Consider the following 434,487-nt stretch of genomic DNA (forward strand, 5'->3'; position numbering starts at 1 on the left):
ACCAATGATAATCATTGGCACTTCAAAACGATAACGTAACTTAGCAACAGAAATTTCTTTCTTTTTTTCCTGCGGTTGACACATAAACATTCCTCCCCAAACATTTCCCAAACACTTTTTCAAATAAAATGACTTATCTGTTACTTCTAATATACCATTGGTTAATCGATAATGACAATGGTGGGAACTTGAATAAAGGTAATTATATCAAGTGATTAATGAAAGGGACTCGTTGTACGCAGGGAATTGGTCTATCTTGATTAAATAAAATTTTAATAATCTAACTGTTTTAGACGTAATAAAGTAGTTTCTGGAGTTAATTTTTTAATAACATACAAACGCAAAATCGCATGTTCAATTTTTTGTTCTTCTGGTGATAGCGCCGAATTTATATAGGATAACTTCTCGATTAAATAGGTTAAAAATGAGCCAGCACCTTGGCTGCCCACTAAGAAGCCCATTTCTTCCGTTTCGGTTAATTGTTGTTTTTTTAAGTGGTAAATTTCTTGTGCAAGTGCCCCCGAGATAATGATTTCATCTGTTTGCTTGTTCAAATTTGTTAGTAAGTCGCTTTTTGTTGCTACTGTAACAGTTTCCATTGCACTCATCCTTTGCTTTTATATGATACATCTAGTATAACATGGTCTCACTTTTTTTATTTTTCCTCTTGCTCTGGTACGCGTTTCATAAGGTAAGCTATGTGTATCAAAATATTGGAGGGCATGAAAATGAATGTTATAGTGGAGATAAGCGATAGACTTGGTATGGATTACTATTTTGTCTCGGTGACTACGACGGCCAAAAGTCTGCAGTTAAATAGTCCCAAAAAATACTATAAGATTTGGCATCAAGAAATTCCGTACCATCAGATAACGGAGTGGCACTTGACACAGCAGGAGGATATTCAGGAAATTTCTTTTGCTTGGCAGGAGACCTTTTATCGTTTTGTTGATTACGGAACAGGAATTGTGCCTTATTTAACTCAATTTTGTAAAGTAATGAGGTGAAAGTATGACAACAATTCGAGAAATTGCGCGCCTTTCAGGATCTTCAGTTACGACTGTTTCGCGTGTGATTAATCATCATCCGTATGTTTCTGAAGAAAAACGACTGAAAATCCAAGCAATTATCGATGAGTTGGGCTATAAGCCCAATATATTAGCGAGAAATCTTAGCTTTGGGAAAAGTAATACATTAGGTGTCATGGTTCCTTACACGAATCAACCTTATTTTGATGCTATTTTAAGTGGGATTATCCACCAAGCATTTCAGCAAGGGATGATGGTCAGTTTATTACCAACGGATTATGATAAAGAAGTTGAAAAAAGTTACTTGGAAAAAATGGCGACGGGTGCGTTTGATGGCATGATTGTTTTGTCAAAGGCAAATCCTTTAAGTGTGTTTGCTCCGTATAAAGAGCAAGTTGTTTTTTGTGAAAAAATAGAAGACCCTAGTTATGCTAGTATCTATATCGATCGTTTAACCGTTTATCGGCGGGTTTTCCAAGCGTTGAAACAACAAGGATGTAGTGAAGTGGCAATTACGATTAACCGTGCACCAGAAAAAAGTACAAGCGCACGCTATTTAGTTGACGCATATCAGGAAATTTATGGAGTGATTCCTGAAAATCGGTTATTTAAGGACTGTTTAACCTATGAAGATGGGTGTGAAGTAGGACGACACTGTGGGCAAGATCCAACGCTCCAAGCGGTTGTGACCAACGGTGATGAAATTGCCGCAGGGATTCAAGCCGTTATTGAAAGACCACTCTTTTTAGTGGGACAGGAAAAAACTTTATTAAGTGAAATTTTAAATTTTTCAACAATCTGTCATCCATTAATGGAATTAGGGGAAAAAGCCACACACTTATTTCAAGAAAAACGGCCGAAAACGATTCAATTGACTTCTACATTTATTAATCGACAACCAGATTTTTCTTTTTCTTAGAAAAAAGCTGGTTGTTTTTTCTTTGGTAGAATAAGGTTTTTCGCTAAAAAATAAAAAAACTTACAAAAAGTAAGACAAAAAGCTTTACTTACTTTTAGTAAGGTAGTATAGTAAGCATGTAAACAAAATTAAATGAATTTACTGAGGAAATTCGAAAGGATGAACATATTATGTCAAAATTTACTGAAATGATGAAAAACCGTCGTTCAATCTATGCTTTAGGAGAAAACTTACCAATTTCAAAAGAAGAAGTAACTGCTTTAGTAAAAGAAGTTGTTAGAGAAAGTCCAACAGCTTTTAACTCTCAAACACAACGTGTTGTGTTCTTATTCGGCGATGCTCACAAAAAATTATGGGCAATGACTGAAGATGCCTTAAAACCATTAACTCCAGCAGAAGCATTTTCAAACACACAAGCTAAATTACAAGGTTTTGCAGCTGGTGCGGGCACAATTTTATTCTTTGAAGATACAGATATCGTGAAAAACTTACAAGATAGCTTTCCATTATATGCGGATAACTTCCCTGTTTGGTCTGAACAAGCAACTGGTTTAACACAAGCGAACGTTTGGACTGCCTTAGCGCAAGAAAATATTGGCGCAAACTTACAACACTACAACCCAGTCATTGACGAAGCGGTTGCTGCAGAATGGTCAATTCCTGCAAACTGGAATTTACGTGCACAAATGGTTATTGGTTCCATTGAAGCGCCAGCTGGCGAAAAAGAATACATGGAAGATAGTGCTCGTTTTAAAGAATTCAACTAAATCATTGCTTTAGTAAAACAAAGAGGAAAGGAGTGAAAGCAAATGGTTCAAGCATTACCAAGTAATATTGGGATTCAACAAGTCACTTTGAAAGTGGCTGATTTAGATAAAATGGTAAACTTTTATACGAAAACAATTGGCTTAAAACTTTTAAAACAAGGAGAGGGACGTGCTTGGCTAGCGCCACAAGGCACCAACGATGCAATTCTTGTCTTAAAAGAACTAACAGCAGGGGAAGAAAATCAGGGTACCACTGGCTTGTACCATATTGCTTTCCTGCTACCAACCCGCAAAGATTTAGGCAATATGTTGCTGTGGCTTTTGCAGGAAAATGTGCAAATTGGCGCAGCAGATCATGGCTATAGTGAAGCCCTTTACTTAAGTGATCCAGAAAATAATGGCATCGAAATTTATTGGGATAAACCAGAAGAAGTCTGGGATATTCGTCCAAATGGTGAAATTATCGGTGTGACAGAAGAATTAGACGGTGATAGTTTAGCTGCAGAAGCTGACGGTCACTGGCTAGGAATTTCCGAAGGTTCTAAAATTGGACACATTCATTTGAAAGTGGCCGATTTAGATACCACTGAAACGTTCTATAAAAATTTAGGGTTTGGCTTAAAGTCTAACTTTGGTCAACAAGCGAAGTTTTTTGCAGCGGGTCAGTACCATCATCATATTGGGACAAATACATGGAGCGGCAAACAGCTGCCAACGATTCAAGAAAATCAATTTGGCTTAGAAAATTACACCTTCCGTTTACCAACTGCGGCAGATTTAGAGATCGTCCAAGCCAATGCGGAAGAAGCAAAGTTACATTTTATTGCCAAAGATCATTTACTTGCGTTAGAAGATCCTAGCGGCATGATTATTCAATTTACCTATTAAAACCACTCTCAAACTAGCCCTTCGTTAGAAAATGAAGGACTAGTTTTTTTGCATTGTTTTGCATTTATTTGCAAAATGATGCAAAAGGTGCTATCTTTACTTAGAAGAGGTGAGGAAGCATGTTGATTGAAGAACGTTTAGCCAAGATTCAAAAAATAGTGAATGAACAAAAAAGTATTTCCATGGAAGCGTTAGCGGAGCAAGTCTCCGTTTCAAAAGATACTATTCGGCGAGATTTAATTCGTTTAGAAAAGGAAGGACATTTAAAGAGAACGCATGGTGGCGCTATCTCAGTGCAGTCTGAAGCAACTATTTATGATTATGCTCAACGAATAATGAAGCATCCAGAGAAAAAACAAGCCATTGCCCAAAAAGTTTGGGCAAATATTCCCAAACAAGCGTCCATTTTTTTTGATTCATCAACCACGGTGGAAGCAGCTATTCGAGCGATGGAAAATAGTCCGATTCACGCGATCACGAACTCTCTCAGTCATGCGCTACTTCTAGCGCAAATGGATCAAACAAAAATTACAGTATTACCTGGGCAACTGCATAAACAACAACTCTTTTTGTTTGGGGCGGAAACAGTCGCTAAGGTTGGGGAATTTGCCCCCGACTATACATTATTAGGTGTGTTTGCGTTATCTGAACAAGGATTATTTATTCACACAGAAGAAGAAGGTCAAGTCAAACGGCGAATGATTCAACAAGGCAAACAAGTCATTGCCTTAGCAGACCAAACGAAATTAAACAAAACGGGTTTATTTAAAATTTGCGAATTAACAGAAATTGATTGTTTAGTGACAGATACACGACCTGATGAAAAATTCTGTGAACAGTTAGCGCAAGCAGGCATAACGTTGATTGTCGCAGATGAATAATGGAGGATAATAATGAAGCGAAAAATTAATTATACACATATTGCTGAACCTACTGTTTTTGAGAATGTTTTTCCAACGTATTTGACGAATGAAACGATGATGGCGCGCAAGCAGAAAGTATTACAACGAATGGAAACAGAAAAATTCGATCAATTAGTTTTCTATGCAGACAAAGAGCATGGCAGTAATTTTGAATACTTAACTGGCTTTATTCCGAGGTTTGAAGAAGGACTCCTTGTGTTAAATAAGGATGGTATGGCGACACTTATTTTAGGTAATGAAAATTTAAAACTGTGCCAACATGCCCGCATCTCAGCCGATTTAATTCATTATCCAGCTTTTTCGCTACCGAATCAACCAATGGCTGGAGAACAAAAGTTGTCGCAGATTTTTGAAACGCTTCTCGATGAAACTGCTCAAAAAATAGGTATCGTTGGTTGGAAAATGTTTACAACACAACAGCAAGAACCTGCTACTATGTTTGATGTGCCATATTTTATTGTCGAAGCACTGAAAAAAGCGCTGCCGAAAGAAGCTCGTTTACTAAATGGGACCCACTTATTGATTGGAGCAAAGGGGGCCCGCACAACAAATAATGCTAACGAATTGGCGCACTATGAATATGGGGCGAATTTGGCTTCTCGCAGTATGTTAAAGGCCTTAAATGCAATTGAAATAGGACAGCGTGAAACGGACATTGGGGCTTTGTTAAATGATGAAGGTCAAACGCCGACGGTAGTAACCATTGCGGCAACTGGTCAACGTTTTGAATATGCAAACATGTATCCGACTGCCAAAGAAATTCAGTTAGGTGATGCCTTATCATTAACTACAGGCTACAAAGGCGGCTTGTCTAGCCGAACAGGTTTTGTTATTGAAAACGAGCAGCAATTGCCAGAAGCGCAACGTGATTATTTAGAGCGCGTAGCAAAACCCTATTTTCAAGCTGTCGTTCACTGGCTTGAAACCATTCGAATCGGACTGTTAGGGCGAGAAATGTACCAAGCGATTGAAGAACAGTTACCAAAAGAAATCTATCACTGGCATTTGAATCCTGGGCATTTAGTTTCGGATGATGAATGGATGTCGTCGCCTATTTATCCAGATTCAGCCATTCGCTTGGAAAGTGGCATGCTCTTTCAAGTGGATATTATTCCTTCTGTACCTGGTTATACAGGGGTGAGTGCAGAAGAATGTGTGGCTTTGGCTGATGAAACATTGCAAAAAGAGATTCAGCAAACTTATCCAGACATGTGGCAACGGATTACGACACGCAAAGCCTATTTAAAGGAGACATTAAAGATTGATTTACCATCGGAGGTTTTACCAATGTCTAATTTAGTTGGTTACTTACGGCCTTTTTATTTAGCTAAAGACAAAGCTTTGTGTGTAGAAAAACCAGCTCCTAAATGAGTAGGTCCCTTTTTTTGAGTTTCTTTTGGGTCCTATTTATAATCAATATAGCGAAGGAAGAACACCAGAAGAGAGGCGTGATGGTAAATGCACTATCCTGAACATCTGAAAAAAGCAGTTTTAGCTAAAGCGAAAGACTTACCATTAGAAGGTTTTGTGGAAGGGCAAGGTTCGCAACAGCCAAAAGTGATGCTGATTGGGGAAGCCCCTGGAAAAGAAGAAATTAAAGAAAACGTACCATTTATAGGGCGTTCAGGTCAATTGTTGATGGAACAATTACAACAAGTTGGCTTAAGTCGTGAAACGGTGTATATCACCAGTGCGGTTAGGAGTCGACCTTTTTCTGTAAAAACAAAGCAGATTGCAAAAACGGGAGAAAGAGTAACCAAATTTCCTAATCGAACGCCAACCAAAGAAGAAATCAAAATTTTTGCGCCTTTGCTTGATTGGGAAATCGCTGTTTGCCAACCTGAACTAATTTTGACACTGGGGAATATTGGGTTGCAACGACTTTTAGGACCAAAGCCAACAATCACTGCAGTGCACGGAACGGTCATTCAGTCGCCCATTCAAACATTTGATGAGCAATCACAAAATTATCATTGGACGCAGAAAACCTATCAAATCATTCCACTCTTCCATCCAGCGGCTGTCTTTTATAATTATCGTTTAAAAGAAGTCGTGAAAGAAGATTGGCAAGTGGTTCAAAAACAACTGCAACTGCTTAAGAAAGTTTAAAATGAGAAAAATAAAAGGATGGTTGTTTTTTCGAAGAGAGAATGCTACCCTAGAAGTATCAATAAATAGACAGATTATTTAATCGCTGGGTTGAATAGTTGAAGGATTCTGATTTTTGCGTAAGCCTTGAAGCAAAAAGAATGAGTCCTTTTTTTGTTAGAAGGAGATTTGGGTATGGAGCAAACACAGCAAAACCATTTTACTGCGTTGTTTTATAAAAATGTTCTGTTAGGAATTTTAAGTATGGCGGCGCAATCAATTTTTATTTTGGCGGACACATTTTTCATTGCAAATGGAATCGGCACCGAGGCGTTGGCGGGGCTTAACATTGTCTTACCACTCGTTAATATTATTAATGGATTAGGTTGGATGTTTGGCGTTGGCGGCGCTACGTTGTTTTCGACCACGGTTGCGCAAAAAGAAATCAAAAAAGCCAATCAGTATTTTAGTTTAACGATTGGGTTAGTTTTCGTTATAGGGAGTCTCTTTACTTTAGCGAGCTTGACTTTTTCCGATCAAATTATTCGGGGACTTCAGGGGACCGGTGTCTTGTTTGGTTTGGCAAAGGAATATTATATGATTTACCTTAGCTGTTCATTATTATTTATTTTAAACAATTGCCTGATTACTTTTTTAAGAAATGACCATAATCCTCGTTTGGCAACGATTGCTTTTGTCAGTGGGGGAATTGTCAACATTATTTTGGATTATGTCTTTATTTATCAATTTGGGTGGGGTATGGCAGGTGCGGCCATTGCAACGGTGATGTCACCGTTAACAAGCTTAATCCTGATTACGTTGCATAAGTGGTCGCCGCAACGAGTTTTACGTTTTGAAAAGTTTAAAGTGAAATTCCATGATGTTCGAGAAATTATGTCGATTGGTTTTTCTTCCTTTTTAAATGAATTTTCTTCGGCCTTTGTCATGTTTTTATTTAATATTGTTTTGTTAAACTTAGTTGGTCATGTGGCGATTTCAGCTTATGCGATTGTTGCCAACCTCAATATTATTGTGATTGCCATTTTTACAGGGATTGGGCAAGGGGCGCAACCATTACTCAGCCGATACTATGGTTTAGGGGAAACGAAGGTGTTGCGTAAATTTGTTAAACTTAGCTTTATTACGTACTTGGTCGCCGGCTTCCTGTTCTTTTTAATCAGTCAAGTGTTTACGGGACAAATTATTGAGGTCTTTAATAGCGAAGGGAACGACCAGTTGGCGCAAATTGCTAGGACAGCCATCCGCTTATATGCGATTTCCTTCTTGTTTACAGGATTGAATTTTATGGGGATTTATTACTTTTCGGCAGTTCGTAAACCGAAAATGGCGCTAATGATTTCCTCTTTGCGTGGGTTCTTTTTAATTGTGCCAGTTTTATTTATTTTGGTGAAATTACTAGGATTAACCGGTGTTTGGTTAGCCATGCCAGTAGTTGAATTTGTTACGTTTGGACTAATGCTTGTGGGCTACCTTGCGTATCGAAACTATTTGAAAAAAAGAGAAGCAGTAACCTGATGTTGGTTACTGCTTCTTTTTTGCTTAGTTTACATAGTTTTCAGTTAAAGTCATGAATTGTTCCACATCTTTTAGGACTTGATCAATGCCGGCTTGCCAGAAATCAGGTTTTGTTAAGTCAACATTTAAATGTTTTTTCGCTAATTCTTCGCTTGTCATCGAAGCAGTGTCTCTTAATAACGCAATGTATTGGTCTTCAAAAGAACTGCCTTGTTGATTGGCATACGCATAGATACCCATGCTGAATAGATAGCCAAAAGTATATGGGAAATTATAGAAAGGTACATCATCAATAAAGAAGTGCAATTTGCTCGCCCAGAAATGAGGATGATAACTGCCAAGACTATCTTTGTAGCTTTCTTTTTGCGCCGCTAACATTAATTCAGTAATATCTTCTTCCGCTACTAAACCTTTTTGGCGCGCTTGATAAAAATTATTTTCAAAGATAAAACGCGCATGAATGTTCATAAACATAGCAATGGCATTTTGCATTTTTGTGTCTAAAAGGTTAATCTTTTCAACATCTGATTTGGCCTCTTTTAAGGTGGCGTCAGCAACAATCAATTCTGCAAAGGTACTAGCTGTTTCTGCTACGTTCATGGCATACTCTCGATTCAATGAAGGTAAATCCCACATCACGCTACTATGGAAAGCGTGACCTAATTCATGGGCTAAAGTAGCTACTTCGTTGATTGAATTGCCAAAGGTCATGAAAATCCGCGACTCTTGTGTTTCAGGTAATTCTGTACAATAACCCCCAGGACGTTTGCCTGGACGATCTTCAGCTTCAATCCAACTTTTTTCAAAAGCCATTTGGGCAAAATCGGCCATTTTTGGACTGAATTTACGGAAATTTTCTAAAATAAAGGCAGCGGCTTGATCAAAGGAATACGTTTTTTCTTCTAAATCACCTAAAATAATTGGCGCATCTTGGTCTTGCCAATCCATTTTTTCTTTACCGAATAATTGCGCTTTGCGCGTTAGAAAGTCGACGAATGGTTGTTTATTTTTTTGGATGGTTTCCCACATAACCGTTAATGTTTCTTGACTCATTCGATTATAGTTTAAGGGATTTTCTAAATAATCTGTAGTGCCATGCAATTTGTAATCAGATAAACGGAACCCATCTAAGTGATTTAGGGTGTCTGCTAAAATTGAAGCTTTGCTACTCCAAGCTTTCTCCCAGGCTGTAAACAAACGTTGACGAACCTCTTTGTCAGGATCTCCCATCATGCGGTTAAAGGCTTGGCCTGCAGATAGTTCTGTCACAGAGCCATCTTTTTCTTCAAAAGGAATCACAATGGAAGCAACAATCGTATCGTAATGTGTACTCCAAGCATTTAACCCATCTAGAGAAAGCGTATTGATGATATTTTCTTCTTGTTCGGAAAGCAGTTTTTTTCCATCACGGCGTAATTCATTTAAGCGAAAAGCCATTGTTTTGAACGGTTCTTCGGCTAACAGGGCTTGCCAATGTTCTGCTGAAATCTCGGTGATTTTTTTAGTAAAAATGGTTTCAGCTAATTGAATCGCTGGCAATAGATTGTATAAATCGCCTGATAAAATTTTGGCCTTGGTATCATTAGTATTAGCAGAAATTAAAGCAGTTAAAAAACTATTACATTGTGAAAAGCCATTTGAGATTTTCCCTTGTAACGTTAAGATTTCAGCAAATTGTTCTTTGCCTTGGGCACTTTCTGGTGTCCATTTTGTGATTAATTGATGGTACTCTTTTGTTTGTTCGGTTAATTGAGTCATTCGTTGGCTAAGTTCTTTGGACTCGCTCCCATTGGGGAAAATACTGTCTAAATCCCATGTAATAGAATAGGTCATATCCAATCCTTCTTTCATTTTTTTCTTTTCAGTATATCATAAGACCTAAGAGAAGTTGTTTCTTTTTCCCTCGAAACCGACTATAATAAAAAAGAATTTTCCGTGGCAGGCACGGGGCAACTTGAAACCAAGAAAAGAGGATTATATGAAAAATTATTTGAAAGATAGTAATTTATATTTAGTCATTGCGTTTGTTATTATGGCCATTTTATTTTTCAGTTCATCACAGACGTATGAACAGCAATCACAAGTTGGTCTTTTAGATAAACTTCTGAGCAGTCATCCTTTTGAAGAACAATTAAAAAATATTTCTTTTCAATATGCTGGCAGTGAAGTGAGCATTCAAGCTAGTGGTTATAGTAAATTTGTTGAATTTTTTATTCGTAAGGGAGCCCATTTTGGTACGTATTTTCTATTAGGTGGTAGTTGGTTTATTGGATTAGTGCCAAGAATCAAAGGTCTGTTTTTAACAGCTGTTGTTTCCTGGCTAGCTGCTACTGGCTATGCAGGTTTAGATGAATTTCATCAAATGATCACAGGCGGAAGGACCCCTCTTTTTCAAGATGTTATGTTGGATGCCATGGGTGCTTTGACAGCCATCGTTATTTGTTTGGTGGTTCATGGTTTGAAGAAAAATAAAAAAAGAAGACGCTAATTTAGAAGAGCTTCGTTTATTCGTCAGAAAGATGGATAAGCGAGGGTCTTTTTTTGGTAGCGCTTGTTCCTAACTGAAAAGAAGAGTAGAATAAAGGAGAATAGTAACGAAAAGTCAGGAGGAATCAAGGATGTCAGGACACAGCAAATGGAGCAACATTCAAGGGCGTAAAAATGCGCAAGATGCCAAACGTGGGAAAATTTTCCAAAAAGTTTCAAGGGAAATCTATATGGCGGCAAAAGCAGGTGGCCCTGACCCCGCAATGAATCCTGCTTTACGTTTAGCAGTCGATAAAGCTAAGTCAGCCAATATGCCCAATGATAATATTGCGCGCGCCATAAAAAAAGCCAGTAGTGCTGGTGAAGGGGAACATTATGACGAGGTAACTTATGAAGGATACGGGCCAGGTGGCGTGGCAGTTTTAGTTCATGCACTAACAGATAACCGCAACCGAACGGCCACCAATGTTCGCGTCGCGTTTACTCGAAATGGTGGCTCTTTAGGTGAAACGGGTTCGGTGAATTATATGTTTGATCGTAAAGGCTATATTGTCATTAAGCGAGAAGATCATGCAATTGAGGAAGACGACATGCTAGAAGTCGTTTTGGAAGCAGGCGGCGAGGATTTAGAAACATCACCAGAAGTATTTGAAATTTACACAGCACCAGAAGATTTTACAGCGGTTCGCGATGCTTTAGAACAAGCAGGTTATTCATTAGCACAAGCTGAATTAACAATGGTTCCGCAAACCTTACTAACCTTGAACGATGAACAAAAAGCGCAATTAGAGCGCTTGGTTGACAAGTTAGAAGACGATGATGATGTGTCAGAAGTATTTACCTCTGCAGAAAATCTATAAAATAAAGGGATGCTTGGCGTCCTTTTATTCATAAAACGAAAGCGGATACAGAATGGAGGGAATTTTGAAAAAGAGAATTTGTTTACAAGCAATCAGGGAAGAAGCGGAAGCCTATTATCGTAACGGTGATTTTTATTGCTCGGAAGCGATTGTGGCGACCATTCGGCAACACTTCGATGCGGAGATTCCCATTGAAGCTGTGGCCATGGCTTCTGGGTTTCCTGTAGGTGTTGGAGGAGCGAAGTGTATTTGTGGTGCTCTTTCAGGCGGGGTTATGTGTCTGGGCTACTTTTTTGGTCGGACAGAAGCCAAAGGAGAACAAGTAAATAAAACGATGGCTTTAGCCAACGAATTGCATCAAAGTTTTCGACAAAAGCATCGAGTGGTTTGCTGCAGTATTTTGACAAGTAAAATGACGATGGGTTCACCTGAACATATGGAACAATGCATTGGCTTTACTGGAGAAATCGCTGAAACAACCGCAAAAATTATTGCACGAGAACTTGCTTACGAATTAGTCTAGTAAAAAATGAGAGAGGAGCAACCAGATTCATTCACCTGAATCTGGTTGCTCCTCTCTCATTTAATGCGTAATCAATTAACCAAGTACTTTTTCATAAGCTTCCACTTGAGATAAGACACGTTGGAGCTGTAATTCATTTTCAATATAGTTGATTGAATTACCTAAATCTTCTTGGCGGTTTGTTTCTAAACGATCGACTTCTTTTTTTGCTTCGTTCAATAAGTGTAGAACTTCTTCCTTAGATAACATGTACTCACCTCCTTGCGCAGTTCATCTACTATTAGTGTACTCCTTTTTTTCAAAAAAGGGCAATAATAGGATATTAAAAAACAAAAATAGCGGTTAGAACCGCTATTTTTGTTTACTCATGGCGTTGTTGTGCTAAAATCGCTTCGATTCGTTCTCTTTGATCTGCCAAAAAGTGAGGCAAATAAAGGGGGATTTCATCAAAGTTTGAGCTTTGATTTTCATAGGCTTCGGCATCTAGCAGGCCTTTTTGTGTGGCTACTTCAAATAACAAGTGGTTCGGTTCTCTAAAATACAATGATTTGAAAAATTCGCGGTCTTTAATTCCTGAGTTTGTAAAATTCTTTTCCTCTAACAGGCTATCAACTTGCGTTAATTCTTGCGTATCTTCCACCCCAAAGGCGACGTGATGAACGCCACCAATTCCTTCAATGGCAAGCGGATTGGTACGGTCATCAATGATATGCACCTCTTGATAAAACTGTGGATGATGATTTTCCAGAACGGTTACTTCATGCGCAGTTTCAAAAAAAGGTACTGTTTCTTTTTCATGCCAATGTAAATAATCCACTAAAGGTTGTTTGGTAGCTGCGGCATATTGGACGCGTAATTGAATTGCATCAATGCCTAAAATTGCATGTTCTACTGGAATTTCAGCATGCTCAGCTGGAAAATAATCTTCCGCATTTTCAAATTCACGTAACGGAACAAGCGCCATTTGTGTATTATCGGGCGCTTCAAAACGCAAAATTGGGTGTTGGTTAAATGTTTCCACACCATAGTGGCAGATACCCGCTTGCTCAAGACGTTCTGCCCAAAAATCCAAAGAGGCGCGCGTTGGTACTTTTAAAATAGTTCGTTCAATCGTATTTGTCCCAAAGGATTGATCTTGGCCATCATTCAATTCAAAAAAAGTTAATTCGGTACCTGTTCGTTGCTCATTATCTGAGAAAAACAAGTGATACATGGTGTGGTCATCTTGGTTGATCGTTTTCATTAGTAATTTTAATCCCAGTGTATTATGATAGAAGTCAAATGTAGGCTTTATCAATCGATTTAAAATAGAGATGTGATGAATTTGTGCATACATAGTAAAATTCCTTTCTTGGAGGTTTATTAAATGAAACAATTTTTTCAAAAAGGGTCGAAACCTAATCAATTAGTTGTCGCTTTCCATGGTACTGGTGGCAATGAATATCAATTATTAACCACCATCGCAACCCTTTACCCAGAAGCGAGTGTTCTAAGTTACTTAGGGACAGAAGGTGTAGGCGAACAGCGACGCTTTTTTGCGCCATTAGTCAATGGAGCATTACCTCGTGCTAACTTTGATGAGCGAGTGACGGCGTTTCTAGAAGAAGTTTGGCAACCGCAAAAGTTATACGATGAAGTTATTTTTATAGGGTACTCTAACGGTGCCAATTTTATTTTAGGCCTGTTAGAAAAGAACCCAACTATTGCTAACACTGTTATTTTACTGCATCCAAGCAATTTAGGCTATCAATATGTATCTGGTGAGTTTGCGACAAAAGTGATTGTCACAACAGGGGCTCAGGATGAGTTGAGTATTCCGGGACAAGTTCTTTCTTTAGCTAATCAATTAAAGAAACATTTTCCAGTCGACTTTTTACTAGTGGATGGCGGTCATGGCTTATCAGAAGAAGAAGTAACGAAAATAAAAGAAGTTCTTTAAAAAACAAGCTGCAACCTTTGCTGATAAGTGGTTGCAGCTTGTTTTTTTCATGTGTGTTTAAATGATTTAGTTCTTTTTATTAATGAAAGCTTCCGCAAGGGCAAAGTCTCCTGCGTAAGGTTCATCTACGCCGTTTACTTTTTGATAAAGGTCGGCGCCTTTACCAGCTAAGACAATCGCATCATCAGCCGTTGTGCTTAAAGATAATGCGTGAGCAATTGCTTCGCCACGATCTAAAATGGTGTAAACAGGCATTTCTTTGGTAATATGGGCTTGAATTTCTTGGCAAATTTTTGCTGGATCTTCACTGGCTGGGTCATCGGTTGTTAGGACTGCAACATCAGCCAATTCAGAAAGAACCCTACCAAAGTCTTTGCGGCGAGAAATCGCTTTGTCTCCCGTACTACCGACAAGAACAATTAAGCGGCCGTCAGGATGTTCTTCACGGACAAAGGTTAAAAGATTCTTCAAACTGTCATAGTTATGAGCGTAATCAACATAGACGGTTGCACCGTTGGTATTCGTTAAAGATTCCATCCGGCCAGGGACGGTGGTTGCTGCGATCCCTTGTTGACACTCTTCTTTTGAAGCTCCCACAAGGACACTAGCAATCGCCGCACTTAACGCATTACCTTTGTTAAAATCACCACCTAAACGAAGGTGATAAGAGCCAGCCAATCCTAACGCATCTGCAGGACTTTCAACGATAAAACGTAAGGAATCCTCTGAAGAAACAGCGAATGAATAGTCAACTTCTGAAGCTGGCTGACTGCCATAGACAATGGCAGGGACTTTTTGCTGTTGTGCGGTTTCTTTAAGTAATGGAAAATAATCAGCTTCGTGATTCAACACAATGACTTTAGAATGTGTAATCAATTGACGTTTGCAATAAAAGTAATCGTCAAAGGTTGGATGTTCAATTGGACTGATATGGTCGGGGGTAATGTTTAAAAAAATGCCGACATCAAAAAATAACTTGTAGACACGATTAGTTTTGTAGGCTTGGGAAGAAACTTCCATAATAAAATGAGTCATCCCGTTAGCAACAGCGGTTGCCATCATTCGATACAAGTCCAAAGATTCGGGTGTAGTCAAGGCAGATTTAAAGAATGTTTTGCCATCTAATGTCGAATTCATGGTAGAAAGCAAGGCTGTTTTTTGTTGTGTAGCAACATCTAAAATATATTTGGTGAAATAAGCCGCTGTTGTTTTACCTTTGGTTCCAGTAAAGCCAATCAGTTTTAATTTATTTTGTGGATAATCATAAAAAGCCATGCTTAACACAGCCATTGCTTTTTTAATGTCAGTCACGATAATTCCTAGTTGTGCTGGAACCTCATAAGGCACCTCAGAAACATAGATTTCTAGGCCGTCTTTTACAGCATTTTCTAAATAGATTTCTTTAAAGTTTAATCCTTTACAAAAAAAGAGTGTTTCTGCTGTTACGTCTCTCGAATCGTAAGAAAGAGCCATTACTTCTCGTTGACCTAACGTGTCGGAAAGAGTCAAGTGCCAGCCTTCTGGTGAAATAAATTCTTTTAATAAATCTTCTTTTTCTAAGCAATCGCGAATTGCGAATAATGAAATCGTCACTTTTTTTGCCTCCAAACGTTTCAACGAAATTTCAAAACTGATGTCATTATAGCATTATTTTTCTTTTAAAAAAACCATCTCGTTAGCGTGAGAAAATCCATGAGAAATGTTAAAATAGGATAATTCTTCGAGAAAGTCGTTGCATATCCCAAGATGAACAATTAAAATAAAGAAAGCATACTCAAAGAATATTGGAGGACAAAATGATCAATCAACCAAATTCAGTTGATCAACCAATCCTGACGAACCAAGAAAAAATGGTCAAAGGCTCAGCTTGGATGACAGCTAGTAATATTATCTCCCGCATGTTAGGGGCGATTTACATCATCCCCTGGTACGCTTGGATGGGCGAGCACGGAAACGAAGCGAACAGTTTGTTTTCAATGGGGTATACGATTTATGCCTTATTCCTAATGATCTCTACCGCCGGAATTCCAGGTGCGATTGCCAAGCAGACCTCGCATTATAATTCATTGAACGAATATAAAATTAGTCGACAGCTTTTTTATCGTGCCTTACAACTAATGGGTGGCTTAGGTGTGGTTTTTGCTATTGTGATGTATTTGGCATCTCCGGCATTAGCAGCTTTGTCTGGCGGAGGGCCTGAATTAGTTCCAACAATGCGTTCATTAAGTTTAGCCGTTTTAGTTTTCCCAAGCATGAGTGTCATTCGCGGTTATTTCCAAGGAAATCAAGAAATGATGCCCTTTGCTTTATCACAAATTGTTGAACAAGTAGCACGAGTTTTTTACATGTTATTAACTGCTTTTATTATCATGAAAGTCTTTGAAGGTAATTACGTTACAGCGGTGACCCAAGCCACTTTTGCGGCATTTATTGGGATGCTCGCAAGTTTTGCGGTTTTAGGTTATTACATGTACAAACAAAAACCATTATTTGATTATTTAGAAGAACACAGCGCCAATGAACATGAAATTGCTCCAAAAGAGTTATTGATTGAAACTTTTAAAGAGGCGATTCCTTTTATCGTAGTTGGCTCAGGGGTGACGGTTTTTAAACTTGTCGATCAGTTTACTTTCTCAAACTTTATGCGTTTGTTTACGGATTATTCAGATACCCAATTACGAGAGCTTTTCGGTATTTTTAATGCTAATCCGGACAAATTAACCATGATTGTCGTGGCTTTAGCAACTTCGATTTCGGCTACTGGATTACCGTTGATTACAGAAGCGGTCACCTTAAAAAATCACCGTGAGTTAGCGCGTTTGATTAGTAATAATTTACAACTTTTTGTGTTTGTAATGTTGCCAGCAACGTTCGGTATGATTGTTTTAGCGCAACCACTATACACTGTTTTTTACATGCCAGATGCTTTAGGTACTTCTTTATTAGTGCAAGCTTGTTACGCTAGTTTATTCTTGGGCTTGTATATGTTAGTGTCAAATATGTTGATGGGGATGTATGAAAATCGTGACGCAATGCGTTATTTAGGAATTGGTTTAGCAGTGAAATTAATCGTGCAATTCCCCGCAATCCGTTTATTTGAAGTTTACGGTCCGTTATTAGCAACGATGATTGGCTTTACGGTTTCTTGCGTATTGATTCTAAGAAGAATTCGTCAAGTGACACGTTTTAATTACAAATTAACCTTACGGCGAACATTGTTAATGTTCTGTATTACAGTCATCATGATGATTATCGCTTTGATTTTCCGTCAGTTCCTGTATCTATTTTTAGATCCAACTAGACGTTTCCAAGCCTTCATTATCGTTGTAATTGTGGCTGCTGCAGGAGGCGCTTTTTATGGCTATTCGGTCTTGAAGATTCGCTTAGCTGATCGTTTATTAGGGAAAAATGCCGCAAAATTACGTGCAAAATTCAATATTAAATAATAGCTGATTGAACTCCTTTCAGCAGATTCTCTTAAGAGACAAGGCTTGAGACATCGATCGATTCGATTTATGTCCCAAGCTATTTTTTTAAAGGAAAGAGGAATGACGATGCGTTTAGATAAATTTTTAGCCGATGTTGGTATCGGTAGTCGTAAAGAAATCAAACAATTGTTAAAGAAAAAAGTCGTTACGGTGAATGGTGACGTCGTAAAAGAAGCCAAAACACAAGTAAACGAAGAAACAGATCAAATTGCCTTGATGGGAGAAATTCTTACGTATCAGAAATTCTTTTATTACATGTTGCATAAACCACAAGGTGTCATTTCTGCGACGGAAGATCAGCGAGATGAAACGGTAATTGACTTGTTAACTGATCAGGATTACCGTGCCGACTTGTTCCCAGTTGGTCGCTTGGATAAAGATACCGAAGGCTTGCTTCTGTTAACAAATGATGGCCAGTTAGCGCATCAATTATTATCGCCTAAAAAGCATGTGGATAAAGAATATTTAGCTGAAGTTGAGGGACTTGTGACAGCGGAAGATTGTCAACTGTTTGCGCAAGGATTTGCCTTGAAAGATGGAGAAATGGTTAAACCAAGTCGTTTAGTCATTGAGACGATCAATGAGGAAGAAGGGACTTCCGTAGTCCGTTTAGTGATTCAAGAGGGGAAATTCCATCAAGTCAAACGGATGTTAGCCACTGTAGGCAAACCTGTGACGTATTTAAAACGATTACGAATGGGCGAACTATGGTTGGATGAAACGTTAGAACTAGGGGAATATCGGCCCTTAACAGAAGCCGAATTGCAACAACTACAACCTAAACAATCATACCTCAATTAAAATAAACAAAAACCCAGCCCTTTCTGCGGAAAAGATAAAAATTTTCTCGAAAAATAGTGTCGGGTTTCTTTCTTTTTCTGCATAAAATGGTATGATTGACTATGTAGAACTTTATGAATAGGAGTGACAACAAATGACAATTGATTGGACAAAAGAAGTCGAAGCACGTAAAGACGACTTATTAGAAGATTTACAAAACTTATTACGGATCAACAGTGAACGTGATGATGCACAAGCAACACCTGAAGCGCCCTTTGGACCTGGGCCAGTTGCTGGCTTAAAACACATGTTAGCGTATGGTGAACGTGATGGCTTTACGGTGAAAAATGTCGACAATTACGCTGGACACATTGAATATGGTGAAGGCGACGAAACGTTAGGGATTTTTGGTCATATGGACGTTGTTCCTGCTGGTGATGGTTGGGAAACAGATCCTTATGAACCAGTCATTAAAGATGGCAAAATTTATGCACGTGGTGCAAGCGATGATAAAGGCCCAAGTATGGCTGCTTATTACGCAATGAAAATTATCAAAGAATTAGGCTTACCCGTGTCTAAAAAAATCCGTTTCGTAGTAGGAAGTGATGAAGAAAGCGGCTGGGGCGATATGGATTACTATTTCCAACATGAAGAAGCGCCAGATTTTGGTTTCTCACCAGATGCTGAGTTCCCAATTATCAATGGGGAAAAAGGAAATGTGACGATTCGTTTAACTTTCCGAGGCGGTAACGGCGCTGATTATAAATTAGAAAGCTTCAAATCTGGCTTACGTGAAAACATGGTTCCGGGAACAGCAGATGCTGTTGTAACGGCTGCTTCAGCAGACGAAGCGGCTTCACTAGCTGCTAGCTTTGAAACATTCATCAAACAAGAAGCAAAAATTTCAGGTAACGCAGAACTTTCAGATAAAACAGTGACTTTCCATGTAGTTGGTAAAGGTGCTCACGGTGCTAGCCCACAATCTGGAATTAACGCAGCGACTTTCTTGGCAACTTTCTTAAATGATTACAGCTTTGCAGAAGGCGCATATAGCTTTATTAATACCATTGCTGAATTTATCCATGAAGATTTTTATGGTGAAAAATTAGGCGTGGCTTTTGAAGACGAAAAAATGGGTAAATTGACAATGAACGCTGGGATTGTTAACTTTGATCCAGAAAACCCTGAAAATAGCTTAGTAACATTAAACTTCCGCTATCCAAAAGGAACTTCAGCAGAAGAATTACAAGCAAAAGTTCAAACAACAGTCGGTGAAACGGTCACTGCAACACAAGGAGATCGCAACCAAGAACCGCATTATGTACCAGTTGATGATCCATTGGTGGCAACGTTACTACAAGTTTACGAAGACCATACAGGCGAAAAAGGCCAAGAACAAATCATTGGTGGCGGTACTTATGGCCGCTTATTAAAACGTGGTGTTGCCTATGGCGCAATGTTCCCTGGCTACACAGACACAATGCACCAAGCCAACGAATTTATGGAATTAGATGACTTATTCCGAGCAGCTGCTATTTATGCAGATGCGATTTATCGTTTAGCGAAGTAAAGTAAAAAAGCTGTTTTCGATTTTCGAAAACAGCTTTTTTTTGCAATTTTTGCCTTTTAAAAACCCAAAATCAGAACTGTCAATTTACTGAAAATTTCTTGCAAATCAAAGGATCCCACGATACGATAAATAGGAGAAAACGCAATGAGTGAAACACTTATTGTTAACTATTTAATCAAAGGACGTGTGAAAATGAACGTAGAAGAATTAGTTCAAAAAGCAAAAGATTTAATTGGAGAAGGTAACGTGGAACATGCGCAACAATTCATTGAAGAACATAAAGATGAATTAGGCGAACACTATCATAAAATTACAGCGATGTTAGCTGATACAACGACCGATGGTTTGTTTGATAAAATTAAAGGATTGTTTCAATAGTTGAAAAAAATCTGAGATAAAAGTGTTTAGCTCCAAAAACCAAGTAGGTACGATGATTTCATCTGTTCATGCTTCACAGTGAAACATTGCAACTCTCGCCGTTTAACAGTTTTTGAGCGTGGAGCAAAAATCCAAAGTGATTTTTGTCCCACGCTCTTCTTTTTTTATTTAACTTTTAACCATTGTTTTGGCAACACATACGCAATTGGATTAAAAAGATAATCCGCTCCCCGTTTCACCACAGGCATATTCGTAATAGCTAAAATGAAGAGGGCTAAGAAGAAAAGTGCCAGGATTCGGAAAGTAAACCATTCTTTAAAGAGTGTGTCTAATTGCAAACCACTTTCCAACAGAATAATTAAGGGCATATGCAAGAGATAAGGGTAGAGGGTATCTTTTCCGAGGGCGCTTAAAGGTAACTTTCGTTTCGGCAATAATGCAAACCAAGAAAGAGACACCAATGCTGCAGCAACGTAAAAGAACAGCTGAATGAAACTACTATATTCAAAGGCCGGACTAATTTCAGCGTAGGAAGCCCAACCAGTTAAGAAACCCCAAAATTTCGTTGCCAATGACCATTGACTATTTACAAATAAAAAGGAGCTTAAAATTACGCCTATCGCTGCCCATTTGACTTTGCGATGATCTAAAAAGGTTTGCAGCTTTTGAATATCCATTAAGTAGCCACAATAGAAGAAAGGAAAGAAGCCCAGAGTCCGTCCTAAAGACAAGAAACCTTCCACAGGTAAATAGCCTGAGGCGCAGCCAATAACAATGATGATTGGCAACATGATTTTCGGCTGAACGCGCTGAAGAAAGATGGTAATTAAGTAGAAACTTGCTAAGGAAAGTAAGTACCAAGGAACGCCCGTTTCGTTCAGTAAATCAAAATTTATTTTATTTGCAAAGGCGAAATTAGCAAGCGTAATCAACAACTTCGCTAAGAGATAAAGCCAAACAAAGGAAAGTAAGCGTAGATATTTTCGTTGTTTAATTGCATGTTTACTAAAGAGTCCAGAGACAAAAATAAAGGCTGGCATATGGAATGAATAGATCCAAAAGTTGATCGTTTCCATGAGTCGTGAAGGAGAAGCTTCACGATCTAAAATATGCCCAAAAATCACTAAGAAAATTAAAAAAAGTTTCACGTTGTCCCATTTATAAATTCGCTTGTCGTTTTCCATAACGATCACTCCTTTTAGTAGAAAACAGTTCACTTTTGTTTAATGCAGAAGAGGACAATTTTTCCATTCATTGAGTAGATAATTGTAGATACGAACCGGCAGCCGTTAAATGAGCCCCCACATACTTGCGCTTAAAACAAAAAATTAGGCAGGATGTTAGTCTTAAATTATACTGAAAGAGTGACGATCCTCCAAAGATTTTGTTTATTAAGAAGTGAAAGATGCGGTGAAAATAAATGATAAAATTTCAAAATGTTTCAAAAGTATATCAAGAAAATGCTGTTTTGTCCGATGTGAATTTAACAATCCAACAAGGCGAATTTTTTGTATTAGTAGGGCCGAGTGGTAGTGGAAAAACGACGACTTTGAAAATGATTAATCGGCTCATTGAGCCAACGACAGGTGAAGTGGCTCTCAATGAACAAGCGGTAACCAATTATCCTTTACGTGAATTACGACTAAAAATTGGCTATGTTCTTCAGCAAATTGCCTTATTTCCTAACTTAACCGTGGCGGAAAATATTGAGTTGATTCCTGAAATGAAAAAATGGCCCAAAGAGCAACGCAGAGAGCGAACCATTGAACTATTGAAAAAAGTTCAGCTGGATCCTGAGGAATATCTGCATCGTAAGCCAGCAGCGCTTTCAGGAGGCGAACAACAACGTATCGGGATTTTACGCGCCATTGCAGCCGAACCAGAAGTGATTTTAATGGATGAACCTTTTAGCGCGCTAGATCCGATTTCAAGACATCATCTTCAACGTTTGGTGAAAGAACTTCATCAGGAATTAGCGAGTACCATTGTTTTTGTGACCCATGATATGAATGAAGCTTTACTGTTAGGAGAGCGCATCTGTATTATGGACGCTGGCAAAATTATTCAAGTCGATACGCCAGAAGCCATTCAAAAACATCCGAAAAATAATTTTGTCGGTCAATTTTTCAAACAATCTTCGCCAGAACTAGCGAACTATTGTGGCGCTGACTTGACTGCATTTTTAGAACCCGCAGATGAGACGATTGAGCCAGTGCCGACTGTTTTCATGGAAACCAATTTAAAAGAGATTGTCCAACTCATTAATGCGCAAGAGAAAGCAAATTTAGTAGAAAAACAACAAGTTTTAGGGTGTATCACCTCAAAAACGATTACTCGTTTTATGGAACAGCTGTTGGAAAGCGAGGGACAGTAGATGCAAGCACTGATTGAAACTTTTTTCGCTCGAAAAGAAGAATATCTGCAAGCGTTAATCGAGCATATGCAATTGTCCTTTATCTCGTTATTATTCGCTGCGTTGATTGCAATTCCTTTAGCCATTTATTTAACAAGTCATCGTAAGTTAGCGGAAAGTCTGTTACAAGTGACTGGGATTTTCCAAACCATCCCTTCTTTAGCCTTGCTAGGCTTACTGATTCCGTTAATTGGTATTGGTCGACCACCGGCAATTGTTGCGCTAGTGATTTATGCCTTATTCCCAATTTTACAAAACACCTATACTGGTTTGACGGAAATTGATCCTTCGTTAGAAGAAGCTGCAGAAGCATTTGGGATGAGTAAAAAAGAAAAACTGTTTAAGTTTGAGTTGCAAATGGCGTTACCATTTATTATTTCTGGGATTCGAACGGCTACCGTTTTAATTATTGGTACGGCCACGTTGGCGGCGTTAATTGGAGCAGGTGGTTTAGGGACCTTCATTTTATTAGGAATTGATCGAAATAATTTATCGTTGATTTTTATTGGAGCCCTTTCATCGGCTGCACTAGCAGTCTTATTTAATTATGGAATTCATTGGTTGGAAAAAGCGAATGGGCGGCGACTAATCATTGGCGGTACTATTTTAGGCCTTTTGTTAGGTGGTTCATTTTTCTGGAATCAACAAACTTCTTCAAAGGAAAAGCAGCTGACAATTGCTGGCAAATTAGGAGCGGAACCAGATATTATTATTAATATGTATAAAGCCTTAATTGAAGAAAATAGCGACATTCAGGTGACGTTAAAGCCAAACTTTGGCAAGACTACTTTTTTATATAATGCCTTGAAATCAGATGAAATCGATCTTTATCCGGAATTTACAGGCACAGTGATCGAAACCTTTTTAAAAAATCCTCCTCAGCTAGACAATCAACCTCAAGTAGTCTATGAAGCGGCACGCGCTGGCTTGAAAAAACAAGAAAACCTTACTTTGTTGAAACCGATGCGCTATGAAAATACGTATGCCGTCGCAGTTAAGCGCTCATTTGCAAAAGCGCATCAATTAAAAACGATTAGTGATTTACAGAAAATTAGCAATCAGTTGAAAGCAGGTTTTACGTTAGAATTTATTGATCGGCAAGATGGTTATAAGGGATTACAAGAAAAATATCATTTAAATCTGAATGTCCAATCGATGGAACCGGCATTACGCTATCAAGCGATTAATAATGGTGAGGTAAATGTGATTGATGCCTATTCAACGGATAGTGAATTGAAACAATACGATTTAGTAACGTTAGAAGATGATCAAGCGCTATTTCCGCCTTATCAAGGAGCACCACTTATTAAAACAGAAACGTTGGAAAAATATCCAGAATTAGCAGAAATATTGAATAAATTGGCAGGAAAAATTAGCGAAGAAGAAATGAGTGAAATGAATTATCAAGTCAATGTGGAGGGGCAAGATCCTAGCATAGTGGCGAAAGACTATTTAAAAGAAAAGAATCTTCTTAAATAAGTATTTTTTACTGAAAAAGACTGGTATATAAACATTTATCCAGTCTTTTTCAGATAAATAAAGAGTTTAATGTGAAAAGTACCTGTATTTTTACTCATTTTTGGATATAATAAAAGAAATGAATGGAGAGGAGTGGTCTATATGAAAAAAGCAGAACGTCAACGTTTGATTAAACAATTAATTATGCAACAAGAAATTGAAACACAAGATGAATTAATCACTCGTTTGGAAGAACTTGGCGTCCGAGCCACTCAAGCGACTGTTTCAAGAGATATCCGTGAAATGAGTATTGTTAAAACACATGGTGCAGATGGTCGTGTCAAATATGCAATTTTTTCTCAAGCACAAGGCACAAGCAGTGAAGAGAAATTACGAGAATCAGTAAAAGATTCAGTTGTTCGAATGGAGCGAGTACAATTTATTGTCATCTTGCATACAGAGATGGGAAATGCCGATGTGGTGAGTAACTTTTTAGATGAAGTAGCTTATCCGGAAGTGGCGGGTACAGTGGCTGGTGCGGATACGATTATTGTGATTACACGTTCAGAAGAGGATGCGGAACACTTTATCGAACGCATCGAAAATATGATTTTTTAAAATTGAAAGCATCAATAGAAGGGAGTTTTTTTCTTGGTAGAATTGAAAGCGCTACAAAATGGTTCGGATATTCGGGGAATTGCTTTGGATACGGAAGAGCAAACTGCAACATTAACCGCAACAGCAGTAGCCGAGATTGCGGTGGGCGTGGTTCGTTGGTTACAGGATAAAAAACAGCTGCCACGAAAGGCACAACAGCGCCTGACAATTGCAATCGGACATGATAGTCGTCTAACGGCGGAGCCGATTAAGCAAGCATTAGTAGATACGTTTCTTTCATTAGGTATTCAGGTGATTGACGTTGGTTTAGCTACGACGCCTGCTATGTTTATGGCTACTCAATTTCCAACGCTTCAATGTGATGCAGCGATTATGATTACAGCTAGCCATTTGCCTTATTACTTTAATGGCTTGAAGTTCTTCACAGCAGAAGGTGGAGCAGAGAAAGAAGATATTCGGTATATTTTATCTCATACTGATCCGCTGACAGCCAATGAAAATGGCACACTGATGAAGCAAGAGTTACTGCCAATTTATGCGGAGCATTTGGTGGCAAAAATCCGCCAAGGAATTCATTCGCCCGAAGAGAAACCTTTACAGGGCTTTCGAATTATCGTTGATGCGGGTAATGGGGCTGGGGGCTTCTTTGCGGAGCAGGTTCTTCAAGTTTTGGGCGCTGATACGACGGGATCACAGTTTTTAGAACCAGATGGGCATTTTCCTAATCATGTACCTAATCCAGATAATTCTGAAGCAATGAAAAGTATTCAAACGGCTGTTTTAGCTAATCAAGCAGATTTGGGCATTATTTTTGATACAGATGTAGATCGTTCGGCCGTGGTGGACCAATCAGGTGAGGTACTAAACCGAAATAATTTAATTGCTGTTTTAGCGGCAATTGTTTTAAAAGAAGCGCCTGGTAGTTATATTGTGACAAATTCGCCAACCTCAAGTCATTTAAAAACATTTATTGAAGAAAAAGGCGGCCAACAGATTCGTTATATTTCTGGTTACCGAAATGTCATTAATAAAATGATTGAATTGAATCATGGGGGCTTTCAGACACCGTTAGCCATTGAAACCAGTGGTCATGCAGCGTTTCAAGAAAACTACAATCTGGATGATGGTGCATATGTCGTGGCGAAAATTTTAATGTTGTTACCAGAATTGAAACAAAATAATCAAACGTTAGGTGATCTAATTGCTACATTGAAGCAACCAGCAGAAACCAACGAATTTCGCTTTAAAATTACTGCGGAGAATGTTACTTGTTATGGGCAACAAGTCTTGCGAGAATTTGAATTGTTTGTAGAAAATCAAGCAGACTTTGCTGTGGACCGTGAAAACCAAGAAGGTGTTCGGGGAAACGTGTCTGGTCAATATGGCAGTGGGTGGTTTTTGCTACGCTTAAGTCTGCATGAACCGTTGCTTGTTCTTCAGGTAGAGAATGACCAAAGTGATAAAAATGCATGTGTCATCGAAAAAATTGCCACTTTTTTACAAAAATACGAGGAAATAGATAGTCAGCAAATAGAAAAATAATCTAGGAAATTAAAGGTGTTCTTATGGAAAATGTCTTAAAAGGAAAACACGTTGGCTTTTCTCATTTTAGAGAAGAATATATCGAACATATTGCAAAGCAGCAATGGGATAATGAATTGCTTCGGCATTTGAGCTGGGATGCTTTACATCCGTGGGGGCTTGAAGAATGGAAAGATTTCACAATTAATAAAGGAGAAGATGATCGATTTTTATTTGCTATTTTAGAAAATACGACAGAGGAATTTATTGGTTGGGTTTCGTTGTCTGATGTACAGTTGAAAAATAGAGGGGCCAATTTAGGGATTGCTATTTTACAAAAAGAGCAACGTGGTCAAGGATATGGCTTTGAGGCGGTGTCTTTAATTTGTAAATTTGCTTTTTATGAATTGGGTTTGCACAAAATCAGATTAGCTGTCAATAGTAACAATCAAAAAGCGATTCATGTTTATGAAAAAGTAGGCTTCAAAAAAGAAGGAATTGATAGAGAAGCGTTATTTCAAGATGGCCAATGGCTGGATATCTACAATTACGGAATTTTACAAAAAGAGTGGCTACAAATGATTAAGGCTGAGAGTTAGCTCAGGAACTGTTTAACACCAAGACACTGAGCAAACGCAGATATGCCGTTCTCAGCAGTGAATGTGCGGTAAAATAAAAAAACAGAAGAAATCGGCGGTTACCGTCCGATTTCTTCTGTTTTTTTACCATAGGCCAGGCGCTGCAGTCACAACGATTTGTTTTTTTGTAAACGGATGGAGTAAATGAAGTTGTGAAGCATGGAGCATTAAACGAGCTGCCTGCGATTTTGGGTTGTATAACGGATCACCAATAATTGGATGCCCTTCGCTAGCTAAATGGACCCGAATTTGGTGCGTCCGACCTGTTTCTAAAACACAGGTAACTGTGGTTTGATTATTAGAAAGAGCTTTGACCACTTGGACATGCGTAATCGCTGAATCCCCTTTTTGAGGATCAATCCGTCGTTTCCGGCGATCATGCCGATCACGACCAATCGGCTGATTGATTGTCTGTTCTTTTTGGTTAAAGTGACCAGCTACAATCGCTTGATATTGACGGTAAATTTGTTTTGTTTCTAATAAACGCCCTAAAATAGGTAAGACAAAAGGATTTTTAGCAAAGACAATCGCACCACTGGTTTCTTTATCTAATCGATGAACGACATAAGGGACCTGATTTTTCTCAGCTAAATAGGCAGCAACATGATTTAACAAGGTGTCCGTTTCCTGTGGCTGATTTGGATGGGTTTTAATGCCATAAGGTTTATTTACAATCATTAAATGTTCGTCTTCATATAAAACCTTCACACGCGTTGCTTCCCCCAAATGAACAGTGGGACGCACATAATCGGTTTCTTCAAACGTTAAGGTGACACAATCGCCAGCTTGGACTGGAAAATGAAAAGCAGCTGTTTCTCCGTTGATTTTGACATTTTTTCGCGTGCGTAAAAAATGGCGCACTTTTCGAGGGACTAGCCACTCATTTTCTAATAGTTCTTTTACAGTCATTGTTGAAAAATTTTCAGGTAATCGCATTGAATATTCCACCAAATCCCACCTTTCACTGATTCGCTATTTAGTGTAACAAAGCTGCTCAAAAGGTCAAGTCAGAACGGAAAAAAAGCTGAAATTTGTTAGAAAGGCAGTTCCTTGAGAGATTCTTAAACAAATTTACATAAAAAACGAAGAAAAGCATGATAGAATAGAGGCTAAATAAAGACTCGTTTCTAAGCGTAAGCAATTATTTACCTCTAGTGAAGGCCATATTTCCTTTGCTACAGCGAAAAGATCATTGAAATTGTTTTTCAAGAATTTTTCATGCTTTAGACCTAGGTCGTACCCACAAGAATATGGTAGACTTAGCCAAGAAACGTAAACAGAGGGAGTACTATGGACAATCTTAAACAATTTTTTAGTAAAGTCGGTGTCGGATTACGTCATTTTTGGACGTGGATAAAGCCTTATTTAATACAATTCCATCAAGCCAGAAAGCGGATTTGGAAAAAGTATCAAATCAATAAAATTTTCTTGTTAATTGGTTTGGTAGTCGCTTTAGGTGCCAGTATTTATTTATTTTACTTAGCCAAGTCCGCAAACGTTGAGACCCTAAAATCGGGGCTAAGTGAATCAACACGTGTTTATGATGAATCAGGAGAGGAAGTCGGAAAGTTATTCGGGCAAAAAGGGACTTTTGTGGAACTGGATAATATTTCTCCTTATATTCAAGATGCGGTTATTTCAACTGAAGATCGCGGGTTTTATCAACATAAAGGGTATTCCATCAAAGGGATTGCCCGTGCGGTTGTTGGAAAATTGACCTTTGGGAAAATCGGTGGCGGTGGTGGCGGAAGTACAATTACGCAGCAATTAGCCAAAAATGCTTACTTAACGCAAGAGCAAACGTTAGATAGGAAAGCCAGAGAATTATTCTTAGCGATTGAAATCGAAAAGAAATATTCGAAAAAAGATATCTTGGCAATGTATTTAAATAATTCTTATTTTGGTAATGGTGTCTGGGGCGTGCAAGATGCAGCTCGTAAATATTTTGGCGTGGATGCGTCTCAAGTTACAGTGGGGGAAGCCGCAACGCTAGCGGGCATGTTAAAAGGGCCAGGAATTTATAACCCAATTGATTACATTGACAATGCCACAGCGCGACGGAATACCGTTTTACAACTAATGGTCGACAATAAAAAACTGTCTCAAGAAGAAGCCAATCAAGAAGCGAGTGTTAATTTAGCGAGTCTATTAAATGACACCTATGTTGGCGACGAAAATAGTTACAAATATCCATATTATTTTGATGCGGTAATTGATGAAGCAGTCAATCGTTATAAATTTAAAGAAGAAGATATTTTAAATAAAGGCTACAAGATTTACACTTCTTTAAATCAGGAGTATCAAGATGCGATGGATGCAACTTATAAAAATGATGCACTATTTCCACCCAATGCAGAAGATGGTGCCATGGTTCAGAGTGGTTCTGTAGCCATTGATCCGAAAACCGGCGGCGTGCAAGCACTGGTGGGCGGTCGAGGAGAACACGTTTATCGAGGCTTTAACTTTGCAACGCAAACAAAACGTTCACCAGGCTCGTCCTTAAAACCAATTTCTGTCTATACACCAGCTTTAGAGGCTGGCTATAAACCAGACTCTGTTTTAGAAGATAAACCACAAGATTATTATCCAGCGCAAAACTATAGCCGCACGTACAGTGGAGAAGTTCCTATGTACCAAGCCTTAGGAGAAAGCTTAAATTTACCAGCGGTGTGGTTATTACATCAAATTGGTTTAGATAAAGGCTATGAAAAAACAGAGAAATTTGGCATTCCGTTATCAGAAAAAGATCGGTACTATGGTTTAGCCCTTGGAGGATTACAAACGGGTGTTTCGCCACTAACTATGGCGGGAGCTTATAGTGCCTTTGCCAATGAAGGCTATAAAACTGAAACGCATTTAATTACAAAAATCGTCGACTCAACTGGCGCAATTGTAGTTGATAATACTAAAGTCAAGAAAGAACAAGTCATTACCAAAGATGTTGCAGACGGGATTACAAGTATGTTACTAGGGGTCTTTAGTTCTGGGAGCGGGGTCAACGCACAACCAGCAGGCTACGTAATGGCTGGTAAAACAGGTACGACAGAAACCAACTTCGATAGTAGTAAAACGAACGATCAGTGGGTGATTGGTTATACACCAGAAGTTGTCATTGCTACTTGGTTAGGCTTCCAAGAAACCAGTAAAACCCATTATCTGGAAGGTAGTAGCGCCACATATGCCTCTCAGGTGTTCAACAGTCAAGCCAGTGGCATCTTGCCACAAGTCAAACAAGCACAATTTCCTGTCGCGGATGCTTATGCAACAGGTGGGAAAGTTGTTGATAGCAACGATAGTTTAACCGGTGGTGCCAATTCTAATTGGCGGGATAACTTAAAAGACTTTGGAAACTCTGTTCAAGATGGCGCTAGCAATTTCGGAGATACATTGAATGAAGTTGGGGGACAAATTAAAGACGGCGCGAAAAAAGTCAAAGACAAGATTGAAGGAATTTTCGGAGGCTTATTAGGAAATTAGTTGGGAAAACCTAAGAGAAATGGTACAATAAAGATGAAACTATTGAGAAAAGAGGGATTCCATTGAGTAACATTTATGATACAGCCAATCAGATTGAACGTGAACTACGTGAGTTAGACGAATTTAAAGCATTACAAGCAGCGTATGAAGAAGTAAAAGCAGACGAAGCAGCTTACACATTGTTTAAAGAATTCCAAGGATTCCAACAAGGACTTCAAGAAAAACAAATGCGCGGCGAAGAATTCACGGATGAAGATGCTGAAAAAGCACAAAGCATTGCAACGAAAGTGCAAGAAACAGCAGTTATCAACGAATTAATGCAAAAAGAACAAGCGTTTAGCTTAGTTGTCAATGATTTAAACCGAATTATCATGACTCCTGTGCGTGATATGTATAACGATTAATTTACGTAATTGAACTCTGACAAGTTGTCTATAAGACAATTTGTCAGAGTTTTTCTTTTACTGAAAATAAAAAAACGAACAAATTTTCGTATGTTTTTACTGACCAAGCTGGCAGAAAATGATATGATAAAGGGAGGAGAAAAGGAGGGGAAACGATGAAACTATTGCATACAGCTGATTTACACATGGATCGGTCTTTTGAAGGGTTAACTGGGATCCCGACAGCCTTAGCGAAGCGCTTAAGAGAAGCTAATCAACAATTGTTAATGAATATCGTAACAGTTGCCATTCGAGAAGCGGTGGACTTGGTTATTTTTGCAGGAGATACGTTTCATCAAAGTCAGACCTCTATTTCAATGCAAGCCCAATTGATGGCTGCATTAGAACAGTTGAAACAAGCAGAAATCCCTGTGATTCTAACATTTGGGAATCATGATTACTATAAAAAAGACCGCTATTGGTTTTCTTTTCCAGACAATGTTTTTTTATTTGAAAAAGAAATGGTTGAGACACTGTATTTTGAAACGAAAGCGGGCGAACAAGTGGCTGTTTCAGGGTTTAGTTATGAGCATCCCTGGATTGATGAAAATAAAGCACTAGAATTTCCTATCAAACAAGCAGAATCTGACATTCATATTGGGATTTATCATGGAGACACCAGTCGGAAAGCGCAACAAAATTATGCTCCGTTTACATGGAAGGATTTAAAAGCCACTGGTTATAATTATTGGGCATTGGGCCATATTCATCAGCCGCAAATTGTTAGTGAACAACCGCTAATTGTTTATCCTGGAACACCTCAAGGGCACACGAAAAAAGAACAGTCTTTACAAGGGGTTGCAGTGGTCACACTTTCCCAAAATCAAGCGACTGTTCAATTTGAAAAAGTCGCAGAAATAGATTGGACGAATGAAGAAGTATCTCTGGCGCAATGCCGTGACACCCAAAGCGTTTTGTCTTATCTTGAAACCAGTTTGCTGACGAAGTGGCAGGCGCATCAGCAACAGCAATTGATGGCGTTGACACTGAAAGAAACGCAACATTTGGATGTGACCGTGGTGCAAGCCATTGTCAATGGTGAACTATTAAGCTACTTACAGCAGCAGCTTTTACAAAAAACGCAAGGTGATTTTTTTGTTTATCGCCTAATATTGCAAGCAGAGGAACCAACGAAAGAACCGATCTATTTAGCCGCTAGTCCCAATTTATTAACGGCATTAGAAAAAACATACTTAGATCCAGTTATTTTTGAAGATACCACCAAGGAATTGTTACGTTATCCAGAATTTGCTGGAATTTTTTCAATGGATGAGCAGTGGCGATTAGAGAGCTTGGGCCTAGCACATGAGCAAATTAATGAAGACTTTACTATTCAGGAGGACCCACTATGAAATTACTCGCAGTAGAGATTGTGGGCTTTGGAAAATGGCAACAACAGAAAATTACATTTGAATCTGGTAATCAATTGCTGTACGGCGCAAATGAAGTTGGCAAGTCCACATTGTATCAATTCATTCAAGCAATGCTGTTTGGGTTTCCCACAAAGGGCAAAAGAAAACGCGATTACGCACCTAAAAATGGCGGTTCATATGGTGGTCGTTTGTGGTTGGAACATCCTGTGTTTGGGGAAGTTCAAGTCGAGCGTTTTAAAGAAAAAAATAAAGGGCAAGCAATCATTTATTATCAACAACAAATGGGGGATGAAAAAACCTTACAGCAAATGTTACATCCGCTAACGAAAAAGTTATTTCAAGAGGTTTTTACTTTCCAACAAGAACAATTAATTACGAGTGACAAGTTGACAGAAGAGGAACTGCAAACATCCTTGTTAGCCATTGGTGTTTCTGGTAGTCAACAACTTTTGACTTACCGAAATGCGTACTTTAAAGAAGCACAAAAAATCTTTAAAGGCAAAGGGCAGCAGCCATTACTCAATCAGAAGTTGGCGGCTTATCAAGAACTAAAAGAGCAAATTCAAGAGAAAGAAGCGCAGCAACAAACTTTTCAACAATTAGAAGAAACGATTCGCGAAACAGAACAACAGCGAGTGACACTGCAACAGCAATTAAAAGAAACGCAACAGGACTTGTTACAGGTTGCGGAACAGCAACGTCACTTTCCCTTGTACGAAGAATGGCAGTCGCTACCTGAAGAAACAGAGAACGTTGTTTTAGTAAAAGAAGACCAAGTTCAATTAGAAGAAACCTTTCAAGAATATATGTACCTAGATAAAGAACGACAACGTTTGACCAAAGAGTTATCTCTTCAGTCAGAAGCGCTCGATGTTCCAGAAGGCTATGCTTTTTACCTAGAACAAGAAGCATTGATTCAACAATTATTGAATCAACGCTATGATATGCAACAATTGATGACGGAATCGGAATGGATGACCCAAACCTTTGAGCAAAATCGTCAAGAAATGGTCCTTTTAGAGAACGAATGGTCATGGTCGCCTGAACGGCCACCACAGCTTTTTTATGACAACGAAACCGTTCAAAAGTGGCGCCAACAACAAGTTGCGTATACGCAAGCTCTTCAAAAAGGACAAGAACAGAAAGCATTCTTGACTTCTCAAATTGAAAATCTGGAAGACCAGTTAACGGATTTTGAAAAAGCGCATGCCGCATTTTTTGGTGAAGCGACGCGTGCCCAAAAAGCGCAGAAAACAAGTCAACCACTTTGGTTATTGCTAGGAAGTATCCTTGCATTACTCGGTTTCTTTTTGCCAAGCCCTTTAAAATGGGGCCTAGTTCTCGTGGGAGTTAGTTTTATCGCGAAAGAAGTGCTTAGCTACGCCACTAGAAAAGAAGCTTCCTCTGATGAAGTGAAAGAAGAATGGCAGACGAAACTTTCGCAACTAGATTATTTAAATGAACAGTTCCAACAAGCGCTGAATCAAGAACGTGAGGCACAACTGCAAGTGGAACAACTTGAACAAGCAGTAGCGGAGCAAGCCCAAGTCCATCAATTAGGAAAAATGAATCAAATTGATACTTTAATGAATCAGCGGGAATTGATTACGCGCTATTTATTGCTTGTTCAAACAAATGAAGAACTCATGAGTCAATTGAAGGAAAATCAACAAAAACGCCAAGTATTTGAAGAACAAGTCGTCCCATTGATGACGCATTTACCCTTGCAAGGAAAGAGCCTTTCCGAAAAGTTACACTTTTTAGAAGGATTTGCTGAAGAAATGGAGAAGGTTCGCTTTGCTCAAGAGTATCAAGCAGATGGCTATCTCAAACAGCAGTTACGAGAGTTGAAAACTAAACAGCAAGAAGCATTAACACGAATTCAGCCTTTACTAATTCGTTATCGGATTCTATCAATCGCTGATGTTCCAAGTAGGATTCAACAGCTGACCACTCAGCAAGCTCAAGTTGGTCGTGGGCAAGAATTAGCGACACAATTAGGCAATCTGTTTCCAGAAGCGGTAACAGAAGCAACGTTAAAAGACCGTTCTTTACAACTGGCGCAGCAACAAGCATTGGAAGAAAGCCAGTTAGATAAAATACAAGAACAGTATCAAGCGCTGATTTATGAAAAACAACAATTAATGACGGATGGTACCTTAGATGAGTTGTATCAACGACAAGCAATTTTAAAAGCGGAAATCAAAGAACTAGCTCAACGTTGGTCTGGGTATCAACTAGCGGGACAACTGCTAATGGACCTATTAACAGAGCTTTCGGAACAACAATTGCCCAGCTTATTACAGTATGCATCAAGCTACTTTGCACTTTTAACAAATCAGCGTTATCAATCAATCCAAGTAGCCGAAGGTCAACTAGTTGCGGTGACGAAAGAACAAGAAATGTTTTATTTACATGAATTATCAACTGGCACTAAAGATCAATTGATGATGGCTGTTCGTTTTGCCTTTTTAGCAGTCCAAGGCGAGCAACTGATTTGTCCAATTATCATTGATGATGGCTGGTTACACTATGATCATCAAAGAAAAGCCCAATTAGCTGAATTATTTACTAAATTTGGTCAAAAACAGCAAGTCATTTGTTTTTCTTCTGACCAAGAAATGGTAAGCTATTATCAGGACTTACAACAAAGAGTAATTGCGTTAGAAGGAGGAAGCGTCAAGTGAAAAAATTACGTGAATTAACAGTAGAAGAACTTTTTGAATCATTTGTTCTAATTAAAAATGCCGATGTACGTGTAGCTAAAAATGGGAAAAAGTTTATTGCCTTTACCTTTCAAGACACATCTGGCACGATTGACGGAAAATATTGGGACGCCTCTGAGGATGAAATTACACGATTTACTGCGGGAAACGTTGTTTTACTGAATGGGAAACGAGAAGTTTATCAAAATAAACCCCAAGTAAAAATTTTACACATGCGTTTAGCGACAGCAGAGGAACCAAGCCAGCCAAGTTTATATATGGAACGAGCGCCTTTGAAAAAAGAAGAGATGGTCGAGGAAATCAATCAAGTGATTTTTGAGATTACCAATGCTCATTGGAATCGTATTGTGCGCTATCTCATGACAAAATACCAACAAGAATTTTATGAATTTCCTGCAGCCAAACGGAACCATCATGCTTTTGCGAATGGCTTAGCTTACCACACTGTCTCAATGTTGCGCCTAGGCAAAGCAATTGCTAAGGAATATACTGAAATTAACACGTCACTATTATACGCGGGGATTATTTTACATGACTTAGGAAAAGTTTTAGAATTATCTGGTGCTATTACGACAGAATATACGGTGGCAGGGAACTTAATTGGTCATTTAGTTTTGGTGGATGAGGAAATTACCAAGGCGTGTTTGGCTTTGAAAATTGATGATCGAGAAGAAGACGTTGTCGTTCTTCGGCACATGGTTTTAGCCCACCATGGATTGTTGGAATATGGCTCACCTGTGCGACCAAGAATTATGGAAGCGGAAATCTTACATCAAATTGATACCATGGATGCGTCCATTCAAATGATGCTAGGGGCAATTCGTCAAACACAGCCTGGGGAGTATACGGAACGAATCTTTGGTTTAGATAACCGCAGTTTCTATGTTCCAAAAGATAAATAAAAAAAGGGAGTGGTCAATCGACCACTCTCTTTTTTATGCTTATTTAGAAGAAGATTCTGTTGTTTTGCTTGAAGAATCTGTTGCTTTTTCAGAGTCGCTTGTTTTGGTATCGCTTGTTTTAGAATCACTTGATTTTGATTCTTTTTTCTCTGAAGAAGCGCTTGAAGATTCAGTTTGCATGTAGCCTGCTAAAGCGTTCTTGAAGGCATCATCTTTAATTTTCACATTGGCCGCTTTTAATTCGTCACTAATGACTTTCGAAACAAATGTTTGATCGGCTAATTTTGTTTCTTCAGCAATTTTCTTGATCTCTTTTTCATAAGGTTTCATGTCATTGCCTTTTGCTTTGTTTTTCGTCATTTTCACTACATAGTAGGTTGTTTGGTAGGTTTGCATATTTGTTGCAGCAATTGGTTCTGACACTTCGCCATCTTTTAATTTGAAGGCAGCTTCTTTAACTTCGGCAGGAACAGTTGTTGCTTGTGAATCAAATTTAATTTTACCGCCATCTTTTTTCGTAGCAGCATCTGTTGATTTTTCTTTAGCAATTTTTGTGAAATCGCCGCCGTCAGTGATTTCTTTCTTGACAGCTTTGGCATCATCTTCTGAAGCAACTTGGATAATTTGTGCTTCTACTTCTGGATGGAAACTTGCCCAAGCTGTTTTTAAGTCTTCATCTGTAATTTTTAAGTGGGCTTTTAGACCTGCATCATAGGCTGCTCTTTGTTTTAACTGTTTCTTGAATGTTTTTTCAGTTAAACCAGCTTGTTTTAATGCATCAGAGAACTTTCCACCTTGTGCTTCTACTTGTTCTTTGGCTTCGTCAAAGTTTTTTTGAATATCTTTGTCAGTTACTTTGTCGCCATATTTTTCTTCAAAGACTTTATAAATAACCATTTGGCTAAACGCTTGTTGGCTAGTGCTTTGTTCTTTAATTTGGTTATAAAAATCATCAACAGTAATTGTTGAACCTTTCATTGTTGCGATATCTTTTGAACCGCTTGAACACGCTGCTAAACTAAAAACGGCCATTGCGCCCGCTGCAGCTAAGATTAGTTTTTTCTTCATTCTCTTATGCACTCCTGTTTTTTTTAGTTTTATTTCTGTTATAACTATACCATACCTTATTTTGAAAAAGAAAGAGTCTCAGGCATAGTTTCAAACAAAATTCGTATTTACGTCACACTTTTTATTTTTTTAATAACAAAAGAAATAATTAACATAAAAGACTTTACTTTTGCTTGTTGGTTTGTGTGTCAGGTAATTCAGCCGTGATTTTGGCAATTTGTTCTTTAATTTGAGCAATCCGAGGTTCCGCTTGGAATTTGAAATCAGTGATTTCTTGTTGCAGGTCTTTTGAAAATTCAGTTGCCAGAGGAACGTTTTCTTCGACAACTGCCAAATTTCGTTGCACCTGATCCCAGTCATTCGTGACTTGATTTTTTAGTGAACGATAGTCCTCTAGCTCATTGATTAAATGTTGGCGTGTTTCTTTCCCGCTTCTTGGAGCAGCCAACAAGCCGCCAATGGTACCAGCAGCTGCACCAAAAAAGAGACCTTTAATAAATTTTTTCATTTAGTTCACCTGCTTTGCAATGGTCTCAGCAATTTCTTGCATCGCTTCGGCGGAATAGTCCTCTTGATGGTTGCCAAAATGAATAGAGAAATCATCTTTTTTTGAATAACGGGGAATCAAATGAACGTGGGAATGGAAAACGGATTGATAAGCCACTTCCTTATTGTTATTTAAAATGTTTAATCCTTCCATTTCTGGAAAAGCTTTTTCTAATGCTCGTGCTACTTTAGGAATACGAGCAAAGACGTCGCTTGCTAAAACGTCATTATATTCAAAAATATCAGCAACGTGTTGTTTTGGAATCATTAAGGTATGCCCTTTGGTCACTTGTGTAATGTCTAAAAACGCGTAGACTTTCTCGTCTTCATAGACTTTATAACTTGGGATTTCGCCGTTGATAATTTTACAAAAAATACAATCATTCATGAAAAATTCCTCTTTTCTCTAGATTCTTTCCTTTACTTTACCACAAGTTGATTTCTCTGTGGATGAAAAAGTACGTGAGTTCGCTAAAAAGTTCGTTTCATTTCGTGTATAATAAGAGAAAGAAAAAAATCCATTTAATTAAGGGAGTAATTTTTGAATTCTTGGTTCGCTTAGGGTTTAATAATGGTAGAGAGAAAAGGTTGGAGGCAAAAGAAATGAGCTTAACAATTGAACATTTAACAGGAGGTTACGGCCATATTCCTGTCTTAAAAGATATTAATTTTGACGTCAAGTCTGGTGAAATGGTTGGTTTAATCGGCTTGAATGGTGCGGGGAAAAGTACCACCATCAAAAATATTATTGGGTTACTTACGCCGCAAAAAGGCAAAATTATGATTGACGGGGAAACATTGCAACAAGCCCCTGAAGAATATCGTAAAAAAATCGGGTATATTCCGGAAACACCTTCTTTATATGAAGAATTAACATTGAAAGAGCATATCGAAGTAACGGCCTTGGCTTATGATATTCCATTAGAAGAAGCGTTCAAACGAGCAGAACCATTACTAAAAACGTTCCGTTTAGACAATAAATTGGAATGGTTTCCTGCTAATTTTTCAAAAGGCATGAAACAAAAAGTCATGGTACTTTGTGCATTCTTAATTGAACCGAGTTTATATATTATTGATGAACCTTTTCTAGGCTTAGATCCTTTAGCAATTCATGCTTTATTAGAATTAATGGATACGATGCGTAAGCAAGGGGCAGCGATTTTAATGTCCACGCATATTTTAGCAACAGCTGAAAAATATTGTGATCGCTTTGTGGTGCTACACGAAGGGAAATTACGGGCAAACGGTACAATGGCTGAATTACGTGCAGAATTTAATTTACCAGAGTCTTCTTTAGATGATATTTATCTTGCCTTGACGAAGGAAGAAAAGGTGGGGTAACATGGGCGAATTTTTTAGTCAACGTTTGTCACGGCATTTCAAAAAAATGTCCAAGTACTTGCGCTATATTTTAAATGATCATTTTGTTTTAGTCTGTATGTTTTTATTAGGCGGATTAGGTCTGTACTATTCCCAGTTGTTAAAAGAATTACCTCGTGATTTTGTTTGGGGCAGACCGTTAATTCTATTGGGCTGGCTGCTACTCATTCAAGTTGGTAAGTTGGCCACTTTGACAGAAGAGCCAGACAAGGTGTTTTTATTACCAAAAGAAAAACAATTCGCTGCTTATCTGAAACGAGCGCTGCGCTACTCTTTACTTTTACCGATTGTGGTCAGCTTTCTAGGAAGTGGCCTATTGATGCCGTTGATTGTAGTCACAACAGGTTGGTCGTTTCAAACCTTCTTTTTATTTTTGGTCATGCTAGTTTGTATGATTTATACACATCTTAGTTTACAAAGCTATGGGCTCTATCATCTTTCGTCAACCACTTACCGTAGTTGGTGGTTTGTTTGGTTGATCAGTAGTCTCTTGATTATGACGGGAGCTATTTACTGGACGCCTTGGGTTGGTGTGATTGGTGGCATCATTCTGGCCGTTTGTTTATCGAGTATTTGGCAAAATAAGATGAAACAGAGTTTCTTGGATTGGGAAAAAATGATCCAAAAAGAACAAAACAGAATGCATAGAATTTATAAATTCATTCAGCTGTTTACAGATATTCCTGAAGTGAGTAGTACAGTGAAACGCCGTAAATACTTAGATCCTCTCCTCGGAGTAGTCAAAAAAACATCTGAGAACACGTATGCTTACTTATTCATTCGAAGCTTTTTACGAGGTAGCGAATATAGCGGCTTATTGTTTCGTTTGATTTTGGTTGGTGGCGTGCTACTCTTCTTTTTACAAGAATTCTGGATTGCGTTGGTAGTTGCTTTATTGTTTGTCTATTTAATCGGGTTCCAGTTGATTCCCATGTACACGCAATTTGATTATATGGTGATGACACAGCTATATCCAATTTCAATGGAAAAAAAACAAGCAGCGATTCGCCGGTTAATTAGCGGCGCATTATCTGTTGCGGCCATTATTTTTGGTGGGATTGTCTGCCTTCGTTTAGGCAGTTTGCAAAATAGCTTGCTCATTCTGGGTGCCTTAATTGTAGAAGTTGTGATTTTCACTAAAATGTATGTTCCAATGCGCTTGAATAAGTTATAAAGATGAGAAAACCCAGCAAAATTTACAAAAGAACCACATAGAAGCTTGACGAAGCAAGGTTTGGCGACTAAAATGGTAATTGCTGTAAAAATTGCAATAAAATTGTGTTGAGATAGGAGATAATTTCCATGGAATTTCAGTTGGATAAAGACTGGCGTCTGCAGCCGATAAAGGGCGCAACTGGTCAAACATACATGGGAATAAAAGAAACCGAGAAAGTGTTCATTAAACGAAACACTTCTCCACTTCTTGCAGCATTGTCTAAAGAAGGGTTAGCCCCGAAGATGATTTGGACAAAGCGGACAGCGAATGGCGACGTACTAACAGCCCAAGAATGGCTGGAAGGACGTTTATTACATGCGGACGAAATTGGCAAACGCAATGACGTGATTGACGTGTTATACCAATTGCATCATTCCAATTTGCTGAAAGACATGTTGAAAAAAATTGGTGGCGAAGTTTGTACCCCGCTAACAATGTTGAAAGAGTATAAGCGTCAACTACCTAAAGAATTAAAACGAAACAGTTATTTAAAAGAAGTAATCACTTATTTATATAATCATTTACCAGAATATCCAGAGACTAGTTATGTAGCTGTCCACGGCGATGTGAATCATCGGAATTGGTTAGTCTCGAATAATTATCTCTATTTAGTAGATTGGGATTCTGTGATGGTCGCGGACCCAGCGGTAGATTTAGGAATGATTTTGAGTCATTATGTCCCTCGTTCCGGTTGGAATCAATGGTTACTATCTTATGGTTTAATCCCGAATGAAAGTACGGTTCAACGAATTTATTGGTATGGTTTATTTAGCTTTTTACAAGAGATTGTTCGTCATCACCAAGAGGGCGAAAGAAGAGCAATGACTGCAGAAATTTTACAATTAAAACGAATGTTTAGTAGTTAAACTAATTCATTTAACATCCACACAGGCTGGCGAATTTCACCAGTCTGTTTTTAAAAGAAAGGAATTTTAAATATGCGTGTAAGAAATAGACCCGGAGCAGCAGAATATATGGCAAAATATCCACAATATGTGGTAGAAGGTCCTGAAAAATGGCAAGGGAAATGGCAAGAACGTTTTGGCAATAATCATCCCATCCACATTGAAATTGGTTCAGGTAAAGGTCGTTTTATTTATGAAATGGCTAAAGCACATCCTGAAATTAATTATATTGGTATCGATATGCAATTAAGTATTTTATCGATTGCATTAGATAAGCTAGTGGCCGAGCCGTTACCTAATCTACAGTTATTGCGAGTAGACGGCGAAGCATTAACAGAATATTTTGCTGAAAATGAAGTAGATTTAATCTATTTAAATTTTTCAGATCCTTGGCCAAAGAAAAAACATGAAAAACGTCGTTTAACGTATAAAAACTTTTTAGCGACAGATGAAATTATCTTAAAACCAAATGGAGAAATTCATTTTAAAACGGATAATCAAGGGCTCTTCGAATACTCATTAAGTAGCTTTTCTAAATATGGCATGATTATTGAACGTGTATGGCTAGATTTGCATAATAGCGAGTTTGAAGGCAACATTATGACAGAATACGAAGAAAAATTTTCTAGTCGTGGTCAACGAATTTATCGAGTAGAAGCACGTTTTGTTGCAAAATAAAAACAAGCATTCCTTTATTTTAAGTGAAGGAATGCTTGTTTTTTATTATTTAAGAAAGCCTAAGTTGTCGTTCTTAAAGCATAAGCGTCCAATAAAATTCTTGCCAGAATGGATAGTGGTAACCGTGAACGCACTTCATAATCGGGGAAAAAGGAGCCTTCTGATTTGAAGCCTACGAACGGAATTTCAATATATTTCATTAAACTAGAGTGTTTGCTTGCAGTTAAAAGGATAGTCCCAATTTCTGAGTCGTAACAGTTTTTACCAGCGACAACTAATTCTTGGGTTTCTCCGTTTAAAGAAACAAAAAGAGCCACATCTTTTTTTGATAACTTTTTACTAATATTTTTAATAATTTCTGGGTCCGTATGCAGTTCACAGTATTTGCCAGCCAATTGAAACTTAACCATCATTTCCTGAGCAATTAATTCTGAAAAACCTCTAGCAAAGATAATAATCCGTCGAGAAGCCTTGATTTTTTGGATCGCATCTTCGATATTACCAATTTCAATCATGTTAATCGTGCGAGTTACTTCTTCTTCATTCTTTAAAATGGCTGTCCGAATTCCTCGGTCTACTTTTTCTAATGCTGAAAAATTTATATTTTGGTTTTCTTTATCTTTCAAGTGATGCTTGAAGGATGTGAAACCTTCATAGCCTTTCTTTTTCATGGTTCTTACAATCGTCGCAGTTGATACATTGGCTCGTTCGCTTAATTTTACAATGGAATAATCAGGGATTTCTAAAATATGTGTTTCGATAAAATGCCAGAGATATTGCTCCGACTCACTCAATTTTTGTTCCATAATGGCCAGCCCTTCTTTCTTTCACTAAAAAACATTTATAAGCCTATTTTTAATGAAAAAAAATAAAAAAGCTAGAGAAATTATGAAATTGTAAATGTTTTCTATATTTTTGCGAAAGAATGAAAACCTTTACATGGTATTTTGAGACATAATAAAGAGGAGAAAGGAGGAACTACAGTGACTATTTATACATGTACATTAAATTTAGCCATTGATTTATTTATCGAAACAGAAGAGCTAGTTCCTTTTGTCGTGAATCGCACGAAGGAAGATGATATTCAAGCAAACGGGAAAGGAGTCAATGTTTCCCTAATTTTAAAGATGTTAGGGATTGATAATACCGCTTTGGGAGTCAAAGCTGGTTTCACTGGGAACTATGTCGAGGATTATTTAAAAGAAAAAGAAATAACCACTGATTTTATCGAAGTCGCTGGCACAACGAGAATCAATGTGTTTACAAAAGTTACCCAAGATCAAAAGGAATACAAATTAGTCAATAAAGGACCAAAATTATCTGAAGAACATGTACAACGTTTTTTGAAAAAAATTTCAGAGTTACGTAAAGGGGATTATTTGTGCGTATCAGGAAGTTTACCACAAGGGGTTTCGCCAAGTATTTTGATTGAAATTAGCCGAATTTGTTTTGAAAAGCAGGTGTTCTTAATTTTAGACAGTAGTTATGAAGAAATTTTAGATTGTTTGCCTTATCAACCATTTTTATTGAAACCAAATGAAGAAGAACTTCAAGAGTGGTTTCATACAGAAGTGCAGACTAAGGACGATTACATTTTTTACGGACAAGAATTACTGAAGCGGGGAGCCAAAAATATTTTACTTTCTTTAGGTAGTGAAGGGGCTTTATTTATGAATAATGAAAAGGTTCTTTCAGGTAATTCACCAACTGGAATGGTTGTGAATACAGCTTGTTCAGGGGATGCAATGTTAGGTACCTTTTTAGCTGGCTGGCATCAAGGACTTTCATTGGAAAAAAATTTAAAAAGAAGTATTGCAGCAGGTAGTTCAACAGCATTTCGCAAAGGATTGACAGATTTTTCAGATGTTCAGGAGTTAGAGCAACAAATAAAGATTCAAGAGGAGGAATAAACAGATGGCTACGTATCAATTAATAGCTGCTACAGGTTGTCCGACGGGAATAGCGCACACGTATATGGCACAGGAGGCATTGGAACAAGCTGCGAAACGTAAAGGTATTACGATTAAGGTTGAAACACATGGTCAGATTGGTATAGAAAACGAGTTAACACCTGCAGAAATCCAAGGAGCGGAGGCAGTCATTATTGCCGCCGACAAAGACGTTCAAGCAGAACGTTTTGCTGGGAAACGAATTATTGATGTCCCTGTCAGTGTGGGGATTAAAGAAGCAGATCGCTTAATTGAAGAAGCACTCGCAGGCAAAGGATCGATTGCGGCCGAAAACCAAGCAGTGGACGAACTTGAACAGGAGACACAAATTTCTTCAGGAAATGTTGGACATAGTATTTATAAAAACTTAATGAATGGCGTCTCTCACATGTTGCCGTTTGTAGTAGCAGGCGGCGTTTTAATTGCTCTTTCTTTTGCTATTTGGGGCATTTATTCATTTGATCCAGAAAGTAGTCAGTATAATGCTACCGCTGCTATGTTAAAAAGTATTGGTGATGCCTCAATGGGCATGATGGTGCCAATCTTATCTGCGTATATCGCAGAGGGGATTGCCAAACGACCTGGTTTGGTTGTGGGCTTTGTCGGTGGTTTGATTGCTAACACTGGTGGTACTGGCTTTTTAGGAGGGATATTATCTGGTTTCCTTGCTGGGTATTTCATTCTTTTATTACAAAGAGTATTTAAAGGTTTGCCTAAATCATTAGATGGTTTAAAAGCAATTTTCCTTTATCCAGTCATTGGCGTTGCAGTTATTGGTATCACTATGTCTTTACTAGCAGATCCGATGAAAGCTGTTAACGAAGGAATGATGAGCTTTTTAGCTAGTTTCCAAAACTCCAGTCCGTTGGTTTTAGGAATTATTGTGGGTTGTATGTGTGCCTTTGATATGGGAGGTCCAGTTAATAAAGCGGCCTATGTTACTGGGACGGCACTCTTAGCTCAAGGAAATACTTCTTTTATGGCAGGAGTTTCTGCTGCCTGCATAGCGCCACCTTTAATTACAGGCTTTGCTACATTATTCTTTGGAAAATACTTTGACACAAATGAACGCAATGCGGGGCTAGTGAACTTTATTTTAGGCTCCACACATATTACAGAAGGCGCTATTCCGTTTGCGGCAAAAGACCCATTGAAGGTTTTACCAATTATGATGCTCGGATCTTCAATTGCGGCAGTCTTAACGTATATGTTTGGGGTACAAGTGCCAGCACCTCATGGAGGCTTTCTTGTTTTACCAGTTGTTACTCACGCTGTTCAATGGGTTCTGGCAATTTTAGCTGGTTCATTGGTAGGCGGTTTATTGCTAGGTTTTGTACAAAAAAGTAGAATCGCCAAACAAGAGCAATCGTTATCAAAAAAATGAAATAACAGGAATTAGGAGTGGATGGAATGGCTTTTATTAAAGAAAATCATATTTTTTTAAATCAACAGTTACAAACGCAAGAGGATGTTTTTCACTTTTTAGCAAAAAAATCAACAGAATTGGAAGTTGCTCAGGACGCACAGGAAGTTTTCGATAAACTGAACGAGCGAGAACAAGAAGGAACAACGGGGATGATGAATGGATTTGCGATACCTCATGCAAAAGCAGCAACGATTCAACAAGCGGCCATTATCATCGTTACCTTGGACCAAGGTGTTGAGTGGCAGAGCCTTGACAACCAATTAACGGAGTTTGTGATTGCGCTGTTTATTCCAGATGCCGAAGCTGGCACGACACATTTGAAATTACTCTCTTCCGTTGCGCGCCTCCTATTAAGAGAAGAAGTTACTTCTGGACTGAAACAAGCAAGTTCGCCAGCTGAAATTGCTACGTTACTAAATAATCAATTAGGAGAGGGAACAGAATGAAAAAAATTAGTGAACAAAAACGTAAACATTTAGAAAATCTGGTAGATGATCAAGGGATTATTGGCGCACTAGCCATTGATCAACGTGGGGCCTTAAAACGCATGATGGGAAAATACAAAGAGGTGACTGCGCAAGAAATCAGTGACTTTAAAGTATTAGTATCTCGTTGCTTAACACCAGAGACTTCAGCAATTTTGTTGGATCCAGAATATGGCCTAGCTGCTGCTGAAAATCGAGCACAGACTTCAGGTTTGTTACTTGCGTATGAAAAAACGGGCTACGATGCTTCGACACCAGGACGGTTACCCGATAGTCTTGATGTTTGGTCGGTTAAGCGTTTAAAAGAAGCGGGCGCAGACGCGTGTAAATTTTTACTTTATTACGATGTTGACGAAAGTGAAGCAATCAATGAACGAAAGAAAGCTTATATAGAACGGATTGGTTCAGAGTGTTTAGCCGAAGAAATTCCATTCTTTTTAGAAATTGTCTCTTATGATGCAAACAATTCGGATAGTGCTTCAAAAGAATACGCTAAAGTAAAACCGCACAAAGTAATTGAAGCGATGAAAGAATTTTCAAAGGATCGCTATAATGTTGATGTTTTAAAAGTAGAAGTCCCTGTGAATATGAATTTTGTAGAAGGTTTTGGCACTGAAAGTCTTTATAGCCAAGATGAAGCGCAGGCTTTTTTCAACATGCAAAGTGAAGCAACACAACTTCCATTTATTTTCTTGAGTGCAGGGGTTAGTGCTACGATGTTTCAGGAAACATTGAAATTTGCAAAAAAAGCAGGTTCCTCGTTTAATGGAGTCTTATGTGGTCGCGCAACTTGGGCAGACGGCGTGCTTCCATTTGTTCAACAAGGTGCTGAAGCAGCCGTTGCGTGGCTTGAAACAACTGGTAAAACAAATGTTGACGAATTAAATCAGGTTTTAAGAGAGAGCGCAGTATCAGTCTTTGAAAAAATCCAGTAATTAAGCTGAAAATATTTACTGAATTTGAACTATTTGGTCATCTGAATTAAATTTTTTCAGAAATCGTCTTCTTTAAGTGAACTCAATGTACGCAAACTCAAAAGATATGATATAATTATTTCGATATCGATGTATGAACACCCAAAAAGTAACATTGCTTTACTTTATTTGGGGAAAGTTGGGGTATTATGGGAATTCCTAAAGAAGGCGAGTTTGTAACCATTCAGAGTTATAAACATGACGGACATTTACATCGAACGTGGCGTGATACGATGGTACTAAAAACGAGCGAGTATTCTTTAATTGGTGTGAACGATCACACGTTAGTAACGGAATCCGACGGACGTCGGTGGGTGACTCGTGAACCAGCCATTGTTTATTTTCACAAGAAATATTGGTTCAATATAATAGCAATGATTAGAGAAAAGGGGGTTTCGTATTACTGCAATCTGGCTTCGCCATATGTTTTAGATGACGAAGCGTTGAAGTATATTGATTATGATTTAGATATCAAGGTTTTTCCAGATGGTGAAAAACGTTTACTAGACGTTGATGAATATGAATTTCATAGCAAACTAATGGATTATCCAGAAGATATTGACTTCATTTTAAAAGAAAATGTCAAGACTTTAGTGGATTGGATTAATAACGAAAAAGGCCCCTTCTCGCCCGAGTATGTAGATATCTGGTATCAACGTTATCAACAGCTATCAAAAAAATAGCCGATGTAAACAGCCCACAAAAGGAGCTTGGAGCATTAGCCAAAATGGCTAATGCTCCAAGCTCTAAATTTTCCGATTTAATTGGTGTTATAGTTCTTTATTCATTTCGTAGTGTTCAATGCCAGCATCCATAAAAGGTGCTCCTGTTTTTTGATAACCTAAACGTTCATAGAAGCCTACAGCGGTGACTTGTGCTCCTAGAGTAATCTTGTGGTAGCCTTGTTCTTTGGCAAAATTTTCCGCCGCTTCCATAATCACTCGTCCATAGTCGGCGCCACGGTAAGCTTTTTCAACGGCCATTCGTTGTAATTTCATAACGCCATTTTCTAGTGGAAGCAAGCGACAAGTTGCGACAGCTACATGGTTCGTGTACAAAACAAAGTGAATACAATGTGCTTCATATTCATCGATTTCCATCTCTTCTGGTACCCCTTGTTCCGCTACGAATACGCGTTGACGAAGCCGGACAGCATCTAAATAAAGATCACTCATGGTATCTTTTGTTTGAGCTACATGCATAGAAAAACCCCCAAGTTCAGAATCTGTTTCTATTTTATTATACCACGAAAAAGTTCTAGCAATGAAGTATTCTCAATGACTGAGGGGGGAAGGTGTGATAAAATAAAACAGCAACAATTGAATAAAAATAAAGGAGGAGCCGCTGTGATTAATCGATTTAAAGAATCGAAATTATTTTTCTGGTCAGTTGAATTACTTGTCGTGGCCATGCTATTATTTATTGCTTCGAAAATTAATTTCTTATTTGCACCGATTGGGACATTCTTTTCAACGTTGTTTGCCCCAGTCTTAGTAGCAGGCTTTTTGTATTATTTACTAAATCCTGTGGTCAATCTACTAATGAAGACGAAAATGAAACGAATTTATGCCGTCTTACTGGTATTTTTATTACTAATCATCGCATTAGTTCTGATCTTATTAACAATTATCCCTAAGTTGGCAGATCAGCTAGCTAGTTTAGCATCAAGTATGCCAGATTTCTTTAAACAAGTGGAGACCTGGATTTATGAGATTGCGGAGTTACCTATTTTTAAACAAATTGATTTAACAAGCTATATTGAAAAAATGGATATTTCTTATGCCAATATTATCCAACAATTTTTAAGTAGTTTATCAAGTAGCTTAGGTTCAATCGTATCAACGGTGGCGTCAACCACCATTGTTTTGGTCACTGCGCCATTTATTTTATTTTATATGTTAAAAGATGGAGATAAGCTAGTACCAGCGATTCAACGCTTTTTACCTGAGAAAAGAAAAGATGATATTGTGGATCTTTTAGGACAATTGAATCAAACCTTATCCAGTTATATTAGTGGACAAGCGATTGAATGTTTATTTGTCGGTACATTTACGATTATTGGGTATTCATTGCTTGGCGTTCGTTATGCCTTTTTATTTGGTGTCATTGCCGGCTTTACGAATTTGATTCCCTATCTAGGACCTTATCTAGGATTAGCGCCCGCTGTCTTAGTGACTATCTTTAATGAACCCGTCAAAGCAGCCTTATGTTGTTTAGTGGTGCTAGTGGTTCAACAATTGGACGGAAATATTATTTATCCAAACGTTATCGGAAAATCTCTAAAAATCCATCCATTAACGATTATTTTAATTTTATTGGTGGCAGGAAATTTAGCAGGTTTGCTAGGTATTTTCCTCGGTGTCCCATTTTACGCAATCTGCCGGACCATTATCTACTATGTTATTGATATGGTCAAAGCGGGTCGTAGTGAAAAAGTTACCAATGCCGTTCTTTTAGGGAATGAAACAAATACGAAAGAAAATAACGGTTAATGATTGAATCCGCTAATCTTTCGTGCTATGATTTTATGGATTAGGATAGAAAATAACCTGTCATAATACTGATTGTGTCTGTTTCTAAGCCTAACCATAAAAAGAGGAAGAACGTTAAAAGAGTACGAGAGTACAGCCTCGGAATTATCAACAATTAAGGAGAGAGAGAACATTATGAATAATGCTGACCCTGAGAGTCAGTCGCTAATTGCGCAACTTCTATTATTAGTCGTGTTGACGTTTATCAATGCCTTTTTGGCAGCGGCGGAAATTGCAGTCGTATCTGTTAACAAGAATCGTGTGGAACAAAAAGCGGAAGACGGCGACGCAAAAGCTCAAAAATTGCTTAAGGTATTGCAAGACCCCAATAACTTTTTATCCACAATCCAAGTAGGGATTACTTTGGTTAATATCCTATCTGGTGCTTCATTAGCAGAGACTTTATCTAGTCGTTTGGCCCCTGTATTAGGTGGCGGCGCCGCAGCTAAGAGTCTTGCCAGTATCATTATCTTAGCGTTGTTAACGTACGTTTCTATTGTATTTGGTGAATTATACCCTAAACGAATTGCCATGAATAAATCAGAAGAAGTCGCTCAATTGACTTCTGGTGCAGTCCGCTTTTTAGGTGTTATCGCGCGTCCCTTCGTTTGGTTGCTATCGGCTTCGACCGATTTATTATCCAAAATCACACCAATGACTTTCGATGATGCCGATTCGAAGATGACACGAGATGAAATGCGCTACATGCTTGAAACAGAAGGTGTTTTGGAAAACGAAGAACTAGAAATGCTACAAGGTGTCTTTTCATTAGATACAAAAGTGGCACGAGAAGTAATGGTTCCTCGGACAGACGCATTCATGGTTGACATCCAAGATGATGTCCAAGAAAACATCAATTTAATTTTAGGAGAAAATTATTCTCGGATTCCTGTTTATAGTGAAGACAAAGATAAAATTGTTGGTATTTTACATACCAAAACGTTACTAAAAGCTGCACGTAATTTAGGCTTTGAAAACATTGAATTAGGCGCGATTATCCAAGAACCATTATTTGTCCCAGAAACCATTTTTATTGATGATTTACTTTATGAGTTAAAACGAACACAAAACCAAATGGCGATTTTACTAGATGAATATGGCGGTGTTGTCGGTTTAGCAACACTGGAAGATTTACTAGAAGAAATCGTTGGTGAAATTGACGATGAAACAGATGAAGTAGAAAATTTATATACACAAGTGGCTGACAATGAATATTTGGTTCAAGGACGCATGTTAATTGACGAATTTAATGAAGTATTTGAAACAGATTTACACATGAGCGATGTTGATACAATGGCAGGTTACTTAATTACAGCATTAGGAACCATTCCTGATGAAGGGGAAAAACCTTCTTTTGAAGTGGGCAATATTAAGTTAACTGCTGAAGAAATGGAAGGCACACGTTTGCTAGTCTTACGCGTTCATTTCTACGATGAAGAAACTGTCGATGAAGAACCAGAAGAAAATCGTCGTTTTTTCCGTAAAGAAATGGAAGATGACGAACCAAGACGTTAAAAATAACCTGTGACATCAGTCGTTTTGACTAATGTCGCAGGTTTTCCTTTTAAAAAACAGCCAACAGCAGCTCTTTATTCTCAAGGCTTGACATGATATACTAGCAAAGGTTAATCAAAAATTATGCTGAAGAAAATAAATAAATAAACATCACAAGTGATAAGGAGATTTTTATGACGATCAATCAAAAAGAAGCAGTCGATAGTCGCCGTACGTTTGCGATTATTTCCCATCCGGATGCTGGGAAAACAACGATTACTGAACAATTATTATTATTTGGGGGCGCCATCCGCCAAGCTGGAACAGTCAAAGGGAAAAAAACAGGGAACTTTGCCAAATCTGACTGGATGGAAATTGAAAAACAACGGGGAATTTCGGTAACGAGTTCTGTGATGCAATTTGACTATCAAGACAAACGGATTAATATCTTGGACACCCCAGGGCATGAGGATTTCTCAGAGGATACGTATCGGACCTTAATGGCCGTGGATAGTGCTGTGATGGTTATTGACAGTGCCAAAGGGATTGAAGCACAAACGAAAAAACTTTTCCAAGTTGTTAAAAAACGTGGTATTCCAATTTTTACTTTTATTAACAAATTGGACCGTGACGGACGGGAACCATTGGAACTTTTAGAAGAATTGGAAGAACTATTGGATATTGAATCTTATCCAATGAACTGGCCAATTGGTATGGGAAAAGGCCTAGAAGGTCTATACGATATTTATAATGAACGTGTGGAATTATATCGTCCAGAAAATAATGGCGGGGAGCGTTTTATTCCTTTAAAAGATGGCGATATCCCAAGCGATTTACCATTGCACAATAACAGCGTTTATCAACAAGTGTTGGAAGATGTTGAGTTATTGGTAGAAGCAGGCGATGAATTTAGCGAGGAAAAAATCGCTCGTGGTGATCAAACGCCAGTCTTCTTCGGTTCTGCTTTGACAAACTTTGGGGTTCAAACATTTTTAGAAACCTTCTTACAATTTGCGCCTGCGCCACATGCGCATAAAACAGAAGAGGGTGGCGAAGTAAGTCCTTATGAAAAAGAATTTTCAGGCTTTGTCTTTAAAATTCAAGCGAATATGAACCCAGCCCATCGTGATCGAATTGCCTTTGTTCGAATTTGTTCAGGTGTTTTTGAAAGAGGCATGGACGTGACCTTAGGTAGAACAGGCAAAAAAGTCAAATTAAGTAACGTGACACAATTTATGGCGGATGCCCGCGAAAACGTCACAGAAGCTGTTGCAGGCGATATTATCGGCGTGTATGACACAGGAAATTACCAAATTGGCGATACTTTGTATGAAGGGAAAATGAATGTTCAATATGAAGAGTTGCCGTCATTTACCCCTGAATTATTCATGAAAGTGACTGCCAAAAACGTAATGAAACAAAAATCTTTCCATAAAGGAATTTACCAACTGGTTCAAGAAGGAGCCATTCAATTATACAAAACATATTTAACGGAAGAATATATCATTGGCGCAGTAGGTCAATTGCAGTTTGAAGTTTTCCAATACCGAATGTCCAATGAATACAATGCTGAAGTGGTAATGACGCCAATGGGTTCTAAAATTGCCCGCTGGATTAATCCAGAAGATTTAGATGAACGCATGAGCTCTAGCCGAAACATTTTGGCACGGGACCGCTTCGACCAACCATTGTTCTTATTTGAAAACCAATTTGCGGAACGCTGGTTTGCTGATAAATATCCAGATGTTGAACTGAAAAGTTTGATGTAAAATTAATTTGTAATCAATCAGTAGCTGAATCTTTAGAAGATTGAAGCTCGCATCTTTAGCAAAAATCTACTAAGATGCGTTGGTTTGCAAGAAGTCCTTTTTTATCAAAATTTGATAAGAAGGGACTTTTTTCTATGAATTGGGAGGATATTATTTTAGAATTTTGTATGGATATTACAGTGAGAGGTTTTTCAAAAATAACAATCAAAAATTATAAATCAAAATTAAGAAACACAGCAAATTTTTTCAAATCAATAAATGTTAAACCGTCACAGATTGAAAAGAAACATATAAAAAGCTGGATAATAGATATGCAAGAAAAAGAAATGCAAGCATCGACAATCAATGTCAGTGTTAGCAGATTAAAGAAGTTATTTGACTATATGTTAATTGAAAAATATATTGAGTATAATCCGTTTGTTGATATTGAAAGATTAAAAGAACAAAGAAAAGTAATCTATCCTTTGAATGATTATGAAATTAAACAAATGCTGACAGTTGCTAAAAAACACCCATACAAACATATAGCACAAAGAAATATTGTGATATTGATGTTGATGATTGAATGTGGGTTGAGGATTAGCGAAGTTTGCGAGATACGAGATGAAGACATTATGAATAATCAAATCATTATTAGAAAATCAAAAAATAATAAGGATAGAGCCGTTGCTGTCAGTCCAATTCTCAAAAAAGAAATAATAAAATATCATCGAATTAAGAAAAGAAAATATGGGCTGTTAGAAGGGAATCCTTTTATTATCAGTAATCTAGGTAAAAAATTGAATGAAAAAAGTATTTGGCAGATTATGCAAGAAATAAAGAAACAAATTGATATAAGAGATTGTGTTCGTTTTTCGGGTCATACGCTAAGACATACTTATGCAAGTATGCAATTAAGGAACGGATTAGATATTTATACGTTAAGTTTAAATATGGGGCATAGTTCAATTGAAATGACTCAAAGATATGTTCAGACGTTAAATAGTGAAGATTTTATTGAGAAATCTATTAAAACAAGTACTTTGCTGAATTTGAGGTAAATAAAAAATTATTATACTGAATAATAAGATGGTAGTAGTTGTACTAGGTTGATAGGTAGGATATATTTAGTCATTCAAAAAAATTTAAATATAATGTATAATGGTAAGAGAATAGAATAGTGGAGGTATTTACGTGAACTGGGATGGTTTAATGGGTCTTATGTTTAACTTTAATAATATAAAAGATTTTTTTGAATTATTATCGTATATATTTACAGTTTTAAGTTTTATAGCGATTATTTACGCAATAAAAGGGTTTAAAAAATCGGTTGAAGATACAAAAAAGGTTGAAGAATCAAAATTAATGGAAAATTCTATAGAAGTATTGAAAATTTTTTCTACTAACATTATCCCAAGTATAGAAAAATTTGATAGCGAAGCAAAAGAAGAATATGAAAAGTTAAAAATTCAAATGATAACTAAAGTTCAGGAAAAAGAAAACAAAACGATTACGGAACTTCCCAAAAAGCTAGATTCACTTGTTGAAATTTCTGCTAAGCTTAAAGCACAAGGTGGAAGTATATTTAATCAACTTGAACAAGTTTGTGCGTATGTCAGTTATGAATTAGTGTTGCACGATGTAGTTTACCCAACTGTACATTCGGTATTTATTGAATTTGTTAATGATAACAATGATTTATTAAAGGCAATTACAAGTGAGGATGCACCTTTTCAAAATGTTCATAAAGTTTATAGTACTTGGAAAAAACAATCAGATAGAGAGCTCTTAGAAAGAGAAAAAGATGTCATTGAAGAGAAGCTAAAAGAGATAAATTAAGAAAAATATGGTAAAATAAGGATGGAGGTGAGAGGGTATGTCAGAAATTTTATTGAATACTCTTATACAAGAAACAAATGAATCAATTAAAAATGAAATAGAACGTATGCATTCAGAGTCTTGGAAAGATAATGCTTTTGTTGAAAAAAGTGATGTTTTAGAAAGTGAAAATTTAGAGTAATATGTTTGTCTGAAACCTTCTTTTAATTTTAGAAGGTTTTTTTGTTCTACAAATTTGCAACCTCCTAACAACGATGCTATAACGGTCCTTGTAAGAGGGATACTTTTGTAATTAGTATCCCTTGAAGATGTTGATTTATCAACATCGAAACAGACCACAAAGATGAAAAGGAGACTTTAACTATTATTCAATGTAAAAGTATCCCTTTAAAACAGCATAGGAGGAGGTAAAATGACACGAAATATTATTAATGTAAAACCTATAAAAGATAAACAAGTGATGGTAGATTTTTTAACGGAATTAAAAAAAGGAAAACATGGGAAAAGAGACCATTTGATATTTACCATAGGTATTTTCACTGGCTTACGAATTTCTGATATTTTAAATTTGAAAGTTTCTGATGTTCAAAATAAGACTACTACAGTCATTGTCGAGAAAAAGACAAATAAACAAAGAGAATTAAATCTATCCAATTTGACTAGTTTAATAGATGGAAATTTGAACGTTATGTATAAAATTTGTTGACAAAAAATGTAATTAATAACAAAACTCCTTTGATAATTTGTCAAAGGAGTTTTGAAATTAACGTGAAAACCAAGTACCATCCTGCATTTTAATACTATTATTAGCTATTTTTGTGTTAGGATTTTTTATAGTTACCTTACTAAATTTAGTAATTGGAAAAGCTAAGCTCTCTATACTTTCTACATTTTTAGGGATAATTAATTCCCCTGAATAATTTGAATTTGCAAATGCCCCTCTACCAATTGTTTTTAGATTTTCAGGAAGTTTTAATTCTCCACGAAGCATCATAACAGTACTAAACGCATTATTACCAATATGTTCTACAGAATCAGGTAAATTTATTTCAAAAGAGGAGTATGCTTTACTAAAAATACTATCGCCAATAACCTTTAAACCATCATTGAAAACAACTGAGGTTGGTGCAGATTTTTCAAATGAAGAACTCCCTATTTCCGTCAAGAATTTTGGAAATTGTATCTTACCATTTAAATTGGTTGATTGAAAAGCATTATTTTTAATTTTTGTAACTGGGATATCATGAATCTTATCTGGAAATACTAATGTTCCAGTCATTTTAGAATTTCCGTATAGATAATCTCCATTATAATTAGAACTCTTATCTATAGATAGCGTTCCATCTTCTAGTTGAGAAATTTCAACCCAGATTTCTGTTTCACCTGCTCTATTATTCTCACTTCTAATTTTAACGTACTTTTGTTCTTCTGTAATTTTTGGATATTGAGGGGAAGGAGTCTTTCTTGTTAAGTTACCTTCTGCTTGCTCTAAACTGTCAGTAAATATTGTCGATAAACTAGGTTTTAAAGTATCTCTAAATAGTAAATAGCTAATAGCTATAAAAATCCCAAATATAATTATTGCAACAACTATAAATAGTCCTTGACTTGTTCCATTTGTCATAAAAAATGACCTCCTTTTTGTTATTTTATTTTAGTATAAATTATAGCAAGTACTTATCAGAAATCAATTTTATAGAACATCATAACAATTGTTAAAAAGGTTTTGTCTTGTGGAATAGAGTATTTAAAGATAAATAATAGAAAAGTAAAGGAGGATTAATTCGCTGGACATATGTTATTTTTGATGCAATAATAAATGTATACCTTGACGAAACACCATTGCCATATAATTCGATACAATATTTGATAATTATATTCTTCTATATGATATAAAAGCCCTAATTTGCTCTAGTATTTACTCCTCCAGTGGTACTAGGGTATTTTTGTATAGAAAATAAACGATTAAACTAAAGAAAGAAGGGAGGTTTTGCAGGATGACAAATAAAGTCATTGGATATATCAGAACAAGCACTAGCTCACAAGATTTAGGATTAGAAGTTCAGAAAAAAGCGTTAGAACGGTATGAATCAGACATTATTTATTCTGAAAAAGTTAGTGGAAGAAAAGAGAAGCGAACAGAACTTGAAAAAGCGTTAGAAAATTTGGATACAGGAGATACTTTACTCGTCTACAATTTAGCTAGATTAAGCAGGTCGAGCAAGCAGCTAGTGAATTTAATGTCAGAATTAAATGCAAAAGGTATTCATCTGAAAAGTATTCAAGAGAGTGTAGACACGAAAACAGCCACAGGAAGGTTATTCTCCACCGTTTTAGCTGCTATTGCCGAATTTGAAGCAGAAAATATCAGTATACGAACAAAAGAAGCATTAGCGAATTCAAATAAAAAACTTGGGAGACCTAAAGTTAAAAATAACACGAAAAAGAAAGTTTTAAAGCTATATCAGAATAAAGAATTATCACTAAATGAAATTGCTGAAAAATGTGGTATTAGTGTGAAAACTGTCTATAATTTGGCTAAAAGTGAAGGATTATCAAGAAAATAGTACTTGCTATTTTTTTGGACAAGCGATAAGATTTAGTAGTATAACATGATGTTTAATCGGTACAAAACCAAGGTTTTTTACCGATAATTTATTAAAAAAATAACTGACAGACAAAGACGAGTGTATCAATGTTTTAAAGATTGATAGATTGGTCTTTTTTTATGCAGAAAAAACCTTGGTTTATTACATTGAATGAGAGTGAGAAAGGATTGATTTTGTGGGACTAAGTAAACGTACAAAGATTGGTATAGGAATAATAGGAGCAATTCTAATTTCTAGTTGGGGAATTTTCACCTATGTTCAAAAACAAAAAGAGTTGAAAAGAGAGCTAACTATTGAAGAAACAAAAAAGACCATTTTCGGCAGTAGGTAAAACTTATTCAAATGAAGATGGTCAATTAGTGATGACATTTAAGTTTGAAAAAGAGTATATTGATGAAAATAAACGACAAAAAATGGAGTATTATCTCTGTAATTCTCAAAATGATGAGTTAACTAAACTAGCGTTAGATTCAAAAGATAAAGTTCAATATACTGTTGATTTGAAAGAAGCAGTTCGACCAGAAATCACGAAATTCGTTAATACAGGAGACGGGCAATATTCTTATGACCCCTATAGATTTCAAGAATTATTAGCCAATGAATTTAAAAATGAGAATTATTATTGCGTAGCAATTCCTAAAAATTATATGAAAAAACATGATATTGATAATTACGAGAAATTTGCAGAAGAGAATAGTTTCTTTTCACGTGATTTTACCTCTGAATTGGATTATTCAGGATATAACGAACATTCAGTTAAAGGAGGATATTCAACCATCAGTGAATATGTTTCAAGCTTAATCACGAATGAATTATCACCAAAGGATTTTGCTTATTTAGTAACAAAAGTAAAAGGAAATGTTCCCAGAGCGGTAGAAATTTTAAATGCAACACTTTTTGAAGGTCAATATTCCAAAAAGTTAAAAGATGGTTATTTTGCGAGAGGGAATTATGATTTTAGAAGAACAGGGTATGTCATAGCTGAAGATTTTGGTTTACCCATATATAGTCCAATGAGTTTATATCTGAGAACGTATAGTGTTTCTGAGAGTGAAGAAAAATCTTTAGCAAGAGATATATCAGAATGGAACCAACAAATTATTGATGACAAAGAAAAGTATGAAAAAGAATCTGATTTGATTTTTTTTGATAAAAAGATTAAAAAGTTAGGAAAAATTGAAAATGCTCTATTTACTTTTCGTATAAATGATGATTTAGGACAATGGTTGGAAATCACAACGGATGATGTGAATGAATAGTTTAGATAAGAAGAAATATGTGCAAAATAAAGTAAAACGAACGTTTGTGAGAGCCAACGTGACCATACCTAAGATTGTTTTAAATAAATTGGCAAATGAATTATATAGTCAATTTGAAAAACTATCTGATAAACAGCAGGAAAAATTGATGTTTTCCGAGGATTTGGTGATTGAATTATGTAATAAGCATATGGATAAAATGAATACAGAATTGTTAGAAGAGATATGAATTTATTCATGTCTCTTTTTTATTTACAAAATTATCTTAAAAATTTTGTAAAAAGTCACTTAAAAAATGACCCTCGAAAAAGTCAGTAAAATCAATACTTTTCTACTTCTTGACAAAATTAACAGATTGTTGTTATATCAACGTTTTAAAGTGTTATTTTTCAAAAAACACCTCTCAAACGCCATGAAAAAATTTTTGTGGGTAATTCTACGCTTAAATGAATCTGAGAGGTGTTTTTTAATATGTAGATAGATTTAAAATTTGAAAAAATACCGATATATCAGCTTTTTTTTAAGATTTTACTGTTTCTAATAAAGTGCTAGGAAAATAGGAGATAGCAAAATGAAATTTCTGATAAAAATATACTACTTATTTTTTAGTGTCCAATTGTGACAGAATTACTTTACTTCAGATTGAAATGATGATATAGTCCGGCAACAATGATTAATAAAATAATTAATGGAGGATAAATATATGAATGCAAAAAAATTAACAGAAGAGGAATTGATTGAGAAACAAGAAAAGGTAAAAGCTTTGCTACATATCTTAGATAAAATTTACGGAGTTAAAATGACTGTGTTTTCTAAGGCAATCGGTATTCATAACCAAAATTTGCACAATTTCAGGAAAGGAAAACGAGGTCTATCAGAAGAAAAAACAATATTATTGGAAAAAGTAATCGTCTTAAAATACGGCAGATTATTAATGTTGGAGGATAGTGAATATGAAGTGTTATCTAAGTAGTATTAAAAATAGTGAAAAACCTAATTCATCAATGGTTAAAGCAATTTCAACTACAATTTTAAAAGAATTAGTAGATATCTCTTTAGAAGAGCTTGCGATTGAGATTTCTGAAGAAGGAAAAACTGTTGTTTTATCAGAATTATCGGAACAAAAATTATCAAAATATACGCCAATTGTTGGTCAAGAAATTATTATGTTAGATTTTGATAATAAAGACGAAAATAATCAGTATACTATTGCTGACTTAGAACAAGATACATTTATGTTAGAAAATGCTTGTTTTATCTATCGGACTTTTAGTGATGATGATTCTAATGTAGATAAATTTAGAGTTGTCTTTCATTTAGATAAATTAATAACTATGAATTCTGAGATAGAAGAGATATATAGAAGATTATTTGAAATGTATCCACAAGCAGACAGGAGTGTTGGACAAACAAGTAGAATGTTTTTTGGAAGTAATAAAGGATACGAAGTGATTGATTGGGATAATAACTTGGATACTTCAAAATTGTTAGAGCCAACAAATACAGATATTTATAAAGGTATAGAAGCTATAAGTGGTGAAATGATTGATAATTCTATACCGAATTATGAATTATTAAAATTAGGTAGACTTGATATTGTGAAAGAAAAGCTAGGAGACAATTATAAACAAGAATTTCCTGACGATTACAATGCAATGAACTACTTTAAATCGTTAGATATGAGAGAGTTTCTTGAATTATCCGATGAGAATCCTTTTTATGATATTTTTCATGAAGAGACAGAACCTAGTGCATCAGTATTTTATGCTGAAAAATATGGGATATTCTTATATAAATGTTTTAGTGAAAGTCATCCTTATTGTGGGAATATTATTTCTTTACTAGAACGATATTTAAAAATATCTTCAATTGAAGTAGTTAATTTACTAGTAGAAATTAGTAGCTCAAAAGTAACAAATACATCGAAATTAGGACAAAGTAAATTTAACGCCCAAAAATTTAAAAAAGAATTACAATCAGGAGAATTAGAAGAAAACTATCCTGAATTATATAAATACTTTAGTAGATACCAAATAGAAATTCCTGAAAACATATTTAATAATTTGATATTGGAACAAAAGAAAGATAGTAATAAATTAAGGACTAGTAATATTTATGAACCAACGAACTTAACTGATGAAAATAAAGGTAATAGCGAAGGGATAGCAAAAATTTTGAGGGAAAATAAAGTAACGGTCGGTAGTCTAAGTTACGAGTTAGTATATAGATTATTTGGTGAAGAAAAAGCGTATCAAGATTTTCCACAATCCTATGAACCACTTATTCAACGAAAAATGATTAAAATGAGTAAAACCAATAGTAATATAAGTCAAGCAAGTGAGAAGTTAGAAAAAACAGCTGTTAAAATTATCATGAACGAGATAGAAAAAAAAGGATATGTATACGAAAAAGATGTTATTTCTAAGTTAGCTAAAGCGAGAAGGTTGAAAATAAACGATACTAAGAGAAAATTCCAGAAAATTCGAGTAGATGTATACAATAAATATGATTTAGAAAGAGAGAGATTAACAAAAGAGTTATATCAAAAATTTAACATCCAAGAGAGCTATACATCTAAAGTTGTTATTTATAAAAGAGATATTCTAGGCAGATAGTGAGAGTACTATCTGTCTTTTCTATTATTAAATATAAACAATAAAGAATAATTTCTATACATAAAGAATATTATCTCTTTTTGTATTTATTCAAAATTGCGTATCGAACTAAGAAAATCCTTATCGTTTACCCCTAGAAATATTGATGAAATTGATAGAAATCATTTGATACCTCTATAAGGAATATTCCCTCTAGAGGTATCAAATGATGAGGTTAACAAAATTCAATAAAACTAGGGGAAAACTATTTGTTTTCACATATATAAATACGCAAAAACTTATTTACAATAAAGAATAGTGTGATATAAATAGCTGTAAAACATTGATATATCAGTATTTTTATTTTTAGGTGCCAGCAAGATGGACTCTTGCTTACTTAATAGGTATTCTTATGTTTAGTAATATAGCTAAAGTTTGCTCTATTTCCTAATGCAACAAGTTAGTGGTAATTAATCATGAATTCTAGTTTGAATAGCTTTTTAGGGAATCAGCTTTAAACATCATCATATCAATAATATATCTTTAATGATATATTTTGTTCTATATTAAATGTCTAGGTGTTTAAATAACGTTAAATACGTTTTGAACAGTCAGCTTTCATCCCTTAGTGTCTTGAAAATGATTTTCGACTAATTATACATAAAAATTTATAATCGCTTAAAACGCAATTTAAGCAGCATAAAATTGATTTTGAATTTTAAGCAAAGAAATTACTAATGATTTTTAATAGTCAATAAGATTTGAGAAGTATTAATCTATAATTTGACCATCAGAATTCATTTTTTCAATTTCAACTATTTGTTGTTCATAGAATGGCGAGGTAGATATTTTAATCTTTTTATCTGTTGAAATCGTTAAAGAAGAAATATAATGAGGAGTTACTGCCACTTTAGCAGATGTTTCTGACAACGTAATTAATAATGATTGATTGTCGCCAAAAGTAGTATATTCAGAAACAATAGCAACTAATCCATCTTGATTTGTTAGTATCGACAAATACTTAGGAGCTTCGATAATCCATCCAAATTGCATCTTGTGAGTATTCATTATATGTTCCAACTCTCTATTTGTTTTTTTGTTAGTATAATAGTAACTTAAAAAAAGAAAAAGTGCGAGATAAGAAAATCTTTATAGTTTATCTCTAGAAACACTGATAAAAATGGTAGGATAATAAAAGTCAATAAAATCTAAGGTAATCTACCTGTTTTCACACATATCTTTACGCAAAAAAACTATTTACATAGATAATTGTGTGAAAAACAGCTGTAAAAAATTGATATATTAGTATTTATTTTTATAGTGCCAGCAAGGTACATCTTGCTTACTTAATAACACTGTCTAGGTTTAGTAAAATAGCTAAAATTTACTCTCTATCAGTGATTATGTATTTTTATATATAACGAAACGCTATGTTTCTATCTTTTTAATTCAGTAAATGAAAGTACTTAGAAAATCTATATGAACCTATATCTAACAACAATATACATAATCTTATATAAAATGAAGCAATGGATTTTTTTGGATAATAAAATAACTTGCAACGTATTTTAAATAGCCTGTATTATCTCTAGAGAGTGTTAGAAATCATTTTCGATAAATTATACATAAAAATTTAAAACGTCTTAGAACGAAAAAAAGCAGCATATAATCGATTGTAGAAATCTATAAAATATTTTTAAACTTTCAAATGCTAAAATGACTTTATGAATAGTATTTTAAAACATAATCTGATGGAAAGATAAAAATTTTACTTATACCAGTTTTAGAATTTGAAAAACTATATGTAAAGATTGATATAATAACAATTTGTTGATTTTGTTAATAGGTATACCCCCCTTCATTTTATTGACTTTTGAAGGGGGGGAACTTTTTTAAGTATATTTTGACAATGTTTTTGAGATAAAAAAGAAGATAAAAGGAGTATTAATGAATAGAGAATATTTACATATGAAATATATATTTAAAAATAAGTTGACTATAATGATTTTTGATGATAGTCTTCTGGACCAATTATAGTGAATGGAGGCTATTATTATGAACGGAACAGTAACTATCATTTCCAATAATTTAAGCTATAAACAAGCAATATTTTCTTTATTAGCACTTAACTCATTGCCGGAAGATTTTATAGGAAATCAGGTATATCGTGATACCGTAGAAAAAATTATTGCTCAAACTTTAGATAGCTTAGAAAATGAGCTAACTATTATAGAATCACTACCTAATATTGAAGGTAGTACTTATTTTTAGATAATTAAAACATTGTAGTTGATTTATAGATATTTATAGATATACTGATTATTGATAAAAGAGGATGATATTAATTATGAGTAGAAAACGAGATTATAGAGATATTGAAAAAGAGTTTCATCAACTAATGAAAAAGAAATACTATCCAAAACAACACAATCAAAAATTACAATTATTGATGGATGAATTAAAAAAAAATTATGATTTTTCAATTTATACAGAAGATACTTCAAGAGCAATTGCTTTGCATTATCATATGTCTCAAAAATTTCAAACAGATAAACCTAGTCTATTTTAGATTAGGTTTTTTTATTATCCAAAACTGGCTTAAAAACTGTTATAATAGAAGAGTATGACAACTGATTAGGAGGAAGTATTGATGGTTTCAGCAGAACTTAAAATTGAAGATAAACTGTGGGCAGCTGCCGATAAATTAAGAGGAAGCATGGATGCTTCAGAATATAAAAATGTTGTTTTAGGATTAATATTTTTAAAATATGTTTCAGATAGCTTTGAAGAAAAGTATGAAGAACTAACCCAAGATGAGTATGCAGACCCTGAAGATAAAGATGAATATTTGGCTGATAATATTTTTTGGGTACCTGCTGAAGCAAGATGGGAAAAAATCAATCGTGATGCTAAAACACCAAAAATTGGCGAAACGATTGATGAAGCGATGATTGCTATAGAAAAAGAGAATCCATCTTTGAAAAATGTATTACCTAAAAATTATTCAAGACCTCAATTGGACAAAACTCGTTTAGGAGAAACCGTCGATTTAATTACTAACATTAAAGTAGGGGATTTCGAAAACCGTAAAACTGATACGTTAGGTAGAGTCTACGAATATTTTCTTGGCAAGTTTGCAAGTGCTGAAGGAAAAGGTGGCGGAGAATTCTATACGCCACGTTCTGTAGTTTCACTACTAGTCGAAATGCTAGAGCCGTATAAGGGACGTATTTATGACCCTTGTTGTGGTTCAGGTGGTATGTTTATCCAATCAGAAAAATTTGTGGAAGAGCATGCGGGTAGTATTGGAGATATCTCTATATATGGGCAAGAATCTAATCCCACGACTTGGCAACTGTGTAAAATGAATTTGGCTATTAGAGGGATTGATGGAAATATAGGAGCACACAATGCAGATACTTTCCATAATGATTTACACAAGGGACTAAGAGCGGATTATATTTTAGCCAATCCACCTTTTAATATTAGTGATTGGGGACAGGAGAGATTATTAGAAGATTCTCGTTGGAAATATGGTACACCTCCTTCAGGAAATGCCAATTATGGATGGATTCAACATATGACAGCCAAATTAGCACCGGAAGGGACAGCAGGTTTTGTGTTAGCTAACGGAAGTATGTCTACTTCTACTACTTCAGAGTTTGAAATTCGTAAAAATTTAATTGAAAATGATTTAGTAGAATGTATTGTGACGTTACCGGGACAACTGTTTTATTCAACACCAATACCAGTATGTCTTTGGTTTTTAACAAAATCCAAAGACAAGAAAAATGAACGCAACCATCAAGGTGAAATTTTATTTATTGATGCCAGAAATGAAGGGTTTATGGCAGACAGAACGACCAAGGAATTTAGTGAAGAGGATATTAAGAAAATAGCAGATACTTATCATGCATGGAAAGGAACAAATGAAAAAGGATATGCTGATGTGGCAGGATTCTGTTCATCAGCATCATTAGATACAGTTAAGGAACGAGACTATATTTTGACTCCCGGTCGTTATATAGGTTTAGAAGATGAAGTAGAAGATTCTGAATCATTTGAAGAAAAGATGGAACGACTAACTACATTGTTATCTGAACAATTTATCCAATCTCATCAATTAGAAGAAGACATCTGTAAATCACTAGGAGGAATTGGGTATGAAATTTGAGTATGTGAAACTGAGCGAAGTGGCTGAAGTAACTAAATTAGCAGGTTTTGAATTTACTAAATATATAAAATATGAGGAAAAAGGAGATATTTGTGCCCTTAGGGGGCTGAATATAAAAAAAGGGTATTTAGATTTAAGTGATGTAAAATATATAGATAAGGAAACTTCCAATAGGCTCTTGCGGTCAAAATTATTTGAAAATGATATTGTTATGACATATACAGGCTCTAAATATGGAAATGTTGCCTTTATTGAAGAGAATGATAAATATCATTTGGCTCCTAATGTTGCTAAAATATCAATAAAGAAAGAATATGATTCATATTTTTATTTTATGGTATTACAAGGATATGAATTTCAGTATAATTTAAAACGTTTTGGAGTTGGAAGTGGTCAGCCAACAATTCCAATGAAAACAATAAGAACCATACCAATTCCTCTTCCTACTCTAAATATCCAAAAGAAAATTGCTTCTTTTTTTAAGAATATAAACAAAAAAGTTGAAATTAATAATCAAATTATATCGACTCTTGAAGAACTAGCCTTTGCGCTGTTTAAACGATGGTTTGTTGATTTTGAATTTCCTGATGAAAATGGAAATCCATATAAATCAAGTGGTGGAAAGATGGTTGATAGTGAATTAGGTGAAATTCCTGAAGGATGGGAAATAATAAAACTGTCAGATTTAGTTGTACAGATAAAAGAAACATTTAATCCAAATAAAACCGAAGTGGAAAAAGTAAATCATTTTAGCATTCCTAATTTTGATTCTAAAAAGTTTCCTGTTATAGAGAATGTAAATACTATTAAAAGTAATAAAACAAAAATAACAGATTTTACAGTGTTATTTTCAAAAATGAATCCAAATTTTGAAAGAGTATGGTTAACAGAACTAAATAAAAGTTATTTAAATGTTTGCTCACCAGAGTTTATAGCATTAGATTGTAAAAATATTAATCTACAAACTTATACTTATTTTTTATGCAAGTCAACCGCATTTAATAGGTTCTTAGTTAATAATGCTACTGGGTCAACAGGCAGTAGACAACGTATAAAACCAAGTATAGCAATGGGGTTTAAATTTGTTGGTGCAGTTGATTTAATTAATCAATATGGTGAAATTTGTTCAGGGATAAGTGAGCAAATTATGAATTTAAGGAATCAAATCGAGAATCTTGAAGAAATGAGAGATGCATTACTACCCAAACTACTATCAGGTGAAATAGAACTACCAGAAGATGAGGAGATGTAATTTTTGGCTGAAGAATACCATTTCAATGAAAATGATTTAGAGTCAGTTGCTTTACGTTGGTTAGAAGAAGTGGGCTATACTTCTGTTTCTGCTAAAGAATTAGAAGATAGCGGGATGTCTAAACGGAAAGATTACAAAGAAGTTGTTTTGATAGACCGTTTGAAAGAAGCTCTTGTAACAATTAATCCTGATGTATCGATGGCAGTAATTGATGATGCAATAAAGACGATTACTGTCCATAAACATCCCGATATGGTGGTCAATAATCAAACTTTCCATAGATATATTACAGATGGTATTGAAATTCCTACACGAGAAGGCAATCGCAACGTTACAAAACGTATTTTATTATTTGATTTTAATGAACCTAGAAACAATGACTTTTTAGCTGTCAATCAATTTATTGTAGAAGAAGACAATCAACGAAAAAGAACGGATATTATTCTCTTTGTCAATGGATTACCTATTGTGTTGTTTGAATTGAAGAATGCAACGGATGAAGCCGTGGGTATTTCAGACGCCTATAACCAATTACAAACATATAAACAAGAAATCCCTTCATTACTTACGTTTAATGAATTCATGGTTGCCAGTGATGGTGTGCAAGCAAAAGTTGGGACTTTATCGAGCAATGAGGAACGCTTTATGGTTTGGCGAACGATTGACGGAAAAGTGGAACATGGAACAGCTAGTAGTCAATTAGAAGTGTTAATCAAAGGAATGTGTAATCCAGAAGTGTTACTTGATTTACTTCATCATTTTATCTTGTTTAAAACTGATGGGGATAAAACGATTAAGATTTTAGCGGCTTATCATCAATATCATGCAGTGAATCGTGCAGTAGAAGAAGCAAAACGTGCGGTTAGCACTGAAGGAGATAATAAAATTGGTGTTGTTTGGCATACCCAAGGGTCAGGTAAAAGCCTATCAATGGTTTTTTATACTGGAAAATTGGTGCAAGAATTAGATAATCCGACTGTTGTAGTTTTAACTGATAGAAATGATTTAGATGACCAATTGTTTTTAACGTTTAGTCAATCAAGTGATTTATTACGGCAAACACCAAAACAAGCCAATGATGGGGATGAGTTAAAAGAGTTATTGTCTGTTAATGCAGGTGGTATCGTTTTTAGTACCATGCAAAAGTTTGCACCTAAAGAAGGCAATCAAATGGATATATTAACTGATAGACGAAACGTTATTGTAATGGCAGATGAAGCTCATCGTTCTCAATATGGATTTAGTGCGGATGTGAATGATAAAGATGGCTCAATCAAATACGGGTATGCTAAATACTTACGAGATGCGTTACCTAACGCTTCCTACATTGGTTTTACAGGAACACCTATTTCTAGTGCAGACAAGTCTACAAAAGCTGTGTTTGGGGATTATATAGATGTATACGATATGACCCAAGCGGTAGAAGATGGAGCTACAGTAAAAATCTATTATGAAAGCCGCATCATCCCTGTATCACTTCCTGATGAATTAGATATAGACGATTTAGTAGAAGACATTGTGGAAGGTCAAGAAGATGATGTCGCATCAAAAACGAAAGCAAAATGGAGTCGGATAGAAGCTATCACAGGTTCACAACCTCGATTAGAAAAATTGGCTCAAGATTTTGTGAAACACTTTGAAACAAGACAAGAAGCTTCTTTCGGTAAATCAATGATTGTTACAATGTCTAGAAGAATTGCGATTGATTTATACCAAGAAATAATTAAACTTCGTCCTGATTGGCATTCTGATGATGATGATAAAGGGAAAATTAAGATTGTAATGACAGGTTCAAGTAGTGACCCAGATTATTGGCAACCTTTTATTGGGAATAAGACAAGACGTGATAAATTAGCGAAGCGAATGAAAGATGATTCTGATGAACTTCAAATTGTCATTGTTCGAGATATGTGGTTGACAGGTTTTGATGTTCCGTCTATGAACACGATGTATATTGATAAACCAATGCAAGGACATAATTTAATGCAAGCAATCGCTCGTGTAAATCGTGTATTTAAAGACAAAACAGGCGGATTGATTGTAGATTACATTGGGATTGCACCGAATTTGAAAAATGCTCTACAAGAGTATACACCAAATGACCAAAAACAAGCAGGGATTGATACCCAAGTTGCCGTGAGTTTAGTCAAAGAAAAATATGACTTGATTACCAATACGATTCTAGATAAGTTCGATTATTCTGATTTTAATTCAACAGATTATACGAAAAAATTACAAGTTATTACAAATGCTGCAAACTATATTTTAGGATTAGATGATGTTGAAGATGTTAAGAGATTTAAAGATTTAGTAACGGAAATCACTCGAGCGTATGCTTTGTGTGTGACAGAAGAAGAAGTCCAACAATACAATGCTGAAATTGCCTTTTTTAAAGCTGTAAAAGTATATTTAATTAAATTAAACTTTGTAGATGGAGTAAAATCTCCTCAACAAATCGATGAAGAACTGAAGCAATTAATTTCTAAGTCTGTTGTAACGGAAGATATTGTGGATATTTACGATTCTCTAGGATTAGAAAAAGCTGAATTGTCTATTTTGTCTGACAAGTTTTTAGAAGAAATTAAAGAAATGCCACAGAAGAATCTTGCTTTAAAACTACTCGAAAATTTATTAGCGGGAAAAATTAAGTCTATTCAAAAAACGAATGTTGTTCAAGCAGAAAAATACTCTGACCTATTGAAAAAATCCATAAATAAATACAATACTAGAGGAATTACTTCTGAAATTGCCATTCGTGAGTTAATTGAATTGGCAAAAGACATGAAAACAATGAAAGAAGAAGGCGAAGAATTAGGCTTGACAGTTGAGGAAAAAGCTTTTTATGATGTTATCTCTAAAAGTTCTGATGAAGACGAGCAAGTTTTAAAAGATATTGCAGTAGGTATCGCTAAAACTATTGAAGAAAATATGACAATTGATTGGACAAAACGTAGTTCTGAGAAAGCCCGAATGAGAGTTGAAATCAAACGTTTTTTGAGAAAAAATAAATTTAAGACAGATTTAGAAACCATTGATTTAGTAATTACGCAAGCAGAGTTAATGGCTGAAAATCTTTCATAATTATTAAGTAGAAAAGCTCAAGGGTAAGTATTTTGATTGTCAATAAGAATGAAAGAAAAACGCAGATTTATCCATTAAATAGTTTGGATTAGGCACAATTGATAGAATAGAAAAGTCACATTAAATAACATATAATTTTCAATTTTTGTTTTGTGATACTTGTCTAATCAATTTTCCTACTAAAATTATTGATTAAGAAGTAATAGGTGTATTGAGAAAAACAAAGGTTGAACATTGCGTTGGTTTGTAGCAGAAATGGATTGCTTTCTAAGATTATTTATTGTATGATGAAGCCTGATAAAAAGGGACTTTCACTTATTTGAAAACCAATTTGCGGATAAATATCCAGATGTTGAACTGAAAAGTTTGATGTAAAATTAATTTGTAATCAATCAGTAGCTGAATCTTTAGAAGATTGAAGCTCGGCGCAGTCATTCTCAAGATGATTGCGCTGAGCTTTTCTTGTTATAAGGTATTAAAGCAGGCGTGATTGTTTTTTTTGAGATAGAATACTTACTATAACGAACCTATCAAGGAGTGGACAAGAACATGAATTTTTATGGCATCGAGTATTTAAAAAGCCAATCTAATTTAAATGATTACTTAAAGTATTTTTTTATTTTTGCTTTGTTAATCGGGCTAGTCATTGTGTTTAGTTTTTATGTGCGACATCAAATTCAAACGAAATATCGTGAATTAAGTATTATTATTTTTTTATCATTATTATTTGTTTTAGGGGTTCAATATTCCAATTATCAACTGAACCAAAATCAGCATTCACAATCTTCACAAATGGTACATTTTGTCGAACAAGTGGCACGGGAAAAAAAGGTTTCTCCAGAAAAAGTTTATGTCAATGGTACACAATTGGCTGACGGAACCATAGTTAAAATTGACGAAGTGTTTTATAAAATGAGTTTAAGTACGGATCAGCAGTCTTATACGTTACAAGAAACGTATTTATTAACACCAACGATTGAAATCATAAAGTAAAGTGAGGGAAAATTAATGCAGTTTTATAGTCCAATTATTATTAAATTTGCTTTAGGTATTATTTGTTTAATTGTCCAAATTAATTTGATGGGAAAAGGCAATTTGGCGCCCACATCGGCTATGGACCAAGTGCAAAACTATGTATTGGGGGGCATTATTGGTGGTGTTATTTATAATGATTCAATTACGGTGCTCCAATTTGTATTAGTGTTAATTTTGTGGACATTATTAGTCTTAATTTTAAAATTTGCAAAAGAACACAATCGCTATGTGAAGCAAATTGTGGATGGTAAACCCATTACTTTAATCAAGGATGGACAGGTTGTGGTGAAGGAATGTTTGAAAAATGGTATTTCTGCAAATGATCTAATGTTTAAATTACGAGCAAATGGTATTTATGAAGTCCAGCTTGTTAAACGGGCGGTTTTAGAACAAAATGGTCAATTAACAATCGTCGAATATGGCGATGAAAGTATTCGTTATCCGATTATTGTGGACGGTCAAGCCAACATGGATGTCCTAGAGTTAATCAAAAAAGATGAGCACTGGCTATTAACGCAAATCCAAGAACAAGGATTCCAAAGATTACAGGAAATCTATTTAGGTGAGTATTTATCTGGACAGTTAAGTTTATCGCCGTATGAAGAAAAAACGATTTCTTAGCTATACTTTTCATTCTACTTATATTAAAATTAAATGGTAATTCAATGAGTTTTAAAAGGAGGAAAAATGAAAACTAAAAAGATAGTTGTCGGGTTATTTTGTTCAATGATTATTTTAATGGGGTGCCAACCAGATCAACGAACTGAAAAAATGAAAGAAAGTACTGAAGCAGAAGCAGTCCAAGTAACGAGTGGTGCCTCGGCAGCCACTAATGCCACTTCTGTAAAGCAGGAGGAGCAGACAAACACGAATGATCAACCGAAGGAGAGTGCTGCCAAAGTGAGTTATGAGCGTAATGGACATACCTTTGAAGTTGATGCTGTTTCTGGCGCTACAGTAGAAGCTAATAATGGACAATCAGGAATTAGTCCAGAAGAAAAAGCTCAGAAGATGTATTGGTCAGGTCGTCCAGAAATCGGGGAAGTTCAAGGGGATTATTATCATCATGAAGTCGTGTTTGATGGCGGCTATACGGCTTTAATTGATGTCGTTGTTAAGGATCAACAAATTCAGTTAGTAGAATTTGATGAACGTGGACCTAAAAACTATTATTCTGAAGAATGGGCAGGAGTGACAAAACGTTTATCCGGCTATGCAAATTTTCAAGCGAACAACGCCCGAACTGATCAATCGTTAGTGACCGTTGTTAATACGATGACTTTTCTAGAAAATCAAATGGTTGCTGAAAATCGCCTAGATGGCGCATTCCAGACAGCCAAAGGTCAATCCAATAGCGCTAATAATGGCTATCTTCCTGCTGCTAGGGCTTTAGCCAAGGAAATCAAAGAACCTTCAAAAGAACATTATACAAGTCTAACAGAAGATTTTGGGGAGGGGCTTTCTGGACGTTTAACTGTTATTACGTTAAAAGATTCAGGGAAAATAACCGATCTTCGTTATGATGAATATTTTGCAGATACAGAAGAAGAGATTAAAGACGCAAAACTGAAGGCTTATTCTCGCCAATCAAAATATTTTTCTAAAGATTATGCTCAAAAATCGGGGGAAAATTTCAAAAAAGAAGTGGATGACTTAAGAAAAAAAGCAATCGAGGAAAATAAATTAGTCAGTCCGACAAATGAGGAAGCCTGGTCGGAAAATTATCAAAGGCTTGTAAAAAAAATAACGTCACAATAAATTAAAAAAACTGCCAAAGTGGGGAAACTTCGGCAGTTTTTTTTAGTTTTCCATGAGGGAAACTTTTAATGGAACAGACACTTCGGTCACATGGTTTAACTCAATGATAGAAATTTCATCTGGGTCATAAGCCTCTTTAGGTAATCGTTTTAACAGTTTTGCTAAAATTTCTTTTACTTCTGTCGGACGAATGCGACGATTTTTATTCATAATCAGAACTTCCACATGGTGAGCTGCTTCTGAATAGACAGCGGTCGTGTTTCCTGCTGAGTAGACTTTTACAAAGTAAGCATCCGTGTTTTCCAATTGTTTATTTACTAATTGTTTGTAGCTATTGGTCACATTCACTAATTTCATTTTATCACCTCATTATAGTTGTGTGCTGCAAAAGAGCGTTTCCAATTATGTACAGGAGTTCCAGATTGAATTTTTTCTATGAGGAACAAGTATACGAATATCTTTCTTCTATTATAGTTTTTTTTGATGAAAATAAAAAGTGAAAAGCATAAAAAAATCCGCACGCATTGTTATTAATGCGTGTGGATTTTTGATTATTCTGCTTGGTCAGATGTTGAAGTTTCTGTTTTAGTCACTTCTTGTGCGCCAGTTACGATAATTTTACCTTCGTTATCTAACGCTGCGACTAATTGATGATTTTCAGGATGATCTAGATAGTATTCAGCAATGCCGTCTTCAATTTGTTCTTGAATTGTTCGACGTAAAGGACGAGCGCCCATTGCAGGATCATAACCTAAATCAACGAGTTTCTCTTTGACTTCTGTTGGAACCTCAATGTGTAATTTTTGTTTAGCTAATAAGCTATTTACTTCTTCTAACATCAAGCTGACAATGTTCATCAGGTTTTCTTTGCTTAATGCTTTGAATTCGATAATACCATCGAAACGGTTAAGGAATTCGGGGGTGAAGAAGTTGTTCAATTGACCTAAAACGGATTTAGTCACACCTTCACGGGCAGCACCGAAGCCAACGTTGGCTTCCACAGCTCCTGTTCCAGCATTACTTGTCATGATAATGATGGTGTCTTTAAAGCTGACCGTACGACCTTGTGCATCTGTTAAACGACCATCGTCGAGAATTTGTAAAAACATGTGTAAAACATCAGGATGCGCTTTTTCAATTTCATCCAATAAAATTAAACTATAAGGATTACGACGGACTTTTTCTGTGAGTTGTCCAGCTTCGTCATACCCAACATAGCCTGGAGGAGAACCAATCAGTTTAGAAACACTGTGTTTTTCCATATACTCACTCATATCAAAACGAACCATCGAATCTTCTGAACCGAATAGCTCAAAAGCTAATTGTTTTGCTAATTCTGTTTTACCAACGCCTGTTGGCCCTACAAATAAGAAGGAACCAATTGGGCGGTTTTGTTTGCCTAGGCCTACACGATTGCGACGAATCGCTTTAGCTACTTTATCGACGGCATCATCTTGTCCGACAACATGAGCTTTTAAGTCAACAGCTAAATTTTTCAATTGGGTTTGTTCTTTTTCTTTTAAGTCACCGACAGGAATGCCAGTTTTTTGTTCCACAATGGCTTCAATATCTTTTTCAGTGATGACGGGTGTTTCTTCATCGCTGATTTGTTTTTCTTTCATTGCTTGTAATTTATTGATTTGATCACGATAATAAGCCGCTTTTTCAAAATCTTCTTCTGCGGAAGCTTGTTGTTTTTGTTGTTCCGCTTCTGCTAATTTTTTATCAATTGTTTTTGGATCGACGAGTTGAATAGTTAGATTCATTTTTGAACCAGATTCATCTAACAAGTCAATCGCTTTATCTGGTAAAAAGCGATCTTGAATGTAACGATTGGATAAGTTTGCTGCTGCGTTAATCGCTTCATCTGTATATTTAACATGATGATAATCTTCATAACGTTTTTGCAAACCATGTAAAATCGTTATGGTTTCGGCAACGGTTGGCTCATCTACTTGGACTGGTTGCATCCGACGTTCTAAGGCAGCATCTTTTTCAATAATACGGTACTCATTTAAAGTTGTGGCACCGACTAATTGTAATTCACCACGTGCTAAGGCTGGTTTTAAAATATTGCCAGCATCCATATTGCCATCACCAGCAGCACCAGCACCCACAATTTCATGGACTTCATCAATAAATAAAATGACATTTTCAGCTTCAGTGATTTCTTCAATCAATTTTTGCATCCGTTCTTCAAATTGTCCGCGAATACCAGTTCCTTGAACAAGTGAAACCACATCTAAACGAATGACTTCTTTGTCCAATAATTTTTGGGGCACATCGCCATCGACAATTTTTTGGGCTAAACCTTCGACAACGGCTGTTTTACCAACACCTGGTTCACCGATTAAAACGGGGTTGTTTTTTGTACGGCGATTTAAGATTTCAATGACACGCTTAATTTCTTGATCACGTCCTACTACAGGATCGATATCTCCTTGGCGTGCCGCTTCGGTGATGTTAATCCCATACTCGCCTAGTAAACCTTGACCAGCGCCAGCGCCTCCGCGAGGGGGTTGACCTCCATTACCACCATCACCAAATTGAGTGGGTGGTGTTTGTTGTTCATAAGGATTACCTTGTTGCATTTGGCGAGAAAGAGAACGATATAAATCGTCTAAACTCCCAAAGCCAAAAGGGTCTTGTCCCATATTTTGAGGGGAATTATTTGCTTGATTTTTTAATTTTTGATAGCAGCTTTGGCAATAGTCCAGTTGTTTTCTTTGACCATTCACATTTGCATATAAATGAATTGTTGCTTCATTTTGTTGACAATTTTGACAAATCATTGAATGAAACACATCCTTTCAAAATAACTGAGGCCAGAAAAATAGCTGTTTGCTCTATTATTTCTAGTAAACAGACCATTTTTCCTCAAACCAGCCAAGTACTAGATAGCAAGAATAAATTCTGTCTATAAAACCACTTGACCATTTTTGACCTTTGAGATTATTATAGCATTTTTTGTAAGAGAATCAAGTAAAAGACCTTGTTTAAAAAAAGGCAAAGATTCGATTTTTTTACAGACAATTGCGCCATTTTCAAGTAAACTATAAGAGTTGATATTTAAGAGAAAGAGTGGTGAAATCAATGGCTGAAAATCCTTTTGTAGAAAAAATTGCTTCATTAAAAGCTGGAGAAATCTCTGAATTAATCGTGGAGCAAAATGAATTTTTCCAATTTCGTGATGCTTGGATTTCTTTGCCTGACCGCGCGGAAATTGTTGGAGAAGCGGGGTTAAATGGACGAATCATTTATCGTTACCAAAAAGAGGAAGAATAGTCAGTGCAAAACATCACGAAATTTAAGCAAAAAGTGTTGTGTAAGATAGAAAAAAATGGTAATCTTAGAAACTGAAAGGGTCTTTTTTCGAGTAGACGTTTGATTTTAGCGTATCAAGAAAGGAAAACCCTAACATAAAAATTTTTTATTTACGAAGGAGACCGATTTATATGGAAAAGAAAGAATTTCACATTGTAGCAGAAACAGGAATTCACGCACGTCCAGCTACTTTATTAGTACAAACTGCAAGCAAATTTAACTCAGATATTAACTTAGAATACAAAGGTAAATCTGTTAACTTAAAATCAATCATGGGCGTTATGTCTTTAGGCGTTGGTCAAGGTTCTGACGTAACAATCACTGTTGATGGTGCTGACGAAGCTGAAGGAATGGCAGCAATCGTTGAAACATTACAAAAAGAAGGATTGGCTGAATAATGTCTGAGATGCTAAAAGGGATTGCCGCAAGTGATGGCGTTGCTGTTGCTAAAGCTTACCTGCTAGTTCAACCTGACTTGTCTTTCAACAAAACTTCCGTAGAAGATACTGATGCAGAAGCAACTCGCTTAGACGATGCTTTAGCAAAATCTACTGAAGAGTTGCAAGCAATTCGCGACAAAGCAGCTCAAAGCCTTGGTGAAGCAGAAGCGCAAGTTTTCGATGCTCATTTAATGGTTTTATCTGACCCAGAAATGGTTGGTCAAATCAAACAAAATATCCAAGACAACAAAGTCAATGCAGAAGCTGCCTTGAAAGAAGTTACGGATATGTATATTGGTATGTTTGAAGCAATGGACGACAATGCTTACATGCAAGAGCGTGCAGCAGATATTCGTGACGTTGCCAAACGTATCTTAGCACATTTATTAGGTGTGACTCTTCCAAATCCTTCAATGATTAACGAAGAAGTAATCGTGGTTGCCCATGACTTAACACCTAGTGATACTGCACAATTAGACCGTACGTATGTTAAAGCCTTTGTTACAGACATCGGCGGACGTACTTCTCACTCAGCAATCATGGCTCGTTCGTTAGAAATCCCTGCAATCGTTGGTACAAAAGAAATTACTGACAAAGTAAAAGCAGGCGATATTTTAGCAGTGAACGGAATCATTGGGGATGTTATTATTGACCCAACAGATGCTGAAAAATCTGAATTTGAAGCAGAAGCAAAAGCTTATGCAGATCAAAAAGCAGAATGGGATAAACTAAAAAATGCAGAAACCGTGACAGCTGACGGCAAACATGTTGAGTTAGCTGCAAACATTGGTACACCAAAAGATTTAGAAGGCGTACACAAAAACGGCGGCGAAGCTGTTGGTTTATATCGTACAGAATTCTTATACATGGATTCATCTGACTTTCCAACTGAAGAGGACCAATACCAAGCGTATAAAGCAGTTCTTGAAGGAATGGAAGGAAAACCAGTTGTGGTTCGTACAATGGATATTGGTGGGGACAAAGAGCTTCCTTACCTAACATTACCACACGAAATGAACCCATTCTTAGGTTACCGTGCATTACGTATTAGCTTATCAGAACTAGGTGACGGCATGTTCCGTACACAAATGCGTGCATTATTACGTGCGTCTGTTCATGGTAACTTACGTATCATGTTCCCAATGGTTGCTACTTTGAAAGAATTTAGAGCAGCGAAAGCAATCTTTGAAGACGAAAAACAAAAATTAGTCAACGAAGGTGTTGAAGTTTCAAACGATATCCAAGTAGGTATTATGATTGAAATTCCAGCAGCTGCCGTATTAGCTGATAAATTTGCCAAAGAAGTTGACTTCTTTAGTGTTGGAACCAACGACTTAATCCAATACACAATGGCGGCAGACCGTATGAACGAACGCGTTTCTTACTTATACCAACCATACAACCCATCAATCTTACGTTTAATTAAAAATGTAATTGATGCAGCACACGCTGAAGGTAAATGGGCTGGTATGTGTGGTGAAATGGCGGGCGATCAAACAGCTGTTCCATTACTATTAGGTATGGGCTTAGATGAGTTCTCAATGAGTGCTACATCTATCCTTAAAACACGTAGCTTGATGAAACGTCTAGACACAACTAAAATGGCTGAACTTGCTGACCGCGCATTAAAAGAATGCGACACGATGGAAGAAGTCGTTGCATTAGTTGAAGAATATACAAAATAATTAAGCGATTATGAAAGCACATCGACAATTGTCGATGTGCTTTTTTACTGTTGCGATTCACGTATTTTTTTCTTGAAATAATAAATCGTGCTTCCCAAAATGAATAGAAAAACTAGCGTGATGCTAAACACCAGTTTCCAAGGGAAATTGGTGTGCTTTTCAGGTGGGAGGTTGACGGCGGTAGCATTGTATTTTTTAGCTTCTTTTTCTTGGATGACTAAGTGTTTTTCCCACGAATAGTCTTGATAGCCATCGTTTGCTTTGATTTTTACAGTATAATTTCCAGGAACAAAAGGTTGTTCCTTTAAGTCAATCCGATAATTAAAATTTGTATTAGGGGCCATTGTTAACGACTCTTGGTGATTTTCGTAGCGAGGTTTAGCTTCTTTTTCATAATATAAAGAGGCATCGACTTGTAATTTTTTAATCATAGCCGCTTGTTTGTTTTGGAGATTCATTAATACGCGGTTACGACCGTTAGCTTGATCGGTTTTTACTTCATTTAAAGATAATTCTGGCTGAACAGGTTCATCTGTTTCACTAAGTAAGACGCCGACTACATAAGAAAAACGATTATTGATGGCCACACCGTTTTCTGAGTGAGCAGGTTGTTCATCTGACTTTTGTTCAAAGTAAAGTCCTCCTAAAACATACCCATTAAATGGTTTTTCCGGTAAAATAAGCTGACATTCAACAGTCTTGGTTGAGTGTTTAGGTAGTTGGATTTCTTTTGGTAATTGCGCAATCTCATTAAAAGTAAAAGGTGCAGATGGATCTTTTTTTGTTTCAGCATGAGAATAATCTGCCAAGCCATTATCATTAGTAATCGCTGCATTGGCTGAAGCTAGCACGGTAATGTCGTTGGCTGTTTGATTCGTTAGTTCGATTTGTAGCTTTTGTGTTTGGTTTGGAGCGACACGTAAATCAAAATAACTTGTTTCTTTGGTTCGTTGATTGTCGGGTAAAATGGCTTTTACAGAAAAAGTCATTTCGCTTGCTTCTACAGAATAAGAGCCAATAAAAAATAAAAAAATGATGACGCTAATAGCATGGAGCCATTTAAAAAGCTGCTGATTCATAGTGTGCACTCCTTTTTGACAATTTTTTATAACAAGGTATTGCATGAAACAACTTCATGCAATACCTTGTTTGTTTTCTTTTAAAGTGGTGTATCATCCAAAATCCAAGTAAGCGTTGTTTTATATTGTTTAGCTGCAACTTTTTTCGTTGTCGCAGGAACAGTTAATTGAATGCCTTGAGCAGCGGTCGCTCCGCTACCAAAAGCTAATGTCCAAGTGCCCATTCCTGTTGAAAGAGCGGCAGTCGCCACAGGAGAAGTGGCGGCACCAGTTGGATCCAAGGTTACTGGGACCGTTAATGGCGCCAAAGAAAGTAACTGTGTTGAATTGGGTGTTGCTGCTAAAAAGGTCAAGGATGCATTATCCAAAACAGCGGGTGTTGAATCACTTGTAGCAAATTGCGCACTCTGTTTAACTGATAATTTCCAGCCAAGATTTAGACCACGTTTGTCAGTTACTTGAACATAGTTTGGCACGCTAATTAAATCGCCAGTACTATTTTGCACTTGGTCCAGTTGTGCCGAATAGATTGCTGTTCCGGCTTGAATTTGTTTTGATCCAAAATGGATATTTGAAACATAGTCAATACTAAGGGGTCCGGCTGTACCAGGTTGATGAGGATCAGCAGGATTAGGTGTCACAGGCTGAGAAGGGTTCGTCGGGTTGACAGGTGGCGTGACAGTATTATCAAGAGCAAACGTAATATCAGCGTTGGATTGAATAGAAGCGACTTGAGCTGCTTCAACTTTTGGACTATTTAAAAGCATAAGAGGCGTTGCAACGAACAAAATGCTTGAAATGCGCACGATCTTTTTCATTTTTTTATTCCTTCTTTCTTGTTTATTTTTAACTTTTAAAAAAGCTAAATCCTAATTAGAGGGGTGTATCAGAAAGAATCCATTGTAATTCGGCAGTGTAAGATTCTTTGACCGTTAAATTAAGGTCAGGAGCAACGCTTAAAAAAAGTCCATTTTGTTGGTTCCAAGGAATTTCTACATTGTTATCGTCCGTTGCGGTGTATTGATAAACTTCGGTTGCTAAAGAGGAGATAGGGAAATCACTGCCATTTTTTCGATAAATGAAAGCTTGCTGGATCGTTTTATTTGTAGAAGTTGAATGCATGGGCTGACTCTCTCTTACCAACAAATGCCATGGTGTTTTTGCAACACGACCATCGGCAATGAGGAAAGGAGCGCTGATGGTCGATGGTGAGTAGAGGGTTCGTTTGCTGGGAAAAGGCAAATTTTTAAAGGAAACTGTAGTTGGCATCTGCACAAAACGGAGGGTACCGTTTTTGATAGGTAAAGATTGTTCTTTAGTGATTGGCGTAATTGGCGTTCCGCCACCATCATTGCCAGTAACCGTGCTAGAAAATAAAAGAAATTGGTTTATCCATTCTTCTGTAACCGTTGCTGTATATTGTAAGGTGAATTGTGTATTGGCTTCCGTAAAATTATCTGCTGGCAGCGAATTATGATAACTCCAATACGGCAAACCAGTGGAACTATCAGTTAAAAGTTGAAGCCCAGCTATTGGCGTACTTAAACCTGCTGCTGATTGTTTTGTTAATGTAGCAGCTGAAAGTTGGGACAGTCCTTTAGGCACCGTTGCTCGTAATTGCTGATTCATCCACGTTGCTGGTTGATTGGTTAAACGTGTGGTTAACGTAAAACGAATGATTTGACCACTTACGACAGAGTTTGCAGCTTCCCAGAGCCCTTGTGCATTTTTCCGCTCAATGATTTGCGTAACCGTTAGTTGAGGCACAGGATAAGCAACTGTTTGAGAAACAGTAGAACTGGTTAACAAAGGCAGGCCAGTGCGATTGCTGAGACCTTGGACCCACAAGCTGACCGTTTCTCCCCCTTGGAAAGTGGGTAAATTAGCAAATTGAAAATGGCCATTGGAATCTAAGGACGTTGTGGAAATAGAACCACCATTTATTTGTACTTTAACTTGATAGGTTCCGTTAGATACTTGAGAAGCTTTACCTGAAAGTTGAGTTGAGCCGGCATTGGCGACTACGTTTGTGACTGGTTGGATTGACCAATTGACACTTTGGTCAGCTGAGGGGCTGCTTTGAATATAGTCGGTTGACGTTTTTGAACGAGCAAAGACAATTGTAGAGAGCGTGTCGCCATATTCTAATGGTGAAGCTAACGATGTCGAGAAATTTCCGGCTGCATCGACAGAAATCCCTTTCACCACAATGGGGGTAGTGGTGCCATCATGGCGGTTCAAGGTTAATTGAACAGAGTAGTTATAGTTTGGGTCTTGTACTTGTTGAATGGTCCCTGTTACAGTAGTGTCCAGATGATTTGGTTGAGTTAGTTTGGCTGGTGTGACTTGAGGAACGGGATAATTACCTAAACTAAGTTGAGCTTTGCTAATTATGCCTGTTTTTGTATTATTCCCAATAATAATATTAATTGCGCCTAATCCAGTGCCGACATCTGTAAAGGTTCCTCGAATCGGATAGTCTTTGCCGTTAAGAGCAGGAGGGATTGAAATTCCTCGTTTATAAAGTGCGCCCACATCAAACGAAATGGCGGCAGACCATTTGGTTCCGGGAAGTAACACCAAGGTGCTACTTGGAAAAGTCAGATAAACAGAATGATAAGTGCTACTATAAGAGAGGCTGACGCCGTTAGTTGAACTGTGAATATCTTGAGTGGCTGTTCCTGGATAACTGACAGTCCCTGTTAAAAGAGTCAGAAAATCTTGTTGCTTTAGAGTGTCGTTATCTAACTGGCTTGAAATTTCTGTAGGAAGTTGAATAGCAATAATCGGTCGATCATTAATTGCTAAGCCGATAAGTGTCACACTGTATTCATACGAAAGTGTGATAATATCTTGGTTATACGTTCCCGTGCTTAAGGTACTTTTTAAGGTGCTATTACCAACAGAAACACTAGCTGGCGTAGGTGCCATAGGTTCATCGTTTTCAGAGGAAGCATGGGTTTGCTCGGTTTCTTGTTCCACGATATCGGTTGCTTGAGTTGTTTGTTGTTCTGTTGAAACTGAAGTAAATGTTTCACTAAAAGTAGAGGCGTGAGTTGTAGGGTTCAGTGTTTCAGAATGAGCTATCAAAGGTTGAGTCAGCGATAAAAAAAGCCATGATATGATGCAAGAAAAGATTCCCCATACGAACTTATTCAAAACCATCCTCTCCTTTTTTGATATTATATGTATAATGACGAAAATATATAATGTGTAAATATTAAGTACATACATTCTATAATGGGCCATTCATAAAGTAAAGCGATTACATCCGATGGTGAACAAGATATTTTGTTCACAATCTTTTAGTGTTTTAAGAAGGAAATTTCTCGAAATTCTATGCTTTTTTAATCCGAAAAAATTAAAAAACTGATAGTTTGCTAAAAATCGAGTCTTTCTTTCACTTCTTAGCACTTAAAATATTTACATTTTCCTAGGGATAGTGTACTATTTAAAGGTATGCATAAATAAAGTTTGATGTATAAAATTAAATGTTATTCGGAGGGAAACAAATGTCTGCGAAATGGGAAAAAAAAGGCACTAATGATGGTGTATTAACTTTTTCAATCGAACAAGCAGTAATCGAAAAAGGATTAACGCAAGCGTTCAATAAAGTGAAAAAAAACTTAAACGTACCTGGTTTCCGTAAAGGAAAAGTATCACGTACTGTTTTTAACCGTATGTATGGAGAAGAAGCGTTATACGAAGATGCGTTAAACGCTGTTTTACCAGAAGCATATGAAGCGGCTGTATTAGAAGCAGGAATTGAACCAGTAGCACAACCAAAAATTGATGTTGAAAGCATGAATAAAGGGGAAGACTGGGTTATCACTGCTGAAGTAACTGTAAAACCTGAAGTAAAATTAGGTGAATACAAAAACTTAACAGTGTCTAAACAAGACCGTGAAGTAACAGATGAAGACGTGGAAGCACGTTTGAAACGCGAACAAGAATCTCAAGCTGAATTAGTAATCAAAGAAGATGCCGCTGCTGAAAATGGCGACACTGTAGTTATCGACTTTGAAGGCTTCTTAGGCGACGAAGCATTTGAAGGCGGCAAAGGCGAAAATTACTCATTAGAATTAGGTTCTAATTCATTTATTCCAGGCTTTGAAGACCAATTAGTTGGCAAAAAAGCTGGCGAAGAAGTAGAAGTAAACGTTACTTTCCCTGAAGATTACCAAGCAGAAGATTTAGCTGGTAAAGAAGCAGTTTTCAAAGTAACTGTTCATGAAGTAAAAGCAAAAGAATTACCAGAATTGGATGATGAATTTGCAAAAGACGTTGACGATTCAGTAGAATCATTAGACGAATTAAAAGAAAAATTCCGTAAAGAATTGACAGAAGCAAAAGAAGCAGCAGCTGAAGAAGCAAAAGACGAAGAAGCAATTCGTTTAGCTGTTGAAAATGCTGAAATCGTTGAATTACCACACGTAATGGTTCACGACGAAGTTCACCGTTCAATGGATGAATTCTTAAACAACATGCAACGCCAAGGAATTTCTCCTGAAATGTACTACCAATTAACTGGTTCTACAGAAGAAGATTTACACAAACAATTTGAAGGCGAAGCAGAAACACGCACAAAAACAAACTTAGTGATTGAAGCAGTTGCCAAAGCTGAAAACATCGAAGTAACACAAGAAGACATCGATGCTGAAGTGAAAGATTTAGCAGAACAATACAACATGCCTGAAGCGCAAGTACGTAAAGTATTAAACAACGACATGTTAGAACACGATATTCGTATGAAACGTGCTGTTGAAACAATTACTGAAACAGCTGTTGAAAAATAAACATTTTTAATAAGCTCTTCATTCGATAGAGTTTTCTAAAACTGTAGATGGAAGGTGTCTTTCATCTACAGTTTTTTTCATATAAAATAACTTTTGAAAGGGTGTGTCAAAATGGATAAAAATTATTCGAAAATTAAATATGGATTAGTGGTGTTTGGCATCTTATGCTTAACGTACAATCTCTGGGAATTTTTTACGGCTAAGTATTCAACAAAACAAGGTGTGACGTTTGTTATCGAATGTTTACTTGGAATTGGGCTGATCTTTTTACCGGATCTTGTCAATAAATTTTTAAAAATTATTATGCCACCGACTATCGTTTATTTTTACTGGTTTTTCTTATTTATTTCAGTATTCCTAGGAACCTCGTTGCATATGATTTCAATCATTTCGTTCTGGGATAAAATTTTACATTTTGTTAGTCCGATGCTTTTAACTGCTGTGGGTTATGGTATTGCTGCTTTCCTATTGAAGAAAACGAAGTACGCCGATGTTTCCCCGTGGTTATTTTTATTATTTGGGTTTGCATTTGCAGGGCTTTGTGGCGTCTTCTGGGAATTCTGGGAATTTATCTGCGATTCATTAGGGAACATGAACTTACAACGCTATAATATGTCCAACGGCCAACCATTTATTGGGCGTGCTGCTTTAATGGATACGATGGGGGATTTATTTACCAATACCCTTGGGGCCTTTGTGATGGGCGTGTACACGTATATCAGAAGCAAAGGAAATCCTGAGTATTTAGAAAATTATGCGATAAAGAGAAAATAATAAAAAAGCGATTCAACCATGGTTGAATCGCTTTTTTGCTGTTTTTTTAAGCAGGTACTTCGACAGGTTTTTTCAAAAGTCCGTAGACAATTCCTGAAATAATCGCCCCAATTAAGATGAACAATAGATATAGTAATGGATTACTTAATAGGAAGACGACGAAGATTCCTCCATGTGGTGCCAATAATTTGATACCAAACGCACCAACCAACGCACCAGTAAAGGCAGAACCTACCACGAAACTTGGAATCACACGTAATGGGTCAGCTGCTGCAAAAGGAATTGCCCCTTCAGTGACAAAAGAAAGTCCCATTACAATATTGGTTAAGCCGGCATCTTGTTGATCTTTTGTAAATTTATTTTTAAATAAACGAGTTGCTACGAAAATTGCTAATGGAGGAACCATTCCGCCAGCCATTACAGAAGCCATGACCACGCTGCCACCTTCTGCAACAGTACTTGCTAGCGTAGCTGTACCGAAAACATAAGCAGCTTTGTTAACTGGTCCACCTAAGTCGATGGCCATCATACCAGCTAATAAGGCACCAAGTAAAGCTGCATTTGTGCCATCTAAGCCAAGTAGGAAATGATTTAACGCATCATTAATTGCTTTCATTGGGATGTTAATGACTAACATTAATAAGCCTGTAATAATCAAACCAAAAACTGGATAGAATAAAATGGTTTTAATTCCATCTAATGATTTTGGCAAGCCTTTGAAAACTTTACGTAAAAGAACCACTACATAACCAGCTAAGAAACCACCGATTAGGGCCCCAAGGAACCCAGCTCCTCCAGCGTTTGCTAACGCACCAGCGGCGAAACCAGCAACTAAGCCTGGACGATCCCCTATACTAGAAGCAATAAAACCAGCTAAGACAGGTAACATAAAGCCAAATGCTGCGCCACCAATTTGGTTAAACCAGCTAGCTACGTCATTGTAATTCCCTAAATTGGCTAATTGATCTTGAGGAACCCCGATAAATTGATCAATCATAAAGGAAAGAGCAATGGCAATTCCGCCACCAATAACGAAAGGTAACATATGAGAAACACCATTCATTAAATCTTTATAGATACGAGAACCGATTGAACCTTCCGCTGAATCCTCTTGATCGCTTGCAGCCGAGTCACTGCCATGGAAAGTAGGAGCTTCACCACTAATGGCTAAGTTAATTAGTTCTTCGGTTTTACGAATTCCATCACTGACGGGACGATTGACTAATTTTTTACCATCAAATCGATTCATTTCTACTTTTTTATCGGCTGCAACAATCACGCCATCAGCACGAGCAATATCTTCAGCAGTTAAACGATTTTTAATTCCTTCTGAACCGTTTGTTTCTACTTTAATGTCTACGCCCATTTCTTTTGCTTTTTTCTTCAGCGCATCTTCGGCCATGTAAGTATGAGCAATTCCTGTAGGACAAGCAGTCACAGCAATAATATATTTACGATTGCTTTCTGGTGCTGGCGTTGTTTGTTCTTGTTCTGCTTTTTCTTCCGCTTCTTTTTGATCTTCTGCTGCTTGGAAAAGAGCTTGTACTGCTTCTGGAGTTTCCGCTTCTTTCAATTTGCCAACAAAGTCTGGATCGATAAGTAATCGAGAAAGGGCCGCAAGCGCTTGGAGATGTGTATCATTGGCGCCTTCTGGAGCAGCAATCATGAAGAATAGATAAGTAGGTTGTCCATCTAGTGCTTCATAATCAACACCTTTTTTACTTTTAGCAAAAAGAACTGTCGGTTCTTTTACGGCACTATTTTTTGCGTGAGGCATAGCGATGCCGTCGCCTAAACCAGTCGATGTTTGTGCTTCGCGTTTTAAAATTCCTTCTTTGTAAGTGTCAATGTCAGAGATGCGGCCACCATCGTATAATTTTTGGACCATTTCATCAATCGCGCCTTTTTTATCAGTAGCTTGTAAATCCATAATCATGACATCTTTTATTAATAAATCATTAATGTTCACTCTATTTTCCTCCCTTAGTGGATTTATTCTGAAATTTTTTCAATTGTTACTTCGTGAATAAGTTCTTGGATAAAATCTTCTGAGGCTAAATCATCAGAAAATGCGGTCGCGCTACCGCAAGCGACACCCCATTTGAAAGCCTCTAAAGGATCTTGTGTTTTTGAAAAGTTGCCAATAAAACCAGCAATCATTGAGTCGCCAGCGCCGACAGAATTTTTCAGTGGACGTTTTAAAACGTTGGAACGATAAACACCTTCTGTTGTGAAAAGTAATGCACCATCACCAGCCATTGAGATAATTACGTGTTGTGCTCCTTCTTCTAGTAACCGATGTCCATAAGGTAAAATATCTTCAATACTTGTAAAGGTTGTATGATATAATTCTGCCAACTCATGATTATTTGGCTTGACCAATAAAGGCTTTTGTGACAAAGCGTTCATTAAATCTTCACCTGTCGTATCAATAACAAATTCTGCGCCTTTTTCCTTCACAATTTGGATTAATTCTTCGTAAAATCCTTTGCGTAGAGAAGCAGGTGTACTTCCTGAAAGAACAACAATATCACCAGCCTGAACACGACTAACTGCTTGTTTTAGTTCTTGAATTTCTTCGTTTGTTAGAGCAGGTCCTAAGCCGTTAATTTCTGTTTCAGTATCTGATTTCAATTTAATGTTGATTCGTGTATCAGCAGACACGGGAGTGAAATTCGTTTGGATTTCTTCTTTTTTCAACCAATCAGCAATGAATGAGCCTGTAAAACCACCTAAAAAACCTAAGGCAGTGGATTCTGTCTCCATACGTTTTAAAATACGTGAAACGTTGATTCCTTTGCCGCCAGGTAATTTAAAATCATTCGTCATCCGATTTAAATCACCAATTTGTAGATGATCGACATGAACGATAAAGTCGATAGAAGGGTTTAAAGTCACTGTGTAAATCATTTGTTTGCCTCCATTAAAATAGTTTTTTGCTGGAATCCTTGAAGCGATTCAGCAGGGCAGTAGTCAGTTAGTAAAGTAACTGACTCTAATTCTTCCACTTTGGTAAACGTTACTTCATTAAATTTTGTATGATCCAGTAAAACATAGGCTGTTTCTGCTTGATGAATAGCCAAGGCTTTTAGCGCTGCTTCTTCGGGATCAGGCGTCGTTAAACCAAACTCTAAATGTGCGCCGTTAGTTCCTAAAAAAGCTTTGTTAAAACGAAAATGTTGTAGCTGTTCCATACTAGTGGCACCAATGATTGCTTTAGTGGAGAGCTTCAAAGTACCACCAAGCATAATAGTGGGAATTTCCATATCGCTAAGTTTTGCAGCGTGATGCACGGAATTCGTCACTACATGGATTTGTTTCCCAACTAAAAAAGGGATCATTTCTAACGTGGTTGAACCAGCATCTAAATAGATCATATCGCCATCTTGTACACAACTAACGGCTAAAGAAGCAATCTTTTGCTTTTCGTGCGTGTTTTTGATTGATTTTTCCGTCATGTTTTGTTCAAAGCCTAAATTAAGAATACGCTTAGCGCCGCCGTGAATGCGTTCTAACAAATTGGCGTCTTCTAATTCTTGTAAATCGCGGCGGATTGTGGATTCTGAAGCATTGAACAAGCTAGCAAGTTCTTGCGATTTGACGACTGATTTTTGATCTAACAATTGTAAAATTTTTTGATGTCGTTCTTCCGTAAGCATTTTCATCCCTCATTTCATGGATATAATAGCACAAATGAAAACGCTAATCAATCTAAAACGGTCAAAAACATTCAAAAAAATTAAAAAACAGTCATAAGAAAAAAAGAAAGCTGCTGAACTCAGGTTCAGCAGCTTTCTTTAATTCACTAAATCATTCGGTAAAGTTTTTTGATAAATCTCTTTTTTGACTTGGTAAGCGAGTTTTTCATCGGTCAAAATAATGAGCACATCGCCAACATGCATAACAGTATCACCATGTGTTAAAATTTCCGATTCGCCACGGCGAATGGAAGTGAGCAACATTTGTTTAGGCCAGACAAAATCACGTACCATCGTATCATCTAAGGAACTTTCTGCAGTGATAGGTAATTCAATAATCGTTTTGTGGCCACGAATATTACTTACTTTAGAAGGAACCAAACGTTCTAATAAGCTTTCATAAATTGGCTTGCCGCCAAGACTATCGATGGTAATATAACTAACTAAAGCGACAACCCCTAAAGACATTAAATGAGAAAAATTGCCGACCATTTCTGTTACTAAAATAATTGCTGTTAACGGTGCTTTACCAATCGCAGTAAAATAACCAGCCATGGCAAAAATTAAAAAGTTTTTCACAAAAATTGGATCCATCCCTACGTATTGGACAAGTAGACTGCCATACAATGTTCCGATAATGGCACCTAAAGTTAGAATAGGCAAGAAAATACCACCAGGGAGATTCGAACCGTAAGAAACCATTGAAAAAACAAAACGTAAAACCAATAAGCCGACTAAAGCCCAAATCGTGGCCGGTTGATTGCCTAAAGCTAAAACAATTTGATTCCCACCGCCAAGTAAATGTGGAAAGAAATAACCAATCGGTAAAATCAAAATAAAAGGAATAAAACCATAATAATTAGAAGAAAGGCCTTTGATTTTTCCATATACTTTTGGTAAGGACAACAATGTTTTTTGATATATCCAACCTAATAATCCTAGCAAAACGCCCAGCAGGACTAATGTCCAATAGTACTCTAAAGGCAAAGATTTAACCGGACCAATATAAAGAACTGGTTGCAATCCGAAGAAATGCAAAGAAACAAAGTTAGCGGAAATGGCCGCAGAAAAAGAGGTTAACCAAACTAAAGGTGAAAAGGAATGGTGAACCTCTTCTAGAACAAATAAAAGTCCTGCGATTGGTGCATTAAAAGCGGCGGCTAAACCAGCACTGGCACCACTACTGATTAAAATTTTTTCTTCAGACTTGGTGCTTTGCCGCCATTGACTATAGCCTTGTCCAACCACTGCACCTAGTTGAATTGAAGGACCTTCACGTCCCAAAAATAGCCCAGGACTAATCGCTAAGATCCCACCGATAAATTTTTTCCAAAGCACTGGAAACCAATGAATTTCTAATTGACCTTGAAGTTGTCCTTCCACTTGGGGAATGCCACTGCCTTTAATTGCTGGTTCGCTCTTAATCAGTCGTCCTAATAAATAAGCAAGCACGAGAGAAAATAAGAACCAAGGAATCATCCAAAAGGGTTTTTCGTGAAACGTTTGATACAGATGAACGACTTGTTCGCCAATTTTTTCAATGCCTAAGCGAAATAAGCTGACAACAAAGCCGACCAGGATTCCGACGACGATGCCTTTAAGGATAAAGCCGATTCGGGTACCATCTAATTGTTTAATTTCATGTACATCATTATTCATTTCATTTTTAGCCTCCATCACTACTTACTAATGTACTGCGGTTTGACTTGATTTACAAGAAAATTTCATATAAAAAGAAAAAGATTTTTTGTTCTTTTCTAAAGAACTTCAAAGGGATTTTTGGTATACTGTATAAGATTGAAAAAAGAGAGAGGACGTTTAATATGACACAAAAACATGCCTTGGTTCAGGGAATGAATCCTCGACAAGAAGAAGCCGTTTTGCATACAGAAGGACCACTGTTAGTCATGGCTGGTGCTGGTAGTGGAAAAACGCGGGTTTTAACACACCGAATTGCCTATCTAATTGAGGAAAAAGAAGTAAATCCATGGAATATTTTGGCGATTACGTTTACCAATAAAGCTGCTAAAGAAATGAAAGAGCGTGTAAATAAATTACTGGAAACGGGTGGTGAAGATGTATGGGTCTCCACTTTTCACTCCATGTGTGTAAGAATTTTACGTCGTGATGTGGATCAGATTGGTTACAACCGTAATTTTACAATTATTGACCCATCGGAACAAAAAACATTAATGAAACGCATCTTAAACGACTTAAATATTGATTCAAAAAAATATGATCCTCGCTCAATTTTAGGTACGATTAGCAATGCCAAAAATGAATTACAAACGCCTGAAAAAGTTGCTGAAATGCAAGGTTCCTTATATGAAGAAATTGTCGCAAAATGCTATGAAGCCTATCAAAAAGAATTACGCAAAAACCAATGTATGGATTTTGATGATTTGATTATGAATACGATTCGTTTATTTAATGAACAACCAGATACGTTGGCTTTCTACCAAAATAAATTTCACTATATTCATGTGGATGAATACCAAGATACCAATCATGCACAATATACCTTAGTCAATTTATTGGCTGCACGTTTCAAAAATCTGTGTGTCGTAGGTGATGCCGACCAAAGTATCTATGGTTGGCGCGGGGCGGATATGCAAAATATCTTGGATTTTGAAAAAGATTATCCAGATGCCAGTGTAATTTTGCTAGAACAAAATTATCGGTCCACCAAAAACATTTTGGCGGCTGCGAATGATGTCATCAAAAATAACCGTAACCGCCGCGAGAAAGAACTGTGGACAGAAAATATAGACGGTGAAAAAATTGTCTATTATCGCGGGGACACAGAACGGGATGAAACACAATTTATTGTGAGCCAAATCCAAAAAGAAATGCGGGAAAATGACCGAATTTATGGTGATTTTGCGGTATTATATCGGACCAATGCCCAATCCCGTGTAGTGGAAGAAATGCTCTTGAAATCTAATATTCCGTATACCATGGTGGGCGGACATAAATTCTACGACCGTAAAGAAATTAAAGATATTTTGGCTTATTTAAGTTTGATTGCCAATCCAGATGATTCGATTAGTTTTGAACGAATTGTCAATGAACCAAAACGAGGAATCGGTAAAAGTTCAATTGAAAAATTACGACTATTTGCGGATACGCATGGTTGGGCTTTGCTGGAAGCTGCCCAAAATGTTGATTTGGCAAATATTTCAGGAAAAGCGGGTAAAGAGCTTGGTAATTTTGGCATGATGATTCAAGACTTAACGAAAACAGTGCCCTATTTAACGATTACAGAATTGGTGAAAGAAACTTTACAACGTAGTGGTTATCGGGAAGCTTTGATGACGCAAAATAATTTAGAATCTCAAGCTCGCTTAGAAAACTTAGACGAATTTTTATCTGTGACACAAGAATTTGATAAACGTTTTGAAGCGCAAAACAACGACGATCCAAATGGCGAAGAAACAAAATTGGCGGATTTTTTAACAGATTTAGCCTTGGTTTCTGATCTAGATAATTTAGAAGAGAGCTCTTCACAAGTAACCTTAATGACGTTGCATGCGGCCAAAGGGCTGGAATTTCCAGTGGTCTTTTTAATGGGCTTAGAAGAAGGGGTTTTCCCATTATCACGTGCCATGCTAGAAGAAAGTGAACTGGAAGAAGAACGGCGCTTGGCTTATGTTGGTATCACACGAGCGGAAGAAGCCCTGTTCTTAACGAATGCTTATTCGAGAACATTATATGGTCGCACGCAATATAATCGACCAAGTCGCTTTTTAGAAGAAATTGAGGCGGAGCGTTTAATGAAACAAGGGGCGGCGGCCAATTTACAGAAAGCTCCAGCGCGCACCTTTGATCCTAAAGTATTCAAGCCCAGCGCAAGTAAACCAGCTTATACACAGCCAGCTACAAAATCAGTTAGCAACAAAGTGGCAAGTGGTGGCGAAAAAGTTTCCTGGCAAGCAGGTGATAAGGTCCAACATAAAGCATGGGGCGTTGGTACAGTCGTTCGTGTAGGCGGTTCGGCCAAAGACTTAGAGTTGGACATTGCTTTCCCTGAAAAAGGCATAAAACGGTTGTTAGCGGCATTTGCACCTATTGAAAAAATTTAACATGCAAAATAGATCAGCGATTTAATGAGAAATCATCATTAGATAAATTCTTTTTATTTTCTATCTTAGTGTAAATGTGTTAAAAAGACGATAAGAGCATTACACTTATGAGGAGGAGTTCTACGATGGAACAACAACCATTAACATTAACGGCGGCGACAACTCGTGCGCAAGAATTAAGAAAACAACTCAATCAATATTCCCATGAATATTATGTCAAAGATCAACCATCCGTAGAAGATTATGTTTACGATCGTTTGTATAAAGAGTTAGTCGATATTGAAACGGAGTTTCCTGATTTAATCACGCCAGATTCGCCGACACAACGTGTAGGTGGCAAAGTTTTATCTGGTTTTGAAAAAGCTCCGCATGACATTCCAATGTATAGTTTAAATGATGGGTTTAGCAAGGAAGACATTTTTGCTTTTGATGAACGTGTTCGTAAGGCGATTGGTAAACCCGTTGCTTACTGTTGCGAGTTGAAAATTGATGGGTTAGCAATTTCATTACGTTATGAAAACGGGGTGTTTGTACGCGGAGCAACACGAGGAGATGGAACGGTTGGTGAAAACATTACAGAGAACTTACGAACGGTTCGCTCTGTGCCAATGCGTTTAACGGAGCCCATTTCAGTGGAAGTTCGTGGCGAGTGCTACATGCCTAAACAATCCTTTGTCGCATTGAATGAAGAACGTGAAGAAAATGGCCAAGATATTTTTGCCAATCCTCGGAATGCAGCGGCGGGAAGTTTGCGCCAATTAGATACAAAAATTGTGGCGAAACGGAACTTAAATACGTTTTTATACACAGTTGCTGACTTTGGGCCAATGAAAGCGAAGACGCAGTTTGAGGCATTAGAAGAGCTTTCTGCAATTGGTTTTAGAACCAATCCCGAACGGCAATTATGTCAGTCAATCGATGAAGTTTGGGCCTACATTGAAGAATACCATGAAAAGCGGAGCACTTTGCCATACGAAATCGATGGAATTGTGATTAAAGTGAACGAATTTGCGTTGCAAGATGAATTAGGTTTCACTGTCAAAGCACCTCGCTGGGCGATTGCCTACAAATTTCCACCAGAAGAAGCAGAAACAGTAGTGGAAGATATTGAATGGACAATTGGGCGCACGGGGGTGGTCACTCCTACTGCAGTCATGGCTCCTGTACGAGTCGCGGGAACCACGGTTAGTCGGGCAAGTTTGCATAATGCAGATTTTATTCAAATGAAAGATATCCGTTTAAATGATCATGTTATTATTTACAAAGCCGGCGATATTATCCCAGAAGTAGCGCAAGTCCTAGTTGAAAAACGTGCAGCCGATAGTCAGCCTTATGAAATGCCGACACATTGTCCAATTTGTCATAGTGAGTTGGTGCATTTAGATGAGGAAGTGGCGTTACGTTGTATTAATCCCAAATGCCCTGCGCAAATTAAAGAAGGGCTGAATCACTTTGTCTCACGAAACGCAATGAACATTGATGGCTTGGGGCCACGAGTGTTAGCACAAATGTATGACAAAGGATTAGTGAAAGACGTAGCGGATCTGTATTTCTTAACAGAAGAACAATTAATGACTTTGGATAAAATCAAAGAAAAATCAGCAAACAACATTTACACTGCCATTCAAGGGAGTAAAGAAAACTCTGTCGAACGTTTGATTTTTGGCTTAGGGATTCGCCATGTGGGGGCGAAAGCGGCGAAAATTTTAGCGGAGCATTTTGGTGATTTACCAACCTTAAGTCGTGCAACTGCGGAAGAAATTGTGGCTTTGGATTCAATTGGCGAAACAATCGCAGACAGCGTTGTGACGTATTTTGAAAATGAGGAAGTTCATGAATTAATGGCTGAACTGGAAAAAGCCCAAGTGAACTTGACATATAAAGGTCTCCGGACAGAACAATTAGCAGAAGTGGAGTCACCTTTCAAAGACAAAACAGTTGTTTTAACAGGAAAATTAACGCAGTACACTCGCGAAGAAGCCAAAGAAAAAATTGAAAATCTTGGTGGAAAAGTTACAGGGAGTGTTTCGAAAAAAACTGACATTGTGGTTGCTGGCGAAGATGCAGGCAGTAAATTAACCAAAGCTGAAAGCTTAGGCGTGACCGTTTGGAATGAACAAGAAATGGTCGATGCGTTAGATGCAAGTCATTTTTAAGAAGAAAAATTAACGTTGTCAGATTTTATGTAGTAATTTGATGGTATACTTATTTTAGTCATAAAAGTTATATGAACGAGGAATTTCTGAGTTGAGAAAGGAGGTTGATGCTTATGCGCAATTCTTCTTACTTTAACGAAAGGAGCAATGTTTTTGTCCGTTGAAGCGGCGTTGGGACTGATGATTGGTTTTGCAACACTTGTTGTAAAACCAATCATCAGTATCCTCGCGCTTGTCTCAGACAACAAAAATAACCGTTCATAAGCTTTGAGGAGCTGAACGGTTAAGCGTTTGAAATAAAACCAATAACTCAGTAAGCCGCTAGTTCTTATAACTGGTAGTGGCTATTAGAGAGGTATGTTCCTGCATATCTCTCTTTTCATTTTCATAATAACATGTTTCCGTCATTTTTGCGAGCGACAAATTATCAATGAAATTCAAGGTTTCATCTAAAATATCCGACCATTTTATGGTAGAATAGGAACAGAGTGAACAGCTGTGCTAAGCTGTTTAAAGAAATACAATCCAATTGATTAATCTGAAAATGAAAATTTCAGTAAATGATAGAAAGAAGGGTATCTATGGCAATTACAGAAGAACAAGTCAAACATGTCGCTAAATTATCAAAATTATCTTTCTCCGAAGAAGAATTAGCGGACTTTACCAATCAACTAGATAAAATTATTGATATGGTGGAATTACTAGAAGAAGTAGATACAACCGGGGTTCCTTTTACTTCAAATGTGAATGAATCAATCAATGTCATGCGTGAAGACGTAGCGACACCAGGAATGGACCGTAAAGAATTAATGCGGAATGTTCCGGAATCAGAGAATGGTTACATTAAAGTGCCTGCAATTATGGATAACGGGGAGGCAGGAGCCTAATGGAAAAATTATACGACAAATCGTTAACAGAGTTACATGATTTATTGGTTTCAAAAGAAATCACTGCAGTTGATTTAACCGAAGAAACATTAAATCGTATTCAAGATACAGAAGAACAACTAGGTTCTTTTATTACAGTTAGTGAAGAAAAAGCAATGGCATTAGCCAAAGCGATTGACTTAAAAGGCATCACTGAAAGTAATCCATTAGCTGGGATTCCAATTGGGATTAAAGACAACATTGTCACAAAAGATATTTTAACAACAGCTGGCTCAAAAATGTTACACAATTTTGACCCAATTTATGATGCGACCGTGATGGATAAAGTCTATCAAGCAGATATGATTCCAGTCGGAAAATTGAACATGGATGAATTTGCCATGGGCGGAAGTACGGAAACGTCTTACTTTAAGAAAACAAAAAATGCTTGGGATCAAACGAAAGTCCCTGGTGGTTCTTCTGGTGGTTCAGCTTCTGCTGTCGCAGCCGGACAAGTCCCAGTTTCTTTAGGGAGCGATACAGGTGGCAGTATCCGCCAACCAGCCGCATTCAACGGTATTGTGGGCTTGAAACCAACATATGGACGTGTGTCTCGTTTTGGTTTGATTGCTTTTGCTTCAAGTTTAGACCAAATTGGTCCATTGACACGAAATGTTAAAGACAATGCCTTAGCTTTAAATGCAATTAGTGGTTATGACGAAAAAGACGGCACTTCTGCGGGCGTTTCTGTTCCTGATTTTACGGCAGATTTAACTGGCGACATCAAAGGCATGAAAATTGCTTTGCCAAAAGAATACTTAGGTGAAGGGGTACAACCTGATGTTCGTGAAGCGGTATTAAAAGCAGCAGAAACATTTAAATCTTTAGGAGCAACGGTGGAAGAAGTTAGTTTGCCACATTCTAAATACGGCGTAGCGGTTTATTATATTATTGCCTCTTCAGAAGCAAGTTCAAACTTACAACGCTTTGATGGTATTCGTTATGGTTACCGTTCCGAAAATGTCCAAAATCTAGAAGATGTCTATGTTAATTCACGTTCTGAAGGTTTCGGAACAGAAGTTAAACGTCGGATTATGTTAGGAACCTTCTCTTTAAGTGCTGGTTATTATGATGCGCACTTTAAAAAGGCTGGTCAAGTCCGTACACTAATCAAACAAGATTTTGAGAATGTCTTTGCGGATTATGACTTAATCATTGGCCCATCCACACCAACAGTTGCCTTTGGTCTAGGGGAAAACATCAATGATCCAATCACAATGTATATGAATGATATTTTAACCATTCCTGTCAACTTAGCAGGACTACCAGGCATGTCCATTCCAGCAGGCTTCTCAGAAGGCTTGCCAGTTGGTTTACAAATTATTGGAAAACATTTTGACGAACATACAATGTATAAAGCAGCCTATGCTTTTGAACAAGCGACAGATTTCCATACGAAAAAACCAGTCATTTTAGGGGGGAACGATTAATGAACTTTGAAACTGTCATTGGATTAGAAGTCCACGTAGAATTGAAAACCAACTCTAAAATTTTCTCCTCTGCGCCAGCGCATTTCGGAGCAGAACCAAATAGCAACACAAATGTGGTTGACTGGAGTTACCCAGGTGTTTTGCCTGTCATGAATAAAGGTGCCTTAGAATTTGGCATGAAAGCAGCACTTGCCTTGAACTGTGAAATTTCAAAAGAAACACATTTTGACCGTAAAAACTATTTTTACCCAGATAACCCGAAAGCATACCAAATTTCTCAATTTGATCAACCAATCGGACATGATGGTTGGATTGAAATTGAAGTCGAAGGCAAAAAGAAAAAAATTCGCATTGAACGGGTGCATTTAGAAGAAGATGCTGGGAAAAATATTCACGGCACAGATGGCTATTCTTATGTAGACTTGAATCGTCAAGGCACGCCTTTAATTGAAATCGTTTCTGAAGCAGACATGCGTTCACCAGAAGAAGCGTATGCTTATTTAGAAGCGTTGCGTTCAATTATCCAATTTACAGAAGTTTCTGATGTGAAAATGGAAGAAGGTTCTATGCGTTGTGATGCCAATATTTCTTTACGTCCGTATGGTCAAGAAGAATTTGGTACTAAAGCGGAATTAAAGAACTTGAACTCTATGAACTTTGTAAAAAAAGGTTTAGCTTATGAAGAAAAACGCCAGGCCAAAGTCCTATTATCTGGTGGCGAAATTCAACAAGAAACACGCCGCTTTGATGAAGCAACTAGTACAACGTTGCTTATGCGTGTTAAAGAAGGCTCAAGTGACTACCGTTACTTCCCAGAGCCAGATGTTCCTCGTTTTTCAATTGATGATGAATGGATTGAAAAAGTTCGCGCTAGTTTGCCAGAAATGCCAGCCTCACGTCGTGCCCGTTATATCAGTGAATTAGGGTTACCTGAATACGACGCAATGGTCTTGACTTTAACGAAAGAAATGTCAGATTTCTTTGAAGCAACTTTAGCAAACGGTGCAGATGCGAAACAAGCATCAAACTGGTTAATGGGCGAAGTTTCTGCTTACTTAAACAGTGAAAAAGTTGAATTAGCCGATACTAAACTAACACCAGAAAATCTAGCGGGTATGATTACTTTGATTAACGATGGCACAATCAGCTCGAAAATTGCGAAGAAAGTGTTCAAAGAGTTAATTGAAAACGGTGGAGACGCTAAAGAAGTTGTCGAAGCAAAAGGCCTTGTTCAATTATCTGATCCAGCGCAATTATTACCAATGATTAACGAAGTTTTAGACAACAACCAACAATCAATTGATGACTTTAAAAACGGAAAAGACCGTGCAGTTGGTTTCCTTGTTGGACAAATTATGAAAGCAACTCGTGGACAAGCAAACCCAGGTGTGGTTAACAAGTTATTGCAAGAAGAGCTTTCAAAACGATAAGAAAGTAGCAGGCAAACCATGAAAAAAGCTAGAGTGATTTATAATCCAACGTCAGGAAAAGAGTTAATCAAAAAGAACTTAGCCGATATTTTATCTATTTTAGAAGAATGTGGTTATGAAGCCAGTGCATTTGCGACCACACCAGAAGAAAATTCAGCACGCAATGAAGCACATCGTGCTGCGCGGGCAGGATTTGATTTACTAGTAGCTGCAGGTGGAGATGGGACCATTAATGAAGTCGTGAATGGGATTGCTCCGTTGAAGCGGCGCCCTAAAATGGCCATTATTCCCGCTGGAACGACGAATGACTATGCACGGGCCTTGAAGATTCCTCGTGATAATATCGTTAAGGCAGCAGAAGTGATTAAAAAAAATCAAACTGTCAAAATGGATATTGGCCAAGCCGGCAAAAATTACTTTATCAATATTGCGGCGGGTGGTCATTTAACGGAACTGACTTATGAAGTTCCATCAGAGTTGAAAAGTATTTTTGGTTACTTAGCGTACTTAGCCAAAGGAGCCGAAATGTTGCCGCGAGTGAAGCCGATTAAAATGCGCATGACGTATGATGAAGGTGTATACGAAGGCAACGCCTCAATGTTTTTCCTAGGGCTGACTAACTCGGTGGGTGGCTTCGAGCAAATCGTACCAGATGCTAAATTAGATGATGGTAAGTTTTCATTAATCATTGTAAAAACAGCCAATATTTTTGAGATTCTTCATTTAGTTGCATTAATGTTAAATGGTGGAAAGCATGTTGAAGATCATCGACTAATCTATACAAAGACCAGCTATTTACATGCAGAAACGTTAGAAAAGAACAATAAAATGATGATTAATTTAGATGGTGAATATGGAGGCGATGCTCCAATGACCTTTAAAAATATGCATCAACACATTGAAATTTTTGCAAATGGTGATGCACTGCCGTCCAATGCGATTATGGGTTCTGTCTTAACTGGTAGCGATGAGATTGTCGTAGAGTCAGAAGACGAAGAGGAAGAAGCATATAACGAAGCCAGCAAAGAATTTGTCAAAGAAGTTGAACGACTAACAGACGAAGATATTGATGGCGATGGAAAGATTGCCGAAAAAGAAAAGCACTAGGTAGTCCGTGAATAGCTAATGAAAGATTTAGTTGATAAGATCTTTCATTGGCTATTTTTTGACTAAGGGAAAGGGTCTCATTCTTTTATTTACCTAAAAAGCTCAAACGAAATTGCTAAATCGCCATGAAAATTCGTTGTTGCTTTTCTTAGGTATTTTCATTAGAATGAGTGAAGTGTATAAAAAGAAGGAGCGACTTATGAAAAATTATCCAGTAAAGAAAAATGACGTCATTGAAGTAGAAATCGTTGACTTGACGCATGAAGGTTTAGGCGTGGCAAAAGTGGACCATTATCCATTGTTTATTGAAAATGCCTTACCAGGTGAAAAACTTGAAATCAAAGTCTTAAAAACAGGCAAAAGTTTTGGTTATGGGAAAGTATTGACTGTCCTAAAAAGCAGTGAACAGCGGGTGCCCGTGAAAGATGAAAACTTTACAAAAGTCGGAATCAGTCCGTTGCAACATTTAGCGTACGGCGCCCAACTATCATTTAAAACGCAACAAGTCGAAAATGTTATGCAACGTGTTGCTAAATTACCAGAAGTCCCTGTTTTACCAACAATTGGGATGAACGATCCGTGGCATTACCGGAACAAAGCACAAATTCCCGTGCGTAAAATTGACAACCAACTACAAACAGGTTTTTTCCGGAAAAATAGCCATGATTTAATTCCGATGGAACATTTCTATATTCAAGACCCCGAAATTGATGCAGCAATTGTTAAAATCCGTGACATTATGCGTAAATATAGCGTAAAACCTTATAACGAATCTGATAATACAGGGAACTTACGCCATATTGTCGTTCGTCGTGGCTACCATACTGGGGAGATGATGGTTGTTCTAATTACGAGAACACCGAAATTATTCCCAATTAGTAAAATTGTGCCAGATATTTTGGAAGCTATTCCGGAAGTAGTCAGCATTGTACAAAATGTAAATCCAAAACGAACCAATGTCATTTTTGGCGACGAAACCATCTTATTACATGGGTCTGAAAAAATTACAGATACTATTTTTGATTTGAAATTTGAAATTTCCGCGCGTTCATTTTATCAAGTAAATCCACAACAAACAGAAGTGATGTATCAAAAAGTTAAAGAGTATGCGGCTTTAACAGGCAATGAAATTGTGGTGGATGCCTATTGCGGGATTGGGACGATTGGCTTAACTTTAGCCCAAGATGCAAAGCAAGTTTACGGTATTGAAGTAATTGAAGAAGCGGTCAAAGATGCAGAAAATAATGCTAAATTAAACAACATTGAGAATGCCACTTTCACGGCTGGTTTAGCGGAAGAATTATTGCCAAAATTAGTTGAAAATGGCTTGCAACCAGATGTTGTGGTGGTGGATCCACCACGGAAAGGGTTAGACGGTCAATTAGTAAACACATTAATTGAAACGCAACCTGAACGAATTGTTTATGTCAGCTGTAATCCAGCCACACTCGCTCGCGACATTGCATTATTAACAGAAGGTGGCTATGAAGCAAAAGAAATTCAACCAGTGGATAATTTCCCACAAACGACCCACATTGAATCTGTCACGTTATTAACAAAGGCGGTGGATTAAATGAATGAAAAAGAAAAAATGTTAGAATTAATTAAAAAGAAACAAGGTGGTGGCCGTTCTAAAAAAATGGAAACTCCCAAAAATGATCGTAAAAACATGCGCAAAGGGCCTAAAATTTTTAATAAATAAGCGGTTATCAGTAAAAAGTTGAGGTCGGGACAGAAGCGTTTAACTCCGAGAAATAAGAAGGAATTTCCGAAAATTGTTCTGTAATTTTTGGAGAATTCCGGCTTATTTCCGAAGGAGTTGCTTTTGTTCCCGCCGTTTATCAGTTTTTGAGCGTGGAGCAAAAATCCAAAGTGATTTTTGTCCCACGCTCAACTTTTTTGTTAAAGCATTCCTAGCCAAACAAATAAGTTGTTATTTTGCTAGTAAATCTGTTATTTTAGACAAAAGACAAGGAGGGCTATTCAGTGGAATATGTAACAACATTAGAAGAATTAGAAGAAAAAATTACAGACAATCGTCTACAAGCCGTCTTTTTGACAGCAAAAAATTGTAGTGTTTGTACAGTTGATAAACCGATTGTCGAAAAAATTGCAACAAAATATGAATTTCCTACATACATTGCAGAAGCTGATAAAAGTCCAGAAATAATTGGACAATTAAATGCTTTTTCTGCACCGACCATTATCTTATACTATGAAGGAAAAGAAATTCATCGCCAAGCTAAAATTATTAACTTTCAAGAAATTGAAAAGAGAGTTCGACAAGTACAAGAAAATAGTTAATCAAAAAGGAAGCCACCGATCACGGAGAGGCTTCCTTTTTAATTATCTCGCTAAATGTTCAGTTTGTTGTTGAGAAAAAAGTTGATAACTGACAAAAACTTCTGCTCTTTTGTTTACTTCTAATTTAACGAAAATATTGTGGATATGTGTTTTTACTGTCCCGATTGATAGGAATAGTTCGTTGGCTATATCTTGATTTGTTTTGCACTCTAAAAGTAACGAAAGCACTTCTCGTTCTCGCTGCGTTAATTGATAGGCATCACAAAAAGGCGCCAAAAGTACGGGTTCATCTGATTGATTTTCTTCCAATTTAGCAGCGTCTTTTTCAAGAACCGACAGAGGAAAATCACGATTACAGAAGTAGATAATGGCGATCGAGAGAATGATTGTATAAATATCTTCAGAAACGTTTCGGTTGTTAATTTTAAAGACAATATCAGAATATTGGTCAATGTTAAAAATAACGAAGGTATCTTCCAAAAGAATCGCCACACCGAAACCAATGCTTAGCCAACCAATAAAACGAAGATATTTTTTCGCAAGGGCTGATAAAGGATCTATTCGTAGTTGATAGAGCGCATAGCATCCAAGGTAAATTAAAAATAGCTGATTGGGTAAATAGTACAACCAAACTTTTAAGGCGGAATTTTGTGAAAATGGAATAGCTAGCATCCATAAACCAATTAAAAATAACCAGACAAATTGATAATTTTTAAAAGGACGACCACTAATAGTATTGATAATAGCCAGATAGGCAAAATTACAACAAATAAAAATGATGGTCTTTAAAAAAGGTGCGGTCATAAAGGTCTGATTATATTCGGTTGCAAACGAATTAATGAACTCAGTCATATAAACAATCACATTGTCACAAATAAAAATAACCATTAAAAAGAGAAGCAATAAAAAAATCGGTTGTTTATTTTTCAAGTAAAGATTTAAGGTAAAGGTTGAAGTAAACGAATATAAAATAATCAACAAGATGTTATAAATAAAAACAAATGTCACGATTGGAAACCCCTTTCATCTTTTATTTTAAGTGAATGATTTTTCAAAATAATTATACCATTTTCAAATCTATGATTGGTCAGAAATTAGAGAGAAATCCGCCTAAACTTTTATAAACCCCTGGTGTATCAACGGTTTATAACCATAAATAAACTTTTTTTAATGAAAAATCACGCCAAAAAAGAAAGCGTTTTCTAACTTTTGGCGGATAGTAAACTCTTCGCTAAACTTGGTAAAGTCAATGTGTAAACAAAAACAACTTTAGGAGGAACACATCATGAAAAGAGATTACGTTACAACAGAAACATATACGAAAGAGGAAATGCATTACTTAGTCGATTTATCATTAAAAATTAAAGAAGCGATTAAAAATGGGTATTATCCGCAACTGTTAAAAAACAAATCTTTAGGAATGATTTTCCAACAATCTTCAACTCGAACACGAGTATCTTTTGAAACTGCAATGGAACAATTAGGTGGACATGGCGAATATTTAGCACCTGGTCAAATTCAATTAGGGGGACATGAAACGATTGAAGATACCAGCCGCGTATTGTCACGTTTAGTAGATATTTTGATGGCTCGTGTGGAACGTCACCATAGTATTGTTGATTTAGCTAATTGTGCTACCATCCCAGTCATTAACGGTATGTCTGATTACAATCATCCAACCCAAGAATTAGGTGATTTGTGTACCATGGTTGAGCATTTACCAGAAGGCAAAAAATTAGAAGATTGTAAAGTTGTCTTTGTCGGAGATGCGACACAAGTTTGTTTTTCTTTAGGATTAATCACAACAAAAATGGGCATGAATTTTGTTCACTTCGGTCCAGAAGGCTTCCAATTAAATGAAGAGCATCAAGCGAAATTAGCAAAAAATTGTGAAGTTTCAGGCGGTAGCTTTTTGGTCACAGATGATGCAAGTTCTGTTGAAGGCGCTGATTTCTTGTACACGGATGTTTGGTATGGCTTGTACGAAGCGGAATTATCTGAAGAAGAACGTATGAAGGTTTTCTATCCAAAATATCAAGTGAATCAAGAAATGATGGATCGGGCAGGTGCCAATTGTAAATTCATGCACTGTTTACCAGCAACACGTGGGGAAGAAGTAACTGATGAAGTAATTGACGGTAAAAATTCTATTTGTTTCGATGAAGCAGAAAACCGTTTAACATCTATTCGTGGCTTATTAGTATATCTTATGAATGATTATGAAGCAAAAAATCCTTATGATTTAATCAAGCAAGCAGAAGCGAAAAAAGAACTAGAAGTTTTCTTAGACACTCAAAGCATTTAACGGCCAACTGTCCACTGATTGAAAAAATGAATCAGTGGACAGTTTATAAAGAGAGGAAGAGTCTTCATGGAGGGGAAAAAGAAATTTAGTTTAACGAGTGCCATTTTATCAGTCATCTGTGTGGTTTTCGTTGCTGAAGCAGCGGCGCCTGTTGCTGCAATTGGTAATTCTCAGTTTTTTTGGTGGATTTTCTTATTAATTGCATTCCTATTGCCATATGGGTTAATTTCATCAGAATTAGGAACAACTTATATTGGTGAAGGGGGCATCTATGATTGGGTGACCAAAGCATATGGTCATCGTTGGGGTGCCAGAGTTTCTTGGTATTATTGGATTAATTATCCATTGTGGCTAGCTTCATTAGCCGTTATGACGCCAGAACTATTAACGACAATTACAGGTATTAAGTTTTCAACACCGATGATGATTATTGTTGAATTAATTTTTACTTGGATTGTGGTTTGGATTAGTTTTTATCCAGTCAGCGACAGTATCTGGATTCTAAATGGAGCTGCCGTAATCAAGATGGTTTTAGCTGTCTTAATTGGTGGGCTAGGATTGTATGTAGCCTTGACGAAAGGTGTTGCCAACGAATTTACCTTGAAATCAATGCTGCCAACGTTTGACTTAAGGAGTTTATCTTTTATTTCTGTAATCATTTTTAATTTGTTAGGATTTGAAGTCATCTGTACGTTTGCAGATGATATGGAAAATCCTAAGAAGCAAATTCCACAAGCTATTGTAGCAGCGGGGTTAGTCATTGCAGCCATTTATATTTTTTCAGCCTTTGGAATTGGGGTAGCGATTCCCACCGATCAAATTAGTACCGGCAGTGGTATGATGGATAGCTTTAAACTATTGACAGGCTCGACAGAAGGTTGGTTCATTATGTTGATGGCTTTCCTATTCCTTCTTACGTTGTTCGGAAACATGATTTCTTGGTCATTAGGAGTCAATAATACAGCTTGTTATGCTGCTGAAAATGGTGACATGCCTAAATTTTTTGAAAAACGTAGTAAGAAAAATGACATGCCAATTGGGGCTGCTTTGATGAATGGCATTGTGGCATCGGTGGTCATTGTATTAGCACCAATTTTACCTAATCAAGATTTATTCTGGGCCTTTTTCTCCTTGAATGTCGTCCTATTCTTGTTATCGTATATCCCAGTTTTCCCAGCTTTTTATAAGCTTAGAAAAATTGATCCCGATACACCACGTCCGTTTAAAGTTAACGGAAAACCAGGATTTTTAAAAGTTTTAGTGGTTTTGCCAATGATTATGATTATTATTTCACTGATTTTCACAGCAGTGCCTTTAGATTTTAGTCCCGCAGCATTAAATGAAAAATTACCAATCACAATTGGGGCAATCATTTTTATTCTGTTTGGTGAAGTAATTATTTACGTGAAAAAAATTAAGAAGGGAACGAAAGAAAATGGCTAAACGAATTGTAGGAAGTACCCCTAAACAAGATGGCTTTAGAATGCCAGGAGAATTTGAACCACAAGAGAAAGTTTGGATGATTTGGCCAGAAAGACCGGATAATTGGCGTGATGGTGGTAAACCTGTCCAAGAAGCTTTTACTAATGTGGCCAAAGCAATTAGTCAATTTACACCGATGAATGTGGTGGTTTCTCAACAACAATTTCAAAATTGCCGTCGCCAATTGCCGCCAGAAATTACGGTTTACGAAATGTCAAACAATGATGCCTGGGTCCGTGATTGTGGACCATCATTTGTCATTAACGACCATGGAGAAATCCGTGGTGTGGATTGGACATTCAATGCTTGGGGGGGATTAGTAGATGGTTTATATTTCCCTTGGGACCAAGACGATTTGGTTGCACAAAAAATTTGTGAAATTGAGCATGTAGATTCTTATCGTACAGATGATTTTGTTTTAGAAGGCGGTTCATTCCACGTAGATGGACAAGGAACAGTCTTGACTACAGAAATGTGCTTATTAAGTGAAGGTCGAAATCCACAACTTTCAAAAGAAGCAATCGAACAAAAATTATGCGACTATTTAAATGTTGAAAAAGTTCTTTGGCTAGGTGATGGAATTGACCCAGAAGAAACCAATGGTCACGTGGATGATGTAGCTTGTTTTATTGCACCTGGTGAAGTGGCTTGTATTTACACCGAAGATCAAAATAGCCCATTTTATGAAGCGGCACAAGATGCATATCAACGTTTGCTTAAAATGACTGATGCTAAAGGACGCCAATTAAAAGTCCACAAATTATGCTGTCCTGTCAAAAATGTAACCATTCAAGGCTCCTTCAAAATTGATTTCGTGGAAGGAACCATGCCAAGAGAAGACGGCGATATTTGTATCGCATCCTATATGAACTTTTTAATTACAAATGATGGCGTGATTGTGCCACAGTATGGTGATGAAAATGATTGTTTGGCTTTAGAGCAAGTTCAAACGATGTTCCCAGATAAAAAAATTGTCGGCGTTAATACGGTAGAAGTTGTTTATGGGGGCGGCAATATACACTGTATCACACAACAAGAACCAAAGCGCTAGGAGGGAAACAGATGTCAAAAATAGTGATTGCATTAGGTGGAAATGCGTTAGGAAATTCTTCGAAAGAACAATTGGCAAAAGCACAAACCGCGGCAAAATCGATTGTTGATTTAATTGAACAAGGCCATCAAGTGGTGATTGCTCATGGCAACGGGCCACAAGTTGGCAAAATTCGCTTAGCTTTTGAGGAAACGAGTCAATCTCCAGAAGATGTCGTGCCGTTTCCTGAATGCACAGCAATGAGCCAAGGCTATATTGGCTATCATTTACAACAAGCAATTGATGAAGAACTAGTAGCCAGAAATTTAGGGGAACAACCAGTTGTTACGTTAATTACACAAGTCGTGGTGGATCCAAAAGACCCAGCGTTTACAAAACCAACAAAACCAATTGGTGGTTATTATGACGAAGAAACAGCCAAACAGTTGATGGCGGAAACTGAGAACGTCTATCAAGAAGATGCGGGTCGAGGCTGGCGACGGGTAGTTCCTTCACCAAAACCAGTTGATATTTACGAAAAAGTTAGCTTGCGAACACTTGTTGATGCAGGACAAATCGTAATTGCTTGTGGTGGTGGCGGGGTTCCTATTGCCTATGATGGTCCAGTCTATCATGGTGTAGATGCAGTCATTGATAAAGACTTTGCGGCAGCAAAAATGGCTGAACTCATTGAAGCAGATGTTTTTGTGGTATTAACTGCAGTAGAACATGTTTTTGTTAACTTTGGTCAAGCAAATCAACAAGCTTTGACCGATGTTACGGTTACGGCAATGCAACAATATATAGAAGAAAATCAATTTGCGCCAGGTAGTATGTTACCTAAGGTAGAAGCGGCCATCAGTTTTGCAGAAAGTAAACCAAACCGCCAGGCGATTATCGGGCTTTTAGAATTAGCTTCGGAAGCAATCAAAGGAGAAAGTGGTACACGAATTACACAATAAATTCTCAGTATTTAACTTTCACAAAAGACTAAAACAAACGCATTTAGCGGACTATCTTAATCGTTAGAGAGTAGGACATCGGTCGTTTTGACGGATGTCCTACTCTCTATTTTGTCTTTTTAACGAACAAAACTGTTAGTTGTCATGCAAAAATAAACATAGTAAGATAATCTTTAAATGGTATAGGAGGATAAAAATGTCTAAATTTTTAAAAGTAATCGGAATAATTGCTGTTTTGTTAGTCATAATAGGCGCTGCAGCGTATTGGTTTATACTCAAAAAGTTCACTCCTGAGGCAGAAACCCCAGCAATGTACAATCAAGAGAGAATCGTTAAAACGATTGAAGACCAATTAAAAGAAACGGATGTACAAAAAGCTCGGACCAAAGCACCGTTTATTATTGAAAAAAATATCACTGAATTACAGCAAGCGATTGCCGACGGAGCATTGACCTATGAAGAACTTACGGCGTTTTATTTGGACCGTATTTTACAGTTCGATCAAATAGATAATGGCATGAACAGCATCTCTGAAATCCATCCGCAAGCAATTAAGGAAGCCAAGGCATTTGACCAGCAAGCCTCTCAAACACCGAAGAAGCCTTTGTATGGTATTCCTGTGACTTTGAAAGAAAATATAAATACGACCAACATGATTTCGAGTGCAGGAGCTTATGCCTTACGCACGTTCAAGCCTAAGGAAGATGCGGAAGTAGTTAAGAAGTTAACAGAGGCGCAAGCTTTGATTTTAGGAAAAGTAAACTTATCTGAACTAGCGAATTATATGTCAATGAAAGCACCAAGTGGCTATAGTTCCAAGCATGGACAAACACTTAATCCTTATGGGCCGCTCAAAATAACACCTTCAGGTTCAAGTTCTGGGAGTGGGGCTAGTGTGACGATGAATATCGGCGCCTTCTCTTTAGGCACTGAGACGATGGGATCGATTGTTTCCCCCGCTTCTCATCAATCAGTGGTTGGTTTTAAACCGACCCACAGTTCAGTAAGTGGCGAAGGTGTTTTGCCATTGGCACCGTCATTAGATACAGTTGGCCCGATTGCCCGAAGTGTCGTTGATGCTGCGCAAGGCTATAATGCGTTTAAGAAAGACACGGTTCCGAGCATTGATTCAACGAAATTTACTAAAAATAACTTACAAGGTCAACGCATTGGTTTGCTAGAAATGCTGAGTGCTGAAGAAGAATTTGCGACTGCTAAAAAGGCCCTCCAAAAAGCTGGAGCAGAAGTGATTCCGGTAACACCAGACATGGAAGGGATTGATGGCGGGAAAGTTATTTCCAATGAATTTAAGTTTGCATTGGAAGAATTTGCGAAACGTTATGACTTACCATTTAAAACACTGGAGGAACTAATTGTGTATAATCAACAAGATAAAAAGGTTCGTGCCAAGTATGGGCAAGATTTATTAGAAGCAGATGTTAAAAAGAAACAACCAGATAAAGAAATCATTCAAACAACCATTAAAAAAGCACAGCAAACGTTTGATGCGTTGCTAAAAAAACAACAATTAGACGGATATGCCTTTATTGATTCTGAAGGTACGGGTTTAAGTGCTGTGGCAGGATATCCTGAATTGACTGTTCCTTTGGCGAAAAACAGTGAAGGACAACCTTATGGGCTGACTTTTACACAAACTGCCAATAAAGAGCAAACGTTATTTGAGCAAGCTTACAGCTTTGAACAAAGTACAAAAGGACGGATAGTACTTTCAGACAACGAGCTGTTGGCAAACAGTAAAAAAATAAATAGAGATGAGCAGTAAAGGGAAACTAGGAATGGCGAAACATCTGTATCAAACCTAATAAAGATAATCGACCTACAAATGAAAGGAATTGCTTGTAGGTCGATTATTTAGGTGAGTCGTTTTTTTTGCTTTTTTAGGCGAATGTTTTCATGTAATAAGTTAATAAGTGGCCAGATTCGAGAAATAAGGCCGTCAATTTTTAAGCATCTCAATAAAAAGAGTGAACGATGGCTGTGTTTGAAGCATAAATATGTACGGTTGCTTCCGCTTTCGCAACATTAATTTGGAGCGCTGCCGTCGTAAAGGGTTCTGCTGCAGGAATTATTAGATGGAAACAAATCCATGAATACATAGAAGATTAAAGCAAGATGAAGAAAATATTGTGGCAATAAAGGATATCAGAAAGCTTACGTAATAACTATATGTAGTGTTTCGATATTTTTCGAATCAATATATAGTATTAAAATCTTCTTTTTATTCCGAAATCTGATTGACTTGTTTTTTAAAACGGAGTACTCTTATTGAGACGTCAACAGAGAAAAGTTTGGTTTTAGGAAGGTCGGAAATTTGTCGTGAATAAGAATTTTTTGGTGAATGATTTTAAAGGTTGGGAAACGAGAAGTTACTTGTTTTTAGCTTTGATGGTGGGGGTACAGTTGATTGCATTTGCTATCAATCCATCGAATTGGATTACGTTAGTAGGTGGTTTAGCCGGCATCATTTGTGTGAATTTAATTGCCCAAGGAAAAGTCAGCAATTACATTTTTGGGTTAATCAGTGCAGTGATTATTGGCTATTTTGGGTTAGTGACACGGGTATATGCGGAAGTTCTTTTACAAAGTTTCTATATTATTATGGACATTACAGGGCTTTATGCTTGGCTTCGGGCTAGCGAGGATGGCTCGGGTCAAGTAACCAAAGTAAAAGTTTTAAAAGGTATTCAGTGGTTGTATGCCTTTTTCACGTGGCTGCTCATTGGCGTAGCTGCATATATTTTGTTAGGCTTTGTAAATGATGCGCAACAAACATTAGATGCAATCACGTTCAGTGTTTCAGCGACAGGGATGTTATTGATGATTAAACGTTATCAATCGCAATTCGTGTTTTGGTTACTAGGAAATATTTTTTCAATTTTGTTATGGTTCCGAGCAGGGACGCACGCTGGTGGTGATTATGCGATATTTGTTATGTATTGTATGTATACTTTTAACTCAATTTTTGGTATGTTTAATTGGTTGAAGATAAAAAATAAAATGGAAAAAAATAGGTAGGGAGTTCGATGGCAGTGATTGTTTTAGCAGGTACGATTGGCGCTGGTAAATCTAGTTTAACAGCTTTAATTGCAAACCGTTTAGGTTCAGAAGCCTTTTACGAATCAGTTGATGATAATGAGGTATTACCTTTATTTTATGCGGAACCGGAAAAGTACGCATTTTTATTACAAATTTATTTTTTAAATAAACGTTTTGATAGTATTAAACAAGCATTAACGCATGAAAATAATGTATTGGATCGCTCGATTTATGAAGATTCATTACTTTTTCATTTAAATGCAGATTTAGGTCGTGCAAACGAAACAGAGGTCAAAGTGTACGATGACTTATTACAAAACATGCTCCAAGAATTGCCTTATGCTGCGCATAAAAAAAGACCTGATTTGTTAGTTCACATTCGTATTTCATTTCCCAAAATGTTGGAACGCATCAAAAAACGTGGCCGTCCTTATGAACAAATTGAGACAGATCCAACGTTGTATGATTACTATCAAATGTTGAACGAGCGTTATGATCAATGGTATGAAGACTATGATGAAAGTCCTAAAATTCAAATTGATGGCGATAAATATGATTTTGTCGAAGATCCTGAAGCGTGTCAATATGTCTTGGCGTTAATTGAGAAGAAAATTGAAGAATTAGAAAGATAAATAAAAAGAAGCAAGTCCGGACTTGCTTCTTTTTGACTTAAAATGTGGATAGATAGGCTAAAGTTGCTACTAAATAAAGGAGTGTAGTGCTAAATTATAGAATCGGATTTTAACCTTCCCCTAAGTTAAAATCGGATAATCTATCCATCGACAGTTTAAGTTTGTATAAAATAGCGGTAGCTATTATCAACGAAGTCATTCATCGGTTGACCTGACTTCTCTAGAAGTATACCATCGAAAATAACCAACAGTTGTTCAAAATTTGGACTTAGTAAGTGTAAATTTTGATTGAAAGTTTCTGCAAATCAATCATTTATTCAAAAAATAATGCTCGAAAGAAGGAAGATAAATGGGCCAAATTTGGTTTGAACGCATTCTACGGTGGCGCAAAAAAGCGCAACGATTTTTACAAGGACGTTATGCCCGGTTCGATGAATTGAATCGAACGCTGTTGCTAACAAGTGTCGTGCTGGCGCTCATCAATATTTTTACTGGCTATCTTTGGGTTCGATTATTGATTTTAATCACAGTCGCCTACGTGTATTATCGCTTTTTTTCAAAACATATTCACCCGCGATTGAATGAAAATCAACGGTTTATTCTTCGAAAACAACGCCTAATGCAAAAGGTTCATGCTTTTCGCAAGCGACACATGACTCAGAAAGAGTATCGTTATTTTAAATGTCCAAAATGTCAGCAGTCATTACGTGCGCCGAAAGGACGAGGAACAATCAAAGTCACTTGTTCAAACTGCCAAAATCAATTTATCAAAAAAGTCTGATCTTCTGTGTTTTTTGGTCTAGGCAACTTTTGGACTTGTGGTATACTTGAGAAAAGAAACCATTGGATATTCTAAAAGGGGAATATCTTGTTAAAAAAGGAGAGAAAAAACAATGGAAATTAAACGCCAACAAGAAATTGTTGAAGCGTATCACTATGATATGCGAGTACCTGATTCAGAAGTAGAGACAGATTTACGTGTCAGTTTTTCACCAATTGAAGTAGAAGAAGAAAATTATCCAGAAAACAGCTCAGCACTTGTTGCTCGCTTAGAATTTCGAATTGTCTTTGACGAATTTGTTTTATCAGGGGCGATTAGCCAAATTAATCACATTATTGATCGCAAAATTGAAAAACAAGAAGATATTTCGCAAGAAGAAGTCGATGAACTTGTGCGTCCTTTATTTAGCATCGTCGAACGTTTATCTTATGAAGTAACTGAAATTGCTCTGGATCGTCCAGGTGTTCAATTGAATTTTCAACAATCAGAAGAAGCGTAACCTTTAAAAACAGCGTTTATAACGGATTCCGTTATAAACGCTGTTTTTATTCTTGTGAAGATTTAGCAACCAAAGCTTTTTTAAACTGTTCATAATTTTTTGTAGCGATATCCACATAAGCAATCGGCTGACCAACTTTGGTGATTTTTTCGGGAAGATAGGGAGCGAGCATTTCATTGTACAAAATGAACGCAGCTTCTGGTACTTCCTCTGAAAGAACATCATAACTGATAAAGTCAATTTCATAGGTTGGTTGAAAAAAGGCTTTGATGTTTTGCTGCTCTTTATTTGAAAAGAGCCAAGGACCTCCATTTGCAGGGCTCCCAACATACAACATTGCTCCATCACGGTTGACAGAAAGGATCCAACAAATTTTTTGCATACGCTTACACCTCCTAGAACTAAGTATACCACGTCAGCTTAAAAGAAAGAGGACAAAAAACAAATTATTTTTACAGTGACTAGTAAAACAACGCTTGGTGATAGTTTTAAACTATCGCAACGGTTATTTTCTATCAAAAAGTAAGCAAATTATCCCACTATTTGCTATAAAATAAGGTACAATAGAACTATCACTGGAAACAGTTTGCTGTTTTCAGGGTATTTACTGGAGAGTGAGTACCGGGAACCTTTACTTCCTTTGATGTACTTGTCATTAAAAACATAGGGAGGAACTAAAATGACAACATTCATCACTGTATTAGTGATCCTTGCATTTATTGCTGTGTTATTCGGTTTCTACCAAATGCAAAAGAAACATTTAAAATTCTCAACACGTGTCTTTTCAGCATTGGGCGTGGGGATTGTTTTAGGTGCAATTATTCAATTTGCTTTTGGTACAGACAGTAAAATTACTACGCAATCAATGGAATGGATCGGGATTGTAGGTAATGGTTATGTAGCGTTTCTACAAATGCTCGTAATTCCGTTAGTATTTGTATCTATTGTAGGTGCATTTACAAAAATGAAAGAATCCAATAAATTAGGAAAAATTAGCTTTAATGTGTTAGCCACCTTACTAGGAACAACAGCAGTAGCTGCCTTGGTGGGGATTGGAACAACCTTAGCGTTTGGTCTTCAAGGGGCAAAATTCACGCAAGGTGCTGCAGAAACGTCAAGAATTGCCGAGTTAGCGACGCGTCAAGATGCGATTCAAGATTTGACGATTCCCCAACAAATCGTTTCATTCATTCCTAAAAATGTCTTTGCTGACTTTGCGGGAACACGACCAATGAGTACCATTGGGGTGGTAATCTTTGCTGCGTTTGTTGGTGTCGCTTATTTAGGCGTTCGTCGTAAAGCGCCAAAAGAAGCTGAATTTTTTGCAAATTTAATTGATAGTTTATATAAAATTACCATGCGAATTGTTACCTTAGTTTTACGCTTGACCCCTTATGGCGTGTTAGCGTTAATGATTAATGTTGTAGCAACAAGTGATTTTGTTGCGATTATTAACTTAGGTAAATTTGTGTTGGCATCATATGTGGCCTTAATCATTGTTTTTGCCATTCACATGCTGATTTTAATTACTTTAAAAGTCAATCCAGTTACGTATCTAAAAAAAGTTTTTCCAGTCTTGAGCTTTGCTTTTACTTCTCGTTCAAGTGCAGGAGCTTTACCATTAAATATTGAAACACAAACCAAAGCATTAGGTGTCGATGATGCCACAGCAAACTTTGCTGGTAGTTTTGGTTTATCTATTGGACAAAATGGTTGTGCCGGCGTTTATCCAGCTATGTTAGCAACCATCGTTGCACCAACTGTTGGAATTGATGTCTTTAGTTTACAATTTATTTTAATGTTAGTAGCAGTTGTCACAATCAGTTCATTTGGCGTAGCCGGTGTCGGCGGCGGAGCAACCTTTGCTTCTCTAATCGTTTTAGGCGCAATGAACTTACCAGTTGCAATTGTTGGTTTAGTAATTTCAGTTGAACCACTTATTGACATGGCGCGGACAGCTGTTAACGTTAACGATAGTATGGTTGCAGGCGTGTTAACAAGTGCTCGTATTCATGAATTAGATCGTGATGTCTTAAATGATCGCGACGTTGTCTTAGATGCAAATATCTAAATCAATAAAACGAAAAGAGGTCGGGACAGAAGTGTTTAACTCCGAGAAGTAAGAAGAAATTTCCGGAAATTGTTCTTTAATTTTTGGAGAATTTCGGCTTATTTCCGAAGGAGTTGCTTCTGTTCCCGCCGTTTATTAGTTTTTGAGCGTGGGACAAAAATCCAAAGTGATTTTTGTTCCACGCTCTTTTTTTGGATTTTAAGCGAAAGTGCAGTAATTATTTAAAAGAACGTATATAATAAGTTGTTAACTAAATTCAAAAGGACGTGAAGGAATGTTTTCAAACCAAGTAAAGATTATGTTATATGTGAATAATGTTGAGGAATCTAGTCAATTTTGGCAAACGTTTGGCTTTGTTGAAAAGGAAAGAGAGGAAGTTGACGGCACATTGGTGGTAGAAATTGCACCAAGTGAATCAGCAGAAGCGATTATTGTTTTATATGATTTGGCCTTTATTCAAAAACATTCACCAGAAGTGGCGGGGAATACCCCTTCTCTAATGTTTGCTAGCGATGATATCATTGGTCTCTATAAAAAAATGCAAGAGGCTGGCGTTACTGTTGGTGAAATGGTTCAATTGCCAACAGGCTTAGTTTTTAATTTTGCAGATAACGATGATAATTACTTTGCTGTGATGGGGCAAGAAAGTAAATAAAAAACAGCTTGGCACCAGAATCAATCTAGATTCTGGTGCCAAGCTGTTTTTTATAAAAGTTGAAAGTTTTATAAATTTTACTAAAATCTGTAATTTTCATGAAAATATAGCGTATGATAATGCTGTTAATAGAATAGGCGGAGGTAAGCGGTATGCGTAAACGACATGCAAAGAAAAGACATGGAGGAGTGAATTGGCTTTTTATAGTATGTTTGTTGGTGGTGATTGGTGGTAGTGGTTATTTAATAAAAACGTTCTTTTTCACTAGAGATTCACAAGTTAATCAAGAATCGAAAGTGGTCTTGGAAGAAGATCGCCGAAGTGATAATTATGCGAATTTAACGAAAGAAATAGTTGCACCCGATAGTGGCGAACTTGATCAAAAAATTCAAGAAACAAATTATATTGGTTCGGCTTTGATCATTAAAGATGATCAGGTTTTAGTAAATAAAGGATATGGCTTTGCCAATTTTGAAAAGCAACAAGCCAATACGCCAAACACAAGGTTTCAGATTGGCTCAATTCAAAAATCTTTTACCACAACCTTGATCTTAAAAGCGATTGAAGAAGGTAAACTTACATTAGATACAAAACTCGCTACGTTTTATCCGCAAATTCAAGGTGCTGAGGATATTACGATTAGCGATATGTTGAATATGACAAGCGGTTTAAAGTTATCAGCAATGCCTAATAATATCGTTACCGATGAAGAAATTATTCAATTTGTTAAACAAAATACCATTCAAGTCAATAAAGGAAAATACAATTATTCCCCAGTAAATTTTGTCCTTTTAGCAGGAATGTTAGAGAAAATGTATCAACGTACCTATCAAGAATTATTTAATAATCTTTATCACAAAACGGCTGGTTTAAAGAATTTTGGCTTCTATGAAACCTTATTGGAACAACCCAATAATTCAACAAGTTATAAATGGACAGAAGACAATTCGTATAATCAAGTGCTCTCAATTCCCGCAGCTAGTTTTGCCCATGAATTTGGAACTGGGAATGTGGATATGACGACAGGTGATTTGTATTGGTACTTACATCAATTAATGAGTGGACACTTAGTTTCCACCGCACTTTTGCAAAAATTATGGACGTCTTCTCAGCAAAGTTCTTATCATGGCGGCATCTATGTTCATGATAATTATTTACGCTTACACGGCGTTGAAGCGGGTCAACAAGCCCTGGTTTTATTTTCAAAAGATATGAAAACCGGGGTCATATTGCTAACTAATTGTGTGAATCCAGCGAAATACAAAGAATTAATTGGTTCGTTGTTCCATGATGTAACCAATTTAACTGTTAAATTTTAAAGCAGAAGCAACAACGATCACTCCAAAGCCTTTTTAGGTTTCTTCTGAGAGACTTTATATTAAAATAAAGGGAAGAACGATCAAAGGGAGTGACGAAGATGAAGCAATCAAAAAATAAACAAGTTGTTATTGGTGAATCAACGAAAAAAAACATTTATCTTCAAGATATAGAACAGGAAACGCAAGCTTTTATTCTCCAAAACAATCCACAATTGACAGCTGAATCGATGATTACATTGGCGGAGTTACTTAATTATCGTTTGGATTACATGAAACAATTGGTCGCAAATGATTCTGAAAAAATCCAACAACTGAATGAATTGGTGGTTCAACATATCAAAGAAGATAAGCTGATTTCCAATAATATGAATGAAAAGATGGAAAAGAAATTAACCTTTGGCCAACGAGCAGCGGATACCATTGCTAAATTTGGCGGTAGCTGGGTGTTTATTGGCTTCTTTTGCTTCGTGTTGATTGCTTGGATCGTGATTAACTCTACCACTTTATTGGGACAACCATTTGACAAATATCCTTATATTTTGCTAAATCTCGCCTTATCTTGTTTAGCAGCTATCCAAGCACCGATTATTATGATGAGTCAAAACAGACAAGAAGCCCGTGATAGAGAACAAGCGAATAATGATTATAAAATTAACTTAAAAGCAGAAGTAGAAATTAATTTATTACATGAGAAAATGGATTATATTATCAATAATCAACTAGAAAATTTGGTAAAAATCCAAAATATTCAAATTGAACTTTTAGGTGAATTGCAAGAACAACTCGCCGCGACTTCTGAAAAGGAGTAGTATAAAAAAGTAGCTCGTTGTTGCGTAATAATTATTACGCAACAACGAGCTACTTTTTTATTGTGTGTAAATACACAAGCAAAATAATCGCTTTCCCTTTTTTATTCACCGTATAATGGGATAGAATGACTTTATACAAAAGGGGAAAACAAGATGAAATACCAAGTATTACTTTATTACAAATATACAACAATTGAAGATCCAGAAGCTTTTGCGAAAGAGCATCTAGCTTTTTGCAAATCATTAAATTTAAAAGGCCGTATTTTAGTAGCGACAGAAGGGATTAACGGAACGTTATCTGGTACTGTCGAAGAAACAGAAAAGTACATGGAAGCAATGCAAGCAGATGAGCGCTTTAAGGATACATTCTTTAAAATTGATCCAGCAGAAGAAATGGCGTTCCGCAAAATGTTTGTTCGCCCACGTTCTGAATTAGTGGCGTTGAACTTAGAAGAAGACGTTGATCCATTAGAAACGACGGGGAAATATTTGGAACCTGCAGAATTTAAAGAAGCCTTATTAGACGAAGACACTGTTGTAATCGATGCTCGTAACGATTATGAATATGATTTAGGTCATTTCCGTGGTGCCGTGCGCCCAGATATCCGTAGCTTCCGTGAGTTACCACAATGGATTCGCGAGAACAAAGAACAATTTATGGATAAAAAAATTGTTACCTATTGTACTGGCGGGATTCGCTGTGAAAAATTTTCTGGCTGGTTATTAAAAGAAGGATTTGAAGATGTTGCTCAATTGCATGGTGGTATCGCCAACTATGGAAAAAATCCAGAAACACGTGGCGAACTTTGGGATGGCAAAATGTATGTCTTTGATGACCGAATCAGTGTCGAAATTAATCATGTTGATAAAAAAGTTATTGGGAAAGACTGGTTTGATGGAACACCTTGCGAACGCTACATTAACTGTGCAAACCCAGAATGTAATCGTCAAATCTTAACTTCAGAAGAAAATGAACATAAACATTTAGGTGGCTGCTCATTAGAATGTAGCCAGCATCCTGCCAACCGTTATGTAAAAAAACATAATTTAACAGAAGCAGAAGTTGCTGAACGTTTAGCTTTGTTAGAAGCGGTTGAAGTATAAAAATAATAAAAAAATAAACAAAAAAACTTCGAAAATTATTTTTTGAAGTTTTTTTGTTTATTTTTTTGTCTTTAAAAGTGTTGATTTTAAAGCTTTCTTAGCTAAAACCATTTTATTTTTTAAAAGCGTCTGAAAAAAATAAAAAAATCTAATAAATATTTCTTTTATATAATGTTTATTGGCTGGGCCAGTCAATGTTGAAAATGGGGAAGGAGGAATTCAGATGAAAATCATAAAAAGGTTTAGTTTGGTATGTTTAGGGCTGTTGATCATTGGGTTGCAAACAAAAAGCGTTATGGCTGAAGAAAATAATTATGAATCAAATGGTCAAGCGAGCTTCTATGGTACCTACGTTTATGAGAATGAAAAAGAGTCAAATGACGTAGCATATACCCAACAATCAGAAGAACAGGGAAGAAACAATTTAGCTGCTTCTGGACAAGCAGTTTTACCTAAAACAGGCGAGTCTGAAAATCCGCTGTATTCCTTGATAGGAGTTAGTTTGTTGGGGGTAGTCATTTATTTAATTAATAAAATGAAACGAGAGAAGGAGCTTATTTAATGAAAAAAACTGTTTTACTTACATCGGCAACCATACTTTTAGGCGTAGGGTTTCAAGCAATAAACGCATCAGCAGCAGAAACTTTTCCGAAAGAATACAATACGGAAGGCACAATTACTTTTGAAGCAGGCGATAACGAAATCACACCGCCAGTTGATCCAGAAAATCCCGATCCTACTGATCCAGTAGACCCAATTGATCCTCCAGGGCCAGGAACGGGTGGTGCCTTATCAATTGATTATGGGTCAAAATTTAAATTTGGCACACAAAAGATTTCTACGGCAGATCAAACGTATTATGCTGCGCCAGATGAAATGAAAGATGGTTCAAAAAAACCAACCTATGTACAAGTAACTGATAAAAGAGGAACGTTAGCAGGATGGAAACTAACGCTTTCCCAACCTGAACAATTTAAAACAGCTACTGGAGAGGAACTAGTCGGCGCTCAATTAACGTTTACAAAGGCAGAAGCTGCCTCAATGGTGGATGAAAAATATAAACCTACTGAAGTTAGTAGTACTATTTCCTTAACACCTGGTGTAAATAATAATCTAGCGATGAACGCTAAAAAAGAAACAGGTGTTGGGACTTGGGTTTATCGCTTTGGTTCAAATGAAGCAACAAATAAAGAAGCTGTCCAACTATTCGTTCCCGGAAAATCTGTAAAGCTTGCACAACAATATTCAACGAAGTTAGTTTGGGCATTAGAAGATACGCCCGCTAATAATTAAATAAAGGAGAAAAGCAATGAAAAAACAATTCACAGGAATCGTTCTATGCAGTACATTTGCAGTTGCTGGTTGGTCCTTACAAGCGAAGGCAGAAGAGCCAAAAGAGTATCGTTCGAATGGTTTAGTAGAATTTATTCCGAACGTAGATCCGACAGACCCGGTTGATCCAGAAAATCCCGATCCAGAAAAGCCAGTCAAACCAATTGATCCGACAGACCCAGAAGGTCCCAATCCTGGTACCCAAGGACCGCTGTCTATTGATTATGCTTCAAGTTTTGACTTTGGGAAAAATCGTATTTCGAATAAAGACCAAGTATATTTTGCAAGAGCACAGCAATATCAAGAAAATCAAAAAGAAACACCAAATTTTGTGCAAATTTCTGATAATAGAGGAACCAATAGTGGTTGGTCTTTAACGGTTACGCAAAAGGAGCAATTTAAAGCAACAAAGGCGACTTTAAATAGTCAGTTGACAGGTGCGCAAATTTCTTTAGCTAACCCGACTGTTAATAGTAATGCGCAAAATGTTGTGAAACCAGAGGCAACAAATAAGATTGCCCTTGTTCCAGGGACCGCATCGCTAGTGGCAGCTGCGAAGCAAGGAACCGGTGCAGGAACTTGGGCTACTTATTGGGGCAAAGTAGAAGTGGTTGCAGAACGCGATGAAACCAATACGGTACACAATGTTAATGTTACAAAAGATGTTGCGCTATCAGTACCAGGGTCAACCCCTAAAGATGCCGTGAAATATCAAACAAAATTATTGTGGACGTTGACGGATGTACCAGGAATTTAAAAAGTAGAGGTGAAGAGAGATGCGAAACAAACAAAGCCTAGTCTTTTTGGCAAGTAGTTTATTCTTACTACTCCTTGCGCCTATTACTAGCGAAGCGATTAGTAATCCTTCGACAAATATCAACGAAGTCAATCGGGAAATAGTGGAGGAATCGGCCAATGATCAGGCAACTAGCGCTCCTTCTCACTCGGAAACATTAGAGCAAGAACCTTCCCTAGAAACGACAACAACAACCGATAATCATCCAGCAGAAACAGACCAATCAACGGCTACTTTAGAACCTAGCGAACAACAAAAGGATGACGATAACAGTGCAACGGAATCGGCGATAGTTGAACCACAGCCGCGCATGTTGGCTGCGCCATACGCTACTTCATTGCCAGATGATCCTAATATCATTCCAATCGACAAGGTATTTCAAGAGCCAATTGGAAATGCAACAAGTATTTTAGAAGGTGGGAAGTTATTACAACTAAACCCAGCTGTTAAATCACAAAAAGGAGCTATTTGGTCAAAAAAACCAATCAGTTTATTGTCGGATTTTACCTTTAAAAGTTATTTGTATTTAGGAAACGAGTATGCAAATGCTGGTGATGGTATGACCTTTACCTTAACGAATGATCCTAGAATGTCCACAACACCTCAAGAAGTCATTGGTTCACCTGGGATGGGAATCGGTGCATACTCCACGAAAGCGGGTCAACCTTATGTTAGAAATGCCTTATCGATTGAGTTTGATACCTATAAAAATACTGGTAGTTCCAACCGAATGGACCGAGAAATTTCACAAGATAAGGGAAATGGGCATTTAGCTTTTGTCACTCCGAAAGCTAATAACAACAGCTATACAGGGGAGCATTCAGGCGTCACCGTTGCGCCAACCTATCTATCTAATGGAACCTGGCGCATGTTGACTGTTCATTGGAATGCCGCAACCAAAGCATTAACATATGATTTAGAAGGTGTGGGCACGAATACGTATGTAGTTTCAGATTTAAATACACAATTTGGCGCAACAACGGTTTATTGGGGCTTTACATCATCCACAGGTGGCAAATACCAAGAGAATGCTTTAGCAATGACACAAATTCCTACCAACGTTACGTCACAAGCAGCCCTTAGCGTGAATGGTCAGGAGTTTAGCTCAGCTGTTGAAGCAGTGAAAAATGATCAGGTGAGGCTACGGAATACGTTGAATATTGACAATGACTTTATCGAAGATCGTCAACCGCAAGTAAGCATTGACTTACCTGATGAATTAGCATATGAAGAAAATTCATTAACGATTGATGGTAAAAAGGTAGCAGCCAAAGATCTGACACAAACAGGGAATCACTTAACAATTGCTTTAAATGACTACCTAGTTTTAAAGAAGGACATGATTATTGAATTAAAAACAACCCTTCAAGATAATACGCCCGAAAAAGTTTTAACTATGAACTTTGACTATTATGAAGAAGGAACTTTACTGCAAAAGTCAAATAATGTAACGATTACTATTCCTAAACCAACAGAAAAAACAGTAACCGTTTTTTATAAAGACGCGGAAGGTAAAGATATTGCTCCACCTAAAAGTGTAACAGGGAAAATTGGTGCACCCTATCAAGAAAAACCCCTAGATATTTCTGGCTATGTTTTTACAAAAGACTCAGGCAATGCGGAAGGAACAATGACAGAGGAAACAAAAGATATTTATTTTTACTATCGTTTAGGGGAACTATATTTTAAAGAGGCACCAAAACAGATTACTTTTGGTACGGAAAAGATACGTAATCAACCACTAATTAAACTTGGGCATCCCACCGAAGGACTCAAAGTCGTGGATGAACGTAACGCAAATAATTGGCGCTTGCAACTAAAGCAAACGCAACCGTTAACGAATGATTCAATTGTAATGCCAGATGTTTTTTCTTTCGTTTCAACTGCTGGAAGCTCTCAGATTACAAATGAGGCAATTACGCTTTTAGAAAGTAATCAGAAAGGTGAAACAGATTTAACAGCTTTACTTGATGAATCAAAACAACAAGGAATTCAAATCAATGTTCCTGTAGCTTATCAAAGAGTTGGAACATTTAAAGCTCGTTTATCTTGGGCGTTAGAAGACGTACCAGGAAATTAAAGAAAAGAATGGAGAAAAGAAAATGAAAAAAGTAACAACAGTATGTTTATCCACATTTATTTTAGGGAGCTTAGGCATGACTTCTCAAGCCTTTGCAGAAGATGGCGGTAGTTATACATCTAATGGTATCGTAGAATTTACACCAAGTGAAGATCCAACTAATCCGGTTGACCCAACGGATCCAACTAATCCAGTTGATCCTATTGACCCAACAGATCCTGAAGGTCCTAATCCAGGAACAAACGGTCCGTTGTCAATTGATTATGCGTCAAGTCTAGACTTCGGTGTTCAAAAAATCACGTCGAAGGATCAGACTTATTTTGCTGCTACCCAAAAATACAAGACAGTAGGCGCAACCGATGAAGTCAAAGAAGGGCCTAACTATGTCCAAGTAACAGATAACCGTGGAACCGAAGCTGGCTGGTCATTAAAAGTGAAACAAGAAGGACAATTTAAATCAACTTCTGGTAAAGAATTGACTGGGGCAGCTATCACGTTTAAAAACGGAAATGTAGTGACTGCTTCAGATTCAGGCAAACCAACAGGCCCAGCCACAATCACGCTAAATTCAGATGGTAGTCAATCAGATGTAATGAGTGCAGCGAAAGGAAACGGTGCAGGAACTTATTTATTTGATTGGGGAACAGATGCAACTACAGCTGCTAAAAGTATTGAGTTAACTGTTCCAGGTTCTACAACCAAATACGCTGAAAAATACGCCACAAAATTAACATGGACGTTGACAGACGCTCCAGGAAATTAAACGAGTTTTAAAAAGAAGAATAGCAGGAAACATGGTTACCTGCTATTCACTACATATAGAAAAGGAGTAAATAATTTGAACAGAAAAAAACAACGATTTCTTTTTTTTCCGATACTACTAATTCTTTTAGCGTTAGTACCTAGCAATGGTTATGCCAGTGAATTTAATTTTGCGGTTACGCCTATTCCATCAGAAAAACAAGTAGATAAAGAAAAAACTTACTTTGATTTATTACTAGCACCAAATGAAGAAACTGAGTTGAAAGTGAACTTGCGCAATGATACAGATAAAGAAGTAAAGGTAGGTATTTCCATCAATAGTGCCATTACCAATTCAAATGTAATCGTGGAGTATGGTGAAAATAAGGGGAAAAAAGATCAAAGTTTAGCGTTTGATATAAAAGACTACGTTCAATACCCTAGCTCAGTTCGTTTAAAACCGAAAAGTGAACAAACGGTTTCTATTAACGTCAAAATGCCTAATACACCCTTTGATGGAGTGTTAGCTAGTGGTATCACTTTTAAAGAAGAAACGTCGGATGAAGGCAAACGCCAAGACGATAAGAGTCAAGGGTTATCCATTAAAAATGAATATTCGTATGTCGTTGCATTATTGATGCAACAAAATAAAAAAAAGGTTGAGCCGAATTTACTTTTGAAAAAAGTCTCACCAGGACAGATTAATGCTAGAAATGTGATTTTAGTCAATCTACAAAATGATCAAAAAACATATATTAACCAAGTTGCATTTTCGGTAGAGATTACCAAAAAGGGGCATGAAGAAGTTTTATATAAAGAGGAAAAAGCAAACATGCAAATTGCGCCAAATACCAATTTTTCTGTTCCTATTGCGCTAAAAGGGCAACCACTTAAGCCAGGAGATTACCATTTGTCTATGACCGTTGTTGGGAATAAAGATGCTGCAGGCTCATTTAAAAAATCAATAAACAATGAATCGATATCTTTTAGAAATCAATGGCAATTTGAAAAAGACTTTACAATTAATGGTGAAGTTGCCAAAGAATTAAATGAAAAAGATGTCACCTTAAAAGAAAATCATTCGAATTTATATTTGATGATTGGCTTACTACTATTATTGATAGTGATTTTAATCATTGCTTGGTTGATTTGGCGAAAAAAGAAACAGGAAAAAAACGAAAGAGAAATATAAAGAGTAGTTAATTTTTGATTTGATTATCGGCAACGTTTTTGTTTGTTTTTACTTATCAAACATGCAGTTTATTCAACAAACCTAACTCAAAAAAAGAAATAATAAGAAGGAGTATTGTTAAATATCGTCTGATACCACTTTACTAGTTATATTTTTTGTTTTGTTATGTAGCTAAAGTATTTGGCAATATATGTGAGAAAAATGGATAAATACAAACATTTACTATTATGGAGTACATTGTTACTCTCGTTTTTTCAAGTAACCACTGTGCAAGCAGCAGAAGAACGGAATCCAATTTATAATCCGACCAATCCAACAGAAGAAATTTATCCGATTGAGAATACTGGCACACCAGAAAAAATGGAAGAAACAAATGAAAGTACTATTACTAGCGAAACGCAAGCGGAAGAAAGTAGCGAAGACGTTAGTAAAAAAGAAGTGACAACCAATAATCCAAAAACAAATGAAGAAAGGCCTTCTTCCAAGAAAAGTCAGCATCAAGTATTTTTCACGGATGAATTATTTGATGCTAGCCATATCACCATTGTACCAAATAGCACAGGCGGTGCTGGAACGGAGGGGCAAAACACTTTTTACTTGAATTTCATACGGGAATTAGTAGGAACGGCTATTTATGGGAGAAAGAACTGATAAATGATGAATTATGAAATTTTTTTAAATAAAGAAGATCAACGAAGTTATTCCTTGCTAAGGCATTTAGAAGAAAGTCCCACGCTATCAGGTACTTTTATTGCACTTCGCGAAGAATTATCAATGTCGAATTTTTTAGTCAAAAAAACATTAGAAAAATTAAAAGCAGATATTGACAATCTAAAGTTAAGCGACAGCTTAACTTTAGTCGTTTCTGATGTAGATGTTACACTTGAAATTGATGGAAACTATTCAAGTAAACTTTTGCTCACGAAATACTTAACAGAATCGCTCTCTTTTAAATTAGTGTTGTCTTACTTTAGAGGAAATTATAGTTTGACAAAGTTTGCTGAATGTAATCATGTCAGCACCTCTGTGGCGTATAGTACCTTACAGCGGCTAAAAAAAGCCTTAAAGGAGTATCAGATCTATTTTAGTAAGCGGGAAATTGTCGGCAATCAAAAAGCAATTTCATTTTTTTTGTATAAATTGTTCACGCTTTCCAATCAACCGATTTCCGAATTATATTCGGTAAAAGTCTATAATGAAGCGAAACGTGTATTACAGTCTGTTGAGTTAAACTATACTTTCACCACCTATGAGCGACGCAATTTTTTCCATTATTTAGCTATTATGATTAACAACGAAGGACGTGCGGTGGAAGGGATCGATACGCGTGCACTGAATACATTTTCAGAGGAACTAATAAAAAAATCGCAAGTGGCATGGGCATTGGCCTCAAAATCATTAACGTATACGATTGTTTTTTTCTTGTATTTGCATGGCAAACTAGAGAAAAAATATGTTATTCACGAAGATCCTACGATTGAAAGCCTAACTCGTGTTTTCATTGGAAGTTTTGAAAAAGCATTTAATTGTTTAGAGGAGTCAACAAGGAATACTCTAGAAGAAGGGTTAGCAATTATTCATTTCAATGTTATTTACTTTCCGATTAATATGTTTGACGATTTTGAAATGGATTTACAGTTTTTTAAGCAAACATATCCGGAATTTTATTTTTATTTAATTGAATATATTCGTTGGTTAACAGCAAAACATAAAAAAATTGCGAAAGCCAATCACTGTTTGTTTTTTAACTATCTATTGTTGCTAATTAATCATGTTCCGGTTCATTTAATTGCAGAGCCAGCCAAGGTCCTAATTGATTTTTCTTATGGAAAAGAGTATAACCAATTCATCAAAAAAAATTTATCCGTCTATGTGAATTTAAATGTAGAAATTATTGACCCGTTATCAGATACCTTACCAGATGTGGTGATTACCAATTTAAATAACTTGTATCAAGAAGAAAAGAGTAAAGTTATGGTTTGGCTGGATCCACCTCGTTCGATTGATTGGGTCAATTTAACGCAATCATTATTGACTATTCAAGAAGAAAAATATCAACAACAAAAAGAATCGACAAAGACAAGCGGTGATCCTATCGAATAGAATCATCGCTTGTCTTTGTGTTTAAGTCTTTACAAAACCACCCAAGTGTTTTATAATATGAATATACATTCATATGAATAGAAAAACATTAATGAGGAGGCGCATAACAATGTCAAAACAAACAGGTGCACACACACATGAAGAAAAAGGTAAAAATGTTCCAGTTATTCTCTTTTTTACGGGATTGGCTCTTTTCTTTATCGGTTTATTTTTAGGGAACATGCTCTTAGTGAAAAATATTCTTTTCTCGTTAGCTGCTATTTTAGCTGGTTATCATATTATTGGGGAAGGCTTTGGAGATACGTATCGGGATACGAAAAACAATCGAAAATTTTCGCCTAATATTCATTTGTTAATGACCTTAGCTGCAGTTGGTTCAGCATTAATGGGAAGTTTTGAAGAATCAGCATTGTTGATTTTGATTTTTGCGGCGGCGCATTTCCTTGAAGATTATGCCCAAGGCAAAAGCCAACGTGAAATTACAAAACTATTAAATTTAAATCCAACAGAAGCTCGCCTGATAACAGATGACGGCTCAATTCAAACTGTGTCAGTTGAACAATTGAAGATTGGCGACCGCGTGCAAGTCCTCAATGGTGCGCAAATTCCGACAGATGGCGTCGTGATTGAAGGAAGTACCGCTGTGGATGAATCATCTATTAATGGGGAAAGTATTCCCAAAGAAAAAAATAGTGGGGACCCAGTTTTTGGTAGTACTATGAACGGTTCAGGCACAATTGTTGTTGAAGTAACGAAAGATAGTTCAGAAACAGTTTTTGCAAAAATCGTACAGCTCGTGAACCAATCACAAGAAAATCAATCAGAAATTGCAAGCAAAATTAAACGATTTGAACCAAAATATGTCACACTAGTTTTAGCAGTTTTTCCACTAATTGTTTTAGGTGGCGCATTACTTTTCCAATTGACTTGGGCTGAAAGTTTTTACAGAGGCTTGGTTTTCTTAATTGCTGCCTCACCTTGTGCACTAGCAGCGAGTGCCGTTCCGGCAACTTTATCAGGAATTTCCAATTTAGCGAAACAAGGCGTTTTGTTTAAAGGTGGCTCATTCTTATCAAATTTAGCTGAAGTGAAAGCACTCGCTTTTGATAAAACAGGCACGCTAACAAAAGGCAAACCTGAGGTAACAGATTATCTTTTTGTTGATGGCTTAGAAGATCGCCAAGACGAATTAGTAGCTGTTTTAACAAATATGGAGAAAAAATCCAATCATCCATTGGCGACGGCGATTGTTAATCGCTTTGAAGTAGAAACAACGGCTTTAAATTTAGAAGTAGAAAATATTGTTGGGGTGGGTTTAGTAACGACCATTGCAGACACAACTTTTAGAATTGGTAAACCATCTAGTTTTGAACAAGTGCCAACAATCATTGAGAAACAAACAACGAAATTAGCGAGTGAAGGCAAAACGGTAGTGTACTTTGCCGAAAATGAACAAGTGATTGGTTTAGTGGCATTGATGGATGTTCCTAATGAAGAAGCAATGAACGCCATTCACTATTTCAAGTCACAAAATATTGAAACAACAATGATTACAGGAGATGCAAAACTTACGGGTGAAGCAGTTGGTCGCTTAGTAGGCGTGGACCAAGTTTATGCTAATGTTTTACCTGAGGAAAAATCAGCGATTGTTGATCAATTAAAACGCGAAGTAGGAATGACAGGGATGGTTGGTGATGGCATTAATGATGCACCGGCTTTAGTGAATGCTGATATCGGAGTGGCGATGGGGGATGGTACAGACATTGCTATCGATGTTGCAGACGTGGTAGTGATGAAAAATGATCTTTCTAAATTAGGCTATGCTCACCGTGTCTCAAAACGCTTGAATAAAATTGTGCAGCAAAATATTATTTTTTCAATGTTAGTGGTAGCAACGTTAATTATCTTGAACTTTTTAGGTATTGCGAATATCGCATTTAGCGTACTTATTCATGAAGGAAGTACCTTAGTGGTCATTTTTAATGGCTTGCGTTTATTAGTTAATACAAAATAAGTCAAATAGTCATTTGCAAGAAAGGAGAGAAAGCGATGAATTCTTTAAAAATGATTGAACTTTCTCTCACCGACGTTGTCATTCGGATGGCTCTAGCCGTGGTTTTTGGAGCTTTGATTGGGTTAGAAAGAAGTATTAAAAGAAAAGGCTTCGGTATCAGTAGTAATGCCATTTTATGTTTGGCCTCTTGTACGATTTCCATTTTACAGATTCAATCGGTGGATATTTTAGTCGATGTGGTGAAACAAAATAGCGCCTTGGCGTCCATTATTTCTATGGATATTACACGATATGGCGCCCAAGTGATTAGTGGTGTAGGCTTTCTCGGTGCGGGGATTATCGTTTTTAGAGAAAGGAAAGTCTCTGGGTTAACGACAGCAGTAATGATGTGGAATGTTACTATTATTGGTTTAGTCATTGGGATGGGCTTTTTAACCATTGCGTTTATCAATCTCGTGGCGACTTTGCTAGTATTAGCTCTGGCCCATTTTAAACGAAAAACTCCTTTAAAACGATTGCAGCTTATCGTAAAAATGAAGGAACCTATGATTAAAGAAAGCCGACTGCATGAACAACTTCAAGATTCTTTAGAAAAAGGGGAGCGCTTAGTAGAATTGACTTTGGAATCCGAACAAGAGGCAGTGACAGCAAAGATTTCTTATGTAGGCAAAGAAGATTTCTGGCATTCCAACTTGCACCATCTCTTGAAAGAAAAAGGGCACGTTCAATCTGTCTCTGTCACGGAAACAATTTAACCATAAAATAAAGCACTTGGGCGCTAGCGCGCGCCAAGTGCTTTTGTTTAAATATTTAATACTTTATCTAAGAAATCTTTTGTTCGAGGGTTTTGAGGATTTTCAAAGACTTGCTCTGGCGAACCATCTTCTAGGAAGTTACCGCCATCAATGAACATTACTCGATTAGCCACTTCTTTTGCAAAGCCCATTTCGTGAGTAACGATGACCATTGTCATTCCTTGTTTTGCTAAATCTTTCATTACACCAAGAACATCGCCAACCATTTCTGGATCAAGGGCTGATGTTGGCTCATCGAAAAGCATAATATCAGGATTCATCGCTAACGCACGTGCAATTGCGACACGTTGTTTTTGACCACCAGATAAAGAATCTGGATAGGCATCTTTTTTATCTGCCAACCCAACACGTTCTAAAAGTTCTAACGCTTTTTTCTCCGCTTCGTCTTTTGATAAGCGACCTAAATCGGTTGGTGCTAAAACAATATTTTCTAAAATAGATAGATGTGGAAACAAATTGAAATGTTGGAAAACCATGCCGATATGTTGACGGACTTGGTTGATGTCCGTATTTTTATCTGTCAAGTTCGCACCATCAATAATAATGTCTCCGCTAGAAGCTTCTTCTAATTGATTCAAGCAACGTAAAAAAGTACTTTTACCAGAACCAGAAGGACCGATGACGCAGACTACGTCGCCTTCGTTAATAGAAACATTAATGTCGTTTAAGACCGTGTTGTCACCATATTTTTTTACTAAATGTTCAACTAAGATTTTTTCAGTCATATTAGTTCACCTTCTTTTCAAGGTTTTTCGCTAATTTAGTTAAACTAGTAATTAAAATTAAGTAGATTAACGCAATAACGAAGTAAACCATTGTACTTTGTAATGTCCGAGCAACAATAATTTTTCCTGTTTGTAGTAGTTCGATTAAGCCAATTGCTGAAAGGATAGTTGTATCTTTCAATGAAATAACAAATTGGTTAATGAATGAAGGAATCATAATGCGAATCGCTTGTGGTAAAATAATTTTTTGCATTGTCCGATTATAGGAAAGACCTAAACTTCTTGAAGCTTCCATTTGGCCAACTGGAACAGCTTTGATTCCGCCGCGCACAATTTCAGAAATATAGGCACTGGCATTTAAAGTTAATGTGATAATCCCAGCAATGAAGACCGGGATATTAAAGCCAAGCACACCAGGTAATCCGAAATAGATGAAGAACGCTAAGACCATTAAAGGAATTCCGCGAATTAAATCAACATAAATGGTTGAAAGTACACGTAATGCTTTGATTGGTGAAACGCTGAATAGCCCAAAAATAACGCCGACAATTAAAGCAAGTACGAAGGAAATCAACGTTAATAGAATCGTCATCCATAAACCGTGTAACAATTGTTTCCAGTTGTTTTGCATGAAGCCAACAAACGTAGATTCGTCAGCTGTTTCTTCTTTGGCTTCGTTGCCATCTTTCACGTAAGTGCCGATAATTTTATCGTATTCACCTGTACGTTTCATTTCTTTTAAGCCTTCGTTAAACATTTCAAGTAGTTCAGGATTTTGCCCTTTTTTGACAGCAAAACCGTAAGAACCACCTTTTTCACGAGGAATTGGTGTCGCTAGTGGTTGATTTTGTGCAACCCCATAGCCAATGACAGGATAATCATCCATCATGGCATCAACTTCGCCAATTTCTAACGCACTGTATAATGCATCAGTTGTGTCTAAATACTTAATTGAGTAATCATATTTCTTTTTATTTTTTTCTAAGAAATCAGCACTTTCAGTACCAATTTTTACGCCGACTTTTTTGCCTTTTAAATCATCATACGATTTAATTTTGTCATTGCCTTTTTTGACCGCAATTTGAATACCGCTATCAAAGTAAGGAACAGAGAAGTCGAAGGCTTTTTTACGATCATCCGTAATCGTCATGCCTGCAACCATCCCATCTGCTTGACCAGATTCAACAGCTTGGACAGCAGAACTAAAACCAATAAATTTAAATTCAACAGTAAAACCTTGCAATTCAGCTGCACGTTTGACTAAATCTACATCAATTCCGACATAATCACCTTGGGCATTTTGAAACTCAAACGGAGCAAACGTAGAATCACTAGCAATCACATATTTCTCTTTTTTAGGAGTGATTTTTTTCATCTGTTCGCCAGCGTCTTGTGTGTTTGTTTCATCACCTGTCGCTAAGTAGTTGTTTAAAATTTTATCATAAGTACCATTGTCTTTAAGATTTTTCAAACCAGCGTTGAACTTTTTGATTAATTCAGGGTTTTGCCCTTTTTTCACTGCGAAACCATAAGAACTGCCTGTTTCTTTATCGCCAACTAATTGTAATTTTTGGCCATTTTTAACTGCGTAGCCCAATACAGGATAATCATCAACGATTGCATCCGCTTCACCGTTTTCTAAGGCTTTATAAAGACCCGTTGCATCGTCAAAATTTTTGATGGTGTAGTCATATTTCTCTTTATTTTTTTCAAGGAAATTGGCACTTTCAGTTCCAACTTTAGCCGCAACCGTTTTGCCTTTTAAATCATCATATGATTTAATTTTGTCGTTTCCTTTTTTAACCGCTAATTGTAAACCGCTATCGAAGTATGGATCTGAAAAATCAAAGGATTTTTTTCGCTCATCCGTAATACTCATTCCAGCAATCATGCCATCAATTTGTTTAGATTGAATCGCTTGGACTGCACTATCGAAGCCTAATGGTTTTAAATCCACTTCAAAACCTTGATCTTTGGCAATCGCATCTAATAAATCAACGTCAATACCAATGTATTTTCCTTTTGAGTCTTGGAATTCAAAAGGGGCGAATGTTAAATCCGTTCCAATTGTATATTTCTTTCCTTCTGCATGTGCTGAAGTGCCACTAATGAATGTTAGCAGAGTTACCATCATCACAAAGAAAGAAAGTAAAAAGTGTTTCCTTTTCATAAAATACCTCCTAGTTTTGCATATTGAACAATTATATAGTAAGAAATAGGAAGCTGACAAGTATTTGAACGCTAAAAAGAGAAAAAAACTCTAATTTCCTTACATTGAATGTTATAAAATGTGACATAGAAATTAAGAACAAAAGATTAAGATCAGTTGAAGTCCGAAACAGCAAAAGTGGCGAAAATATGTTCGGTATGTTAAACTAATAAGTGGACATTCTGCCAGAATGGGCCGATAATTTAAGAGAAATTAGACACTTTGAGGGGGAGTTATAAATGATCGAAAGAGAAACTTCCAATACCTTTCATTTGGCTTCTAAATATGAGCCTGCCGGAGATCAGCCAGCCGCTATTGCTGAACTAGTTGACGGTGTCAAAGGTGGAGAAAAAGCTCAAATTTTACTTGGAGCGACCGGAACAGGTAAAACATTTACAATCTCTAATGTGATTCAAGAAGTGAACAAACCAACATTAGTGATTGCACATAATAAAACACTAGCTGGACAATTATACGGGGAATTTAAAGAATTTTTCCCAGATAATGCGGTCGAGTATTTTGTCAGTTACTATGATTATTATCAACCAGAAGCATATGTACCCTCAAGTGATACATATATTGAAAAAGATTCCAGTATTAATGATGAAATTGATAAACTACGCCATTCAGCGACAAGTTCTTTATTGGAACGAAACGATGTCATCGTGGTAGCATCAGTTTCTTGTATTTTTGGTTTAGGGGATCCGCGGGAATACAGTCAACAAGTTGTTTCATTACGTGTGGGAATGGAAATGGATCGTAATGAGTTACTAAAAAGCTTAGTCGATATTCAATTCGAACGAAATGATATTGATTTTCAACGGGGGCGTTTTCGTGTCCGCGGTGATGTGGTTGAGATATTCCCAGCTTCACGGGATGAGCATGCGCTACGTGTTGAATTTTTCGGAGACGAAATTGATCGAATTCGTGAAGTAGATGCGTTAACTGGTGAAATTGTCGGCGAAACAGAGCATGTCGCTATTTTTCCGGCAACACACTTCGTGACGAACGAAGAACATATGGAACACGCCATATCGCAGATCCAAGAAGAATTAGAGGCACGTTTGAAAGTGCTTCGCAGTGAAAATAAATTATTGGAAGCTCAACGTTTGGAACAGCGAACCAACTATGATATTGAGATGATGAGAGAGATGGGCTATACGTCAGGGATTGAGAATTACTCTCGACATATGGATGGTCGCCAAGAAGGAGAGCCGCCATATACGCTGTTGGACTTTTTCCCAGATGACTTCTTACTTGTAATCGATGAGTCTCATGTAACAATGCCGCAAATTAGAGGAATGTATAATGGCGACCGAGCACGGAAACAAATGTTAGTGGACTATGGTTTCCGGTTACCAAGTGCACTTGATAACCGACCGCTTCGTTTAGAAGAATTTGAACAACATGTAAACCAAATTGTTTATGTATCGGCAACACCAGGCCCTTATGAAATGGAACAAACAGAGACTGTTGTTCAACAAATCATTCGACCAACAGGTTTACTAGATCCAGAAGTAGAAATCCGCCCAATTATGGGTCAAATTGATGACTTGGTGGGCGAAATTCATGAACGGATCGAAAAAGATCAGCGGGTGTTTGTCACAACCTTAACGAAGAAAATGGCCGAAGATTTAACCGACTATTTCAAAGAATTAGGCTTAAAAGTTAAATATTTGCATAGTGATATAAAAACACTGGAAAGAACGGAGATTATTCGCGATTTACGATTAGGCGAATTTGATATTCTAATAGGTATTAACTTATTACGTGAAGGAATCGATGTGCCAGAAGTTTCCTTAATTGCGATTCTAGATGCGGATAAAGAAGGCTTCTTACGTAGTGAACGCTCGTTAGTGCAAACGATGGGACGGGCTGCCCGGAACGCTGAAGGAAAAGTCATTATGTATGCAGATAAAATCACCGATTCGATGCAACGAGCTATGGATGAAACGGCACGACGTCGGGCAATCCAAGAAGCATATAATGAAGAACATGGTATTGAACCAAAAACAATTATTAAAGAAATTCGTGATTTGATTTCTATTTCCAAAACAGCTGATAAAGATGAAACCGTGGTTCAATTGGATAAATCATATGAAGATTTATCAAGACAAGAAAAAGCTGATTTATTAATGAAACTTGAAAGAGAAATGAAAGATGCGGCCAAAGCGTTAGACTTCGAAACTGCAGCTACATTACGAGATACCATTCTTGAATTGAAAGCTGCCAAATAAGTCAACCAACGGATTAAGTAAAAGATACGATGAACCATCGTATCTTTTACTAATCTTTTCTCTATAGAATGACTTGAAATGATTTGACGTAAGAGATTTAGTAAAAGGAGAACATATATGGCAAATGATAAAATTGTGATTCATGGTGCACGCGCCCATAACTTAAAAAATATTGATGTCACGATTCCTCGTGACAAAATGGTTGTTGTAACTGGACTATCTGGTTCTGGCAAAAGTTCATTAGCATTTGATACGCTTTACGCAGAAGGGCAACGACGTTATGTAGAGAGTCTCTCTGCTTATGCGCGACAATTTTTGGGACAGATGGATAAACCAGATGTTGACAGCATCGATGGTTTAAGTCCAGCTATTTCAATTGATCAAAAGACGACAAGTAAAAACCCGCGCTCAACGGTGGGGACGGTCACAGAAATCAATGATTATTTACGATTGTTATTTGCTCGGGTAGGTCATCCAATTTGTCCTAACGATCATATTGAAATTACCAGTCAGTCTGTTGAACAGATGGTTGATAAAGTCTTAGAGCTACCAGAGCGAACAAAAATTCAAATTTTGGCGCCTGTTGTGGTCAAGAAAAAAGGTCAACATAAAAAAGTGTTCGAAATGATCCAACGTGAAGGGTATGTCAGAATGCGGGTGGATGGTGAAACCTATGATGTTAGTGAGGCACCAGAACTTGAAAAAAATAAAAAACATGATATTGCGATTGTGATTGACCGTATCGTTGTGAAAGAAGGTATTCGCTCTCGCTTGTTTGATTCGTTTGAAGCGGCTTTGCGTTTAGCTGAAGGTTACGCAATTGTTGATGTGATTGGTCAAGAAGAGATGTTGTTTAGTGAACATTATGCTTGTCCTTATTGTGGGTTTACAGTCGGTGAATTGGAACCGCGCTTGTTTTCATTTAATGCACCATTTGGCGCTTGTCCCGATTGTGATGGTTTAGGTGTTAAATTAGAAGTGGACAAAGACTTAGTGATTCCAGATCCCACTAAAACCTTGAGAGAAGGAGCCATTGTTCCGTGGAACCCTATTAGTTCCCAATATTATCCACAAATGTTGGAACAAGCAGCCACCAGTTTTGGGATTGATATGGATACGCCGTTTGAAGAATTACCTGCAGACCAACAAGAAATTATTTTAAATGGTTCTGGCGAGAAAAACTTTCATTTTCATTATGAAAATGACTTTGGTGGTGTTCGTGATGTGGAAGTGCCATTTGAAGGGATTTTAAAAAATATTAAACGACGTTATCATGAAACAAATAGCGATTTTACACGAGATCAAATGCGGTTATACATGACAGAATTGACTTGTCGAAGCTGTCAAGGGTATCGTTTGAATCCGCAAGCTTTAGCTGTAAAAATCAATGGCACGCACATTGGTGAAGTCAGTGAATTAGCAATAAAAAATGCGGTCCAATTTTTTGAAGGTGTGTCTTTATCTGAACAAGAAACAACGATTGCTCGGCCAATTTTAAAAGAAGTCGAAGATCGGTTAACCTTCTTAAAAAATGTCGGGTTAGATTACTTAACCTTAAGTCGAGCTGCTGGTACACTTTCTGGCGGAGAAGCACAAAGAATTCGCTTAGCAACACAAATTGGATCAAACTTATCAGGCGTCCTTTACATTTTAGATGAACCATCAATTGGTTTGCATCAACGAGATAACGACCGCTTGATTGACTCATTGAAAAAAATGCGGGACTTAGGCAATACATTAATTGTGGTGGAACATGATGAAGATACAATGATGGCTTCGGATTACTTGATTGATGTGGGACCTGGCGCTGGACATCTGGGCGGTGAAATTGTAGCCGCTGGTACGCCGGAAGAGGTTGCTAAAAATCCGCATTCATTGACTGGACAATATCTTTCTGGGAAAAAAGTGATTCCTGTGCCAAAAGAACGTCGCAAAGGTAATGGCAAAGCGATCAAAATCACTGGTGCCAGTGAAAATAATTTGAAAAATGTCAGTGTTGAATTTCCGCTGGGTGAATTTGTTGCTGTCACAGGCGTTTCAGGTTCAGGGAAAAGTACTTTAGTCAATCAAATTTTAAAAAAAGCGCTGGCCCAAAAATTAAATCGTAATTCCAATAAACCCGGGAAACACAAAAGCATCACTGGTTATGAAGCCATTGAAAAGATTGTTGACATTGACCAAAGTCCAATTGGTCGAACACCAAGAAGTAATCCAGCGACTTATACTAGTGTTTTTGATGACATTCGCGATTTGTTTGCCCAAACAAATGAAGCCAAGGTTCGTGGCTATAAAAAAGGTCGCTTTAGTTTTAACGTCAAAGGTGGCCGTTGTGAAGCTTGTCGCGGGGATGGTATCATCAAAATTGAAATGCACTTTTTACCTGACGTCTATGTGCCTTGCGAAGTTTGTCATGGCAAACGTTATAATTCTGAGACGTTAGAAGTTCATTATAAAGGCAAAAACATTTCTGATATTTTAGATATGACGGTGGAAGATGCCGTAGAATTTTTCAAACATATCCCTAAAATTCATCGTAAATTGCAAACAATTGTGGATGTAGGCTTAGGCTATGTGACATTGGGGCAGCCAGCAACTACTTTATCTGGTGGAGAAGCACAGCGGATGAAGCTAGCGAGTGAACTTCATAAAAATTCTAATGGGAAAAACTTTTATATTCTGGATGAGCCAACAACAGGCTTGCATACCGATGATATTGCGCGGTTGCTTCTAGTATTAGAGCGTTTAGTGGAAGCGGGCAATACCGTTTTAGTGATTGAACATAACTTGGATGTCATCAAATCTGCGGATCATGTGATTGATCTAGGGCCAGAAGGTGGCGACGGTGGTGGGACGATCGTGGCGACAGGAACACCAGAAGAAGTTGCTAAAGTCAAAGACAGTTACACAGGATATTATTTAAAACGTGTTCTGAAATAAACATTAATGATTAGATAAAGAACCTTGTTTTTATGGGAAACAAGGTTCTTTTATTATAAAATAACAAATATTTTTTAATAAAAATTAAAAATAAATGTTGACTTAATGTGTAATTAAAAGATATACTATGTTTGTTAACAAAATAACAATGAACACGAAGGGAAGTCTTAAATGAAAAACAAAAAAATAACAACAAGTTTATTAACAGCAGGAATGGTCTTAGCTATCGGAATCACACCTTTTGTACATAGTAACACAATGGAAGCAGCTACTTTAATTTCACAATCAGACCATGAAAAAGTAATGAGTTTTACCAAGAAAGACTTAAAAGAAGCAACGGGCATTCAATTGGAGCCGGCGACAGTACAAGCCGTTCATCAGGAATTAAAGCAACAAATCACCTGGGAAACATTAGGCTATTCCACAATTGATGCGCAAAATATTGCGACACGTTTTACACAAAATACATATCAGGCTCTGGGGATTTTAACAGATATCGCCAACCATTCAGACCTTCAATTGAAAGTCATTACCATTAATAATCCCTATCTAGCAACAGCTAAAATTGGCACCTTTAAGTGGGAAACCGTAACTCCTGAAGTTGGTGGAGACCATGAAACAGCAGACAATGAACTAACCACACCGACACCAACTGTTGCCAGTCTTCAAGAGATTGACGTAGAAATCGAATACGACGAAAATGAAATTGAGTTCACCTATGAAATAAAATCGAACGGAACAATTGAAGCAACGTATGAAGATGAATCTGCTGATTTAGAATTAGAAGGTAAGGCAGCACAAGACAAAATCATGACTCTTTTAGATGGATTGTCAATCAAAACAGCTACAAATGAACAAATTAAAGAACACATTACGAAAAAGTTAGCCGTGAATGAACAAGTAAAACAATTTGAGTTTGAAGCTAATTTTACTGATAAAACAGAAATTGAGTTTGTATTAAAATAACACACAGTTATATAATATAATTCAGCAATTAAAACAGCGTTGACAAAAATGTCAATGCTGTTTTTCTATGAAAGAATAGAAATCTTTATAAGAATGATTGAAAAGCTTTCTTTGATACGCCCGGGGTGTTATAATATAGTGATGCAAGTGAAGGGAGTGTTGAATATGCCAGAAAATTTACAACTGGTTATTATTACAGGAATGAGTGGCGCTGGAAAAACAGTCGCTGTTCAAAGCTTTGAAGACATGGGCTATTTCTGTATCGACAATTTACCACCAAGCTTAATCCCAAAATTTTGGGAATTAATTAAAGAATCTGGAAAAGTTACCAAGATTGCGTTAGTGATTGATTTACGTTCACGGACCTTCTTTAGAGAAATTCAGGATATGTTAGTCGAACTTGAAAATACTAATTTTATTGATACAACGATTTTATTTTTAGATGCCACCGATGAAGAGTTGGTTTCTCGTTATAAAGAGACACGGCGTGCGCATCCAATGGCGATGGATGGTTTAGTGACAGAAGGTATTCGTAAAGAACGTGCAATGCTGGAAGAAATCAAGGCGGATGCTCAGTTGGTCATTGACACTACGGACTTGTCCCCTCGTCAATTGCGGGAACGTTTGAATAAAGAACTAGCAACGAGAGAGACACACGAATTTCGAGTGGAAATGGTGTCCTTCGGCTTTAAATATGGCTTGCCGATTGATGCAGATATCGTCATGGATGTTCGCTTTTTACCTAATCCCCATTATATTGATGAACTACGGCCGTTAACTGGAATGGATCAACCTGTTTATGATTATGTGATGGGCTTCCCAGAAACCGATGAATTTTATACCAAATTTATCGATTTACTGCGAACAGTCTTACCTGGATATAAAAAAGAAGGTAAAAGTAGCGTCACCATTGCAATTGGCTGTACTGGCGGACAACATCGCTCTGTTGCATTGACAGAACGTGTTGGCGCTGAATTAAAAGAGGAAGATTACCATGTAAATATTACTCACCGCGACCGCTTAAAAAGAAAAGAAACGGTTAATCGCTCTTAATGAAAACCTATCGAATTCGTAAACCGAAGATTGTGGTTGTTGGTGGTGGAACAGGCTTGCCAGTAATTTTAAAAAGTTTAAGAAATCAAAGTGTTGATATTACTGCCGTCGTAACGGTCGCTGATGACGGCGGTAGTAGTGGCGAGCTTCGTTCCTCTATTAATAACATGACACCTCCGGGAGATTTAAGAAATGTTTTAGTGGCATTGTCAGATATGCCACAATTATATGAAGATATTTTTCAATATCGTTTTGATAAATCAGATAGTCATTTTGCCAATCATGCAATCGGTAATTTAATCATTGCTGCTGTCTCAGAAATGAGAGGAAGTACGTATGAAGCGATTCAATTACTTTCAAAAATGATGCATGTTGATGGACGGATTTATCCATCATCAGAACGGCCATTAACGTTACATGCCGTATTTAAAGATGGCTCAGTGGCGGTGGGAGAATCAAAAATTGCACTGGATCGCAAGACGATTGACCATGTGTTTGTGACAAATACACACGGAGAAGAACAGCCAAGAGCTGCGCGCAAAGTCGTCAAAGCAATTGAAGAAGCAGACATGGTCGTGTTAGGACCAGGGAGTCTTTTTACAAGTATTTTACCTAATTTAGTTATTACAGAAATTGGTGAAGCCATCAAACAAACGGCAGCCGAAGTAGTCTATATTTGTAACATCATGACCCAAAAAGGGGAAACGGAACATTTTACGGATGCCGATCATGTTCGTGTCTTAAACGAACATCTACAAGCGCAGTTTGTTGATACAGTGCTGGTTAACACAGAAAAAGTACCAGAAAATTACATGGATCCTGAAATTTATGATGAATATTTAGTTCAAGTAAAGCATGATTTTCAAGGATTACGTGAAGAAGGATGCCGAGTCATTTCGACAGACTTTTTAGAATTAAGAGATGGCGGAGTTTTTCATGATGGGGAAAAAGTTGTTGAAGAACTTTTCCGTATCGTATTTGGAACGAAATATTAATTAATCAAAAGAATCAAGAGAGGAGGAGCTTAGATGTCTTTTGCCTCGGATGTCAAAAAAGAGTTAACTGGTTTAGAAGTCCATCGAGAACACGCGAAAGCAGAATTAGCAGCATTAATTCGGATGAACGGCTCACTTAGCTTAGTTAATCAACAGTTTGTCTTGAATGTACAAACGGAAAATGCTGCAATTGCTCGTCGAATGTATTCATTACTGAAAGATCATTACCATGCACAAGCAGAATTATTAGTTCGTAAAAAAATGAAACTAAAGAAAAATAATGTTTACATTGTGCGTCTAAAACAAGATACACAAAAAATTCTAGCTGATTTGGATATTATGGATGGGGTCGTTTTTAATGGCAATGTGTCAAATGAAATCATGGGTAACGCGCAAAAAATGCGTTCCTATTTACGCGGGGCCTTTATGGCTTCTGGCTCAGTTAATAATCCGGAAACAAGTCGCTATCATTTAGAAATTTTTTCAATTTATGAAGAACACAATAATGACATTTGTAAGATGTTGAATTACTATGACTTAAACGCTCGAACATTGGGACGCCGAAATGGGTATATTTGTTATTTAAAAGGTGCTGAAAAAATTGCCGACTTTTTAACGTTAATTGGTGCCACGAACTCTATGTTGAAATTTGAAGATGTCCGGATTGTCCGTGATATGCGGAATTCAGTAAATCGTTTAGTGAATTGCGAAACAGCGAATTTAAATAAAACCATTGATGCGGCTTCAAAACAAATTGAAAATATTCAATTTATTGAAAGTACAGTAGGGCTGACGTCATTACCGGAGAAACTTCAGGAAATCGCAGAATTACGGTTAGAGTATCCGGAAGTTAGTCTCAAAGAACTAGGGGAAATGATTCCTTCAGGAGCTATTTCTAAGTCAGGTATTAATCATCGTATTCGCAAAATTAATGAATTTGCAGAAAAATTACGAGAAAAAAGTGCGTAACTTTTCTGCTCCAGAAGTGAAGAATAACATTTCCGTTTGAAGTGCTATCCTTCACTTTTTCTTTAAGCGTGTAAAAAAAATTAAAGTGTGCAAAAAGTGTGTAGCACTGAAATGTAGTGTTGACCTGTGGTTTAAAGAAACGACGTTGGCACGAATGTTGCATGTAATAAAATGCAAGCGATTACTTATTGCTGTTTTTAACTAAAACATTAAAAACTATTGGAGGGGTCAAAATGGTTCAACGATTAATTAGTGCAAATGCATCAGAAATCAAACGGATGTCAAAAGAAGAGCTGTTTCAGAGTATTAAAGCGAGCGAAGGGCGCGTAATTTTATCGGAAAATGTGGTAGTTCATCCATCCGTAGCAGGTGATATCACTTGTGCGGAAATGTCAAAAGCATATGGCGCAGACATGATTTTATTGAATGTTTTCGATGTTAATCAACCGATTGTAGTAGCCGCTTATGAAGGGCAATATACTGCGGAAACATGTGTCCCTAATGATGAGGTTGTTCATCGTTTGAAAGAACTAGTCGGTTTACCGATTGGTATGAATGTCGAACCTGTTGATGAAAATTTAGACTTAGCTTCAACGAGAGTTTCGATCGAACCAGGTAGAAAAGCATCAGCAGCTACTTTCAAAAAAGCCAATGAACTGGGTTTGGATTTTATCTTATTGACAGGTAATCCAGGAACTGGCGTGACCAACGACTTGATTGCTAAGAACGTGGCCTTAGCCAAAAAACATTTTGATGGCATCATTATTGCCGGAAAAATGCACAGTTCAGGCGTAGATGAACCAGTGGTCAGTTTAAAATCAGCTGAACAATTTATTGAAGCGGGCGCTGATATTGTCTTAGTCCCAGCAGTCGGCACGGTTTGGGGCATCGATGATCAACAAGTCAAAGAAGTTGTGGATTTTGCACATTCAAAAGGAAAATTAGTTATGAGTGCCATTGGAACTTCACAAGAAAGTGCTCAACCTGAAGTTATCCAAGCAATCGGCATTAGAAATAAAATTTTAGGCGTAGATATTCAACATATTGGCGATGCCAATATGGGCTTAGTTGGTATTGAAAATATTAAAGAGCTTTCTGATGCGATACGTGGGAAAAGACATACTGTTGCTAGAATGGCTCGTTCGATTAATCGTTAAAAAAGTGAACAGAGGCACGAATTCAGAAAATTTGAATTCGTGTCTTATGATTTTTTTATTGAAAAACGGTATACTAAAAGAGAAATAAAGGTTTGAAAGGATGAGGTTTTTTTATGGATATTTCAGTAATTGATGCAACAAAAGTTAACACAGAAACAGGGCTTCACATTGGTGAGAGTAATGCCCCTGTCAAAATGATAGAATTTATCAATGTTCGCTGTCCTTATTGCAGAAAATGGTTTGAAGAGTCTGAGGAACTGTTAGCACAATCTGTCAAAAGTGGTAAAGTTGAACGTATCATTAAGTTGTTTGATAAAGAAAAAGAAAGTTTACAACGCGGCAATGTGATGCATCACTACATTGACTATTCAGCGCCTGAACAAGCGCTGTCAGCATTGCATAAAATGTTTGCTACGCAAGATGAATGGGGAAACTTAACCTTAGAAGAAGTAGCGACGTATGCTGAAAAAAATCTGGGCTTAAAAGAACAAAAAGATGCAACGCTTGTTTCCGCAGTGATTGCTGAAGCCAATGCGGCGCACATTCAATTTGTACCAACGATCATCATTGGTGAGCATATCTTTGACGAAAGTGTCACTGAAGAAGAATTACGTGGATACATTGAAAAATAAAAAAATGGAAACAGCGACTGTCGCTGTTTCCATTTTTTTATTTTTAATTTAAGGCGCTACTATTTTCCATTACTTCATCGATTAAACCATATTCTTTTGCTTGTTCGGCAGTCATATAGTTATCACGATCGGTATCACGTTCAATCACTTCAATTGGTTGGCCAGTTCGTTCAGCTAAAATTGAATTTAAACGTTGACGAGTGTCTAAAATGTGACGAGCAGCAATTTCAATTTCTGTTGCTTGCCCTTGAGCGCCACCAAGTGGTTGGTGAATCATGATTTCCGCATTTGGTAAAGCGAAACGTTTGCCTTTTTGACCAGCTGTTAATAAGAAGCTACCCATTGAAGCTGCCATTCCTAATACGATAGTTTGGACATCCGCTTTAACGAAATTCATGGTATCGAAAATCGCTAAACCTGCAGAAACGCTACCACCAGGAGAGTTAATGTACAAGTAAATGTCTTTTTCTGAATCTTGGGCATCTAAGAATAATAACTGTGCAATCACTGAGTTTGCCACGTTATCATCGATAGGGCCGCTTAGCATAATGATGCGGTCTTTTAATAAACGAGAGTAAATGTCATAAGCACGTTCACCGCGAGATGATTGTTCAATAACTGTTGGAATTAAATTCATAAGTAAATCCTCCTATATAAAGAAACTTTTAAAGTCATTCTATCACAAAGCACTTTGAATGCCTATGAAAAGTATACCTCTTTGGTCAATAAAGGTCAACGAAGTCGCTTGAAAAATTTTGTGTCATTTTTTATCCGAAACTTTTGGATTATGTTATACTAAAATGGAAAATTAGAAAAGAGCGAGGGGAAAAATATGTTTGTTTTTATCGCCGGAATGGTCGGTGTAATCGTCGGTGCGCTAATAGTCACAGCAAGTGCCGCCTTACATTCATCTTACAAAGAGCGAAAAGAAGTACGTTATCGTGAACTAGAACATTTGGTTAAAGAAATTGAATCATTGAATTTATTAAATAAAAAAGTCAAAGAAATTTTACAAAAGCGTGAATTATATATAGACAGATCAATTGAATACTTATCGATGGATGATTGTTTCATCAGCATCGATGATTTTATTTATTTGGAATCATTTTCTGCTCAAAATAATTTTTACTTACCGACGTACTTAATTGAAGAATTTTTCAAAAAAATTGCGCATCGTAAAGTCATTTTGACGGCCAGCGAAGTTGCTGAAATGGGTGGTCACACCTATAAAGGCGGCCGTGTTATTTTGGAAAATTTTTCAGACGAGATTTTAGCAATTATTGAAGATAAAAAACGTAAAATGCAGCGTTTGTCTAACGAACCACTTCATTATTTTAAAGCGATTAAATAAAAAAGAACCAGCGTACCCGCTAATTTTTTTGGGTATCTGGTTCTTTTTCTTGTTGTTCCATATCGGTCATAGTGTCTTCAATTTCTTTATGTAAGAAATAAGAAATAACTGTACGGATGATCACCAAGGTTGCCAATTTCAAAATATCTTGAAAAGTTGGTTTGACAATGGATTCAATAATATCAGCAGCAATTAAAATTTCTAAACTTAACAGAATGTAGCTACCAAGGAAGTTTTTGATGAACGTATTCATTTTGGTTAAGGTAAAGCGGCTTTGATTTTGTCGTTCACTTTTAATGAAATCTTTTCCTGCTAAACAAACACCCCAAACTAAAACAATAATCGAAAAAACATTCAGTCCTAAAATACATAGCTCAAAAAGTGGGGTTAAAAGCGTCATTAACTGATGGGGCCACTCATTCATCGTATTCACTCCTACCAAAAAGCCTTTTCTTTAACTATAACGAAACGGCTGACTAACGTCAAATATTGTTGAAATAAACAGGCTAAATTATTCAGCTTATAGAACAAAACTAAGAAATTTATGAATAGCATCTAACAATTAAGTAAAAGGACTGTAAAGGTTCTTTTACTTTTTTTGTGTAAAAAAAGAGTCTTAAAAGGAATCAAGTAGCAAAAAGTAAGTAAAAACCAACTTTGTCAGTGGATAGTCTTTTCATTAATTTTTAAAAGACAAATTTTACGTTTTCAAGAGCCGAATACTGCCAAGTTTTAGCCTTTAAAGGTGATAGAATCAGAAATTGAGTAAGAGATGTGTCACAAAAATAAGGAGACACATCGACTTGATGAAAGATTTAAGGAGCTGTAGTTGAAGTAAAGAGAAGCAAGTGTCCCAAACACTAGCGAAAGAAAATAGGGAGGATTAAAATGTTTAAGAAAGCAACGAAATTATTATCGACAATGGTGATTGTCGCTGGAACAGTTGTGGGAAATTTCAGTCCCACATTGGCTTTAGCCGAAGGAGTGGTTAAAGCAGGAGATACAGAAGGAATGACCAATACGGTGAAAGTGAAAGACGACAGTTTGGCTGACTGTAAACGGATATTGGAAGGACAAGCTGCTTTCCCAGTTCAAGCGGGTGAAACGGAACCGGTTGATTTAGTGGTTGTTGAAGATGCCAGTGGTAGTTTTTCAGATAATTTTCCACATGTAAGGCAAGCGATTGATGAAGTGGTTCAAGGATTATCTGATCAAGACCGTGTGATGCTGGCTTCGTATCGTGGCGGAAAACAATTTATATTTCCTGATGGAAAAGTAAAAATTAATTCAGCTGATTATGATATGAATGTGCGTGTTGATACTCAATTAACCCATGATAAAAGCCAATTTGTCTCTGGATTTGGAGATGTTCGGACGTATGGTGGTACACCAACTGCCTCAGGATTGAAACTTGCTTTAGATACGTACAATCAAACACACGGAGATTTAACGAATCGAAAAACATATTTCTTATTAGTGACAGATGGGGTCGCTAATACACGTTTAGATGGTTACTTGCATAAAACCAACACCAATGATTCAATCAATGAATATCCAGATCCAAGACATCCTTTTCAAGTTTCGGTTGAGTATAGTAATGACTATCAAGGTGCAGCAGCAGAAGTTTTAGCGTTAAACCAAGAAATTACTAACCAAGGCTATGAAATGATTAATGCGTATTGGGAAAGTGTTGAATCTTTAAGTTCAGTGAATTCATACTTTGATAAATATAAAACAGAAGTGGGTCCTTTTGTAAAACAAGAGTTGCAACAAGGGTCTAGCACACCAGAAGATTTTATTACAAGCCAATCTATTGATGATTTTACAACCCAATTAAAACAAATTGTCAAAGATCGTCTGGCGCAATCGACACCAGCAACAGCTTCATTAACGATTGCCAATCAATTTGATATTCAATCGGCGACCGCTACGGACGATGCTGGAAATGATGTGCCTGTTCAAATTAACGGACAAACCATTTCAGCAACTAGTACAGAAGGTTACGTAGGAAACATCACGATTCACTACGAAGTCAAAGAAAATACAGCGATCGATGCAGCAACCCTTGTAAGTAGTGGGACAATGAATCAAGGAACAATTGCTAAGGAATTTCCAGAAGCGACGATTCCTAAAAATGACAATGCGCATGCGTGTGACGTGACGCCAGAAGATCCAACGATTACAAAAGATATCGAAAATCAAGAGCACTTAGATTTAACCAATCGTGAAGATAGTTTCGATTGGCATGTCAAAACAGCCTTTGGTAACGAAACAAGCACTTGGACCCAAGCCAGTTTAGTAGATGATATTAACCAATTATTAGACATTATAGATGTAAAAGTCACAGATGAAAATGGTAAAGATGTTACAGCCAATGGCACAGTAACACAAGAAAATAACAAAGTAACTTTTGAAATGAACAAACAAGCAGACAGCTATGACTATTTAAGCGGTCATACGTACACAATGACTATTACCACTAAAATTAAAACTGACGCAACGGACGAAGAATTAGCACCTTATATTGAACAAGGCGGGATTCCCAACCAAGCTGACTTAAACTTTGGCAACGAAGGTGACGTGTTGCATTCCAACAAGCCAACCGTAACACCGCCACCTGTTGATCCAAATATCACTAAAGACGTAGAAGGACAAGAACATTTAGATTTAACCAACCGCGATCAAGAATTTAAATGGAACGTCAAAACAGCTTTCGGTAACGAAACAAGCACGTGGACCCAAGCTAGCATGGTGGACGACATTAATAAAGTGTTAGACATTACAGATGTAAAAGTCACTGATGAAAATGGTAAAGATGTTACAGCCAATGGCACAGTAACACAAGAAAATAACAAAGTAACTTTTGAAATGAACAAACAAGCAGACAGCTATGACTATTTGAGTGGTCACACATACACAATGACCATCACCACTAAAATTAAAGCTGACGTAACGGACGAAGAATTAGCGCCTTATATCCAACAAGGTGGCATTCCCAACCAAGCCGACTTGAACTTTGGCAACGAAGGTGACGTGTTACATTCCAACAAGCCAACCGTAACACCGCCTGCACCAACGCCAGAAGATCCAACGATTACAAAAGATATCGAAGGCCAAGAACATTTAGATTTAACCAACCGCGATCAAGAATTTAAATGGAACGTCAAAACAGCTTTCGGTAACGAAACAAGCACGTGGACCCAAGCTAGCATGGTGGATGACATTAATAAAGTGCTAGATATCACTGATGTAAAAATCACAGATGAAAATGGCAAAGATGTTACAGCTAACGGCACAGTAACACAAGAAAATAACAAAGTAACCTTTACTATGAACAAAAAAGATGACAGCTACTCATACTTAGCTGGACATACCTATACCATGACCATTACAACCAAAATTAAAGCTGATGCAACGGATGAAGAATTAGCGCCTTATATTGAACAAGGTGGGATTCCTAACCAAGCTGACTTAAACTTTGGCAACGAAGGTGACGTGTTGCATTCCAACAAACCAACTGTAACACCGCTTGCACCAACGCCAGAAGATCCAACGATTACAAAAGATATCGAAGGCCAAGAACATTTAGACTTAACTAATCGTGACCAAGAATTTAAATGGAACGTCAAAACAGCCTTTGGCAACGAAACAAGCACGTGGACCCAAGCTAGCATGGTGGATGACATTAATAAAGTGTTAGACATCACAGACGTGAAAGTCACAGATGAAAATGGCAAAGATGTTACAGCTAACGGCACAGTAACACAAGAAAATAACAAAGTAACTTTTGAAATGAACAAACAAGCAGACAGCTACTCATACTTAGCTGGACATACGTACACAATGACTATTACCACTAAAATTAAAGACGGCGCAACCGATGAAGAATTAGCACCTTATATTGAACAAGGTGGCATTCCCAACCAAGCCGACTTAAACTTTGGCAACGAAGGTGACGTGTTACATTCCAACAAGCCAACCGTAACACCGCCTGCACCAACGCCAGAAGATCCAACGATTACAAAAGATATCGAAGGCCAAGAACATTTAGACTTAACTAACCGTGACCAAGAATTTAAATGGAACGTCAAAACAGCCTTTGGTAACGAAACAAGCACGTGGACCCAAGCTAGCATGGTGGACGACATTAATAAAGTGCTAGATATCACTGATGTAAAAATCACAGATGAAAATGGTAAAGATGTTACAGCTAACGGCACAGTAACACAAGAAAATAACAAAGTAACTTTTGAAATGAACAAACAAGCAGACAGCTACTCATACTTAGCTGGACATACGTACACAATGACTATTACCACTAAAATTAAAGACGGCGCAACCGATGAAGAATTAGCGCCTTATATTGAACAAGGTGGCATTCCCAACCAAGCCGACTTAAACTTTGGCAACGAAGGTGACGTGTTACATTCCAACAAGCCAACCGTAACACCGCCTGCACCAACGCCAGAAGATCCAAAAAAACCTGAACCTAAACAACCGTTAAAACCGAAGAAACCGTTGACGCCTACAAATCATCAAGCACCAACGAACCCAGTCAATTTTGGAAAATCAGCAAGTAAAGGAATTCATTTACCAATGACTAATACAACAGTAAATCCACTTTACATGATCGCAGGTTTAATTGTCCTTATAGTGGCTATTAGCTTTGGCATAACAAAAAATAAAAAAAGAAAAAATTAGACAAACTAAAAAGGAAGAAAAAACATGAATAAAAAAATTTCGTTCAGTCTGTTAATTTTGTTACTTAGTTTGTTGGTAGGTTTTACATTTATTCCGCATAAAAAGGAATTAAGTTTTAATGAGTATCAAGAAAAAAAACACTCTGGCGAAACATTTTATGTTGTTTTAAAAAAGAAAAACTGTTCAGATTGTCAGGATTTCGAGAAACTATTACAAGCACCTAAACAGGTTTACTATGTAGAATTAACCAACAAAGAGACCATGAAGGAATGGTCAACATTTATCCGAGAAAATAAAGTTTTACATGTGCCATCTATGTTTAAAATAGATAACGGCCATCTCAAGAAAATTGATGGAGAAGGAGATGCGAATCAATTATTCGCAAACTATCAAAAAATAACGAAGTAAAAAGAATAAAAAGACAAGACAAGTTTCCTTTATTAGGAAACTTGTCTTTTTTATAGTGTTAGTCGTTTATTAAATAACATGTGAAATGTTTTACAAATACATTTTGGTTTGGTAAAATAAACGCGAACATATGAATTTACTTTCATTTGTTTTGGAAGGAGGAACGAATGATTGAATTGATTTTACTTTTGTCGGTGATTCTTTTAGGTTTATTGATTGGAAATAAAAGAGTTGATAAGTGGCTTTTTCTTAAGGCATTACTTTTGTTTTCTGTTATGCTAAGTGTGAGCATCTTAATTTCGGTAGCTATGTATTTATTATTAACAATAGGCGTTGCAAACGTAATAGGGCAGCGGTTAGAGTCGTTATTTCTTTTAGGGATAGTCGTTATCATCAGTACGAGTCTTTTGTTATATTTTTTATTGAATTTAACGACGAAAAAAATTGTTTTACCCATCGCTTTAATGAAAATAATTGAATATTATATTCAATGGGTATTGATTTATGTTACTATTTATCAAGTGATTTTTGATCAGTTTATTGTTTCTTCAGAAGTAAAAAATATGTTACAAGGGACTATTGATGAGCCAGTCGCAATCATTATTGTTATTTTGCCATCATTTATTTCAATTTGGATTGCCGTTGTTTTATTTAGGATTCGTATGGAAGAACTTTAATCAGATACTTTTAGAATGGAGGAGTTTGTATGTCTGCTTGGCAAACATTTAAAAATGGAACAAGGCAATTTTTTAAAGACATCTTGCAGTACTTATGGTTATTTTTTACTTTAAATGTCTTATTATTATTGGTGGGTGGGGCTTTTAGTTGGGCTACTTCCAACGCACTAAAAACTCAAGGTATTCCTTATCTTTCGTTTAATAACCTGAATTTACTGTTAGAAAAGCCGCTTGCTCTGGTTTTATTAATTCTCTTGTTGTTACTTTTTTTAGGTGCAGTTTTTTATCAGTTTACCTTTTTATTATTAGGGATTTTTCAAATACGGCAAGACCATCGCTTTCATTTTAAAGGAGTTACCAAGGCATCTTTTAAGGTTCTTAAAAAGCAAGATGCCCGTTCGTGGTTATTCTTTTTCGGTTATTTTGTTGTCATTGTCCCTTTTGGTAACCTGATTTTCCAAAGTAATCTATTGACGAAATTTGTGATTCCAGATTTTATTGTTGAATTTTTGTCCCAACGAATTCCTTACTTGGTTGGGTTACTGGCCTTTGGGTTATTAGTCTGGTATTTAGCTATTCGTTTCATTTACACGCTTCCATTAATGATTCTGGAGAGAAAAAAAGCGGGCGAGGCAGTTAAGGCTAGTTGGTCAATGACAAACAAACGATTATGGTTCATTATTCGTAATATTGCATTTGTGACGATCGCGGTATTTGTTTCAACGTATGTTATTTATGTGTTACTTTATCTTCTACAGTTGAAGTTAGATACCTTGAGCGATACCATTAGCTTGCTAGGTGGTATTTTAAATTTAACGGTTGTCCAATTTTTACAGTTTGTCTCTAATGCTTGGCTTTCAGTATTACTGATTAATTTCTTATATACACAATTAAATGTTCAAGCAGAAACGACGACAAAAGTTGCCTTTGACAAAGAAACGAAACGTAATAAATTAGTGACTATCGGAATGGGCCTAGGACTATTCACCATTTTTGGCGGCTATATAATTTTCAACGCTGTTTACTTAACAGGGCTATTAGAATCAAAACCTTTGATTATTTCGCATCGAGGGGTCACCAATAGTAATGGCGTGCAAAATACTATTCCTGCTATGGAAAGAACCATTAAATTTAAACCAGATTATATTGAAATTGATGTTCAAGAAACCAAAGACCATCAATTTGTTGTGATGCATGATGCAAACCTTCAAGAACTCGCCGGCGTTGATGGCACGCCGCAAGAATTTACGTTGGCTGAATTAACAAAAATGACCGTTAAAGAAAATGGCCAAGAAGCACCAATTGCCAGTTTTGATGATTATTTAGCGAAAGCAAACCAAGCCAAACAAAAATTACTAGTAGAAATTAAAACGTCTAAACAAGATAGTCAAGGTGCGCTATCTAACTTTATTGAAAAATATGAACGTCCTTTGATAAAGAATAACCATCAGGTTCAATCTCTCGACTACAATGTGATCAAAGCGTTTAAAAAAGCCAAATCAAAAGTAAAAGTTAGTTTTATTTTGCCCTATAATTTCACTTTTCCAGAAACACAAGCTGATTTGTATACAATGGAAGCTACCACGTTGAACGATACCTTCATTTTAAAAGCTGACCAACAGAAAAAAGCAGTTTATGCTTGGACAGTTAATGACTCAGAGGTATTAAGTAAAATGCTCTTTATGGACGTTGCTGGAGTGATTACCGATGATTTGGAGTTAGTCAATGAAGAAGTCAATGACTTTGAAAAAAATCCGTCGTATGCGGATCGTATTTTGCATTATATTTTTATGCTGCCAAGTGTGGCTTCTCAATAAAAAATGAAGAAGAGGGTTAAACGAAATGAAAAAAGAATTTTCGCGAGTACTTCTTAAAAATCAATCTGATGAAATTCTTATTTTAAAAGATTGGCCAGACACATGGAATTTCCCTGGCGGAAAACAAGAACTTGGTGAATCAGCGCTGGAATGTGCGATTCGTGAAATTAAAGAAGAGTTAGCAGTGGAAATTACTGAACTTGAAGAAATTTTTACTGGACCACTCGTTTTTGATTCAATCGTTTGGCAAGGACATTTTTATTTTGCTAAACAAGCCCAAGGAAAAGTTACCCTGAACGAACCAAATAAAATTAAAGGCGTACAATTTATTAAGCGGTTTGAGGAAGTAAATTTTTCACCAGGATTAGCTCCGCTATTTGATTATTTAGCGCGTAGTGATTATTTAAAGTTAAACAAAACTAACTGGAAATAGAAAGAATAGGAGTGTCTTTTGCTAGGTCTTTGTCAAGCGCATCTTTGATTATTTTAGAAAGTCCAAGGAAAAGTCGTGGGCATTGTTTATTCCTAGTAAATATGTTATAGTAATTAAGTAATCAATTTTGATAAGTAATTTGAGTTATATATTTAAAAACTATACTTCTCCTTTTGCCACTCAACATTTTTTGCAATAACTTGCATATTTTTATGCACTAGGAGGAAATATATATGAACAACGGTACAGTAAAATGGTTTAACGCAGACAAAGGTTTTGGATTTATTACAGGTGAAGATGGCAATGATGTATTTGCACATTTTTCAGCTATTCAATCAGATGGATTTAAAACTTTAGACGAAGGCCAAGCAGTAACTTTTGATACTGAAGAAGGTCCACGCGGCTTACAAGCAACGAACATCGTAAAAGCTTAATAATGAATGAAAACGGACCACGTGTTGGTCCGTTTTTTTGATAGCTGTTGTCTGATCTCGCCATTAATTACATAACAAAACAAAGCAGAGGCCATTTAAAGGAGGAGAATCTGAAGATGACCTTAACTGAGCTGTTACTTGTAAGTGGATTATTTTGGCTAGTAATCATAATTGGTGTGATTGCGGGTAGCATATTTCTAATTAAGTATTTTAGAGGTCGGAGCTGAACGGTTCTGTTCTCGCCAATTATCAGGTTTTAAGCCTGGGACAAAAATCCAAAGTGATTTTTGCCCCAGGTTCTTTATTTAATTAGGATATCAAGTTTTAGGTAAAATAATTAACAAATTAAAAGCAATTTACTATATAATCAGAAAGGGATCTTTAAGAGAGAAGCAGGTGTTTGCTTGTCGTAATACTTTGTTTAGCAGATAGAAAAAGGAAACGTTATGCGTTACAATAGGAACGGAGGAATTTTAACCTTATTGGATTTGTAGCTGAAGCAGAACAAATGTTGTCGCGTTAAGTGCGATTGAGCTTGCCACAAGCAACATTTGAAAAAACTACGGATAGAAAAATCATTCCTAAACAAGAAAAAAACACTCTTTAGATGAATAAAGAGTGTCCAGAAACGTTGATAAATCAACATATTTAAATAACGCGCCCTGAGGGAATCGAACCCCCGTCTCAAGAACCGGAATCTTACGTGATATCCACTACACTAAGGGCGCGGCACGAATACTAGTTTAGCTGATATTGACAAAAATTACAAGAGGGAGGACGAAAATAATGAAATTTGAGCAACGAATGTCCCAACAACAAAAACAAGTCCAGAAGTTGGCCATGACTCAACAGCTTCAACAATCCATTCAAATTTTACAATTTAATACGGAAGAACTCGCTGCCTTTGTTGAAGCGAAAGCACTAGAGAATCCATTGATTGATTTACAAGTAGACACGCAGTACACCACAGATTTTCCGATAACTAGTCGTTCTTACACCAATCAAGACGAAGAAAATAATTATATGAATCAAATTCCAGACTATCATTTATCATTATTTGAGTCTTTAATTGATCAAATTCATTTGAATTACCGCGATACATACTTGCGAACATTGGTATTGTTTTTAGTAGAATATATAGACGTGAATGGTTATTTAACGATTTCGTTAGAAGAAGCGGCAGAGAAAACCGAAGCAAGCGCCATTCAAATGCTAGATGCATTAACTTTGTTACAACAGCTAGATCCAGCAGGTGTGGGGGCACGCAATTTACAAGAATGTTTGATGCTACAAACAGAACGAGACGATACCGCGCCTAATTTAGCGTATATTTTATTGGAGGAAGAGTTTGATGCCTTAGTGAGTCGTAAATGGGGCCCGTTAGCTAAAAAATTCGGGATTGAATTAGCAGAAATTCAATTGATTTTTGATTATATACAAACGTTATCGCCAGCGCCAGGGAATATTTTTGATGCGACCGAGGAATTGTATATTCGACCAGATTTAACTGTCCGAATCAAGGAAGATCGAATAGTGGTGATTTCCAACAAAGCTGGTCGACCGACATTAAATTTTCAAGAAAATTATTTCAAACGAATGCAAGAGACTGACGACAAAGAAGTCCAAGAATATATTAAGGATAAGAAAAACGAATTTGAATGGTTAGAGCGCGCAGTGAATCAGCGGGGGGATACAATTTTACGTGTAGGGCAAGAAATTGTGCGCCGTCAAGAAGCCTTCTTTTTAGAAGCAGATCGGCCATTAAAACCAATGACTTTAAAAGAAATTGCGGATGCTTTGTCTATTCATGAATCGACAGTTAGTCGTGCGGTCAATGGAAAATATCTAGAAACCACGTTTGGCGTCTTTGAATTGCGCTCATTCTTCTCAACAAGTATTCTTTCATCAGAAGAAGATGGCGAGGATGTCTCAACAACGATGGTTAAAAAGCAACTACAAAAATTAATTGATGAAGAAGTAAAAAGTAAACCGTTATCTGATCAAAAATTAGTCGAGCGATTAAAAGATTCAGGCATGGAAATATCCCGACGAACGGTGGCAAAGTATCGTGAAGCCCTAGGGATTCCATCTTCATCTAAACGAAAACGATATGAGTAAACAACCAAAGCTTATGAGTGATTTTCATAAGCTTTGGTTGTTTTTTTGTGATTTAAAAAATGCTGGTTTTTTGAATTGTAAAAAAAGCCTAAAGGAGGCAAAGTTTGCTTGCCATTTCCTAGGAAAAAACGTATATTAAAGTTACTTGCTTCTTTAAATAAAGGAAAAGAATAATTTTATAGAAAAGTTGGAAAGCACAAATGAATCAGACAGCAAATAGCAAGAAAAAACGCTATATTACAGGTTTTGATGGCATTCGGACGATCGCTGTAATTGGCGTGATTTTGTATCACCTTTTTCCCCAAGTCATGCGAGGTGGCTACTTAGGTGTTCCGATTTTCTTTGTTGTTTCAGGTTATCTTATTAACGACTTGTTGCGGCAAGAATGGGCAGAAAATCAGACCATTGATTTAAAAGGATTTTATGTGCGAAGGATGAAACGGCTGTATCCAGCATTAATTGTGATGCTTTTAAGTGCAGTTAGTTATATTACACTCTTTCAGCAGGATTTATTAAACAATATTCGCAGCGTTGTCGCTAGTAGTATTTTTTATTACAACAACTGGTGGCAAATTTTTAAAGGGTTTTCTTATTTTGATGGATTTGCGACACAATCGCCATTTGTACATATTTGGTCATTGGCAGTTGAAGCGCAAAATTATTTAATTTGGCCATTACTTTTTATTCTTCTGGAACGCTTTGTTCGTAAGCGCGGTCGAATTTTCAGTTTAGTTTTAATCGGCGCCTTAATTTCGGTGACGCTGATGGCCGTTTTATATGTTCCTGGCGCAGATCCTACACGTGTCTATTATGGAACAGACACACGTGTTTTTTCTATTTTACTAGGTAGTGCATTGGCGTATGTTTGGCCAAGCACACGTTTGAAAGAAGAAATTCCAGAAGCCTCTAAAAAAATCTTAAATGGCGCTGGTTTAAGTGCCTTAATTCTTTTAGTGTTAGCCTTTTTAACATTATCAGATCATACAAATTTTGTTTATTATGGCGGCATGTTTTTAATTAGTTTGGCAGCCACCGTTTTAGTGGCCGTCACTGCACATCCAGGGGCAGATATGAATCGTTGGTTAACGAATCCAGTCTTTACGTGGATAGGTAAACGGAGTTATGGCATTTACTTGTATCAATTCCCAATCATGATTTTTTATGAGGCCAAGATTAAGACCTTATCGGACCATGTTTTTCTACATTCATTGGTTGAAATAGCATTAATTTTAGTAGTGAGCGAATTGTCTTATCGTTTTATCGAACATCCACTGACACGATTGTCTTATAAGGATGTCTGGACTCAATTCACTGAGTTCTTACGGAAACCGTGGGACCTTCGTGAAAAAGGGACAATGGCCTTTATGACAGTGATTAGCGTGATTGCAGTATTCGGTTTAATTGTGGCTCCAGCAAACGCTAAAAGTGCGCAACAAGAGCAACTAGAAAAAAATATTGCGAAAAATCAGCAAAAAATTGAAGAACGTAAAAAAGAAGTCCAAGAAAGTGGCACGAAAAATAGTAGCACGTCCACAGAAAGTAGTACAAAACCGAGTGAAAGCCAAGACGTTCTACCCGCACAACTCACCCCAGAGCAAGTAAAAAAAGCGCAGAATTTAGAAATCACAACTATTGGTGATTCTGTTATTCTAGATGGTGCTAGCGGGTTACAAGATATTTTCCCTAAAATGATTATCGATGGGGAAGTGGGCCGTCAATTGTATAGTAGCATTTCACTAATTGGTGAACTAGACAAAAAGAAAATGCTTAAAGATACTGTTTTAGTGAGTTTAGGTACGAATGGTCCTTTTACAGAGGCACAATTTGATGAATTTATGAAAGCGTTAGGTAATCGAAAAGTTTATTGGATTAATGTTCGCGTCCCAACTAGAAGATGGCAAAATCAAGTGAATAGTTTACTTAGTCAAATGGACAAAAAATACGATAACTTAACGGTCATTGACTGGTTTAATTATAGTAACGCCCATGATGATTGGTTTTATGATGACCGAGTTCATCCAAATGTGGCAGGTGGCGAGCAATATACACACTTTATCGCGGAGAAAATTTTACAGTAGCAAGAAACTTCCAGCTCAGATGAAAGGGGCTGGAAGTTTTTTGTTATAGGAAAAGCAAATATAGGTAATTTAATGATTTTCTTGAAAACCTAAGCTTTTTTTTTAGATATCTGGTATACTGTTTTTGTTACAAGTTCCCGAAAGGATTTAGCAAGTAATTGTCGTTACTTACTAAAGATGCCTTGTAACCGAAACTATTTAGGGGGAATAACATTATGACAGAAAGACATTTATTTACATCAGAATCCGTTTCAGAAGGACATCCAGATAAGGTAGCTGACCAAGTCAGTGATGCAATTTTAGATGCGATTTTGGAGAAAGATCCGATGGCCCGCGTGGCATGTGAAACATCCGTAACAACTGGTTTAGTCCTAGTATTTGGAGAAATTTCTACAACAGCTTATGTAGATATCCAAAAAATTGTTCGTCAAACTGTGAAAGATATTGGTTATACACGAGCAAAATATGGATTTGATGGAGAGACTGTCGCAGTTCTTGTAGCAATCGATGAGCAATCACCTGATATCGCTCAAGGGGTTGACGCAGCCTTAGAAGTGCGTGATCAAGATGAAAAAGACGATATTGGCGCTGGTGACCAAGGCTTAATGTTTGGTTTTGCCGTTGACGAAACACCAGAATTAATGCCATTACCGATCGCGTTAAGTCATCGTTTGGTTCGCCGTTTAGCAGAATTGCGGAAGGAAAAAGTCTTACCTTACTTACGTCCTGATGCAAAATCTCAAGTAACAGTGGAATATGATGATCAAGGTCAACCACAACGTGTGGATACGATTGTCATCAGTACACAACATGATGATGAAACAACCTTAGAACAAATCGAAAAAGACATTAAAGAACAAGTAATCAATGAGGTGATCCCTCATGAACTTTTAGATGATGAAACAAAATACTTTATCAACCCAACTGGTCGCTTTGTAATCGGTGGCCCTCAAGGAGATGCCGGCTTAACTGGTCGTAAAATTATCGTTGATACTTATGGCGGTTATGCTCGTCATGGCGGCGGCGCTTTTTCTGGAAAAGATGCAACCAAAGTTGACCGCTCTGCTAGTTATGCTGCGCGTTATATCGCGAAAAACATTGTTGCTGCTGGTTTGGCGAAAAAAGTAGAAGTCCAATTAGCTTATGCAATTGGTGTGGCGCAACCAGTGTCTATTTCTATTAATACGTTTGGTACGAGTGATCTTCCAGAAAGTAAATTAATCGAAGCAGTTCGTAAAAACTTTGATTTACGTCCAGCAGGTATTATTGAAATGCTAGATTTACGTCGCCCAATTTATAAACAAACTGCGGCTTATGGTCATTTTGGTCGAACAGATATTGATTTACCGTGGGAACAAACAGATAAAGTTGAAGCGTTAAAAGCTAGTTTAGCTGAATAATTAAATAAAAAAAACAAGAAGTCAGCCAATACTTGGCTGACTTCTTGTTTTTTTTTTGTAATAATTTTTTTATGAAAAAGCATTTTTTTAAGACATTTTGTTCTTTTTTGTATAGAATAGCTATGGAGCAATTTAGAAAATTGACAATTGAATAGAAAAGGATGTGAACAAATGGCAAAAGAAACAAATGTTAAGTTAGTCACGGTGAGTGTTTTTGTGGCAACATTTATGACAGCCATTGAAGGGACCATTGTGTCTACTGCGATGCCAACGATTGTCGGCTCGTTACATGGCATGGAAATTATGAACTGGGTATTTTCAATTTATTTATTAACGAATGCGATGTTAACACCGATTTATGGGAAACTTGCGGATAAAATTGGTCGTAAACCTGTCTTCATGATTGGCATTATCATTTTTATTTTGGGCTCCTCGTTGTGTGGCTTTGCTCAAGATATGTTGACTTTAATTATTGCCCGCGCAATTCAAGGTGTGGGTGCAGGCGCAATTTTACCAGTTGCGTTAACGATTATTGCCGATATGTATTCATTGGACAAGCGAGCGAAAATTTTAGGTTTAAACAGTGCCGCCTGGGGAATTGCTAGTATTTTTGGTCCGTTAGCAGGTGGTTTTATTGTAGATACAGTCGGTTGGCATTGGATTTTCTTCATTAATGTTCCTATTGGACTTGTTTTATTGGGCTTGATTAGTATTTTCTTAGTTGAACCAAAGCGGGAACGGACCAAGATGCCAATGGATATTTTGGGCAGCGTTACTTTGATGGCAGTGCTGCTAACGTTATTGCTAGGTTTTCAAATGATTAGCGATAATGGTTTTACATTAGTAACATTTGGTTGTTTGAGTTTGAGTGTGCTCTTTTTTGTAGCGTTTGTGATGATAGAAAAACGCGCGCAAGACCCAGTGATTGATTTGCATTTATTTAATCAACCAACGTTTGTTTTAGTAAATCTTATTGCAGCGCTTATTAGCGGTTTCTTAATGGGGATTGATGTCTACATTCCGATGTGGATGCAAGGTGTCTTAGGAAAAAGTGCAGGAATTGGTGGCTTAGTTTTAGCGCCTATGTCGTTACTTTGGATGGCTGGATCATTTATAGCAAGTAGCTTTATGGAAAAATATGCTATGAAAAAAGTCTTAACGATTGGGTTATCGATTCTATTAGTCGGGGCCATCTTTTTAGTGGTAATGCCAATGGCCGTTCCGTTTTGGCTTTTCTTTGTAGTGTCTTCTGTCTTAGGAGTTGGTTTTGGGATTACTATCACAACGACTACGGTGACAGCACAAAGTACAGTGGAGCCTGAAAAAATGGGGGTTGCAACATCGTTTAATACGTTGGTGCGTACAATTGGGCAGACTGTGATGGTGTCAATTTTTGGTGTGATTTTAAATGCAGGAATGTTTGCGAAATTGGAAGCGAGCGCGTTAAACGTCGATGCAGATGTCATGAATCAATTAGTGAATCCACATACTGCAAATTTAATTCCAGCTGCGTTGTTAAAACCATTACGCGGTATCCTCTATGCAGGTCTGCATAATGTTTACTTAGTCGGTGCGGGCTTAGTTGTTGTCGCTCTTTTGTTAAATATTTTCGCAAAAGTGCAACGAGCGAAGGTTTAGTGGTACACTAATAGAAAGAGTATTGGAGGGAAAAGTAGATGGCCTTTTTACAAGCAAATATTTATTCAAATGTATTGGAAATGGAAGTGAATGTGAACGTAATTTTACCACAAGAAACGGTAAAAAAAGTGGGCACAAGTACCCAAGCAGCATTAACAGATATTCCCGTGTTGTATTTATTACATGGGATGGGAGGGAATCACAGTGTCTGGGCTCGCAGAACCTCTATTGAGCGGTATGTCGCTGATTTGGGGATTGCTGTCATTATGCCGTCCACGGATTTAGCTTGGTATACGGACACACAATACGATATGAACTATTGGACGTTTATCTCAGAAGAATTACCGAAAATTTGTCATCAACTCTTTCCACAGTTAAGTACAAAACGAGAAAAAACCTTTGCCGCTGGTTTGTCAATGGGTGGTTATGGCGCCTTGAAATTAGGATTAGCGAAACCAGAATCTTTTGCAGCCGTTGCTTCTTTGTCTGGGGCAGTCAGTTTATCATCCACTAGTTTTGGGGAATTATTAAAAGTCCGTAAGCGAAGCTATTGGGAAGGTATTTTTGGCCCGTTAGATCAAATTGAAGGTTCCATTCACGATCCGCTGTATTTATTACAACAATTAGTAGAAAGCCAAACAGAAATGCCCCAATTTTACCTTTGTTGTGGGGAACAAGATATGTTACTTTCTGCTAATCAACAGATGGCTCAAGCGTTGGAACAGGCACAGGCAAGTTACACTTTTGAAACTGGACCAGGAGAACATGACTGGGTGTTCTGGGATGAATGGATTCAAAAAGCCTTGGCTTGGCTACCAATACCAAAATAGAGAAAGTAGTTTTCGCTATTTATTTTAAAAGTTAACCCTTGGTCCGTCAGTCGAAATGACTGACGGACCAAGGGCTTTTTTTATTTAGATGAAGATGTGTTGTCTGCTTGCAACCCATCTAAGTAGGTTTTAACGGCTTGAATAAAGGCGGATTTTTGGTGGATGGAGTGTCGAAATTGAATGCTTTCCTCCATGTACGTTAACTCATTGTCGGAGACATATTGTTTCATGTGCAGCACTTGTTCTTTTAAATAGTCATCTCCGTTCAATACTTGCGAAACGAGCTGTTTTTCCTCCGTTGCGTCCATAATCATCCCAAATAAAAGATGTTGTAAAGACGTTACTGCTAAATGAGTCATTTCTGGTGAAAAACCTGCTTCTCTTAAAATGCCCATCATTTGATTCAAATGGCGTAATCGTTGGGGATAGGCAGGGACGGTTTGGATTTCGATAGCTACGGCACAGGGAAATTGTTGATAGAGATCATAATAGTTTTCCATGAAGGCCAGTAAGTCAGAATACCATTCACCACATAATGCAGGTTCTTGAAAGTGCTCTTCAATCGCTTCAGCCATACTTTGAAGTAAGGCTTGCTTATTTTTAAAATACCAATAAATTGCGGGCGCCTGTACACCAAGCTGTTTGGCGACTTTACGCATAGAAAGTTGTTCTAAAGTGGGACTTTTTTCTAACAAAGAAAATGCGGCTGCAATAATCGTGTCTTTTGATAATTTCGGTTCCATGATTTTAGCTCCTATTAAACGTTATCTTCGTAAGTTTATCAAAAAGAAGGTACACTTTATGATAGGAAAAACTTGTGAAAAATTAACTTGTTCGCTTGTATTTTACCACTAAAAATGGTAAATTATGAATCGGCCTTATTTTACAGTGTTAAATTGGTGAAGTCAATGAGCAAATTGATTTTTTTGTAATGGGGAAGAATTCGCAGACCAACACTGAAGAAGCAGGGAACTATTTTAAGAAAGTAGGGATAAGATGGACCTTATTATTCAACACGCCAAAAAATACAAAGGCTCGGTAGTTATTGCCTTGTTGGCGGTGATCGTAATGGTTGTCTCAGCACTTTGGCAACCAAAATTGTTACAACAAGTGTTGGAAGCAATTATGAATGACGATAGCGACAAAATGAAAAACTTAGGGATTCAATTAATTGCCATTGCAGGATTAGGACTCGTTGCAGGGGTTATTAATACAATTTTTTCTGCCAAAGTTGCCCAAGGTGTCAGTGCTGACATTCGTGAAGCAACTTTCCGCAAAATCCAAACCTTTTCATTTGGCAATATCGAAAAATTTTCAGCAGGTAACTTAGTTGTTCGTTTAACAAATGACGTTACTCAAATTCAAAATGTCATTATGATTGCGTTGCAGACACTTTTTAGAATTCCTTTTTTATTTATCGGGAGTTTTATTTTAGCGATGCTAACCTTGCCACAACTATGGTGGGTGATTGTTGCACTTGTCATCGCAGTTATTTTGATTTCTATGCTGTCCTTTTCGCAAATGGGCAAGCATTTCATGATTATTCAAAACTTGATTGATAAGATTAATGGTATTGCAAAAGAAAATTTGTTAGGCATTCGTGTCGTCAAATCATTTGTTCAAGAAAAAAATCAACTGTCACGTTTTACAAAAGTGAGTGAAGAATTAACCACCCATAACTTAATCGTAGGTAGCTTATTTGCTGTGATGATTCCAGCGTTTATGTTGGTTGCGAACTTAGCCGTTGTAGGCTCGATTTTCTTTGTGAGTAACTTAGTCAAGGATGATCCAACTTTAATCGGTGGTGTCGCTTCCTTTATGAACTATTTAATGCAAATCATGATGGCGATTATTATCGGCGGAATGATGATGATGATGACTTCTCGTGCCGCTGTTTCCATTAAGCGGATTAAAGAAGTGATGGAAACAGAACCAGATGTTACCTACAAAAAAGTCCCAGAACAAGAGTTAATTGGTAGTGTTGAGTTTGATCACGTATCTTTCCGTTATCCTGGGGATGAAGAAGATACCTTGAAAGACATCTCTTTCTCTATTCAGCCAGGTGAAATGATTGGGATTGTGGGCGCAACTGGCGCTGGTAAATCTACATTGGCACAATTAATTCCACGTTTGTTTGATCCGACAGAAGGAAAGATTGAAGTTGGTGGTGTCGATTTACGAGAAGTGAACGAACACAGTTTACGAAAAACAGTTTCCTTTGTGTTGCAAAAAGCAATCCTGTTCTCTGGAACGATTGCGCAAAATCTACGCCATGGTAAACGTGACGCTTCTGAAGCGGACATGGAACGGGCTTCAGGCATCGCCCAAGCCAAGGAATTTATTGAAAAATTAGCAGAAGGTTATGATGCACCCGTCGAAGAACGGAGTAATAACTTTTCTGGTGGACAAAAACAACGGTTATCAATTACAAGAGGTGTGATTGGTGAGCCTAAAATTTTGATTTTAGATGATAGCACCAGCGCGTTGGATGCTCGTTCGGAGCGGTTAGTCCGAGAAGCGTTGGATAAAGAGTTAAAAGAGACTACCACGATCGTTATTGCCCAAAAAATTTCTTCTGTTGTCCATGCAGATCGTATTTTAGTATTGGATAATGGACGTTTAGTCGGGGAAGGCACGCATGAAGAATTAGCAGCTACGAACCCCGTGTATCAAGAAATTTATGAAACTCAAAAAGGAAAGGAGGAAGCTTAATGACTGATTTAATAAAAGCTAGTAAATTTTTCTATCATTATTTAAAACGTTACAAAGTTTCTTTCCTCTTTATTTTCTTAGCAATTTTCGCAGCGACTTATTTACAAGTCAAAGCGCCGCAATTCGTTGGGGAAGCTATTCAGGAATTAGCGAAATATGCGGTTAATGTGATGCAAGGAAAAGACGATAAAAGTGCGTTCGTTTCTGTCATTTGGAAACTACTCATTTTTTATGTCTTAACTAGTGCCGCTAGTTTCATTTATAGTATTCTCTTTACACAAGTCGTGGGGAAATCAACAAACCGCATGCGGATTGGTTTGTTTAATAAATTAGAAAAATTGACGATTCGTTTCTTTGATTCTCATCAAGATGGTGAAATTTTAAGTCGTTTTACTAGTGATTTAGACAACATCCAAAACAGTTTAAACCAAGCGTTGCTACAAGTATTAACCAATATTGCCTTATTGGTTGGTGTCTTAATCATGATGTTCCGTCAAAATGTGGAACTGGCATGGGCTACAATTGCTTCTACGCCGATTGCGATTTTAATTGCGGTCTTTGTGATTAGCAAGGCGCGCAAATATGTCGATTTACAGCAAGATGAAGTGGGTAAATTAAATGGCTATATGGATGAAAAAATTAGTGGGCAACGTGTGATTATCACTAATGGCTTACAAGAAGAAACCATTGACGGTTTTTTAGAGCAAAATGAAAAAGTTCGTGCAGCTACGTATAAAGGTCAAGTGTATTCAGGATTACTTTTCCCAATGATGCAAGGAATGTCATTAGTCAATACGGCGATTGTTATTTTCTTTGGTGGTTGGTTAGCAATCAATGGCTCTGTTGATCGTGCCGCTGCGCTAGGTTTAGTCGTTATGTTTGTCCAATATTCCCAACAATATTATCAACCATTGATGCAAATTTCTTCAGGTTATAGCATGATTCAATTAGCTGTTACAGGCGCTCGTCGTTTAAATGAGATGTTTGATGAACCAGATGAAATTCGTCCCGAAAATGGCGGAAAATTAGAAGAGATTAACAAAGCTGTGGCTTTAAATCATGTTGTTTTTGGCTATAATCCAGAAACGCCTGTGTTGAAAGATGTTTCTATTCATGTGGATAAAGGTGAAATGGTCGCTTTAGTCGGACCGACAGGCTCAGGAAAAACAACGATTATGAATTTAATGAATCGCTTTTATGATGTGAATGAAGGCGCCGTGACGTTTGATGGTGTGGACATTCGTGAAATGGATTTAGATAGCTTGCGTTCACATGTAGGCATTGTTTTGCAAGAGTCCGTTCTATTTTCAGGAACAATTCGTGAGAATATTGCTTTTGGTAAGCCAGAGGCCACGGATGAAGAAATTGTTCAAGCAGCGAAACAAGCGAATATCCATGAATTTATTGTAAATCTTGAGCAAGGCTACGATACTGAGATTACGGAAGAGAATAACCTTTTCAGTACGGGGCAAAAGCAATTAGTAAGTATTGCACGAACGATTATTACCAATCCAGAATTATTAATTTTGGATGAAGCAACAAGTAATGTTGATACAGTAACAGAAGCTAAAATCCAAAAAGCGATGGACGAAGCAATTAAAGGGCGCACCAGTTTTGTGATTGCCCATCGTTTGAAAACGATTCTAAATGCGGATCGGATTATTGTTTTACGAGACGGTGAAGTCATTGAAGAAGGCAACCACCATGAACTAGTTGAACAAGATGGATTCTATGCGGAACTTTATAAAAATCAATTTGTTTTTGAATAAGTTGAAAAAGAAGCAAAATGAGTCATTCTCATTTGCTTCTTTTTTTGCTATGCTAAATAGAAAAAGGAGAAATGTCAATGGAAAAAATGAGGAATGTACGGCAATTACGGCGCACGTTTTTGGTGCTAAATACTTTATTTGTACTGAGTGTATTCAGAGAGAATCGATGGACAAAATCGGCACTACTTTTTTGGTTGTTGGCTAATAGTTTTTTATATGGACTGCAGTGGTTGATTTATTTTGGGGGCGAAAAAGGCTGGCTGACACATCTGCAGCGGTGGTATTATTGCGCGGTTCTTCTCCAAATAGTAGGCACATTAATTGTATATTTTTCGTTTTTTGTATAAAGGTCTCTCGTTTCTTGCCGGAGAATATGCTAAAATAAAAAGCAGCAGGGGGCGAGAAAACCATGGAAAAGCCAAATAAACGCAAAGCTGATTTAGAACGTACACGGCAAATTATTTTGTCTGTCGCTTCTGAATTATTCATGACAAAGGGGTTCAAAAATACCTCCACTCGTGAAATTGCTTTAAAAGCGAACATTACCCAACCGAATCTCTATCACCATTTTAAAAATAAAAAAGAACTGTATTTAGCTGTGATTGAAGAATTAACGTCCCGTGTTCAGGAAGAATTAGTCCCAATTGTTTCTGGAAATGCATCAGTAGAAGAAAAACTTTATCAATTAATCAAAGTTTTGTTAGATGAACATCCGACCAATCTTTTCTTAATGTTGAACGACATGTTTCAAGAAATGGGCCCTGATTATAATCGTACGCTGTATCAAATTTTCAAAAAAACCTATATCAATAATATTGCGGCTATTTTTGAAAGTGAACCTGAAACCAATTGCTTACAAGAGGGCATCAGTGTAGATGATGCAACTCGGTTTATTTTATATAACGTTAGTGCATTATTAAGTATTGAAAAAACGTACCAGCGAAAAACAGTGGATGACGATGTCAAAAAATTTATTCAATTTATGCTACATGGCGTTCTGAAAAGTCACAAATAAAAAATAGAGAAGCCCTGTTGGAAAACAGACTTCTCTATTTTTTTGTAAAATTCACTTATCAATTGATAAATAATTATTGATTTATCGATTGATAAGTGATATAGTTTATTTCGAAAAGAAGAAAGAGGTGAACCATTCATGTTTTTAGGATTTAATGAAATGAAGTATTCAAAAGGACGGTACGTCCTTGTAGTCTTAGTAATGGTCTTGATTGCTTGGTTAATTTTTATTTTGTCAGGTTTAGCGAACGGTTTAGCTCAAGGAAATCGTTTAGCCGTAGATCAATGGCAAGCGAATCAAGTGGTTTTATCAAAAGAGGCCAATAGTAATTTAAATGTATCAGTGTTAGATGAAAACGTGAAAGAAACGATTTCAGGAGGCAAAATTGCACCGATTGGTCAACAATCTTTAGCCATCCGCCCAGCAGATGACAAAAAGGCTGAATTAACGAATGTTAGCTTATTTGGGATTGAAAAAGAAAGTTTTTTAATGCCAAAAGTGATTGAAGGAAACGCATTTACTGATAAAAATCAAGTGATTGCTTCAGAAACATTGAAAAATCAAGGATTTAAAATTGGCGACAAATTAACTGCAGGGAAATATGATGAGCAATTAGAAATTGTCGGCTTTATTTCTAAAAGTAGCTATAACATTGTGCCAGTTATTTACACTTCTCTGGATACTTGGCGGTCAATTAAATATGGTGACAATCCAGCAATGGCCAAAATGGTTAATGGTTTCATTGTTCGCAGCAAGGACAACGCGGAAGTTAAAACGACTAATAAAGACAGCCAAGTTCTTTCAATTTCAGATTTTATTGAAAAACTGCCAGGATACAGCGCTCAAAACTTGACCTTGGATGGCATGATTTATTTCTTGATTGTGATTGCAGCGTTCATTATCGGTATTTTTATCTTTGTGATGACTTTACAGAAAACAGCAATGTTCGGTGTCTTAAAAGTTCAAGGGGTGCCGACTAGTTTCTTAGCAAAGGCAGTCATGCTACAAACCGCTTTATTGGCTGTTCTAGGAGTGGCGATTGGTCTTGCTTTAACGGGAATTACCGTGCTCTTTTTACCAGAAGCGATGCCTTATGCAACTAATGGACCACGCATGATTTTGTTTAGTGTACTATTGATTTTATCTGCATTAATTGGCGGGGCATTTTCAATTCGAACGATTGCTAAAATTGATCCGTTAATCGCGATTGGAGGTTAAAAACATGGCAAATGTTTTAGAAATGAAAAATATTTATAAAAAATATGGTGAAAAACATACAGAAGTGATCGCGTTAAAAGAATTATCTTTTGCGGTTCAGCCAGGTGAATTTGTCGCAGTAATTGGTCCTTCTGGTTCTGGTAAAAGTACCTTTTTAACGATTGCAGCTGGTTTACAGGCACCGACAAGTGGTGAAGTCATTGTTGGCGGGCAATCACTAAATAAGTTAACGAAAAAGCAACGTTTGGCGCAACGTTTTCAAAAAATCGGCTTTATTTTACAAAGCTCTAATTTGGTGCCATTTTTAACAGTGGAAGATCAATTTCACTTAATTGAAAAAGTTGATAAGTCACGTAAAAATAGTGAATTAAAAGAGCAATTGTTAGAGACGTTGGGTTTAAAAGAATTACGAAATAGTTATCCTCGTGATCTCTCTGGTGGGGAAAGACAACGGGTAGCCATTGCGTGTGCATTGTATCATGAGCCAGACGTAATTTTGGCAGATGAACCAACGGCTAGTTTAGATACAGAAAAGGCATTTGATGTTGTCCAATTACTAGCGAAAGAGGCCAAAGAGAAAGATAAAGGGATTATCATGGTGACACATGATGAGCGTTTGTTGAAATACTGTGATCGAGTGGTTCGTATTCGTGATGGTGAATTGACAGAGTAACAAAACAAATAAAAGAGAACATGATCGGATTGCTGGAGACAATCCGACCATGTTCTCTTATTTCTTTTCAATACAGAAAAGAACAGGTGGCTGATTTTTTTGATTGATAAACTCATAACGTAAGACACTGTAAACATCTTGTGGTAAGGCTTGCGTGTAATTCGTGACCAAATCAAGTTCCTCTGAACCACCTTCGTGGCCATAATAAACGACTAAAATAATGCGACTTCCTTTTACCAAATGAGGCAGTAACCCATCTAACGCCTGTTTAGTCGTAGCGGGTTTTGTAATAATTTCCTTATTACTTTTAGGTAAATAGCCTAAGTTAAAAATAGCGGCAGTGATTTCTGTTTCTTCATCTAGGACAGCATGAAGATGTTCATGTCCTAATGGAAATAACGTAGTTTGTGAGAGTAAATTAAGTTCTGTTAACTTTTGTTCTGTATTGATTAACGCTTCTTTTTGGATATCAAAGGCGAAAACTTCACCAGAAGGGCCAACCAGCTCTGCTAAGAATGCTGTATCATGACCATTTCCCATTGTTGCATCAATGACGAAGTCGCCAGGTTCCACTACTTCTTTTAAAAGTTGGTGACTAAAATGTAGGGCTGTTTGTAGCATTAATTGAAAACTTCCTTTCCTGAAATGACAGTATATTTTCCTTGATAACTGTTGCGGCGTTTCATTTCCGCATCAATCGCATTGAGGACTTCCCATTTTTTCAAGTTCCACATCGGTCCGATAATTGTTTCAAAGGGAGCATCGCCTGTCAAGCGATGAATAACAATTTCGGGTGGAATCATTTCTAACTGATCACAAATCACTGAAACATAGGCTTCTTTGCTCATCAATTGTAAGCGTCCTTCATTATAATCCCGCATCATTTTGGTATTTGTCATTAAATGAAGTAAGTGCAGTTTAATCCCTTGGATATCTGAATCCTGAATAGTTCGCCGCACATTTTCGCGCATCATGGCAGGTGTTTCCCCAGGTAGCCCGTTAATTAAATGTGTACAGACCCGAATCCCGTGTTTCCGTAATTTAGCCACACCATCTAGATATGTTTGATAATCATGGGCGCGATTAATGGCAGCGCTAGTTTCCTCAAACGTGGTTTGCAAACCCAACTCTACCCATAAATAAAAGCGTTCGTTTAATTCAGCTAAATAGTTCACCACCTCATCAGGCAAACAATCAGGACGGGTACCAATGGATAAACCAACGACGCCTTTTTCATTGACTACTTGTTCAAACCGATGACGAATAACGTCAACGGGCGCATGTGTATTGGTGAAATTTTGGAAGTAAACAATGTATTGATCGACAGTTGGCCATTTTTGATGCATCAATTGGATTTCTTTTTGAAATTGAAGCGGCAGGGGATCGCTAGGTGCAACAATCATGTCGCCTGATCCAGAAACACTACAGAACGTACAACCACCTTTGGCAACCGTCCCATCACGATTGGGGCAATCAAAGCCACCATCAATTGGCACTTTAAAAATCTTTTCACCAAACTGTTGACGAAGTGCATAGTTCCAAGTGTGATAGCGTTTATTTGGATCATCTGAATAAGGAAAAATTTGCATAATCAAGACTTCTTTCTAGCGTTGTTTGCTTTGAAATCGCCAAACAAAGCGTTTTTCTAAATAAATAGGGTAACTTAATAACAACCAAGCTAAACCAAGACAAAAACCACCTAAGATATCGCTAGGGAAATGGACACCTAAATAGATTCGACTAACTCCAATCATGAAAATCCCAATACCTAGTAAAATTTGCACACAAAGGCGGACCGTTTTATTTTTAATGAAAATTGGCAGAATCAATAAAATTGTGCCGTAGAACAAGGTACTTCCTACAGCATGTCCGCTAGGAAAACTATACGTATGTTCAGTTACTAAATGCTCCAAAGTAGGACGTTGGCGCATAAAGAATAATTTTAATAAAGAATTACCTACGCCAGCAATTAAGGCAGTATTAATAAAGAGCCATAATGCTTCAGCATAATATTTCCAAACAATAAACAGAGCAATGACAACGATTGCTAAGATGATAATCGTCAATGAATTGGCAAATTTGGTGTACCAAATAAAAAAGTTATTTAGCTGTGGAAAAGGACGACGAACAAAAGAAGTAATCGTTTGATCAAAGCCTTTGAGCCAGGTTGGATAAAAACGAACAACATAGCCTAAAAACATAAATACTAAAAGAAAACAACTACCTGCAAATTGATAATAAAGTTTGTTTTTCATAAAAAATCCTTTCAAAATTTAATCGCAACAATCCGTATTATACCATCAAAAGAGTAAAAAATTAAAAGATAATTTCATTGCCTGATTTGGAGGGGATACAGATATTAAGAAAGTTCTGGCACCACAATCTCTCATTGTGGTGCCAGAACTTTTTTAAATGGTGCATGGTTATTGATTATCATCATCAGGAGTATCAACGGTAATATCGCCGAATTCGCTAGAAAGGTTAAACTCTGTATCCGCACGACCATTCTTATAAGATGTTCGCTCTTTGTTTAAAAGTTGAACATCGCCTAATTTTGATTCACCTTTGATTGAAATGTTACGCAAAATTTCTCCAGAATTTACATAAATATCTCCATGGACAAGAGCGACAGTTAATTTTTTAGGCACAGCAGGCATGTCTAAAGAAAAATCACCATTTTCACTTGAAAAGTTAGCTTCTCCTTTGAAATCATAGACGCTAATATCGCCATCTGTCGTTGTTGCTTGGATGTTTCCGCGAGCATTTTGCACTCGAATATCACCAGAAATAGTCGTATTTTTGATTTCATCGAAATAGGCTGAATCCAACGTTATATCGCCGTCAGTGGTTTCAACTGTTGCTTTTTTAGCGGAAGTATCCGCTGAAAGGTAGATACCATCTGAAGAGTTAAGCGTCATTTTTTTGGCTTTAACACCCGATAGACTAACATAAGAATTTGGTAGATTAGTTGTTAATTCGTCTACGTTAAAAGCATTCAATGAAACTTGTGAATGGGTTGAGCCATCAATTACTAACTTTTTCACATTATTAGGAATCTGGACACTCACGTTCGGTGTGAAGTCACTAAAAATACCAATATTAAAGAATGACAATTCGGGTTGGTTTTGTGCACGAGTGGTATTGATGGTTGCTGTTATTTTATTTTTTTCTTCTTTGACATCTAAGGTGCCTTCAGCTTTTGAATAAAAGGCATTATTCGGTGATCGTAATCCCATTTTGTTACTATCAGTTTTATAAATGGTATAAGGGCCTTTGCCTTTTAAAGATAAGTGAAGTTCTTCGCCTGCTTGTTTATTTTTTAGTGTATAACTTTCTTTTAGCGGTGTGACTGATTTTTCCGCTTGCTTGTAATAATAGACGGCGCCAGATCCACCAATTAGCATCGCTAAGACAGCAATGGATAAGAGAATCCCTGTTGTTTTTTTCATTAGATATCACCTCGTAAAACAGCAATGTTCCATTGGAAATAACGCTTAAAGACATGTGCTGAAAATTTTAAAATTGGTAGAAAAAGTAACCAACCAATGATTGATGCACCAAATAAAAAGAGACTCATAGATAATTGGAAAAAGGAAGCGGCATTTGCTTGGGTAATAACACTATAAATACCATAAATTGGTGAAAATAAAGTTGCAGCTCCGGCAATGCCACAACCGACGTACATTAAGGCAATCCCTAAAATAACCCAAAACATGAAGAAAAAATTTAAACAGAAAATACCAAGCACTTGGAAAAATCGGGTTAGCGGCCGATGCTGTGGTCGTTGATAGTATGGAGAATCATTATCATAGTAAAATTCAGATTCTTCTTCATAGGGATGATCATAAACAGGTGTAGCCGCTGGAATTTCTTGCCAGCCATTATTTTCAATTTTTCGTTCCGTCAATTCGATGCCTTGTTCTTTTAAAATTTCTTCTGCGATAACCCGTGGTTTCCCCAATGATTTTGCCACTTGTTCTTCTGTTTCGCCTTCCGCAACACGAGCATCAAATAACGCCTTGTATTTCGCAAGAATAATAGCTTGATCTTTTGGATTTAATGCTTTTAAATAAATTTTCAGCTCAATAATAAAATGTTCTTTATTCATTCCGCTCCCTCTTTCTACACGATTCATTTCTCATCTTAAACTATAATTTCTTTTTGAGCGAATAACAAGAGGAATTAAAAAAATCAGACTAAGGTAAAGAAGCATCTACAACTAAAGTCGCAGTTTTTTTCCGAGTAGTAACAAGAGAGGAAATCCATGTTAAAAAACATTACTTCTTTACAATCTAGTTACAGTAATATGAAATTTTGTTGAAGTGTTTTTAATTCGCTAGAAAAAAAGGTATACTTGTTATAATAACAAAACTAAAAAATTACATTTACATATAAGTTAAAAAAGGAAAGTTGGGGACGTATCAATGAAGAAAGAATCAATGTCACGTATCGAAAGAAGGAAAGCACAACAAAGAAAGAAAACGCCAGTACAATGGAAGAAAAGCACTACTTTATTCAGCTCGGCGTTAATTGTTTCATCTGTAGGAACGCCCGTTGCGTTACTACCAGTGACTGCTGAGGCAACAGAAGAGCAGCCAACAAATGCGGAAGTTGCCCAAGCACCTACTACGGAAACTGGCTTAGTAGAGACACCAACAACAGAAACTACGCCAGGAACTACGGAACAACCGACAACGGATTCGTCAACAACGACTGAATCGACAACTGAATCATCAAAAGAAACACCAACAACACCAAGTACCGAGCAACCAACAGTTGATTCAACTACACCTGTGGAATCAGGAACGACTGATTCTTCAGTAGCAGAAATCACGCCAGTAGCTCCTTCAACAACCGAGTCTGAAGCAGCGCCTGCGGTTACACCCGATGATGAAGTAAAAGTACCAGAAGCTAGAGTAGCTTCTGCGCAAACTTTTTCAGCGTTATCACCGACGCAAAGTCCTTCAGAATTTATTGCCGAGTTAGCTCGTTGTGCACAACCTATTGCGCAAGCCAATGATTTATATGCATCAGTGATGATGGCTCAAGCAATCGTTGAAAGTGGTTGGGGAGCAAGTACGCTATCTAAGGCACCAAACTATAACTTATTTGGGATTAAAGGCAGCTACAATGGACAATCTGTCTATATGGATACATGGGAATATTTAAACGGCAAATGGTTAGTGAAAAAAGAACCTTTCCGTAAATATCCTTCTTACATGGAATCATTCCAAGATAATGCGCACGTGCTAAAAACAACTTCTTTCCAAGCGGGCGTTTACTATTATGCTGGGGCTTGGAAAAGCAATACAAGCTCGTACCGCGATGCAACTGCTTGGTTAACAGGTCGTTATGCGACAGATCCTAGCTACAATGCTAAATTAAATAATGTCATTACCGCATATAACTTAACTCAATATGATACACCATCTTCTGGTGGAAATACTGGGGGCGGAACAGTTAATCCAGGAACAGGCGGCTCGAACAATCAATCAGGAACGAACACGTACTATACTGTAAAATCAGGAGATACCTTGAATAAAATTGCCGCGCAATATGGTGTGAGCGTTGCTAATTTACGCTCATGGAACGGCATCTCTGGCGATTTAATTTTCGTTGGTCAAAAACTTATCGTGAAAAAAGGTGCTTCAGGTAACACTGGTGGCTCAGGCAGCGGTGGTTCTAACAATAATCAATCAGGAACGAACACGTACTATACTGTAAAATCAGGGGATACCTTGAATAAAATTGCCGCCCAATATGGCGTGAGCGTTGCTAATTTACGCTCATGGAATGGCATCTCTGGCGATTTAATTTTCGTTGGTCAAAAACTCATCGTGAAAAAAGGTGCTTCAGGTAACACTGGTGGCTCAAACAACGGTGGCTCTAACAATAATCAATCAGGAACGAATACGTACTACACAATTAAATCAGGCGATACCTTGAACAAAATTGCCGCGCAATATGGCGTGAGTGTTGCTAATTTACGCTCATGGAATGGCATTTCTGGCGACTTAATCTTCGCTGGTCAAAAAATTATTGTGAAAAAAGGTACTTCAGGTAACACCGGTGGCTCAAGCAATGGTGGTTCTAACAATAATCAATCAGGTACGAATACGTACTACACGATTAAATCAGGCGATACCTTGAACAAAATTTCTGCACAATTCGGTGTTAGTGTGGCTAACTTACAAGCCTGGAATAACATCAGCGGTAGTTTGATTTTTGCTGGTCAAAAGATTATCGTGAAAAAAGGCGCCAACTCAGGTTCAACGAATACGAACAAGCCTACGAATAATGGTGGCGGTGCGACAACATCCTACACGATTAAATCAGGCGATACGTTGAATAAAATTTCTGCACAGTTTGGCGTGAGTGTTGCTAATCTACGTTCATGGAACGGGATCAAAGGCGATTTAATTTTTGCTGGTCAAACAATCATCGTGAAAAAAGGCGCTTCTGCAGGTGGCAATGCTTCTTCAACAAATAGTGCATCAGGCAAACGCCATACAGTTAAAAGCGGTGATTCACTTTGGGGCTTATCAATGCAATACGGAATCAGCATCCAAAAAATCAAACAATTAAATGGCTTAAGCGGGGATACAATTTATATTGGTCAAACTTTAAAAGTTGGTTAATTTAAGATTGAAAAAAATAGCTATCTTTGGTAACATGAGTCTTATAATAGAAAAAAACAATGAGAAGGAATAGTAGAAAGAACCATGTGATAGAGAGCGTATGGCTGGTGGAAATACGTACAGAAGCTTTTGAACTCGCCTTTAAGTTACTTTTTTGAACAAACCAAGTAGGAAAAGTCGGTGACGATCGTTAAGACGTTTGAGGTTAAGGTGACGGTGACTGACCGTTTCTTTGACGAATTTAGGTGGTACCACGTTGCATTTGTATGTTCACGTCCTATAGGAATTTTTCCTATAGGACTTTTTTTTATCACTAAGTGGCTAGTTTAAGTCAGAATAGTGACAATGGCTGCAGATGGCAAATTTTAAGAATGAAAAATTTTATATTACTAGGAGGAATAACATGAGCTACAATCACAAAGAGATTGAGAAAAAATGGCAAAAATATTGGGCTAAGAACAATTGTTTCAATACATTGGACGACCCAAATAAAGAAAAATTTTATGCACTAGATATGTTTCCCTATCCATCTGGACAAGGTTTACACGTAGGTCACCCGGAAGGCTATACAGCAACCGATATTCTTTCACGTATGAAACGTGCGCAAGGCTATAATGTGTTGCATCCAATGGGCTGGGATGCGTTTGGTTTGCCAGCAGAGCAATATGCGTTAGATACAGGAAATGACCCAGCTGAATTTACTAAGAAAAATATCGAAACATTCCGTCGCCAAATTAATTCACTAGGATTCAGCTATGATTGGAATCGTGAAATTAATACCACTGATCCTGAATATTACAAATGGACACAATGGATATTTACAAAATTATATGAAAAAGGGTTAGCTTATGAAGCAGAAGTTGCGGTTAACTGGGTACCTGAACTAGGAACTGTTATTTCAAATGAAGAAGTCATTGATGGAAAAAGTGAACGTGGCGGTTATGATGTGGTTCGCCGACCAATGCGTCAATGGATGCTGAAAATTACTGCTTATGCAGATCGCTTATTAGAAGATTTAGAGCTTGTTGATTGGCCAGAAAGTATTAAAGATATGCAACGAAATTGGATTGGACGTTCTGAAGGAGCCAATGTGACCTTTAAAGTCGCTGGTACAGAAGAAAGTTTCACGGTGTTTACAACCCGTCCTGATACCTTGTTTGGTGCAACCTATACTGTTCTAGCTCCTGAACTAGAACTAGTGAAAAAAATTACGACACCTGAACAAACAGCAGCTGTAGAAGCATATATTGAAGAAACCTCAAAAAAATCTGATTTAAATAGAACGGATTTAGCAAAAGAAAAAACAGGTGTTTTCACAGGTGCGTATGCGATAAATCCAGTCAATGGCCAAGAAATTCCAATTTGGATTGGCGATTATGTTTTAGCAAGCTATGGCACAGGCGCAATCATGGCGGTCCCAGCGCATGATGAACGGGATTACGAATTTGCGAAAACATTTGGCATTGATATCCTACCAGTAATCGCAGGTGGCGACATTACAACAGAAGCCTATACAGGAGATGGACCGCATATCAATTCTGATTTCTTAAATGGATTAAACAAAGCAGAAGCCATCGCTAAAATGAATGAGTGGCTAGAAGAAAATCACGTAGGGAAAAAAGAAGTATCTTATCGTTTACGTGACTGGTTATTCTCTCGTCAACGCTACTGGGGTGAACCAATTCCTGTGATCCATTGGGAAGATGGAACAACCACAACGGTTCCTGAATCTGAGTTACCTCTACGTTTACCAGTAACATCGGATATTCGCCCAAGTGGAACTGGGGAATCGCCATTAGCAAACATTGATGAATGGGTCAATGTCGTCGACCCTGAAACTGGCATGAAGGGAAAACGTGAAACGAATACTATGCCACAATGGGCTGGAAGCTCTTGGTATTACTTACGATTCATTGATCCTCATAATAAAAATGAAATTGCTGATTTTGAAAAATTAAAACGTTGGTTACCAGTTGACATCTATATTGGTGGTGCCGAACATGCGGTGCTGCATTTACTTTATGCTCGTTTTTGGCATAAATTCTTATATGATATTGGTGTGGTTCCTACCAAAGAACCTTTCCAAAAATTATACAACCAAGGTATGATTTTAGGAGAAAACAACGAAAAAATGTCTAAATCACGTGGCAATGTTGTAAATCCCGATGATGTGGTGGCTAAATATGGTGCGGATACATTACGTCTTTATGAAATGTTCATGGGCCCGTTAGATGCTTCCATTGCTTGGAATGAAAATGGCTTAGAAGGAAGTCGTAAATTCTTAGATCGCGTTTGGCGTCTGATTGTTGATGAAGAAGGCAAAATGCGTGACCGAATTACCACAATTAATGATGGCCGTTTAACGAAAGTTTATCACCAAACGGTTAAAAAAGTGACAGAAGATATGGCAAACTTGCACTTTAATACAGCGATTTCTCAATTAATGGTTTTTGTGAATGAAGCCAATAAAGTGGATGCCTTACCTTATGAATATGTGGAAGGATTTGTCCAATTACTTGCGCCAATCGCGCCACATATTGGTGAAGAACTATGGCAAATTTTAGGTAACGAGGAAAGTTTAACTTATGTCCCTTGGCCAACCTATGATGAAGCAGCCTTAGTAGAAGATGAAGTGGAAGTAGTTTTCCAAGTGAACGGAAAATTACGTGGCAAACAAAATGTCGCTCGTGGGTTAAGCAAAGAAGAATTAGAACAAATTGCAATGAACCATGAAGCTGTTAAAGAATTTATTGAAGGAAAAACAGTGCGCAAAGTGATTGCTGTTCCAGATAAATTAGTAAATATTGTTGCAAATTAAGTTTACATGTTTTTATTAAAAAAAGAGCCGGACGTGTCAAAACGTCTGGCTCTTTTTAAGGTTGTTTTGTTTTACCTTTTTGATTCATATGTTCTTTACATGTGATTGTTATAACCGAAAGCAAGGCGATGAAGAGAAAAAAGTAACCAAGCGGCGTACAGAAAAAGGCGGGTTCTTTTAAAAGTCCATCGCTAGATAATGTTGATCCAACTAAAATAGAGATCATAAATAATAAAAGACTAATCAAGCCAAGAAATAAGCTAATACGATATTTTTTCAACTTCAGTTCCTCCTTTAATGAACTATCACTAAGATAAATCAAAAAGGTTAACTTTTTTTTAGGCAACTGTTAAAACTTAGATAAGAAATCTATTTTCTAAGTTTGTCGTTGTTGGTAATTGGTTAAGATCATACGTGAAAAGGGACCGACAATCAGCAATTGATAAGGAAGGGCAACAATAAAGTTCAGGCCCCAAGCTTGGAAATACGCACTTAGTGACAACGTCTGGCCTTCCATTAATAAGCCAAATAAAGACATACAAGTCACCATGCCGATAATCATGAGACTCGAAATGGTCAGAATAAGTAATAGCCGTTTTTCTTTATTAAAGGGTAAAGAAAAAGCGATTTTCTTAGCTAAGACACCAACGATGAAAACGTCTAAAATAAAAGCAACGATAAATCCAGGAAGCAAACCTTTTGATAAGGCGTACAATGAAAATTCTCCATGCAATAATAAATTATAGGTGCTCATTCCGAAAACCATCAGAAAGCACATTAACGTAGTAAAAAGCATTCCTTCTTTTTTATTAGTAGGCATTTTTTTCTCCTTTCATTTATTGAGAGTAATGATTGTTCTAGGCAGAAAAGGACAAATTCTCTCGACTTTTACTAGTGTAGCAAAAATAAAAGTTCTTCATAAGTTAGAATTTGCTAAGAATTTGATTCAAATAAAAAGGTGTACTAAGTCAGCAGTACACCTTTTTATTCGTTATTTAGTTTATTTTTGTGTTATTTGTAACGTCCTCTCCAAACCATTTTTGAGAAATTTTACTAAGGGTGCCATCTTTTCGTAACGTTTCAAAGGCAGTATTGATTTTTTGGACTAATTGATTGTCTGATTTGCGGACGCCCACAGCAAAATCTTCATTGTCATAGCCGACATGAGAAATAGTATAGTTTTTTAAATTATCTTCGTGGGAAAGATAGTAGTTGGCGTAGACGCGATCAATTAGGAGCCCATCAATTCGGCCAGATTTTAAATCTAAGAAAGCTTCATTAAAGCCGTCATATAAAATAGGCGTTTGGTCTTTAACAAATTTTTTCAAAACGTCAGGCTGACTTTCGAAGCCATCATAGCCAGAAGAGCCGTTTTGAACCCCTAAAATTTTGCCTTGCATGTCGCTCGCTGTTGCAATGTTTTTTTCTTTTAAAGAAACAAGTACTTGGTCGTTCGTCATGTAAGGTTGTGTGAATTGAACTTTTTCGGCCCGTTCGCTCGTTTTAGTGTAGCCGTTCCAAATAAGATCAATGGTTTGATTTTGTAATTCTGTTTCTTTCATAGACCAATCAATCGGTTGGAAGTCAACGGAAATGCCATAAAGTTTAAAAACCGCTTTGGCTAAGTCGACATCAAAGCCGACAATTTTGCCTGATTTATCTTGAAAACCCATGGGCACAAAGGAGTCATCTAAGCCAATAATAATCCGTTTTTCTTCGTTAATCCGTGTCCATTGATCTTCGTTGCTTTTTCTTTTACCACAACCTGCAAATAGGAGTAAACTACAACAGATAACCAGCAAGGCTAAAGAATATTTCTTTTTCATCATAAACTCCTTTCTATTGGACGGGGGCAACCGTCAAAAGATTGTCTGCAATTTTTTCAGCGAAAGCCATATCGTGGGTCACGACAATCTGTGTCATGCCTTGTTTCCGTAAATCTAAAATAACTTCTTCCACTTGTTGGCGTAAAGCTGGATCTAGCGCGCTCGTTGGTTCATCGTACCCAAGAACTTTTGGCTTCATTGCTAAGGCACGAGCAAGTGCAACTCGTTGTTTTTGTCCACCGGAAAGTTGGTACGGATAGAGTTTTTCTTTACCAGCCAAGCCCAATTTTTCCAGTAATTCTAAAGCTTCTCGCTGACTTTTTGCTTTTTCTTCTTTTAGTACTAATGTAGGTGCTAAGGTAATGTTTTCTAAAACTGATAAGTGAGGGAAAAGTTGGAAATCCTGGAAAACGACCCCAACCACTTGATCGGCATTGTCCATTTCAGCAGGATTGAAAGGAACACCATCCAACAAAAGCTCACCAGAATCAATGGTTTCTAAACCAGCCAAACAACGAAGTAAAGTGGTTTTTCCGCCGCCTGAAGGACCAACAATCGTTAAAATTTTACCCTCTGGAATTTCTAAATTTAAGTGATCAATAATGGTCCGGTTGTCAAAATGTTTGGTTAAATTTTTAATAGTTAACATGGTAGAGTCCTCCTATTTATAATATTGATAGAATTTTTCAATTTTCTTAGAAGCAACAGTCAAAATTGCCGTAAAGAGTAAATAAATCACTCCCACTAAAGCTAATGGTACTAATGTAACATCGCGGCTCATCGCAATTTTACCAGCACGTAAAAGATCGCCTAAGCCAAGTACATAAATAAGAGAAGTATCCTTGACCAAATTGATAATTTCATTTCCTACGGAAGGCAGCACGATTTTAACAACTTGTGGCAAAATAATCCGCGTGACTGTTTGAAAACGTGTTAAACGTAAAACCTTAGCAGCTTCATATTGACCTTGGGGAATTGCTTGAATCCCCCCGCGAAAAATTTCAGCAAAGTACGCAGCATAATTTAAAATAAATGCGAATAAGGCTGCATCGTAACGTTCAAAGACAATACCAATTAATGGTAAGCCGTAAAAAACAAAAATTAATTGTAACAATAGCGGAGTGCCGCGCATTAACCAAATGTAGAGGTTAATTAAGTAACGTAAAGGTTTAAACGAACTTTGTAAAATAAAGGCAATGATGATCCCCAGTGGAATCGAGCCAAGGAGTGTAAAGAAAAAGACTTTCAGTGTCATGCCAGCTCCGCTAACTAAAGCAGGTAAAATTTCTAAAATATAATCCATCATTTTTTCCTCCAACAATTTTTATTAAAAAACAAAAAAGCCTCTTGGCTGTGAGCCAAGAGGACGAATCGCGTTCGTGGTGCCACCTCAATTTACTTATCTTTCACAAGATAAGCCTTATGTAGTTGCGTTGACAACTACTCTCTGTTAACGATAGAGTCACCGGTTTTTCTTACTAAAGGATTCAGAAAAACATCTTTTAGGTGTGAGTAAAGAAGAATCCATCTTTTTCTTTCAGCCAATGAAAAAGTCTCTGTAAAGGAAGAGCTAAATTACTATGTCCTAAGCCTTGATTGCAAGTATGAAATTGTTCGAACGGAACAGAAAACCTGTTGCTTTTCTAGCGTATCCCATTAAGCATATGGAAAAGAGGACAACAGACTTGAGCAGTTGAGGCACTCTCTCAGGTTGAAAAGCGCATCTAAAAAAACAAAAAAGTCCTTTGGCTGACTAGCCAAAGGACGAATAATCAATTATCGTGGTTCCACCTTAGTTTATTCGTGTTTCGCAACACGAACCTTATGAAGTTCATAACTTCGCCTGTTAACGAGTGGTCCCGGACTTTCCTACTAAGGGTTCAAAAAGTCAACTCCCAGATGTGGTTCGCTGTTTCTTTACGTCTTTTTCCACCAACCAAAGACTCTCTTCACTAAAGGAAACAGTTACTCTTCTGTTCTCTGTTTTTCAATACTGTACCACCAGAAAAAATATCTGTCAACTCTTATTCTTAAAAAAATATTTTTCTTTCAAAAAGTAAGTGCTGAAAAAGGACAAATGTATGGAAAATCATGTAAAATGTAGGTAAGTTGTTTGAACAGAAGGAGGAGTTTTGGTATGAAACAGAAAAAGTGGTTAATCGGACTTGTTGCACTGGGCTTGGTTTTAGCAGCATGTGGAAGTGGCGGTTCGAAAACGACCTCGAAGGAACCAGCTACACAGAAAATTAACGTCGCATCTGGTGGTGAACTCTCGACATTAGACAGCGCTCATTATACAGATGTCTATAGTTCCGATATGATTGGTCAAGTAGTTGAAGGCTTGTATCGACAAGATAAAAACGGAGATCCTGAGCTAGCTATGGCGAAAGCAGAGCCACAAGTTAGTGAAGACGGGTTAGTCTATACATTCAAGTTACGAGAAGCAAAATGGACAAACGGGGATCCAGTTAAAGCAGGGGATTTTGTAGTTGCGTTTAGAAACGTGGTCGATCCAGCATATGGTTCAAGTAGCAGTAATCAAATGGATATTTTTAAAAATGGGCGTGCGGTGCGGGAAGGACAAGCCACGATGGAAGAATTTGGTGTCAAAGCAATCAATGACCAGACACTAGAACTAACATTAGAAAATCCAATTCCTTATTTAGCCCAAGTCTTAGTTGGAACACCTTTTATGCCTAAAAATGAAGCCTTTGCCAAAGAAAAAGGTACTGCCTATGGGACTTCTGCAGATAATTTTGTTGGCAATGGACCATTTGTAATTTCAGGTTGGGATGGCAATTCCGAAACTTGGAAATTGAAGAAGAATGATCATTATTGGGATAAAGAACACGTAAAATTGAATGAAATTGATGTTCAAGTAGTGAAAGAAATTGGCACAGGAGCCAATCTTTTTGATAATGGCGACTTAGATTACACTGTTTTAGCAGATACTTATGCACTTCAGTATAAAGAGTCAAAACAAGCGCATTTTGTACCTAAAGCCATGGTGGGTTATTTAAGCCCAAATCATCGCCGTGAAATTACCGGCAACGAACATGTTCGAAAAGCTTTTTTACAAGCGATTGACAAAGAAACTTTTGCAAAAGAAATTTTAGGAGATGGCTCGACAGCTTTAAATGGTTTTGTACCAGCTAATTTTGCAAAAAATCCAGACACAGGTGAAGATTTCCGCAAAGAAAATGGTGATTTGTTGCCATATAATATTAAAGAAGCCCAAGCTAACTGGACCAAAGCGAAAGAAGAGTTGGGCAAAGATAAAATTGAATTGGAACTAATCTCAGCGGACTCAGCGATTGCCAAGAAAACCATTGAATTTGTTCAAGGGCAATTGCAACAAAATTTACCAGGTTTAACAATCAAATTAAAATCATTGCCTTTGCAAAATCGTTTGGATTTACAAACAGCAGGTAATTACGATTTAGCCTTTGGAACATGGACACCTGACTATGCTGATCCCATTAATTTTTTAGAATTTTATGACTCGAAAAGTGGCTTAAATACTTCTGGTTATAACGATTCAGCGTATGATGCGGGTCTCCAAAAAGTTAGAAAAGATTACGCCAATGAACCTGAAAAACGCTGGAATGAATTACTAAGTTTAGAAAAAACATTAATTGAAAAAGATGCCGGTGTTTTACCACTATTCCAAGGAGCCATTGGTTACTTGAAATCAGATCGCTTACAAGGTTTGCAAGTATTTTCTTTTGGTCGCACAGTATCCTATCGTTTAGCTTATGTAGAAGAATAAATTGACTTCTGAAAAGTCCTATCTTTTGAAAAAGTCTGCTTTCTGTTTTATCCTTAAAGTAGGAAAATTAACTAAAAAAATCAACTATGAAAGGTAGGTTTTTCAAATGTTTAGCTTTCTATGGGCATTAATTGTCGGAGGAATTATTGGCGCAATTGCTGGCGCAATTTTAGGAAAAGATGTTCCAGGTGGCATTATTGGAAATATTATCGTGGGCTTTTTAGGAAGTTGGGTAGCATCACTCTTGTTGCCTTCTTTAGGACCAGTCATCGGCGGTTTTCCAATTATCTCAGCGTTGCTAGGAGCGATTATCTGTATCGCTATTTACTCTTTTATTGTAAACCGCAAGGCGTAAAATTGTATCAAAATGATATCTTGAAAAGCATCATAAAACTTGTGAAGGTTGATCAAACCATTACTTTTGATGTCTTTTCTCTCATATTTTAAGTCTATGACAAAAATCTCTTTGGATTTTTGTCATAGACTCTTTTTTTTAAAAATATTTATTATGAGAATTTCCTGCGTTAGACTGCTTATTTTTCATTTATTATTCATTTTTGATAATGGAAGTTTTGTTGGATAAAGTGAATAGCTCAAGGTTCAACAAAAATAAAGAAAAAATTAATATGTTAAGTTTGGGGAAGGTGAAATGCTGCTCTCATAATACGCCGTTTTATTCATTAAACGATAGTTGAAAAAAATAAGTGCCCTTGTTATTCTTTGAATTAAACTAATGGGGGCGAAAAGCATGGAATCGTTAAAAAGTAATCTTTTTTTGACCAGAGAAGCATATTTGGAAGCTTTTGAAACAATCATGACACCTTTAAAAACGGCTATTTTAACATCAGAAAAACCTGGCGTAAATTTTGGGTCCAGTGGTGCTGTCTATGATCAGCAACATGCTGAAATGGAAGCGCTCATTCGACCATTATGGGGAATTGGACCGTATTGGGTTGCTTGTAAAGATGATGTTTTAAGAGATGCTTATGTGGAAAAATTAATCGCAGGAACTGATCCGTCATCCCCAGACTATTGGGGCGATATTGTTGATTATGATCAATATATTGTGGAAGCAGCAGCATTATCTTTAACTTTATTGCTTCATAAGACATATTTTTGGTCCTGTTTTTCTGAGAAACAGCAAGAAAATATCATGGTTTGGTTAAATAAGGCACTTGGTTGTAAAATTCCTAAAAATAATTGGACGTTTTTCAAAGTGCTCATTCGTTTAGCACTCGAGGGATGTGGACAAGTGATTAACCAAACGGAACTAGAGGAAGAATTGGCGTTGATTGAACGCATGTATTTAGGTGATGGTTGGTATATGGATGGTAAAACTACGCAAAGAGATTATTATATTTCGTTTGCTTTTCATTATTATAGTTTGATTTATGTCAAATTTATGCGAGAAAGAGATCCTATTCGTGCGAAACGTTTTACAGAACGAGCCGTTATGTTCGCGCAGGACTATCTGTACTATTTTGATGAGGAGGGCGAAGCGTTACCTTACGGACGTAGTCAAACGTATCGGTTTGCTCAAGGAGCGTTTTTCGCAGCTTTGATATTTGCAGAAGTAGAGGCGTTACCTTGGGGACAAATAAAAACGCTGTTAGCAAAACATTTACACTGTTGGATGCAACAGACTATTTTCACTTATGATGGTCGGTTGTCCATTGGCTATCATTACGAAAATTTAGTAATGGCAGAAGGTTATAACGCACCAGGCTCTCCGTATTGGGCTTTTAAAACATTTTTGTTGCTCGCAGTGGATCAAGACCATCCATTTTGGCGTGCTGAACCGCTGGCTATAAAACGAGAAGAAAAGCGTTTGATAGAAAAGGGAAACATGTTATTAATCCATCCTAAAATGAAAACGCATGTCCTCGGCTATCCTGCAGGACTATGGCTTGAAAATCAAGCACATGCTGCGGCTAAATATAGTAAATTTGTCTATTCTAGCCGCTTTGGTTTTAGCGTTCCCAAAGCTGGTGCGCGTTATGAGGAGGGGGCTTTTGATAACGTATTGGCTGTTTCTCGTGATGGTGAATATTTTCGTGTTAAAGGGAAAGTTCATGATTTTTATTTAACAGAGGAGCAAGTTTATTATAAATGGCTACCTTTTCAAGAAGTAGAAATTGAAACAACCATTTATCCTTTTGGAGAATGGCATGTTAGAGTACATGAAATAGTGACATCGGTTCCATTAAAAGTGCGCGAAGGAGGATTCAGTCTACCGTTACTTGGAAAATTTTCAGAAAAAGAACTTGGTAAAGAGTGGGCTAGAGTCGATTCAGGAGAATTGTGTTCGCAAATAGTTGCAATTGAAGGGTATGACCACGCAGGTATTCTTCAACCTGAACCCAATACATCGTTGTTTTTCCCAAGAACAAGTTTACCTTATTTACAAAAAGAGCTACCAATAGGAACGCATCGCCTGATTTGTTTGGTAGGTGGTGTGACAAGGGAGGAATAAAAAATGATAAAAATCGAATTGAAAAATAAAGACAATCAGATTATTACTGGCCGAATCGATCACGAGAAGCCAGAAGCGCCATTCGTGGCGGAGGGAGACACGTTAGCGGTATTAGCAATTAAACAGTACCTTTATCAAGTTGGCGATAAAATTGTAGTGACTTATACAGGGGCTACCCCTTATTTGATGGTTCAATTAGATGAAACTTTGGCTCCTTCATTGATTTATCTAAAAGAAAAAGTTTGGGAATATCAAATTCCATTAGAAGAATCTGCTCGAAAAGCTTTTGTTGATACGGCCTTTCATTCAGCAAGGCACCAAATAATGGTTCGACAAGCGCACACGTTTGAAAAAGACAATTATCAAAATCTTTCTATGAATACACATGACCAAAAAGAATATTCAGGAGCCTATCCTCATGCGTATGCAAACGTTGAAACGAGAAACGATGCTGTTTTCTTTGCGAAAAATGCTATTGATTCTAAGTTTGGTAACCTTTCTCATGGCTCGTATCCATTTGCTTCTTGGGGAATTAACCAACAAAAGGAGGCACAGTTAACGATTGACTTTGGCAGACCTGTAGAAACGGACTGGATCCGCTTGCTATTTCGGGCGGATTACCCACATGATAGCTATTGGGAGGAAGTCACTTTAGCCTTTTCAGATGGAGAGGAACGAGTAGTTGCCACAACGAATACCGCCTGTTTTCAAGAAATAAAGTTCCCAATGAAAACAACACAAACTTTGACATTAAAATGCTTACGAAAAGCGCTGGACTCTTCTCCATTTCCAGCGTTGACCCAAATTGAAGTATTCGGTCGGAATAAATAACAAGAGGTCGGGACAGAACCGTTTAGCTCCGAGAAATAAGAAGAAATTTCCGAAAATTGATCTTTGATTTTTGGAGACCAAGTAGGTATTGTTCATCATCGAATCACTACGTTCTTCGTGATTCTCAACAATTTCGGCTTATTTCCGAAGGACCTTCAACTCTTAGAGCTTTAGCTCTTAGAAGTTGTTGAGATCGGAGCAACGCGTAGTGTTGGTTCTGTTCCCGCCGTTTATCAGTTTTTGAGCGTGGAGCAAAAATCCAAAGTGATTTTTGTCCCACGCTCTTGTTTTTAAGATAAATAATCAAGAAAGGTCGCTTTTTATTTTCTTTTACGTTATAATACAATAAGTTAATATGTTAACAAGTTAAGGAGTGATGGAGATGTGTAGTCAAGAAAATAAACAAAGACTGATCTCTCTAGGAGAAAATGTCACAGATGAATGGATTCAAACGCAATTAAATGAATGCGTTTCAAAAATTGCTAAAAATATGCAGCGTTTCGGAACACAGTTTCCTTCAGCTTGTGCTACGAATGGTCGATATCGTCTCAAAGCTAACGATGATTGGACCAATGGCTTTTGGACAGGCATGCTTTGGCTGGCATATGAGTGGTCTCACCAAGAAAAATTTCGTTTACTGGCAATGGAAAATATTGACAGCTTTCAACAACGGTTAGAGGAGCATTTTGTTTTGGACCACCATGACATTGGTTTTTTATATAGTCTATCGGCGGGTGCTGGGTATAAAATTACCGGTGATGAGCGCTGTAAACAAGAAGTGCTAGCTGCCGCTGAAGTATTGTCAGCACGATTCCAAGAAAATGGCTCCTTCATTCAAGCGTGGGGCCATTATGGTGATCCCAAAGAATATCGATTAATTATCGACTCATTAATGAATTTACCGCTTTTATTTGAAGCAACTAAATTATCTGGAAATAGGGTTTATGAGGAAATTGCCTCACGTCACTATCATACGTTAATGAAAACGGTGATTAAATCCGATGCGACAACTTATCATACCTATTATTTTGATCCAGAAACAGGCAAACCAAAACATGGAGCTACGCATCAAGGACATAGTGATACTTCCATTTGGGCACGAGGCCAAAGTTGGGCAATTTTAGGGATTCCCCTAAACGAAACATTTCTCCATTCCCAACCATTTCCAGAAATTTATCCACAAATAGTGGAGGTTTTTCTAGCTCATTTGCCAGCAGATTTAATTCCCTATTGGGATTTTGATTTTAATGACCAAATGCCATCTGACAAAGATAGCTCGGCGCTGGCAATTGCGGCATGTGGTTTATTGGAAGCAGACAAACTACAGGCTTTTCCTCAAGCAAAAGAGCTTGCCAAAGGAATGATTTATCAATTAGGAGAATATTATCGTACGAAAAATGATTCCGAAAATGAAGGACTGCTACTCCATGGTGTTTACGCACATGCAGAAGGAAAAGGGATTGATGAACCCAACTTATGGGGCGATTATTTTTACATGGAAGCCTTAATGCGTTTAGCAAAACCATCATGGCAAAGATACTGGTAAAGGGGAAAAATGATGCAAACGTTTGAGATTAAAGAAGACTTTTTATTAAATGGACAACCAATAAAAATTATTAGCGGGGCGATTCATTACTTTCGAATGACACCTAGCCAATGGGAAGATAGCCTCTATAATCTGAAAGCTTTAGGAGCTAATACAGTAGAAACCTACATTCCTTGGAATATTCATGAACCAGAAGAAGGCGTATACGATTTTGAAGGAATGAAAAACATTGAAGCATTTGTCCGCTTGGCAGAAAAACTGAATTTACTAGTTATTCTGCGTCCTTCGGCTTATATTTGTGCAGAATGGGAGTTTGGTGGCCTACCCGCATGGCTTTTGAAAGAAAAAGGTGTACGATTACGTTCGACAGATCCTATTTTTATGACTAAAGTTCGTAACTATTTTCAAGTATTATTGCCTAAACTAGCACCGCTGCAGATAACACAAGGTGGACCAGTGATCATGATGCAGGTTGAAAATGAATATGGGTCCTATGGCATGGAGAAAGCGTACTTGCGACAAACCAAGCAGATAATGGAAGAACTGGGGATTGAGGTTCCTCTTTTTACATCTGATGGCGCTTGGGAAGAGGTTCTGGATGCGGGGACGTTAATTGAAGAGGATGTTTTTGTGACAGGAAATTTTGGCAGTCATTCGAAAGAAAATGCTGCCGTTTTGAAAAAATTTATGACTCGTCATGGTAAAAAATGGCCGTTGATGTGCATGGAATACTGGGATGGGTGGTTCAATCGTTGGGGCGAACCAGTGATTCAGCGGGAAGGTACCGACTTGGCGAAAGAAGTAAAAGATATGCTGGCAGTGGGTTCTTTAAATCTCTATATGTTTCATGGAGGAACAAATTTCGGCTTTTATAACGGGTGTTCGGCGCGAGGTGCAAAAGATTTACCTCAAGTCACTAGCTATGATTATGATGCTTTATTAACAGAAGCAGGAGAACCAACGGAAAAATATTATGCCGTTCAAAAAGCAATTAAAGAAGTATGTCCAGAAGTTTGGCAAGCACAACCACGCACGAAAAAACTGGGGAATTTAGGAAGCTTTCCAGTAACTGCTAGCGTATCCTTATTCGCAGTAAAAGATCAAATGATGACACCGAAGACCACCGCGTATCCATTAAGTATGGAAGAAGCTGGCTCAGGCTATGGCTACTTGCTTTATTCGTTTGATTTAAAAAATTATCATCATGAAAATAAACTAAAAGTCGTCGAGGCCAGTGATCGTTTACACATTTATGTAGATGGAGATTTAGCTGCTACCCAATATCAAGAGACAGTGGGAGAAGAGCTACTGATTTCAGGGCAAACTGAAAAAGACACACTTGCGTTAGATATCTTAGTGGAAAACTTAGGTCGCGTTAATTATGGCTTTAAATTAAATAATCCGACACAAAGTAAAGGAATTCGAGGTGGAGTGATGCAAGACATTCATTTTCACCAAGGCTATCAACACTATCCCTTAACTTTTTCACAAGAGCAATTAGCCAAGATTGATTACACAGCTGAAAAAAATCCATTGCAGCCTTCATTTTATCAAGTAACATTTGAATTAGAACAGCTAGCAGACACGTATATTGACTGTCGAGGCTACGGCAAAGGATTCGTTGTGGTCAATGGTCATCATCTAGGTCGTTATTGGGAAATAGGACCCATTCATTCGCTGTATTGTCCCAAAGAATTTTTACAGCAAGGACAAAATGAAGTAGTAATTTTTGAAACAGAGGGAATTGAAATTGAGTACTTGAAATTTACGAATCAAGTAATCATAGATTAAAAAAATAGAAGTAGAAGCTGAAATTTATTCGGCTTCTACTTCTATTTTGGTTTTGAAATATTTCCAATGTTTATAACTAATAATATATTCAGCAACACTACCATCTGCGAGATAGGAATGTTTAACTTGTTTAACAGCGGGTTCACGAAAACTTAATTGAAGTAAATTCAATAACTCAGCATCTTCGGGAAAGACAATTTCATTTGTTTCTACAGAAGCTAACGAGAAGAGGTCTACTGAAAAATCTTTACGGACTCGTTCATACACACTTGCATAAGCTGTGAGGTCCTTTGAGAGCGGCTCTTTAACAAGCTTTTTGGGAAGATGTGTGATATGTACGAGAAAGGGTGTATCTTCAGAATAGCGTACACGCTTGATTCTATAATAAGAAGCGTTAGCTGGTAAGCCTAATTCCTTTAAAATTTCGGCTTGATTTTCTTCTTCAATTGAAAGGACTTTAACTTTTTCAGAGTCTAAAGAATGCAACTCGATATCAGAAAATTTTACATTTTGCGAAACTTTTGATTTCGAAACAAAGGTCCCTTTTCCTTGGATACGATACAAGTAACCTGCACTGGTCAGCTCATTCAGTGCTTTGACAGCTGTGATAGAACTAACAGCATATTTTCGTTTAATATCGGCTTCAGAATAAAATTTATCACCAGGAATAAAGGTATGATTTTTTATTTCACGTAAAAGGTCTTGTTTAATTTGTTCATATTTAGGTAACATGCGATTGCCTCCATTCTAGTAATCGAATGAATTAAGCATAACATGTTAACTAGCCTTTAGCAAACACTTTGAAAAAGAGGAAAGACAATTTTTATTTAAAGAATTCAAAAAAATAAATTCAATATATTAAGATATTAGGTTTACGGATAACTTAGTATGTGTTATAGTAAGTTCGTAGAGAACATAACATGTTAAGTAGGGTCACCTACATCTAGGGAGGGAAATTCGTGGAAAACATTGTACTAATTAGTCATGGTAGCATGGCTGAAGGCGTCAAAGTTAGCTTAGAAATGATCGTTGGTCGGCAAGAACACGTGCATACAGTCTCATTACGACCAGATAGCGACAATCTTCAATTTGAGAAAGAGCTAAATGAAAAAATGAAAGCCCTTAACGGTACGACACTGATTATTGCTGATTTACTAGGAGGAACGCCATGTAACGTGGCAACTAAGAATTATTTGAATGTTGACGGAGTGGAAATTATTGCAGGGATGACGCTCTCTGTTGTGATTGAAGCAGTGGTTAATCAACAGGCTTCGATTAAAGAATTAGTTTGTTTAGCACAAGAAAATATTGTTGATGTAAAAGCTGGGATGAATCAAGCAGAACAAGAGATTTCAGAAGCCAGCAAAGAAAAAGAATTAAGTAACTATAGTCAATATGCTGGAAAAGAAAATATTGTAAACACACGGATTGATGAACGGTTAATTCATGGACAAGTAGCGGGAATTTGGTCGACAAGTCTTAGTACACAGCGAATAATTGTAGCCAATGATGAGGCGGCTACAGATCCTTTACAAAAATCATCTTTGAGAATGGCAGCGCCTTCTTCGATGCGTTTATCTGTTCTTGGAGTAGAGGCTGCCGCTAAAAATATTCAATCAGGAAAATATGGTAAACAGCGTTTATTTTTATTATTTAAAAATCCGAAAGATGTGCTCCGCTTTATCGAAGCGCAAGGACCTATCAAAACTGTAAATGTTGGGAATATGAGTTACAAAGAAGGAGCACGCGAAGTAACAAAAAGTATTCAAGTTTTACCAGAAGAAGAACAAATTTTTGAAACAATCGCTTCAAAAGGCGTCACTGTGACAGCCCAATTAGTTCCAAACGATCCAGTCGTTGATTTTATGAAAAAATTACGCGGCTAAAACTGTCAGACTAAGAAAGAATATTTTTAAATTTAGGAGGAAATTTCAATGCATTTAGCAGCGTATCAAATTATTTTAATTACTATTTATGCGTTTATTGCTATTAATGACTCACTTATTTCAAATACGTTGACGCAACCAGCTATTGCTGGAATGATTTCTGGAATGATTATGGGAGATTTAAAAACTGGTTTAATGGTTGGCGGCACTCTTCAATTAATGCGTTTAGGAATTGCTGCTTTTGGTGGAGCATCGGTACCTGATTATTTCACAGGGGCTGTTTTAGGAACCGCTTTCGCTGTAATCTCTGGAAAAGGAGCGGAGTATGGTATTGGTTTAGCTGTTCCTGTTTCTCTGTTGATGTTGCAACTAGATGTAGTGGCCCGTTTTTGTAATGTCTTTTTACTTCATAGTGTCGATAAAGCGATTGATAAGATGCAAGTAAAACGGATTCCACGCTTAGTTTTATCTGGTTCTGTTCTGTGGGGACTGTCTCGTGCCATTCCGATTTTATTAATGTTATTAGCGGGGGATGCTGTAGTAACAACGATTACCGATAACATGCCAGAATGGCTAATGACGGGCTTAAAAACAGCTGGAGGAGTATTACCTGTTGTCGGTGTAGGGATTTTATTACGTTACTTGCCAACGAAGCAATATATCCCCTATTTACTATTAGGCTTTTTCTTAGCGGCTTATTTAAAAGTTCCAATGTTAGGTGTTTCGATAGTTGGGATGGTAGCAGCGATGCTTGTATTTAAACGTGATGGGGTAAAAAGCACGACACAAGCAACAACAGGAAATGGTGATTTTGAAGGAGGATATGACGGCGATGAGTAAGCATAAACTGACAAAAAAAGAATTAAATGCAATTAGCTGGCGTTATATTTTAGGAAGCCAATTAAACTGGAACTATGAACGTATGATGAGTTCAGGATATTTATACGGCATCTTACCTGTTTTAAAAAAATTCTATGGTCATGATGAAGCACAATTTCAAGATATGATGCGCACACACAATCAATTTTTTAACACCAATGCTATTTTTGGGAATTTAATTATGGGGATTGATGTGGCGATTGAAGAGCAAGATGGTTATAAAGCGAAAGAAACAATTATTGCGCTAAAAACAGCTCTGATGGGTTCTTTGGCAGGCGTTGGAGACTCTTTATTCCACGTTATTTGGGGGACGATTTTCGGCTCTGTTGCAGGGACACTGGCTCAAAATGGTTCGGTGGTTGGCTGTGTTATTTGGATTATTGCAAATATTGCACTATTGTTTGGTCGGGCCGCGCTCTTACCACTTGGTTATAAGCAAGGGGTCAAACTAGTGACGACCTTAAAAGACAAGTTATCTGCCTTTACGAATGCAGCAACTGTTCTTGGTGTGACTGTGATTGGTGCCTTAATTCCTTCAGTTATCAAGGCGACAGTTCCTTTTGTTTATAAAAAGAACGGGGTCGAATTAGTTATTCAAGATACGTTAGATGCGATTTTGCCTTCCTTAGTTCCAATCTTACTTGTTCTTTTAACTTATTGGATGTTAGGTCAAAAGAAACTAAATTCCACACGAGTGATTTGGATTATTTTAATTTTATCGATTGTTTTGAGTGCCTTTGGTATTTTGGCGTAAAAAGTATATTAAGTGATTTTCAGAGAGTCGGAGAGTGTAGAAAGTATTTTTCTTCACTCTTTTTCTCTAATTCGGATGTAAGCGTTTTACGATAATTTTTTAGGAGGAGAAAGAATGAAAAACAGGAAAATATGGGTAATGCTGGTCGGACTGTTTACTGCTTTGACGAGTGGATTTATGGGAACCACCCTTACTTTTGCAGAAGAAAACGAAGCGAGCCAAACGATTGAGCAACCCTCTTACATTTCAGATTTCCCCAATCAAGTTGGGCATTGGCAAGATTTGGTAGGAACAGCAGAAAAAAAGAATGATTCTGCTGGTTTATGGATCGCAAACACGAAGCAAGGGACAAACCTCGAATCTGTCTCTATCAATCTTGATGCACGCGAACAATCTTCAGGAGATCTTGAACTAACCTTTTTATATGAAGGGCAAAGTAACTTCGGATTGGTTTTTCGCGGAGATAAACAAAAGACGAGTCAATGGCAATCTTTTGCTTATAATCGTGACGGTCGCTGGCAGTTAGGACAACCAGGCGGTAAATGGCTAACTAATATTCCGGGACCAACATTACTAAGTGGTCAACAATATAAACTGCTAGTTCGCTATGATGGGAAAAAAATTCAAACATTCCTGAATGATCAATTATTTTATGAAAATGAAGAGGTTCATTATCCTGATGGTACGTCCATTAATGATGACTGGATGGGTGCTGTAGGAATTAGACTATTTGGTAATCTATCAAAGCTGAATATCATTTCTATGAAAAGTGGCCCCGTTGGTAGCATTCCTGTTATCGATTCATCTGCAGAATACCGAGAATTAAAAGAAAAATGGCGAAATCAGCTTGTTTCAAAAGAATATGATTCAACTAACCAAGCGCTTGTAGACTACGTCCAAAAAATCTCCAATGAAGCAACAGAACTCGATCAAACGATGAATAAAGAGCCGAACCGCAGCTATTTATGGCCACTAGAGCCTGGCAATACGCCATCGGCTGATTTAACGACTCAATTTACCAAATTGCAAAAATTAGCGTTAGCCTATGGAACGAAGGGGAGTACGCTTTACCAAGATGACAAATTGGCAGCAACCATTATTGATGGCTTAGATTTTATGGTAACGCAAAAAGGATATGATGGGAAAAAGTACCATGGAAATTGGTGGGACTGGCAAATTGGTGTGCCACAGAAGTTTCTTAATATTCTAATGATTTTAGAGGATAAAGTTTCTCCAGAAAAGCAACAAATCTATACAAATGCGCTGAGCAGTTATGTCCCAGATCCGTTTAAACAGTTGTATACAAAACCACAAGGAACGTTTGTGGATTTAGCTTTTATCCCAAATTTTGTGACATCAGGAGCGAACCGAACGGACTTAGCTTTAACTGTTTTGGGGTTAGGAATTTTACAAAAGGATAGCGGGAAAATTAACCAAGCATCCAGTAGTATCGTCGATGTATTTAAATTAGTCACAAAAGGTGATGGTTTTTACCAAGATGGTTCTTTTATCCAGCACAATAACATTCCTTATACAGGTTCGTATGGCAATGTTTTGGTGAAAGGGGTTGGACAAATTTTGGCCATTACAGCAGATTCATCTTTTCAAATGGATGCAACTCTTGTGACAGAATTTGTTGAAAATGTTGATCGTGCCTTTCTTCCTTTGATTTATAAAGGTGAAATGCTACCAACCGTGAATGGCCGTTCCATCTCAAGAGCCCCAGCAGTTGGAAAAACAGGCTACGGCTCAACTACCATGTATAATTTATTAATTGTGGCTAAATTTGCCCCTAATAATTATCAAAAGAAATTTCAAGAAGCCGTTAAATATTGGATGAAGGAGAACCCAGATTATTATTTGACAAATGCTCGTGATTTTAATGATTTACAGATGACTATGCAACTTTTAACTAATCCAGAAATTACGGGAGGGCAACTTCCTTTTACAGGCACGAAACTTTATGCTTCGATGGATCGATTTGTCCAACGCACACCTAGTTATATGTTTGGGCTAGGCTTGTATTCAAAGCGCACTGCATCTTTTGAAGCAGGGAATAAAGAAAATAAACGTGGCTGGCACACTGGTGACGGAATGATGTACGTATATAATGATGACGAGGTTCAATTTAATTCCAGCTATTGGCCAACTGTAGATCCCTATCGACTACCAGGAACAACGGTAGATACCATTTCTTTGGCAGATGAAGTTTCAGCATTTACAACAATCACATCGAAAGAGCAATGGGTTGGTGGAGTAACGTCAGACAATCAGGCAGTAGTAGGGATGGCTCTTAATAAAGACGGGACCAAAAATAATGGGAAACTTTTACCTATGAACCTACAAGCTAAAAAATCTTGGTTTGTATTAAATGGGCAAATTATCGCATTAGGCGCAGGAATTAAAGGGGATACAGAAGCTTCGATTGAGACAGTTGTTGATAATCGTTTGTTAAATGATGCGTATCAGTATCAAGTGCTATCAAATATTGGGGAGATTCATGAGAAAAATGAAACGAGTAAAAAACAATGGTTATTACTAAAGTCGGATCATTCCAATGCTAATATGGGTTATTATTTTCCAGAAGAAACAACGGTAAATGTTAAAAGTGAAACTAGAAAAGGAACCTATAAAGCAATTAATGAAGCATTTCCAAGTGATAAAGAATATGTAGGTGATTATCGAACATTTACGATTCAACATGGTCAACACCCAACGAACGAGCATTATGCTTATGTAGTTTTACCAGGAATCGATGAAACTGATTTAAAAACATATGCTGCCAAAAAAACAGTAGAAGTTCTCTCAAATACAGAAGAAATTCAAGCAGTTAAGCAAGAAGAAGAAGGCTATCTTGGGGTTAACATTTGGTCAGAAACTGGCGGTACAATAGCAGGGATTACCTCAAATAAAGCTATTTCTTTAATGAGAAAGACACAACAACACCAAAAAACGTATACTTTCTCTGATCCCACACAAACAACTAAGACACTGACTTTAAAAATACCAAAAGATTACAGCACAGTAATTAGTCAAAGTGACGGAATCACTTATGATGATGCAACAGAAACCTTTACTATTAATTTTGAAAATGCTGCAGGAAGTAGTAAACAAATTATTGTAGAATAACTAAAAGAAATTAAAGTAGCCTCAAATTCCAGTTTAATCGGAATTTGAGGCTACTTTGTTGAAATTATTTAAGATTCTAACATTTCTGCAGGTAATAAAATCGTTTCACGATGGCCATCATCAAAAGCAAAAATTCGCGACGGATATGCCGTAGAATAACTAAATGGTAAGTCGATGGCCATTTCTACTGAACTATTTTCTTGAGAAAAATGGACAGTCACTTTGCCATTATTGTTCAACAAATCAAAGTGAAGTAAGTCGTTTAAAGGGATAACCCCTTTTAGATTTAAGTCAATAATCAACCAAATACTATCAATTAAGCCACTAGGTAAGCTAGAAACAACACCTAATGAAGCATAGCGGCTACGGTCACTATCAAAACGTTCAAACATATGGATGACCTCCTTTTTGTTTACTTACTTTTAGTATACTGCAAATTTAAAAAAAAGAAATTGTTTCGTTTGAAAATATTGCGTAGATTAGCAAAAATTTAATATTCCTCTGTAGCTTCCTAGCTTTGCAGGTGTCATCATTTATGTGAAGAAATCACGACATGCAGTAAAAAGAAAATGGGACGTACGTTGTTTCAACGTACATCCCATTTCTAAAACTTAAGAGAATCAGCTGAACAAAAGTGTACTCTTTATTCGGCTAATTCTGGTTCAGTCGTTTCAGCAGCTGTTCCTTCTTCTTCTTCAGGAGCAGTTTGTGCTTCAACAATAGCAACTAGTTGTTCTTCTGGATCAGTTAAAATTTCATAGTCTTTGTGTTCAGGTAAATCAGCGATTGTAAGAGCATCACCAATTTCTAAGTTTGTAATATCTACTTCAATTGATTCTGGCAATTTGTCTGGTGTGGCTGCCACTAAAACAGTGTACAAGTTTTGAGCTAAGGTACCCCCAGCTTTCACACCTGCAGATTCACCAATTAATTGAACTTCTGCTTCGACTTCTGTTGTTTCTTTCATATTTACAGATAAGAATTCAACATGAAGCATTTGACCAGTAAAGGTATCTAACTGTGCTTTCGACATTAATGTGTTGATGTTTTTGCCATCAACTGTCATTTTAATAACGGTGTTAGCACCATGTTCGCGTAAAATTTTTGATAAGTCTTTTTCTTCAAAATAGATTGGTGTACTTTCAATTTGGTAACCGTAAACAATGGCAGGTACTTTCCCTTCGTGACGTAGCTGATTTCTTAGTGAACGTGGACGGATAGCTCTTTCTTTAACTTCTAATTGTACTGACATAACCTAATTCCTCCTTGAAATAATGAGTGATTTGGTTAAACTCAGAAACAAAACATAATGGAAAAAAGAAACTCTTTTTTCAGTTGTTCTTGTCTAGAAAAATGCTAACAATAATCAAAAAATCCCCACAAATATTGCCAGGCAACACTCATGGGAATGGTTCATTGTTATCGTTGTTCTCTCCCAGGTCATTACGCTGTTTTTGAGAAACCTTTATTTACTTTACTTATTAACCGTAACACTTATATTTTTATACGTCAAGGAATTACCTTTTTCCACTTTTCATCTTTAACGGATTCCACTATACTTATACCAGAATGGAGCTGAACAATGCGATTAGATAAATTACTAGAAGAACTTCAGTTTGGATCACGCAAAACGGTGAAACGATTAATCAAAGGCAAGCAGGTCACTGTGGATGGCATCGTGACTTTAAATGAAAGCCAAAATGTCGATGCGCAATTACAAATGATTAAAGTAAAAGGACAATTAATTTCGCATAAGACCCATGTGTACTATATGTTGAATAAGCCAAAAGGTGTGGTTAGCGCTGTCTCAGATGCATCTAAAAAAACAGTTATTGATTTGATTGCGCCACAAGACAGACGCCCTGGTCTTTATCCAGTGGGCAGACTCGATGGCGATACGGAAGGGTTACTTCTATTAACAGATAATGGACAATTAGGGTATCAATTAATTCGGCCAAATAAAGAAGTAGCGAAATGTTATGAAGTGAAAGTCAATGGTTTGGTCTCTGCAGAAGATTGTGCTAAATTTAAAGATGGGATTGTTTTGCAAGGAGGCATTCAATGTAAGCCAGCAAAAATAACTGTTCTTGCAGCGACTGAAACGGAGAGTCATGTTTTCCTGACTATTCAAGAAGGAAAATTTCACCAAGTGAAAAAAATGTTTTTATCTGTGGGGAAAAAAGTGACTGCTTTAAAACGTCAAACTATGGGGCCGTTGCGGCTAGATCCGCAATTACCTTTAGGTGCTTATCGTTCATTAACAAGAGAAGAGTTACAATTGCTATTGCCTTATTTTTTTATTGAAAAACAACAAACAAGCAAAGCGTTACCGAGTAATTTGAAAAGAGAAGAGGAACGGAAATGAAAACATTGCTTTTTGATGTTGATGATACATTGTTAGATTTTAAATTGGCTGAAAAGAAGGCGCTCCATGCCTTATTTGAAGAAGAAAATGTACCATTTACATCTGAAGTCGAGTCAACATACCACCGAATTAATCAAGGATTATGGCGTTCATTTGAAGAAGGAAAAATAACAAAAGATGTTCTCCTTGATACACGGTTTGGTTTATTGTTTGACGCGTTTAATCGAGAAGTTGATAGCGTTAAAATGGGAGAAAACTACCGAGAATATTTAAGTCAAGGACATGACTTGCTTGGCAATAGTCAACGTATCTTGGAAAAATTAGCACCCCATTATGATTTATATATTGTGACAAACGGAGTGGCAAAAACACAGTATCGTCGGTTGGAAGATTCGAAATTAATGCCTTATTTTAAAGATATTTTTGTTTCAGAAGAAGTGGGTTATCAAAAACCGATGAAAGAGTATTTTGATTTTGTTTTTGAACGGATTCCTAATTTTAGTAGAGAAAAAACAATGATTATTGGCGATTCTTTGCATTCAGATATTCAAGGAGGCCAACAAGCGAAAATTCAAACTGTTTGGCTCAATCCGACCTCCGCTCCAGCAACACCAACAATTCAACCCAATTATACGATTCAACAGCTAGATGAGTTGTTACCAATTCTTGGGCATTAAAAAAACAACATTTCCTGTACAGGAAATGTTGTTTTTTAACTTAAATGTAACCGTAAGCGAACCATATCTTTTAAAGGCAAGCCGTTTTCCATAATGGGCTCATCATAATGATGGATAAAAAAATCTGGTTCAATATGTGTCATTCGAAAACCGACTTTTTGGTAGAGATATAGTTGTTGAAAGCCTGTGCTCCCAGTCCCAATCTCCAAGTAATCATACTTTTCTTTTTTTGCAAAATCAATGGCAAAATGTAATAACTCTTGTCCGATGCCCCGCCCTCGGCTTTCTTCTGAGACAGCGATGTTTACGATTTCCAATGTCCGTGGGTGAGTCGGCAACAGGACTAAAATTCCTTGAAGTTCTTCAGTCTGATAGTCAAAGCAAATGCCGCGGGTAATGTAATCTGCCACCATTTTTTTTGAGGGATCTGCCTCATAAAGAAGAGCGTAATGCGCAGTTGTAAGTGCTTCTTTTTTGACTTTTTTAATCATAGGTAGGATTCTCCTTTTATTGATAAGTATACTGTAATTGAAAGAAGTGTGGGCAGATTTTTCATAAGAAGATAAAAATCACATGAAAAGTCTTGGAAAAGGTCTGGCATTCTTCAGAGTTTTCATTATAATAGTAAAAGACAATGAAGTTTTTGAAAAGAAAGAGGTTTATACATGAAAGATAGTCAGCCAATTATCATTGGTGTTACTGGCGGATCAGGAAGCGGAAAAACCAGTGTTAGCCGTGCGATTTTTAATAATTTTCCCGATCATTCAATTATGATGTTAGAACAGGATTCTTATTATAAAGATCAGAGCCATTTGAGTTTTGAAGAACGTTTAAATACCAATTATGATCATCCTTTTGCGTTTGATACAGATTTATTGATTCAACATGTTGAACAACTGTTAAACTATCAAGCCATTGAAAAGCCAGTTTATGACTACGTTGCGCATACAAGAAGTACAGAAACGGTGATCCAAGAACCGAAAGAAGTAATTATTCTTGAAGGGATTTTAATTTTAGAAGATCGCCGCTTAAGGGATTTAATGGATATTAAAGTGTATGTGGATACAGATGATGACATCCGTATTATTCGTCGAATCAAGCGTGATATGGAAGAACGTGGCCGTACGTTGGATTCTGTGATTGAACAATATTTGACAGTCGTCAAGCCCATGTATCACCAATTTATTGAACCTACGAAACGTTATGCAGATATCATTGTGCCAGAAGGTGGCGAAAACCACGTCGCTATTGATTTAATTAATACAAAAGTGGATAGTATTTTAACAAAAATGTAATAGTTAGCTTAAATAGCCGTCTCTATATCAGAGTCGACTGTTTAAGCTTTTTTTGACTTTTAAAGGGTGGTTTTATCAAATATTTTAAGGGATAGCTAAAAAGTTGAAAATATTGCAAGAAACAATATGATATAATTTTTTAAAGGAAAAGGAGGGAAGGGAATCTGAATGATAAAAAGAGGTGAGGTTTTTTATGCGAATCTCTCACCAGTTGTTGGTTCTGAACAAGGTGGGATTCGACCTGTCCTGATTATTCAAAATAACAAAGGTAACTTATTTAGTCCAACGTTGATTGTTGCACCGATTACCCGTAACGTAAGCAAGCGGCTGCAACCAACGCAAGTCCTCATCGAAATTCCCCATAACGAGTGCAGGACGCCATCACTTATTTTGTTAGAACAAATTCGAACATTGGATAAAGAACGAATGCTACACAAGGTTTGTCAACTTTCTCGTGAAGAGATGGAACAGGTCAATCAAGCTTTAAAAGTTAGCGTTGGTATCCGTTAATTTACATATAAAGAAATCGTTTTGGGGAAACGGTTTCTTTTTTTTGTTGAAATGGTTTCCAAATATTCGTTTTTCTCGTATAGTGAAAGAGGAGGCGATCACATGGATAAAATTCGTTATGGAATTATGAGTACTGCCCAAATTGTCCCAAGATTTGTAGCAGGGCTTCGAGAAAGCGCGCAAGCTGAAGTGCGCGGGATTGCATCAAGGCGTTTAGAGAATGCTCAAAAAATGGCTAAAGAATTAGCGATTCCGGTGGCTTATGGCAGTTATGAAGAGTTATGTAAGGATGAAACAATTGATATTATTTATATTCCCACCTACAATCAAGGACATTACTCAGCAGCTAAGCTTGCGTTATCACAAGGAAAACCCGTCCTACTGGAAAAACCATTTACATTAAATACTGCTGAAGCAGAAGAACTCTTCGCAATCGCACAGGAGCAAGGGGTTTTTCTAATGGAAGCTCAGAAGTCTGTCTTTTTACCAATTACCCAAAAAGTAAAGGCGACAATTCAAGAAGGGAGATTGGGAGAGATTTTATGGGTTCAGTCAGTTACTGCCTATCCCAATGTGGACCATATTCCCTGGTTTTACTCGAGAGAAGCGGGTGGTGGAGCGCTTCATGGCTCAGGAAGTTATCCATTACAATACTTACAATACGTATTAGGGAAAGAGATTCAAACTGTTACGGGAACCGCAACGTATCAGCAAGGGGCGACGGATAGTCAATGTAATTTAGCTTTGAAATTTGCTGAAGGGACGCTGGGCAATATTTTTATTAATGTTGGTTTAAAGATACCTAGTGAAATGACCATTTGTGGTACAAAAGGGCAAATCGTTATTCCTAATTTCTGGAAAACAGATTGTGCTTATTATACAGATGCTCAAGGCAACACTGTCAAATGGTCTGAACAATTCACTAGTGAATTTACCTATGAAATCAATCATGTGAATCAATGTTTACAAGACAAAAAGTTAACTAGCCCCGTAATGACGAAAGAATTAACGATAGCAACCGTTAAAATTGTTGAAGGTTTTTATCAAGAATGGTTTGATAACGAATAATTACCACCACTTGCTATCCAAACTATTCTGTGTTAAAGTGTGTTTTATGCGACGAGTTGACTCAATCAGATAGCTTCGGCTATTCCGTTTTGACGGCTAGTGATTGTCAAACACAACGACACCAGATAGTACGGCTATCAGTTACCGGATTTGTAACGTGTCGGACAGAATACTTTTGTGGAGAAGGTCTCTGTCTATTTATGCAAATAAATAGTGTGGTATCCCTTAACAGTTACTACTGTTAAGGGATTTTTTTGTATGAAAAGAGAAGTGTTGCACTTTTATAAGTGCAACTTTTTTGTGTTGTGGAACAGATAAAATAACGCTATAGTTTTAAGTGTAAAGGGAAAAGAAAAGAGGTGACAAGGCATGACCGTGTTGTTGTCCAAAAGAGCGATAAATATTTTATTGATGCTTTTGGATTTGGAAGGGAGTATTACCACGCAAGAATTAGCTGAGAACTTTACTGTCAGCGTTCGAACAATTAAGTATGATTTAGAAGATATTCGTGCTTGGTTTGAACAGCACGATGAGACACTTTATTCAAAACGAAATAAGGGAATCTGGCTAGATTTACCTGACTCTAAACGCTTACTGTTAAAAAATGAAATTATCGATGTCGATCGATTTGAAACCTATCCTGATCAAAAAAGACGAGTCAATGTATTGATTTTTCAGTTATTGTCAGTCAAAGGGTACTTAACGGCACAGCAGCTAGCAGATGAATTATTAGTGAGTCGAAACACAATTGTCAGTGATTTGGAACAGGTCGAACGGTTGCTGCAAGCATATGATTTAACCTTAATTCGCCAAGCGCGGCAAGGGTTTACAATCAGTGGTGAAGAAAGCAATGTACGCTTACTGATGGAATTTATCACTCAAAAAGAACTTACAGAATACGATATTTACCAAATTATGAACTATGTGACAAAGACAAAAGGGGCTGAAAAAATCCCTAAAATTAAATTTGGGTCAGGGACATTGTTTCAAGGTTGTTATCGTAGTGCATTGAAAAAAATGCGAAATTTAATTAATCCACTCGATCAAAATCAATTTGATTATGCCGAAATATTATCTATTACGTTGAGAGTGGCAATTGCCGCAGCACGTATGCAGATGGCACATACAATTGGGACTTACCGAGTGTTATCACAAAAAACACGCTTTGAACAACGGAACGAAGTACCACTTTTACTTTTACAAGAGGTGTTTGAACGTTATGACTTGCCTTTATTAGCGGATGAATATTTTTATATTTATAGTGATTTATTCGGAACCCATCAACGGCAAGATATGGTTCAATTAACAAAGCAAGTGATTGAAAGCGTTTCAAAAGAGCTGAATTATCCTTTTGTAAATGATCGCCAATTATTTACGAACTTGTTTGCACACCTGTCCTTACGTTTTACAAAGAAACATTTATTTATTAATGAATACAATCCGTTTTCTGAAGAAATCAAAGGAAAACACCCAGCGTTATTTTTAGCTATTCAAAGTGCCTGTAAACAATTAATTCAACGTTCTGTTTTGTTAGTCAACGATTCTTTCTGCGCATATATTGCGTTGCATTTTTTGGCAGCTCAGGAACGACAACAGCAGGAAGCTAAAGTTGTTAGGATTGTGTATGTTTGCTCGACGGGCTTAGGTGTGACCAGTTTAATTGAACAAAAAATTTTAGAGGAAGTACCAAACGTTGAACTCGCAGGATTTGCTTCTGTTTTAAATGCAACTGAAGTGATTCAAGCAGAAAAGCCCGATTTGGTATTGAGTATTTTCCCAATTGAAGAAATGACATACCCATTTATTAAAGTTAGTCCATTGTTGACGGACACAGACTTAAGTTTGATTCGGGAAGAGGTCGATAAAATTTTATTAGGGAAACGTCAAGGAAAAGGTACCGCTCGCTCCACGAAATCTGATGTAATTGAAAAAAATGAACGGATACAAAGCCAAGATTTATTAGTAAAAGCGTATATTATTTATGAAGAGTTAAAACGAATGTTTCAAACAAAGTTACTGAGCGAATATCAAGAAGCCTTTTTACTTCACGTTTTATTAATGACACATCGGATTACGTTTAATAAACAATACGAAGAGATTCCTTGTAATAGAGAAGTATCTCATGAACGGCAAGAAGAAATTCGGCAAATTGAATGTTTATTTGCTAAAAATGAGTTACCTGTCAATCATGCTGAAATTTCAGCATTACTTAATTATTTAGAACAACCAAAGGAGGAAGAGGATGGAACTAGCAATGGAAGCACAGGAGATCATTCGACAAAGTGCTGAACCAGAAAAGCTACAATCGATTATCAAACAAACCAGTGCGCGATTAGCAGAAGCACAAATTGAACCAACGGAATTACAGTGGACGATTTTGATTAACCATCTCAATGAGATGCTGAATCGTTCAAGAGAAGGAACGACATTAGCTGGTGTTGATCGGACGTTATTTACGGAACTAACACCAGAAACGTTGAAAATTGCACAAGAAACAACAGAAGCAATTGGTCAGTTATCAGAAGATGAATGGTATGTTTTAGCTGTTCATTTTGAAGTTGCTAAACAAAACAATTAATAGGAGGAAAAGTTATGATTACAGTAGTTATCGCAGATCGTTTAGGAAAAGGACAAAATGTTGCAAAAGGAGTGGAGCAAGCCGGTGGTCGCGCGGTTGTTGTTCCAGGAATGGGCGCTGATATGCGTTTAGGAGATGTGATGCAACAAGAAAAGGCTGATTTAGGCATTTCTTTCTGTGGCAGTGGTGGTGCAGGGGCGTTAACGGCTGCTACTAAATACGGGTATCCCGAAAGACATGGCATGCGATCAATCGAAGAAGGGGTAACAGCAATTAACGATGGGAAAACTGTTCTTGGATTTGGTTTTATGGATCAGGAAGAACTTGGTAAACGAGTAACTGAAGCATTTATTAAGAAACACGGAGCATAGAAAGTAGTAACTTAGAAAGGAGCGGTAATTATGGATGCCACAAAACGGTCAACACAAACCGTGATTGTTTCTGGAAAAGGTAATAAGAAGAATGAAGCTTTTGCAAGTGCATTGAATGATGTTTCAAAAAAAGTATTAAAAGAAACAACAGAGGTCCTCATCCGGATTGAACCGAAAGAAGTAACTATTCGTCAGGCAAAAGAACAAGTTTATACAGAAAAATTTCTGTTCTTCTTCTTTCCTAGAAAGAGAGTGATTTATCATGTCGAACTAGCTGTAGAAGTGGAAATCCAAGCCATTGCAGTCGAAGAAGTTGATTTTTTAACGGAAACAATTAAAGAACCGAACGCAGTAGTAGTTCCGTTTCTTTCAAAAAGAGGCGTATAAAGGGAGGAAGAAGGAATGGAATTTGTAATCATTTTGCTGAAGTCATTGCTTATTGGTGGTTTACTAGGTTTTGCAGCTGGCGCAGGCGCTGCTCGGATGTTTCATGCACCACAAACGCAAGGGTTAGGGGCATTTAGAACATTAGGAGAAATGAACGCGGCACAAGGAGATCCAGCATCACACTTTTCTTTTGGTTTAGGTTTTTTCTTTAATGCTTGGGCTTCGGCCGTCGGAGCAGGGGCCTTTACACAAGATGTGACCCACCGGATTGTGCCTAACTGGGCTGCAGCAATTTTATTGGTAAAGGATAAAGATGTCACTAAAACGATGCATAATCCCAAAAAAATGGGGATTGTCGGGGCCTTTGTAGGAATGGCGACTGTGGCTTTCTTAAATAGTACAGCTGCAGCAATTCCAGAATCGCTACAAGTAACAGCAGTTGCGGTGTTGGTACCTGCAGCAACGATTTTAATCAATACTGTGATGCCTGTTTTATTCTGGCTAGCGGCTTTAGATGCAGGAAAACGGACGGGTTTCTGGGGAACATTATTTGGCGGATTATCTCAATTAGTCATGGGCAATGCTGTCCCAGGAGTTGTATTAGGGATCTTAATCGGTAAAGGTGTCGATGATTTAGGGTGGACCCGAATGACACGCGGCATGCTTGGTGCCATTATCTTATTATTTATTTTAAGTGGCTTCTTCCGAGGGTTCGACTTAGAAATGATCGAAAGTTTCCGCTTGTCTATTCCTCAATGGTTAAATAATTTACACAATGTCTTCACCGTTAAATAGAAAAAAGGAGGTCTCATAGATGGAACAGCAAGAAAAAAATGAATGGGCACAACAAGAACAAGAAATTCAAGAAGGTTTAAAAGGCAAAAGTTTTTGGTATGCTGATTGGGGCTTTCCCATTTTAGTCGGGATTATGTCAGCGGCAATTTTTGCAGGAACACATATGTATGTAGTTTATGGTGTGGGCGCCTTTAATGAAGTTTCAATTGTTGCGATGCTAAAAGCTGGTTTAGATGGTGGTTCTTATGGCGCTGCCGCAGCATTTGGTGCAAGTTTCCTGTTTGCACGAATTTTAGAAGGTTCTTTAGTCGGGATTTTAGATTTAGGTGGCTCAATTTTAACGGGGATCGGGATTGGCGTACCTGCAATTTTCCTCAGCATGGGTATTAAAGCACCTGTAGAAAACTTTGGCTTAGCACTTTTAACAGGTGCGCTACTAGGGTTAGCAGTTGGTGGCGTAATTGTGTTGATTCGGAAATTTACTATCAATCAAGGAAATTCCACTTTTGGTGCGGATGTGATGATGGGTGCTGGTAATGCCTCAGGACGTTTCTTAGGTCCATTAATTATTTTGAGTGCGGCGGGAGCTTCGATTCCTATTGGGATTGGTGCCACATTAGGCGCTTTAGGTTTTTACATTTGGAAAAAGCCAATCGCTGGGGGCGCAATTTTAGGCGCAATGATTTTTGGTGCAATATTCCCGGTTTCTTTATAATCAGAAAAAGCCTTTTGTTTTGCACTTTCTCTGTCATGAATAAGAATAAGCGTTTACATTATAATGTTACTATGTTATTATAAATGCGAAATAATTATTATTTTTATTAGTTGAACGGAGGAATTAACAAATGAATGGTTTTGTACAGTGGATGGAAGTTAAGTTAATGCCGATTGCGAATAAATTTGGTTCGCAACGCCATATGACAGCGATTAGAAAAGGATTAATTGCAACGATGCCTTTAACAATTGTGGGCTCATTCTTTACAATTTTTCAAAATATTCCAATTGAGGCATACACAAAATTGATTGAACCTTATCAAGCAATTTTAGATATTCCTTCCCGCTATACGATGGGGTTACTTGCACTTTATGCAACATTTGGGATTGCTTCATCATTGGCCAAAAGTTATAAGCTTGACTCTTTGACGTGCGGAATTTTAGCATTAATGGCCTTTTTAGTAACAGCGGCACCACCAACACGTGTCTTTGAAGATGTTGACAACGTCATTACAGCAGGGCGCTATATTAATTTAGCAAATTTAGGTTCAGCTTCTTTATTTGGTGCGATTGTAACAGCGCTGTTATCTGTTGAAATTTATCGCTTCTTTATTGAAAAAGATATTATGATTAAGATGCCAGATGGCGTACCGCCTGAAGTGTCAAATTCATTTATTGCGTTAATTCCAGGAGCAGTTATTCTTTTATTATTCTGGGTTATTCGCCACGTAATTGGTTTTGATTTGAATGGTTTCTTGAGTACGTTATTAATGCCACTTAAAGGTATCCTTGCTGGTAACAGTTTATTTGGCGGCTTACTAACAGTCTTCTTAATCTGTTTCTTCTGGGTTTTAGGGATTCATGGTCCAGCGATTATGGGCCCAGTTATTCGTCCTTTCTGGGATATGTCGATTGCAGAAAACCTTGAAGCTTTTACCAATGGCGCAAACGTTCATCAGTTACCTAATATTTTTACAGAACAGTTTTTACAATGGTTTATCTGGATTGGTGGCGCTGGAACTACGCTTTCTTTAGTTGTTTTAATGATGTTTTCTAAATCAACGTATCTGAAAAGTCTTGGCCGTTTATCGTTCTTACCAGGCTTGTTTAATATTAATGAACCAGTTATTTTCGGAACGCCTATCGTAATGAATCCTATTTTAGGTATTCCGTTTATCGTGGCACCGTTAATTACCACAACGTTATCTTATTTCTTAACAGTCGCTAATATAATTCCGATGATGGCTGCACGTTTAGCGTTTGCAATTCCAGCACCAATTGCTGCTTGGATGAGTACCAATTGGAGTTTTTCGGCCGCAGTATTAGTGATTGTTAACTTCTTAATTACAATGGCTATCTACTATCCATTTTTCAAAGTTTATGAAAAACAACAATTGGATAAAGAAGCAGAAGAATTAGCAGCTGAACAAGCAGCGAAAAATTAAAAAATGTTAGGGCGGGTGTTCTGATATGAATATCCTGCCCCTTCTAAGTCAGAGAAGAAAGTCAGGAGCGTATAAGATGATTATTTGGTTCATTTTCTTTTTTATCGTTAGTCAAATTATTATAGAAAAAGGGCAGTTGCCTACTGTTGTTTATCAATTTGGTTTGGTAAAGACGTTGGTTTTTACGGCAGTTTGTATTACTCTTTCCATGATAATTGGCGGATTTCTAAATCAACCAGTATTGCTCGTTGGCTCTACAACAATCCTGTGTAGCTCGGTGATTGCTTGGAAATTTCGAAATAAATTTGAAAATAGCGGAGTGTGAGAACGAAGATGAAAAGAGCATTAGGTGTATCAGTTTATCCAGATCATAGTGATATCAATCAAGATAAAGCGTATTTAAAAAAAGCCAGCGAATGTGGGTTTACTCGAATTTTTATGAGTATGTTAGAAGTGACCGATGGCAAAGAAGCGGTTCAGAAAAAATTTAAAGAATTAATTAGTTATGCGAAAAATTTAGGATTTGAAACAATTTTAGATGTCGTTCCAAGTATCTTTGATGAATTGGAAATTTCATATGATGATTTGACTTTTTTCAGCGAATTAGGAGCTGACGGGATTCGGTTGGATACAGGTTTTGATGGAAATAAAGAAGCTATGTTGACGTTTAATCCATTCGGCGTGGCTATTGAGCTGAATATGAGTAATGATGTTGCTTATCTTGATAACATTTTGACGTATGAAGCGAATCGACCTTTCTTATATGGTTGTCATAACTTTTATCCACAAGCGGGAACTGCATTGCCGTATGATTTCTTTGAAAAATGTAGCATCCGTTTTAAAGAGGAAGGTATTCGGACAGCTGCTTTTATTTCATCACAGGTAGGTGAAATTGGTCCTTGGGATGTGAATGATGGGCTACCTACTTTAGAAATGCATAGACAGTTGCCAGTCACTGTTCAAGCTAAACATTTATTTGCAACAAATTTAATTGATGATGTTGTTATTGGAAATGCTTATGCTTCCAACGAAGAATTAGAAGCATTGGGTCAGTTGAATCGTTATCAAACAGAATTGACCATTGTTTTTGAAGAAGCGACTTCTGAAATTGAAAAAGAAATCGTAACAAAAAATCAACATTTTCGCCGTGGAGATATCACTCATCAGATGATTCGTTCCACAGAAGTGCGTAAAAAATATAAAAATGAAGCTAATCCCCCACATGATAATCAAGCAATGCTACAACCTGGAGATGTTGTTGTGGGAAATGATGCATTTGGAAAATACAAAAATGAATTACAAGTCGTTTTAGAACCACATCAAGACTCACGCAAAAATCGAGTAGGGCGTATTATAGAAGAAGAACTTGTATTATTAGAATTCATTAAGCCTTGGACAAAATTTAGATTTATAGAAAAGTAGGGAAGAATATGGACTACGATTTACTTATAAAAAATGGACAGACAGTAGATGGTATGCCTGTTGAAATTGCAATTAAAGAGAAAAAAATAGCTGCTGTTGCAGCAACTATTTCAGGTTCTGCAAAAGAAACTATCCACTTAGAACCAGGTACTTATGTATCCGCAGGCTGGATAGATGATCACGTTCATTGTTTTGAAAAAATGGCTCTTTATTATGATTATCCAGATGAAATTGGGGTCAAAAAGGGTGTTACGACAGTGATTGATGCTGGGACAACAGGTGCTGAAAACATTCATGAATTTTATGACTTAGCGCAGCAAGCAAAAACAAATGTTTTTGGATTAGTCAATATTTCTAAATGGGGCATCGTTGCTCAGGACGAACTCGCAGATTTAAGTAAAGTACAAGCGAGTTTAGTCAAAAAAGCGATTCAAGAATTACCAGATTTTGTTGTAGGGATTAAAGCCCGTATGAGTAGGACCGTTATTGGCGATAACGGCATTACGCCTTTAGAATTGGCCAAACAGATTCAGCAAGAGAACCAAGAAATTCCCTTAATGGTTCACATTGGATCAGCACCGCCTCATTTAGATGAAATTTTAGCCTTGATGGAAAAAGGGGATGTCCTAACCCATTGTTTTAATGGGAAAGAAAATGGCATCTTAGACCAAGCAACGGATAAAATAAAAGATTTCGCTTGGCAAGCGTACAACAAAGGAGTCGTATTTGATATCGGGCATGGTACGGATAGTTTCAATTTTCACGTAGCTGAAACAGCGTTGCGCGAGGGAATGAAAGCTGCATCAATTAGCACAGATATCTACATCCGTAACCGAGAAAATGGTCCTGTTTATGATTTAGCCACAACGATGGAAAAACTCCGTGTGGTCGGCTATGATTGGCCAGAAATTATTGAAAAGGTAACCAAGGCTCCTGCTGAGAATTTCCATTTAGCTCAAAAAGGCACGTTGGAAATAGGTAAAGATGCTGATTTAACGATTTTCACGATTCAAGCAGAAGAAAAAACATTGACTGATTCTAATGGATTGACACGAGTAGCCAAAGAGCAAATTCGCCCAATCAAAACAATTATTGGAGGACAAATCTATGACAATTAGTTACGAAAAATTCCACTTAAAAGAAGTCATCAACGCTTCTGGGAAAATGACCATTCTAGGTGTCTCCAAAGTTTCGGAGGCAGTCCTAGCGGCTCAACGATTCGGCGGCGAACATTTCTTTGAAATGAGTGAACTTAGTGTGCAAACAGGAGCTTTTTTAGCCAAATTGTTGAAGGTAGAAGATGCCCAAATCGTTTCCTCGGCTTCGGCGGGGATTGCCCAATCGGTGGCTGCCTTGATTGGAAAAGGCAGCTTGTACCACGTGTATCATCCCTATACAGAAAAGATCGAACAGCGAGAGATTGTTTTACCTAAAGGGCACAACGTGGACTACGGCACGCCTGTAGAAGTCATGGTAGCGCAAGGCGGCGGCCAAGTAGTGGAAGCTGGCTACGCCAACATGTGCAGTCCAGAACACGTGGAAATGATGATTTCCGAAAAAACAGCGGCCATTCTATACATCAAAAGCCATCATACCGTGCAAAAAAGTATGCTGACGGTGGCCGAAGCGGCCAAAGTGGCGCAACGCCACAAGGTGCCGCTAATTGTTGACGCGGCAGCAGAAGAAGATCTTTTCAAATACACTGAAGCAGGCGCTGATTTGGTGATTTACAGCGGCGCCAAAGCAATTGAAGGGCCAAGTGCCGGTTTAGTGGTCGGGAAAAAAGAATACATTGACTGGGTGCGCCTACAAGGCAAAGGCATTGGTCGAGCAATGAAAATTGGCAAAGACAATATCCTAGGTTTTACCCAAGCAGTGGAAGAATACTTGGCACATGGCAGTGAATCAGGGGCTTCGATGCAAGAGCGCTTAAAACCGTTTGTTGAAGCCATCAACAACCTGTCAGATTTAACCGCTAAAATCGTCCAGGATGGCGCCGGACGAGACATTTATCGCGCCAGTGTCAAAGTGGACGGCAGAAAAACCGCCAAGGAAGTCATCCAAGCGTTAAAAGCAGAAAGTCCAGCCATTTATACGCGAGAATATCAAGCCAACAATGGCATCATTGAATTTGACATTCGTTCTGTCAATCAAGAAGAAATGAACAAAATCGTGCAACGATTACAAGAAATTATGGAGACAAAGGAGAAATAAGTCATGTCATTAAAACCTAATTATTTAGAAGAACGCATTTGTTTAAACGTCTTAGCCAATTCAGTAGAAAATGCCCAAGCCTGTTATGAAGCAGCAGAAGGGCATGTTGTGTTAGGCGTCCTTTCAAAAAACTATGAAACCGATGAAGCAGCCATTGACGATATGAAAAAATACCAAGCAGCAACCAACAACGCTTTATCTGTCGGCTTAGGGGCTGGCGATCCTAATCAAAGTCAAATGGTGGCTCGCTTATCAGAAGTTCTACAACCGCAACACGTGAACCAAGTCTTCACAGGTGTCGGCGCTTCGCGGGCCTTACTTCGTCAAGACGAAACAGTGATTAATGGCTTGGTTTCACCCACAGGCAAAGTTGGCTATGTCAACATTGCGACAGGTCCGTTAAGCTCGGGTGCGCCAGCGGCAGAAGTACCTATCGAAACTGCCATCAAATTGTTGAAAGACATGGGGGGCAGTTCCATTAAATATTTCCCGATGAAAGGCTTGGCTCACAAAGAAGAATACCAAGCAGTAGCAGCAGCTTGTGCCAAGTATGACTTTTATTTAGAGCCAACAGGGGGCATTGATTTAGAAAACTTTGAAGAAATTGTTCAAATTGCGGTGGATGCCGGCGTTAAAAAAATCATTCCTCATGTCTACAGCTCAATTATCGATCAAGAAACAGGGGACACTAGAACAGAAGACGTGAAAACGTTACTAACCATGATGAAAAACACATTGAATAAGTAGGTGGCAAAGATGAAAATTGCTGCGTTTGGTGAAGTCATGCTTCGTTTCACTCCGCCAGAGTATCTAATGTTAGAACAAACAGAGCAGTTAAGAATGAACTTTGTAGGGACTGGCGTAAATCTCTTAGCAAATTTGGCTCATTTTCAACTAGAAACAGCATTGATTACGAAATTACCTGCCAATCGTCTTGGTGAAGCTGGCAAAGCAGCGCTAAGGAAGTTAGGAATTTCAGATCAATGGGTAGGAGAAAAGGGCGATCATATTGGTAGTTTTTTTGCAGAAATGGGTTATGGAATCCGCCCCACACAAGTAACTTATCAAAATCGCCATCAGAGTGCTTTTGGCATCAGCGAGGCGAAGGACTACGATTTTGAGGCCTTTTTAGCGGAAGTAGATATGGTGCATATTTGTGGTATTTCGTTAAGTTTAACTGAAAAAACTCGTGATGCTGCTTTGATACTTGCTCAAAAGGCGCATGCCTGTCAAAAGAAAGTTTGTTTTGACTTTAATTATCGACCTAGTTTGAATACAGCAAATAGCGCACTCTTTATGCGTCAACAGTACGAACGCATTTTACCTTATTGTGATATTGTTTTTGGCAGTCGACGTGATTTGGTCGAGCTATTGGGTTTCATTCCGCGAGAAGATTTAGAAGGTGAGGCACAAGAAACTGAACTGATTCAGCGTTTCATGTCTCAATACAATTTGGAATGGTTTGCTGGGACAACGAGAAGTCATTCCCAAAATCAAAACTACTTAAGTGGGTATTTATATACCCAAAATGAGTACCAACAGAGTGAAAAAAGACCGCTTCTTAATCTTGATCGAATTGGTGCTGGTGATGCTTATGCGGCGGGGATTTTATATGGTTATAGCCAAAATTGGTCGTTAGAAAAGGCAGTTACCTTTGCCACAGTCAATGGGGTCCTTGCACATACGATTCAAGGAGATATTCCTTTGACAACGGTTAAACAAGTGAATCACGTTCTTGAGCATCCGAATCTTGATTTAATTCGTTAAAGAAGAAAACCAGAAGAAAAGTCGTGTGTGGCTTTTCTTCTGGTCTTTTTTTCATTATAATTAAAAGAAACAGATTGCAAAGGAGGCAGCAGGATGAGTGTTGCACATCTTTTAACAGTTTTAGAAAATGATGAATTTATTGAACGGATTCAAAAACGACCAGAAGCGTTCATTGGAACGACTGGCTTAGTCGGCTTAGAGAATTTACTTGTTCAGACAATTAACGGTTTATTAGAGTTTTTCATTGAAAAGAATCAAGGGAAAATTGCTATACAGTTATCGCGTCAACAAATCTCTTTTCAGGTATCTTCCACACGACCACTTGTTTTTGAACAAAAGCAAGTCGATTTAGAACCACCTTTTCTGTATTTATCTGTTTTACAAGCCTTCTCAAAACAAGTAGGAATCAGTATCGATCAAGAAAAACAGCGGACTATTTTTATTTACCATCAAGGGCAATTGAAAAAACGATTATTATTACCTATTGAAGAAACCCAGGAACGAATTGAAGTCTTGTTTTGGCCAGATACGCAAATTTTTGGTACAGAATCGCTTTCTTATATGCGTGTTTTACAACAATGTCAACAGATTGCCATGTTGAATCCAGGCTTAAAGATTCTCTTAACACAAGAAGAGGAACAAAAAAATCTTTGTTATTACCCTAAAGGTTTAAGTAATTATTTATTTGAAAAAGATAACCCATTAACTAGAAAAGCCGCACCGATTATTCAAGCCAAGCAAACAGAATTGGCCCTTGTTCAATTTATTTTGAGTAAAAATCATGCACCGCAAGTGCAAAAAACATTTGTTAATGGGCATTATCCTAGTCTTGGTGGAACCCACTATGAGGGTTTTCTTGATGGCGTAGTGGCCGCCTTTAATCAATTTTTAGAGGAGCAACATTATTCATTATCTGTGACAGCAGATAGTTTTTTAGCAGAATTTGATTTTGTTTTAGCCATTACGATACCAAAGCCCCGCTACACTGATGCAACGAAAACCATTTTAAGAAATACAGAGTTATATGAAGTGGTTAAAGAAGTCGTTTTTGACGAATTACAACACTACTTTCAACGTCATCCCAAATGGTTAGAGCAAGGAAGAATCGAGGGAAATGAATGAAAATTTTTGTCGATGGCGATGGTTCACCTGTGAAAGAGACGGTTATTGAAGTCGCTGTAGAGAAAGCTTTGGATGTGGTGATTGTTACTAGTGTAGATCATTATTCCTTAAAAGATTATCCAGAAAATGTCTCTTTTGTGTATGTTGATAAAGGAGCGGATGCTGCTGATTTTAAAATTGTGCAGTTAATAAAAAAAGGGGATCTTTTAATTACACAAGATTATGGCTTAGCTTCCTTGGTTTTGCCAAAGGGAGTGTCAGTTTTACATCAACTAGGTTATCAATATACGAAAGAAAATATTGATGGCTTGTTAGAACAACGCTATTTTAGTGGCCAAATTCGGCGAAAAGGTGGCCGAACGAAAGGACCTAAACCTTTTACAGACCAAGATAGAATAACGTTTAAACAAGCCCTTATTGAGCTGGTGGAACGGAGTCTTTAGCAAGGAAAAGGCAAGCAAAGAATTTAGCCTTCACTAAATTTGCTTCTATTATGAAACTGGGTTTTATGCTAAAATAAGTAAGGATAATTTGAAAAATAATTTTTTCTAAAAGACAGGAAAGAAACTAGGAGGACAAGCATTTGAAGATTATTTTGTTGTATGGCGGCAGAAGTGAAGAGCACGATGTGTCTGTTTTGTCTGCATATTCCGTTTTAAATGCAATCTATTATAAATATTATCAAGTACAGTTAGTCTTTATTAGTAAAGACGGTCAATGGGTAAAAGGCCCTCTCTTATCTGAACGACCACAAAATAAAGAAGTTTTACATTTAACTTGGGCACAAACACCTGAAGAAACAGGCGAATTTTCAGGAAAACGAATCAGTCCTTCGGAAATTTATGAAGAAGAAGCGATTGTTTTCCCTGTTTTACATGGGCCAAATGGTGAAGATGGAACAATTCAAGGATTCATGGAAACCATTAATATGCCTTATGTAGGCGCGGGTGTCTTAGCTAGTGCTAACGCAATGGACAAAATCATGACGAAATATCTTTTACAAACTGTTGGCATTCCACAAGTACCATTCGTGCCAGTTTTAAGAAGTGACTGGAAAGGAAATCCAAAAGAAGTCTTTGAAAAATGTGAAGGTTCTTTAATTTATCCGGTCTTTGTTAAACCTGCCAATATGGGTTCTAGTGTCGGAATTAGCAAAGCGGAAAATCGTGAAGAATTGCAAGAAGCATTGGAAGAAGCTTTCCGTTATGATGCCCGAGCAATTGTTGAACAAGGGATTGAAGCACGTGAAATTGAAGTAGCCATTTTAGGAAATGAAGATGTCCGTACGACTTTACCTGGTGAAGTGGTGAAAGATGTCGCTTTCTATGATTATGATGCAAAATACATCAATAACACGATTGAAATGCAAATCCCAGCGCATGTTCCAGAAGAAGTAGCTCATCAAGCGCAAGAATACGCTAAAAAAGCGTATATTATGTTAGATGGAAGTGGCTTAAGTCGCTGTGATTTCTTCTTAACAAGCAAAAACGAATTATTCCTTAATGAATTGAACACCATGCCTGGTTTTACTGACTTTAGTATGTATCCTTTACTATGGGAAAATATGGGCTTGAAATACAGTGATTTAATTGAGGAACTGATTCAGTTAGCTTTGAATCGTTTTAAACAACGCCAAGAATTTTATAATAACTAAGAAGAAAAAATCACACAAGACTGGGACATGACAAGACTTTGGCATGTCCCAGTCCCTGTGTCAGAGGAGCAAAACATAATGAAATTAACCTTCTGGGAAGTAGCGCAAGCGGTTGAAGCCAGTAATGATTGGCAACAATGGCCTGATTTTCCTTTAACAGGCATTGAATTTGATAGTCGTAAAATTGTGAAAGGAAATCTCTTTGTTCCTTTACAAGGTGAAAATGATGGTCATCGTTTTATTGAGAGTGCCATGGCTAATGGCTGTCAGGCCGCTTTTTGGGGACAGGATTTAGTCGATGCACCGCAACAATTGCCTGTTTTGCATGTTACTGATCCACTGGTTGCTATGCAAAAATTAGCTACCTATTATTTAAATAAAATGCAACCGAATGTCATCGCTGTGACTGGTAGTAATGGAAAAACCACCACTAAAGATTTAATTGCTGCTGTGTTATCTGAAAAGTTTGTGACTTACAAAACGCAAGGCAATTACAATAATCAAATTGGCTTACCCTATACTATTTTACACATGCCTGATGAAACAGAAAAACTGATTTTAGAAATGGGCATGGATCATGCTCAGGAAATTTCTTTCCTTTCCAATCTGGCTCAGCCAGAAGTTGCCGCCATCACAATGATTGGCGAAGCCCATGTGGAAAATTTAGGCTCACGAGCAGGCATTGCACAAGCAAAAATGGAAATCGTAGATGGTTTAGCCAAAGACGGTAGTTTATTTGTGCCAAGCGATGAACCTTTGCTAGAACCATTGGTGGAAAAAGTCACGCAACAAGTGATTACTTTTGGTTTTAGCCAGGAAAGTCAACTTCAAGGAATCGTCACAAATGAAGCCAAAGAGCAAACCTCATTCAAAATCAGTGATACACAAATGACGTTTACGATTCCAGTGCCAGGAACCTATAATGTCACCAATGCATTAATCGCAATTGGCATTGGTCGTTATTTCCAATTAACGGATAGTGAGATTCAAAAAGGGTTGGCTACAGCGGAACTAACAAAGAATCGGACAGAATGGCTGAAAGCAGCGAATGGTGCCGAAATTTTAAGTGACGTGTACAATGCCAATCCGACAGCTATGGGTCTTGTTCTGGACAGTTTTAGCAAAATGTCCAAAGTAGGAAAACGAATTGCTGTTTTAGGAGACATGCTAGAATTAGGTCCTGATTCTGCTGCCATGCATCAAGCAATGGCGCAGCATTTAGCCCCAGATGCGATTGAAGAAGTCTTTTTATATGGTTCTGAAATGGCTTATTTAGCTGATAAATTGCAAGAAACCTATGCACCAGCTAACATTCATTCTTTTAAAAAAGAAGAAAAAAATGAGTTGATTGAAGCTGTCAAAAAAGTTTTACAGCCAGAAGATATGGTGGTTTTAAAGGGAAGTAACGGGATGGGACTTCGTGAAGTCATCGATGCACTTTTGGAAAAGTAAATAAGTTTCATAAAACTTGCTGAAAATAGGATTCTATGATAGAATGACCTATTGCCGGAAGATGACGAGAAAAATTGAATCGTAGTAAATAAAATAGATCTATTTCTATGTTTAATAATAAATGTGAAGCTGAACGACCACGTTTGGCTTTTCTAATGCCATAAGGTGAATTTTTCGGTGAAATCAGGAAAGAAGAAATAGTTGGCACACTATAATGGATTTCTTTTTAACAACTGAAAGTGAAGACACCTGAAACTAGGAAGAAATCGTTCTTTCCGAAACAAAATCTAGGAGGATATCATTTGAAATTTAAAGAACTTGGTTTAGCGCCAGAATTATTATCAGCGGTAGAACGCGCAGGCTTCGAGGAAGCAACCCCTATTCAATCAGAAACAATTCCGTTAGCGTTAGCAGGAAAAGACGTAATCGGACAAGCACAAACAGGAACAGGGAAAACCGCTGCTTTTGGCTTACCAATGCTTAACAAAATTGACGCAGACAACCGCGTTATTCAAGGATTAGTCATTGCACCAACCCGTGAGTTGGCTATCCAAACACAAGAAGAGTTATTCCGTTTAGGCCGCGATAAAAAGATTCGCGTCCAAGCCGTTTACGGTGGGGCTGATATCGGTCGCCAAATCCGTGGACTAAAAGATCGTCCACATATCGTTGTAGGTACACCAGGACGTTTACTAGACCATATTAATCGTCGTACCTTGAAATTAGAAACTGTTGAAACATTAGTTTTAGACGAAGCAGATGAAATGTTAAACATGGGCTTCTTGGAAGACATTGAAAAAATCATCTCACAAGTGCCAGAACAACGTCAAACACTTCTATTTTCAGCAACTATGCCGCCAGCAATCAAGAATATTGGCGTGAAATTCATGAAACAACCAGAACATGTGAAGATTAAAGCCAAAGAAATGACGGCTGATTTAATTGATCAATATTATGTACGTTCAAAAGACTTTGAAAAATTTGACATTATGACACGTTTACTAGACGTGCAAACCCCAGAATTGACCATTGTCTTTGGTCGGACAAAACGCCGTGTTGATGAACTTGCCCGCGGGTTAGAAGCGCGTGGTTACAAAGCAGAAGGCATCCATGGCGACCTATCACAACAAAAACGGATGAGCGTTTTACGTTCATTCAAAAATGGTAACTTAGATATCTTAGTGGCAACAGATGTAGCAGCACGTGGGTTAGATATTTCAGGTGTCACCCATGTCTATAACTACGATATTCCACAAGATCCAGAAAGTTATGTTCACCGTATTGGTCGGACAGGTCGTGCTGGTAAAGGTGGTATGTCTGTGACGTTTGTAACACCAAACGAAATGGGTTACTTACATGTCATCGAAAACCTAACGAAAAAACGGATGACACCATTACGTCCACCAACCGAAAAAGAAGCATTTAAAGGACAATTAAGTGCAGCTGTTGAAACCATCGAAAGTGATCTAGAAGAAAATGGTTTAGACAAATATCTAGAATCTGCTGAAGCGTTATTAGAAAAATATTCAGCGACAGACTTAGCTGCGTTATTATTAAAAACAGTAGCGAAAGATCCAGCAGATGCGGTTCCTGTAAAAATTACCCCAGAACGACCATTGCCTTCAAATAAAAAAGGCTTTAACAAAAATGGCCGTGGTGGTGGCGGTGGGAACAACCGTAATCGCAACCGTGGTGGCAATGGTAAAGGTGGCAGCTATCGTGGCAACAAAAACCATAAAGATGGCGACCGTAATTACAAAAATAGCGACCGCAAAAATAAAGATCAACGTGGCGGCAAACGTCATAACGATAAAAAACGTGGTTTCGTCATTCGAGAAAACGCCAAATAATCAAAAGAGCGAGTGTTCCGTCTATGAACGGAACACTCGCTCTTTTTTGGTAGATAATCGTTAAATAGAAAAACTTAAAAAAAGTAAAAAAGGCATCAAAATGATATAGAAAAAGAAAAACGCCAAAATTATCCAAGTTTTCAACGGGGAAGTTAGATTGAAGAGTTTCATTTTTTGTTGTAGCAAATGAATGGTTATAATCCAAACCAGTTGCAAGAGAAAAAATAGGCTGGGATTTTTTAAGAAGATTGGAAATATGTAGAGCAACAAAGTAAAAATAAATAGGGCGCAACGAAGTAACTTTTTTTGCCGAGAAGTTAAAGTCATACGTTTTTCTCCTTTTTCTTTTTATTCTCCCATAAGTAGCCAAAATTTTCTATAAAAAATCAGAACATCCACTTAGTTTTCTGATTTTTTTCCGATGCTTCTTAGTTGTTATCTTACTTTTATAAAAATTCAGAAAAATTTTATAAAAATATAAATAGGAAGAAAACGTATGGTACTTCAATTTGTGTGAGATCTTGTAAAACATTCTTTATTTTTTTAGCGAATCAGTGGAAAAATTTTGAAATTTTGTTAAAATGAAAGGTAATTCGGAGTAACTATATTAAATAGGAAGTAAGGCGGAAAATGATAAAGGGAATTGGTATTGACGCAGTAGAATTAAGTCGGATAAAACCGATTGTTGAAAAACAAGGATCATTTATTCAACGGGTTTTAACACCTAACGAATTGACCCTTTTTGAAAAGTTATCTACAAAACGTCAAATAGAATTTTTAGCTGGTCGTTTTGCTTGTAAAGAAGCGTTCTCTAAAGCATGGGGCACAGGGATTGGTAAAGTTGGTTTACAAGATATTGAGGTGCTGACTGAAAAAACAGGTGCACCATACGTAGCAAACTCGCCCCATAATGGTAAAGTGTTTGTCTCGATTACGCACACAGATACTATGGCGATTGCACAAATTGTTTTAGAAAGCGAATAATAGAAGCAACGAAGAAAGAAGGATGTACAATGGTCGTTGGATGGCATCGTCCTACACGGTTACATATCGATACGCAAGCAATTACTGAAAATGTCCAAAAGGAATGTCAACGTTTGCCAGAAGGAACCGCTTTATTTGCGGTTGTAAAAGCGAACGGCTATGGGCATGGCGCCGTAGAATCCGCCAAAGCGGCGAAAAAAGGTGGCGCGACAGGTTTTTGTGTCGCCTTATTGGATGAAGCAATTGAATTGAGAGAAGCAGGTGTTCAGGACCCCATTTTAATTTTGAGTGTGGTAGACTTAGCTTATGTGCCTTTGTTGATTCAATATGATTTGTCTGTAACGGTAGCTACACAAGAATGGTTAGAAGCTGCTCTTCAACAACTAACGCCTGAGAGTAACACGCCATTACGTGTTCACTTAAAAGTCGATACTGGCATGGGACGGATTGGCTTTTTAACCCCGGAAGAGACTAAGCAAGCAGTGCGGTTTGTTCAATCCCACAAAGAATTTTTATGGGAAGGGATTTTTACTCATTTTTCAACAGCTGATGAAATCGATACAAGCTATTTTGAAAAACAAGCAGGGCGTTTTAAGGCTGTTCTAGCAGTTTTAGAAGAGTTACCACGGTATGTCCATGTTAGCAATAGTGCGACAGCGTTATGGCATCCTGATGTGCCAGGAAACATGATTCGCTATGGAGTAGCCATGTATGGATTGAACCCTTCAGGTAATAAGCTGGCCCCAAGCTATGCGTTAAAGCCGGCCTTACGGTTGACCAGTGAACTTATCCATGTAAAACGCTTAGCGGCTGGTGAAGGGATTGGCTATGGCGAAACCTACGTAACTGAAGCTGAAGAATGGATTGGGACAGTGCCAATCGGCTATGCAGATGGCTGGTTGCGTCATCTCCAAGGATTTACAGTGCTCGTGAATGGTAAGCGTTGCGAAATCGTCGGACGAGTGTGTATGGATCAATGTATGATTCGTTTAGCAGAAGAAGTTCCTGTCGGCTCAGTCGTTACATTAGTTGGAAAAGATGGCAATGAAGAAAATACGTTACAAATGGTAGCCGAAAAATTAGAAACCATTCATTATGAAGTTGCATGTACTTTCTCACAAAGAATCCCCAGAGAATATAACTAGATAGGAGGTTCCACTATGGTCAAACGCGGAGATATTTATTTTGCAGACCTTTCCCCAGTAGTGGGCTCGGAACAAGGTGGCGTCAGACCTGTCCTTGTTGTCCAAAATAACTTAGGTAATCATTTTAGTCCAACGATTATCGTTGCGGCGATCACAGCCAAAATGGCAAAGCCAAAATTGCCAACACATATCGGGATTAATTCTGATGAAACGGGCATTGAAAAAGATTCAGTGATTCTTTTAGAGCAGATTCGAACAATCGATAAGGGTCGCTTGAAAGAAAAAGTTTGTCATTTGAGACTTGATATTATGGAAGAAGTTGATCGTGCCTTAGGCATCAGTGTTGGACTTAGTAGCGATTCAGCCCCAGCAAAAGCAAATTCAGCTACATAAAGAACGATAGCTACTATGAAATCAACAAAGACTAATTGGATTTTTTTAAAAGCGACTGATCTAGTTCGGTTCGCTAAACATAGTTTGAGTAAAAGCGAGAGAGATGGCCAAGTGGCATCTCTCTTTTTTTTGTTTTATATTTTAAAAATTAAAATATAAATATAAAATATAAAATTTTATCATTGTATTTTAAATAAAGTTGTTGGCAAGGCTCAAACGGAATGTTACAATCAATACTATATAGAGTTTTTAAAGAGCGTAACAGGTGATTTTACAAGTTTTGATTGTCGAGCGATGACATAAAGGAGATTATATTTGTATGATGATTGTTGTACTTTTAATGAGTAGTTGCTTATTTTTATTTGTAAGCTATCAATTGTATTTGCGATTACTTGTCGAAAAACTGGATTCAGAGGACCGGACATTAAAGAGGAAAATAAATTTCTATAAGTATCAGAAAAATAGTCGTTTAATGATTTATTTATTGTTTAGTGTTTGCCTACTTAGCGTATTATTGTTAGGAATTGTTTATACATATTATCAATTAAATCAACGAAATATCCGCATGGAACAGCGGATCGAGCGTTTGGCACAAGGCCAAGCTGCTCAAGGTGACAAAATAAAAAAACAAGCGATTAAAAAAACAGCCTTAAATCAGTTTCCCTGGAAGCAAGCTGTTTCGGCAGAATCGGCCGCTGTCTTGACTAATTATGAATTACAATTAGCGCGTGAATGGCGTCCTTACTTCGGAGAGACGAGTATCACAATAATTAGAAGTGAAAAAACACAAACCTTGACACTGTCTGTTTTTTCAGTTGGCTTAAGTTACCATGAATTTCAAACAGGCCAAGACAATATTGTAGCACTTATTGCAGCGTTGAATTCAGTTAAAGAAATTACCATGATTGATTTTAATTTTACTTATCGAGATCAAGAGCAAACCCTTGTCAAATCCATTGATACGTATGCTCGTGAGACGTTGGAAACAAATTTGGAGCCTGTCGTGATTAGTTAAAAGGACGAGAGAAAGGACATATAGATGACAAAAAGACGTTTAATCAAAAAAATTAAAGATATTTCGGATGATACGCTTGAAAAAGAAGTCTTTTTTCAGCCAGGATTCGAACCAGAAAAAATAATTAGCGGAATCAAACCAGAACAACAGGAAAAAGAAATGGCGACGTTAAGAGAAAGGCTCGCCTACTATCAGAAAAAAGAAACAGCCTTTAAAAAACTTCAAGAAGAAAATGAGCAATTAAAGAACCAACAAGAAACGGAAAAACAAGCATTAGAAGAAAAAAATCAGTCATTACTTGAAATACTAAATCAAAAGGAACATGAAATTTTTGAATTGGAAGAGCAACTGGAAACGAACAGTGAAACCACGACAGAGGCTACCACTCTTCAAACAAATCTGCAAAATGCAGAAAAACAATTAACCACTGTACATAATCAAATGGAACGTTTAGAAAGTGAATTAACGCAGCAAGTGGCAGAATTAGAAAAAGAATCGGCTGAACAGCAACAACATATCCAGACATTACACAACCAGTTAGCAGAAGAAAAAGGAAAGTTGGAGAAAAAAGGAGATATTACAGGAATGGAAAAGCAAGTAGAAACGTTAACGACAGAATTAGAAGAAAGCACAACGACTCAACAAGCATTGCAGGAACAAATTGAAAAACTAACTGTACAATTACAAAAAGTAGAAGCCGAAAAACAAACCTTACAAGAGGCTGCCCAACAAGAAGTGATTGTGAAACAACGCATGGAGGAGTTAAAGAATGAGCTTCAAAATAGTTTACAGCAAAAAAATGAAGCAGAAGTAAAACTAGGTCGACTACAAGGTGTCAATGACAAACATCTTGCTGAAAAGCAAGTTTACGAAGGAGAATTAGCTGCTCTAAGAAAAGAAGTAGAGGCCAAAGAAGACAATTTAGAACAAGTTCAAAAAGAATTGAAGACACTACAAGCCGTTTCAAAAAATATTGAACCGAGTAGTGAGCAGTTAACAGAACTGCTACGCGCAAAACAGCAAATTAACGATTTATTAATGAAAAATCAGCAATTACAAGAAGAGGCTTTAAAATCGCAACAAGAAATTGGCGAAGTGATGGTTTCTGCCAAAAAAGAAGCCAATCGGATTGTTAATGAAGCGAAAGTAGAAGCAAAACATCTAATCAATTCTGCAGAATTAGAAATGTTAAATATTGGTAACCGAGCGAAAAGTATTTCGAATGAAGTCGAAGCATCAAAAGTAGAAGTACTTGAGATTTATCGCGAATTAAAGGAACGCTTAACTAAACTGACACGTCTTGAACAAGATAACTATTAATAAAATGGTCAGTAAAAAGTTAACGGGAGCAAGGAAACTACATTGTCTTGGGGTCCTTTTTTTAGCTGTTACATTAAGTAGCTCCGCAGAAAGATTACAGGCTGCTGCTGTCTCAAAGGAAGAGCAGTCGCTAAGGCAACCGCTTATCAGGAAAAACATAGTAACAGAGAAGAGCGAATATCTTGTAGAAGCAAATCAAAGTATTTGGGAGCTGGCACAAGATGCGCAGAAACCATTGAATCAGTTTATGAAGGAAAACCAGTTACGTAGTAGTTATATAAAAAAAGGAACGCAATTAGTTAAATAGAAAAAAGGAGCAAGAAAGGAAAAGTTTATTTAAGAAGCTTTTCCTTTTAAGAAAACGATGGAAGAATGGATAAAGCCCGTTATGCGAACAATTCGCCACATTAAGCGCGCCTTCTTGAAGCAAAAGTTGCCTGCGACATATCAGCTAAAAAAGCAAAAGGCTAACACAGCAATGGAATATTTGCTTGAGCAAACAGATAACCATCAATCAATAAGAGGACCGAAAAGAAAAATGACCGCTGAAGAGATTAAAAAAAAGCGGCAAGCCTACCAAAAGAAACAACGCGTCCAAGTCGTTAAATTTTTTATGCCAGCTATTCTTTTCGCCATTTTTGTGTTCTTTTTTGTGTTAAAGACATCTAGCTACCCAATTGCTGGGCAATCCATGAAGCCGACACTTAACGCAGGGGAACGAGTCTTAGTACAACGGACGAAGCAAGTAGCAAGGTACGATGTGATTGCATTTAAAGCACCGCTAGCTAGCAAAGGTACGTACGTCAAGCGAATCATCGGGGTTCCTGGTGATCGAATTTGGGTAAACGAGGGAAAACTTTATCTTTCAGAAGAACCTATAGCAAGCGATAATGAGGCACTGCCTGAGAATGCCAGTCGTTTTGACTTATCAGAAGAAGCGGCAGCCCAACTTCGCCTGTTTCAGAAGATTCCAGCTGGTCATTACTTTGTCTTAGGGGACAATCGTACGCATTCAAGTGATAGTCGTACGTTCGGCTTTGTCGAGATACAAGCGATTGAAGGAATCGTGGTATTTAAAATGGCGCCGTTTAAGGAAATAGGGAAAGTAAAATAAAAAGCTTAAGTCAGCCATCTGAGAGTAGGGCACTTAAGCTTTTTTTATTAGAGATTATTTGCCCAATAACAATTGAACGATTTTTTCAATTGATTGTAGGTCGTAACGATTACTAATATCCGAAAAAATATAGTAATGGTCATACTGGGCAACGAGCTGTTCATTATTGGTATTCATTAAAAGCAAATCATAATGGTTTTCTGCGTTGTAAGGCTCAATTTTCAGCGGATATTTTCCAGCGATACTCTGTTGTATTTTTTGTGCTACCAACTCGCTATAAGCACTGCTCAGTGAGTGATAAACACCAATCGTTATTTTTTTTTCATTTAATTCAGCAATGTGATTCAAAATAAGTGTATAATTAATTTCAGTAAATTGATTTTGGTACTTAGAAGCAGTGGCTTTTGTGGCAAAGTTCGTTGTAGCGATCTCCACTAATTCGTAAACTTCACTTTCGCTAAAAGGATGACGTAAGACTTTCAAAAGTGACTGAATTGTCCAATAATCAAAGGGTAAAATAAATCCTGAAAAATAATAGAGTTGCGCATGTAATTGGAAAAGTAAATTTTCAATATAAAGTAGCCGAATAGGCAGCACGTAATGGGATAAATAACCACGTGCTTTAAGGTACGTTAAAATGACCCGGTTCATTTCGTTAAGATACGTTTTTTCAATTCGTTGTTGTTTTGCTAAACGAAAGGCGAAAGCAGCATTCGCAGAATAATTATGCATGGAACAAAAAAAGTCATAAAACATATAGGCTTCGTTGATTGTATATGGACGGTCGATTCTTTTCATATATGTATGTATAGATAAATTAATTTCTTCAAATAAAGGTCGATCGAGTTGGACATCATGTGGACTAATCGTTGGCAGGGGTTCTAAAACCATGCGACGAAAAGAAATTTTCATCCAAAGTTTAATTTGGAGAATTTCTGTATGGTCAAAGGTAATTCTGGGGATTTCTTGTAATATCTCGATTAATCCTAGGTATTGATTGGCCAGTTCTTTTTCTAAATCTGTTTTTTCTTCAAAGATAAACCAGAAAAAATTAAAAAAGAAAAAGCGAATTTGTTTTTCTTCGCCGACAAGTTTTCCTCGTTTGATACGTAAATTAAACTCATTGAGTAAGTCATTTAATTCAACAATTTTTCGATAATAGGTAGCAGAGCTAATGGCATAATTCTGTTGGAAATACCCGCCATTTATTTCATTTTTATGGAAGAGTTGCTGGACCATGTGAAACTTAATAGATTTATCTAAGAACAACATGATCATTGCTTTCATGGAAAAGGTAGGCGCTTTATTTAGATATAGAGTGTCACCTAATACAGTTAAGGTGAGGTTTTCTTGAAGTTGCTCTTCTTTCAAAAATTGCTCTAAAAAAGAAAGATATTCATTCAATGTTGGTAAACTAATATTGAAAAAATCTACTAATTCATTTCGTGTCGCTCGGCCTTTATTATTATATAGGAACAATAAAATATCATTCATATAATCATAAGGCTTTTCTAAAAAATCTCGTTTTAGCATCGTTACTCACCTCTCTTTTAAGAATACTGTATCTATGATAAAATGGCAATAAACAACTGATAAAAAGATTGTTTTTTGAGGTGTTTTTTATTATCGTTGAGAAAAAGAAATAAAAAGAAAAAACAAAGTATTTAAATGATAACAAAATAATTAAAATGAAGGAGCGATAGAACATGAACAGCGTGGTGAACTTTAGAGATATTGGAGGATTTCCAACGCAACAAGGCACAGTTGTCAAGACAGGGCATTTTTTTCGGAGTGGTGAACTCGTCAATGTTGCACAAGCGGATCAACAGAAACTGGTAGAGGACTATCAAATTAAACGAATCTATGATTTTAGAAGTGCAGCGGAAACGCAAGAACGACCAGATGATTCAATTCAAGGAACCAACTATCTACATATAGATATTTTGGCCGATATTCAGGCGCAGACTGCTTCATTAGAAGGAATGCTTAAAACGGTTGGTTCACCCGATGAAGCAATGGACATGGCTTATAAAGAAATGGTTCTTTCCAATTCGGGGCGCAAAGGTTACCAAACATTTTTTGAAAACTTTTTAAGTTATCCACAGGAAGCTATTTTATTTCATTGTTTCGCAGGAAAAGATCGAACAGGAATCGGCGCAGCCTTGATATTAAGTGCTTTAGGTGTGGAACATTCTTATATTTTAGAAGATTATTTAAAGACGAACGAGCAAAGAAAAACCGCTAACGAGCAAATTATTGCGCAATATCAAGCAAATGGAACGCCTCCAGCAGAAATTCAACAATTAGAAACGCTGCTTTATGTGAAAAAAGAGTACTTAGCGACCGCTTTACAGGCGATTGAAAAAGAATTTGGTTCGGTAGAGGGCTATTTAAAAGAGGGACTCGGCTTACCTTTATCCGCCAAAAAAGACATGCTAAGTCTGTACACAAAATCATAGATCCTAAAAAAAGGACTATCCTTTCTAAAAAAGAAGTTTTATAATAGAAAAGAATCCGTTTGTAAGGAGGGATAGGGAATGAAAGAAGGACAAGAACAATTCTTAACGTTCATACTAGATCGAACAAAAGAAGATAAAAAAGAAAAAATGCAAGCGCTACTTGCAGAAATGTTTGAACGCCAACAAACAGGCAAATTAGATAAAATGTACTTGATGACAAAAGCACCAAAACTTTTGGCTTATTTAAAACCAGAAGCCATTGATGAAGTTAAACAAGTCGTTTCGGAATTTTCTAAAAATATGAAATAAACAAACTTAGCTTGAACTTACGACATTTTAAAAATGTGTCGTAACATTCAAGCTTTTGTTTGTTATTCTCTTGTATTTTATGCTAAAGTTATTCAGGCACAAAAAAAAGCAGGTGATTTTATGAAACATATAAAAAATACATGGGAACTATTTATTTTAGATTGGAAAAGAATTTTTAAAAACCCAGTAGCAACATTTTTGATTGTTGCCTTAATGATTATTCCATCATTATATGCATGGTTTAACATTAAAGCACTATGGGATCCGTATTCAAATACAGGAGAGTTACCAATAGCGGTCTATAGTGATGACCAAACAGCAACTTTTCAAGATAAATCGGTCAATATTGGTGATGAAGTCTTGAAAAACTTGAAGAAAAACAAGCAATTAGGTTGGCGTTTTGTTGATTCGAAAAAGGAATTAGACAAAGGAGTCCAATCAGGAAAATATTTTGCCGGGATTTATTTACCTAAAGATTTTTCCAAGGATTTGCTAAGTTTTACTTCTGGTGATATCAATAAACCTAAAATTGAATACTCAATTAACGAAAAAATTAATGCAATTGCACCGAAAATTACGTCAAAAGGCGCTTCTTCCATTCAGTCACAAATTTCGGAAGAATTCATTAAAACGGCAAGTAGTACGTTAATCAAAACATTCAATGATATTGGCTATGATATTGATAAAAACATGGTCAGTATTCAAAAAGTTAAGAGCATGATTTTAGATACAGATGCCAACATTGGAACCATTGATACGTATGCAAAACAAGTCACAGACTTACATGGTAAGATGCCTGAGCTAAAAGAAAAATTAGCGAAAGCCAACGATGCGATGAAATATTTACCTGAAGTTGATGCTTTAGGAGAGAAGATTGTTGAGCTAAATGGCAAAATGCCAAGCATCAAAGAACAAGCTAGTGTTATTTTGACGTTACAAGAAAAAATTCCAGAAATTCAAAACGCTGGCCGACAAATTGCTATGATTGATGAAGACTTTGCTTCTGTGGAACAAACAATGAGCGAAGGAATCCAAGAAGCAAAACAAGGATTAGAAATCATTCAACAAGTCCAAATGGCGTTACCAGATATTCGTAAACTAGGTGATCAAGCCAATGATTTAGGGAATGTCACATTAGATGGCGCTAATAAATTGCAAGAGGCGTTACCAAGCATTACGAATAGCGTTGAAGTGACTTTGAAATCTATCCAGCAAGTTGCTACAACAACAACTTCTGTAGTCGCGACTATTCGTCAAGCGTTAGATGATGGACAGTTAACGCCAGAAGAAAAACAACATATTAATGAAGTAGTACAAGATTTCACAACTAATATCCAACGGCAACAGCAAGCAATTAACGACATTATTGCGTTTATGAAACAACTCCAAGAAAATGCTGGTAATCATGACTTAGATGGTGCGATTGCTCAATTAAGCCATGTAAATGATTTATTAACAGATTTTAGCAATCGCTTGAATCAATTAAATGCTTTAGTCCAAGCGGGTGATATCTCTGGAGTACAAAATTATTTAAATGAGATTGACGAAATGGCAACTAATATTTCTAGTATTGTGGGCAGTGTTGATGTAAACGGAATTAGTAATACCGTTTCAACCATTTTAAACAAACTAACTAGTACCATCCAAAACGCTCAAGGTCAACTAAACAAAGCGCAACAAATTGACTTTGAAGGATTATTGAGCTCAACAAGTCAAACGGTCACTAATGCGATTTCTTTATTAGAAAAATATCAAGCCGAAATGCCGGCAATTAAACAAGAAATTCATGATGCGAATACGATGTTGAATGGCAATATGGAAACCATTGTCAATGGCATTAACCGTGGTGCTGATTTGTACAAAAACGATTTACCAGTCATTCAAGACAAAGTCAGCAAAGCGGCAGCCTTTATGCAAAATGACTATCCAGGTATCCGAAAAGATTTAACGAATACCTTGAAAACAGTCAATGAGAAAATGCCAGATGTTGAAGCGGCCTTAGACAAAGCCAACGAACTAATTATTAATGATTGGCCAAATATCAAAACAGGATTACACAAAGCAGCGAATGCAATCCGTAAAGGTGAAAAAGAAGTTGATTTAGGCGAAATTCTTAAATTACTAAAATTAGATGCCAATAAAGAAAGTGACTTCTTTACACAACCAGTTGAAGTCAAAGAACATGCTGTTTATCCGATTGCTAATAATGGTTCGGCAAGTACCCCATTCTATACAGCTTTGTGTTTATGGGTTGGCGCTGTGTTATTCTCAAGTGTTGCGACAACAGATGTTTATCTTGAAGGAAAAGATAAAAAACGCTTTTCTAAACGGGAACAATTTTCAGCACGGATGTTTACCTTCATTGTCATGGGGATTGGTCAAGCACTGATTGTAACCTTAGGTAATTACTTTGCGTTAGGCGTTGATGTTCGTAATCCAGCGTATAGCGTCTGGTTTGCGGTATTGATTGCCATTACGTTTATGATAATGGTTTATGTGCTTGTTGCTCTCTTTGGCAATGTAGGGAAAGGAATTGCGATAATAATCTTGGTACTATCCATCTCTGGTGGGGGTGGGAACTACCCAATTCAAGTCTCAGGTAAATTCTTCCAAATGATTAATCCGTTCTTGCCGTTTACGCATGCCGTGAACTTGCTAAGGGAATCAGCAGGAGGCATTTACTGGCCAAATGCTTGGTTTGCAATTTGGATTATGGTGGGGATTTCAGTCGTCTTTAGTATTGGCGGTGCAATTCTTTATCCACATCTGGAACACAGATCGAAAAAATTTGCGGCTTTAGCACAAAAGAGCCATTTATTCCATTAAAAAACAAAAAGCTGAAAACGTCTCTAGCGTTTTCGGCTTTTTGTTTTTCTTTATTTTCAAGGCAACCCTAACAAAGAAGTTTTGGGGGCTCTTGCTTTTGACTTTTTGGCAATGCTAAATAATAAAATCTCCCTCAGAAAGTGAGGTTTTTTGTGTACAAATGTATAAAAAGGTTTTATAGTATTTTTTTAAGAAATAAAAAGTGGGTAGGGGTTGTAAAATGATTCAAGCATTGCTTCAACGATATGAGAAAAAAATTGAACGTCGTAAATTGGAAAAACGAACAGCATTCGGTGCTTTTGCCGGGCGGATTGGGCTTGTTTCTAATTTATTTTTATTCGTTAGTAAATTTATGATTGGCTTGCTTTCAGGTAGTGTTTCAATCATGGCAGATGCCATTAATAGCTTGTCCGATACTATTTCTTCAGTTTTAACATTAGTCGGTTTTTATATTGCTGGTAAGCCAGCGGATAAAGAACATCCCTATGGCCATGAACGTTTTGAATATATTAGTGGAATGCTTGTATCATTAGTGATTACGTTTATTGGGTTTGAGTTTCTAACGACCTCCGTTGATCGTATCCTGCATCCAGAATCAATCAAGGTGACACCCATTTTATTTGCTGTTTTAGCTTTGTCAATTGGGATTAAAATTTGGCAAGGGCTGTTTTACAAAAAAGTATCAGCAAAAATTGATTCTCAAGCATTAGTTGCTTCTGCTAAGGACAGCTTCAATGATGTTTATACTACATTAGCTGTTTTGGTTTCTGCATTTATTGAAGGCGTCACTGGTTTGCGAATTGATGGATATATTGGTTTTTTAATTGCTGCATATATTATTTATAGTGGGCTACAGTTAATTCGCGAATTTATTAATGAGTTGATGGGCATGCGTCCGAGCCAAACAGAAATTGATGAAATGAAGAATGTCTTATCAAAAATAGAAACAATTGTAGGATATCACGATTTACTGATTCATAATTATGGTCCCAGCCAAACGTTTGCGTCTGTTCACATTGAAATTGATGATCGCTGGGATTTAAATAAAGCCCATCAGACAATCGATGCGATTGAAGCGAAGTTTAAAGAAGAATTAGATGTTAACCTTGTTTGTCATATTGATCCAGTGAATTTGTATGACCCAACACAACAATTTGTTCATCAAACAATCAAAAAGATTATTCGTTCTTTTGATGCGTCTTTAAAAGTCCATGATATCCGCTTAGTTACCCATGGCGAAGAGCCGAAGATTTTGTTCGACTTGGTTTTGCCTACAGAATCAAAATTATCTGAATTTGAACTGGGTGTGGAAATTCAGCGGCAAGTTTATGAAAAAATTGGTCGTTATAAAGTGGAAATTACCTTCGATCATACGTACTTGTTACAATAAAAGGGAATAATTAACTAAGTTTTTAAGCGTGAGCCAAAAGGTCAAATAGACTTTTAGCTCTCGCTTTTTTGTTTAGAAAATGCAAATCCTTTTGTTATCTGGATTCTCTTGATAAGATAAAGGAAGCGGTGGGGCTGTAAATGAGTGTCTGATTAAAAAAAGATGGTGATTTTTTTATCTTTTTCAGTAACAAAAATCAATTGACTTTTCATTGTGAGAAGCGTAGCATATGGATTTGTTTGATAAAAAATAATGAAAAAAGTGAGCGGGTCACTCTAGAGAAAAGGAGTAGAAAAAAATGGCGGATTTAAAACGACTGTTCATTGGGAAACCATTGAAATCAGCCGAAAATGATGAACATAAATTAAGCAGATTTGCAGCGCTTGCGTTGTTATCTTCTGATGCACTTTCATCCATTGCGTATGGTACAGAACAAATAGTGGTGGTTCTGGTTACTTTGTCGGCGGCTGCGATTTGGTATTCATTACCAATTGCTGCATTTGTTATTATTTTACTTATTTCTTTAACATTGTCGTACCGACAAATTATTCATGCGTATCCGCATGGCGGCGGCGCATACGTTGTTAGTAGTGAAAACCTCGGCAGAAATGCCGGTTTATTGGCTGGTGGTTCGTTGTTAGTCGATTATATGCTAACAGTAGCCGTTTCAGTTTCAGCGGGCGCAGAGGCGATTATATCGGCGATTCCGGCGTTATATGGTCATCAAGTAGCAATTTCTATTGGGATTGTGATATTGATTACCTTAATGAACTTGAGAGGCCTGCGAGAATCTGCTTCGTTCTTAATGTTGCCAGTGTATAGTTTTATCGCAATTATTACCTTACTGATTGTTGTTGGGCTATTTAAAATTGTGACTGGCGCACAGCCATTGAATGCGACAGCTTTACCAGGAGCCGTGGTTCCAGGAATTTCTATTGCTTTAGTTTTACGGGCGTTTTCATCTGGTTCTTCTTCCTTAACAGGGGTCGAAGCAATCAGTAATGCAGTGCCATTCTTTAAGAAACCACGAGCAAAAAATGCTGCTGGGACGTTAGCGTTAATGGCAACGATTTTAGGGTTCTTCTTCGTGGGGATTACATTTATTAACTATTGGTATGGGATTGTGCCCAAAGAAGAAGTGACAGTTCTTTCACAAATTGGGAAAGCGGTCTTTGGTCAAAATATTTTATATTATTTATTACAGTTTGCGACAGCCTTAATTTTAGCGGTTGCCGCTAACACAGGATTCTCAGCCTTTCCAGTTTTGGCTTATAACTTAGCCAAAGATAAGTTTATGCCGCATATGTATATGGATCGTGGCGACCGTTTAGGCTATTCAAATGGTATTTTAACTTTAGCTGCTGGTTCGATTGTTTTATTATTGATTTTCCAAGGTTCCACAGAACGTTTAATCCCATTGTATTCAATTGGTGTGTTTATTCCGTTTGCTTTGTCTCAATCGGGGATGGTTGTAAAATGGCGAAAAGAAACTAAAAATTGGTTGCCAAAATCAATTGCTAACATTGTCGGCGCCTTTATCTCTTTCGCGATTATCGCCATTTTGTTTATTTATCGATTAGGGGATATCTGGCCGTTCTTTATTATTATGCCGGTGTTGATTTATGCATTTTATCGGGTCAATACTCACTATAAAAATGTGGCGGAACAGCTACGTTTAGAAGATGGGGCACAGTTGCATGAGTTTGACGGGAATACAGTTATTGTTTTAGTAGGGAACGTAACCAAGGCAAATGTCGGCGCCTTGAACTATGCGCGTTCCATTGGTGATTATGTTGTTGCCATGCATGTCTCAATGGATGAAAACGTTGAGAAGGAAAAAGAAATTCAGGAAGAGTTTAAAAAACACTTCCCGGACGTTCGTCTATCAATTGTCCATTCTTCGTATCGTTCACTGCAAAACCCTATCTTACGTTATGTTGATTTGGTTAGTAAAAATGCCACGAAGCATAACTACAGTACAACAGTTTTAGTACCACAATTTGTACCAAATAAACGTTGGCAAAATATTTTGCATAACCAAACAAGTTTACGCTTGCGGATTCGTTTAGCGTGGCGGGAAAATATTATTGTGGCTACCTATAGTTATCACTTGAAAAAATAAAAAAAAGTCTGCCATCTTTTGATGGCAGATTTTTTTATTGACGTAATTGTTTTTGATAAATTCTAGCGCAAGACTGCTCTTCGGTGGTTACCATGGTCAAAAATTCCCAGTCATATCTTTCATAAAAAGTAGTATGGTCTGTAAGCAGATAAAGCTTTTTAAATCCAGAATTAGCAAGAAAATCACCAACTGTTGTTAAAAGAATTCCTGCTAAGCCTTGGTGACGAAATGTTGGTTCGACATACAATGCACAAAGGTTTGGCGTAAGGTCTGCACGATTGTGGAAGTCATTATCAATTACGCCCACGCCTGCAACGATGTCCTGCTGTTTATTCAAGCAGACCCACCAATGTGGTACGTGGTTTTCGCTAGTTAGCATTTCCTGCATACTTCCTTGATACGCTTCAGCGGGGATTTGCCACTTTTGGCTAAACCATTGAGCAGCTGACGGAATTAAGTGTGGTTGTTGGTTTAAATCGATAATAGTATAGTTAGACATTATTAATCTCCTAGATAAAAGAACAGATCCCATTGAAAAGAAACAATGTTGGATCTGCTCTGCATTTTTTATTAATTGGAATGTTTGCTAGCTGGGTCTAAACGCCGTTCAATAATCCCTAGAACCCAATCTGTGATAATCGCCATAAAGGCCGTTGGTAAGGCACCGACTAAAATGATAGAAGCACCATCTGTGGCATTGGTTCCACGAATAATAATATCCCCTAAACCACCAGCACCAACGAAAGCACCAATCGCAGTAATCCCGATTGCGACGACTAACGCATTTCGAATACCTGCCATGATTACTGAAACAGATAAAGGTAACTCGACCATATAAAGAAGTTGTACTTTTGTCATACCCATTCCTTTACCAACATCTAAAATATTGCGATCCACTTGAATCATGCCAGTGTACGTATTCTTGATAATTGGCAGGAGAGAATAAAGGAAGACCGTTACAACCACCGTGTTGACACCTAAGCCCATCCCCAACATTAAAATCGAAAGCATTGCCAAAGCTGGTACTGTTTGGATAATGTTCGCTAAACGGATAATCCAGTTGGCTAAGCTACGTTTACGTGAAATCATAATCCCGATAGGAATCCCGACAATTGCAGCAAAGATTACGCCATAAATCGAAATTAAAAAGTGACGTAAAAATTGTTGAAAGACGTAGCCGCCATTTTGTTGGAAATAGTAGATAAATTGTTGGAATAAATTCATATTATTCATCTGTTACTCCCCCTCAAAATAGTTATTTTCTTTTAAGAAACGTTCGGCTACGACCGCAGGTTCAATTAAATCATTATCTGCTTGATAGTTCAATTCTTGCATTTTTTTGGTAGAAATTTTACCATCTAAGCGATTTAAGACATCTTTAATTTCCGGCGTTTCTTTTAATAATTTGTCACTAACCACAGGAGCGGCATCATAAGGCGGGAAGAAACGCTTGTCATCTTTTAACATGACTAAATCGTAACTACCAATCCGGCCATCTGTTGAGTAACCTAAGATAACGTCCATTTTTCCAGCGTTGACTGCATCGTACACCAAGCCAATTTGCATTGGTAAAATAGATTTAAATTGGAAGTTGTATTCCTTTTTAAAGCCTTCATAACCGTCGCCTTCACGTGTGATCCACGCAGTATCGACACCAGCAACTAATTTGTCTGCGACTTTCCCTAAATCACTGACTGTTTTTAAATTGTATTTCTCAGCCGTTTCTTTTGTAACTAAGAATACATAAGTATTTTCAAATCCATATGAAGGGAACCAAGTTTGTTGATAACGTTTTTCAAATTCTGATTGAACTAGGTTAAACGCTTTTTTAGGGTCTTTTTCCGCTGGTAAGCCAAGCGTAGTAGTCACGTCAGTACCAGTATAACGAGCTGCAGAAATTGAGGCATCTCCGTTTAACATTGCTTGGTGATTGATGGTAGTAGTGGCTAAGTTGTTAATCACATTTGTTTTTTTATCTGTGTAATGCTCCACCATATCCGCTACAATGCTCCCTAAAATCTGCGCTTCTGAAGTAATCCCACCTGTAATGGCGACAGTGTTATCATCAGAAGTTGAAGCGAGACCAGGTAAAGAACAACCTGCCAATAAAAGTAAACTGTTTAAGAAGAGTAAACTTAACTTGAGTTTCTTTTTCATCATTATTCGCCCTCCCTTAAAGCTTTTGGCGTTAAACGATTTTCTAATAATCCAAGAAGAACATCTGCTAAAAGCGCTAAAATAGTTACCGGAATAGTCCCGCCAAAGATTAATTCTGGCTGATAGTTATTTAATCCACTGAAAATCATATCACCAAGACCACCTGCACCAATATAAGAAGCCAGTGTAGCCCAAGCAATGACATAGACAGCAGCTAAACGAATGCCGGCCATAATTGTTGGCATGGCAATGGGTAATTCAACACTAAAAATAGACTGTAAATTGGTCATGCCCATGCCTTTAGCAACATCTCGGTAATTTTCATCGACATTTTTCATTCCGATATACGTGTTTCTTAAAATAGGTAGAAGGGAATAGATGAATAGCGCGATAATAGCGGGTGTTTTGCCGACACCAAAAATTGGAATCATCAAAGCTAATAAAGCCAACGAAGGAACCGTTTGTAAGGCACTTGTTAAACCAATGACAATATTGGCTACTTTGGGCAAACGTGTTAACCAAACGCCAACGGGTACAGCGATAGCGACCCCTAATAAAAGTGCAAAGAATGAAATATAAATATGTTCAATACTTTTTGAAATCATTTCTGATCCATATTCTTGAAAGAAGCTACTCATTGCTTACGCCTCCTCTTTATCAGTTTCGGACTCGCTTTGTTTTGCTTCTACAGCTTCACTAATCGTTGTTTCATCGCCCCAGATAACATCATAAACAATGTCAACAAGGGAAGCACGTGTTAAGATGCCCACCACTCGTTTTTGTTCATCAACGACTGGCACATATTTTAAGCCGCGTTTTAAGATTCTTTGTAAAGCATCACGTAAAAGAGCGGTTTTTTGAACAAAGAAGACATCTTTATTCAAGATATCACCAACACTAGAAGCTTTGCCCCGTTGCTGATCTAATGTTTCAACATCGATAAAGCCTTTAAGCACATGGGAATTATCAACAACTAATAAGGTATCAACCCGTTTTTCACGCATCAATTTAATCGCTTCTTGTAAAGATTTTTCCGGCGTGATAGTAATAGCGGAATTTAACATGACTTCATCAACAGTGGTGAAATCAGGTTTGGCTTGTAATAAGCGATCTTCTCCGATGAGTTCTTCTACAAATTCATTGGCTGGATGACGTAAAATATTATCTGGTGTGTCAAATTGAATTACTTTGCCTTCGCTCATAATGGCAATTTTATTTGCTAATTTCAACGCTTCATCCATATCATGAGTAACAAAGACGATAGTTTTTCCTAAACGTTCTTGTAAATCTTTCACTAAATCTTGTAATGAATCACGGGTGATAGGATCTAAAGCACCAAAAGGTTCATCCATTAGAATAATATCTTGATTGGCAGCTAAAGCCCGCACAACGCCGATTCTTTGTTGTTGTCCCCCAGAAAGTTCATTGGGATAGCGGTCCAACATTTCTCGTGGTAACTCAACCAAATCAATCATTTTTTCGGCTATCTTATTGCGTTCTTCCACAGGTACTTTTAATAATTTAGGCACTAAAACGATATTTTCACGAATGGTCATGTGAGGCATCAAGCCGATATTTTGAATGACATAGCCAATTTGGCGACGTAGCTCTACAGGATTGATTTTTTGAATATCTTGGCCATCAATTAAAATTTTTCCTTTTGAAGGGTCGGTCATGCGGTTAAGCATCCGCATTGATGTTGTTTTTCCACTACCACTTGTTCCGATGAAGCAGATAAATTCACCTTTATCGAAAGACAAATTAATGTCATCAACGGCGACTTTTCCGCCTTTATAAAATTTTGATACATGCTGAAATTCTATCAACTTACTCACCTCAACTAAATATTTTGAAAATGTATCTTATTACTAGTATGCTATAAAAATGCGATTTCGACAAATGTAATCTATTTTTAATGGGAAAAAGAAGGCGGTAAAATTTTTTTAATTCGTTCTAAAAAAAAGAAAAGATAACTATTGTTTAGTAAAAGTTATCTGAACGAAACAAGATGTTAAAAAGAGTATTCTGAGAAGGAAGAAAAGCCGCTATAACAAAGAAAAGTGTCCTTTGTAGCAAGTTGACGGGAGCTGAGTTTTTCATTAGAATGGAAAGAGAACAAGGGAATAAAATAAAAAAAGGCGCTTCATGATTTAGCGGCAACTAAATCACGAAGCCTTGAATAGTCACCTGTGCAAGTGGACCATCAAGTTGCCCGTTCAATCAATGGAAACCATTGATCACTTTTATTTTACTGAATTTTTGAAAAAATTACCAGTTTTTTTAAGAAGTAAGAAGTGGAAGAACGAAGGATGCTTTTTATGGAATGTGCAATGACGTTCAGAAAAATCTGAAGGTCATTTTTTATTCTCTTGTTCAAACATTCAAACATAGGGGAAGAGAGACGGACGTAATTTTGTCACCGATTATTACGTCCGTCTTCCGTTGTTTTCTAAAGCGTTGGTTACATGTCTTTGTAGAGGTTGGCTTCAATTGCAGTCCGTTTTGGTTCTAAAAAAGGCGGTAAAGCCAATGTTTCCCCTAAATGTTCCAGAGGCTCATCCAATGTAAAACCAGGAGTCAAAGTAGCAAATTCAACCCGATTCCCGCCTGGTTCACGAATGTATAAACTTTTAAAATATCCACGACTTACATACATTTCAATTTCCCAGCCTTGTGCTAAAGCGCGAGTGTGTAGTTCTTGTAATGCTTCATCATCAGCCACAGAAAAAGCAATATGATCCATACTGCCACGCCCCATTCGGCTTGTTTTATCCGACGTTGTTTGATGAACAGAAAAGCTTTCCGTCTCACTTAAAATAATCGTATTGCCAACTGCTTGCCAACCAAGAAATGTTTCAAAAAAGGCCAAGGTTTTTTCAGAATCTGGCACATGAAATTCAGTAGAGGCCAAACCGATAATTTGAACCGCTGCTGGAATGTCGTTAGAAACAACGAGTGTTTCTTTTAATGGATTTTCAGGAACTTCTGTCAGGATAATATGCGTATCATCTGGATCACTGAAATGTAGGCTCTTTTCTTTTTTGTTAAATGGAATTTTGTTTTCTGTTAAACGTTGTTCCCAAAAGGAAAGGCTGTTTTGGGGAATTTTTAAGCCAATCGTGGCTAAATAATTTTTTTCTTCATAGCGGTTGCCTAATAAGGGCACGATAAAAAAAGTTACTAAGCTTCCCGGTGTGCCTTGATAATCGCCATAAAAATAATGAGGCATGCGATTGTTGTCTTGATTTACGGTATTTTTGACAAAGCGTAAGCCTAACAATTTTGTATAGAATGATTGGTTTTCTTGACCATGACGCGCTAATAGTGAAACATGATGAAATTGAGCATGCATTTTGAGTTCCTCCTCTAAATAACTATGTACACTTACTTAAAGTAAGTATAGTGCTTCTGACATTTTTTGACAACTATTTAGTTTGATTCAGAAGGCTGACATAGCCAGAAACAAGAAAAAGTGTTAGAATAACCAAGATAAAAACTAGTAGAAAGAGTGACGGAAATGCTAAGTACAGAAGATTTTGATTTTGATTTACCAGAAGAATTAATTGCTCAAACCCCACTAAAAGATCGCGCTAGTTCACGATTATTAGTTGTAAATAAAGAAACAGGGGACATGGAGGATAAACATTTCCATGATATTCTTGATGAATTACAGCCTGGGGATGCATTAGTCATGAATAACACACGGGTACTGCCGGCCCGTTTATATGGAGAAAAACCTGAAACAGGCGGTCATTTGGAAGTTTTACTTTTAACAAATACAGAAGGCGATACATGGGAAACCTTGATTAAACCCGCGAAACGTGCAAAAGTCGGCACGGAAATTCAATTTGGCGATGGTCGCCTAAAAGCGGTGGTTAAAGAAGAGTTGGAACATGGTGGTCGAATCATTGAATTTAAATATGATGGTATTTTCTTAGAAATTTTAGAATCGTTAGGAGAAATGCCATTGCCGCCATATATCAAAGAACGTCTAGATGACCCAGATCGTTATCAAACGGTTTATGCTGAAGAAAATGGTTCAGCTGCAGCACCAACAGCGGGTTTGCATTTTACAAAAGAACTATTAGAAGAGATCAAAGCAAAAGGTGTTCATCTCGTTTATTTAACTTTACATGTCGGTTTAGGAACATTCCGTCCCGTGAGCGTTGATAATATAGAAGAACATCATATGCATAGCGAATTCTATCGTTTAACTGAAGAAGCGGCTAAGCAATTAAATGAAGTGCGCCAAGCAGGCGGTCGGATTGTTGCCGTTGGAACAACTTCTATTCGTACGTTGGAAACAATTGGCACAAAATTTAATGGTGAAATCCAGGCTGACAGTGGCTGGACCGATATTTTTATCACACCAGGGTATCAATTTAAAGTCGTAGAGGCTTTTTCAACGAACTTCCATTTACCAAAATCTACGTTAGTGATGCTTGTGAGTGCTTTTGCAGGAAAAGACTTAACATTGGCTGCTTACCAACATGCTATTGAGGAAAAATATCGTTTCTTTAGTTTTGGCGATGCAATGTTTATTAAATAAGCGACACTTTGTGAGCAGAATACTTGGGATTGAAACAAAAATATATTATGATAAACACGTGATTTTTGGAATCACAGTAAAGGTGTGCTTTATTTTTTCTTCCCCTGTAAATAATAAAGTTAGAAACCAAAACGCTACTAGGACAAAAGTGCTTAGTAGACAATCTTAGAATAAAAAGAACGGCGCAACCACGGTTGCGCCGTTCTTTTTTATGTAAGCAAAGATTAATTATTGAAACAACAATACGAAGAAGTGCTTTCTTCGTATTGCCGGTACTAAGTTGTACCTCGGCAACTCCAAGTACAATCAGAAAAATTGTCTTGTTAAGTACAGCTTATACTGTTTAGGCTTCTTGTTCTACATCGTCATTCAGTGTTTCTTTGAAGGTGAACACATCATCAATGGTTACGCCAAAGACGTTCGCGATGTCATGCGCAAGAAGTAATGAAGGATTGTACTTGTTTCGTTCCAGTTGAATAATTGTTTGTCGAGAGACACCGACTCGATTGGCCAAATCTTGCTGGGTCATACGAGCCATAGCACGATAAACATGAATTGAACTTTCAAACGAAGATTTTTTCTTTTTTCGCATAGCATTCCCTCCTTTAAAAGAAGATAAAATAGAATGTGCACCTTGAATATAACACATATGATTATTTGATACAAATATATTTTATTGCCTAAAAGAAAAAACCGAGCTTAAATTTAAGCTCGGCCTTGTTAACGGGAAGACATCAATTGGTTGAATAAGTGTTTACATTTCGCGATACATGTAAAGCAAAAGGTGAACGTGATGTGGTGAAACTAAAACCTTGTTTTCATACAGTTTCGACGCTTGGATGGTGGATAACTTGCGTTAGGTGATAACAGATAGGGTAAATGCTTTATAGAAACTCCATCCTTCTATAACCTTTCCCTATTTTCCGATACGAGTTATCACTAACAATTACTCTACACGTATTGTTTACAGGTGAATCTTGCAATTCTAACAACTTTGAGTTTACCGATTTTTATCTACTGAGAAAATCTTCAACCAATTGATTTGCATGTCCTCCTTACACTTAAAGAATAGCACTTTTTGGAAGCGTTTGCAAGTTATAACACTTATTAATAAGATTAAATATAATATTTTTCTGGTTATTTTATAACATGTAAAATAAATAATCGTGCGAACCAAATAACATTGTATTTTTTGTTGTTTTTGTGTTGAATATATAGAAATAAACTATTTTTTTATCAGACAAAATGAAAAAAATGTCCATTGCTTTTTGGCTGAATTCGTTTCTTTTTTCATAAAATTCCCATAATCAAATAGAAACATTGCTGTAGCAACAACGAAAATACCAGTTTTTTCTGGACATATGAGAGAACGCTAAGCCAAAGATGAAAAAAGTTGCGTGTTCAAAAAAAATCATGTTATATTTAATAGAGACACTATTATATAGGAAGAAAAAATTAGAGGGGGAATAGGATGGAAGCTTACAAGCAATCTGTCGATACTGTCACAAAAGAAGTTTCAGTCAATACTGAAACTGGTTTAACACAACAAGAGGCCCAACAACGGCTGAAAGAAAATGGCCGCAATCAATTTGAAGAGGCTAAGAAGGATTCTGTGTTAAAGAAATTCATTCACAGTTTATCTGATTTTACGACGATTATTTTATTAGTTGCTGCGGCAATTTCGTTTTATACAGCAATCGTAACAGAACATGGCGAATATTTTGAAGGAATCTTAATTATTGCAATTGTGATTATCAATGCTGTTTTAGCCATTGTTCAAGAAGGAAATGCTGAAAAATCTCTGGCGGCTTTACAAGACATGAACAAGCAAAGTAGTGCAGTCTTACGAGATGGCAAGGTAATCGAAGTCGATGCTGAAGAACTAGTAGTAGGAGATGTTCTAGTTCTTGAAGCTGGTTCAATGATTACAGCCGATGCACGACTTATTCAAGCTTCTCAAATGCGCGTAGAAGAGTCAGCACTAACAGGTGAAAGTGAACCTGTTGAAAAAGATCCTACATACGTGGGGCATGACGATGATGGCTTAGGAGATCAAATAAATATGATTTTCAAAGGCTGTACCGTTGTGAATGGCCGCGGACGAGCAGTAGTAACTGCAACAGGAATGAATACAGAAATGGGTAAAATTGCTGGGTTACTGAATAACAGCGATCAGCAAAAAACACCATTACAAAAACGCTTGAATCAATTAGGCAAACGTATTAGTTTGTTAGCCTTAGGGGCTGCAGCAATTGTTTTCATTATTGGTGAACTGCAAGGAGAACCGCTTCTTGAAATGTTTATGACAGCCGTTTCCTTAGCGGTGGCAGCTGTACCAGAAACACTAACCGTGATTGTAACGTTAACCTTAGCATATGGTGTTCAAAAAATGGCTAAGAAACATGCGATTATTCGTCGATTGCCAGCAGTAGAAACGCTAGGAACTGCGAATGTTATCTGTTCTGATAAGACAGGAACACTGACACAAAATAAAATGCGCGTCCGCCGAGTATGGCATCGTGGTGATGAAGTAACGGATACGGAAGATGCCATGACCGATGAAGCCATGGAAGTATTGAAAATGGCTGCTTTATGTACAGATGTCATTGTGGAAAAAGAAGGCGATGAATTAACTGTTACAGGGAATCCGACAGAAGCGGCAATTGTTCGTGCTGTCGAAGAAAATTATCATACTAAAGAAGAACTTGAAGAAAAATATCCTCGTATTGGTGAAATTCCCTTTGATTCAGAACGAAAAATGATGACTACGGTCCATCAATGGGGGAAAAAGTACATCTCAATTACTAAAGGAGCCTTTGATGTGTTACTACCTCGTTTTGGTTTCGGAGATGTCGATCAAGCGGCTATTGTTAATGATCGTTTCGGAAAACGAGCGTTACGAGTTATTGCTGTCGGTTATGCCGTATATGATGAACCACCCAAGGAAATTACATCAGAGGCTTTAGAAAAAAATCTTCGCTTGTTAGGCTTAATTGGCATGATTGATCCACCACGTCCAGAAAGTAAGGGCGCCATTGCTCGTGCGAAAAAAGCTGGAATTAAAACAGTCATGATTACTGGTGATCACGTGGTAACAGCCAGTGCAATTGCTAAAGAATTAGGAATTTTAAAAGATAAAAGTGAAGCCTTATCTGGTTCAGAACTGAAAAAAATGAGTGATGAAGAATTAGATAAACGGGTTAAAGATTTATCCGTTTATGCACGTGTAACCCCTGAAGATAAAATTCGAATTGTTCAATCATGGCAACGTTCTGGCGCTGTTGTAGCAATGACCGGAGATGGCGTGAATGATGCGCCAGCCTTGAAAGCTAGTGATGTCGGTTGCGCAATGGGGATTACTGGAACAGATGTGGCCCAAGGTGCTTCAGATATGATTTTGACGGACGATAACTTTGCAACTATTGTTGATGCAGTGGCGCAAGGACGTGCCGTGTACCGAAATATTCGTAAAGCCATTAACTTCTTATTAAGCTGTAATATTTCTGAGATTTTTATTGTTTTAATTGCCATGTTACTTGGTTGGGGTGCGCCATTTACTGCAGTTCAACTGTTGTTTGTTAACGTGGTCGCGGATGGGTTACCTGGTTTTGCATTAGGAAAAGAACCAGCGGAAAAAGGAATTATGGATGAGGCACCAATCCCTAAAAACGAAGGGATTTTTGCACGAGGCTTATGGCAAAAGATTGGGATTAATGCAGCAGTGTTCACAGTCATTACTTTGTTTGGTTTTTACCTAGGTGCCTTTGTACCAGGTGTTTCAGCCTATGTTTCAAACAGCTATGAAGTTGGACAAACAGTGGCATTTTTAATCTTAGCTTATTCCTCTATCTTACATGTCTTTAATGTTCGTAGTGCGAACTCTGTTTTCCGTGTAAAATTATCAAGCAACAAGTCGCTCTTTGAAATGGTCGTTTTAGCATTACTAATTACCACAACCATCGCTTTATTACCATTCACACAAGAACTATTTGGATTAGTGCATATTAGTTTAAATCATTGGATGTTAGCAATTTTCCTATCCTTTGTGCCAATTTTCGTCAATGAAATGATTAAGTTCCATTTCTCTGAAGTCGAAGAGGAAGAAGAAGTAATTTAAATTTAACAGGAATAAAAGGAGCTACATTTGTTCAGAAAATTATCTTAATAGTTAGCAAGTGGGGCAGCAGTCGTTTCGACTGCTGCCCCACTTATTTTTGATTTTCCTTTTTTCAAAATAGGTGGGTTTCTTATCTAAGATGAACATTCTCTAATAAAAAGACTTGCTAAACGATTTAAAACGTATTATAGTGAGTAGCATCGTTAGTCAAAAAGCGCTTTTTGACTAATGAAAAAGATATATAAAACGTTATATAATAAAGAGTTTTAAAAGTTTTTATGGAGCTGTTGGTTAAACTAAACGAAGTCATTTCTTTTGTAGGAGGAAAGTATTGTGTTACACAAAGCAGAGGGGTTTGATCGTCGGAAATTTACGATGGCAGGGATCTTAGTTGCCATGGGCGTTGTCTATGGAGATATTGGAACGAGCCCTTTATATGTAATGAAAGCCATTGTAGGAGATAATGGTGGCTTGGCACGGGTCTCTGAATCGTTTATTTTAGGTTCGGTCTCATTAATTTTTTGGACATTGACTATCTTAACCACGATTAAATATGTAGTTATTGCTTTAAATGCTGATAACCATGGAGAAGGTGGGATTTTCTCTCTTTATACATTGGTTCGTAAAAAAAGTAAGTATTTGATTATTCCCGCAATGATTGGCGGTGCCGCTTTACTGGCTGATGGCGTTTTGACCCCAGCTGTGACAGTGACGACAGCGATCGAAGGCTTACGGGGGATTCCAGCATTTTTTGAACGTTTTGGCAATGACCAAACGATTATAGTGGTTATTACGTTGACGATTATTTTAATTCTTTTTTCTGTTCAACGATTTGGAACAGAATTGGTCGGGAAAGCTTTTGGGCCGATTATGTTCTTGTGGTTTACTTTTTTAGGCATCATTGGTTTAATGAATTTTAGCCAAGATTGGACGGTTATTCGTGCATTAAATCCATATTATGCTTTGCAATTACTAGTCAGTCCAGAAAATAAATTAGGTCTATTTATTTTAGGGAATATTTTCTTGGCTACAACTGGTGCTGAAGCTTTATATTCTGATTTAGGGCATGTAGGAAAAATGAATATCCGCATTAGCTGGCCGTATATTAAGATTTGTTTGATTCTTAATTATTTAGGGCAAGCTGCGTGGTTGTTAACGGTCAAAGAAAACCCTGAAATGCAGGCATTAGCTGAAATTAACCCATTTTTCCAAATGATTCCACGAGGTATTCTCGTATTTGGCGTTGTTTTTGCAACAATCGCCGCAGTGATTGCTTCGCAAGCGTTAATATCAGGTTCGTATACTTTAGTTTCTGAAGCGATTAAATTGAAGTTATTACCAAGACTTAAAATTATTTATCCTGGGAGCAATATCGGTCAAATGTATATTCCAGCGGTGAATTTAATTTTATGGTTAGCTTGTTCAGCAATCGTGCTGGCTTTTAGAACATCGACACACATGGAAGCTGCGTATGGTCTATCGATTACGATTACGATGTTAATGACAACCATTTTATTGTTGTTTTATCTTTTGGATAAAATTCCAGCGTGGTCTGCGTATCTAATTTCCTTGTTCTTTGCTGCCATTGAAGTTATCTTTTTCTTTTCAAGTGCTGCGAAGTTTTTCCATGGTGGATATGTTGCTGTGGGAATGGCAGTCTTCTTGTTATGCATCATGATTATTTGGGAACGCGGTAACGAGATTAAGGAAGCTACGGCGGAACAAGTGTCGTTGGAAAAATATGTACCACAACTTAAAGCTTTGAAAGAAGATACATCTGTACCAATGTATCAAACCAACGTGGTCTTTTTAACCTCCGATCGAGTGGATGGCGAAATTAATCGTAATATTATTTATTCGATTTTGGACAAACAACCAAAACGAGCGAATGTTTATTGGTTTGTTAATGTTCAGGTAACAGATGAACCCTTTACTCAAGAATATTCTGTTGATATGTTAGGGACTGATTTTATTGTGCAAGTTCAGCTATATTTAGGCTTCCATATTTCTCAAGAAGTGAATGTATATTTAAGACAAATTGTTCATGACTTGATGAAAACAGGCCGCTTGCCAAAACAGCCACAACGTTATTCATTAACGCCAGGAAGAGAAGTTGGCGATTTCCAATTTGTATTAATTCAAGAAGAATTATCTAACGTTTCTGAACTGAAAAAATGGGATCGACAAATTATGCAGGCAAAATTAGCTATCAAAAACTTAACTACCTCTCCTGAAAGTTGGTTTGGCTTGGAATACAGTGAAGTCAAATATGAATCCGTTCCTTTAATCATTGGCCCACAACGGAAAACGCACTTAGTCGAACGAAAGAATCGTTCATAAATAGAAGAAATTTAACTAAAAGATTGAGCCTAAGTCCTTGAGATACATGGCTCAATCTTTTTTGTAGAATCAGAGTAAATACTGTAATTCCACAAAGAATTCATTTAAAAGCGTTTGGTCTTTAAAGGAATTCATCCGCTTAAAGATGGCCAGTAAGACTTCTTTTTGTGGCTCAGTTAATTGATCTACTTTTAACAAAGGAAGAAAAGCGATAATCAGAGAATAATCCAATTCTGGATTTTGAGAATGTGTAAATAATTCATGGAGTTCTGACAAAATAAACGGATGATAATAAGATTGGTCAGACTGTTTTTCTGCAGTTGTTGGTTCATAAATAGAAATACTCTCTTGGGAATGAGAGGGGGCTTCTACTGTTAAAGGAAAAGCATAAAAGGACTGCTGTAACTTTTGCGCTTGAATCATAATTTTTAAGGAATCGTGATAGGATAGCTGTTCTTCAGATAAACGTCCCATCAACTGAGTAAAAAAAGGTGGTTTTAGCAGTTGTTTATTTTGAAAATTTTCTTTTAATAGCTGGCGCACAAATCGATCAAAATCACCATAAAGTAGCCAATCTACTGTTGTATCGCAGGCTTTAGCGATTTTTTTTAAGTATCGTTTATTTGGTAAATTCAAACCTAATTCCCAGTTACTAATTGTACTTCCACTAGATAAACCAATTTTATTGGCTAAATAACGTAAAGTGTACTTCTTCTTTTTTCGAGCTTCACGCATGCGCGCCCCGACTTGCTTTGTAGTAATTTTCATTGAAACACTCCTTTTGGAATAAATATGAGGATAAGGTGTTCTTAAAATATACATACGCAAAATTCGGCTCTTTTTTTTTCTAAACTAAAAAAAGTAATTATTTCTAACAATTTTCATCTTGTGCTATGCTTAAGATGAAAATACTTAAGAAGAGAAGGGATCATATGTCAGCAAAACATAATCATGAACAACACCAGGAAAAACAGCCAACAATGTCCCACGATAAAATGAATCACATGAATCATGATATGGCGCATGAACAAATGGCTATGTCACACCAACATGAAGGAATGAAGGGAATGGACCATTCAATGCACATGGGGAATTTTAAACAAAAATTCTGGCTGTCATTGATTTTAGCTATTCCGATTATTGTTCTTTCACCAATGATGGGTTTTCAATTACCTTTTCAATTTACTTTTCCAGGTTCTGATTGGTTGGTCTTAATTTTAGCAACTGTGCTATTTTTTTATGGTGGACAACCATTTTTAAGTGGCGCTAAAATGGAATTACAGCAAAAGAGTCCAGCAATGATGACGTTAATTGCGATGGGGATTTCGGTATCATATTTTTACAGCATATATGCGTTTTACATGAATTATTTTACGAATCAGGCCCACGTGATGGACTTTTTCTGGGAATTAGCCACTCTGATTGTTATTATGCTTTTAGGCCATTGGATTGAAATGAATGCTATTTCTAATGCTGGTGATGCCTTGAAAAAAATGGCTGAACTGTTGCCTGACACAGTCAAGCGAATGACTGAACATGGGGAAGAAGAAATTCCTTTGCAAGATGTCCAAGAAGGCGATCGCTTGATTGTCCGTTCGGGAGATAAAATTCCGACAGATGGTAAAATTTTGAAAGGAAGCACAACAGTCGACGAATCGATGGTTACAGGGGAATCAAAAACAGTAGAAAAAAACATTGGTGACTCCGTGATTGGTGGAGCTGTCAATGGCAACGGAATGATTGAAATTTCGGTAACTGGCACGGGTGAAAATAGTTACCTGTCAAAAGTTATGGAGATGGTTAAACAAGCGCAATCGGAAAAATCAAAACTAGAATCCATTTCAGACCGTGTAGCCAAGTGGTTATTCTATATTGCCTTATTCGTAGGTGTGTTAGCATTTATCGGTTGGTTACTCGTAACGAAAGATTTGTCTCTAGCATTTGAACGAATGGTTACAGTTTTTATTATTGCCTGTCCCCATGCGTTAGGCTTAGCAATTCCTTTAGTGATTGCTAGAAGTACCTCCATTGCTGCTAAAAATGGCTTACTTTTAAAAAATCGGAATGCATTAGAACAAGCCAATAAGGTTGAATATGTGTTGCTGGATAAAACTGGAACTTTAACAGAAGGACAATTTACAGTTACTGGCTTAGAATTAATGAGTAAGCAGTTTACTAGAGAAGAAGCACTTAAATATATTGGGGCATTGGAAAAAAATGCAAATCATCCGTTGGCAATTGGGATCATGAACTATTTAAATAAACAAGCCGTTCAACCTTATGAAGCCCATAATCTGCAAGCTTTATCAGGCGTAGGACTGGTTGCTACTGTTCAAAACCAAGAAGTCAAAATAGTCAATGAAAAAGAAGTTGCACGGTTACAGTTAACCTTCGATGAAACAATTAAAACAAACTATCAAGAGCAAGGAAATACCTTGAGCTATTTAATCATCGCTGGTCAATTAGTCGCACTGCTTGCTTTAGGAGATAAAGTCAAACCAGAAGCTAAAACATTTATTGCAGAGTTACAAGCGCAAGGAATTACGCCAGTCATGTTAACAGGGGATAATCAAACAGCCGCCAGTGCAGTTGCTAATTATTTAGGAATGAAGGAATACTACGCAGAGCTCTTACCAGAAGATAAAGAAAAAATTGTGCAACAATATCTTACTGAGGGACATCAGGTCATGATGGTAGGAGACGGTATTAACGATGCACCAAGTTTAGCCCGTGCTTCAATCGGCATTGCGATAGGCGCTGGTACAGATGTAGCGATTGATTCGGCAGATGTTGTACTGACGGATAGTGATCCTAAAGATATTTTAAGGTTCTTAGATTTAGCCAAACAAACACGACGTAAAATGATCCAAAATCTTTGGTGGGGAGCTGGGTACAATATTGTCGCCATTCCTTTAGCGGCTGGGGTTCTTGCACCAATTGGGATTGTTTTAAATCCAGCTGTAGGTGCTGTCTTGATGTCATTAAGTACAATTATTGTAGCAGCAAATGCTATGACACTGCATATTTCAAAAAAATAATTCGATATAATTGTAGAGAGCGGAAAGTAATCAATACTTTTTGTTCTCTATTTTTTTCTTCTTAAAAAAATTTTTGCCTTATTTGACGTATTCTTATAACAAGGGAGTGAAAGGGGACGATATATGGATTTCAAGGAATTATTGTCTTTTGAACATAAAAATATGTTGGAATTGTTGGATTTACTGCAACAAGAGCAGACATTTTCTGTTTTGATGGCTGCAGAAAAACTAAAGGTGAGCGACAAAACCATCCATTGTTACATTCAACGTTTTGAAAAAAAGCAGGAAGCGTTTAAGATAGAAGGGCTTTGTAAGATTTATACAACGACCAAAGGAATTGTAAAATATCGTGAATTATGCGTTTGTGGCTTGGCTCGATTTAGACAAAAATTTTGTTATTTTATTCCCGAATTTTATATTTTACGTTGTCTAATTGAAGAGCGAATCAATTATGCGCAATTGACCCAGGTATTGGGATTACAGGAATCAACTCTTCGGAAGAAACTTTCTAATATTCGACGTTGGCTAGTTAATTTTGATATTATTGTACGTCAAAAACATTACGATTTAACTGGCAATGAATGGCAAATTCGACAGTTAATCCTTTGTTTTTATTTGTTTTTTCAAGAAAGCTGTCTAGAAGAAAACAGAGAAATGACTCGGAAAATCATTACCTTTTTTGAGTTGGATTTAAATGTAGCACAACAGAATCATCTTAGTTGGCTAATTTATATTTGGGAGAAACGATATAGAGGCGGGCATGAAATTTCAGTGCCAAATGCTAATTTATTTCAACAAACAAGTGCTTTTTTTTATTTATTTCGTGTGGAAGTGTTGAGCACTTCTTTTATGTCTCTTAAAGAACAAAAAGCGTTATTTGTGATTCTTGAAGCACATTTTGGTGGTTGTTTTGGCAAGAGAGCGCGAAAGTATTTTATTCATGAGCAAATGAAAATAGAAAGTTTATGCTTAAAAACAGCTATTTTTATTATGAAAGAAATTAGGAGAAATTTTACACAACATCATTTTAATTATCAAGAAATTCATTTATGTCGATTTTTAAGTACGCATATGAATAGTTTATTAGACGGACAAGCATGGTTGCCAGCTCATAAACAGGAACAAACACTTGCTGCTCGTTATCAACAAACCTGGCACAGATTACAAAAACTTATTAGGCTTTTAAAGCGCCTATATCCAGTCTTTACTTCAGTAAAAGAACGGGAATTGACGAGTTGCTATTTTTATCACATCCTAGATTTATTTGACCCGATTTTATATGAAAAAAAATATATTATTTGCCTGTTGACGGACTTCCCTCCAGAAAAAGAACAAGCGCTGGGGCAATCTATAAAAAATTATTTCAGTGAAAAAAAGAATATTACAATTATTCATGGAAAATCAACGTATCAACTTCACCAAGCACACCTCTTAATTGTCAATCATTTGTTTCAGATGAACGTAGCGCCTTCTTCTGAAACAATTGTTTATTTGCCAGAGGAATTATCTCCTGCTTTTTTTGAAAAAGTCGAAGCGAATCTATCGTAAGAAGTCCAATTTTGTCTAAATAGTGTTAAAATGAAGAAGTAAGAGGAATGGATGAGGAGGATATTAAAATGAAACAACTGCAATTTGGTACAAGTGACGAAACAGTTTCTTCGGTTATCTTAGGATGTATGCGCTTAAATGGTGCTGAAAATCCTCAACAGGTAATTGAAACTGCTTATGATCATGGCATTACATTTTTTGATCACGCCGACATTTATGGTGGCGGCGACTGCGAAACCATTTTTGGTAAGGCCTTAAAAGAAAGTACCATTCGTCGTGAAGGTATTTTTATACAAACGAAATGTGGGATTCGTCAGGGCTTTTTTGACTTTTCAAAAGCACATATTTTAGAAGCGGTCGAAGGGAGTTTACAGCGTTTAGGTGTAGATTCAGTCGATGCATTATTGTTGCATCGTCCAGATACTTTAGTGGAACCAGAAGAAGTAGCTGAAGCTTTTCATTTATTAGAAAAACAAGGGAAAGTTCGCTATTTTGGTGTAAGTAACCAAACGCCAGGACAAATTGAACTTTTAAAAACAGCTGTTAAACAACCGTTATTAGCCAATCAATTACAATTTGGCATCAAGCATACTGGCATGGTGGATCAAGGCTTACAAACAAATATGGAAATATCAGGAAGCATTGATTATGATCATGGTATTTTAGATTATTCACGGTTGAAACAAATGACTATTCAAGCATGGTCACCGTACCAATATGGTTATTTTGAAGGTGTCTTTATTGGAAATGAAAAATTCCCTGAGTTAAATCAAAAATTAAGCGAATTGGCTGAAAAATATCAAACAACGCCAACTGGCTTAGCCAGCAGCTGGATTCTGCGCCACCCTGCTAATATGCAAGTCATCGCAGGAAGTATGAATCTTGGTAGAATTGAAGAAATTGCTAAAGCAGCAGACATTGTGATTAGTCGCGAAGATTGGTACGATATTTATCGTGCAGCGGGAAATGTTTTGCCGTAAAAAGATTCTCATACTTGTGAAGATTCAGCGTGTATTGCTGATTGATTTTGGTATTTGATATAGTTGTCACTAAGGAACTATGTCAAATACCTTTTTCTTTCATTCTGCAATCGCCGTCTACTGCAAATTCTGTAGTTTTTTGTTAAAATAGAAAGGAAACTAGTTTGCTAAAGATGAGGGGAAAAAAATGACCAAAAAAAAATTATTACTCGTTGATGGAAACAGTGTAGCCTTTCGTGCATTTTTTGCGCTACATAACTCATTAGAACGATTCAAAAATAAGAACGGCTTGCATACAAATGCTATTTATGCGTTTAACAATATGTTTGAAAATGTAATGCAAAAAGAAATGCCTACTCATGTTTTAGTCGCTTTTGATGCAGGGAAAACCACATTCAGAACAGAATTTTATTCAGAATATAAAGCCGGACGTTCAAAAACACCGGGGGAATTTAAAGAACAAATGCCGTATATTCGTGAACTTTTAGAAGGTTTAGGCGTAAAATATTATGAACTACCTAACTATGAAGCAGATGATATTATTGGTACATTAGCCAACAAAGTTGATAAAGATGAATTTGATGTTGTCGTGTTATCAGGGGACCGAGATTTGACACAATTAGCGACGGACACTGTCAAAGTAGATATCACTGTTAAAGGAGTTAGCGATATTGAATCATATACGCCTGAGCATATTGCTGAAAAATATGATGGGTTAACGCCTAAGCAAATTATTGATATGAAAGGGTTGGCTGGCGACACGTCGGATAACATTCCAGGTGTAACGAAAATCGGTGAGAAAACCGCGATTAAGCTGTTAAAACAATATGGCTCAGTTGAAGGGGTTTATGAGAATATCGATGAAATGAAAAAAAGCAAAATGAAAGAAAACTTGATTAATGATAAAGAGCAAGCCTTTCTTTCTAAACGTTTAGCGACAATTGAAGTCAATGCACCAGTCGAAGTCAATGTGGAAGACTTGGCATATGAAGGGAAAAACTTAGAAAAATTGGTTCCTTTTTATAAAGAAATGGACTTTAAACAATTTTTAGCTAAGTTGGACATTACAGAAGAACCTGTTGAAATGGAAGATATTTTATTTGAAGTAGTCGAAGATCAGTTAACCAATGAAATGTTTACAGACGATATGGCTCTTTATGTTGAGATGATGGAAGATAACTATCATACGTCACCGATTGTCGGCCTTGCTTGGGGCAACGACAAGAAGATTTATACCACGAATAATTTAGCTGTTTTTGAAAGTCAGCCATTTATCGATTGGTTGATGGATGAGACACGTAAAAAAAATGTCTATGATGCAAAACGGACGTACGTTGCACTAAATCGCTATGTAGGAAAAATGACAGGGATTGCCTTTGATGTTTTATTGGCTGCTTATTTACTTGATACCAATGACAATAACGCTGATATTGAAGGTGTAGCACAACATTACGGATATGATGCGATTCAATCTGATGAAGCCATTTATGGAAAAGGGGCCAAAAAAGGCTTGCCAGAGGACGAAGAAGTTTTCTTTGGTCATTTAGCACGTAAGATTAAAGCAATTCAATTTTTAACAAGCAAATTAGATAGCGAATTAACAGAAAAAAATCAAGCTGATTTATTCTATAAAATGGAATTACCACTTTCTCGTATTTTAGGCGATATGGAAATAACTGGTATCCGTGTTGATGCCACACGCTTAAAAGAAATGCAAGTAGAATTTTCAGAACGCTTGAAAGAAATCGAAGAAAAAATCTATGCAGAAGCTGGCGAAGAATTTAATTTGAATTCACCTAAACAATTAGGCGTTATTTTATTTGAAAAAATGGGCTTACCTGTGATCAAAAAGACGAAAACTGGCTATTCAACAGCGGTAGATGTTTTAGAACAACTAAAAGAACAAGCACCAATTGTGGCAGATATTTTAACTTATCGTCAAATTGCCAAAATTCAATCGACCTATGTTGAAGGACTCTTAAAAGTAATTCAGCCAGATAATAAAATTCATACTCGGTATGTACAAACACTGACCCAAACAGGACGATTAAGCTCAGTAGATCCCAATTTACAAAACATTCCTATCCGTTTAGAAGAAGGCCGAAAAATTAGAGAAGCGTTCGTACCAAGAGAGGATAATTGGTTGATTTTCTCTTCTGATTACTCTCAAATTGAGTTACGTGTGCTCGCACATATTTCTAATGATGAGCATTTAAAAGAAGCGTTTGTGGAAGGACAAGATATCCATGCCAGCACTGCAATGCGAGTTTTCGGTGTTGAAAAAGCAGAAGATGTCACACCTAACATGCGTCGTCAAGCTAAAGCGGTGAATTTTGGAATTGTCTATGGTATCAGTGATTATGGCTTGTCCCAAAACTTAGGCATTACTAGAAAGCAAGCGCAACAATATATTGACACCTATTTTGAAAAATATCCAGGCGTGAAACAGTACATGGAAGAGATTGTCCGCGATGCCAAAGACAAAGGCTATGTGGAAACATTGTATCATCGCCGTCGTTATTTAAGTGATATTAATTCAAGAAACTTTAATCTACGTTCGTTCGCTGAACGTACAGCGATTAATACACCGATTCAGGGAAGTGCCGCAGATATTTTAAAAATTGCGATGATTGAAATGGCGCGTCGTTTAAAAGAAGAAAAATTACAAGCAACAATGTTATTACAAGTGCACGATGAATTAGTTTTTGAAGTACCAGAATCAGAATTAGAACAATTAAATCAACTCGTCAAAGAAGTGATGGAGCACGCGGTTTCCTTACATGTGCCACTTATCACCGATAGCAGTTGGGGAAAAACATGGTATGAAGCAAAATAATAGCTTACCTATTAAGAACGATGAATAAAATAAGGATAAGTAGGATCTGGACGTTGATATCTAAGCGTTCAGACCTCTTTATATAAAGGAGCAAAAATAATGCCAGAATTACCAGAAGTAGAAACAGTGCGAAAAGGACTTGAAAAACTTGTTGTAGGAAAAACCATTCAAGAAGTCATTGTTTTTTGGCCAAGAATTATTGAATCACCAGAAGTTGATGTATTTCAAGGTCAATTAGCTGGTCAAACGATTGAAGGGATTGAGCGAAGAGGAAAATTTCTGATTTTTAAATTGTCTGATAATGATATGATTTCTCACTTACGGATGGAAGGAAAATATGAGTTTCATCAGGCTGATGATGAAATTGCCAAACATACCCATGTAATGTTTACTTTTACAGATGGCACGCAATTACGTTATTTAGATGTACGGAAATTTGGGCGTATGACATTGGTTCCTAAGAATCAAGGTCATCAATATAAAGGGATTTTAGCTTTGGGGCCAGAGCCAACACCAGACGTTTTCCAATTAGCTACTTTTCAACAAGGCTTGAAAAAGCATCATAAAGCAATTAAGCCATTGCTGTTAGATCAAAAGCTAGTGACGGGTTTGGGGAATATTTATGTAGATGAAGCACTTTGGCAAGCGCAAATCCATCCAGAACAACCAGCAGATTCCTTAAAACCTGCGGAAGTTGCTACGTTGTATCAAGCAATCATTGACGTCTTGGCACGCGCTGTTGAAGCAGGTGGAACCACCATCCGCACCTATCTAAACGCGTTAGGAGAAGCAGGGACTTTTCAAGTAGCGTTGAATGTCTATGGGCAAACAGGCTTACCTTGCAATCGTTGTGGTACGCCAATTGTTAAAACAAAAGTGGCACAACGTGGTACGCATTATTGTCCACAATGCCAACAATTGAAAGGTCGTCGATTGAAATGACAAAAGTTTTAGGCATTACAGGAGGGATTGCGACAGGTAAAAGTACGGTTGTTGCTCTTTTTAAAAAAGCAGGTTATCCAATTGTTGACGGCGACATTATCGCCCGCGAAATTGTTGCAAAAGGGCAACCAGCCTTAGCCGCAATCGTTGAAACTTTCGGACCAGAAATAGTATTAACAACTGGTGAATTGGATCGGAAAAAATTAGGACAATTAATTTTTGCTAGTCCTCAAAAAAGAGAGCTGTTAAATGAAACGCTGAAACCTTTTTTAAGAAAAGAAATTTTACGTCAAATTGAAGAAGCTAAAAAGAAAGCCTCCCTGGTTATTGTTGATATTCCTCTGCTTTATGAAGCTCATTATGAGGCGATTATGGATCAAGTTGCTGTGGTATATGTACCAGAAAAGATTCAAAAAGAGCGTCTGATGGCCCGAAACCAATTAACAGAAGAAGAAGCGCAACAACGAATTGCTAGCCAATGGCCGATTGAAATGAAAAAAGAACGAGCAGATATCGTGTTTGATAACCAAGGAACTAGAGAAGAAACGGAACAACAAGTGAAGAAGTGGCTAGAGGAACAAACTGGAAAGAAGTGAATATTTTTTAAATGGCGTAAAATGTTTTGAAAATTTCAGAAAAAACAGTGAAAGTCTTTGTTTTTATTAAAGAATGGCAAAGATTCAACTAAGAACCAGTTCTAAAGACCTAGTAATAGCGCAATTTCATGTTATAATATAGGCAACAAAAATTATACAGAATAGAAGAGGTGAACGTTATGCGTTGTCCAAGATGTCATCATAATAATTCCCGTGTTATTGATAGCCGTCAAGCAGATGATGGACGTGCAATTCGCCGTCGTCGTGAATGTGAAAATTGCAGTTATCGGTTCACTACATTTGAAAGAATTGAAGCGGCGCCATTACTTGTAATCAAGAAAAATGGGGATCGTGAAGAATTTAATCGTGATAAAATTTTGCGTGGGCTCATTCGCTCTGCGGAAAAAAGACCCGTTGCTATGGAACAAATGGTTCAAATTGTCGATAATGTTGAAAATCGAGTGCGTAGTTTAGGGGAAAATGAAGTCTCTACAACGCTTATCGGTGAATATGTGATGGAAGATTTAGTCAATCTAGATGAAATTGCCTACATCCGCTTTGCGAGTGTTTATCGACAATTCAAAGATATGAGCGTGTTTTTGAAAGAGTTACAGGACATTGTCGACAAAGCAAAATCTTCTTCTCCTGACTCAGAAAATTAAAAAGGAGGTCTTTCTTTGAAAGGAAATCGGCAAAGAATCCAACCAAAAAATATTTTTCAAGCGGTTATTGATTCACCGCTTTCTGATCAAGAGAAAGAGGTTTTAACCTTTTTATATCAACCAATTGTCGGCGCCAATGCGTTTAGTTTATATTGGCTTTTGTTATCTGAAACAACAGACTCAGAGGAGAATGGCTCGCTGTTTCATGCAGATTTAATTAGTTTGCTGGACTTGAGTTGTCAACAATTAGAAGAAGCTTGCTACAAATTAGAAGGCATTGGGTTGCTAGAAACGTATAAAAAAACAGATCGGGAATTAGGAGATTGTTATTTATATTATTTAAAAGCACCTGAAACAGCCGCTCGTTTTTTTAAAGATGAAGTGTTAGCTTTAGTGTTATTTAACCGGGTTGGACAACGGAAATTTGATCAATTAGTGCAAAAGTTCCAACCGCATCCTACTAAAACAGAGGGCTATCAAAATGTTTCCGCTAGCTTTCAAGAGGTTTATGCCTTTAAAGAAGAACAAATTGTTTCCGAAGCGAACCGATTGACAACGATTCAAGAAACTTTTTCTCAAAAAGAAAAATCGAAGAAAATTTCTGTATCAACGGATTCTTTTGATTGGCACTATTTTGTGGAAGGTTTGCACCGTTTAGGTTTACAACTGCCTGAAGATGAGGCTAGTTTTCAAGAAGAAGTCTATGTTTTTCATCAATTATATGGCATCAATGAGTTAGATATGGTAGACTTTGCTTCGAAATCATTTGACTATTATACAAGTCGAATTTTGCCTAAGGAATTAGTGCGAACGATTCATCAAGCGTTTGATCCTGATAAAAAACCACAACCAACAAACGTAGTGACAAACAAGCAAGCACAATTGACGGTGGAAGAGCAACAAACGTATCGATATAACACATTAAAAATGAATGGTTTTTCTGAACTGGATATTCAAATGATTATGGATAGTGAAAAGAATCCGCCTATTCAATATTTAGAAGCTTTAAAAAATAGTCGAGGCGGCTATACGACACCACAAGAACGTTCATTAGTGAAATATTTGGTTGCCAAATCAGGCTTACCGACTAGTGTGATTAATATTTTGATTAACTATGTTTACAACATTCAACAACAACCGACTTTAAAAGCGGAGTATGTGAATCGAATTGCGAATGAATGGGGACAAAGTGGCATTCATTCACCAGAAAAAGCAATTGAACATGTCAGAGAATTGGCAAAACAAAGCCAAACCAAACAAAAACAGCGACAACAAAATTATTCAGGGAAACGCCAAACTGTTCGACAAGAGCGATTGCCAGAATGGGCAGATCAGCCAAACGATGAAACAAAACTTTCCCCAGAAGAACAAGCCGAGTTAGATCGACAAATTCAAGAATTTTTAAACCAAGGAGGTGACCAATGATGGAAGACGTAGGAAAAGAAATGTCAAAAATTATCCAGAAGCGTGACATCAATGAACGATATGAAGAGCTGGTTAACGAAGTATTGAAAGATCAAGATGTTCAAGCCTTTATACAAGCAAACCGAGAGCGTTTAACCGATGAAGATATTCGTAAAAGTTATGCTAAGCTGTATGAATTTGTTCAAGAAAAAAAGAAATTTCAATTAAACGATCCGGCAATGATTGCTCCAGGCTATGAGCCAAGATTGATGTTGAATTTTCATTACATTGATGTAACGTATGTCCCAACGGCTGATTTAATCGCCCGTCAGAAGGAAGAAGAAATTCGTAATCGAGTAAGGGCAATGGACATGCCAAAAGATGTCCGAGAAGCAAATTTACGAGATTTCGATCCATCTTCTCAAGGTCGAGCCAAAGCGTTAGCAGAAGCAATGCAATTTTTAAGAGAATATCCTGCGACACCAAAAGAATTTCATAAAGGGCTCTATTTACAAGGCCCCTTCGGTGTAGGAAAATCTTTCTTATTAGGTGCGATGGCTAATGCTTTAGCAGAACGTGGATTTACTACGACAATTGTTCATTTTCCAACATTTACAGTAGAAATGAAGCAAGCCATTGGTCGCGATCAAGTTGGTGAAAAGCTCGATGCAGTAAAAAAATCCCCTATATTAATGATTGATGACATTGGTGCGGAATCCATGACTAGTTGGATTCGTGACGACGTTTTAAGCGTAATCTTGCAATACCGAATGCAAGAACAATTAGTTACTTTTTTCTCTTCCAATCTAGATTTAAAAGCTTTAGAAGAGCATTTAACCGTGACGCAACGAGGAGAACAAGAGCCGCTAAAAGCCAGACGAATTATGGAACGTGTGCGTTATCTGTCAAAAGAGATTACGATGACAGGAAATGATCGACGAAACGGTTAAAGCAATCCTTTTATTTTTATGGATTGCTTTTTTTCTTGCGCTTGAAGATGTAGCGTAAGTTTCGCAAAAACAAGTACTTTTGTGTACACTGACAATAAAGAAGTGAGGAAAAGAGGCGTAACAATGAAGAGAAAACTTTGGATTTTTATTGGGGTATTCGTGGTGCTTCTGGGAGGATATTTTCTTTTGTTTAGAGAAAAATCCTATAAAGTAGAGGTGGAAAAAGTGAATCCAAAAATTCAACGCTTAATGTCGACAGACAAACAACATTTTTTAACAAAACATGAATTTCACACAAAAGAAACCGCTGAACGCAAAGATTTGTTGAAGTTTTTTATTGAAACCCGGCTCAAAACAGACGGCGGTTTTTTAACCAACTATTTACCAGATGCTGAACGCAAAGATGTCGCCACAGGACATGAGTTGCTAAGTGAGTCTTCGGGTCTATATTTGCGTAATTTAGCTTTTGATACGCAGGGACGTTTTGATAATTTTTACAAGCAGACGAAAGACACCTTTTACGACGGCGTCCAATTTAGTTACCGAATTGACGAGCAAGGCAATAAGTACAATGTCAATGCCTCGATTGATGATTTACGGATCATTCGTTCATTAATTGAAGCAGGGGGGCATTTTAAAACAGATCAGTACGATCAAGAAATTAAAAAATTAGGCAAGAGTTTTATGAAAACCTCTATGAAAGATAATATTCTAATTGATTTTTACGATAGTAAATCAAAACAACAGTCTTCAGAAACTTCTTTGTTTTATATTGACTTAATTACGCTGGGTTATCTATACAAAGAATTTGGGATTTCAGCAGACTACTTGCAGTATCATTACCAATTAATAGATGATGGCTATATTTCTGATGATTTACCTCTTTATCAAACGAAGTTTAATCATCAAACAAATAAATACGAAAACAACGGAACACTTAATATTATTGAATCTTTATTAACGATTGTCCATTTAAGTGAAGTGGGTATGGCGAAGCAGACTAGTATTGATTTTGTGCGAAAACAAGTTCAGCAAGGAACGCTTTTTAACTCGTATGATTTAAATGGATCACCTGTGGATAAAAATCAATCTGCAGCCAGTTATGCGATAGCGGCTTTAATTGGTGTTGCCGAAAATGACAAAGAGTTGTATCGTGCGGCAATTACAGTACTTAATAATTTTCAAATTATGGATTCAAGCAGTCCGATTTATGGAGGATTTGGTGATAAAGTTACGAAACAAGTCTATTCCTATAATAACTTAATGGCTCTTTTGGCCTATGATTTCTAGATGAGGTGAAAGCATGGAAAAGATCAAAAAATACATGAACTCGGCTTTTGAATGGTTGAGTCGTTATATTTCTCCAAGTCTTTTGGCCGTTTTAGGGATTGGGTTAGTGACAAGCATTTTGTTATTTGTTTATCCGATTAATGGCTTGGGAGATAATGGCGAGTATTTTCGTGTGTTAAATTCAAATAGTCTTTATCGTGTCAATGGTGATAGCTACGACAATGTGGCCTATTTTGTTAAGGACTTTTCAATTATGCGTTATTTTAATGAAACAACGACGCACTTTGTTTCCACTCAACAATTTTTCATCACCATTGCCATTTGGCTTAATAAACTTTTTTATAGTCAAACACTTTTCGATATTCGTTTCTTAGGTTTCGTTTATCTTAGTTGTTTTTTAGTGTCAATTTATATTCTGGTACGAGGCTTAACCGAAGGCGTATCTTTGAAAAAAAGTTATCTTATCTCCTTGTTGGTTATTTTCATCTTGGGAGATACCTCCTATACGATTTATTTTAATTCCTTTTATACAGAAGCGACGAGTTTTTTACTTTCTGTGAGTGTCTTAGCATTTTCAGTCTATTTTTATCGGGTGACGAAACCACGAACTTGGCTCAGAAGAATAGTTTTAGTTATCTTGGCACAAGCAGTAGTACTTTTAATAGGAACAACACGCCAAGAATATTTGTTGATTATTGGCGTAATTATTGCTGGATTAGGATTTTTTGTCTACTTGTCACAACGTTACCAACAATTGTCAATGACGGCCTTTTTAATTGCGTTGATTGGTTTTACAACGTTAGCAGCTTTTATCGTTCCTAACGATATCTATGAACGTGATGTCTACCACAGTATGACGCGCGGTGTAATGAAGGATAGTAAGGTTCCAGATAAACGGATGTCAGAGGGCGGAATCAACCCGCAATATGGGTTGCAAAAGGGACGTTCCTACTTTGAAGAATACAGTCCTGTATCACCAACTTCTGAACAAATGAAAAAAGATTTTTTTGATAAAACGAGTTTTGGATGGGTGTTATTGAATTATTTAAATTATCCATCTGAATTATGGCAAGGACTGAATTCAGCGGTCCCAAATGTTTACTTAGTAAAGCCTAATAATGTGGGGAATTTTGAGAAAACGACGGGGCGTGCACCGCTGGAACAATCTAAATTTTTTATGGTGTATAACCGTATTAAAGCCAGTTTTTTCCCTAAAAACTTTGCTTTCTATCTATTATTAGGTGTGATTCTGTTTGGTTTATATGGCGTTGGTTTATACAGAGGACTCAAGAGAAACGAACCCAGATTAGTTTTTCGCTTCTTTTTAATGACAGGGATTTATCTTAATTTATTAGTTGTTTTCATTTCAACAATTATTATTGATGGGGATAGTGACTTAGTACGTCATTTGTTTTTAGTCTCAGTATTTTTAGATTTTCTCTTGTTACAAATTGTTTCTGATGTTATTGGTAAACGAATGTGGCAAGATACAACACCACAAGTCATTGGGGAGGTAGAGGGAATTGAAAAATAAACAATATCTTATTGGCTGGGTGTGTTTCTTACTCTTTTTCGTTTTTTGTGGCTTTGCCAAACCGGCGCTGGCTGCACCAAGTAAACATGTCTTACTTGTCTATGACAGCTTGAACATTGCTGGGAAAAAAGAAAATGATGTGGATGCTTTACAACGAGTGTTGACGAGTTTTGGAGTAGAAGTTCAGAGTGTGGCGGTGTCAGATTATGTGCCTGGCGAATTGCTAAATGATGGCTATGACAGTTTGATTTCTATGGTGAATTGGCCTGAACAAGCCGGCGTTATTGCCTCTGATTTTCTAGCAGATCGAGTTCATTTTAAAGGTAAACAATTACACATTGGTCGAAACATGCGTGACGATGAAAAACAATATTTTAGCGGTACGTGGAAAGAATTAAGTCATCGTCAATATCGGTTAGAAGATGAAAAAAACCGCTTTTCTCAAGTATTGCCTTTTCAAGATCAATCAGTTGTGCTGGAAAATACGCAAGGTCAGACGGTTGGCCGATTAAAAACACAAGAATTAGCACCAGAAGAATATCCATTTGGTGTAATTGAGAATGGGCATGCTTTTCTCCCAATGTTTGAACGCAAAGGCGCTGTTTTTTTAGAAAGCTTGGACGTAATTAGTCAATGGCTGGAAAGTGAAAAAATGTCACGGCCGTTTTTGACGATTTCTGATTTTAACCCGTTAAGAGATATGTCTGTGGCAACCTATTTGCAAGAAGAATTAGTTAAAACCACATATCCTTATATTTTATCCAGTACGAGCGTTTCACAAAACAATACGATTTTACCTTATAAACTATTTACGAATGCGTTACGTGCGTTTGCTTCGACGGGGGTTATTTTCTTAGAAACACCGGTCGTTAACAATGTTGATTTAAATGACCAACGTGCTTTGAAACAATTGATGGAGCAGCAGATTAGTTTATTGGTCGACAGACATGTCTATCCAGTAGGCATTTCTGCTCCAGGATACTGGAATCAAGACCTTCAATACCAAGAGGATGGTCTAGCAATTAGTGATACAGTGATTCTAAGAGAAAATCCGCCGATTGAACGCGTTTTTTATCGGAACCAAACGGGAGAATCAATCACTTATAAGAATGCTTTGTTTGATTTACCGTATGATTATTTATCGGGGATTGAATGGACGGATAAAGATAATCCGAATGACTATCGATTTCCAATGCCGACCACCATTAGTTTTTCATTTCCAAATTCTAAAAAAGAAGTGGATCATCTAATTCAAGAAGTCAAGGAAGCACCAATAGTGTTTAGTGTTTCAGAAGCGGATCAACATTTCACTGTTCAAACACAAACGCAGAAAATCGAATTTCGGAATAATCGGTTCTTCTTAAACAATCAAATTGTCAATGGTTTGGCTGATACAGGGGCCTCAACAGTTGAAAAACAACGATTTACAGGCTTATTTTCATTCTTTTTCAGTATTACAAACAATATTTTGATTGGCGTTGTCACGCTGACTTTAATCATCCTGATTATTTTGTTTATGATTGGACGAAAGAATTATCGGTCGAAATATATTAATAAGGAGGAAGACAAATGACCATTGCTGACATTGTAATGTTAACAGCAACTATCATTATTTGGAGTCTACTAATTGTAAATATTCTCTTAGTTATTTTTGGCTATGTTTATTATTTAAAAACAGATCCTGTCGCACCACCACCTGTAGAGGATGAAGACGCGCCGTTTGTTTCAATTATGGTGCCGGCCCATAATGAAGGAATTGTCATTGTGCGAACAGTTGAAGCGTTATTGAATTTTAATTATCCGCAAGATCGCTATGAAATTATTGTGATTAATGACAACTCAAGTGATAATAGTGCTGAGCTTTTAGCGAATGTCCAAAAAAAGGCGGTTAATCGAAATTTGCAGATTATTAATACAGACAATATAACAGGTGGGAAAGGTAAGTCTAATGCCTTAAACATTGGTTTCAAGCAAGCCAAGGGGGACGTGATTGCCATTTATGATGCGGACAATACACCTGAACCGAATGCACTCCGTTATTTAGTTGGAGAGTTAATTGCTAGTGAGGAATACGGCGCGGTTATTGGTAAATTTAGAACGAGAAATCGCAATGCAAGCTTGTTGACACGTTTTATTAATATCGAGACACTGGCCTTTCAATGGATGGCACAAGCCGGTCGTTTTCAATTATTTAAGTTATGCACGATTCCTGGCACAAATTTCATTGTTCGTCGTAGTATTATTGAAGCCATTGGCGGCTGGGATGACAAAGCGTTAGCCGAAGATACAGAAATCAGTTTTCGCATCTATATGATGGGCTATAAAATTAAGTTTCAACCAAAAGCAGTGACGTGGGAGCAAGAGCCGCAAACTTTGTCAGTTTGGTTCCGACAACGGACGCGATGGGTCAAAGGCAATATTTATGTCATTGTTAAAAATGCTAAATTATTGTTTAATCCTAAAGCGAGTCGGATTCGTTTTGATATTTTATATTTCTTGTCCATTTATTTTCTCTTAATGACATCGCTCGTTTTGTCAGACATCATGTTAGTTTTATCAATGTCTGGTTACTTAACAACGACCCTACAAGGATTTAGCAATTCCTTGTGGTTGTTAGCGATTTTGTTATTTATTTTCAGTACTTTTGTCAGTATTACAACCGAAAAAGGCGAAATGACTTTAGAGAATATCTTAATTATTGCCTTGATGTATATTACATACAGTCAGATGTGGCTAGTAGTCGCCGCTTATGGCATGGTGATGTATATTAAAGAAAATGTTTTTCATAAACAAACACAAACAAAATGGTACAAAACTGAACGATTTAAATAAGGAGGAAACGTGCAATGAAACAAAAAACAGTCACTTTAATAGGGTTGTTCTTTCTGGCAATTCTGATTGGTGTCGCAAGTCCGAACGTATACGCCGAAAACAAAGAACAAGACAACCATACCTTTACACAACCTTTTCAAAATAAAACAATCTCTTTAACAGGTACTTCTGTCCGTAGCACCATGTATTTTACAAAAATTGATTATTGGGACGTAAAAAAAGCATCATTCAATATGACCTACCAAATCACACAATTAAAAAATAATCAGACCTCAGATTTAACTGTGGCAGTGAATGGTGTGAAGTTTTATTCTTGGCGTCCTGAAAATACAACTGGTATTCAACAAAAGACGATTGAAATCCCTTTGGAACTGATTAAAGAGACAAATACATTGACTGTTGAGGGCCAAATTATTAATCAGGCAGGAAACGACATGTATAATTTAATTGAAACTCCAGCAAATTGGTTAACGATGTATGAAGGATCTAACGTAAACTTCCAATACGATTTACAATTACCAGAGAATACGATTCATTCTTTTTATAATCATTTTGTGGGAGCAGACACGATTGCGAATAAACACAGTGTTATTTTGACACCAGAAAATGCATCGGAAAAAGAATTAGCTGCAGCGACCCATGCGTTAGCTGGTGCTGCTCGTTTGATTACTACCTCAGAAGAATTGTTGCCAATGGCTTCTTTGAACAAAGAACAGTCAGCACCCTATCAGTTGATTATTGCCAGCTATGATAAATTACCAGATCAGTATAAAAGTCAAATTGATAGCAAACGTGTGGAGGACCAGGCTGTCTTAAAATTTTTCAATCAATCAGATAAGCATGTTTTAGTAGCTACTTCTAAAGATGAGGACTTACTTGTTCGTGCGGGACGTTATTTAGCCAATTATGAATTAATGACCCAAACAGATAAAGAAGAGACAACAGTTGATGAGAATACCGATACGTTTAGTTCAACTTTAGAATTTGATGGAAATTATCCATTAACCTCAACGGGGGACAAACTAGAAGGGGCCTATCACCAAGAACAAACGTACTTTGTCAATTTACCAGTGGATCGAAACAATGCCAATGGAAGTCGCGTGCATTTACATTTTAAATACGCTGAAAACTTAGATTTTGATTCTTCTTTAGTGACGGTTTACGCCAATGATAAACCAATTGGCAGCAAGAAATTAACCGCTGCTCGTGCAAACGGTGATGAATTAAATCTCGAATTTCCAAAGAACTTAGAAATTGCTGATAGTTTTGTATTAAAAGTTGCTTTTGATTTGAATGTTAAATCACCAGAAGTTTTACGAAATGGTCAGACTCCATGGGCCTTTATTGAAAATAATTCGAATGCGTTTATTCAAACAGAAGAACTGAATGACATATTATTTAACAACTATCCGAACATTTTTATCAGAAGCCGTTCTTTTGCTGATTTAGCGATTTTATTACCAGAAAAAATGGACGATAACTATTTTAAAGTGTTGACCAATCTATTTAACTTAATTGGTAATTATGCCGAAAGTAATGTCGGTGAGATTACGTATTATAAAAAAGCGCCTAAAAATGCGGCATTAGAAAATCATAACTTGATTATTTTTGGTACGCCTAAGGACAATCCGATGATTCGTAAGTTAAACGATCAGTTATATTTCCATTATGATAAGGACTTCACACGTTTTGTTTCAAACGAGAAACTGAGCATTGAAAAAGATTATGGTAAACAAATCGGTACGGCGCAGTTAATGTTTTCTCCATATAATGCGAAAGCCGCGGCGTTAATCTTAACAGGAGCTAAATCACAAGGTGTCTTTTTAGCCTCTACACAAGTGAATACAGAGAAGAATACTTCTATGTACAAAGGAGATGCCATTGTGGTCGATCCGAACTATCGTCGCTATGATTATCGTTTCAAAAAACGTGTAAGCAACGTCAGCAACGAATCATTAGGTAAACGAATTGTCAATAATCATAAATTAATGATTTATCTATTTGTCTTCTTAATTGGTATGACTATTATTGGATTAAGTGCGTTCTTCATCGTGAAGAAGAATTTGAAAGGTGGGGAATAGAGTGAATCAAAAACGAGTGACCTTACTTTTGGATTTAACTTTGTTGGTAGGAATTGTTTTGGTTGTCGGCACAACCATCTTTATGGCCTTAGGAACGAATGATTTCTTTGTGGACTTAAGTTGTCTATTAATTTCAGTTATCTTAATTATCGTTACCTATTTTGTAGGAATTACAGCGGGGTTAACATTTTCGCTTATATTTATTTTTCTACAATTGACTTATGTTGTATATCAGTATGTCTATCATGATTTGTTTAGCTATGGCTCATTATTTTGGCTAATCATGCCGCCGCTCTACTGTTTAACAATCTATGCAGTGACTTATCAAATTCGTACGATTGAAGAAGAAAATATTCGCTTACGTAAAGAAACTTCACGGTTAAATGCGTTAGATGCAGTAACTAATTTAAGAACAGCGAAAATGTATGAAGAAGGATTCGATTTATTTTCTGACATTTCTACACGTTATGAAGCGCCGTTATATTTAGTCGTGATCCGAGTGGCCTATTGGGAAAGTATTCGTAACTTATTAAGTCCTGAACAAAAGAATGAATTGCTACAAATCGTGACAGCGGCGATTAAAGAGACAACGGATGATCGCTTCTTACCATACTTTATCGACGGCACACCGCCGACTTGGGCGTTATTAATTTTCCGCGATGGGGATGACGGATACACTACTAGAAAAGAATTCAAACAACAAGCTCAAGAGAAATTTGCCCATTCTGAAACCTTAAGGAATATTACTTTGACATTACAAGTTTCCTATACCAAATATGATCCTGCCGAATTTAACAACGCTTCAGAATTTTTAGGGGATGGAATTAATTCTCTTCAATATGATGTTTAAAAAGGAGGCAAACAAATGACTGAAAAAATTGCTGTTTTTACAGGGAAATTAGTAGAGGCTGGTGTGTTAAATGAGACGCAGCCATTGTCAATGCGATTACATTTAGAAAATATCCAAGCAGAAAGTGATCCAGAATCCATTGTGCCCTTATTTTCTCATGGGGTAATTTTGAACATACTTGTTGAACAGTTAGAGGAAAGTATCCCACTGTCTCACTTGAAAAAAGGGACCAAAGTCCGTTTCACAGTCGTGGGCTTGCCGCCGATGACTATGTCAATTCCACCGCATGTTGGTGGGCAAGCGATTGAATTGATAGAAGAAATCTAAAAAGCTTCTGCATTAGCTATGATTATTAGCTAATGCAGAAGCTTTTTTTATTCAAAGGTCATTCTTTCAATTCGATCGAACGCTTCCTTTAATAAATCTAAATTTTGTGTTGCGGCTAAACGAATGTACTCATCGCCCGTTGTTTCACCAAATGCTTTTCCAGGAATCACTAATACTTGTATCTCTTTTAAAAGCTTTTCCACAAAAGGGACGGAAGTTAGTCCAGTTTTTTGAATATTAATGAAGGCGTAAATACTTCCTTTGACTGGATGAAGCGAAAGGAAAGGAATCTTTGCTACTCGCTGGGCCACATACTCTAAACGTGTTTGGAACACTTCAACGATTGGGTCTACAAATTCGTCAAAATGTTGTAACGCATAGATTCCTGCTTGCTGTGACAACGTAGGCGCAGAATACGTAACGCCTTCATTAATTAATTTGGCTACTTCGTTAATATAGTCTGGGGCAATCATATAACCAATACGCCAACCAGTCATTGCAAAGGCTTTTGAAAAGCTACCAAAAGTGATAGTATTTTCTGGAGCAAACGTAGCCATGGGAGTAAACGTTTCTTGGAAACAAAAGGCTTCATAAACTTCATCTGAAAGAATGTATAAGTTGTGTTCAATCGCTACCTGTGCAATTTCTCTGAAAGTTTCTTCAGAGAAAACAGCGCCTGTCGGGTTATTCGGTGAATTAAGAATAATCGCTTTGGTTTTAGGCGTGATTTTTTCTTTCAAAAGAGCTACATCAATTTGGAAACCATCTTCTTCATAGGTTGGCAAAAAGACCGGAACGCCATCTGCTAAAAGAACTTGGTCTTTATAAGGAGAGAAATAAGGTTCATGAATAATCACTTCATCTCCAGGATTTAGAATCACTTGTAAGGCAAGGTACATTCCGTGCAGAGCGCCAACTGTGGCCCGGACTTGATTCGGTTGAAAAGATAATTGATAATGTGACTGATAAAACTGAATGACCGCCTCAATGAATGCCTCGCTACCATCAGAAGCGGTATATTTTGTATGCCCATTTTTGGCATCGTTAGCTGCTTGTTCGATAATCCGCTCATCGGTAATTAAGTCAGGGTCACCAATCGATAAATCGATTAAATTTGGGGTCTTTTTCGCCAATGTTGCAATATCCATGAGTAAATTTTCAGTAGGTTGTTGGTAACGTGTTGCGATATTCTTGCGATCCATACCAGGTGCTCCTTTTTATAAAACTTTTCTTAGAAAATCTTGTGTTCTTGGGTTTTGTGGCGCATCAAAAATTTCTTCAGGTGTGCCTTCTTCTTGAATGATTCCTGCATCCATAAAAATGACACGGTCCGCAACTTCTTTTGCGAAGCCCATTTCGTGGGTAACCACCACCATTGTCATCCCTTCAATAGCTAAATTTTTCATAACGGATAGCACTTCGCCCACCATTTCAGGGTCTAAGGCAGAAGTTGGTTCATCGAACAGCATCACGTCAGGGCGCATGGCTAAAGCACGAGCAATCGCTACCCGTTGTTGTTGCCCACCAGAAAGTTGAGAGGGATAATTTTCTTTTTTATCTGATAAACCAACTTGTTCCAGTAAAGAAAGAGCATGTTCTGTGGCTTCAGAAGCGGCTTCTTTTTTTACTTTAACAGGACTAATCGTTAAGTTTTCCAAGACATTTTTATGCGGGAAAAGATTGAAATTTTGGAATACCATTCCCATTTTTTGACGAAGTTGATCAATGTTGGTATTTTTATCTAATAAATTTTTTCCTTCAAATTCAACGCTGCCACCAGTTGGTGTTTCTAATAAGTTCAAGCAACGTAAAAAAGTACTTTTACCACTACCAGAAGGGCCAATAATTACGACAACTTCACCAGCTTCAATTTCTAAGTCAATTCCTTTAAGTACTTCATTTTTTCCGAATGTTTTCTGTAAGTTTTTAATGTTAATCACTAGTACTCATTCTCCTTTCAGCAACACCTAATAGACGTGAGATAGTAAAGGTTAGGACGAAATAAATCAACGATACAATTAAGTAAGGTAGGAAGGGTTTAAAACTTGCTCCTTGAACGTTGCCAGCTTGGAAAATTAGTTCTGAAACACCAATGACTGAAACAACGGAAGATTCTTTAATTACTGTAACAAATTCATTGCCTAACGCTGGTAAAATATTTTTAATAGCTTGTGGGAAAATGATGTATCGCATTGCTTGGTTTTGATTCATTCCCAAAGAACGAGCAGCTTCCAATTGTCCTTTATTAACTGCCTGAATACCAGCACGAATAATTTCTGCTACATATGCACCACTGTTTAAAGAAAGAGCAATACAACCAGCTGCTACTTTTGATAAGTCTAAACCAAGAACGCCTGTCCCGAAATAGACAATAAAAATTTGAACAAGCAAAGGAGTGCCACGAACATATTCAATATAAGCAATGGCAATGCCACGTAAAATTTTGGAATTGGCTAACTTCATTAAGGCAAGTAATGCCCCTAAAATGGCACCAAACAAAACACCAATGAAAGCTAGGAAAATGGTATAGCCTGCACCGTTAAGGTAGAACTTTCCATACTTTTGTAAAAAGCTTTGATCTTTTTGGAACATTAATTGATTGGCTTCTTTTTTATAACCGTCCATTAATTTTTGATCATTAATTTGTTTAATAGAGGCATTTACTTTCTCCGTCAAAACGGGCGCATCTTTAGGAAAAGCAACGGCAGTATCTTTTGAGCCTTTTTCAAAGGTAACATCAGCAAAAGCTAAATCCTCATTTTGAGAAACATAGGCTTCGCCAACCGGTTCTTCCATAACGACTGCATCTAATTTATTATTTTTTAGATTCATAATTAAATCTGGGATTTTTTGAAGAGAAGTAGGGACAGCACCGGTTAATTCGGTTTTAATTAATTCTTCTTGTGTCGTTTGCTTTTGGGCACCTGCACGAACGCCTTCGAAATCTTTAGTTGAATGAAATTTATCTTTGTCTTCTTTCCGAACAATGACTCTTTGTTGAACGTTCATATATGGTTGAGAAAAAGCTACTTCTTTTAATCGTTCAGGCGTTGGCGACATGCCTGAGATGACCATGTCAATCTTGCCAGTTTTTAAGGCCCCTAACAGAGCATCGAAGCCTAGTTCTTCGATTTTTAATTTAACGCCTAAATCGTCGGCAATTTTTTGAGCAATAGAAATATCAAAACCAACAATTTTATCTTCACCATCTACTTTTGCATGAAATTCATAAGGGGCATAGTCTGCGGATAAGCCGACAACTAGTTCTCCCTTTTGGATGATTTTGTCATAGACTGGATCGTTTTCGGCTGCAAAAGTTTCTTTAATAGGTAATAATGAGAGCAACAAGAATAAAATTGGTAAAATCGTCTGTAGCCATTTTTTACATTTGGTCATTTGCGTAAACTCCTTTTTGTATTATTTTTATAAATATTCAAAAAAAGCGAATAAATGTATAAAAATTTATTGTGTTATGATGTGGTTTATCATATCATAGAATATGTAAAAGGAAAAGTAGTAGAGTTGAAAAAATACAACTTTTTCAAAAAAATTTTCAAAAGTCAAAAATGAAGGGGATTTTCAAGATGGAACAATCATTAATTGTGAGAGGGACACCACAAGAGTATCTTTGCGAAATTGGTTCGTGGGAATTATTAGAAGGACAACTATTATGCAGAAATATTCATCGTGTATTCATTTTACACGGGACTGAGTCATGGCAAGCGGCAAAACCGTATTTTCCGACGTTTCAAAAAGTAACAGCTGTTTTTGAAAACTATGGAGGTGTTTGTACAGATCAACGTGTGCAAGAGTTAGAAGCGCAAGTGCTGGACAATCATTTAGAGGCCATCGTCGCTGTTGGTGGAGGAAAAGTGGCCGACTTGGGCAAAGCCTTAGCACACAAAATGGCGTTACCGGTAATTATTTTGCCCACTTTAGCAGCTACTTGTGCGCCGTGCACGCCATTGAGTGTAATGTATCGAGAAGATGGAGCAATGGAACGGTATGACGTTTTTCCGCAAGCAAACGCTTTGGTGTTGGTAGAACCAAGAGTGTTATTGCATTCGCCCCGGTCCTTAATGGTGGCAGGTATTGGGGATACATTAGCTAAATGGTACGAAGCAGATGCGATTATTTCGCAGTTAGACGTCCAAGTGTTACCTATTCAAGTTTCTCATTTTGCCGCGGAAAAATGTCGCGATATTTTGTTAAATGAAAGTATCAATGCTTTAAAAGCGATGGAAGAGCAACAATTAAATCAATCGTTTATTGATGTCATCGAAACAAATTTAATTATTGGTGGAATGGTGGGTGGCTTTGGCGATGATTATGGTCGGACAGCGGGTGCCCATTCCATTCATGATGCACTAACTTTGCTACCAGCTAGCCATCGACAATTGCATGGAAACAAAGTGGCGTATGGTGTGTTTGTTCAATTAGCCATTGAAGAGAAATGGCAAGAAATCGCTGAATTGATTCCTTTCTATCACCAACTAGGTTTGCCTATTTCTTTAAAAGAAATGGAGATGGACTTAACTGAAGCCGAGTATCAAGAAGTAGCAGAACGTGCTTGTATAGAAGGCGAAACGATTCATTATATGAAACAAAAAATTACCCCTGAAATTGTGAAAACAGCGATGCAAGATTTAGAAAAATATACAGCGACAAAATAAGTGCCAAACAGCAACTAGCTCATTTGAATTATTTGAACTAGTTGCTGTTTTTTAAGGATCCTTTTTTGAAAAAAGAAACCTTGAGAAATCCTTGCAAATTCAATAAAAAAAAAGTATGATGATGGGAGGACAAATTATAGTAGAAAGTAGGGAAATGAATGACGGAACCAGCCATTCGTTATCGTTTAATCAAAAAAGATAAACACACAGGTGCGCGTTTAGGTGAATTAATTACTCCTCACGGCACATTTCCAACACCAATGTTTATGCCGGTAGGTACACTTGCGACAGTTAAAACAATGTCACCAGAAGAATTAAAAGAAATGGGTGCCGGTGTTATTTTAAGTAATACTTACCATTTATGGTTACGCCCAGGTGAAGATTTAGTCGAAGAAGCAGGCGGTTTACACAAATTTATGAACTGGGATCAACCTATTTTAACTGATTCAGGTGGCTTCCAAGTCTTCTCATTAAGTGATATGCGGAAAATCGAAGAAGAAGGTGTGCATTTTAGAAATCATTTAAATGGTTCAAAAATGTTCCTTTCTCCAGAAAAAGCGATCAATATTCAAAATAAATTAGGATCAGATATTATGATGAGCTTTGATGAATGTCCACCATTTGATGAAAGCTATGAGTATGTCAAACGCTCGATTGAACGGACTTCTCGTTGGGCTGAGCGTGGCTTAAAAGCCCATGCGAATCCTGATAGACAGGGATTATTCGGTATTGTTCAAGGTGCGGGATTTGAAGATTTACGTCGTCAAAGTGCTAAAGATTTAGTGAGTATGGATTTTCCTGGCTATTCGATTGGTGGCTTATCTGTTGGTGAGTCTAAGGAAGAAATGAACCGAGTCTTAGACTTTACGACACCGTTAATTCCTGAAAATAAACCACGTTACTTAATGGGTGTGGGTGCCCCTGATTCATTAATTGATGGAGTGATTCGTGGGATTGACATGTTTGATTGTGTGTTACCAACACGTATTGCGCGCAATGGTACTTGTATGACTTCACAAGGTCGCTTGGTTGTTAAAAATGCCCAATATGCAAGAGATTTTCGTCCGCTTGATGAAAAATGTGATTGTTATGTTTGTCGTAATTATACGCGGGCCTATATTCGTCATTTGATTAAATGTGATGAAACATTCGGAATCCGTTTAACATCGTATCATAATTTATACTTCTTGTTAGACTTAATGAAAAATGTCCGTCAAGCAATTATGGACGACAATTTATTAGAATTCCGACAAGCGTTTTTTGAAGAATATGGCTTTAATAAAGCGAATGCAAAAAGTTTCTAAAAATTAGAGGAAAAAACTAGTTCTTCAAGCATTTTTTTGATACAGTTAGTAGTGTGAATAATGCAGAGTGAGGTGAAACAAATGGGTGGCGGATTTACAATGATTTTTACATTAGTCCTTTTAGGAGGAATGATGTTTTTCATGACACGTTCTCAAAAGAAACAACAGCAAGAACGTCAAAAACAACTAAACGCAATGAAAACTGGCGATAGTGTTGTCACAATTGGTGGTTTACATGGTGTTTTAAGTGAAATCAACGAAAAAACAGTTTTAATCGATTGCGAAGGTATTGTCTTAGAATTTGACCGTGCAGCAATTCGAACTGTAACACCTGGAACTGCTGTTACAAATGATTCAGCAGTAACTAGTGTACCAGTCACAGAAGTTGAAGAGACAGTCACAGAAGAAGTAACTGAAGTTCCTGAAACATCAGATCCTTCAAAAGAAAAGAAAGACTAAACGAATCAACTAATTCATTTAATGGTTAAAGAGAGCGGAACAGGCTTTTCAAAGGCGAAACTGTGACCAGTAGTCACACGAGAAAGCCAATAAGAAGAGATAATTTCTATTCCGCTCGTGTCGTTTATCTTAAAATGTAGGACTAGGAAGGTAGGTCATTTGGACTTACGTCCTAAGTCCTTTTTAACTATTAAGTTTACAAAAAAGGTTCCTTTTTATAGTGTTGGAAGATAGTTAAAAAGTGAGCAATCTTTCGCTTGGTTGGAAGGAGAAGAGCCCATGACAAAGGAAAAATTAAGTTGGTTACAACAAAAAATGCTCAATAAAAGTATTAAAAAGAAGTGCCAAAATTTTCGTGAACTAGGTTATTCTTCCATCAACGAAGAAGATTTATTGACTTATTTACTCACCTATCGTTGGAAAAAGCAAGCCCGTTTATCTGTCAAAGACTGTCGCAAAGACATTCAGAAGGTTAAGCCGAATGAATTTTTTGACTATCAACAATTATTGGCACAGACATCAAAAAATCCTTTAAGGGACTGGCATGATATTGAAGACTTATTCTAGAAAAAAGAATAGGTCTTTTTTTGAGATAAAAAAAATTATAAATAGTTGTGAAAAATATCACAAAAACTATTTACAAGATTCATTTTATGTTGTATGATGTGAATGTGAAATAGTTAACAAAGTTTTTTTAAAATGAAACTCTTAGGAGGATGAACATGGTTAAAACAGTAAAAAAAGAAAAGACAGAAACGGTTGATGTTTCATCAATGATTGATGAATTAGCAACAAAAGCGAATGTCGCTTTAAAAGCAATGGAAGATTTTACACAAGAACAAGTAGATCACATTGTCCATCAAATGGCGATGGCGGCGTTAGACCAACATATGCCTTTAGCAAAAATGGCTGTCGAAGAAACTGGCCGTGGAATCTATGAAGATAAAGCAATCAAAAATATGTATGCATCTGAATACATTTGGAATAATATTAAACATGATAAAACTGTGGGTGTAATTAACAAAGACGAACAAACCGGCTTAATGGAAATTGCTGAGCCAGTTGGCGTGGTATGTGGGGTCACACCAACAACGAACCCAACGTCAACAACTATTTTTAAATCACTAATTGCCTTAAAAACAAGAAATCCAATTGTTTTTGCTTTCCATCCTAGCGCACAAAAATGTTCGGCAGAAGCGGCACGTATTGTACGGGATGCGGCGATTGCAGCAGGTGCACCAGAAAATTGTATTCAATGGATTGAACAACCATCGATTGATGCAACATCTGCTTTGATGAATCATCCAGGGATTGCCATTGTTTTAGCAACTGGTGGCGCAGGCATGGTAAAATCTGCATACTCAACAGGTAAACCAGCACTAGGCGTTGGTCCTGGGAACGTACCAGCTTATATTGAAAAAACGGCTAAAGTAAAACGTGCGGTTAATGATTTAATTGTTTCAAAATCATTTGATAATGGAATGATTTGTGCTTCTGAGCAAGCGGTCATTGTGGATAAAGAAATTTATGCTTCTGTCAAAGCTGAGTTTGAAGCACACAATGTTTACTTCGTGAAACCGAATGAATTACAAAAACTAGAAGATGCAGTGATGAATGAAGGCAAATACGCAGTAAATCCAGCGATTGTCGGTAACTCTGCAGAAAAAATTGCTGAATTAGCAGGAATTAGCGTACCAAAAGGCACAAAAATTTTAGTCGCTGAATTAGAAGGTGCAGGTCCAGAATATCCATTATCAAGAGAAAAATTATCGCCAGTTTTAGCAATGATGAAATCAAACAACGCAGAGCATGCTTTTGAACTATGTGAAGCGATGTTAAACTTAGGTGGTTTAGGACATACAGCAGTAATTCATACAGAAGATGAAGAGTTACAAGTTGCTTTTGGTTTACGTATGAAAGCTTGTCGTATTTTAGTGAATACTCCATCAGCAGAAGGCGGTATCGGTAACATTTATAACGAAATGATTCCATCCTTAACACTTGGTTGTGGTTCATACGGGAAAAACTCTGTTTCTAAAAACGTATCAGCCATTAACTTAATTAATATTAAAACGGTAGCGAAACGGAGAAATAATATGCAATGGTTTAAATTACCTCCAAAAATTTTCTTTGAAAAAAATTCTTTACAATATCTACAAAAAATGGAAAATGTTGAACGTGTCATGTTAGTTTGTGACCCAGGTATGGTTCAATTTGGCTATGCAGATATCGTACGTAAAGAGCTACAAAAACGTAAAAATGATGTGAAAATCGAAGTATTTTCTGATGTTGAACCAAACCCATCAACAAATACTGTTTATGCAGGTACCAAAATGATGGTTGATTTCCAACCAGATACAGTGATTGCCTTGGGTGGCGGTTCTGCAATGGATGCGGCGAAAGGCATGTGGATGTTCTATGAACACCCAGATACAGAGTTCTTTGGTGCAAAACAAAAATTCTTAGATATCCGCAAACGGACATATAAAATTGCCAAACCAGAAAAAACACAATTTGTTTGTATCCCAACTACTTCAGGAACTGGTTCAGAAGTTACACCATTTGCCGTTATTACTGATAGTGAAACACACGTGAAATATCCGTTAGCAGACTATGCGTTAACACCAGATGTAGCGATTGTTGATCCACAGTTCGTAATGTCTGTGCCAGCTTCAGTCACTGCAGATACAGGTATGGATGTTTTAACACATGCTATTGAATCTTATGTTTCCGTGATGGCTTCAGATTACACACGTGGTTTAAGTTTACAAGCAATCAAGTTAGTTTTCGATCATTTAGAAAATTCAGTGAAACGTCCAGATATGGAATCTCGCGAAAAAATGCATAATGCATCAACCATGGCAGGGATGGCATTTGCCAATGCATTCTTAGGTATTTGTCACTCTATTGCTCATAAAATTGGTGGGGAATATGGCATTCCACATGGTCGTACAAATGCGATTTTATTACCACATATTATTCGTTACAATGCGAAAGATCCATCAAAACACGCAATGTTCCCTAAATATGATTACTTCCGCGCCGATACTGATTATGCAGACATTGCAAAATTCTTAGGCTTAAAAGGAAATACTACCGCAGAATTAGTAGAAGCTTTAGCAACAGCAGTAGCAGACTTAGGTAAATCAGTCGGAATTGACATGAACTTGAAAGCCCAAGGTGTCTCACAAGAAACATTAGACACAACGGTTGATCGTATGGCAGAACTTGCATATGAAGACCAATGTACAACTGCAAATCCGAAAGAACCATTAATTAGTGAACTAAAACAAATTATCTTAGATGCTTATGTAGGATAAAAGAACTCAAATAAAGAGACCAGAACATTAATGTTCTGGTCTCTTTAACGTTTTGCGAAAACAGTGCTGTCGATACCACGGTTATGACACCAATTAACTAAAACTGGATCGAGGACAAGTGCGGTACTCGTCAATTCTTCTGTCGTCTTTTTTCCTAAAAGAGTATAAAGCATTTTCACTTCTTCTTGCCATTGCTGTACAAGGGCTAAGGTATTTTCTAAACCATTTTTACTCATAAGGGAAGCTAAGATAGTCCCAGCAACTCCCATGCTTTTGGCACCTAAAGCGAGTCCTTTGACAATATCAAGAGAGTTACGCACACCGCCAGAGCCGAGAATAGTTAGTTTCTTTTGCCAATTTTGTGATTCCAGAAGAGAGATGACCGTTGATTGCCCCCAATCATCTAAGAAAGAAAGTTCTCGTTTCTTCCGCCGGGCATTTTCAATTTGTGTAAAACTCGTTCCGCCTTGGCCGCTCACATCCGCTGCTTGAACGCCGATAGAGGTAAGTTTTTCTAAGGTTTCTTGGCTCATGCCAAAGCCAACCTCTTTGACAATGACAGGCACTTCTACGGCCTGTACGATAGCTTCAATTTTGGTTAGCCAATTAGTGAAATCACGATCTCCTTCAGGCATGACCAATTCTTGGGGCACATTTACATGGATTTGTAAGGCATTCGCTTGAAATAAATCAAGCGCTCGCTTTGCTTCTTCCACACCCAAGCCTGCACCAATATTGGCAAAAATGAGTCCATCTGGGTTTTCTTTTCGCATAATTTGATACGTATCCGCTAAACTAGCATCTTTTAACGCTGCCGAGACAGATCCTGTCGCAACTAAAAGGCCAGTTTCTTTGGCAATAATGCCTAATTGCTGATTAATTTCTTTTGCACGCTGGCTACCACCTGTCATTGCATTGACATAAAAAGGTTGGGGAAGCTGAAAAGAAAGAAACGAAGTGGAAATATCCACTTCGTTAACAGCGGATTCAGCAAACGATTGGTGAACAAAACGCACACGATCAAAGTCATTACTTTTTTCTTTGTGGAACGCTTTAGCTAATGATAGATGTTCATCTTTTCGATTCATGCTTCTCCTTACACTCCTTTTGACCATAGGTATAGACGTGAAGTGGCAGTGGGGTAATTCCGTCTTTTTCCCAAGCAGTCATTAATGGTAAAATCCCAGATTTTTGGCGGAAAATTACAATCCCACAATCGCCCCCGCCAGCGCCAGAAGATTTCGCAGCTCCTGTATAAGATTCAGCCAAATCACAAAGATTTTTCAAGGCTTCTGTTTCGATTACCACACCAGTCAGTGAAGATAATTCGGCGAGCAATTGGCGATTTTTAGTAATTTGTTTTTGAATAACAGAAATTTTTCCTGTGTTAAAGCCATTAATCATTGTTTCGACACAAAGCCGACTTTTCATTAAGAACTGCTCATAAGCCGCTTGTTTTTCTTCTTTTGATTGATGAACTCGATCAACTAAGTCTGAAGTGGACGCAGGACTACCTGTCCAACCAATTAGTAAACGTAGTTGTTTCGGTACTTTTAACGGAAAAATCATTAATTCAGGCCAGTCCATTGCTAACAAATCAGTTAATGTTTCAGTGGCTACTTTTTGATTGACCCAATCATGATCGAAGGTTGAAAAGGCAATCCAGCCCCCGTAACAGCTGGCGGCGATATCTCCGCAAGAACCATTTCCTTGAACGGCTAAGTGAGCTAATGCTGATAATTTGAAAATTTCCTCATTTTCCAAACCTAAGTCATAAAAAATATTCAAGGCTTTGACAGTTCCAACGGTTACTGCACCGCTTGAACCAAGACCATATTTTCGTCCATTTGAACTATCTAATTCACTCGTCACTTTTAAATGATAAAATGACAATTCTTTGTTTTGCTCTTGCGCATATTTTTCAGTTAGATGAATCGCCGCTAAAACATAATGAAAAGGATTTTCGCGAATATCTAATACAAGCTCACCATTTCGGCGTGTCCAACGAATAGGTAAAGAGCTGTATTGTGCAGATTGAATACTGCCTTCATCTGTTGTTTCTTCGACAGTTACAGTTACGAATTGATCCACAGCAACGATAATGGCAGGGTGGCCAGGTTCAACAACGGCATATTCTCCTGCAATAAATAACTTTCCTGGCGTAGTAACTTCAATCATGCTTATTTATCCATTCCTTTCGTTTCAAACAATTCAATTCCGGGACCAGCAAAAGCTGGGACTAACTGCTCTTTTGAAAAATGTTCACTTAAAAATGTTTTTAATGCTTCTAAGTTTTTCTTTTCGACTAAGACCTTGACATTCGGACCTGCATCCATTGTAAAGTAGCAAGGAATTCCTTTGGCCCGTGCTTGGCGAACTAAAGCCATCGCTTGTAAGCTGCCTGGGGACCAGTAAGTAAATGGCGGGACAGCGCCTAAGGTGGTTCCATGCATCCTTAACCCATTGGCTTCAATGATTTCTCCTAAACGAGGGAAGTCTTTTGTTTTAATTGCTTCATGAACTTGGGATAAATCTTTTTCCACATTGTCCAACCAACCTTGATAAAAGCTAGAAGTTTCTACTGTTCGTTTCATTCCATCACGGCTGGAAACATCTTTTTCGCCATCATTAATTAAGATAAAGAGCATGGCCAATTCGTTTTCCCAATTATTGGCTGGAATATTTTCAGCAAACGACGTTTCATCAGAGTGGCCTTTGTTCCATTGAGCAAAACCACCAAAAATGCTGCGACAAGCAGAACCTGAACCACGTCGCGCTAAACGTGATAAGTCTTTTGCTGAAAGATTTAATCCTAAGGCTACGTTACAGGCCCCTGCTAAAGCAGCTAGACCACTCGCTGAAGAAGCCAAACCAGCTGCAGTAGGCACAAAATTTTGACTTTCCACTTTTGCAAACCAAGTACAATCGGCTTGTTGACGAACAAGATTCAAAAATTCTTTGACTTTTTTTGTTTGTTTTTCGTTTTGCAAGATACCATCTAAAATAAATACATCTTCTGAATAATGGGCATCAAATGTCACAGTTGTTTCTGTGTAAAAGGCATCTAATGTTAATGATAAACTACTATTCATTGGTAAAATGTATTCTTCATTGGCTTTTCCCCAATATTTAATCAGAGCAATATTTGTATGCGCTCGTGCTTTTCCTGAAAGCATTACTTTTTCACCTCTAATGATTGAATCCATGTAGCAACAGCTCCATTTTCTTCTAAAGTCTGTGCAATGGTTTGTGCGGTCTTTTTATTATCTGTTAAGGCAATCATACAGCCACCGCGACCGCCGCCGGTTAATTTTGCTCCTAGAGCGCCATGTTCTAGAGAGAGAGCCACTAGTCGATCCAGCATATCGTTGCTGACGGTTAATTGCTGGAGTTGCTCTTGCGCTAATGTCATTAGCTGACCTAATTTTTGTTTATCATCTTGTAAAATTGCCTGCTTCGCTTCTTTAGTAAAAGAACCTAATTGTTTCATTGTTTCAGCGATTGCTGTGGGATTATTTTGAGCTAGCTGCGCAATGTCTTTCACTGCTTCACGTGTTTGACCTTTAATTCCCGTATCAGCTACTACTAAGTAGGCATTAGATAAATTCATCGAGAAATGTGTGGGCGGAAATCCTCTAGTAAAAAATAAGGGATCAGCGCCGCTTGTTGCTGCGGCATCGATACCACTAGGATTGCCATGAGCAATTTTCTCACTTAAGGAAACAAGCTCAAACAATTCTTGATATGTATAAGCGTAATCAAAATAATCAAAAAGGCTTCGAACGATGGCCACAGCGGTTGCTGCGCTTGAGCCCATTCCTCGTTCAGCGGGAATCGTACTTGTTAAGGTCAAAGTGCCTTTAAATGTATCTTCCTTTAAAAAATGTAAGGTTTGCTGAACAACTTCCTTGATATTTGCTAGCTCTTGGGGCACGTCTTCAAGCAATCCTGTAAAATATGCACAATCAATCTGCATAGTTTTTGCTGGGGTATAGACGGCTGTGATTTCTGTCGCTTGAAAAGGAAAGGCGATTGCTGGTTCGCCGTAAACAACGGCGTGTTCCCCCATTAAAATAATTTTTCCCGTCGCTTGACCGAGGCCTTGTTTTTTTATATTCATTCACTGACATTCCTTTTGAGTAGAATCGAGTATAGGACAAAAGACGTTCTTGGATTAGAAGAACGTTTGTCATAATCTCTTCATGATTTATAGGAAATGATTCCAAAAGTTTCTCTTGTTCCAAAAAAAGAGATTGCTTAACCTAAGATAGTTTACCTAAAAATAAGGCACAAGTAAAATGGTTCCGTTGGTTTTTCCAAAAAATTAATAACAATTTAATAAGAAAGAACCGACAGAACCAGTTATTCGGCTATTTTTTTAAAATTTTCTTAGGTAATCACCAAACCAAGGGCACTTGCCAAATAAATGGCTTGTTCAGGGGTGACTTTAAGACCTGATAAATAGTTTGGTGAGAAAGTCAAGCGTTCAAAGGTGTTTTGGGAAAAATCCAATCCTTTTAAAGAAGTATTTAACCAATTACTTTCGGTTAAATCGCAAGCTTCTAGAAGGAGTTTCTTCCAGGTGACCTCGAAAAATTCACTTTCGACTAAACGTGTCTGATTAAAGTGAACAAGATTAAAATTTGCAAAACGAAAAGAAGCATAATCGGCTTTGCAATCTTCAAATAGACAATCTTTTAAATAGCTATCTGCAAAATTCGTTCCTGTCAAATTGCAACGAAGGAAAGTCACTCGATGAAAACTGCCAGACAGCCATTCGACGTTAGAAAAATCGCAAGCTTCAAAACGCACATTACTACAATCAAAAGAAGCAAACTGGCCATTTGCTAATGAAAGATGATCGAAAACAGCATCCCGAAAGACTAAGTTACGAACTTCTTGATTCGGTAAATCAATCTGCTGATACAAATGATTTTCTAAGATTGCCTCATCTTCTAATTGACAGTTCGTTAATAGAGGAAGTTGTTCTGGCAAATTTGGTGGCAAGGGATAAGTTATTTTCATAAAACGCCTCTTTCTTCTTGTTGATTTTCAAAGGTTTCATCAATTGAGTAGGCCCGATTATAGAAACGTAGCGCAGTTGTGAAAACATAAGCGCCGGCAAAACCAAGTAAACTACCTAACACAATCCCGACTAATCGATAGTTTAAAAGATTACTAATGACTTGCTGTCGTGCAAGATTTGATAATAATAAGGACATCGGGGTAATAAAAAAGCTGGCAATCGCATAGTTTCTGTTAATGAATCCTTCAAAAGCTGCATACAGAATACTAATGATACCGATTGTTTGTAAAGGTGTAAAGGGAATCATTAATAAAATTGCAGAAAGCAACAAACCAAGACTCGTACCTAGAATCCGTTGAACATTTCGCTGCATCACAGAATGTAAATTTTCCCCTTGTAAAATGGCTGCGCAAGTAAACGTCATCCAATAGGCGTTGACTAAATGAAGCGATTGACTTAAATAAGCCGCTAAAAATAAAATGGCCGCATAATGCAAAGCATCTAATAAAGAAGCGGGATCGATATAAAGTCGTTCTTGAAGAGACATCCGTTTTTGAAAAACGTAGGGGCGCTTGTCGATGAAATGAAGCACAATGCCCATGATAATGCCGGTCACTACTCCTAAAAGAACAAAACTGGCCATGATGGGAATCTTATGTAAAGGAAAATTGTTGCTTGTTCCCATTGCGGTTGACATGATAACTAACAAAGCACCAGGCTTCTCAATGCCATACAATCTAAAAAGTAAGCGTGCAAGAAAAGCGACGATGGCAATTGTAATGGGAATCAACCAAGGTACATGGTGACTTAGCATTCCTAAGCTGTTGCCCAGAACAATAAAAAAGCCAACAATATTCAGTCTGCGCAATAATTGGTGCAAAGGAAGCGGCTGATAATAAATAAACGTATAAATGCCCATCGAGCCAAAGGTCCCAATGAGTAAATTATTGGAAAAATAACCAATTAATAATGGAATTGCCATACAAATTGCGACACCAACTAACCGAAATAATTCGTCATTTGCTTTATCAATAGCAAACAAATCCTTTAAAAACGTAGAATTTTTCATATTTTGTCACTCCTTTACTTCCTAATTTACCATAATGTTTAGAAAACTGACAAAAGAATTGCAATAAAAGACAGGAAGAAAAAGAGTGGTTTCTGATAGGAAGAGAAGAAAAATTAAAAAAAGTTAACATTTTGACTTGCAATTTTAATATGAAAAATGTAAGATATATTCCATAGCAATAAATAATTATTAAATTCTGATTTTTCAGAAAATACAGATTGTATTATTTTAGGAGGCAACACTATGAAATTGAAAAAGTCATTAACATTCGGTGTGATTACATTATTTAGCGTAACAACTTTAGCGGCTTGTGGAGGCGGCGGAACGTCAGATAGCTCAAGCGCGTCTGGTGGCGGTAAGGCAAGTGGCGAACAAGTTTTACGTGTCACAGAACAACAAGAAATGCCAACAGCTGATTTATCACTAGCAACAGACAGAATTAGTTTTATTGCATTAAATAATGTATATGAAGGAATTTATCGTTTAGACAAAGATAACAAAGTCCAACCTGCAGGTGCAGCGGAAAAAGCAGAAGTTTCTGAAGATGGACTAACATACAAAATTAAATTAAACAAAGATGCAAAATGGTCAGACGGTAAACCAGTGACTGCGAATGACTATGTTTACGGATGGCAACGAACAGTTGATCCAGCGACAGCTTCTGAATATGCTTATCTGTATGCCTCTGTAAAAAATGGTGATGCCATTGCTAAAGGGGAAAAAGATAAATCAGAATTAGGAATTAAAGCAGTCAGTGATACAGAATTAGAAATCACTTTAGAAAAAGCAACACCATACTTTGATTACTTATTAGCTTTCCCATCGTTCTTCCCACAACGTCAAGATATTGTGGAAAAATATGGTAAAAATTATGCATCAAACAGCGAAAGTGCTGTCTACAATGGTCCATTCGTCTTAGACGGCTTTGATGGTCCTGGTACAGATACAAAATGGTCATTCAAGAAAAACGATCAATATTGGGATAAAGACACAGTGAAACTGGACTCAGTAGATGTGAATGTTGTGAAAGAATCACCAACCGCGTTGAACTTGTTCCAAGATGGACAAACAGACGATGTCGTTCTTTCTGGTGAATTAGCTCAACAAATGGCCAATGACCCAGCTTTTGTTAGTCAAAAAGAAGCATCAACACAATATATGGAACTAAATCAACGTGATGAAAAATCACCATTTAGAAATGCGAACTTACGTAAAGCAATTTCTTACTCAATCGACCGTAAAGCGTTAGTTGAATCAATCTTAGGGGATGGTTCTATCGAGCCAAACGGTTTAGTACCAGCAGATATGGCAAAAGACCCAAGTGGCGGCAAAGACTTTGCTAAAGAAGCAGGTAGTCAAATTGAATATGATACGAAAAAAGCTAAAGAATACTGGGAAAAAGCGAAAAAAGAATTGGGGATTTCAACCTTAACAATGGATATTCTTTCTTCAGATGCAGATTCTTCTAAGAAAACAGTTGAATTTGTTCAAGGGTCAATTCAAGATGCTTTAGATGGTGTGAAGGTAACGGTTAGTCCGGTTCCATTCTCCGTTCGTTTAGATCGTTCAAACAAAGGCGACTTTGATGCAGTAATCGGTGGTTGGAGTGCTGACTATGCTGATCCAAGTAGTTTCTTAGACTTATTTGCTTCAGATAACTCATATAACCGTGGACGTTATAACAATCCAGAGTTTGACAAGTTAGTGAAAGCTGCAAGTAGTGCAGATGCGACAGATCCTGAAAAACGTTGGGATGATATGTTAAATGCAGAGAAAACGATTATGGGAGACATGGGTGTGGTACCATTATTCCAAAAATCAGAAGCGCATTTACGTGCTGAAAAAGTCAAAGATGTCGCAGTTCATCCTGCTGGCGCAACGTATGACTACAAATGGGCATACATTTCAGAATAACCTGACAAAAGATCGATAGCAAACAAAAAAGGACCTTTGCCATGGAATAAAAGGCAACGGTCCTCTTGCTATCTTGTCTTAGACCAAGTAAAATAGTAGAAAGCCTAAAGACAGAATCAGTAAGATGCCCCCAGTTTTTAGCCAGAAAGAGCGATGTGCATCGCCAATGACTGAAAGCGGGATAAACTCTTTCGGTTCATTTTTCTTTTTAAAACGAAACGCGTTTTTCATTGAGCGCTGAAAGTTATCGAAAAAGCCAGAGGACATAATCCATAAAGCAATGCCGATAATTAAAAAGAAAAGCGAAACGATAAAGAAGGTATCTGATAATGAGGAGGTAGTGATAGGTTCTTTACTTATTAATAAGTAAAGAAAAATGCCGATACTGGAAATAACGGCTGTAATAATTGGCCATTTAAAAGTTTTCATGTGTTCACCCTATCTATTATTGTGGTCTATCTAGTCATTACTTTAACGAAAATAACTGAGGAAGTCAAAAAAATCTCGGAGGTGTCATTATTGAATAGTTTTGGAAAATATTTTCTTAAACGGATCTTTTTCATGATTATCACTTTGTGGTTAATCGCAACGATTACGTTTTTCTTAATGCAATTATTACCAGGTACGCCTTATACCAACCAAGAAAAACTTAGTCCAGAAACAATCGCTATGTTGAATAAACAATCTGGCTTAGATAAACCAGTGATTGTTCAATACGGAATTTACTTAAAGAACCTGGTAACGGGAGACTTTGGTATTTCATTCCAATTTAAAAACCAACCTGTTGCTAAGTTATTAGCTGGTCGAATTGGACCATCCCTTCAACTGGGAGGACAAGCGATTATCTTTGGTACGTTAGTCGGTATTTTATTGGGGATTATCGCAGCGATGCGTCAAAATACTTGGGTAGATACGTTGGCAACATTGTTAGCCATTTTAGGTCGTTCTATTCCAAACTTTGTTTTCGCGGTATTATTACAATACATTTTTGCAATGAAATTAAGAATCTTACCAATTGCTATGTGGAATGGTTTTGCATACACAATCTTGCCAACTATTGCCTTGGCAATGAGTCCAATGGCCGATTCGGCTAGGTTTATTCGAACCGAGATGGTAGAGGTCTTGCATAGTGATTATGTCGAATTAGCCAAAGCAAAAGGCTTGAGTCGCTGGCAAGTTGCATTCCGCCACGGGTTAAGAAACAGTTTAATTCCATTGATTACCTTATTAGGACCTTTAGCCGTTGGTTTAATGACAGGTTCTTTAGTAGTAGAAAATATTTTTGCCATCCCTGGAATTGGGGAACAGTTTGTAAAATCAATTATGACAAACGACTATCCAACAATTATGGCAGTAACTATTTTGTATTCAACAATGTTAGTTGTTGTAATTCTGATTGTTGACTTACTTTATGGTTTAATTGATCCAAGAATTCGCGTATCAGGAGGTGCAAAAGGCTAATGGAAACAGTCAATAAAAATAATCTACCACAAGCGATTAAAGATATTCCGGCAGATGAGTTTCAGCCTCTAAACACTTCAACTCTAAAAGAAAGAGAGCGTATTGCCACACCGTCTTTAAGTTTCTTACAAGACTCATGGCGTCGTTTGAAAAAGAATAAAGCTGCAGTTATCTCAATGAGTTTCTTAGCAGTTATTATCTTTATCTCTATTATTACCATTTGGGTTTCACCACATAACCCAACGAAACAAAATGTTTCTTACATTAACTTACCACCACGAATTCCTGGCTTGGAAAGCGTGAATGGTTTAAATGGTAAAACAACAGTTGCTGGTCAATTAGTTGATAAATATGCACAAGCAAACGTTCCAGATAACGTAAACTTTTATCTAGGAACAGATGGTTTAGGTCGTGATGTCCTAAGTCGTTTATTTATGGGAACACGTATTTCCTTATTAATTGCGTTTATCGCGGCGATTCTAGATATTACGATTGGGGTAACGTATGGACTGATTTCCGGGTTAGTCGGCGGTCGTGTCGATACAGTAATGCAACGTATTTTAGAAGTTCTTTCTGGTATTCCTAACTTAGTTGTTATGATCTTGATGCTAACAGTCTTTGATCCAGGGATTGTTTCGATTGTTTTAGCCATGGTTATTACAAACTGGATATCAATGGCCAGGATTGTGCGAGCCCAGACCATGAAACTAAAAGACCAAGAGTTTGTCATGGCAGCAGAAACATTGGGCGAATCTCGTTGGAAAATTGCTATTAAACATATTTTACCGAATATCTCAAGTGTTATTATTGTCCAAATGATGTTCAGTATCCCATCGGCAATTTTCTTTGAAGCGTTCCTAAGTTTTATTGGGTTAGGCTTACGTCCACCAACCGCATCTTTAGGAACCTTGTTAAACGAAGGATACAAAACTTTCCGTTTCCTTCCATATTTAATGTGGATTCCAGCGGCAACACTTTCAGTTATCATGATTTGTTTCAACTTGTTAGCTGATGGTTTACGTGACGCATTTGATCCTAAGATGAAAGAGTAAGAGTGGTGAATGACTATGGAAAAAGTATTAGAAGTTAAAGACTTAAGAATCTCCTTTGATACATTTGCAGGTAAAGTCAACGCCATTCGTGGTGTGAGTTTTGATCTTTATAAAGGTGAAACGTTAGCCATCGTAGGTGAATCAGGGAGTGGTAAATCTGTTACAACTCGCAGTATTATGCGTTTGTTGAGCAGTAATGCCAATATTGATAACGGGGAAATTTTGTTTAAAGGGCAAGATATTGTTCATAAAACAGAAAAACAAATGCAAGCCATTCGTGGTAAAGAAATCGCAATGATTTTCCAAGATCCGATGACTTCATTAGACCCAACGATGCCAATTGGCAAACAAGTGGCGGAATCATTAATCAAACATAATAAAGTCTCAAAAAAAGAAGGCTTAGCGCAAGCATTAGAATTACTAAAATTAGTCGGCATTCCTAATGCTGAAAAACGTTTGAAAAACTATCCGCACCAATTTTCTGGTGGACAACGTCAACGGATTGTCATTGCAATTGCTTTAATTTGTTATCCAGAAGTTCTAATTGCAGATGAACCAACTACAGCGTTGGATGTAACCATCCAAGCACAAATTTTAGAGTTATTAAAAGATTTACAAGAAAAAATTAGCACTTCGATTATTTTCATTACCCATGATTTAGGGGTAGTAGCGAACGTGGCTGACCGTGTCGCTGTCATGTACGGTGGACGTCTGGTTGAAGTGGGAACAGCAGAAGAAATTTTCTATAATCCACAACATCCATATACTTGGGGACTTTTAGGGTCAATGCCAACGATGGAAGGAACAGAAGACAAACTTTATGCGATTCCAGGTTCACCTCCAGATTTATTAGATCCACCAACTGGAGATGCCTTCTATCCACGGAATGAGTTTGCTTTAAAAATTGATACAGAAAAAGAACCACCTTATTTTGAAGTATCACCGACACACAAAGCAGCAACGTGGTTATTAGCACCACAAGCACCAAAAGTTACGCCTCCAGCAGAGATTGTTCGTCGTTGGGCAATTTATGCAGAGCGTCAAAAAAATCCAGGAGGTAGTAATTAATGGCAGAAGAGAAAAAAGTCCTATTAGAAGTCACTGGTTTGAAACAGTATTTCAATGTTGGTCGTAAAGACGAAGTAAAAGCCATTGATGACATTAGTTTTCATATTTTTGAAGGCGAAACCTTTGGATTAGTTGGCGAATCAGGAAGTGGAAAATCAACAACTGGTCGCAGTGTCATTCGTTTATATGATCCAACTGCTGGTGAAATTCTTTTCGATGGAAAAGACATTAGCAAAATTAAATCAAAAGCGGACATGCAAGCATTCCGTCGCGATGTTCAAATGATCTTCCAAGATCCATATGCTTCATTGAATCCAAGAATGAAAGTCAATGATATTATTGCTGAAGGAATCGATGTCAATGGATTAGCTAAAACACCAAAAGAGCGGGAAGAAAAAGTCAATGAACTTTTAAAAACGGTGGGATTAAATCCAAGTCACAGTACGCGTTATCCTCATGAGTTTTCTGGTGGGCAACGTCAACGGATTGGGATTGCTCGTGCTTTAGCGGTTAATCCACGTTTTATTATCTGTGATGAGCCGATTTCGGCTTTGGATGTGTCGATTCAAGCCCAAGTAGTAAACTTATTACAAGATTTACAAAAAGAACAAGGCTTAACTTACTTGTTTATCGCACATGACTTATCGATGGTAAAACATATTAGTGACCGAATTGGCGTAATGCACAGTGGGAAATTATTGGAAATGGGCACAAGTGATGATGTCTATAATTTCGGCGTTCATCCTTATACAGAAAGTTTACTTTCTGCGATTCCATTACCAGATCCAGACTATGAACGCACACGTAAACGGATCGTTTACCAGCCTGCAGCGGCAGATGGGAAAGATCGTGAGCTCCGTGAAATTCTCAATGGACACTATGTTTATTGTGCTGAAGACGAAGTTGCAATGTACCGTGAAAAAATTGAAGAGAAGAAAAGAAAAGCTGGTTTATAACCAGCTTCTTTTCTAACTATCTTGGTAGGGTGGTTATGAGATGAAGGCTCTGAAAGCTTATAAATACAGACTTTATCCAACCTCAAAACAAGAAGAGTTTATTCAAAAAACATTTTCTTGTGTTCGCTTGGTGTATAATTTAATGTTACAAGACCGGATTGATATCTACAAAGAGATGCGAAAAAATCCTCAACAAACGTTTAAAATGCCAACGCCAGCTAAATATAAGAAACAATACCCTGTCCTCAGAGAAGTTGATAGTTTAGCCTTGGCAAATGCACAAGTTTATTTGGATCGAGCCTTTAAAAATTTTTATCGGGAAAAAGGGATGGGCTTTCCAAAAAAGAAAAAGAAAGAAACGGTGCATTCCTACACTACGAACAATCAACATGGCACGGTCAAAATTTTGGATAATCGTTATTTGAAGGTACCTAAATTGAAATCTTTAATTAAAATGAAGGTACATCGCCAACCGCTGGGGGAGATAAAATCTGTAACTATTTCTATGAGTGCGAGTCACAATTATTATGTTTCCATTTTGTGTGAAGCGCCGATTGAAACGAAAACAAAGCAACAAAAAATGGTGGGAATTTGTAGCAGTAGGGAAAAATTTGCGCTGCTTTCGAATGGTGAAAGCTTCGAAAAAAGCTATTGTTCAAAGCATTTAAAGCAAAAACTACGTCAAGAAGAACGAAAATTAAACAAGCGTAAAATGATTGCTTTAGAAAAAGGTGTCGATCTTTCGCAAGCAAAAAATTATCAAAAACAAAAAATAAAAGTCGCAAAAATTCGCGAAAAAATAGCCAACCAACGAACGGATATTTTAAACAAAATTACAACGGAATTGGTTTCAAGTTACGATGTTATTTGTATTGAAAAAGCCCATCACAGTAATGAGCGGCCGCCAAAACATGATCGTTCTGAACTGGCTTGGTCTTTATTTTTAGCTAAACTGTTGTATAAAGCACAATGGTATGGCAAAGAACTCATTTGTATTGAGTCAGAGGAGATAGAAACAGAGTTGTCTTTTTCTGAAAGTACAGAAAATTCAGAGTATCTTAGAAGCCAAAAAATCTTAGAACGTGGCTTGTCTAAACGAGAAACCTTATAAATAGAAGAACTGTAGGGACTACAGGGATCGCCTAGGGGATAGAAAATGTACACCATGTGTTGAACCATTTATTTCTAGGAAGTCACATTGGGACAGTCCACTAATTATTAATGATCAAAATACGAGTTCAAACGAATCTAGTGCTAGATTCGTTTTTTTTTGAGGAAATATATTGACAACTAGGATAAACTAAGGTAAACTAGTGAAGTTGAGAAATGAAAGCAGAAGCACCCGCTTCTCGCCTTAGTTGAGTATATCGCTGGGCTAGATAAAGTATTCCTTATTTTTTTAAGTAAGGCAGACTGTTGGCGGGTTCTGGATAGGAACCTGTTTTTTTTATTGCATTTAGCAAACAAAGCAGACTTCCGTTAGGATTTTCTCTTAAAAATTTTGGAGGTGAATGACCATAGCAAAGGATATGATGGTTAACGACGGCATTCGTGCACGCGAGTTACGTTTGATCGGACAAGATGGTGAACAATTAGGTGTAAAAACCAAAGCAGAAGCATTACAAATCGCTGAATCTGCAAACTTGGATTTAGTACTTGTAGCGCCAGGAGCGAAACCACCAGTTGCGCGAATTATGGATTATGGAAAATTCCGTTTCGAACAACAAAAGAAAGAGCGTGAAGCTCGCAAGAAACAAAAAGTGATCAACGTCAAAGAAGTTCGTTTAAGTCCAACAATTGACGTAAATGACTTCAATACAAAACTTCGTAATGCGCGTAAGTTCTTAGAAAAAGGAGACAAAGTGAAAGCTTCTATCCGTTTCAAAGGCCGTGCCATTACCCATAAAGAGATTGGTCAGAAAGTTCTTGATCGCTTAGCTGAAGAAACTGCGGACATCGCCACAGTGGAACAAAAAGCGAAAATGGACGGACGCAGCATGTTTCTAACGCTGGCACCGAAAAACGACAAGTAAACGAAGAGACCGAGCATTCGGACTTTTGGTAATTTCTACAAGAAGGATATTCGACAGTTGTGACTGTTAGAGTCTTTCACTTGAAGCAAAGATTTTGAGGAGGAAAATTAGTCATGCCAAAACAAAAAACACACCGCGGATTAGCAAAACGTGTAAAACGTACTGGTGGAGGCGGCTTAAAACGTGGCCGTGCCTTTACATCTCACCGTTTCCACGGTAAAACTAAAAAACAACGCCGTCAATTGCGTAAAGCAAGCATGGTTGCAAAAGGCGATTACAAACGTATCCGCCAACAATTAGCAAGAATGAAATAAAACAACTCGGTGACTTTTAGATTACCGTCAAGAGAAACAAGATATTAGGAGGAATTCAACATGGCACGTGTTAAAGGTGGAACAGTAACCCGTAAACGTCGTAAAAAAGTCCTTAAGTTAGCGAAAGGCTACTACGGATCAAAACATACTTTATTTAAATCAGCAAAAGAACAAGTAATGAACTCTTATTACTATGCATTCAGAGACCGTCGTCAAAAGAAACGTGACTTCCGTAAATTATGGATTGCACGTATCAACGCGGCAGCTCGCATGAATGGCTTAAGCTATTCTAAATTAATGCACGGTTTGAAATTGGCAGAGATTGATATCAACCGCAAAATGTTAGCTGACTTAGCCGTTAACGATGCAGCAGCATTTACAGCGTTAGCTGAACAAGCAAAAGACGCTTTAAGCAAATAAGCTTAAATAATCTTTCACACCCTACTCCTTGAGTAGGGTGTTTTTTTTAATAACTCCGTTGGTAACTTTCATCTATAAATGAAAAAACTTGTGAGAGCGGAATTTCTTCAGAAAGACTTAACCAATGCTCTTTATTCATATGATAGGCAGGAAAATAGCCAGGTTGGTTCTTTAATAAGGCAATCAATTCAGGCGCAAGTTTAACGGTTAAAATAGTGAGCTGCTTATTCTCGGTAGCGCCGAGCAGTTGTGCATCCAGTGGCATAATTAAAGCAAACCATTTTGCATTTCTAGGATGACGAAAGACGAGATAGTCTGGGTGTTTTTTAAAAGGAAAATCGGGCGTTATCTGATAACGTTCTTGGATATAGGCGCTAATAGTTTCTTGAAAAGTCATAGGTTTCTTCCTTTCGTTAAGGCTAGGCATATCTATTTACATCATAGCAAAAATTACATAAAATTACTTCGTTCAAAGGAATGGGAGGAGGGAGCAGATGACATTAATTTCAACAATTTTAGTAACCTTGGTGGCGGTAGAATTTTTCTACATTATGTATTTAGAAACGATTGTACCAACATCTGAGTCAACAAGCCGTGTTTTTAAGATGGATAAGCAAGAGTTACAAAGAAAATCAGTGACTACATTGTTTAAAAATCAAGGAATCTATAATGGACTAATCGGTGCAGGACTTATTTATAGTGTCTATTTTGCGCAAGCAACGATGGAGATGACAAAATTTTTATTGATTTATATTATTTTAGTGGCGGCGTACGGTAGCTTAACTAGTGATAAAAAAATTATTTTAACACAAGGCGGTTTAGCCATCGTGGCTTTGATTAGTTTACTCGTTTAGCCATCAGAGTTAATAGAGAGAGACAGTCAAATCGACAGAAAAAACACGGTTGATTTGACTATTTTTTATGGAATTGAGAGAGACAAAATGTGGTATACTTTGTTTATTAGATAGGGAGGAATTAAAAATGCTGAACCAAAAAGAAGTAAAAAAAACCGATTATCCTCAATTAATTTCTCTATGGCGTTCTTCAGTAGAAGCTACCCATTTGTTTTTGAGTCAGGCAGATATTGATAAAATCGAAGTGGTTTTACCTGATTATTTTCAACAAGTTCAATTAAGTATGTGGTTAAATGAAGAACAGAAATGTGTGGGCTTTAGTGGAACAAATCAACAAACTTTGGAAATGTTATTTATTGACCCAGTCTATTTTCGTAAAGGCTATGGTGGAGAAATTATCAAAAAGTTAATAGAGCAAGAATCAATTATCTTTGTTGATGCTAATAAACAAAATGAAGGGGCAGTGAAGTTCTATCAATCTCAAGGGTTTCAAGTAATTGGTGAATCAAAGGAAGATCCTCAAGGAAATCCGTTTCCTATTTTACATATGAAACGGATATAGAAAAGAGGGAAGAAATCATGCGGGTAATCGTTACTGAATATCAACCAGCCTGGGTGGAACAGTTTGAAGAAGAAGCCCAAGCGTTGAAACAGATTCTAAAGGAAAATTGTCTTAAAGTTGAACATATCGGTAGTACCTCTGTGCCTAATTTAGCAGCCAAACCAATTATTGATTTTTTGGTCATTGTTGAAGAAATTGAAAAAGTAGACCTGTTACAAGGGGAATTTGAAAGAATCGGTTATGAATATATGGGGGAATTTGGGCTATCAGGACGTCGTTATTTACGAAAAGGCCCGATAAAAAGAACACATCATGTGCATATTTATCAGTTTGACAATACGCAAGAAATTTTGCGCCATCTTGCTTTTCGAAATTATTTACGAGAAAATCCGGCAATTGCTACAACCTATGGTACATTAAAAAAGCAATTGGCCCAAGCACACCCCGATAGCATTGATAAATATATGGATGGCAAAGATGCGTTCATTAAGAAAATAGAAAAAGAAGCGTTGAAGAAATATTGGGAAAAATAAAAAAAGTTGCTAAAGCTAGCAACTTTTTTTTGGTTCTTTTTTGAAAAAATGATAAAGAAGACCACTTAAAAGAACACCTAGAATAATTCCAATCGCTAAATTATGCGTACAGACGATCACACCCACTGTCACGAGTAAAATAACAATTTCAGTAATTTCAAAAGTTCGGAAAAGCTGTAAACTTTCCCAATCAAAGGTGTCGACTGCCACTGTCATCATGATCCCAATCAATGTAGCTGTAGGAATGGCTACCATCACGGATTTAAAAACAAAAATGAATAGAAGGAGGGTAATACCTGAAATCAAAGTAGAAAGCCGTTTTCGTCCCCCTGATTTAACATTAATGACCGCTTGCCCGATCATCGCACAGCCAGCTTGGCCACCAAAAAAGCCGGTAATTATATTAGCGAATCCTTGCGCCTTAACTTCTCGTTGGCTATCACTTTGGCTCGCTGTCATTTTGTCCACAATGGGGATCGTCAATAAAGATTCAATTAACCCGACCATTGCTAAGGCAACAGAACTAGGTAAAATAATCCACAACGTTTCTAAGTTGACGGGTACATTAGGCCAACGGATCGCTGGATGAAACTGACTCATTTCACCAAGATCACCTACCGTTTGCAAATGACCTTTTAAAAAATAGGACAGGATAGTCATGAATAAAATAACAATTAAAGCAGGAGGCACAATTGTAATAAACTTAGGTAATAGATAAATAAGTAAGATACTACAGATAATCATACCGTAGGACCACAGTGTTTGATGGGGCAATTGTTGTACTTGCGCCATGAAAATTAAAATGGCTAACGCATTGACGAATCCGTACATCACTGTCTTGGGAATAAAGCGCATTAATTTATGGATACCTAAATAACCTAAAATAAATTGTAGAAAGCCTGTTAAAATAGTCGCAGCAAGCATGTATGACAAACCATGTGCTTGAATTAAGCCTGCAAGGACTAAGGCCATTGAGCCAGCAGACGCCGAAACCATTGCCGGACGGCCGCCCGTAAAAGTAATCACAAGTAAAGTAACAGCTGAAGCAAACACTGCAGAAAGCGGGTGAACACCAGCAATAATCGCAAACCCGATTACTTCTGGTAAAATGGCGACAGAAGAAACGAGACCCGCAAATAGATCATTTCGTTCATTACCTAACCATTCGCTTTTTTTAATACTAAATAACATCGAAAAACTCCTTTAAGTTAATAAAACCTTATTCATAATAGCATGAATAAGCTGAAATAAAAAAGTTTGACGTGTTAACGTCAAACTTTTTTATTAGAACTGTAGCAGTGCCAACAACAAAATGGCTAGGACGACTTGAACAGTTCCTACTGATAAACCATAGATTAAGAAACGTTTGCCTTCTTGGAAAAACTTTTTAAAATCGAGTCGTAACCCGATTGCTGCCAAGGCAGTAATTTCAAACCAAGAACTAAAGAAATGAGCAGTCTCACTGATCACGACGGGGAAATGAATCAAACTATTAAAGACACAGGCAATGAAAAAGCCAACTACATACCAAGGTAGGGCGCTGCTTTTTTTGGTGACTTCTACCAACTCAGCTTCTGATTCTGCCGTCTTACTTTGCTTGAAACGTCCAAATAAATAGACAACTGCTACGAGTAGGACAATCCGCATAATTTTAAAGAGCATCGCTAGTTGAACTGCGTTCTCATTGACCATATTGGCACTGGCGACAACCTGACCAACTGATTGTAAAGTCCCTCCGATTAGTGCGCTACGAGCCAACAAATTGGTACCATAGAGAATCCCACTTAAAATGGGTAAGGTCAACATTAAAACGGTACCTAATAAGTTTACTAAAGTAATGATTTGGCCTTTTTCTTCCTCATCTGCTTGAATTGCTGGAGCAATCGAAGCAATGGCAGAGGATCCACAAACGGCATTACCACCAGCCATCAATAAAGACATATTATCAGAAAAAGCCAGTTTTTTACCGATCAAATAGGCAAAAATAATGGTCAGCGACATTTGAATGAGAATAAATGCGACACCTTGTAAGCCAATTTGGGCAATCGTTTGAAAGGTCACGGTGGTTCCCAATAAAACAACAGAAAATTCTAGTAATTTACTTTCGGCTACTTTGGTTCCGCGATTTAAATTGGCACCGCGAACAAAGGTATTTCCCAAAAAGATTCCTAGTAAAATAGCTATCGTTGCGGCGCCTAAGCTAGGTAACCAGATGGCAAGAAACTTGCTAAGGCAGGCGACAAGGAAAGCTGTTAGCAAGCCGGGAAGAATTTGGAATAAAGATTGGATATAATCATTTTCTGAATTTTTCATTGAAAAAATCTCTCTTTCTTGTTCATTACTTCCAGTATAACGAAATTTTTTACATTTGAGAAATAAATAGTTAAAATAATATTTATAATAGAAAGTTATCGAAAGGATGCCTATGTTTAAATTATTAAAGACTTTTCAAATTGTGTATGAGCAAATGAACTTTTCCAAAGCAGCTACCTGCTTATATATCTCACAACCAGCCGTTTCTAATCAAATCAAACAATTAGAAGAAGAATTAGGCTGTTCATTGTTTTTAAGAAATGGTCGACAAGATGTAGTCCCTACTAGGCAAGCAGAAGTCTTGTATAATCGTTTGCTAAATTTAGCTGATGATTGGCAAGAAACATTAACAGCTCTTCATCAGGCGAGATTACCTAAAGAAACTTGCCGAATTGCTGCGTCTAATACTTTTGCAGTTTATTATTTGCCGCAACTGATGCAGCATTTACAGACACAGTATGCAACAATCAATTTTGTTTTAGAAATGAACAATTCAGAAGAAGTAGTGGAAAAAGTTGAAAAACATCAAGTTGATTTTGGCTTTATCGAAAAACCATTAATTACGAAAGGAGCAACTCGTGAAGAAATTATTCAGGATCAATTGGTTTTAGCTGGGGACCCTGCCAATCAGAATTGGTTGGTACGTGAAAAGGATTCTGGGGTCTTTCATTATACCCAACAGTATTTAGAAGAAAGTAATCAAAGCCCAACACTCATGACGGTTAAAAATAATGAAATGATTGTTAAAATGTTGGAATTGGGCATGGGGCAATCGTTGCTTTCAAGAAAGGCGATTACTGAAAAAATCCCCTTCCAAACGTTAGGTGAAAAGTATTGGCGTTCCTTTTATTTTTTGACACGGGGACATTTAAAATCCTCCTTGCTTCAAGAAGTAAAACAAGCAATTTATCGATTCTATCAGACGGAAATGAATAAATACTAAAACGTTCTCTTTGTTTATTTATCAATCTTTGACTACACTAAAGAAAACGAAGGAGGGAACCACAATGCCTAAATTTTCACCTTGTTTATGGTTTGACACACAAGCGGAAGAAGCTGCTAACTTCTATACAACAATCTTTGAAAAAGGTGCGATTCTAAGTAAAACGAACTACGTTAATGAGGAGCACCAACCTCAAGGAACATCATTAATGACCATTGAATTTACCTTGGCGAACCAAACAATCATTGGTTTAAATGGCGGACCAGAATTTTCCTTTACGCCAGCTAGTTCATTTTTTGTTGAATGTAAAACATTATCACAAACAGAAACGTTGTGGAAAAATTTAACAACAGATGGACAGATATTGATGCCTTTTGGGGAATATCCTTTTAGTCCTTTATATGGTTGGGTAGTGGACAAATTTGGTGTCTCTTGGCAAGTGTCTTTTTCAGGAAAAGAACAAACAATTGTACCAACCTTTATGTTTGCTAATGAAAAATATGGCGAAGCAGCTAAAGCTCTATCAGAATGGTTGGCGATTTTCGGTCCAGGCGAAATAATTGAAAAAGTTGAATATGAAGATGGGAACATTGCGCAAGCACTTTTCACATTACAGGAGCAACCGTTTCGAGTAATGGATGCACGAGATAAACATGATTTTGATTTTACCATGGCCTTCTCCATTTATATTGATTGTGAAAATCAGGAGGAAATAGATCGGCTATGGCAACAAGTGACTGCTAAAGGGAAAGAATGGCCGTGTGGCTGGATGGAAGATCAATTTGGGGTCAGTTGGCAAACAGGCAATCCTGAACTGAAACGTTATTTATCTGACTCAAATCCAGCTAGAGCAAATGAAGTGACCAAAAAATTGTACCAAATGAAAAAAATAGATTTAAACCAGTTAAAAGAAGTGTATGAAAAATATAATCATTAGAAAAACTGAGGTTGTCTGATCGACTACACTTCGTTACGTTGGTATCAATTCCAATACATGGAACATACTAGAGTTGAAGGGCTTGTCTTTTAAGGATCAAGACCTTCAACTCTTAAAAAAGGCTCGATTCTTGCGAGTTCCAAAGAGGCTGCTTCTATTCTGTTGTTTATCTTAAGGGTTAGGACTCTGCCGATTTTTTTATAAGATTATGCTATAATTAAGAGTAGTAAATTATTGAAGGAAAAATGAAAAGTCCAAAATAGGAAGTGGTAAAATGATTGAGTTAATTGTGTTGTTAACAGTTTTTACTTATGGAACGAACTTTGTTTTATATCTTATTTTGAAAAATAAAAAGTCCATGCCAATTGTCGAAAAAGCTTCTATTGTATTAGGAATTAATATGTCTGTGTTATTATTAGATGGTATTTTTGCTTTCGTTGGCAAATTCATCATGTTATCAGAATGGGAATTATTAGCGCCTATTTTTGAAATAGTGTAAAAATCATCATAAAGTCCTATATCCAAAAAGAATGAAGTTTGTTAGGATAAGAAAGATGAAAATTTAGAAATAAAAGAGGTGGGATTGCATGGCTAAAATCATGATTGTCGAAGATGAAACAACCATTCGAGAATTAATTAGCGAGGAATTACAAAAATGGCAATTTGAAACGATTGGAACAACCGATTTTAATGATGTATTGGATGATTTTCAAGAGGAGAATCCCCAATTAGTCTTGATGGATATTAATTTACCTGTTTACGATGGGTACTATTGGTGTCAAAAAATTCGTGAAGTTTCTAAAGTACCAATTATTTTTATTTCGAGTCGTAGTACCAATATGGATATGATTATGGCGATGAACATGGGCGCGGATGATTTTGTTACAAAACCGTTCCAGATAGATGTTTTAATTGCTAAAATCAATGCTTTGTTGCGCCGCTCTTATAACTATTCCGATACGGATAGTGAAGTGCTTTCACATAATGGCATTACTTTAAATGTGGACAATGGACGAATGGAAATCAGAGGCGAAATGATCGATTTAAGTAAAAATGAATACCGATTACTGTATCTTTTAATGAAAAAGCACGGAAAAATTTTAACACGTGAAAAACTATTGCGCGCTTTATGGGACGATGAACGTTTTGTGGATGACAATACGTTGACGGTAAATATCAATCGTTTACGAAAAAAAATTGAGCAAGCAGGGATTGCTGGCTATATTGAAACCAAAGTGGGCGTCGGTTATATGGTGCCCTAGATAGGAGTAGACAATGACCATTCTAAAGTATTTAAAAGATCGCTGGTTATTACTAATTGGTTGGTTATTTTTTCTGTTCTTAACTTGTTTTATTTTATGGTTGGCTCCTAATGTCCGCTTAGATTGGACAGTGGTTGGCTATATCTTTTTACTGCAAAGTGTTTTTTTATCGCTATTTTTAACAATTGATTATTATTTAAAACGTAAGTGGTGGCTTTCGTTGGCAACGGAAAAAGAGCCGCCTTCTTTACAAGAATATTTGAATACAGCAGAAAAAGAAGAAGAACTACTTGTCCAAACGTATATTAACGGTTTATTGCAAGAGCACCAACAAACCATGCAGCAAGCAATTAACAACCAACAGGACCAAAAAGATTACATTGACTCTTGGGTTCATGAAATCAAAGTCCCCCTAGCGGCTATCACGTTACTGGTACAATCTGTCGAAGATGATATTCCAGAGAAAAAATATTATCTATTGGAAAATGAGTTAGGTAAAATTGATGAATATGTCGAGCAAGTCCTATATTATGCTAGACTGGACAGCTTTTCTCGAGATTATTTACTCCAAGAATATTCTTTAAAAGAAATTGTGCAATCTGTTGTTCGTACGCAAGCAAATTATTTTATCCAAAAAAGATTGCAATTCTCAATTGAAGGGGAAGATGAAGCGGTTTTAACCGACCGAAAATGGGTCATTTTTATTTTCCGCCAATTATTAAGTAATGCAGTCAAGTATACGCCAGAAGGCGGCACGATTACGGTTCTAATTTCCAAAAATAAACAAGGTATTTATTTATCTTTAAAAGATTCTGGGATTGGCATTCCGATGCAAGATCAACGACGCATTTTCGATAAAGGATTTACTGGTGAAAACGGGCGAAAAAGCGAACAGCATTCGACTGGTCTTGGTCTGTATTTGGCTCATAGCTTAGCGAAAAAGTTAGGTCATGATTTAACAGTCGAATCGACAGAAGGGCAAGGTACGACGATGACATTGTTTTTCCCTTCCCTCAGTTATTATAATGAAGTGAAATAAAAAGTAGGTCTATCAGCAAATTAAAGAGGTGATAGGCCTTTTTTTATTTATTAAAACTTTCTTGCTAACTTCTCTTACTCTTCTTAGTTGTTTAGAAAACGTTTTTATTGTTAGAATGAAATGAAATAAATTTGTTAGGAGAATATTATGAGTTTACTTATCGCTTTAGTGCCCATGATTGCGTGGGGCAGTATTGGTTTAGTCAGCGGTAAAATTGGTGGAAGCGCCAATCAACAAACGTTAGGTATGACAATCGGCGCATTACTATTTTCAATTGTTGTCTTTTTTGTCATCCAGCCTACGTTGACGACAGCCACATTAATTGTTGGATTTATATCTGGTTTATTCTGGAGTTTGGGACAGAATCAACAATTTCATAGCATGAAATATATGGGCGTTTCAGTTGGCTTACCAATTTCAACTGGGATGCAGTTAGTTGTTAATACCGTTGCAGGGGCTGTTTTTTTCCATGAATGGACAAAAACAAAAGACTTTGTTGTGGGCTTTATCGCTTTGGCCTTTTTAGTTTTTGGGGTGTATTTAACAGCTCGACAAGATGATGACAGTCAACCGAAAACCTCAAACAGTATGTTAGATTTTAATAAAGGGATTCGGGCCTTGATTTTCTCAACAGTTGGGTATGGCGTCTATACCATCATTATTAATGCCACTGGTTTAGATCCGTGGGGAATTATTTTGCCACAAAGTATTGGTATGTTAGTGGGGGCTAGTTTCTTTGCCTTCAAAAAAGTCAAAGTTGATCGTTTTGTTTGGATGAATATGACGACGGGTCTGCTTTGGGGCTTAGGAAATATTTGTATGTTATTAACCATGCGTGAAATTGGCTTAGCTATTAGCTTCTCTTTATCACAAATGGGGATTATTATTTCGACTCTTGGGGGCATCTTCCTTTTAGGCGAAAGAAAATCAAAAAAAGAAATGTTTTATGTTATTTTTGGTTGCATTTTTGTTATTCTAGGTGGTATTCTTTTAGGGTATATGAAAGCGTAAATAGTTTATTTACGCTTATTTTTTTTACGGGGGTAAACACATGTCTATTTTCAGAAAAAAAGAAATCACTGTGCCTGTCAATGACAGTGGTGGGATGAAAAAAAATCTTAAGACGATGGACTTAATTTTTCTAGGAATTGGGGCTGTAGTAGGAACAGGGATTTTTGTTGTGACAGGTGTCGCAGCGGAACGCTATGCAGGTCCAGGGCTCGTCTTATCATTTCTGGTAGCAGCAGCCGCGATTATTTTATCTGGTTTATGCTATGCAGAATTTGCATCACGTATTCCGGTCATTGGTGGGCCGTATGCCTACATGTATGTGGTCTTTGGAGAAATTGTGGCTTGGATGACTGGTTGGATGATTATTTGTGAGTTTTTCTTGGCGGTTTCATCCGTTGCTTCAGGTTGGTCAGGCTATGTCCATGGCTTTTTGGATAGCTTAGGTTTTTCTTTACCGCAAGCGTTAAGTGGCGCTTATAATCCAACAAATGGTACATATATTGATTTGATTGCCATGTTGGTCGTTGTAGCCGTAACTTTTTGGGTATCTTTAGAAGCGAAAACAGCGTTACGTTTAAATAACTTAATGGTTTTCGTGAAGTTTGGGATTATTTTATTATTTGTTCTCGTGGGAATCTTTTATGTGAAACCAACGAACTGGCAACCATTTATTCCTTATGGTTTTTCAGGCGTTTTCAGTGGTGCTGCTTTAGTTTTCTTTGCCTTTCTAGGGTTTGATGCGGTCAGCATGGCCGCGGAGGAAGTGAAGAATCCGAAAAAAGATATTCCAAAAGGGATTATTGGTTCCATTATTATTTCAACATTGTTATATATTGTTGTTACGTTAGTTTTAACTGGGATTGTTCCATTTACGGATTTAGGGGTCAAGGATCCGGTGGCTTTTGCGATGCGCTTCATTAATCATGGCGCAATTGCGACAATCATTTCAGTTGGTGCTATTTTAACCTTATTAACAGTGACGATTGCGATGATGTACAGTTTAGCCCGTGTGATTTATGCGATTAGTAAAGATGGATTATTGCCGCAGTTTATGAGCAAAATCGATGAGAAGCGGCACACACCTAAGAATGCAACCTATGTAGCTGGATTTTTAGCAATGGTTTTTGCTGGGATTGTTCCAATGGAGATGCTGGCTGAACTTACAAATATCGTGACACTCTTTTATCTGATGTTTCTCGCTTTAGGAATTATCAAATTACGGACAATGAAAGGAGAACCGCAAGCAGGTGAATTTAAAGTGCCGCTTGTGCCGGTTCTACCATTAATTTCAATCGTGGTTTGCGCGGCTCTAATGTTCCAATTGTCTTTAGCTACTTGGCAAGTATTTGGCGTAGCCGTAGTGATTGGTTTGGCTATTTATTTCTTTTATGGACGACACCATAGTATCGTTCGTTTCGAGACAAAAGAATAAAAATGAACGAAAAAAGAGAGGAATACTTGTCAAATAGACAGGTGTTTCTCTCTTTTCTTTCTGGCATTTTCTTCATTTTCAAGAGAAAACCGACAAGAAATATAGTTTAATAATGTCTAATTATGGTATACTGTTTAGGAGTAAATCCTGAGGGTTTAGGAAAATGACTAAAGGAGGTTTTTTCTGTATGTCACAGAAAGAAACATTTTATATTACCACCCCAATTTATTACCCAAGTGGGAAGTTACATATTGGGAATTCATATACAACAATCGCCTGCGATGCAATGGCCCGTTACAAGCGTTTAATGGGTTTTGATGTATTTTATTTAACAGGTGTGGATGAACATGGCCAAAAAATTGAAAAAAAAGCTGCTGAGTTGAATGTGACACCAAAAGAGTACGTTGATAAAATGGCAGCAGATGTTCAAAAATTATGGAAAACATTAGATATCAGCTATGATAAATTTATTCGGACAACGGATGATTATCACATGGCAGCCGTGCAACAAATTTTTGACCGTTTAGTAGAACAAGGAGATATCTACCTTGGAGAATATGAAGGTTGGTATTCAGTTTCTGATGAAGAATTTTTCACTGAAACACAATTAGCTGAAGTATATCGTGACGATGAAGGCAATGTCATTGGTGGGAAAGCACCAAGTGGTCACGAAGTCGAATTAGTTAAAGAAGAATCCTATTTCTTCCGCATGAGTAAATATGCGGATCGCTTGGTACAATATTACGAAGAACATCCAGAATTTATTCAACCAGAATCTCGTAAAAATGAGATGCTAAATAACTTTATCAAACCAGGATTGGAAGATTTAGCCGTTTCAAGAACGACTTTCTCTTGGGGAATTCCATTAAAAAATGATCCAAAACATGTGGTTTACGTATGGATTGATGCGTTATCAAACTATATTACAGCACTAGGTTATGGCTCAGAAGATGATTCATTATTCCAAAAATATTGGCCTGCGAACGTGCAAATGGTTGGGAAAGAAATCGTGCGTTTCCATACGATTTATTGGCCAATTATGTTAATGGCCTTGGATTTACCATTACCGAAAAAAGTCTTTGGACATGGTTGGTTATTGATGAAAGACGGGAAAATGTCTAAATCTAAAGGAAATGTTGTTTACCCTGAAATGTTAGTAGAACGCTACGGTCTAGATGCGTTACGTTACTATTTATTACGAGCAATTCCATTTGGTAGTGATGGCGTCTTTACACCAGAAGATTTCGTTTCTCGCTTAAATTATGATTTAGCTAATGACTTAGGAAACTTGTTGAATCGAACAATTGCGATGATTAATAAATATTGTGATGGCAAAGTACCAGCCTATGCTTCAAAAGTTACCCCATTTGATAGTGAACTATCGACAACTGCGGCTAATGTTATTGGAAAATATCATGAAGCAATGGAAAAAATGGAATTTAATACGGCCATTGCAGAAATCTGGACGCTAGTTTCTCGTGCCAATAAATATATTGATGAAACAGCGCCTTGGGTATTGGCTAAAGAAGAAGAGAAACGCAATGAATTAGAAAGTGTCATGATCCATTTAGCGGAAAGCTTACGAATTGTGGCAATCTTATTGCAACCAGTCATGACAGAAACACCAGGGAAAATTTTCGAACAATTAGGCTTAGATCCAGAAACAATGAACATGGAAAATATTCATTTTGGTGAGTTCCCAACAGACGTAACAGTAACAAGTAAAGGAACACCTATTTTCCCACGTTTAGAAATTGAAACAGAAGTAACGTATATTCAAAAGAAAATGTCCCAAAGCGAAAGTGCTACAGAAGAGGATATTAAATGGAATCCAGAAGAAACAACGTTGGTTTCAACGAAAGAAAAACAAATTAAGTACGATGATTTCGATAAAGTGGAATTAAAAGTTGCCGAAGTTATTGACTGTAAAAAAGTCAAAGGAGCAGATAAATTATTGCAATTCCGTTTAGATGCTGGAGATGAAAACCATCGTCAAATTCTTTCAGGTATTGCTGAATTTTATCCAGATCCAGCTGCGCTAATTGGCAAAAAAGTAGTCATTGTGGCTAACTTAAAACCAAGAAAAATGCGTGGTCAAATTAGCCAAGGAATGATTCTTTCAGCTGAATCACCAGAAGGGAAACTTCAAATTGTTGAAGCACCAAAAGAAATGCCAAATGGTGCAGGAATCGCATAAAAGCATAAGTAGTAAAGATAAAAGGTGAATTGTAACCTTTTATCTTTACTACTTTTTTTGTATACTAGAAGAAAAGTGATTTGATGTGGGGGAAGTTTGATGGCTTATCATAAATTTAAATTTTATGAGCAACGAAAAAATGATCCTAAATGGCGTCCGTATTATTTAGAAGCTATGAGAGTAAGGGAACAAGCACGGCTAACAGTTCAACGTAGAAAAAGAAGGGCAAGAATTAGAACCTTTTTAGTGGTTGCGATACTGGTTATTTTAGTTTTTCTGTTATTGGCTCATTGGACTTATTCACAAACAAATGAACTCTCTTTCTCCAGTTTTATCGACGTCCTAAAATCGAAAATCAACGAATTTTTAAATTAAAAGAATCGAAGAAAAGCCTAGAAAAAATCATTTGCGATTTTTCCTAGGCTTTTCTATTTTAGAGTTTCACTTTTTTAGGTATTCGTTTTTTACCAAAACGGCCTTTCGTTAGGCGACTTGGTAAAATGATCAGTAAGAGTGAAAAAGGGACACTAATAATTTGCCACGTGAGTAAACGGCCTAAGCTATTATTTTTATAGAGCCACTCTAATATAAAATGCAGCCCTAAAATACTTAACAAAGCCAAGCCTGTCAGGAAATAAGGCGTTGATACCCAGTCGGTCGTTTTCAAGAGACTAAAACCTAAAGGAATTAGATAAAAGTAAGCACTTGTTAAAGTAATACGCCAACTTTTCATAACAGTGCCTAAATTAATTATAAAAAAAAGTAAAGATAGGACTAAAGCAAAAGGTGGAAACAAAGCCACTAACGCCGAATAGATGGTTCCCCAGACGAGCATTAAGGGACCTTTAACAATAGCGGCAATAAGTGTAAACAAGCCAATTAGGAGTAACTGCTGTGTCAGTGAGCCAAAGGTTAGCAAGCCAAATAAAATAAGCAGTAGCCAGTGCCAAATGGTTTGGTTTTGTTGTTTTCGCTCAATAGTTACATTTTTTTGGATAGAGGTTTTTAAAAAATTTTCTAAATCAGGTGATTGTTTCACCTTCTCACGCTCCTCTCAACTTAAGAGACAACAAACGAGTAGGTCTGCTAATTAAAAAGCAGTACCTACTCGTCTATTATAAGTGGTTTTTCTAAAAATAAAATCCGCCTTAAGTCTCAGTTACCGGGCTGCCAAGTAAGGTGTAAACCATTCAGAAAGTGTGCCGGTATAAGGTAAAACGACCCGTTTCATTCCACGAGAAATAGCAGTATACAGGATTTTTTTATCTCGTTTATTGTCGGAATAACGATTAACATTTGGGTTATGAAGAATTACATTATCAAATTCTAGACCTTTTGCCATATCAATTGATAAAACTTGCAGTGACGGATGTTCTTCCAATGAAAGAGAAGCACTAAGTTCTTTTGTTAATTGTTCTTTTTCTGCAAATGTTTTAGTAATAATGGCGGTGCTTTCTTTCGGATCAAAAGTTGCAATGGAAGTGACGATTGCTTTAAGATAGTCAGACGCAGAGTCACAAGGAATAAATGTCGGCTTTTCTCCATCATGCCGGATGGGCACAATGGTTAATTGCTCTGGTTGAGTGCCTAATGTTTGGAAGAGTCGTGTAATTTCTTTACTTGAACGGTAACTGTTTAATAATTGATACGTTCCAACAGAACGGCTGGTTTCGTTAACCAATAAATCATGAGCTTCAGAAAATTCAATGGCTGTATTAAAAATGGCTTGATTTTCATCACCAGCTAAAGTAAAACTAGCTTTAGGGAAAAGTGTCAGCAGTAATAATAATTGGGCTTCTGTATAATCTTGGACTTCATCGACTAGGATAAAAGCCATTTGCTGGTTGGCGAGATTTTCAATAAATGCATGTTTCACCAAAATAAGGGCCACAATTTCATCGGCTGTGAAAACAGCTGTCTCTTTTTGATACGATTTTTCAGTGAATAAAGAATAAAACGTTTCAAAAAAGGCCCATTGATCTAGCCAAGCATCATTTTTGATAGCGGCAGTGATGGAGCGATATTTTTTCTTCAAACGTTTTAAAGCAAAATCAGCCAGATGTTTTTCATTATCTTCGGTAATCACTGTGCCAAAATAACGAACTTGTTCAGCTTCTGTTAAATCTTGGAATTGATCCAACATTTTTTTAGAATGGGCTTGTTTTAATAGATAACGTGTCCAAAGACTGGTTAATTTTTCTTTTGTGGCTGAAATTCGTTGGCGAATACTCAAATCAGCTGGTGTTTCTTGATAAAGTTTAAAAATTGTTTCTGAAGTAAATAAGGTCTGCTTTTTAAAAGTTAAAGGACGGAAAAAATGTGTCTGCACAACCGCTTTTTCAGGATTGCTTAAAAGAAACGTTGCAAATTCTTTTGAACGAATAACGTGCTCTTGCTCCGTTGCCTCAGAGCGAGTAATGCGTTCGAAATAGTCCGTTTCTTCTTCCATTGGCCATGCTTCTTTGGTAGTGAAGCGTAAAAATTGTAAAAGAGTCAAATTCAAGGGATTTCGTTCGCCTAAATTCGGTAAAACTTGAGAAATATAATCAATAAATGTTGAATTTGGTGAAAGTAATAAAATATTATCCGCTGTAATTTCTGCTCGATGTTGATAAAGTAAATAAGCAATCCGTTGCATAATCGCAGACGTTTTCCCACTACCAGCAATCCCGTTGACTAGTAGGAGTGGCTGCGTTTCGTCACGAATTATTTGATTTTGTTCTTGTTGAATGGTTGTCGTAATGTCCTTCATATAAGGAGAAGCATCTTCTTCTAAAGAATGCAATAACACATCATCTTGAATCGCAATGGTTGTGTCAAAATAGTTGATTAATTGATCTTTTTCAATAATTAACTGTCTTTTCAAATCAAGTTGTACAGGAATGGTTTGTTGATGTGCCGTGTAGGCTGTTTTCCCTAAAACATTGTCATAAAATAACGAAGCAATCGGTGAGCGCCAATCGTGAATGCGCGTTTCTTCTTCTAAAGAAGTAAAATCGTTTACGCCAATATAAAAGTTTTCTGGCTCTTCAGGGCTGTCTTCAAAAGTCACGCCAATTTTGCCAAAATAAGGAACTTGTAATAGGCGTTTCACTTTGTCTAAATTTTTAGCCGTTGCTTCATTTTTTAAGTTCCACTGATCAATTTCACGGTTCTTCATTTCCAACATGGCAAACGTTTCTAGATTATCGGCATAACTATCAAAATTCAGCTTAGAATCGCGACCAAATTCCTCTAGCATATGTTTGCCATCTTTCATTGTGTTCGCCAATTGCTCTTCGTAAACTTTTTTAGCCGCTTGCAGCTCATGATAAACCGTTGTTAAATGCTGTTGTTCATAAATTTTTTCATCGGTCATGGAGATTCCTCCTTTTAATAACATGACTGAATAGTATACGTTACTTTTAGCATAAATGCAAGCGCTGTTTATGAGGAAATGGCGAATCTTGTCGCCTAGTCATTCAGATTTTTCAAGAAATATGATAAAGTAGAGAGGAGATAAAGGAGGCAATCATAATGATTTTTGATACACATACACATTTGAATGCAGAACAATTTAATGATGATATTCCAGAAACGATTGCACATGCCCAAGAATTGGGTGTTACAGAGATGGCCGTGGTCGGTTTTGATGAACCAACGATTGAAAAATCTCTTTTACTTAGTCAGGAATATGCCAATATTTATAGTATCATTGGTTGGCATCCAACAGAAGCGGGTAGCTATACGCCAGAGGTTGAACGACGATTACAAGAACAATTAACGTTGCCAAAAATTGTCGCATTAGGTGAAATCGGTCTTGATTATTACTGGATGGAGGATCCTAAAGAGGTGCAAGAAAAAGTCTTTCGCCGTCAAATTGCGATTGCTCGGGAAATGAATTTACCGTTTAGTGTGCATACGAGAGAGGCATTAGAAGATACCTATCGAATTTTAAAAGATGAAAAAATTTCAGATATTGGTGGAATCATGCATAGTTTCAGTGGTGATGCCGAGTGGATGAAGAAATTTTTAGATTTAGGTCTGCATATTTCTTTTAGTGGGGTCGTGACGTTTAAAAAAGCGTTGGATGTTCAAGAAGCGGCGATGGCGGTACCACTTGAACGAATGTTGGTGGAAACAGATGCACCCTATTTAGCCCCTGTTCCTTATCGTGGTAAACGGAATGAACCAGGCTATACACGATACGTAGTGGAAAAAATTGCTGAATTACGACAACTAACCTTTGAAGAAGTGGCAGAACAAACGAGAGTCAACGCTCATCGCTTGTTTCGGATAGATAAATGAAAGAAAAAATGAAAGTTGCAGAAATCATTGTCGTTGAAGGAAAAGACGACACACGCCGCATTCAAGAGGTAGTTGCAGCGGATACGATTGAAACGATTGGCTCTGCTATCAATGATGAAATTTTGACACAAATTGAACACGCACAAGAAACGAGAGGCGTGATTATTTTTACAGATCCAGACTATTCGGGCGAAAAAATTCGTAAAACAATAATGGAAGTCGTTCCTGATGCAAAGCATGCTTTTTTATCAAGAAAAGTTGCAGTGCCTAAAAAAAATGGAGGTAGCCTAGGGGTTGAACATGCTAGTGATGAAGCAATTATTGAAGCCTTAAAAAAAGTCGTAACACCTGTTCAAGCTGATGAAGACTATCAAGAAATTCCTAGACAAACACTGGTTGAATATGGTTTAATAGCGGGAGCAAATGCCAAAAAATACCGTGAATTATTAGGAGATGACCTAAGAATTGGCTATACAAATAGCAAACAGTTAGTCAAACGGTTAAGCATGTTTCGGATTACAGAAGCAGAATTGAAAGAAAGCATGACACGTATTTTAAAAGAACTTGCAAACGAAGAATAACTACATGGAGGAACAAGCGTGACGGACTATAAAGAAATTGCCACACCATCCAGAACCAAAGAAATACTAAAAAAACATGGATTTTCATTTAAAAAGAGTTTAGGTCAAAATTTTTTGACAGAGCCTAATATTTTAAGAAAAATTGTAGAAACAGCGGGAATCAATCAGCAGACAAATGTTGTCGAAGTCGGGCCTGGAATTGGTGCATTAACAGAGCAATTAGCGATGAACGCGGCACAAGTTGTGGCTTTTGAGATTGATGATCGCTTGATTCCTGTCTTAGCAGATACCTTAAGTCGCTATGATAATGTAACAGTGGTGCATCAAGATGTTTTAAAAGCTGATTTGGTCGAGACAACCAACCAAGTTTTTCAAGAGAAGTATCCGATTAAAGTGGTGGCTAACCTACCTTACTATATTACTACGCCAATTATGATGCATTTTTTAGAATCTTCTTTAGATGTAGCTGAAATGGTTGTGATGATGCAAAAAGAGGTCGCTGATCGAATTGCTGCTAAACCAGGAACGAAAGCTTATGGTTCATTATCAATTGCTGTCCAATATTTTATGGAAGCAAGTGTCGCCTTTATTGTGCCAAAAACAGTTTTTGTGCCGCAGCCCAATGTTGACTCGGCGATTATTAAATTGACGCGCCGTGCTACACCAGCAGTGACAGTGACCAATGAAAAAGAATTTTTCAAATTAACCAAAGCCAGTTTCCAATTAAGACGTAAAACATTGTGGAATAACTTAACGCATTTTTATGGGAAAGATGAACAAACAGTGGCTTGGCTAAAAGAGAGCCTAGCTGAAGCAGAAATTGATCCTTCTAGACGTGGTGAAACATTGTCTTTAGAAGAATTCGCTCGTTTAAGTAATGCTTTAGAAAAAAATAAACCAGTATAAAAAAGAACTTTCTGTTATTTATGAGAAATAACAGAAAGTTCTTTTATGTGTCTTGACACATTGCGGATGTTCAGCTACACTTGAGAAAAACAAAAAGGTGTCATGACACCTTTAGGAGGCAGTTTTAATGAAAACAAACTCAGTAAAACGTTTAACAATTTCAGCACTTTTAATTGCAATGGGGATTATCATTCCAATGGTTATGCCAAGAATTACCATTGGTCCAGCCAGTTTTACGTTAGCAAGTCACGTCCCAGTTTTTATTGCCATGTTTATTTCTCCAGTGGTGGCAATTGCAGTTAGTCTAGGAACAGGTTTTGGTTTTTTCTTATCCGCGACACCGATTATTGCTTTGCGGGCCTTATCTCATTTGATTTTTGCAGTCATTGGCGCAGTGATTTTACAAAAGCATCCAGAAATTTTAATCAATAAAGAGGGGAAATTCACTTTATTAAATGGGAAATTACAGTTGTTTAACGTGGGAATTGGAGTGATTCATTCCGCTGCCGAGCTAGTGGTTGTTTCTGTATTTTACACAATGGGCAACTTGCCAGGAACCTATTATACAGCCGGCTTCATGTATTCTATTTTTCTTTTGATGGGCGTTGGTGGATTAATTCATAGTTTGGTGGATTTCAGTATTGCCTACTTTTTAGCAAGTACCTTAAGTAAACATGTAGATATTCCAACTTTTACAGAAGCAAAACAACCCAAAGTGATAAAGAAGAAGGTTAAATTAGCATAAAGAGAAACAATCGAGGCATCCGTCATTGCGACGGATGCCTCGAGCTTTTTTTATTTAATGACTTCTTCTGTTTGAGGGTCGAAGAAATGTCCTTTGTTAATATCAAAAGCTAAGTCAATCATTTCACCAGGATGGTGGAAGTCACGAGCATCTACTTTTGAGATAAACTCTGTATCACCAATTTTTGTATAAAGCATGGATTCAGCCCCTAATAATTCAGAAACAACGACTTCAGATTTAATCACCGCATCTTTCATTGCTGTTAAAGCCACTTGTTCGCTATGAATATCTTCTGGACGAATACCGAAAATTAATTCTTTGCCTTCATAACCATGTTCAACAAGCTCTTTGTTTCTTCCTTCAGGAATTGCTAGTTTTAAGCCATGTTGGTTAGAAATAACCCCATTGTTTAAGGTAACTTTGAAGAAATTCATGGCAGGTGAGCCGATGAACCCAGCTACGAACATATTTTTTGGTGTATTGTAAACTTCTTTTGGTGAACCAATTTGTTGAATAAAGCCATCTTTCATAATTACGATTCGATCAGCCATGGTCATCGCTTCGGTTTGGTCATGTGTCACATAAATTGTCGTAGTTTCTAAACGTTGGTGTAGTTTAGCAATTTCAGCACGCATGGCTACACGTAATTTTGCATCCAAGTTTGATAAAGGTTCATCCATTAAAAAGACTTTGGCATCACGGACAATTGCCCGGCCAAGTGCAACACGTTGGCGTTGTCCACCAGAAAGCGCCGCAGGTTTACGCTGTAAGTACTCTGTTAAGCCCAGAATATCCGCAGCATTTTCCACCCGTTTTTTAATTTCAGCTTTATCATATTTTCTTAGTTTTAAACCAAAAGCCATGTTATCAAAAACAGTCATATGCGGATAAAGCGCATAGTTTTGGAAAACCATGGCAATATCACGATCTTTCGGTGCAACGTCATTCATGACTTTGTCCCCAATTGATAATTCACCTTCAGTAATATCTTCTAAGCCAGCAATCATGCGCAATGTTGTTGATTTACCGCAACCAGAAGGGCCGACAAAGACGATAAATTCACGGTCTGTAATTTCTAAGTTAAAATCTGTAACAGAATAATGTTCTGCATTGTCATATTTTTTATACACATTTCTAAGCGCCATTTCCACCATTTGATACGTCACTCTTTTCTTTTTGATTTGTTACTCATAGTTTAAATGAAAACGCTGTCTTTCAGCAAGGGAGAGTTGCACAAGAAAAAGAAGACTTTTTCGTCAAGGTGACAAAGGGCAAACACTCTCAGCGGATTTATCGATAAACTTTTGTTATAATATAACAAAGACAGGAGTTGGATAACATGAAAATCGCTTTAATCGCTCATGATCGTAAAAAAACATTAATGATCAAACTAGCAACCGCTTATAAACATATTTTAGAAAAACATGAATTGTATGCAACGGGAACGACAGGCATGAAAGTGATGGAAGCAACTGGCTTACCCGTGCATTGCTTTAAATCGGGGCCATTAGGTGGGGATCAACAGATTGGCGCAATGATATCAGAAGACAACATTGATTTAGTTATTTTTTTAAGAGATCCTCTTTCCGCGCAACCGCATGAACCAGATGTGACGGCTTTGATTCGTCTAAGTGATGTCTATGAAATTCCTTTAGCGACCAATATCGGCAGTGCTGAAATTCTTTTGAGAGGTGTCGAGGCGGGGTTTGCGGACTTCCGTGAGGTTATCCATGAAGGGGATCGTCGACCGTTAGCTTTTTAGAGAACCTTAATGGTTATTTTGACTATTTTGTGGTATATTTTATGAGGACTTTTGTCCAAATAAAATAACAGAGTAGGAGACAAAGCGTTAAGTGCTAAAAGGATGGGATGTTGCCTTTTGGACGAAGAACATAAACAGTGTGTTGCTAGAAAGCAAAGGTTCTTACTTTGCTTATCATCAGAACAACACGTTCAGCTTTTTAATGTTCGCGGTTTTGTTTTCGCATTCGCTGCATGGTTCGTCATGTAGCAGCTCTTAGAGGAGATGCTAAAAATGACAAAGAAAAAATTTGGCACAAAATCCATTGCGTTAATGGGCGTACTCATTGCGGTGGTCGTTGTCTTTTCACGCTTTTTTGCGTATGAAACAACGTTTTTAAAAATCAGTTTCACGTTTATTCCAGAATCATTGATTGGGATGATTTTCGGACCTTTTTGGGCTGGAATCGGCACGGCGGTGGCTGATGTGGTAGGAATGTTGCTTTTTCCAAAGGCAGGCTATTTTCCTGGGTTTACTTTAAATGCCTTTTTGGCTGGTGCTATTTATGGTTATTTCTATTATAAGAAAGAAATGACATGGCAACGAGTGATTTTGGCGACATTGTTGGTCACCGTTTTAATTAATATCATTTTAACTCCTTTGTGGTTAAGTTTAATGTATGGCGTCAATCTAGCAAATTTTGCTTGGTGGGTGCCACGCTTAATTAAAACAGTTATTTTCTTTCCTATTCAAGTAATTGCCACTTATTATTTAGGCAATAAAATTCCCTTTAAACGTTTATTTGGAAAGCCATTATCTGAATTAGATCAATAAATTTAAAATTAAAAGAGTCACTTTTCATCATCCCAGAAAAGTGACTCTTTTTTATTGTGCTTTTTGATTAAACTGTGCTTCGTAAAGGTCACGATAATAACCCTGTTCTTTTTGCAATAATTCGTCATGGGTGCCAATTTCAACTACTTGACCATTGTCCATAACTAGAATTTTTTCAGCACTTTTGATTGTTGCTAAGCGATGGGCAATAACAAAACTGGTCCGGCCAGTCATCATTTGTAAAAAAGCATCCTGAATTTTTTGCTCGGTCAATGTATCAACTGAACTGGTCGCTTCATCTAAAATAAGCATCGGCGGATTACTAATCATCGTGCGTGCAATAGTCATTAATTGTCGTTGTCCTTCAGAAATTTTAACGCCTTGAGAACCAATCTCGGTATCTAGTCCTTGAGGTAAACGCATGACGAAATCAAAAATATGGGCTTTTTTCATGGCTTCTATAATTTCTTCGTCAGAGGCTTCAGGATTTCCGTACGTTAAATTTTCCCGAATGGAACTATCGAATAGCCAAGTATCTTGGAGAACCATACCAAAACTTTTTCGTAAGCTGTCCCGAGTAATTTGAGTAATGTCGTGAGTATCAACCGTAATTTGGCCACGGTCGACCTCGTAAAAGCGCATTAACAAATTCACTAATGTTGATTTACCCGCACCAGTTCGTCCAACAATGGCAATTGTTTCTCCTGGTTCAGCAATTAAATTAAAGTTTTCGATTAAAGGTCGCGTCGGCGTGTAAGAAAAATCAACGTCTTTAAATTCAACACGGCCTCGCGCTTCTTTCAAAACAATTGCGTTCGGGGCATCAGGACGTTCAACTGGTTGATCCATCATATCAAAGGTACGTTCCAATCCAGCTAAGGCGGCTTGGATTTGGTTGGTGATTCCTGAGAGTTCAATAAAAGGTTTAGAAAATTGACTAGAGTAAATGGTGAAACTGGAAATAACACCAACTGTGACTAAAGGATTGCCACTTAAAACTAACAAGCCACCGACTAATCCAATCGATAAATAAGATAAATGGTCGATAAATCGAGAAAGTGGGTTGGTTAAGGAGGAAGAAAACTGAGCCTTCTGTCCTTTTTCATACAACGTTTGATTCAATGCTTCAAATGTTTCTTGCGTAGCTTGTTCTTGTTGAAAGGCTTTAACAATTTTTTGGTTGCCAACCATTTCTGAAACGAAGCCGGAAATTTCACCAACAATCGTTTGTTGTGCAGCAAAGTTTTTTTGTGAAGCTTTTGCAACAAGCCAGTTTACAATAAAAATAATCGGCGTACTGATAAGAACCACTAATGTGAGCAGGGGACTTAGCCGGATCATAAAGAGCAAAGCAACAACGACGGTGGCCATGCCAGAAAATAATTGGTTGAAGACAGCCGAGCAAGCCATTGAAATATTGTCAATATCGTTGGTAAAGCGACTGACGATATTTCCGTGTGATGTTTGGTCATAATAACTTAACGGTAATTGATTTAAATGGGCAAAGGCGTCTTTTCTCAGCTGTGTGGTCGATAAATAAGACACGCGATTACCGAGACGTTGAATCAGCCATTGACTTAGAACGGTTACGAGTAAAATCCCTGCTAATAAACCTAAAATTTTGATGAGTTGCGCAGCATTGACTTGTCCTTTACCAACCATTGTATCAACGGATTTACCTATATAATAAGTCATGAGGACAGTCGAAAAACCACTGAGAATTCCTAGGATTAAGGCGCCAATAATTTCTTTTGGATAGCGTAGTAAATACGGCTTAAAACGTGAGAAGGCACCAAAATGAATTTTTTTAGTTTGCATGGGTATCCTCCTCCTGTGATGCAACGATTTCTTGATACTCTTTAGAAGAAGTAAGTAATTCTTCGTGGGTGCCAAGGCCAGCGACTTTTCCACTATCTAGGACTAAAATTTGATTCGCCGTTGCAATCGAACTCACGCGTTGTGAAATTAAAATAACGGTTGTCTCTGCTCGTTCTTTTTGTAAAGCACGACGCAGATTCAAATCTGTTTGATAGTCAAGTGCACTCAAGGAATCATCTAAAATAAGTAAATGCGGTTTCCTAATCAAGGCACGGGCAATGGTCAACCGTTGTCTTTGTCCACCAGAAAAGTTTTTTCCGCCTTCGTTAACAGGCGTGTCTAACCCTTGGTCTAATTGTTCAACAAATTCTTTACATTGGGCGATAGCTAATGCTTCCCAACAGTCTTCATCAGTTGCATTTGGTTTGCCCCATTGTAAGTTTTCTCGAATAGTCCCTGTAAATAAGACGGCAGTTTGTGGAACACTTGCAACTTGTTGGCGTAAAGTAAAGAGCGGCCAATCGCGCACATTTACACCATTAATAAAAAGGTTTCCTGCACTCACATCATAAAATCTGGGAATGAGTTGGGTTAAGGTACTTTTCCCGCTGCCGGTAGGTCCTGTGATGCCGAGAATTGAGCCTTTAGGAATCGTAAAATTGATATTTTCCAAAGCCAAACCGGCCTCTGGTTCATAGCGAAAATCTACATGGTCAAAGGTAATATCACCAAATTGTGGCGATGTTTTTGCTGATTCTGGTGTATCTGTTAACTGGCTTTCTACAGTTAAAACCTCATTGACACGGTTTGCGGAAGCGGCGGCTCGCGTAAAAATTACCACGAGATTAGAAGCAACAATTAAAGCGAGCATCATTTGATTCATATAATTGATCAATGCTAAAACTTCCCCTTGTTGCAGGGAACCGAAAGAAACTTTTAAGCCACTAAAATAAAGTAAAAATAAAATTCCAACATTCATAATCAAAGTGGTTAAAGGCGTTAATAAAGCAGAGACATTCGATACACGAATGTAAATATCGCCTAAATCATCTGAAGCTTTATCAACATGTCGTTGCTCTGTTTCCTTTCTAGCAAACGCACGGATTACACGGACACCGCTTAAATTTTGACTAATTTGACGGTTTAACCGATCCAAATATTCTTGGACTTTTTGATATAAAGGCACAGTCACTTTAATGATAATAAAGAGAATAAGGCTAAAAATTGGTAAAAGTAATAGGAAAAGAAAGCCCATCTGCACGTCAATGTAAAAAGCCATGACCACAGAACCGATACTTAAAAAAGGTGTCCGAATGACCAACCGAATAAACATCGCTAAAGCCAATTGAAGCTGGTTGATATCGTTTGTGATCCGGGTGATGAGGGTATCTGTACCAAAACTATTCAATTCTTTGTGTGAAAGCTGATTAATTTTCTTCATTAATTGATTTCTTAGCTCCGTCCCAAAACCTTGCGAAGCGACTGAAGCATAATATTGACAAATCATGACAAAAAATAAACCAACTAACGACATAACAAGCATCCAGAGGGCCATTTCTATGACAGTCTGTCGGTCGTTTTGACGAATACCGACATCGACTAAGTGAGCCATGAATAAGGGCAAAACTAACTCGAAACAAGCTTCTAAAAATTTGAAGACTGGACCGAGGATAATTTGTTTTCGATAATTTTTTGCGTATTTCAATAAACCAAACATAAGATTCCTCCCTTTGCTGCTCTCATTGTAGCCTAATCTTTCAATGAAAGAAAGTTGTTCGCTACATTTTCTCAACTTCTGTTAAAATAGAAGAAAAGCGCAAAGAAGTGGAGTGTGACAGAAACGTGGAAAAAATGAGTCAGGTTATTTTGTTATTTTTTATTTATTCCTTTATCGGCTGGTTATGGGAAACGGTGTATTGTTCATTAAAAGCTAAAAAATTTGTTTATCGAGGATTTTTGGTAGGGCCCTATTGTCCTATTTATGGATTTGGGGTCTTAAGCGTTCTCTATTTTGTGGAACCCTTTGAAAACAATCTCTTGGTATTGTATGTCGGATCGGCTGTTTTAGTGACGATTTTAGAATATGTCACTAGTTATGGCTTGGAAAAACTGTTCCATGCCTCTTGGTGGGATTATCATGATGTACCTTTTAATTTAAACGGTCGCGTGGCTTTACCGGTTTCTCTTTTTTGGGGATTGGGTTGTGTCTTGATTGTCAAAGTTATTCAACCAGAAATCGCCAAAGTTGTCAGCTTTTTACAAGCAACCTTTGGCAACTACTTAGCACTTTGCATAGTGATTGTAATGGGGCTTGACTTAATTTATACGTTGCTGAACATGCAAGGTTTCAAAAAACTTATTACCGAGATGGGCCAAACGTTGGAAACGAACCAACAAGAATTTAAGCAACGGTTGAACACAAAAATGGAAATCGCTACAGCTGATTGGCAGAAGTTAAAAGAACGAACCAAAAAAGAGCATTTCCAAAATCGATTAAATTTCCAACAACGTCGTTTTATTAACAATTACCCAAAACTAACTTTAAAAAACATTAAAAATTCCAAAGAAGTTCGGCATCTCTTAGAAGACTTGAAGAAAAAGGGCCAATAATTAACAAAAAATATTACAAAATATTTCAATCAATGGTCTAATGGGATGAAAAAAAGAAAAATCGTCAAAAGCTAGTTTTTAAGCCGTCTTAAGAAATTCTTAAAGAATTGAGATAGAAATGGACTAATGAATAAACGCAGGATAAAAAAAGAGTTGCATTTAAATTGTAATAAATTGTAACATGATTGAAATAAAACAAGCCCTCCTGACTAGTATAATGAGTAGGTGTTTTAGATAAGTTAGGAAAGGTGTTGGATTTAGTGAAGGTTAAAAAGTTGATACCATTTTTAACAACAATGATGCTTATCAATTTTGGACTTCCAGTCGCTGCGGCAGCAGAATCACTTGATTCGTTGCAAGAAAAAGAAGCGCAAGCGAAACAATCTGGGGAGTTAATTAGTAAAGAAATCAATTCAGCCTTAGACGATGTAAATGCTAAATATGCGGAAATCGAACGTTTAAAAACGCAAATTTCAAAAGCGGAAGATACGTTGAAAACTTCGAAAGAGGAAATAGAAAAAACAGAAAAAAATATTTCTCGTCGTAAAGAAGCTGTTGGCGATCGTATGAAGGATATTCAATTAAATGGCGACCAACGTACTTGGCAAGCCTTATTAGATGCAGAAAATTTATCAGATTTCTTTAATCGGGCCTACGCCATGACCGTTTTACAAAACTTTGAACGGGAAAAGATTGAAAGCTTAACTAGCGAAAAAGAAAAATTAGCTGCATTACAAGAAAAAGTTGAAAATACGCAAACAACTTTAAAACAAAATGAAGAGAAATTACAAGTTGAAGCTTCTTCAATGAATAATAAAGTCTCTGAGTTAAAAGAAAAAATGGCGAATAATGAAGAATTATTGGCTCAAATTTCGACAGACAAACAGAAAGAGCAACAACGCTTAGTCAGCGAAAAAGCAGCAGCTGAGGCACAGAAAAAACGTGCGGCAGAAACTGCCAAAGCAGAAGCAGCGAAGAAACAAGCAGCTGCCGACAAACAAGCGCAAGCAGATGCGGCGGCTAAACTAGAAGCCGAAGCTGCTGAAGAGTCAAGCAGTCAAGCATCAAGCTCTTCTACAAGTACGGAAAGCAGTAGCACTGAATCTTCAAGTTCAGCTAGTTCATCCGAATCGTCATCAACGACAGAATCATCGACAGGCGAATCATCAACACCAGGAACTGGCTCTGGTCGTGTGCTTCAGATGGAATCAACCGCTTATTCTTGGCGTGAGCCAGGTGCAAGTAATCTAAGTGCTACTGGTATTGACTTAAGTAAACAAAGCAATGTAGTTGCAGTTGATCCAAGCGTAATTCCTCTAGGTTCATTAGTGAAAGTCTCTGGTTATGGCTTTGCTATTGCTGGAGATACAGGTGGCGCCATTCAAGGAAATATTGTTGATGTTCATTTTGATTCAGTAGAGCAATGTACTGCTTGGGGACGACGTCAGGTTACAGTAGAAATTCAATAATAAATTTGTTATACTAAAGACAAGATAAAAGGAATTGGCTAAGTCAGTAATGATAGTAGCCAGTTCTTTTTTAGTTAAATGTAAAGGAGAATTACAATGATTCGCTCGGCAACAAAAGAAGACGGTCAAGCGATTGCTCGGCTGGTCTTAGTTATTTTAAAAGATATGGAGTTACCAATTTTAGAAGAAGTCTCAGAAGAACAAATGATTGACCTGTTAGCAGAGGCAACGGCGTATCCAACCTATCGCTATGGCTATCAACGAATTTTAGTTTATGAACATGCAGGTGAAGTTGCAGGGATTGCTGTCGGCTATCCTGCGGAAGATGAAAAGATTATTGATGAACCTTTAAGAGAAGTCTTTAAAAAACATGGCTTAGCAGAAGATGTTCGGCTATTTATTGAAGAAGAAACCTTGCCTAATGAATGGTATTTAGACACGATTTCTGTGGATGAACGTTTCCGTGGAATGGGAATTGGTTCTAAGTTATTAGATGCTTTACCTGAAGTAGCCAAAGCTAGCGGGAAGCAAGCCTTGGGTCTAAATGTTGATTTTGACAATCCAGGGGCGAGAAAGTTATATGCAAGCAAAGGCTTTAAAGATGTCACAACAATGACTATTAGTGGTCACTTGTACAATCATATGCAAAAAGAAGTGTAAAAATAACGAAGCTAAAGTCAATCACTTTAGCTTCGTTATTTTTCATTAATCCGTTAAAGGATCAAAATCTAATCCAAAATCATCGGAAGTTTTTTGTTTTTTCTTATTATATAACCAGTAGTCAAGGACAGCTGCTATGCAGATGCACAACGGTGCGTCCTCATCATTGGCAACAGTTAAAACAAAATAGTCGCCTGTACAAAGCATGGTTTTATCCATTGACATAATTTTTTTATGGACTTGATAAATTGAATATTGGTGCGCTTTGATATCACCAACAACTGCCCAGTGAAGGCCTTGAACATAATAGAAATCAGCATTCAAATTGAACAGTTTTCGTAGAGTACCCACTTTTTCAAAACGCTGATATAACTCAAATCGTGTACCAAAAGTCCAAGAAACTTGTTTAATACTGGCTAGAATTTCTCCGTTCATTGCATATAAAGAAAGCGCATCTCCTCGTGTGCCCCAGCGCCCCACCAATAGAAAAAGTGAACGGCCTGCTTGGTCTTTCACGATGGTTCGCGTAACTTTTCCTAACTGTTGTTCTTGAATAAAAAATTCAGACACGACACGATCTCCTTTCTATATATAAATGAGTGCTGTAACTGGTAGTGCTTATTACAAATCTTCTCTTATTGCACGCAGGATGGCTTCGCCAACACCATTTTCTAAATTAGTGGCTGTTTCATATTTAGCGTATTCTTTTAATTCCAGTTCGGCATTGCCCATTGCAAAACTTACCCCAGCCCATTGAATCATGCTGACGTCATTTAAATTATCACCAATAGTCATGACTTGTTCAGCGGGAATCCCACGTTCTTTAGCGACGCGCGCAACCGCAATCCCTTTTTGTGCTAGGCGGTGGTTAATTTCAATATTATTAAGAGCAGAAGAGGTAACAACCAAATCATCTAGTTCTTCTACTTCCATCCCAGCAGGACCTAATACTTTCGGCCCATCCATACTGAAGCCAATAATTTTAAGGACTTCAATCGAATCATCTTTTAAAATGTCGTCTAAGCGATCAACATAGGTAATATGCAATAAAGATAGGTGTGCTGAAGCCATGGCAATCGCCACTTTATAAGTTAAATGGGGCATGGATTCTGCAATATGAGCGGCAAAGTTTTCAATTCTTTTTTCTTGATGTTCAGAAAAAATACCTTTATTTGTAGAGATTTCATAGTAAACATTGTGTTGACTCAAAATAGTTAGTACTTCTGTTACTGTTTCTTTTTCGATCCCAGCCGTGAAAAGTGAGTGTCCATCTTTGTCGAACACTTGGGCGCCGTTTAAAGTAATCATGGCACAGTCAATTCCAGCTTCTTCTAACGCGGGTTTCGCTTCGGTATATGCGCGGCCAGTAGCAACCATAAATTCGATTCCTAAACGTTCCGCTTCGCGAATTGCTGAAGCGTTATCATTTGTGATGCTCATTTTTGCATCTAAAAGTGTTCCATCCATATCTGAAGCAATTAATTTAATCATCGATTCTCTACACCTCATTATCTATTTAAAGCTTACCTATAGTTTACCACGTTTTTCCAAGAGAAAGTACCCAGAAATTTCTTGTCAGGTTTGGAGAAATTCGTTATGCTTAGAGAGCGAAGGAGTGAGCATTATGAAAGAAATTATTCACAATAGTTGGCAAACCGTTTTATCTGCTGAATTTGAAAAACCATATTATCAAGAATTGCGGGAATTTTTGAAAAAAGAATATCAGACACAAACGATTTATCCAGATATGTATCATTTATTTTCAGCGTTAGAACTAACCCCTTTTGAAGAAGTAAAAGTAGTAATTTTGGGACAAGACCCATATCATGGACCCAATCAAGCACACGGATTAAGTTTCTCTGTCCAGCCAGGTGTGAAAGTGCCGCCATCTCTTGTGAATATTTACAAAGAATTACAAGCTGATTTAGGGTACCAACCCGTCAACCATGGCTTTTTAGAAAGCTGGGCCAAACAAGGCGTGTTGTTATTAAATACTGTGTTGACCGTTCGGGCAGGTCAAGCCTATTCCCATCGAGGTAAAGGGTGGGAGCAACTGACAGATGTCATTATCGAAAAGTTGAATGAGCGTGAAAAACCCGTTGTTTTCATTTTATGGGGACGTCCAGCTCAAGAAAAAATTAAAATGATTGATACGACTCGGCATGTGATTATCAAATCGCCACATCCAAGTCCATTGTCAGCGCATCGTGGTTTTTTTGGCTCACGTCCGTTTTCTCAAGCGAATGCCGCTCTAGAACGTTTAGGGGAAACGCCGATTGATTGGCAACTTCCTGAAACAGTGTAATGTAACAGCGCAATCTGTTGTAGTGTAGAAGAGTTAGTTTGTGAAAAGTTTATCGGATTATTGGTTTTTTTGACTAATACAGCTAGAAAAAACTGTTATTTTCTTTGAGAATAGTGTATGATGGATTTTGTAAATATAAAACTGGAGGGTTTATCGTGGAATTATTCGATAGCTTAAAATTTAAAGTCGTACGCCGTAATATCAAAATTGTTTTCCCTGAAGCAACAGATCCTAGAATCTTAGGTGCTGCTGCCCGCTTAAAATCTGATGAATTAGTAGAACCAATCTTAATTGGTGATCCAACAGATATCGCAAATGCTGCTATGGCTCGTGGAATCAACACATCAAACTTTATTATTATCAACCCAAATGATTATGAAAAATGGGATGAAATGGTCGAAGCATTTGTTGAACGCCGTAATGGAAAAGCTACTAAAGAAGATGCTGAAAAAATCTTAAAAGATGTCAACTATTTCGGTACTATGTTAACTTACATGGGTATTGCTGATGGTATGGTTAGTGGTGCTATCCACTCAACAGGTGATACAGTTCGCCCTGCGTTACAAATCATTAAAACAAAACCAGGCGTGAGCCGTACAAGTGGTGCTTTCTTAATGATTCGTGGTCGTGACCAAGAAAGATATTTATTCTCAGACTGCGCGATTAACGTGAACCCAACTGCACAAGAATTAGCTGAAATTGCTGTTGATAGTGCCAAAACAGCTGAATTATTTGACATTGAACCAAAAGTTTCATTGTTAAGTTTTTCAACAAAAGGTTCTGCAAAAGCACCAGAAGTAACAAAAGTTGCTGAAGCTACAAAAATTGCGCAAGAATTAGCACCTGAATATGCGATTGATGGTGAATTACAATTTGATGCTTCTTATGTATCTTCTGTTGCACAATTAAAAGCGCCCAACTCAAAAGTTGCTGGAGAAGCAACAGTCTTTGTATTCCCAGATTTACAATCAGGAAATATTGGCTACAAAATTGCTCAACGTTTAGGTAACTTTGAAGCAATTGGCCCAATCTTACAAGGATTGAACAAACCAGTTTCTGATTTATCACGTGGTGCAAACGAAGAAGATGTTTATAAATTATCAATCATTACAGCTGCTCAAACATTAATGAACGACTAATTAACTATGTCGAAGCATGATAAATAAGCAAAGTAGAAGTTGAGGTTCCCAGGACACTTGGGCCTCAACTTTATTTTTTTGAAGCTGCCACTAGTCAACTTATTGAATTTTCGGTATACTTTCATACATAGATTCTTGCAGATGGGAGGCAAAAAAATGAACATTGTCCTGAACAATCCATTGGAAACAGAAGCAATTGCTCAAATCATTGGACAAAAGGCACAAGCTGGTGATGTAATTGTCCTGACTGGTGATTTAGGGGCCGGTAAGACGACAATGACGAAAGGGATTGCTTTAGGATTAGGCATTTCCCAAATGATTAAAAGTCCCACCTATACGATTATCCGCGAATATCCACAAGGACGACTTCCGTTATACCATATGGATGTCTATCGTGTTGAAGAGGGTGCGGATGAATTAGGGTTAGATGAGTATTTTGAAGGAGATGGGCTATCCGTTGTAGAATGGGGCAGCTTGATTGAAGAAGAATTGCCAGAAGATTATTTAGAAATTATTTTGAATAAAGATTCTCAAGAAGCTGACAAGAGAGTTCTTGAATTCCGTGGAACTGGTCCATTGGCAGAAGAAAGAATAGCAGAGATTTTACAAGCGTGGGAGGCTCGCGAATATGACTGAACAAACATTTTCTATTCGAGAAGCAGTGCCTACTGATGCGGATCAATTACTATCTGTGATGTCAAAAATTGGGAGTGAAACGCCCTATTTGGTAATGGATGAGCGAGGAATGGCCATGTCGACAACAGAATTGGCTGAAAATCTAGCAACACTCTATGAATCGCCAAATAATGTTTTATTGGTGGCATTAGCGGGAGAAGCGATCATTGGGACCGCTTCTGTGTCTGCTTCTTCTAAAAAGCGGATGGAGCATATTGGTGAAATCGGCATTAGTATTTTAAAAGAGTACTGGGGCTATGGACTGGGCAGTATCCTGATGGAAGAACTTATTCGCTGGGCGCATGAAAGTTATGTTATTCGTCGCTTGGAATTAACGGTACAGGATCGTAATCAACGAGCGATTCATGTCTATAAAAAATTAGGGTTTGAAACAGAAGCAATTATGCCTCGGGGCGCCAAAACAGACCAAGGTGAATTTTTAGATGTTCATTTAATGCGTTTGCTGATTGATTAATTATTGGTTAATAATTTTAATTTCTTAAATAATCGAACGATAATTGCATGAAAAAACAAAATTTTCGCAATTATCGTTTGTTTCATATTTATTTTTCTGATATTTTTGTTATAATTATAGAAGAATTTAACGAAAAAATGAAAATTTATTTTGGGAAGGGATGTAAGAAATGGCAAAGGCAACGAAAATGAATGTTAACTATCGAGAGTCGATCTTGGATCGTGCGTATCGTTTAGAGCTAATAAAAAAAGATGAGTATGCAAAACATCAAGAAAAATTATCATTATTAAATGAAAAATTGTCTGACGGGGAACCAGCTCAATTTGATGCAAAAGAAGAAACGTTTTGGAAAAAAATTTCGCAAAAAGTTATTTTATAAAAGTAATACATACGAATAAGAGCGTACACATAGAAAGAAGCGTAAGCAGTGTTAAACTGCTTACGCTTCTTTTTTAATGAATAGGAATAACTGTTTCACGCTTAATTAATTTGTGAGGAATAACGAGACGGACACCATTCGTCAATTCTTCGTGGATTAATTCATATAATTTTTTCATCGCCATTCGACCTAATTCTGACGTGTCGATGTCAATACTTGTTAGATAAGGATGTGTCAATGTTGAAAAGATTGAGTTGTTAAAACTAATAATGGATAACGTTTCAGGAACTTGATAACCATAGATTTGCGCAAGTTGCATCGTCCGCAAAGCAAAGATATCATCAATCACCACCAACGCCGTGGCATTATTTTGATGAAGAATATCATCGAAAGCCATGTAATCTTCAGGTTTTTCTAACGCAACGCTTGGTAAAACAGTTAATCCTTGCATCATCATTGCTTTTTGATAACCAAAGTAACGTTCAAAGTACAAACTTTCATGCGTTGTATTGGTCACAAATAAAATATTTTTATGGCCGTTTTCAATTAAAAATTCCGTCGCTTGTTTCCCTAATAATTGATTATCATTATCCACGTAAACTATTTCCGTTTCATGTTGATAAGGTTGACCAATTAAAGTAAAGGGAATGTTGTTTTCATATAAGTAATCAATGACGGGGTCCTTACTATCTGAATACACAAGAATAAAACCGTCCACTTGCTTTTGAAGATGCATTCTTTTAACGTTTTCCAATAGTACATCAAAACTTTTGGCAGTTGCAATAGCAGTAGTCATATCATAAAGACGGGCTTCCTCGTTGATGGCTTCCATAATTTCTAAATAAAATGGATTCCCTAACCGTTCTTTCGAATCTAAAGGAGGTAAAATTACGCCAATGGCACTTGAAATTCGTTTACCCAAATTCCGTGCCGTCATATTTGGCACATAGCCTAAGTCATCCATGACTTTTCGCACTTTCTTTTTTGTCGATTCAGAAATACTTGGATGATCGTTAATGACACGCGAAACGGTTGAGGTTGCAACCCCCGCTTTCTTAGCGACATCTTTTACTGTAATTGCCATTTTTGCCACGCCTTTCTTAGTGATTATAGAAGGTTAAATTGATAAACCGTTTGGTAGGTTTGCTTTTTATTAGCTGGTAATAAAATAGAGCCCCACTGAGGATGATGAACAATGTCTGGATACTCTTGTGGTTCAATTGCTAAGCCATAGTTTGAATGCATCGCTTGTCCATTAATAGAAAATGGAGCCTCAAAACCAGTCGTAGAAAATAATACCATACTTTGGTTCGTTGTTGCTATCGTCATTTTTCTTCCAGAAGTAGGTTCTTGTAAGCATAATTGTGGCTGTCTTAAGTCAGAGCCAACTAAGGGGAAAACATCATCTAACCCGGTTGGATAGCGTTGGAGGATTGTTTCGATAGGTGTCAGTTCATTAAAACGTATGGATAGTTCAGAAGCTGGTAAAATCCGTCCAGTAGGCAGCTTATTATCGTCTAATTCTAACATACCTTGACAGTTCAAAGATAGCAAATGTGACAGAATGTCTAACTTTCCATCGCCAGATAAATTAAAGTAGGCGTGGTTTGTAGGATTAAAAAGTGTTTCCTGTTTACTCCGTCCAGTACTGATCATTCGTAAATGATTATCCTCTAGCTGATAAGTGATGGTGGCCTCAATTGGTCCAGGATAGCCAGAAATGGTGTCGGTTAAATGAAAAGCAACGCCAATGATATCCTTTTTTTCAAAGGGCTCGACTGTCCAATATTGAAAAGACCACCCCTTTGAGCCACCATGGATATGATGACCGTCGCTATTTTGTTCTAATATTCCATTTTGCCAATGGCCATTACGAATACGTCCAGCAACTGGTCCAACAGTGGCGCCAAAAAAGCTTTGATCCTTTAATACATCTTGATACGAATCATACGATAAAAGGATATTTTCCCAATGATTATTTTTGTTTGGCATCAAAAGTTGATGGAGGCGCGCGCCATAATTGAGAAGAACGACTTCTAAAAAGTCGTTCTTCAAAGTAATTTTTTTTAAGTTTGTGTTTGGAATATCGGTTACGGTGATACGATTAACCTTCATGATCAAGCCACACTTTTTTTAAGTAATCAAACGTTAAAGCGCTCGTCTCTGGCACGATGGGCAACCCTTCGCCTAACTCTTCTTTGCGGCCAACGCCAACAGGTTGCGCTCCACTAGCAAGAATCGCTTGAATCCCAGCTTTGGCATCTTCAATGCCAAGACATTCTGCTGGTGTCAAATCAATTTCTTTCGCAGCTAAAATGAAAATATCTGGAGCGGGTTTGCCTGCCTGAACGTCTGCTGGATTAGCAATGGCATCAAAAAGGGGCGTCAATTGCATTTTTTCTAAAAGAAAAGGCCCATTTTTACTTGCAGAAGCCAAGGCGATTTTAATATTGGCTTCACGTAATTCCGTTAATAAAGAAAGAATTCCTGGATAGACATCTTCAGGCGTAATTGCTTGGATCATTTCCAAGTAATAATCGTTTTTCCGTTGCGCTAACTGGGCAAATTCTTCAGAAGAAAACGTGCCTTCTTTTTTTCCGTATTTTAACAGTAACTGCAGAGAATCTTCACGGCTTACACCTTTCAATTGTTCGTTGAAAACACGGTCAATGGAAATTCCAATTTCGTTCCCTAATTTTTTCCAAGCGTGGTAATGAAATTCTGCTGTATCAGTAATAACGCCATCTAAATCAAACAAAACGCCTTTAAACATGAACTTCTTCCTTTCTAATCGGTAAAACTAATCGATCTTTTAACGTGTATTTTTGATCGTAAACAGTTAATGGAATTGCAGGGCCGTCGAGTAAAGTGAAGGCCACTTGGTCTGCTGCAACTTCAACAAATAGTAAACGATTCCGATAATTAATGTGGAATGAGTAGGCTGTCCAAGTCGCTGGTAAAAAGGGTGCAAATTTTAGTTGTTGATGGTCCGTTTTCATTTGGGCAAAACCTTGCACAATCGCTAGCCAACTACCAGTCATTGAGGTAATGTGTAAGCCATCTTCTGTATCATTATTGTAATTATCTAAGTCAAGGCGCGCTGTTCGTTGATACATTTCCACTGCTTTTTCTTCCATGCCTAATTCAGCAGCTAACACAGCATGAATGCTTGGTGAAAGGGAAGATTCATGGACAGTCATTGGTTCGTAAAAGTTAAAGTTCCGGCGTTTTTCTTCTAAAGAAAAGGCGTCATTGAAGAAATAAATTCCTTGAAGAACATCGGCTTGTTTAATGAAACAAGACCGCAAAATTTTATCCCATGACCAATGTTGATTTAAAGGCAGCTCACTAAGTGGTAAATCAGAAACAGGCATTAAATCTTTATCTAAGAAAGTGTCATGTTGTACAAAAATGCCTAATTCGTTATCCACTGGGAAGTACATATTTTCTACAATGTCTGCCCATTTAGCTAATTCGTCGTCTGCAATTTTGAGCGTTGTTTCTTCTTGGAATTTTAAATAAGACTCACGGGTGTAACGTAGAACCCACGCAGCGATGGTATTGGTATACCAGTTATTGTTGATATTATTTTCATATTCATTTGGCCCCGTTACGCCATGAATCATATATTGTTTATGACGTTGTGAGAAGTGGACCCGATCTGCCCAAAAACGAGCGATTGCCACAAGCACTTCTAGACCAGCATCTTTTAGATAATCTTCGTCTCCTGTATAGTTGACATAATTATAAATCGCATAAGCAATCGCACCATTTCTGTGAATCTCTTCAAAAGTGATTTCCCACTCATTATGACATTCGACACCAGTAAAAGTAACCATTGGGTAAAGCGCACCCTTTAACCCTTGTTGTTGGGCATTATGAATGGCTTGAGGCAATTGATTGTGGCGATATTTCAGTAGATTTTTAGTAACTTCGGGCTTAGCCAACGCCAAGTAAAGTGGGACAGCATATGCTTCAGTATCCCAATATGTGGCACCACCATATTTTTCGCCCGTAAAGCCTTTTGGTCCGATATTTAAACGATCGTCTTCGCCATAGTAGGTTGAGAAAAGTTGGAAAAGATTAAAACGAATGCCTTGTTGGGCTTCATCATCTCCTTCAATAACAACATCAGCTAATTGCCAACGTTTTGCCCAAGCGGCAGCTTGCCCAGCTTTTGCTTCAGGGTACAAGGTGGTCATTTCTGAAAATAATTCGTTTACTCGTGTGATTTGTTGCGTTTCTGGCACATCACGACTGGTAACGACAAGCACTTCTTTTGTGATAGCGGTCGTTTCGCCTTCGTTTAAAGACACCGTCAATTCTGCGGTTAAAGCCAAGGGCTGTTGTGTATATGTAGGCACAACAGAGGCTCCATCGATGAAATGGCGCATGCCTGCAGTCACTGTAAAACGCTCTATTTCAAAGTTGTTAGGAATGGTCTTAGTTGTAACAAAGCCAAGTGTTTCTTGTGTTTCAATAGCTCTTTCTTCCCAAAAATGTTCTTCATAATTGCTGTCTTCATTTTGAACATCGCCATCCAATTTTGAGTGAAGAGTGATTGTGCCTGTACCTTCCAGCATTTCAATTGTTAAGTGGATGTAAGCCGCTTCTTTTTTTTCTAAGCTTAAAAAACGTTCAAAAGAGAAGCGCACTTTGTTCTTCGGTGTTTGGATGGTGAATTGCCGAGAAAGGACCCCATTTTGCATGTCTAATTCTAAAGAAAAATCTTCGTAAGGTGTAGTGGCTAAATCAATTGTTTGTCCATCAATTTGTAAGTCCATTGCGATGAAATTAATTGCGTTAATCACTTTACCAAAATATTCAGGATAACCATTTTTCCACCAACCAACACGTGTTTTGTCTGGATACCAAACACCTGCTAAATAGGTTCCTTGATGGTGGTCGCCAGAATAGTGTTCTTCAAAATTTCCCCGCATCCCCATATAGCCATTGCCAATGCTCGTTAATGATTCTTGTAAACGTAAATTTTCTTTATCTAAGTGTGTAGTACGGATTTTCCAAGGATCAATTTGGAATAAACGTTTGATTTGTTTCATGAGAATCCCCCTCAGTGATTTTATTGATAGGTCTATCATAAACGCAACCGATTGCATTAGTCAATAGTCAATGCTTAAAAAGTGTAATCTTATGAATAAAAGCTGAAACAAAGGTAGGTTAGAAGGAGCTTTATTTGCTTTATTAAAAGACAAAATAAAAAAGGATTAAGTAGTAGGGAGTTGTTTTCCACAATATTTTTGAAATTAAAGCATTTACAAAAAGGAAACAGGAGTATATAATGGCAACATAACGAAACCGATTGCGTAAGGAGTGGCAGGAATGAAAAAAATGTTTAGTTTTGAGTTTTGGCAAAAATTCGGGAAAGCTTTAATGGTCGTTGTGGCAGTAATGCCCGCAGCGGGTTTAATGATTAGTATTGGGAAATCGCTTCCTTTAATCGATCCTAATTTAGGCTTGTTAGTAACAACAGGCGGAGTTCTGGAGAGTATCGGTTGGGCAATTATTGGCAACTTACATTTACTATTTGCGTTAGCAATAGGTGGCAGTTGGGCCAAAGATCGTGCAGGTGGCGCATTTGCAGCGGGGATTTCTTTTGTTTTAATCAACCGTATTACTGGAGCCATTTTTGGTGTAACAAATGAAATGTTGGCAGATGAACAAGCTTTCACGCATACCTTATTTGGCACCAAGATTATGGTGAAGGGATTCTTTACAAGTGTCTTAGAAGCTCCGGCATTAAATATGGGTGTCTTTGTAGGGATTATTGCTGGTTTTGTCGGTGCGATGGCTTACAACAAGTATTACAATTATCGGAAATTACCAGATGCGCTATCATTTTTTAATGGTAAACGGTTTGTCCCATTTGTCGTTATTTTATGGTCAACAATTGTCTCAATTGCATTAGCACTTATTTGGCCAAATATTCAAGCGGGAATTAATAATTTTGGGTTATGGATTGCGCAATCTCAAGATAGTGCACCTATTTTAGCGCCATTCTTATATGGAACGTTGGAACGTTTGTTATTACCTTTTGGGTTACATCATATGTTGACGATTCCAATCAACTATACACAATTAGGTGGAACGTATGAAATTTTATCTGGCGCACAAGCTGGAACCCAAGTCTTTGGTCAAGATCCTTTATGGTTGGCTTGGGCAACAGACTTAGTGAATCTTAAAGGCGCTGGTGATATGAGCAAGTATCAGTTTGTCTTAGAAAATTGGACACCAGCTCGATTCAAAGTAGGCCAAATGATTGGTTCTTCAGGGATTTTAATGGGGATGGCTTTGGCGATGTATCGTAATGTCGATGCAGATAAAAAAGCTAAATATAAATCAATGTATTTTTCTGCTGCTTTAGCTGTTTTCTTAACTGGTGTGACAGAGCCGCTAGAATTCATGTTTATGTTTGCTGCAGTGCCGCTTTATGTGATTTATGCCGTGATCCAAGGTGCTGCTTTTGCAATGGCTGATATTTTACCATTGCGTGTGCATTCGTTTGGAAATATTGAATTGTTAACAAGAACACCGCTAGCAATAAAAGCTGGTTTAGGTGGCGATTTAATCAATTTTGTTTTAATGGTCATCATTTTTGGTGCTGTCACTTATTTCTTAGCCAATTTCTTAATTAAAAAATTTAATTACGCAACACCTGGAAGAAATGGAAACTACGACAATGATAACGGCGAAGAAATCGCATCTGGCGCGGCTGGTTCAGGTGTCGTCGATCAGCAAATCGCGCAAATTGTCTACTTACTTGGTGGTAAACAAAATATCAAAGAAGTTGATGCGTGTATGACACGCTTACGTGTCAGTGTAAAGGATCGAGAAAAAGTCGGTTCGGAAGAGGCGTGGAAACGGGCAGGCGCAATGGGCTTGATTGTGAAAGATAATGGTGTTCAAGCCGTTTATGGACCAAAAGCCGATGTTTTAAAATCCGATATTGAAGATTTACTAGCTTCCGGCGTTGACATTCCAGAACCAGTTATAGCAGAAAGTACAACAGGAGTGCCAACAACGAATTTCTTAGGCAAGAAAAAAGATTTCGTGGCTGTGGCGACAGGGGAAGTTATTCCAATGGCGCAAGTCAATGATCCTGTCTTTTCACAAAAAATGATGGGGGATGGATTTGCAGTTAAGCCTCTAGAAGGAGAGGTGGTGGCACCAATTTCGGGGAAAGTCCTAAGTGTTTTCCCAAGCAAACATGCGATTGGGCTACAAACAGAAGAAGGCATCGAAGTACTTGTCCATATGGGGATTGATACAGTTGAAATGGCAACACCTGCTTTTGAATCTTTTGTTAAAGAAGGACAATCATTGAAAGCTGGGACGAAACTAGCTAAAATGAATTTGGATGTGATTGAACAAGCTGGCAAAGAAACAACGATTATTGTCGCCTTTACAAACAGCGACAAAGTGGAACAAGTAGTTATTAATCAACTAGGAACCACCACTGCGGGAACTGTGATCGGACAGATTGAAATTTAAATGATTAGGTATGAGGTCGGGACAGAACCGTTTAACTCCGAGAAATAAGAAGGAATTTCCGGAAATTGCTTTTTAATTTTTGGATAATTTCGGCTTATTTCCGAAGGAGTTGGTTCTGTTCCCGCCGTTTATCAGGTTTTGCGCGTGAAGCAAAAATCCAAAGTGATTTTTGTCCCACTCACTGACCTAATAACATGTAAGAGAAGGGGAAAAGATGAATCTTTTAACAATCAATACTCATAGCTGGTTAGAAGAAGAACCGTTAAAAAAATTAGAGGAGATTGCCAAGGTGATTTTATCTTCTGAAAGTGAAATAATTGCCTTACAAGAAGTGAATCAGAAAGTCGCTTCCAAGAAAGTGCCGTTAGAACAGTTAACTACTTTTTGTCCCGTAGCGACCCAAACACCGGTCCATGAAGATAATTTTGCATATCTAATCGTTCAATATCTAGCTGAAAAAGGCCAACACTATTATTGGAGTTGGGAAATGAGCCACATTGGTTATGCTATTTATGAAGAAGGGAACGCACTACTTTCGAAATGTCCGTTGACTAGTGAAGCTCTCCTTATTTCAGAAAGCCAAGAACCAACGAATTATCGAACAAGAAAAATCTTAGTAGCGGAGACAGAGAGTTCAAAAGGTACGCTTACTGTTGTCTCTGGTCACTTTTCTTGGTGGGAAACACCCTGTACAGGTTTTGCCTATGAATGGCTACAACTAGAGAAATACTTAGCGATGGGGCAACAACCGTTAGTCATTTTAGGCGATTTAAACAACCCAGCTGGTACAACTGGCTATCAATTATTGGAAAATAGTTACTTGCCGATTCAAGATGCATTTGTTGTAGCGGAAGAGACAAGCGGTGAAGCGACAGTAGAGAAAAAAATAGATGGCTGGGAAGAAAATGAAGCAGCCTTGCGGATTGACTACGCATTTGTTCCAAAACAGTGGCACGTACGAAAATATGAAGTAATTTTTGATGGTAGGAAAACACCGATAGTCAGTGATCATTTTGGCTTACTCATTCAACTAAAATAAGAAAAAGCGCTGAATTTTCAGCGCTTTTTCTTATTTATTCGCTCATGTAATTATTCTTCTCAGTCTTGTTTGGCTAATTCTTGATCCCGAAGGATGGTGGCCTCAATCCCTTTGATGACTGTTGAAATAAACGCATTGTTTTCTAATTCGACAATCCCAGCAACCGTGGTTCCGCCAGGAGAACTGACTTGGTCGATTAAAGTCCAAGGATTCTCTGTGCTATTTGCCAAAGTTTGAGCGCTGCCTAGTACAGCTTGTGTGGCAATTTCTAAGGCTAACTCTTTGTTCATACCATTTTTAACGGCTGCTCGGGCAATCGAATCAATAAATAAGAAAGCATACGCAGGAGTGCTACCTGCAATAGCAGTAAAAATCGAAAAATACTGTTCCTCTAATTCCCAGGCTTGGCCAACTGCTCGAAACAACGATAATACAGTCTGGATGTCTTCGGGGGATGCAAAAGCGTTGCCACAAACAGCTGCTGCACCTGCGCCAATCAATGCATTCATATTTGGCATCACACGAACAAGACGAAGCGGTTGGGTAGTCTCAAACAGTTGATGCAATTCTGCAATAGTCGTACCTGCTGCAATGGAAACAATTAACGGTTGCTTGTCTAAAATTGCTTCTTTTGCTTCAAGTAAAGCTGCTTGAACGAATTGCGGTTTCACCGCTAAAATAACTAAGTCAGCTACTGTAATAGCTTCTTGAGGCGAAGCAACCGCGTGTGCACCAATTTCTTGTGCAAAAGCGGCGGTTTTTTCGACTTGAATATCATAAAAATAAAGGTTTTCTGCGGCAATAAATTGCTTTTTTAGCGCACCTTTGGCAATAGCGGATGCCATATTTCCAGCACCGATAAAACTAATTTTCATAAAAAATTCCTCCTAAAAACTGTTGAATCTCTTTTTTCGTGTTACCATGTATCTAGTATAGAAGGAAACGCCAAAGAAAAAAATAGAGGGAGTAAAGTAAAAAGTGTTGGATTATGAGGTGATTAATTGGCAAGCAAAGAAGAACAATATGCAGCATTTTATCAGTTTTTAGAGACCTTAGATTGTTATTTAACCACTACCAATGCTCTTGAGAATGAAGTAGCGCAATTTAAGGGAAATCCGCATCGAGAAATTGCGGGCTTTATGTTGGCATCTTCGGAAACAATTGACGTTCCGAAAGGATTTATTCGGATGCTCTATTGTTTAGAGCAAGATGGCAATGCTTATTTGGATCAACAAAGGTGTTCGTTTTCGGCTGGCCAAGTCATGATTGTCAATGAGGCAACCTCGGTTAGCTATCAGGGGCAAGGAATGTCTATGATTATATTTTATTTTAAAAAGCACTATTTTCTTGATACGCTCTTAAATCAGCTGGCGGAAGAGCCAGTCATGTATCGTTTTTTTACAGAAATTGCTAGCAGTGAATTTGAAAACATTCCTCGATATTTCGTTTTTGCCAGCCAGCCAAATTCGGATGTTCACGTCTATTCGCTATTATTACTGAAACAAATTGTGAAAATGGCCTATTTTAATAATAAAGTGACCAAAGCGGCCTTTGTTTTGCTAGTGGTGGAACTAGGTCAACTGCCTAGAGAAGCTTTAAAGATGCAAGATAATTATTTGTCGAATCATCAACGTGTTGAGGTGATTTTAGCGTATATTGAGCAACAGATTGCGCATGTCACTTTAGCAGAAGTCGCCGCTAAATTTCATTTTCATCCGAATTACTTATCGAATTTTTTAAAAGAAAAAACAAACAAAACGTTTACGGAAATTGTCTTAGCCTACCGAATCCAATTGGCGAAAAACTACTTGAAGCAAACAGATTTATCGATTCAAACAATTGTTGAACGAATCGGCTATCAAGACAAAGCCTTTTTTTATAAACGTTTTAAAGAAGAAATGGGCATGACCCCAAAACAATATCGACAGAAAGAGGGAATGGCAGATGTACGAAGAAGTCTTTGAAGAATTTCAGTTAACTGTAGTAGAATTACCAATCGAATTCGTTGATGATTTGCCTGTCTATCGCGGACACTTAAAAGAATTAACGTTTCTTTCAGCGGAAGCCTCTTCACGAAAAAAACTTTACCAACAGCTTTTACAGGCTTATTTGTTGTATAGAGAAGAGAATCAAGCAGTTGTTGAAGAGGAAGAAATAACCTCCTCATTATTGTCTACAGAACAGTTATTAAAATACTATGATGGTGAAACGTTCGATGGGTTTCAGTTGCCATCAAATGAATAAGAAAGCAGGGGAACAAATGGATACAATGGCAAAAATTAATCAATTTCGTGATGAAAGAAATTGGCGCCCCCACCATAATGAAAAAGATTTGGCGCTCTCAATTTGTTTAGAAGCAGCAGAATTGTTAGAACTTTTTCAATGGAAAACAGCAGAAGAAGGCATCAAACAAGAAGAACGAATCAAAGAAGAATTGGCTGATGTTCTCATTTACTCCTACATGATGGCTGATAATTTAGGGTTTGATTTGGACGAAATTATCGAAGAAAAGTTGAAGAAAAATGCGGTGAAATATCCAGTGCCACAACGAGATACAAACAGGACTTCAAAAAAATAAGTTGTGACCGATTTTTTGGAACGGAAACAGTGTTTAGTTTCAAGAAATTGGGATTTATGTTAATTAATACTAGTCGAGCTTTTGAATTGAACTAGTCTCGCTGTCTATCTGGATCCTTAGAGCTAGTAAGTTAAGGCATTTCGAATTTTATCCAGTTATAGCAATTGCCAAGTGAACTAATTTGTATTTATATAGAAACTTTTTCATTGACTTTCACATGGTGTCAAGGTTTATGATAAGAATATCAATTGAATGAAAAGGAGACTCTATGTATCAAATTGGGCAATTTGCCAAGTTAATGGATATTTCCCCACGGATGCTGCGTCATTATGAAAAAGCAGGAATTTTTGTTCCAAATGAAATTGATAAAAAAACAGGATATCGCTATTATAGCGCACATCAAATTCCTTTATTGAAACAAATTTTACTGTTAAGAGATTCAGGGTTTAAAGTTGAAGAGATGGCGGAAACTTTGAGAAAACTTAAGGATGCTTCTTTTTTGGAAACTATTTTGTTAAGAAAACGAGATCAATCGCGACATTTAATTCAAATGGAGGAGCAAAAGATTAAAAAAATTAATCAACAGTTAGTAGCTTTGAAGGAGGAAAAACAAATGATTAAAGGGACAGAAATCGATTTTATTGTTAGTGATAGCCTTAAGGCGCTTGCCTTATATAAAAAGGTGTTTGAAATAGAGGTAGTGGAAGCAACCGAATACCCTATCGGAATGAATGAAGCGGTTTTTCAACTTTATGGCACGAGGTTTCACATGTTAGATGCCAATGAAGAATATGGGTTAAAAGCACCAACCCAAGAACATCCCAATACTATCTGGTTTAATATAACAGTAGAAAATATTGAAGAGACACATCAACTGGCAATGGAAAACGGTTGTCAAGAAGTACAGCCTATTACTGAAATGATGGAAGGAGCGCTCAAAAATTCATTGTTTGTTGATCCGTATGGGTACATGTGGATGCTCCATCAAATCTATCAAGAGTTGAGTTTTGATGAGCGGATTGAGATTTTGGAAAACGAGCTGTAAAAATCACTATTCTTGTGTTTGTTTAACTAGTTATCTGAAAAGAACGTAACGCTTATCAACTAAGCGTTACGTTCTTTTTTTGCGTGTTAACAGAAGTTTAGTTAAAAAGATAAAGATTTGAACGTCTATATTCGGTATACTAACTATTAAGAAAATAAATTTTTAATACAAAAAAATTTATTTAGCTCTGTGGAAAATCAGAGCTAGAATATTCGGTAGGAGTGGAAGGGAGAAAAAATCAGTGTATGGGAAAAATAAAGTAGGGATAAAATTACAAATGAGCGTGGGGGAGTATCGAAAAACAAAAGTAAAAAGTATTATAATGAAGAATTTAGTTTATCTAGCTGTTCTTTTAATAGGGATCTATTTGGGAATGAGTTTCTTAAAACGATTTGAAAGGACTTATTCAGCTCCAACAGACGATGTCGTAGTAAAAATTAATCAAAATCATCTTTTTGTTTCAGATAATGCACAAATTTTGAACGAAGAAGTCATTAATAATGTACAAAAAATTAATCAAGAACTTAGTAAGACGGAAACGAAACCACAACTAATGGTTATCACAGTTGAGCAAGTTCCTGAAAACGAAACGATTGAAAGCTTTACTAATCAAATAGGTAATAAATTAGGAATCGGAAATAAACTTTATAATAATGGAGTGATTTACTTAGTATCTGTCAAAGACAGGCAAGCAAGACTTGAAGTAGGCTATGGGCTTGAAGAGATAATCCCAGATAGTTTAACCGATGAAATAACAGATAGTACCGTGAAAGATTTTTATAAATTAAAGGATTTTAATGCAGGAATACATATTGTCACCACTCGGATTAAGGAACTACTTACTACTGATACTATGTCTAAAACGACCTCGCTACCTAAGATTAGTTTTTTGCAGAAAATTTGGTTATATTTATTAGGAATAGGAAGGTCGTTAAAGCCTTGGCTAATTATAGTTTTTATTATTGTTATGTTGTATTTTTTATGGGAATTACGTAATGCGGGGAAAGAACTTAGTGCCCGCTTGGCTCTAGTTGACATGGCAAATCGCTATAAGGAAGATGTAGCTATGTTTTATAATGGCGGTATTTCCTCTAAGGCAATTGTTTTAGGAGAACAATCAGTTGAATTTAAAGCTGCCAAGGCGCGTTTGGAGAAAAATATTTTATATCCTGAAAATTCGAAAAAAGAGATAATAATTCCCGCATACTATGATATGGATTTTGCCTTTGGCGAGGTGACACCAAAGAAATTTATTTATAATTATGTTGCACAGTGGAAAGATTTAAGAAGCTCTTCTATGTGTGCTTGTTTTTGGAAGGTGAATCAACCATGGATCTACTTACCGCGTTTTTGGATAGGTGAAGTGTATTGGGAAAAAGTTCCAGAAACGAAATTGCCTGCGTGTCGGATTAGTGGAATTAATGATAACTTAATACCTGCTTACCTAAAAATTATTTTGTTTCCTCTTTCGATTTTATTAAAACATCCTTTTTTGGTATCCGTGACTCTGATTATTTATGTTCAAGTTAGTTTATCAGAGCAGTCGTTTCCTTCGACAGTTTTCACACTAATCACAGAGATTCTGACATTTTTAGAAGACGAAGACTCTTTAGTACCCATGGTTAGTCTGGTCTATTTTTTGATTCCGGTCTTTTTCTTATTTGGTTATATAAAATCAATAGGTGTTGGCTTACAAAATAGATTGCACCTGGATTCTATGATCCGTAGGTTTTTAAAAGATATCCAGCAAGTAAGTTCAGAAAAATCAAAATCATTAAAACAATTAGCAAACGATTTAGACAACCAGCAATATAAAATTGAAAAAAAATTATTGCGGAAAAAAATTAGAGAAAAAAAGATTACCAACAAAAAAGCTTCAAAATCCTTCTATCCGATAAGATTTATTAAGACTACGTATCCTGAATACTATGATATGCGTTTTGCTTATGGAAATGTGTCTATTGCTAAATTTCTAGCAAGTTCACGTTCTGACAGGCAACTAAAAAAGACCAGTATGTATGCGAATCGTCATGATTGGTGGGTTACAAGCAACGAGGGTTCTTCTGATGATGGCTCCGGTGACGGTTTCGGAGGTGGGAGTTTTGGCGGAGGTGGAGGTACTTCAAGTTGGTAGAAAGTTAAACTAGGTTAGGATGAACTTGGGATAACAAAAGCGCCTCTTAGAAACCAAGGTTTCTAAGAGGCGCTTTTGTTATCGTTACGTCACAGGAGGGATTCGAACCCCCGACCGTCCGCTTAGAAGGCGGATGCTCTATCCTGCTGAGCTACTATGACAATAGTTGTAACACAACAAAGCTAATTATAATGGAAGTAGTGTTAGAAAGTCAATCGGAAATTTAAATAACAGAAGAAGTTTTTTTGGAGAGAGAAAGTGAAGAAAATAGAGAGTTTATATTGACGAGGTTTTCTGGTTCTGTTATTATAGTTAGTGTTGTAATTGTGGTCTCCACAGCTACAACCGCACAGAACAAGTTTTTAAGCATGAGTAATCATCACTTGGGATGGCGAGTCTAAGTCTAGAAGAAGGAGGTGCTGTATAGCATGTACGCAATTATCAAAACTGGTGGTAAACAAGTGAAAGTTGAAGTAGGTCAAGCAATCTACGTTGAAAAATTAAACGTTGAGGCTGGCGAGAAAGTTGTTTTTGACGAAGTTATCTTAGTAGGTGGCGAATCTACAAAAGTTGGTGCGCCAACTGTTGCAGGCGCAACTGTTGAAGGAACTGTTGAAAAACACGGCAAACAAAAGAAAGTCGTGACTTTCCAATACAAACCTAAAAAACACTCTCACCGTAAACAAGGTCACCGTCAACCGTATACAAAAGTTATGATCGAAGCAATCAACGCTTAATCTCTCTTGTTGACAGGAAAGAAGGCCTATCAATGATTAAAGGTTCTTTTAAACGAACAGGCTCCGGCCGAATCGTTTCATTCGAATTAACCGGGCATGCTGAAGCAGGTCCTTATGGCAGCGATGTGGTTTGCGCGGCAGTTTCTGCCTTAGCAATTAGCACAGTCAATGGGATTGATGCCTTAGCAGGTTTTGAACCGATTGTCGAAGTTGACGATGTAGAAGGTGGCTACCTTTATGTCGAGATGTTAACAACTGTCAATCAGGAACAAAAAAATATTGCCCAAATTCTATTAGAAAATCTTTTATTAGGTTTACAATCAATAGAGAACGAAAATACTGAATTTATTCAAATAAAAACAATCACTGAGAAATAGGAGGTGCAGACTATGTTATTGACTATGAATTTACAATTATTTGCCCATAAAAAAGGTGGCGGTTCTACATCAAACGGCCGTGACTCTGAATCTAAACGATTAGGCGCTAAAAGTGCTGATGGCCAAACAGTTACAGGTGGTTCAATTTTATACCGTCAACGCGGAACTAAAATTTATCCAGGTGTGAACGTTGGAATCGGTGGCGACGATACGTTATTTGCAAAAGTTGATGGTGTGGTACGTTTCGAACGTAAAGGCCGCGACAAAAAACAAGTATCAGTTTATCCAGTAGCTAACTAATACGATTAAAAAGCTGAATCTGCGGATTCAGCTTTTTTTGTCTTGCATAAAGGGTTAGCCGGAAAATAAAGAAACATCTCAAAATAAAAAAAATCTCACATTGGGTTTAACTGCTTGTCTGACAAGGTTAATTGATGATATATTTAATGTAATAACAAGCTTGTTATAAAATAATTGAGTCAAAAGAAAGAAGGGTATTATGCAGAAGAATTTTAGTGTAGTAAAGAAGTACGTGAATTTGATTTTGGATATTGTATTAGGGATTTTAGGAGTTTTCTTATTAGTATTTATGGCTAGTTATTTAGTTGACCTCGCTACATATCTCATGAAGCCAATGACGCCGGATAATTTTTCAGTTATCATGCAAGAAATTATTTCATTCTTTATGTTATTTGAGTTTATTATGATGATTCTTCGCTATATTCAAGAAGGACACCATATTCCGATTCGTTATTTGATTTTAATTTGTTTAACCGCAATTTTACGTCAATTAATGGTTGCACATGGCGATGGCTTGCAGACTTTATTGTTATCTTTATCAATTCTTTTACTAGTGGTTGTGCTATTTATTCTCGGGTTAAATGGCAGCAAATTTTATACGCTAGGAAAAGCGAAAGTAGAAGAAGATCACGAGCAAGATTTTCATCATTAATCGAACATAATCAAAGACCGTCCAACGTGAGAATTTTTCTCTAACGTGGGGCGGTCTTTTTAATGCATAGTTAAATAGTTAACTCAATCAGTTCAATTGTTGGCAAGACACCAAAGCGTGCGCTGATTTTAGTGGTTCCGATTCCTGGGTGAACAATTAGCGGCGTTTCATCTTCTAAATGATAAAGCCCATGTGTATATTTTTTAGCAAGCTGATTTTTGTAAGTGAAAAAAGGCAAGCGAATCTGTCCACCGTGACTATGTCCTGCTAAAATGAGGTCAATGTTTTTGTTGACTGCTGAGTCTGCGACATCTGGCTCATGGGTTAGTAGCAGAGTGGGCGTTCCAGTAGGGCGGTTGACTAAAGCCGCAGCTAAGTCGGTTTGTCCATATAACGAATCTTCTAAACCAGCGACGTACAAGGAGATGTGGTGTGAGACAGGCAGTAATTTGCCCGTGTTTTTTAGTACGGTAAAGTCGGCAGCTTCTAAGATTGTTTCGTAAAAATTGGTATCTAACCCGCTATACTCGTGGTTGCCATAAATAGCGAATTTGCCATATGGGGCGTTAATTTTACGGAAAAGTTGACTCACTTCATCCTGAATTTCGATACCGAAACGGGCATAATCATCAAATAAGTCTCCTGTAAAAACGACTATGTCTGGTTGTAATGTATTTGTTTTTTCAACAATCTGTTTTAAGGCCTTCACAGAATAATTCTTTTTTAAATGAATATCAGAGAGTTGAACAATCCGTAAGGTTTTCCCTGATTCTGTTACTTTAATTTGATTTTTGTGTATGACTAAGCATTTAGGTTCAATAAAAAAACTATAGCTTAAAATGCCGATAATAATGAAAAATAGTGCCAGAAATAAATAAACGTTCATAATTTCCTCCTTGAAGTCGCTAAATTAGTTTACTACAAAAGTGTTAAGCAAAAAATAAGGAAAGGTAAAATTTTCAGTAAACTTTCTCGATGAAGTTTTTTGGTGATTCATGCTTTTCTGAAGTAAATTTGCTATAATGAAAAATGAGAAAAAAGAAAGAAGGTCGAACCAATGATGGCAAGAGTCGAAAAGCTACGGGAGTTAATGAAAGAAAATAATTTACAAGGATTTTTAGTGACAAGTCCGTATAATTTACGTTATTTAACCAATTTTACTGGGACAACAGGCTTGGCAATGATTACATTAGATAAAGCTTTTTTTGTAACGGATTTTCGTTATACGGAACAAGCTGCGGAACAAGCAACTGGTTTTACTATCGTTAAAAACACAGGACATATTTTTGACGAAGTAGCAGATTTAGCTGAACGTTTGCAATTAGATAATTTAGCTTTTGAAGAAACGCAAGTTAGTTTCGCTGATTATAGCTTATTGGAAGAAATTTTACCATGTGAATTAGTTCCTGTAATGGGTTTGATTGAAGAATTAAGAGAAGTGAAAGATGAAGAAGAAGTAGCGATTATTGAAAAAGCGTGTGCCATCGCGGATCAAGGATTTGCCTTTGTCTTAGAGATGATTAAACCTGGAATGACAGAGATTGAAGTGGCTAATCAATTAGATTTCTTCATGCGTTCAAAAGGAGCCAGTGGTGTTTCTTTTGAGACAATTGTGGCCAGCGGTCTACGTTCAGCGATGCCACATGGCGTTGCTAGCCATAAAGTCATCGAAAAAGGTGAGTTAATCACTTTGGATTTCGGTTGTTATTATGAAGGCTATGTTTCTGATATGACACGGACATTTGCCATTGGTAGTATTCAGCCAAAACTAAAAGAAATTTATGACATTGTTTTAGAAGCGCAATTAAAAGTGTTAGCAGAAGCTAAACCTGGGTTGACGGGCATTCAATTAGATGCGATTGCACGGGATCATATTGCTTCCTATGGCTATGGCGATGCGTTTGGTCACAGCACTGGTCATGGCATTGGGTTAGAAATTCATGAAGGACCAAATGTTTCATTCCGAGCAGATAAACAGTTTGTACCAGGGAATGTGATTACGGACGAACCTGGAATTTATTTGCCAGGAATTGGTGGCGTGCGTATTGAGGACGATTTATTAATTACTGCTGAAGGTAATCGTGTATTAACACATGCGCCAAAAGAATTAATCATTTTATAAAGGTTGGGAGAACATGGATATCCAAGAGTATCAGCGGTTTATTAGCGCGTTTTATAAAAAACGTAACTGGTATCAATATGATCCGTTTATTCGTTCCAACTTTTTAACAGAAGAAGTCGGCGAAGTGTGTCGAGCCATTCGGACAATTGAAATTGGCCGTGATCGACCGGATGAAACAGTTTTGGCGGATGAAGAGAATCTGGAAAACTTAACGGAAGAGTTAGGCGATGTGTTGGATAATTTATTTATTTTAGCGGATAAATATGACATCTCTTTAGAAATGATTATGCAAAAGCATCGGACGAAACTAATGGAACGTTATCCTGAAGAATAAAGACGTAAAAATAAGAAAGCCAAAATTACTTGGTCTTTCTTATTTTTTACGTCTAAAGCCTTGAATTAGAAATTTATGACAAGAAATTATCTGTTCTTTTAGTCAGAACTTAGCTTTTCTGGTAGCGAAATAGGCTAATTAATGATAAACTAAGAACGAGTATTGATAAGCAAAATTTGGACGTTCTTTCACAACTAACTGAAGAAACCAGTGTTGTTTTAATTTTTAAGAATCATCCGTTGCTTAAAAGAGAATCCTTAAGAGACTTAGTGATTCATCAAATAAATCGTTTATTTAACGATTTTGTGCGTAATAGATAAGGAGGACAACCAAATGTCAGAAGAAAAAAATCTTGTAATCAATGCAAACGATTCTTTAGGAGAAATCGTGATCGCTCCTGAAGTCATTGAAGTAATTATCGGAATCGCTGCTTCAAAAGTAGAGGGCGTTTATGGGATGCGTGGCACGTTTGCCAATAATGTGAATGAATTATTAGGCCGTGCAGCACACGGCAAAGGTGTATATTTACGAACAGAAGAAGAAGGCTTAAAAGTCGATATCTATTGTTACTTGAACTACGGTGTTTCTGTGCCAAAAGTTGCATTAGAAATGCAAGACCGTGTGAAACAACAAGTCTTATTTATGACAGATATTGATTTAGTTGAAGTAAATATTCATGTTGTAGCGGTAGTACCTGAAAAAATCCCTCAACCAGACTTAAATGAATTATTCCCAGAAGATGAAGATGGAGAAGAGAATGAGTAAAACAGAATTAACCCGTCACGAGATTCGTGAAAAAGCGCTCCAAGCCCTTTTTCCTTTAGATTTTAATGCTGATTTAACCAAACAAGATGCCATTGATTATGCATTGGCTTATGATAATCGGGAAATCGTCAGTGAAGATGGCGAAGACCTAGTCCCTACGTATTTAGATTTACTTGTCGGCGGTGTGTGTAGCCGCAAAGCAGAACTAGACGAAGTGATTACGAACCATTTAGGTAATAACTGGTCTATGCAACGCTTAGCAAAAATAGATATTGTTATTTTACGTTTAGCTATTTTTGAAATGCTATACGTTTCAGATGTGCCAAACATTGTGGCATTAAATGAAGCCGTTGAGTTAAGTAAAAAATACAGCGACGACCGTTCACGTAAATTTGTTAATGGTGTGTTATCAAATGTAATGAAAGAAATTGATTCAGAGGCGTAAGCTCTGAATCTTTTTTTACTATCTAACTGGTGTTAAGATACTGGGTTATATGCTAAAATAAATACTATTAAAGAAGTAAAGAAACAATAGAGGGAGCGAAGGAATGAGTACAGTAATTAACGGTCGTGAATTAGCAGATCAAATGCAAGCAGAGATTCAAAAAGATGTAGAAAAGATGACACAACAAGGCATCCAACCAGGATTAGTTGTTTTATTAGTTGGGGAAAATCCTGCCAGCCAAACGTATGTGAGAAATAAAGAACGTGCAGCAGCCAAAATTGGCATTCTGTCAAAGGTCGAAAAACTGCCAGAAACTATTTCAGAAGAAGAATTATTGGCTGAGATTGACAAATATAATCAAGATTCACGCTTTCATGGCATTCTTGTACAACTACCTTTGCCAAAACATATTGATGAAGAAAAGATTTTATTAGCGATTGATCCCAAAAAAGATGTAGATGGGTTCCATCCAATGAATTTAGGCCGTTTGTTTGTAGGCAAACCGGAAATGATTCCTTGCACGCCGTATGGAATTATGAAGATGTTTGAAGCTTATGATATTGATTTAACAGGTAAACGTGCGGTGGTTATTGGTCGAAGTAATATTGTTGGCAAGCCAATGGCACAATTATTGTTAATGAAAAATGCGACCGTGACGATTGCCCATTCTAAAACTGAACATTTAGCAGAAGTTGCAAAAGAAGCGGATATTTTAGTTGTAGCAATTGGACGCGGGCATTTTGTCACCAAAGAGTTCGTGAAACCAGGTGCGGTAGTGATTGATGTGGGTATGAATCGCAATCAAGAAGGAAAACTGATTGGTGATGTAGCATTCGATGAAGTTTCTGAAATTGCAAGCTATATCACACCAGTTCCCAAAGGTGTTGGCCCAATGACGATTACCATGTTAATGTATCAAACAGTCGAGGCAGCAAAAAAACAAAAGTAAGGTGAAAAAATGACGCAACAGTATTTAACAGTAACAGCCTTAACGAAGTATTTAAAACGTAAATTTGATGCAGACCCTTACTTAGGACGTGTCTATTTAACAGGTGAAATTTCGAACTTTCGCTTCCGAGCGAACGCGCATCAGTACTTCAGTTTAAAAGATGATCATGCGAAGATTTCTGCAATTATGTTTAAATCAGCCTTTCAAAAATTGAAGTTTCAACCAAAAGAAGGCATGAAAGTCATGGTGGTGGGGCGGATTTCGCTTTATGAAAACAGCGGCTCCTATCAAATTTATATTGAACATATGGAACCAGATGGTGTAGGTGCACTTTATCAAGCATTGGCAGAATTAAGAGAAAAACTAGGAAAAGAAGGACTTTTTGAAGGGCCTAAACAACAGTTGCCTCGTTATCCCAAACGAATCGCTGTGGTTACAAGTCCTAGTGGTGCTGTTATTCGGGATATCATTACGACAGTCAAAAGACGGTATCCGATTGCACAACTGGTCCTTTTTCCAACCTTGGTTCAAGGCGAGCAGGCGGCGGATGACATTGTGCGGAACATTCAGCGAGCCGATGCGCAAGGCGATTTTGATACGATGATCATCGGCCGTGGCGGTGGTTCAATCGAGGATTTATGGCCATTTAATGAAGAAAAAGTGGCTCGAGCCATTCATGCTGCCACCACACCGATTATTTCATCGGTTGGTCACGAAACAGATGTGACAATTGCCGATATGGTAGCAGATGTTCGTGCAGCAACGCCAACGGCAGCAGCGGAACTAGCGGTACCAGTTTTAAATGAAGAACTATTAAGAATTAGTGAACGGCGTAGTCGTTTAGAACAAAGCTTTTTATATCTCTTGCAACAACGAACAGAACGTTTCCAACGACTACAAAACTCTTATGTGTTTAAGCAACCTGAGCGACTTTATGAAGGTCAAACGATTAAATTAGATCGAATGACGCAACGTCTTTTCCAAGCAATGACAACGATTCATCACCAAAAACAACGTCAAGCCCAAGGAATTATCGCTCAATTGCAACAACAGACACCAAAGGGACAATTAAGACAAAGTCAGCAACAGTTGGCATTTTTACAACGAAACTTGCAAACGCAAATGACACAATTGTTCCTAAACAAACAAAAGCAATTCACGTCTGCTGTTCAACAACTAGACTTACTCAGCCCACTCAAAATTATGGGTCGAGGATATAGTTATACTACAAAAGAGGACCGTCTCGTTAAAACTGTTACCGAGTTACAGCCAGCAGATCAATTAACGATTCATTATGCTGACGGTACAGTTCAAGCAAACGTCGAAACAATAACAGCGAAAAAAGAGGAGTTTTAACATGCCAGCAAAAGAAAAAACGTTTGAAGAATCATTAAATGCCTTAGAAGAAATCGTTCAGCGCTTAGAACGAGGAGATGTTCCTTTGGAAGAAGCCTTAGCTGCCTTTCAAGAGGGCATGGCATTAAGTAAACAATGTCAAGATACATTGGAAAAAGCGGAAAAAACTTTAACGAAAATGATGACAGAAAACAATGAAGAAATTGTTTTTGAAGAGAGCGAGGAAGCGTAATGACGAATTTTAGTCAACAGCATTTACCGTTGGTTGAAAAAGTCATGGTGGATTTTATCGCAGAATATACTGAAAATGAGCGTTTGAAAGAAGCAATGCTCTACTCAATACACGCAGGTGGCAAACGATTACGCCCATTATTAGTGTTAACAACAGTGGCCGCTTTTCAAAAAGAGATGGAAACACAAGACTATCAAGTGGCTGCCTCTTTAGAGATGATTCATACGTATTCATTAATTCATGATGATTTACCAGCAATGGATGATGATGATTTACGTCGTGGCAAACCAACCAATCATAAAGTGTTTGGTGAAGCGACTGCCATTTTAGCAGGGGACGGCTTATTAACAGGTGCATTTCAGTTACTTTCTTTGAGTCAATTAGGCTTAAGTGAAAAAGTTTTACTGATGCAACAACTGGCAAAGGCAGCGGGGAATCAAGGCATGGTTGCCGGCCAAATGGGTGATATTGAAGGAGAAAAAGTCAGCTTGACTTTAGAAGAGTTAGCGGCTGTTCATGAAAAGAAAACTGGAGCGCTAATTGAATTCGCCTTAATTGCCGGGGGCGTATTAGCCAATCAAACAGAAGAAGTCATTGGTTTACTGACACAGTTTGCGCATCACTATGGCTTGGCTTTTCAAATTCGTGATGACTTATTAGATGCCACAAGTACAGAAGCGGATTTAGGTAAAAAAGTAGGCCGAGATGAAGCGTTGAATAAAAGTACGTACCCAGCTCTTTTAGGGATTGCTGGCGCGAAAGATGCGCTAACACATCAATTAGCAGAAGGTAGCGCTGTTTTAGAAAAAATCAAAGCAAATGTTCCCAATTTTTCAGAAGAACATTTAGCAAACTTGTTAACTCAGTTACAATTGAGATAGAAAGAAGGCACTTATGAAAAAAGAACGCGTCGATGTCTTGGCGTTTAATCAAGGACTATTTGAAACACGAGAAAAAGCAAAACGCAGCGTGATGGCTGGTTTGGTTTACAATGATAAAAATGAACGTTTAGATAAACCAGGGGAAAAAATTTCTGTGGAGACACCCTTACATACTAAGGGCCAAGTAATGCCTTATGTTTCTCGTGGGGGCTTAAAACTAGAGAAGGCACTAAATGTTTTTGCAATCAACGTTCAAGGCAAAACAATGCTAGATATTGGTTCCTCCACAGGTGGTTTTACCGATGTCGCTTTACAAAATGGGGCTCGTTTGAGTTACGCTTTAGATGTTGGCTATAACCAACTAGCATGGAAAATTCGGCAAGATGAACGCGTGGTGGTAATGGAACGTACCAACTTTCGCTATAGTAAACCTGAAGATTTCACCGAAGGGGTGCCGGATATTGCAACGATTGATGTTTCCTTTATTTCATTACGCTTAATTTTGCCACCTCTTCATGATATTTTGAAAAAAGGCGGTAGTGTGGTGGCGTTAATTAAGCCACAATTCGAAGCTGGCAAAGAGTTTGTTGGGAAGAAAGGAATCGTGCGTGATCCAGAAACCCATCAAATGGTTGTGGAAGAAATCACACGCTTTGCCATGAATAACGGTTATGATGTGAAAAACTTAGATTTTTCACCAATCACTGGTGGCGAAGGAAACATTGAATTTTTGGCACATTTAGTTTCTGTTGATGGGGAAGGATCCTATCAAGCGACAGAATCCATTGAAGAAGTTGTCGCGCATGCGCATCAAAAATTAGTGGAATGATGAGAAAAGTTAGAAGAAAGAAGTGGACGCCTACGGGTGAAAGCTTCTTTTTTGTATAAATCTAGTAATTCATCTTTTAAAATGCATAAAAATAAGCTATGATGAGGGCAAGAGTAAACTGAAAAGGAGAGCGGCGCCATGAGAAAGCAAGATAGACACCGTTTAATTACACGTTTATTGACTGAAAAAAATATTCAAAAGCAAGAAGATTTTGTCAACTACTTACAAGAAAAGGGCGTAGCTGTAACACAAGCAACAATTTCTCGCGACATTAAAGATATGAAACTGATCAAAGTTCCATCTGCAGAAGGGGGTTATCGGTATAGCCTTCCATTAGAAACACAAGCTAATACGAGTGCTAAACTTGCAAAGCTTTTAAAAGATGCCTTTGTAGCTGCAGAACAAATGGAAAAATATGTCGTATTACGAACCATTCCTGGCAATGCGGCGGCGTGTGGTAGTTTAATCGAAAAGAATTACCAAGAGAAACTTTTTGCCGTCATCAACGATGATGATAGTGTTCTCATGATTGCGCGAACTGAGGAAGCAGCAGAAAAACTTCATAAAGAGCTGTTAAGCTATCTATAAAGAATGAGGTGAACAAGATGTTACAAGAACTTTCCGTGAAAAATTTTGCGATTATCTCTTCGTTACAATTAGAGTTTCAAATGGGTATGACCGTTTTAACGGGAGAAACGGGTGCGGGGAAATCCATCATTATTGATGCAATGGGATTACTCACAGGCGGACGCGGCTCCAGTGACTATATTCGTCAAGGAGCAAATAAATGCACCTTAGAAGGACTTTTTTCAATGCCGAAAAGTCAAGAATTAAAGCAATTATTAGAAGAATTAGGTATTGAAACAGAAGAAGATTCTTTAGTGATTCAACGAGATATTTCCGCTTCTGGTAAAAATGTTTGCCGTGTCAACGGACGGATTGTCAACATTACTAATTTAAAAAGAATTGGGGAATATTTAGTAGATATTCATGGCCAAAACGAACATCAAGAATTGATGCAAAGTGAACGCCATATTGATATGTTAGATGAATTTGGTGGGAAAAAACTTTTAGCAGTCAAAGAAAAATATACACAGGCGTATCAAGAGTATCGCGCACTCGAAGCCAAAGTCAGAAAGCGACAAAAAAATGAAAAAGAATTTGCCCAAAGAATGGACATGCTTCATTTTCAAAGTGATGAAATTGCTAGTGCACAGTTAGTCGCTGGCGAAGAAGAACAATTGTTAGAAGAACGCAATAAACTGAACAATTTTCAAAAGATTGCTGATGCACTGACGATTAGTTATGCCGCGCTAAATGGTGAAGACGATAGTAGTTTGGATAAAATCGGAACAAGTATGAATGAACTCGCTTCGATTGAATCCCTTGATCCAGAATATAAATCATTGTCAGATACTGTTCAAAATGCTTACTACTTACTACAAGAAGCCAGTGGAGATCTTTCTAGGTTAATTGATGGCTTAGAACTAGACGAAGGTCGCTTGAATGAAGTAGAAAATCGTTTGGAATTAATCCGTCAAATGAAACGTAAATATGGCGATTCAATCGAAACGATTTTATCTTACTATGAAGAAATCACCAAAGAGTTAGCAGAGGCTGATTTTTTGGAAGGTGGTACAGGTGACTTAGAAGCGTTGCTTGCAGAGAAACAACAAGCGGCTCATCAACAAGCGTTAGCTTTACGAAAAGAACGAAAGCGCCTAGCCAAAGAGCTCGAACAACAAATTTTAACCGAATTAAAAGAACTATATTTGGAGCGAACTGAATTTGAAGTCCGCTTTACAGAACTTGAGCATTTACAAGAAAATGGCTTAGACGGAGTAGAATTTTATATTACTACTAACCCAGGGGAACCATTAAAACCGTTAGTTCGGGTGGCTTCTGGCGGAGAACTTTCGCGAGTGATGCTGGCTATGAAAACAATCTTTTCTCAAACGCAAGGGATCACTAGTATTGTTTTTGATGAAGTAGATACAGGAGTCAGTGGCCGAGTAGCACAGGCGATTGCCGATAAAATTTATCAAATTTCAGAAAATTCGCAGGTGTTGTGTATCACGCACTTGCCACAAGTGGCGGCCGTTGCCGATGAACATTATTTTATTGAAAAAGAAATCGTGGCGGGTCGGACAGAAACAAGCGTCCGAATTTTATCTGAAAAAGAGCGAGTAAACGAAATTGCGCGTATGCTCGCAGGAAGTGAAATTACGAAATTAACCATTGAACATGCACAAGAGCTGTTGGCGATGGCGAAAAAATAGCCGCTCTATTTGAGTAAGTAAAAAAAACAGCCCCTTCAATTGATAGAAGGGGCTGTTTTTTTACTTTTAATGTGTGAAAAAGTTCTCCAGTTTAAAGACTAAGAATCGCTGTTAAAACAGTTGAACCTACAATTGCGATCAGCATTAGCCAAACCACGACTTTCGTGATTTTTGAAAAGCGACTTTGTTCTTTGTCGTTCATAAATGACACGTCCTTTTTAATTTCTGCTAATAGTGTACAACCTTTTCCTGAAAACAGCAACCTAAAGTTATAAGAGATTCTTTTTCTTTAAAATTCGAATACTAATTATGCAGATTAAGGTAGTGATGGCAAAAATAATCCAAAAGGAATATTCATGCTCTGCAAAAGGGAGTTTCACATTCATGCCGTAAATTCCTCCGATGATGGTTGGAATGGTCAGGACAATTGTTAAGGATGTTAAAATTTTCATGACATTATTTAAGTTATTTGAAACGATTGCTGAAAAAGTATTACTAATGTTATCAACTAATTTTAGTTGTATTTTAGTCGTATTCAGTCCTTGTTCTAGTTCAATCAGAATATCCCTTAAAAATGGCAAATGTTTTTCTGGATGATTAAAAATTTCAGCGCTATATAAACGTTTTAATACTTTTAAATTATCCGTTAAAGCTGCTTCGAAATAAACTAGACTTTTTTGAATGTCCATAATCTGATACAATTGACTATTTTCTGTGGCTACTTGGAGCTCTCCTTCAAGTTTGTTGGTTTGTTGGATAAGTGCTTGTAAGTTTTTATTGAAGGAAAGGGCCATCTTCCATGAAAGGGCTAAAATTAAGGCCTTCTCAATAGAAAGATCTTGATGGGTGAACGCCTCTTTTTGGATCCCATGAACGATGTCGTTAGGCCCATTGCTAACAGTAATTAGTTTGTTATCGACGGTTGCGATTAAAGCAATCGGCACCGTTTCTACTTGCAGATAGCCACTAGGACTGATACTAGCTTTGGGATAACGAAATAAAAGTAACGTAGGCGTTTGTAATTTTTCGTGGCGGAAACCTTCCACTCGAGCATTTTCTTCATCATCTAAAACGCCGGTAAGATAATCTGTTGGTAAGTGGTATTGATTGACGAGACGCTCGATTTCTTCTTCTGTAGGAGATTCTACCGAAATCCAACTTAGGGCTTCATCGTCTGGTGAACAAGGTTCAAAATAGTCATTTTTCAATAATAAATAATTAATCAAAAGATTCACCCCGAATCAACATTTTTTGTTCTAAATCCATTATAATAGAAGTATGACACAATACGAGAAGAAAAGCTTATAAAAAACATTCAAAAATAAGTGGCCGCGATAGGTGAGGCCTCGTTTTGAAAATGGTTTGATAAGTAATCCGTTTTTTATATGAAAAAGCAAGCAAAAAGGGCTTTTAGCACATATATTTAAACGAAATGAAACATCTGTGTAACGTTGATGAAGTATAGTTATAGCAGGTGGAATGAAAGGATTTGTTGAGAGAATGGTGTCGTTTTCGGCAATAATGTTATTTTGGTATATTTTTCCGGTAATTGTGCTCTTTGCATGCAATTTTCTCGTGTCCACTTTTTCCCTAACGGAACGTTGGAAAATAAAAGCACCGGATTTGGCCATTCCGTTTTTATTCATAGGGATCCATGAGTTATCCAAAGATAGTTATGATGAATCGATTATGCCGTATTTTGTGATTTCTATTTTGTTATTAGGAGTCGCTGTTGCCCTGTTTCAAGCTTATTATTATGGAGAGATTTTATATAGACGATATTTCAAGATGTTTTGGCGGTTGACGTTTTTACTAACGTTTGTGTTGTATGTGTTGCTTATCTTGCTAAATATCAGTCATTATCTACTGTAATAAAGCGTGGAGACAATAGGGGAAATACGCTGTGGGAAAATGTCCCCCACAACTCCCCACTCCGTGGGGTTTTTTTGTTATTTGTGGGGTTATTTTATAAAAAACATAGTAAAAACCTTGTTATAATAACATTTTTTGTTGGGTGATGCTTGTTACATAAAACCCTGTAAATATTACAGAAATTTTAAATAACAGTTAAAAAATAGAAGTTTTTAGATTTATAGTGGTAGAAAGTGGTGGGATGTGGTAGACTTGTTCTATCAAGTGGAAAAGCGGGTGTATTGGCTATGCTTATGGGTGAATACCAACATAATATCGATGCCAAAGGCCGCCTAATCGTTCCATCAAAGTTTCGTGAGGAACTTGGTGAAAAATTTGTGGTAACGAGAGGGATGGATGGCTGTTTATTTGGTTATCCTTTAAATGAATGGTCACAACTTGAAGCAAAACTTCAAGAAATGCCCTTAGCTAAGAAAGATGCACGTACCTTTGTACGATTCTTTTATTCCGCTGCAACAGAATGTGAGATTGATAAGCAAGGTCGTATCAATATTCCGGCGAATTTACGAACACATGCCAGTTTAGAAAAAGGCTGTGTTGTTATCGGCGTCTCTAACCGAATTGAAATTTGGAGTGACGAACGTTGGCATGCATTCTCTGATGAAGCTGAAGAAAACTTTGATGAATTAGCAGAAACAATGATTGATTTTGGATTTTAGGAATGAGGCAAATGATGACTGAAGAATTTCGCCATTACACCGTTCTTTTAAAAGAAACAGTGGATGGATTACAAGTGAAGCCGGATGGCGTATACGTAGATTGCACACTCGGTGGTGCCGGACATAGTGAATGCTTACTGACACAATTGAATGAGCACGGTCATTTATATGCCTTTGATCAAGACCAAAAAGCGTTGGCACATGCTAAGACTCGTTTGCAGAAATATGTAGACAAAGGTCAAGTGACCTTCATCAAATCAAATTTTAGAAATATTAAAGAAGAATTGGCAGAACACGGGGTGTTCCATGTTGATGGGATTCTATACGATTTAGGTGTTTCTTCACCACAATTAGATGAAGCAGAACGTGGTTTTAGCTATCATCAAGACGCGCCCTTAGATATGCGCATGGATCAAGACGCACCCTTGACGGCTCGCGAAGTGGTGAATACGTATAGCTATAGTGAGTTAGTAAAAATTTTCTTTCGTTATGGGGAAGAGAAATTTTCGAAACAGATTGCTCGAGAAATTGAACGTGTTCGTGAAAAGCAACCAATTGAAACAACAGGTGAACTCGTTGAGATTATTAAGACGGCGATTCCAGCTCCAGCAAGACGCAAAGGTGGACATCCTGCAAAACGAATTTTCCAAGCAATTCGCATTGCCGTTAATGATGAATTAGGGGCAGTTGAAGAGTCGCTAGAACAAGCAATTGATTTGCTAGCGAAAAATGGCAGAATCAGTGTGATTACGTTCCATTCGTTAGAAGATCGTATTGTTAAAACAATGTTTAAAGAATACAGTACGGTACAAGATTTGCCACCAGGCATTCCAGTGGTACCAGAAGAATTTCAACCAGAATTAAAAGTAATTACCAGAAAACCAATTTTACCAAGTGACAGTGAGTTATCTGAGAATAATCGTTCACGAAGTGCGAAGTTACGCATTGCCGAAAAAATAAAATCTAGATAGAGAGAGGGGTAGACACATGGCTGAATTGAAGAAAGTAAATGATTTCCATTATGAAGCACCAGAAATGGATCAGCCAACTGTGGCAACAGAGCAAGACAGAAAAATGCAAGAGGAAACACTACCTGTCCCCACTCTATTACCCAAAAAGAAACTAAAAAATGTCTCTTTACTAGAAAAATTAATCGGTGTTGTATTAGTTTGTGCAACGATTGGTATTGCAATTGCGACAATTCAAGTAAGAACGACAATTGTCCAAACCATGAACGATATTACAGAAACACAAGCAGTCATTAAAGAAAAGGAAGATAACGCTTTGAAATTGGAACAAGAAAGAAGCGAACTTTCTAAATCAGATCGAATCAAAGATGTCGCTAAAAAACAAGGACTAGAAAATAACGGCGACAATGTTAGGACTGTTAAATAATGAGTAAAAGACATAAATTTAAACAATTCATGAAAAAGAAAAACTTAAATCCGATGAACAATCGTAAAAAAGTAGGCATCATTTTATTCGCTACGAGTATTGGATTGTTCTTTTTATTTGCCTTTAGAACGACATACATTGTGGCAACAGGCAAAGTAGCCGGTGTATCGCTAAAGGAAAAAACAGCTTCTCTATATGAAGGAAGCCAAGTGGTAAAAGCTAAGCGAGGATCAATTTTAGATCGATATGGTAATCCAATCGCAGAAGATGCTACTTCCTATTCGTTATATGTCGTATTATCAAAAAAATATACGGGACAAAATAATGAAAAGCTCTATGCGGAGAAAAAAGACTTCGATGATATTGCTGAAATTTTAGCGAAATATACCAAACTAGACAAAAAAACAGCATTGAAATACTTGAATAATGGGATCCATGAAGATGGGTCAACACAATATCAAGTGGAGTTTGGTACGGGTGGTCAAAACATCACCTTGGAAACACGCCAAAAAATTGAAGCAGATTTGAAAAAGAAAAAAATCTCAGGTGTTTATTTCAATGAACATCCAGCCAGATTATATCCCAATGGTCAGTTTGCTTCTCACTTTATTGGCTATACAAAAGCAGCCAATCCAGATGATGATAAAGAAGGCTTAGTAGGCGCGATGGGACTAGAACAGGCCTATAATGATATTTTAAGCGGAACCGATGGCCGTGTGTATTTTGAAAAAGATATTTACGGTAATGCCTTACCAGGAACTGTGGCGGAAGAGAAAAAAGCAGTGGATGGTCAAGATATTTACACAACGCTAGATAGTCGCTTGCAAAATACCTTAGAAGATTTAATGACGCAAGTTAATGAAAAATATGAACCAGTTTCTATGACTGCCATGTTAATGGAAGCAAAAACAGGCGAAATTGTTGCCATGTCTCAACGGCCAACATTTAATCCTGAAACGAAACAAGGATTAGACAATAATGGCACGTGGCAGAACCTATTGGTTGAAAGTCCGTATGAACCTGGCTCAACACTTAAATTATTTACGTCGGCGGCGGCCATTGAGCAAGGATTGTTTAATCCAAATGAATCATTTAACCGCGTAGGTGGCATCACTGTTGGTGATAGGACAATTAACGACCATGATGTCGGCAATTTAAAAGACAAAACGTCTTTAACTTATCGTCAAGCTATTTCTTGGTCCAGTAATATCGGAATGGTGAACTTGGAACAACGAATGGGTGGCGACAAGTGGGTCGAGTATTTGAAAAAATTTGGGTTTGGTTCAAGTACACATTCGGGTTTGTTTTCAGAAAATACAGGCAAGCTGCCAGATAATAATATTGTGGCTCGCGCCAATTCAGCTTTTGGTCAAGGAATTACGGTTACTAATTTCCAAATGATGAAAGGTTTCTCAGCTATTGCAAATGACGGTTCAATGTTGCAACCTCATTACATCAGCAAACTTGTTGACAAAAATACAGGGAAAGAAACGATTACGGAACCGCAAATCGTAGGAACCCCAATCAAAGCGCAAACAGCTCAACAGATTCGTACGTACATGATTGATACCGTTGAAGACCCGACTTACGGGATTGCGTATGATATTTATAAAGTACCAGGCTATCATGTTGCTGCCAAAACAGGGACCGCCGAGATTTCAGATGGTAAAGGGTACGTTGATGGAGCAAGTCAAGTCTTGTCTTCTGTAGTGGAAATGGTCCCAGCGGATAATCCTGAATATGTTTTGTATATTACACTTAGACAAGCAAAAACAGGTTCACCTTCAGAAGCAATGGCGGCAATTGCAAACCCATTAATGAAATTAGCGTTAGACATTAAAGAGACAGATCCGGAAACAACGAAAGTAGCTTCTGATAAAGTCACAGTTGCTGATTATAAAAATATGACACCAGCGGAAGCGTTGGCCAATGCCAAAGTGAACGGGGTGGATCCTGTGATTATCGGTGATGGTGAAAAAATCAAGAAACAATCAACACCGTCTGGTCAAACATTAATGCCTAATCAGAAATTGATTTTGATCACAAATGGAACGAACTATATGCCTGATTTAACCGGCTGGTCGAAGAGCGATGTTACCAAGTTTGGTGATCTATTAGGTTTGACTGTCGAGTTTAAAGGTGAAGGCTATGTGACGAAACAAAGTATCGCTGCTGAAACTGAAATTACGGAGAAAAAATTAACCGTGACTTTAGAAGGCACAGAATAATAACGTAGAATAATTAGGAGAGATAACATGGAGTGGACACAGATTTTTATTCCCATAGTGGTGAGTTTTGCCATTACAGTGAGCGTAATGCCACTATTCATTGGCTATTTTCAAATGAAAAAACAAGGGCAGGTTACTCGTGAAGATGGCCCGACTTGGCATAGCGTGAAAACAGGTACCCCTACAATGGGGGGAGTCGTTTTCCTTGTAGCCAGCTTGATTACTTCATTAGCAATGGGGTTGTTTTTCCACCAATTTACGCCGTCTCTACTAATTATTCTATTTATTTTAGTATTATACGGTTTGTTAGGTTATTTAGATGATTTCATTAAAGTCTTTAAAAAACGGAACATGGGCTTGAATTCTCGTCAAAAATTAATTGGTCAAATTTTTGGTGGGTTGGTTTTCTACTTTGTTTATCGAAGTGAAGGCTTTTCAGACACCTTAGATTTGTTTGGAGTAGCAGAAGTTCCGTTAGGTATTTTTTATGGTGTGTTTATTATTTTTTGGTTAGTCGGTTTTTCTAATGCCGTGAATTTGACAGATGGGATTGATGGCTTAGTTGCTGGTTTAGGAACAATTTCATTTGGTACTTATGCAATTATTGCCTGGAAACAACAACAATTTGATGTTGTGATTATCTGCCTAAGTGTAATTGGTGGGCTGATTGGCTTTTTCCCTTATAATAGAAAACCAGCAAAAATCTTCATGGGTGATGTTGGTTCATTAGCATTAGGTGGATTGTTAGCAGCAATTTCAATTATTTTGCATCAAGAATGGACGCTACTTTTAATTGGACTTGTCTACGTTTGTGAAACAGCAAGTGTTATTTTACAAGTTGCTTCATTTAAATTATTTGGTCGACGGATTTTTAAAATGTCACCAATTCATCACCATTTTGAAATGTGTGGTTGGTCTGAATGGAAAATTGATTTTGTCTTTTGGTCTGTCGGTTTAATCTGTTCAGGAATCACATTATGGATTCTTTTCTAATCTATCAAAGGGGAAATTGACAATGAAAAAAATAACAACCTATCAAAACAAAAAAGTGTTGGTTTTAGGACTAGCTAAAAGTGGTGTCAGCGCAGCGAAACTCTTACATGAGTTAGGTGCGCTCGTTACCGTTAATGACGCAAAACAATTTGATCAAAACCCTGACGCCCAAGATTTATTAACCTTGGGTATTCGTGTTGTTACAGGGGGGCATCCAATTGAATTGTTGGATGAAGAATTTGAACTAATCGTTAAAAATCCTGGTATTCCTTATACAAATCCACTTGTGGCAGAAGCACTAACTCGGAAAATTCCTATCATAACTGAGGTGGAATTAGCAGGTCAAATTGCCGAATGTCCAATTGTCGGCATTACGGGCACCAATGGTAAAACAACCACGACCACGATGATTGGTTTACTGCTAAACGCTGACAGAACGGCTGGTGAGGCACGTTTGGCGGGAAATATTGGTTTTCCAGCGAGTACGGTGGCTCAAGAAGCAACGGCCAAGGATGATCTTGTGATGGAACTTTCTAGTTTTCAGTTAATGGGAATTGAGACGTTTCACCCACAAATTGCAGTAATTACAAATATTTTTGAAGCACACTTGGATTATCATGGTTCGCGGAAAGAATATGTTGCTGCAAAATGGGCCATTCAAAAAAACATGATCGTAGAGGACACCTTGATTTTAAATTGGAATCAAGTAGAGCTTCAAACGTTAGCCAAAACCACAGCTGCCAACGTATTGCCTTTTTCAACGAAAGAAGCAGTAGAAGGGGCTTATCTTTTAGATGGGAAATTATATTTCAATGAAGAATATATTATGCCCGCCGATGAGCTAGGGATTCCTGGCAGTCACAATATTGAAAATGCACTCGCAGCGATTTGTGTAGCTAAATTAAAAAATGTATCGAATGCTCAGATTAGACAAACTTTGACAAACTTTTCAGGCGTTCCCCATCGAACGCAATTTGTTGGCGAAGTTCAGCAAAGACGTTTTTATAACGATTCAAAAGCAACCAATATTTTAGCTACAGAGATGGCGTTAAGTGGGTTTGACAACCAAAAGCTACTTTTACTTGCGGGTGGCTTGGATCGCGGTAACTCATTTGATGAATTGGTTCCTGCTCTGCTGGGACTCAAAGCAATTGTTTTATTTGGAGAAACCAAAGAAAAATTGGCGGAAGCTGCTAAAAAAGCGAACATTGAAACAATTTTATTTGCTGAAAATGTTCAAACGGCGGTTACCATTGCCTTTGATTATTCGGAAAAAGATGATACTATTTTACTATCACCTGCTTGCGCAAGTTGGGATCAATACCCGAATTTTGAAGTACGCGGGGAAGCCTTTATGCAAGCTGTTCAACAATTAAAAGAAAGTGAAATGTGAGAAAATGAAGATACTAGTAACTGGTGGTGGCACAGGTGGGCATATCTATCCTGCGTTATCCTTCGTCGAACACGTCAAAAAAGAAGCACCTGCAACAGAATTCTTGTATGTGGGAACAGAAAATGGTCTAGAAAGTCAAATTGTGCCAAAGGCGAAAATTCCATTTAAAACGATTAAAATTCAAGGATTCAAGCGTTCGCTAAGTCCTCAAAATTTTAAAACAATTTATTTATTTTTAACAAGCATTAATAAAGCAAAAAAAATTATTCGTGAATTTCAACCAGATGTGGTCATTGGTACAGGCGGTTATGTTTCTGGTGCAGTAGTTTATGCGGCCCACCAATTGAAAATACCGACAATTATTCATGAACAAAATAGTATCCCCGGAATGACAAATAAATTTTTAAGTCGTTATGTGGATAAAATTGCGATTTGTTTTCCAGATGTCGCTAGTTTTTTCCCGAAAGAAAAAACAATTTTAACAGGGAACCCGCGGGGACAAGAAGTCGTAACGGTGGAAAAGTCAGCTATTTTATCAGAGTTTGGCTTGGATCCAGCAAAGAAAACGGTGGTTTTATTTGGCGGAAGTCGTGGCGCCTTGAAAATCAATCAAGCGTTTGAACAGGCCTTTCCTTTGTTTGAAGAGAGAGAGTATCAAGTTTTATACGCTTCAGGAGAAAGATATTATCAGGAACTTCAAGAAAGTCTAAAGCTTTCTGAAAAGAAATTGACAAACATAAGTGTGCAACCGTATATTGATAAAATGGTTGAAGTGATGGCTAATACCGATTTAATGGTGGGACGTGCAGGAGCAACCTCAATTGCGGAGTTCACCGCATTAGGATTACCAGCAATTTTAATTCCGAGTCCTTACGTCACGAATGATCATCAAACGAAAAACGCGCAAAGCTTAGTAAAAGTTGGTGCTGTTGAAATGATTCCAGATGCAGAATTGACCGGCGCTCGTTTAGTTGCGGCAATTGATGATATTTTATTAAACAATGAAAAAAGACAACAGATGGCAACGGCGTCCAAAGGGGAAGGCATCCCAGATGCAAGTGATCGTTTGTATCAAGTTGTGAAAACGTTAGTCTGAGATAGGAGGTGTGGAAGATTAGTAACGAGAACGATATATTCAAAAAAAGAAAACCATTACCTCCAAAAAAATCGGAAGAGTCTCAACCTGAACTGACACCTTGGCAAAAACAAAACCAAGAATATTTGAAGAAGCAAGCGGAAGAAGCTGCTTCAAAAGGTGAAAACGAACAAGCAGAAGTTACCATCACTTTACAAGAACAAAGTCAAGAAGAGCCACAACAACATCTTCCACAAGAAACAGTGGAAGAAGAGGAGCATTTTGCAGATCGTTTACCGAACGTTAAGAAAACACGGAACAAGCGCTTATATAGGCGTTTAGCCTTTATTTTAACTTGTTTAGGGACAGCCATTTTAGTGGCATTGTATTTTGTTTCGCCTCTTAGTCGATTGAGTGAAGTAACAGTTTCAGGTAACAAAAGTGTGGAGAGTCAAGCGATTATTCAGCAGTCAAAACTTGAAACGGGCAGTGGCTTATGGGAGCAGTATTCAAATAGAAATTATTTTTCTGCAAATATTCAGAAAAAGTTTCCAATTATAAAAAAGGCGAACATTAAGTTAAATGGTATTAATTCATTTAAAATTGATATTCAAGAGTATCAAATTGTCGCTCTTGCTGCGACTAAAGGCGGCTATCATCCGATTTTAGAGAATGGTAAAACTTTGGCGGAAACCACCAAGGCTGCTGAAAGTGGCAAACCAATTTTTGAGAATTTCAAAGAGGATAAATTAATCCCTGAATTAATGGCCTCTTACAACAAATTACCTCAAGAAATTAAACAAGGAATTTCAGAAATTAAATATGCACCATCAAAAACCAATAAAGACTTGATTAATGTCTATATGAATGATGGAAATCGAGTGATTGTTAATATTTCTGATTTAAGTGAAAAAATGGCTTATTATTCACAAGTAGCCGAGCAAATGGACAAACCTGGAATCGTTGATATGGAAGTCGGCATTTTTTCTTATCCGTATGAAAAAGAAAGTGAAGAAACGGGCAGTGAAGTTTCCGAAGATTCAGCGGTTGAAAATCAAGAAGTTGTGGACCCAAATGCAGGCGCAGCAACGGATGAAGCGAATAACGGTACGCCGACAAATGGAGAAAATCAAGAAGTGCAACAAGCAGAATAAGTTTTTTACAAAAATGTTTCAAAAATTAACGAACAAATTCGTATAATCTGCTTTCTAAAACCCCCATTTTTATGGTAAAATTGGAAGAAGTGAATAATACTAAAAAAGAGATAGTTAAACGGACGCCTTTGTCCGCTTAGATATTGGAATTAATAGGAGGAGGAATTCCGTTCATGGCAAAAACAGGAATGTATGTAGGCCTCGATATTGGTACAACTTCTGTCAAAGTAGTTGTCGCTGAATATATTGAAGGTCAAATGAACATCATCGGCGTTGGAAATGCAAAATCAGACGGTTTGAATCGAGGGATTGTCGTCGATATTGATCAAACAGTTCAAGCAATCCAACGGGCCGTTCGACAAGCCGAAGAAAAAGCCGGCATTCAAATTAAAAGCGTAAATGTTGGATTACCAGCGAATTTATTAGAAGTAGAAAGCTGTCAAGGAATGATAGCTGTTAGCAGTGAATCAAAAGAAATTACAGATGAGGATGTGCGCAACGTCGCATCTGCAGCTTTGGTTCGTTCAACTCCTCCTGAACGTCAAATTGTTGCAATCTTACCGCAAGACTTTACCGTCGACGGCTTTGAAGGCATCAAAGACCCACGTGGAATGCTTGGCGTTCGCATGGAGATGTTTGGCGTTGTCTATACTGGACCAAAAACAATCATCCATAACATCCGTAAATGTGTTGAAAAAGCTGGCTTAGGAATTAACGAATTAGTGATTACACCGCTTGCTTTAACGGAAACAATTTTAACAGATGGCGAAAAAGACTTTGGAACAATTGTCATTGATATGGGTGGCGGTCAAACAACGACATCTGTTATCCACGACAAACAATTGAAATTTACTCATGTTAACCAAGAAGGCGGTGAGTTCATCACGAAAGATATCTCAATCGTATTGAATACTTCTTTTAACAACGCCGAAGCCTTAAAAATTAATTATGGGGATGCTTATCCAGAAAGAACTTCAGCAAACGAAGAGTTTCCTGTTGATGTTATCGGTAAGTCAGAGCCTGTAAGAGTGGACGAACGTTACCTTTCAGAAATTATTGAAGCGCGTGTGGAACAAATTTTGAGAAAATCAAAAGAAGTTCTGGATGAAATTGATGCGTTTGAATTACCTGGAGGCGTTGTGTTAACTGGTGGCGCCGCTAGTATGCCAGGTATTGTCGATTTGGCGCAAGAGATTTTTGAAGCCAACGTAAAACTATACGTACCAAATCACATGGGCTTACGTAACCCAGTCTTTGCTAATGTCATTAGCATTGTGGAATATTCAGCGCAACTAAACGATATTTATCACATTGCCAAATATGCAATCCCTGGTGAAAAATCGAAACCAGCACAATCAGTCGCTGTCCAACAAGAAGTTCGCTATGACACATATGCTGAACAGCCTCAAGAAGAATACGAAGAATTCAACGAACGTGAGTCTGGTGAAAAAGTGACAGGCAAAATCAAAGACTTCTTCTCGAACATTTTCGACTAATCACATAAACAGGAGGATACGATATCATGGAATTTTCATTAGACAATAACATTAACAACGGTGCAGTCATTAAAGTTATCGGTGTAGGTGGCGGCGGCGGAAACGCTGTAAACCGTATGATCGAAGAAAACGTTAAAGGCGTGGAATTTATCACAGCCAATACAGACGTTCAAGCATTAAAACATTCAAAAGCAGAAACAGTGATTCAATTAGGCCCTAAATACACTCGTGGTTTAGGTGCTGGTTCACAACCTGAAGTTGGCCAAAAAGCTGCAGAAGAAAGTGAACAAGTGATTTCAGAATCATTACAAGGCGCGGATATGATTTTCATTACTGCTGGTATGGGTGGCGGAACTGGTACAGGTGCTGCGCCAGTAGTTGCAAAAATCGCTAAAGAATTAGGCGCTTTAACAGTTGGTGTAGTAACTCGTCCATTTAGTTTTGAAGGTCCAAAACGTGGTCGTTTTGCCGCTGAAGGAATTGCCTTATTAAAAGAAAACGTTGATACACTATTAATTATCTCAAATAACCGCTTATTAGAAGTCGTTGACAAGAAAACGCCAATGCTTGAAGCATTTAGAGAAGCTGATAATGTATTACGTCAAGGTGTTCAAGGGATTTCAGATTTAATCACTGCACCAGGTTACGTAAACTTGGACTTTGCTGACGTGAAAACAGTGATGGAAAACCAAGGAACAGCTTTAATGGGAATTGGTGTAGCGAGCGGCGAAGAACGTGTAATTGAAGCAACGAAAAAAGCTATTTCTTCACCATTGTTAGAAACATCAATCGATGGTGCGGAACAAGTCTTATTAAACATTACTGGTGGCTTAGACATGACCTTGTTTGAAGCACAAGATGCTTCAGATATCGTTACAAATGCTGCTTCAGGTGATGTGAACATCATCTTAGGTACATCAATCAATGAAGATTTAGGCGACGAAATTCGTGTAACAGTAATCGCTACAGGTATTGATGAATCAAAAAAGGATAGAAAACCGCACCGTCAAACAAGACAAGCGGTTCAACCAATGCAACAAACAACTCAATCTGTGGAAATGGATCAACCAAAATCACAAGAAGAAGCAAGTGCTTTTGGCGATTGGGATATTCGCAGAGAACAAAATACACGTCCAAAAGTTGATGAATCTTCATTAGAACAAGTAGACAAAAAAGAATTTGACACATTCCACCGTGAAGAACCAAATCACAATGATGACGAATTAAGTACGCCACCATTTTTCCGCAGAAAACGATAAGGAGCATCGATTAGAAATGATAGCTGAAAACTTAACAAATATTAATAATCAACTTCAGCTAGCATGCAAAAGCTCACAGCGCTCTGTTGCTGATGTGACAATGATTGGCGTCACTAAATCAGTAGGAATTGAGGAAGCAGCAGAGCTTGTTCAGCTTGGTGTCCAGAATTTAGCTGAAAACCGAGTAGATAAGTTACTAGAAAAGAAAGCTGGATTGGAAAAATTTAATGATATTCAGTGGCATTTAATTGGTAATTTACAACGTAGGAAGGTAAAATTAATTATTAATGAGATAGATTATTTTCATGCATTAGATAGTCTGAGTCTAGCCAAAGAAATTCAAAAAAGAGCAACGAAAGTTATTCGTTGTTTTGTTGAAGTGAATATAACTGGAGAAGAAAGCAAGCACGGCTTTCGTAAAGAAGACGTCTTACCTTTCATTCAAGAACTTGCTGATTTGGACAAAATTCAAATCGTCGGTCTAATGACTATGGCACCTTTTGGGGCAAGTGAAGAAGTATTACATGCAACATTTAGAGAATTAAAAGAGCTGCAAATGACCGTAAATGAGAAACATTTATCTTTTGCTCCTTGTACAGAACTTAGCATGGGAATGAGTAACGATTTCCCAATCGCAGTTGAAGAAGGTGCAACTTTTATACGAATCGGAACAGCGTTATTCAGAGATGCGTAAAGGAGAGGAATTTATGTCAATTTTTAACAAGGATGCGTTATCGAGCTTTTTTGGCTTATCTGGCGAAGAAGATGATTATTATGATAACTACGAAGAATATGAAGAGCGCAAAGCAGTTAATGAACCACCGCGTCGTGCAGCTCGGCCTAAACCACAACGCCCTGTTCAACAACAGGAAAGTTACAGTCAGCCAGCTTATACACAACAAAGTGAGCCTGTAGTTGAAAAACCTTCTGCACGCTATCGTTCTGCTGAAGCGCATCAAGAAAGAGACACACAACAAGCTGCTTACACAGAGAAAAAAGTGGTTTCTATGCGTAGTTCTAATCAATCAGCGACTACGAATACAAGACGAGCACAAGAAAGCACCGCCAATGCAAAAACACATAAAATTACTATTATTGAACCACGTGTGTATTCAGAAGCAATGAGCATTGCGAAACATTTATTTGCTGAAGAAGCTGTGCTAGTTAATTTTACATTAGTAGAAGAAGACCAAGCACGACGCATCGTTGATTTCTTAACTGGTACTGTGTATGCTTTAGACGGAGATATTCAGCGCGTTGGCAATGAAATCTTCTTATGCACACCAGCGAATATGGAAATTGATAGTGCGACAGCACAATCTTTAGCCAACAAACAATTCTTTGATTTCTAAGCCTTAGGGAGGTGTTATTATCGCAACACTGATTACTCTATTATACAAAGGCGTTCAAATCTATTCAGGATTACTAGTGATTTACGCGCTACTTTCATGGTTTCCAGGAGCATATGATTCTGCTTTCGGGCGTTTGCTCTCTAGAATTTGTGAACCATACTTAAGTTTGTTTGACCGTTTGAATTTAAGGATTGGAATGGTTGGATTTAACGTAATGGTAGGGATTATTGTCCTTAACCTAGCAGCGGGTGGCTTAGCAGTCATTTTACGAGCTATTGTTTATTAATAACTTTTAGAAAGGATGATTTATCTATGAACGCAAATGTGTATCAACATTTCCGCAAAGATGAACATCCTTTTATTGACACTGTCGGGGATTGGCTAGAGCAAGTGGAGATGCAATACGCGCCTTATTTGACAGACTTTCTTGATCCTAGACAGGCGTATATTTTGGAAACGTTGATTCGACAAAACAGTGATTTATCGTTTACTTTTTATGGTGGTTATGAGCAAGCAGAACGAAAACGCTGCTTGATTTATCCAGCGTATTACATACCAGAAGAGACAGATTTTGGTGTTGTATTATTTGAAATTATTTATCCATCTAAATTTGCGACATTATCTCATGGGAAAATTTTAGGCACCTTGATGAATGTTGGGGTTCGTAGGGAAGCCTTTGGAGATATTATTTCCGATGGTGATAAGTGGCAGGTTTTTATAGCACAAGAAGTAGCTGGCTTCGTTGTTAACCAAGTCGACAAAATTGGTAAAATTACTGTTCGTTTAGAAGAGCGGGATTATACACAAATTTTGATACCGAAGGATGGTTGGCAGGAAGAGCGAACGACTATGAGCTCTTTGCGGCTGGATAGTGTGATTTCCGCCGTATTTAATATTTCAAGGCAGCGATCAAAACAATTGATCGAATCTGGTAAAGTAAAAGTCAATTGGACAGAAACGACACGACCAGATTTTGCTTTAGACTTATTAGATATTGTTTCGATACGGGGATTTGGGCGCCTTCAGATTCAAGAATTAGAAGGAAAAACAAAGAAAGAAAAATTTCGTGTCCTCTTAGGGGTATTGAGAAAATAATCTCGAACTTTTGTTTAAGAAAACCATTTTGGCTGTTCATTCAGACGAAGTTGTGTATAATAAAAAAAGTAAGATATTTGCTATTTCAGGATTAGTATGAGAATGTGTTCATAAGGGGTTTTACAAAAATAATCCAAAGAGGTGAAGGAATATGGCATTAACTCCATTAGATATTCAAAACAAAGACTTCTCAACAAAAATGAGAGGCTATAACCAAGACGATGTAGATGACTTTTTAGATCAAGTCACACGTGATTATGAAGATGCATTACAAAAAAATCGTGAACTTGAGAAATCATTAAAACACGCAGAAGAAAAATTACAATACTTCAATGAATTGAAAGATGCATTGAACCAATCAATTATTGTTGCACAAGATACCGCTGATAAAGTGAAATCAAGTGCCAATAAAGAATCAGAAATGATTATCACTTCGGCAGATAACCAAGCCAAAGAAACCTTGGTAGAAGCTGAACGTAAATCAAATGCAATGATTGCAGATGCTGAAGCGAAATCAACACAAATCTTAGCAGAAGCAATTGAACGTGCCCGTCAATTAGCTGGGGAAACAGAAGACTTGAAGAAGAAAACACGTGTCTTCCATCAACGCTTAAGCTTAATGCTTGAAACTCAATTAGAGCAAGTGAAGAGTGAAGAGTGGGAAGAGATTTTAAAGCCTTTTTCTAGTTATGTCGGAGACAAACATACAGCAGTTAAGGAAATTCTTGATGAACAAGACCTTGACAACGAAAATGAAACTGTTGTAAACTCTGAAGAGAACACAGATGCTGTAGTAGAAAAAAAGCCTGTAATTGAAGTCACTGAAGAAACAATTGAAGAAGAATCAAAATAGATAGAACAGAACGTTTAATGTTTATTCTTAGCAGCGAGTCAATGATAGTGAAAGTTTGACAGACACTGGCATTAAACAGATCCTCTATCCTAGATGCAGTTCTGAACACTTGAGTAGGAACTGCCGGATAATTACCGTTATCAATTTCAGAGAAAGTAGGGGCAACTCTACTTTGAATTTGGGTGGTAACACGAGTACTTCGTCCCTTGGGATGGAGTACTCTTTTTTTATCTACTTTTATCAGCTATCGTTCATCTTTAGTATGAACTAACACAATTAAATCGATAAAATGAAAGCGAGGCAAATGCATATGAAAATGAAAGAAACATTGCAATTAGGAAAAACAGCTTTTCCAATGCGTGGGAACTTGCCAAACCGTGAAGCAGAATGGCAAAAAGACTGGGAAGAAAAAGGCTTATATGAACAACGTCAAAAATTAAACGAAGGAAAACCAACCTTTGTTTTACATGATGGCCCTCCGTATGCAAACGGAAATATTCATTTAGGACATTCTTTGAATAAAATCAGTAAAGATATTATTATTCGTTCAAAATCAATGTCTGGTTTCCGTTCTCCTTATGTGCCTGGTTGGGATACTCATGGTTTACCAATTGAGCAAGTGTTAACCAATAAAGGGGTTAAACGTAAAGAAATGACTGTCGCTGAGTATCGCGAAAAATGTAAAGAGTATGCCTTATCACAAGTCGATAAACAACGTAACGATTTTAAACGTTTAGGTGTGTCAGGCGATTGGGAACATCCATACATTACGTTAGATCCAGAGTATGAAGCAGCAGAAATTCGTGTTTTTGGTAAGATGGCAGAAAAAGGCTATATTTATAAAGGCTTAAAACCAATTTATTGGTCTCCTTCAAGTGAATCTTCTTTAGCAGAAGCAGAAATTGAATACAAAGATGTAAAATCACCTTCTATTTACGTAGCTTTTAATGTGGCCGATGGTAAAGGTCTTTTAGATAACGAGACAGCCTTCGTCATCTGGACGACAACCCCTTGGACATTACCAGCCAACTTAGGTATTTCAGTTAATCCTGATTTTACGTATGTTGAAGTGAAGGCAGACGGTCGTAAATTTGTAATTGCTAAAGATTTATTAGCAACAGTTAAAGAAGCGGTTGGTTGGGAAGAAGTAGAAGTCTTGCGAGAATTTTCTGGTGAAAAATTAGATCGTATGACAGCTCAACATCCATTCTATGATCGAACATCACTTGTTATGCTAGGCGACCACGTGACGCTAGATGCTGGGACTGGCTTAGTTCATACCGCACCAGGACATGGGGAAGATGACTATATCGTTAGCCGTAAATATGATTTACCTGTTATTTCTCCTGTTGACAGCCGTGGGGTCTTTACAGATGAAGCACCTGGTTTTGAAGGAATTTTCTATGACAAAGCGAATCCAATGATTACTGAGTTATTAGAAGAAAAAGGCGCGTTATTAAAATTAGATTTCTTTACGCATAGTTATCCACATGACTGGCGTACCAAAAAACCAGTTATTTACCGTGCAACGCCACAATGGTTTGCTTCAATCTCTAAATTCCGTCAAGATATTTTAGATGAAGTTGAGAAAGTTGACTGGCTAATTCCTTGGGGAAAAACACGTTTGTATAATATGATTCGTGACCGTGGTGATTGGGTAATCTCTCGTCAAAGAGCGTGGGGTGTACCATTACCGATCTTCTATGCTGAAAATGGAGAAGCCATCATTACGCCAGAAACAATTGAACATGTAGCGAATTTATTTGCAGAACATGGATCAAATATCTGGTTTATGCGTGAAGCAAAAGAGTTACTACCAGCCGGCTTTACACATCCAGGTTCACCAAATGGCGAGTTTACCAAAGAAACAGATATCATGGACGTTTGGTTTGACTCAGGTTCTTCACATGAAGGAGTTTTACGAGAAAGAGAAGAGTTAACTTTCCCAGCAGATATGTATTTAGAAGGTTCTGACCAATATCGTGGTTGGTTTAACTCAAGTATTACAACAAGTGTCGCTATCAATGGAGTAGCGCCTTATAAATCAATTATTTCTCAAGGGATGGTTCTCGATGGCGAAGGCCGTAAGATGAGTAAATCGTTAGGCAATACTATCTTACCTGAAAAAGTTATCAATCAAATGGGGGCAGATATCTTACGCTTGTGGGTAAGTAGTGTTGACGCGGAAGCCGATGTGCGTGTCTCAATGGATATCTTAAACCAAGTATCTGAAGTGTACCGGAAAATCCGTAATACTATGCGTTTCTTGTTAGCGAATACGAGTGATTTTAATCCAGCTGAGCATACTGTAGCTTATGCCGATTTACGTTCTGTAGATAAATACATGACGGTTCGTTTAAATCAAGTCATTCAAGAAATCCGTGAAAATGGTTATGAAAAATATAATTTCATGCATATTTATCGGACAGTTATGAACTTCTTAACTGTAGATTTATCTTCTTTCTATTTAGACTTTGCGAAAGATGTCGTTTATATTGAAGCTGAAAACGATTATCAACGTCGTTGTATGCAGACTGTTTTCTATCAAACATTGGTTTCGTTAACAAAATTATTGACACCAATTATTCCACATACAGCGGAAGAAATTTGGAGTTTCTTACAAGAAGAAGAAGAGTATGTGCAATTAGCTGAATTCCCAGGTTACGAAACGTTTACTAATGAAGAAGAATTGATGGATACATGGGCAGCCTTTATGGATTTCCGTGACAATGTCTTAAAAGCGTTGGAAGAAGCTCGTCATTCTAAATTAATCGGTAAATCGTTAGAAGCCAAAGTGACCGTTTATCCAAATGAACAAATTCGTCAATTAATGACAGCTGTTGATGCAGATATTGCTCAATTACTAATTGTTTCCGACTTTGAAGTATCAAAAGAAGTAGCACCTAGTGAAGCTGTTCAATTTGAAGACATGGCTATTTTAGTTGAAAAAGCAGAAGGCGAAACGTGTGACCGTTGTCGTTCCGTTCGTCAAGATGTCGGCTCAGATGAAAAATTACCAACACTTTGTGGCCGTTGTGCACACATTGTTGAAGAAAATTATCCAGAAGCGGTTGCTGAAGGATTCGAATAAACAAGGAAAAAAGAGTGGTACATGTTATGTAGTGACCCCAAAAAGTTAGACTTTTTATGAGGTCGGGACAGAAGTGTTTAACTCCGAGAAATAAGAAGAAATTTCCGAAAATTGTTCTTTAATTTTTGGAGAATTTCAGCTTATTTCCGAAGGAGTTGCTTCTGTTCCCGCCGTTTATAAGTTTTTGAGCGTGGAGCAAAAATCCAAAGTGATTTTTGTCCCACGTTCATTTTTTATGCAGTTTTCAAATCATAATATTCTGAATATTCTTGACAATGTTTCGCTTCTAAATTATAATTAGGTAACCTAAAAAGGAGTGTGATTGTTTTGAAAAAATTAGTTTTTGGGATTGTTATGTTTGGTTTTGTTGGAGTATTGTCGAGTCAAAATGTACATGCAGCGGAGGAATCTATTAATAGCGATGGAAATGTTCAAGTAAATTCTGAATTTGAGATAGAAGATGATGAGTATTATTATGTTTTTGACAGCGGGAATGAAGTACCCTCGTTAGCCAGAACATGGTCTCAAGCAACAAGTTGGAGTATTGTAAGAGGTACTAGAACTTATCTTGGCACTGAAACTCATAAACGAGGAATAACGCTTAGTGCAACTGTTCCTGTAGGTCCTGTGAGTGTTAAAGCAGAAGCTACTTATTCGGCTAGTGGCAAGTTTAGAAAATATAGACAATATGCAAGAATTACAGTGAGGTATAATGTTTATAGAAAGGTCGATAATCGATATGTAGCCACTAGAACAGCAGTAGCTAATACATCTTACATTTCATATGTAGCTATTTAATTTAACTATGCAACTAAAATATAAAAAAATCAGTTATCTTTTTTTCTTCAGTTATTTTAGTTTTATTCTACCAAGATTAGGGACTCCATTCTTTTACTTAGTAGATAATCAATACCAAGTATATCAAAGTTGTGTTTACTTGTTGGTAGCTGGATTCTTTTTTTATAGAGAACTCTTAAATCAGCTACGACTAATTAATAAAAAAAGATTGTTTTGTTTGATTATTGTTTACCTAATTGGTGAGGGCATGATTTATCTTGGCTTAAATAGTACATTGAATCATTCATTATCCAAAATCTGTTTTGATGAATGGATTCCTTCGTTTTCTAGGGCTTTTGAAGTACTTATCTTTGCACCAATCATAGAAGAACTAGTCTATAGATATTGTTTGATTCCGCCAAAAAAAGGTTTTCTTAAGTATCTTATGATTGTCATCAGTAGTTTTGTCTTTGCATATATGCATGCAGAAGTCAATGGAATCGATGGTCAACTTATTTTGTTATTACCTTATTTTAGTGCAGGGATTTTATATGGTGTCTTATATGGCTATTATCAAAATATTTGGTATTCCATTAGTGCTCATTTTACTTGGAATCTAATGGTTATATTGCTCACTTATTTACACTAAAAAAAGATCCGCTAGTTGTTAACTAGCGGATCTTTTTTGGCTTATTTATTGATCAAGTTGACCGCGGTCACGGTACCAGTTATCTGGTTGCCATTCCCAAGTAAAGCCATCTTTTTCTAATAAGTCGAAGGCAGCTTGCGGGCCCATTGTGCCAGCGGCATAATTAGGGAAAGAAACGTCTGTTTTATTCCAAGCATGTCGAATAATGTCAACAATGCGCCAAGATTGGGCAACTTCGTCCCAATGAGAGAAGTTTGTACTATCGCCATTTAGGCAGTCTAATAGAAGTTTTTCGTATGCTTCTGGACTATTTTCAGTCATTTCAGCACTTTGACGGAAATCAAGTTTCACTGGAGTTGTATTGAACCCTTGACCGATTTCTTTTCCATTTAAGGTTAATGAAAATCCTTCAGTTGGTTGGATATAGATAGTTAAAACATTCGGTGGTAAATCGGTTTTATCGCATTCTTCACACGTATCATCTTTGAAGACATTAATAGGTACTTGTTTAAAGACGATGTTAATGCGTGTGCCTTTTTCAGTTAATCGTTTACCTGTGCGAACATAGAAAGGGACGCCAGACCAACGGAAATTATCAATTAAAAATTTACCAGCAACAAAAGTTTCAGTGGATGAAGTTTCTGCCACATTCGGTTCATCACGATAGGCTGCAAATGTTTGATCAGCTAGCTGACCTTCGCCGTATTGTCCACGCACGAAATTTTGAAGGGCTTCTTCTTCAGAATAAAGGCGGATGGCACGTAAAGCTTTTACTTTTTCAGTCCGAATTTCTTTTTCAGAAAAGGCAACAGGAGGCTCCATAGAAAGCAAAGCAACGACTTGTAAAATATGATTTTGAACCATATCTTTTAGTGCACCACTGTGGTCATAATAGCCGCCACGATCCTCGACACCTAAGCTTTCAGCGAAGGTGATTTGGACATTATCAATGTAACGATTGTTCCATTGTGATTCAAAAATATTATTGGCAAAACGAATGGCTGAAATATTTTGGATCATTTCTTTGCCTAAGTAATGGTCAATTCGGAAAATATCTTGTTCAGGAAATGCAGCACGAATTTCTTCATTTAATTCGTAGGCAGATTCATAATCAGAACCAAATGGCTTTTCGATAATTAGACGATCAAAGCCTTCTTCCGAAATAATATGTTGTGATTTCAAGTGATTAACAATGGTTCCAAAGAATTGAGGAGCCATAGCTAGATAGTAAACATGATTGCCTTCTAAGTGGTATTGTTCATTTAGGCGATCAGATAATTCTTTTAAGGTATTATAATGTTCCGTATCATTCACATTATGTGATTGGTAATAGAAATGACTAGAAAATTCAGTTGCCTCTTCGGCCGTGGGATTTAAGTCTTGAATGGTTTCACGAACGATTTCACGATAGTATTCGTCTGTCCATTCCCGACGTGCGGTACCAATCACCGCAAAACGCTCAGCTAATAATCCTTTTTTATATAAGCGGAACAGGGAAGGATACAATTTACGTTTGGCAAGATCACCTGTCCCCCCGAAAATAGTAAATAATGCTACTTTTTCATTCATTAGTTTTCCTCACTTTCTCTAATCAACGGCTCAACAAAAATTGTGTTTGCTGCTTTAAAGCTGACGGATAATTCTTTGTTTTCATTATAAATGGTGATCGGTCCTTCATATGCAGCAATTTCTTTAATCGTATATTCTTCTTGAATATTTAAATCAATGGAAACTAAATAATCCAGTAATTCTTTTTCGTCTAAGACACGTGCAATCCGAATTTTTGTGCCAACAGGGTAGTCTGTTAACGTTTGGCGTTTCTCCTCATGAATGGGTTGATTATCTTCGGGAATAACACCACCGTGTGGACAAAATTCTGGATGATTTAAATAATCCGCTAAACGGTTCACAAGCGTCTGTGAAGTAACATGTTCTAAAACTTCTGCCTCTTCGTGCACATCATTCCAAGTGTAATTTAAGTGCTCTACTAAAAAGACTTCCCAGATTCGGTGTTTGCGAATTAACGTACTCGCTTTTTTTAAGCCTTTTTCAGTTAATTGTACCCCTTGATAAGGAGAATGCTCAACCAAATCTTCTTTTACTAACTTTGAAATCATCTCACTAACCGAAGCTGCCGAAACATCGAGTCCAGAAACAATTTGTTTATTATTCACTTTAACTTCGTCGCCACCTAATTCAAAAATTAATTTTAAATAGTCTTCGCGATTTGGTGTCATAGGGGCTCATCCTTTCAAAAAAACATCATCCTAAGTTTATCAGAAAAAGGCGCATTTGACTATTTAATAATATTCAAGTTGTAAGAAAACTTTCTGAATGCTTTTGCAAGGGATGTAAAAAAATAAATCACCCACCGCACATACTTCATTTTATGTGTCGTGGGTGATTTATTAATTGTAAATAGCCCGTTCTAGTGTGTAGGTTTCGTCGTCGGCTTCATCGTAAAGCGTCGCAGGGACACCATTTTCACATTGAATGATTAAATGGTAACCTAACTTGTCTAAGATAACTAAGCGTTTAGGGGTTAATTCAACAAGCAAGGCATGCATTTGTTTGCCATCAATGAAAACATTGAAAGATGAGGTGATTTCTAAGGTGTGTTGCGTGGCTTTCTTCACGTCTACAAACCACCAATGCCCAGTATAATTGTGTTGAAGCTCCTGTGGGGAAGGGAGCTGTTTATTTTTTTTCCAGAGGATAGAGCCTGCTAATCCAGTAAGTAAAGATGCGCCAACCAAGAAAGTCCAATGTTTTTTCAAAGAAATTCCTCCTAACCTTCATTTTCATTTATTCGTCTTCGTTACCTTTATTATATAGAACTTGTCTAAAATATTCGACTAAATCGCTGAGAATTGACAAATATTTAATGATTGACACAAGATAGTAAAATTGTTGGTTTTGGTCTATACTTTTCCTTGTTTTTTTATGGTATAGTGTGTAAGAAAGGAAGTCTGTGTATGAAGTACCCGAATGTCCAACTTGCTTATTTTATCGAACGACCCAATCGGTTTATTGCACACTGTCGTTTAATGGAAACGAATGAAGAAGTAATCACACATGTCAAAAATACTGGCAGAGGGAAAGAAGTTTTTTTACCAGGTGCTGTTGTGGCGCTTAGTTATCAACCATCGCCTAAAAGAAAAACAGATTACGATTTGATTGCAGTAAAAAAAGGTTCTTTTTGGATTAATATTGATAGCCAAGTACCGAATACATTAGTCAATGAAGCGTTAAAAAATGGTCAAATTGTGTTTCCTGGTTTAGTTGGTACGATCCAAACTGTTAAACGTGAGCAACGATTTGCACATTCAAAATTTGATTTTCTAGTGGAAACGGATGCGGACGAACAAGCTTTTGTCGAAGTGAAAGGCATGACTTTAGAAAATAAAGGCATCGGTGCTTTTCCTGACGCGCCAACACTTCGTGGCTTGAAGCATGTCACTGAACTAATGGCTGCAACTAAAGCGGGTTACCGCTGTTACATTTTGTTTGTGGTCCAATTTGAAGAAATTAAGCAAGCAACGATTCACCAAGAGATGCAACCTGCCTTTGCTGAAAATCTGGGTGCTGCAATTGATCAAGGTGTGCAAGTCCTTGCTTACAATTGCCACGTAACACCAGCAACGATTGAACTTAAGTCACAGGTAACCTTTGATTTATTACAGGCATTTGATGATCCTAATAAATAACTTGAAGAACTCCTAGCGCTTTAAGGCAGGGTAATTACGTGACTTTTGTACGAGAGATTACTATTATAAAGAGAGTAAATAAACAAAAAATGGAGGTTTTTGATTATGATACATTTAGGCGTAATTGGTACCAATTGGATTAGTCATCAATTTGTTGCAGCAGCTTTAGAAACGGGTGCGTATGATTTAACGGCTGTTTATTCTCGGAAACTAGCAACGGCACAAGAATTTGGCTCTCGCTATGGGGATGTGGAATATGCAATTGATTTAGAGACGTTTTTTGGTATTGCACATATGGATACGGTTTATATTGCCTCACCAAATTCATTACATTTTGAACAAGCGAAACAAGCAATTTTAGCGAAAAAAAATGTAATTGTTGAAAAACCAGCTTTTTCAACGCCTGATGAGATGGCAGAAATTATTGAATTAGCGAATAAAAATCGTGTGTATTTCTTTGAAGCGGCCCGTAATATTCATGAGCAAAGTTTCCAAAAAATTGCTGAATTATTGCCATTAAAAAACCAAATTTTAGGTGCGAATTTTACGTATATGAAATATTCTTCTCGCTATGATCAAGTATTAGAAGGCAAAGAGCCAAATATTTTTTCTCCTCATTTTTCTGGGGGAGCCTTAGCAGATTTAGGCGTTTATTTAGTTTATGCAGCCTTGGGCTGGTTTGGCGTACCAAACGAAAGCCATTATTTTGCTAGTAAAATTGCGACAGGTGTCGATGGCTTAGGAACAATTATTTTACGATATGATCAGTTTGACGTGACGTTAAACACTGGGAAAATTAGTGATTCTTTTGCGCCATCCGAAATTTACTTTGAAAACGGGACCTTGATTTTAGATAGTGTCAATGCTATTTCTTCGGCTGAGTACCATGATCGCGCACATGAAGAACGTGATGTCTTAGATATTCAAGTAGCCGATAATCCAATGATTGAAGAAGCCCGTGATTTTGCAGCAGTTTTAAATAACCCAACAGATAAGTATTGGGGCACCAAGTATGAAGAATGGGTTGAGCTTGCTCGAAATGTCAATAAAGTAGTCACTGATTTACGTCATAGTGCCGGCATTATTTTTGATGCTGATAAATAAGAATTAAGCGATAGGAAAGGAACAATATGAGATTTTTAGAACAACTTCCAGAGGCTTGGCAAGAACAGTGGCAAGCTTCTGGCTTTAACGAACCATCAACAATTCAAGAAAAAAGTTTTACGCCCCTTCGCGAAGGAGAAAATGTTTTAGGAATTTCGCCGACAGGAACTGGAAAAACACTTGCTTACATGCTGCCTTTACTCTTAACTGTTGAAAAAGGACAGGGAAATCAATTGTTGATTATTGCTCCGTCTCAAGAATTAGCTATGCAAATTGCTGAAGTTGCTCGGACTTGGGCTAAACCACTTCAATTAACGGTTCAAACGTTAATCGGCGGGGCAAATGTTTCACGCCAGATTGACAAGTTAAAAAAACGTCCCGAAGTGTTAATCGGAACGCCAGGTCGGATTTTAGAGTTAATGAAGAACAAAAAAGTCAAAGCTCAGTTGTTAAAAACAATTGTAATGGATGAAGTTGATCAACTTTTCCAAGAGGAAGAGCTAAGTTTAACCAAACAAATTTTGACACACACACCAACCGAATACCAACTTGTCTTTTATTCAGCGACTGCTGATCGTGTCGTGAATCAAGCGCAATCTTTAAGTCAAAAATTACAGGTGATTGATGTGACGGAAGAAGATACTTCAGCAGGTCAAGTCGCCCACTACTTTATTCGGTTAGCACCAAGAAAAAAAGCTGATTACTTACGTCGTTTGGCCCATACAGAAGCATTCAGAAGCATGGTCTTTTTCAATCAAGTTGCTGATTTAGGTGCAGCAGAAGAAAAATTAGTTTATGAGAATGTTCCGGCTATTGGTCTGGCTTCAGATCAAAGTAAACAGTTGCGTAAATTGGCGATCGATCAATTTAAAGCAGAACGAGTGAAGTTGTTATTAACCACGGATATTGCGGCACGGGGCTTAGATTTCACTGGGGTCCCTTACGTCGTAAACGTAGATGTTCCTTTAACCGAAGAGAGCTATATTCATCGTTCTGGTCGCGTTGGCCGGATGGGTGCACAAGGGGCAGTGATTACGTTTATCAACGATGGCACCAAAAGGGATTATCAACGTTTGATGAAACAATTGGCCATTCCTTATCAGGAAATCTTTTTATATGATGGTGCACTTCATGAGCAGCCAAAAGCCAAAGATGAACTAGAAAAAAAGAACGTAGTCAAAGATACGTCTTCAGAAAAAAAGAGTACGAAAGAAAGAAAACCAGAAACAGTAAATTCTGTTGTCAAAGAACCACAAGAAACACGCAAAAAGAAGAAAAACAAAAAGAAAAACACGAAAAATAAAGGAGCTCGTAAAGCGAAGAAATAACGCTTTACGAGCTTCAAGCAGAACGTTGTATCGAGGAGGATTCCATGAAATCTCGGAAGGAAGAAATCTTAGCGTTACTTCAAAAAAATGAAACTGGCTTAACGGCAGGAGCGGTAGCAGAACAGTTAATGATTGATCGCAGTAATGCCAGCCGTTATTTAAATGAATTATTCAAAGAAAAGAAAATTACTAGAAGTACTGGACGTCCTGTTATCTATTCAGTGCCAACAATCAATGAAGGAGAACAAGTCCATGTAGATGAGTCCACCTCTGTTAGTTTTGACACATTAGTAGGTGCCAATGATTCTTTAAAAGTGAGTATTCAGCAGGCCAAGGCGGCTATTTTATATCCACCAAGAGGTTTGCATACGATTATTTTTGGGAAAACAGGAACAGGGAAATCTCTTTTTGCTGAATGTATGTACCGTTTTGCCATTGATTCAAAAACCTTAGATGAAGATGCCCCTTTTGTCTCTTTTAATTGTGCTGATTATGCACAAAACCCACAATTATTATTTGGTCATATCTTTGGCGTAAAAAAAGGTGCCTATACTGGTGCGAATGAAGATAGTCCAGGCTTAATGGCAAAAGCAGATGGCGGGATTCTCTTTTTAGATGAAATTCATCGCTTACCGCCAGAAGGTCAAGAAATGCTCTTTACGTTTATTGATAAAGGCGTGTACCGTCCATTAGGAGAAAGTGGCCAAACCTATGAAGCCTCTGTTCAAATTATTGGTGCGACAACGGAATCCTCAGAAAACTTTTTAACCACTTTTAATCGGCGGATTCCGATGTCGATTACATTACCATCTTTAGATGCACGGACGCTAGATGAGCGTTATGCCATCATTTCGTTATTTATTCAGCAAGAGGCAACACGTTTGGGCCAGCAAATTGATATCGAACGCGAAGCAGTTTTGGCTTTTATGTTATACGATGCAGAAGGAAATATTGGTCAGGTGAAGCGGGACTTAAAATTAGTTTGTGCTAAGTCATTTCTTTATTATCGGACGCACAATTTAGAACATTTGGTTATCCGTAAACGGGATTTGTCGTTACCTGTCCAAAAAGGATTATTAAAAATTAAAGAAGTACCTGAGCGCTTGGATCAATTTGTCGACAGTAAAAGTAATTATTTATCTTTCCAACCAGGTACCAACAAAATTGTTTGGTCGCAAGATCCAGCTAGAGACATGCAAGTTTACAATGAAATCGAAGAAAAAGTCGCTGACTTGTCTGAAGCTGACTTAGAAAATGTTGATTTAGAAGAATTGATTTCTAAAGATATGAATGCGTATTTTAAAAATTATGTCGAAGAATTAACCCAACATTCTTTACATAAGGAGTTATTACCAGAAGCTATTTGGGACTTAACGAATCGTCTTTATGATATCGCAGAAGAGCGTTTGGAACACACGTACAATGAAACAGCACGCTTTGCCTTTGCGCTTCATTTACAAAGTACGATTGAACGTGTCAAAGAAGGTCACGTGATTGTCCATCCTGATTTAAATAATGTCCGTAAAAATATGAAAAAAGAATTTCAAGTAGCCTTAGATTTATCTTCTATTATTGAAGAAGAGAACAACATAGAGATTCCTTTCGATGAAATTGGCTTTATTAGTATGTTTTTATCTATTAATGTCGGTAAAGAAGAAAGAACTCCAGAAAATAATGTTGGTGTGTTCGTCTTAATGCATGGGGATTCTACTGCCTCAAGTATGTTGAAAACCGCCCAAGAACTTTTAGGAACGTCAATCGGAACAGCGATGAATATGCCGTTAACGATGGAAGTTCAAACAATGTATGAACAATTACGAAACCAAGTAATTACGCAAAAAGAATCGTTAAACAATGGGATTTTATTACTGACGGATATGGGTTCATTAAATTCGTTTGGAAATATGTTGTTTGAAGAAACAGGTATCCGAACGAAGGCGATTACAATGACGAGCACAATGATTGTCTTAGAAGCTATTCGAATGGCAAGCGTGGGACGAAGTTTAGAGGACATTTACCAAAATATTCAACTTTCTTTTGAAAGCGTTGTGAGAGAACAATTTCGTTCTAGTCTGCAAAAACGTCAAAACGTAAAAAAAGCAGTAATCGTGACGTGCTTTACAGGAGAAGGGGTTGCCGCAAAACTATACCAACGAATCTTACCCGTTATTGATGAAACAAAAGTGGAACTGATTCAAATGCAATTTATTGAACGAGAAACGTTTAAAAAACATATCGACAACTTGATGGAAGAATATGAAATTAAGGCCATTGCGGGAACTGTGGATGTTGAATATCAAAATATTCCCTTCTTTTCCGTCTATGATATTTTTGATGATGAAAAATTAAATGTATTGAAACGGATTGCTAGTGATGAAGTGGCAATTGATACAATTGTTCATTCACTAAGTGGCGTCATTACTTCTGTGGACTCCTTACAAAAATTAATTCTCATGTTACAAAAAACAGTTCATCAAATACAAACAGACATGCATATTATTGTTGAACCAGGGGTGGATGCCGGAATCATGATTCATTTGGCTTTTCTGGTAGATGCTTTAATTAAAGGAGAAGAAGCAAGAACTTTTCCAAACTTAGCGGAATATGTTAAAACACATCGTTTAGAAATCGATGTCGTACGCACGAATTTTATGTTAATTGAACGGGCGTATCGTGTGACGATTCCAGAAGCGGAAGTTGCGCATGTTACCCAAATGTTCTTAGAAAATGAAATTAAAAGTAAACAATAATAAATAAAAAAACATCAAGAAATGAGAAAACGCTCTCTTTTTTCTTGATGTTTTCTTTTTGTAAGTTACACACAATTTCATGTGTGTAAGCGTTTTCTTTTAGTGTGTGCACGCTTTTTTTGATGGTGAAAGCTGTTATATCAGCATTTTAATGAGGAAAAAACTTGGCACAATTATTGCTATAAATAAAGTGTATAACGTCATAATTTTTAAGGAGATGAAGAAAAAATGACAAAAAAAACAATTATGTTAGTTTGTTCCGCAGGAATGAGCACGAGTTTATTAGTAACAAAAATGCAAAAAGCAGCAGAAGATCGTGGCATGGAAGCAGACATCTTTGCAGTATCGGCTTCTGAAGCAGATACAAACTTGGAAAATAAAGAGGTGAATGTTTTACTTTTAGGTCCACAAGTTCGTTTCATGAAAGGGCAATTTGAACAAAAATTACAACCAAAAGGGATTCCTTTAGATGTAATTAACATGGCAGATTATGGCATGATGAATGGCGAAAAAGTTTTAGATCAAGCAATCTCATTAATGGGATAAGGAATTAAAACGTTTAAGAAAAGTGAATAGCAAACAAGGATAGTGCATGTTACCAAAGGTTTTATTTTGTACGCTCGATTCATTCGTTTAATGAGGCTACTGCCTTTTTAATAAATATAAATGGATACAGGAGGAATAAAAATGAACGGATTAATGGCATGGATGGAAAAATATATCTTACCAACTGCCGCAAAAATTGGTGCACAGAAACATCTGGTGGCACTAAGGGATGCTTTTATTGGTACATTACCTGCGACAATGGCTGGATCAGTCGCCGTAATGATTAACGCAATTATTCGAGATCTTCCCCAAGAGTTTGTCTCAACTTATGCGGCAAGTTTGGAAGCAGACAAAGGTATTTTTGCAGTATTGAATGTCATCATTGGGATTAATGGTTTTGTTTGGAATGGTACATTGGCTATCGCTGGTTTGATTTTCGCTTTTTCTTGGGGCTATAACTTAGCGAAAGCATACAATGTGAATGAGCTAGCTGGTGGGATTGTCAGTTTAGCTACCTTAATTTCAGGTGTTGCTTTTGCACCAAATAACACAGCTGAATTAGCTGTGAAAGTGCCAGAAAAGATTGCCAACGCAATTAATGGGGCAGAAATTGGTGCGTCAATTGCTAATAATCAATTGACTGTCAATCCATGGGGTTGGTTAAATCTCAACCATTTAAATGGTAACGCTTTCTTTACGGTGATGATTATGGGCGCTTTATCAACCATTATTTTTTGTAAATTAATGCAAGCGGATTTAACAATAAAAATGCCTGATTCTGTACCACCAGCAGTTTCAAAAGCGTTTGCGGCAATTTTACCAGCAACAATCGCATTGTATGTCGTAGCAATTATTAACTTTACGGTGTCAAAACTTTCAGGCGGTCAATTATTAATTGACTTAATTCAAAAATATATCGCGGAACCGTTCCTTGGGTTATCACAAGGACTAGGCGCTGTGTTAATCGTAACGGTTTTTGTTCAAATTTTCTGGTTCTTTGGTATTCACGGTCCAAACGTTTTGGCACCAGTTCTTGAAGGAATTTGGGGACAAGCACAATTAATCAATATTGATATTTTCCAAAAAGGTTATGAAGGAAAAACAGGAACAGCTGCGGTTTTAGCCGCTATTGACGACGGTAAAGCCTACATGTGGGTCCGTGGTTCGTTTGATGCTTTTGCTTGGTTTGGTGGTTCAGGCGGTACAATTGTCCTAATTATTGCAATCTTGTTATTCTCCAAACGAGCAGATTATTTAACAGTTGGTAAATTATCATTAGGACCTGGGATCTTTAATATCAATGAACCGATTATGTTTGGTTTACCAGTTGTTCTGAATCCAATTATGTTTATTCCATTTGTAATTGCGCCATTAGTTGCTACTACAATTGGCTGGGTTGCAACGTATCTTGGGCTAGTCGCCCCAGTTTCTCAACAAGTCGCATGGGTGACACCGCCGTTGCTATTATCTTTCTTAGCGACAGGTGCCGACTGGCGCGCACCAATCGTAGCGTTGGTATGTATGGTAGTCACTTTCTTGATTTGGACACCGTTTGTTATCGCTGCTAACAAAATGGATCCTGCATTAGGCGAAAGAGAGCAATAAGCAATAAAAACAGCAATTACTTGTATAGAAAGGAGCAAGCGGCATGATTTCGATTGCAAGTGCAATGAAGCAAGAGGAAATTATTACTTTATTAGAGGCATATCAAGGGGAAAATGAAACATTTACTTTTAAAGAAAAGAATGGTATTAAGTTATTTTTTGAAGTTGAAGGAGACCCTGAAACTGCTGCACAAGTTGCAAAACAGCTGATTAAGGAACAACCTTGGGGAGGCGTTTTATACTTCCAAGCAACGGTAGTCTAAAAAGATAGGATGGATGAAAATGATTAGAAATGGATTATTTTTATGTAGTATTGGCTTCTTGATTGTTTTGTATTCGTTGAATCCCAGCTCCTTAAACTATGATTTATTAAGTCTGACAACGGGGATTTTTTTCATTGGACTTGGTGGTTACCTGTTTTTTAAAGGAAAAAAAGTTGCTGAAGAAGAGGCGACAAAGGATGAGGTGAAACGGTAATGGAAATTACGAAAACATTAACTATTTCAGCAGATGAATTTTACACGCAATTAATGAATTCTGTTATTTTTGATATCCGTAAGCAAACAGGCAAAACTCTTACAAGAAAGCAGTTGCGTAAGTTTGAATACATCAAAGAATATAGTAAAAATAGTCGCGCGAAAATAGTTATTGAAGAAGCTGTAGAAAATAAGACCTATCAATTTCGAACATCCACAACTAAAAATGATTTCTCGGTGCGGTATGAGCTCCAGCCAATTGATGAAAAAAGCTGTGAACTGCGTTATACAGAAACAATGGTTTCTTATGGGGCGTTACAAAAACTGAATGATGCAGTATTAGGTATCTTTTTAAGTTATTTTAAAAAGAAACAGTTTTATAAAATGCTTAAAATGATGGAAACTGCTTAAAGGGAAAAAGCGGCTTTTGTCCAGTTGATTCTCTTCAGCTTTAGAAAGTGAGCGATGAGTCGTTTCGACTTATCGCTCACTTTTTTTTGTTGCCCTATTATTTTGGAAACGCACACAAAAAAGCTGTGTGTAATCGTTTTATTTTTAGTGTGTACACGCTTTCCATGTTGAAAAACGTTGTCATATCAAGGTTTTCAATGTGTTAAAACTTGGCACGCTTCTTGCTTATATAAAGGTGTAAAGCAAAACAAAGAGAATTTAGGAGATGAAGGAAAATGGCAAAAAAAACAATTATGTTAGTTTGTTCCGCAGGAATGAGCACAAGTTTATTAGTAACAAAAATGCAAAAAGCAGCAGAAGATCGTGGCATGGAAGCAGACATCTTTGCAGTATCGGCTTCTGAAGCAGATACAAACTTGGAAAATAAAGAGGTAAATGTTTTATTATTAGGCCCACAAGTTCGTTTCATGAAAGGGCAATTTGAACAAAAATTACAACCAAAAGGGATTCCTTTAGATGTCATTAACATGGCGGACTATGGCATGATGAATGGCGAAAAAGTTTTAGATCAAGCAATTTCATTAATGGGATCATCAAACTAGAGCAGAAAATGGGGTAGAGGTAATGGACGGACAACAGAACTTAGAAGCAATCATGGGTTTAATCATGTATGGCGGAAATGCTAAAAGCGATGCAATGGAAGCGATTGCCGCAGCAAAATCGGGGGATTTTGAATTAGCAGACAAAAAAATTGCAGATGCAGAAGAATCACTTGTACATGCACATCATTCGCAAACAGGAATGTTAACAGAAGAAGCAAAAGGCAATAACATGCAAGTAACATTGTTAACAGTGCACAGTCAAGATCATTTAATGACTGCGATTGCATTTACAGATTTAGCAAAAGAAATTATCGATCTTTATCGCCGTATTGATAACGAGTAATCTCGTTGTCAATGCGTCTTATAAGAAAAACGCGCTTGAGAAAGCGTTAATTAGGAGGAATAACAATGGACGGATTTGTTCAATGGATGGAGAAACACTTTATGCCGAAAGCGTCAGTTATCGCAGCGCAACGGCACTTGGTAGCAATTCGTGACGCGTTTGTCGTAACGATGCCATTAATGATTTTAGGGGCTTTGGCGGTATTAATTAATAATATTCCAATTCCAGGATATGAGGACTTTTTAAACAAAATTTTCCCAATGATGTATAACGATGCACCAATTTGGAAAAGCTTTGGTGGTAACATTTGGAACGGTACATTCGCAATCTTTGCCGTTTTAGTAGCCTTTTTAGTAGCACACAATTTAGTTAAATCTTATGGAAAAGACGGCATTGCAGCCGGTACAGTTTCTGTAGCTTCATTCTTCGCAGTTGGCGGCTTAGAAGGCATGGGCGCAACTGGATTATTTATTGCTTTGATTATTGCACTTATTTCAGGAGAACTATTCCAACGTTTATCTGGCAATCCTAAATTAGTTATCAAAATGCCTGATGGTGTACCACCAGCAGTAGCAAAATCATTTGCGGCATTATTACCAGCAATGATTACAATCAGTTTATTTAGTTTAATTACATCAATTCTATTTGCTTTAGGAATTGACAATATCGTTATTTCATTCTATGAAGCAGTTCAACAACCATTTATGGGACTTGCAAACAGCTACCCATCAGCATTATTGTTAGCTTTCATTACACCATTCTTATGGTTCTTTGGTTTACATGGTGCCAACATGGTTGACCCATTAATGCAAACAATCAACGTACCAGCGATTGATGCGAACATTAAAGCTTTAGAAGCAGGTAAAGCAATTCCTTATATTGTAAACAAACCTTTCTTTGATTCATTTGTAAACTTAGGTGGAACAGGAGCAACATTAGGTCTGTTAATTGCTATCTTTATCGTTGGTCGTCGTAACAAACCATACAAAGTCATTACAAACTTAAGTTTAGCACCAGGACTATTTAATATTAATGAACCAGTCATGTTCGGTTTACCAATTGTTTTAAACCCAATTATGTTTATCCCATTCATTTTAGTCCCAATGGTTCTTGTAACTGTTGCGTATGTGGCGACAGCAACTGGTTTAGTACCAGCTGCAACCTTTATGCCACCTTGGGTAACACCACCAATTATTGGCGGATTTTTAGCAACGAAGAGTATCGCCGGCGGAGTTTTAGCAGCTGTTAACTTATTGATTTCTATTTTGATCTACATGCCTTTCGTAAAAGTAGCAACAGATCAATACTTGAAACAAGAAGCAGCCGCAGAAGCAGCTGAGTAAAAAATCGAAGGATTGAATCGTCCGGACTCTTACGGAGGGTTCAATCCTTTTTTTAATGATTAAATCGTAAAGGAGCAAACAACATGAAATATCAATTTCCAGAAAATTTTTGGTGGGGTTCTGCAGCCAGCGGTCCTCAAACAGAAGGCGTTTTTGAAGGTGATGGTAAAGGTCAAAATATTTGGGATTTTTGGTATCAAGAAGCGCCAGAAAAATTTTTTCAACAAGTCGGTCCAGATAAGACCTCACAATTTTATAAAAAATACCAAGAAGATATTCGGTTAATGAAAGAAACGGGACATAACTCTTTTCGAACATCCATTCAATGGAGCCGTTTAATTCCAGATCCTACAACAGGAAAAGTCAATCAAACAGCAGTTGATTTTTATAATCAAGTCATTGATGATTTATTAGAACACGGGATTGAGCCCTTTATGAACTTGTATCATTTTGATATGCCGATGGTACTTCAAGAAAAAGGCGGTTGGGAAAGCCGTGAAGTGGTTGATTTGTATGTTGACTTTGCCAAAACCTGTTTTGAATTGTTTGGCGATCGCGTGAAAAAATGGTTTACGCACAATGAACCAATTGTACCAGTTGAAGGTGGTTATCTCTATGGCTGGCATTATCCTGATAAAGTGAATCTAAAAGAAGGGATTCAAGTACTCTATCATGAAGCTTTAGCTAGTGCCAAAGCGATTGCCGTCTATCACTCTATGAACTTATCAGGTGAAATTGGCATTATTTTAAACTTAACGCCGACTTATCCTCGTGATGAGCACAACGAAGCCGATGTAAATGCGGCTAAATTTGTCGATGGTTTCTTTAACCGTTCGTTTTTAGACCCGGCTGTTAAAGGTCATTTTCCAGAAGATATGGTTGCTTGGGCGAAAGCAAATGACTTATTGCCAGAAACAACGCCAGAAGATTTAGCAATAATTGCTGAAAATACTGTGGACTTATTAGGAGTAAACTACTATCAACCACGTCGTGCCAAAGCAAAAGAAACACCTGTTGAAACACGACCAGAAGGCTTACTTCCAGAAGATTTTTATGATGTCTACGATATGCCTGGCAAAAAAATGAATCCTTACCGTGGCTGGGAAATCTACGAAAAAGGTATTTATGATACATTAATGAATTTAAAAGAAAATTATGGCAACATTCGCTGCTACATTTCAGAAAATGGCATGGGCGTAGAAGGAGAAGAACGCTTTGTCAATGAACAAGGAGTCATTGAAGATGATTATCGGATTGAATTCGTGCAAGATCACTTGAAATGGGTGCACCAAGCGATTCAAGAAGGTAGTAATGTTCAAGGATATCATATGTGGACGTGTATGGATAACTGGTCTTGGCTCAATGCCTATAAAAATCGTTATGGCTTCATCGCTGTGGATTTAGATGATGACGCGAAACGGACCATTAAGAAAAGCGGTCGTTGGTTCAAAGAAATGACAGCAAATAACGGCTTTTAGAAAGAGAACCGTTTCTGTGATAAAATGAATTGATACAATGTGCGAGGAGGAAAGAAAATGACAACTAAAAGAGTCAAAAAAATGGGCAAAGAAGAAATGAAAGAGATGTTTGATCTTGTTATCTATGCTTTTAATCAGGAACCCACGGCGGAACGCCAAGAACGTTTTGAAAAATTGTTGTCACATACGCAAAGCTATGGCTTCCTAATTGATGAGCAATTAACAAGTCAAGTGATGGCGACACCTTTTCAAGTGAATTTCCATGGTGTCCGCTATCCCATGGCTGGAATTGGCTATGTGGCTTCTTATCCAGAATATCGTGGTGAAGGCGGCATCTCTGCTATTATGAAAGAAATGTTGGCTGATTTAGCGAAACAAAAGGTTGCCCTTTCTTACTTAGCACCGTTTTCATATCCATTTTATCGTCAATATGGCTATGAACAAACATTTGAACAAGCAGAGTATACAATTAAAACGGAAGATTGGCCACGTGTTAAACGAGTTCCGGGTACCATTAAACGAGTTTCTTGGGCTGACGGTAAAGAGGTCATTAAAGACGTATACCTTGAAAATCAAAGAGCGCACTCTGGTGGTGTGATCCGTGAAACTTGGTGGCTGGATTATACGCTGAATCGTGCAAGTAAACCAAATAATCAAGCGATTTATTATTCGTCAGAAGGGAAAGCGGAAGGCTATGTGATTTATCGGATAGCTGCTGGCACCTTTGAAATCGTAGAATGGAACTATTTAACTAATACAGCTTTTAAAGCTTTAGCTGGGTTTATTGGCTCACATAGTGGTTCCGTTCAATCGTTCCATTGGATTAATGGTTTTGCTGGAAAAGATTTAAATGATTTAATGCCAACGCCAGCAGCTTCTGTAAAAATTTTACCTTACATGATGGCACGAATCGTTGAGTTACAAACATTTCTGGAAAAGTATCCATTTCAATCAGGAGAAAAAGAAACGTATTCTTTAGAGATTGAAGATTCCTATGGGCCATGGAATGAAGGCATTTGGACAATCACAATTGACGAACAAGGAAAAGCAACAGTGACTAAAGGTGCTGTGGAAAAAGAAGGGACTGCTGCTTTGAAAGCAGATATCCAAACGTGGACGCAACTATTCTTGGGCTATCGTTCAGCAGAAACGTTATCTTTTTATGAACGCTTGCAAGGAGATGCAACGACAGTTCAACGTTTAGGCCAACGTTTAGTCAAAGGCATGCCAATTTTAGAAGATTATTTTTAAAAGTGTGTTTATTCGCAAAAAATGACAGAACCTACTATAATAAAAATGTAAAAAGAATTATTTTAGAAAGGTGATGGGGACAATGGCGAAAAAGAAACAAGAAAAAGTTGCACGCAATAATAAAATTGGGCAATATATAGCTATTGCGACAGGACTTTATTATTTAGGAAAAATGATTCTTGATCGGCGGCAAAAAAAATAATAGATAAAAGAACGACGTGTTTCACTGAAAGAAAGTATCTCGCATAATTGTTTATGCGGGATACTTTCTTTTTGTCTATTGACAGATGTAGTGAAGACTTCTAAAATTAAAACAGATTGTTCTCGTAGCTCAGTAGGATAGAGCAACCGCCTCCTAAGCGGTAGGTCGCTGGTTCAATTCCAGTCGGGAACGTAAAAAACACCTTCCAAATGTTTATTTGATAGGTGTTTTGTTTTATTTGTGCCAAAAATGTGCCAAAAATTTTAGAATTCTATTTTTCTTTACAAAACAGAATTGCTATATTATAGTGATTTCGAACACAGAAAAACACAGTAAAATGCTGAATAACCTTAGTTGGGAACGTAAAAAGGCAAGTAAATTTAGGGGGGGAAGACAGATGGCGATTACTATAAATATTTATTATAGTGGGACAAATGGAGGTGCAAGAGAATTTGCCAAAGAAATGATTGCCAGCGGAATTGTAGAGGCAATTCGTGCAGAAAAAGGGAATAGTCGCTATGAATACTTTTTTCCAATGGACGATGAAGAAACAGTTCTGCTGATTGATAGTTGGACAGATCAGGAAGCATTAGACAAACACCACGCTTCTCCAATGATGACCCGTATTATGGAACTTAGAGAAAAATATGATTTGCATATGAAAGTAGAAAGATATGTATCAGATGTAACAGACCCCTTGACAAAAGATGCCGCGTTTATAAGAAAATAACTAGAGTGCAATCATTGATCTTAAAATTTAGTGCTAGGAATATCAGCCGTTTCGACTGATGTTCCTAGCACTTTTTATCTTGTAAGGATGAATCATTTGTTACACACGTTAAATTAAAGAAGGACCATTTGCTCTTCAGTCACAGCCGGTTCGGTTAAAATTTTGGCTTGGGCAGCTGCGAGTTTCGCAATAGGTACCCGATAAGGTGAGCAAGAGATGTAGTTTAGGCCAAGTGTTTGGAAAAACGTGATGGATTGCGGATCACCACCGACTTCTCCACATACGCCAATACTCATGTTTGGTTTAGTACGACGCGCTTTCTCTACAGCTAATTGAATCAGTTGACCAACACCTGTTTGATCTAGTGATTGAAACGGATCTTGGGTAATGATTTTCTTTTCCCGATACGTATTAATGAATTTACCGATATCATCACGAGAAAAACCATAGGTCATTTGTGTTAAATCATTTGTTCCAAAGCTGAAAAAGTCTGCTTCTTCTGCTAACTGATCCGCAATCAGACAAGCTCTAGGTAGTTCAATCATTGTCCCGATTTCGTAAGGGAAAGGAGTCATTTTATGTTCTTCAAAGAGACCGTCAATCGTTTCTTTTAAAATGCGTTTGAGATAGAGAAGTTCTTCTTTTTCGGCGATTAGAGGAATCATCACTTCTGGATAAACAGTAATTCCTTCTTTGACTAATCGAATGGCACTAGTAAATAAGGCTGTAACTTGCATTTTGTATATTTGTGGTTGGGTCACACCTAAGCGACAACCACGATGGCCCAACATTGGATTGGTTTCTTGTAACCGTTCAATTTGTTTGGCGATGGTCACTGGGAACCGTTGTAGTTGCTTCGCCAATAATTGAATATCATTCTTTTCATGAGGCAAAAACTCATGCATCGGCGGATCTAACAAGCGGACCACCATGGGCTTGTCTTGAACTACTTTCAGCATTTGATAAAAGTCTTCCTGTTGAAAATGAAGAAGTTGCTCCAACGCATAGGTTGCTTCCTTTTCAGACTCTGCTAAAATCAGGCGACGCATTTCCAAGACACGCTCTTCACCGAAAAACATATGCTCTGTTCGCGCTAAACCAATCCCCGCTGCGCCAAAACGGATAGCAGTCTCTAAATCTTGTGTAGTTTCTGCATTGGCACGAACAGTTAAATCAGCATATGCATCTGCCCAAGACAAGAGCTCTTGAAGGTCATCGTTATTATCAGCAGAAATTGTAGGAATTTCGCCAAGATAAATTTCCCCCGTTGAGCCATCGACGGAAATGATTGTTCCTTCTAAGATGACCTGTGGCCCGCAGTGTAGTTGTTTGGTTTCTTCATTGACGGTTAAACTTTCACAACCAGTCACACAGCAAGTTCCCATTCCTCGTGCGACCACAGCGGCATGAGAAGTCATTCCGCCACGACTGGTCACAATTGCTTCGCTTACAACCATGCCTTCAATATCTTCTGGTGAAGTTTCTTGACGAACAAGAATGACTTTCTTTCCTAGATTGGTCAGTTCTTTGGCTTTTTCTGCTGTAAAAACAATTTGGCCACTTGCTGCACCAGGACTAGCAGGAAGTCCCATAGCTAAACGTTCCATGTGTTGTCGTTTCTCTTGATCAAACACGGGATGAATTAATTGATCAATCGTATCAGGTGTCACACGCAACAGTGCTTCTTGTTTAGTAATGCGATTTTCTTTGGCTAAGTCTAAAGCAATTTTAACCGTAGCTGCGGCGGTTCGTTTCCCGTTTCTTGTTTGTAAAATATATAATTTTTCATTTTCAATGGTAAATTCAATATCTTGCATGTCACGATAATGATATTCTAAAAGTTCTGCGTAATGGCGAAAATCTTGATAAACTTTTGGCATAGTTAAACGTAAACGACGAATGGGTTCTGGCGTCCGAATACCAGCCACTACATCTTCTCCTTGCGCGTTCAAAAGAAACTCTCCAAACAGTTGATTTTCCCCTGTGACCGGATTTCTAGTGAAAACAACGCCAGTGCCACTGTCTAGTCCACGATTGCCGAAAACCATTTCTTGAATGTTGACAGCTGTACCTAAATCATGTGCAATATGATGTAAGTTCCGATAAACCACCGCACGTTGATTATTCCATGAATCAAAAACAGCTTTGATTGCTTCAAAAAGTTGTGCGACAGGGTCTTGCGGGAAGACCACCTGATGTTGTTCAAAAACTTCTTGGTAGCGGACAATCAAGGCGAAATGATCTGCTTCTTGAAAAGCGGTAATTTTTTTGTTTAGCTCTTGTTCCAAGCGCTCTTTTTGTTGGTCAAATAATTCTTTGGGAATGTGATAGACGACGTCTCCAAACATTTGAATAAGTCGGCGATAACAGTCAAAAGCAAAACCAGGAGAGGTTAAGGTCGCAAATTTTTTCACACGTTGATCATTTAAACCTAAATTTAAAATAGTATCCATCATACCAGGCATCGAGAAGGCAGCACCGCTGCGAACGGAAACTAAGAGAATCTCATTGTCCGCGGTAAAAGATTTGCCTGTTTCAGTTTCTAGATTTTTAACCGCTTTCAAAATTTCTGATTGTAAGTGTTCTTCAAAGAAAGTAGCATCTGCCAAATAGTCCATACAGCAACGGGTTGTAATCGTGAATCCTTGTGGAATCGGCAAACCTAAGCGTGTCATTTCTGCCAAGTTCGCCCCTTTACCACCAAGAGTCTCTTTACCTTCATTGTGTGTTTCGTTAAAAGAATAAATAAACTTTTTCATGCGTGACCTCCGTTTAATATGTGTCTTATATGTTCAATAAACATCATAATAGACGGAAATAAGTTTGTCAATAGAAAAAGTTTTTTGTCAATATGTTGAAAAAACAATAAATATGTGTATAATTGTAAGCGAATGCACAATTTGTTTAAGAGGAATTGAGGAGGAAATGATGAAATTAAGTAAACGACAAGAGCAAATTATCGCTGTTGTAAAAGAGCATCAGCCAGTTAGTGGTGAACGCATTTCGGACATACTAGCCGTTTCACGTGCGACATTGCGTTCTGATTTGTCTTTTTTAACACTTTCAGGAATTTTAAAAGCAAGTCCGAAAGTTGGGTATACTTACGAAAGTGATAATATGGAAGCTTTTTTCTTTTTTGATGTTTTTCAAACAAAAGTTCAGGAGATCATGAGTCCACCATTGATGGTTGCCCAAGACACCTCAATTCGAGATGCGATTACCAACTTATTTATGTATGATGTCGGTTCTCTTTATGTCATGGATGAAGCAAAAGAATTATTAGGGGTTTTGTCACGAAAAGATTTATTACGGGCCTCTTTAAATACAAATATTGATGGCACACCTGTTGCTGTTTGTATGACAAGAGTGCCACATGTGAAAACCTGCACACCAGAATTTACTATTCTTGAAGCTGCTGACACTTTGCAAAAATACGAAGTGGATTCTTTGCCAGTCGTTGAAAAAGAAAATCCTAAAAAAGTTATTGGAAAAATTACGAAAACGAAAATTTTAACCTATATTACGCAACAAGCGAAAGAAGCCGCACAAAACAGATAAGGGAGCTTAATTATGAAAAAAGAGATCATTGTTTATACTATTTCCGATTCACTTGGAGAAACATCACAAAAATTGTTAGCTGCAGCAAGCGCACAATATCCAGATATTTCTTTTCTTAATCGATACAATTTTTCTTTTGTCACAACAGAAGAAGAATTATTAGAGATTTTAAAAGATGCCTTAAAAGATAAAGCCTTAGTTGTCAGTACATTAGTCAGTAAACAACTAATCACAGCGGCGAAAGAATTTAGTGAACGAACAGGGTTGTTATATTTAGATTTAATGGCGCCATTTTTTGAATTAATTCAAGCGAAAGCCGGAGTAGATCCTATTGAAGAGCCTGGACGACGCCACCAACTAGATCGTGCCTATTTTGATAAAATCTCAGCGATTGAATTTGCTGTAAAATATGATGATGGCAAAAATCCTCAAGGGTTTCTTGATTCTGATATATTGTTGTTAGGCGTTTCGCGGACCTCAAAAACGCCAGTCAGTATGTATTTAGCGAATCAAGGCTACCGCGTTTCTAACTTACCATTAATTCCAGAAGTTCCATTGCCGCCAATTTTGGAAGAAATGGATCCACAAAAAATGATTGGTTTAGTTTGTTCGCCAGAAACATTAGGACAGATTCGTAGCAGTCGGTTGGCTTCCTTAGGTTTAGGTAATGAGACCAGTTATACCAATGTTGAACGGATTGAACAAGAATTAGCTTATGCCGAAGAAATTTTTGCGAAGTATGGTATCCCAGTGATTGATGTAACCACAAAATCTGTCGAAGAAACAGCCTTTTTAATTAAAGAAAAACTAGATGAAAGAAATTAAAAAGCTTGGCAACCTCACTAAATTTCAGTGAAGTTGCCAAGCTTTTTATACTTAATTGGGCTTCTTTTTGTTAGTCAATATTTTTTTGATCGACAATGAGTAAAGCAATCATCACGTAGACAATCCAACTACTTTTAGAATAAAGTGTATAGCGTGGTTGCCATTTGCTAGCAAATTTTTCCTTGTATTCGCGTAATCCTTGGAAGGAGTAAATTTCTGAACCAAATTCATAAATTAACGCAGCAATCCGTTCTTGAATAAAACTTTTTCTTGATTGACCAACGTTGGCTAACGGAGCCATCCCTAAATTGAAATAATGAATATTTTCTGTTTTCATATATTCAAATAAATGAATAAATAGGAAATCCATACTTCCAGAAGGGGCTTTTTCTTTATGGTGACGCATCAAGTCGATGGTACCAACTTCATTTGTGTAACTAGGAATGATATTAGCGAAAGAGACCATTTCTCCTTCGGCATTTCGGACAACAGCAATTGGGTTTCTTTGAAGATACGCTTCATCGAAAAATCCTAGTGAAAAGCCTTTTTCTTTTCGATTGTCTAACCAACTATCCGAAATAGCTTTTAATTCGTGCATTTGTTCGGCACTAAAAGGAGGTTGGAGTACGTCAAATGAATAGCCGGCTTTGGTAATTTTATTAAACACTGCGCGGGTACCTTTGAATTTTTTCCCAGACATCGTAAATGTTTCTAGATTAACTAAGGCTTCTTCGCCCATTTTGATAAATTCGTAGCCATATTCGTGTAGTAACATCACGCTGTCCTCATTGGTTTCGTAAAAGACGGGTACATAGCCGAAACGATCTGTTTCTTTAAGGAATGCATCAATCGCCGCAGGAAAATCTTCTTTGTTCCCAGAAGGGTTGCCCATCACAACGCATTTATTATTAATGGTGTTGAATTGTAAAAAGACAGTCGGTTCTTCTTTGGGATATAAGAAAACCTGTTTATCATGAAGAAAGACAAGTTCACTGTCAATATTCCCGCCATAAGTTGTTAAGATATTATGCAAGATACTATCTTCTGGAAACTCACCAACTTGGTGTTTTTTCCCTTGGAGGTAGCGAACAAATAGAAAGTTAAAACTCATAACTAAGAGGATAGCGATAAATCCTGACAACCAGATCCGTTCGGAAGGGAACAAGAAAAATTCCACAAAATGATGACGATGGTGTGGGAAGTTCGGTAAATTATAAACACCAATTACTAGGTATAATAAGGTCAACAAGCCAAAGATAAACCCATCAATCGTCATCCACTCCCAAGAGTAAACCAGTTGTTCACGGTACAATTCTGATTTTGAAAAAATAACGATAAATAATAAAATAGCTAAATAGAAAATGGAAAACATACTAAAGTCAACAACAAATGAATACAAGATAGCACCAATTAATAAAATAATCGTTGGATAATAGGCTCTTTTAACACGATCAGCAATCCCACGTCCCATAATTAATAATGCAAAGCCTAAGACAATACTCGGAATTTGAATAATAATATGAGAACGGAAGGGGTTAATATCTCTTAACCAATGCACTTGAGTGAAGGCTTCTGGAATAGTGGCTAGGAGCACCATCATAATTCCTGAAAAATAAAGTAAAACCACTTCCAGCTTGTGGGCAATTTCCAAAGTAATTTGTTTTAGCAGTTGACGATAATGAGTATCCAACTTTTGGCTTAAGTGTTTTGTAAAGAACAAACAGCCAATTAAGAAAGGAATAATATAATAGAATAAACGATAGAGCAATAACCACAAAACAATAATTTCACGATCGACACCTAAGTTGCTCAGTCCTAAAATCATCATGACATCAAAACTACCTAAAGCCCCTGGAATCATCGAAGCAATCCCAATAATCGAAGCTGCTACATATAAAGGAACAATATCAATTAAAGGAATCGGTACATCTAATAAGTAACCAATACTGATAAAGGTAATTAAAACACCTGTCCATTCTAAAAACGAAGAAACAACTAAAGATAAGCGATTTTTTGCATCGAGGTTACCAAAGGAACTATTTTTTTGGAAATGTAAAATAAGATAAAGTAACGGGAAATAAAGACCGCCACCTAATAACCAAATCCAATATTGCTGTAAATAAGCCATCTTTGGATCAAACTGAACAAGGAAAAAGCAAAGAATACTATAAATAGATAGACCGGATAACACAAAAAGTAAAATATGGGTTAACGCAGGTAAAATTTTCTTTTCCTCTGTTTTATTTCCATAAAATTCAGAACGAAGTCCCATGCTGACCAAACCACCGAATCCACCAATATTATTGATTGTATTGACAATCCAGCTAGATTCAAGGAGTTCCCGTTTTGAGACTTTCAAGTTTAAAATGCGATTTAATGTTAAGTCATAATTTAGCATCGGAGTAACGGAAACTAAACCGATAACCATCATCAATAACAATTTCCATAGCGGAATCTCATCAAAAATCTGTTTTAACTGTTCAAATGAGATCGTTTTACCAATTGATAAAAGTTGGGCAACAACAATAATTGAGACCGCAATAACAAACAGTGTTTTTAGTAATCCTGTATGCGTTTTGATCCAATGAATAATTTGTTTCATTTAGACACCTTCATTTCCTTTAAGAATTTTTCGATTGTTTTATTAAAAATATCTGGTGAGTTTTTGGCAAATAAATGACCCTGTTTATTTACCAAGACCAATTTACCATCAGGAATGGCATCAGCAATCGCCCGTGAATGGGAAAGCGCAATTAAATCTCGACTGCCAGTAATAACAAGAGTAGGACAGGGGATGTGTTCTAAATCTTGTTTTGTCAGTCCAGTATCTTCAAATAACAGAGCCACGATAGGGAGCTGTGCGCGCAATTTTTTTGAAAAAAAAGCGCCAATACGACAAAACCAATATTGAAAATAAGTGGCAATCGTTACATATTTTTTCAGACCAGACATGGTGACATTTCCAGAATTTAAGACGAGTTTGTTGACGAAATCAGGATATAAATGGGTAAAAACCATGGCAATATTTGCTCCGTCACTAAAGCCCAATAAATTAATTTTTGTTAAGTGTTCTTGTTGAATAATACCAGCTAAATCTTCTGCCAAAAGCGGAAAAGTTAATTGACTTTGTGTATTGGTGGAACGTCCATGTCCGCGGGTATCCACCGCAATAACTTGATACTCCTTGGAGAAATAAGAAATTTGATAATTAAAAAAAGTATGATCATTGCCATTACCATGAAGTAACACAAGGGGGTAATTTGTTTCTTTGCCAAAAATTTGATAAAAAATTTGACTGCCATCTATTGTTTGAAAATATTTTTCTATTGCCATTCTCCGTCACCTATCTCATCTATAATCAATCGAGTCCTCTCTCATTATAGAGTCTTTTGTCTTTTTTTTGTAATAAAAAACAGAAAATTTTCCGAACAGTTTTGTAAGGTGTTGTAATATAGTGTGATATAGTAGAAGATAGCCACCTAAAAATTAGACTAGAGGAGGGAAAGTTGATGTCTTTAATCGTTTTAATTGGTGCCCAAGCTGTCGGGAAAATGACCGTTGGCAAGGCTTTAGAAAAGCAGTTAGATGCTAAATTACTATTTAATCATCAAACCATTGACTTATTTGCAAACTATCTTGGGTATACGGAACGTGCATTTCAATTGTCTGATTCCGTTAGAAAGGAACTTTTTCATGCCTTTGTCGAAAATCCAGCCACAAATACAACAAAAAACATTATTTTTACAGTGGTGATTGCTTTTGATCAAGAACAAGATTTTCAATTTTTAGAAGAAATATCAGAAATTTTTCTTAGTAAACATGAAGCCGTCTATTTCGTCGAACTCGTCTCTTCAACAGCAATCCGCCTAGAACGAAATGTTCATCCAGAACGGCTAGAGGCAAAACCTTCAAAACGCGATGTCGACTTTTCTCGAAAAGAATTACTCAATACCTTTAAAGAACATCGATTAGTAAGCCACGAAGGTGAACTAGAAAGTACATTTCCAAATGTAAAAATAACGAAAATAAATAATTCGAACATGACACCAGAAGAAGTAGCAACGAAGATAATTACTACTTTTGGTTTGACATAATGTGAAAGGAACATCGGAATCAATGAAAAAGTTTTTTAAATATCTCGGTAGCTTGATGGTCCTTCTTTTAAGCATAGCTTTAATTTTGATAGGATATTTAACCTTCCGAGAGTTTCGACCACGAGCGGTTGAACCAGTTGCTATAAATAAACAATTTTCAGAGCAAACCATCGAAAAACAGCAATCCATTTCTTTAGTCACGTATAACATAGGCTATGCCGGCCTAGGACAAACAGAAGATTTTTTTATGGACGGTGGCAAAACTGTCCAACCAGTTAATAAGGCAATGGTCCAACAGAATTTAACAGGCATTGAAGAAACCTTAAAAGAATTACCAGCGATGATTTACTTATTCCAAGAAGTCGATCGTCGCTCGCAACGTTCTTATGAAGTCAATCAAGAGGAAGAATTACAAAAACAGCTACAGCTGAACAGCGCATTTGCTTATAATTTTAAGGTAGATTATGTGCCCATTCCTTGGCCGCCGATTGGACGAGTAGAAAGTGGTTTATTAACATTATCAAATGAAAAAATAACAGAGGCTAAACGCATTGCTTTACCCAATCCCTTTCGTTGGCCCGTTAGCATTAGTAACTTAAAACGAGCGCTTCTAGAAACGCGCTTTCCAATTAAAGGCACAGACAAAGAATTAGTGGTTTTTAACTTACATTTGGAAGCCTATGACAATGGGGAAGGGAAGATTGCTCAAAGCAAAAAGTTAGCTGACGTATTATCCCAAGAATACGCTAAAGGAAACTATGTAATTGCTGGAGGTGACTTTAATCAAGTTTTCAAAGGCAGTCATCGATATCCTAACCTAGGTGAAGCTGGTTGGGCACCAGGAGAAATTGATCCTGCAGACTTACCTAAACATTTTTCACTTGCTTATGATGATCAACAACCGACTGTGCGGGTGCTTAATAAGCCTTACACTGGCTCTTATGAAACATCTCAAGTGTATGTAATTGATGGTTTTATTGTTTCTGATAATGTGGCTGTTCATAGCGTGAAAACAAAGGACGAACAATTTAAATATACAGATCACCAACCTGTGAAGATGGAAGTTGGATTGAAATAGAAAAAGTACAAACGGTGCTCATTGCTTGCACCGTTTGTACTTTTTATTTTATAGATAGCCTTTAGTAATAGAGTGAGTGGAATTTAGCATATTTGCTGGGGTTCCTGTAAAAAGAAGCTGTCCGCCATTTTCTCCACCTTCGGGACCTAGTTCAATCAACCAGTCGGCACTTTTAATCACATCAATGTGATGTTCTAATAAAATCAAGCTGTTTCCTTCTTCTACCATTCGATTGAAAAGTTGAAGACTTTGTTGGATATCAATTAAGTGTAAACCATCTGTAGGTTCATCCATTAAATAGATAGCTTTTTTTTGGTGAAGTGTGTCTGCTAATTTTACCCTTTGCAATTCGCCACCAGATAATGTTGAGAGCGATTGATTGAGTTTAAGGTAGCCTAAGCCAACTTCCAGTAAATTTTTTAATGAAAGAGCAAAAGGCTGGTCTTTGAAAAAATCATAGCCATCTTTAACGCTTAAAGCTAGTACTTCAACGATATTTTTTCCGTTATACAGATAATGAAGCACCTCTTCTTTGTAACGCGTTCCGTGACAGGTTTCGCAAATACTAGTAACATCCTCCATAAAAGACATATCGGAGACAATTATTCCTTTCCCCTTGCAAGTAGGACAGGCGCCTTTGGAATTATAGCTAAATAAAGCTGGACTAACATGATTTTCTTCCGCAAACAGTTTGCGGACCTTATCAAAAATATTGAGATAGGTCATTGGTGTGGATCGTAAATTTGCGGTAATGCTTTTTTGTGAAAGATGAATAATTTCTTGGTTATCAGCCTGGGCTTTTTGATAAATTTCTTCCGCTAATGATGATTTACCTGAACCAGCGACCCCACAAATAACAGTCAAAACTCCTAACGGAACTTCGACAGATAGATTGTTTAAATTATGCAGTGTCGCATGTTCGATTGATAAAGACTTCCTTGCTTTTCTTGGTTGGTCGTTTAAAGGGAGCGGCTCTTGAAGGGCTTGACTAGTCAAGGTTTTGGAGGCTAAAAATGCGTCATACGTTCCTGAAAACTGGACATGGCCACCATTTTCGCCTGCGAAAGGTCCTATATCGATGATAAAATCAGCTTCTCTAATTAATTGTGGATTATGTTCCACGAGAACCACGGTGTTTCCTTTATTTTTTAAATTGAGCAATGCACGACTGATCCGTTCGATGTCCTTTGGATGTAAGCCAGCACTTGGTTCATCTAAAATATACATAATATCGTTTAAGGCGCTGTTTACATACTTAGCAATTTTAATCCGCTGTGCTTCACCACCAGAAAGTGTTTCAGTTGCTCGTCCTAATGTGAGGTAGGAGAGACCGATATTAATTAATGCTTCTAGACGTACAAGTAGCTCTTCTTGAATATTTTTTATTAAGGAAAGGTCCATTGAACGAATAAAAGAATGTAATTCAGTGAGTGGCATGTCAACAGCATCAGCAATACTTTTCTGATTAATTTTGCAGCTACGAACACGTTCATTGACTCTACTTCCTAAACAATCAGGACATCTTTTTACGGTAACAAAGTGATTAAGGTATTTTTGATGACGTTTGCCTTCGTCTGTATGCAATATGCTACGTTGCATGCGCGGGACGATTCCTTCATACAAAGCTGTATGAGGCCACTCTTTGGGTGGATTAGCTAGTTTTTGTTGTGGAGCATATAAAAATAATGCTAACTCTTCAGGGGAATAGTCCTTGATTTTTTTATCCAAATCAAATAGACCACTATGGGCATAACGCTTCCACCGCCAGTTGCCAACTGTAAATGTGGGGAAATCGATAGGCCCTTCGTTTAATGATTTGTCATAATCAACTAGCTGATGAAGATTGATTTCGGTAATCTTTCCTAAGCCATCGCATGTTGGACATTTTCCATCCGGATGATTAAACGAAAAAGTATCTGAATAACCAACAAATGGAGAACCTGCTCGTGAAAACAGCAAACGTAAAAACGTATAAATATCTGTGTACGTTCCCACTGTCGAACGAGAATTACCTGCTACTTTTTTCTGGTCAATGACAATTGCAACAGGAAGATTCTCGATTTTTTCAACTTCTGGACGACCATATTTGGGTAAGTAATTTTGAACAAACGAACTAAATGTATCATTTAGTTCACGACGTGATTCAGCGGCTAATGTGTCAAATACTAAGGAGGACTTTCCTGAACCCGAAAGTCCAGTAACAACAGTTAGTTGCTTTTTAGGGATATTGACAGAGACATTCTTCAAATTATTTTGTGTTGCGTGCTTAATTTCAATCCATTCCATTAAAAAACCTCCGTTTCTATTCTATTTTAGCATATAAAAAGAACCTAGCCTAAAAGTTGAACATTGGAATTTTCAAGAGAACTTTACTTTTTAATCGCTTTCATTTATGCTATAAGTAATACAGATTTTTTATCTGTATTAATAGATAAAGGATGTGACTTATGAAGAAGTCGATTTTGTTCAAAAAGTTAGGGATTATTTTATTAATTAGCCAAACACTGGTAGGGGTACCAATGTTGGCACAAGAAAGTATACTAGAAACAACCGTTCAAACAGAGACGGAATCAGTAACAACAGAAACCAGTCAGACTGTAGCTAACTTGGAATCTGAAACTACTAGCCAAACGGTGATGCAGGAAAAAGAATCCTCTTCGGCAATCGCCGAAAGCAGTAGCCGAAATGTGGTTGCAGTAACCACTGAAACCACAAATGAGATACAAAATAGTGATACAGATGGAAAAGCTGTTTCTGCAGAGAATGCTTTTTCAGAAGCAGATTATAAACAAGCAACTGCACTGGAGTTAGCAACTTTAGTAAGAGAAAAAAAGGTGACGAGCGAAGAATTAGTAAAAATTGCGTTGGCCATCACTAAACGTGAAAATCCTACATTAAATGCGGTCATTACTTTACGAGAAGAAGCGGCTTTGACAGAAGCAAAAGCTTTACAAGATACAGGTCAACCATTTCTAGGTGTGCCGCTCTTACTAAAAGGGTTAGGACAATCCTTGAAAGGTGAAAGCAACACGAACGGTTTTGGTTTTCTCCGAGATCAAGTAGCTGGTGGGACATCGACCTTTGTCAAAGCACTACAAAATGCCGGATTCATAATCATTGGTCAAACGAATTATCCAGAATTAGGTTGGAAGAATATTTCAGATTCAAAGTTATATGGCGTTTCCGTCAATCCATGGAATCCTAACCATTATTCAGGTGGTTCTTCAGGCGGAGCGGGTGCTAGTGTCGCCGCGGCATTTGTTCCCATTGCTTCTGGAAGTGATGCTGGTGGCTCTATCCGCATCCCTGCTTCTTGGACAGGCACCGTAGGCTTGAAACCTTCTAGAGGAGTAATCATTGGTAATTCTAATAGTGCAAAAGGTCAAACTGTTCACTTTGGTTTAAGTCGAACCGTGGCGGATACAAATGCATTATTTGAAACCTTATTAACCAAAAAAGATCTTCCTGCGGGACATTTAAGTCAAGCGCAACCCATTGCTTATACAACAGAATCCCCTGCCGGAACGCCTGTAAGTGCCGAAGCAAAAGAGGCGGTCGCTGAAGCTGTTGCTTTTTTAAAAGACCAAGGGTACACATTGGTTGAAGTGAAGCACCCTGTTGATGGGGAACGTCTAATGAAAAATTATTATACTGTAGCTGCTGGCTCAGCAGGAATTGCCGATTTTATGGCGCGGCAGAAATTAAAAAGACCGCTTGAACGAAATGATGTAGAACTGTTAACATGGGCGCTTTTTCAAACAGGAAAAAATATAACGAGTGAAGAGACAACTGCGGCTTGGACAGATATTGCTTTACAAGCACAAGCGATGGACGAATTTTATCAACAGTATCCTATCTTATTAACACCAACGACAGCTGCCACGGCACCTAGTATTGATAATCTGTTACTAAAACCAGAACATGCAGCACAGATGGAAAAAATTGATCAATTGTCACCAGCAGAACAAAAACAATTGATTTATGACCAATGGCTGACGGCGTTCACATATACACCGTTTACACAACAAGCAAATTTATTTGGACATCCAGCATTAAGTGTACCAACTTACGTTTCAAAAGAAGGACTGCCTTTGGGGATTCAATTTAATAGTGCATTAAATGAAGACCGAACGTTGCTACAATTAGGTGCTTTATTTGAAAATAACCACAAGATAAATCAACCACATGTAGAAGAACCAGACAAAGACAAAGAGCCAAATGCAAGCGGCGAACCAGATAAAGACAAAGAACCAGATGCAAGTGGCGAACCAGAAAAAGACAAAGAGCCAGATGCAAGTGGCGAACCAGAAAAAGACAAAGAGCCAGATGCAAGTGGCGAACCAGAAAAAGATAAAGACTCAGATGCAAGTGGCAAACCAGATAAAGACAAAGAAACAAAAACAAGTGAAGGACCAATCGAAGGAAAAGATCAAAACCAAAACCAAAACCAAAACCAAAACCAAAACCAAAACCAAAACCAAAACCAAAACCAAAACCAAAACCAAAACCAAAACCAAAACCAAAACCAAAACCAAAACCAAAACCAAAACCAAAACCAAAACCAAAACCAAAACCAAAACCAAAACCAAAACCAAAACCAAAACCAAAACCAAAACCAAAACCAAAACCAAAACCAAAACCAAAACCAAAACCCAGACAAATCTGGAAAAACTACTAGTGAGTCATCCTTAGATAATTCGCTGAATTCATCAGCAAATCAGGGAACCAAATCAACAGAAAGTACGCATGCTTTTTCTAATAAAAGTATGATTGGGAAACAAGAACAGCTTCCCAAAAAAGTATTACCAAAAGCAGGTGCAGAAGTACCTAGTACTTTCTGGATTGTTTTAGGAGGAGCTTTCTTAGTAACGAGTGGAACGATTTATATAAGGAAAACTAGAAAACGATAACCAGTGACGAGGTCGGGACAGAAGTGTTTAACTCCGAGAAATAAGAAGGAATTTCCGAAAATTGTTCTTTAATTTTTGGAGAATTTCGGCTTATTTCCGAAGGAGTTGCTTCTGTTCCCGCCGTTTATCAATTTTTAAGCCTGGAACAAAAATTCAAAGTGATTTTTGTCCCAGGCTCGCCTTTTTTCTTTGGTATACTAAAACCAATAGGGAAATGGAGGCGAAAGTAATGAGGGCGTTTGAGAAGATTCCAGCGTTTCAGCAATGGCAAAAAGTTGAAGCTATTCACCGTGGTTGGTCAACTGATTTAAAGTTTAAAGTTACCAAAAATCAAGAAACCTTTTTATTGCGAATTTTTCAACAAGAAGAGTTATTAGCTAAACAACAAGAATATCAATTTATCAAAAAAGTAGCGGCGTTAGGATTTCCCAGTTCTAAACCTTTTTTATGTGCACCTATTCCTGAAAGTGAACAAGGATACATGTTATTAACGTATCTAGAAGGTGAAGACTTAAGCGATGTTTTACCCGCTCTTTCTCCCAAAAGACAACTGAACTTAGGCGTAGAGGCGGGCCGCTATTTAAACAAAATCCATAAGCTTTTGTTGCCTGAAAGGATTAGTCAAAGAGAGCTTGCGCAAAATTTATACGAAAAAAAGCAGAGCCAACTAAATAAGTATAAGGAATCTCAATTTTGTATGCCGTACCAGCAGCCAATAATTTCATATTTAGAAAAACAATTACCGTTATTGCAACAACGGCCTGTGGTTTATCAGCATGGAGATTTCCATGTGGGAAATTTTATTTACTTGCCAACTAGGCAGGTCGGTGTGATTGATTTTAATCGATGGGATTTTGGGGATCCTTATGAAGAATTTTACAAGTTACAATTTTTTTCAAGAAATGTTTCGCCATTGTTTGCTTATGGTCAATTACAAGGTTATTTTGCTGGGAAAGTTCCTACCTTATTTTGGCAGTTTCAAAAGCTTTATACTTTTCACGCAGGACTCTATTCTTTAGTTTGGGCACTGAGCTTTGGTGAAAAAGAAATCAGGACTATGGAACAGCAATACCAACAATTACTAGAGGACTATAATTGTGGAGAATTACTAGTTCCCAAATGGTTTTCAACTATCCAAAGAAAGGGATTGAGATTTTAGGTTTATTTCGATAGAATAAAAATAAAAACAGGAGTTTAAGGAATGAAACTAAACGGGATTATTATGATAGCGATTGTTGGAAGCGTTTTATCTAGCTGTGGTTGGCAAAAATCGAAAGAGGAATCACAGAAAGTACAAACCGTACAAACAAACAATGTAAATACTGAAGAAACAAGAGCAATTTCAGCAACCGAAGTTAGTCAAACCACGGCGTTGGAATTAGAGCAAACAACGCAAACACAAGAATTAATTGAATTAGTTACAGAAGAAGGGACGATTTGGAATCAGCAAAAAGCAAAACAGTTAGGACAATACATGGAAACCTGGGGTCAAGAACGCAATCAGAACTATCAAGCGTACCAACCAGGTCACTCTGTAGCTTTTTACACGATTCAAGTGCCTGATGATTTATTGAGTTATGAACCTAAAATACAACCAGCTATTGGGAACAATCCCATTTGGTTAAATTGGTCAGAAACAGGCAGCGAAGGGGGTTATTGTCTGGTGGCAGTATACTCTGACAGTGCGACACAAGTTGCCCAGAAGCATGTCTATTTATTTACTTTAGTGAATGGTGAAGCCAAAGTTTATGTGAGTAAAGAACAGCCAGTAGAGGAGCAACCTTATTTGTTTTTAAAAGAAACAAGCAATACAGAACTGAAAGAACAATTCACAAACCTTGTGAATAATCTTTAATTTTTTATTTAATCAAAAGGAAAAGAAAATTTATCATTGACAAAGTATCCGCTTTCATTTTATTCTGTAGCTACCCCTTGGGAAAGGGCAAAAGGAAGTTTTGAAAGGGATGGAAAAAATGAAGGAAACAAGTTTAGTAATTATTAAGCCAGATGGCGTTGAACGAAAGTTAGTTGGCAAAATCATTCAACGTTTTGAAGATAAAGGTATTGACTTATTGCACCTTAAATTCGAACGACTAACAGTAGAAACAGTGAAGGAACATTATGAGCATTTAAAAGATGAACTATTTTTCCCTGAATTATTAGCCTATATGACAAGTGGCCCAGTGGTTGTGATGGTCGTTGTAGGGGACAATGTGGTTAAAAAAGTGCGTAAATTAGTTGGAGCAACGAATCCGTTAGATGCTGAAAGTGGCACCTTACGAGCGGATTATGGGTTGTCTGTCACCAAAAATTTAATCCATGCTTCTGATTCTGTTCAATCAGCAAAAATTGAGATGCAACGGTTCTTTGGTTAATCAGCAAAAAAGAAACAATCCTTTATTTTTTATAAAGGATTGTTTCTTTTTTATTAATTGTCAGAATATTCCGCTTAAATGGTTGACATCTGGAGGTAGAAGAGTAGTATAGACTACATACTAAATGACTGTGTGTGCTTCAGGAGGATAAAATGATAACAAGTGATGAATTGACAGAAAACCTTAGTCCGTTTGAATTAAGTCTATTTTTAGAGAAGAAATTACATGAAGAAAATCATAATTTAGAAACATTGTTAAATGCAGGGCGAGGCAATCCTAATTGGACGGCGCCAACACCAAGGGAAGCCTTTTTTTTATTAGGTCAATTTGCTACAAAAGAAACGTTAAGAGAGGGGAGCGAACAAACGGCTGGTATGATTCAGCCAAGTTTTGGTAGAACGCAACGCTTCTTAAACTTTTTAGCAGAAAATCCTAGTAAAGGGGCAACCTTCTTACAAGAAATTTGGACAGCAGAGCATAACTATTTTGGGATGGATAAGGAAATGTGGTTAGATGCCATGTTAGACTATGTGATTGGGGATAATTATCCGAATCCTGTTCGTTGCTTGAAGGCGTGTGAACAACCGATTAAAGCATATTTAAATCAAGAATTATTTTCCAGCGAAGCACAACCGTTTGATATTTTTGCCGTTGAAGGTGGTACAGCAGGGATTTGTTACTTGTTTGATACGTTGGCAAATAATTATTTACTAGAAAAAGGTGATCGTATTGCGTTGTTATTACCAACGTTTGCTCCTTATCTAGAAATTCCAGAACTACCACGTTATGATTTTGACGTGGTTAAAATCAAAGCAGAGCAAATGATCATTGATGGAAAAACGACGTATCAATACTCAAACAAGGAAATTGATAAACTAAAAGACCCGTCCATCAAAGCGGTTTTTGTCGTAAATCCCAGCAATCCAACTGCCAATGCTATGGGAAAACCTACCATTGAACAAATCAAACAAATCGTTGCAGTGGATAACCCTAAGCTAATGATTTTAACAGATGACGTTTACGGAACTTTTGTGCCAGCTTTCCGTTCACTATTTACGGAGTTACCTTACAATACAGCCTGTATCTATTCTTATTCTAAATACTTTGGCGCTACCGGTTGGCGTGTGGGGACCATTGCGGTCAGCCAAGAGAACATCTTTGACCAATTATTAAAAGAATTGCCAGTGGCTCGAAAAATGGAATTACAGGCACGTTATGCTACATTGAATGCAGACACAAGCCAAATTAACTTTATCAGCCGCTTAGTCGCAGACAGCCGCGATATTGCGTTGAACCATGCAGCGGGACTTTCTTCTATTCAGCAAGCAATGATGGCTTTATTTAGTTTGTATGCTTTGTTAAAAGACGGTCAAGCATATAAAGACGAAGTGATGGATATTTGTCATACGCGTGAAAAGCTCTTGTTCCGCACCTTAGGCATTGAAGAGCCTTTAGCAAGTTTAAATACAGCATACTATTGTGAAATTAACTTTAGAGATTGGACAGAAAAACGTTATGGCCCAGAATTTTCAAGTTATTTAACGAAATCGTGGACGATCACAAAAGTATTAACTTCGTTAGCAGAAAAAGAAAAATTAATGCTTTTAAAAGCGGATGCTTTCGGGAGTGACAAATGGTCAGTTCGAATTTCTTTAGCCAATTTAGCTACTAACCAATATAGTGAAGTTGGTAAACGAATGATTCGCCTATCTGAACACATTAAAGAAGAGTGGTTGCGCCAAAAGCGCCAAGCAATTAAATAAAAAAACGCTAAGTCTCTTAAGCTGCAGGAGACTTAGCGTTTTTGTTTATTATTTATTCATTTTTCCGTCAGTTTTGGTTTATAAATGTTTGCTACACTGGAGATAAGAGGAAATTAAGCGTTTATAAAAAGGAGAGAAGTGAATGAAACATATTAAAGGAATGTTGGTTTTTATCGGATTATTTGTTTTGGTCGGTTGTACGCCAGATCAAGAGCCAACGAAACAAACAACAAGTGGTCCGCAAGAGACAAAGCAAGTGAAGCAAGTTACCGTCACCAATCAAACGACTTCTGCGGCGGAAAAACAAGCGCCGACTAAAAATGAAGAACTGATTGCTAATCAATTGACTTTTGATTCTCATGAATACACGTACGAAGTGGTTACAGGGGCCACACAAACGACATTTGGGACAACCCCACCATCAAAATATACACCAGAAGAAAAAAAGGAAAAAATGTTTTGGTCCAATCAACCGCCTTTGGGATTAATGACGGGTAACTATTATAAAAATGAAGGTGTATTTACTGGGGGAAATTACGGCATTGTAGAGATTATTACGGAACCTGAAACGCAAAGGATTCTGAATGTTGAGTTTACAGAGTTTGCTAGTGATCCTTATTATGATACACGCTATTCGGGTGTAAACAAACGCCTGTCAGATTATCCTGAATTTCAAGCAAGCAACACGCGCACAGACGATACGTTAGTCACCGTTGTTAATGGTATTACTTATGTAGAAAAACAAATGCGTGACGAAAATCGTGTCACAGGTAATTTTTATACGGTACGCGGTTCATCAACTTCTGCGCGTGAAGGATTAATGCCTTTAGCAGCAGAGATGGACACTTGGCTAAAAGAGCCATCGAAAGAAACGTATATCGGTTACGCAGAAGATTTAGGCAATGGCCTAATCGCTCGACTTCAAGTGATAACAGAAGAGCAGAAAATAAAACATGTCAGCTATGATGAATACTTTTCAGATGAACAGGAAAAAATCACAGAAACAGCCCTGCGGCCTTTTTATCGTCAATCGAAATATTATTCACCAGGATACAATAAACAAACCAACAATTCTTTTATTCATTTTGTAGATGCACTAACAAAGGCCATTACGACACAACAAACTTTATCCGTTAACGAAGAACAAGAGCTACAGCATCCGTCTTTTACTACTTATCAAAGATTGGCTGAAAAAATCAGCACGTTTCAAAATTCATTGAAGGAATAAAAAAACGGAAGTGGGGCATAAGTCGTTTCGACTTATGCCCTACTTTTGTAATCTTAAGATTATCAGCTAAACCAAAGTGAGTTCTTTTTAAAGAAATACTTTTATTTTAGCCTTTTATAGATCTAAATAATTTTCTAAGTAATCTGCTAAACCATCTTGATCATTTGTTTTTTCAGTGACATCGTTGGCTACGGATTTAATTTTATCCGTGGCATTGTTCATAGCAACACCCCAACCAGCATAACTTAACATTTCTTCGTCATTATGTTCATCGCCAAAAGCAATGATATCAGCTGGTTTGACAGATAAAAAGTTCGCCACTTGATCAACGCCATGGGCCTTTTGAATTCCTTTTGCGACCATTTCTAAAATAGGCATTGGACCGCCCCAAGTGCGGACATCAATATAATCACCATATTGTTTTGTCAATGTATCAGCAACTTTTTCAGCTTGGTTTGGTGTGGTCCGAACCATCATTGAGGTAGGATTTGTTCGTAAATTTTTAGCAGTAAGTAAATTATCTAAGGTTGCTTTGGAAGCAAAAAATTTCGGATCGAACCCATCTAACGTATCGATATAAAATGTTTCTTTGTTTTCAGCAGCAACAAAATCTAATTGTAATTCTTTTTTCTGTGCCAAAATGTCAAAGACTAGGTCACGCTCAATATTGGCTTCGCTTTCCAAGTCCCATTTTTTCTCTGGAATGTGGACTAAAGCGCCGTTAAAGTTAACCATAGGGGTCGTTAGGCCAAGTTGTTGGTAAAATTGATGACTCATTCTATAGGGACGTCCAGTGGCAATACTGACGTAATGACCGTTGTCAATCGCTTTTTTTAGTGTTTGTTCGGTTTTTGGACTGATTAAAGACTGTGCATTTAATGTTGTGCCGTCTAAATCAATAGCAATTAATTTTTTCAAGTAAAAATTCCTCCTAAATGCCTTTTACTCAGTCTAGCATAAAACCGAAGATTATCAAGGGGAGAAGCATGTTCATTTATAAGGTTTAAAAAAAAGCTTAAGAAGTATGCTACACTAAAATAAACCGTTTGAAAAAGGAGCGCAGAGCATCTTGAAAAATTCTAGAAATTATTTACGAGTGATCACCTTAATCTATTGTATCTATATGTGGTTATTTGCTACGCATTTTCATTTTATGGCGTTGAACGTGTTGTTAGCCTATATTCCAATTGAACTTAGTTATCTTTTAAGCGCAGAAAAACGTAAAAGGGATTGGTTGATAGGTTTTGCTTGGTTAATTTTTTATCCTAATGCGCCGTACCTATTTACGGATTTTTTTCATTTAGAAACGCTATCTATTTATCGAGGCTTTAATACGATTTTTGCAAACCAAATTGGTGATTGGTGGGCGTTTGTTTGCTTAACTAGCGGGATTGTTATATATGGGCTTTTAGGGATGAAAACAGTAACAACTGTTAGCCGGAAATTGCAAAGTTATTGCGGCTATAGAACAATTGTAGTCTTTCAAGCCAGCCTTCATTTCTTGTCTGCTTTGGCGATTTATGTTGGACGTTTTGATCGATTACACAGTGTCTATCTTTTTATGAGTCCAATTGAAACAGTGAAAATTATCTTTTTTGACTGGTCCCTTCAAAAATTAATGTTTATTTTATTAATGATGTTTCTACAGATGCTATTGTTTGGGCTAATCCAATTATTAGGAAAAGAAGAAGCAATGTAAAGCTTTTTCTTTTTTTATATCTGTAAAACACGAACATTATATAGAAAAATATATATAATAGTTAATATTTTGTTGTAAAAAGATAGCGATTCTCTTATAATCAAAGAGTAATTATTCGAAAACATGGATTTTAAGGGAGAGAAGTGCAATTATGAATACGTTTTTCAAATTAAAGGAAAACAAGACAACGGTATCAACTGAAATAATGGCGGGGGTCACGACCTTTTTTGCAATGAGTTATATTTTATTTGTTAATCCGTCCATTCTTTCAGAAACAGGGATGCCTTTTCAGGCTGTTTTTTTAGCGACCATTATTGCTTCAATCATCGGTACATTAATTATGGGGCTGTTTGCTAATGTACCTTACGCTCAAGCACCGGGGATGGGACTCAATGCTTTCTTCACGTTTACGGTCGTTTTTGGGATGGGGTATACATGGCAACAAGCATTAGCAATGGTTTTTATTTGTGGTTTGATTAACATTTTGATTACAGTGACAAAAATTCGCAAAATGATTATTAAAGCAATTCCAGAGAGTTTACAACATGCTATTGGTGGTGGGATTGGAATTTTTGTCGCTTATGTAGGGTTGAAAAATGCTGGCTTACTAAGTTTCACAGTACAAGCAGAACCTCAAAATGGTGTTGTAAATGGTTCGAGTATCGTGCCCGCTTTAGGAAATTTTGATAATCCAGCCATTATTTTGGCGGTAATTGGGTTAGTTTTAACAACGATTTTAGTTGTCACGAATGTTCGTGGGGCTATTTTAATTGGCATTGTGGTTACTACGTTAGTCGCAATTCCAATGGGGGTGGTAGACACTGCTTCGGTTGATTGGCATGCTAATTCGTTGGGCAATTCATTTAAAGAATTAGGTACAACTTTTGGCGCTGCTTTTGGTGCTGAGGGCTTACAGTCATTGTTTAGTGATTCTTCAAAAATTCCTCAAGTTTTAATGACCATTATTGCCTTCAGTTTATCAGATACGTTTGATACAATTGGAACATTTATCGGTACGGGACGTCGAACAGGGATTTTCTCTAAAGAAGATGAATTAGCTTTAGAAGATAGTAAGGGCTTCAGCACTAAAATGGACAAAGCTCTATTTGCAGATGCTATTGCAACATCTATCGGTGCGATTTTTGGTACATCGAATACGACAACTTATGTAGAAAGTGCAGCAGGAATCGGTGCGGGTGGTCGAACAGGTTTGACATCGGTAGTGGTAGCAATTCTATTTGCCCTAAGTAGTCTTTTTTCACCACTTATTGCTATTGTACCAGCACAAGCTACGGCTCCAGCGTTAATTTTAGTGGGAATTATGATGTTAGCTTCTTTCAAAGACATCAATTGGACGGATTTAGAAGATGCGATTCCAGCATTTTTTGCTTCAATTTTCATGGGATTATGTTATAGCATCTCTTATGGGATTGCTGCTGGGTTCATCTTTTATGCAGTGGTGAAAGTAGTCAAAGGAAAAGCCAAAGAAGTTTCACCAATTATTTGGGTCATTGATGCGTTGTTTATCTTAAACTTTGTAATCTTAGCTATTTTATAGTAAACAGAAGTGAGGCTAAGATAACAGCGGTTAGCTTTGAAGGTGTTGCATTTATTCAGCTGTTTATCTTAAGCCCAAGTGTTAAGAAGTCTGGCAGATTGGTCGTTTTGACCGGTCTGTCAGACTTTTTTTTAAAAGAATTTTCTTTTGAGAGATTCACTCTTTTAGAGTATAGTGGTAGGTGAAGAGGTGATAAGGTGGATAAAAGTATGAAAATAAAATGGAAGCAGAATTTGTTAGTCGCATGGATTGGTTGCTTTTTTACAGGGGCGAGTATTAGCTTAGTTATGCCGTTTATTCCAGTATACGTTGAACAATTAGGGACGCCTAAGAGTCAAGTAGAGTTGTTTTCTGGATTGGCAATTTCTGTCACGGCATTTGCTGCTGCGATTGTTGCACCGATTTGGGGAAATTTAGCTGATCGAAAAGGTCGGAAAATTATGATGATTCGGGCTGCAGCAGGAATGACGATCACAATGGGGGCGTTAGCGTTTGTCCCTAATGTATACTGGCTGTTGATTATGCGTTTTATGAACGGGATTTTATCCGGCTATATTCCTAACGCAACAGCGATGATTGCGTCGCAAGCGCCAAAAGAGAAAAATGGCTGGGCTCTAGGAACATTATCAACAGGTGCAATTGCTGGGACGTTAATTGCGCCATCGATTGGCGGTGCGTTGGCACAGTGGTTTGGAATGGAAAATGTCTTTATTATTACCGGCGTTATTTTATTCATTACAACGTTGTTGACTATCTTTTTAGTTAAAGAAGATTTTCAACCAGTTGAGAAAAAGGATTTATTAACGACGAAAGAAATTTTTAGTAAGATGGATCATGTTTCAGTATTGATTGGTTTGTTTGTGACTACGTTAATTTTACAATTAGGAATTACAAGTATCAGCCCAATCTTAACGCTATATATTCGATCTTTAAGTGGCGATACAGAGAATGTATTATTTGTTAGTGGTTTGATTGTTTCGATTGCCGGCGTTTCAGCAATTATTTCTTCTCCAACTTTGGGAAAAATTGGGGACCGCATTGGGAACCAAAAAGTTTTATTAGGCGGATTAATTCTTTCTTTTATTTGTTACATTCCCATGGCGTTTGTGCAAACACCTTTTCAGTTAGGTGTTTTACGATTCCTTTTAGGTTTTTCAACAGGCGCATTAATGCCATCAATTAATACGTTAATTAGTAAAATAACGCCAACGGAGGGCGTAAGTAGAGTTTATAGTTACAATCAGATGTGTAGTAATTTCGGTCAAGTTTTAGGACCGATGGTAGGGTCAACAGTTGCCCATGGTTTTGGCTATTCTTCTGTTTTTCTGGTAACCGCTTGTTTCGTTTTAGGAAACATTGGGTTGTCCTTCTTTAATTTCCGAAAAGTTTTAAATAAAAAGCTCTAAACAGTTGAAAAGATAAAAAAACCAGTTACAATAACTTTAGTAACTGGTTTTTTCTTATTTAACAGGTTTGGTTTCTTTCGGTACTGCAAAGTGTGCAATTAATAAAATAATAACGGCTGTTGCCAACGATAGAATCGTTGTCATTTTAAAGTCGTATGAACCACCAGATAATGCACCGCCGATATATCCAACGACTTGGCCTAATGCGAAGGTCCAGAAAAATACAACAAGATAACGCATATGAGCACCTCTTTTCTAGCTCTTAGTTTAGCATATTTTCTTTAAAAGTAAAGAATCCGCGATAGGAAAATAAGAGAAGAGGCAAAAAATAGCAAGGATTCAAAAAGGAGCTGTCCAATGTCATTTCCACAATTACATACCGTTACTTCCTATTCGCTTTTATCTAGTACGGTTAGGATTCGTTCCTATGTAAAACAAGCGAAAGCGTTAGGTTATCAAACATTAGCGATTACCGATATCAATGTCTTGCATGGGGCGGTTGAATTTTATGAAGCATGCCAAGAAGCGGGAATTCAACCAATTATCGGTTTAAGATTAGAATATACCCCAGCAGAAAAAGAAGGGCATTCCGAGTTGCTTTTATTTGCTAAAAATTTAAAAGGGTATCAGCAATTAATGCAACTATCTAGCAGCAAAATGACGACAGAGGGTCCCTTTTACTTAGCGGAACATCAATCCTTATTAAGTGATTTATTTGCCGTGACTTTGTCAGCCAAAGGAGAAGTCGCCCAAACATTTTTTGAAGATGAACAACAAGCGGTTCACGCTTTCCAACAACTTGCTTCATATTTTGATCCCCAGTCGTTATTTGTTGAACATTCTTTTTCAATGAATCAACAACGCAATCCAGCGCTCTTTTCTTTTTACCAAAGAGAACAATTACCTGGCGTGGCTTTGCAAGAGGTACGTCATTTAACAAGGGAAGAAGGCTTTGCCGTAACTGTTCTTGAGAGCATCAAAGAAAATAATCAATTGAATATTACAAGCCAAACACCGGAAATAGAAGGTCTGAATTACTTGCGTGAAGCAGAGACGACGATGGAACAAATGCTTCAAATAGCTGGTGCAGAAGTGGTCCAGAATACGATTCAGCTAGCTGGAAATTGCCGAGTTGACATTCCTTTACATCAAAAATTATTACCGCATTTTCCTGTGCCTGATAATCAAACGGCAGGTTCTTATTTACGCACATTGTGTTTAGAAAAATTACCAGAAAGAGTGCCTCATCTAAATGAAGTTTACCAAAAACGATTAGAAAAAGAGTTAACCATCATTCACAATATGGGCTTTGATGATTACTTTTTAATCGTTTGGGATGTGATGGACTTCTGTCATAACAATCAAATTGTTACAGGCGCTGGCCGAGGTTCAGCTGCAGGCTCTTTAGTGTCCTATGTGTTATCAATTACAGATGTAGATCCAATCAAATATGATTTGCTTTTTGAACGTTTTTTGAATCCAGAACGCTACACGATGCCCGATATTGATTTAGATATTCCTGATAATCGGCGGGAGGAAGTTTTAGCTTATGTCAGTCAAAAATATGGTCATTATCACATGGCGCAAATTGCCACGTTTGGTACGATGGCTGCGAAAATGGTTTTACGGGACGTTGCACGTGTTTTCGGGTTGTCCCAGAGTGAAGCGAATCGTTGGTCGGCAGCTGTCCCCAACAAGCTGAAAATTACGTTAGAAGAAGCGTACCAAGAGTCGAAACGGATGCAAGAATTGGTCAATTTTTCACCAAATAATCAATTGCTCTATAAAACAGCTGTTCAGCTAGAAGGATTGCCTCGCCATGTTTCTACGCACGCAGCAGGTGTGGTAATTAGTGATGAAAATCTTTTGAATTTGGTTCCGTTACAACCAGGATCGAATGAAATTTTATTGACCCAATTTACTATGAATGATGTTGAAAAAATTGGTCTTCTGAAAATGGATTTCTTGGGCTTAAGAAATTTATCCATCATTGATGATACCCTCACAGCTGTTAAACGCGTCTATAATCGAACCATTCGTTTAAATCAGATTCCATTAGATGACGAAACAACGCTGGCTTTATTTAGAAAAGGGGAAACAAGTGGTGTTTTCCAGTTTGAATCTGCTGGAATTCGGAATGTATTAAGAAAATTAGGGCCAACTAGCATTGAAGATATTGCTGCTGTCAATGCCTTGTATCGTCCTGGTCCGATGCAAAATATTGATGTTTTCATCCGCCGGAAAAAAGGCTTGGAACAAATTAGTTATCCAGAGCCTAGTCTCGCCCCCATTTTGGAAAATACGTACGGAATTATTGTTTACCAAGAGCAGATTATGCAAGTTGCTGCGAAAATGGCAGGCTTCTCTTTAGGGCAAGCTGACATTTTACGTCGGGCCATTAGTAAAAAGAAAAAAGATGTGCTAGATGAAGAACGAAATCATTTTGTTAATGGTGCGCTACAACAAGGCTATCCTCAAGAGACAGCTAACCAAGTGTACGATTATATAGAGCGCTTTGCTAATTATGGCTTTAACCGCTCGCATGCATTTGCCTATTCCTTTATTGGTTTTCAAATGGCTTACTTGAAGGTTCATTATCCGAGTGCTTTTTATGTCGCATTGTTGCATTCTGTTCGTCATAATCCAACAAAAATTAAAGAATATATTGGCGAAGCTAGAAAAAACAAGCAGACGATTTTGCAGCCGTCAATTAACCAAAGTCACTACAGCTTTTACCTAAATCAGCAACAGCAAATTTTATTTGGTTTTAGTTCTTTAAAAGGAATCCGCCGAGACTTCATTCAAAATATTTTAAATGAACGCCGAGAAAATGGACCGTACAAAACGTTCGATGAGTTTCTTTTGCGAATTGACCGTAAGTGGTTGAAAGTTGAAAATATCGAACCATTGATTGCCATCGGTGCATTTGACGAAATTGCGCCTAATCGCCGTCAATTAGCGGTAGGTTTAGAGAGTAATATCCAAAGTATTCTTCTCAGCGGTGGTAGTATGGATTTGTTAGAAACATTGAAGCCAAAGGAAGAAGAAATTGCCGATTATCCGCTAGAAGAGCGACTAGAACAAGAAGAACAATATTTAGGGGTCTATTTATCAGGACATCCGACAGAAGAGTTCAAAAAAACACGCTTAGCCAAGCAAACGCAACTTGTTCATGAACTTGTTGAAAATCAGCCCACGAAATTATTGATTTATGTCAAAAACATTCGGACGATTCGGACCAAAAAGGGAGAACAAATGGCCTTTGTTGATGGGGATGATACAACAGGAAGTATTTCACTAACGTTGTTCCCAACCGTTTTTCGCCAGTTAAGACAGAGTGTCGAGAAAGGGCAAGTTTATTATGTGGAAGGAAAAGTGGAACGCAGTACGTACAATCAAGAATTGCAAATATTGGTTCAACGAATAGAAAAAGCGCAACAAGTAGAAACATCAATTAGTGACGAAACGTGTTTTATCAGAATTACAAAAGATGTCGAACAAACGGACGTTTTTCAGAAAATGAAAGAGGTACTCAGTCGTCATGCTGGACACATTCCAGTGATTGTCTATTTTGAAAAAACAGGAAAGAAAATAGTATTAAATGAAGAAAATTGGGTCGCTCATACAAGCGCTAGTCAGCAACAATTAGCTTACGTTTTAGGTGAGCAAAACGTCATTTTCAAATGATTTACGGTAAAAAATACTAGTTGTTTTCAACTTTTTTCATTTTTTTCTTCTTAACTCAAGACATTTTGGTTCTTTAATGGTAAAATGAATGACGTAATATTTTTGTATATCAATTTTTGCGAAAAGGTTTCTTTTGGCAGTTGAAAGTATATTATATGAGGTGAAATAGCGAATGAAACGCATTGGTATTTTAACCAGCGGGGGAGATGCCCCTGGAATGAACGCTGCAATTCGTGCAGTCGTACGCAAAAGTATTTTTGATGGAATCGAAGTTTACGGTATTAACTATGGATTTGCCGGTTTAGTCGCAGGCGACATCCGTCGTTTAGATGTTGCTGACGTTGGCGATAAGATTCAACGTGGTGGAACATTCTTGTACTCTGCTCGTTATCCTGAATTTGCTACTGAAGAAGGGCAATTAAAAGGAATCGAACAATTGAAAAAATTCGGTATTGAAGGCTTAGTTGTTATTGGTGGAGACGGTTCTTATCATGGCGCAATGGCTTTGACAAAACGTGGTTTCCCCGCTGTTGGAATTCCTGGAACGATTGATAATGATATTCCTGGAACAGATTTCACAATCGGTTTTGATACAGCGATTAACACTGTTTTGGAATCAATTGACCGAATTCGTGATACAGCGACTTCTCATGTTCGTACATTCGTTATCGAAGTAATGGGACGTAACGCTGGTGATATCGCATTGTGGTCAGGCGTGGCAGGCGGAGCAGATGAAATCATTATTCCTGAACATGATTTTGATATGAAAAACGTTGCCAAACGTATTCAAGAAGGCCGCGACCGCGGGAAAAAACATTGCTTAATCATTTTAGCAGAAGGCGTAATGGGCGGAAATGAATTTGCTGATAAACTTTCTGAATACGGTGATTTCCATACGCGTGTATCAATTTTAGGACACGTGGTTCGTGGGGGCTCGCCAAGTGCTCGTGACCGTGTATTAGCAAGTAAATTTGGGTCATATGCTGTTGAACTTCTAAAAGAAGGCAAAGGCGGTTTATGTATCGGTATGTTAGATAACCAAGTAGTTGCAGCTGATATTATTGACACGTTAGAAAACAATAAACACAAACCAGATTTATCTCTTTATGAGTTAAATCATGAAATTTCTTTTTAATCTTGTATATTAGCTAATCTTATTAGCTTTGTATAAACAAATTTGGAATAGGAGCGTTTTAGTAATGAAAAAAACGAAAATCGTATGTACGATTGGACCAGCTAGTGAATCCGTTGATATGCTAGTAAACTTAATTAATGCAGGTATGAATGTTTGCCGTTTGAACTTTTCACATGGTGACTACGAAGAGCATGGTGCTCGTATTAAAAACATTCGTGAAGCTGTAAAAATTACAGGGAAACGCGTAGCGATCTTACTAGATACAAAAGGTCCTGAAATCCGCACAAATGACATGGAAAATGGCGCAATCACAATGAAAATTGGTGACTCAGTACGTATTTCTATGACAGAAGTTTTAGGAACAAATGAAAAATTCTCAATCACTTATCCAGAATTAATCAATGATGTAAACGTAGGTTCACACATTCTTTTAGATGATGGTTTAATCGATTTAGAAGTAACTGATATCGACCGTGATGCAAACGAAATCGTAACAGTTGTTAAAAACGAAGGCGTCTTGAAAAACAAAAAAGGCGTTAACGTACCAGGCGTTTCTGTAAACTTACCAGGGATCACTGAAAAAGATGCTAACGATATCCGTTTCGGAATTGGTCAAGGAATTGACTTTATCGCAGCTAGCTTCGTTCGTCGTGCTTCTGACGTTTTAGAAATCACTAAAATTTTAGAAGAAGAAAACGCAACACACATCCAAATCATTCCTAAAATCGAAAACCAAGAAGGTATCGATAATATCGATGAAATCTTAAAAGTTTCTGATGGTTTAATGGTTGCTCGTGGTGACATGGGTGTTGAAATTCCAACAGAAGATGTTCCAGTTGTCCAAAAAGCTTTAATTAAAAAATGTAATGCTTTAGGTAAACCAGTTATCACTGCAACACAAATGTTAGATTCAATGCAACGTAACCCACGTCCAACACGTGCGGAAGCAAATGACGTAGCAAACGCAATCTACGATGGAACAGATGCAGTAATGTTATCAGGCGAAACTGCAGCAGGGGATTACCCATTAGAAGCTGTTCAAACAATGGCTCGTATTGCAGTTCGTACAGAAGAAACATTAGTTAACCAAGATTCATTCGCATTGAAATTATATAGCAAAACAGATATGACTGAAGCAATCGGACAATCTGTTGGCCATACAGCACGTAACTTGGGTATCCAAACAATCGTTGCGGCAACAGAATCAGGCCACACAGCACGTATGATCTCTAAATACCGTCCAAAAGCACATATCGTTGCAATTACGTTCTCAGAACAAAAAGCACGTAGCTTATCATTATCATGGGGTGTTTACGCAACAGTTGCTGACAAACCATCAAGCACAGATGAAATGTTTAATTTAGCTTCAAAAGTATCACAAGAAGAAGGTTATGCTTCAGAAGGTGATTTAATCATTATCACTGCTGGTGTTCCAGTTGGCGAAAAAGGCACAACAAACTTAATGAAAATTCAAATGATCGGTTCTAAATTAGTTCAAGGTCAAGGTGTCGGCGAAGAAGCAATTATTGCAAAAGCCGTTGTTGCAGGAACTGCTGAAGAAGCAGTTGCTAAAGCGACTGAAGGAGCTATTTTAGTTACAAAAACAACAGATAAAGAATACATGCCTGCAATTGAAAAAGCATCAGCATTAGTTGTTGAAGAAGGTGGTTTAACTTCTCATGCAGCTGTTGTAGCGATTGCGCAAAATATTCCAGTTATCGTAGGTGCTGCAGATGCAACATCATTAATTAATAATGACGAAGTGATTACTGTTGATCCTCGTCGTGGTATTGTTTACCGCGGAGCAACAACAGCTATCTAAGTCTAATTAATTCAATCATTTGATTTTAAGCAATATGTACTCGGACGCAAAGCTGGGACAAACCGATTCGTCAGTTTGTCTCAGCTTTTTTTACAAAGAAGACAGTAGTACGAAATGTTCAGAAAACACGTATTCAGTAAATAAAGAGTTGGGCGCAAATAGTAAAATTATGTCTTAGTTTTAAATTATCTATGTTATTTCACACAAAAATTTTGTTATTTAATTGAATAAGCGCTAAGTTATCTTCAACAGAAAAACAATTATAAAAAAAACGAAAGAAAAACAGGAAATAAGAAAGGGCTGTCAAGAAAATTTCATTGACAAAGCTTTCATACCCCTGTATAATAGCTTTTGTTGCTTAGGAGTGATAATTATGAAGTGGTCTTTGTTAGAATTAAATAAATACAAAGAAGAGCCGCTAGTGTTTTCAGAAACATTGCATCTTAAAGAAGAGCTTCTTCAACGAGATGATACCTTGTTGGATGTAAGTCCAATCAAAGTAGAAGGCTTATTAGCAGTCAATAAATCAGAATATTTACTTCATTACACTATTCAGGTAACTGTAACCGTTCCTTCATCCCGTTCTTTAGAACCTGTAGCTTTGCCAATGCAAATCACGGTCGATGAAGTCTTTATGACAAAAGAACAAATGGATACAAGAGATGAACGATTTGCAGCTGAAGAGATTATTTTATTGGACAAGCCAACAATTGATTTAGATGAATCTGTCGAAGACAACATTCTATTGTCCATTCCAATTCAAGTGCTTACAGAAGAAGAACAAAACAGTCAAGAAATGCCAAGTGGCAATGACTGGGAAGTGATTTCAGAAGAAGCATATTTGGAAAGTAAGCAGAAAGCAGCAGAACAAACAGTGGATCCTCGTCTGGCTAAACTATCAGAATTACTCAGCGATAATGCTGAAGAGGAAGATAACAGCTAGGTTGGAATATATTGTGTATGTAAATACACGCATCTTTACAAGGAGGTGGAACAACAATGGCAGTACCAGCTAGAAGAACTTCTAAAGCGAAAAAAGCAAAACGTCGCACACACTACAAATTAACAATCAAAGGCTTAAATGCATGCTCAAACTGTGGTGAAATGAAAAAAAGCCATCACGTATGTCCAGCATGTGGTCACTACGATGGAAAAGACGTAATGTCTAAAGAAGCATAAGCATAAAAACATTTTTTGAAATGTTGAATCCCCTAGGCTAACCATGGAGCCTAGGGGATTTGTATTTTTTTAAGAAAATATGAAGAAATTGGAAATTTATTGGCACTATATTGTTTTCATATGAAAGATAGTGCGTTATAATAGTGAGGATTATAAGAGAATGCTCATAGAATTTTCGTTGATTATAATATAGGAGGTCATAAAATGACAAAACAACAATTTGGCGTAGTCGGCATGGCTGTCATGGGGAAAAATCTTGCTTTAAACATTGAAAGCAGAGGCTATACAGTTGCGCTGTATAACCGTACAGGATCAAAAACAACAGAAGTGGTTGAAGAACATCCTGACAAAAACTTTCAAGCAACATACTCAATTGAGGAATTTGTGAATGCAATTGAAAAACCTCGTCGAATTATGTTGATGGTTAAAGCTGGACCTGCAACAGATGCGACAATCCAAGAATTGTTACCACACCTTGATAAAGGCGACATCTTAATTGATGGCGGTAATACGTTCTTCAAAGACACAATGCGACGTAATGAAGAACTAGCAAACTCAGGAATTAACTTTATTGGTACTGGCGTTTCTGGCGGAGAAGAAGGAGCCTTGAAAGGACCATCTATCATGCCTGGCGGACAAAAAGAAGCGTATGAGTTAGTTGCGCCAATTCTTGAAAAAATTTCAGCTAAAGCAGAAGACGGTGAACCATGTGTGACTTACATTGGCCCAAATGGTGCTGGACATTATGTAAAAATGGTTCATAATGGGATTGAATATGGGGACATGCAATTAATTGCTGAATCCTACGATTTAATGAAACAAATCTTAGGTTTATCTGTTGATGAAATGGCAGAGATTTTCAAAGAATGGAACGAAGGCGAATTAGACAGTTACCTTATCGAGATCACGGCTGACATTTTGACACGTAAAGATGATGAAGGAACCGACCAACCAATCGTTGATGTTATTCTTGATGCAGCAGGCAACAAAGGAACAGGTAAATGGACAAGCCAAAGTGCGTTAGATCTTGGTGTACCATTACCATTAATTACAGAATCAGTATTTGCACGTTTTATTTCGGCTTACAAAGAAGAACGCGTAAAAGCAAGTGGCATTTTATCAAAACCTGCAGCCTTTAACTTTGCAGGCGATAAAAAAGAATTGATTGAAAAAATTCGCGAAGCATTATACTTTAGTAAATTAATGAGTTATGCGCAAGGTTTTGCACAACTCCGTGCAGCTTCTGAAGAATACGGATGGGATTTACCATTTGGTGAAATTGCAAAAATCTGGCGAGCAGGTTGTATTATCCGTGCACAATTCTTACAAAAAATTACCGATGCATATGAAAAAAATCCAGCACTTGAAAACTTGTTGTTAGATGAATACTTTGTAGAAATTACGAAAAAATATCAACAAGCCGTTCGTGAAGTTGTTGCGATTGCTGTTCAAGCAGGTGTTCCTGTACCAACATTCTCATCTGCAATTGCTTATTACGATTCTTATCGTTCAGATCGCTTACCAGCGAATTTAATTCAAGCACAACGTGATTACTTCGGTGCTCATACGTACGAACGCACAGACAAAGAAGGAATCTACCATTACAGCTGGTACAACGAAGAATAAACACGCTGGAGACCATGAGTGTGGCTCACCATGCTCATGGTTTTACTGTGGCTTAAAAAAGAACCAGATAGATTGAGTAGTAATTCTCTAATAAGTAGTAAGGAATAAAAAGGTTGAGCTTGAGTATAGCTTTTAAAGAGAAAGGACAATTAATCAAATGAGCAACATTTTAATTATTGAAGATGAAAAGAACTTAGCGAGATTCGTTGAGCTTGAATTAAAACATGAGGGGTATACGACAGAAGTACACTACAATGGTCGTACAGGATTGGAAGCCGCTCTTAACAACGAATGGGATGCTATCCTTCTTGATTTGATGTTACCAGAATTAAATGGATTAGAAGTATGTCGCCGTGTTCGCCAAGTGAAAAATACACCAATTATTATGATGACTGCGCGTGATTCAGTAATTGACCGTGTTTCTGGCTTAGACCATGGAGCGGATGATTATATTGTTAAACCATTTGCAATTGAAGAATTGTTAGCTCGTTTACGTGCGTTACTTCGTCGTATTGATATTGAGGGCGATAAAAACGTTGCAAAACAAACAACGATTACATATCGTGACTTAACAATTGAAAAAGAAAATCGTGTCGTTCGTCGTAATTCTGAAATGATTGAATTAACAAAACGCGAATACGAATTACTATTAACGCTAATGGAAAACGTGAATGTTGTCTTGGCACGTGATGTGTTACTAAATAAAGTTTGGGGCTATGAAACAGAAGTAGAAACAAACGTTGTGGATGTGTATATCCGCTACTTACGAAATAAAATTGACGTACCTGGAGAAGAAAGCTACATCCAAACTGTCCGTGGAACTGGCTACGTTATGCGTTCGTGAGAACTAATTAATGAAAAGAACGATTAAAAAAGAACTGGAAGGCCCATCTTTAACTATAAAGTGGGCTTTCGCAAGTTCTTTCTTTATATTTGTAGTTTTTACCATTTTTGCGGTGATTACCTATAAGTCTTCTGTCAGTCTTATTGTTGCCAAAGAAAAGGAAAATGTCGAAGCAACGATTGCAGAAGTAACAAATCGATTAGCTAATGCCAATGAAAATTTAACGGTAACAGACGTTTTTGACTATTTAAAAACGCCGAGTGAAAGAGATGAAAACTACTATAATAAGCATACAGCAGTAGAAGGTTCGTTTATGGAAATGGACAGTTTCATATCTGAACTAGGACAACCAGAACTTTATTTATCTGTGTATGACACAAACCAAAAGCTAGTTTTTAAAACACAAAATGAATATGATAAGTTATTACAATTGGATCGACAATTACCTGTTGTTCGAACTGTTTTTGATAAAACCGGTTTTTATTCCGTGGAACCTATTTTTTCAAAAGAAACACGAGAAAAGATTGGCTATATTCAAGCGTTTTATGAACTTTCTTCTTTTTATGAAATTCGTAATCATTTATTATTAACACTTGTAGTTTTAGAAGTGATTTCTCTGATTGTAAGTAGTGTCTTAGGCTTTATCCTCTCTTCTTATTTCTTAAAACCATTAAAAGTATTGAGAGACACGATGGATACAATCCGCAAAGACCCGCAATCAGATGTCCACATGCCGGAGATTAATACGAGAGATGAGTTAGCAGATATCTCGGAAATCTTTAATGAAATGTTAGATCGTATGAGACGCTATATCGAACAACAAGAGCAGTTTGTTGAAGATGTTTCCCATGAATTAAGAACGCCCGTTGCGATTATGGAAGGCCATTTAAACCTTTTAAATCGTTGGGGGAAAGACGATCCTGAAATTTTAGATGAATCATTAAAGGCCAGTTTACAAGAAATTAGTCGTATGAAGAGTTTGGTCCAAGAAATGCTTGACCTTTCACGCGCTGAACAAGTGGACACCCAATATGCAAATGAACGAACAGATGCTAAACAAGTAGTCTACCAAGTATTTAATAACTTCCAATTGGTTTATCCTGAGTTTCATATCACATTAGATGACGATTTACCAACCGAAGTTGAACTGAAAATCTATCGTAATCACTTTGAACAATTGCTAATTATTCTATTAGATAATGCGATTAAATATTCAACAGATCGAAAAGAAGTGCATATTTCCATTTCTCGAACGATGAATGAATTTGAAATAGCTGTGCAAGATTTTGGTGAAGGAATCACTGAAGAAGACTTGGAGAAAATATTTGATCGATTCTATCGAGTAGATAAAGCCCGTGCAAGAAATAAAGGTGGTAATGGCTTAGGTCTATCGATTGCAAAACAATTAGTCGAAAACTATAAAGGACGTATTGATGCAGAAAGCGTAGTGCATCAAGGAACGATCTTTAGAATTTTTATTCCAATCGCTGGAATAAAAGAAGAGAGCAACGTACAATAAAGTACGTTGCTTTTTTTACGAATGATTAACGAACATTTCAGTAAGAGAAAAGGGATTATAAGATAAAGAAACGAATGTTTTCTTTGCAGAAAATATTCATCGTTCGAAATTGAAAAAAATGTTATTTTTCTGCAAAATAATAGTTGCGTTTTAGAAAAATCCTTGGTATATTAATATCTGTTCTGACAAACAGTTCGTTAAGAAAAAAGTTTTAAAAAGTTAAAAATTTTTCTTGACGAAAAGATAAATAACATGTTAGAATAACAAAGTCGTTAAAGAGATTGCTTTTAAATCAATCGTTTGATCAAAAAAACTTGTTATAAAATAACAAAAAAGTTTTAAAAAGTTGTTGACAAACAACTGAGATAATGATAAGATATAGAAGTTGTCACAACAGACGGCAACGACCGAGCAAAACAACTTAAAAAACTTTTTCAAAAAAGTTCTTGACATTCAAACGAAAGTTTGTTATGATATAAAAGTTGCTGCGAGGTAACGTAGACCTTTGAAAACTGAACAAAGAATAGACGAACCAAATGTGTAGGGCGTCTTGATTCAATTCAAGACAACAAACATTTTTAATAAGCAAGCAATATGCTAGCAAACAAATTGAGCTTAACAATCGCAAGATTGTTCTAACTTTTATTATGAGAGTTTGATCCTGGCTCAGGACGAACGCTGGCGGCGTGCCTAATACATGCAAGTCGAACGCTTCTTTCCTCCCGAGTGCTTGCACTCAATTGGAAAGAGGAGTGGCGGACGGGTGAGTAACACGTGGGTAACCTACCCATCAGAGGGGGATAACACTTGGAAACAGGTGCTAATACCGCATAACAGTTTATGCCGCATGGCATAAGAGTGAAAGGCGCTTTCGGGTGTCGCTGATGGATGGACCCGCGGTGCATTAGCTAGTTGGTGAGGTAACGGCTCACCAAGGCCACGATGCATAGCCGACCTGAGAGGGTGATCGGCCACACTGGGACTGAGACACGGCCCAGACTCCTACGGGAGGCAGCAGTAGGGAATCTTCGGCAATGGACGAAAGTCTGACCGAGCAACGCCGCGTGAGTGAAGAAGGTTTTCGGATCGTAAAACTCTGTTGTTAGAGAAGAACAAGGACGTTAGTAACTGAACGTCCCCTGACGGTATCTAACCAGAAAGCCACGGCTAACTACGTGCCAGCAGCCGCGGTAATACGTAGGTGGCAAGCGTTGTCCGGATTTATTGGGCGTAAAGCGAGCGCAGGCGGTTTCTTAAGTCTGATGTGAAAGCCCCCGGCTCAACCGGGGAGGGTCATTGGAAACTGGGAGACTTGAGTGCAGAAGAGGAGAGTGGAATTCCATGTGTAGCGGTGAAATGCGTAGATATATGGAGGAACACCAGTGGCGAAGGCGGCTCTCTGGTCTGTAACTGACGCTGAGGCTCGAAAGCGTGGGGAGCAAACAGGATTAGATACCCTGGTAGTCCACGCCGTAAACGATGAGTGCTAAGTGTTGGAGGGTTTCCGCCCTTCAGTGCTGCAGCAAACGCATTAAGCACTCCGCCTGGGGAGTACGACCGCAAGGTTGAAACTCAAAGGAATTGACGGGGGCCCGCACAAGCGGTGGAGCATGTGGTTTAATTCGAAGCAACGCGAAGAACCTTACCAGGTCTTGACATCCTTTGACCACTCTAGAGATAGAGCTTTCCCTTCGGGGACAAAGTGACAGGTGGTGCATGGTTGTCGTCAGCTCGTGTCGTGAGATGTTGGGTTAAGTCCCGCAACGAGCGCAACCCTTATTGTTAGTTGCCATCATTTAGTTGGGCACTCTAGCGAGACTGCCGGTGACAAACCGGAGGAAGGTGGGGATGACGTCAAATCATCATGCCCCTTATGACCTGGGCTACACACGTGCTACAATGGGAAGTACAACGAGTCGCTAGACCGCGAGGTCATGCAAATCTCTTAAAGCTTCTCTCAGTTCGGATTGCAGGCTGCAACTCGCCTGCATGAAGCCGGAATCGCTAGTAATCGCGGATCAGCACGCCGCGGTGAATACGTTCCCGGGCCTTGTACACACCGCCCGTCACACCACGAGAGTTTGTAACACCCGAAGTCGGTGAGGTAACCTTTTTGGAGCCAGCCGCCTAAGGTGGGATAGATGATTGGGGTGAAGTCGTAACAAGGTAGCCGTATCGGAAGGTGCGGCTGGATCACCTCCTTTCTAAGGAATATTACGGAAATACACATTTCGTCTTTACTTTGTTCAGTTTTGAGAGGTCTACTCTCAATCAAATAAATTCGGGGCCTTAGCTCAGCTGGGAGAGCGCCTGCTTTGCACGCAGGAGGTCAGCGGTTCGATCCCGCTAGGCTCCATTGATAGCTTTTGCTATCAGATTCGTTCATTGAAAACTGGATATTGAAGTAAAAAGAATCAAAACAAACCGAGAACACCGCGTTGAATGAGTTTTTTAATAAGTTCAATTGCTTATTTATTGATTAACCTTCTATCGCTAGAAGAAGTGATCAAGACCCAACCGTAAGGTTGATAAGGTTAAGTGAATAAGGGCGCACGGTGGATGCCTTGGCACTAGGAGCCGATGAAGGACGGGACTAACACCGATATGCTTTGGGGAGCTGTAAGTAAGCTATGATCCAGAGATTTCCGAATGGGGGAACCCAATATCTTTTATAGGATATTACTTTTCAGTGAATACATAGCTGATTAGAGGTAGACGCAGAGAACTGAAACATCTTAGTACCTGCAGGAAGAGAAAGAAAATTCGATTCCCTGAGTAGCGGCGAGCGAAACGGGAAGAGCCCAAACCAACAAGCTTGCTTGTTGGGGTTGTAGGACTCCAATATGGTAGTCTGTTAGTATAGTTGAAGGATTTGGAAAATTCCGCTAAAGAGGGTGAAAGCCCCGTAGACGAAATGCTGACAACACCTAGGAGGATCCTGAGTACGGCGGAACACGAGAAATTCCGTCGGAATCCGCGGGGACCATCCCGCAAGGCTAAATACTCCCTAGTGACCGATAGTGAACCAGTACCGTGAGGGAAAGGTGAAAAGCACCCCGGAAGGGGAGTGAAATAGATCCTGAAACCGTGTGCCTACAACAAGTCAAAGCTCGTTAATGAGTGATGGCGTGCCTTTTGTAGAATGAACCGGCGAGTTACGATTGCATGCGAGGTTAAGTCGAAGAGACGGAGCCGCAGCGAAAGCGAGTCTGAATAGGGCGAATGAGTATGTAGTCGTAGACCCGAAACCATGTGATCTACCCATGTCCAGGTTGAAGGTGCGGTAAAACGCACTGGAGGACCGAACCCACGTACGTTGAAAAGTGCGGGGATGAGGTGTGGGTAGCGGAGAAATTCCAAACGAACTTGGAGATAGCTGGTTCTCTCCGAAATAGCTTTAGGGCTAGCCTCGGAATTGAGAATGATGGAGGTAGAGCACTGTTTGGACTAGGGGCCCATCTCGGGTTACCGAATTCAGATAAACTCCGAATGCCATTCATTTATATCCGGGAGTCAGACTGCGA

At 37.3% G+C, this 434,487-nt stretch carries 394 protein-coding genes, 4 tRNA genes, 2 rRNA genes, 2 pseudogenes, 2 riboswitches and 5 other annotated features (2 of these 409 running past the window's edge); of the genes and pseudogenes, 307 read left to right on the plus strand and 95 right to left on the minus strand.

Annotated features, from left to right (window positions below):
• Positions 1–90, minus strand: partial view of a M48 family metallopeptidase gene (locus tag IGJ46_RS01990; RefSeq protein ID WP_002382951.1) — the 5' portion only. The gene continues 765 nt to the left of window position 1, outside the view; 90 of the gene's 855 nt are visible here — the first part of the coding sequence; its start codon is at positions 88–90; the stop codon falls past the left edge of the window.
• A gap of 182 nt (positions 91–272) precedes the next feature.
• Positions 273–608 (minus strand): hypothetical protein, encoded by a 336-nt coding sequence (locus IGJ46_RS01995; protein WP_002358645.1) that lies wholly within the window; start codon positions 606–608, stop codon positions 273–275.
• Positions 609–722: 114 nt separating this feature from the next.
• Here IGJ46_RS01995 and IGJ46_RS02000 point away from each other — a divergent pair, with 114 nt between their 5' ends.
• The 8 genes from IGJ46_RS02000 to IGJ46_RS02035 all read left to right on the plus strand — a co-directional run bounded on the left by IGJ46_RS02000 (position 723) and on the right by IGJ46_RS02035 (position 8,149).
• Positions 723–1,007 (plus strand): hypothetical protein, encoded by a 285-nt coding sequence (locus IGJ46_RS02000; protein WP_002366136.1) that lies wholly within the window; start codon positions 723–725, stop codon positions 1,005–1,007.
• A 4-nt stretch (positions 1,008–1,011) separates the two neighbouring features.
• Positions 1,012–1,947 (plus strand): LacI family DNA-binding transcriptional regulator, encoded by a 936-nt coding sequence (locus IGJ46_RS02005; RefSeq protein ID WP_033785785.1) that lies wholly within the window; start codon positions 1,012–1,014, stop codon positions 1,945–1,947.
• Between the two features lie 170 nt (positions 1,948–2,117).
• Positions 2,118–2,714, plus strand: a complete 597-nt coding sequence (locus IGJ46_RS02010; protein WP_002392657.1) for a nitroreductase family protein — start codon at positions 2,118–2,120, stop codon at positions 2,712–2,714.
• 42 nt (positions 2,715–2,756) lie between these two features.
• The gene (locus IGJ46_RS02015; protein WP_002355476.1) at positions 2,757–3,602 is read left to right on the plus strand and encodes a VOC family protein; all 846 of its coding nucleotides are present in this window, start codon (positions 2,757–2,759) and stop codon (positions 3,600–3,602) included.
• A 119-nt stretch (positions 3,603–3,721) separates the two neighbouring features.
• Positions 3,722–4,483, plus strand: a complete 762-nt coding sequence (locus IGJ46_RS02020; protein ID WP_033785787.1) for a DeoR/GlpR family DNA-binding transcription regulator — start codon at positions 3,722–3,724, stop codon at positions 4,481–4,483.
• Positions 4,484–4,495: 12 nt separating this feature from the next.
• On the plus strand, positions 4,496–5,896 hold the full coding sequence (locus tag IGJ46_RS02025; protein WP_033785790.1) for an aminopeptidase P family protein: 1,401 nt from the start codon (positions 4,496–4,498) through the stop codon (positions 5,894–5,896).
• Between the two features lie 87 nt (positions 5,897–5,983).
• Entirely contained in the window at positions 5,984–6,634 is a 651-nt protein-coding gene (locus IGJ46_RS02030; RefSeq protein WP_002378001.1) for a uracil-DNA glycosylase, read from the plus strand.
• 174 nt (positions 6,635–6,808) lie between these two features.
• Positions 6,809–8,149, plus strand: a complete 1,341-nt coding sequence (locus IGJ46_RS02035) for an MATE family efflux transporter (RefSeq protein ID WP_010822530.1) — start codon at positions 6,809–6,811, stop codon at positions 8,147–8,149.
• Between the two features lie 24 nt (positions 8,150–8,173).
• On the opposite strand, the gene IGJ46_RS02040 is transcribed toward IGJ46_RS02035, so the two are convergent.
• Positions 8,174–10,000: a M3 family oligoendopeptidase gene (locus IGJ46_RS02040; protein ID WP_218391410.1), complete on the minus strand. Its 1,827-nt coding sequence runs from the start codon at positions 9,998–10,000 to the stop codon at positions 8,174–8,176.
• A gap of 127 nt (positions 10,001–10,127) precedes the next feature.
• Between IGJ46_RS02040 and IGJ46_RS02045 the strand changes: the two genes are divergently transcribed.
• From IGJ46_RS02045 to IGJ46_RS02055, 3 genes are all read left to right on the plus strand, one after another.
• Positions 10,128–10,637, plus strand: coding sequence for a VanZ family protein (locus tag IGJ46_RS02045; RefSeq protein WP_002366143.1), 510 nt, complete (start codon positions 10,128–10,130; stop codon positions 10,635–10,637).
• 130 nt (positions 10,638–10,767) lie between these two features.
• Positions 10,768–11,496 carry a YebC/PmpR family DNA-binding transcriptional regulator gene (locus tag IGJ46_RS02050; RefSeq protein ID WP_002361233.1) on the plus strand — a complete coding sequence of 243 codons (729 nt, stop codon included), beginning with the start codon at positions 10,768–10,770 and terminating at the stop codon, positions 11,494–11,496.
• 52 nt (positions 11,497–11,548) lie between these two features.
• Positions 11,549–12,019 (plus strand): C-GCAxxG-C-C family protein, encoded by a 471-nt coding sequence (locus tag IGJ46_RS02055; protein ID WP_002384891.1) that lies wholly within the window; start codon positions 11,549–11,551, stop codon positions 12,017–12,019.
• A 75-nt stretch (positions 12,020–12,094) separates the two neighbouring features.
• Here IGJ46_RS02055 and IGJ46_RS02060 read toward each other — a convergent pair whose 3' ends face one another.
• Together IGJ46_RS02060 and IGJ46_RS02065 are read right to left on the minus strand one after the other, a co-directional pair.
• Positions 12,095–12,268, minus strand: coding sequence for a hypothetical protein (locus IGJ46_RS02060; protein ID WP_002355495.1), 174 nt, complete (start codon positions 12,266–12,268; stop codon positions 12,095–12,097).
• 112 nt (positions 12,269–12,380) lie between these two features.
• Entirely contained in the window at positions 12,381–13,355 is a 975-nt protein-coding gene (locus tag IGJ46_RS02065; protein WP_002361234.1) for a ring-cleaving dioxygenase, read from the minus strand.
• A gap of 30 nt (positions 13,356–13,385) precedes the next feature.
• Here IGJ46_RS02065 and IGJ46_RS02070 point away from each other — a divergent pair, with 30 nt between their 5' ends.
• Positions 13,386–13,958 (plus strand): alpha/beta hydrolase, encoded by a 573-nt coding sequence (locus IGJ46_RS02070; protein ID WP_002358653.1) that lies wholly within the window; start codon positions 13,386–13,388, stop codon positions 13,956–13,958.
• A 66-nt stretch (positions 13,959–14,024) separates the two neighbouring features.
• Here the strand turns inward: IGJ46_RS02070 and IGJ46_RS02075 are convergent, their stop codons facing one another.
• A complete protein-coding gene (locus IGJ46_RS02075; protein ID WP_256356964.1) occupies positions 14,025–15,551 on the minus strand; it encodes a UDP-N-acetylmuramoyl-L-alanyl-D-glutamate--L-lysine ligase in 1,527 nt (508 codons plus the stop codon).
• A gap of 203 nt (positions 15,552–15,754) precedes the next feature.
• Here IGJ46_RS02075 and IGJ46_RS02080 point away from each other — a divergent pair, with 203 nt between their 5' ends.
• From IGJ46_RS02080 to IGJ46_RS02095, 4 genes are all read left to right on the plus strand, one after another.
• Positions 15,755–17,404 (plus strand): putative polysaccharide biosynthesis protein, encoded by a 1,650-nt coding sequence (locus tag IGJ46_RS02080; RefSeq protein WP_002364837.1) that lies wholly within the window; start codon positions 15,755–15,757, stop codon positions 17,402–17,404.
• 108 nt (positions 17,405–17,512) lie between these two features.
• Positions 17,513–18,247 (plus strand): pseudouridine synthase, encoded by a 735-nt coding sequence (locus IGJ46_RS02085; RefSeq protein WP_002355501.1) that lies wholly within the window; start codon positions 17,513–17,515, stop codon positions 18,245–18,247.
• Positions 18,248–18,380: 133 nt separating this feature from the next.
• Entirely contained in the window at positions 18,381–19,796 is a 1,416-nt protein-coding gene (gene pepV, locus IGJ46_RS02090) for a dipeptidase PepV (RefSeq protein ID WP_002371462.1), read from the plus strand.
• 144 nt (positions 19,797–19,940) lie between these two features.
• A complete protein-coding gene (locus tag IGJ46_RS02095; protein ID WP_002355504.1) occupies positions 19,941–20,174 on the plus strand; it encodes a hypothetical protein in 234 nt (77 codons plus the stop codon).
• Positions 20,175–20,338: 164 nt separating this feature from the next.
• Here IGJ46_RS02095 and IGJ46_RS02100 read toward each other — a convergent pair whose 3' ends face one another.
• Positions 20,339–21,358, minus strand: coding sequence for an acyltransferase family protein (locus tag IGJ46_RS02100; protein WP_025187914.1), 1,020 nt, complete (start codon positions 21,356–21,358; stop codon positions 20,339–20,341).
• Between the two features lie 236 nt (positions 21,359–21,594).
• Here IGJ46_RS02100 and IGJ46_RS02105 point away from each other — a divergent pair, with 236 nt between their 5' ends.
• From IGJ46_RS02105 to IGJ46_RS02125, 5 genes are all read left to right on the plus strand, one after another.
• Positions 21,595–22,548: an ABC transporter ATP-binding protein gene (locus IGJ46_RS02105; RefSeq protein ID WP_218391416.1), complete on the plus strand. Its 954-nt coding sequence runs from the start codon at positions 21,595–21,597 to the stop codon at positions 22,546–22,548.
• Complete coding sequence (locus IGJ46_RS02110; RefSeq protein WP_104842288.1) at positions 22,549–24,066, plus strand: ABC transporter permease/substrate-binding protein; 1,518 nt, start codon at positions 22,549–22,551, stop codon at positions 24,064–24,066.
• 141 nt (positions 24,067–24,207) lie between these two features.
• Positions 24,208–24,663 (plus strand): arginine repressor, encoded by a 456-nt coding sequence (gene argR, locus IGJ46_RS02115; protein WP_002355509.1) that lies wholly within the window; start codon positions 24,208–24,210, stop codon positions 24,661–24,663.
• A gap of 33 nt (positions 24,664–24,696) precedes the next feature.
• A complete protein-coding gene (locus IGJ46_RS02120; RefSeq protein WP_218391418.1) occupies positions 24,697–26,205 on the plus strand; it encodes a phosphomannomutase/phosphoglucomutase in 1,509 nt (502 codons plus the stop codon).
• 23 nt (positions 26,206–26,228) lie between these two features.
• A complete protein-coding gene (locus tag IGJ46_RS02125; protein WP_002398141.1) occupies positions 26,229–26,783 on the plus strand; it encodes a GNAT family N-acetyltransferase in 555 nt (184 codons plus the stop codon).
• Positions 26,784–26,906: 123 nt separating this feature from the next.
• Here IGJ46_RS02125 and IGJ46_RS02130 read toward each other — a convergent pair whose 3' ends face one another.
• A complete protein-coding gene (locus tag IGJ46_RS02130) occupies positions 26,907–27,770 on the minus strand; it encodes an RluA family pseudouridine synthase (RefSeq protein ID WP_305733586.1) in 864 nt (287 codons plus the stop codon).
• A 342-nt stretch (positions 27,771–28,112) separates the two neighbouring features.
• Here IGJ46_RS02130 and IGJ46_RS02135 point away from each other — a divergent pair, with 342 nt between their 5' ends.
• From IGJ46_RS02135 to IGJ46_RS02155, 5 genes are all read left to right on the plus strand, one after another.
• Complete coding sequence (locus tag IGJ46_RS02135) at positions 28,113–30,299, plus strand: PBP1A family penicillin-binding protein (protein ID WP_104890736.1); 2,187 nt, start codon at positions 28,113–28,115, stop codon at positions 30,297–30,299.
• A gap of 62 nt (positions 30,300–30,361) precedes the next feature.
• Positions 30,362–30,703: a YlbF family regulator gene (locus IGJ46_RS02140; RefSeq protein ID WP_002355518.1), complete on the plus strand. Its 342-nt coding sequence runs from the start codon at positions 30,362–30,364 to the stop codon at positions 30,701–30,703.
• Between the two features lie 155 nt (positions 30,704–30,858).
• Positions 30,859–32,094, plus strand: a complete 1,236-nt coding sequence (locus tag IGJ46_RS02145) for a metallophosphoesterase family protein (protein ID WP_033598653.1) — start codon at positions 30,859–30,861, stop codon at positions 32,092–32,094.
• Complete coding sequence (locus IGJ46_RS02150; RefSeq protein WP_218391419.1) at positions 32,091–34,802, plus strand: ATP-binding protein; 2,712 nt, start codon at positions 32,091–32,093, stop codon at positions 34,800–34,802. The genes IGJ46_RS02145 and IGJ46_RS02150 overlap by 4 nt, the downstream gene beginning before the upstream one ends.
• Positions 34,799–35,743 (plus strand): 3'-5' exoribonuclease YhaM family protein, encoded by a 945-nt coding sequence (locus tag IGJ46_RS02155; protein ID WP_002373338.1) that lies wholly within the window; start codon positions 34,799–34,801, stop codon positions 35,741–35,743. Before IGJ46_RS02150 ends, IGJ46_RS02155 begins: the two co-directional genes overlap by 4 nt.
• A 39-nt stretch (positions 35,744–35,782) precedes the next feature.
• On the opposite strand, the gene IGJ46_RS02160 is transcribed toward IGJ46_RS02155, so the two are convergent.
• From IGJ46_RS02160 to IGJ46_RS02170, 3 genes are all read right to left on the minus strand, one after another.
• Positions 35,783–36,811: a peptidylprolyl isomerase gene (locus IGJ46_RS02160; protein ID WP_002355524.1), complete on the minus strand. Its 1,029-nt coding sequence runs from the start codon at positions 36,809–36,811 to the stop codon at positions 35,783–35,785.
• A 163-nt stretch (positions 36,812–36,974) separates the two neighbouring features.
• Positions 36,975–37,319 (minus strand): YtxH domain-containing protein, encoded by a 345-nt coding sequence (locus tag IGJ46_RS02165; protein ID WP_002355526.1) that lies wholly within the window; start codon positions 37,317–37,319, stop codon positions 36,975–36,977.
• On the minus strand, positions 37,320–37,745 hold the full coding sequence (locus IGJ46_RS02170) for an HIT family protein (RefSeq protein ID WP_002358677.1): 426 nt from the start codon (positions 37,743–37,745) through the stop codon (positions 37,320–37,322).
• 215 nt (positions 37,746–37,960) lie between these two features.
• On the opposite strand from IGJ46_RS02170, the gene IGJ46_RS02175 reads away from it, so the two are divergent.
• The 4 genes from IGJ46_RS02175 to trmB all read left to right on the plus strand — a co-directional run bounded on the left by IGJ46_RS02175 (position 37,961) and on the right by trmB (position 41,536).
• A complete protein-coding gene (locus IGJ46_RS02175; protein ID WP_002363160.1) occupies positions 37,961–38,698 on the plus strand; it encodes an ABC transporter ATP-binding protein in 738 nt (245 codons plus the stop codon).
• 1 nt (position 38,699) lies between these two features.
• Positions 38,700–39,911, plus strand: a complete 1,212-nt coding sequence (locus IGJ46_RS02180) for an ABC transporter permease (RefSeq protein ID WP_010818274.1) — start codon at positions 38,700–38,702, stop codon at positions 39,909–39,911.
• Positions 39,912–40,039: 128 nt separating this feature from the next.
• Complete coding sequence (locus tag IGJ46_RS02185) at positions 40,040–40,819, plus strand: phosphotransferase family protein (RefSeq protein WP_002355531.1); 780 nt, start codon at positions 40,040–40,042, stop codon at positions 40,817–40,819.
• 72 nt (positions 40,820–40,891) lie between these two features.
• Positions 40,892–41,536 carry a tRNA (guanosine(46)-N7)-methyltransferase TrmB gene (trmB, locus tag IGJ46_RS02190; RefSeq protein WP_002355532.1) on the plus strand — a complete coding sequence of 215 codons (645 nt, stop codon included), beginning with the start codon at positions 40,892–40,894 and terminating at the stop codon, positions 41,534–41,536.
• 59 nt (positions 41,537–41,595) lie between these two features.
• Here the strand turns inward: trmB and IGJ46_RS02195 are convergent, their stop codons facing one another.
• Complete coding sequence (locus IGJ46_RS02195) at positions 41,596–42,342, minus strand: MurR/RpiR family transcriptional regulator (protein ID WP_002363162.1); 747 nt, start codon at positions 42,340–42,342, stop codon at positions 41,596–41,598.
• 177 nt (positions 42,343–42,519) lie between these two features.
• Between IGJ46_RS02195 and pfkB (IGJ46_RS02200) the strand changes: the two genes are divergently transcribed.
• The 5 genes from pfkB (IGJ46_RS02200) to bph all read left to right on the plus strand — a co-directional run bounded on the left by pfkB (IGJ46_RS02200) (position 42,520) and on the right by bph (position 47,053).
• Positions 42,520–43,446: a 1-phosphofructokinase gene (gene pfkB, locus IGJ46_RS02200; protein ID WP_002355534.1), complete on the plus strand. Its 927-nt coding sequence runs from the start codon at positions 42,520–42,522 to the stop codon at positions 43,444–43,446.
• A gap of 4 nt (positions 43,447–43,450) precedes the next feature.
• The gene (locus tag IGJ46_RS02205) at positions 43,451–44,869 is read left to right on the plus strand and encodes a PTS fructose transporter subunit IIC (RefSeq protein WP_002355535.1); all 1,419 of its coding nucleotides are present in this window, start codon (positions 43,451–43,453) and stop codon (positions 44,867–44,869) included.
• 26 nt (positions 44,870–44,895) lie between these two features.
• Positions 44,896–45,357 carry a fructose PTS transporter subunit IIA gene (locus IGJ46_RS02210; protein WP_002358680.1) on the plus strand — a complete coding sequence of 154 codons (462 nt, stop codon included), beginning with the start codon at positions 44,896–44,898 and terminating at the stop codon, positions 45,355–45,357.
• Positions 45,354–46,331 carry a tagatose-bisphosphate aldolase gene (lacD, locus tag IGJ46_RS02215; protein WP_002375930.1) on the plus strand — a complete coding sequence of 326 codons (978 nt, stop codon included), beginning with the start codon at positions 45,354–45,356 and terminating at the stop codon, positions 46,329–46,331. Before IGJ46_RS02210 ends, lacD begins: the two co-directional genes overlap by 4 nt.
• A gap of 188 nt (positions 46,332–46,519) precedes the next feature.
• Positions 46,520–47,053, plus strand: a complete 534-nt coding sequence (gene bph / locus IGJ46_RS02220; RefSeq protein ID WP_002355538.1) for a biofilm phosphatase Bph — start codon at positions 46,520–46,522, stop codon at positions 47,051–47,053.
• An 87-nt stretch (positions 47,054–47,140) separates the two neighbouring features.
• Here bph and IGJ46_RS02225 read toward each other — a convergent pair whose 3' ends face one another.
• A complete protein-coding gene (locus tag IGJ46_RS02225) occupies positions 47,141–47,572 on the minus strand; it encodes a GNAT family N-acetyltransferase (protein ID WP_002355539.1) in 432 nt (143 codons plus the stop codon).
• 75 nt (positions 47,573–47,647) lie between these two features.
• Here IGJ46_RS02225 and IGJ46_RS02230 point away from each other — a divergent pair, with 75 nt between their 5' ends.
• The 7 genes and pseudogenes from IGJ46_RS02230 to IGJ46_RS02260 form a co-directional block, all read left to right on the plus strand.
• Positions 47,648–48,862, plus strand: coding sequence for an AI-2E family transporter (locus IGJ46_RS02230; protein WP_002384914.1), 1,215 nt, complete (start codon positions 47,648–47,650; stop codon positions 48,860–48,862).
• A gap of 174 nt (positions 48,863–49,036) precedes the next feature.
• Complete coding sequence (locus IGJ46_RS02235; protein WP_002363168.1) at positions 49,037–50,416, plus strand: hemolysin family protein; 1,380 nt, start codon at positions 49,037–49,039, stop codon at positions 50,414–50,416.
• A gap of 173 nt (positions 50,417–50,589) precedes the next feature.
• Complete coding sequence (locus IGJ46_RS02240; RefSeq protein WP_002355543.1) at positions 50,590–52,164, plus strand: peptide chain release factor 3; 1,575 nt, start codon at positions 50,590–50,592, stop codon at positions 52,162–52,164.
• Positions 52,165–52,238: 74 nt separating this feature from the next.
• Entirely contained in the window at positions 52,239–53,204 is a 966-nt protein-coding gene (locus IGJ46_RS02245) for a tyrosine-type recombinase/integrase (protein WP_218391421.1), read from the plus strand.
• A gap of 133 nt (positions 53,205–53,337) precedes the next feature.
• Positions 53,338–53,982: a hypothetical protein gene (locus IGJ46_RS02250; protein ID WP_218391422.1), complete on the plus strand. Its 645-nt coding sequence runs from the start codon at positions 53,338–53,340 to the stop codon at positions 53,980–53,982.
• Positions 53,983–54,019: 37 nt separating this feature from the next.
• Positions 54,020–54,163, plus strand: coding sequence for a hypothetical protein (locus tag IGJ46_RS02255; protein WP_010776239.1), 144 nt, complete (start codon positions 54,020–54,022; stop codon positions 54,161–54,163).
• A gap of 231 nt (positions 54,164–54,394) precedes the next feature.
• Positions 54,395–54,667, plus strand: a pseudogene (locus IGJ46_RS02260) (tyrosine-type recombinase/integrase); the annotation flags it as partial.
• A gap of 78 nt (positions 54,668–54,745) precedes the next feature.
• Here the strand turns inward: IGJ46_RS02260 and IGJ46_RS02265 are convergent.
• A complete protein-coding gene (locus IGJ46_RS02265; RefSeq protein WP_048949480.1) occupies positions 54,746–55,606 on the minus strand; it encodes a leucine-rich repeat domain-containing protein in 861 nt (286 codons plus the stop codon).
• Positions 55,607–55,979: 373 nt separating this feature from the next.
• Between IGJ46_RS02265 and IGJ46_RS02270 the strand changes: the two genes are divergently transcribed.
• From IGJ46_RS02270 to IGJ46_RS02290, 5 genes are all read left to right on the plus strand, one after another.
• Positions 55,980–56,549, plus strand: coding sequence for a recombinase family protein (locus IGJ46_RS02270; RefSeq protein ID WP_218391423.1), 570 nt, complete (start codon positions 55,980–55,982; stop codon positions 56,547–56,549).
• Positions 56,550–56,884: 335 nt separating this feature from the next.
• On the plus strand, positions 56,885–57,850 hold the full coding sequence (locus IGJ46_RS02275; RefSeq protein WP_256356966.1) for a hypothetical protein: 966 nt from the start codon (positions 56,885–56,887) through the stop codon (positions 57,848–57,850).
• Positions 57,843–58,079: a hypothetical protein gene (locus tag IGJ46_RS02280; RefSeq protein WP_218391424.1), complete on the plus strand. Its 237-nt coding sequence runs from the start codon at positions 57,843–57,845 to the stop codon at positions 58,077–58,079. Before IGJ46_RS02275 ends, IGJ46_RS02280 begins: the two co-directional genes overlap by 8 nt.
• Before the next feature lie 474 nt (positions 58,080–58,553).
• A complete protein-coding gene (locus tag IGJ46_RS02285) occupies positions 58,554–58,823 on the plus strand; it encodes a hypothetical protein (RefSeq protein WP_048340625.1) in 270 nt (89 codons plus the stop codon).
• Positions 58,804–60,465 (plus strand): hypothetical protein, encoded by a 1,662-nt coding sequence (locus IGJ46_RS02290; RefSeq protein WP_218391425.1) that lies wholly within the window; start codon positions 58,804–58,806, stop codon positions 60,463–60,465. The genes IGJ46_RS02285 and IGJ46_RS02290 overlap by 20 nt, the downstream gene beginning before the upstream one ends.
• Positions 60,466–61,215: 750 nt before the next feature.
• Here the strand turns inward: IGJ46_RS02290 and IGJ46_RS02295 are convergent.
• Positions 61,216–61,461, minus strand: coding sequence for a hypothetical protein (locus tag IGJ46_RS02295; protein WP_224561195.1), 246 nt, complete (start codon positions 61,459–61,461; stop codon positions 61,216–61,218).
• A gap of 1,038 nt (positions 61,462–62,499) precedes the next feature.
• Between IGJ46_RS02295 and IGJ46_RS02300 the strand changes: the two genes are divergently transcribed.
• From IGJ46_RS02300 to IGJ46_RS02335, 8 genes are all read left to right on the plus strand, one after another.
• Positions 62,500–62,715, plus strand: a complete 216-nt coding sequence (locus IGJ46_RS02300; RefSeq protein ID WP_023894822.1) for a hypothetical protein — start codon at positions 62,500–62,502, stop codon at positions 62,713–62,715.
• A 76-nt stretch (positions 62,716–62,791) separates the two neighbouring features.
• Positions 62,792–63,013, plus strand: coding sequence for a hypothetical protein (locus tag IGJ46_RS02305; protein WP_010819209.1), 222 nt, complete (start codon positions 62,792–62,794; stop codon positions 63,011–63,013).
• A gap of 81 nt (positions 63,014–63,094) precedes the next feature.
• A complete protein-coding gene (locus tag IGJ46_RS02310) occupies positions 63,095–64,618 on the plus strand; it encodes a type I restriction-modification system subunit M (protein ID WP_218391427.1) in 1,524 nt (507 codons plus the stop codon).
• Positions 64,608–65,870, plus strand: coding sequence for a restriction endonuclease subunit S (locus tag IGJ46_RS02315; RefSeq protein WP_218391428.1), 1,263 nt, complete (start codon positions 64,608–64,610; stop codon positions 65,868–65,870). The genes IGJ46_RS02310 and IGJ46_RS02315 overlap by 11 nt, the downstream gene beginning before the upstream one ends.
• Positions 65,871–65,873: 3 nt before the next feature.
• A complete protein-coding gene (locus tag IGJ46_RS02320; protein ID WP_023894826.1) occupies positions 65,874–68,951 on the plus strand; it encodes a type I restriction endonuclease subunit R in 3,078 nt (1,025 codons plus the stop codon).
• Between the two features lie 549 nt (positions 68,952–69,500).
• Positions 69,501–69,944 carry a DUF3290 domain-containing protein gene (locus IGJ46_RS02325; RefSeq protein ID WP_002361249.1) on the plus strand — a complete coding sequence of 148 codons (444 nt, stop codon included), beginning with the start codon at positions 69,501–69,503 and terminating at the stop codon, positions 69,942–69,944.
• A 15-nt stretch (positions 69,945–69,959) separates the two neighbouring features.
• Positions 69,960–70,607 (plus strand): DUF421 domain-containing protein, encoded by a 648-nt coding sequence (locus IGJ46_RS02330; protein WP_002355545.1) that lies wholly within the window; start codon positions 69,960–69,962, stop codon positions 70,605–70,607.
• Between the two features lie 66 nt (positions 70,608–70,673).
• On the plus strand, positions 70,674–71,744 hold the full coding sequence (locus IGJ46_RS02335; protein ID WP_002363169.1) for a hypothetical protein: 1,071 nt from the start codon (positions 70,674–70,676) through the stop codon (positions 71,742–71,744).
• A 42-nt stretch (positions 71,745–71,786) separates the two neighbouring features.
• Here IGJ46_RS02335 and IGJ46_RS02340 read toward each other — a convergent pair whose 3' ends face one another.
• Positions 71,787–72,101 (minus strand): DUF1827 family protein, encoded by a 315-nt coding sequence (locus tag IGJ46_RS02340; RefSeq protein ID WP_002355547.1) that lies wholly within the window; start codon positions 72,099–72,101, stop codon positions 71,787–71,789.
• A 194-nt stretch (positions 72,102–72,295) separates the two neighbouring features.
• Positions 72,296–74,536: an ATP-dependent Clp protease ATP-binding subunit gene (locus IGJ46_RS02345; protein WP_002384925.1), complete on the minus strand. Its 2,241-nt coding sequence runs from the start codon at positions 74,534–74,536 to the stop codon at positions 72,296–72,298.
• Between the two features lie 301 nt (positions 74,537–74,837).
• Here IGJ46_RS02345 and IGJ46_RS02350 point away from each other — a divergent pair, with 301 nt between their 5' ends.
• The 3 genes from IGJ46_RS02350 to ptsP all read left to right on the plus strand — a co-directional run bounded on the left by IGJ46_RS02350 (position 74,838) and on the right by ptsP (position 77,193).
• Positions 74,838–75,029 carry a hypothetical protein gene (locus IGJ46_RS02350; protein ID WP_002366170.1) on the plus strand — a complete coding sequence of 64 codons (192 nt, stop codon included), beginning with the start codon at positions 74,838–74,840 and terminating at the stop codon, positions 75,027–75,029.
• A gap of 170 nt (positions 75,030–75,199) precedes the next feature.
• Positions 75,200–75,466, plus strand: coding sequence for a phosphocarrier protein HPr (locus IGJ46_RS02355; protein ID WP_002355551.1), 267 nt, complete (start codon positions 75,200–75,202; stop codon positions 75,464–75,466).
• Positions 75,466–77,193 carry a phosphoenolpyruvate--protein phosphotransferase gene (ptsP, locus tag IGJ46_RS02360; RefSeq protein WP_002361251.1) on the plus strand — a complete coding sequence of 576 codons (1,728 nt, stop codon included), beginning with the start codon at positions 75,466–75,468 and terminating at the stop codon, positions 77,191–77,193. The genes IGJ46_RS02355 and ptsP overlap by 1 nt, the downstream gene beginning before the upstream one ends.
• Before the next feature lie 44 nt (positions 77,194–77,237).
• On the opposite strand, the gene IGJ46_RS02365 is transcribed toward ptsP, so the two are convergent.
• The 3 genes from IGJ46_RS02365 to IGJ46_RS02375 are packed head-to-tail and all read right to left on the minus strand — an operon-like array spanning position 77,238 to position 81,521.
• Positions 77,238–78,317, minus strand: a complete 1,080-nt coding sequence (locus IGJ46_RS02365; protein WP_016618664.1) for a DUF916 and DUF3324 domain-containing protein — start codon at positions 78,315–78,317, stop codon at positions 77,238–77,240.
• Positions 78,318–78,352: 35 nt separating this feature from the next.
• Entirely contained in the window at positions 78,353–79,090 is a 738-nt protein-coding gene (locus tag IGJ46_RS02370) for a WxL domain-containing protein (RefSeq protein WP_002358689.1), read from the minus strand.
• Between the two features lie 55 nt (positions 79,091–79,145).
• Complete coding sequence (locus tag IGJ46_RS02375) at positions 79,146–81,521, minus strand: hypothetical protein (RefSeq protein ID WP_218391429.1); 2,376 nt, start codon at positions 81,519–81,521, stop codon at positions 79,146–79,148.
• 263 nt (positions 81,522–81,784) lie between these two features.
• Between IGJ46_RS02375 and tig the strand changes: the two genes are divergently transcribed.
• Positions 81,785–83,068: a trigger factor gene (tig, locus tag IGJ46_RS02380; RefSeq protein ID WP_002355556.1), complete on the plus strand. Its 1,284-nt coding sequence runs from the start codon at positions 81,785–81,787 to the stop codon at positions 83,066–83,068.
• A 111-nt stretch (positions 83,069–83,179) separates the two neighbouring features.
• Positions 83,180–83,842 carry a hypothetical protein gene (locus IGJ46_RS02385; protein WP_002355557.1) on the plus strand — a complete coding sequence of 221 codons (663 nt, stop codon included), beginning with the start codon at positions 83,180–83,182 and terminating at the stop codon, positions 83,840–83,842.
• A 46-nt stretch (positions 83,843–83,888) separates the two neighbouring features.
• Here IGJ46_RS02385 and IGJ46_RS02390 read toward each other — a convergent pair whose 3' ends face one another.
• The 4 genes from IGJ46_RS02390 to IGJ46_RS02405 form a co-directional block, all read right to left on the minus strand.
• The gene (locus IGJ46_RS02390; protein ID WP_002382993.1) at positions 83,889–85,811 is read right to left on the minus strand and encodes a PTS fructose transporter subunit IIABC; all 1,923 of its coding nucleotides are present in this window, start codon (positions 85,809–85,811) and stop codon (positions 83,889–83,891) included.
• A 23-nt stretch (positions 85,812–85,834) separates the two neighbouring features.
• The gene (gene pfkB / locus IGJ46_RS02395) at positions 85,835–86,752 is read right to left on the minus strand and encodes a 1-phosphofructokinase (RefSeq protein WP_002358692.1); all 918 of its coding nucleotides are present in this window, start codon (positions 86,750–86,752) and stop codon (positions 85,835–85,837) included.
• The gene (locus IGJ46_RS02400) at positions 86,749–87,501 is read right to left on the minus strand and encodes a DeoR/GlpR family DNA-binding transcription regulator (protein WP_010706705.1); all 753 of its coding nucleotides are present in this window, start codon (positions 87,499–87,501) and stop codon (positions 86,749–86,751) included. Before IGJ46_RS02400 ends, pfkB (IGJ46_RS02395) begins: the two co-directional genes overlap by 4 nt.
• 138 nt (positions 87,502–87,639) lie before the next feature.
• Complete coding sequence (locus IGJ46_RS02405; RefSeq protein WP_002368023.1) at positions 87,640–89,199, minus strand: ClC family H(+)/Cl(-) exchange transporter; 1,560 nt, start codon at positions 89,197–89,199, stop codon at positions 87,640–87,642.
• A gap of 164 nt (positions 89,200–89,363) precedes the next feature.
• On the opposite strand from IGJ46_RS02405, the gene pcrA reads away from it, so the two are divergent.
• Positions 89,364–91,622, plus strand: coding sequence for a DNA helicase PcrA (pcrA, locus tag IGJ46_RS02410; RefSeq protein ID WP_104675039.1), 2,259 nt, complete (start codon positions 89,364–89,366; stop codon positions 91,620–91,622).
• Positions 91,623–91,747: 125 nt separating this feature from the next.
• Positions 91,748–93,778: an NAD-dependent DNA ligase LigA gene (gene ligA / locus IGJ46_RS02415; protein WP_002358699.1), complete on the plus strand. Its 2,031-nt coding sequence runs from the start codon at positions 91,748–91,750 to the stop codon at positions 93,776–93,778.
• On the opposite strand, the gene IGJ46_RS02420 is transcribed toward ligA, so the two are convergent.
• A complete protein-coding gene (locus tag IGJ46_RS02420; protein WP_025189817.1) occupies positions 93,775–93,996 on the minus strand; it encodes a hypothetical protein in 222 nt (73 codons plus the stop codon). The genes ligA and IGJ46_RS02420 overlap by 4 nt on opposite strands.
• On the opposite strand from IGJ46_RS02420, the gene IGJ46_RS02425 reads away from it, so the two are divergent.
• From IGJ46_RS02425 to IGJ46_RS02460, 8 genes are all read left to right on the plus strand, one after another.
• The gene (locus IGJ46_RS02425; RefSeq protein ID WP_425531680.1) at positions 93,956–94,042 is read left to right on the plus strand and encodes a putative holin-like toxin; all 87 of its coding nucleotides are present in this window, start codon (positions 93,956–93,958) and stop codon (positions 94,040–94,042) included. The two genes, IGJ46_RS02420 and IGJ46_RS02425, sit on opposite strands and share 41 nt — an antisense overlap.
• 317 nt (positions 94,043–94,359) lie before the next feature.
• A complete protein-coding gene (gene gatC, locus IGJ46_RS02430; RefSeq protein WP_002355569.1) occupies positions 94,360–94,665 on the plus strand; it encodes an Asp-tRNA(Asn)/Glu-tRNA(Gln) amidotransferase subunit GatC in 306 nt (101 codons plus the stop codon).
• Positions 94,665–96,134 carry an Asp-tRNA(Asn)/Glu-tRNA(Gln) amidotransferase subunit GatA gene (gene gatA / locus IGJ46_RS02435; RefSeq protein ID WP_002368026.1) on the plus strand — a complete coding sequence of 490 codons (1,470 nt, stop codon included), beginning with the start codon at positions 94,665–94,667 and terminating at the stop codon, positions 96,132–96,134. The genes gatC and gatA overlap by 1 nt, the downstream gene beginning before the upstream one ends.
• Positions 96,134–97,564 (plus strand): Asp-tRNA(Asn)/Glu-tRNA(Gln) amidotransferase subunit GatB, encoded by a 1,431-nt coding sequence (gatB, locus tag IGJ46_RS02440; protein WP_002358703.1) that lies wholly within the window; start codon positions 96,134–96,136, stop codon positions 97,562–97,564. The genes gatA and gatB overlap by 1 nt, the downstream gene beginning before the upstream one ends.
• An 18-nt stretch (positions 97,565–97,582) precedes the next feature.
• Complete coding sequence (locus IGJ46_RS02445) at positions 97,583–98,671, plus strand: diacylglycerol kinase (protein ID WP_002355572.1); 1,089 nt, start codon at positions 97,583–97,585, stop codon at positions 98,669–98,671.
• A gap of 199 nt (positions 98,672–98,870) precedes the next feature.
• Positions 98,871–100,244 (plus strand): 23S rRNA (uracil(1939)-C(5))-methyltransferase RlmD, encoded by a 1,374-nt coding sequence (rlmD, locus tag IGJ46_RS02450; RefSeq protein WP_002364803.1) that lies wholly within the window; start codon positions 98,871–98,873, stop codon positions 100,242–100,244.
• On the plus strand, positions 100,245–100,373 hold the full coding sequence (locus tag IGJ46_RS02455; RefSeq protein ID WP_002355577.1) for a hypothetical protein: 129 nt from the start codon (positions 100,245–100,247) through the stop codon (positions 100,371–100,373).
• A 284-nt stretch (positions 100,374–100,657) separates the two neighbouring features.
• Positions 100,658–100,975: a thioredoxin family protein gene (locus IGJ46_RS02460; protein ID WP_002355583.1), complete on the plus strand. Its 318-nt coding sequence runs from the start codon at positions 100,658–100,660 to the stop codon at positions 100,973–100,975.
• Positions 100,976–101,017: 42 nt separating this feature from the next.
• Here the strand turns inward: IGJ46_RS02460 and IGJ46_RS02465 are convergent, their stop codons facing one another.
• Positions 101,018–101,863: a helix-turn-helix domain-containing protein gene (locus IGJ46_RS02465; protein ID WP_002392183.1), complete on the minus strand. Its 846-nt coding sequence runs from the start codon at positions 101,861–101,863 to the stop codon at positions 101,018–101,020.
• 397 nt (positions 101,864–102,260) lie between these two features.
• Between IGJ46_RS02465 and ptcA the strand changes: the two genes are divergently transcribed.
• The 9 genes from ptcA to IGJ46_RS02510 all read left to right on the plus strand — a co-directional run bounded on the left by ptcA (position 102,261) and on the right by IGJ46_RS02510 (position 111,723).
• On the plus strand, positions 102,261–103,280 hold the full coding sequence (gene ptcA / locus IGJ46_RS02470; RefSeq protein ID WP_002355587.1) for a putrescine carbamoyltransferase: 1,020 nt from the start codon (positions 102,261–102,263) through the stop codon (positions 103,278–103,280).
• A gap of 66 nt (positions 103,281–103,346) precedes the next feature.
• Complete coding sequence (locus IGJ46_RS02475) at positions 103,347–104,723, plus strand: APC family permease (RefSeq protein WP_002355588.1); 1,377 nt, start codon at positions 103,347–103,349, stop codon at positions 104,721–104,723.
• A complete protein-coding gene (gene aguA / locus IGJ46_RS02480) occupies positions 104,716–105,813 on the plus strand; it encodes an agmatine deiminase (protein ID WP_002361262.1) in 1,098 nt (365 codons plus the stop codon). Before IGJ46_RS02475 ends, aguA begins: the two co-directional genes overlap by 8 nt.
• An 11-nt stretch (positions 105,814–105,824) precedes the next feature.
• The gene (gene arcC, locus IGJ46_RS02485; protein ID WP_218391431.1) at positions 105,825–106,754 is read left to right on the plus strand and encodes a carbamate kinase; all 930 of its coding nucleotides are present in this window, start codon (positions 105,825–105,827) and stop codon (positions 106,752–106,754) included.
• Between the two features lie 196 nt (positions 106,755–106,950).
• Complete coding sequence (locus tag IGJ46_RS02490) at positions 106,951–108,537, plus strand: amidase family protein (protein ID WP_218391432.1); 1,587 nt, start codon at positions 106,951–106,953, stop codon at positions 108,535–108,537.
• 554 nt (positions 108,538–109,091) lie between these two features.
• The gene (pnuC, locus tag IGJ46_RS02495; RefSeq protein ID WP_033785862.1) at positions 109,092–109,790 is read left to right on the plus strand and encodes a nicotinamide riboside transporter PnuC; all 699 of its coding nucleotides are present in this window, start codon (positions 109,092–109,094) and stop codon (positions 109,788–109,790) included.
• 8 nt (positions 109,791–109,798) lie between these two features.
• Positions 109,799–110,443, plus strand: a complete 645-nt coding sequence (locus IGJ46_RS02500; protein WP_002355594.1) for a deoxynucleoside kinase — start codon at positions 109,799–109,801, stop codon at positions 110,441–110,443.
• A 349-nt stretch (positions 110,444–110,792) separates the two neighbouring features.
• Positions 110,793–111,224 carry a hypothetical protein gene (locus tag IGJ46_RS02505; protein WP_002355595.1) on the plus strand — a complete coding sequence of 144 codons (432 nt, stop codon included), beginning with the start codon at positions 110,793–110,795 and terminating at the stop codon, positions 111,222–111,224.
• Between the two features lie 112 nt (positions 111,225–111,336).
• The gene (locus IGJ46_RS02510; protein ID WP_002358717.1) at positions 111,337–111,723 is read left to right on the plus strand and encodes a DUF1149 family protein; all 387 of its coding nucleotides are present in this window, start codon (positions 111,337–111,339) and stop codon (positions 111,721–111,723) included.
• A 46-nt stretch (positions 111,724–111,769) separates the two neighbouring features.
• Here the strand turns inward: IGJ46_RS02510 and IGJ46_RS02515 are convergent, their stop codons facing one another.
• A complete protein-coding gene (locus IGJ46_RS02515) occupies positions 111,770–112,105 on the minus strand; it encodes a hypothetical protein (protein ID WP_002355597.1) in 336 nt (111 codons plus the stop codon).
• A gap of 297 nt (positions 112,106–112,402) precedes the next feature.
• On the opposite strand from IGJ46_RS02515, the gene IGJ46_RS02520 reads away from it, so the two are divergent.
• The 15 genes from IGJ46_RS02520 to IGJ46_RS02590 all read left to right on the plus strand — a co-directional run bounded on the left by IGJ46_RS02520 (position 112,403) and on the right by IGJ46_RS02590 (position 128,694).
• Positions 112,403–113,794, plus strand: coding sequence for an L-cystine transporter (locus IGJ46_RS02520; RefSeq protein WP_002355598.1), 1,392 nt, complete (start codon positions 112,403–112,405; stop codon positions 113,792–113,794).
• Between the two features lie 274 nt (positions 113,795–114,068).
• Positions 114,069–114,449, plus strand: coding sequence for a VOC family protein (locus tag IGJ46_RS02525; RefSeq protein WP_002358720.1), 381 nt, complete (start codon positions 114,069–114,071; stop codon positions 114,447–114,449).
• A 152-nt stretch (positions 114,450–114,601) separates the two neighbouring features.
• Positions 114,602–115,768: a serine hydrolase domain-containing protein gene (locus IGJ46_RS02530; RefSeq protein WP_218391433.1), complete on the plus strand. Its 1,167-nt coding sequence runs from the start codon at positions 114,602–114,604 to the stop codon at positions 115,766–115,768.
• Positions 115,769–115,866: 98 nt separating this feature from the next.
• Complete coding sequence (locus IGJ46_RS02535; protein WP_002355601.1) at positions 115,867–116,577, plus strand: DUF1003 domain-containing protein; 711 nt, start codon at positions 115,867–115,869, stop codon at positions 116,575–116,577.
• Positions 116,578–116,730: 153 nt separating this feature from the next.
• Positions 116,731–117,681: a rhodanese-related sulfurtransferase gene (locus IGJ46_RS02540; RefSeq protein ID WP_002355603.1), complete on the plus strand. Its 951-nt coding sequence runs from the start codon at positions 116,731–116,733 to the stop codon at positions 117,679–117,681.
• A gap of 178 nt (positions 117,682–117,859) precedes the next feature.
• The gene (locus IGJ46_RS02545) at positions 117,860–118,243 is read left to right on the plus strand and encodes an LPXTG cell wall anchor domain-containing protein (protein WP_002355604.1); all 384 of its coding nucleotides are present in this window, start codon (positions 117,860–117,862) and stop codon (positions 118,241–118,243) included.
• Positions 118,243–118,974 carry a WxL domain-containing protein gene (locus tag IGJ46_RS02550; protein ID WP_002361269.1) on the plus strand — a complete coding sequence of 244 codons (732 nt, stop codon included), beginning with the start codon at positions 118,243–118,245 and terminating at the stop codon, positions 118,972–118,974. Before IGJ46_RS02545 ends, IGJ46_RS02550 begins: the two co-directional genes overlap by 1 nt.
• A gap of 16 nt (positions 118,975–118,990) precedes the next feature.
• Positions 118,991–119,770, plus strand: coding sequence for a WxL domain-containing protein (locus IGJ46_RS02555; protein WP_010712020.1), 780 nt, complete (start codon positions 118,991–118,993; stop codon positions 119,768–119,770).
• Positions 119,771–119,789: 19 nt separating this feature from the next.
• On the plus strand, positions 119,790–121,889 hold the full coding sequence (locus IGJ46_RS02560; RefSeq protein WP_218391435.1) for a lectin-like domain-containing protein: 2,100 nt from the start codon (positions 119,790–119,792) through the stop codon (positions 121,887–121,889).
• A gap of 22 nt (positions 121,890–121,911) precedes the next feature.
• The gene (locus IGJ46_RS02565) at positions 121,912–122,652 is read left to right on the plus strand and encodes a WxL domain-containing protein (protein WP_002375974.1); all 741 of its coding nucleotides are present in this window, start codon (positions 121,912–121,914) and stop codon (positions 122,650–122,652) included.
• Positions 122,653–122,727: 75 nt separating this feature from the next.
• Positions 122,728–123,822: a DUF916 and DUF3324 domain-containing protein gene (locus IGJ46_RS02570; protein ID WP_010774524.1), complete on the plus strand. Its 1,095-nt coding sequence runs from the start codon at positions 122,728–122,730 to the stop codon at positions 123,820–123,822.
• Between the two features lie 201 nt (positions 123,823–124,023).
• Positions 124,024–124,473 (plus strand): hypothetical protein, encoded by a 450-nt coding sequence (locus IGJ46_RS02575; protein WP_010775629.1) that lies wholly within the window; start codon positions 124,024–124,026, stop codon positions 124,471–124,473.
• A gap of 3 nt (positions 124,474–124,476) precedes the next feature.
• Positions 124,477–125,925 carry a helix-turn-helix domain-containing protein gene (locus IGJ46_RS02580; RefSeq protein WP_002355612.1) on the plus strand — a complete coding sequence of 483 codons (1,449 nt, stop codon included), beginning with the start codon at positions 124,477–124,479 and terminating at the stop codon, positions 125,923–125,925.
• A gap of 109 nt (positions 125,926–126,034) precedes the next feature.
• Positions 126,035–127,939, plus strand: a complete 1,905-nt coding sequence (locus tag IGJ46_RS02585; RefSeq protein ID WP_016627491.1) for a heavy metal translocating P-type ATPase — start codon at positions 126,035–126,037, stop codon at positions 127,937–127,939.
• Positions 127,940–127,974: 35 nt separating this feature from the next.
• Positions 127,975–128,694: an MgtC/SapB family protein gene (locus IGJ46_RS02590; protein WP_002358733.1), complete on the plus strand. Its 720-nt coding sequence runs from the start codon at positions 127,975–127,977 to the stop codon at positions 128,692–128,694.
• Positions 128,695–128,741: 47 nt separating this feature from the next.
• On the opposite strand, the gene IGJ46_RS02595 is transcribed toward IGJ46_RS02590, so the two are convergent.
• Together IGJ46_RS02595 and IGJ46_RS02600 are read right to left on the minus strand one after the other, a co-directional pair.
• Complete coding sequence (locus IGJ46_RS02595) at positions 128,742–129,479, minus strand: amino acid ABC transporter ATP-binding protein (RefSeq protein ID WP_002355616.1); 738 nt, start codon at positions 129,477–129,479, stop codon at positions 128,742–128,744.
• A 1-nt stretch (position 129,480) separates the two neighbouring features.
• Positions 129,481–131,649 carry an amino acid ABC transporter substrate-binding protein/permease gene (locus IGJ46_RS02600; RefSeq protein ID WP_002355617.1) on the minus strand — a complete coding sequence of 723 codons (2,169 nt, stop codon included), beginning with the start codon at positions 131,647–131,649 and terminating at the stop codon, positions 129,481–129,483.
• A gap of 278 nt (positions 131,650–131,927) precedes the next feature.
• On the opposite strand from IGJ46_RS02600, the gene uvrB reads away from it, so the two are divergent.
• The 8 genes from uvrB to IGJ46_RS02640 all read left to right on the plus strand — a co-directional run bounded on the left by uvrB (position 131,928) and on the right by IGJ46_RS02640 (position 142,634).
• Positions 131,928–133,925, plus strand: coding sequence for an excinuclease ABC subunit UvrB (gene uvrB, locus IGJ46_RS02605; protein ID WP_002355618.1), 1,998 nt, complete (start codon positions 131,928–131,930; stop codon positions 133,923–133,925).
• A gap of 117 nt (positions 133,926–134,042) precedes the next feature.
• Complete coding sequence (gene uvrA / locus IGJ46_RS02610; protein ID WP_083578646.1) at positions 134,043–136,862, plus strand: excinuclease ABC subunit UvrA; 2,820 nt, start codon at positions 134,043–134,045, stop codon at positions 136,860–136,862.
• Between the two features lie 171 nt (positions 136,863–137,033).
• Positions 137,034–137,828, plus strand: coding sequence for a YusW family protein (locus IGJ46_RS02615; protein WP_002366200.1), 795 nt, complete (start codon positions 137,034–137,036; stop codon positions 137,826–137,828).
• Positions 137,829–137,993: 165 nt separating this feature from the next.
• On the plus strand, positions 137,994–138,881 hold the full coding sequence (rapZ, locus tag IGJ46_RS02620) for an RNase adapter RapZ (protein WP_002355625.1): 888 nt from the start codon (positions 137,994–137,996) through the stop codon (positions 138,879–138,881).
• Entirely contained in the window at positions 138,881–139,876 is a 996-nt protein-coding gene (locus IGJ46_RS02625; protein WP_002355627.1) for a gluconeogenesis factor YvcK family protein, read from the plus strand. Before rapZ ends, IGJ46_RS02625 begins: the two co-directional genes overlap by 1 nt.
• A gap of 33 nt (positions 139,877–139,909) precedes the next feature.
• Positions 139,910–140,845, plus strand: coding sequence for a DNA-binding protein WhiA (gene whiA / locus IGJ46_RS02630; protein WP_002358736.1), 936 nt, complete (start codon positions 139,910–139,912; stop codon positions 140,843–140,845).
• A 233-nt stretch (positions 140,846–141,078) separates the two neighbouring features.
• The gene (locus tag IGJ46_RS02635) at positions 141,079–142,002 is read left to right on the plus strand and encodes a PEP phosphonomutase (RefSeq protein ID WP_002358737.1); all 924 of its coding nucleotides are present in this window, start codon (positions 141,079–141,081) and stop codon (positions 142,000–142,002) included.
• 113 nt (positions 142,003–142,115) lie between these two features.
• Positions 142,116–142,634 (plus strand): DsbA family protein, encoded by a 519-nt coding sequence (locus IGJ46_RS02640; protein WP_002361283.1) that lies wholly within the window; start codon positions 142,116–142,118, stop codon positions 142,632–142,634.
• Positions 142,635–142,677: 43 nt separating this feature from the next.
• Here IGJ46_RS02640 and clpP read toward each other — a convergent pair whose 3' ends face one another.
• Entirely contained in the window at positions 142,678–143,271 is a 594-nt protein-coding gene (gene clpP / locus IGJ46_RS02645) for an ATP-dependent Clp endopeptidase proteolytic subunit ClpP (RefSeq protein WP_002355633.1), read from the minus strand.
• A gap of 195 nt (positions 143,272–143,466) precedes the next feature.
• On the opposite strand from clpP, the gene IGJ46_RS02650 reads away from it, so the two are divergent.
• On the plus strand, positions 143,467–143,985 hold the full coding sequence (locus tag IGJ46_RS02650; RefSeq protein ID WP_002355635.1) for a hypothetical protein: 519 nt from the start codon (positions 143,467–143,469) through the stop codon (positions 143,983–143,985).
• Positions 143,986–144,004: 19 nt separating this feature from the next.
• Here the strand turns inward: IGJ46_RS02650 and IGJ46_RS02655 are convergent, their stop codons facing one another.
• On the minus strand, positions 144,005–144,409 hold the full coding sequence (locus IGJ46_RS02655) for a DUF1622 domain-containing protein (protein ID WP_002386155.1): 405 nt from the start codon (positions 144,407–144,409) through the stop codon (positions 144,005–144,007).
• 464 nt (positions 144,410–144,873) lie between these two features.
• Here IGJ46_RS02655 and IGJ46_RS02660 point away from each other — a divergent pair, with 464 nt between their 5' ends.
• The 6 genes from IGJ46_RS02660 to IGJ46_RS02685 all read left to right on the plus strand — a co-directional run bounded on the left by IGJ46_RS02660 (position 144,874) and on the right by IGJ46_RS02685 (position 152,455).
• Positions 144,874–148,686, plus strand: coding sequence for an isopeptide-forming domain-containing fimbrial protein (locus tag IGJ46_RS02660; protein ID WP_218391439.1), 3,813 nt, complete (start codon positions 144,874–144,876; stop codon positions 148,684–148,686).
• Positions 148,687–148,710: 24 nt separating this feature from the next.
• Entirely contained in the window at positions 148,711–149,094 is a 384-nt protein-coding gene (locus IGJ46_RS02665) for a bacteriocin (RefSeq protein ID WP_002358745.1), read from the plus strand.
• A gap of 167 nt (positions 149,095–149,261) precedes the next feature.
• Positions 149,262–149,771, plus strand: a complete 510-nt coding sequence (locus IGJ46_RS02670) for an SA1002 family membrane protein (RefSeq protein WP_002398102.1) — start codon at positions 149,262–149,264, stop codon at positions 149,769–149,771.
• A gap of 29 nt (positions 149,772–149,800) precedes the next feature.
• Complete coding sequence (locus IGJ46_RS02675; RefSeq protein ID WP_194180888.1) at positions 149,801–151,588, plus strand: glycerophosphoryl diester phosphodiesterase membrane domain-containing protein; 1,788 nt, start codon at positions 149,801–149,803, stop codon at positions 151,586–151,588.
• A gap of 25 nt (positions 151,589–151,613) precedes the next feature.
• Positions 151,614–152,021 (plus strand): NUDIX hydrolase, encoded by a 408-nt coding sequence (locus IGJ46_RS02680; RefSeq protein ID WP_194180887.1) that lies wholly within the window; start codon positions 151,614–151,616, stop codon positions 152,019–152,021.
• Between the two features lie 233 nt (positions 152,022–152,254).
• Positions 152,255–152,455, plus strand: a complete 201-nt coding sequence (locus IGJ46_RS02685; protein WP_002355647.1) for a cold-shock protein — start codon at positions 152,255–152,257, stop codon at positions 152,453–152,455.
• A gap of 656 nt (positions 152,456–153,111) precedes the next feature.
• On the opposite strand, the gene IGJ46_RS02690 is transcribed toward IGJ46_RS02685, so the two are convergent.
• Positions 153,112–153,183, minus strand: a tRNA-Arg gene (locus IGJ46_RS02690).
• A gap of 58 nt (positions 153,184–153,241) precedes the next feature.
• Between IGJ46_RS02690 and rpoN the strand changes: the two genes are divergently transcribed.
• The 5 genes from rpoN (at position 153,242) to IGJ46_RS02715 (ending at position 160,519) form a co-directional block, all read left to right on the plus strand.
• The gene (gene rpoN, locus IGJ46_RS02695) at positions 153,242–154,573 is read left to right on the plus strand and encodes an RNA polymerase factor sigma-54 (protein WP_002366210.1); all 1,332 of its coding nucleotides are present in this window, start codon (positions 153,242–153,244) and stop codon (positions 154,571–154,573) included.
• Between the two features lie 200 nt (positions 154,574–154,773).
• Complete coding sequence (locus tag IGJ46_RS02700) at positions 154,774–156,651, plus strand: acyltransferase family protein (protein WP_218391441.1); 1,878 nt, start codon at positions 154,774–154,776, stop codon at positions 156,649–156,651.
• A 122-nt stretch (positions 156,652–156,773) separates the two neighbouring features.
• Positions 156,774–156,869, plus strand: a riboswitch (SMK box riboswitch).
• Positions 156,867–158,051, plus strand: coding sequence for a methionine adenosyltransferase (gene metK / locus IGJ46_RS02705; RefSeq protein WP_002355656.1), 1,185 nt, complete (start codon positions 156,867–156,869; stop codon positions 158,049–158,051). Its footprint overlaps the riboswitch before it by 3 nt.
• Before the next feature lie 171 nt (positions 158,052–158,222).
• Positions 158,223–159,689 carry an MDR family MFS transporter gene (locus IGJ46_RS02710; protein ID WP_218391442.1) on the plus strand — a complete coding sequence of 489 codons (1,467 nt, stop codon included), beginning with the start codon at positions 158,223–158,225 and terminating at the stop codon, positions 159,687–159,689.
• A gap of 38 nt (positions 159,690–159,727) precedes the next feature.
• Positions 159,728–160,519 carry an alpha/beta hydrolase gene (locus tag IGJ46_RS02715; RefSeq protein ID WP_002355660.1) on the plus strand — a complete coding sequence of 264 codons (792 nt, stop codon included), beginning with the start codon at positions 159,728–159,730 and terminating at the stop codon, positions 160,517–160,519.
• An 80-nt stretch (positions 160,520–160,599) separates the two neighbouring features.
• Here the strand turns inward: IGJ46_RS02715 and IGJ46_RS02720 are convergent, their stop codons facing one another.
• A complete protein-coding gene (locus IGJ46_RS02720) occupies positions 160,600–161,262 on the minus strand; it encodes a TetR/AcrR family transcriptional regulator (protein WP_002358755.1) in 663 nt (220 codons plus the stop codon).
• A gap of 253 nt (positions 161,263–161,515) precedes the next feature.
• Between IGJ46_RS02720 and erfC the strand changes: the two genes are divergently transcribed.
• From erfC to IGJ46_RS02745, 5 genes are all read left to right on the plus strand, one after another.
• Positions 161,516–163,231: a multidrug ABC transporter ATP-binding protein/permease ErfC gene (erfC, locus tag IGJ46_RS02725; RefSeq protein ID WP_002355662.1), complete on the plus strand. Its 1,716-nt coding sequence runs from the start codon at positions 161,516–161,518 to the stop codon at positions 163,229–163,231.
• Positions 163,231–165,000, plus strand: coding sequence for a multidrug ABC transporter ATP-binding protein/permease ErfD (gene erfD, locus IGJ46_RS02730; protein WP_002355663.1), 1,770 nt, complete (start codon positions 163,231–163,233; stop codon positions 164,998–165,000). Before erfC ends, erfD begins: the two co-directional genes overlap by 1 nt.
• A 409-nt stretch (positions 165,001–165,409) precedes the next feature.
• Positions 165,410–166,015 (plus strand): TetR/AcrR family transcriptional regulator, encoded by a 606-nt coding sequence (locus IGJ46_RS02735; protein WP_002355664.1) that lies wholly within the window; start codon positions 165,410–165,412, stop codon positions 166,013–166,015.
• A 138-nt stretch (positions 166,016–166,153) separates the two neighbouring features.
• Positions 166,154–167,233 carry an ABC transporter permease gene (locus IGJ46_RS02740; protein ID WP_002355665.1) on the plus strand — a complete coding sequence of 360 codons (1,080 nt, stop codon included), beginning with the start codon at positions 166,154–166,156 and terminating at the stop codon, positions 167,231–167,233.
• Between the two features lie 4 nt (positions 167,234–167,237).
• Complete coding sequence (locus IGJ46_RS02745) at positions 167,238–167,906, plus strand: ABC transporter ATP-binding protein (RefSeq protein ID WP_002363221.1); 669 nt, start codon at positions 167,238–167,240, stop codon at positions 167,904–167,906.
• Positions 167,907–167,963: 57 nt separating this feature from the next.
• Here IGJ46_RS02745 and IGJ46_RS02750 read toward each other — a convergent pair whose 3' ends face one another.
• From IGJ46_RS02750 to IGJ46_RS02770, 5 genes are all read right to left on the minus strand, one after another.
• Entirely contained in the window at positions 167,964–168,527 is a 564-nt protein-coding gene (locus IGJ46_RS02750) for a class I SAM-dependent methyltransferase (protein ID WP_002379137.1), read from the minus strand.
• Positions 168,527–169,495, minus strand: a complete 969-nt coding sequence (locus IGJ46_RS02755) for a TIGR01212 family radical SAM protein (RefSeq protein WP_218391443.1) — start codon at positions 169,493–169,495, stop codon at positions 168,527–168,529. Before IGJ46_RS02755 ends, IGJ46_RS02750 begins: the two co-directional genes overlap by 1 nt.
• A 15-nt stretch (positions 169,496–169,510) precedes the next feature.
• The gene (locus IGJ46_RS02760; protein WP_002355669.1) at positions 169,511–170,161 is read right to left on the minus strand and encodes a phosphatase PAP2 family protein; all 651 of its coding nucleotides are present in this window, start codon (positions 170,159–170,161) and stop codon (positions 169,511–169,513) included.
• Between the two features lie 168 nt (positions 170,162–170,329).
• Positions 170,330–171,355 carry a DUF4097 family beta strand repeat-containing protein gene (locus tag IGJ46_RS02765; RefSeq protein ID WP_218391444.1) on the minus strand — a complete coding sequence of 342 codons (1,026 nt, stop codon included), beginning with the start codon at positions 171,353–171,355 and terminating at the stop codon, positions 170,330–170,332.
• On the minus strand, positions 171,355–172,014 hold the full coding sequence (locus IGJ46_RS02770; protein WP_256356967.1) for a DUF1700 domain-containing protein: 660 nt from the start codon (positions 172,012–172,014) through the stop codon (positions 171,355–171,357). Before IGJ46_RS02770 ends, IGJ46_RS02765 begins: the two co-directional genes overlap by 1 nt.
• 316 nt (positions 172,015–172,330) lie before the next feature.
• Here IGJ46_RS02770 and IGJ46_RS02775 point away from each other — a divergent pair, with 316 nt between their 5' ends.
• Both IGJ46_RS02775 and leuS read left to right on the plus strand, forming a co-directional pair.
• Positions 172,331–174,544: an autolysin gene (locus IGJ46_RS02775; RefSeq protein ID WP_010826408.1), complete on the plus strand. Its 2,214-nt coding sequence runs from the start codon at positions 172,331–172,333 to the stop codon at positions 174,542–174,544.
• Positions 174,545–174,594: 50 nt separating this feature from the next.
• Positions 174,595–174,827: a binding site (T-box leader), on the plus strand.
• A gap of 120 nt (positions 174,828–174,947) precedes the next feature.
• A complete protein-coding gene (gene leuS / locus IGJ46_RS02780) occupies positions 174,948–177,362 on the plus strand; it encodes a leucine--tRNA ligase (RefSeq protein ID WP_002364766.1) in 2,415 nt (804 codons plus the stop codon).
• A 55-nt stretch (positions 177,363–177,417) separates the two neighbouring features.
• Here the strand turns inward: leuS and IGJ46_RS02785 are convergent, their stop codons facing one another.
• The 5 genes from IGJ46_RS02785 to IGJ46_RS02805 form a co-directional block, all read right to left on the minus strand.
• Entirely contained in the window at positions 177,418–177,642 is a 225-nt protein-coding gene (locus tag IGJ46_RS02785; protein WP_002383054.1) for a DUF3955 domain-containing protein, read from the minus strand.
• Between the two features lie 96 nt (positions 177,643–177,738).
• Positions 177,739–178,182 (minus strand): hypothetical protein, encoded by a 444-nt coding sequence (locus IGJ46_RS02790; protein ID WP_002355676.1) that lies wholly within the window; start codon positions 178,180–178,182, stop codon positions 177,739–177,741.
• A 175-nt stretch (positions 178,183–178,357) separates the two neighbouring features.
• Positions 178,358–179,191 (minus strand): amino acid ABC transporter substrate-binding protein, encoded by an 834-nt coding sequence (locus tag IGJ46_RS02795; RefSeq protein ID WP_002355679.1) that lies wholly within the window; start codon positions 179,189–179,191, stop codon positions 178,358–178,360.
• A gap of 10 nt (positions 179,192–179,201) precedes the next feature.
• Complete coding sequence (locus IGJ46_RS02800; protein WP_218391446.1) at positions 179,202–179,837, minus strand: amino acid ABC transporter ATP-binding protein; 636 nt, start codon at positions 179,835–179,837, stop codon at positions 179,202–179,204.
• 12 nt (positions 179,838–179,849) lie between these two features.
• A complete protein-coding gene (locus IGJ46_RS02805; protein WP_002383057.1) occupies positions 179,850–180,494 on the minus strand; it encodes an amino acid ABC transporter permease in 645 nt (214 codons plus the stop codon).
• A gap of 53 nt (positions 180,495–180,547) precedes the next feature.
• Positions 180,548–180,790: a binding site (T-box leader), on the minus strand.
• Positions 180,791–180,945: 155 nt separating this feature from the next.
• Positions 180,946–181,178: a binding site (T-box leader), on the minus strand.
• Positions 181,179–181,325: 147 nt separating this feature from the next.
• On the opposite strand from IGJ46_RS02805, the gene IGJ46_RS02810 reads away from it, so the two are divergent.
• The 6 genes from IGJ46_RS02810 to IGJ46_RS02835 all read left to right on the plus strand — a co-directional run bounded on the left by IGJ46_RS02810 (position 181,326) and on the right by IGJ46_RS02835 (position 189,598).
• Positions 181,326–182,957, plus strand: a complete 1,632-nt coding sequence (locus IGJ46_RS02810; RefSeq protein ID WP_174084193.1) for a peptide ABC transporter substrate-binding protein — start codon at positions 181,326–181,328, stop codon at positions 182,955–182,957.
• A gap of 106 nt (positions 182,958–183,063) precedes the next feature.
• Positions 183,064–183,312 (plus strand): GlsB/YeaQ/YmgE family stress response membrane protein, encoded by a 249-nt coding sequence (locus IGJ46_RS02815; protein WP_002355684.1) that lies wholly within the window; start codon positions 183,064–183,066, stop codon positions 183,310–183,312.
• A gap of 378 nt (positions 183,313–183,690) precedes the next feature.
• The gene (locus tag IGJ46_RS02820) at positions 183,691–185,430 is read left to right on the plus strand and encodes a DUF2264 domain-containing protein (protein WP_002379144.1); all 1,740 of its coding nucleotides are present in this window, start codon (positions 183,691–183,693) and stop codon (positions 185,428–185,430) included.
• 3 nt (positions 185,431–185,433) lie between these two features.
• Positions 185,434–186,261 carry a hypothetical protein gene (locus tag IGJ46_RS02825; RefSeq protein WP_202563005.1) on the plus strand — a complete coding sequence of 276 codons (828 nt, stop codon included), beginning with the start codon at positions 185,434–185,436 and terminating at the stop codon, positions 186,259–186,261.
• A 382-nt stretch (positions 186,262–186,643) separates the two neighbouring features.
• Positions 186,644–187,807, plus strand: coding sequence for a glycoside hydrolase family 88 protein (locus tag IGJ46_RS02830; RefSeq protein ID WP_002381271.1), 1,164 nt, complete (start codon positions 186,644–186,646; stop codon positions 187,805–187,807).
• A 12-nt stretch (positions 187,808–187,819) separates the two neighbouring features.
• Positions 187,820–189,598, plus strand: a complete 1,779-nt coding sequence (locus IGJ46_RS02835) for a glycoside hydrolase family 35 protein (protein ID WP_218391568.1) — start codon at positions 187,820–187,822, stop codon at positions 189,596–189,598.
• 24 nt (positions 189,599–189,622) lie between these two features.
• On the opposite strand, the gene IGJ46_RS02840 is transcribed toward IGJ46_RS02835, so the two are convergent.
• Complete coding sequence (locus tag IGJ46_RS02840) at positions 189,623–190,330, minus strand: GntR family transcriptional regulator (RefSeq protein ID WP_002366233.1); 708 nt, start codon at positions 190,328–190,330, stop codon at positions 189,623–189,625.
• A 260-nt stretch (positions 190,331–190,590) separates the two neighbouring features.
• Between IGJ46_RS02840 and IGJ46_RS02845 the strand changes: the two genes are divergently transcribed.
• The 4 genes from IGJ46_RS02845 (at position 190,591) to IGJ46_RS02860 (ending at position 196,246) form a co-directional block, all read left to right on the plus strand.
• Positions 190,591–191,484 carry a PTS mannose/fructose/sorbose transporter subunit IIAB gene (locus IGJ46_RS02845; RefSeq protein ID WP_002383065.1) on the plus strand — a complete coding sequence of 298 codons (894 nt, stop codon included), beginning with the start codon at positions 190,591–190,593 and terminating at the stop codon, positions 191,482–191,484.
• Between the two features lie 48 nt (positions 191,485–191,532).
• The gene (locus tag IGJ46_RS02850; protein WP_002392445.1) at positions 191,533–192,324 is read left to right on the plus strand and encodes a PTS mannose/fructose/sorbose/N-acetylgalactosamine transporter subunit IIC; all 792 of its coding nucleotides are present in this window, start codon (positions 191,533–191,535) and stop codon (positions 192,322–192,324) included.
• The gene (locus IGJ46_RS02855; protein WP_002383066.1) at positions 192,317–193,117 is read left to right on the plus strand and encodes a PTS system mannose/fructose/sorbose family transporter subunit IID; all 801 of its coding nucleotides are present in this window, start codon (positions 192,317–192,319) and stop codon (positions 193,115–193,117) included. The genes IGJ46_RS02850 and IGJ46_RS02855 overlap by 8 nt, the downstream gene beginning before the upstream one ends.
• Before the next feature lie 114 nt (positions 193,118–193,231).
• On the plus strand, positions 193,232–196,246 hold the full coding sequence (locus tag IGJ46_RS02860; RefSeq protein WP_010709263.1) for a polysaccharide lyase 8 family protein: 3,015 nt from the start codon (positions 193,232–193,234) through the stop codon (positions 196,244–196,246).
• 68 nt (positions 196,247–196,314) lie between these two features.
• On the opposite strand, the gene IGJ46_RS02865 is transcribed toward IGJ46_RS02860, so the two are convergent.
• Both IGJ46_RS02865 and IGJ46_RS02870 read right to left on the minus strand, forming a co-directional pair.
• Positions 196,315–196,638: a DUF960 domain-containing protein gene (locus IGJ46_RS02865; protein ID WP_002355697.1), complete on the minus strand. Its 324-nt coding sequence runs from the start codon at positions 196,636–196,638 to the stop codon at positions 196,315–196,317.
• 251 nt (positions 196,639–196,889) lie between these two features.
• Complete coding sequence (locus IGJ46_RS02870; protein ID WP_002358773.1) at positions 196,890–197,498, minus strand: 50S ribosomal protein L25/general stress protein Ctc; 609 nt, start codon at positions 197,496–197,498, stop codon at positions 196,890–196,892.
• Positions 197,499–197,828: 330 nt separating this feature from the next.
• Between IGJ46_RS02870 and IGJ46_RS02875 the strand changes: the two genes are divergently transcribed.
• Both IGJ46_RS02875 and IGJ46_RS02880 read left to right on the plus strand, forming a co-directional pair.
• On the plus strand, positions 197,829–198,611 hold the full coding sequence (locus IGJ46_RS02875) for a pseudouridine synthase (protein WP_002361308.1): 783 nt from the start codon (positions 197,829–197,831) through the stop codon (positions 198,609–198,611).
• Positions 198,608–199,288 (plus strand): YjjG family noncanonical pyrimidine nucleotidase, encoded by a 681-nt coding sequence (locus tag IGJ46_RS02880; RefSeq protein ID WP_002355700.1) that lies wholly within the window; start codon positions 198,608–198,610, stop codon positions 199,286–199,288. The genes IGJ46_RS02875 and IGJ46_RS02880 overlap by 4 nt, the downstream gene beginning before the upstream one ends.
• A gap of 35 nt (positions 199,289–199,323) precedes the next feature.
• Here IGJ46_RS02880 and IGJ46_RS02885 read toward each other — a convergent pair whose 3' ends face one another.
• On the minus strand, positions 199,324–199,779 hold the full coding sequence (locus IGJ46_RS02885; protein WP_002363227.1) for a GNAT family N-acetyltransferase: 456 nt from the start codon (positions 199,777–199,779) through the stop codon (positions 199,324–199,326).
• A gap of 174 nt (positions 199,780–199,953) precedes the next feature.
• On the opposite strand from IGJ46_RS02885, the gene udk reads away from it, so the two are divergent.
• From udk to cshA, 21 genes are all read left to right on the plus strand, one after another.
• Complete coding sequence (udk, locus tag IGJ46_RS02890; RefSeq protein ID WP_002355702.1) at positions 199,954–200,583, plus strand: uridine kinase; 630 nt, start codon at positions 199,954–199,956, stop codon at positions 200,581–200,583.
• A gap of 168 nt (positions 200,584–200,751) precedes the next feature.
• Complete coding sequence (locus IGJ46_RS02895; RefSeq protein WP_002355703.1) at positions 200,752–201,093, plus strand: type II toxin-antitoxin system PemK/MazF family toxin; 342 nt, start codon at positions 200,752–200,754, stop codon at positions 201,091–201,093.
• A 102-nt stretch (positions 201,094–201,195) separates the two neighbouring features.
• On the plus strand, positions 201,196–202,161 hold the full coding sequence (locus IGJ46_RS02900) for a Gfo/Idh/MocA family protein (RefSeq protein ID WP_010822589.1): 966 nt from the start codon (positions 201,196–201,198) through the stop codon (positions 202,159–202,161).
• Positions 202,162–202,530: 369 nt separating this feature from the next.
• Positions 202,531–204,450, plus strand: coding sequence for a BglG family transcription antiterminator (locus IGJ46_RS02905; protein ID WP_002388793.1), 1,920 nt, complete (start codon positions 202,531–202,533; stop codon positions 204,448–204,450).
• Positions 204,416–204,739, plus strand: coding sequence for a PRD domain-containing protein (locus IGJ46_RS02910; protein ID WP_002386165.1), 324 nt, complete (start codon positions 204,416–204,418; stop codon positions 204,737–204,739). Before IGJ46_RS02905 ends, IGJ46_RS02910 begins: the two co-directional genes overlap by 35 nt.
• A gap of 14 nt (positions 204,740–204,753) precedes the next feature.
• Positions 204,754–205,110 (plus strand): glycine-rich SFCGS family protein, encoded by a 357-nt coding sequence (locus IGJ46_RS02915; RefSeq protein ID WP_002355707.1) that lies wholly within the window; start codon positions 204,754–204,756, stop codon positions 205,108–205,110.
• Positions 205,111–205,140: 30 nt separating this feature from the next.
• The gene (locus IGJ46_RS02920; protein WP_002355708.1) at positions 205,141–205,497 is read left to right on the plus strand and encodes a DUF4312 family protein; all 357 of its coding nucleotides are present in this window, start codon (positions 205,141–205,143) and stop codon (positions 205,495–205,497) included.
• A 15-nt stretch (positions 205,498–205,512) separates the two neighbouring features.
• Complete coding sequence (locus IGJ46_RS02925; protein WP_002355709.1) at positions 205,513–206,292, plus strand: DUF4311 domain-containing protein; 780 nt, start codon at positions 205,513–205,515, stop codon at positions 206,290–206,292.
• 19 nt (positions 206,293–206,311) lie between these two features.
• Entirely contained in the window at positions 206,312–207,007 is a 696-nt protein-coding gene (locus IGJ46_RS02930; protein WP_002361314.1) for a DUF4310 family protein, read from the plus strand.
• Positions 207,008–207,137: 130 nt separating this feature from the next.
• Positions 207,138–208,451: a PTS sugar transporter subunit IIC gene (locus IGJ46_RS02935; RefSeq protein WP_002358780.1), complete on the plus strand. Its 1,314-nt coding sequence runs from the start codon at positions 207,138–207,140 to the stop codon at positions 208,449–208,451.
• Between the two features lie 25 nt (positions 208,452–208,476).
• Positions 208,477–208,776: a hypothetical protein gene (locus tag IGJ46_RS02940; RefSeq protein ID WP_002363233.1), complete on the plus strand. Its 300-nt coding sequence runs from the start codon at positions 208,477–208,479 to the stop codon at positions 208,774–208,776.
• A gap of 8 nt (positions 208,777–208,784) precedes the next feature.
• The gene (locus IGJ46_RS02945; RefSeq protein ID WP_010819261.1) at positions 208,785–209,873 is read left to right on the plus strand and encodes a DUF871 domain-containing protein; all 1,089 of its coding nucleotides are present in this window, start codon (positions 208,785–208,787) and stop codon (positions 209,871–209,873) included.
• Between the two features lie 8 nt (positions 209,874–209,881).
• Complete coding sequence (locus IGJ46_RS02950) at positions 209,882–210,991, plus strand: amidohydrolase/deacetylase family metallohydrolase (RefSeq protein WP_002373486.1); 1,110 nt, start codon at positions 209,882–209,884, stop codon at positions 210,989–210,991.
• Positions 210,981–212,087 carry a DgaE family pyridoxal phosphate-dependent ammonia lyase gene (locus tag IGJ46_RS02955; protein WP_218391448.1) on the plus strand — a complete coding sequence of 369 codons (1,107 nt, stop codon included), beginning with the start codon at positions 210,981–210,983 and terminating at the stop codon, positions 212,085–212,087. The genes IGJ46_RS02950 and IGJ46_RS02955 overlap by 11 nt, the downstream gene beginning before the upstream one ends.
• A 3-nt stretch (positions 212,088–212,090) precedes the next feature.
• Positions 212,091–212,834 carry a 2-dehydro-3-deoxy-phosphogluconate aldolase gene (dagF, locus tag IGJ46_RS02960; RefSeq protein WP_002361094.1) on the plus strand — a complete coding sequence of 248 codons (744 nt, stop codon included), beginning with the start codon at positions 212,091–212,093 and terminating at the stop codon, positions 212,832–212,834.
• Positions 212,835–212,843: 9 nt separating this feature from the next.
• Positions 212,844–213,854, plus strand: coding sequence for a sugar kinase (locus IGJ46_RS02965; RefSeq protein ID WP_002358787.1), 1,011 nt, complete (start codon positions 212,844–212,846; stop codon positions 213,852–213,854).
• Positions 213,855–213,947: 93 nt separating this feature from the next.
• Positions 213,948–214,976, plus strand: coding sequence for a hypothetical protein (locus IGJ46_RS02970; protein ID WP_002363239.1), 1,029 nt, complete (start codon positions 213,948–213,950; stop codon positions 214,974–214,976).
• Entirely contained in the window at positions 214,973–215,419 is a 447-nt protein-coding gene (locus IGJ46_RS02975; protein WP_002361319.1) for a YaiI/YqxD family protein, read from the plus strand. Before IGJ46_RS02970 ends, IGJ46_RS02975 begins: the two co-directional genes overlap by 4 nt.
• 140 nt (positions 215,420–215,559) lie before the next feature.
• Positions 215,560–216,630, plus strand: a complete 1,071-nt coding sequence (locus IGJ46_RS02980; RefSeq protein WP_002355721.1) for a D-alanine--D-alanine ligase — start codon at positions 215,560–215,562, stop codon at positions 216,628–216,630.
• A 78-nt stretch (positions 216,631–216,708) separates the two neighbouring features.
• Positions 216,709–218,082 (plus strand): UDP-N-acetylmuramoyl-tripeptide--D-alanyl-D-alanine ligase, encoded by a 1,374-nt coding sequence (locus IGJ46_RS02985; RefSeq protein WP_002355722.1) that lies wholly within the window; start codon positions 216,709–216,711, stop codon positions 218,080–218,082.
• Between the two features lie 302 nt (positions 218,083–218,384).
• Entirely contained in the window at positions 218,385–219,932 is a 1,548-nt protein-coding gene (cshA, locus tag IGJ46_RS02990) for a degradosome RNA helicase CshA (RefSeq protein ID WP_002355724.1), read from the plus strand.
• 60 nt (positions 219,933–219,992) lie between these two features.
• On the opposite strand, the gene IGJ46_RS02995 is transcribed toward cshA, so the two are convergent.
• Entirely contained in the window at positions 219,993–220,259 is a 267-nt protein-coding gene (locus IGJ46_RS02995; protein ID WP_002401537.1) for a hypothetical protein, read from the minus strand.
• Positions 220,260–220,562: 303 nt separating this feature from the next.
• On the opposite strand from IGJ46_RS02995, the gene acpS reads away from it, so the two are divergent.
• The 7 genes from acpS (at position 220,563) to lepB (ending at position 225,903) form a co-directional block, all read left to right on the plus strand.
• Positions 220,563–220,916: a holo-ACP synthase gene (gene acpS / locus IGJ46_RS03000; protein ID WP_002355727.1), complete on the plus strand. Its 354-nt coding sequence runs from the start codon at positions 220,563–220,565 to the stop codon at positions 220,914–220,916.
• A 29-nt stretch (positions 220,917–220,945) separates the two neighbouring features.
• The gene (gene alr / locus IGJ46_RS03005) at positions 220,946–222,061 is read left to right on the plus strand and encodes an alanine racemase (RefSeq protein ID WP_002355728.1); all 1,116 of its coding nucleotides are present in this window, start codon (positions 220,946–220,948) and stop codon (positions 222,059–222,061) included.
• Between the two features lie 15 nt (positions 222,062–222,076).
• Complete coding sequence (locus IGJ46_RS03010) at positions 222,077–222,454, plus strand: type II toxin-antitoxin system PemK/MazF family toxin (RefSeq protein ID WP_002355729.1); 378 nt, start codon at positions 222,077–222,079, stop codon at positions 222,452–222,454.
• Positions 222,455–222,773: 319 nt separating this feature from the next.
• On the plus strand, positions 222,774–223,469 hold the full coding sequence (locus IGJ46_RS03015) for a hypothetical protein (RefSeq protein WP_218391449.1): 696 nt from the start codon (positions 222,774–222,776) through the stop codon (positions 223,467–223,469).
• 24 nt (positions 223,470–223,493) lie between these two features.
• Positions 223,494–224,789: a hypothetical protein gene (locus IGJ46_RS03020; protein WP_218391450.1), complete on the plus strand. Its 1,296-nt coding sequence runs from the start codon at positions 223,494–223,496 to the stop codon at positions 224,787–224,789.
• Positions 224,770–225,096 (plus strand): hypothetical protein, encoded by a 327-nt coding sequence (locus tag IGJ46_RS03025; protein ID WP_002364740.1) that lies wholly within the window; start codon positions 224,770–224,772, stop codon positions 225,094–225,096. The genes IGJ46_RS03020 and IGJ46_RS03025 overlap by 20 nt, the downstream gene beginning before the upstream one ends.
• A gap of 57 nt (positions 225,097–225,153) precedes the next feature.
• Positions 225,154–225,903, plus strand: coding sequence for a signal peptidase I (gene lepB, locus IGJ46_RS03030; protein WP_002385011.1), 750 nt, complete (start codon positions 225,154–225,156; stop codon positions 225,901–225,903).
• 54 nt (positions 225,904–225,957) lie between these two features.
• On the opposite strand, the gene IGJ46_RS03035 is transcribed toward lepB, so the two are convergent.
• Positions 225,958–227,436 carry a helix-turn-helix domain-containing protein gene (locus IGJ46_RS03035; RefSeq protein ID WP_218391452.1) on the minus strand — a complete coding sequence of 493 codons (1,479 nt, stop codon included), beginning with the start codon at positions 227,434–227,436 and terminating at the stop codon, positions 225,958–225,960.
• 173 nt (positions 227,437–227,609) lie between these two features.
• Here IGJ46_RS03035 and IGJ46_RS03040 point away from each other — a divergent pair, with 173 nt between their 5' ends.
• The 5 genes from IGJ46_RS03040 (at position 227,610) to IGJ46_RS03060 (ending at position 235,009) form a co-directional block, all read left to right on the plus strand.
• On the plus strand, positions 227,610–228,362 hold the full coding sequence (locus IGJ46_RS03040; RefSeq protein WP_002355736.1) for a tyrosine-protein phosphatase: 753 nt from the start codon (positions 227,610–227,612) through the stop codon (positions 228,360–228,362).
• A gap of 78 nt (positions 228,363–228,440) precedes the next feature.
• On the plus strand, positions 228,441–228,671 hold the full coding sequence (locus IGJ46_RS03045) for a hypothetical protein (RefSeq protein ID WP_002355737.1): 231 nt from the start codon (positions 228,441–228,443) through the stop codon (positions 228,669–228,671).
• 120 nt (positions 228,672–228,791) lie between these two features.
• The gene (locus IGJ46_RS03050; protein WP_218391453.1) at positions 228,792–231,497 is read left to right on the plus strand and encodes a YhgE/Pip domain-containing protein; all 2,706 of its coding nucleotides are present in this window, start codon (positions 228,792–228,794) and stop codon (positions 231,495–231,497) included.
• 220 nt (positions 231,498–231,717) lie between these two features.
• Positions 231,718–232,887, plus strand: a complete 1,170-nt coding sequence (locus IGJ46_RS03055; protein ID WP_002394312.1) for a cation diffusion facilitator family transporter — start codon at positions 231,718–231,720, stop codon at positions 232,885–232,887.
• Positions 232,888–233,185: 298 nt separating this feature from the next.
• A complete protein-coding gene (locus tag IGJ46_RS03060; protein WP_002379167.1) occupies positions 233,186–235,009 on the plus strand; it encodes an APC family permease in 1,824 nt (607 codons plus the stop codon).
• Positions 235,010–235,043: 34 nt separating this feature from the next.
• Here the strand turns inward: IGJ46_RS03060 and IGJ46_RS03065 are convergent, their stop codons facing one another.
• The 6 genes from IGJ46_RS03065 to IGJ46_RS03090 all read right to left on the minus strand — a co-directional run bounded on the left by IGJ46_RS03065 (position 235,044) and on the right by IGJ46_RS03090 (position 240,518).
• A complete protein-coding gene (locus IGJ46_RS03065) occupies positions 235,044–235,508 on the minus strand; it encodes a GNAT family N-acetyltransferase (RefSeq protein ID WP_002355741.1) in 465 nt (154 codons plus the stop codon).
• Between the two features lie 71 nt (positions 235,509–235,579).
• Positions 235,580–236,242 carry an ABC transporter permease gene (locus IGJ46_RS03070; RefSeq protein ID WP_002363261.1) on the minus strand — a complete coding sequence of 221 codons (663 nt, stop codon included), beginning with the start codon at positions 236,240–236,242 and terminating at the stop codon, positions 235,580–235,582.
• A 3-nt stretch (positions 236,243–236,245) separates the two neighbouring features.
• Complete coding sequence (locus IGJ46_RS03075) at positions 236,246–237,166, minus strand: osmoprotectant ABC transporter substrate-binding protein (RefSeq protein ID WP_025189916.1); 921 nt, start codon at positions 237,164–237,166, stop codon at positions 236,246–236,248.
• Between the two features lie 2 nt (positions 237,167–237,168).
• Positions 237,169–237,804 (minus strand): ABC transporter permease, encoded by a 636-nt coding sequence (locus IGJ46_RS03080; protein WP_002355744.1) that lies wholly within the window; start codon positions 237,802–237,804, stop codon positions 237,169–237,171.
• A 3-nt stretch (positions 237,805–237,807) separates the two neighbouring features.
• Positions 237,808–239,001 carry a betaine/proline/choline family ABC transporter ATP-binding protein gene (locus IGJ46_RS03085; protein ID WP_002355745.1) on the minus strand — a complete coding sequence of 398 codons (1,194 nt, stop codon included), beginning with the start codon at positions 238,999–239,001 and terminating at the stop codon, positions 237,808–237,810.
• A 626-nt stretch (positions 239,002–239,627) separates the two neighbouring features.
• Complete coding sequence (locus IGJ46_RS03090; protein ID WP_002355746.1) at positions 239,628–240,518, minus strand: ring-cleaving dioxygenase; 891 nt, start codon at positions 240,516–240,518, stop codon at positions 239,628–239,630.
• A gap of 165 nt (positions 240,519–240,683) precedes the next feature.
• Between IGJ46_RS03090 and queA the strand changes: the two genes are divergently transcribed.
• Positions 240,684–241,715, plus strand: a complete 1,032-nt coding sequence (gene queA / locus IGJ46_RS03095; RefSeq protein WP_002355747.1) for a tRNA preQ1(34) S-adenosylmethionine ribosyltransferase-isomerase QueA — start codon at positions 240,684–240,686, stop codon at positions 241,713–241,715.
• Positions 241,716–242,058: 343 nt separating this feature from the next.
• Here queA and IGJ46_RS03100 read toward each other — a convergent pair whose 3' ends face one another.
• On the minus strand, positions 242,059–242,364 hold the full coding sequence (locus tag IGJ46_RS03100) for a helix-turn-helix transcriptional regulator (RefSeq protein WP_002355748.1): 306 nt from the start codon (positions 242,362–242,364) through the stop codon (positions 242,059–242,061).
• 822 nt (positions 242,365–243,186) lie between these two features.
• Here IGJ46_RS03100 and IGJ46_RS03105 point away from each other — a divergent pair.
• Both IGJ46_RS03105 and IGJ46_RS03110 read left to right on the plus strand, forming a co-directional pair.
• A complete protein-coding gene (locus IGJ46_RS03105; RefSeq protein WP_002355749.1) occupies positions 243,187–245,832 on the plus strand; it encodes a calcium-translocating P-type ATPase, PMCA-type in 2,646 nt (881 codons plus the stop codon).
• Between the two features lie 333 nt (positions 245,833–246,165).
• Positions 246,166–248,172, plus strand: a complete 2,007-nt coding sequence (locus tag IGJ46_RS03110) for a KUP/HAK/KT family potassium transporter (RefSeq protein WP_104855497.1) — start codon at positions 246,166–246,168, stop codon at positions 248,170–248,172.
• 69 nt (positions 248,173–248,241) lie between these two features.
• Here IGJ46_RS03110 and IGJ46_RS03115 read toward each other — a convergent pair whose 3' ends face one another.
• Entirely contained in the window at positions 248,242–248,940 is a 699-nt protein-coding gene (locus tag IGJ46_RS03115) for a helix-turn-helix domain-containing protein (RefSeq protein WP_375343098.1), read from the minus strand.
• Positions 248,941–249,065: 125 nt separating this feature from the next.
• Between IGJ46_RS03115 and IGJ46_RS03120 the strand changes: the two genes are divergently transcribed.
• From IGJ46_RS03120 to IGJ46_RS03195, 16 genes are all read left to right on the plus strand, one after another.
• Positions 249,066–251,210, plus strand: a complete 2,145-nt coding sequence (locus tag IGJ46_RS03120; protein ID WP_218391455.1) for a heavy metal translocating P-type ATPase — start codon at positions 249,066–249,068, stop codon at positions 251,208–251,210.
• A gap of 123 nt (positions 251,211–251,333) precedes the next feature.
• Positions 251,334–252,758 (plus strand): helix-turn-helix domain-containing protein, encoded by a 1,425-nt coding sequence (locus IGJ46_RS03125; RefSeq protein ID WP_218391457.1) that lies wholly within the window; start codon positions 251,334–251,336, stop codon positions 252,756–252,758.
• A gap of 68 nt (positions 252,759–252,826) precedes the next feature.
• Complete coding sequence (locus IGJ46_RS03130; protein ID WP_002413551.1) at positions 252,827–253,738, plus strand: aldo/keto reductase; 912 nt, start codon at positions 252,827–252,829, stop codon at positions 253,736–253,738.
• Positions 253,739–253,925: 187 nt separating this feature from the next.
• Positions 253,926–256,574, plus strand: coding sequence for a DNA polymerase I (gene polA, locus IGJ46_RS03135; RefSeq protein ID WP_002361339.1), 2,649 nt, complete (start codon positions 253,926–253,928; stop codon positions 256,572–256,574).
• Positions 256,575–256,673: 99 nt separating this feature from the next.
• Entirely contained in the window at positions 256,674–257,516 is an 843-nt protein-coding gene (gene mutM / locus IGJ46_RS03140; protein ID WP_002355756.1) for a DNA-formamidopyrimidine glycosylase, read from the plus strand.
• Positions 257,513–258,112: a dephospho-CoA kinase gene (gene coaE / locus IGJ46_RS03145; protein ID WP_002358808.1), complete on the plus strand. Its 600-nt coding sequence runs from the start codon at positions 257,513–257,515 to the stop codon at positions 258,110–258,112. The genes mutM and coaE overlap by 4 nt, the downstream gene beginning before the upstream one ends.
• Positions 258,113–258,291: 179 nt before the next feature.
• Positions 258,292–258,774, plus strand: coding sequence for a transcriptional regulator NrdR (nrdR, locus tag IGJ46_RS03150; RefSeq protein ID WP_002381296.1), 483 nt, complete (start codon positions 258,292–258,294; stop codon positions 258,772–258,774).
• A 15-nt stretch (positions 258,775–258,789) separates the two neighbouring features.
• Positions 258,790–260,199, plus strand: coding sequence for a replication initiation and membrane attachment family protein (locus IGJ46_RS03155; RefSeq protein WP_002358810.1), 1,410 nt, complete (start codon positions 258,790–258,792; stop codon positions 260,197–260,199).
• Positions 260,199–261,128: a primosomal protein DnaI gene (gene dnaI, locus IGJ46_RS03160; protein WP_002355760.1), complete on the plus strand. Its 930-nt coding sequence runs from the start codon at positions 260,199–260,201 to the stop codon at positions 261,126–261,128. Before IGJ46_RS03155 ends, dnaI begins: the two co-directional genes overlap by 1 nt.
• A gap of 81 nt (positions 261,129–261,209) precedes the next feature.
• Entirely contained in the window at positions 261,210–262,418 is a 1,209-nt protein-coding gene (locus IGJ46_RS03165; protein ID WP_002385036.1) for a hypothetical protein, read from the plus strand.
• 13 nt (positions 262,419–262,431) lie between these two features.
• Positions 262,432–263,952 (plus strand): hypothetical protein, encoded by a 1,521-nt coding sequence (locus tag IGJ46_RS03170; RefSeq protein ID WP_023895587.1) that lies wholly within the window; start codon positions 262,432–262,434, stop codon positions 263,950–263,952.
• Positions 263,942–265,525, plus strand: a complete 1,584-nt coding sequence (locus IGJ46_RS03175; protein WP_002355763.1) for a hypothetical protein — start codon at positions 263,942–263,944, stop codon at positions 265,523–265,525. Before IGJ46_RS03170 ends, IGJ46_RS03175 begins: the two co-directional genes overlap by 11 nt.
• Positions 265,522–266,784, plus strand: a complete 1,263-nt coding sequence (locus IGJ46_RS03180; RefSeq protein ID WP_002355764.1) for a glycosyltransferase — start codon at positions 265,522–265,524, stop codon at positions 266,782–266,784. Before IGJ46_RS03175 ends, IGJ46_RS03180 begins: the two co-directional genes overlap by 4 nt.
• A gap of 14 nt (positions 266,785–266,798) precedes the next feature.
• Positions 266,799–268,865, plus strand: coding sequence for a cellulose biosynthesis cyclic di-GMP-binding regulatory protein BcsB (locus IGJ46_RS03185; protein WP_218391458.1), 2,067 nt, complete (start codon positions 266,799–266,801; stop codon positions 268,863–268,865).
• On the plus strand, positions 268,855–269,715 hold the full coding sequence (locus IGJ46_RS03190; RefSeq protein WP_002385041.1) for a hypothetical protein: 861 nt from the start codon (positions 268,855–268,857) through the stop codon (positions 269,713–269,715). The genes IGJ46_RS03185 and IGJ46_RS03190 overlap by 11 nt, the downstream gene beginning before the upstream one ends.
• A gap of 15 nt (positions 269,716–269,730) precedes the next feature.
• Positions 269,731–270,042 carry a hypothetical protein gene (locus IGJ46_RS03195; protein WP_002361350.1) on the plus strand — a complete coding sequence of 104 codons (312 nt, stop codon included), beginning with the start codon at positions 269,731–269,733 and terminating at the stop codon, positions 270,040–270,042.
• Positions 270,043–270,089: 47 nt separating this feature from the next.
• Here IGJ46_RS03195 and IGJ46_RS03200 read toward each other — a convergent pair whose 3' ends face one another.
• From IGJ46_RS03200 to IGJ46_RS03210, 3 genes are read right to left on the minus strand one after another with little or no spacing between them, the layout of a single operon-like run.
• The gene (locus IGJ46_RS03200) at positions 270,090–271,244 is read right to left on the minus strand and encodes a pyridoxal phosphate-dependent aminotransferase (protein ID WP_010819804.1); all 1,155 of its coding nucleotides are present in this window, start codon (positions 271,242–271,244) and stop codon (positions 270,090–270,092) included.
• A gap of 15 nt (positions 271,245–271,259) precedes the next feature.
• Positions 271,260–271,982, minus strand: coding sequence for an amino acid ABC transporter ATP-binding protein (locus tag IGJ46_RS03205; protein ID WP_002361352.1), 723 nt, complete (start codon positions 271,980–271,982; stop codon positions 271,260–271,262).
• Positions 271,975–273,438, minus strand: a complete 1,464-nt coding sequence (locus IGJ46_RS03210; RefSeq protein WP_002355770.1) for an ABC transporter permease subunit — start codon at positions 273,436–273,438, stop codon at positions 271,975–271,977. The genes IGJ46_RS03205 and IGJ46_RS03210 overlap by 8 nt, the downstream gene beginning before the upstream one ends.
• A 170-nt stretch (positions 273,439–273,608) precedes the next feature.
• Between IGJ46_RS03210 and IGJ46_RS03215 the strand changes: the two genes are divergently transcribed.
• The 5 genes from IGJ46_RS03215 to adhE all read left to right on the plus strand — a co-directional run bounded on the left by IGJ46_RS03215 (position 273,609) and on the right by adhE (position 279,798).
• Entirely contained in the window at positions 273,609–274,715 is a 1,107-nt protein-coding gene (locus IGJ46_RS03215; protein ID WP_002358821.1) for an iron-containing alcohol dehydrogenase family protein, read from the plus strand.
• A gap of 158 nt (positions 274,716–274,873) precedes the next feature.
• On the plus strand, positions 274,874–276,019 hold the full coding sequence (gene tgt / locus IGJ46_RS03220) for a tRNA guanosine(34) transglycosylase Tgt (protein ID WP_002355772.1): 1,146 nt from the start codon (positions 274,874–274,876) through the stop codon (positions 276,017–276,019).
• A 60-nt stretch (positions 276,020–276,079) separates the two neighbouring features.
• Entirely contained in the window at positions 276,080–276,478 is a 399-nt protein-coding gene (gene yajC, locus IGJ46_RS03225; RefSeq protein ID WP_002383336.1) for a preprotein translocase subunit YajC, read from the plus strand.
• A gap of 261 nt (positions 276,479–276,739) precedes the next feature.
• Positions 276,740–277,045: a post-transcriptional regulator gene (locus IGJ46_RS03230; protein WP_002364719.1), complete on the plus strand. Its 306-nt coding sequence runs from the start codon at positions 276,740–276,742 to the stop codon at positions 277,043–277,045.
• Between the two features lie 155 nt (positions 277,046–277,200).
• Positions 277,201–279,798: a bifunctional acetaldehyde-CoA/alcohol dehydrogenase gene (adhE, locus tag IGJ46_RS03235; RefSeq protein ID WP_002388933.1), complete on the plus strand. Its 2,598-nt coding sequence runs from the start codon at positions 277,201–277,203 to the stop codon at positions 279,796–279,798.
• Positions 279,799–279,842: 44 nt separating this feature from the next.
• Here adhE and fni read toward each other — a convergent pair whose 3' ends face one another.
• From fni to IGJ46_RS03265, 6 genes are all read right to left on the minus strand, one after another.
• Complete coding sequence (gene fni, locus IGJ46_RS03240; RefSeq protein WP_002399734.1) at positions 279,843–280,886, minus strand: type 2 isopentenyl-diphosphate Delta-isomerase; 1,044 nt, start codon at positions 280,884–280,886, stop codon at positions 279,843–279,845.
• Positions 280,870–281,976: a phosphomevalonate kinase gene (locus IGJ46_RS03245; RefSeq protein ID WP_002355777.1), complete on the minus strand. Its 1,107-nt coding sequence runs from the start codon at positions 281,974–281,976 to the stop codon at positions 280,870–280,872. The genes fni and IGJ46_RS03245 overlap by 17 nt, the downstream gene beginning before the upstream one ends.
• Before the next feature lie 2 nt (positions 281,977–281,978).
• Positions 281,979–282,974 carry a diphosphomevalonate decarboxylase gene (gene mvaD / locus IGJ46_RS03250; protein ID WP_002355778.1) on the minus strand — a complete coding sequence of 332 codons (996 nt, stop codon included), beginning with the start codon at positions 282,972–282,974 and terminating at the stop codon, positions 281,979–281,981.
• On the minus strand, positions 282,974–283,918 hold the full coding sequence (gene mvk, locus IGJ46_RS03255; RefSeq protein ID WP_002370727.1) for a mevalonate kinase: 945 nt from the start codon (positions 283,916–283,918) through the stop codon (positions 282,974–282,976). Before mvk ends, mvaD begins: the two co-directional genes overlap by 1 nt.
• A 269-nt stretch (positions 283,919–284,187) precedes the next feature.
• A complete protein-coding gene (locus tag IGJ46_RS03260; protein WP_002355781.1) occupies positions 284,188–284,823 on the minus strand; it encodes a pentapeptide repeat-containing protein in 636 nt (211 codons plus the stop codon).
• The gene (locus IGJ46_RS03265) at positions 284,820–285,893 is read right to left on the minus strand and encodes an FUSC family protein (RefSeq protein ID WP_075582795.1); all 1,074 of its coding nucleotides are present in this window, start codon (positions 285,891–285,893) and stop codon (positions 284,820–284,822) included. Before IGJ46_RS03265 ends, IGJ46_RS03260 begins: the two co-directional genes overlap by 4 nt.
• A gap of 243 nt (positions 285,894–286,136) precedes the next feature.
• On the opposite strand from IGJ46_RS03265, the gene opp1A reads away from it, so the two are divergent.
• On the plus strand, positions 286,137–287,807 hold the full coding sequence (gene opp1A / locus IGJ46_RS03270; protein ID WP_002402970.1) for an oligopeptide ABC transporter substrate-binding protein Opp1A: 1,671 nt from the start codon (positions 286,137–286,139) through the stop codon (positions 287,805–287,807).
• A gap of 78 nt (positions 287,808–287,885) precedes the next feature.
• Here the strand turns inward: opp1A and IGJ46_RS03275 are convergent, their stop codons facing one another.
• The gene (locus IGJ46_RS03275; RefSeq protein WP_002355784.1) at positions 287,886–288,236 is read right to left on the minus strand and encodes a DUF3899 domain-containing protein; all 351 of its coding nucleotides are present in this window, start codon (positions 288,234–288,236) and stop codon (positions 287,886–287,888) included.
• A 90-nt stretch (positions 288,237–288,326) separates the two neighbouring features.
• Here IGJ46_RS03275 and opp1B point away from each other — a divergent pair, with 90 nt between their 5' ends.
• The 8 genes from opp1B to rplT all read left to right on the plus strand — a co-directional run bounded on the left by opp1B (position 288,327) and on the right by rplT (position 295,111).
• Entirely contained in the window at positions 288,327–289,268 is a 942-nt protein-coding gene (opp1B, locus tag IGJ46_RS03280; RefSeq protein WP_002381304.1) for an oligopeptide ABC transporter permease Opp1B, read from the plus strand.
• Positions 289,268–290,320, plus strand: coding sequence for an oligopeptide ABC transporter permease Opp1C (opp1C, locus tag IGJ46_RS03285; protein ID WP_002355787.1), 1,053 nt, complete (start codon positions 289,268–289,270; stop codon positions 290,318–290,320). Before opp1B ends, opp1C begins: the two co-directional genes overlap by 1 nt.
• Before the next feature lie 9 nt (positions 290,321–290,329).
• Positions 290,330–291,388, plus strand: a complete 1,059-nt coding sequence (gene opp1D / locus IGJ46_RS03290) for an oligopeptide ABC transporter ATP-binding protein Opp1D (protein WP_002355794.1) — start codon at positions 290,330–290,332, stop codon at positions 291,386–291,388.
• Positions 291,388–292,344 carry an oligopeptide ABC transporter ATP-binding protein Opp1F gene (gene opp1F / locus IGJ46_RS03295; RefSeq protein WP_002361357.1) on the plus strand — a complete coding sequence of 319 codons (957 nt, stop codon included), beginning with the start codon at positions 291,388–291,390 and terminating at the stop codon, positions 292,342–292,344. Before opp1D ends, opp1F begins: the two co-directional genes overlap by 1 nt.
• Before the next feature lie 40 nt (positions 292,345–292,384).
• Complete coding sequence (locus IGJ46_RS03300; protein WP_002355796.1) at positions 292,385–293,455, plus strand: RNA-guided endonuclease TnpB family protein; 1,071 nt, start codon at positions 292,385–292,387, stop codon at positions 293,453–293,455.
• A 213-nt stretch (positions 293,456–293,668) separates the two neighbouring features.
• Positions 293,669–293,800, plus strand: a sequence feature (ribosomal protein L20 leader region).
• A 55-nt stretch (positions 293,801–293,855) separates the two neighbouring features.
• Entirely contained in the window at positions 293,856–294,377 is a 522-nt protein-coding gene (infC, locus tag IGJ46_RS03305; RefSeq protein WP_002355797.1) for a translation initiation factor IF-3, read from the plus strand.
• Positions 294,378–294,490: 113 nt separating this feature from the next.
• Positions 294,491–294,691 carry a 50S ribosomal protein L35 gene (rpmI, locus tag IGJ46_RS03310; protein WP_002355798.1) on the plus strand — a complete coding sequence of 67 codons (201 nt, stop codon included), beginning with the start codon at positions 294,491–294,493 and terminating at the stop codon, positions 294,689–294,691.
• 60 nt (positions 294,692–294,751) lie between these two features.
• Entirely contained in the window at positions 294,752–295,111 is a 360-nt protein-coding gene (gene rplT / locus IGJ46_RS03315; RefSeq protein WP_002355799.1) for a 50S ribosomal protein L20, read from the plus strand.
• 46 nt (positions 295,112–295,157) lie between these two features.
• Here rplT and IGJ46_RS03320 read toward each other — a convergent pair whose 3' ends face one another.
• On the minus strand, positions 295,158–295,538 hold the full coding sequence (locus IGJ46_RS03320; RefSeq protein ID WP_002385048.1) for an MmcQ/YjbR family DNA-binding protein: 381 nt from the start codon (positions 295,536–295,538) through the stop codon (positions 295,158–295,160).
• 67 nt (positions 295,539–295,605) lie between these two features.
• Between IGJ46_RS03320 and IGJ46_RS03325 the strand changes: the two genes are divergently transcribed.
• The 3 genes from IGJ46_RS03325 to IGJ46_RS03335 all read left to right on the plus strand — a co-directional run bounded on the left by IGJ46_RS03325 (position 295,606) and on the right by IGJ46_RS03335 (position 297,060).
• Complete coding sequence (locus tag IGJ46_RS03325; protein ID WP_002366296.1) at positions 295,606–295,965, plus strand: DUF1304 domain-containing protein; 360 nt, start codon at positions 295,606–295,608, stop codon at positions 295,963–295,965.
• Between the two features lie 67 nt (positions 295,966–296,032).
• Positions 296,033–296,527 (plus strand): GNAT family N-acetyltransferase, encoded by a 495-nt coding sequence (locus tag IGJ46_RS03330; RefSeq protein WP_002370719.1) that lies wholly within the window; start codon positions 296,033–296,035, stop codon positions 296,525–296,527.
• Positions 296,528–296,544: 17 nt separating this feature from the next.
• Positions 296,545–297,060, plus strand: a complete 516-nt coding sequence (locus IGJ46_RS03335) for a GrpB family protein (protein WP_002361365.1) — start codon at positions 296,545–296,547, stop codon at positions 297,058–297,060.
• 15 nt (positions 297,061–297,075) lie between these two features.
• Here IGJ46_RS03335 and IGJ46_RS03340 read toward each other — a convergent pair whose 3' ends face one another.
• A complete protein-coding gene (locus tag IGJ46_RS03340; protein ID WP_375343099.1) occupies positions 297,076–298,251 on the minus strand; it encodes a SulP family inorganic anion transporter in 1,176 nt (391 codons plus the stop codon).
• A gap of 93 nt (positions 298,252–298,344) precedes the next feature.
• Positions 298,345–299,373, minus strand: a complete 1,029-nt coding sequence (locus IGJ46_RS03345) for a YeiH family protein (RefSeq protein WP_002355805.1) — start codon at positions 299,371–299,373, stop codon at positions 298,345–298,347.
• A 112-nt stretch (positions 299,374–299,485) separates the two neighbouring features.
• On the opposite strand from IGJ46_RS03345, the gene IGJ46_RS03350 reads away from it, so the two are divergent.
• The 9 genes from IGJ46_RS03350 to IGJ46_RS03390 all read left to right on the plus strand — a co-directional run bounded on the left by IGJ46_RS03350 (position 299,486) and on the right by IGJ46_RS03390 (position 308,569).
• Positions 299,486–300,316, plus strand: coding sequence for a LysR family transcriptional regulator (locus IGJ46_RS03350; RefSeq protein ID WP_002373539.1), 831 nt, complete (start codon positions 299,486–299,488; stop codon positions 300,314–300,316).
• Between the two features lie 64 nt (positions 300,317–300,380).
• Positions 300,381–301,253: a VOC family protein gene (locus IGJ46_RS03355; protein WP_218391461.1), complete on the plus strand. Its 873-nt coding sequence runs from the start codon at positions 300,381–300,383 to the stop codon at positions 301,251–301,253.
• Positions 301,254–301,527: 274 nt separating this feature from the next.
• On the plus strand, positions 301,528–301,752 hold the full coding sequence (locus IGJ46_RS03360) for a hypothetical protein (RefSeq protein ID WP_002355808.1): 225 nt from the start codon (positions 301,528–301,530) through the stop codon (positions 301,750–301,752).
• A gap of 88 nt (positions 301,753–301,840) precedes the next feature.
• Positions 301,841–302,515 carry a two-component system response regulator SapR gene (gene sapR / locus IGJ46_RS03365; RefSeq protein WP_002358841.1) on the plus strand — a complete coding sequence of 225 codons (675 nt, stop codon included), beginning with the start codon at positions 301,841–301,843 and terminating at the stop codon, positions 302,513–302,515.
• Positions 302,516–302,528: 13 nt separating this feature from the next.
• Positions 302,529–303,554: a two-component system sensor histidine kinase SapS gene (sapS, locus tag IGJ46_RS03370; RefSeq protein ID WP_002358842.1), complete on the plus strand. Its 1,026-nt coding sequence runs from the start codon at positions 302,529–302,531 to the stop codon at positions 303,552–303,554.
• A gap of 147 nt (positions 303,555–303,701) precedes the next feature.
• On the plus strand, positions 303,702–304,565 hold the full coding sequence (locus tag IGJ46_RS03375) for a GRP family sugar transporter (protein WP_002355811.1): 864 nt from the start codon (positions 303,702–303,704) through the stop codon (positions 304,563–304,565).
• 40 nt (positions 304,566–304,605) lie between these two features.
• Positions 304,606–305,997, plus strand: a complete 1,392-nt coding sequence (locus tag IGJ46_RS03380; protein WP_002379190.1) for an amino acid permease — start codon at positions 304,606–304,608, stop codon at positions 305,995–305,997.
• 187 nt (positions 305,998–306,184) lie between these two features.
• Positions 306,185–308,194: a methionine--tRNA ligase gene (gene metG / locus IGJ46_RS03385; RefSeq protein WP_002355813.1), complete on the plus strand. Its 2,010-nt coding sequence runs from the start codon at positions 306,185–306,187 to the stop codon at positions 308,192–308,194.
• Positions 308,195–308,293: 99 nt separating this feature from the next.
• On the plus strand, positions 308,294–308,569 hold the full coding sequence (locus IGJ46_RS03390) for a hypothetical protein (RefSeq protein WP_002361374.1): 276 nt from the start codon (positions 308,294–308,296) through the stop codon (positions 308,567–308,569).
• Between the two features lie 58 nt (positions 308,570–308,627).
• On the opposite strand, the gene IGJ46_RS03395 is transcribed toward IGJ46_RS03390, so the two are convergent.
• Entirely contained in the window at positions 308,628–309,233 is a 606-nt protein-coding gene (locus tag IGJ46_RS03395) for a hypothetical protein (RefSeq protein WP_002383359.1), read from the minus strand.
• Between the two features lie 120 nt (positions 309,234–309,353).
• On the minus strand, positions 309,354–311,576 hold the full coding sequence (locus IGJ46_RS03400) for a HelD family protein (protein WP_218391463.1): 2,223 nt from the start codon (positions 311,574–311,576) through the stop codon (positions 309,354–309,356).
• Positions 311,577–311,710: 134 nt separating this feature from the next.
• Between IGJ46_RS03400 and IGJ46_RS03405 the strand changes: the two genes are divergently transcribed.
• The 4 genes from IGJ46_RS03405 (at position 311,711) to IGJ46_RS03420 (ending at position 314,713) form a co-directional block, all read left to right on the plus strand.
• Entirely contained in the window at positions 311,711–312,481 is a 771-nt protein-coding gene (locus IGJ46_RS03405) for a TatD family hydrolase (protein WP_002358846.1), read from the plus strand.
• The gene (gene rnmV / locus IGJ46_RS03410) at positions 312,478–313,062 is read left to right on the plus strand and encodes a ribonuclease M5 (RefSeq protein WP_002358848.1); all 585 of its coding nucleotides are present in this window, start codon (positions 312,478–312,480) and stop codon (positions 313,060–313,062) included. The genes IGJ46_RS03405 and rnmV overlap by 4 nt, the downstream gene beginning before the upstream one ends.
• 18 nt (positions 313,063–313,080) lie before the next feature.
• Positions 313,081–313,968, plus strand: coding sequence for a 16S rRNA (adenine(1518)-N(6)/adenine(1519)-N(6))-dimethyltransferase RsmA (gene rsmA / locus IGJ46_RS03415; protein WP_002358849.1), 888 nt, complete (start codon positions 313,081–313,083; stop codon positions 313,966–313,968).
• Between the two features lie 127 nt (positions 313,969–314,095).
• On the plus strand, positions 314,096–314,713 hold the full coding sequence (locus IGJ46_RS03420) for a hypothetical protein (protein WP_002355821.1): 618 nt from the start codon (positions 314,096–314,098) through the stop codon (positions 314,711–314,713).
• Between the two features lie 50 nt (positions 314,714–314,763).
• Here the strand turns inward: IGJ46_RS03420 and IGJ46_RS03425 are convergent, their stop codons facing one another.
• Positions 314,764–315,867 (minus strand): ABC transporter ATP-binding protein, encoded by a 1,104-nt coding sequence (locus tag IGJ46_RS03425; protein ID WP_002355822.1) that lies wholly within the window; start codon positions 315,865–315,867, stop codon positions 314,764–314,766.
• Between the two features lie 185 nt (positions 315,868–316,052).
• On the opposite strand from IGJ46_RS03425, the gene mgsA reads away from it, so the two are divergent.
• Together mgsA and IGJ46_RS03435 are read left to right on the plus strand one after the other, a co-directional pair.
• Positions 316,053–316,475, plus strand: a complete 423-nt coding sequence (gene mgsA, locus IGJ46_RS03430; protein ID WP_002355823.1) for a methylglyoxal synthase — start codon at positions 316,053–316,055, stop codon at positions 316,473–316,475.
• A gap of 66 nt (positions 316,476–316,541) precedes the next feature.
• A riboswitch (THF riboswitch) is annotated at positions 316,542–316,709 on the plus strand.
• Between the two features lie 30 nt (positions 316,710–316,739).
• On the plus strand, positions 316,740–317,288 hold the full coding sequence (locus IGJ46_RS03435) for a folate family ECF transporter S component (protein ID WP_002385065.1): 549 nt from the start codon (positions 316,740–316,742) through the stop codon (positions 317,286–317,288).
• 51 nt (positions 317,289–317,339) lie between these two features.
• On the opposite strand, the gene IGJ46_RS03440 is transcribed toward IGJ46_RS03435, so the two are convergent.
• Both IGJ46_RS03440 and IGJ46_RS03445 read right to left on the minus strand, forming a co-directional pair.
• A complete protein-coding gene (locus IGJ46_RS03440) occupies positions 317,340–319,106 on the minus strand; it encodes an ABC transporter ATP-binding protein (RefSeq protein ID WP_002355825.1) in 1,767 nt (588 codons plus the stop codon).
• Positions 319,096–320,823, minus strand: coding sequence for an ABC transporter ATP-binding protein (locus IGJ46_RS03445; protein WP_002364705.1), 1,728 nt, complete (start codon positions 320,821–320,823; stop codon positions 319,096–319,098). Before IGJ46_RS03445 ends, IGJ46_RS03440 begins: the two co-directional genes overlap by 11 nt.
• A gap of 125 nt (positions 320,824–320,948) precedes the next feature.
• Between IGJ46_RS03445 and IGJ46_RS03450 the strand changes: the two genes are divergently transcribed.
• The 3 genes from IGJ46_RS03450 to IGJ46_RS03460 all read left to right on the plus strand — a co-directional run bounded on the left by IGJ46_RS03450 (position 320,949) and on the right by IGJ46_RS03460 (position 323,845).
• Positions 320,949–321,716 (plus strand): putative ABC transporter permease, encoded by a 768-nt coding sequence (locus IGJ46_RS03450; protein WP_002387023.1) that lies wholly within the window; start codon positions 320,949–320,951, stop codon positions 321,714–321,716.
• Between the two features lie 248 nt (positions 321,717–321,964).
• A complete protein-coding gene (locus tag IGJ46_RS03455; protein WP_016617472.1) occupies positions 321,965–323,185 on the plus strand; it encodes a 3D domain-containing protein in 1,221 nt (406 codons plus the stop codon).
• Between the two features lie 96 nt (positions 323,186–323,281).
• A complete protein-coding gene (locus IGJ46_RS03460) occupies positions 323,282–323,845 on the plus strand; it encodes a GNAT family N-acetyltransferase (protein ID WP_002355832.1) in 564 nt (187 codons plus the stop codon).
• Positions 323,846–323,890: 45 nt separating this feature from the next.
• Here IGJ46_RS03460 and IGJ46_RS03465 read toward each other — a convergent pair whose 3' ends face one another.
• Both IGJ46_RS03465 and IGJ46_RS03470 read right to left on the minus strand, forming a co-directional pair.
• On the minus strand, positions 323,891–324,415 hold the full coding sequence (locus tag IGJ46_RS03465; RefSeq protein ID WP_002355833.1) for an LURP-one-related/scramblase family protein: 525 nt from the start codon (positions 324,413–324,415) through the stop codon (positions 323,891–323,893).
• 51 nt (positions 324,416–324,466) lie between these two features.
• Positions 324,467–325,336 carry a Cof-type HAD-IIB family hydrolase gene (locus IGJ46_RS03470; RefSeq protein ID WP_002383369.1) on the minus strand — a complete coding sequence of 290 codons (870 nt, stop codon included), beginning with the start codon at positions 325,334–325,336 and terminating at the stop codon, positions 324,467–324,469.
• Positions 325,337–325,469: 133 nt separating this feature from the next.
• On the opposite strand from IGJ46_RS03470, the gene IGJ46_RS03475 reads away from it, so the two are divergent.
• From IGJ46_RS03475 to IGJ46_RS03495, 5 genes are all read left to right on the plus strand, one after another.
• Positions 325,470–326,150 (plus strand): uracil-DNA glycosylase, encoded by a 681-nt coding sequence (locus IGJ46_RS03475; RefSeq protein WP_002378112.1) that lies wholly within the window; start codon positions 325,470–325,472, stop codon positions 326,148–326,150.
• 155 nt (positions 326,151–326,305) lie between these two features.
• On the plus strand, positions 326,306–327,289 hold the full coding sequence (pta, locus tag IGJ46_RS03480; protein WP_002355836.1) for a phosphate acetyltransferase: 984 nt from the start codon (positions 326,306–326,308) through the stop codon (positions 327,287–327,289).
• A gap of 141 nt (positions 327,290–327,430) precedes the next feature.
• The gene (gene tsaE / locus IGJ46_RS03485) at positions 327,431–327,925 is read left to right on the plus strand and encodes a tRNA (adenosine(37)-N6)-threonylcarbamoyltransferase complex ATPase subunit type 1 TsaE (protein WP_002386189.1); all 495 of its coding nucleotides are present in this window, start codon (positions 327,431–327,433) and stop codon (positions 327,923–327,925) included.
• Complete coding sequence (locus tag IGJ46_RS03490; RefSeq protein ID WP_002358858.1) at positions 327,918–328,439, plus strand: GNAT family N-acetyltransferase; 522 nt, start codon at positions 327,918–327,920, stop codon at positions 328,437–328,439. The genes tsaE and IGJ46_RS03490 overlap by 8 nt, the downstream gene beginning before the upstream one ends.
• A 169-nt stretch (positions 328,440–328,608) precedes the next feature.
• Positions 328,609–328,818 carry a hypothetical protein gene (locus tag IGJ46_RS03495; protein ID WP_002355840.1) on the plus strand — a complete coding sequence of 70 codons (210 nt, stop codon included), beginning with the start codon at positions 328,609–328,611 and terminating at the stop codon, positions 328,816–328,818.
• A gap of 73 nt (positions 328,819–328,891) precedes the next feature.
• On the opposite strand, the gene bopD is transcribed toward IGJ46_RS03495, so the two are convergent.
• From bopD to IGJ46_RS03515, 4 genes are read right to left on the minus strand one after another with little or no spacing between them, the layout of a single operon-like run.
• Positions 328,892–329,902 (minus strand): LacI family transcriptional regulator BopD, encoded by a 1,011-nt coding sequence (gene bopD, locus IGJ46_RS03500; protein ID WP_002358859.1) that lies wholly within the window; start codon positions 329,900–329,902, stop codon positions 328,892–328,894.
• 23 nt (positions 329,903–329,925) lie between these two features.
• Positions 329,926–330,933: an aldose epimerase family protein gene (locus IGJ46_RS03505; RefSeq protein ID WP_002394337.1), complete on the minus strand. Its 1,008-nt coding sequence runs from the start codon at positions 330,931–330,933 to the stop codon at positions 329,926–329,928.
• Positions 330,923–331,591, minus strand: coding sequence for a beta-phosphoglucomutase (gene pgmB / locus IGJ46_RS03510; protein ID WP_002355844.1), 669 nt, complete (start codon positions 331,589–331,591; stop codon positions 330,923–330,925). The genes IGJ46_RS03505 and pgmB overlap by 11 nt, the downstream gene beginning before the upstream one ends.
• Positions 331,584–333,878, minus strand: coding sequence for a glycoside hydrolase family 65 protein (locus IGJ46_RS03515; protein ID WP_002355845.1), 2,295 nt, complete (start codon positions 333,876–333,878; stop codon positions 331,584–331,586). The genes pgmB and IGJ46_RS03515 overlap by 8 nt, the downstream gene beginning before the upstream one ends.
• A gap of 280 nt (positions 333,879–334,158) precedes the next feature.
• Between IGJ46_RS03515 and IGJ46_RS03520 the strand changes: the two genes are divergently transcribed.
• Both IGJ46_RS03520 and mapP read left to right on the plus strand, forming a co-directional pair.
• Positions 334,159–336,327, plus strand: a complete 2,169-nt coding sequence (locus IGJ46_RS03520; protein ID WP_002355846.1) for a PTS transporter subunit IIBC — start codon at positions 334,159–334,161, stop codon at positions 336,325–336,327.
• A gap of 214 nt (positions 336,328–336,541) precedes the next feature.
• Positions 336,542–337,366, plus strand: a complete 825-nt coding sequence (mapP, locus tag IGJ46_RS03525; RefSeq protein WP_218391467.1) for a maltose 6'-phosphate phosphatase — start codon at positions 336,542–336,544, stop codon at positions 337,364–337,366.
• A 59-nt stretch (positions 337,367–337,425) separates the two neighbouring features.
• On the opposite strand, the gene proC is transcribed toward mapP, so the two are convergent.
• The gene (proC, locus tag IGJ46_RS03530) at positions 337,426–338,241 is read right to left on the minus strand and encodes a pyrroline-5-carboxylate reductase (protein WP_002358864.1); all 816 of its coding nucleotides are present in this window, start codon (positions 338,239–338,241) and stop codon (positions 337,426–337,428) included.
• 126 nt (positions 338,242–338,367) lie between these two features.
• On the opposite strand from proC, the gene IGJ46_RS03535 reads away from it, so the two are divergent.
• The 6 genes and pseudogenes from IGJ46_RS03535 to IGJ46_RS03560 all read left to right on the plus strand — a co-directional run bounded on the left by IGJ46_RS03535 (position 338,368) and on the right by IGJ46_RS03560 (position 343,123).
• Positions 338,368–339,330: a helix-turn-helix domain-containing protein gene (locus tag IGJ46_RS03535; RefSeq protein ID WP_002396471.1), complete on the plus strand. Its 963-nt coding sequence runs from the start codon at positions 338,368–338,370 to the stop codon at positions 339,328–339,330.
• The gene (locus IGJ46_RS03540; protein WP_002358867.1) at positions 339,311–339,610 is read left to right on the plus strand and encodes a hypothetical protein; all 300 of its coding nucleotides are present in this window, start codon (positions 339,311–339,313) and stop codon (positions 339,608–339,610) included. The genes IGJ46_RS03535 and IGJ46_RS03540 overlap by 20 nt, the downstream gene beginning before the upstream one ends.
• Complete coding sequence (locus tag IGJ46_RS03545; RefSeq protein WP_049095726.1) at positions 339,603–339,944, plus strand: nucleotide pyrophosphohydrolase; 342 nt, start codon at positions 339,603–339,605, stop codon at positions 339,942–339,944. The genes IGJ46_RS03540 and IGJ46_RS03545 overlap by 8 nt, the downstream gene beginning before the upstream one ends.
• A 268-nt stretch (positions 339,945–340,212) precedes the next feature.
• Positions 340,213–340,413: pseudogene (locus IGJ46_RS03550) on the plus strand (MerR family transcriptional regulator); the annotation flags it as partial.
• Positions 340,414–340,557: 144 nt separating this feature from the next.
• Positions 340,558–340,989: a VOC family protein gene (locus IGJ46_RS03555; protein WP_025187508.1), complete on the plus strand. Its 432-nt coding sequence runs from the start codon at positions 340,558–340,560 to the stop codon at positions 340,987–340,989.
• Between the two features lie 241 nt (positions 340,990–341,230).
• A complete protein-coding gene (locus IGJ46_RS03560; protein WP_218391468.1) occupies positions 341,231–343,123 on the plus strand; it encodes a TPM domain-containing protein in 1,893 nt (630 codons plus the stop codon).
• 87 nt (positions 343,124–343,210) lie between these two features.
• Here IGJ46_RS03560 and IGJ46_RS03565 read toward each other — a convergent pair.
• Positions 343,211–343,284 (minus strand) — tRNA-Arg (locus IGJ46_RS03565).
• Between the two features lie 172 nt (positions 343,285–343,456).
• Positions 343,457–343,532 (plus strand) — a sequence feature (ribosomal protein L21 leader region).
• A 19-nt stretch (positions 343,533–343,551) separates the two neighbouring features.
• Between IGJ46_RS03565 and rplU the strand changes: the two genes are divergently transcribed.
• The 4 genes from rplU to psiE all read left to right on the plus strand — a co-directional run bounded on the left by rplU (position 343,552) and on the right by psiE (position 345,189).
• The gene (rplU, locus tag IGJ46_RS03570; RefSeq protein ID WP_002355866.1) at positions 343,552–343,860 is read left to right on the plus strand and encodes a 50S ribosomal protein L21; all 309 of its coding nucleotides are present in this window, start codon (positions 343,552–343,554) and stop codon (positions 343,858–343,860) included.
• 32 nt (positions 343,861–343,892) lie between these two features.
• On the plus strand, positions 343,893–344,237 hold the full coding sequence (locus IGJ46_RS03575) for a ribosomal-processing cysteine protease Prp (RefSeq protein WP_002355867.1): 345 nt from the start codon (positions 343,893–343,895) through the stop codon (positions 344,235–344,237).
• A gap of 12 nt (positions 344,238–344,249) precedes the next feature.
• Positions 344,250–344,537 carry a 50S ribosomal protein L27 gene (gene rpmA / locus IGJ46_RS03580; RefSeq protein WP_002355868.1) on the plus strand — a complete coding sequence of 96 codons (288 nt, stop codon included), beginning with the start codon at positions 344,250–344,252 and terminating at the stop codon, positions 344,535–344,537.
• Positions 344,538–344,736: 199 nt separating this feature from the next.
• Complete coding sequence (psiE, locus tag IGJ46_RS03585) at positions 344,737–345,189, plus strand: phosphate-starvation-inducible protein PsiE (RefSeq protein ID WP_002355869.1); 453 nt, start codon at positions 344,737–344,739, stop codon at positions 345,187–345,189.
• A 70-nt stretch (positions 345,190–345,259) separates the two neighbouring features.
• On the opposite strand, the gene IGJ46_RS03590 is transcribed toward psiE, so the two are convergent.
• Positions 345,260–346,075, minus strand: coding sequence for a metallophosphoesterase (locus IGJ46_RS03590; protein WP_010777490.1), 816 nt, complete (start codon positions 346,073–346,075; stop codon positions 345,260–345,262).
• A gap of 171 nt (positions 346,076–346,246) precedes the next feature.
• Here IGJ46_RS03590 and IGJ46_RS03595 point away from each other — a divergent pair, with 171 nt between their 5' ends.
• From IGJ46_RS03595 to recN, 11 genes are all read left to right on the plus strand, one after another.
• Positions 346,247–347,311 (plus strand): M24 family metallopeptidase, encoded by a 1,065-nt coding sequence (locus IGJ46_RS03595; protein ID WP_002391500.1) that lies wholly within the window; start codon positions 346,247–346,249, stop codon positions 347,309–347,311.
• Between the two features lie 13 nt (positions 347,312–347,324).
• Positions 347,325–347,645, plus strand: a complete 321-nt coding sequence (locus IGJ46_RS03600) for a MazG nucleotide pyrophosphohydrolase domain-containing protein (RefSeq protein WP_002355872.1) — start codon at positions 347,325–347,327, stop codon at positions 347,643–347,645.
• A gap of 333 nt (positions 347,646–347,978) precedes the next feature.
• Entirely contained in the window at positions 347,979–348,410 is a 432-nt protein-coding gene (locus IGJ46_RS03605) for an Asp23/Gls24 family envelope stress response protein (RefSeq protein WP_002355874.1), read from the plus strand.
• Positions 348,403–348,855 (plus strand): transcription antitermination factor NusB, encoded by a 453-nt coding sequence (gene nusB / locus IGJ46_RS03610; RefSeq protein ID WP_002355875.1) that lies wholly within the window; start codon positions 348,403–348,405, stop codon positions 348,853–348,855. Before IGJ46_RS03605 ends, nusB begins: the two co-directional genes overlap by 8 nt.
• Positions 348,856–348,958: 103 nt before the next feature.
• Positions 348,959–349,804, plus strand: coding sequence for a bifunctional methylenetetrahydrofolate dehydrogenase/methenyltetrahydrofolate cyclohydrolase (locus tag IGJ46_RS03615; RefSeq protein ID WP_002355876.1), 846 nt, complete (start codon positions 348,959–348,961; stop codon positions 349,802–349,804).
• A gap of 9 nt (positions 349,805–349,813) precedes the next feature.
• The gene (xseA, locus tag IGJ46_RS03620) at positions 349,814–351,160 is read left to right on the plus strand and encodes an exodeoxyribonuclease VII large subunit (RefSeq protein ID WP_218391470.1); all 1,347 of its coding nucleotides are present in this window, start codon (positions 349,814–349,816) and stop codon (positions 351,158–351,160) included.
• A 1-nt stretch (position 351,161) separates the two neighbouring features.
• On the plus strand, positions 351,162–351,392 hold the full coding sequence (locus IGJ46_RS03625) for an exodeoxyribonuclease VII small subunit (protein WP_002355878.1): 231 nt from the start codon (positions 351,162–351,164) through the stop codon (positions 351,390–351,392).
• A complete protein-coding gene (locus IGJ46_RS03630; RefSeq protein ID WP_002355879.1) occupies positions 351,392–352,273 on the plus strand; it encodes a polyprenyl synthetase family protein in 882 nt (293 codons plus the stop codon). Before IGJ46_RS03625 ends, IGJ46_RS03630 begins: the two co-directional genes overlap by 1 nt.
• A gap of 13 nt (positions 352,274–352,286) precedes the next feature.
• Positions 352,287–353,102, plus strand: a complete 816-nt coding sequence (locus tag IGJ46_RS03635; protein WP_002383397.1) for a TlyA family RNA methyltransferase — start codon at positions 352,287–352,289, stop codon at positions 353,100–353,102.
• Positions 353,103–353,240: 138 nt separating this feature from the next.
• Positions 353,241–353,690 carry an arginine repressor gene (locus IGJ46_RS03640; RefSeq protein ID WP_002358881.1) on the plus strand — a complete coding sequence of 150 codons (450 nt, stop codon included), beginning with the start codon at positions 353,241–353,243 and terminating at the stop codon, positions 353,688–353,690.
• A gap of 17 nt (positions 353,691–353,707) precedes the next feature.
• Complete coding sequence (recN, locus tag IGJ46_RS03645) at positions 353,708–355,381, plus strand: DNA repair protein RecN (protein WP_002386195.1); 1,674 nt, start codon at positions 353,708–353,710, stop codon at positions 355,379–355,381.
• Positions 355,382–355,472: 91 nt separating this feature from the next.
• On the opposite strand, the gene IGJ46_RS03650 is transcribed toward recN, so the two are convergent.
• On the minus strand, positions 355,473–355,583 hold the full coding sequence (locus tag IGJ46_RS03650; protein ID WP_002383399.1) for a DUF4044 domain-containing protein: 111 nt from the start codon (positions 355,581–355,583) through the stop codon (positions 355,473–355,475).
• A 67-nt stretch (positions 355,584–355,650) separates the two neighbouring features.
• A complete protein-coding gene (locus IGJ46_RS03655) occupies positions 355,651–356,616 on the minus strand; it encodes a magnesium transporter CorA family protein (RefSeq protein WP_002386196.1) in 966 nt (321 codons plus the stop codon).
• Between the two features lie 244 nt (positions 356,617–356,860).
• Between IGJ46_RS03655 and IGJ46_RS03660 the strand changes: the two genes are divergently transcribed.
• From IGJ46_RS03660 to IGJ46_RS03750, 19 genes are all read left to right on the plus strand, one after another.
• Positions 356,861–357,253, plus strand: a complete 393-nt coding sequence (locus IGJ46_RS03660) for a DUF3397 domain-containing protein (RefSeq protein WP_002383401.1) — start codon at positions 356,861–356,863, stop codon at positions 357,251–357,253.
• 233 nt (positions 357,254–357,486) lie between these two features.
• Positions 357,487–357,972 (plus strand): division/cell wall cluster transcriptional repressor MraZ, encoded by a 486-nt coding sequence (gene mraZ, locus IGJ46_RS03665; RefSeq protein WP_002383402.1) that lies wholly within the window; start codon positions 357,487–357,489, stop codon positions 357,970–357,972.
• Positions 357,973–357,986: 14 nt separating this feature from the next.
• Positions 357,987–358,943, plus strand: a complete 957-nt coding sequence (gene rsmH, locus IGJ46_RS03670; RefSeq protein WP_218391569.1) for a 16S rRNA (cytosine(1402)-N(4))-methyltransferase RsmH — start codon at positions 357,987–357,989, stop codon at positions 358,941–358,943.
• Between the two features lie 16 nt (positions 358,944–358,959).
• Positions 358,960–359,367, plus strand: coding sequence for a cell division protein FtsL (ftsL, locus tag IGJ46_RS03675; RefSeq protein ID WP_002358883.1), 408 nt, complete (start codon positions 358,960–358,962; stop codon positions 359,365–359,367).
• Positions 359,367–361,595 (plus strand): penicillin-binding protein, encoded by a 2,229-nt coding sequence (locus IGJ46_RS03680; protein WP_010823477.1) that lies wholly within the window; start codon positions 359,367–359,369, stop codon positions 361,593–361,595. The genes ftsL and IGJ46_RS03680 overlap by 1 nt, the downstream gene beginning before the upstream one ends.
• Positions 361,596–361,622: 27 nt before the next feature.
• Entirely contained in the window at positions 361,623–362,588 is a 966-nt protein-coding gene (gene mraY, locus IGJ46_RS03685) for a phospho-N-acetylmuramoyl-pentapeptide-transferase (protein WP_002355894.1), read from the plus strand.
• Positions 362,589–362,610: 22 nt separating this feature from the next.
• A complete protein-coding gene (murD, locus tag IGJ46_RS03690; RefSeq protein WP_104855484.1) occupies positions 362,611–363,981 on the plus strand; it encodes a UDP-N-acetylmuramoyl-L-alanine--D-glutamate ligase in 1,371 nt (456 codons plus the stop codon).
• Positions 363,982–363,985: 4 nt separating this feature from the next.
• Positions 363,986–365,077: an undecaprenyldiphospho-muramoylpentapeptide beta-N-acetylglucosaminyltransferase gene (gene murG / locus IGJ46_RS03695; RefSeq protein ID WP_002355896.1), complete on the plus strand. Its 1,092-nt coding sequence runs from the start codon at positions 363,986–363,988 to the stop codon at positions 365,075–365,077.
• Positions 365,078–365,085: 8 nt separating this feature from the next.
• On the plus strand, positions 365,086–366,210 hold the full coding sequence (locus tag IGJ46_RS03700) for a cell division protein FtsQ/DivIB (protein ID WP_002355897.1): 1,125 nt from the start codon (positions 365,086–365,088) through the stop codon (positions 366,208–366,210).
• A gap of 173 nt (positions 366,211–366,383) precedes the next feature.
• Positions 366,384–367,706, plus strand: a complete 1,323-nt coding sequence (gene ftsA, locus IGJ46_RS03705) for a cell division protein FtsA (RefSeq protein WP_002355898.1) — start codon at positions 366,384–366,386, stop codon at positions 367,704–367,706.
• Positions 367,707–367,732: 26 nt separating this feature from the next.
• A complete protein-coding gene (gene ftsZ / locus IGJ46_RS03710) occupies positions 367,733–368,965 on the plus strand; it encodes a cell division protein FtsZ (RefSeq protein ID WP_002355899.1) in 1,233 nt (410 codons plus the stop codon).
• Positions 368,966–368,981: 16 nt separating this feature from the next.
• Positions 368,982–369,659 (plus strand): YggS family pyridoxal phosphate-dependent enzyme, encoded by a 678-nt coding sequence (locus IGJ46_RS03715; RefSeq protein WP_002358890.1) that lies wholly within the window; start codon positions 368,982–368,984, stop codon positions 369,657–369,659.
• Between the two features lie 13 nt (positions 369,660–369,672).
• Positions 369,673–370,317, plus strand: coding sequence for a cell division protein SepF (locus IGJ46_RS03720; protein ID WP_002355901.1), 645 nt, complete (start codon positions 369,673–369,675; stop codon positions 370,315–370,317).
• Positions 370,318–370,345: 28 nt separating this feature from the next.
• Positions 370,346–370,603, plus strand: coding sequence for a YggT family protein (locus IGJ46_RS03725; protein ID WP_002355902.1), 258 nt, complete (start codon positions 370,346–370,348; stop codon positions 370,601–370,603).
• A 26-nt stretch (positions 370,604–370,629) separates the two neighbouring features.
• Positions 370,630–371,412: an RNA-binding protein gene (locus IGJ46_RS03730; protein ID WP_002355903.1), complete on the plus strand. Its 783-nt coding sequence runs from the start codon at positions 370,630–370,632 to the stop codon at positions 371,410–371,412.
• A gap of 151 nt (positions 371,413–371,563) precedes the next feature.
• Positions 371,564–372,265: a cell division protein DivIVA gene (divIVA, locus tag IGJ46_RS03735; protein ID WP_002355904.1), complete on the plus strand. Its 702-nt coding sequence runs from the start codon at positions 371,564–371,566 to the stop codon at positions 372,263–372,265.
• A 310-nt stretch (positions 372,266–372,575) separates the two neighbouring features.
• A complete protein-coding gene (ileS, locus tag IGJ46_RS03740) occupies positions 372,576–375,356 on the plus strand; it encodes an isoleucine--tRNA ligase (protein ID WP_002387984.1) in 2,781 nt (926 codons plus the stop codon).
• Positions 375,357–375,674: 318 nt separating this feature from the next.
• Positions 375,675–376,154 (plus strand): LMxysn_1693 family intestinal colonization protein, encoded by a 480-nt coding sequence (locus tag IGJ46_RS03745; protein WP_002369874.1) that lies wholly within the window; start codon positions 375,675–375,677, stop codon positions 376,152–376,154.
• Positions 376,155–376,371: 217 nt separating this feature from the next.
• Positions 376,372–376,782 carry a CPBP family intramembrane glutamic endopeptidase gene (locus IGJ46_RS03750; protein ID WP_224800302.1) on the plus strand — a complete coding sequence of 137 codons (411 nt, stop codon included), beginning with the start codon at positions 376,372–376,374 and terminating at the stop codon, positions 376,780–376,782.
• Between the two features lie 45 nt (positions 376,783–376,827).
• Here IGJ46_RS03750 and zwf read toward each other — a convergent pair whose 3' ends face one another.
• The 3 genes from zwf to IGJ46_RS03765 form a co-directional block, all read right to left on the minus strand.
• Positions 376,828–378,351 (minus strand): glucose-6-phosphate dehydrogenase, encoded by a 1,524-nt coding sequence (zwf, locus tag IGJ46_RS03755; protein ID WP_375343100.1) that lies wholly within the window; start codon positions 378,349–378,351, stop codon positions 376,828–376,830.
• Positions 378,351–379,019 (minus strand): metal-dependent transcriptional regulator, encoded by a 669-nt coding sequence (locus IGJ46_RS03760; protein ID WP_002358896.1) that lies wholly within the window; start codon positions 379,017–379,019, stop codon positions 378,351–378,353. The genes zwf and IGJ46_RS03760 overlap by 1 nt, the downstream gene beginning before the upstream one ends.
• 171 nt (positions 379,020–379,190) lie before the next feature.
• Positions 379,191–379,559, minus strand: coding sequence for a DUF4828 domain-containing protein (locus IGJ46_RS03765; protein ID WP_002397919.1), 369 nt, complete (start codon positions 379,557–379,559; stop codon positions 379,191–379,193).
• A gap of 198 nt (positions 379,560–379,757) precedes the next feature.
• On the opposite strand from IGJ46_RS03765, the gene sfsA reads away from it, so the two are divergent.
• The 16 genes from sfsA (at position 379,758) to IGJ46_RS03845 (ending at position 394,657) form a co-directional block, all read left to right on the plus strand.
• The gene (gene sfsA / locus IGJ46_RS03770; protein ID WP_218391472.1) at positions 379,758–380,489 is read left to right on the plus strand and encodes a DNA/RNA nuclease SfsA; all 732 of its coding nucleotides are present in this window, start codon (positions 379,758–379,760) and stop codon (positions 380,487–380,489) included.
• 105 nt (positions 380,490–380,594) lie between these two features.
• A complete protein-coding gene (locus IGJ46_RS03775) occupies positions 380,595–381,593 on the plus strand; it encodes a Gfo/Idh/MocA family protein (protein ID WP_002355910.1) in 999 nt (332 codons plus the stop codon).
• A 26-nt stretch (positions 381,594–381,619) separates the two neighbouring features.
• Positions 381,620–382,921 carry a DEAD/DEAH box helicase gene (locus IGJ46_RS03780; RefSeq protein ID WP_002383417.1) on the plus strand — a complete coding sequence of 434 codons (1,302 nt, stop codon included), beginning with the start codon at positions 381,620–381,622 and terminating at the stop codon, positions 382,919–382,921.
• A gap of 44 nt (positions 382,922–382,965) precedes the next feature.
• Entirely contained in the window at positions 382,966–385,671 is a 2,706-nt protein-coding gene (locus IGJ46_RS03785; RefSeq protein WP_002355912.1) for a sigma 54-interacting transcriptional regulator, read from the plus strand.
• Positions 385,672–385,899: 228 nt separating this feature from the next.
• On the plus strand, positions 385,900–386,217 hold the full coding sequence (locus IGJ46_RS03790; RefSeq protein WP_010818309.1) for a PTS sugar transporter subunit IIB: 318 nt from the start codon (positions 385,900–385,902) through the stop codon (positions 386,215–386,217).
• 141 nt (positions 386,218–386,358) lie between these two features.
• Positions 386,359–387,822: a PTS sugar transporter subunit IIC gene (locus tag IGJ46_RS03795; protein ID WP_002369870.1), complete on the plus strand. Its 1,464-nt coding sequence runs from the start codon at positions 386,359–386,361 to the stop codon at positions 387,820–387,822.
• Between the two features lie 43 nt (positions 387,823–387,865).
• Complete coding sequence (locus tag IGJ46_RS03800) at positions 387,866–388,084, plus strand: hypothetical protein (RefSeq protein ID WP_002355915.1); 219 nt, start codon at positions 387,866–387,868, stop codon at positions 388,082–388,084.
• Positions 388,085–388,097: 13 nt separating this feature from the next.
• Complete coding sequence (locus tag IGJ46_RS03805) at positions 388,098–388,298, plus strand: DUF3188 domain-containing protein (RefSeq protein WP_002355916.1); 201 nt, start codon at positions 388,098–388,100, stop codon at positions 388,296–388,298.
• Positions 388,298–388,708 carry a DUF3284 domain-containing protein gene (locus tag IGJ46_RS03810; RefSeq protein WP_002355917.1) on the plus strand — a complete coding sequence of 137 codons (411 nt, stop codon included), beginning with the start codon at positions 388,298–388,300 and terminating at the stop codon, positions 388,706–388,708. The genes IGJ46_RS03805 and IGJ46_RS03810 overlap by 1 nt, the downstream gene beginning before the upstream one ends.
• Before the next feature lie 275 nt (positions 388,709–388,983).
• Positions 388,984–389,310: a PTS sugar transporter subunit IIB gene (locus IGJ46_RS03815; RefSeq protein WP_002355918.1), complete on the plus strand. Its 327-nt coding sequence runs from the start codon at positions 388,984–388,986 to the stop codon at positions 389,308–389,310.
• Between the two features lie 22 nt (positions 389,311–389,332).
• Entirely contained in the window at positions 389,333–389,653 is a 321-nt protein-coding gene (locus IGJ46_RS03820; RefSeq protein WP_002355919.1) for a PTS lactose/cellobiose transporter subunit IIA, read from the plus strand.
• A gap of 65 nt (positions 389,654–389,718) precedes the next feature.
• Positions 389,719–390,996: a PTS sugar transporter subunit IIC gene (locus IGJ46_RS03825; protein ID WP_002355920.1), complete on the plus strand. Its 1,278-nt coding sequence runs from the start codon at positions 389,719–389,721 to the stop codon at positions 390,994–390,996.
• A gap of 83 nt (positions 390,997–391,079) precedes the next feature.
• Positions 391,080–392,474 carry a glycoside hydrolase family 1 protein gene (locus IGJ46_RS03830; RefSeq protein WP_010707738.1) on the plus strand — a complete coding sequence of 465 codons (1,395 nt, stop codon included), beginning with the start codon at positions 391,080–391,082 and terminating at the stop codon, positions 392,472–392,474.
• A gap of 57 nt (positions 392,475–392,531) precedes the next feature.
• Entirely contained in the window at positions 392,532–393,725 is a 1,194-nt protein-coding gene (locus tag IGJ46_RS03835; protein ID WP_002378142.1) for a GNAT family N-acetyltransferase, read from the plus strand.
• Between the two features lie 320 nt (positions 393,726–394,045).
• Positions 394,046–394,119 (plus strand) — tRNA-Arg (locus tag IGJ46_RS03840).
• A gap of 205 nt (positions 394,120–394,324) precedes the next feature.
• Positions 394,325–394,657: a putative quinol monooxygenase gene (locus tag IGJ46_RS03845; RefSeq protein WP_002378143.1), complete on the plus strand. Its 333-nt coding sequence runs from the start codon at positions 394,325–394,327 to the stop codon at positions 394,655–394,657.
• A gap of 113 nt (positions 394,658–394,770) precedes the next feature.
• Here IGJ46_RS03845 and ppdK read toward each other — a convergent pair whose 3' ends face one another.
• The gene (ppdK, locus tag IGJ46_RS03850; RefSeq protein WP_002363418.1) at positions 394,771–397,416 is read right to left on the minus strand and encodes a pyruvate, phosphate dikinase; all 2,646 of its coding nucleotides are present in this window, start codon (positions 397,414–397,416) and stop codon (positions 394,771–394,773) included.
• Between the two features lie 169 nt (positions 397,417–397,585).
• Here ppdK and IGJ46_RS03855 point away from each other — a divergent pair, with 169 nt between their 5' ends.
• Entirely contained in the window at positions 397,586–398,215 is a 630-nt protein-coding gene (locus tag IGJ46_RS03855) for a helix-turn-helix transcriptional regulator (protein WP_002355926.1), read from the plus strand.
• 12 nt (positions 398,216–398,227) lie between these two features.
• The gene (locus tag IGJ46_RS03860; protein ID WP_218391474.1) at positions 398,228–399,040 is read left to right on the plus strand and encodes a pyruvate, water dikinase regulatory protein; all 813 of its coding nucleotides are present in this window, start codon (positions 398,228–398,230) and stop codon (positions 399,038–399,040) included.
• Between the two features lie 70 nt (positions 399,041–399,110).
• Here IGJ46_RS03860 and mprF read toward each other — a convergent pair whose 3' ends face one another.
• Complete coding sequence (gene mprF / locus IGJ46_RS03865) at positions 399,111–401,642, minus strand: bifunctional lysylphosphatidylglycerol flippase/synthetase MprF (protein WP_002358907.1); 2,532 nt, start codon at positions 401,640–401,642, stop codon at positions 399,111–399,113.
• Positions 401,639–402,373 carry an alpha/beta fold hydrolase gene (locus IGJ46_RS03870; RefSeq protein WP_002388840.1) on the minus strand — a complete coding sequence of 245 codons (735 nt, stop codon included), beginning with the start codon at positions 402,371–402,373 and terminating at the stop codon, positions 401,639–401,641. The genes mprF and IGJ46_RS03870 overlap by 4 nt, the downstream gene beginning before the upstream one ends.
• A 176-nt stretch (positions 402,374–402,549) precedes the next feature.
• On the opposite strand from IGJ46_RS03870, the gene IGJ46_RS03875 reads away from it, so the two are divergent.
• Both IGJ46_RS03875 and IGJ46_RS03880 read left to right on the plus strand, forming a co-directional pair.
• Complete coding sequence (locus tag IGJ46_RS03875) at positions 402,550–403,134, plus strand: hypothetical protein (RefSeq protein ID WP_002404468.1); 585 nt, start codon at positions 402,550–402,552, stop codon at positions 403,132–403,134.
• 22 nt (positions 403,135–403,156) lie between these two features.
• The gene (locus tag IGJ46_RS03880) at positions 403,157–404,212 is read left to right on the plus strand and encodes an endonuclease subunit UvrC (protein ID WP_002396489.1); all 1,056 of its coding nucleotides are present in this window, start codon (positions 403,157–403,159) and stop codon (positions 404,210–404,212) included.
• A gap of 48 nt (positions 404,213–404,260) precedes the next feature.
• Here IGJ46_RS03880 and IGJ46_RS03885 read toward each other — a convergent pair whose 3' ends face one another.
• Positions 404,261–406,498 carry an ATP-binding cassette domain-containing protein gene (locus IGJ46_RS03885; protein WP_218391475.1) on the minus strand — a complete coding sequence of 746 codons (2,238 nt, stop codon included), beginning with the start codon at positions 406,496–406,498 and terminating at the stop codon, positions 404,261–404,263.
• A gap of 161 nt (positions 406,499–406,659) precedes the next feature.
• On the opposite strand from IGJ46_RS03885, the gene IGJ46_RS03890 reads away from it, so the two are divergent.
• The 6 genes from IGJ46_RS03890 to IGJ46_RS03915 all read left to right on the plus strand — a co-directional run bounded on the left by IGJ46_RS03890 (position 406,660) and on the right by IGJ46_RS03915 (position 414,488).
• Positions 406,660–409,122, plus strand: coding sequence for an amidase family protein (locus tag IGJ46_RS03890; protein ID WP_430613947.1), 2,463 nt, complete (start codon positions 406,660–406,662; stop codon positions 409,120–409,122).
• Between the two features lie 214 nt (positions 409,123–409,336).
• Entirely contained in the window at positions 409,337–410,281 is a 945-nt protein-coding gene (locus IGJ46_RS03895; protein ID WP_218391570.1) for an aminoglycoside phosphotransferase family protein, read from the plus strand.
• Positions 410,282–410,323: 42 nt separating this feature from the next.
• Positions 410,324–410,977, plus strand: a complete 654-nt coding sequence (locus tag IGJ46_RS03900; protein ID WP_010717525.1) for a DUF4767 domain-containing protein — start codon at positions 410,324–410,326, stop codon at positions 410,975–410,977.
• 109 nt (positions 410,978–411,086) lie between these two features.
• Positions 411,087–411,497: a nucleoside-diphosphate kinase gene (ndk, locus tag IGJ46_RS03905; protein WP_002381321.1), complete on the plus strand. Its 411-nt coding sequence runs from the start codon at positions 411,087–411,089 to the stop codon at positions 411,495–411,497.
• 152 nt (positions 411,498–411,649) lie between these two features.
• Complete coding sequence (gene aspD, locus IGJ46_RS03910; RefSeq protein WP_002355939.1) at positions 411,650–413,260, plus strand: aspartate 4-decarboxylase; 1,611 nt, start codon at positions 411,650–411,652, stop codon at positions 413,258–413,260.
• Between the two features lie 142 nt (positions 413,261–413,402).
• Positions 413,403–414,488, plus strand: a complete 1,086-nt coding sequence (locus IGJ46_RS03915; RefSeq protein WP_430613949.1) for a hypothetical protein — start codon at positions 413,403–413,405, stop codon at positions 414,486–414,488.
• Between the two features lie 114 nt (positions 414,489–414,602).
• Here IGJ46_RS03915 and IGJ46_RS03920 read toward each other — a convergent pair whose 3' ends face one another.
• Positions 414,603–415,406: a Cof-type HAD-IIB family hydrolase gene (locus IGJ46_RS03920; protein ID WP_002355941.1), complete on the minus strand. Its 804-nt coding sequence runs from the start codon at positions 415,404–415,406 to the stop codon at positions 414,603–414,605.
• A gap of 205 nt (positions 415,407–415,611) precedes the next feature.
• On the opposite strand from IGJ46_RS03920, the gene IGJ46_RS03925 reads away from it, so the two are divergent.
• The 3 genes from IGJ46_RS03925 (at position 415,612) to IGJ46_RS03935 (ending at position 419,151) form a co-directional block, all read left to right on the plus strand.
• Positions 415,612–416,187 carry a DUF1361 domain-containing protein gene (locus tag IGJ46_RS03925; protein ID WP_016627072.1) on the plus strand — a complete coding sequence of 192 codons (576 nt, stop codon included), beginning with the start codon at positions 415,612–415,614 and terminating at the stop codon, positions 416,185–416,187.
• 151 nt (positions 416,188–416,338) lie between these two features.
• On the plus strand, positions 416,339–417,745 hold the full coding sequence (locus IGJ46_RS03930) for an NCS2 family permease (protein ID WP_002355943.1): 1,407 nt from the start codon (positions 416,339–416,341) through the stop codon (positions 417,743–417,745).
• Between the two features lie 209 nt (positions 417,746–417,954).
• Positions 417,955–419,151, plus strand: a complete 1,197-nt coding sequence (locus IGJ46_RS03935; RefSeq protein WP_002381323.1) for a multidrug efflux MFS transporter — start codon at positions 417,955–417,957, stop codon at positions 419,149–419,151.
• Between the two features lie 54 nt (positions 419,152–419,205).
• Here the strand turns inward: IGJ46_RS03935 and IGJ46_RS03940 are convergent, their stop codons facing one another.
• Positions 419,206–419,391 (minus strand): YjzD family protein, encoded by a 186-nt coding sequence (locus tag IGJ46_RS03940; RefSeq protein ID WP_002355945.1) that lies wholly within the window; start codon positions 419,389–419,391, stop codon positions 419,206–419,208.
• Between the two features lie 117 nt (positions 419,392–419,508).
• Between IGJ46_RS03940 and dnaE the strand changes: the two genes are divergently transcribed.
• The 11 genes from dnaE to IGJ46_RS03995 form a co-directional block, all read left to right on the plus strand.
• On the plus strand, positions 419,509–422,838 hold the full coding sequence (gene dnaE / locus IGJ46_RS03945) for a DNA polymerase III subunit alpha (protein WP_218391479.1): 3,330 nt from the start codon (positions 419,509–419,511) through the stop codon (positions 422,836–422,838).
• A gap of 172 nt (positions 422,839–423,010) precedes the next feature.
• On the plus strand, positions 423,011–423,973 hold the full coding sequence (gene pfkA / locus IGJ46_RS03950) for a 6-phosphofructokinase (protein WP_002355947.1): 963 nt from the start codon (positions 423,011–423,013) through the stop codon (positions 423,971–423,973).
• A gap of 64 nt (positions 423,974–424,037) precedes the next feature.
• Positions 424,038–425,795 (plus strand): pyruvate kinase, encoded by a 1,758-nt coding sequence (gene pyk, locus IGJ46_RS03955; protein ID WP_002355949.1) that lies wholly within the window; start codon positions 424,038–424,040, stop codon positions 425,793–425,795.
• Between the two features lie 373 nt (positions 425,796–426,168).
• Positions 426,169–426,738 carry a YceD family protein gene (locus IGJ46_RS03960; RefSeq protein WP_002363429.1) on the plus strand — a complete coding sequence of 190 codons (570 nt, stop codon included), beginning with the start codon at positions 426,169–426,171 and terminating at the stop codon, positions 426,736–426,738.
• Positions 426,739–426,794: 56 nt separating this feature from the next.
• On the plus strand, positions 426,795–426,974 hold the full coding sequence (gene rpmF / locus IGJ46_RS03965) for a 50S ribosomal protein L32 (RefSeq protein ID WP_002355952.1): 180 nt from the start codon (positions 426,795–426,797) through the stop codon (positions 426,972–426,974).
• Between the two features lie 204 nt (positions 426,975–427,178).
• Entirely contained in the window at positions 427,179–428,600 is a 1,422-nt protein-coding gene (gene gndA, locus IGJ46_RS03970; protein ID WP_002355953.1) for an NADP-dependent phosphogluconate dehydrogenase, read from the plus strand.
• A 157-nt stretch (positions 428,601–428,757) separates the two neighbouring features.
• Positions 428,758–429,444, plus strand: a complete 687-nt coding sequence (locus tag IGJ46_RS03975) for a response regulator transcription factor (protein ID WP_002355954.1) — start codon at positions 428,758–428,760, stop codon at positions 429,442–429,444.
• Between the two features lie 10 nt (positions 429,445–429,454).
• Positions 429,455–430,963, plus strand: coding sequence for a HAMP domain-containing sensor histidine kinase (locus IGJ46_RS03980; RefSeq protein ID WP_174090301.1), 1,509 nt, complete (start codon positions 429,455–429,457; stop codon positions 430,961–430,963).
• A gap of 643 nt (positions 430,964–431,606) precedes the next feature.
• A 16S ribosomal RNA gene (locus IGJ46_RS03985) occupies positions 431,607–433,167 on the plus strand.
• A 79-nt stretch (positions 433,168–433,246) separates the two neighbouring features.
• Positions 433,247–433,319, plus strand: a tRNA-Ala gene (locus IGJ46_RS03990).
• Between the two features lie 176 nt (positions 433,320–433,495).
• Positions 433,496–434,487 (plus strand): 23S ribosomal RNA (locus tag IGJ46_RS03995); it runs 1,921 nt beyond the window's last position.
• The 16S and 23S rRNA genes sit together here with 1 tRNA gene alongside, the layout of an rRNA operon.

Origin of the sequence: Enterococcus sp. AZ120, from assembly GCF_050546165.1 — a bacterium.
Taxonomy (GTDB): domain Bacteria; phylum Bacillota; class Bacilli; order Lactobacillales; family Enterococcaceae; genus Enterococcus; species Enterococcus faecalis.

Excerpts from the sequence above, each read along its gene's own strand:
- IGJ46_RS02515 (WP_002355597.1), bottom strand. The coding sequence starts at position 112,105 with ATGCAAAAAATTTGTTGGATCCTTTCTGTCAACCGTGATGGAGCAATG.
- IGJ46_RS02615 (WP_002366200.1), top strand. The coding sequence starts at position 137,034 with ATGAAAAACAAAAAAATAACAACAAGTTTATTAACAGCAGGAATGGTC.
- IGJ46_RS02845 (WP_002383065.1), top strand. The coding sequence starts at position 190,591 with ATGGCTGAAGGCGTCAAAGTTAGCTTAGAAATGATCGTTGGTCGGCAA.
- IGJ46_RS03360 (WP_002355808.1), top strand. The coding sequence starts at position 301,528 with ATGATTGAGTTAATTGTGTTGTTAACAGTTTTTACTTATGGAACGAAC.
- IGJ46_RS02675 (WP_194180888.1), top strand. The coding sequence starts at position 149,801 with ATGTCTGCTTGGCAAACATTTAAAAATGGAACAAGGCAATTTTTTAAA.
- nusB (WP_002355875.1), top strand. The coding sequence starts at position 348,403 with ATGAGTAAAACAGAATTAACCCGTCACGAGATTCGTGAAAAAGCGCTC.
- IGJ46_RS02455 (WP_002355577.1), top strand. The coding sequence starts at position 100,245 with ATGAATGAAAAAGAAAAAATGTTAGAATTAATTAAAAAGAAACAAGGT.
- IGJ46_RS03660 (WP_002383401.1), top strand. The coding sequence starts at position 356,861 with ATGAAAGGATTTGTTGAGAGAATGGTGTCGTTTTCGGCAATAATGTTA.
- opp1D (WP_002355794.1), top strand. The coding sequence starts at position 290,330 with ATGACTATGGAAAAAGTATTAGAAGTTAAAGACTTAAGAATCTCCTTT.
- mgsA (WP_002355823.1), top strand. The coding sequence starts at position 316,053 with ATGAAAATCGCTTTAATCGCTCATGATCGTAAAAAAACATTAATGATC.
- mraY (WP_002355894.1), top strand. The coding sequence starts at position 361,623 with ATGGAGTGGACACAGATTTTTATTCCCATAGTGGTGAGTTTTGCCATT.
- IGJ46_RS02755 (WP_218391443.1), bottom strand. The coding sequence starts at position 169,495 with ATGCAAATTTTTCCTTATTCAGATGATCCAAATAAACGCTATCACACT.
- uvrB (WP_002355618.1), top strand. The coding sequence starts at position 131,928 with ATGATCGAAAGAGAAACTTCCAATACCTTTCATTTGGCTTCTAAATAT.
- IGJ46_RS03720 (WP_002355901.1), top strand. The coding sequence starts at position 369,673 with ATGTCAATTTTTAACAAGGATGCGTTATCGAGCTTTTTTGGCTTATCT.
- IGJ46_RS02945 (WP_010819261.1), top strand. The coding sequence starts at position 208,785 with ATGAAAAGAGCATTAGGTGTATCAGTTTATCCAGATCATAGTGATATC.
- IGJ46_RS02525 (WP_002358720.1), top strand. The coding sequence starts at position 114,069 with ATGTTTTCAAACCAAGTAAAGATTATGTTATATGTGAATAATGTTGAG.
- IGJ46_RS03935 (WP_002381323.1), top strand. The coding sequence starts at position 417,955 with ATGAAAATAAAATGGAAGCAGAATTTGTTAGTCGCATGGATTGGTTGC.
- IGJ46_RS03075 (WP_025189916.1), bottom strand. The coding sequence starts at position 237,166 with ATGAAAAAGAAACTCAAGTTAAGTTTACTCTTCTTAAACAGTTTACTT.
- IGJ46_RS03600 (WP_002355872.1), top strand. The coding sequence starts at position 347,325 with ATGGATATCCAAGAGTATCAGCGGTTTATTAGCGCGTTTTATAAAAAA.
- IGJ46_RS03355 (WP_218391461.1), top strand. The coding sequence starts at position 300,381 with ATGCCTAAATTTTCACCTTGTTTATGGTTTGACACACAAGCGGAAGAA.
- IGJ46_RS02895 (WP_002355703.1), top strand. The coding sequence starts at position 200,752 with ATGATAAAAAGAGGTGAGGTTTTTTATGCGAATCTCTCACCAGTTGTT.
- pgmB (WP_002355844.1), bottom strand. The coding sequence starts at position 331,591 with ATGTTTAAAGGCGTTTTGTTTGATTTAGATGGCGTTATTACTGATACA.
- IGJ46_RS03010 (WP_002355729.1), top strand. The coding sequence starts at position 222,077 with ATGGTCAAACGCGGAGATATTTATTTTGCAGACCTTTCCCCAGTAGTG.
- IGJ46_RS02930 (WP_002361314.1), top strand. The coding sequence starts at position 206,312 with ATGGAACAGCAAGAAAAAAATGAATGGGCACAACAAGAACAAGAAATT.
- IGJ46_RS02975 (WP_002361319.1), top strand. The coding sequence starts at position 214,973 with ATGAAAATTTTTGTCGATGGCGATGGTTCACCTGTGAAAGAGACGGTT.
- mprF (WP_002358907.1), bottom strand. The coding sequence starts at position 401,642 with ATGAAACAAATTATTCATTGGATCAAAACGCATACAGGATTACTAAAA.
- trmB (WP_002355532.1), top strand. The coding sequence starts at position 40,892 with ATGCGTGTAAGAAATAGACCCGGAGCAGCAGAATATATGGCAAAATAT.
- IGJ46_RS03860 (WP_218391474.1), top strand. The coding sequence starts at position 398,228 with ATGAAAAAAGAGATCATTGTTTATACTATTTCCGATTCACTTGGAGAA.
- IGJ46_RS03900 (WP_010717525.1), top strand. The coding sequence starts at position 410,324 with ATGAAACTAAACGGGATTATTATGATAGCGATTGTTGGAAGCGTTTTA.
- IGJ46_RS02835 (WP_218391568.1), top strand. The coding sequence starts at position 187,820 with ATGCAAACGTTTGAGATTAAAGAAGACTTTTTATTAAATGGACAACCA.
- IGJ46_RS03390 (WP_002361374.1), top strand. The coding sequence starts at position 308,294 with ATGGCTTATCATAAATTTAAATTTTATGAGCAACGAAAAAATGATCCT.
- recN (WP_002386195.1), top strand. The coding sequence starts at position 353,708 with ATGTTACAAGAACTTTCCGTGAAAAATTTTGCGATTATCTCTTCGTTA.
- IGJ46_RS02235 (WP_002363168.1), top strand. The coding sequence starts at position 49,037 with ATGAATAATGCTGACCCTGAGAGTCAGTCGCTAATTGCGCAACTTCTA.
- opp1F (WP_002361357.1), top strand. The coding sequence starts at position 291,388 with ATGGCAGAAGAGAAAAAAGTCCTATTAGAAGTCACTGGTTTGAAACAG.
- leuS (WP_002364766.1), top strand. The coding sequence starts at position 174,948 with ATGAGCTACAATCACAAAGAGATTGAGAAAAAATGGCAAAAATATTGG.
- IGJ46_RS02070 (WP_002358653.1), top strand. The coding sequence starts at position 13,386 with ATGAAACAATTTTTTCAAAAAGGGTCGAAACCTAATCAATTAGTTGTC.
- sapR (WP_002358841.1), top strand. The coding sequence starts at position 301,841 with ATGGCTAAAATCATGATTGTCGAAGATGAAACAACCATTCGAGAATTA.
- IGJ46_RS03335 (WP_002361365.1), top strand. The coding sequence starts at position 296,545 with ATGCGGGTAATCGTTACTGAATATCAACCAGCCTGGGTGGAACAGTTT.
- IGJ46_RS03895 (WP_218391570.1), top strand. The coding sequence starts at position 409,337 with ATGGAGGCGAAAGTAATGAGGGCGTTTGAGAAGATTCCAGCGTTTCAG.
- IGJ46_RS02720 (WP_002358755.1), bottom strand. The coding sequence starts at position 161,262 with ATGGAACCGAAATTATCAAAAGACACGATTATTGCAGCCGCATTTTCT.
- IGJ46_RS02280 (WP_218391424.1), top strand. The coding sequence starts at position 57,843 with ATGAATAGTTTAGATAAGAAGAAATATGTGCAAAATAAAGTAAAACGA.
- IGJ46_RS03880 (WP_002396489.1), top strand. The coding sequence starts at position 403,157 with ATGAAAAAGTTTTTTAAATATCTCGGTAGCTTGATGGTCCTTCTTTTA.
- IGJ46_RS02870 (WP_002358773.1), bottom strand. The coding sequence starts at position 197,498 with ATGTCAGTACAATTAGAAGTTAAAGAAAGAGCTATCCGTCCACGTTCA.
- IGJ46_RS02660 (WP_218391439.1), top strand. The coding sequence starts at position 144,874 with ATGTTTAAGAAAGCAACGAAATTATTATCGACAATGGTGATTGTCGCT.
- IGJ46_RS02210 (WP_002358680.1), top strand. The coding sequence starts at position 44,896 with ATGGCTTTTATTAAAGAAAATCATATTTTTTTAAATCAACAGTTACAA.
- IGJ46_RS02420 (WP_025189817.1), bottom strand. The coding sequence starts at position 93,996 with ATGATTGGTTTTACAACAAGTGTTGCAAAACCAATCATCAGTCCCAAC.
- ndk (WP_002381321.1), top strand. The coding sequence starts at position 411,087 with ATGGAAAAAATGAAGGAAACAAGTTTAGTAATTATTAAGCCAGATGGC.
- whiA (WP_002358736.1), top strand. The coding sequence starts at position 139,910 with ATGTCTTTTGCCTCGGATGTCAAAAAAGAGTTAACTGGTTTAGAAGTC.
- ptsP (WP_002361251.1), top strand. The coding sequence starts at position 75,466 with ATGTCTGAGATGCTAAAAGGGATTGCCGCAAGTGATGGCGTTGCTGTT.
- psiE (WP_002355869.1), top strand. The coding sequence starts at position 344,737 with ATGCAGAAGAATTTTAGTGTAGTAAAGAAGTACGTGAATTTGATTTTG.
- IGJ46_RS02550 (WP_002361269.1), top strand. The coding sequence starts at position 118,243 with ATGAAAAAAACTGTTTTACTTACATCGGCAACCATACTTTTAGGCGTA.
- IGJ46_RS03830 (WP_010707738.1), top strand. The coding sequence starts at position 391,080 with ATGAAATATCAATTTCCAGAAAATTTTTGGTGGGGTTCTGCAGCCAGC.
- IGJ46_RS02650 (WP_002355635.1), top strand. The coding sequence starts at position 143,467 with ATGTTTGTTTTTATCGCCGGAATGGTCGGTGTAATCGTCGGTGCGCTA.
- IGJ46_RS02540 (WP_002355603.1), top strand. The coding sequence starts at position 116,731 with ATGAAATACCAAGTATTACTTTATTACAAATATACAACAATTGAAGAT.
- IGJ46_RS03470 (WP_002383369.1), bottom strand. The coding sequence starts at position 325,336 with ATGATTAAATTAATTGCTTCAGATATGGATGGAACACTTTTAGATGCA.
- IGJ46_RS02955 (WP_218391448.1), top strand. The coding sequence starts at position 210,981 with ATGACAATTAGTTACGAAAAATTCCACTTAAAAGAAGTCATCAACGCT.
- IGJ46_RS02240 (WP_002355543.1), top strand. The coding sequence starts at position 50,590 with ATGACGATCAATCAAAAAGAAGCAGTCGATAGTCGCCGTACGTTTGCG.
- IGJ46_RS02625 (WP_002355627.1), top strand. The coding sequence starts at position 138,881 with ATGAAAACCTATCGAATTCGTAAACCGAAGATTGTGGTTGTTGGTGGT.
- uvrA (WP_083578646.1), top strand. The coding sequence starts at position 134,043 with ATGGCAAATGATAAAATTGTGATTCATGGTGCACGCGCCCATAACTTA.
- IGJ46_RS02185 (WP_002355531.1), top strand. The coding sequence starts at position 40,040 with ATGGAATTTCAGTTGGATAAAGACTGGCGTCTGCAGCCGATAAAGGGC.
- ftsZ (WP_002355899.1), top strand. The coding sequence starts at position 367,733 with ATGGAATTTTCATTAGACAATAACATTAACAACGGTGCAGTCATTAAA.
- IGJ46_RS03040 (WP_002355736.1), top strand. The coding sequence starts at position 227,610 with ATGAACAGCGTGGTGAACTTTAGAGATATTGGAGGATTTCCAACGCAA.
- IGJ46_RS02500 (WP_002355594.1), top strand. The coding sequence starts at position 109,799 with ATGGCAGTGATTGTTTTAGCAGGTACGATTGGCGCTGGTAAATCTAGT.
- IGJ46_RS02060 (WP_002355495.1), bottom strand. The coding sequence starts at position 12,268 with ATGTTATCTAAGGAAGAAGTTCTACACTTATTGAACGAAGCAAAAAAA.
- IGJ46_RS03420 (WP_002355821.1), top strand. The coding sequence starts at position 314,096 with ATGAAAACAAACTCAGTAAAACGTTTAACAATTTCAGCACTTTTAATT.
- opp1A (WP_002402970.1), top strand. The coding sequence starts at position 286,137 with ATGAAATTGAAAAAGTCATTAACATTCGGTGTGATTACATTATTTAGC.
- IGJ46_RS03595 (WP_002391500.1), top strand. The coding sequence starts at position 346,247 with ATGATGGCAAGAGTCGAAAAGCTACGGGAGTTAATGAAAGAAAATAAT.
- IGJ46_RS02825 (WP_202563005.1), top strand. The coding sequence starts at position 185,434 with ATGATAAAAATCGAATTGAAAAATAAAGACAATCAGATTATTACTGGC.
- IGJ46_RS03505 (WP_002394337.1), bottom strand. The coding sequence starts at position 330,933 with ATGAAGGTTAATCGTATCACCGTAACCGATATTCCAAACACAAACTTA.
- IGJ46_RS03515 (WP_002355845.1), bottom strand. The coding sequence starts at position 333,878 with ATGAAACAAATCAAACGTTTATTCCAAATTGATCCTTGGAAAATCCGT.
- IGJ46_RS03795 (WP_002369870.1), top strand. The coding sequence starts at position 386,359 with ATGAACGGATTAATGGCATGGATGGAAAAATATATCTTACCAACTGCC.
- IGJ46_RS02050 (WP_002361233.1), top strand. The coding sequence starts at position 10,768 with ATGTCAGGACACAGCAAATGGAGCAACATTCAAGGGCGTAAAAATGCG.
- IGJ46_RS03890 (WP_430613947.1), top strand. The coding sequence starts at position 406,660 with ATGAAGAAGTCGATTTTGTTCAAAAAGTTAGGGATTATTTTATTAATT.
- IGJ46_RS03625 (WP_002355878.1), top strand. The coding sequence starts at position 351,162 with ATGCCAGCAAAAGAAAAAACGTTTGAAGAATCATTAAATGCCTTAGAA.
- IGJ46_RS03425 (WP_002355822.1), bottom strand. The coding sequence starts at position 315,867 with ATGGTGGAAATGGCGCTTAGAAATGTGTATAAAAAATATGACAATGCA.
- IGJ46_RS02510 (WP_002358717.1), top strand. The coding sequence starts at position 111,337 with ATGGAAATTAAACGCCAACAAGAAATTGTTGAAGCGTATCACTATGAT.
- IGJ46_RS03440 (WP_002355825.1), bottom strand. The coding sequence starts at position 319,106 with ATGCAAACTAAAAAAATTCATTTTGGTGCCTTCTCACGTTTTAAGCCG.
- IGJ46_RS02800 (WP_218391446.1), bottom strand. The coding sequence starts at position 179,837 with ATGTTAACTATTAAAAATTTAACCAAACATTTTGACAACCGGACCATT.
- IGJ46_RS03345 (WP_002355805.1), bottom strand. The coding sequence starts at position 299,373 with ATGAAAAATTCAGAAAATGATTATATCCAATCTTTATTCCAAATTCTT.
- IGJ46_RS03875 (WP_002404468.1), top strand. The coding sequence starts at position 402,550 with ATGTCTTTAATCGTTTTAATTGGTGCCCAAGCTGTCGGGAAAATGACC.
- gatC (WP_002355569.1), top strand. The coding sequence starts at position 94,360 with ATGGCAATTACAGAAGAACAAGTCAAACATGTCGCTAAATTATCAAAA.
- IGJ46_RS02055 (WP_002384891.1), top strand. The coding sequence starts at position 11,549 with ATGGAGGGAATTTTGAAAAAGAGAATTTGTTTACAAGCAATCAGGGAA.
- zwf (WP_375343100.1), bottom strand. The coding sequence starts at position 378,351 with ATGAATGAAAAAGTAGCATTATTTACTATTTTCGGGGGGACAGGTGAT.
- IGJ46_RS03820 (WP_002355919.1), top strand. The coding sequence starts at position 389,333 with ATGGACGGACAACAGAACTTAGAAGCAATCATGGGTTTAATCATGTAT.
- mutM (WP_002355756.1), top strand. The coding sequence starts at position 256,674 with ATGCCAGAATTACCAGAAGTAGAAACAGTGCGAAAAGGACTTGAAAAA.
- coaE (WP_002358808.1), top strand. The coding sequence starts at position 257,513 with ATGACAAAAGTTTTAGGCATTACAGGAGGGATTGCGACAGGTAAAAGT.
- IGJ46_RS02230 (WP_002384914.1), top strand. The coding sequence starts at position 47,648 with ATGACTGAGGGGGGAAGGTGTGATAAAATAAAACAGCAACAATTGAAT.
- IGJ46_RS02880 (WP_002355700.1), top strand. The coding sequence starts at position 198,608 with ATGAAAACATTGCTTTTTGATGTTGATGATACATTGTTAGATTTTAAA.
- IGJ46_RS02270 (WP_218391423.1), top strand. The coding sequence starts at position 55,980 with ATGACAAATAAAGTCATTGGATATATCAGAACAAGCACTAGCTCACAA.
- gndA (WP_002355953.1), top strand. The coding sequence starts at position 427,179 with ATGACAAAACAACAATTTGGCGTAGTCGGCATGGCTGTCATGGGGAAA.
- IGJ46_RS03180 (WP_002355764.1), top strand. The coding sequence starts at position 265,522 with ATGACCATTGCTGACATTGTAATGTTAACAGCAACTATCATTATTTGG.
- IGJ46_RS03330 (WP_002370719.1), top strand. The coding sequence starts at position 296,033 with ATGGAATTGAGAGAGACAAAATGTGGTATACTTTGTTTATTAGATAGG.
- IGJ46_RS03575 (WP_002355867.1), top strand. The coding sequence starts at position 343,893 with ATGATTAAAGGTTCTTTTAAACGAACAGGCTCCGGCCGAATCGTTTCA.
- IGJ46_RS02995 (WP_002401537.1), bottom strand. The coding sequence starts at position 220,259 with ATGACTTTAACTTCTCGGCAAAAAAAGTTACTTCGTTGCGCCCTATTT.
- IGJ46_RS03020 (WP_218391450.1), top strand. The coding sequence starts at position 223,494 with ATGACAAAAAGACGTTTAATCAAAAAAATTAAAGATATTTCGGATGAT.
- rpmA (WP_002355868.1), top strand. The coding sequence starts at position 344,250 with ATGTTATTGACTATGAATTTACAATTATTTGCCCATAAAAAAGGTGGC.
- IGJ46_RS03445 (WP_002364705.1), bottom strand. The coding sequence starts at position 320,823 with ATGTTTGGTTTATTGAAATACGCAAAAAATTATCGAAAACAAATTATC.
- IGJ46_RS02175 (WP_002363160.1), top strand. The coding sequence starts at position 37,961 with ATGAGCTTAACAATTGAACATTTAACAGGAGGTTACGGCCATATTCCT.
- IGJ46_RS02765 (WP_218391444.1), bottom strand. The coding sequence starts at position 171,355 with ATGAAAAAAACAACAGGGATTCTCTTATCCATTGCTGTCTTAGCGATG.
- IGJ46_RS03855 (WP_002355926.1), top strand. The coding sequence starts at position 397,586 with ATGAAATTAAGTAAACGACAAGAGCAAATTATCGCTGTTGTAAAAGAG.
- infC (WP_002355797.1), top strand. The coding sequence starts at position 293,856 with ATGACCATAGCAAAGGATATGATGGTTAACGACGGCATTCGTGCACGC.
- IGJ46_RS02285 (WP_048340625.1), top strand. The coding sequence starts at position 58,554 with ATGAATGCAAAAAAATTAACAGAAGAGGAATTGATTGAGAAACAAGAA.
- IGJ46_RS02670 (WP_002398102.1), top strand. The coding sequence starts at position 149,262 with ATGATTGAATTGATTTTACTTTTGTCGGTGATTCTTTTAGGTTTATTG.
- IGJ46_RS02805 (WP_002383057.1), bottom strand. The coding sequence starts at position 180,494 with ATGATGGATTATATTTTAGAAATTTTACCTGCTTTAGTTAGCGGAGCT.
- IGJ46_RS03590 (WP_010777490.1), bottom strand. The coding sequence starts at position 346,075 with ATGAACGTTTATTTATTTCTGGCACTATTTTTCATTATTATCGGCATT.
- IGJ46_RS02040 (WP_218391410.1), bottom strand. The coding sequence starts at position 10,000 with ATGAAAGAAGGATTGGATATGACCTATTCTATTACATGGGATTTAGAC.
- queA (WP_002355747.1), top strand. The coding sequence starts at position 240,684 with ATGCTAAGTACAGAAGATTTTGATTTTGATTTACCAGAAGAATTAATT.
- IGJ46_RS02255 (WP_010776239.1), top strand. The coding sequence starts at position 54,020 with ATGTCAGAAATTTTATTGAATACTCTTATACAAGAAACAAATGAATCA.
- IGJ46_RS03775 (WP_002355910.1), top strand. The coding sequence starts at position 380,595 with ATGATACATTTAGGCGTAATTGGTACCAATTGGATTAGTCATCAATTT.
- nrdR (WP_002381296.1), top strand. The coding sequence starts at position 258,292 with ATGCGTTGTCCAAGATGTCATCATAATAATTCCCGTGTTATTGATAGC.
- xseA (WP_218391470.1), top strand. The coding sequence starts at position 349,814 with ATGACGCAACAGTATTTAACAGTAACAGCCTTAACGAAGTATTTAAAA.
- IGJ46_RS02685 (WP_002355647.1), top strand. The coding sequence starts at position 152,255 with ATGAACAACGGTACAGTAAAATGGTTTAACGCAGACAAAGGTTTTGGA.
- IGJ46_RS02355 (WP_002355551.1), top strand. The coding sequence starts at position 75,200 with ATGGAAAAGAAAGAATTTCACATTGTAGCAGAAACAGGAATTCACGCA.
- IGJ46_RS02810 (WP_174084193.1), top strand. The coding sequence starts at position 181,326 with ATGAAACAGAAAAAGTGGTTAATCGGACTTGTTGCACTGGGCTTGGTT.
- IGJ46_RS02035 (WP_010822530.1), top strand. The coding sequence starts at position 6,809 with ATGGAGCAAACACAGCAAAACCATTTTACTGCGTTGTTTTATAAAAAT.
- lacD (WP_002375930.1), top strand. The coding sequence starts at position 45,354 with ATGAAAAAAATTAGTGAACAAAAACGTAAACATTTAGAAAATCTGGTA.
- tsaE (WP_002386189.1), top strand. The coding sequence starts at position 327,431 with ATGGGAGGCAAAAAAATGAACATTGTCCTGAACAATCCATTGGAAACA.
- IGJ46_RS03080 (WP_002355744.1), bottom strand. The coding sequence starts at position 237,804 with ATGAGTAGCTTCTTTCAAGAATATGGATCAGAAATGATTTCAAAAAGT.
- IGJ46_RS02370 (WP_002358689.1), bottom strand. The coding sequence starts at position 79,090 with ATGAAAAAGATCGTGCGCATTTCAAGCATTTTGTTCGTTGCAACGCCT.
- murD (WP_104855484.1), top strand. The coding sequence starts at position 362,611 with ATGAAAAAAATAACAACCTATCAAAACAAAAAAGTGTTGGTTTTAGGA.
- IGJ46_RS03460 (WP_002355832.1), top strand. The coding sequence starts at position 323,282 with ATGATTCGCTCGGCAACAAAAGAAGACGGTCAAGCGATTGCTCGGCTG.
- IGJ46_RS02770 (WP_256356967.1), bottom strand. The coding sequence starts at position 172,014 with ATGAATAAAGAACATTTTATTATTGAGCTGAAAATTTATTTAAAAGCA.
- IGJ46_RS02665 (WP_002358745.1), top strand. The coding sequence starts at position 148,711 with ATGAATAAAAAAATTTCGTTCAGTCTGTTAATTTTGTTACTTAGTTTG.
- bph (WP_002355538.1), top strand. The coding sequence starts at position 46,520 with ATGGGAATTCCTAAAGAAGGCGAGTTTGTAACCATTCAGAGTTATAAA.
- rplU (WP_002355866.1), top strand. The coding sequence starts at position 343,552 with ATGTACGCAATTATCAAAACTGGTGGTAAACAAGTGAAAGTTGAAGTA.
- IGJ46_RS03210 (WP_002355770.1), bottom strand. The coding sequence starts at position 273,438 with ATGACCAAATGTAAAAAATGGCTACAGACGATTTTACCAATTTTATTC.
- IGJ46_RS03125 (WP_218391457.1), top strand. The coding sequence starts at position 251,334 with ATGGATTTCAAGGAATTATTGTCTTTTGAACATAAAAATATGTTGGAA.
- IGJ46_RS03545 (WP_049095726.1), top strand. The coding sequence starts at position 339,603 with ATGAATAAGAAAGCAGGGGAACAAATGGATACAATGGCAAAAATTAAT.
- IGJ46_RS02350 (WP_002366170.1), top strand. The coding sequence starts at position 74,838 with ATGGCTGAAAATCCTTTTGTAGAAAAAATTGCTTCATTAAAAGCTGGA.
- IGJ46_RS02105 (WP_218391416.1), top strand. The coding sequence starts at position 21,595 with ATGATAAAATTTCAAAATGTTTCAAAAGTATATCAAGAAAATGCTGTT.
- IGJ46_RS02970 (WP_002363239.1), top strand. The coding sequence starts at position 213,948 with ATGAGTGTTGCACATCTTTTAACAGTTTTAGAAAATGATGAATTTATT.
- IGJ46_RS02790 (WP_002355676.1), bottom strand. The coding sequence starts at position 178,182 with ATGCCTACTAATAAAAAAGAAGGAATGCTTTTTACTACGTTAATGTGC.
- IGJ46_RS02985 (WP_002355722.1), top strand. The coding sequence starts at position 216,709 with ATGAAATTAACCTTCTGGGAAGTAGCGCAAGCGGTTGAAGCCAGTAAT.
- IGJ46_RS03640 (WP_002358881.1), top strand. The coding sequence starts at position 353,241 with ATGAGAAAGCAAGATAGACACCGTTTAATTACACGTTTATTGACTGAA.
- sfsA (WP_218391472.1), top strand. The coding sequence starts at position 379,758 with ATGAAGTACCCGAATGTCCAACTTGCTTATTTTATCGAACGACCCAAT.
- IGJ46_RS02885 (WP_002363227.1), bottom strand. The coding sequence starts at position 199,779 with ATGATTAAAAAAGTCAAAAAAGAAGCACTTACAACTGCGCATTACGCT.
- IGJ46_RS03555 (WP_025187508.1), top strand. The coding sequence starts at position 340,558 with ATGATTAAAGGGACAGAAATCGATTTTATTGTTAGTGATAGCCTTAAG.
- IGJ46_RS02860 (WP_010709263.1), top strand. The coding sequence starts at position 193,232 with ATGAAAAACAGGAAAATATGGGTAATGCTGGTCGGACTGTTTACTGCT.
- ileS (WP_002387984.1), top strand. The coding sequence starts at position 372,576 with ATGAAAATGAAAGAAACATTGCAATTAGGAAAAACAGCTTTTCCAATG.
- IGJ46_RS02125 (WP_002398141.1), top strand. The coding sequence starts at position 26,229 with ATGGAAAATGTCTTAAAAGGAAAACACGTTGGCTTTTCTCATTTTAGA.
- gatA (WP_002368026.1), top strand. The coding sequence starts at position 94,665 with ATGGAAAAATTATACGACAAATCGTTAACAGAGTTACATGATTTATTG.
- IGJ46_RS03760 (WP_002358896.1), bottom strand. The coding sequence starts at position 379,019 with ATGACACCAAATCGCGAAGACTATTTAAAATTAATTTTTGAATTAGGT.
- IGJ46_RS03650 (WP_002383399.1), bottom strand. The coding sequence starts at position 355,583 with ATGAACGACAAAGAACAAAGTCGCTTTTCAAAAATCACGAAAGTCGTG.
- IGJ46_RS02595 (WP_002355616.1), bottom strand. The coding sequence starts at position 129,479 with ATGACTGAAAAAATCTTAGTTGAACATTTAGTAAAAAAATATGGTGAC.
- IGJ46_RS02170 (WP_002358677.1), bottom strand. The coding sequence starts at position 37,745 with ATGAATGATTGTATTTTTTGTAAAATTATCAACGGCGAAATCCCAAGT.
- IGJ46_RS02465 (WP_002392183.1), bottom strand. The coding sequence starts at position 101,863 with ATGGTTATTTTTATTTGTGACAATGTGATTGTTTATATGACTGAGTTC.
- IGJ46_RS02335 (WP_002363169.1), top strand. The coding sequence starts at position 70,674 with ATGAAAACTAAAAAGATAGTTGTCGGGTTATTTTGTTCAATGATTATT.
- IGJ46_RS02935 (WP_002358780.1), top strand. The coding sequence starts at position 207,138 with ATGAATGGTTTTGTACAGTGGATGGAAGTTAAGTTAATGCCGATTGCG.
- IGJ46_RS02505 (WP_002355595.1), top strand. The coding sequence starts at position 110,793 with ATGGGCCAAATTTGGTTTGAACGCATTCTACGGTGGCGCAAAAAAGCG.
- IGJ46_RS03115 (WP_375343098.1), bottom strand. The coding sequence starts at position 248,940 with ATGAAAATTACTACAAAGCAAGTCGGGGCGCGCATGCGTGAAGCTCGA.
- IGJ46_RS02020 (WP_033785787.1), top strand. The coding sequence starts at position 3,722 with ATGTTGATTGAAGAACGTTTAGCCAAGATTCAAAAAATAGTGAATGAA.
- IGJ46_RS03785 (WP_002355912.1), top strand. The coding sequence starts at position 382,966 with ATGAAATCTCGGAAGGAAGAAATCTTAGCGTTACTTCAAAAAAATGAA.
- IGJ46_RS03780 (WP_002383417.1), top strand. The coding sequence starts at position 381,620 with ATGAGATTTTTAGAACAACTTCCAGAGGCTTGGCAAGAACAGTGGCAA.
- IGJ46_RS03435 (WP_002385065.1), top strand. The coding sequence starts at position 316,740 with ATGCTAAAAATGACAAAGAAAAAATTTGGCACAAAATCCATTGCGTTA.
- IGJ46_RS02750 (WP_002379137.1), bottom strand. The coding sequence starts at position 168,527 with ATGCTACAAACAGCCCTACATTTTAGTCACCAACTTTTAAAAGAAGTA.
- IGJ46_RS02445 (WP_002355572.1), top strand. The coding sequence starts at position 97,583 with ATGAAAAAAGCTAGAGTGATTTATAATCCAACGTCAGGAAAAGAGTTA.
- IGJ46_RS02015 (WP_002355476.1), top strand. The coding sequence starts at position 2,757 with ATGGTTCAAGCATTACCAAGTAATATTGGGATTCAACAAGTCACTTTG.
- IGJ46_RS03930 (WP_002355943.1), top strand. The coding sequence starts at position 416,339 with ATGAATACGTTTTTCAAATTAAAGGAAAACAAGACAACGGTATCAACT.
- metK (WP_002355656.1), top strand. The coding sequence starts at position 156,867 with ATGACAGAAAGACATTTATTTACATCAGAATCCGTTTCAGAAGGACAT.
- IGJ46_RS03845 (WP_002378143.1), top strand. The coding sequence starts at position 394,325 with ATGGCGATTACTATAAATATTTATTATAGTGGGACAAATGGAGGTGCA.
- IGJ46_RS02855 (WP_002383066.1), top strand. The coding sequence starts at position 192,317 with ATGAGTAAGCATAAACTGACAAAAAAAGAATTAAATGCAATTAGCTGG.
- IGJ46_RS03630 (WP_002355879.1), top strand. The coding sequence starts at position 351,392 with ATGACGAATTTTAGTCAACAGCATTTACCGTTGGTTGAAAAAGTCATG.
- IGJ46_RS03915 (WP_430613949.1), top strand. The coding sequence starts at position 413,403 with ATGAAACATATTAAAGGAATGTTGGTTTTTATCGGATTATTTGTTTTG.
- dnaI (WP_002355760.1), top strand. The coding sequence starts at position 260,199 with ATGGAAGACGTAGGAAAAGAAATGTCAAAAATTATCCAGAAGCGTGAC.
- pfkA (WP_002355947.1), top strand. The coding sequence starts at position 423,011 with ATGAAACGCATTGGTATTTTAACCAGCGGGGGAGATGCCCCTGGAATG.
- IGJ46_RS03340 (WP_375343099.1), bottom strand. The coding sequence starts at position 298,251 with ATGTTATTTAGTATTAAAAAAAGCGAATGGTTAGGTAATGAACGAAAT.
- IGJ46_RS02405 (WP_002368023.1), bottom strand. The coding sequence starts at position 89,199 with ATGAATAATGATGTACATGAAATTAAACAATTAGATGGTACCCGAATC.
- IGJ46_RS03045 (WP_002355737.1), top strand. The coding sequence starts at position 228,441 with ATGAAAGAAGGACAAGAACAATTCTTAACGTTCATACTAGATCGAACA.
- IGJ46_RS02225 (WP_002355539.1), bottom strand. The coding sequence starts at position 47,572 with ATGCATGTAGCTCAAACAAAAGATACCATGAGTGATCTTTATTTAGAT.
- IGJ46_RS02875 (WP_002361308.1), top strand. The coding sequence starts at position 197,829 with ATGCGATTAGATAAATTACTAGAAGAACTTCAGTTTGGATCACGCAAA.
- IGJ46_RS02830 (WP_002381271.1), top strand. The coding sequence starts at position 186,644 with ATGTGTAGTCAAGAAAATAAACAAAGACTGATCTCTCTAGGAGAAAAT.
- IGJ46_RS03265 (WP_075582795.1), bottom strand. The coding sequence starts at position 285,893 with ATGAAAAATTCTACGTTTTTAAAGGATTTGTTTGCTATTGATAAAGCA.
- IGJ46_RS03120 (WP_218391455.1), top strand. The coding sequence starts at position 249,066 with ATGCTTAAGATGAAAATACTTAAGAAGAGAAGGGATCATATGTCAGCA.
- IGJ46_RS03490 (WP_002358858.1), top strand. The coding sequence starts at position 327,918 with ATGACTGAACAAACATTTTCTATTCGAGAAGCAGTGCCTACTGATGCG.
- tig (WP_002355556.1), top strand. The coding sequence starts at position 81,785 with ATGTCTGCGAAATGGGAAAAAAAAGGCACTAATGATGGTGTATTAACT.
- IGJ46_RS02375 (WP_218391429.1), bottom strand. The coding sequence starts at position 81,521 with ATGGCCCATTATAGAATGTATGTACTTAATATTTACACATTATATATT.
- IGJ46_RS02965 (WP_002358787.1), top strand. The coding sequence starts at position 212,844 with ATGAAAATTGCTGCGTTTGGTGAAGTCATGCTTCGTTTCACTCCGCCA.
- IGJ46_RS02080 (WP_002364837.1), top strand. The coding sequence starts at position 15,755 with ATGATCAATCAACCAAATTCAGTTGATCAACCAATCCTGACGAACCAA.
- fni (WP_002399734.1), bottom strand. The coding sequence starts at position 280,886 with ATGAATCGAAAAGATGAACATCTATCATTAGCTAAAGCGTTCCACAAA.
- IGJ46_RS03055 (WP_002394312.1), top strand. The coding sequence starts at position 231,718 with ATGATTCAAGCATTGCTTCAACGATATGAGAAAAAAATTGAACGTCGT.
- IGJ46_RS02065 (WP_002361234.1), bottom strand. The coding sequence starts at position 13,355 with ATGTATGCACAAATTCATCACATCTCTATTTTAAATCGATTGATAAAG.
- rlmD (WP_002364803.1), top strand. The coding sequence starts at position 98,871 with ATGAAAAATTATCCAGTAAAGAAAAATGACGTCATTGAAGTAGAAATC.
- dagF (WP_002361094.1), top strand. The coding sequence starts at position 212,091 with ATGTCATTAAAACCTAATTATTTAGAAGAACGCATTTGTTTAAACGTC.
- adhE (WP_002388933.1), top strand. The coding sequence starts at position 277,201 with ATGGTTAAAACAGTAAAAAAAGAAAAGACAGAAACGGTTGATGTTTCA.
- IGJ46_RS03940 (WP_002355945.1), bottom strand. The coding sequence starts at position 419,391 with ATGCGTTATCTTGTTGTATTTTTCTGGACCTTCGCATTAGGCCAAGTC.
- IGJ46_RS02490 (WP_218391432.1), top strand. The coding sequence starts at position 106,951 with ATGTCTAAATTTTTAAAAGTAATCGGAATAATTGCTGTTTTGTTAGTC.
- erfC (WP_002355662.1), top strand. The coding sequence starts at position 161,516 with ATGGACCTTATTATTCAACACGCCAAAAAATACAAAGGCTCGGTAGTT.
- IGJ46_RS03805 (WP_002355916.1), top strand. The coding sequence starts at position 388,098 with ATGAAAATGATTAGAAATGGATTATTTTTATGTAGTATTGGCTTCTTG.
- aguA (WP_002361262.1), top strand. The coding sequence starts at position 104,716 with ATGGCTAAACGAATTGTAGGAAGTACCCCTAAACAAGATGGCTTTAGA.
- IGJ46_RS02310 (WP_218391427.1), top strand. The coding sequence starts at position 63,095 with ATGGTTTCAGCAGAACTTAAAATTGAAGATAAACTGTGGGCAGCTGCC.
- IGJ46_RS03810 (WP_002355917.1), top strand. The coding sequence starts at position 388,298 with ATGGAAATTACGAAAACATTAACTATTTCAGCAGATGAATTTTACACG.
- IGJ46_RS03635 (WP_002383397.1), top strand. The coding sequence starts at position 352,287 with ATGAAAAAAGAACGCGTCGATGTCTTGGCGTTTAATCAAGGACTATTT.
- IGJ46_RS02850 (WP_002392445.1), top strand. The coding sequence starts at position 191,533 with ATGCATTTAGCAGCGTATCAAATTATTTTAATTACTATTTATGCGTTT.
- erfD (WP_002355663.1), top strand. The coding sequence starts at position 163,231 with ATGACTGATTTAATAAAAGCTAGTAAATTTTTCTATCATTATTTAAAA.
- IGJ46_RS03275 (WP_002355784.1), bottom strand. The coding sequence starts at position 288,236 with ATGAAAACTTTTAAATGGCCAATTATTACAGCCGTTATTTCCAGTATC.
- tgt (WP_002355772.1), top strand. The coding sequence starts at position 274,874 with ATGACGGAACCAGCCATTCGTTATCGTTTAATCAAAAAAGATAAACAC.
- IGJ46_RS03015 (WP_218391449.1), top strand. The coding sequence starts at position 222,774 with ATGATGATTGTTGTACTTTTAATGAGTAGTTGCTTATTTTTATTTGTA.
- IGJ46_RS03060 (WP_002379167.1), top strand. The coding sequence starts at position 233,186 with ATGGCGGATTTAAAACGACTGTTCATTGGGAAACCATTGAAATCAGCC.
- clpP (WP_002355633.1), bottom strand. The coding sequence starts at position 143,271 with ATGAATTTAATTCCAACAGTTATTGAACAATCATCTCGCGGTGAACGT.
- IGJ46_RS02635 (WP_002358737.1), top strand. The coding sequence starts at position 141,079 with ATGGTTCAACGATTAATTAGTGCAAATGCATCAGAAATCAAACGGATG.
- rplT (WP_002355799.1), top strand. The coding sequence starts at position 294,752 with ATGGCACGTGTTAAAGGTGGAACAGTAACCCGTAAACGTCGTAAAAAA.
- IGJ46_RS03885 (WP_218391475.1), bottom strand. The coding sequence starts at position 406,498 with ATGGAATGGATTGAAATTAAGCACGCAACACAAAATAATTTGAAGAAT.
- IGJ46_RS02585 (WP_016627491.1), top strand. The coding sequence starts at position 126,035 with ATGTCAAAACAAACAGGTGCACACACACATGAAGAAAAAGGTAAAAAT.
- IGJ46_RS03100 (WP_002355748.1), bottom strand. The coding sequence starts at position 242,364 with ATGTGTTATATTCAAGGTGCACATTCTATTTTATCTTCTTTTAAAGGA.
- IGJ46_RS03050 (WP_218391453.1), top strand. The coding sequence starts at position 228,792 with ATGAAACATATAAAAAATACATGGGAACTATTTATTTTAGATTGGAAA.
- IGJ46_RS02655 (WP_002386155.1), bottom strand. The coding sequence starts at position 144,409 with ATGAATGAGTGGCCCCATCAGTTAATGACGCTTTTAACCCCACTTTTT.
- IGJ46_RS03520 (WP_002355846.1), top strand. The coding sequence starts at position 334,159 with ATGAAAAAAATGTTTAGTTTTGAGTTTTGGCAAAAATTCGGGAAAGCT.
- IGJ46_RS02900 (WP_010822589.1), top strand. The coding sequence starts at position 201,196 with ATGGATAAAATTCGTTATGGAATTATGAGTACTGCCCAAATTGTCCCA.
- ligA (WP_002358699.1), top strand. The coding sequence starts at position 91,748 with ATGGAACAACAACCATTAACATTAACGGCGGCGACAACTCGTGCGCAA.
- IGJ46_RS02915 (WP_002355707.1), top strand. The coding sequence starts at position 204,754 with ATGATTACAGTAGTTATCGCAGATCGTTTAGGAAAAGGACAAAATGTT.
- IGJ46_RS03790 (WP_010818309.1), top strand. The coding sequence starts at position 385,900 with ATGACAAAAAAAACAATTATGTTAGTTTGTTCCGCAGGAATGAGCACG.
- IGJ46_RS03870 (WP_002388840.1), bottom strand. The coding sequence starts at position 402,373 with ATGGCAATAGAAAAATATTTTCAAACAATAGATGGCAGTCAAATTTTT.
- bopD (WP_002358859.1), bottom strand. The coding sequence starts at position 329,902 with ATGGCAATTACAGTAAAAGATGTCGCTAAGAAAGCGGGGGTTGCAACC.
- IGJ46_RS03405 (WP_002358846.1), top strand. The coding sequence starts at position 311,711 with ATGATTTTTGATACACATACACATTTGAATGCAGAACAATTTAATGAT.
- IGJ46_RS02000 (WP_002366136.1), top strand. The coding sequence starts at position 723 with ATGAAAATGAATGTTATAGTGGAGATAAGCGATAGACTTGGTATGGAT.
- sapS (WP_002358842.1), top strand. The coding sequence starts at position 302,529 with ATGACCATTCTAAAGTATTTAAAAGATCGCTGGTTATTACTAATTGGT.
- IGJ46_RS02600 (WP_002355617.1), bottom strand. The coding sequence starts at position 131,649 with ATGAAAAGGAAACACTTTTTACTTTCTTTCTTTGTGATGATGGTAACT.
- pfkB (WP_002358692.1), bottom strand. The coding sequence starts at position 86,752 with ATGATTTACACAGTGACTTTAAACCCTTCTATCGACTTTATCGTTCAT.
- IGJ46_RS03090 (WP_002355746.1), bottom strand. The coding sequence starts at position 240,518 with ATGCATGCTCAATTTCATCATGTTTCACTATTAGCGCGTCATGGTCAA.
- IGJ46_RS02345 (WP_002384925.1), bottom strand. The coding sequence starts at position 74,536 with ATGATTTGTCAAAATTGTCAACAAAATGAAGCAACAATTCATTTATAT.
- IGJ46_RS03615 (WP_002355876.1), top strand. The coding sequence starts at position 348,959 with ATGAGTACAGTAATTAACGGTCGTGAATTAGCAGATCAAATGCAAGCA.
- IGJ46_RS02400 (WP_010706705.1), bottom strand. The coding sequence starts at position 87,501 with ATGCTTACGGAAGAACGACATCAAAAAATTTTACAATTGTTAGATCAA.
- IGJ46_RS03325 (WP_002366296.1), top strand. The coding sequence starts at position 295,606 with ATGACATTAATTTCAACAATTTTAGTAACCTTGGTGGCGGTAGAATTT.
- IGJ46_RS03825 (WP_002355920.1), top strand. The coding sequence starts at position 389,719 with ATGGACGGATTTGTTCAATGGATGGAGAAACACTTTATGCCGAAAGCG.
- IGJ46_RS03800 (WP_002355915.1), top strand. The coding sequence starts at position 387,866 with ATGATTTCGATTGCAAGTGCAATGAAGCAAGAGGAAATTATTACTTTA.
- IGJ46_RS02735 (WP_002355664.1), top strand. The coding sequence starts at position 165,410 with ATGGAAAAGCCAAATAAACGCAAAGCTGATTTAGAACGTACACGGCAA.
- IGJ46_RS02925 (WP_002355709.1), top strand. The coding sequence starts at position 205,513 with ATGGAATTTGTAATCATTTTGCTGAAGTCATTGCTTATTGGTGGTTTA.
- IGJ46_RS02740 (WP_002355665.1), top strand. The coding sequence starts at position 166,154 with ATGTTTTTAGGATTTAATGAAATGAAGTATTCAAAAGGACGGTACGTC.
- IGJ46_RS03495 (WP_002355840.1), top strand. The coding sequence starts at position 328,609 with ATGGCAAAGGCAACGAAAATGAATGTTAACTATCGAGAGTCGATCTTG.
- IGJ46_RS02135 (WP_104890736.1), top strand. The coding sequence starts at position 28,113 with ATGGACAATCTTAAACAATTTTTTAGTAAAGTCGGTGTCGGATTACGT.
- IGJ46_RS03925 (WP_016627072.1), top strand. The coding sequence starts at position 415,612 with ATGTGGTTATTTGCTACGCATTTTCATTTTATGGCGTTGAACGTGTTG.
- IGJ46_RS03170 (WP_023895587.1), top strand. The coding sequence starts at position 262,432 with ATGGAAAAGATCAAAAAATACATGAACTCGGCTTTTGAATGGTTGAGT.
- metG (WP_002355813.1), top strand. The coding sequence starts at position 306,185 with ATGTCACAGAAAGAAACATTTTATATTACCACCCCAATTTATTACCCA.
- IGJ46_RS03070 (WP_002363261.1), bottom strand. The coding sequence starts at position 236,242 with ATGAATAATATGAATTTATTCCAACAATTTATCTACTATTTCCAACAA.
- rsmH (WP_218391569.1), top strand. The coding sequence starts at position 357,987 with ATGACTGAAGAATTTCGCCATTACACCGTTCTTTTAAAAGAAACAGTG.
- IGJ46_RS01995 (WP_002358645.1), bottom strand. The coding sequence starts at position 608 with ATGAGTGCAATGGAAACTGTTACAGTAGCAACAAAAAGCGACTTACTA.
- IGJ46_RS02590 (WP_002358733.1), top strand. The coding sequence starts at position 127,975 with ATGAATTCTTTAAAAATGATTGAACTTTCTCTCACCGACGTTGTCATT.
- IGJ46_RS02290 (WP_218391425.1), top strand. The coding sequence starts at position 58,804 with ATGAAGTGTTATCTAAGTAGTATTAAAAATAGTGAAAAACCTAATTCA.
- IGJ46_RS02565 (WP_002375974.1), top strand. The coding sequence starts at position 121,912 with ATGAAAAAAGTAACAACAGTATGTTTATCCACATTTATTTTAGGGAGC.
- mvk (WP_002370727.1), bottom strand. The coding sequence starts at position 283,918 with ATGAATATAAAAAAACAAGGCCTCGGTCAAGCGACGGGAAAAATTATT.
- IGJ46_RS02305 (WP_010819209.1), top strand. The coding sequence starts at position 62,792 with ATGAGTAGAAAACGAGATTATAGAGATATTGAAAAAGAGTTTCATCAA.
- IGJ46_RS02840 (WP_002366233.1), bottom strand. The coding sequence starts at position 190,330 with ATGTTACCTAAATATGAACAAATTAAACAAGACCTTTTACGTGAAATA.
- IGJ46_RS03185 (WP_218391458.1), top strand. The coding sequence starts at position 266,799 with ATGAAACAAAAAACAGTCACTTTAATAGGGTTGTTCTTTCTGGCAATT.
- IGJ46_RS03960 (WP_002363429.1), top strand. The coding sequence starts at position 426,169 with ATGAAGTGGTCTTTGTTAGAATTAAATAAATACAAAGAAGAGCCGCTA.
- pepV (WP_002371462.1), top strand. The coding sequence starts at position 18,381 with ATGACAATTGATTGGACAAAAGAAGTCGAAGCACGTAAAGACGACTTA.
- IGJ46_RS02205 (WP_002355535.1), top strand. The coding sequence starts at position 43,451 with ATGGCTACGTATCAATTAATAGCTGCTACAGGTTGTCCGACGGGAATA.
- IGJ46_RS02030 (WP_002378001.1), top strand. The coding sequence starts at position 5,984 with ATGCACTATCCTGAACATCTGAAAAAAGCAGTTTTAGCTAAAGCGAAA.
- IGJ46_RS02265 (WP_048949480.1), bottom strand. The coding sequence starts at position 55,606 with ATGACAAATGGAACAAGTCAAGGACTATTTATAGTTGTTGCAATAATT.
- IGJ46_RS03105 (WP_002355749.1), top strand. The coding sequence starts at position 243,187 with ATGGAAGCTTACAAGCAATCTGTCGATACTGTCACAAAAGAAGTTTCA.
- IGJ46_RS03380 (WP_002379190.1), top strand. The coding sequence starts at position 304,606 with ATGTCTATTTTCAGAAAAAAAGAAATCACTGTGCCTGTCAATGACAGT.
- IGJ46_RS03730 (WP_002355903.1), top strand. The coding sequence starts at position 370,630 with ATGAACGCAAATGTGTATCAACATTTCCGCAAAGATGAACATCCTTTT.
- IGJ46_RS02180 (WP_010818274.1), top strand. The coding sequence starts at position 38,700 with ATGGGCGAATTTTTTAGTCAACGTTTGTCACGGCATTTCAAAAAAATG.
- IGJ46_RS02905 (WP_002388793.1), top strand. The coding sequence starts at position 202,531 with ATGACCGTGTTGTTGTCCAAAAGAGCGATAAATATTTTATTGATGCTT.
- murG (WP_002355896.1), top strand. The coding sequence starts at position 363,986 with ATGAAGATACTAGTAACTGGTGGTGGCACAGGTGGGCATATCTATCCT.
- IGJ46_RS03400 (WP_218391463.1), bottom strand. The coding sequence starts at position 311,576 with ATGTTATTAAAAGGAGGAATCTCCATGACCGATGAAAAAATTTATGAA.
- IGJ46_RS03260 (WP_002355781.1), bottom strand. The coding sequence starts at position 284,823 with ATGAAAATAACTTATCCCTTGCCACCAAATTTGCCAGAACAACTTCCT.
- IGJ46_RS02560 (WP_218391435.1), top strand. The coding sequence starts at position 119,790 with ATGCGAAACAAACAAAGCCTAGTCTTTTTGGCAAGTAGTTTATTCTTA.
- IGJ46_RS02520 (WP_002355598.1), top strand. The coding sequence starts at position 112,403 with ATGACAACATTCATCACTGTATTAGTGATCCTTGCATTTATTGCTGTG.
- IGJ46_RS02045 (WP_002366143.1), top strand. The coding sequence starts at position 10,128 with ATGAAAAATTATTTGAAAGATAGTAATTTATATTTAGTCATTGCGTTT.
- IGJ46_RS02010 (WP_002392657.1), top strand. The coding sequence starts at position 2,118 with ATGTCAAAATTTACTGAAATGATGAAAAACCGTCGTTCAATCTATGCT.
- IGJ46_RS02145 (WP_033598653.1), top strand. The coding sequence starts at position 30,859 with ATGAAACTATTGCATACAGCTGATTTACACATGGATCGGTCTTTTGAA.
- IGJ46_RS02820 (WP_002379144.1), top strand. The coding sequence starts at position 183,691 with ATGGGGGCGAAAAGCATGGAATCGTTAAAAAGTAATCTTTTTTTGACC.
- IGJ46_RS02195 (WP_002363162.1), bottom strand. The coding sequence starts at position 42,342 with ATGGAACAAAAATTGAGTGAGTCGGAGCAATATCTCTGGCATTTTATC.
- IGJ46_RS02110 (WP_104842288.1), top strand. The coding sequence starts at position 22,549 with ATGCAAGCACTGATTGAAACTTTTTTCGCTCGAAAAGAAGAATATCTG.
- IGJ46_RS02330 (WP_002355545.1), top strand. The coding sequence starts at position 69,960 with ATGCAGTTTTATAGTCCAATTATTATTAAATTTGCTTTAGGTATTATT.
- IGJ46_RS02325 (WP_002361249.1), top strand. The coding sequence starts at position 69,501 with ATGAATTTTTATGGCATCGAGTATTTAAAAAGCCAATCTAATTTAAAT.
- IGJ46_RS03980 (WP_174090301.1), top strand. The coding sequence starts at position 429,455 with ATGAAAAGAACGATTAAAAAAGAACTGGAAGGCCCATCTTTAACTATA.
- udk (WP_002355702.1), top strand. The coding sequence starts at position 199,954 with ATGAAAGATAGTCAGCCAATTATCATTGGTGTTACTGGCGGATCAGGA.
- dnaE (WP_218391479.1), top strand. The coding sequence starts at position 419,509 with ATGTCATTTCCACAATTACATACCGTTACTTCCTATTCGCTTTTATCT.
- IGJ46_RS02715 (WP_002355660.1), top strand. The coding sequence starts at position 159,728 with ATGGCCTTTTTACAAGCAAATATTTATTCAAATGTATTGGAAATGGAA.
- IGJ46_RS03035 (WP_218391452.1), bottom strand. The coding sequence starts at position 227,436 with ATGCTAAAACGAGATTTTTTAGAAAAGCCTTATGATTATATGAATGAT.
- IGJ46_RS02795 (WP_002355679.1), bottom strand. The coding sequence starts at position 179,191 with ATGATGAAAAAGAAATATTCTTTAGCCTTGCTGGTTATCTGTTGTAGT.
- IGJ46_RS02680 (WP_194180887.1), top strand. The coding sequence starts at position 151,614 with ATGAAAAAAGAATTTTCGCGAGTACTTCTTAAAAATCAATCTGATGAA.
- IGJ46_RS03815 (WP_002355918.1), top strand. The coding sequence starts at position 388,984 with ATGGCAAAAAAAACAATTATGTTAGTTTGTTCCGCAGGAATGAGCACA.
- IGJ46_RS02160 (WP_002355524.1), bottom strand. The coding sequence starts at position 36,811 with ATGAAGAAAAAACTAATCTTAGCTGCAGCGGGCGCAATGGCCGTTTTT.
- IGJ46_RS03215 (WP_002358821.1), top strand. The coding sequence starts at position 273,609 with ATGAAGGGGATTTTCAAGATGGAACAATCATTAATTGTGAGAGGGACA.
- IGJ46_RS03065 (WP_002355741.1), bottom strand. The coding sequence starts at position 235,508 with ATGTCTAACTATACTATTATCGATTTAAACCAACAACCACACTTAATT.
- IGJ46_RS02475 (WP_002355588.1), top strand. The coding sequence starts at position 103,347 with ATGGAGGGGAAAAAGAAATTTAGTTTAACGAGTGCCATTTTATCAGTC.
- IGJ46_RS03245 (WP_002355777.1), bottom strand. The coding sequence starts at position 281,976 with ATGATTGAAGTTACTACGCCAGGAAAGTTATTTATTGCAGGAGAATAT.
- ftsL (WP_002358883.1), top strand. The coding sequence starts at position 358,960 with ATGGCTGAATTGAAGAAAGTAAATGATTTCCATTATGAAGCACCAGAA.
- rpoN (WP_002366210.1), top strand. The coding sequence starts at position 153,242 with ATGAAATTTGAGCAACGAATGTCCCAACAACAAAAACAAGTCCAGAAG.
- pcrA (WP_104675039.1), top strand. The coding sequence starts at position 89,364 with ATGACACAAAAACATGCCTTGGTTCAGGGAATGAATCCTCGACAAGAA.
- IGJ46_RS02365 (WP_016618664.1), bottom strand. The coding sequence starts at position 78,317 with ATGCAATACCTTGTTATAAAAAATTGTCAAAAAGGAGTGCACACTATG.
- rpmF (WP_002355952.1), top strand. The coding sequence starts at position 426,795 with ATGGCAGTACCAGCTAGAAGAACTTCTAAAGCGAAAAAAGCAAAACGT.
- ptcA (WP_002355587.1), top strand. The coding sequence starts at position 102,261 with ATGAAAAGAGATTACGTTACAACAGAAACATATACGAAAGAGGAAATG.
- IGJ46_RS02165 (WP_002355526.1), bottom strand. The coding sequence starts at position 37,319 with ATGAAAAAATTTATTAAAGGTCTCTTTTTTGGTGCAGCTGCTGGTACC.
- rnmV (WP_002358848.1), top strand. The coding sequence starts at position 312,478 with ATGAAAGAAAAAATGAAAGTTGCAGAAATCATTGTCGTTGAAGGAAAA.
- IGJ46_RS02530 (WP_218391433.1), top strand. The coding sequence starts at position 114,602 with ATGCGTAAACGACATGCAAAGAAAAGACATGGAGGAGTGAATTGGCTT.
- IGJ46_RS02100 (WP_025187914.1), bottom strand. The coding sequence starts at position 21,358 with ATGGAAAACGACAAGCGAATTTATAAATGGGACAACGTGAAACTTTTT.
- IGJ46_RS02085 (WP_002355501.1), top strand. The coding sequence starts at position 17,513 with ATGCGTTTAGATAAATTTTTAGCCGATGTTGGTATCGGTAGTCGTAAA.
- ftsA (WP_002355898.1), top strand. The coding sequence starts at position 366,384 with ATGGCAAAAACAGGAATGTATGTAGGCCTCGATATTGGTACAACTTCT.
- IGJ46_RS02575 (WP_010775629.1), top strand. The coding sequence starts at position 124,024 with ATGGATAAATACAAACATTTACTATTATGGAGTACATTGTTACTCTCG.
- IGJ46_RS02150 (WP_218391419.1), top strand. The coding sequence starts at position 32,091 with ATGAAATTACTCGCAGTAGAGATTGTGGGCTTTGGAAAATGGCAACAA.
- IGJ46_RS02385 (WP_002355557.1), top strand. The coding sequence starts at position 83,180 with ATGGATAAAAATTATTCGAAAATTAAATATGGATTAGTGGTGTTTGGC.
- IGJ46_RS02865 (WP_002355697.1), bottom strand. The coding sequence starts at position 196,638 with ATGTTTGAACGTTTTGATAGTGACCGTAGCCGCTATGCTTCATTAGGT.
- opp1C (WP_002355787.1), top strand. The coding sequence starts at position 289,268 with ATGGAAACAGTCAATAAAAATAATCTACCACAAGCGATTAAAGATATT.
- IGJ46_RS02555 (WP_010712020.1), top strand. The coding sequence starts at position 118,991 with ATGAAAAAACAATTCACAGGAATCGTTCTATGCAGTACATTTGCAGTT.
- IGJ46_RS03130 (WP_002413551.1), top strand. The coding sequence starts at position 252,827 with ATGAAACAACTGCAATTTGGTACAAGTGACGAAACAGTTTCTTCGGTT.
- ppdK (WP_002363418.1), bottom strand. The coding sequence starts at position 397,416 with ATGAAAAAGTTTATTTATTCTTTTAACGAAACACACAATGAAGGTAAA.
- IGJ46_RS03375 (WP_002355811.1), top strand. The coding sequence starts at position 303,702 with ATGAGTTTACTTATCGCTTTAGTGCCCATGATTGCGTGGGGCAGTATT.
- IGJ46_RS02775 (WP_010826408.1), top strand. The coding sequence starts at position 172,331 with ATGAAGAAAGAATCAATGTCACGTATCGAAAGAAGGAAAGCACAACAA.
- mapP (WP_218391467.1), top strand. The coding sequence starts at position 336,542 with ATGAATCTTTTAACAATCAATACTCATAGCTGGTTAGAAGAAGAACCG.
- IGJ46_RS03200 (WP_010819804.1), bottom strand. The coding sequence starts at position 271,244 with ATGGATCGCAAGAATATCGCAACACGTTACCAACAACCTACTGAAAAT.
- IGJ46_RS02535 (WP_002355601.1), top strand. The coding sequence starts at position 115,867 with ATGAAGCAATCAAAAAATAAACAAGTTGTTATTGGTGAATCAACGAAA.
- divIVA (WP_002355904.1), top strand. The coding sequence starts at position 371,564 with ATGGCATTAACTCCATTAGATATTCAAAACAAAGACTTCTCAACAAAA.
- IGJ46_RS03680 (WP_010823477.1), top strand. The coding sequence starts at position 359,367 with ATGAGTAAAAGACATAAATTTAAACAATTCATGAAAAAGAAAAACTTA.
- IGJ46_RS03350 (WP_002373539.1), top strand. The coding sequence starts at position 299,486 with ATGTTTAAATTATTAAAGACTTTTCAAATTGTGTATGAGCAAATGAAC.
- acpS (WP_002355727.1), top strand. The coding sequence starts at position 220,563 with ATGATAAAGGGAATTGGTATTGACGCAGTAGAATTAAGTCGGATAAAA.
- IGJ46_RS02745 (WP_002363221.1), top strand. The coding sequence starts at position 167,238 with ATGGCAAATGTTTTAGAAATGAAAAATATTTATAAAAAATATGGTGAA.
- IGJ46_RS03835 (WP_002378142.1), top strand. The coding sequence starts at position 392,532 with ATGACAACTAAAAGAGTCAAAAAAATGGGCAAAGAAGAAATGAAAGAG.
- IGJ46_RS03320 (WP_002385048.1), bottom strand. The coding sequence starts at position 295,538 with ATGCCTAGCCTTAACGAAAGGAAGAAACCTATGACTTTTCAAGAAACT.
- polA (WP_002361339.1), top strand. The coding sequence starts at position 253,926 with ATGACCAAAAAAAAATTATTACTCGTTGATGGAAACAGTGTAGCCTTT.
- lepB (WP_002385011.1), top strand. The coding sequence starts at position 225,154 with ATGGAAGAATGGATAAAGCCCGTTATGCGAACAATTCGCCACATTAAG.
- IGJ46_RS03715 (WP_002358890.1), top strand. The coding sequence starts at position 368,982 with ATGATAGCTGAAAACTTAACAAATATTAATAATCAACTTCAGCTAGCA.
- IGJ46_RS02025 (WP_033785790.1), top strand. The coding sequence starts at position 4,496 with ATGAAGCGAAAAATTAATTATACACATATTGCTGAACCTACTGTTTTT.
- IGJ46_RS03195 (WP_002361350.1), top strand. The coding sequence starts at position 269,731 with ATGACTGAAAAAATTGCTGTTTTTACAGGGAAATTAGTAGAGGCTGGT.
- IGJ46_RS02710 (WP_218391442.1), top strand. The coding sequence starts at position 158,223 with ATGGCAAAAGAAACAAATGTTAAGTTAGTCACGGTGAGTGTTTTTGTG.
- IGJ46_RS02940 (WP_002363233.1), top strand. The coding sequence starts at position 208,477 with ATGAATATCCTGCCCCTTCTAAGTCAGAGAAGAAAGTCAGGAGCGTAT.
- mvaD (WP_002355778.1), bottom strand. The coding sequence starts at position 282,974 with ATGCTTTCAGGAAAAGCACGAGCGCATACAAATATTGCTCTGATTAAA.
- IGJ46_RS02580 (WP_002355612.1), top strand. The coding sequence starts at position 124,477 with ATGATGAATTATGAAATTTTTTTAAATAAAGAAGATCAACGAAGTTAT.
- IGJ46_RS02910 (WP_002386165.1), top strand. The coding sequence starts at position 204,416 with ATGGAAGCACAGGAGATCATTCGACAAAGTGCTGAACCAGAAAAGCTA.
- IGJ46_RS02245 (WP_218391421.1), top strand. The coding sequence starts at position 52,239 with ATGCGTTGGTTTGCAAGAAGTCCTTTTTTATCAAAATTTGATAAGAAG.
- yajC (WP_002383336.1), top strand. The coding sequence starts at position 276,080 with ATGCAGAGTGAGGTGAAACAAATGGGTGGCGGATTTACAATGATTTTT.
- IGJ46_RS02300 (WP_023894822.1), top strand. The coding sequence starts at position 62,500 with ATGAACGGAACAGTAACTATCATTTCCAATAATTTAAGCTATAAACAA.
- IGJ46_RS02095 (WP_002355504.1), top strand. The coding sequence starts at position 19,941 with ATGAGTGAAACACTTATTGTTAACTATTTAATCAAAGGACGTGTGAAA.
- IGJ46_RS02920 (WP_002355708.1), top strand. The coding sequence starts at position 205,141 with ATGGATGCCACAAAACGGTCAACACAAACCGTGATTGTTTCTGGAAAA.
- IGJ46_RS02700 (WP_218391441.1), top strand. The coding sequence starts at position 154,774 with ATGAATCAGACAGCAAATAGCAAGAAAAAACGCTATATTACAGGTTTT.
- IGJ46_RS02340 (WP_002355547.1), bottom strand. The coding sequence starts at position 72,101 with ATGAAATTAGTGAATGTGACCAATAGCTACAAACAATTAGTAAATAAA.
- IGJ46_RS02640 (WP_002361283.1), top strand. The coding sequence starts at position 142,116 with ATGGATATTTCAGTAATTGATGCAACAAAAGTTAACACAGAAACAGGG.
- IGJ46_RS02315 (WP_218391428.1), top strand. The coding sequence starts at position 64,608 with ATGAAATTTGAGTATGTGAAACTGAGCGAAGTGGCTGAAGTAACTAAA.
- IGJ46_RS02005 (WP_033785785.1), top strand. The coding sequence starts at position 1,012 with ATGACAACAATTCGAGAAATTGCGCGCCTTTCAGGATCTTCAGTTACG.
- rpmI (WP_002355798.1), top strand. The coding sequence starts at position 294,491 with ATGCCAAAACAAAAAACACACCGCGGATTAGCAAAACGTGTAAAACGT.
- IGJ46_RS03605 (WP_002355874.1), top strand. The coding sequence starts at position 347,979 with ATGTCAGAAGAAAAAAATCTTGTAATCAATGCAAACGATTCTTTAGGA.
- IGJ46_RS03300 (WP_002355796.1), top strand. The coding sequence starts at position 292,385 with ATGAAGGCTCTGAAAGCTTATAAATACAGACTTTATCCAACCTCAAAA.
- pyk (WP_002355949.1), top strand. The coding sequence starts at position 424,038 with ATGAAAAAAACGAAAATCGTATGTACGATTGGACCAGCTAGTGAATCC.
- IGJ46_RS03540 (WP_002358867.1), top strand. The coding sequence starts at position 339,311 with ATGTACGAAGAAGTCTTTGAAGAATTTCAGTTAACTGTAGTAGAATTA.
- proC (WP_002358864.1), bottom strand. The coding sequence starts at position 338,241 with ATGAAAATTAGTTTTATCGGTGCTGGAAATATGGCATCCGCTATTGCC.
- IGJ46_RS02815 (WP_002355684.1), top strand. The coding sequence starts at position 183,064 with ATGTTTAGCTTTCTATGGGCATTAATTGTCGGAGGAATTATTGGCGCA.
- IGJ46_RS02950 (WP_002373486.1), top strand. The coding sequence starts at position 209,882 with ATGGACTACGATTTACTTATAAAAAATGGACAGACAGTAGATGGTATG.
- argR (WP_002355509.1), top strand. The coding sequence starts at position 24,208 with ATGAAAAAAGCAGAACGTCAACGTTTGATTAAACAATTAATTATGCAA.
- arcC (WP_218391431.1), top strand. The coding sequence starts at position 105,825 with ATGTCAAAAATAGTGATTGCATTAGGTGGAAATGCGTTAGGAAATTCT.
- IGJ46_RS02760 (WP_002355669.1), bottom strand. The coding sequence starts at position 170,161 with ATGAAAAACAAACTTTATTATCAATTTGCAGGTAGTTGTTTTCTTTTA.
- IGJ46_RS03475 (WP_002378112.1), top strand. The coding sequence starts at position 325,470 with ATGAAAGAAATTATTCACAATAGTTGGCAAACCGTTTTATCTGCTGAA.
- aspD (WP_002355939.1), top strand. The coding sequence starts at position 411,650 with ATGATAACAAGTGATGAATTGACAGAAAACCTTAGTCCGTTTGAATTA.
- alr (WP_002355728.1), top strand. The coding sequence starts at position 220,946 with ATGGTCGTTGGATGGCATCGTCCTACACGGTTACATATCGATACGCAA.
- gatB (WP_002358703.1), top strand. The coding sequence starts at position 96,134 with ATGAACTTTGAAACTGTCATTGGATTAGAAGTCCACGTAGAATTGAAA.
- IGJ46_RS03975 (WP_002355954.1), top strand. The coding sequence starts at position 428,758 with ATGAGCAACATTTTAATTATTGAAGATGAAAAGAACTTAGCGAGATTC.
- rapZ (WP_002355625.1), top strand. The coding sequence starts at position 137,994 with ATGCCAGAAAATTTACAACTGGTTATTATTACAGGAATGAGTGGCGCT.